A 461,373-nucleotide genomic window follows, 5' to 3' on the forward strand; every position below is an offset into this window, starting at 1 on the left:
GACGAGTACCGCACGGCCGTCCTCGTCCTGGAGCGCATGACCCGCGACGTCGAGGTACTCGGGGCCGCCGCGGCCCACGCCGGCCGCTGAGCCCGCCGGCGGTCCCAGCCCGGCGGGCCCGCGCCCGGTCGTCCCTATAAGAACCCGATCCCTACGGAACCCGATCCCTACGGGACCCGATCCCTACGGAACCCGATCCCTACGGGACCCGATCCCTACGGAACCACCCTCATCCCACCAACCGCCGCAGATCCACCGCGTCCGCGAACGCCTTCATCCCCGCGTCGTTCGGGTGCAGATGGTCTCCGCCGTCGAAGCGCGGCAGCATCCGTTCCGGGTGTCGCGGGTCCCGGATGGCGGCGTCGAAGTCGAAGACCGCGTCGTACAGGCCGCCGTTCTGCCGGATGTGGCGGTTGATCGCCGTCCGCTGGGCGTCGGCCGCCGCCGTGCAGTCGTAGAAGCCGCCGCAGGGCGCGATGGTCGCCGCGACGACCCGCAGGCCGCGCTCGTGCGCCCGGTCCGCGATCGACCGCAGGGCGGCGATCACCTGGGTGGCGGTGGTGCCGGCGCGGATGTCGTTGACACCCTCGAAGACGATCACCGTCCGGGCCTGGGACTGCGCCAGTACGTCGCGTTCCAGCCGGTGGCCGGCGCTGACGCCGCTGAGCGTGGTGCTCGGGCCGCTGCCCTGGTAGCGGTCGTCGACGACCCGGTTGCCGGAGATCCCGCTGTTGAGCACGCCGTACGCGGGGACCGCGTGCTGGGCGCGCAGCCGCCGGGACAGTAGGTCGGGCCAGCGGCCGTTGGCGTCGGGGGTGGACCGTTCGCCGTCGGTGATCGAGTCGCCGAGCGCGACCACCGACCCCGGGCCGTCGCCGACGTCGACGCCGGTGAGCAGCGGCCAGGTGGCGAGCGTCCCGGTGTACGCGCCCGCGTCCCGGTCGGCCGTCCGGTCGCCGCCGCCGTCGGCGGTCAGGTAGGACCGCTGGTTGGTGTAGTTGTGCACGGGCAACGCCCGTACCGTGCCGGGCAGATGGACGCTCACCAGCAGGCTGGTGTCCGGCGGCACCGTGAACCCCAGCGGATCGCTGAACCGCTGCGTCCCGGCCGGCAGGACGACCGCCTGCTTTCCCCCGAACGTGAGCGTCCGGGGCGCGGCCGCGGCTGTCGCGCCCTTCCTCTGCACGGCGACGGTCACGTGGCCGATCCGCACCGGCTCGGCCGCGAACGTGTTCTCCAGCCGGACCCGGGTCCGCGGCCCGCCCGCACTGGCGTGCACCACCAGCCGCAGCGTCCGGTCCTTCCACGGCCCGACGGCCGTGTACCCGGACGTGGGAGCCGCCCAGCTGCCGGTCCACTCGTTCGTGGGAGCGCGCAGCGCCATGGAGAAGACGTGCAGTCCGGTCGCCGCGCGGGGGGCCTGCGGCAGGACGACCGACTCCACCTCCCGGCCGCGGACGACCGGCACGGTCACCGCGTGCAGCCGGGTGGTCTCGGTCCTGCGCCCGCCGGGGGTGTTGAGGTGGGGGAGGCCGACGGCCTTGGTGGTCAGCGGGCCGCGCCGCCAGTCGGGGGCGGTCAGTCGGTACGTGCTGTGGGAACCGTCGCGGTAGTGGACGGTCCCGGTGCCGCTGACGTCACCGCCCGGCCCGGCCGCCGCGCTCCCCGCGACGAGGAAGGTGAGCGCGTCACCCCGGCCGCGCAGCCGGACCGTCTGCCCGGCCGCGCGGACGTTGTCGGGGGTGCCGGGCACCGAGCGCGGCCAGCGCAGCGCGGAGCCGTCGATCGGCAGTTCCCTGCCGGGCGTCCAGCCCGCCGCGGCGAGGTCCTGGGCGGAGAAGGATCCGCCCGCTCCGTCGAAGTCCGCCTCCCGGGGCCGGGCGTCGTCGCTCACCGCCTTGTTGTCGAAGAGCCGCTCCAGAGGGAGCGGCTCCTTCGCCGGTTCTGCCGGTGCGCCGGGGCGGGCGAGCGCCGGGGAGTTCGCGAAGGCGACGGCGCAGACCGCCCCCACCACGACGGCTCCCGCCGCGCCCCGCCGTCTGTGCCGCCGTTCCGTGCGTGCCGTTCCGTGCGCTGTCCGGAGCATGCGTCTCATGCCTCCCGTGATTCCCCACGCCGAATGTGGCGGGATGAAGTTAGGGAGACCACGGAACCACGTCAAGGAGGCCGCCAGGTCACGTCGTCCCGTCGCGCGCGGGTGGTGGGGCCATCTGCACGAGTGCGATCCTTGCCGGTATGAACATTCCCTTTTTGGACGGCTGGCGCAGGCGGCACGACGCGGCACGCGGGGGCGCCGCGCACGGCACGGCCGACTGGGACCCGGAGGGCCTGGCCGAGCTGCTGTCGGAGTGCGAACTGCTGCGCGCGCAGGCGCAGTCGGCGGGCGTCGCGCTCGACGACGGGCCGTCCTCCCTGGAGGCCCTCGACCAGTTGCAGCCGCGCTGGCGCGGCGACGAGGAGCTCCAGTCCTGGCTGGGCAACGACGCGGGGCTGTACCTGGGGACGGTGCTGGTCCGCACGGTCGGCGGCGCGGCCTGGCACATCCGCTCCGACGGCCAGCCGGTGGTCCTGCTCGCCGGCGGCCGTGAGGTGGACGTGGTCGAGACCGGGCACGCCTGGGCGGAGGACGGCGCCCCGGAGCTCTCCCAGGTGTACGCCGAGCTTTCCGAGAACTGACGGGGGAACGCGGAACTGACGGCGGAACGCGGCGGCGCGGAGCGCCGGGTGCCGGAGGCCGGACGTGCGTGCCCCGGCCGTCGTCGGCCGACGCCCGCCCCGGCCGTCGTGGGGAACATCCGTACCGGACCGTCGTGGGGAACGTTCGCGCCGGGCCGCGCGGGAGGTTCCGCGCCCGCCTCACCCGCCTCACCCGCCGGGGACCGGCCCCTTACCCGCCGGTGATCGGCCCCTCATCCGCCGGGGACCGGCCCCTCACCCCGTGAACGGAATCACGTACTCCAGCCGCCACCGGTCCGCCCGCACCACGATGTCCGACGTCTCCACCGCCCGCCCGTCCCCGTCGAAGTGCGTCCGTTCGACGACGGTGACGCACTGCCCGGCGGCGCAGCCCAGCGCCTCCGCCTCCGGTGTGGTGGCCGGGCGGGAGCCGACGAGTTCGCGGGCCCGGACGACCCGTACGCCGATGGCCGCCAGCCGGCCGCGCACGCCCCGGCGGGCGTACGGACCGTGCTCGGGGTGGACGACGTCGGTGCCGGCGGTGACGGCCAGCGGCTCCCAGCTGGTGGCGAGCTGCACCGGGCGGCGGTCGGCCAGGTACTCGTACTCCGTGCGCAGCACCGGATCGCCCGGGACGATGCCCAGCCGCTCGGCGATCCGCGCCGGCGCGGGAGTCTCGGTGGAGGCCGCCTCCCAGGTCAGCGCGGTTCCCCCGGACGGGCGAACGCACGGCGGCCGCTGGTCCCTGATCGTGTGGTGGTCGCGGGCGGTGTGGATCTCCGCCGCGAACGGGGTGTCGACCGCGCCCGTGGTCCGCAGCAGGGTGCCCAGCGGCGCCCGGTCGGCGACGAACACCCCGCGCCCGAACTGCCCCTCCGCGTACCCCGCGGCCTTGAGCACCCGGACCGCCCGGTCGACGGTCTGGTCGCTGGCCGCGTAGGCCCGTTTGAGCTCGGAACGGGAGGGGATCCGGGCGCCGACGGTCAGTGAACCGTCGTCGATGCGCCGCCGCAGGTCGTCCGCGATGCGCAGATATACGGGCCTGCTGTCGCCCACTCCGGGCTCCCTTCCCCCTGGTTCCCCCATTCGGACCCACAGGCTAGGTACCCAGGCTGGGTCTGTGTACCTAGGAAAGCCCAGGTGGACAGCGCGGGGGAGGAGGGGAGAGCGGTGGAGCCGCCGGAGGAAATGCCGACCTCGTACCGTTCCGTACGCGTGTCGCCGGTGACGTCCCGGAACGCCCCTGGATAGGTTGCTCCGACCGGCCGGTGCGGGCCTCCGGACTGGGTGAGCCTCCGGACGCGGCGAGCCTCCGCAACAGGGTGAGCCTCCGGACAGGGTCAGCTTCCGTACGGGGCGGGCCTCTGGACAGGGCGAGCCTCCGGACAGGGCGAGAGTGAGTTGGGCAGAGCATGGCCGTCGATCCGCTGATCGAACTGAGTGGCGTCAACAAGTACTACGGGAAGCTGCACGTCCTCCGGGACATCGACCTCACGGTCGGCCGGGGGAGGTGGTGGTGATCATCGGCCCGTCGGGCTCCGGAAAGTCCACGCTGTGCCGGACGATCAACCGGCTGGAACCGATCGACTCCGGGACGATCACCCTGGCCGGGCAGCCGCTCCCGGCGGAGGGCCGGGCCCTCGCCCGGCTGCGGGCCGAGGTGGGGATGGTCTTCCAGTCCTTCAACCTCTTCGCGCACAAGACTGTCCTCGCCAACGTCTCGCTGGCCCAGACGAAGGTCCGCGGCCGGGGCAAGGAAGAGGCCGACCGGCGCTCGCGTGAACTCCTGGAACGGGTGGGGCTCCTGGCCCACGCGGAGAAGTACCCGGCCCAGCTCTCCGGCGGCCAGCAGCAGCGCGTGGCCATCGCCCGCGCGCTCGCCATGGACCCCAAGGCGCTCCTCTTCGACGAGCCGACCTCCGCCCTGGACCCGGAGATGATCAACGAGGTGCTGGAGGTGATGCAGCAGCTCGCCCGCGAGGGCATGACGATGGTCGTCGTCACCCACGAGATGGGCTTCGCCCGCTCCGCCGCCAACCGCGTGGTCTTCATGGCCGACGGCCGCGTCGTCGAGGACCGCGTTCCCGAGGAGTTCTTCACGGCCCCCGAGAGCGACCGGGCCAAGGACTTCCTCTCCAAGATCCTCAAGCACTGAGCGGGTGACGCAGCACATGGCACACCGCACGCACCGCCCCCACCGCACGCCGGCACACCGCACCGCCCGCCGGGTCCTGAGCGCCCTCGCCGCCCTCACCGTCCTCACGGCCCTCGCCCTGCTCACCGCCGCCTGCGGCAAGGAGGGCAGCCCGCCGATCAAGGGCCCGGCACCCGGGGAGCTCCCCGCGTACCGCGTCGCCACCGGCTTCACCCCGCCGGACTCGTCCACCTGGCGCGCCGCCAAGGGGCGCGGCCACCTCACCGTCGGCGTCAAGGAGGACCAGCCCTACCTGGGCGAACGGGACCCCGCCACCGGCGCGTACTCCGGCTTCGACATCGAGATCGCCCGGATGATGTCGGCCTCCCTGGGCTTCGACCCCAAGACCCTCGCGTTCCGCACCATCGCCTCCGCCAACCGCGAGACGGCCCTGCAGAACGGCCAGATCGACTACTACGTCGGCACGTACACCATCAACGACCTGCGCAAACGCCAGGTCGGCTTCGCGGGCCCGTACTACGTCGCCGGGCAGGGGCTGTTGGTGCGCAAGAACGAGAAGGGCATCGAGGGGCCCCAGGACCTCGACGGGAAGCGGGTCTGCTCGGTCGCCGGGTCCACCCCGCTCCAGCGGCTCCGGCGGGAGTTCCCCAAGGCCCAGGCCGTCGCCTACGACACGTACTCCATCTGCGTCGACAACCTCCTCAGCCTCCAGGTCTCCGCCGTCACCACCGACGACACCATCCTCATGGGCTTCGCCGCCAAGGCCCCGGACGAGCTGAAGATCGCCGGGAAGCCGTTCTCCAAGGAGCCGTACGGCATCGGCGTCCCGCGCGGCGACACCGCGCTGCGCCTGGCCCTCGACGACGCCATCGAGGAGCACGAGCGGAACGGCGACTGGAAGAAGGCGTACGACGCGACGCTCGGCCGCTCCGGCGTCCCCGCGCCCAAGCCGCCGGCCGTCGACCGCTACGGCACCGGGAGGTCCGCGCCGTGAACGTCCTGACCGACAACCTCTCCCTCTACGGCGACGGCCTGCTCGGCACCGTCGAACTCACCGTCTACGGCTCGCTGCTGGCCCTCGTCCTCGGCTTCCTGATGGCGTCCTTCCGCGTCGCGCCCGTCGCCTCGCTGCGCGCCTTCGGCACCGTATGGGTGACGGTCCTGCGCAACACGCCGTTGACGCTGCTGTTCTTCGCGGTGGTGCTGGGCCTGCCGCGGTTCGGCGTGGTGCTGCCGTTCCGGCTGTTCGCGGTGCTCGCGCTCGGCTGCTACACCTCGGCGTTCATCTGCGAGGCCGTCCGCTCCGGCATCAACACCGTGCCCGTCGGCCAAGGCGAGGCCGCCCGCAGCCTCGGCATGACCTTCGGGCAGACGCTCGGCACGGTGATCCTGCCGCAGGCGTTCCGCTCGGTGATCCCGCCGATCGGCTCCACCCTCATCGCCCTCGCCAAGAACTCGGCCATCGCCGGCTCCTTCAGCGTCACCGAGCTGCTGGGCACCTACAAGACGCTCAACGAGCTCGGCTACGGCATCGTCTGGACCTTCGTCTGGATCGCCGTCGGCTACCTGATCGTGACCCTGACCATCAGCGCGGTCTTCAACGTGCTGGAGAAGCGCTGGGGAGTGGCCCGGTGACCGGAACCGCCCTGTACGACGTCCCCGGCCCGCACGCCCGCCGGCGCCACCGCCTCTACGGCCTGATCGCGGGCGTCGCCATCGCCGCCCTCGTCGGCTGGGTGGTGTACCTCCTCTTCGACACGGACCAGTTCACCGCGCGGAAGTGGGCGCCGTTCGAGTACGTCGGCATCCAGGAAATGCTGCTGCGCGGCCTCGCCAACACCCTCCGCGCCTTCGGGTACGCCGCCGCGTTCTCGCTCGTCCTCGGCGGGCTGCTGGCGGCCGGGCGGCTCTCCGACCACCGGCCGCTCCGCTGGGCGGCCACCGTGGTGGTGGAGTTCTTCCGGGCCATGCCCGTGCTGGTGATGATCTTCTTCGTCTTCGTCGCCCTCAAGGTCCAGCCGCTGCCCGCCCTCGTCACCGGCCTCACCCTCTACAACGGGTCGGTGCTCGCCGAGGTCTTCCGCACCGGCGTCGACTCCGTCGAGCGCGGCCAGCGGGAGGCCGCCTACGCGCTCGGGATGCACAAGACGCAGGTCATGACGTACGTCCTGGTGCCGCAGGCGGTCCGGGCGATGCTGCCGACGATCATCAGCCAGCTCGTCGTCGCCCTGAAGGACACCTCGCTGGGCTTCCTCATCACCTACGAGGAGTTCCTGCACGCCGGCAAGCTGATCGCGGGGAACCTGGACTACGGGCTGCCGTTCATCCCCGTCGTCATGATCATCTCGCCGGTGTACATCGGGATGTGCATGCTGCTGTCCTGGCTGGCCACCTGGGTCGCCAAGCGGCAGCGGCGCAGCGTCAAGACGGAGGCGGTGGAGGTGGCGCCAGCCGAGCCGGGGACGCTGCTCCCCGGCCCGGCCGGGCACCACACACACCCTTAGCGCCGTCCGGCGGATCAGGCGTCCGCGCCCAGCCACAGGTCGGGGCCGAACACCTCGTAGTGCAGGTCCGCCGCCGCGACGCCCGCCGCCAGCAGCTGCGCCCGCGCCGCCCGCATGAAGGGGAGCGGGCCGCACAGGTACACCACGGCGTCGGCCGGGACGTCGATCGCGGACAGGTCCGCGTAGCCGGTGCGCCCGGCCGGCCACTCGCCCTCGGGGCGCTCGTACCAGAAGTGCGCCTCGGCGTCCGGCAGCTTCTCGACGAGCCGGAGCACGTCCTCCCGGAAGGCGTGGTCCGCCTCGCTGCGGTCGGCGTGGACGACGATCACGCGGCGGGTGGAGCCGGACGCGGCCAGGTGGGCGAGCATGCCGGCCATCGGGGTGCAGCCGATGCCCGCGGAGACGAGCACGACCGGACGGTCGCCCTCCTCCAGCACCACGTCGCCGAAGGGCAGGCTGACCCGGAGCTCCGCGCCCACGTCCACGTGGTCGTGGAGGTGGTTCGAGACCTCGCCCGCCGGGTCGCCCGGGACGCGCTTGACGGAGAACCGCAGGGCGTCGTCCGGCCGGCCGGAGAGGCTGTACTGGCGGATCTGCCGTGCGCCGTCGGGCAGTTCGACCCGGACGGAGACGTACTGGCCGGGCCGGCCGGCGGGCAGCTCCCGGCCGTCGAGCGGGCGGACCTCGAAGGTGGCGACGTCCGCGGTCTCCCGGTGGCGGGCCACGACGCGGCAGGGCACGAACACCTCGCCGGCCGGGACGCCCGCGCCCTCGTACAGCCGGGACTCCAGGGCGATCAGCGCGTTGGCCATCAGCCAGTAGACCTCGTCCCAGGCCGCGGCGACCTCGGGGGTCACCGCCTCGCCCAGGACCTCGACTATCGCGGCGAAGAGGTGCCGCTGGACCAGCTCGTACTGCTCCGCGGTGACGCCGAGCGCGGCGTGCTTGTGCGCGATACGGGACAGCATCGCGTCCGGCCGGACGTCCGGGTGCTCCACCAGCGCGGTGGCGAACGCGGCGATGGCGCCCGCGAGGGCCTGGCGCTGCGAGCCGTTGGCCTGGTTGCCGCGGTTGAAGAGGTCCCGCAGCAGGTCGGGACGCTCCGCGAACAGCTTGTCGTAGAAGAGCGGGGTGATCTCGCCGATGGCCCCGCCCACGGCGGGCAGGGTCGCGCGGACGATCTCGGTCGACTTCGGGGACAGCACGGCGGCTCCTTACGGTTCGCGCCCGGGATGGATAATGCGCATCCAGGACTCGTATTTCAGGGTGTGCGGGCGCCGCGTGGCGGGCGGCGCCGGGTCGTCGGGTCGGTGGTGTGGATCGGCTTGGACCGGGTCGGTTCGGCTTGGACCGGGCCGGTTCGAGTCGGGACGGGCCGGTTCGAGTCGGGCCGGGTGGGGTCCGGCCGGGTCAGCCGTCGGGCCTGGTGGTCAGGCTCAGCAGGACCGGCCCGGTGGGCTGCCGGACCAGGTCCTCAACGGTGATCGGGTCGAGCGCGGCGAAGAACGCCTCCTGCGCGTCGCGCAGCGCCCCCCGCAGGCGGCAGGCCCCACGCAGCGGGCATGGCGGATCGTCCTCGCAGCCGACGACGTCCCCCGCCCCCTCCAGGGCACGCACCAGCCGGCCCACCGAACCCGTCAGCCCCAGGGAGGTGAGCGCCAGCCCGCCACCCCGGCCCCTCCGGGTCTCCACGACCCCCAGGTGCGTCATACGGCTGACCACTTTGGCCGCGTGCGTATACGGCACCCCCACCGCGGCCGCCACCTCTCGGGTGGTCGGCGCGGCGGTCTCGATACCGCCGGACGTCACGGCCAGGCGCATGGCGATGCGCAGGGCGATGTCCGTGCTCTTGGTCAGTCGCACACTTGTACTCTACCTAATCGGACTTTCAGAGTCGTATTAGGGGGTGGTCGTGGGCGGTCCTGGGGGAGGCCCGGTCTGCCCGGCTGCCGTGTGGTCCTGCTGTCCCCCGGCGGCGGTCCGCGACGTGCGCCGCCACCCGCCGCGACGGGGTACGGGCGGGCGCCGGGGGTGCCGGTCCGGCGGCGCCGCGTGCGGGGCGGGCGGCGCACGTCGCGGACCGCGCCGGACGCGGGGCCCGCTGGCGGACCGGTCTCCCGCGCCGCCGGGACCGGCGAGGAGTTCCCAGCCGGTGGCCGGCGCCCCCGGGCGGCCATGCGTCGGCTCGCGGGTAGGGTGTCCGCGACCGGGACCGCTTCAGTGTCGGACCGGACCGGACCGGTGCGCGGCGCACGGTGCACGGTGTACGGCGCGGTGCGAAGAGGGCCGTCGGACGCGAGCGGCCGGTGATCCGGCGTCACGTCCGCGCGGTGCCCCGGCGTGCCGGCGCGGGCCGGGCCGCCGTTCCGCCGACCATCCACCGCCGACCGCCGACCGCCGACCGCCGCCGCCCACCCGCACCCCCCCGTCTGACACCGCGTGCGGCGGAACGGCCGCTCGGACGGCCCCCGTTCGATACGTGCGGCCGAGTGACGGCCGGTACCAGTGGTTCGCCTAAAGCCTCGTGAGATTGACAGACGGTCATCACGGGGCGAGTCTGACTGCCGTGTTCGACGGCCCCCGGCGACGTTTCCCGGGGCGCGGTCGGCCTGGAACCATCACCGATTCTCCGGAGGCAGTAGTGGCAGACGCAGGCGCACACGGCGGGCGGTACGGCAAGGTGCTGGCGGCGGTCGGCGCGGCCACGGCCCTGGCGGCGGGGGCCGCCGCCCCCGCCACGGCCGCCACCCCGGCCCACGGCGGCGAGCGCTACGTCGCCCTCGGCGACTCGTACACCTCCGCGCCCGGCGTACCCACCCAGAGCGGCGGTGACTGCGCCCGCTCCAGCGTCAACTACCCGTCGCTCACCGCGAAGGCGCTGCACCAGAAGTCGTTCAGGGACGTCAGCTGCAGCGGCGCCAAGACCGACGACATGTGGCGCGCGCAGGGCGCCAACGCCCCGCAGCTGAACGCCCTCGGCAAGAAGACCCGCCTGGTCACCCTCGGCATCGGCGGCAACGACATCGGCTTCGGCGAGATCATCGGCGCCTGCGCCCAGCTCTCCGTCTCCGACCCGGCCGGCGCCCCGTGCCGCAAGAAGTACACCGCGGCCGACGGCGGCGACCTGCTGAACAAGCGCATCGCCGACGCCGCCCCCAAGGTCGCCCGCGTCCTCAAGGCCGTCCACCAGCGCGCCCCGCACGCCCGCGTCGTCCTCGTCGGCTACCCGTCGATCATGCCGGACAGCGGTGTCGGCTGCTTCCCGAACGTCCCGATCGCCGCCGGGGACACGTCGTACCTGCGCGACACCGAGAAGAAGCTCAACGCCATGCTGAAGCAGCAGGCGCGCAAGGCGCACGTCCGGTACGCCGACACCTACCGCGCGACCGTCGGTCACGACGTCTGCCGCCCGCAGGCCGACCGCTGGATCGAGGGGGCCCAGCCCGCCCGTCCGGCCGCGCCCTTCCACCCGAACGCCGACGGCGAGCGGGCGATGGCCAAGCCGGTGATCACTCAGGCGCGAGGCCGTTGAGCGGAAGTCCGTACGACATCTGAACGGAAGTCCGAGCGGCAGCCGTGTCGCGCCCTGTCGGCGGAGGGGGCCTGCGAGTAGGGTCCGGGGCCTCTCAGCCGACAGGGAGGTACCCATGGCAAGACCGCCAGCGCGCCGGCGAACGACCGTGCTCTGCGCGACGGCCGCTCTCGTGGCCGGACTCGGAATCATGCCGGCCGCCGCTCAGGCCGGCCCCGACACCGCTCAAGGCGCCGGCCGCGGCCCCGCCAAGACCCCGCTGGCGGTGGGCCGCGGCGGTGCCGTCGCGAGCGTCGACGCCGACGCCTCCGCCGCCGGCATCGAGGTGCTCAAGGGCGGTGGCAACGCCGTCGACGCGGCGGTGGCCACCGCCGCCGCCCTCGGCGTCACCGAGCCGTACTCCGGGGGCATCGGCGGTGGCGGCTACTTCGTCTACTACGACGCGAAGGCCCGCAAGGTCTTCACCATCGACGGCCGCGAGCGGGCGCCGCTGAGCGCGGACAAGAACCTGTTCGTCGAGAAGGGGCACGCGATCCCCTTCGAGGAGGCCGTCACCAGCGGCCGGAGCGTCGGCGTCCCCGGCGCCCCCGCCACCTGGGAGGCGGCGCTGCGGTCCTGGGGCAGCCGATCGCTCGGCCAGGTGCTGAAGCCCGCCGAGCGGCTGGCCCGCAAGGGTTTCACCGTCGACGAGACCTTCCGGCAGCAGACCGCCGACAACGAGCGGCGCTTCCGCGACTTCCCCGCCACCGCCCGCCTGTTCCTCCCGGGCGGGAAGCTCCCGGCCGTCGGCTCCACGCTCAGGAACCCCGACCTCGCCCGCACCTACGAGCTGGTGGGCAAGCGGGGCATCGGCGCGATGTACGGCGGCGAGGTGGGGCGCGACGTCGTCCGTACCGTCCGCAAGCCCCCCGTCGCCTCCGGCGCGCACCGCGTCGTACGCGCCGGTGACCTGACCCAACGCGACCTGCGTGCGTACACCGTCAAGCGCCCGGGCCCCACCCACACCACCTACCGGGGGCTCGACGTCTACGGGATGGGCCCCTCGGCCTCCGGCGGGATCGCCGTCGCCGAGGCGCTGAACGTCCTGGAGAAGAGCGACCTCCGCAAGCTCGACGACAAGACGTACCTGCACCGCTACCTGGAGGCGAGCCGGATCGCGTTCGCCGACCGCAACCGGTGGATCGGCGACCCCGCGCAGGAGAAGGTGCCCACGGCGGCGCTGACGTCGAAGCGGTTCGCGGCCTCGCGGGCCTGCCTGATCAAGGACAGCCGGGCGCTGACCAGCCCGCTCGCCCCCGGCGACCCCCGCCACCCCAAGCCCTGCGCCACGACGGGCCGGTCCGCCCCCACCCCGTACGAGGGGCAGCAGACCACCCATATGACGGTGGCCGACAAGTGGGGGAACGTCGTCTCGTACACCTTCACCATCGAGCAGACCGGCGGCAGCGGCATCACCGTGCCCGGCCGCGGCTTCCTGCTCAACAACGAGCTGACCGACTTCTCGTTCACCCCGGTCAGCCCGGGCGTCCACGACCCGAACCTGCCCGGCCCGGGCAAGCGCCCGCGCTCGTCGATCTCGCCGACGATCGTCCTCGACCACGGGAAGCTGAAGTTCGCGCTGGGCTCGCCGGGCGGCGCGACGATCATCACCACCGTGCTCCAGACGCTGCTCAACCACGTGGACCGCGGGATGCCGCTGGTCGACGCCATCGCCGCGCCGCGCGCCAGCCAGCGCAACGGCGCGACGACGGACGCGGAACAGGCGCTGTGGAACAGCTCCGTCCGCCGCCAACTGGAGGCGAAGGGACATGTGTTCAAGCTGAACCCGTCCTTCATCGGCGCCGCGACGGGCGTCGAACGGCTGCCGGACGGGCGGTGGCTGGCCGCCGCGGAGAAGGTGCGGCGCGGCGGCGGGTCCGCGATGGTGGTGCGGCCGGGGCGGTGAGCCGCGGCGGGATGGTGGGGTGCCTTGCCGGACCGGTGGGGCACCCAGCCGTGGCGGTTCGCCGGGCCGACGAGGCGTCTCGCCGGTCCGGCGGGGTGGCTCGCCACCGGACCGGTTGGCGTCTCGCCGGCCCGGTGGGGTGGCTCGTCATCGGTCCGGTGGGGCATCTCGCCGGGCGCCCCACCGGCCGCTAGGACCCCTGTGATCCGAGCAGCCGGAGGACCGCCTCCGCCGTATCGGTCTCGCCCAGCAGCGGGAACACCCGCTCGACGGCATTCCGGTGCCGCTCCGGGTCGACGTCCGTGACCGCGTCCGTCACCACCGTCACGTGGTACCCGTGCTCGTGCGCGGCGCGGGCCGTGGACTCCACGCCCATGCCGGTGGCGATCCCGGCCAGGACGAGCTGGGTGACGCCGAGCCGGCGCAGCCGGTCGTCGAGGCCGGTGTCGTGGAAGGCGCCCCAGGTGCGCTTGGAGACGACGATGTCGTCGTCCGCGCGGCCGAGTTCGGGACGGAGGTCCGCGAAGTCGGCGGGGCGTTCGCCCGAGCGGTGCCCGGCTTCCGTACGGCCGGGTGCCGCGCCGACGACGCGGACCAGGACGACGGGGAGGCCGCGGGCGCGGAAGGACGCGGCCAGTTCGGCGGCGCGGGCGACGATCTCGTCGGCGGGGTGCCTGGTCGGAAGGGCGGTGATGCCCTTCTGGAGGTCGACGAGGACGAGGGCGGTCTGCGGGTCGAGCGCGGTGGCAGGCATATCCTCACCCTAGGCACCACACAGACAAACTGACAAGGTTTCCTGTTTAGTGTCAGCGGCATCCAAAGGTCGCGTCGGTCTTGCCTCGGCGGGTGCCGGGTCATACGGTCGCAGGCACGCGGATCTTCGCGCGTAGCTCGGCATTCCGCATGCCCCGCTTCCCGTGTGCCCGGCATCGCGCATGCCCGGCGTCGCGGGGTCCGGCACGCGGAGTCCGGCATCACGTCCCGGCGGAGGAGCAGCTCATGACCACAGTTGTGCGCGCCGCACTGGTCCAGGCCGGCTGGACCGGTGACACCGAATCGATGATCGCCAAACACGAGGAGCACGCCCGCGCCGCCGCCGCGCAGGGTGCCCGGGTGATCGGCTTCCAGGAAGTCTTCAACGCCCCCTACTTCTGCCAGGTCCAGGAGAGCGAGCACTACCGCTGGGCCGAACCGGTCCCCGACGGGCCGACCGTGCGCCGGATGAGCGAACTCGCCCGGGAGACGGGCATGGTGATCGTCGTGCCGGTCTTCGAGGTCGAGCAGTCCGGCTTCTACTACAACACCGCCGCCGTCATCGACGCCGACGGCAGCTACCTCGGCAAGTACCGCAAGCACCACATCCCGCAGGTCAAGGGCTTCTGGGAGAAGTACTACTTCAAACCCGGCAACCTCGGCTGGCCGGTCTTCGACACCGCCGTCGGCCGGGTCGGCGTCTACATCTGCTACGACCGGCACTTCCCGGAGGGCTGGCGGCAACTCGGCCTGGCCGGCGCCCAGCTCGTCTACAACCCCTCGGCCACCTCCCGCGGCCTCTCCGCGCACCTCTGGAAGCTCGAACAGCCCGCCGCCGCCGTCGCCAACGAGTACTTCGTCGCCGCGATCAACCGCGTCGGGCGGGAGGAGTACGGCGACAACGACTTCTACGGCACGTCGTACTTCGTCGACCCGCGCGGGCAGTTCGTCGGCGACGTCGCCAGCGACACGAAGGAGGAACTGGTCGTCCGGGACCTGGACTTCGGGCTGATCGACGAGGTCCGGCAGCAGTGGGCGTTCTACCGGGACCGGCGCCCCGACGCGTACGATGGGCTGGTGCGGCCGTGAGCGGCGGAGCGGCCGGGGCCGTTGGGGACAGCGGTATGGGCGGTGCGAGCGGCACGAGTGGTACAAGCGGCACGAGTGGTATGGGCAGTGCGGGCAGTAAGGGGAGCACGAGCGGGGGGCCGGGGCCGGGGCCGGGGTCGGAGTCCGTCCCAGGCCCTGTGGTCACCCCCGGCCTCCACGCCCGCCACCGGGCCGTCCTCCCCGCCTGGCTGTCCCTCTACTACGCCGAGCCCATCGAACTCACCCACGGCGAGGGCCGGTACGTCTGGGACGCCGAGGGCCGCCGCTACCTCGACTTCTTCGGCGGCATCCTCACCACCATGACCGCCCACGCGCTCCCCGAGGTCACCAAGGCGGTCGCCGACCAGGCCGGCCGGATCCTCCACACGTCCACCCTCTACCTCGACCGGCACATGGTCGAACTGGCCGAGCGCGTAGCGGCGCTGAGCGGCATCCCCGACGCCCGCGTCTTCTTCACCACCTCCGGCACCGAGGCCAACGACGCCGCGCTGCTGCTGGCCACGACGTACCGGCGGTCCAACCAGATCCTGGCCATGCGCAACAGCTACCACGGCCGCTCCTTCTCCACCGTGGGCATCACCGGCAATACCGCTTGGTCGCCCACCAGTCTGTCGCCGCTCCAGACGCTGTACGTGCACGGCGCCGTACGCTCCCAGGGGCCGTACGCGCACCTCTCCGACGCGGCGTTCACCGCCGCCTGCGTCCGCGACCTGGAGGACATGCTCGGGCAGGCGCACGGGACGGTGGCCGCGCTGATCGCCGAACCGGTGCAGGGCGTCGGCGGGTTCACCGCGCCGCCCGACGGGCTCTACGCGGCCTTCCGCGAAGTCCTGAACCGGCACGGCATCCTCTGGATCAGCGACGAGGTGCAGACCGGCTGGGGCCGCACCGGCGACCACTTCTGGGGCTGGCAGGCCCACGCCGAGAACGGCCCGCCCGACCTGCTCACCTTCGCCAAGGGCATCGGCAACGGCATGTCCGTCGGCGGCGTCGTCGCCCGCGCGGAGGTGATGGACTGCCTGGAGGCCAACTCCATCTCCACCTTCGGCGGCAGCCCGGTCACCATGGCGGCCGGCCTCGCCAACCTCACCCACCTCCTCGAACACGACCTCCAGGGCAACGCCCGGCGCGTCGGCGGCCTGCTGACCGAACGGCTCCGGGCCGTCGCCGCCGGCCTGCCGGTGGTCCGGGAGGTACGCGGCCGGGGCCTGATGATCGGCGTCGAGCTCACCTCGTCCGACGCCACGGGAGCGGCCCTCGAACGGGCCCGGGAGGAGGGCCTGTTGATCGGCAAGGGCGGCCGGGACGGCACCGTCCTGCGTATCGCCCCGCCGCTGAGCCTGACCGTCGCGGAGGCGGAGGAGGGCGCGGCGGCGCTGGAACGGGCGCTGCGGCGGGTGCAGGACGAGTCGGGGAAGGGGGAGCGCCCGTGACCAGGGTCCTCGTCAAGGGCGGCCTCGTCGTCACCGCCGCCGAGGAGACGTACGCCGACGTCCTCGTCGAGGACGGGAAGGTGGCCGCGCTCGCGGCGGCCGGCAGCTCGGTCGCCCGGGGCTGGACGGCCGACCGGGTGATCGACGCGACCGGCAGGTACGTCGTGCCGGGCGGCGTGGACGCCCACACCCACTTCGACTTCCCCTTCGGCGGCACCTCCTCCTCCGACACCTTCGAGACCGGCACCCGGGCCGCCGCCTGGGGCGGCACCACGACCGTCGTCGACTTCGCGGTGCAGACGCGGGGCCGGGCGCTGCGCGAGGGGCTCGACGCGTGGCACGCCAAGGCGGAGGGCAAGTGCGCGGTCGACTACGCCTTCCACATGATCCTCTCCGATGTGAACGAGGACACCCTCAAGGAGATGGATCTCCTCGTGGGCGAAGGGCTGACGTCGTTCAAACTCTTCATGGCCTACCCGGGGGTGTTCTACAGCGACGACGGGCAGATCCTGCGGGCCATGCAGCGCGCCGCCGGGAACGGCGGACTGATCATGATGCACGCCGAGAACGGCATCGCGATCGACGTCCTCGTCCAACAGGCCCTGGCGGCGGGCAGGACGGCCCCCCGCTACCACGGCGAGGTCCGCAGGGCACTGCTGGAGGCGGAGGCCACACACCGCGCGATCCAGCTCGCGCGGGTCGCCGGCAGCCCGCTGTACGTCGTCCACGTCTCGGCGGAGGAGGCGGTCGCGGAGCTCGCGCGGGCCAGGGACGCGGGTCTGCCGGTCTTCGGCGAGACCTGCCCCCAGTACCTCTTCCTGTCGACCGACAACCTGGCGGAACCCGGTTTCGAGGGCGCGAAATACGTGTGCTCGACGCCGTTGCGGCCACGTGAGCACCAGGCGGCACTCTGGCGCGGGCTGCGCACGGACGACCTCCAGGTCGTCTCCACCGACCACTGCCCGTTCTGCTTCTCCGGCCAGAAGGAGCTGGGCCGGGGCGACTTCTCCAAGATCCCCAACGGCCTGCCGGGCGTGGAGCACCGGATGGACCTCCTCCACCAGGCGGTCGTCGAGGGCCGCATCTCCCGCCGCCGCTGGATCGAGCTCGCGTGCGCCGCGCCGGCCCGGATGTTCGGCCTCGCCCCGCACAAGGGCACCATCGCCCCCGGCGCCGACGCCGACCTCGTCGTCTACGACCCGCGGGCCACGCAGGTCCTCTCCGCCACCACGCACCACATGAACGTCGACTACTCGGCGTACGAGGGGAAGGAGATCACCGGCCGCGTCGAGACGGTCCTGTCCCGCGGCGAGATCGTCATCGACGAACGCCGGTTCACGGGCCGGACGGGCCACGGCCGCTACGTGCCGCGGACCACCTGCCAGTACCTCGGCTGATTCGCCTAAGGAGCGTTAGTTTTGGACTTCGGCCTCGTCCTGCAGACCGACCCGCCCGCCACCGCCGTCGTCGAGCTGATGCGCCGCGCCGAGCGCCGCGGCTTCCGGTACGGCTGGACGTTCGACTCCGCCGTGCTGTGGCAGGAACCGTTCGTCATTTACAGCCGCATCCTGGAACACACCGAACGGCTCGTCGTGGGACCGATGGTCACCAACCCCTCCACCCGCGCCCCGGAGGTCACGGCCTCCACTTTCGCCACGCTCAACGACATGTACGGCAACCGCACGGTCTGCGGCATCGGCCGCGGCGACTCGGCGATGCGGGTGGCGGGCCGCAGCCCCAACACCCTCGCCGCGCTGAGTGAATCGATGCGCGTCATCCGCGACCTGGCCGAGGGCCGCGAGACGGACGTCGGCGGCACACCGCTGCGCCTGCCCTGGGTACGCGACGGCCGGCTCCCGGTCTGGATGGCGGCCTACGGCCCGAAGGCCCTCGCCCTGGCCGGCCGCGAGGCCGACGGCTTCATCCTCCAGCTCGCCGACCCCTTCCTCACCGAGTGGATGGTCAAGGCGGTCCGCGACGCGGCGGAGAAGGCCGGCCGCGACCCGTCGTCCGTCACGGTCTGCGTCGCCGCCCCCGCGTACGTAGGGGACGACCTCGCCCACGCCCGCGAACAGTGCCGCTGGTTCGGCGGCATGGTCGGCAACCACGTCGCCGACCTCGTCACCCGCTACGGCGCCCACTCGGGCCTCGTCCCCGAGGCACTCACCGCGTACATCGAGCAACGCCAGGGCTACGACTACAGCCACCACGGCCGCGCGGGCAACCCGTCGACGGACTTCGTCCCGGACGAGATCGTCGACCGCTTCTGCCTCCTGGGCCCGGCGGACGCACACGTGGCGCGCCTGGAGGAACTACGGGCGCTGGGGGTGGACCAGTTCGCGGTGTACGCGATGCACGACGCGAAGGAGACGACGATCGACGCGTACGGGGAACGGGTGATCCCGGCGCTGGCGGGGCCGGCCTGACCCGACTCACCCGACCCGCCGCCGCCCTTCCTCGTACGCCTCCCGCGCGTCGAGCAGTTCGTCCCAATGCTCACCGGCCCAGGCGCAGGCAGCCTCCAACGGCCCGAGCAGGCTGCGCCCGAGCGGGGTCAAGTCGTACTCGACGCGCGGGAGAGCACCGGGGTACACCGTCCGCTCGACGAACCCGTCCCGCTCCAGCCCGCGCAGCGAGGCGGTGAGCACCTTGGGCGTGACGCGCCGCAGGGGAACCCGCAACTCGGAGAACCGCCGCGGCCCGCCCTCCAGACACCGAATGACCAAAGGCGCCCATTTATCCCCGAACCGGATCGGATTGAGCGAGGAAGGGCACAACTCGTCGAACATATCGGCAGGCAGGGGTTCCCTCATGGCGTCACGATAGCCGCACGCGGACCGGTATCCGGGAGGTAACCGGGCCGGTGGCTACGGTCGCGGCACAGGCCGGGGCGAAGGACTCCGGCCCGGCTGAGAGGCGTCCCCATGAACATCGTGATCTTCGGCGCGGGTGGCAGGGCAGGCCGTCAGGCGGTGGCGGAGGCAAGCCGCCGGGGCCACACCGTCACCGCCGTGGTCCGCGACCCGTCCCGCCACCGCGACCTGCCGCCGGGGGCCCGGGTGGAGGCGGGCGACGTGACGGACGAGGCGGCCGTGGCACACCTGGCCGCGGACCACGAGGCGGCGATCTCGGCGGCCGTCGACCTGTCCGGCAACCCGCACGACTTCTTCACGACGTCGACCCGGGCCCTGACCGAGGGCCTGCGAAAGGCGGGCGTCCCCCGCCTGACGGTCGTCGGCCTCGCCTCCGTCCTCCCGGGCCCCTCCGGCACCCCGCTGATGGACGAACCGGGCTACCCCAACGAATACCGCCCCTTCTACCTCGCCCACGCCACCGGCCTCGAACTCCTCCGCACCTCCACTCTGAACTGGACCTACGCGGCCCCGGCCGGCGACTTCGACCACGAGGGCGCGCCGACGGGGCGCTACCGCATCGCCGAACACGGCGACGCCGACGACCGCATCACGTACGCGGACTTCGCGCTGGGGCTGCTGGACGAGACCGAGCATGGTGGGGGCGGGGGCACGGTGAGCATCGCCGGGGTGTGACGTGAGCGGTCCGTACTGTCTCCTCACCGTGTCAGTACGAGCCCGCAACTGTACGCGCGGGCGTGCCCGATACCGTCCGACAGCGCGGTGACGAACGCCGTGGGGTCGACTACGGTAAGGGTGCCGCGCAGCTCGGCACGGGCGATCTTCAGCCCCTTGTGCGGGGCAGGGCTGGAGACCGCCGGAAGCAACCGTGCGGCGATGGCCTCGGCGTCCGTCGTGACACCGAACCGGCTGGGCTCCGTACCGCCGCCCAGATGTCGCACGACCCATTTCCGGACGCCCGCGGGCGTGGTATGGGCCACCCGCTTGCCGCGCCTCATCCGCCCGTCCGGGCCCGATTGCGGCTTCACATAGGTCGGGTTGACGACCGTCCGGAAGCCGATGCTTTCTCCGGCCCGGAAGGTGCGGTCGACGGTGATGAGATGCGGCTCGTCCCGGAGCGCCCTTTTGGGGATGTGGCTCCAGTCACCGGGGACCCTGGACTGGACGACCAGCACGAGGGCGGCGTTCTTCAGGTCGACGGTCCAGGTGGACAGGATGCCCATCTGGGCCCGCGGGTCCCGGCTGCCGTCGTCGACCCAGCCCTTGAAGCCGCTCATCACCGTGCGGTGCATGTCCTGGGCGTCGACGAGCGACTTGGCGGCGTAGGGGTGCCGCGCGTCGAGGGTCAGCACGGAGTGGGTGGCGACGAACCGGGCGGTCGCGGTACGGGTCTGGGCGGAGTCGGTCACAGGATGATGTCTTTCCACTGGGCGGCACCCGCGTCGATCGTGATGCGCCGGCGGGCCTCCCAGCGAGTGGTGTGCTCGGGCCGCAGCGCGTCGAAGCTCACCGGCTGGTCCTGGACGGGTGTGGCGCCGCGTTCGGAGGGCGGAACCTGGAACCACGCCCAGGGCCTGCGCGTCGGGTCTGTGTCGTCGTGGGCGACCGGCAGGAGCCGGTGGGTGCGGAACGCGGTGTCCAGGTCACCAGGGACGACCCGGAGGCCGAGGGTTCCGGACGGGGGGCAGGCCTTGCGCCCCAGCCACAGCAGACGCCGCGGGTGTTCGAGCGCCTGCCGCACGGTCTCCAGGAACTCCTTGCTGCCGTGCTGGAGCCCCACGAGGAACGTCGCGTCCGCGAGGTACCACCGCTCGGTGATGAGGGCGGAACGGGTCAGCTCTCCGGAGACCAGCGCACCGGAGTGCGGATCAGCGGCGATCTTCTTGGGCGCGCCGTACCAGTCGCTGAGCGTGTGGTGGCCGAACCGGTCACCGGTGGCCGCGTCGAGGCTCGCCGAGACGGCGGCGGCTCGCCGGTGATCGGTGATGAGGTCGCGTGGGCGCAGCGGATAGGACCCTGCGCCGACGGTGTGGTAGTCCCGGACGGGGATGCCGGGGTGGTCGGCGCGCACGGCGAAGACGGTGCGGGCGAGTTCGCCGAAGACGGTGGTCTTTCCCGGCTGGGCTGTTTTCGTGGACTGCTCGGACTCTTCCAGCCCCATGGACCTCGGTAGCCCCAGAGCGGCTGCGCACATGCCGATCACAGCCGACTTTGAAGGCCGGCTGTGCGAGTCGCGGCGGGCGGCGAAACGGGAGGCCGTGCCCCACGACTGCAGGGGCCCGGCCAGCCGGATGAGCAGGACGTGCGTCACGAGAGCAGCCCTTTGACTGTGTGAACCCGGCCGGCGTCCAGTGTGCCGAGCTCAGCGAGGAGCTCGTCGAGCAGCGTGTCGACCTGCGGGTCGTAGGTGAGGAGCCGGGACGTACGGATGTCGGGGCGGCGCTCGTCCACGTACGCGTGGTGCCGGAGCAGCCGCTTCACCCCGGCGAGCCCGGCGGGCCCCTCACCCCCCTTGTCCTCCGGGTTCTCGTCAACGGGCTTCTGGAAGGCGGCGGCGTAGTTGTACGGGCGCTCACCCTCGAAGGCGAGGACCAGGGCGGGTAGCGAGCCGGTGGAGGCCGTCGAGTTCTTCTTCGCCTCGGGGAACGCCTCCACGAAGGCGGTCACGAACTCCTCCTCGGCGGCGGCGACCGCCTCCACCGCTTCCTCGACGGACATGCCCGCGGCCCGGAGATTGACCTCCAGCTGGCGGCGGTCGAGCACGGCGTGCCGGTAGAAGGTGCCCGAGATGAGCGACTGGTACCCGGTCATGCCGGCGCCCGCGTCGTCCGCCGCGTCCAGGAAGTCCAGCGCGTTCTTCTTCCGCTCCAGCTTGGCGTCGTCGGCCGCGGCGTAGAAGTCGTCGACCTGCTCGGCCTCGTGGATGGTGAACGAGTGGGCGCTCTGCACGGCACCGTCCACGTTGGGGGAGTCGGCGATCTCGGCCAGGAAGCGGCCGTAGAGGGCGATGTCGATGGCGTCGCGGGGGGCCAGCGCGGTGAGTACGGCGGCGCGCGTCTCCCGGGGCAGCGGGGGCAGGTTCTTGCCCGAGGCCGTCTCGCTCTCTCCGTCCTCCGGTTGCTCGGCCGCCTTACGCGTGCCGCGCTTGGGCTTGGCCGTGGCGGCCTGCGCGGCGAGGTACTCGTCCCGCCACCTGAGCAGCCCGTCGGCCTCGGCTGCGATGTGCGCGGCGATCCGCTCACCGGTGTCGGCGGGTGCGAACAGCAGCACCTTGGTGAGGTTGGCGACGGTCTTCTTCGACGGGTCGCCGAACTTCAGCCCGGTGGCTTCCAGTACGGCGCGGGCCATCGAGACGGCCTCGTCCCGCTCCCAGCCGTGGGCCGCCTCCAGTGCCTTCGCGGTGAGCAGGGCCCACTCCCTCGTCCGCAGGCCGGTGGTCCGCCCCGCGAGCGGCCCCACCCCGGCGTTGGCCCGGTTGCGGGCGTGGACGCGTTCGGCGCGACGGCGTGCCTGGCTGGTGATCATGTGGCGCTCGACGCCGCCGTAAACGATGCTTTTGGGGGCATTGTTCTCGTCTCGTACGGGCAATACGGCGACGAGAGTCTCCAGCAGGTGGAGTGAGAGGAACTGACCGCGCGACGCGGGGACATCGGTCACGAACTGCTGCCCTTCTGAGTGGTTTTCCTGCCGGTTTCGTACGGCGCGTGGAAGTCGACCGCCCACTTGTAGGCGATGCGGGCCTTCCGGTCGTGCCAGCGCGTGAGGTCGTCGACGAGTTCCGTCCAGGAAGGCGGCGCCTGCTCGCACGCCCGCAGTCGCGCGATCGCGTGCTGGAGGTGCCGCCAGGGGACGCGGCGGCTGGTCACGATGCGGTCGACCAGCCGGGTCGCACCGGGGTCGTTGGGGCCCCGGCCCATGGGGCTGCCGATGCGGCGCATGGCCTTGCCCAGGTTGCCGTGGCCGGCCGCCGGCCTGCTCACCCCCGGTGATACAACGCGAACAGGAAGGCGACCTGCTCGTATATCTCCCTCTCGCCCGTCTCCCTGTCGGACTGCGGCACATACCATCCAGCTCTGATGTGCGCGTTGGTCTTCGTGTCGGTGCGCCGGAGCTGGGCGAGTTCACCGTAATCCCGGTTGCGTACGAGGGAGGTGAGCCAGGCCACGAGCTGAGCGCTGCCCGTCTGGCCGTCGCTCGTCATCGCGGCTTCGGGCTCGGTCGCGCTGCTCATGTTTCCCCTCTCTTGAGGTCGTCCGGCGCCTGCGGCCCTCTGATCTCGGCGTCGAAGCGTTGCAGGGCCGCGGCACGGGCCCGCAGGCCCTGGGCGTTCCGGGGCAGTGAGTCGAGGCGCTTTTCCAGGGCGTCGCGGGCCATCGGGACGAGGCGTTCCACGTACTCGTCCATGCAGTCGGTCACCAGGTGTCCGTCGGCGACGTCCAGGAGCATGGTGTGGAAGGGCTCCTCCGTTGCCTTCCACTGCTCGCCACGTGCGTCGAAGCGGGCGAGCTGCGCTTTCTTGTCGGCCGGCTTGGGGTTCGGATAGGCGATCTCCCATGCCGCGTATGCCGCCCGGTCAAGACTGCGGGCGATGTGCTCCGCCACCTCGGAACCGCGGGACGAGGCCTGGTAGAGAGCCGGTGCCATGCCGGGCGCGAAGGGGAAGACACTGCTGACCCAACTGATGGGCGTCGTCTTGTTGGAGACGAGCCCGACGGCCAGCAGGTCGATGGAGTGACGCTCGGGTTCCTTGGCTTTGGGCAGCTTTCCCAGCCGTCTGTAGAGCCCACCGGCCTTCTCTTCGACGGCGGCGTATAGGGCGTGGGCCTCATGCCACAGGTCGCGGGTGGCGGACGGCCAGAGGGGCTTCTTCTCACCCGTGCGCGTCACGGACATGACGGCGTCCTGGAGATGCAGCTCCGGATCCAGCGCCAGCAGCTCGCCGGCCCCGATGAGCACCCGGTCGACGGCCGCCGTGTCGCCGTCCTGTCCGGGGACCGGTCTGACGAGGATGGACCGCCCCAGGTAACTGTGCAGGTCCGCCGGTCCTGTGACCGCACGACCCTGCGGCTTGGCCGCGAAGCCCCGTCGCTTGATGGGGCCTTCGGTCCAGGTGAGGTTGAGGACGCCCGGTGCGTCGGTGGTCGGGGTGAGATTGAGACGCAGGGTGTCGGCGAGCGTCGGTCCCAGCGCGAGAACCCGGATCCGGCCCGCGAGACGGGTGGTCGCCAGATTGGTGATCGCGGGGCCGAGGGTTGCCTTGCCGGAGATCCGGGCGCGCCCGGAGAGACCGAACACGTGCTGGGTCAGCATGGCTCGGAAGGCGTCGGCGGCGGGGAGCGGGTCGGGGTGTTCGAGGTGGTGATGATCGGCGAACTGGTTGTAGTCACCGACGCGTTCGATGACGAGCTGGGCCGGGCCTGTCCCGTGCTTCTCCAGGAACTCTCCGAGGAGGACGTTCTGGCCGAGGGGGCGGGTGGGATGGAAGAGATCCCAGTCGTCGTCCGGTTGCCGCGCGAGCCACGAGACGGCTTCGGCGAGAGAGTGCTTCCCGAGGACCCATCGCGTCCACTCCTCGTCCGACGACGGGTAGGTGCGGGAGGCGTAGCAGATGGCGAGGAGGTACTCGACGAGGGCGACTTTCTCGCCGGGGGTGAGACCGCCGACGTCCTTCAACCGCTCGGCGTTCGCGAGCAGCTCGACGAGGTTCTGCTCGGTGACGCTGCCGTCTAGGGAGAGGGCACGGACGCAGGTGTGTTTGCGGGGGTCCCAGTGGGGGCGGGGGTGCTGTCGCTACCGCTGGGTCTCGCGGGTAAGTCGCGCAGGTGCATGCTTGTAGCCTCGATGGATTATGAGTCGTGCGTCCGATCGGAGAAAGCCGCTGATCTACCTGGCAGTTGACCGGCGAGCAGCGGCCTGTCGTTTGTTTTGTCCCCGGCAACGCGGGGAGTGGTGCAGCAGATGTGTCCGACGGTGCACCCCTGGCCAGCAGGGAGTGCCGGCCCCCGACTCCTGGGTCAGGTATTGTCCAAAGGGCCGGCCCACAGACTGCCATGCCCTGAGGCCGGGCCTCCTGACCGGGGGCGGGCTTTGGGCGTGGTATCCGGTGGCCGCTCCCGACAATTGCGGTGTCGGGAGCGGCCTCCCTACAAGAGGGTCATGAACTGTGATGCCGCTGCTGAGACGCAGGATTCGAGGAGTAGTCGCACGGCGTCACCTCGATGCTGCCATAACCACCTCCCTGCGTCGGTGCCGCGCTTCTTCAGCCGGTGCCACGGGCCTTGATCCATTGCTGGTGGCTCCTCCTGCGCCACGCGTCCTGCGAGGGTTCGGTCCCAGGACGCCCGGCTGCGGGAGGAGCATGGTCGGCCGTGTTGAACACTGTCTCATGGCGTCGATCGCTGTGGAGTGCATTCCAGACACTCGCTACAGCGGACGTATCCGAGTTGTAGCTACAGACGTGTCCGAGTTGGACAGCCTTTCCCGCCCCCGGCTCATCGCGACGGCCGGCGCCGCACCAGGATCGTGAGCGTGGCGCGGGCGTCGCGGCGGCGGTCGGGGTTGCGGGAGGCGACCGAGACGAGTGCGACGGTCAGCAAGGTCGTGGTGTAGGTGAGGCCCGTGGCGGCGGCCAGGGCGGTGGCGTCGGTCAGCAGGGCGGGCAGTGCGGGCATGGCGGTTCCCCTCCGAACGAGCCGCCCGGCGGGACTTGTGCCGGGCAGCGGGTGCGGTGGTTGTCTCGTGTCCGGCAAGTTTCCGGCTACTTCTGTGTGATCGGCGGGCGGCGTATAGCCTGCTGAGGGGCCCGGAAAAAAGTGTCCGGGACGTTGGCTGCGAGGAGGCGGCTTGAGCTCCGGAAGCGCCCGGGCACGGCTCGGTGCCATGTTGCGGAAGCTGTACCACGATGCTCAGGCGGAGCGGGGGCCGATCTCGCTCAACCGCATCAAGGCGGACACGGGATTGGCCACTTCCACGGTCAACAACTGGCTGGACGAGGCCAAGAAAGGGGCTCCGAAGACGCGTAGGAGCCAGGAAAACTACCGGACTCTGATCTCTTACTTAGAAGAGAAGCTGGGTCGACCATGCTTCCGTCCGGAACAGTGGGAGCTGGCCATCGCAGCTGCGGTGGCCGAGAGTCGCAGCAACCGGGGCGGTCGGCCGGTGAGACGCCCACGACCCGCTGGTCCCGCCCCCTTCCGACGTCCACACAACGCTCGGGCCCGCCTAGTCCCTGAACTCATCGGCCGCGAGCAAGAGGTTGAGGAGCTGGCCGAGCGGTCCCGCTGCGGTCCGGGCTACTCGGCGCTGGTCGCGCCTCCTTGGGCCGGCAAGACCGCCCTGTTGGCAGCCTTCGTCACTGGTCACGTGCCCGATGACGTGGACGTGGTGAGCTACTTCATCCGTCACCCGTCCCGTGCGAGCACCGCTCAGGCTTTCCTCGACACGATGGCGACCCAGCTCGGGGACCTGGTCGGCGGCAGGAGGACGCGAGTCGAGGACGAAGCGGCGCTCTTCGCGCTGTACGAGAAGGCCGCGCAGACGAGCCTGTCACACGGGCGGAGCCTCTTTCTGGTGGTCGACGGCCTCGACGAGGATGCCGGCGCGGGCCTCGGCCGTCAGAGCATCGCCTCGCTCCTGCCGAAGGCACTGCCACCAGGAATGCGGGTGCTGGTCAGCGGAAGGTGGTATCCGCCCGTACCGGCCGACGTGGACGAGGACCATCCGCTGCGGACAGCCGACATCATTCCGGGTTTCCGCCCGTCGCCCGTCGCGCAGCGCCTGCGGGAGGAGGCTCTCCAGGATCTGACCGTGCTGTTGGCGCAGCCTGTGGGCAAGGAGGTCGTCGGGTTCCTCGCCCTGGCTCATGGCGGTCTCGGTTATGGGGACCTGGCGGAACTGCTTGAGCGCGGCGGGCACGCGCCGGTGCCGGAACCGTTTGACCTCGAGTACATGTTGCGCAACGTAGCGGGGCGAGGGCTGGCGCCCGAGGACCTGGATCCGGGCAGCTACGTCCTTGCGCATGACGAGCTGGTCAGCACGGCCGTGCATCAGCTGGGCAGCCGTACGCTTGCTTCTCTGGAACAGCGGTTGCACGACTGGGCCGACAGTTACCGCACGGAAGGGTGGCCCCCGAACACTCCTCTCTACCTGCTGAACAGCTACCAGGAACGCCTCCGCAGCACCGACGACATCCCCCGGTTTCTCACCTTCGCACTGGACCACCGCCGTCAGTTGCGTCTCGCCGACCTTTACCGAGCCGACCTCGCCTTGGCCTCGCTCGACGAAGTGGCACGTCTGAGGCCGACGCCCGAAGTGCTGGCCCAGGTCGCCGCCTCGCGGTATTTCCTGGAGCGAGAGGACCGGACGGCTCCGCGTGCCGTGGTGCGCGCCTTGGCGCTGGCCGGGGACATGGCGCGGGCGAGGTCGCTCGCCCTCACTCCCAAGGACCCCGCCTCCAAGGCGGTGCGGCTGATGGTGGTGGTGCGGGAGCTGCTGGGCCGGGATGAGGCGATGGCGGCCGAACTGGCGCGTGAGGCCGCCCGATTGGCCGAAAGGGCTCGGTACCAGGACGCGTTGCGGGCTCCGGCGGAGGAGCTCGACGTTGAGGGGGTCATCCCGGAGGCGGCCGCCCTGCTCGCGGACGTTGGGCAGCCGGACGAGGCCATCCAGCTGCTGGACACCATCGACGTCAGCCTCCCGGGCCACTTCGCCGCAGCGGCCGAAGCGGCGTCCCGGCTGCTCGGCTCCCATCCCGAGTTCGCCGCCGAGCTGCTGGACGAGGTGACCGACGAGGCCGACCATCTGGCGTTCGCGGGGGAGGAACAGCAGGCCGTCGCCGTGGAGATGTGGATCGCCGTGGCCCTGGCCGACCCGGCGAGGGCCGAGCCGCTGCATCGCCGGGTGACGGAACTGGCCCTGGCGCTGGACGTGGAGACCGTCGGACCGGTGGCCGTCGACTGTGCCGCGCTCGCCGCTTCCGCGCTCGCGCAGGCCGGGTCGGACGAGGCGCAGGGCTTGGCCGACGCAGCGCACGACGGGATGCGTACGCTCCTGACAGGTCCGGCGGACGACCGTGCCGGCGAGACGCTGCCGAGAGTGGTCCGGAGCCTGCTCGACGTCGACGGTTCGCCGGATCGGGCGCGTCGGCTCCTCGACGAGGCGCCCGAGGAGGTCACCACCAGGGCCCGGATCGTGCTCGACGGACAACCCGACGAGGCGAACGAGATGGACCGGCTGCTGGCGGAGATCAGGCATCACGCCGATCGTGGTGCGGGCCCCGAAGCGCGGGATTGCCTGGCACGGATCTTCAAGTGGTCGCGGGAGGGGAGTGGGGAAACGGCCATCGACTGGCTGCCGTCCCTTGCCGAGGCTCTGGTCCGTGACGGCGACCAGGGTTCGGCGGAGGTCCACGCCCTGGCGGCCGGAGAACCGGACTCTGCTGTGCGCGTCCGGATCCTCACCCACGCCGCCCTCGCGCACGCCGATGTGGGCCGACTCGACGAGGCGTTGCGGTGTGCGGAGGCAGCGGAGTCCGTGGCAGGGGGATCTCCGTGGCGTGGGGAAGCGGCGCCGTGGACGAGGAAACATGCCGTGTACGGGGACTGGTGGCGCAGGCGTTCGCGCACGCGGGGGCGGCCGAGCGGGCGGAGGGGTGGGTCGCGTCGGACGTGAGGAGCGGATGGGAACGCCGCTACCGACGGCGGGTGGAGTTGGCCGTCAAGGTCGGGCTCACCCCGGGGCCATCGTTCCGGGCGTCAAGCGACGAGGGTTGCTGGATGGTAGCGCCGGCATCATGGATGCCCTGTTCCGCATCGTGGCCGGAACCTCGGACGACGCCGACTTGCTCATCGTCGAGGACGAGGCGACGCGTGCGCCGGAACCCGTCCTCGTCACGGGGCTCGCCCTGGGGTATGCCACGCGGGATGACACCGAAAGCGTCCGCCGTGTCACCGACCTCCTGACGGTCCCGGACCAGCGGGCCACGGCCGTGGCCGCGGTGGCCGCCCATCTGCTGGGTGTTCCGGCCCACCTCGATCTGGCCGCCACCGCCGACGACGAGTGGGCGATCTCCGTACTCCGTGTGCTCGCCCTGCACGCGCTGCCGGCCGCCACGGCCGACCACGCCACAGCGAAGGACCTCGTCCACCAGCTCCTCGGAACGGCCGGTTGGTACCGGGCCCTGCCGGTGCTGGCGGGCAGGGTGCCCGATGCCGTCCACGTGGTCGTCGACGTCCTCGACCACCACCGGGAGGTCAAGGGAACGGCGACGTCGTGACCGGCAGGGACTGATCGACCGCGGGAGGGCATGGGCCCGGCTTGCGACGGGAAGAGCGCGCGCCGGGCCGGCGGCGCGCGCCTCGTAGCCGTTCCCTACGGCACCCGCGCCGTCCACTCCTCCGAGGAGAACTTCGTCTCCGCGAGTTCGACCGCGCGTGCCATCTCCTCCTCCGTCACCGAGCCCGTCGTCAGGCCGTAGCGGCCGCGGAAAGAGTCGATCATGCGGTCGATGACGGTGGCGCGGGGGAGGCCGGTTTGGCGGCGGAGGGGGTCTACGCGCTTCTTGGCGCTCTTGGTGCCCTTGTCGGAGAGTTTTTCGCGGCCGATGCGGAGGACGTCGAGCATCTTGTCGGCGTCGATGTCGTAGGCCATGGTCACGTGGTGGAGGACGGCGCCGTCGCCCGAGACGACGCGCTTCTGGGCGGCGCCGGCGATCTTGCCGGCTTCGGTGGCGATGTCGTTGAGGGGCTGGTACCACGCTTTGACGCCCATCTCCTCCAGGGCGCCGAGGACCCAGTCGTCGAGGTACGCGTAGCTGTCGGCGAAGGAGAGGCCCTGGACGAGGGCGTCGGGGACGCAGAGGGAGTAGGTGATGGTGTTGCCGGGTTCGATGAACATGGCTCCGCCGCCCGAGACGCGGCGGACGACCGTGATGTCGTGCCGGGCGGCGCCCTCCGCGTCCACCTCGTTGCGGAGGGACTGGAAGCTGCCGATGACGACGGCGGGGGAGCCCCACTCCCACACGCGGAGCGTCGGCGGGCGTCGGCCCGCGGCGACCTCGGTGGTCAGGACCTCGTCGAGGGCCATGTGGAGGGCGGGGGACTGGGGGCCGTCGTGGATGAGCTGCCATTCGTAGTCGGCCCAGTCCGTGGCCTGGGCCAGGGCGCGGCGGACGGCGATGCCCACGGCCTCCGAGGTGAAGCCGAAGAGGACCGCGTCCCGCGGCAGCGTTGCGTCGATGCGGGCGGCGAGTCGCGGCGCGGGCAGGTCGGCGGGGGCGCCTTCCAGGGCGCGGTTGATGTCCAGGAGCGCCTCGTCCGGTTCGAGGAAGAAGTCGCCGGCGACGCGGACGTCGCGCAGCACCCCGTCCCGTACCTCCAGGTCCACGACGACGAGCTTGCCGCCCGGCACCTTGTACTCACCGTGCACGACGCATCCTCCACCCAGGTCTCCGGCCGGCCGCTCGGCCGGTCGTCCCGTCAACGGTAATCGTCGTCGGCGAGGAGGCGGACCGGTGTCGCGTTCACCTGCCCGCCGTCCCCCGGCCACCTCCACGGGCCCGGTTGTCGGTGGGGCATGGTTCGATGGGGGTATGATCGATGACTTTCTCGCAGGGGACCTGACCGACGTCGAGGAAGCGGTGCGCAAGGCCGCCGCTGCCGAGATCATGCCGCGCTTCCGGCAGCTCGCCGCCCACGAGGTCGTCGAGAAGAAGGGGCCGCACGACCTGGTGACGGTCGCCGACCGGCTGGCCGAGGAGCACCTGACGGCGTCGCTCACCGCGCTGCTGCCCGGGTCGCGGGTGGTCGGCGAGGAGGGGGTGCACGCGAATCCGGCCGCGCTCGACGCGCTGCACGGGGACGATCCGGTGTGGATCGTGGACCCGGTCGACGGCACCCGGCAGTTCGTCCACGGCGACCCCGGCTTCGCCACCCTCGTCTGCCTGGCACACCGCGGCGAGCTGCTCGCCTCCTGGACGTACGCGCCCGCGTCGGACGAGATGGCGACGGCGCGTCGGGGCGGCGGCGCCTTCCTCGACGGGACGCCCCTGCGTCCCGGCCCCGCCACGCCCGGCGCCGAGCTGCGGGTCGCGATATCGCACTACGACTTCACCACCGACCACGAGAAGCGCATGCTGGCGCGGCTCGACACGCCCGGCGTGGCGCCGCGGCCGTGCGGCTCGGCCGGTCTGGAGTACCTGAACGTGGCGCGGGGCACGGTCGACGCGGTCGCCTTCACCTGGCCCAACGCCTGGGACCACGCGGCCGGGCTGCTGCTGGTCGCCGAGGCGGGCGGGGCGAGCGGGACGGTGGCGGGCGTGCCGTTCCGGATCGGCGGGGGCAACACGATGCCGTTCTCCGCCGCGCGGGACGCCGGGACGCTCGCCCGTATTCTGGGGCTGCTGGCGGCCTGACCGAGGTCGCCGGGCGGCCTGACCGAGGTCGCCGGGTTCGTCCTGTCGGTCCGCGAGCCCGCGAGCCCGTGAGTCCGCGAGCGTGTAAGCCCGAGAGTCCGCGAGCCTCACAAGCCCGTGGGCCCGCGAGTCTCACAAGCCCGCGAGCCCGCGAGCCCGCGAGCCCGTGAGCCCACGCGTTCACGAGCCCGCGAGCCCGCGAGCCCACAATCCCACGAGCCCACGCGTCTACGAGGGGAGTCCGCCGGTGCCCACCATGCTCGACGCCGTCGTCGTAGGGTCCGGCCCCAACGGGCTGACCGCCGCCGTGGAACTGGCCCGCCGCGGCCTGTCCGTCGAGGTCTTCGAGGCCGCCGACGGCATCGGCGGCGGCGCTCGCACCGAGGAGCTGACCCTCCCCGGCTTCCGCCACGACCCGTGCTCCGCCGTGCACCCGCTCGGCATCGGCTCGCCCGCGTTCGAAGGCATGCCGCTGGCCCGGCACGGCCTGGAGTGGCTCCACCCCGGGCTGCCGATGGCCCACCCCTTCCCCGACGGGTCGGCCGCCGTCCTCTCCCGGCGCGTGGGCGAGACGGCCGCCTCCCTCGGGGAGCACGACGCGGGTGCGTACCGCCGGGCGGTGGAGCCCTTCCACGGGAAGTGGGACGCCCTCGCCCGGGACTTCCTGCGCACCCAGTGGGACGGGCTGCCCGGGGATCCGGTGGGCTACGCCCGGTTCGGGCTGTCGGCGGGGCTGCCCGCGGCCGTGTACGTGCGCCGGTTCCGCGACGCCAAGGCGCGGGCGCTGTTCGCCGGGCTGGCCGCGCACGGCATCGCGCCGCTCACCGGTCTCGGGACGGCCGGCATGGCCCTGATCTTCGCCCTGGCCGCGCACGAACGCGGCTGGCCCGTGCCGCGCGGCGGTTCGCAGGCCATCGCCGACGCGCTGGCCTCGTACCTGCGCGAGTGCGGCGGCGCGATCCACACCGGCTTCGAGGTGCGGCGGCTCGACGAACTCCCGCCCGCCCGCGCCTACGTCTTCGACACCTCGCCGACCGCTCTCGCCCGGATCGCCGGGCTGGGCGACGCCTATCGGGGCTTCCGCTACGGGCCCTCCGTCTTCAAGATCGACTATGCGCTGTCCGGGCCGGTGCCGTGGCGCGCCGACGCGGCGCGGCGGGCCGGGACCGTGCACGTCGGTCCCACGTACGGGGAGATCCGCGAGGCGCTGAGCGCCGCCGTCCACGGGCGGGACCCCTCCGTTCCCTTCCTCATCACCGCTCAGCCCAGCATCGTCGATCCCAGCCGTGCGCCGGAGGGGCAGCACACGTTCTGGGTGTACGGGCATGTGCCCAACGGGTGGCGCGGGGACGCGACGGATGTGATCGAGCGGCAGATCGAACGGTTCGCTCCCGGGTTCCGGGATCTGGTGCTGGCGCGGTCGGTGGCGGGGCCGCCGGCGCTCGCCGCTCGCAACGCCAACTACGTCGGCGGCGACATCGCCTGTGGTTCGGTGGCCGGGTTGCGGCTGCTTGTCCGGCCCAAACTGGCCCGGGTGCCGTACGCGACCGCCCATCCCGCCGTTTTTCTCTGTTCGTCGGCGGTGCCGCCGGGGCCGGGGGTGCATGGGATGTCGGGGCATCATGCGGCCCGGGTGGTGTGGGGGAGGTTGCGCGGGGCGCGGTGAGGTGTCCAGGTCCCTCCCCCAGAGGGGCCCCCATTCATCGTTTCTGCGGGGGCGAGCACCCCCGCCCCCCCCCGAAACCGCGCTCCGCGCGGTTGTCCTCAAACGCCGGACGGGCTGGAATTCGCCCTCACGCCGCCGCCCGCAGGTCGGCCAGCAACTCGGCGCGCAGCGCCGCCGGGTCGGTGCCGAGCGCCCGGAGCGCCTTCACCGTCGACGGATGGCCGACGGTCAGCACGCCGAGGACGACGTGCTCCGCGCCGATCCGGTTCTCCCTGCGGGCGAGCGCTTCCCGCAGGGACTGCTCCAGGGCCTGCTTGGCGTCCTTGGCGAACGGGATGTGATGCTGCCGGGGGCCCTTCGCGACGCGGAACGGCCACCTGCGGGACGACGCCTCTTCGTCTTCGTCCGCTCCGTCCGGCGCGCGGTCCAGCGCCCCCGGCCCGAAGGCCCGTTCCGCGCGGGCGCGTACGGCCGAGAGGTCGATGCCCAGCGAGCGCAGCGCCTCCGCGTCGTCCTCGCCGAGCTCCGCCGCCGACCGGATGGCCTCCCGGCACGCCTCGACCGTGATGCCGAGGCGGGCGAGGGTGGCTCCGCCCGGCGATTCGGGGCGGCCGGCGACGGCGGCGAGGAGGTGCTCGGCGCCGATCCGGGAGTGGCGGAGGAGGCGTGCCTCCTCTTGGGCGCCGATCACCGCGAACCGGGCTTCCTTGGTGAACCTTTCGAACATCGTCGTCTACCTCCGGGCGTGCTTCTTGTGGACTGCCTGCCTGCTCACACCGAGTTGGACGCCGATCTCCTCCCACGACCAGCCCAGCCTGCGGGCGTTGTCGACCTGGAGTGCCTCGAGTCGTTCGACCAGCCGCCGCAGCGCGGCGACGGCGCGCAGCCCCACGCGGGGGTCGGTGTCCATGGCGGCCTCGGTGGTGCCGACCGCGTCTTTCGCGTCTGTTCCGGCCATGTGTCAACCATGGATGACGCGGCCGCCATTCGTCAACCATCATTGACACGTCGCCCGCGGTCGACGCCCATGTCGGATTTCCGCCAGCCCCGCGCGCCGTCGGCACCGATGCTTGACCGCATGCACACCGACTTCGACCGTTGCGTACGGGCCGCGCGGTCCAAGGACCCCCGGTTCGACGGCTGGTTCTTCACCGCCGTCCTCACCACCCGTATCTACTGCCGCCCCAGCTGCCCCGCGGTCCTGCCCAAGGACCGGAACATGAGCTTCTATCCGAGCGCCGCCGCCGCGCAGCAGGCCGGATTCCGGGCCTGCAAGCGCTGCCGGCCCGATGCGAGCCCCGGCTCGCCGCGGTGGAACGAACGGGCCGACGTCGTCGCCCGCGCCATGCGCCTGATCGCCGACGGGACGGTCGACCGCGAGGGCGTGCCCGGCCTCGCCGCCCGCCTCGGCTACAGCGCCCGCCAGATCGAACGCCAGCTCCTCGCCGAACTCGGCGCCGGGCCGCTCGCCCTCGCCCGCGCCCAGCGCGCGCAGACCGCCCGCGTCCTCATCGAGGCCGGCGAACTCCCCATGGCCGACGTCGCGTTCGCCGCCGGCTTCGCCTCGGTCCGTGCCTTCAACGAGACCGTACGGGCCGTCTTCGCCCTGACGCCCACCGCGCTCCGGGCCCGCGCCGGACGCGGCCGGCCGGCCGCCGCGCCCGGCGTCCTCACCCTCCGCCTGCCGTTCCGGGCCCCTTTCACCCCCGACAACCTCTTCGGCCACCTCGCCGCCACCGCCGTACCCGGCGTGGAGGAGTGGCGCGACGGCGCGTACCACCGCACCCTGCGCCTGCCGTACGGCCACGGCACCGTCAGCCTCCGCCCCCTGCCCGACCACATCGCCTGCCGCCTCGCCCTCTCCGACCAGCGCGACCTCGCCGGGGCCATCAGCCGCTGCCGGCGCCTGCTCGACCTGGACGCCGACCCGGAGGCCGTCGACGCGCTGCTGCGCACCGACCCGCACCTCGCGCCGCTGATCGACAAGGCGCCCGGACGCAGGGTGCCGCGCACGGTCGACGCCGAGGAACTCGCCCTGCGGGCCATCCTCGGCCAGCAGGTCTCCACCGCCGCCGCCCGCACCCTGGCCGCCCGGCTGGTCACCGCCCATGGCACGCCCGTCGAGACGTCCGGCGGTACTTCCGGAGGGCTCAGCCACCTGTTCCCGTCCACCGAGGCCCTGGCCGCCCTCGACCCCGCGTCCCTGGCGATGCCGGCCGGCCGCCGCGCCGCCTTCACCCGCCTCGTCACCGCACTCGCCACCGGCGACCTCGACCTCGGAGTCGGCAGCGACTGGGGCCGTGCCCGCGCCCGGCTCGCCGAGATACCGGGCATCGGCCCCTGGACCGCCGACATCGTCGCCATGCGGGGCCTCGGCGACCCCGACGCCTTCCTCCCGACGGACCTGGGCGTCCGCCGGGCGGCGACCGCGCTCGGCCTGCCGGCCACCCCCGGCGCCCTCACCCGCCACGCGGCGGCCTGGCGGCCTTGGCGCGCCTACGCGGTCCAGTACCTGTGGTCCGCGGACGACCACCCGGCGGCCCGGATGCCGGGGCATCCCCGGGAGGGGCTGTGACGCGGGCGGGATGCCGGGTGGCCGTGCGGGCCTGGCGTACGGCAGGCGGCGTACGGTGTGCGCGCCCCAGTCCCTCCCCCCGGAGGGGGCGCGTCACGTCGCCGATTCCCGGGACCGCGCCCCCGAATCCCGGCTTCCGCACCGGCCGCCCCGCGACCCATACCGTTCTTCCCGGCCGGGAGCCGGCACCGACAAGGTGCGCGACCTCCGGTGACAGCATCCGGACCCCACGGCGTACCCTCCGGCAGTACGAGTCCGGCCGCCCGCCCCCGGGAACCACCCCCACCCGTCGACCGCCCGTCCCCGACACCCACCGAACGGAAGCGAACGGATCACCCATGTCTGCCGTAGACACCGCCGCCGTAGACACCGCCGCCGTCCACACCGTCATCGACAGCCCCTACGGGCCCCTCACCCTGGTGGCCGCCGACGGCACCACACTCTCCGGGCTCTACGTCCTCGACCAGCGGCACCGGCCGGGCGACGAGGGGTTCGGGCACCCCGATCCCGCGCCGTTCGGCCAGGTCGCGCGCCAGATGGCGGCGTACTTCGAGGGGCGGCTCACCCGCTTCGACGTACCCCTGGACCTGCGCGGGACCGCGTTCCAGCGCCGGGTCTGGGCCGGGCTCCTGGAGATCCCCTACGGGGAGACGATGTCCTACGGGGAACTGGCGCGGCACATCGGCGCGCCCAGCGCCTCCCGCGCGGTCGGTCTGGCGAACGGGAAGAACCCCGTGTCGATCATCGTGCCCTGCCACCGGGTGATCGGCGCCGACGGCAGCCTCACCGGGTACGGCGGCGGGGTGGACCGGAAGCGGCGGCTGCTGGAGCTGGAGGGAGCGCTGCCGTCGGCGGATCGGCAGGACGCCCTGTTCTAGCCCTCCGGTTCCAGGCGGTGTCCGATCCCGTTCCCTTCCAGTCCCCTTCCAACCCCCTGGCGTGTCCGATCCGGTTCCAGGACGTGTCCGGTCCGGTTCGTTTACGAGGGTGTGTCCGATGGGACGGACGCGGCAGTCCCCCCGGTCGGGTGGTTTGGGAACCGACTCCTCGCTGTCACGCCGAACCGGCCGGGAAAATGGCCCCGTTGCAGCCGCCGGGAGCGACGTCCGGCCCGGCGGGGTCGAAGGGGAGGGAACCATGGTGGGAACGAAGTGGTCTGCCGTTCCATGGGGCATGGCGCTGACTCTGGTCACCGCCGTGACCGCCGTCGCGGCACCGGCGGCTGCCCATGGCCGGGCGCCCGACCGGGCCCGGCCGTCCCAGCGCGTCGTGCTCATGAACGCGGACACCGGCCCTCGGACGGTGAAGTTGGGCGACGAGGTCGAAGTCCGGCTCACCGGCCACCGCGAGCACGGGCTCACTTACTCCTGGAGCATTCCGGTGTCCAGCGACTCCACCGTTCTCCCGGGTACCGCCGGGAGTGAGACACCGAGCGGCAACGCATCGGCGGTCTTCCCCGCGGAACACCGTGGCACCGCCACCATCACCGCGCAACAGCACTGCCGCGCCGACCCGGGCCACTTCTGTTCGCACCGAATCGAGCAGTGGACGGCCACGGTCGAAGTGAAGTGACCCTCTCGACGAGGACCGGCCTCCGGGGCCGCCCGGACCACCGCCCGAGCCACCACCACGGCGCAGGCCGCCCGTCGCCCCGGGCAGGGCCCCGGCCCGTCAGTCCGCCGCGCCGCCGCCCTCCCACCGCCGCAGCAGTGCCGGCAGTGCGGTCCCGATCGGCTCCCGGATCACCTCGTCCGCCCGCTCGTCGTACGGCGTCGGCTCGGCGTTGACGATGATCAGCCGGGCGCCGTGGTCGGCCGCCAACCCGGCGAGCGCCGCCGCCGGGTTGACCATCAGGCTCGTGCCGACCGCGAGGAAGACGTCGCACGCCTTGGTCACCGTCAGGGCGTCGCCGAGCACGGCGGGGTCCAGCGGCTGCCCGAACATGACCGTCGCCGACTTCAGGATGCCGCCGCACGCCTCGCACGCCGGGTCCGGGTCGCCGGCCGCGACGCGCTCCAGCGCAACCTCCATCGCCGACCGCGCGCCGCACTCCGTGCACACCACCGAGCGGGCGGAGCCGTGCAGTTCGAGCACCTTGCGGTCGGGCAGCCCGGCGGCCTGGTGCAGGCCGTCCACGTTCTGGGTGATGACCCGGACGGGGGTGCCCGAGCGTTCCAGCCGGACGATCGCCTCGTGGGCCGCGTTCGGCCGGGCCCGGAGGGTGGGGGCGTCGCGGCGCATCAGCCAGGAGCGGCGCCGGATCTCCGGGTCGTTCATGTAGAACCCGTAGGTGACGAGCTTCTCCGCTTCCGGGTCGCGTCGCCAGAGGCCGTTGGGACCGCGGTAGTCGGGGATGCCTGAGTCTGTGGAGACGCCTGCTCCGGTGAGGATCGCCACCAGGGGGTTCTTCGCCATGCGGTGAGGGTACGCAGCGGCGTCTCGCCGGGCGAGCGGAAATGGCCGGGCGCGCTGCGCGCGCCCGTGGGGGCGGCCCCCGCACCCCCCGAAAGCGGCTTCGCCGCTTGTCCTCAAACGCCGGACGGGCTGGTGGAGCCAGACGGGCTGGAGTCGTCCGCCGACAGGCTGTCCATGAACGAGCTCACCGAGAACACCGCCCGCCCCGGCCCCGCCGGCCCGTACCCGGGCGGCGACGACAGCCCGAACTCGTCCATCGTCGCCCGGTAGGTCTGCAGCAGCCGGATGTGGTATTCGAGCGGCGCGCCCTGCGGGTTGGAGCGGCCGAGCGGTGTCGTCGGCTCCGGGCACCAGGTGGTGAAGCGCGGGGTGATGCCGCGGGACATGAAGAACCGCAGCCCCTCCGCCGTCGAGTCGACGGCCTCGCCGACCGTAGTGAAGCCGGCCGGAGCCGCCATCTCCACGCCCGCCACGAAGTTGGGGATGACGTTCCGCGGGCCGAAGACCTCGGCCGAGTCCAGGATGCGGCGGTGCCACTCGTCCCGGCCGACGTAGCGCTCCTTGCCCGGGCAGTACAGCTCGAACAGACGCCGGTCCCACACCTCGTAGTTGGGGTGGTAGATGCGGATCCCGTAGTCGTGGAACCGCTGGACGTCCGCCTTGGGCAGCGCCTGGGCGACGACCTTCCCCGTCCAGCGGCCGGGGAAGCGCTCCTCGATCGCCTGCGCGTAACGCCCGTAGAAGTCCGCCTCGGTGAGCCCGTCCACCCGCGAGGTGATGGAACCGCCGGTGAGGGTGTACGCGCGGGAGGCGCCGGCCGTGTCGTGCCTGTCGATGATCTCCAGCGCCTCCAGCACCTCCTCCACCGACTTCACGCCCGTGTACGGGCGGCCGGCGGCCTTGTGCTGGCGCCAGTTGTGGTTGATGTCGCAGTACTGGCACTCCTCCTTGGCGCCGAAGTACTGGCAGACCCGGAAGACCGTCAGGTAGATCAGGTAGCCCCACTGGATGGTCGGGGCGACCTCCATCACGGACTTCCCGTTGGCGAGCGTGTGCCGGTAGTAGTCCGGCATCGGCGGCAGGCCCACGTCCGCGATGTGCCGGCCGTCCAGCATCAGGCCGAGCGCCCCCTCCGGGGTGACCCCGACCCGGTACGGCGACTGGGGGTTGACCCGTACGGAGACGACGGTGCGCCGCAGCCCGTAGGGGCCGCCGGTCAGAACGATCTCCTCCGGCGGCCGGCGCAGGGCGGCGGCACCGAGTTCGGGGAGGGTGCGGTGGTCGAAGGAGAAGATGAAGTAGGACTTCGGTTTGACGTCGCCGCCCTCCTCCCCGGTGAGCGCGGACTCGTCGAAGGCGACCCCGCCGCGCAGCAGGTCCTCCTTGATGACGGCTTCCCGCGGCACCCCGGGGAAGCGGTCCATCAGGTCCTCGACCTCTTCCGTACGGCTGCGTCCCATGACCGCTCCCTCTTCCCGTCCCTCGTGTCCCGCCTCGTCGTCCACGCCCCGCCCGGCCGCACCCGCCCTGGTCGGGCCGCGCCGGGCCGGAAGCTGCCGCCCCGGCGCGGGCAACGACGCGCAACGGAGTGCGCCGGGGCGGCACTTGCGCCGCCCGGAGCGACCGCCTGACACCCCTCGGGATGCCCGACGGCGATCGGGCGGCACCCCGCCGATGCTAGCGCGCGGGTACGGGACGCCCGGGTCCTAGGTCTTTCGCCCGATATGGCGGATACGACGGACACCAGGCATGCCGTCACCCGACCGGGCGGGCGGCTCCCGGCGCCTCGTGCCCCGCCGAAGCCCGCTCCCGCACCGGATGGCGGCGCAGCCAGTCGAGTACCTGCTCCGCGTGCCGGTCCGGCGGGAACACCGGGTAGAAGACGTGCTCCACCAGGCCGTCCAGGACGATCAGGGTGAGCCGGGTGAACAGCCGCCGCCCGTCCGCCTCGAACGTCGGCAGCCGCAGTTCGTCCGCCAGCCGCAGCCCCGGGTCGGAGAGGATGGTGAACGGCAGTCGCAGGCGCTCGACGACTTCCCGCTGGTAGGCGGTGTCCTGGCCGGACAGGCCGTGGACCCGGGCCGCGCCGGCGGCCGTGAGTTCCTGGTGGTGGTCGCGGAAGCCGCAGGCTTCCGGGGTGCAGCCGCGGGCTCCCGGGATGTTGTTCCAGCCGTCGGGGAGGTCGGTGCCGGGCCGCCCGGTGAGCGGGTACACGTAGATCACGGACCGGCCGGGCCCCAGCGCGTCCAGGCGGACGGAACGGCCGTCCGTGCCCGGGAGTTCGAGCGGTGGCAGGGCCTGGCCGGGCAGGGTGTCGCAGGCGCCGTCGTCCTCGGGGACGGGCAGGCCGGCGGGCAGGCGGTTGAAGTCGTGCATGGCGTCTCCCTCTGGCATGACGTGTCCCTCGTGTATGACGTCTTCCTCGTGCGTGACGTGCATGACGTCTCCCTCGTGCATGGCATCTCCCTCATGCGTGGAATGTCCGGGTCGCTGCTGTGCGGCGGGAGCGCCGCCGCGGTGGGCGGCCTCGTGCAGCCGGGCGGCCAGCGCGGCGCGGCGGGCGGCGAGGGCGTCGATGCGCCGGGTCAGGTCGTCGATCGCCGCCCGGTAACCGGCCAGCGAGGCCGGGCAGTCGTCGGCGTGCGGGCGCCCGGCCGCCAGGCAGTCCAGGAAGGGACGGGTGTGCTCGACGGGGATGCCGAGCCCGTTGAGGTCCCGGATCTCGCGGATGACCCGGACGTCGTGCTCGTCGTAGTCGCGGTAACCGTTCGCCAGCCGGGCGGGTGCGACCAGCCCCAGCCCCTCGTAGTACCGCACCGCCTTGACCGTCACGCCCGCCCGCCGGGCGGCGTCGCCGATCCTCATGACCCGATCCCCATGACCGACCCGATCCCCATGACCCGCCTCCGCTCTCGTCATCCGGAGGCTAAACCCTGCCCCCGGGGCAGGGTCAACCCGTCACGACGACGGCCGCCCGTCGTCCCCTTCCCCCGCTCCCGCGCGCTCTCCGCCACCCGCCGCAGCCGCGGGTGGCGGACCGGCCCCTGCTCGGTCATCGCCTCCCCGACCATCGTCCGCAGGGCGTCCCGCAGCCCGTGCAGCGCGTGGTGCCGGGCCGGTCCCGCGCCCGGGTCCGCGCGCAGCTCGGTCAGCAGTGACCAGCACAGCGCCAGCATCACCAGGACGAACGGCAGGGCGACGAGGATCGTCGCGGACTGCAGCGACTTCAGCCCCCCGGCCACCAGCAGCACCGCCGCCACGGCGGCCATCAGCACGCCCCACGTGACCACCAGCCAGTTCCGGGGATGCAGGGCGCCGCGGCTGGTGAGGGAGCCCATCACCAGGGACGCGGAGTCGGCGCTGGTGATGAAGTACGTCATCACCAGCAGCATCGCGATCCACGAGACCAGGGTGGCCAGCGGCAGCGTGTCGAGCAGGGCGAACAGCGACGCCTCCGCGCCCTGCGCGACCGTCCCGGCCATGTCGGCGGCGCCGGTCATGTCCAGGCGCAGGGCGCTGCCGCCCATGACGCAGAACCAGACGATCGTCGCGCCGCTGGGCACGAGCAGGACGCCGATCAGGAACTCGCGGATGGTCCGGCCGTGCGAGATCCGGGCGATGAACGTGCCGACGAACGGCGCCCAGGACAGCCACCACGCCCAGTAGAAGACCGTCCAGGCGCCCAGCCACGCGGAGTCGGTGAAGGCCCCGGTGCGGGTGGCGAGGGTGACCAGGTCGTGGAGGTACGAACCGGTGGCGGCGGGGACGGTGTTGAGGATGAAGACGGTGGGGCCGAGGAGGAAGACGAACAGCATCAGGCAGGCGGCCAGCGCGATGTTGAGGGTGCTCAGCCACTTCACGCCCTTGTGCAGGCCGGAGAAGGCGGAGAGCACGAACGCGGCGGAGAGGGCGCCGATGACGACGAGTTCGACGGACGTCGAGTCCTTGATCCCGGTGGTGATGTTCAGCCCCTTGGCCACCTGGAGGGCGCCGAGGCCCAGGCTGGTGGCGGTGCCGAAGACCGTCGCGAACACGGCCAGCAGGTCGATGATCCGGCCCGGCCAGCCGTCCGCCCGCTCCGCGCCCAGCAGCGGGACGAAGACGGAGCTCAGCCGGTTGCCGCGGCCCTTGCGGAAGCCGGCGTAGGCGAGGGCGAGTCCTGCCATGCCGTAGATGGCCCAGGGGTGCAGCGTCCAGTGGAAGAACGAGTACTCCAGCGCGGTGCGGGCGGCGCCCGGCGAGTCCGGGGCGACGCCGCTGCCCGGCGGCGGGGAGACGAAGTGCTGGAGCGGTTCACCGACCCCGTAGAACATCAGGCCGATGCCCATGCCGGCGCTGAACATCATCGCGATCCAGGCGAGGTTGCCGAACTCCGGCCGGTCGTCGTCCGCGCCGAGCCGGATCCGGCCGAAGCGGCTGAACGCGATGACCACGCACAGCACGAGGAACACGTCGGCCGCGATGACGAACAGCCACGCGAAGTTCGACAGCACCCAGCCGAGGGCGGCGGTGGAGACCCGGTCGAAGGAGCGTTTGCCGAGCGCCGCCCAGGCGACCACCGCCAGGACGGCGGCGGCGCCGACGGCGACCAGGGGCGGGTCCGGGCGGTCGTCCCGCGACGAGGGGGGCGAGGGGGACGCGTCGGTGGTCTCGGTGCTCATGACGCCCCACTATGGCCGGATTCGGGGCATTCCCCGGGCTGGCACGCCGCCCGGAGGGATGGGCACCGCTCCGACCGCCCGGATAGGGTGCGCGGGCGCGGCGCGACGCGGCACCGGACGACACCTGGAGACAGAGGGGCAGCGGATGACCGACGCACATGTGCTCATCGCCGCGGACAAGTTCAAGGGCTCGCTGACGGCCGTCGAGGTCGCCGCCCACCTCACGGCCGGACTGCGCCGGGCGGCGCCCGGTCTGGACGTGACGGCGCTGCCGGTCGCCGACGGCGGTGACGGGACGGTGGACGCGGTGGTCGCGGCGGGGTTCACCCGGCGTATGACCCGGGTGACCGGACCGCTCGGCGAGCCCGTCGAGGCGGCGTGGGCGCTGAGCGGTTCCACGGCCGTGGTCGAGATGGCCGAGGCGTCCGGCCTCCGCCACGTACCACCGGGGCGGCGGGCGCCCCTGACCGCCACCACGTACGGCACCGGCGAGCTGCTGCGGGCCGCCCTCGACGCGGGCGCCCGGCGGATCGTCCTCGGCGTGGGCGGCAGCGCCACGACCGACGGCGGGGCCGGCATGCTCGCCGCGCTGGGCGCGCGGTTTCTCGACGCCTCGGGGCAGCCCCTGGGGCCCGGTGGCGGGGCGCTCGCCGCTCTCTCGCGGGCGGATCTGTCCGGGCTGGACGGGCGGCTGGCGGGAACGGACGTCGTCCTCGCCTCCGATGTCGACAATCCGCTGACGGGTCCCTCGGGGGCGGCGGCGGTCTACGGCCCGCAGAAGGGGGCCTCTCCGGAGGATGTCGTCGCGCTGGACGCCGCTCTCGGGCGGCTTGCGCGCGTCCTGGACCCGCCCTGGCCTCCGCCCCGGGCGCCGGTGCCGCCGGGGGGCTGGGGTACGGCGCGCTCGTCGGGCTCGGGGCCGTCTTCCGGCCCGGGATCGAGGTGCTGCTCGATGTCGTCGGGTTCGAGGAGGCGCTGGCCTGTGCGGATGTGGTGATCACGGGGGAGGGGTCGCTGGACGCGCAGACGCTGTACGGGAAGGCGGTGCAGGGGGTCGCTACGGCGGCGCGGGCGCGGGGGGTGCGGGTGGTGGCCGTGTGCGGGCGGCTTGAGCTGGGGTGGGGCGATCTGGCCGTGCTCGGTGTCGGGCGGGCGTACGCGCTGTCCGATCTTGAGCCGGATCCTGAGCGGTCGATGGCCGGCGCCGGGCCGTTGCTGGAGCGGGTGGGGGAGCGGATCGCTCGCGAGGCGCTCGGCTGAGCGCCGGGGGGTTCGCCCCGGTCCCGCCCTTTCTCCGTTTCCTGCGGGGGCTGCGCCCCCGCAGGAAACGGAGAAAGGGCGGGACCGGGGCACGAAAAAGGCCCCGGGCATCCGCCCGGGGCCTCAAACGAAAAACGAACTACGGCAGCTGCGCTGCCCGCGCCTCGCGGCGGTTGTCGCGGAAGGTGTTCACCCGCCGCGCCGTCGCGAAGAGCGGAATCACCGCGCCAAGCACGACCTGAAGCGCACACCCCGTCTGAAGCAGCAGCTCCCCACCCGGCGCGTCAAAGGCCCAAGCGGCCAGCAGCCCCATGCTGAGCACGATCCAGCTGAGCATGGCGACGGCCAGTCGCCCGCGCGGCTTGGGGTACTCGACGCGGCTCACCATCAGCCACGCGACGCCCACGATCGCCAGCAGGGTCGGCACGAAGGGCAGCTCCAGGAGCACCACGGAAACGACCGTCAGCGCGCCGAACGGACTCGGCATGCCCTGGAAGATCCCGTCACGCAGCGTGACGCACGAGAAGCGGGCGAGCCGTAGGACGACCGCCAGCAGCACCACCACCGCCGCGACGGCGGACACCTTCTGGTGCGCGCCCTGGGCGACGACGCCCCAGACCACCACGAAGTACGCGGGGGCGAGGCCGAAGCTGATCAGGTCGGAGAGGTTGTCCAGCTCCGCGCCCATCGCCGAGCTGCGCAGCTTCCGCGCCACCAGGCCGTCGAACAGGTCGAAGACGGAGGCGAGCAGCATCAGCATCACCGCGGTGGCGGCGTTGTTGCGCGCCATGCCGCCGTCCTCGTTGTTGGTGAGGTGCGGGATGAGGATGCCGGTGGTGGTGAAGTACACCGCCATGAAGCCGCAGATCGCGTTGCCCAGGGTGAGGGTGTCCGCTATCGACAGCCGCGTGGAGAGCGGCATGTCGTCGACGTCGTCCTCGGGTTCCGCCTCCGGAACCCAGGTGGCCTGTGTATCGGGATCAATCACGGTCAAGACGGGTCACTCCTGCTGTCGTGGCCTGTCCCACCTCGACGGCCGCCTCGACGCCCTCCGGCAGGTAGACGTCGACGCGCGAGCCGAAGCGGATCAGACCGATGCGCTCGCCCTGCTCCACCTTGGTGCCCTGGGGCACGTAGGGGACGATGCGCCGGGCCACGGCGCCGGCGATCTGCACCATCTCGATGTCGCCGAGCTCGGTGTCGAAGTGCCAGACGACGCGCTCGTTGTTCTCGCTCTCCTTGTTGAACGCCGGAACGAACCCGCCGGGGATGTGCTCGACCGACGTCACGGTGCCGGCCAGCGGCGCGCGGTTGACGTGGACGTTGAGCGGGCTCATGAAGATCGCGACGCGGGTGCGCCCGTCCTTCCAGGGCATGATGCTCTGCACCACGCCGTCGGCCGGGGAGATGACCCGGCCCTGGGCGATCTCGCGTTCCGGGTCGCGGAAGAACCACAGCATGCCGGCCGCCAGCGCGGTCGTCGGCACGGCGAGCGCGGCCCAGCGCCCGGAGCGGCGGGCGCGGGTGAGGCTGACCGCCGCCGTGGCGACGGTGGGGAGGAGCCACGGCGATGCTCCGCGCGCGAGGCGTACACCGAGGAGGCTGTCGCGTGGTGCAGAGGTAGAGCTGTGGGGCATGGGTGACCTTCGTAGCGGAGGGTGCCGCATAGCGATCGGGGGACGGCGGCTTTCCGGCGATGCTATCGGTTGCGACCGACAACTGGCTAAGCGCCAGGGCCAGTAGATGGCCGGACATCGATGACAGAGTGTGATCTACTTCTCGACAAATCCTCTACGAAAGCCCCTCATTTCGGACAATTCCTACTGCTTCACCCCTGAATTCGGTACTCCTCCAGGAGTCGCCGACCGATGATCATTTTCTGGATCTCGGCCGTTCCCTCCCCGATCAGGAGCATCGGGGCCTCCCGGTAGAGGCGCTCGATCTCGTACTCCTTGGAGAAGCCGTAGCCCCCGTGGATGCGGAAGGCGTCCTCCACGACCTCCTTGCAGTACTCGGAGGCGAGGTATTTGGCCATCCCGGCCTCCAGGTCGTTGCGCTGACCGGAGTCCTTGGTGCGGGCGGCTCTCACCATCATCGCATGGGCCGCTTCGACCTTTGTCCCCATTTCAGCCAACTTGAACTGAATTGCCTGATGCTGGGCGATGGCCTTCCCGAACGTGTGACGCTGCTGCGCGTAGGCGACGCCCAGTTCGAACGCACGCTGTGCGACGCCACAGCCACGCGCCGCGACGTTCACGCGGCCGACCTCGACGCCGTCCATCATCTGGTAGAAGCCGCGCCCGGTGGTGCCGCCCAGGACGCGATCGGCCGGCACCCGCAGGCCGTCCATGATCAGTTCGGTGGTGTCGACGCCCTTGTAGCCCATTTTGTCGATCTTGCCGGGGATGGTGAGACCCGGCCTGACCTGCCCGAACCCGGGCTCCTTCTCCACCAGGAAGGTCGTCATCGACTTGTGCGGCGCCGACCCCTCCGGCAGCCCCTCGTCCGTCCGGCAGAGCACCGCCACCAGCGTCGACGAGCCGCCGTTGGTCAGCCACATCTTCTGGCCGGTGAGGACGTACTCGTCCCCGTCCCGGACGCCCTTCGACGTGATGGCCGACACATCGGAACCCAGCCCCGGCTCGGACATCGAGAACGCGCCCCGCACCTCGCCGGTCGCCATCCGCGGCAGGAAGTACTCCCGCTGCTCGGCCGTACCGTGCTGCTTGAGCATGTAGGCGACGATGAAATGGGTGTTGATGATCCCCGACACGCTCATCCAGCCGCGGGCGATCTCCTCCACGCAGAGCGCGTATGTGAGAAGCGACTCACCGAGCCCGCCGTACTCCTCCGGGATCATCAGCCCGAACAGGCCGAGTTCTTTGAGGCCCTCGACTATCTCGGTCGGATATTCGTCGCGGTGCTCCAGGCCCGTCGCGACCGGAATGATCTCCTTGTCGACGAAGTCCCGGACCGTGGCGAGGATCTCCCGCTGGACGTCCGTCAGTCCCTCGGTCTGTGCGAGGCGGCCCATCTCACTTCTCCCGGACGATCGGCTCGGGGCGGCCGGGCTGCTCGCCGCCGCGCTCCTCGATGTACGTGGCGGTGGGCACCATCACCTTGCGCCGGAAGACGCAGACGAGCGTGCCGTCCTGCTTGTGGCCGCGGGTCTCGACGTACACGATCCCGCGGTCGCTCTTCGACTTCGACGGTGTCTTGTTCAGCACGGTCGTCTCGCCGTAAATGGTGTCGCCGTGGAACGTCGGCGCCACGTGCTTCAGCGACTCGACCTCCAGGTTGGCGATCGCCTTGCCCGACACATCCGGTACCGACATTCCCAGCAGCAGCGAGTAGACGTAATTGCCGACGACGACGTTCTTCCCGAAATCCGTCGTCCGCTCCGCGTAGTTGCTGTCCATGTGCAACGGGTGATGATTCATCGTGAGCAGACAGAAGAGGTGGTCGTCGTATTCGGTGACCGTCTTCCCGGGCCAGTGCTTGTAGACGTCGCCGACGGTGAACTCTTCGTAGGTCCGGCCGAACTGCATGTCGGTCACGCCTCCGGGATCTCGAACTTGGACGTACGGGACATGCCGGCCGCACGGCCCTTGCCCGCGATCACCAGCGCCATCTTCCGGCTGGCCTCGTCGATCATCTCGTCGCCGAGCATCGCCGAACCCTTGGCGCCGCCCGCCTCCGAGGTGTAGTACGCGTAGGCGTCGAGGATCAGCTCGGCGTGGTCGTAGTCCTCCTGCGACGGCGAGAAGATCTCGTTGGCGAGTGCCACCTGGTCCGGGTGCAGCACCCACTTGCCGTCGAAGCCCAGCGCCGCCGAGCGCGCCGCCACCTCGCGGTAGCCCTCGGGGTTGCGGATCTGGAGGTAGGGGCCGTCGATCGCCTGGAGGTCGTGGGCGCGGGCCGCCATCAGGATGCGCATCAGGATGTAGTGGTAGGCGTCGGCGCCGTAGCCGGGCGGCTGCTCGCCGACGACCAGGGACTTCATGTTGATCGACGCCATGAAGTCGGCCGGCCCGAAGACGATGGTCTCCATGCGCGGCGACGCGGCGGCGATGGCGTCCACGTTCACCAGGCCCTTGGCGTTCTCGATCTGCGCCTCGATGCCGATCCGGCCGACCTCGAAGCCCATGGTCTTCTCGATCTGCGTCAGCAGCAGGTCCAGGGCGGCGATCTGCTGGGCGTCCTGGACCTTCGGCAGCATGATGCAGTCCAGGTTCGGGCCGGCGCCCTCGACGACCGTGACGACGTCCCGGTACGTCCAGTGGGTGGTCCAGTCGTTGACGCGCACGACCCGGGTCTTGCCCGTCCAGTCGCCGTTGTTGAGCGCGTCCACGATCGTGTGGCGGGCGCCCTCCTTGGCGATCGGCGCGCAGGCGTCCTCCAGGTCGAGGAAGACCTGGTCCGCCGGGAGGCCCTGGGCCTTCTCCAGGAAGCGGGGGTTGCTGCCGGGGACGGCGAGGCAGGAGCGGCGGGGGCGGAGCCTGTTGACGGTGAGGGGGGTGCCGGTCATGCGGAGACCTCCAGGGGGTCGAGCGCGTTCGCTGTGCGGATCTCATCGACGATACGGCCGATGATCTCGGTGATACCGAAGTCCTTCGGGGTGAAGACCGCCGCCACCCCGGCCTCCCGGAGCGCGGCGGCGTCGGCGGACGGGATGATCCCGCCCACGATCACGGGCACCTCGCCCGCCCCCGCCGCCCGCATCCGGGCCAGCACGTCGGGGACGAGCTCGGCGTGCGAGCCGGAGAGGATGGACAGGCCGACGCAGTGCACGTCCTCCGCGACGGCGGCCGTGACGATCTGCTCGGGGGTCAGCCGGATCCCCTGGTAGACCACCTCGAAGCCGGCGTCGCGGGCCCGTACGGCGATCTGCTCGGCGCCGTTGGAGTGCCCGTCCAGGCCCGGCTTGCCCACCAGCAGCCGCAGCCGGCCGGCCCCGAGCTCGGACGCCGTCCGCGCCGCCTTCTCGCGGACCGCCGCGAGCGGAGTGCCCGCCTCCGCCGTGACGGCCAGCGGCGCGCCGCTGACGCCCGTCGGGGCGCGGAACTCGCCGAAGACGTCGCGGAGCGCCCAGGCCCACTCCCCGGTCGTCACCCCGGCGCGGACGCACTCCAGGGTGGCGGGCATCAGGTTCTCGGAGCCGGCGGCGGTCTTCTTCAGGACGGACAGCGCCTCCTGGGCGCGGAACTCGTCCCGGTCGTCCCGCCACCGGTGCAGCGACGCGACCACCCGCGCCTCGTTGTCCGGGTCCACCGTCATGATCGCGGTGTCGAGGTCGGCGGTGAGCGGATTCGGCTCGGTGGTCTCGAAGCAGTTGACCCCGACGATCTTCTCCTCGCCCGACTCGATCCGCGCCCGCCGCTCGGCGTGCGACGAGACGAGCTGGGCCTTGAGGTAACCGGATTCGACGGCGGCCATCGCGCCGCCCATCTCCTGGATGCGGTCGATCTCCGCGAGGCTGTCGGTGACCAGCCCGGCCACCTTCTCCTCGATCACGTGCGACCCGGCGAAGATGTCCTCGTACTCCAGCAGATCGCTCTCGTGCGCCAGCACCTGCTGGATGCGCAGCGACCACTGCTGGTCCCAGGGGCGCGGCAGGCCCAGCGCCTCGTTCCAGGCGGGCAGCTGGACGGCGCGGGCGCGGGCGTCCTTGGAGAGGGTGACGGCCAGCATCTCCAGGACGATCCGCTGGACGTTGTTCTCCGGCTGCGCCTCGGTCAGGCCGAGGGAGTTGACCTGGACGCCGTAGCGGAAGCGGCGCTGCTTGGCGTTCTCGATGCCGTACCGGTCCCGGGTCACCCGGTCCCAGATGCGGCCGAACGCCCGCATCTTGCACATCTCCTCGACGAAGCGGACGCCCGCGTTCACGAAGAACGAGATGCGGGCGACGACGTCCCCGAACCGCTCGGCCGGCACCTGCCCGGAGTCGCGCACCGCGTCCAGCACCGCGATGGCGGTGGACATGGCGTACGCGATCTCCTGGACGGGCGTGGCCCCCGCCTCCTGGAGGTGGTAGCTGCAGATGTTGATCGGGTTCCACTTGGGGATGTGCGCGACCGTGTACGCGATCATGTCGGTGGTCAGCCGGAGCGACGGACCGGGCGGGAACACGTGCGTCCCGCGCGACAGGTACTCCTTGACGATGTCGTTCTGCGTCGTCCCCTGGAGCGTGGTGACGTCGGCGCCCTGCTCCTCCGCGACCACCTGGTACATCGCCAGCAGCCACATGGCGGTGGCGTTGATGGTCATGGAGGTGTTCATCCGCTCCAGCGGGATGCCCTCGAACAGCCGGCGCATGTCGCCCAGTTGTGAGACCGGGACGCCGACCCGGCCGACCTCGCCGCGGGCGAGGACGTGGTCCGGGTCGTAGCCGGTCTGCGTCGGCAGGTCGAACGCGACGGACAGGCCCGTCTGGCCCTTGGCGAGGTTGCGGCGGTAGAGCTCGTTGGACGCCTCGGCGGTGGAGTGGCCGGCGTACGTCCGCATCAGCCAGGGACGGTCCTTCTGCCGGCCGCTCGTCCCGTCGCCGCCCATCAGACGTTCCGGAAGCGGTTGATGGCGTCGATGTGCCGGGCCCGCAGCTCCTCGTCGCGCACGCCCATGCCTTCCTGGGGGGCCAGCGCCAGCACGCCGACCTTGCCCTGGTGCAGGTTGCGGTGGACGTCGTACGCGGCCTGGCCGGTCTCCTCCAGCCGGTAGGTCTTCGACAGCGTCGGGTGGATCTTCCCCTTGGCGACCAGCCGGTTGGCCTCCCACGCCTCGCGGTAGTTGGCGAAGTGCGAGCCGACGATCCGCTTCAGCGACATCCACAGGTAGCGGTTGTCGTACTGGTGGTCGTAGCCGGAGGTGGAGGCGCAGGTGACGATCGTGCCGCCCTTGCGCGTCACATAAACGGAAGCGCCGAACGTCTCCCGGCCCGGGTGTTCGAAGACGATGTCCACGTCCTCGCCGCCGGTCAGCTCGCGGATGCGCTTGCCGAACCGCTTCCACTCGCGCGGGTCCTGGTTGTGCTCGTCCTTCCAGAACCGGTACCCCTCGGCGTTCCGGTCGATGATCGCCTCGGCGCCCATCCGCCGGCAGATCTCCGCCTTCTGCTCGCTGGAGACGACGCAGATCGGGTTGGCGCCGCCGGCGAGCGCGAACTGCGTGGCGTACGAGCCGAGTCCGCCGCTCGCGCCCCAGATCAGCACGTTGTCGCCCTGCTTCATCCCCGCGCCGTTGCGCGAGACGAGCTGCCGGTATGCGGTGGAGTTGACCAGGCCGGGGGCCGCGGCCTCCTCCCAGCTGAGGTGGTCCGGCTTGGGCATCAGCTGGTTGGACTTCACCAGCGCGATCTCAGCCAGGCCGCCGAAGTTGGTCTCGAAGCCCCAGATCCGCTGCTGCGGGTCCAGCATCGTGTCGTTGTGCCCGTCGGCCGACTCCAGCTCGACGGAGAGGCAGTGCGCGACCACCTCGTCGCCCGGCTTCCAGGCGTTGACGCCGGGGCCCGTGCGCAGCACGACGCCCGCGAGGTCGGAGCCGATGACGTGGTACGGCAGGTCGTGGCGCGCGGTGAGCGGCGAGAGCCGGCCGTAGCGCTCCAGGAAGGAGAAGGTGGAGACGGGCTCGAAGATGGAGGTCCACACGGAGTTGTAGTTCACCGAGCTGGCCATCACGGCCACCAGCGCCTCGCCGGGCCCGAGTTCGGGCACCGGCACCTCCTCGACGTGCAGGGACTTGCGCGGGTCCTTCTCGCGGGTCTCCAGCCCGGCGAACATCTCCGCCTCGTCCTTGTGCACGGTCACCGCGCGGTACGACTCGGGGATGGGCAGAGCGGCGAAGTCCTCGCCCGTGGTGTCGGGCGAGAGGATGGCGTCGAGTATCTGGTTCACGGTAGTGCCTCCGGCGAAGCGCGTTCTCGGGGAAACGGCTTGAGGGAACGTCGGGGGATGGGGCCGTCGGTTCGGTGGGTGGCGCGGGAGCGCGCGGGGTGGCCGCGCAGGCGGTACGTGTGCCTGGTGACGCAGGCGGTCCGGGCGCACAAGTGGTGCTTGTGGGGACAGCCGGCACACGACGCTGTGGTCTGTGCGCCGGCCGCCCGGACGCCATCAAGGTATGGCACGCCGTGCCACTCGACAAGACACTCGGTGCCATGAATTTGAGACATCTGTCACCGGGGTTCACAGATGAGCGGTAAGTGTTCCCGTCCCGCGGCTTCCTCCGCGGCCGACGGCCGCTCCGGACGGGCGCGCGCCGGACCCCGGACCGGGAGCGTATGAGCTTGCTCCCCTTCGGCTTCCACCGCTGGTCGGTGAGGGGTCGGGCGGCCCAGGATGGGGGAATGACGTCAAGCACCACGTTCCCCGGCGGGCGGAACCTCGACACCGCGGATGTGGTGGACGTGTTCGGGCAGTTCGCCCGACTGCTGCGGTCCGGGGGCCGCCTGTACGCGTGCCTGAAGGCCGACGGCCGGACGGGCTGGCTCGACGAACCCGACGGCCGGCGGTGGTACAGGGTCTGGAACCCGGACGAGTTCGCCGCCGCGGTGGCCGGCGCGGGCTTCACGGTCGACGGGGTGGATCCGGGGCCGTATGTCGAGGTTTGGGCGACGCGCAGCGGTTGATTTCCAGGCCGGGCGCGGCGGGCTCGACGGTCTCTGGTTCGACGCCGCGCGCGAGCCGCACTGATACAGATCGTCAACTGATCGACTCTCATGGGACTGGTCACCGCGCTGGTCCTGCATAGGGTTTCTCAGGGAGGCGGCACTGCGCGACATTCGCGCATTCCGTCCACCGCCGCGCCGCGTGTGCGGGCGCATCCTCGAGAGAAGGAAACACACCCATGCGCGCCCTTGTGGTCGATCACGGCGAGGCCGGACCCGTCCGGTTCGCCGATGTCGATGAGCCCGTGCCGTCCGGCGACGAGGCGTTGGTCGAGATACGGCATATCGGTCTCAACTTCGGAGAACTGAATTATCTGCATCGGTGGCCGGCCGGCGCTGTGCACGGTCACGACGCGGCCGGCGTCGTGGTGCGTGCCGCGTCCGACGGCTCGGGGCCACCCGAAGGGACGCGCGTCGCGCTGGGGATGTCCGCCCACGCGTGGGCGGAGCGCGTGGCAGTCCGCCCCGCCTCGCTCGGCACCGTCCCCGAGGGCGTGGATCTGGCCGACGCTGCCGCGCTGGGGATCGCGGGAGTCACCGCGCTGCGGGTGCTGCGCAAGCGCTCCCTGCTGGCGCGCGACGTGCTGGTCACCGGTGCCAGCGGGGGCGTGGGGCACTTCGCCGTGCAGTTGGCGGCGTTGGCGGGCGCCCGGGTGACGGCACTGGTGGGCTCGCCGGAACGGGCCGCCGGCCTCCGTGAACTCGGGGCCGACCAGGTCCTGACCGACCTGGCCCAGACCGAGCGCCGGTTCGACCTCGTCCTGGACACGGTCGGCGGGCCGCTGGTGGCCCAGGCGTGGAGTCGCCTCGCCGAGGGCGGCACCCTCCACCTGGTCGGATACTCCGCGGGGCAGGACACCACGTTCCCGTCAGGGACCTTGTTCGGCTTCGGCGAACCCCGCACCATCGCCACCTACGGCGACATGACGCCGACCAGCGGGGAACTGACGGACCTGCTGGGCCTCATGGCCGCCGGGAGGCTCTCGGCACCGGTCGGACTGCGAGGCGACTGGCAGGACGTGGACGACGCCGTCCGGGCACTGTTCGCGCGCAAGGTGCACGGAAAGATCGTTCTCGACGTGGCCTGACACCCGCCGACGACGAGGACGGAACGATGGACGTACTGGCGCAGGCCCTGCGTGTATCGGGTGCGCGAGGCGCGCTCGGGGTCGTGCTGAAGGCCGGAGGAACCTGGGGCCTGTGGCTGGAGTCCTCCCCGGCAGCGGCAGTGCACGTGGTCTCCCGTGGCACGCTGTGGCTCCACCTCCCGGGCGGGAGCCCCATGGAGGTACGGGCAGGGGACGCCGTCCTGCTGGCACCGGGCACCGCCCACGGGATAGCCGCCGGGCCCGGTACGCCGCTGAGTCCCTGTGACCGCAAGGCGACGAACCAGGCCCTCACCGACGGCAGCGCCCTGCACTTGGGCTCGGCGCCGGCGCAGACGGAAGTGCTCGTCCTGCGCTACGAGCAGGACCCGCAGGTGAGCACGCCGGTGCTCACCGCCCTCCCCCGGCCGATGCACGTCACAAGCCGGGAGAACGCGCAGCTCCACAAAACCGTCGAACTTCTCACGGCCGAGCTCGCACAGCCGCAGATCGGCACCACCGCCGCCGTCAACAGCATCGTCGACCTCCTGCTCATCCAGTTCATACGCGTCTGGCTGGCCCGCCACCCGCAGGAGCGGACCGGCTCATGGCCGGCCGCGATGCGCGATCCGGTCGTGCGCGACGCCCTGGCACGCATCCACGCCCGGCCGGAACACCCCTGGACCACCGCATCCCTGGCGGCCGCGACGGCGGTCTCCCGAACGACACTGTCCAGACACTTCCGCTCGGCGCTCGGACAGACCCCGGGCGCGTACGTGACGCAGTGGCGCATGGACCTGGCATCCGTCCGCCTCCGCGACACCGACGAGCCCGTCGAGTCGATCGCCGGTGCCGTCGGCTACGCCTCCCCGCACGCTTTCAGCCGCGCCTTCCGACGTGCCCGAGGCATGCCCCCGGGTGAGTACCGTTCCCGGCTCCGCGAGCGACCGCAGGCGGGCGATCCCCGGCGGCACATGAGCACAAGCGCGGTCCGGGCGGATTGATAAGGGCGGCGCGCCTCATCCGGCCTCGACCGACGGTCGCCCCTCGGTCTTGTACCGAATGCCGCCGTCGCGGCACTCCTCCTCATGCGCGACATCACCATCCCCACACCCGCGAGCCGCCGCACCGGGCCGACGACCCGCACCGCCAACGCGCCGACGACCGGTGAGCCCGCCGCCTGATCCCTTCCGGCAGTGGTTCCTGACCGGCTTTCCCGACCGGTGGTTCCGCCGCCTCACCCCTTGTTCAGTCGTCTTGCGAGACCCCGAGGTCGCGGCGCATCGCGGTGCGCATGGGGCGTAGGAGGTCCCGGACGGCATGCTGGGCGCGGGACGCGGAGGCGAGGGTCTCGCCTGGTTCGGGTTCGCCTCGTTCGAGGCGCTTGACGTGGCCGTAGACGCGGCTGAGGGCCTTGTTGACGGTGTGCGCCGGGCCGAGGACCTCCTCCGGCGCGATCATCTGCGCCTCGGAGTACCGGTCGCGGAACGCGGCCTTGGCCTCGTCCAGGGCCGTTTTGTCGGCGTCGTCCGCCGTGCCGTGTTCACGGAGTATGTGCAGGTGGCGGTTGAGGGCGGTGGTGAACTGGCGGGCGTCGCGGTTGAGTTCCGTGTAGCACGTGCGGCGGAGGGCGAGGTTCTCGCGCTCCTCGTCGTGTGCGCGGACGAGCTGTATCTCGCGGCGTCTGGCGCGCTCGGCGCGGCGCTGCGTGAGGAGGGAACCCCCGAGGGTGCCCGCCATGCCGGCCACGGCGATGATCACTGAGCTGAGGTCCATGGGTGTCCTCCGTCGCGCACGGAAGAGCCCCGTCCGTCATGCGGTGGACGAGGCTCTTGCTGTCGGCTTCTGTGCCGCCTGGACCCCAGTGTGACGCTCAGGCCAAGGAACTTCCCTGGAAGGCGTACACCGCCGAGGTGCCCAGGCCGCGCGGCTTGCCGAGGGTGTCGGCCGTTTCCCGGCCGAAGCGGCCGGTCAGCTCGTGCCAGCGGTACGAGCCCGCCAGCGCCTCTTGCAGCGACGTGACGAACCGTGCGGCCTCGGGCGGTACGGCCGCCGGGGCCCCGGCCAGGGTGTCGACCCTGGCGGTCAGCAGATCGTTGATGAGGGCGGAGGCGTCGCGCCGGTCCAGCCCGAGGGCCGTGCGGGCGACCTCGACGCCGTTGTTTCCCACCGTGCCCTCGTCGACCTCCCGGTCGTAGGACACGATGTCGTTGTGCAGGCTGATGGCGTCCACGAACGCGTCGACGGCGGTGCCGAACTCCCTGCGGCGCAGCACGTCCGGAGGGAGTTCACCCATCGAGTGCTCCATGAGCACGGCGGTGAACTGCAGACCGCCGAAGTCGCGCCGGGCTCCCAGGTATTCGATGAGGTCGGCCACGGCATGGTCGACGTGGTCGAGTTCCCACAACACCCCGTCCAGGAAGCGCCGTACGCTGCCGGTGAACCGGTCGCGCCAGAGCAGGCTCATGGTGGCCGCCGTGCCGGTCCACAGATCGGCGAAGGCCCGTTCCACGGGGTTGTCCGGGACCAGCGACGGCCGGGGCAGTCCGTCCAGCGGCAGGAACAGCATCAGCCGGTCCACCTGGGCGGCGGCCGACTCCTGGTCGTGGTCGCGCCGGTAGAGCGGCAGGAACAAGTCGTCGACGAACCACAGGGCCACGTGCCAGTCGGTGGCCAGCTCTAATTCACGGGCGTCGGCGTCGGGGTGGGTCAGGGCCATGAACAACGGGAAGTCGGCCTGGTCGAACTTGTCCTCGCTCCACCTGTCCGGCCACTCCGCGTACGCCTCGTCGAACATGCCCATCTGCCGGGCCCAGGCCCTGACATGAGCGCGGGCCTGGTCGACATGAGGATTGAGCCGGGACTCGAACGGCATGTGGAACCGCGGCTGCGGCAGGGAACTCATGGCCGATGTGCTGCCCGTGCCCGGCCGCCGCGACACCAGGGTTCACCCCTGGCACTGCAGTGCGACTCCGGTCGGGAGTCTCTCCGCCATGGGAGGGCTCCTGAGGGGCCGCCGGTTCAGACGCGGTCGGCCGCGATCAGCACGTACTGGAAGGAGCCGTCCCGGTACGACTCGATGAACGCCTCCTCGATCCCGGTGACCAGCGAGGACGTGGCCCGCAGTTCCCAGTACGGCAGGGTGTCGGGGGTCAGGTCGATCACGGTCTGCGGCACCAGCCGGTTGTCGGCCATGGCCCGCAGGTACTCACGGCGGGAGTGGATGTTGCACTCGAAGTGGGCGTTGATCTGGGAGACCCACTTCGACGGCTGGCCGTAGCGGGGGTTCCAGCAACCGGTGATGGTCACGTACCGGCCGCCCACCTTGAGGAAGCGGGAGTGCTCGGCGAACAGGTCGTGCAGGTCCACGTACATGGTCGACTCGTTGTTCCACGAGGCGGCCACGCTGCCCTTCTCGAAGGGGGTGTCGAGCATGTTGCACACGCGGGAGCGCACGTGGTCCTGGATCCGCAGGTCCCGGGCCCGCCCGTTGCCGAAGTCGGCCTGGGTGGCGGACAGGGTGACGCCCTCGACGGTGCAGCCGAAGCGCCGGTGGGCCATGACCATGCATCCGCCGCGCCCGCAGCCGGCGTCGACGAGGATGTCGTCGGTCTTGATGGGGCCGAGGTGGTCCAGGAGGAAGTCGGCCTGAGCGGACTCCAGCCGGTGCAGCTCGGCGATCAGCTTCTTCTCGTACTCGCTGTGCTCCGGGTCGCCCAGCGCTTCGTGGTTGACGGCGCCGATGCCGTAGTGATGGTGGTAGAGCCCGTCCACGTCACCGAGGCGCAGGTTCACCGGCCTCGCCTCGTTGTTCCAGTACCGGGCGATGTCCCCCTGGTATGGGGTCGCCGGGGCCGGGATCTTCGCAGCGGCGGTGGGGATGATTTCCGTGGTCATGGAGGTATCCGTTCCTTACCAGAAGTCGGGCAGGCTGTAGCGGTAGGTGTTGGTGCGGTGCCAGTCGTGGTTGCCGTCGACCCATGTGGCCACGCCCTTGAGGAAGCGCACCACGTTGGGCAGCGGGCAGTCCGCGGCGAGTTCGGCCGCTGCCGCCTCGAAGGCGTGCATGAGGTCGTTGTGGATCTCGACCGCCTTGAGATAGGCGTCGCGCTCCGAGAGCTGCCGGCGTTCGGCGATGACCACGGGCAGGTTCAGGTGCCTGCCGGGGCTGGCGAGTTCCTTGGTGTAGGAGTACAGGTCGTTGACGATGGTGGTCGCGTTCCCGGCCAGCGCGATGACCCGCTGCATCTCCGGGCGTGCGTGCAGGTCCGCCGGGAGCTCGTAGCCTCCGACGGTGTCCGTGATGGTGGGGCAGGGACGGAAGTTGTTGAACTGGCGCATGGCCAGGTACTCCCACACCTCCGGGTCGTGGTCCGTCTCGGCCCAGGCGGCCTCGGCCAGGTAGCCCAGGTGCAGCCGGGCCATGTCGTGGCGGAAGCGGTCGACCTGGGAGGGCGTGGCCATGCGGACGAAGTAGTCCATCGCGCTGCGGTAGGCGCGCCGCGGAGCGTCCGAGCCGAGCGACTCCCCCCACGCCGGCGCGTACTCCGGGGTCGTGTGGAGCGGATCCAGCGCGGTGTGTGCCAGGAGGAGGCGTCCACCGAGGCCGACGGGCGAGCCGCCGTGGTCCTCGCAGTAGCAGTCGTCGACGGCGTTCTCCGCGACCATCATCCGGGTGGCGATCATCAAGTGATCGACCGTGGGAGCGTCGGGGTGGCAGCCGACCATGTACCGCCCGACCGAGAAGCCGTCGAACTGGCCTTCCCACTCCTCGGGGTAGAGCCGGACCTCGTCCTCGGCCCAGCGCTTGATCCGGCGGCTCACCTCCTCCACGCGGACGGGGTCGGGCTCCGGGACGGGATGGTGGTACAGGCCGGGTACGGCCTGGCCCTCGGCGGGCGGGGCCGGGGCGGGCTCCGACGGTGGCCGACGACAGGTGAGGGCCAGGGCCAGTGCGGCGGTGCCCAGGCCGCTCGGCCCTCCCAGGATCCGTCGAGGACCCGGGTCGGCCAGCCGTTCGGCTACCGGTCCGGCCACCGGTTCGGCTACCGGTCCGGATGGTGCGACCGCTCCCGCGCCGGTGACCGGCGGGGGAGAGGGAGGCGGAGGCGGGGAAGGCGGCGGAGGCACGACGGCCGGTTGCGAACGGCCCGCCAGGGACAGCGACGTCGTGCCCAGCCCGGTGGGCCCGCCCAGGACCTGCCGAACGGTGGGTCCGGCGGCGGGTACGGAGGGCGGGGCGGGCGTCGTGGGGACGTCCGACACTGGGCCGGCCGGCCTCGACGGCTGCGCGGGGACGGAGGGGCCGGGGGGCCCGGGATCGGGCATCTGCTACTCCTCGTTGCGGTGGGGTGGGCGCTCGTGCGGCGTGGACGGGCGGGCCGGCCCGCAGTGCGCGGCGTGCGTGCCCTCAGTCGCGTCCGCGGGCGATCTGCACGTTCTCCATGACCCCGAGCGCGTCGGGTACGAGCACCGCGGCGGAGTAGTACGTGCTGACGAGGTACGAGACGACCGCCTGCTCGTTGATGCCCATGAAGCGCGCCGAGAGGCCCGGCTCGACCTCGTCCGGCAGCCCTGTCTGCCACAGGCCGATGACCCCTTGGTTCTTCTCGCCCGTGCGCATGGCGATGATGGAGCTGGTCTGCTCGTTGCTGATCGGGATCTTGTTGCAGGGCAGGATCGGGACCCCGCGCCAGGCCGGGACGGACTGTCCGCCGAGATCGACGTGGTCCGGGTAGATCCCGCAGGCGTTGAAGCCGCGTCCGATCGCGGCGATCGTCCGCGGGTGGGCGAGGAAGAACTTGGTGCCACGGCGGCGACAGAGCAGATCGTCCATGTCGTCCGGGGTCGGCGGGCCGGAGTGGGGCTGGATGCGCTGCTTGAAGTCGGCGTTGTGCAGCAGCCCGAATTCACGGTTGTTGACGAGCTCGTACTCCTGGCGCTCGCGCAACGCCTCGATGGTCAGCCGGAGCTGCTCCTCGGTCTGGTTCATCGGTCCGTTGAAGAGATCCGAGACCCGCGTGTGGACCCTCAGAATGGTCTGCGCGACCGACAGTTCGTACTCACGCGGATTGAGCTCGTAGTCGACGAAGGAAGTCGGCAGATCGGCCTCGCCGACATGCCCGGCCGACATGGCGATCTCGGCCTCACCGTGCTTGTTCTGCCGTCGCTGCGCGGCGGAAAGGAACTCGGTGACGTGGGTGCGAAGACCGGGCACGGAGTCCTGCACGGCGGCGAAGTCCGCACGGGAGAGCGTGAGAAGGGTGCCGGAGGTCTCGGCGGTGGCCGTGTAGTCGTAGCGGGCGTCGGGGTCCACAAGGGCGTTCTCACCGAAGTGGCCGCCGTCCGCGAGCACCGCGATGGAGGTCTCTCCGCCGTACTTGCCCTCACCGAACTGGCGGACACGCCCATGCGCGATCAGATGGATCCGGTCCGCCGGGCCGCCGCGTTCGACGATGACCTCACCGGCGGTGAAGTCCCGCTGTTCGCAGCGAGCGGCGAGAGCGGTGAGGGCGTTCACGTCATCGAAGCCCCGCAGCAGGGCCAGTTCGCCGAGCTCGCGGGGGATCACACGGACCGTGGCACCCTCCTGCACGAACTCGATGCGGCCGTCGCCGACGGTATGACGCAACCGTCGGTTGACCCGGTAGGTGCCGCCCGTGGTCTCGACCCAGGGGAGCATCCGCAGCAACCAGCGGGAGGTGATCTCCTGCATCTGCGGGGCGGACTTGGTGATGGTGGTGAGGTTGCGTGCGGCGTCGGTACTCAGCGACTGCTGCGGTGCGGCCGGTGCGGCCTCGCTTTCCGGGCTGCTGTCCACGGTCATCGGGGTGGCTGCTCCTTGCGTGGCCGGGTGGCCGGCACACACGTGTGCGCCGATACGGAGACGCGGAGGATCCGGCCGGCAGGGAGGGTGATTGCGGCGATCCATCCGCCAGCAGCAAGGTAATGGCCGGGCGAGTCGACCGGCACGGACAGCCCAGCAGTTTCCTTCGAAGCGGTGATTATCTTTCGAATGCGGTTTATCTGACCGTGATCCGTCCCCGGCCACTCCGTGCTCGTCGGTCGAGACGGCAAGTCGGGGACAGGATCAGGCAGTTCGCACCGTGCAGGCTAGACGCTGAGGGCGCCGCCCTTGATGGCGGACACGAGGTCCGCGAAGGCGTTCGCGGGGATGTGCAGTGTGGGGCCGGTGGGGCGCTTGCTGTCACGGACGGGGATGACGCCGGACGTTGCGGAGTTAGGGGCCCATTCGACACAGTTTGTGCCGTCACGGTCGCTGTAGCTGCTCTTGACCCATGTATCCATGTCGGTGCCTTCCGTCAGGGGTTGAGGCTTCCGCTCTTGAGAGAGGATATGAACCCCGCGAAAGCGGCTGTGGGAAACCGCAGGAGGCGACCGTTCGGTGTTTTACTGTCCCGGACGGGGGTGGATCCGGGGGTACCTAGGCCGATTTCGATGCAGTTGCCGCCGTCCTGTTCGCTGTAGCTGCTCTTCACCCAACGTGTGACGCTTGTAGCGAGTCTCATGGCCTCTCCCGTACTCTTCCATCGCATCTCTGATGAACGCGGCGGAATCGCTCGCTGACAGGCTGTCAGCCCTCAGGACATCATAGGCGCGTGAGTGGTGGGCGACGACTGCCGGATCATCGCTGAAATGTCCGCGTTCCAGGGACTCGGTGTACACCCACTGGTGTCCGTCAGGCAGGTGGATGATGGACAGCGGCGTTTTGGGGCGGATGAGTCCTGGGTCGCGAGCGGGTGCTACCTGAATGCGGATGTTCGGGAGTTTCCCGACCTTCAGCAAGAAAGCGCACTGCTCGTACATCACTTGCGTATTCCCCATCACGTTGCGAATCGTGCTCTCGTCCAGCACGGCAACGAGGAGAGGGCCGGAGGCGTCCAAAAATCGCTTTTGCCTGCCCAGGCGGGCGCGGACTCGCTCCTCGATCAGCGGTGCTTCCGTCACATCCTTGCCGCGTGAGAAGAGTGCGCGTGCGTATCCCTCGGACTGCAACAACCCCAGCATGACTTGCGTCTGAAACTCTCGGATCGCCACCGCTTTGGCGTCCATCTCCCTGCGTCGCTTGAACCAGTCCGGGAACGCCTCGTCGGGATACCAATCCGTCTCCCGCCACAACTTGTACAGCGCACCACCAGTCTTCAGTGTCTTGTCACACCTCTTCACCAGTGGTTCGCTCGGCACCCTATCGCCGGTCTCGATCCGGCTCAGTACCGACCGCTCGCAGAGGATCTGCGGGGCCAGTGATTCCTGTGTTTCTCCTGCTGCCCGCCGGTAGTGGGCGAGCAGTTGGCCAAACGCGCGGCGCCCTCCCGGGGCGGAACTGGCGGCGTTGCGGGCGGACATGCCCCCTCCAACCCATGATCACGTGTCGTGTCAGTGCGTCACTGGCACGACACGAAGTGTTGCGTGTCCATTGTGACCCGCGCAACTCTCCTGGTGGGGCGTGCAGTTGCGTCCCGTTGTACATGGGAAGGCGCACAGATGATCGAGTTCACGTACCACCGTGACGTCGGCGGAAGGCCGCCGCACCGCACACGGCTGACGGCGGCCGCCGGCCCGGTGGAGGGCACCGCGTGACGCACACGTCGTTGGGGCACGCGCTCGTCCCCAATCCCCAAGCGCCGTGCACCGCGCACCCGCATCACCGACGCGCGGCGCGCCGCCGAGCGCGCGGGCGACTGGCCCCGCGTGGAGCGGCTGCGCCGCGAGAGCCTGAAGCACGCGGAGGCGCATCGTGGCTGACTGGATCCCCCAGCCACTCGAACTGATCCTGGACACCGAACGCGACCGGGTCGGCGTCGTCGTCGGCTGGGACCACGACACCCGCCGGATCACCCTCCGTCCACCGGAAGGCGGCCGCACCTGGCACCCGACGCGGTACCGCCGGGCCACCGCCACCGACAGGCTGCGCGCTCGCGTGAACAAGCTGAACAAGGAGGGACGTCCATGGTGACGCCGTGCGAGGCGTGCCAGTGGTGGGACGCCGTGATCGGGAGGACGGAGGCGCGGGTGCGCTCCGCGCCGGACCGTTGGGAGCGGGCCGCCGCCGAGGAGCAACGGGCCCAGTACGCCGCCAACCGGGCGGAGCACGTCCGCCGGGACCACGGGGGACGGCGGTGGGGCCCCGCCGGCTCGTCCGGCGGGTGAGGACAGGCGGCGAGCCGCTTCCAAAAGGTGCGGGCCGGTGCGGCCTACCAGGGCACCGTACGGCCCGAGCGGTCCAGGTACGTCAGGCCGGGGGTGCCCAGCCGGGACAGGAGGACGTCCACGAGGAGCGGGGCGCTCTCCTCGACGGTGAACGGCGCGTCGGGTCCGCCGAGTCCGGTGCGGATCCAGCCCGGCGCCAGGAGGAGGAAGCCGCGCCGGGGGTGGGTCCGGGCCTGCCGGACCGCGAAGCCGCGCACGAACATGTTCAGCGCCGCTTTGCTGCCCCGGTAGAGCTCGCGGCCGGCGGTCGTGTTGTCGGTGATGCTGCCCTGTCCGGAGGACATGGCTCCGATGAGGCCGGTGGGGGACACGAGGTCTTGGAGTGCTTCGATGGCGCGCACGGGGCCGAGGGCGTTGGTGGTCATCACCTCGACGAAGTCGTCCGTCGCCACCTCACCGATGGGCGTCCACTCGTTGCCGGCGATGCCGGAGTTGACGAAGAGGAGGTCGAACGGGGCCCGCTCCGCGAGGCGCTCGCGCAGGGGCGGCAGGTGGCCGGGCTCGTTGACGTCGAGGCGGTCGATGGTGACGCGGCCGTCGGCACGGTCGGCGAGTTCGTGCAGGGGCGTCCGCGCGGCGGTGTCGCGGACCGTGCCGACGACGTTCCAGCCGCGCCGGGCGAGTTCGGCCGCCATGGCGTGGCCGAGGCCGCGCGAGGCTCCGATGACAAGGGCGGTCGGCGTGGGTTGCTCTGTGCTGCTGGTTGATGACATGCGCCGGTGATCTCCCGTTCTTCGGCGGTATGGAGGGAGTCTGCTCGCTTTGCCGCTCCGGGGACGGTCCGGACGGGCGGGTTCGTAGGATTCCCGCTGTGAAAGGTGCCTCTGTATCCGAATCCTTCGCGATCCAGCCCGACGACGTCCGAATCATCCGCGCACTCCAGGTCGCTCCGCGAGCCTCCTACGCCTCGATCGCGGCCGCGCTCGGCCTCACCGAGAGCACCGTCAACCGCCGGTACCGCCGCCTGTGCGCCGAGGGCGTCATCCGCGTCACCGGTGTGGTGAACCCGGGAGCGCTGGGCCAGAGCAGGTGGCTGGTGCGGCTGCGCTGCCGGCCCGGCAGCGTCGAGGCCATCGCGGACGCGCTCGCCCAGCGGGACGACGTCAACTGGGTGGCCGTGGCCGCGGCGGGCTCCGAGGTCACGTGCGCGACCCAGTCGCGGGACCGCGCGCGGCGCGAGGAACTGCTCGGTCAACGGCTTCCGCGCACCGCCGCGGTGCTCGACATCAACGCCTATGCCATGCTGCGCCAGTTCATGGGAGGCCGCGGCCACTACTGGGCGGCGCTCCACGGCACGCTGTCCCCGGAGCAGGAGGCCGCGCTCGCCGGCGGCGAGGATCCTCCGTTCACGGAGTCCCCGGTGGTCGCCGGCGACCCCGTACGCCTCACCACCGAGGACGAGCGGCTGCTCGGCGCGCTCGCCGTGGACGGCCGCGCCGGTCTCGTCGGCCTCGCCGCGGCGGCGGACTCCACCCCGGGCCGCGTCTCCCGCCGCCTCCGCACCCTGCTCCGGCAACGTGTCGTGTACATCGACGTCGAGATCGCGCCGGCAGCGCTCGGTTTCCACGCGCGGGCCAATCTGTGGCTGCGGGTGCATCCGTCGGAGGTGAAGAACGCCGGGCGCGCGCTGGCACGAGAGCCCGAGATCGCCTTCGCGGCGGCCATCTCCGGCCCGTACAACGTCCATGCCGTCGCCCACTGCCGGGATTTCGACGAACTCTTCGAATTCACCTCCGACCGCATCGGGGCCCTGCCGGGACTACAGAGCATGGAGGTGTCACCGGTCCTGCGACACGTAAAGCAGGCGGGCACGCTCGTATCCGGCGAGCGCCTCGCCGGACCGCACCGCGCCCGGACCCGAACGTGATCTGCGTCGCGATTCGGCCACCGGCCGTTTCGCGGGCCCGCCCGGTGTGAAGGCGCGCCGCGAAATCGGGCCCCGTGCGGGGAACGCCTGTTGCCGGGCCCGCGCCACCGCGGGAAAGGAACCGAGCCTTGTCAGGAGGCGGCAGCGTCGAGGTCCGGCGCGACGGCAGTGATCGGACGGCGGCCGGAGGACGGCACACACCAGACGGGCGGCGTACGGACGACACGGTCGTGGGCGGCACGGCCACGGAGGACGGGACGGCTGGGGACATCACCCGCACGGACACCACGCGCACGGACCCCACGCGCACGGACATCACCGTCACGGACGAGCGGCTGGTCAGACGCGCGGTGAAGGCGGCGGCGCTCGGCAACGCCATGGAGTGGTTCGACTTCGGCGTCTACAGCTATCTCGCCGTGACGATCGGTGACGTGTTCTTCCCCTCCGGTAATGACGCGGTCCGGCTGCTGTCGTCCCTCGCCACCTTCGCCGTGGCGTTTCTCGTCCGGCCGCTCGGCGGGCTGTTCTTCGGCCCGCTCGGCGACCGCGTCGGCCGCAAACGGGTACTCGCGCTGACGATGGTGCTGATGGCCGCCGGCACATTCGCCATCGGACTGATCCCGTCGTACGCGGTGATCGGGTTCTGGTCCCCGGTGCTGCTGATCGTCTTCCGGATGCTGCAAGGGTTTTCCACCGGGGGCGAATACGGCGGCGCGTCCACCTTCATCGCGGAGTACGCGCCCGACCAACGCCGTGGCTATTACGGCAGTTTCCTGGAATTCGGCACCCTCGCCGGTTACGTCGGCGCCGCCGGGCTCGTCACCCTCATGGGCATGTGGCTGGGCGGCGACGGGATGCGGGAGTGGGGGTGGCGCGTCCCCTTCCTCGTCGCCGGACCGCTCGGCCTCGTCGGCCTGTACCTGCGGCTGAAGTTGGAGGACACCCCCGCCTTCCGCAAGTTGACCGAGGAGGCCGAAAACCGCCCCGGGTACCGGGAGAAAGCGGCCGGCCTGCGGGAGATCTTCGCGACGCAGCGGTCGCGGCTGACCCTGTGCGTCGTCCTGGCCGGCGCCTACGGCATCACCGACTACATGCTGCTCTCCTACCTGCCCACCTACCTCACCGACCGCCTGGGGTACGACGACGCGCACGGCATCGCCGTCCTGATCGTGACGATGCTGCTGCTGATGTGCGTGGTCACGCTGGTCGGCCGGCTCAGCGACCGCGTAGGCCGGAAGCCGCTCCTCATGACGGGCATGGGCGGCTTCGTCATCCTGTCGGTGCCGGCCTTCCTGCTGATCGGACAGGGCAGCGTCGTCGCCGTCCTCGGCGGAACGCTCCTGCTCGGCCTCTCCCTCGTCTGCCTGCTCGGCACGATGTCGGCCGCCCTCCCCGCACTGTTCCCCACCCGCGTCCGTTACGGCTCCCTCTCCATCGGCTACAATCTCTCCACCTCCCTCTTCGGCGGCACGACCCCCCTCATCACCACCGGCCTGATCCACGCCACCGGCAGCGACCTGGCCCCCGCCTGGTACGCGGCCGGCGCGGCCCTCGTCGGCGTGGCGGCGGTGGCCTGCATGAAGGAAACGGCCGGCCGACCGCTGGAGGGCTCGCCGCCGTCGGTGTCGACGCGGGAGGAGGCGGCGGAGCTCGCACGCTCGCGGGGCGGCGGGACCTGACCACGGGGGGCCGCTCGCCGTGCCCCTCGCGTCGTACACGATGGTGCGGTGAACAGGGATACGGCGGGCGACGCCATCGTCGAAGCGGGCTGGCAGGCGGTACGCGACGACGGGCGCGTACGGGACGAACTCCTGGCGGTGGCCTACGCGGAGCCTCACCTGCGGCAGTTGTTCCCCTGGACCGGAATGGGAGAACTCCACTTCAGCCGCTGCACCGAACAGCGATGGACCTGGGGCATCTCCCTGGGGACGATGAGGCCGCGACTGGCGGCGGGAGAAGACCGGCAGCATCCAGGTGCCCCGCTGGGCGTCGTCCCTCGCATCCCCGAGGTCGCCCTTTCAGCACGTTCACCCGTTCAGGGTGGGAGTCGCCTTCCGCTGTCGCCGTGTACCCGGTGTCCTGGGGTGGAGCACACAGCGCGTCCGCGGCCAAGGCGAGGCGTATCCCGCGCCGAGCGCGGCTTCGCGACCTCATGGTCCCTGCCTGCGAGCACGTTCGTCCAGGCCCCGCGCACCTGCCCCACCCCTCCGCGAACGCCAGGGTATGACCGTGCTGGGCGACGGCGAAACGGTGACGTGGCCGGATGGCTTCAGGGGCACTGGTCGCCGGCCTTGTGCGAACGTGCGTACTCCCTGGGGGTCTGGCCGTACTGCTTCTTGAAGGCCCGGATGAAGTGGCTGCTGTCCGCGAACTGCCAGTGGGCGGCCAGTTCCGAGATGCTCCGCCGGCAGGTCGGCGTGGTGAGGGCGAGCCGGGCCTCTTCGAGTCGCCGGCGGCGGATGTAGAAGGCCACGGACTCTCCTGACACCGCGAATGCCCGCTGGAGTGTGCGTACGGAGACATTGAGCCCGCGCGCCAGCGTCGCAGGTGATAACTCGGGGTCGGGGAGACGGCTGTCCGCGAGATTCCTGGCGGCCTGGGCGAGCAGGGCCAGCTGGGTTTCCACGTCGTCCAACCGGCGCGTCATCGCCACTTTGGCCAACTCGATGAGGATGCTGTGGGCGGCCTCTACTGCGGCCGGACCAAGACCGGTCACGGTCTCGTGGACACTGTTCACCCGGGCCACCAGCAGGCGCACCCTCGCCGGGTCCGCCGGCCCGGTGGTGCCCTGGTCTCCGAGTAAGGGTGCGCATAACGCGGCGGGCAGTGCGACGGTGTTCCCCGATGTGTGCGGAGCCGTTCGAAAGTGCGATGGCCGGCCGATGTACCGGAGGAGGAACTGGCCGGATGCCACGGCATGTTCGTCGCGATCGTGTATGCCGCCCCTCCAGGCGCCGCATCTGACCACGTACAGCCGTATCTGATCCGCCGTGCCGCCCGCAGTGCGCACGGTCCGGATGGCCGACTCGTCGGCGACATCGATGACCGCCGCGCCGCGCACCCTGGCGGCACGCGTTGTGGCCCGGAAACCGCCGGTCTGCCGTTCCCACGCGTGTGGCACGGCATCGCACTCCCCGGGTGCGGCCGTGGTGTCCAGGGAGATCGGGCCGTCGGTCTTCGCGGCAGTGCTGTCCATCGCCGACCAGTCCTTTCGCATGGGCCGTTGTGACACGCGCTCGTGGCGCAGATGTCCTGTCGGAAAGTCGCTGTGGTCCAACTCTGCGCCGTCCTGATCTTCGTAGCATTCAGATACCGGGCAGCTGTAGAAGGTTGTACGACCGGTGCTTGCGAAACCGCGCGTCCCCCCCGGTGCCACACCGCTTCGACGGATGCCGGTCTCCTGGGCGGGTAGCCGGGTACTCGCAGGACTCATCGCTCAACCAGCGACCGCAGAGGGAGGCTTCATGAAAAGAAGTGCCAAACGGGTGGTCCTGGCCGCATTGACGAGCGTCGCGGCGGCGGCCTCATTCACCCTGGCCAGTGCACCCCAGGCCCTCGCGATGAACCAAGTGCCATGCACGCAGGACGACTTCCTGCAAATCGATGTCCATCCGACAGCCGGACCCACATCCACCCGGTGTTTCGCCAACGCCGGATTCATCGATTACCCCAGTGGGGATTTGTGGGTCACCCGGATCTGGACCGGCAACAACCGAGTTCAGTGGTTCGGGGACGGACGGTGGCAGCCCGAGGGCGGCATCAACAAGTGGACCGTCTTCCAATGGCCGCACCACCCCGGCGGGGTCCGCATGAACGCGATCAGGATTCTCTGAACCGCCCATGGTATCGGGGAAGGTGACCCTCCCCGATCGCGTCCCCTTTGGCCCGCAGGGCCACCTGCCGCAGCCTTCCGTAACCGATGAGCCAAGGGGCCACCGAGGACCGGCGGGACATCCGTGCTGTCCCTCGGTCAGGTCCCGGTCCGGGGCTGAGTAATGCGGCTTGCACCTTCCCACGGAGGAGAATTTCGATGAAACCGATCGCCGCCAAACGGGCCGTCCTGGCCGGGCTGACGACCTTGATGCTGACCACTTCGCTGACCGCCATCGCCACCACTGAGGCGTCTGCGGTCAATGTGGTCTCATGTGGCGTCAGCGACGAGTATACGCAGCTCACTTACCACGACACAGGCCAGTCCAACCGCGACGTCTGTCTCGCCAACGCCGGGGAGTTCGACCTTCACGGCAGCTATTACTGGGCTACCCGGATCTGGACCGGCAACAACCGCGTTCAGTGGTTCGGGGACGGACGGTGGCAGCCCGAGGGCGGCATCAACAAGTGGACCGTCTTCCAATGGCCGCACCACCCCGGCGGGGTCAGAATCGAGAAGATAAGGATCCTCTGACCGCAGGCGACACAGGGGCACGGCGGTTGCCGAACCGCCGTGCCCGGTGGGCACAGGCGACTGAGCCACGAGGGCGGGGGCGGCAGGTCCCATAGTGGCCGCACGTCCCGGACGGTGGTGCCGGACGCGGTCCGCCTGGAGCCCGGCGCCGACGTCGCCGCGGTGACCACGGTGCAGCCCCGCGAGGTCGTCGAGCGGCTGGTGGCCGCCGGCCGATGGCGGCCGGGTGACCCGGAGGTCCTGGCCGTGCCGGACGCGGGATACGACGCCCCGCGCATCGCCCACCTGCCGGGGTCGTGGAGAGACTACCGGCGCCGGGGTCGACAAGCCGGTCCGGCGATCGGTGGACCTGGCCGGTGATCGCCGCCTATGCCCGGCTCCGGCTCGTCCGCCCACTGGCCACCGACCTCCGCAGGCCCTGGGAGAAGCTCACCGAGCAGGACGGACCGACGCCCGGTCGCGTCCGCAGAGGGTTCAGGAACCTGCACACGAAGGCCGGCTCACCAGCCAGTGCACCGAAACCGTCCCGCCCCGGACCCGGAAGGCCACTGGGGTCGAAGAACCGCCACCGGGCCCCACGTCACGATGTGGGCAGAGTCCTTGCCACCGGCAAGGCGTTCAGTCGACCAGCGCACCACAAGGTCGGAACGGAACCGCGTCGAACTGGGTAAATGACAAGCTCAGCCCGTCCGGGGAGGGGGTTCGGGGGCTTGCCCCAGGGAGGGCGCGGTGACAGGGCGGGGCCAAGGCGCCCCCGCCCCTCAACGACTCCTGAGCACCTTCTCGATCGCCGCCATCACGTCCCCCAGCGGCGCGTCCGTCCGTGCCACCGCCACCAGCACCTCGCCGTCCGTCTGCGCGGTGACCGGCGGTCCGGGCGGGAGTGGGGCGCGGCCCGCGCCGATGCCCTTGCCGAAGGTTTCGCGGACGATGGCGAAGGCGTGGTCGAGCTGCGTTTCGACGTCGCCCTCGCCGCCGCTGCGGAGCCAGCGGCGGAGGACGTGGTTGTGGGCGGTGACGACGGCGGAGGCGGCGACCTCGGCGAGGAGGGGGTCGTCGTCGTGGTGGGTGCCCTCCTCGAAGTGGCCCAGGAGGTAGCGGGTGAAGAGGCGTTCGTAGCGGGCGACGGAGGCGATCTCGCGCTCGCGGAGGGTGGGGACCTCGCGGGTGAGGCGGTAGCGGGCGACGGAGACGGCGGGGGAGGCCGCGTACATGCGCATGACCTCCTTGATGCCGCGGCACACCGTGTCCAGCGGGTTCTCGTGCGCGGGCGCCGCGTCGAGGACCCCGGCCGCGCGGACGAGGGTGTCGTCGTGATCGGGGAAGATGGCCTCTTCCTTGGAGCGGAAGTGGCGGAAGAAGGTGCGGCGGGCGACCCCGGCCGCCGCCGCGATCTCGTCGACGGTGGTGGCCTCGTAGCCCTTGGTGGCGAACAACTCCATGGCCGCGGCGGCGAGTTTGCGGCGCATGGTGAGGCGCTGGGCGGCGGCGCGGCGGGGGCCCGCGGCCTCCGGGGCGGGGGAGGACGGCGAGGGGCGCGGGCCGGGCGGTCCGGGCTCGTCGGAGCTCCTGGTGGTGGTCCCGCGCGGGGAGCGGACGGACTTGGCGGGCTGGGACATGTGGGGAACGTAACACGCGCCCGCGCGGGCGTGCCGGGACGGACCGCCCGCCGGTTCCAGCAGGCCGCCCCAGCCTTCCGTCGCGCTTCGTACCCCTGGGCCCCTGGGCCGCTCGACCGCGTACCGCGGGTCCGGGTCCTGGGAGCCCTCACTCGCGCCCCGCGTGCCCGGGTTCCCGGAGCGTTCGGCCGCGGCCCGCGCGTCCAGGCCCCCGGAGCGTTCCGCCGCGCCCCGCGCGGCCGCGGCGTCAGGCCCGCGCATACTCGCGGAAGCCACGCCCCGTCTTGCGCCCGAGGCAGCCCGCCGCGACCAGGTGCTCCAGCAGCGGCGCGGGTGCCAGGCCCGGGTCGCGGAACTCGCGGTGCAGGACGCGCTCGATGGCGAGCGAGACGTCCAGCCCGACCACGTCGAGGAGTTCGAAGGGGCCCATCGGGTAGCCGCCGCCGAGCTTCATGGCCGTGTCGATGTCGTCCGGCGAGGCGTAGTGCTCCTGCACCATCTTCACCGCGTTGTTGAGGTACGGGAACAGCAGCGCGTTGACGATGAACCCGGCGCGGTCCCCGCAGTCCACCGGGTGCTTGCGGACGGCCGCGCAGATCTCGCGGACCGTGGCGTGGGCGTCGTCCGCCGTCAGCACCGTCCGCACCACCTCCACCAGCTTCATCGCGGGCGCCGGGTTGAAGAAGTGCATGCCCACGACGTCCTGCGGGCGGGACGTCGCCCGGGCGCAGGCGATCACCGGCAGCGAGGAGGTGGTGGTGGCCAGGACGGCTCCCGGGCGGCAGATCTTGTCGAGTGCCGTGAACAGCTCCCGCTTGACGTCGAGGTCCTCGGCCACCGCCTCCACGGCCAGGTCGACGTCCGCGAGGGCGTCCAGGGAGCCGGCCGGGGTGATCAGTTCCAGGGCCGCATCCCGCTGCCCGGCGGTGATCCTGCCCTTCTCCACCGAGCGGGCCAGCGACGCCGCGACCCGGTCGCGGGCGGCCTCCGCCTTGCCGGCCGTGCGGGCGGCGAGCACCACCGGCAGGCCCGCGCGGGCGAAGACCTCGGCGATGCCGCTCGCCATCGTGCCCGAGCCGACGACGCCGACGGAGCGCACGGGCCGGCCGGCCGTCCGGCCGGTGGACGACTCCGGCGTCTCCGCGTCCGGAACCGTGTCCGCCGAGCCCGGTGCCGCGTACGTGTAGAAGCCGCGGCCCGCCTTGCGGCCGGTCAGCCCGGCCGCGGCCAGCTGCCCGAGGATCGGCGCGGGGGCGTGCAGCCGGTCGTGCGAGGCCGCGTACATGGCCTCCAGGACGGTCCGGGCGGTGTCGACACCGATCAGGTCGAGCAGGGCCAGCGGGCCCATCGGCAGGCCGCAGCCCAGCTTCATCGCGGCGTCGATGTCCTCGCGGGACGCGTACCGCGACTCGTACATCGCCGCGGCCTGGTTGAGGTAGCCGAACAGCAGCCCGTCCGCGACGAATCCGGGCCGGTCGCCGACCGCGACCGGCTCCTTGCCCAGTTCGTGGGCGAGCGCGGTGACGGCGGCGACCGCGCTCGGCGCGGTGAGCACCGAGGAGACCACCTCCACCAGCTTCATCGCCGGGGCGGGGTTGAAGAAGTGGAGGCCGAGCACCCGTTCGGGATGGGCGGAGTCGGCGGCGAGACGGGTGACGGACAGCGCGTTGGTGCCGGTGGCCAGGATCGTCGTGGGCGCGACGATCCCGTCGAGGGCGGTGAAGACGTCGTGCTTGAGTGCGTAGTCCTCCGGCACGACCTCGATCACCAGGTCCGCACCGGCGGCGTCGGCGAGGTCGGCCGAGGTACGGAACCGGCCCAGCGCGGCCCGGCGTTCGTCCTCGGTCAGCTTGCCGCGCGCGACCGCACGGGAGGTGGCGGCGGTGAGCGCCGCCACGGCCCGGCCGGCCGCTTCCGCGCTGACGTCGATGCCGACGACCTCGCGGCCGGCCCGCACCAGGGCCTCGGCGATGCCGGAGCCCATGGTGCCGAGGCCGACGACGGCGACGGAACGCAGCGGGCCGGCGGGGGTGGTGTTCTCGACGGTACGGCCGGTGGCGGGGGACGGCGGAACGGCGGACTGACGGTCCATGACGGGACTCCAGAGGGTGTTTTCCGGCGCGGGGGCCCGCCGGGAGCGACGGCGGGGGTGCCCCGGGCGCGGGGAGCTCGACGGGAGCGGTCTCGATGGGAGCTGCCTCGGCGGGAACCGTCCCGACGGGATCGACGGGAGCGGTCTCGACGGGAGCTGCCTCGACGGGATCGACGGGGTACCGACCCGGCGACGCTGCCGGGTGCGGGGGCGCGGCGCGTCCCTGCGCGGGCGCGGCGCCTTAAGGATTGCCGCGGACGGGTAAAGGGCGTCCACGGGGGAGGAGTCGTGCGAGCGGCCGGCCCTGTCCCGGGGCCGAGCCGTACTGGAGTGCCGAACCGGCGGGCGGCACCGGGAACTCCGGTGCCACGACGGCCGCGTCACCGGCCGCCCGAGCCGGGGTGCGGCTCGTGCCGGGAGATTAACTCACCGGTAACCGCGAGCGCCAGGGGGCGGGGGCCCGAATTAGTATGTGGTACAGGCCACTCGGGGAGGAGCGGGAATGGAAGAGGAATTCCGCGTACTGCTGAAGCGGGTGCGGGCCGAACTGGTCTCCCCGGCCGAGTTCACGGCGTACGAACGGCTGCTGGCCCTGGCACGCACCGACGGCCGCGCCGCCCGCGACGAGCTCGCGGAGGTGCTGGTCGCCCCCGAACAGCCGCTCTGGGCCCGCGAGATCGCCGCCTTCGCGCTCGGCGTCCAGGGCGACCGGCGGGCCTTCGAGACACTGGTGCTGCTGCTCAACTACCGGGAGCCGGTGCGGTGCGCCACGGCGGCGCACGTCCTCGCGCGGCTCCGGGACCCGCGTACGGCGCGGGCCGCCGCCGCCCTCGCCACCAACCCGCTGCGGACCGCCTACGCAGTCCACCCCGTCCGGCTCCTGACCGAACTGCGCGCACCCGAGTCCGTGCCCGCTCTTCTCTCCACGCTGGAGCGGCTGTTGGCCGCCCGGGATCACTGCTGGCCCGTCGCCCGGGCTTGTGTGGAGGGGCTGGGGCTGCTCGGCGACCGGCGGGCGGAGGCGACTCTCGTCGCCGCGCGCGAGCATGAACGGTTGCGGCCCGCCGCGGTGGTGGCTCTCGCCAGGCTGAACGGGCGGCCCCTGCCGACGGTGCGTGCGCGGCCGCGGGGGTGAGGTGCCCCGGTCCCGCCCTTTCGCCGTTTCCTGGGGCCGGCCCCCAGTCCCCTGAAACCGCGCTCCGCGCGGTTGTCCTCAATCGCCGGACGGGCTGAATATCAGCCCGTCCGGCGATTGAGGACAAGCCTGGGGGCCCGCCCCCTACACCCCCCGCACATACCGCACCTCCACCAACGGCTCCCCCTCCACCTCATCCACCCGCTCCGCCCCATCCGCCGTGAACCCCGCGCGAGCGTAGAAGCGGCGGGCGCGTGCGTTCTCGCGCAGTACCCACAAACCCAGCCGGGCGTCCCCCCGCTCCCGCGCGTCCTCCAGCACGCCGGCGCACAGTGAGCGCCCCACGCCGGTGCCGACGAGCGCGGGCCGTACGTAGAGGGCGTACAGCTCGCCGGCGGGCGCCGGGAGGTCATCGTCGCGGCAGGGGCCCAGGCAGGCCCAGCCCACGACGCCGTCGGCGGGGGACTCGGCCACCAGTTCCGCCATGGGGGACTCGGCCGTCGCCCGGCGTGCCCGGTGGGCGGCGGCGTCCGCGAGGGGGTCCATGGCGTCGAGGTACGCGTCGGGGACGAGCCCCCGGTACGCCGTCCGCCAGCCGGCGACCCGGATCTCCGCCACGGCGTCCACATCGTCGCCGGTCATCTTCCGTATGCGCACCATGCACGCACGTTAGCGGTCCGGAGACGCCCGCAGACGGAAACGTCGGGATGTACGCGGAACGAGCGCACCCCGATTTGGGCAGGTGGGGCGATGGTGATTGGCTTTGCCCGCACCCGCGGGACACGCGGGCTGCCGCACATACCGTCAGCACATATCGTCATCCCGGAATCCCGGAGGGCAAGTCATGGGCCAGGTCGAGGCCACCACCGAGCGGATCATCGCAGCGGACCCGGAGGAGGTGTTCGACACGCTCGCCGACTACAGCGGCACCCGTGCCAAGCTGCTGCCCGAGCAGTACAGCGAGTACGAGGTGCGGGAGGGCGGCGACGGCGAGGGCACGCTGGTGCACTGGAAGCTCCAGGCCACCAGCAAGCGCGTCCGGGACTGCCTGCTGGAGGTCACCGAGCCGTCCGCCGGGCAGCTGGTGGAGAAGGACCGCAACTCCAGCATGGTGACCACCTGGACGGTCACCCCCGCCGGCGAGGGCCGCGCCAAGGTCGTCGTCAGCACCACGTGGACCGGCGCCACCGGCATCGGCGGCTTCTTCGAGCGGGCCTTCGCGCCCAAGGGGCTGGCCCGGATCCACGACGCCGTGCTCGCCCGGCTCGCCGGTGAGGTGGAGAAGGGCTGACTCCCTCCGTAGCGTCGGCCCGCCACGGCCGACCCTGCGGCCTCACCTGTTCGAGTGGTTTTCCCGGCCCGGCGCCGGGCCGTCAAACGCCTCCCACCGGCGGAAAGCCGTCACGGCCGTACTCCCGGGTAAATCGTCGCGCTTGCTCCCCGTTGTCGCGTAATGCGAAAAAAGGGCGGCCGGACGACCAGGCGCGACGACGGGAGCACACACGTGGGCGGGTCCATCTCCGAGGCCATCGTGGCGAAGAGCGGTCCGCCCGCCCTGCCCGCGAGCGGCCCCGTCCCGGCCGGGAACCCCGACCGGGACCCCCGGCCGGGACGGGGGCGGGTCCGCGTCGTCTTCATCGCGCTGATGCTCACCCTGCTCCTCGCGGCGCTCGACCAGACGATCGTGGCCACCGCCCTCCCGCGGATCGTCGGCGACCTGCACGGCGTGGACCGCATGCCGTGGGCCGTCACCGCCTACCTGCTCACCTCCACGGTGGTGCTGCCGCTCTACGGCAAGGTCGGCGACCTCCTCGGCCGCAAGACCGTCTTCGTCTTCGCGATCGTCGTCTTCGTCCTCGGCTCCGGACTGGCCGGCTGGTCGCGGACCATGGACCAGTTCATCGCCTTCCGCGCGCTCCAGGGCGTCGGCGCCGGCGGGCTGCTGATCGGCGTGCAGGCGATCATCGCCGACATCGTCCCGCCCCGGGAGCGCGGCCGCTTCATGGGCGTCATCAGCGCCGCCTTCGGGCTCGCCTCCGTCGCCGGGCCGCTGCTGGGCGGGTTCTTCACCGACCACACCTCCTGGCGCTGGTGCTTCTACGTCAACGTCCCCTTCGGGCTGGTCACCCTCGCCGTCGTCCTCAAGGCCCTGGACCTGCCCCGGCCCACCGCCCGCGGCCGGTTCGACGTCCTCGGCGCGCTGCTGCTCAGCACCTCCGCCACCTGCCTGGTGCTGCTGACCAGCTGGGGCGGCACCGAGTACGCGTGGAACTCGCGCGTCACCATCGGCCTCGCCGCCGGCGCGCTCGGCACGGCCCTGCTGTTCCTCGTCGTCGAGCAGTACGCGGCCGAGCCCATCATCCCGCCCCACCTCTTCCGCGACTCCGTCTTCCTCGTCACCGGGCTGATCGGCGCGGTGGTCGGCGTCGGCCTCTTCGGCGCCGCCAGCTACCTGCCGACCTTCCTGCAGATGGTCGACGGGGCCGACGCGACGGAGTCCGGGCTGCTGATGCTGCCGATGATGGGCGGCGTCGTGGCCGCCTCCCTCGTCGCCGGCCAACTCGTCAGCCGCACCGGCCACTACAAGCTGCTGCCCGTCCTCGGCTGCGCCCTCGCCGCCGAAGGCATGTACCTGCTGTCACACCTGGACGCCGGGACGGGCCGGCTGGTCTACAGCCTCTGGATGGCCGTCCTCGGCACCGGCATCGGTCTCTGCCTGCCCGTCCTCATCCTCGCCGTGCAGAACTCCGTCCACCCCGCCGACCTCGGCACCGCCACCAGCGCCAACAACTTCTTCCGGCAGATCGGCGGTTCGGTCGGCGCGGCCGTCTTCGGCACCCTCTTCGCGCACCGGCTGGCCCACCGCCTCGCCGGTGAACTGCCGCGCCGCGCGGGGCTCCCGGACGCCGACTCCCTCACACCCGGCCTGGTGCACGCCCTCCCGGCGGCGCTGCGGGACGGCTACGTCCGGGCGTACGCGGACGCCATGCCGCGGATCTTCCTCTACCTGGTGCCGGTGTTCATCCTCGGCTTCCTGCTCGCCTTCCTGCTGAAGGAGAAACCACTGGTGTCCCACAACGCCCCCGAAGCGCCCACCATCCCGCCCGCCCGCAACGAGCCGGCCCCGCCGCCGCCCGCGCCACTGATCACCGACGCGCCACTGATCACCGAGCCGGACCCGCGGCGCGAGGTGTACGCCCGCGAGGGCACGTACGTCCGTGAGGAGGCGTACCTCTCCGACGACGCGCGGGGCGAAGCCCCGTACGCCGCCGGGGTGCCCGTCACCGGCGCCGTCCAGCACCAGGACGGCACCACCGTCGCCCGCGCCGCGCTCACCCTGATCGACGCCCAGGGGCGGCAGATCGGGCGCGGCTCCAGCGGCGAAGACGGCCGGTACGCGCTGAACACTCCCGGCACCGGCTCGTACGTCCTCATCGCCGCGGCCGGGGGCCACCAGCCGCAGGCGGTCACCGTGACCGTCGGCGACCGGCCGGTCGAACTCGACGTCGTCCTCGGCGGCGCCGGCCGGCTCGCGGGCACCGTCCGCGCCGCCGACGGCAGCCCGGTGTGCGAGGCGCTGGTGACGCTCACCAGCGTCCAGGGCGAGGTCGTCGCCACCACCCGCACCGGGCACGAGGGCGGCTACGTCATCGGCGAACTCGTCGCCGGCGAGTACACCCTGGCCGCCAGCGCCCCCGCCTACCGCCCGGCCGCGCTCCCCGTCACTGTCCAGTCCGCCCGCGAGACCCGGCAGGACGTCGAGCTGGCGGGCGGCGCGGTGCTGCGCGGGACGGTACGGGCCGGGGGCGGCCGACCGGTCGAGGACGCCCGCGTCACCCTGCTCGACGCGGCCGGGAACGTCGTCGACTCCGCGATCACCGGCGCCGACGGCACGTTCCGCTTCGTCGACCTGTCCGCGGGGGAGTACACGGTGGTCGCGGCCGGGTACCCGCCGGTGGCGACGGTGCTCCAGGTCGCCGGGGGCGGCCGGACGGAACGGGACCTGCAACTGGGCCACGCCGACCAGGGGATGACGGACATGTTCCGGGAGCGCCACGGGAGGTGAACCGCCGTTCCGGCGGCCCTCGTTCAGGGGCGCCCGGCGCGGCGGTACACCGTGTGCTGGAGCTGGTCCTTGGCCGGCCCGGTGGTCCGCCAGGTGAGGCGCCACTCGTCGGCCGAGACGACGGTGAACGTCCCGTCGTAGCGGTCCCGGCCGCAGGGGTGGCGGGTGGTCCAGCGCCCGGTCCGCAGATCCAGCGGGTGGAAGGGACGGCCGTCGGCGAAGCGGACGTCGGCCGTGCCGTCCGGCCGCCCGTACAGCAGGAGCGTCCGGCCCGCCCGGCCGGTGGCGCCGTTCCAGGTGAGCCCGCCGTCCTCGACGTGCAGCAGGTGCGTCCCGCCGGCGGCCGGGCGGAACACGGCCGTACCGCGGAAGGTGCCCTCCTGGCCGGTGGCCAGATCGCGGAGGACGCGGTGCACCGTCCAGTGCCCGGTGAGGTGGGCCACGGCGTCGGGGACGGGGTGGGGGACGGGACGGGGGTGCCGGGGGTCGTAGGGACGGGGGCGGTGGGGCTCATGGGAGGCATTATCGCGTGAGGGGGCGGGGAGACCCTTCACGGTGCGTCGGCTCGCCGCCGGTTCTCCACGGAGCTGCGCAGGTGCCGGACCCGGCCCCGATCCCCGTCGGCCGCCCCTCGGCCTGAACGCCCCCTCAGCCACCGGAGTTCGCCGAGCAGCGCCCTCGACGACGGCTTCCGGCGCGGCGAGGTACGGGGTCGGCCGCCTCGCGTACCCGGACCTCCGGCCCGCCGTCCACATCGCCCCCGGCGCGCTCCAAAACCGCGTCCGCACCAAGGGATCGCGCCGGGGCGACGAGATCGGCAGCCTGGGAGCCGGCAAGCGGGGCGGCCTCGTCCCCTTCCCGTCGGCGACCGGCGGCACGTCTCCCCGGCCCGCGCCCGCCGGCGGGTCCTCGGCGGTTCCGGGGCGGCAGCGGCCGGTTCGCGTCTCTCGGCGGACAGCGGCTCCACGGTGAACTGTCCCCAAGGGCCCGGCTTCCGCCACGTCCGGCGGGCACCGGCCCCGGACGTCCTCCGGCCCGCCGACGAAGGAGACCACACGATGACGGTGTTCGGACTGCACGGCACGGCGCTCGTCACCGGCGCCGCGGGCGGCATAGGCGAGGCCGTGGCCCGCGCCCTGGCCGCCGAGGGCGTGGCCGTGGCCCTGCTCGACCGGGACGAGGGCGCGCTCGCGGCCCTGGCCGGCGGCCTCTCGGGCGGCGGCCGGCGGGTCCTCGCCCTGCCCGCCGACGTCACCTCCGCCGCCGAGGTCGAGGCGGCCGTCGCCACCGCCGAACGCCGACTCGGCCCGCTCACCCACCTCGTCAACAGCGCCGGAATCCTGCGCTCCGGCAGCGTCCGCGAACTCACCGAGGCCGACTGGAACGCCGTCCTCGGCGTCAACGCCACCGGCGTCTTCCACGTCAGCCGGGCCGTCGCCGACCGGATGGCCCGCCGCCGCTCCGGCGCGATCGTCACCATCGCCTCCAACGCCGGCCGCACCCCGCGCGCGAACCTCGCCGCCTACGCCGCCTCCAAGGCCGCGGCGGGCATGTTCACCGCCTGCCTCGGCCTGGAGCTCGCCGCGTACGGCGTCCGGTGCAACGTGGTCGGCCCCGGCTCGACGGACACCGCCATGCTCACCGCCCTCTGGGACGACGCGGACGCCGCCCGCGCGCACTCGGTCGACGGCGTCCCGGAGGAGTACCGCCTCGGCATCCCGCTCCGGAAGGTCGCCCGTCCCGAGGACATCGCCGACGCGGTCCTGTTCCTGCTCTCCGACCGCGCCGCGCACATCACGATGCACCACCTCACCGTCGACGGCGGAGCCACCCTCGGCGCGTGACGCCGCCGCCGCTCCCACCACGAAAGGACGCACCGTGGCCATCCCGCCGATCACCCCGTACCCCATGCCGGCCGCCGGCTCCCTGCCGCGGAACGCCGCAGGCTGGACCGTCGACCCCCGGCGCGCGGTGCTGCTCGTCCACGACATGCAGCGGTACTTCCTGCGTCCGTTCCCCGCCGGGCAGTCACCGGCGGCCGAACTCGTCGCCAACGTCGCGGCCCTGCGCGGGGCGTGGGCCGGCGCCGGCGCGCCCGTGGTCTACACGGCGCAGCCCGGCGGGATGACCGACGAGCAGCGCGGCCTGCTCAAGGACATCTGGGGCGCCGGGATGCCGGCGGGGGAGGAGCACCGGGCGGTCGTCCCCGAGGTGGCGCCCCGGGACGGGGACGTGGTGCTCACCAAGTGGCGGCCTTCCGCGTTCTGCCGTACCGGGCTGCTCGACCTGATGCATCGTCGGCAGCGCGACCAGTTGGTCATCTGCGGCGTCTACGCGCACGTCGGCATCCTGATGTCCGCCCACGAGGCGTTCTCGAACGACGTCGAGACCTTCGTGGTCGCCGACGCCGTCGCCGACTTCACGGCCGAGTACCACCGGATGGCCCTGGAGTACGCGGCGTCGCGCTGTGCCGTCGTCCTCCCCACCGCCGCAGCGCTGGCCGCCGTCGGCCCGGAGGGGCGTGACCGCGCGCGTGCCGTGTGACCGCGCGGGCCGCTCGGGCGGCTTGCGCCGGGAGTCCGTCCACCACCACTGGAGTGAACGCGGGGGAGCGGACGGGGACGCGCCGCGCCCCTTTGACCGCGTTCCCCTTCGGTGCAGAATCAGGAGGCCATGATCCTTTTGGCGGGCGCCCCTTACGGGAGGGGCGACCCTACGGGAAGGGGTGCAGCGTGACCGGTGACCGGCGACCCGAGGCACGGACCGCGTACGGCGTGGTGCGCGGGGTACGGCAGGGAGCGGTGTCCGCCTTCCTGGGCGTCCCCTACGGGGCACCGCCCGTGGGCCCGGCGCGGTTCGCCCCGCCCGCGCCCGTCAGCCCCTGGCGCGGGACGCGGGACGCCGCCGCGCCCGGCCCCGTCGCCCCCCAGCCGCCGTCCCGGCTGGAACGGGTGATGGGCGTGGCGCCGTTCGCGCACGTCAAACAGGACGAGGACTGCCTCACCGTCGACATCTGGACGCCCGGCGCCGACGCCGCGGCCCGGCCCGTGCTGGTGTTCCTGCACGGTGGCGGCTTCACCAGCGGGGGCGGCGGGCTGAGGTGGTACTCCGGGAGGGCACTCGCCGAGCGCGGCGACATCGTGGTGGTGACCGTCACCTACCGTCTGGGCGCCCTCGGTTACGCCCGGCTCGGCGACGTCCTCCCAGGGGCGGGCCCCGGCAACCAAGGGCTGCTCGACCAGCTCCGGGCACTGCGCTGGGTGCGTGAGAACGTCGCCGCGTTCGGCGGCGACCCGGACCGGGTGACCGTCGCCGGGCAGTCGGCGGGGGCCGCCTCGCTCGTCGCCCTGCTCTCCGGCTCGGAGGGCGGAAGCGGCCTCTTCCGAGGCGCGATCCTGCAGAGCCACCCCGGCGGGATGCGGCCGCAGACCCCGGACGAGGCCGCCGCCAAGGGCGCCCTGCTGCTGGACGCCCTCGGCGTGCCGGCCGGCCGGGCCGCCGACGCCCGCGCACTGCCCGTCACCGACGTCCTCGCGGCCCAGGACGCCGTCGCCCGCCGGTCGCCGGCCGGCTTCCTGGACGTGACACCGACGTTCCAACTGGTCGCGGACGGACGCATGGTGGCCCCCGACCCGGAAGCGGCCATCGGGGCCGCCGGCGCGCACGGCGTCCGGCTGCTGATCGGAACCACCCGCGACGAGGGGGCCGCCTTCTTCGCGCCCGGCACGGCGCTGCCGGCGGGCGTCCGGCCGGAGGACTTCGCCCGGACCGCCGAGCGCTGGTACGGCGACGCCGACCGCTTCCCCGAGTGGGCGGACCTTGCCCCCGCCGAGCGGGTCGTCCGCATGACCACCGAGCACTTCTTCCGCGCCCCGGCCGAACGGCTCGCCGGGCTGCTCGCCGACGCCGGCAACCCGGCCTGGGTCTACCGCTTCGACTACGCCCCCGAGGGCAGCCCCTTCGGCGCCTGCCACTGCATCGAACTCCCCTTCGTCTTCGGGGAACTCGACGCGTGGCCGGACGCGCCGATGCTGCGCGGAGCCGACCCGGAGGAGACGGCCGCCCTGGTCGACCGGGTGCAGGGCCACTGGATCGCCTTCGTCCGGGACGGCGACCCGCGCCATCCGGACGCTCCGGGCGCTTCGGACTGGGCTCCTTATCTGCGGGAGCGGCCGGAGGTGGCGGTCATCGACCGCTGACGGACCGGGGTGCGGGGGCGCGGGTGACCGTGGTCGTGGTCGTGGCCGTGCGGGCAACTGTGCTTGCGCTCATGCGTGTAGCGGTGTTCGCACTCGTGAACGTGGCCCTGGCCGGCGCCGCGCCGCGTACGGAGGCCGAGCCGGGCGCTCCGGCGTCCCGTGCCCGCGCGTGCCGGCTTCCCGGGTGCGCTTTCGTGGTGCCTCGGGCCCGCCCGGGCTTCCGGTGGCGTGCGCCTGCACGCGCCTCGTCGGGTGTGACACGAAAACCCTTCCGCCCGCCGCCTCACTGGAACCATGCGCCACGGCAGTCACGACCGTCACGTCCGCCACTTGTTCCTCTTACCTGCTTGTCCCCGTACGTGGTAGTACGGGAGGGCCGCACCAGACGGGGGTGAGTCACCGGGCGCCCCGCGCCCGTCCCAGCGACCGACGAACGGAGCCTCACCGCGATGCACGATTCGACCACCGACCGCCCCGACACATTCACCGATCGTCCCGACGTATCCACCGGCCGCCCCCACTCCGCCTCCGGTCGCTCCGGCTCGGCCACCGACCGGCCCGGTGCACCCGCCGACCGGCCCGACGCGCCCGCCGACCGCCTCGACCCCGTCGCCGACACCGCCCGGATGACGGCCGCCCTGCGCGCCCGGGAATCCGAGCGTCCGGACCGGCTCTTCGACGACCCGCTCGCCGCCGTCCTCGCGGGCGACACGGGACGGAGACTCGCCGACCAGGCCGGCATGGTGGAGGCCATACCCATTCGCACCCGCTACTTCGACGACCTCATCCGGACGGTGACGGGCGGCACCCCGGGCACCTCCGGAGCCGCGGGCATCCCCAGCGCACCCGGCACCCCCCGCCAACTCGTCCTGCTGGCAGCCGGCATGGACACTCGCGCCTACCGCCTCCCGCTCCCCGCGACCGTCCTCTACGAGGTCGACCGCCCGGAGCTGCTGCGGCTGAAGGAATCGCTGCTCGGCGACGCCGTGCCGCGCTGCGCCCGCCGGGTGCCGGTCGGCGCCGACCTCGCCGCCGACTGGGCCGGCCCCCTCACGGCGGCCGGGTTCCGCCCCGAGGAACCTTCCTGCTGGCTGGTCGAGGGCCTCACCCAGTACCTGGAGGAGCGGGACGTCCTCCGCCTCCTCGACCGCATCACCGAACTCTCCGCGCCCGGCAGTCACATCCTCGCCGAGTTCGTCGCCGGCTCCCTGTTCCACGAACCTGCCATCCGCTCCATGCTGAGCCTCCTCGAACGCTCGGGCGCCGGCTGGCGGTACGGCACCGACGAGGCGGGGCCGCTGTTCACCGAGCGGGGCTGGCGGCCGGAGACGGTGACCTACGCGGCGATCGGCAAGGCCCTCGGGCGGTGGCCGGAGGCGGGGCCGCGCGGCGGCGAACTCGTCCACGCCGTGCGCTGAACCGCGCCCCGGCGGCCGCGCGGGCCGCCCGCTTCCCTCCCTTCCCCTCGCCTCCGTTCCCCCTCCCTACCCCCCTTCCCTCCCCTCCCCTCCCCGATGAGGAGACATGACCACACCCCACCCTGCCCAACCGCCGCACGCCGACGTCGTGATAGCAGGCGCCGGCATCGGCGGACTCACCACCGCCCTCAGCCTGCACGCCGTCGGCATCCGGCCGCTCGTCCTGGAGTCCTCGCGCCGCATCGCCCCGCTCGGCGTGGGCATCAACCTGCAGCCCGCCGCCGTGCGGGAGTTGTACGAACTCGGCCTGGCCGACGAACTGGCGGCCGTCGGCGTCCCCGCCGTCGCCCACGTCTACGCCGACCGGCACGGCACGGTCCGCTACCGCGACCCGCGCGGCACGGCCGCCGGCTACCGCTGGCCGCAGTACTCCGTCCACCGCGGCGACTTACAGATGATGCTGCTGAGAACGGTGAGGGAGCGGCTCGGCCCGGAGGCCGTCCGAGCCGGCGTCCGCGTCGAGGACTTCACCCAGACCCCCGACGCCGTCCACGTCCACACCCTCGACCGGACCACGGACCGGCGCGAGCGCTGCACCGCCGGGGTCCTCGTCGCCGCCGACGGCATCCACTCCCGGCTCCGCGCCCGCCTCCACCCCACCCAGGGCCCCCTGCAGTGGAGCGGCGTCACCATGTGGCGGGGCGTCACCGAGACCGGTGCCTTCCCGCTGGGCGACGCGCTGCTCCTCGCGTCCGACGAGCGGCACACCCAGTTCGTCGCGTACCAGATCTCGCCGGCGGCCCGGGCCCGCGGCCGTACGCTGCTCAACTGGGTCTGCGCGGTGCCGACGGGCGTCCCCGGCCCGCTCGCCGGCGACGCGCGCTGGAACCACCACGGCCGCCTGGCGGACGTCCTCCCTCACCTCGCGGACTGGCGGTTCGACTGGACGGACCTGCCCGCGCTCCTCGCCGGCGCCGAGCGGATCCTCGAATACGCCATGGTCGACCGCGACCCCCTCCCGGTCTGGGGCGAGGGCCGTGTCACCCTCCTCGGCGACGCCGCCCACCCCTCGTACCCCTCCGGCGCCAACGGCGGCTCCCAGGCGGTGCTCGACGCCCGCGTCCTGGCCCACCGCCTCGCCACCGAGCCCGACCCCGTCCGGGCCCTGGCGGCGTACGAGGACGAACGGAAGGCCCCCACCGCGGCCGTCGTCCTCGCCAACCGCGAGATGGACCGCGCCGCCAGGGCCCGCGCGGCCGCCGGGAGCCCGGACGCGGGACGCGACCTGGCACGCGCCGCGGCAGCCCACCGGAGGGCGGCCGGCGAGGCCGCCGCCCTCAACTCCCGCCCCTCCTACACCCCGTCGGCCCGCCCCTGACAGCTGCACACGTCTTCAATTCCACCGGCCCGGGCCGCAGGATGCCTCTGTGAGCTGAGCGGCAAGGACGATCGTCCGCCAAGGGCGATCATCCGCGAGGAACGGGAGACGACGTGCGCTACGTACAACTGGGCGGCTCGGACCTGAAGGTGTCCCGGATATGCCTGGGCATGATGAGCTACGGCGGCGGCCCCACCGCGCAGAAGTGGTTCCTGGACGAGGAGGCCGCCGAACCCGTCGTCCGGCGCGCGGTCGAGGCGGGCGTCACGTTCTTCGACACGGCCGACATGTACTCGGCCGGCCTCAGCGAGGAGATCACGGGACGCCTGCTCTCCCGCCTCTTCCCGCGCCGCGACGACTACGTCCTCGCCACCAAGGTCTACTTCCCCATGGGCCCTGGCCCCGACGACCGCGGCCTGTCCCGCAAGCACATCACCAAGGCCATCGACGCCTCCCTCCGCCGCCTCGGCACCGACCACGTCGACCTCTACCAGATCCACCGCTGGGACTACGACACACCCATCGAGGAGACGCTGGAGGCCCTGCACGAACTCGTCGCCGCCGGCAAGGTCCGCGCCCTGGGCGCCTCCAGCATGTGGGCCTGGCAGTTCGCCAAGGCCCAGCACCTGGCCAGGGCCAACGGCTGGACTCCGTTCATATCCATGCAGAACTATTACAACCTCCTCTACCGGGAGGAGGAGCGCGAAATGATCCCCCTCTGCCGCGACGAGAACGTCGGCTGCATCCCCTGGAGCCCCCTGGCCCGCGGCATGCTCACCGGCACCCGAGACCGCGACGGCGCCCACCGCACCCTCCGCGCGGGCAACGACGAACTCGCCCGCCGCCTCTACGAGGAAGCGGACTTCGACGTCGTGGACGCCGTCCGCACGGTCGCCACCACCCGCGACCTCCCCCGGCCCGCATAGCCCTCGCCTGGCTCCTCTCCAAGCCGGCCGTGGCGGCCCCGATCATCGGCGCCACCCGCGCCTCCCACGTGGACGACGCGGTCGCCGCCGTCGACTTGACCCTGACGGACGACGAGATCGCCGGACTGGAGGCGCCTTACCGGCCGCACCGGGTACTGGGGTTGCGGCGGTGACCGGAGGAGGAGAGCGCTCGCACGGTGAATCCCGTTGCCTGCAAGGCGGGTTGGTGGCATGTGAGGCGGACGCGGGGTGCGGGGCCGCGCGTCACCGTCCGTCCGGACGCCAACAGGGCGTATCCCGGCGGTGCTTCCCGGTGACGAGGAGGGCGGCGGGACCTGTGCGGACGCCGTCCCTCTGAGGTAGAACGGGAGGATGCCGAAGATCCTTTACCGCTGTGGGCGGCACGGCGCGCGCGGACGCCGTCGGCAGCGGCCGGCCGGGGCCGCTCCCGCGGGCTTCCGCGGCGTCCCGGGCGGGGGCGCCCCGGCGCGTGGGGGCGGCGTATGGGTGGATGGCGCGCGGTGGTTTGCCGGGTTGCCCGGGTCTGTTGGCGGGGGCGCTTACGGTGGGCTGGTGGTGCTGGTGACGGGTGACGGCCGGGGGAGCGGGTGTGCCGTGCGCGCCGAGGGGTCGGGCGGTGCGCGGGCGCGTGCCGTCGCCGCCCGGCCGGGCGGGCGGGCTCCGCGGCGTCCGGCCTGGCCCGCCGCACCACGCCGACCATGTCCGAGGCGATCCGTCCCGTCGTGGTGGGGGCGGTGGAGGAAGCGTATGGCTAGTGGCACGGCAGCAGCGGCGGCGGCGGACGGGAACGGGGGGCGGGTTGACGCTCGGGCGCTTGACGAGGTCGTCCGGTTCACCTCCGATCTGATCCGGATCGACACCACCAACCGCGGTGGCGGCGACTGCCGGGAGCGGCCCGCCGCCGAGTACGTGGCGGAGCGGCTCGCCGAGGTGGGGATCGAGCCGTTCCTGCTGGAGCGGAAGCCGGGGCGGACGAACGTGGTGGCGCGGGTTCCGGGCGCGGATCCGGTCGCGGGGGCGCTGCTCGTCCACGGGCACCTGGACGTGGTGCCGGCCGAGCCCGCCGACTGGACCGTGCACCCGTTCTCGGGCGAGGTGCGGGACGGCGTCGTCTGGGGGCGCGGCGCGCTCGACATGAAGAACACGGACGCCATGGTGCTGGCCCTGGTCCGGGCCTGGGCGCGCGCGGGCGTCGTGCCGCCGCGCGACATCGTGCTGGCGTTCACCGCCGACGAGGAGGACAAGGGCGAGGCCGGCGCGGGGTTCCTCGCGGACGAACACGCCGCGCTGTTCGAGGGCTGCACCGAGGCGATCGGCGAGTCCGGCGCGTACACCGTCCACGGGGCCGGCGGGCTGCGGCTGTACCCGGTGGCGGCGGGGGAGCGCGGCTCGGCGTGGGTGGAGCTGCGGGCCCGGGGCACGGCCGGGCACGGTTCCAAGGTGAACCGCGAGAACGCGGTGGCCCGGCTGGCCGCCGCCGTCACCCGGATCGCCGAGTACGAGTGGCCGGTCCGGCTGACCCCGGTCGTCCGCGCCGCGCTGCGTGAACTCGCCGCCGCGCACGGCATCGACGTGGGCCGCAACGGGCCGCGCCCGGAGGAGGTGGAGGAGCTGCTGGGCAAGCTGGGGCCCGCCGCCAAGCTGGTGGCGGCGACCGTGCGCAACAGCGCCAACCCCACCATGCTCAGCGCCGGTTACAAGATCAACGTCATCCCGGGGACGGCCACCGCGTTCGTCGACGGCCGGACCGTACCGGGCGGCGACGAGGAGTTCGCCGCCACCCTGGACCGGCTCACCGGCCCGGACGTGGACTGGACGTTCTTCCACCGTGAGCGGGCCCTTCAGGCGCCGGTGGACGCGCCGGTGTTCGCCCGGATGCGGGCCGCGCTGGAGCACTTCGACCCCGAAGCACACGTGGTGCCGTTCTGCATGTCCGGCGGCACGGACGCCAAGCAGTTCTCCCGGCTGGGCGTCGCCGGCTACGGCTTCTCCCCGCTGCGGCTGCCGCCGGGCTTCGACTACCAGGGGCTGTTCCACGGCGTCGACGAGCGGGTGCCCGTGGACGCCCTGCACTTCGGCGTGCGCGTCCTGGACCGTTTTGTGATGCACGAGGCGAGCCCCCGCTCGTCCGACCACCCCTTGCCCGAGGAGGCGTAGAGATCATGGTGCCCAAGCCCACGGCGCCCTGCGGAACCTGGCCGTCCCCCGTGGACGCCGCCCTGGTGGCGGAACACGGCGGCCGCCCCGACTTCGTGGGCTGGGTCGGCGACGACGTCTGGTGGGTCGCGGCCCGGCCGGGCGAGGGGGCCGCCGGGCGCTGGTCCGGCGGCGCCCCGGCGGCGGCGAGGCCGTCGCGCTGCCCGCGCCGTGGGACGTCCGCACCCGGGTGCACGAGTACGGCGGCCGCGCCTGGACCGGGACGGCCCGGGCCGGCGACGGCCCGCTGCTGGTCTTCGCGCACGGCCCGGACCAGCGGCTCTACGCGTGGGAGCCGGACGGGCCCGACCCGTCGCCCCGGCCGCTCACCCCGACGTCCGCCGTCGGCGGCGGGCTGCGCTGGGCGGACCCCGTGCTCCGCCCGGGGCGGAACGAAGTCTGGTGCGTCCTGGAGGAGTTCACCGGCCCGGGCCCGGGCGACGTCCGGCGCCTCCTCGCCGCCGTCCCCCTCGACGGGCGCGCCGCCGACGACCGGACGGCGATCCGCGAACTCACCGACGACCGCCACCGCTTCGTGACCGGCCCGCGCCTCTCGCCGGACGGCCGCCGGGTCGCCTGGCTGGCCTGGGACCATCCGCGCATGCCCTGGGACGGTACCGAGCTCCGGCTCGCCCGGGTCGAGGGGGGTGCGGGCGGTGCCCGGTTCACGGACGTCGATGTCGATGGCGACCGGCTCGCGGACGGTGGCGGTAGGGGTGCGGACGTCGGCGGCGCCCGGCTCACGGACATCGGTGACGCCCGGCCCGCGCACGTCGGCGGCGACCGGCTCGCGGACGTTGGCGGGGGTCGGCTCATGGACGCCGGTGGCGGCCGGTTCACGGACATCGGTGACGCCCGGCCCGCGCACGTCGGCGGCGACCGGCTCGCGGACGTTGGCGGGGGTCGGCTCATGGACGCCGGTGGCGGCCGGTTCACGGACATCGGTGACGCCCGGCCCGCGCACGTCGGCGGCGACCGGCTCACCGACGTGCGGACGGTCCTCGGCGGCCCGGACGAGGCCGTCGCCCAGGTCGAATGGGCGCCCGACGGCACGCTGCTCGCCGTCACCGACCGCACGGGCTGGTGGAACCTCCACCGCGTCGACCCGGAGACCGGCCGGGCCGTCAACCTGTGCCCGCTGGAGCAGGAGTTCGCGGGTCCGTTGTGGCAGCTGGGGCAGCGCTGGTTCGTCCCGCTGACCGGAGGCCCCATCGCCGTGCTGCACGGCGCCGGCGCCCAGGTGCTCGGCGTCCTCGACCCGGAGACCGGGGCCGTGGCCGACGTCGCCGGGCCGTGGACGGAGTGGGCCTCCGCGCTGGACGCGCACGGTACCCGCGTGGTCGGCATCGCCGCCGGGCCCGCCGGCGGTTACGAGGTCGTCGAGCTGGACGGGCGGACGGGCCGGGCCCGGGTGGTCGGCGCCGCGCACCGGGACGTCGTCGACCCGGCGTTCCTCCCGCGCCCCGAGGTCCGTACCTTCACCGGGCCCGACGGCCGCGAGGTGCACGCCCGGATCCACCGCCCCCGCCACCCCGAACGGGACGTCCCGGACGGCGAACTGCCCCCGTTCGTCGTCCGCGCGCACGGCGGGCCGACCGGCCGGACGCCGCTCGCCCTCGACCTGGGCATCGCCTACTTCACCTCGCGCGGCATCGGCGTCGCCGTCGTCGACTACGGCGGCTCGACGGGTTACGGCCGCGCCTACCGCGAACGGCTGCGGGAGCGCTGGGGCGTCGTCGACGTCGAGGACTGCGCGACGGTCGCCGGCGCCCTGATCGCCGAGGGGACCGCCGACCCGGCCCGGCTCGCGGTCCAGGGCGGCAGCGCGGGCGGCTGGACGGCCGCCCACTCCCTCGCCGGCACGGACCTGTACGCGTGCGGCACCATGCTCTTCCCGTGCCTGGACCTCACGACGGAGGCGGACGGCGGCACCCACGACTTCGAGTCCCACTACACGGAGAGCCTGATCGGCCCGCGCGACCGGGTGCCCGAGCGCTACCGCGAACGGTCGCCGCTGCGCCGGGCGGACCGCATCAAGGTCCCCTTCCTCCTCCTCCACGGACTGGACGACCCGGTCTGCCCGCCCGGGCAGAGCGAGGCCCTGGCCCGGGCGGCGCGCGGACGTGGGGTGCCGCACGCGTTCCTCGCCTTCGAGGGGGAGGGGCACGGCTTCCGCCGGAAGGAGACGCTGGTGCGGGCGCTGGAGGCGGAACTCTCCCTGTACGCGCAGACGTTCGGGTTCAGCGCGCCGGGGGTGCCGGAGGTGGAGCTGGACCGGTGAGGGCGGCCGTGGTCCGGGCGGGGTGACGGTTCCGTTGCGCGGGGCCGTCGCGTCCGTTCCGTGGATCCGTCGCGTCCGTTCGGGGATCCATCGCGTCCGTTCGGGGATCCGTCGCGCGGAGTGCGTCCGGGCGGCTGCCTGGAGGTCTGTCCGGGCGTTCACCCGGGGGTTCACCTTGGGAGTCCGTCCGGGCGTTCCCCCGGGCGTTCACCTTGGGGGTCCGCCCGGGCGTTCACCGGGAGGTCCACCCGAACCTTCCCCGAACCATCACCCGGTCGTTCACTCGGCTGTTCACCCGGACGTTCACCCGGGCTTTCATCCGGACCCGGGGCCGTTCTTCACCCGCGTCCGGAATCAAAGGGGAGGGACGGCCGCGCGGTGGTGATGATTCCCCCCGACCAACAGCTCATGTAAGGTAAGGCTTACCTTATTCGAACTGGATGGTGGGGAACCCGTCGTGGAGCACACTGAACTCTCCGGCCGCGTCGCGCTGGTCACCGGCGCCGGACAGGGCATAGGCGAGGCCGTGGTCCGGGCCCTCGTCGCACGGGGAGCCCGGGTCGCGGCCCTCGACGCGGTGCCCGGCGGCATCGGGAAACTGGCGGCGGAATACGGGCCCGAGCGGGTCACCGCCCACACCGCCGACGTGTCGGACGCCGCGGCCGTCGAGGCCGTCGTCGAGGAGGTCGAGGCGTCCGTCGGCCCGCTCGGCATCCTCGTCAACGTGGCCGGGGTCCTGCACCCGTCCCCCGTCGTCGCCCTCACCGACGAGATGTGGGAGCGCACCTTCGCCGTCAACACCACCGGCGTCTTCGTCGCCTCCCGCGCCGCCGCCCGCAGGATGGCCGCGCGCGGCACCGGCTGCGTCGTCACGGTCGGTTCCAACGCGGCGGGCGTCCCCCGGACCGGCATGGCCGCCTACGCGGCGTCCAAGGCGGCGGCGACCATGTTCACCAAGTGCCTGGGCCTCGAACTCGGCCGCAGCGGCGTGCGCTGCAACGTCGTGTCCCCCGGCTCCACCGACACCGCCATGCAGCGGGCGCTGTGGACGGACGACGAGGCGCCCGCCCGCGTCATCGACGGCGACCCCGGCACGTACCGCGTCGGCATCCCCCTCGGCCGGATCGCCGAACCGTCGGACATCGCCGACGCCGTCGTCTTCCTCGTCTCGGACCGCGCCCGGCACATCACCATGCACGACCTGTACGTGGACGGCGGGGCGACGCTGCGCGCCTGACGGGACGTGTCCGTCGGTGGCTGGGAGGGGTGATGGGCCTTCCGCCGGTGCGGCCGTCGGTCGTCGGCTGCCGGTCTTCAGTTGCCGGTGGTCAGTTGTCGGTCACCGGTCACCGGTCACCGATCGTCGCCCGTCGCCCGTCGCCCGTCGGTCGTCGCCCGGAGCGGTCGTTCCCACGTCCCCGCCGCTTCCCTCTCCGAAGCCCCGGCCCCTTCCCGGGTCCTCCCGGCCCTCCCGACCTTCCCGTCCGCCCTTCCGGGCCGGCCCCCGCCCCACCCACCCCCACGCCCGGCGTCCACCCGCGCCGGAGGAACGGAGCAGTAGGTGACCACGGTTCAGCACGTCACCGCCCCGCCGCCGAACGAGCCCGCCGGCCGGAACGGCGCCACCGGCGCGATATCCGCGTCGCCGGCGTCACCGGCGTCGGCAGTGGCACCGGCGCCGTCCTCGCCCTCCCCGGCGGCCCCGCGCGACCGCGCGGAGCGACGGGACGGCACCGAGGCCGTCGGCGCCGCGACCGAACTCCTCCACGCCTACGACCCCCACGGCACCCGCTTCTTCGCCTCGCCCACCCGCACCCTCCTCGCCCACGGCGTGCGGGCCGAAGTCCCGCACGGTGACGCCCCGTTGGCCGAGCGCGTCGCGGAGACCCTGGCGGCCCAGCGGCGCGCGGGCCACCCCGCGCCCCTCGTCATCGGGGCCGTGCCCTTCGACCGGAGCGCCCCGGCCGCCCTCGTCGTCCCGGAGACCGTCCGCACCGCTCCGTCGCCGGCCGCCGACCCGCTGATGGCGCTCCCGGCCGTGCCCCCGCCCGCCGCCGAGTGGGACGTCCGGCCGGAGCCGGAACCCGCCGAGTACGCGGCGGCCGTCGCCGAGGCGGTGCGGCGGATGAAGGACGGGGAGTTCGGCAAGGTCGTCCTCTCCCGCACCCTCCGCCTCACCTCCTCCCGCGACCTCGACCTCCCCGCGCTGCTCGACCGCCTCGCCCGCCGCGACCCCACGGGCTACACCTTCGCCGTCCCCTCCGGCCCCGGCCGGACGCTGCTCGGCGCCAGCCCCGAACTGCTCGTCGCCAAGCAGGGCGGACGGATCGTCACCAACCCCCTCGCCGGTTCGACGCCGCGCAGCGCCGACCTGGCCGAGGACGTCCGCCGGGCGGCGGCCCTGCTGGAGTCCGAGAAGGACCTGCACGAGCACGCCATGGTCGTCGACGCGATCCGCGCCGCGCTCGCTCCGTACTGTCGCTCCCTCGACGTCCCCGAACGCCCGACCCTCGTGCGCACGGCCGCCATGTGGCACCTCTCCACCACGGTCCGCGCCGAACCGGCCGACCCGGCCGTCTCCGCGCTGGAACTGGCCTGCGCCCTCCACCCCACCCCCGCCGTGTGCGGCACCCCGACCGACACCGCCCGCCGGGTCATCGGTGAGCTCGAACCGTTCGACCGCGGCGCGTACACCGGCATGGTCGGCTGGGGCGACGCCGACGGCGACGGCGAGTGGGTCGTCACCATCCGCTGCGCGGAGGCCGAACCGGCCGCCCGGCGGCTGCGGCTGTACGCCGGGGCGGGCGTGGTCGAGCAGTCGGACCCGGAGGCGGAGACCGCCGAGACGGGCGCCAAATTCCGTACGTTCTTGCAGGCAGTGGGAGTTGACCAGTGACGGACATCCATGACGGCGGTGGGACGATGACCGGCGAGGGCACCGGGACCCCCGACGCGCCCGGTTACCCGCCCGAGTTCGCCGAGCGCTACCGCGCCGCCGGCTACTGGCGCGGCGAGACCTTCGGGCGCATGCTGCGCGAGCGCGCGGCCGCCCACCCCGACCGGACCGCGATCGTCGACCCCGGCCCCGCGCCGGACGGCTCCACCATCCGCCGCTGGACGTACGGGGAACTCGACGGGCGCGCCGACCGGATGGCCGCCGGGCTGCTGGCTCTCGGCATCGGCAAGGGCGACCGCGTCGTCGTCCAACTTCCCAACGTGGCCGAGTTCTTCGAGGTCGTCTTCGCGCTGTTCCGCATCGGCGCCCTGCCGGTGTTCGCGCTGCCCGCGCACCGCGACAGCGAGATCCGGCACTTCTGCGCCTTCACCGAGGCCGCCGCGTACGTGATCCCGGACGTCGCGGGCGGCTACGACCACCGCGAGCTCGCCTCCCGCGTCCGCGCCGAGGTGCCCACCCTCCGGCACGTCCTCGTCGCCGGCGACCCCGGGCCGCACACCGCCCTCGCGGACGTGCCGGCGGTGGCCGCCGGGGCCTTCGACGACACGTCCGCCGGCCCCGAACCGCACGAACTGGCCTTCCTCCAGCTCTCCGGCGGCTCCACCGGCGTACCCAAGCTCATTCCGCGCACGCACGACGACTACATCTACTCGCTGCGCGGCTCCAACGAGATCTGCCGGGTCGACGAGCACAGCGTCTACCTCTGCGCCCTGCCCGCCGCCCACAACTTCCCGCTGAGCTCGCCGGGCACGCTGGGCGCCCTCTACGCCGGAGCCCGCGTCGTCCTCGCGCCGCGGCCCAGCCCGGACGTGGCGTTCCCGCTCATCGAGCGCGAGGGCGTGACGATCACGGGGCTGGTGCCGCCGCTCGCCCTCGTCTGGACGGAGGCGGCGGCCGCCACTCCGTACGACCTGTCCAGCCTGGACGTACTCCTCGTCGGCGGCGCGAAGTTCAGCGAGGAGGCCGCCCGACGGGTGCGGCCCGCCCTCGGCTGCACCCTCCAGCAGGTCTTCGGCATGGCCGAGGGCCTGGTCAACTACACGCGGCTGGACGACCCCGAGGAGATCATCGTCGGCACCCAGGGCCGGCCGATCTCCCCCGACGACGAGATCCGCGTCGTCGACGACGAGGACGCCGACCTGCCCGCGGGTGAGACCGGGCACCTGCTCACCCGGGGCCCGTACACCATCCGCGGTTACTGGCGCGCGCCCGAACACAACGCCACGTCCTTCACTCCCGACGGCTTCTACCGCACCGGTGACGTCGTCCGGCTCACGGAGGACGGCTACCTCGTCGTCGAGGGCCGGGCCAAGGACCAGATCAACCGGGGCGGCGAGAAGGTCGCCGCCGAGGAGATCGAGAACCACATCCTCGCCCACCCCTCGGTGCACGACGCCGCCGTGGTCTCCATGCCCGACCCCTACCTGGGTGAACGCACCTGCGCCTACGTGGTGTTGCGGGAGGGCGCCGAGCCGGTGCGGTCCGCGGCGCTGAAGAAGTTCATCCGCGGGCGGGGGCTGGCCGACTACAAGGTCCCGGACCGGGTGGAGTTCACGGACGCGTTCCCGCAGACCGGGGTCGGCAAGGTGTCGAAGAAGGATCTCAGGGCGGCCATCGCGGCGGAGCTGGCGGGGAAGGGGCGCTGAGGCGGGGCCGGGGGTGGGTGACGGGTGGTGGGTGGCCGGTGGCCGGTGGCGGGGCGGGATGACGCGATCGGCCGGGCCGGGGGCCGTCGGTGACGTGCCCCTCCTCGTGCCTCACGCGGGCCCGTCACTGCCCCACGCCGGCGGTTTCCGGCGTCGACAACCGCAAACCGTGCCCGAAATCCGTCAACTGCCAGCCGGCAACTGGCAACCAGCAACCAGCAACTGGCAACGATCGAGTACATCAGCGACAGCGCGGCGCGAGCAGCCCGCTCCCGAACCCCCACCGAAAGGCAACCGCACCATGGCGCTCCCCGCCATCGCCCCCTACCCCATGCCCGCCGAGGCCGACCTCCCGGCGAACAAGGTCGACTGGACCGTCGACCCGGACCGCGCGGTCCTGCTCGTCCACGACCTCCAGAACTACTTCCTGGGCGCCTTCACCGCCGGCGCCTCGCCGGTGACCGAACTGCTCGCCAACGTCGGCCGGTTGAAGAAGGAGTGCGCGCGGCTCGGCGTCCCGGTCGTGTACTCGGCGCAGCCCGGCGGCCAGAGCCCCGCCGAGCGCGGCCTTCAACAGGACTTCTGGGGGCCCGGGCTGCCCGCCGACGGGCACGCGGAGGCGATCGCCGAGGCGGTGGCGCCCGACGCCGGGGACACCGTCCTCACCAAGTGGAAGTACAGCGCGTTCGTCCGCTCCGACCTCGCCGAGCGGATGGCGGAGCAGGGCCGCGACCAGCTCGTCATCGTCGGCGTCTACGCGCACATCGGCGTGATGATGACGGCGTGCGACGCGTGGATGCGCGACATCCGCCCGTTCGTCGTCGCGGACGCCGTGGCCGACTTCTCGGCCGAGGACCACGCCATGGCCCTGCGCTGGGCCGCCGCCAAGTGTGCCGTCGTCACCACGACCGACCGGATCCTGACGGGCGCCGAGGGGAACTGACGGCCATGTCCCCGAACCGAGACCGGCGCCGCCGCCCCCGGCGGCCGGGCCGCGGCGTCCGCGGCGGGCCGCTGCCGACGGTCCCCGCGACGACGGCGGGAGCGCGACGGTGACCGTACGGACCCTCGACCGGCTCCCGCTCCCACGTCCCTCCGCCCGGCGTGACGGCCGCGGCCGGGAGAACACCCCGGGGGACGTCCCGGGCACCGCTTCGGACCACGCCCGGGGCACGGCTTCGGACCACGCCCCGGGCACCGCTCCGGGCGTCACTCGGGAGACCGCCACACCGCAGGGGCTCCGCCTGACGTCGGCCCAGCGCGAGCTGTGGTCCCGGCAGGCCCGCGACCCGGGCGGCGCGGCACCGGTCACCGCCGCGTACCGGGAGATCCGCGGTCCGCTCGACCCGGTGCTGTTCGCCGAGGCGCTGCACCGCACGGTCGGCGAAGCGGACGCTTTGCGCATGAGCGTCGTCGACACTCCGGACGGCCCGCGCCAGCGGCCGATCGCGATCGAGCCGCCGGGCCACGGATTCCCGCTGTGCGCCGCGGACTTGCACGCGACGGAGGGGATGCGCGCTACGGAGAGGACCTGCGCGACGGAGGGGATGGACGAGACCGGTGGGGGAGACGGAAGCGAGGACCCGGAGGCGGTCCGCACCGCGCTGACGTGGATGCGCACGGACCTCGGCCGGCCCTTCGAACCGGCCGGCGGGCCGCTGTTCGCGTACGCGCTGTTCCGGGTCGGCGACCGGCGCTGGCTCTGGTACCGGCGGGTGCACCGGGTCCTGCTCGACGCGCACGGCCACCGGCTGGTGGACCGCCGGGTGGCCGAGGTGTACACGGCCCTGGCGGCCGGCGAGGACCCGGGCCCGAGCCCGTTCGGCCGGCTCGCGGACCTCGTCGCCGAGGACACGGCCTACCGCGCCTCGGCCGCCCGCGAACGGGACCGCGCGTACTGGCGGAACCGGCTCGCGCACCCGCCCGCGGCGGACGAGGCCGTGGGCGGCACGGGCGGCGGTCACCGCCGCCCCGCCCCGCACACGTTCCACCTCGGCCCCGGGACCACGGCCGGGCTGCGCGAACTCGCTGCGTCCGTCCGCGGTTCCCGGACCGGGCTGCTCCTCGCCGCCCAGGCCCTCCACCTGTGCCGCGCCACCGGGCGCCGGGACGTCGTCCTCGGCCTGCCGCTGCCCGCACGTACGGGACCGGGGGCGCTGCGCGTGCCCGGGACGGTACGGAACACGGTTCCGCTGCGGCTCACCATCACCCCTGACATCACCATCGCCGGCCTGGTCCGGCAGGCCGACGACGCCGTCCGCGAGGCCCGCGCGCACCAGCGCTACCGCCGCGCCGACCTCCGCCGCGACCTCGGCCTCCCGGCGGACCACCCCGTCCTCACCGGACCGCTGGTCGACGTCGTCCCGCCCGAGGAACCGGTCACCTTCGCCGGCGCGCCGTCCACACTCCACCCGCTCGCGCCTGGAGCCCTTGATGCGTCCGACGCCCGTGACGCGTCCGGTGCCTGTGACGCATCCGATGACTCCTATGTCTCCGGCGAAGAGGCCGCCGTCACCTTCCACCCCGACGGTACGGCGGACGAGGGCCTCCGCGTGGACACATGGACCGCCCACCCGCCCACGTCCCCGGGACAACGGCATCCACTCCACGCCCTGCTGACCCGCCTCCCGGCCCTGGACCCGCACGCACCGCTCTCTGCCCTGTCGCTCATCCCTGACGAGGAACACGAACGCGCCCTTCGCGAAGGCAACGACACCTCCGTCGCCGTCCCGCCCACGACAGCGATCGGCCCCTTCGAGTCCCGCGCCGCCCGGACCTCCGGGGCCACCGCCCTCATCGCGGGCGACGAGCGCCTGACCTACGCCCAACTGAACGCCCGGGCCAACCGCCTGGCCCGCCACCTCACCACCCTCGGCGTCCGACCCGGCACCTTCGCCGCCGTCGACCTGCCCTGGTCGACTGCGCGGGTGGTGGCCCTGCTCGCCATCCTGAAGGCGGGCGGCGCCTGTTGGTTCCCTGGGGAGGGGGAACGGCGGTACGCGGCCGGCCCGCGGGTGGGCGAGGCGCGCGGGGACGGTGCGTACGGTGGTGACGGGGGTGCGGACGGCCTGCACGAAGAAGGCCGGCGCGCCGGCGGCCTGCATGGCGACGGCCCGCATGGTGGCAGCTCGCTCGATAACGGTCTGGCGGGTGACGGCCCGCATGGTGACGGTTCGCTCGATGACGGTGTGGCTGGCAACGGCCTGCGTGGTGACGGCTCACTCGACGACGGTCTGGCTGGCAACGGCCCGCGTGGTGACGGCTCGATCGATGACGGCCTTGCTGGCAACGGCCTGCGTGGTGACGGTTCGCTTGATGACGGTCTGGCTGGCAACGGCCCGCGTGGTGACGGCTCGATCGATGACGGACCGCACGCAGACGGCCCGTGTACCGCCGCTCCGTACCGCGAACAGCTCGCCCCCATCTGCGTCTTGACGACCGCGTCCATCTCCTCCACCGCGCCCACCGGAAGCGCCCGAACCGTCCTGCTGGACGACCCCGCCCTCCCGGACCTCCTGGCCGTCCACCCGCCCGTCGACCCGGCACGGGCCCTGACCCCCCACCACCCGGCCTACGCCACCCGCCCCACCACCACCCACCACCACACCACCGTCGTCCCCCACTCCGCTCTCGACAACCGCCTCCGCTGGCTGCAACACCACCACCCCCTTGCGCCCGAGGACCGCCTCCTCCTGCAAGGCCCCCTCACCCCTGACACTCTCGCTGTGGAGCTGCTGTGGCCCCTCCGGGAAGGGGCGACGCTCGTCCTCCCCGCGCTCGAAGACAGCGCGGGCGCCGGACACGACGAGCCCGGCGACTCCGGCGCCACCGACGGGCCCGGCGAAGCCGAGGAGCCGGACGCGTCGGTGGCGCGTCGCATACGCGAACTCGACGTCACCGTCGCCCTCTTGGACGCCGATGCCCTCCGGTGGTTCGTGCGCGCACCGGAGGCGGGGGAGTGCGGGCGACTGCGGCACGTCCTGGCCGTGGGCGAACCGCCGGACCGGGCGACCGCCGACCGGTTCCACCGCGTAGTGCCGCACACCGCCCTGCACCACCATTTCGGCCCGCCGGAGGCGGCCTCGGTGGCGCACCGCGTCTTTACACCGGGGGACGCGGCACCGCCCGGAACCGTCCGGCCCGTCTGGAATGCGCGCCTCCACGTCCTCGATCCGGCGCTCCGCCCCTGTCCGCCGGGCACCCCGGGCGAGTTGTACGTCGCGGGCGCCCCGCTCGCCACCGGGTACGCCGGCCATCCGGGCCGTGCCGCCGGCCGTTTCCCGGCCGACCCGTACGGGCCGCCCGGAACGCGGATGTACCGTACGGGCCGCAGGGCGCGACGGCTTGCGGACGGCGGCGTCGAACTCCTCGACGGACGCGGCCCGGACGGCGACCACGGCCCGCCCGGGCCGGGATCGGCCGAGGCACCAGCATCGGTCGAGGCATCGGTCGAGGCACCGGCCGGTCGGCCGCCGGCCGGATGATGCGCCGGCCATCAGGCTCCGGCCTCGGCGGATGCCGCCGCCGAGGCCGGTCCGACGGGACACGGGTACGCTGATCGGCCCGGAAGACGGGGAATCATGACGGGAACGAGAGACGACGGGGAGAGGCCCTTGCCCAGCACCTCGGGTAAGCCCGACGCGGCGAGTACGCCCAGGACGTCGGGTGCCACCGGCGCTTCCGGCGCTTCCGGCGGATCCGGTGCCACCGGCAGCGCCGGCCCCTCCCGTACGACCGCCGCATCCCGCACCCCAACCCCGACCCCAACCCCGACCCCAACCCCGACCCCAACCCCGACCCCAACCTCGACCCCACCCCTCCCGCCGCGCCGACAGCGCCGATCCCGGCCGACGCGCGGCAAGACCCGAGCACCCCCCTCCGCCCCCGAATCCTGGGCCGTGACCCGCTCCCCACCCCCTGGACCCCGGGAGCGGCCGGGGGTGCCCTCGACCTCTGGTTGCTGCGCATGCCGGACGAGGGCCGTCCCACTCCTCGCGAGGAGTGGGAGGCGGTCCTGGACGCACGCGAACGCGCCCGCGCCGCCTCCTTCGTCCGGGATCTGCACCGCGACCGCTATGTCGCCGCGCACCTCGCCCTGCGCCGGCTGCTCGGCGCGTACCTGGGTGTGGCGCCGGAAGCCGTCGAGCTGGTCCGGGAACCCTGCCCGTGCTGCGGCGCCCCGCACGGCCGCCCGGCGGCGGCCGGCGCGCCGCTGCACTTCAACCTGTCGCACGCCGGTGACCTGGCGTTCCTCGCCTTCGCGGACACACCGGTCGGGGCGGACGTGGAGGAGGTGCAGCAGGCGTCGGTGGTCGACAGCGTCGGCCGTTCGCTGCACCCCCGGGAGGTGGCCGAGCTGGACTCCCTCCCGCCCGCCGACCGGACGACGGCCTTCTCCCGCTGCTGGACACGCAAGGAGGCGTACCTCAAGGGGACGGGCACCGGCCTCGCGGAGCGGCTGTCGGTGACGTACGTCGGCTGCGGCCCGCGGCCCGCGTCACCGCCCGGGTGGACCCTGACCGACGTCGAGGCGGCCCCGGGATACACGGCGGCGGTGGCCCTCGCGGACGAGGCCGGTTCCACCGCCTAAAAGACCGCGTAAACCATGTAAACCGCGTAAAAGGTTCCAGCCGTCGGGCCGGTCAGTGCGCGGTGAGTCCGCCGTCGACGACGAACCCGGCCCTGGTGACGAACGACGACTCGTCACTGGCGAGGAACAGGCCCCACCGGTGTGCGCCCTCCCACACCGGCGTGCCACGCCTCACCCGAACGGAGCAGTCGCGTGCCCGCCGCGCGCGGTGCCCTGCGAAGGTGAGGGCATGGCCTCCAAGCACAAGTCCTCGACGAGCGGTCCGTCCCGCGCCGGTTCCCTGGGGAGCCGGCTGCGGGAAGTGGCGACGACAGGGCGGGTCGTCCTGCTGGTCGTCGCCGTGCTGGCGCTCGTCTTCGTCTTCGAGAACACCCGGCACGTCACGATCCGGATCATCGGCCCCGAGGTCTCGACGCCGCTGTGGCTGGCGCTCGCCGCGATGCTCGTGATCGGCTGGCTGCTGGGGCGGTTCGTGACCGTACGCCGACGATGACGACGGCGACGCGCCGCCGCCGCGCGGGCATCAGCGGCAACACGCGTCGGGCCCCCGCCTCTTGCGAGACGGGGGCCCGAATTCCAGTGCGCCACCAGGGACTCGAACCCCGGACCTGCTGATTAAGAGTCAGCCGCTCTAACCAACTGAGCTAGCGGCGCGGGAAGAAAATTATCAGATCTTCCGTATGAAGCAAACGCGCATAGGGGTCGACTACCGTCCGTTGTCTCATGTGCGCTGCGCGTCATCACGCCTCGTCATATGTCGTCGAGCGGCGGCCACTCGGCCCTCACGGCGACACCAGCCCCGCCTCATAAGCGGTGATCACCAGCTGCACCCGGTCCCGGGCGCCCAGCTTCGTGAGCAACCGCGACACATGCGACTTCGCCGTGGCCACCGTGATGAAGAGGTCCTGCGCGATCTCGGTGTTCGACCGGCCGCGCCCGACCAGGGTCAGCACCTCCCGTTCGCGCTCGGTGATGCCCTCGACCACGGCCGGGGGACGCCTCGACGGGACGGGCCCGGAGCGTTCCGCGGCGAAGTCGGCGATCAGGCGGCGCGTCACCCCCGGCGCGAGCAGCGCGTCGCCCGACGCGACCACGCGGACCGCCGCGAGGATGTCGTCCAGCGCCATGTCCTTGACGACGAATCCGCTCGCGCCGGCCCGGAGCGCGCCGTAGACGTGCTCGTCCTCGTCGAAGGTGGTCAGCACGAGGACGCGGGCCATCGTCTGGCCGGACGTGATCCGACGGGTGGCCTCGATCCCGTCCATACCGGGCATCCGGATGTCCATCACCACGACGTCCGGGCGGAGTTCACCGGTGAGCCGGACGGCCTCCAGGCCGGTGGCGGCCTCGCCGACGACCTCCAGGCCGGGGTGGTCGGCCATGAGCACGCGCAGTCCGGACCGCACCAGCGGCTGGTCGTCGGCGAGCAGGATCCGGACACTCATAGGGTCTCCACGACGGGCGCCGGAACGGCCGCCGGAGCATCGGCCGATGCTCCCTCGGTCGGTGCCCCCTCAGCCGAGGCCCCCTCGACGTCGACGGGCGCGGGCAGCGGCAGCCGGGCCGTCACCCGGAAGCCGCCCTCGGTGCGCGGACCGGCGCTGAGACGGCCGCCCAGCAGGCTGACCCGCTCGCGCATGCCGATGATGCCGAAACCGCCGGCACCGTTACCACCGCCGACACCGACACCGACACCGACACCGCCACCGCCGCCACCGCCGACTCCACTGCCACCGCCGGAGCCTTGCGCCCGCATCTCATCGGCACCCCTCATCCCACACCCGTCGTCCACGACCTCCACCACCAACTCCTCCTCCCCGTACCCCACGGTCACCCGGCACCACCCGGTCCCCGCGTGCCGCACCACGTTCGTCAGCGCCTCCTGCACGATCCGGTAGGCGGACAGGTCGATGTCACCGGGCAACGGGCGCCGCTCGCCCTCCCGGCGCAGGTCGACGCGGACCCCCGCGTCCGCCGTCGACGCCGCCAGCCGTTCGAGGTCCGCGAGTCCCGGTGCGGGGGCGAGCGGCGGCCGTTGCCCAGTGGCATCGGCGTCGTCCCGCCGCCCCATGGCGTCCGTGCTCCGCCGCACCTGTCGCAGCGACACCAGCGTGCGCCGCAGCCCCGCCAGGGTCTCCCTGCTGGTGGACTCGATCGCGCGAAGGGCCGCGCGCGCCTCCGCCGGCTGCGTCTCGATCACCCGGCTCCCCACCCCCGCCTGGATGGCGATGATGCCGACGCTGTGCGCGACCATGTCGTGCAACTCCCGTGCGATCCGCAGCCGTTCGGCGGTCACGGCCTCGGCCACCTCCCGTGCTCGCAGCGCCGCCTCCCGCGCGCGCAGCGCCACCGCGTGCTCGCGGCGCTCGCGGACGAGCAGTCCTGCCGTGCAGCACGCGGTCAGCGCCAGGAGGGCGATCACCACGTTGACCACCAGACTGTTCCCGTGGGTGAACAGGCCGATCACCGGGAACTGGACGACGGATGTCACGGCCACGGCGGCGGCCGAGGCCCACCGGCCGCGGGTGGCGACGACGAGGGCCAGGACGAGGTCCACTCCCAGGAAGGACAGGAACTGGCCCTGGTACCCCTGATACACCGCCGACGCACCCGGGTGGACGGCCGGATCCGGGGGGAGGGGCCCGGAGGGCCCGCCACCACCAGGGTCGACCCGGCCAGTGCCAGCCCCAGCGCGCACAGCGGCGCCCGGCGCGCCACGCCGACGAGCAGGCTCACGGCCAGCAGCGCCCCGAGGCCGTGGGTGGTGCCCGACGCCCGCGGCGCGCCCCCGATCAGCAGCCCGACGGCGAGGAGGTAACCGGCACCTCCCGCCCACGCCAAGGCCCTCGCCCTCGTCATCGGCGGGACGTCTTCGGCCGCGCCACCCGCCGCGAGGGCCGTGGCCCGGCTCCACGGCCGACGGCCCGCCCGGCCGCCCACGACATGATCATCAAGGGGTTCACGCCGCGAGACTAACCGCCCGCTCCCCGCCCGGCATCAGCCCGGGGACGTACACCCCCGGGCGAACCCGCCCACCCGCATTGCCGCCCCCGGCCCCATGCCCGCACCCGGGCCTCCCGGACAGGCTGAGGCCCATGATCGAAGTCAGCGGACTCACCAAGCGCTACGGGGACAGGACCGCCGTCGACCGGCTGTCCTTCACCGTCCGGCCCGGCCGGGTCACCGGGTTCCTCGGCCCCAACGGAGCCGGCAAGTCCACCACCCTGCGGCTGGTCCTCGGCCTGGACGCGCCCACCGCCGGGACGGCCACCGTCGACGGTGTCCCCTTCCGCCGCCACTCGCGCGGCCTGCGGCACGTCGGCGCCCTGCTCGACGCCGGCCACGTCCACGGCGGGCGCACCGCCGCCGCTCACCTGGCCGCCCTGGCGCGGAGCAACGCCATCCCGCGCCGCCGGGTGGACGAGGTGCTGGGGGAGGTGGGGCTGACCGAGGTCGCGCACCGCCGCGTCGGCGGTTTCTCCCTCGGCATGAAGCAGCGGCTGGGCATCGCGGCGGCCCTGCTCGGCGACCCACCCGTGCTCCTCTTCGACGAACCGGTCAACGGCATGGACCCGGAGGGCGTGCTATGGGTACGTCGCCTCTTCCGGCGCCTGGCCGCCGAGGGGCGCGCCGTCTTCCTCTCCAGTCACCTGATGTCGGAGATGGAGAACACCGCGGACGACCTGATCGTCATCGGCCGGGGCCGCCTCATCGCCGCCGAGCCGCTGCGGGACTTCGCGGCCCGCGGCACCCACCGCGCCGTCACGGTGGCGACGCCGCAGGCGGCGGAGCTGTCCGCCGTCCTGACGGCGGCGGGCGCGACCGTCGAACGGGAGGGCTCCGCCGCGGCCCCTCGCCTCACCGTCACCGGCCTCCCGGCCGCCCGCGTGGGCGCCCTCGCCCACGAGCACCGCATCCGCCTGGACGAACTCACCACCCGCACCGCCTCCCTGGAGGCGGCCTTCATGGAACTCACCGCGACCGCGACGGAATACCCGGCAGGACACCCCCGATGACGCCACGAACGACCTCTCCCGACACCGACACCGCCACCGCCACCCCCGCTCCCACCCTCACCCCCGCCCGTTTCCGCGACCTCCTGGCCGCCGAGTGGATCAAAACCCGATCCCTCCGCTCCACCCCCTGGACCCTCGCCCTGACCCTCCTCTTCGTCATCGGCTCCGCCGTCGTGGCGACGGCGTCGGACCACAACACCCGCCCCGGACCCGTCGACTTCCTCCCCTTCGACGCCTTCCCGCCGGCCGGCTCCTGGACGCTGGTCCTCGTCGCCGGCAGCGTCGGTGCCCTGAGCGTCGTGAGCGAGTACAGCACCGGCCTGATCCGCGCCACCACCGTGGCCGTCCCCGCCCGAGGTCCGGTCGTCCTGGCGAAGGCCGTGATCACCGCCGCGCTGTGGACGGTGGTCGGGGTGATCGCCGCCACCGGTTCCTTCCTGGCGTCCCAGGCGGTCCTGAACGAGCGCCACGCCGGCGTCCCCCTCACCCACCCCGGCGTCTTCCGGGCGCTGGTGGCCACCGCGCTGCTGGCCCCGGTCTGCGCGCTGGTCGGCCTGGGCCTCGGCGTCCTGCTCCGGCACGCCGCCGCGACCATGGTCACCAGCGTCTTCCTGCTGCTGGTGCTGCCCCCGATGTTCTCGGATCGCGTCCGCTGGACGGCGGACGTCAAGCACGCGCTGGTCTCCACCGCCTGGTCGCGCCTCGTCCAGAACTGGGACCCCGGCGCCGCGTCCCTCGGCTACTCGCCGACGGTCCCCGGTTCCTGGACCGTGTACGCGCTCTGGCCGCTGACCGCGGTGGCGCTGGCCGTGCTCGTCGTCCGGCGGCGCGACGTGTGAACGTACGAGGCGTCAATCCTCGTCGTCCACGCTCGACAGCGCGTCGGTGATCAGCCGAGTGGCGAAGTCGGGGTCCTCGGTGAGGCGGTTGATGTGGTCCGCGAGCAGGAACGCGGTGACCTCCAGCGGGTTCATCTCGGCCTCGGTCCAGAACCCGTACTGCTTGCGCCACAGACTGGGACTGAGATCGGCCCCCGCGGCGATGATCAGTCCCGCCATCGTCGGGATCGCCTCGGGACGGACGCTCTTGGGCATCATGCGCATCGTGCCGACGACGCTGGGCACCACATACGCGAAGACGTCCTTGTCATGCGCCGCGTACGCCTCCCGCAGCCACCTCATGAACATGAAGATAAGCGTGCACGCGCCGTCCAGCACATCGTTGGCCCCCTCGGCGTCGAGGGAATCCGTGAACCTGTCCATCAGCGCCTGCTGTTCGGGATCCGTCCGGCTCTTGCCCGCCTGGACGGTCTTGAGCCGGGAGTCGATCAACATGAGCGCCGCGCCCACATCGCCGGCGGGAGCGTACTCGGGGTCGCAGACGGATGACGGCACGGTGGCTCCTCCTCACTCGACCGCGGCGGGTGACGCGGCGTGCCCGTAGGGTAGTCCGCCGCGGACACCCGGGTCCGTCGAACGCCGGACCCGCCGGCCCTCGTGCCACCCGAGGTTGCCGCCCCGCGACGCAGGGCAGGCTGCGGCTCGAACACCCGCCCTACGAAAGGCACTCCGATGACCGCGAGCGTCGCCGTCCTGTCCGACATCCACGGCGTACTGCCGGCCCTGGAGACGGTCCTGGCCGAGCCGGACGTCCTCGCGGCCGACCTGATCGTCGTCACCGGCGACCACGCGGCCGGTCCGCAGCCCTGCGAGGTGCTGGACCGGCTGCGCGCCCTCGGTGACCGGGCCCTCCTGATCCGCGGCAACGCCGACCGGGAACTCGCCGCGCTGGCGCGGGGCGAACTCCCGCCCGACCACGCCTGGGAAGCGGACTTGTGGGCGGCCCGACAGCTACGGGACGCGGACGTGCGGCTCCTCGAGAACCTGCCCCACCCGGTGACCCTGGAGGTCGACGGCTTCGACGGCAGGGTCGTCTTCTGCCACGGCACCCCGCGCGACGACGCCGAGGTCGTCCTCGTCGACACCCGTCTCGACCGCTGGGCCGAGGTCTTCGCCGAACTGCCCAGCGATGTACGGACCGTGGTGTGCGGACACACCCACATGCCGTTCGCCCGCCTCGTCGACGGGCGCCTCGTCGTCAACTCGGGCAGCGTAGGCATGCCCTACGGCCGCCCGGGCGCGTCCTGGGCCCTCCTCCGCGACGGTCAGGTGCACCTACGGCACACCCCGTTCGACCCCGACGCCGCCGTGGGCCGAGTGGCAGCGGAATCGGCCTACCCCGCCGCCCGGGCCTGGGCGGACCACTACGTCCGAGCGGTGACGACGGACGCGGAGGCGCTCCGCGCGTTCGGTCCCCGGGACGGCCGGGGCGTTTCCACGCCGCCGGCTCCGCATGCGCGTCAAATGCCTGGAACAGAAGGGGACTTCGGCGCTACGGTCCGGTCCGGCGGTGTACGGCCCCGGCGGTCCGACCGGTCGTGAGAGGAGCGTTCCGTGGAGGGTTTCGATCCCAGGACGAGCTTCGGGTACGAGGTGTCCCGGCGCTACGACGACGAACCGCGCGGCGACGAGGCCGAGACCGTCGCGTTCCTGGCCGGGCTCGCGAGGGGGCGGGACGCCCTGGAATTCGCGGTGGGCACCGGCCGGATCGCGTTGCCCCTCGCGCGGGCCGGGGTGCGGGTGGACGGGATCGAGCTGTCGCCCGACATGGTCGACCGGATGCGTGAGAAGCCGGGCGGCGACCGGATCGACGTCACCATGGGCGACATGTCGCGCGTCACCACCGGCCGCGAATACGGGCTGGTCTACCTCCTCTTCAACACGATCGGCAACCTGCTCACCCAAGACGGCCAGGTCGAGTGCTTCCGGAACGCCGCCGCCCACCTCGCCGACGGCGGCGTGTTCGCCGTCGAGTGCCGCGTTCCCACCGCGCCTTCACGCGCCGGCCACCGGTACCTCGACACCGAGCGGGTCGGTCTGGACTTCGTCGACCTCGACGCCGGCCGGTACGACCCGCTGACCCAGATCCTCGACCTGAACCACATCCGCGTCAGCGGCCAAGGCATCCGCCTGTCCCCGATCAGGCTCCGCCTCGCCCACCCGCCCGAGTTCGACCTCATGGCCCGCATCGCCGGGCTCCGGCTGCGGGACCGCTGGGGCGGGTGGAACGGCGAGCCGTTCACTGCGGCGAGCTGGCGCCACGTGAGCGTGTACGAACGTGCGGACGGTGCCGCGTAAGGGCGCCCGGCGGTGATGCTCGCCGCCGGGCGGCCGGGTCAGCTGTCCGAGCGGAACGCGCCGTGGACCCGCGGATCGGCCCGGATCGCCGCGAGGCCGTCGCCGAACCCCACCTCTCCCGGCCGGAGGCGTGGGCCGGGCGAACCCCTGTGCGCGGAGGGCCCCTTCACCCCACCTCCCGGAACTCCCAGGCCCGCTCCGGGCCGCCCGCCCCAGCGGCCGGAGGACGATGTGGCCCGCCCAGGACGGTTCCGGGGCGACGTCGACGGCGAGCTCCGCGCCGCCGGGGAAGCCGGGGAAGCCGGAGAAGCCGGAGAAGCCGGGGGAGCCGGGGGATCCGGCGGGGCCGGCGGCGTCGTCCGGGACGACGAGGTGGAAGAGGAGACCCGCCCCCGAGCCGACGCGCGCCGCCCGCAGTGCCCAGGACCGGTGCCGGGCGCCCGCCCCCACCTGCTTCCCCGGCTCGGGTTCCCCGTGGAAGCCGAGCAGCGTCCCGCTCCGGACGTTGCGGACGGTCCGCGTCCCGTCGTCGAGCTCCTCCAGGATCCATTCCTGCTCGCCCGGGCCGGCGGTCCGCGGCATGAGCAGCGTGGGCGTGCCCGGTTCGGCGGAGCCGTCGCGGAGGGTGAGGAACCGGCCGCCGGGCCGGGCGATCGTGTAGACGCCGTTCGGTACCAGAGCCAAGGCCGACTCCCTTTCTGACGCGCGGCGCCCGCGGCGGGCGCCTCGGACTTCCGGGCGGAGCCATACGTCCCCGGTCCCCGCGTCCCGTACCGGGGTGGGGCCCCCGCGTCACCCCTCGGGCGCACGACGGCCTCACCCGGGGGAGGGCGCGCCGTCGCCGGGCGGCTCAGCGCACCGGCACGGAGCGCGGCTCAGCCGGCGGCCGTCGCGTACGGATTCGCCTCCCGTCCCTCCGTGCTCAGCAGTACCACCGTCGACTCCGGCCCGATGCCCAGCGCGCTCCGCCGCGCGGGCGCGTCCGGCCCCGAGAGCGCCGTCCGCAGGCCCGCCAGGGACGCGGCGCCGCAGGGCCCGGACGGGACGCCGAGCGCGGACAGGTCGGCCATCGCCCGGGCGGCGGCGGCCTCGCCGACGGCGACGGCGGCGTCCAGGCCGTCGCGCAGGACGGGCCAGGCGAGGGCGGACGGCGTACCGCAGTTGAGGCCCGCCATGGCGGTCTCGCCGGTGGCGACGGTCACCGGCTCGCCGCGCGTAAGGCTCGCGAGGAGGCACGCCGCCGTCTCCGGTTCCACGGCCAGCAGCGCCGGGGCCGGCCCGGCGGCCGGGCGGCGGCCGCGATAGTGGGTGACGGCGGCCTGGGCCAGCGAGCCCACGCCGACGGGGACGGCCACCAGGCCGGGGTTCCCCGCGCCCGCCGCCGCCAGCTGCTCGTCGATCTCGGCGAAGAGCGTGGAGTAGCCCTCCACGATCCAGCCGGGGATCCGCTCGTAGCCCGGCCAGGCCGTGTCCTGGACGAGGACCGCGTCCGCCGCGCGGGCCGCCTCGGCCGCCTGCCGCACGGCCTCGTCGTACGGTCCCGCCACCCGCACCACCTCGGCACCCTCGCCCTCGACGGCCGTGGCGGCGGCGGGGTGTACGCCCGACGGGACGAAGACGCGGGCGCGCAGCCCGTTGTCGCGGGCCGCCCGGGCCAGGGCCCGGCCGTGGTTGCCGTCGGTGGCCGTCACCAGGGTCACGGGGGCCACCGGGGTCGCGTCCCGCCCCTCCGACGTCCCTTCCGCCGCCGTCTCCGCCCGCTCGGCCAGGATGCGGTGCACCGCCCAGAAGGCGCCCAGCGCCTTGAAGGCGGGCAGCCCCAGCCGCGACGACTCGTCCTTGACGAAGACCCGGTCCATGCCCAGTTCGGCGGCGAGCCCGGGGAGTTCGGTCAGGGGCGTCGGCGCGTACCCCGGCAGCGCGGCGTGGAAGGCCCGCACTCCGGCGGGGCCGGGCGCGCTGCTCCAGGACCGGGCGGCCGGACGGGCGAACCAAGAAGGAGCGGGGGCGACGGAGGAAGCGGGAGCGGAGGATGCAGGGGAAGCGGAAGCGGTCATGGCAGTAGCCTGCGGTCCGGACATCGCTCCGGTCCAGCTCGTGAATCCCCGCGGCGGAGGGCGTGGCGACGCCGGGCGGGTGAGACGGGCGGGCGGGGAGCCACCGGCCGGCACCCCGGGCGGGAGGCGCGACGCCCGCGCGTGAGCCCCCGCCCGCAGGGGCGGAGGGGCTGCGGATGCGATGTTCGCCGGGATTTGTTCGACTGGGAGGGAACCTGTGGTACAGGCCCCGGGCCGGGCCGCGCACAGCGGTCGTGATCCTGGCGCCGACGCGCCCCGCCTGTGCCGATTCAAGCCGCTTCGAAACCGATTCGAACCGATTCGCAGTCGACTCACAACCGAATCGGAGGCGGCCGGAGTCGATTCGGAGCCGCTTCGGGGCCGATGAGTGGTCGGTTCACGGCCGGGACGAGCGACGGGGAGGTGGGCTGATGGGTGGCGACGGGTACATGCGCCGGTTCACACGTGATCCGCACGGATTCCTCGAAGATCTCGCCCGCCGGAGCGCCGCGGGGATCTTCCCGCTCCCGTGGGGCGGCTGGTGCGTGAAGGACACAGAGCTGGCGCTCGGCGTCCTGAACGATCCCGTCTTCAACACCGGCCGCTCGCCCTTCTTCGGTGACCTCCTGCCGACCCGCTCGGCACAGGTCGTCCTCGGCCGCGAGGTCCGCCAGGCGCTGCGCGCGTACGAGCCCGCCTTCCGCGTCCGCATGGAGGACGCCGTGGCCCGGCTGCCCGTCGCGAGCCCCTGGCCCGTCACCGGTCCCGACCTGGTCTTCCGCGCCGCGGCGGATCTGCTGCTGCATCCGGACGCCGCGCCTCCGCTGCGGCGGCTGATGCACCGGGCCGTCCACGGCGGGGTCCTCGTCCGGCAACCCCGCGTGTGGCAGCGGGCGCGGGCGGAGGTGGTGCGGGCCGGACTGGTCAAGGCGACGCTGGCCCACGTGAGGGAACGCCGGCGGGAGACCGGTCCCCGGCGGCCACGCGATCTCCTCGACACGGTCCTGCTCGCCTGCCCCGACGACCGCACCGACCGGGCGGTGGCCGACCTGTACCGGCTGATCCACCAGTCCGTCGTGCGCAACGTCGGATACGCGCTCGCGTGGTCCCTGCTGCTGGCCTGCCTCCACGCACCGGGAGGCGCGTCGCGGCCCTGGCCCTGGCCGACGGACCGGCTCGTGCGCGAGGCCGCCCGGTACCGTCCGATGGTCTGGATGGTCGGCCGCCGTGTGCCGCGGCCACTGGACTACGGCGGCATCCGCTTCCCCGCCGGAACGATCCTCTCCGTGAGCCCGTACCTGCTCCACCACGACGAGCGCCGCTGGACCGGGCCCCGGGTTTTCGACCCCGACCGGTGGTCGCGGCCGGACGCCTGCGGCCCGTACCTGCCGTTCAGCGCGGGCCCGTTCGCGTGTGCCGCCGCGGCGGTCGCGCACAGCATGGTCGGTACGGCGGTGGACCGCATCGGTGAGGGCGCGCGCCTGAGCGTCCCGCCGAGTGCCGTCCATCCGGTGGTGACGGACGCCGCCGTACCACGGCCCTTCGTCCTGCACCGCACGACGGCCGTGCTTCACCGCACCACAGCGTCCTGACGTCGATGAGGAAGTGGAAAGGAGGTGAACGGCCATGATCGCAGCTGTCCAGCGCGTCTTCAGGAACAAGCCGGCGCTCCGTTGGTTCTGGTAGACGCCGAACGGTCCACGAGGTGGTCCGGCCGCCGGCAGACCGACCGGCACGCCGGGCCACCGCCTGTGACGGCGCGGCGCGGCACGGCGCTCCCGTCGGCTCACCTCACGTCACTCCACCCCCGATACGCTCCTGCCCCCCGACGCCGCCCCTGACGACTTCGACGCCGTCCCTGACACCCCCGACACCGTCCCCCGCACCGCGCCCCCTGACGCCCCCGGCATCACCCCCGTGCAGCCCCCGACAGCGCCTCCGGGTCGGCCGGTTCGCGTGTCGTCACCGCGGGGGAGACCTGGACGAGCGTGTCGGCGAAGCGCCGCGAGCAGAACTGCTCCAGGCCGCCGTGGCTCCCGGCCCACGCACGCATCTCCGCCTGGCCGCCAGGGAGTTCGTCCAGCAGCCGGTCGAAGGCGCGCGCGTGGTACGCGACCGCCGAGCCGCCGAACCGGCAGACGGTCCAGCGCCGGTCGGCCAGTTCCGCGACGTGCGCCCGGAGCACGCTCGTCGCGTCGTGGCAGAAGACGACGTCGTCCTCGAAGACGAGCACGTGCCGCAGCCCGCGCTGCCGCGCCTGGGCGATCGCCGTCCGGTGGGCGAGGGCGTGGCCGGCCGCCGGTTCGCCGGGGACGACGGGTGCCGGGAGCCGGCGTACGCGCCCGGCGATGCCCAGCCGCCGGAAGCGGCGGTGGGCGGCCACCCAGCGGTGCGCGTCGGCGTCGGCGCTGACGCATACCAGGGCGTCGAACTCGTCCAGCGGGTGCGCGCGTTCGGCGGCGTGCTCGGCCCACCAGGCGTCGACGACGTCACCGCACGCTTCCCGGTAGTGGTCGACGACGGGCTCGACGGCCAGGCCCGCCTCCTCCCAGGCGAGGAGGTGGTCGCGACAGCGGTCGGCGGTCTCCACGGGAACGGCCGTGCCGGGCGGCCGGCCGGGCCGCCGCGTCCAGCGCAGGAACGGCAGGCACAGCGCCCGCGCCCCCGCCGCCCGGAACCGCTTGTGCAGCGACCCCACTTCAGCGCCCGCCCCCGCAGCCGCGGATTGAGCCCCGGCCAGACCTCCGTACGGCAGGCGAACAGCCCGAGGTCCTGCATGCCGATCTCGAACGGCGGCGCCCCCGGATCCGTCCCGCGCGGGTCGCACCCCCGCACCCCGAACGCCGCACCCCGGAACACCGGGTCGAGATGCGTCCGTACGGTCCTCAAGTCGTCGCCGAGCAGCGGCCCGTGCAGCAGGTCGCGGGAGTGCGGGTGCGCGTCCGCGTATGCGAGGAGGCCGGCGAGCGCGCCGGGTACGAGGAGGACGTGCGGGTCCACCGCCAGCACCCACTCCGTCCGGGCCTCGCGGACGACGAGGTCCCGCAGGGCGCTGCCGCGCAGGTGCCCGGCGGGCACGTGGCGCAGGCCCGGGACCGTGTCCGCGAGCGCCCGCAGGTCCGCGCCGGCCGGGCCGTCCGGATCGCCGTCCACGACGAGCAGGTCCACGCGGCCGGCGGTCTCGGGGTGGTGGAGGCGGAGGGAGAGGAGCGTGGAGTACGCGCCGTCGTAGTCGTCGTGGACGGCGGTGCCGACGGTCAGACGCGCGGGTGTGGCGGGTGTCGCGGCGGTCACGGGCCGGCCTCCCCGTTCACCGGGGACCGGCGCCGAGCCGGCCGTGGAAGGCGAACCGGCTGTCGAGCAGCTTCGCCGACGGCGAGGCGACCGGACGCACCTGGTACCAGGCGTCGGACGGGAAGAAGACGAGCGAGTCGTGGTCGGGCTGGACGTCCCGGAACGACTCCGCGATGCCCGGGTGCCCCTCGCGGACCGTCGTGTCGTAGATCCGCGTCTGACCGCCGGTGAACCCACGTGGCCTGCGGTGCAGGTGGTAGATGAACGAGATGCGGTACGGGTCGCAGGAGCCTGATCCGGATTCGGAGCCGGATCCGGCTCCTGAGCTTGGTCCTGATGCCGCACCCACGCCCGCGCCCGAGTCCCAGCCAGAGTCCCGGCCCCCGCCCGCGCTGTCGCGTACGGGCGGTTCCTGCCGCCGCGCGTCGGGCGGCAGTTCGTTGTGCATCGTGAACCCGAACGACACCCTGGGGTCCACCACCGGCACCCCCAGCATCGTCATCACCATCGGCGCCAGCCGCGTCACCACGGCGGTGAGCGCCGGGAACCGGGCGGCCTGGTCCGCGCACCGCCACGTCGGCGGAACCATCGCCTCCGCCCCTGCCCCCCGGCCTCTGACCTCGTCCATCAGCGCGTGGCACCCCTCCTCCAGCAGCCGGTCGGCCGCCGCCGCGCCCAGGACGTCGTCGAACCGGCAGATCTGTGTCGCCAGCGTCACCGCCGTCGAAGCGGTCCCGCGCGGCGCCGCGCCCTCCGCTTGGGCCTCCGCCACCACCGTGCTCTCGGTCATCCCGCTCACCTCCGCCTCCTCCGGGGACCCGCCCCCGGGGTTGCGGCAGGGGTACCACCGGACGTACGGGACGAAACGGGTGCCCAATGGTGCCATCCGGCCGGGTGAGCGGCCGGAGCCGGCCCCTCCGACCGGCCGCTCCGACCGGGCCGACCGGCCGGCGGCGGCGCGGGACTACCCGAGCTCGTGTCCGAGGCGGAGCGCGGGCGCGGTGAAGGCGTCCCGGAGGGACAGGGCCGGGCTGAAGCCGAGCTCGCGCCGGCTCCTTTCGAGGCCGCTCCCGAGGCCGCAGGTCCAGTCGCCGTGGCTCATCTCCCGGGCCTTGTCCCGGTTGAGGGCCGGTACGCGGTCGCGGACGAGGAGTTCGGAGACGGCGGCCACGGCATGGACCAAGGGCATCGGCACCGGGAGCAGGACGGGGTGTGGCAGCCGGGCCGCCTCCGCCAGCGTGGAACAGATGTCGCGCCAGGTGTACCGGGCGCCGTCGCTGATGACGTAGACGCCGGCGTCAGGGGCGGGGGCGGGGGCGGGACCGGCCTCGGCATCGGCATCGGCCTCGGCGTCGGGGCCGGCATCGCGGTCGCCGGAGCCGACGACGGTGCCGCGTTCGGCGGCGGCCAGCAGCGCGCCGCACAGGTCGTCGACGTGGACGGCGCTGTAGACGCGGGGGCCGAGACCCGCCTTGAGAGCCAGGCCCACCCGCAGCATGGGCAGCAGGGCGGGCACCAGCGCGGGGTCGCCGGGACCGTAGACGATGCCGGGGCGCAGGATCACGGCGGGCAGCCGGGGGGCGTGGGCCCGGACGGCGGCCTCGCCGGCGTGTTTGCTGCGCCCGTAGTGGGAGATCGGGCCCGACGGGCGGCCGGAGGGACCGGCGGGTCCGGCGGCGGCCAGTGAGGAGCACAGTACGAGCCGGGGCGGTCGGGGCAGGGCGGCGAGCGCGGCGCTCAGGCGGCGGGTGCCGCCGTGGTTGACGTCGTCGAAGCCCGCCGCGGTGCGGCTGAACAGCGTGGCGGCCAAGTGGACGACGCGCTCGGCGCCCTGGACCGCCTCCTCGATCCCGGCGCCGGTGGCCAGGTCGCCGGTGACGACGTGGACGCCGAGCCCGGCGAGGGCGTCGGCGCGCCGGTCACACTTCTGCTGTCCGTGCTGGCCCTGCCGTTCCTCGGCGCCCGGTTCGGCACCTTCGACGACCGTGTGCTCCCGCCGTCCGCCCCGGCCGCTCAGGCGACCCAGGAGCTGCGCCGGGACTTCGACGTCCGCGGCAGCGTCGCGGCCACCACCGTCGTGCTGCCCGAACTCCGCCTCAAGCCGCCCGGGAGCCCGGCGGACAGCCCGCCCGGCGGCTCCGCGGCCGCCCGCCTGGCCGACTACGCGCGCCGCCTGTCCGCCGTCGACGGCGTGCTGCGGGTGGACACCGCCACCGGCGGCTACGACCACGGTCACCCGACCACGGCCGACCCCGCGGCCCCGGCCTCCGCCGCCACGCCCACACCCCCGAGGCGGCACTGTTCGCCGGCCCCGCCGGCACCTGGCTGAACGTCACCACCGCGCACGAGCCCTACTCCTCGCCAACGCCCGTCTGGCCGACCGCCTGCGGGGGCTCCCCGCCCCTGGCCGCGTGCTGCTCGGCGGCCCCGGCGCGCAACTGGCCGACGTCCGGCACGCGATCAAGGACACCCTGCCCTGGGTGCTCGCCCTGACCGGCCTGGTCACCACCACCCTGGTGATGGCCCTGACACGCAGTCCCCTGCTGGCCGTCAAGGCGCTCGTGATGAACACCCTCAGTCTCGGCGCCGGCTTCGGCCTGCTCGTGTACGTCTTCCAGGACGGCCATCTGCGGTGGCTGGGGGGCGACTTCACCGTCACCGGCGGGATCGATGCCGAGACACCCGTCCTGATCGGCGCCCCCACTTCTCCGGGGTGAGCGGCCCCCTCGCCCGCGCTCTCGTGCCTCGACGTCCCGTCGGGCAACACCCCTGCGCGCGGCGCTACTTGACCGTGGCCGGGCGTCATCCGGCACTGCGGGCGGTTCGGGGAACGCGCGGCGGGACGGCTCCCGCAGTGCCGCGGTCTGCCGCTCCCTCACTGGCGTGATGCCCGGGTCCACCCGGGACGGCCGGGTGGCCCGGCGGTGTGCCTCGACCGCGAGGCGGCGCCGTCACACGGTGTCCGGCGTTCTCCTCCCGGCACGGCGGGTGGGGCCCACCCCGACTCTTATGGCTCGAAGTGTCCCTTGTGAGACATCCGACCGCCTGCTTAGCGTGGCATGGAAACCAACGAAGGGTCGTGATAAGGATGTTCAGGATCAACAGAAAGACCGTCGCGAGCGCTGCCGCCGCGCTCACCCTCGCCGCCACCGGTGTGCTCGCCGGCACCGGCTCCGCCGCGGCGGACGGAGTGTATGACACCTGCACATCCGGTAGGGCCTGCATCTGGTTTGCGCAGGGGGTCTACGCGGGCAAGGTGTGGGTCTTCGAAGGGTGCGGCTACCACACCCTCAATGACAAGTTCAAGTGGGCCGAGGCCCACGGCAACCCCTTCAAGATCTTCTACAACAACGGCTCCACGGACACGGTGAACCGCTGGCAGGCCCGGAGCCTGGACGGAGTCAACGTGGCCAACCACGTGGAGATCTACTGCTGAACCCCCGTATCCAGGCCACCGCGGTCTTCTCCGGCGGGCGAGGGCTGCCGGCCCCTCTCGCGGATGTGCTCGAGCTCCCTGCAGGGCACGGCCTCGCGTGGGCGTCCGCGACCGGTTCGCCCGGAGGGCGCGGTCAGGCCGTGGCCTCGCGCATACGGCCCAGGATGTCCCGCAGGAGGCCCGGTGACGTACCGAAGTTGAGCCTGACGAAGCCCTCGCCGCCGGGACCGAAGGTCCGGCCGTCATTCAGCAGGACACGGGCCTTCTCCAGAAAGAACGTGTGCGGGTCGGTGGGGAGGTCGAGGGCGCGACAGTCCAGCCAGGCGAGAAAGCCGGCCTCCGGGACGCGGTAGCCGATGCCGCACGGCAGCTCCTCACGCACCAGCGCGGCGTTCCGGCCCAGGACCGCCCGCAGCTGTGACAGCCAGGAGTCACCGTCCCGCCAGGCCGCCAAGGTGGCTGCCACGCCGAAGGTGTTGGGCTCGCCGTACAGGTGGGTCGGGCCCGCCAGGGCCGCGCGCACGTCGGCCGGGCCGACGTGGGCGACGGCGCAGCGCACCCCCGGCACGTTGAACGCCTTGGTCGCGGAGGTCAGGGTCACCGTCCGGGCGGCCGTCTCGGACGACAGGGAGGCGAAGGGGATGTGCCGGTGCGGGCTGTGCACGAGGTCGGAATGGATCTCGTCGGATACGACCAGCAGGTCGTGGCGCCGGGCCAGTTCGGCGACCGTCTCCAGTTCCTGGCGGCGCAGCACACGCCCGGTCGGGTTGTGCGGGTTCACCAGCAGCAGCACTCGGCAGCCGCCGTCGGCCAGCTCCCGGTCGAGCCGTTCGGTGTCGAAGACCCAGCCTTCGTCCTGAAGGACGTACGGGACGGGGTGCGGGCGCCGCTCCATGCCCTTCACCGTTTCCAGGAAGGGCGGGTACGCCGGAGTGTGCAGGGCGACGCCGTCGCCGGGGCGCGTGGCGACGCGCAGGACGGCCTGGAGCCCCTGGTTGATGTCGGTGAACTCCCGGACGTGGCCGGGGTCGAGCACCCAGCCGTGGCGTTCGCGCATGCGCTCGGCGAAGGCGGCCCGCAGGGGGATCCGCTCGGGGCGCCCGTCCCACGAGGGGTATCCCAGGTCCTCCCGCACACACCGCATGAGGGCCTCCCGCACGGCGGGGGCCGGCGGGAAGTCCATCTCCGCGATCCATGCCGGCAGCACACCCGGCTCGGCCCGGCTCCACTTCACTCCGGGGCGACGGGCCAACGTTGAGAGGTCAAGGTCGTCGAACATGGCTGCTCCTGTCCTTCAGGGGCCGGTGAAGGTGAGTGTGGTCAGCGACTACGCGACAGGATGGGGCCGGCCGGCAGGCGGGTGGTGCCCGTGGTCGTCGTACGTGGCGATCGTCGCGAGGACGGTGAGCGCAAGGCCCGCGACGTCGTTCCGAGCGGTGATCGCGCACGGGGTGGTTTCGTCATCGGGGCGCTTCTCTCTTCATTGGTCGATCATGGCGATGCCGTGGTCGCCGTATCGGGCCCCTTGGGCCCCGGTGTCGGGGACGGCGGCGTCGATGGCGGCGAGGTCGGCGGCGGTCAGGCGCAGGTCGAGGGCGGCCAGGTTGTCGCGCAGATGGGGGCGGCGGGAGCTGCCGGGGATGGGGATGACGTCGTTGCCGCGGGTGAGGAGCCAGGCGAGGGCGACCTGCGCGGGGGTGGCGTTCTTGGTGGCGGCGAGGTGGGTGATGGCGTCGACGATGGCCAGGTTGGCCTTGAGGGCGTCGCCGTTGTAGCGGGGGGCGGTGGCGCGGAAGTCGCCGGGTTCGTAGCGCGTCGTGGCGCGGACGGCCCCGGTGAGCAGGCCGCGGCCGAGAGGGCTGTAGGCGATCAGGGTGGCGCCGAGGCCGCGGATCGTGGGCAGGATGTCGTGTTCGACATGGCGTTCCCACAGCGAGTACTCGGTCTGGACGGCGCTGATCGGGTGGACGGCGTGGGCGCGGCGGAGGGTGGCGGCCGAGACTTCGGACAGGCCGATGTGGCCTGCCTTGCCCTGGGCGACCAGGTCGGCCAGGGCACCGACGGACTCCTCGACGGGGACGGCGGGGTCGACGCGGGCGAGGTAGTACAGGTCGATGTGATCGGTGCGCAGCCGGCGCAGCGAGGCTTCGCAGGCCCGCCGCAGATCGCGTGGTGAGCCGGCGGGGACCAGACCTTCGGCGGTGCGGCGGACTCCGGCCTTGGTGGCCAGCACGACGCGGTCGCGGTGCGGTGCGAGGGTCTTGCCGAGGAGCTCCTCGTTCGCTCCGTCGCCGTAGAAGTCGCCGGTGTCGAACATGGTGACGCCCGAATCGAGGGCCTCCAGCAGGGTGGCCGAGGACTCGGGCGGGTCAGTGGGGCCGTAGATGCCGGTCATGCTCATGCAGCCGAGGCCGAGTCGGGAGACCGCCGGGCCGTCAGGTCCAAGAGTGGAAAGCATTGTTTCTCCTCCGTCACTTCGCCAGGGCCGCGCGGAGGAACGCGAGGATCTCCGCCCGGGCGGCTTCGGCCTGTGGTTCCATGCCGGGCAGGGTGAGGAACGCGTGCTGTGCTCCCGGGTATTCGGTGAGCCGCACGGGGGTCCCCGCCGCGCGCAGCCGCTCGGCGTAGCGGCGGCCGTGGTCGGCGACCGCGTCCCGGGTGGGCACCACCACGAGCGCCGGGGCGAGCCGGCTCAGGTCGTCCGCGTACAGCGGCGAGACCGGGCCGGCGTCGGCTCCCGGCGGCACGGCGAGCCGCTGGATGAGCCGCAGTTGCGGCAGGGCCCGGGTCGGGCTGTACGCGTACTCGGCGATCGAGGGATGGTCGAACATCGTCCCGGTCGCGTCGACCACGGAGTTGACCAGCACCTGCGCCTTGATCTCCAGGCCGGCTTCCCTGGCCCGGATGGCCGTCAGCGCGCTGATCAGCGCGCCGCAGCTCTCCCCGAAGACGGCCGCGCGCGCAGGGTCGACACCCCACTGCGCGGCGTGCCGCAGCACGTGCCGGAGTACGTCCCAGCCGTCGTCGGCGGCGTTGGCGAGCGGGCTGCCGGGGGCGAGGAGGCGGTGCTCGACCGAGACGACGAGGGCGGGCAGTCCCACGGCGAGGCGGCTGTTGGTCCAGTCGCACTGCGCCGCCGTGCCCACGAAGCCGCCTCCATGGACATGGACCACGAGTGGCAGACCGGTTCGGGCTGCGGCTTCACCGTCTCCCGTCGGCGCCGGCCGGTAGACCCGGACCGGTAGGTCGCGGCCGGGCAGTGCCACCTGCCGCCAGCCGATCGCGGCGCCGGCGTCCGGCTCTCCGAGGATCGCCCGCGCCGCGCCGGAGGCCCGCCGGCGGTTCTCCGCGTCGCGGTAGGCGCGCAGTTCCTCGGCCGTGATCGCCGAGAAGTTCGGCTCCGGCGGCCGTATCGCGGCAGTGGTCTCACTCATGCGTCCCTCTCCCCTCCCGGCCGGATGCCGGGTGTGTCGTTGTGGCCGGACAGTGCATCGCCCTCATTATGCACGCGGTGCGTGCATCACCAAGTGCATGAGTTAGGCTGAGTCCGGACGAGAGGGGCGAGATGACTGGCCGACGGCGATGGTCGACCGAGGAGATCCTGGACACGGCGGCGGAACTGCTGCGCACGGGCGACGCCGAGTCGTTCAGCGTGCGCAAACTCGCCGCGGCGCTCGGGACCGACTCCTCCAGCCTCTACCGGCACTTCCGCAACAAGACCGAACTGCTGCGCGCGGTCGCCGACCGGATTCTGCTGGCCGCCATGGACGGCTACCGCCCCGACGGCGACTGGAAGCAGCGCATCACCGCCCTCGCCCTACGCCTTCGCGAGGCATTCGGCGAGCAACCCCAACTCGCCACAGTGTGGGGACGCTACGCGTCCGGCGGCACCGGATCCCGACTGGTCATGGAGGAACTGCTGCAGGCCCTGCGCGCGTCCGGCCTGCCCGACGAGGAGATCCCGGCGCGCTACCACCGCATCGTGATCCTCCTCGCCGCGCTGATCGCCTCCGAGGCCGGCATCAGCACCATCACGCCCAAGGAGTACGAACAGGCCATGGAGCAGTTCCGCGTCGCCGTGCTCGGCGCCGACCCCGAACGCTTCCCCGCCCTGGCCCACTTCGCCCGCGACATCCGCCCCCTCGGCGCAGACCGCCCCGCCGCGTTCGAGGAGATACTCGCCGCCCAACTCGCCCACATCGAGGCCCGGATCCCCTGACATGCCGGACGACCCGTGTCGCCTTCGGCCGGCCGTGGTGGCCGGCCCGGCCGCCTACTACCTCGGCAAGGGCATGGGCGTCGGAAGCGCGCCGGCCTGTACACGGTGATCGAACAGCACATTGTCGCGAACACCGTTTAAGGCGTCCCCTTCGGGACGCCCGACAAGCTCACCGTCAACGACCGCCAGGCGCGCGCAGCGGGTCACCGCACCGCCCCGGCGGGGGCGGTGCGGTGGTGGGTGACGGCCGCCGCCCGGCACGAGACCGGTGTTGACCAGTGCATCACCCTCGGCTACTTGTCACCTGGTTCGCCGTTCGTTGACGGCACCCCTGATTCAGCGCGACCGCTGCCCGGTGAAGAGGCGGTACAGCAGGAGCACGATCACCGAGCCGACGACCGCGGCGATCCACGTCGAGAGGTGGAAGAAGCCGTTGATGGAGTGCACGCCGAAGATCACCTTGCCGAGCCAGCCGCCGAGCAGACCGCCGACGATGCCGATGAGCATCGTGACGAGGCAGCCACCCGGGTCCTTGCCCGGCGTGAGTGCCTTGGCGATGGCGCCCGCGATGAGGCCGATGAGAATCCAGGCGATGATGCCCACGGTGTGCGTCCTTTGCTGTAAGTGTGCTGTAGGGGCCCGGTGGGGGTTCCACCGAGGCTGCCCGCCGGTCGCTCCGCGCGGACGACCGGTGACGTACGGATATCCGTTCGAGATCACTTCACGCAGGACCTAGGTCCCGTTTCCTCCTTCTGGCCCATCCGCCGACCGGACCGGCCGACGGGTCGGATGGCGGGTACCCAGCGTCTCGGCCCGCACCGCTCGCCACCCTCCCCGCGACCACGGCGTCGGCCGGGGCGTCATCCGCACGGCCGTCACGGACCTCCTGCCCGAGCACCCCGTCGGCTCCGACGACGCCCAGGCCGCGGAGGTGCCGGTCACCCTCGACAGGCCCGGCACGTCGTACGGCGGGGCCAGGGCTGTACCGGCGCGTCACCGCCGCCCCCGCCGTGCACCGCCGGCTCCTCGCCCTCTGCCGACCGCTCGACGGCGGCCAGGGCGCCCCGGCTTTCCCGGCCCGGCGCACGGCCCGCCGCGAGTACGAGAACCGCGTCAGCACGCTCACGCCCTGACCGTGACTGTTCTCGGCGCCAACCGCTGTACCGATGTCCCCCGACGCCGGTTGCCGTTGATGCCCGCTACGACGCCGCACCGAGCAGAACAGCGTCGTCGTCGCGTTCTACCTCCACCCTGGCCGCGGCACTCGTCACTCTCCGCATGCTGGTCTGCCACGACGCTGTTCACTACCGCTGGGGTCAGTGGCCCACGACGCGCCGCCTCAAGTGATCCATCTTCCGGTCGGTCTCACCCCGGGCCGGGATCGCGCCCGGCGTCGCGACCTGGGCCCGGGGGCCGCCCCGGGGCCGGTACGGGCCCGCCGCCCGGTACTCCCGGGCCGGCCACCACAGGGCCGCGTAGTCCGGGAAACGGCGCACCCCGCACGCGGTGCAGACGATCGCGTGCCCGGAATCCGTCCAACCGGCCGCAGGGTGGCGGCAGTTGGCGGCCGGCGTCGGTTCCCTCACGCGTGTGTCGCCCTCTGGTGGCGGCCCATCTCGACCGTCAGCGCGACGGCCGTCTTGCGGTCGCCCGCCTGCGACGCCGCGTAGTACGCGGCCTTGATGCGCGCACACTCCGCACAGCGCGCGCTGTACGCCTGCCCCGCCCCGGCGGGGTGGGCGGGCGCCGTCATCGCTTCCCCCCGTAGCGCGCCCGCGCGGCCGCCGGCAGCGACCGGATGCTCTCCGGCATCGCGTGCCACTCGATCCCGCCTCCCGGCGGCCGGAGTTGGTACAGCGACCACCGGTGGTCCATGACCTCGCCGACGCGTTTCCGGGCGGCGTCCCACACGAGTTCGCCGATCAGGGGTGCGTAGATTTCGCGAGCGTGTTCGGGGGTACAGGCCATGGGGGGAAACCTCTCGGTGTTCACTGTCCGTGCCTCTAGAGTCGCCTTGCGCTTGTGCGCTGAACAGACGGGTGGCTTGGACGTGCTTGATCGTCCACCGATCTAGGGGGTTGACGTGCACACGGATGAGGGTGAGGGGCCGAACACTCCGCTGGAGCACTTCGGTGAGGAAGTACGCCTGGAGCGGGATCGGTTGGGGATCTCTCGGCACGACTTGGGCAAGGAGGCGTTCTGCGGGTACTCGCTCGTCGCGAAGATCGAATCGGGGGACCGGGTTCCGTCGCCGGAGTTCGGCGAGGCATGTGACCGGCTGTTCCCGGACGCGCACGGGCGCTTCTCGCGCCTCGCGGCCTTCGTGCTCAGATGCGAATTCCCGGAAGCCTTCCGGCAGTACGTGCGCCTGGAAGGAGTCGCGGCGGTCATCAAGCGGTTCCATCTCACTCTCGTCCCGGGGATCATGCAGACGGAGGAATACGCTCGGGCGATCATGGCGACTGGCCGGAGTCGGAACCCCGAGGAGCTTGTCGCTGCGCGCATGGAGCGACAGCGAATCCTCACGCGTGACCACCCGCCGCAGCTGTGGATCATCCTCGAACATTCGGTGTTGCGCCGGATGATCGGAGGGCCGGATGTCATGCGGGGGCAGCTTGAGAGGCTTCTGGAGCTGGAGGCCACACCACCGCATGTCTTGCAAATCCTGCCGGAGGCGCAGGGCGTCTACCACGGGTGCTGCTCACCGTTCGGTCTGTTGTGCTTCGATGAGGGCGCCGACGTGGCGCACGTGGACGGGGTCCCCAGGGGCTATTTGCTCAGCGACCCGAAGGACGTAGCCCGGGCGCAACAGTCTTTCGAGCTTCTGATGGCGACGGCGCTCTCGCCGTATGACTCATACCGTCTGGTCGAAAAAGAGCTGAAGGAGCGCTATTCATGAGAGGTGCGCCGCGAATACCCAACACCAAGTGGCGTAAGTCCAGTTACAGCAACGAAGACGCCCAAGAATGCGTCGAAGTAGCACGCCGCGCCGACGGCGCCGTCCCCGTCCGCGACAGCAAACGGCCCTCCGGGCCGCACCTCGCCCTCCCGGCCCCCGCCTGGTCCGCCTTCCTTGAAGCCGTCAGAGGGCGGGCGTTGAGCGGGTGAGGGGGCGAGTCCCAGCGTCTTCGAGTCCGGTGGCCGCGACCGCTGCCGCAGCAGCGTCCGCGTAACCGAGCCGGATGGCCGGCGCGTGGTTCATCCGCCGCGCGCGGTCAGACGCTGGTGGACGAGCCGGGCGATATGCGTGAGCGTGCCGCCGCTGTTGAGGAGTTCGGCGGGTGTGAGGTGGATGTCGAAGTACTCGCGGGAGCGTACGAGGAATTCGGCGACCATGAGGGAGTCGATGCCCACCTCGGTCAATTGCCGGTCGGGGGTGAGCTCGGCGGGGTCGGTGCGCAGGATGGCGGCGAGCTGGTGGCCCAGGAGGTCGGTGATGGCGCGGACGGCTTCGTCGGGTGGCATGCCGGCCAGCGCGCGGAGGGTCTCTTCGCGCCGGTCGTCCAGGACGTCCGCGTGGGCGGGCATGACCAGGGAGAACCGCGGGGCCGACAGGGTGGGCAGCACGCGGCGCGCCCGGGACCAGGTGAACGTGCTGATGCCGGCCACGTCCATGCCGGCCGCGAGGGCGTTTGACGCGGCCTGGAGCGCGAGGCCGGGTGCCACGGGTTCCATGCCCACCGCGGCCAGGGTCTCGTGCAGGTCGTTGCGGGCCACGTAGCCGGTTTCGGCGATGGCTCCCCAGGCGACGGCCGCGGCGGGACGTCCCGTGTGCCGGCGGGCGCGGGCGAGGGCCTCCAGGTAGCTGTTGCCGGCGGCGTAGGCGGCCTGGTGCGGGTTCCCCACGCGTGCGGACATCGACGAGTGGAGGAGGAAGAGGTCGAGTTCCCGGTCGGCGGTCAGCTGGTGCAGGACGGCGGCGCCGGCCGCCTTGACCGATAGGACCGCGGCGAACCGTTCGTCGGTGAGGTCGGTGAAGGCGGCGTCGTCCAGGTGCATGGCGCAGTGGGCCACCCCGCGCAGGGGGTGGCCCGTGGCGTCCACCGCGGCGATCACTTCCCGCACGGCCGCTTCGTCGGTGACGTCGGCGGCGTACGGGGTGGCGGTGGCGCCGCGACGTGCCAGCCGGTCGAGGACCGCTGCCGCTTCGGGCGCGGTCTCGCCGCGGCGGCTGACGAGGGCGAGGTGGCGGGCGCCGAGGTCCGTGAGCCACGCGGCCGTCGCCGCGCCGAATCCGCCGAGTCCGCCGGTGACGAGGTAGGTGCCTTCCGGGTCCAGGGCGGGGGGAACGAGGGTGGGGCGGACGGGCACGGGCTCGTCCGAGGGGTCGAAGCGGACGACGACCTTTCCGGTGTGCCGGGAGTGCTGGAGGAGCCGGAACGCCTCGTGGACGCGGGCGGCGGGGTAGGCGACGTGGGGCAGCGGCCGGTAGTCGCCCGCACGGATCCTCCGTGCGATCTCGGCGACGTGGGGTCGCGAGGACCGGGGGTCGGCGGTGAGGCCGGCGAGATCCACGCCGAAGTAGGCGAGGTTGCGGAGGAAGGGGCGCTGGGGGAGGTGCTTGTCCTCCAGCATGTCGCGTTTGCCCAGTTCGATGAAGCGGCCGCCCGGGCGCAGGAGTTCCAGGCTGTGGGCGATGGCCTGGCCGCTGAGCGAGTTGACGACCACGTCGACACCGCGGCCGCCCGTCAGCTCCCTGACACGGGGGACGAAGTCCAGGGTGCGGGAGTCGAGGACGTGGTCGGCGCCGAGGGCCGCCACCAGGTCGCGCTTGGCCTCGCTGCCCGCCGTGGCGATGACCTCGGCGCCGGTGAGGCGGGCGTACTGCAGGGTGGCCAGGCCGATCCCGCCGGCGCCGCCGTGGACCAGCACGGTCTCCCCGGGGGCGAGACGGGCCAGGTGGGAGAGGCTGTAGTGGACGGTACCGAAGACGACGGGCAGGGTCGCCGCATCGGTGAACCCCATGCCGTCCGGAATGCGCATGAGAGCCCGGGCGTCGACGACGACGTGCGAGGCGAGCGCCGAAGCGCAGAGACCGAAAACCCTGTCGCCCGGCGCCCACGTGGTGACACCGGGCCCCGTCGCGGTGACGGTGCCCGAGCATTCCAGCCCCAGTCCGTGTTCCGAGGGGGTGCCTTCGACGACCTCGGAGGGCAGCAGGCCGTTGGCCTGCAAGGTGTCACGGTAGTTGAGGCCCACGGCCTCGACGGCGACCGTGACCTGCCCTGGCCCGGGACGCGGCAGGGGGTGCCGGGTCCAGACGAACCGGTAGGACAGCCCCGGATCGCGCACCGACAGAACGAAGCCGTCCGTCGGGCCGGAGGCGGAAGCGGCAGAAGGAGGGTCAAGGGGTGCGGAGTCGGGAGCGGGAGCCGGCCGGTCGGGTGTGGGCGGCTCGCTCGCGGGGTGTTCGGTTTCCCGGGGGACGAAGCGGCCCTCACGGGTGAGGACGATCTCGTCCTCGTCGTCGGGGCCGAGCAGCTCGTGGGCCAGGCGCAGGGCGTCGGCGGACGCGTCGTCGCCGCGATCGAGGCTGATCCGGCGGATGTTCAGGTCGGGCCGCTCGTTGGCGAGGACCCGGGCCGCTCCCCAGACGGGCGCGTCGCCCGGATGGGCGGGCCGTTCGGGAGCGGGCAGCAGCCCGGTGGGGCGCGTGACGAGCCACGTCCTGGTCTGTGTGGCACCGGGGAGCCGGTCCCGGGCCGCGACGAGGGACCGCAGCGCGGCCGCGCGGCGTGTGGTGCGCGCGACGACGCGTTCGGGGTCCTCCTCGGGTTCGGCGAACAGCAGCACCGTGACGGCCGTATGGGCGTTCCGCGGAAGCACGTCCCCGACCGCGTCGAGCGTGGTGACGGTGGCGTCTCCGAGGAGCGCCGCCAGGTCGCGGGCCGGCTGCTCCTCGGACGGGTCCTCGGCGGCGATCGTCCAGACGGTGTCGGGCGCCGGTTCCGGCAGGGCGGGAGGCACGGCCGTCCGGCCGTCGGCGGCTGCGACGAGGACGGAGAAGGCGCTGTGCCACGGGCCTTCCTCGCCCCCGGCCCGGGCGACATCGGTGAACCCGCATCGCCGGAGCAAGGGCGGCCACTGCTCGCGGTCCAGCAACACGCAGTCCGGGCGCAGTTCGCGGTCGGAGCGGTTCCAGAAAGTGTCGAGGGTTCCGAAGACCGTGGCGAGCATGAGCGTGTCGTGCGCCTCCGCGGCGAGCAGCCGGCCGTCCGGCGCGAGCAACCGCCTGACATGGTGCAGGGCGGTGGCCAGGTCCGCCGCGGTGTGCAGGGCGTTGGCGGCCAGGACGACGTCGAAGGCGTTCTCGGGCAGGCCCTGCTCTGCGGCGGGGGCGTTGAGGTCGAAGGTGCGGTACTCGACGAAGTCGTAGTCGGTGAACCGGTGTTCGGCGGGGGTCAGGAAGGACGTCGAGACATCCGTGAAGGTGTAGTGGGTGCGGTCGGCCGGGAGCACGGGGAGCACGGTGGCGGTGAGTCCGCCGGTCCCGGCGCCGATCTCCAGGATCCGCAGCGGGCGGCCGGCCGGCCGGAGCCGGACGATCTCCTCCAGGAGGATGCGGGTCAGGACGTTGGTGAACCGGGAGTGCGCGCCGAGTTCGTAGAACTGCCGGAAGCGGACCGTGTCGGAGGACAGGAGCTCCACGGGGTCGTCGGTCCCGCGCAGGATGCCGGGCATGTGGTGCAGGTGGCGGGCGACGAGCCCGTTCTCGACGCTGCCGGCGGGGTGGCCGGCGAGGAGTTCCCGCAGGGGTTCGGCAAGGGGGCCGGGTGCGGTCAGCAGTTGCCACCGCCCGTCGGGGTGGGAGCGTGCGAGCCCCTGTTCTTCGAGGAGCGGGAGGGTGGTCCTGACGAGCCGGCGGTGCTGGGGCAGCAGTCCCGCTTCGACCAGGTCCGGCACGGTGAACGGATCGGCGGGGTCCGCCAGGAAGCCCGCGAGGACGGCCGTGGAGCAGCGGGCGATGATGTCGCGGCGTTCCCTGACGGCCCGGTCGTGGCCGGCCTCCCGCCAGACGGCGGCCAGAGTCTCGGCCCGGGGAGCCGTCGCCGCGACGATGTCGACGGCTGGGGGCAGATGAGGTGCGTCGTCGCCGTCGTGGGCCCGGGGGGCGGCCCGCAGGACCGTCCGCTGCACGCTCAACGGCGTACGGCCGTCCGGCATCCGGCGCAGGCGGAACCGTTCGACCTCCACGGCGACCGTGCCGTCCTCGTCCATGACCGTGATGTCCCAGCACACCTCGGGCTCGACCGCGCCGCGCTCGCGTACGTGGACGAGACCGGACGGGCCGGGTGCCCGCCACACGCGGATGCCCGAAAGACCGCACGGCAGGTAGGGGGCTCCCGTCGTGGCGCGGTCCCGCAGCAGCGGGGCACCGGCCTGGAAGGCGGCGTCCAGCACCGGGGGAACACCTCGTAGTCGTCGTCCGGGCCCTCGTACCGGTACGAGGCGAGCGTCTCCCCGTTCCCGACGCACAGTTCGCGCAGCAGCCGGAACGCCGGCCCGTAGGCGATTCCCGCGGCCCGGCAGGCCGCGTAGTGGGTGTCGGCGTCGGTCGTCTCCGGGCAGCGGGACCTCACCTCCTCCGGCGCGGTGGCTGCCGGGGGCCGGCCGAGCAGGGCGCGCACCCGGGCCCGGACCACCGGATGGCATTCACGGCCGCCGCCCTCGCTGGTGCCGATGACCAGGGCTCCGTCGTCGCACGACACCGTCGTCTGCACGCGCATGTCACCGGGGTCCGGCCAGGGGACGGCCAACGGCCGCGTGATCTCCAGGTGCCGTACCTCCGCCGGGCCCTCCAGGCTCCGCCGCCCGGCCGCCAGGGCCATGTCGACGTATCCGGCCGCGGGCACCACCACGGCCTTGTCGAGGCGGTGGTCGCCGAGCCAGGGCACCAGCTGGGGTTCGATGGTGTTCTCCCACAACCGGTGCGGGCCCGGCAGCCGTTCCCCGAGGAGGGGGTGGTCACAGCGGCCCGTGCCGCTGCTGCGGATCCAGTCGGCCGGCGTGCCGTTCCAGTGCCGTTGGCGCTGCCAGGGGTACGACGGCAGGTCGACCACCCGGCCGGGGCGCGGGAAGTGGACGGGCCAGTCGACGTCCGCGCCGGCCGCGACGAGGGCGGCGACGGCGGCGGCGACGGCCCTCGGCCCGTCTGCGCCGCGGTGGAGGGTGGGCACGCGGACGGCTTCCGTGCGGCGCAGGTAGGGGCACAGGACGGGGTGCGGGCCGATCTCGACGAGGATGCCCGCCCCGTGCCGCAGGGCGTGGGCGGTCGCCTCGGCGAAGCGGACCGGTTCGCGGACGTTGCGCCACCAGTACTCGGCGGTCAGTTCCTCGCCGGGGAGGAGCGTTCCGGTGACGGCGGAGAAGAAGGGGATGTGTCCGGCGGCGGGGGCCAGCCCGGCCAGGGCCGAGCACAGGGGGTCGGCCACGGGGTCCATGGCACGGCTGTGGAACGCGTAGTCGAGGCCGAGGTCGCTGAAGTAGACGCCCCGGGCGGTCAGTTCGGCGCCCAGCGCGGCCAGCGCTTCGGGGTATCCCGCGACCGTGACGTCGCGGTCGCTGTTGATGCCGGCCAGTTCGAGGGCGCCCCCGTGGCGGGCCAGCTCTTCGCGGGCCGCTTCCTCGGGAAGCCCGACGGCCGCCATCCGGCCGCGTCCCGCGGTCGGGGCCTGCGCGCGGCCCCGCTCCGCGATGACCAGGGCGGCCTGTTCCAGGCTGAGCACCCCGGCCGCGTGGGCGGCGGCCACCTCGCCGACGCTGTGCCCGAGGACCGCCCGCGGGGCCAGGCCGTGCGCGGCGAGGACGGCCGCCAGCCCCCGCTGGACGGTGAACAGCAGCGGCTGCACGACCTCCGTACGGTCCCACCGGGACGCGTCGGGGCAGGTGAGCTCGCTCGCCACCGACCAGCCCAGCTGCCCGGCGAGGGCGGCGTCCGTCTCCTCGACGGCCGTGCGGAACACGGGGTCGGAGGCCAACAGGTCGGCGGCCATGCCGGGCCACTGGGAGCCGTTGCCGGAGAACACGTACACCACACCGGTCCGTTCCGGCACGCGCCCGGTGGCTCCCGCGGCCGGTTCCCCGGCCAGGAGCCGGTCCAGTTCCCCGGCCGCCTCCTGGGCGTTGTCGGCCAGGACGACGGCGCGGTGCGGATGGAGTGTGCGGCGGCGGGTGGCGGTGTGGGCCAGGTCGTAGAAGTCCTCGGGGCCGCTCTCCCTGATCCGTGCGGCCATCCGGGCCGCCGCTTCCCTCAGCGCCTTGGCGGAGCCGGCCGAGACCGTGACCGGAAGCCGCCTCGCGGGCCCGGCGACCGGCTCGGCGGGAGGGGGCGCGGGCGGCAGGGTGAGCACGGCGTGGGCGTTGGCACCGCCGAAACCGAAGGAGTTGACGCCTACGGCCGCTCGGGCGTGCAGGGCGAGGGCGACGGGTTCGACGGTCGGCGCAAGGCCCAGGCCGTCGAAGTCGATGTCGGGATTGAGGGGGTGCGCGTGCAGGGACTTCGGGGCCGTGCCGTGCTTCAGCACGAGCAGCGCCTTGAACAGTCCCGCCATGCCGGAAGCGGGTTCCAGGTGGCCCAGGTTCGACTTGACCGAGCCGATCGGCAGGGGCCCGTCGCGGCGGAGCCGTCCCAGGGCGCGGCCGACGGCGCCGGCCTCGGCCGGGTCTCCGACGAGGGTGCCGGTGCCGTGCGCCTCGAAGTAGACCAGGTCGTCGGGGGCCACGCCACTTTGCTCGTACACCTCGCGCAGCAGCGCCTCCTGGGCTCGGGAACTGGGCAGCGCCAGGCCCATGGTGCGGCCGTCGCAGTTGCTTCCGGTGCCGGCGATCACCGCGTGGATCCGGTCGCCGTCGGCGACGGCGTCGGCCAGCCGTTTGAGGACGACGACGCCGCCGCCCTCGGCCCGTACGAAGCCGTCCGCCTCGGCGGAGAACGCGGCGCACCGGCCGCGCCGCGACAGCATCCCGGCGGCGGAGAAGCCGACGAAGCCGTCGGGGGCCACCAGGATGTTGACGCCACCGGCGATGGCGATGCGGCCCGTGCCCTCCTTGCCATGCTTGCTGGCCGCGCCGTCCGCGCCGTCCGTACCCTCCGTCCCGTCCGACAGGTGGCGGCAGGCGCGGTCCAGGGCCACCAGGGCGGAGGAGCAGGCGGTGTCGATCACCATGCTCGGGCCGCGCAGGTCCAGGCGGTGCGAGAGGCGGTTGGCGACGACCGACAGGGCGCCCCCGCTCACGTTGTAGGGGGTCACGGCGTTCCTGAGACGGGACTGGAGCCGGGCGTAGCCGTTGTCGGACACGCCGACGAAGACCGAGGCGGGCGTCCCGGCCGGCGACCGGGCCGGGATGCCCGCGTCGTCCAGTGCCTCGACCGCCAACTCCAGGAACAGGCGCTGCTGGGGATCCATGCACGCCGCCTCGACCGGGGCGATGCCGAAGTACCCGGCGTCGAACCCGGCGATGTCGGGAAGGAAGCCGCCTGCCGCCGTGTAACTCCGGCCCGCCCGCTGGGGCCCGGGGTCCACCCAACGTGCCACGGGCAAGCGGTCCTCCGGCATCTCGCCGATCAAGTCCCGTCCCAGCATTAGGGCTTCCCACAGCTCGGCCAGGTTCGCCAGTCCTCCCGGCAGACGGCAGCCGACGCCGATCACGGCGATCCGCCGGTCCCTCTTCCCCATCCCGGCAGCCCCCTTGCGAGTCCGGATCCCCAGACATCCTTCCCAAAGGGAGCACAGCCATCTATCCGTACATCAATGCCGTACTTACTTCGTTCAAGCGAAAAATGAGATGATGCATTGGTTTTCTCCCTCCCGTTCGTACGGTGACGGGGTGCAATCCCTCACGCGTGCCCGACTGCTGGCCACCGCTGTTCACCTCCCTTCCCGGTACCGCACCATGGGCGAGGCGCGGGCCCGCATCGCCGCGGCGGGCAGCGCCTTCACACCGCCCGTCGGTCTGCTGGAGGACCTCACCGGCGTACGCGGCGTCCACGAGAAGGCCGGGCAAGAGCAGGCGTCCGATCTCGCCGTGGCCGCCGCCGACAAGGCCCTCCACGCCGCGGGAGCGGCCATCGGCGATGTGGACCTGTTGCTGTTCGCCTCCTGCTGCCAGGACCTCGTCGAACCCGCCACCGCGCACGTCGTCGCCTCCAAACTCGGCGCCGCGTGCCCGGTCTTCGACGTGAAGAACGCCTGCAACAGCGTCCTCAACGGCATCGAGATCGCCTCCGCATTCATCGAACTCGGCCGGTACCGGACGGTCCTGATCGCCTGTGGCGAGGCCCCCACCCTGTACGCCCGCTGGAACGTCCCCGACCGCACGACGTTCCTCCGGGCCCTGCTCGGGTACACCCTGTCCGACGCGGGCGCCGCCCTCCTGCTCACCTCGGCCCCCGCGGCCGACGACGGACCCGGTGTGCTCGCCACCGCGTTCTTCGCCGACTCCGGCACGTGGCGCGCCTGCACCGTGAACGCGGGCGGCACCATGCACCCCCGCACGACCGATCCCGAGCACCTGTACGTCCACCTCCACGGCGACCTGCTCCGCGACGCCGCCCTCGGCACGCTGTCACTGGTCGGCGACCGCCTCGGGCCGGAGGCCGAAACCGCTCGCCGCAGCGCCTTCATCGCCTTTCACCAGACGACGTACCCGCAGTACCTGGAAGTCATCGAAACGCTCTGCCTGCCCCCCGACCGCTGCCTGCCCAGCGTGGTCGAGCACGGCAATGCCGCCTCCGCCTCCCTTCCCCTGCAACTGGTCACCGCCCTCGACAGCGACCGCGTCCAACCGGGCGACACCGTCGCCCTCATCGGCTTGGCCAGCGGTTTCAGCGCCGGGGTGGTCTTCATACGGCTGTGAGGAGGCCGCTCACATCCGAAACCAAGGAACAAACAGGGGTTTTCGGGCAGGGGCTGGCACTGGGAGTGGATGCGCGGCCGGCGGGTGCCGGTGAACTTCGTCGCGCTGAACGGGACCACGAAACCGGACGAACCGCACGCGCCCGTCCCGCCGTCCCTGGGGAGGCCCAAGCCGGACCAGGGGGAGCCGGACCCGGCCGAGTTCACCGGGGCGTACGCCTCCGACACGCCCTCCGCGTTCCTCGCGAACGGCGCGGCGCACTACGCGATGTGGGGCCGGCAGCTCGGCCGGAGCGCCGACACCATCGCCTCCGTCATGAACGGGCTCAAGGAACGCGAGCAACTCCCCGGCATGCTCCTCGTCGAACTCGGCTTCAACGACATCGGATGGCCCGGGGCAGGGGCCGACCTCGTCCCCACCATGAAACGTCTCATCGACAACGGCCGGACGGTCAACCCGAACGTGCGGATCGTCGTGGCCAACGTGCCCCACCGCACCACACTCGGCTCGGCCAACCCCCAACTGCCCCAGCGCACCACCGATTACCACACGGCACCCTCGCCAAGGCGGTCCCGACCTGGTCCACCGGCGCCTCCCCGATCGTGCTCGTCGACTTCGACGGGGCCTACGGCTGCGACCCGAACGCCACCACCTGCGCGTCCACCTACGACGGGCTGCACCCCAACGCGCTCGGCGAGTACCGCATCGCCCGCGCCTTCGGGACCGCCCTGCACGACCGGTTCGGCATCGGTGCCGAGGCCCCCAAGGAACCCGGGGCCGTCATGCCGTACGACATCGCCGCCCCGGAGACGCCGACGTTCGACGGCACCGGGCAGGGCGTGACCGTGACCTGGCCGAAGGTCTTCGGCGCGCACGACTACGACCCGCAGTGGCGCGACGTCACGAGCGACGCCGACGCCGCCTGGGAGCAGGTGATCCCCAGCCCGCCCGTCAACCGCTACGGCCTGTCCTGGCAGTTCAACGACCAGCCGCACGAGGGCCACACCTGCGAGGTGCGGGTACGTCCGCGACGCCCAGAGCGGCCATAATGTCGTCGAGAGCGCGCTCGAAGAGGGGCTCGAGGCCGGCGGGCGGGGTTGCACGGCGGGTTGCGCGGTCTGAACGCGTCGGGGTCGCTCGGGGGGCCTACCGGCCGGCATCCGCGACCAGGCCGGTGTGGACCGCCTCGCCGAGCGCGAGGACCGCCGACTGGGGACGGACCATGACGGTGAACTCCTTGATCCGGCCGTCCTCGTCGAAGTGCAGCAGGTCGATCCCGTGGATCTCCTTGCCGCCCGCCGTGGCGCGGAAGAGCAGCACCGCCGACGGGGCCGGGGTGCCGTCGGCGCTGGTGTGCGCGGTGCCCGTGTGGTCGCCGATGTAGCGGAAGTCCTGGAAGGTGCGCAGGAGGACGCCGAAGAGGCGGAGCACCATCGGTTTGCCCTCGAAGGGAGTGAACTTGACGGGGCTGTAGAAGCGGATGTCCTCGGTGAACAGGTCGTCCAGGGCCGCCAGGTCGCGGTTGTCGACGGCGGCGCGGAATCGTTCGGCGGTGGTCATGCCTGGCTCACGCTCCCGGTACTCATGAATGTGATTACTCATGTTCATGAGTACCATGCTCACGCGCCCCGCGACAGGGGCATCGGCGCGGAGACGGAGGAGGCGACCCGATGGCGCTACGGCACGCCGTGCTGGCGGCCCTGCTGGAGGGGGAACTCAGCGGGTACGAGCTGACCAAGGCGTTCGACCTCGGCGTGGCGAACTTCTGGCACGCCAAACCGCAGCAGGTCTACGCCGAGTTGAGCCGCCTGGAGAAGGACCGGCTCGTGGCGGGCCGGGAGGTGGTGCAGGAAACCCGCCCCACCAAGCGGCTCTTCAGGGTGACCGAGGACGGGCGCGCCGAACTGGAGGCGTTCGCGGCCGCTTCCGCGAAGCCCTCCTTCATCCGCGACGATCTGCTCGTCAAGGTCCAGGCCGCCGACGAGGTCGGCACCGACGCGCTGATCGTCCAACTCGCCGAGCGGGCCGCCTTCGCCCAAGCCAAGATCGATCTCTTCGGCCGACTGCTGGCCGGCATGCGCGGTGACCGCACGGAGGAGGACTTCCTCCGCCACGGCGACCGCGTCGGCCCGTACCTCACCTGCCTGCGCGGCCTCGCCTTCGAACAGGGCAACCGCGACTGGTGCGAGCGCACGATCACCGTCCTGCGGCAGCGGCGGGCGGATCGTTCGCGTCGCTGACCGGGCCGGATGTCGTCGCCGTCCTGTCGGGCAAGGTCGTCAAGCCGGGGTGCTTTGACGTGGGGGGCTTCAAGCCGGGGTGCTTCGAAGTCGGGACTCTTCAAGCCGGGGCACCTTGAAGTCGGGGACTCTTCGAGTCGGGGACGTCGACGTGCGGTCCCGGGCGTTCTCTCCCCTGCGGAAGCGGCGCGGACTTGGCCTTGCCGGTCCAGTTTCGCCTGCCTACGGTCTGGTCGTTCCCCCCGGCTTCGGGGCCGCCCGCCGTAGAAAGGCGTCACCACCCACGCACGCGATCCGCATGGAACAGCACGGCAGCCCCGAGCCGCGAAGGAGGCCGGCGCGGCCGGCGGGGCCCAGCGGACCGTGGCCGGCGAACTGCTGCGGCAGTGGCAGGAGCAGCTCGCCGCCGGCATCCGTCGCACGCGGGAGGCGGGCGACTTCGCGCCCGGGGCGGACGCAGACCGCGAGGCCGGCGGCCCTGCCAGCCGGCATCCAGGGCGGCGTGCTGATCCTCCTGACCACCGGCCACACCACTCACTTGGAGACCGCCCTCGACCTGGGGCTCGCTCGGCGGCGCGGGCCGGAGCACGGCTGACACTCGACAGCGACGCGCAGGGGGGAAGGGAATGAAGGCGTGGAGAAAGGACACTCCTCGCCACTCTCAACATATAACCCACCAGGGGGCTTGCGGCAAGACCCCTACCAGCCCCCACAATCAGCGGCCGAAGCCGGATCGAACGGACATGGGGGCCATGGACATGCGAGTGCTGCTCACGACATGGGGATCACGCGGGGACGTCGAACCGATCGCGGGACTGGCGGCCGCGGTGCGGGACATCGGTGGGGAGGCGCGCGTCTGTGCGCCGCCGGACAGGGAGTTCGCGGTGCTGCTGGAGCGGGCCGGGGCGCAGGTGGTGCCGATGGGGCCGGCGGTACGGCCGGTGGTGTCCGGCACCCGGCCGCCGACGCGCGAGGACGCGTTCCGGCTCGCCCCCGCGCTCGTCGCCGCCCGCTTCGAGGCGCTCACCGCGGCGGCCGAGGGCTGTGACGTCATCCTGGCCACCGGCCTGATGCCGGCGGGGGCGCGGGACGTGGCCGAAAAGCTCGGCATCGGCTACGTGTACGCGAGCTTGCACCTCTTCGGGCTGCCGTCGCCCCACTTCCGCCCCGGCGCGCGGCCCGGCACGCCGTCCCCGAGGGCGAGACCGACCTCCGCGTGCTCTGGCGGCAGGACGCCGAGCGCGTGAACGCCCTTTACGGCGAGGCGCTCGCCACCCACCGGGCGGCGCTCGGCCTGCCGCCCGTCGACAACGTCCGCGACCACGTCTTCACCGGCCGGCCGTGGCTCGCGGCGGACCCGACGCTGTGTCCGTCGGAGGGCATGACGGACTACGACCCCGTGCGGACGGGCCCGTGGATCCTGCCCGACGACCGCCCGCTCCCGGACGACCTGGAAAAATCCCTGGACGCGGGCGAGCCGCCGGTGTACGTGGGCTTCGGCAGCATGGCCGCGCACGCCCCGGAGGGCATCGCCCGGGTGGCCGTCGAGGCGTGCCGGGCGCGGGGGCGCCGCGTCCTCTTCGGCCGCGGCTGGGCCGGCCTGGCCGCGGTGGACGACGCCGACGACTGCTTCGTCGTCGGCGAGGTCAACCAGCAGGCGCTGTTCCGCCGGGTGGCCGCCGTCGTGCACCACGGCGGCGCGGGCACCACGACGACGGCGGCGCGGGCCGGAGCGCCGCAGGTGGTGGTTCCGCTGATCGCGGACCAGCCCTACTGGGGTGCCCGCGTCGCCGAGTTGGGCATCGGCGCGGTGCACGGCCACGGCGGGCCGGCACCGACCGCCGAGTCGCTGTCCGCCGCGCTCGACACGGCGCTGGCACCCGAAACCGGCGCGCGGGCGCGGGCGGTGGCGGGGACTGTCCGGGGGGACGGGGCTCGGGTGGCCGCCGAGTTGCTGCGGGAGGTGGCGGCCGGGCGGGGGCAGGGGGCGGCTGTGCCGGGGTGAGGGGGCCGTCGCGGCGGGGTGAGGGTGAGGGGGCCGGTCGTGCCCGGGGAGGGTGCCCGGGCCCCGACCTCACGTGTGGACGTCGAGCAGGTAGTTGCTGTTGATGACGAAGGTGACCAGGCCCGTCCCGGTGCCGAAGAGGCCCGTCCCGGAGTCGTTGGCCTGGCCGCCGGAGCCGCGTTCGGTGGCGTTGCCGGAGGCTCCGGGGTTGCCCCGGTCGAAGCGGCGGTCGATGGAGAAGCGGATGACCTGGCCGGTGTCCGACCGCTTGAGGCTGTCGGTGGTTCTCGTGGTGAAGAAGAGATCGCCACTGGCGGTCACCGAGCCGGAGATCGTCAGCACGGCCGGGAAGGACTGATCGGGCGTCGCACAGCGGAAGCCGCTGCCGCTCTTGCCGTCCACGGCGCCGTTGGCGGGGTGCACGTTCACGGTGATCGAACCCGCGCAGTTGACGGTCGCCAGCGGAGCGGGAGCGGCGCGGGCGGCGGCGGCGCCGCCCGCGGTGGCCGGCAGCGCGGCCGTGGCGGCCAGGAGCAGGGCCGCCGCGCCGGCGGCGGACCAACCACGTTTCGTCACAAGGGACATCACGGTCCTCCTTCACCCTGCGATGCGTACGGATGCGCACCGCCCGCCTCCGAGTGTGACGCCGGGGGAGTGGGGTGAACATCGCTCGTTCAGGTGACCGTCGGGGCCGGTGGCGAGGCCGGCGGCGGGTCGGGGCCCGGCAGCTCACCGAGCGGGCCGCTTCGGTGCGGTGAGCTCGACATAACGAGCCTGTGGCGGTGCGGTTTTCGTCGCCCTTGCCCCGCTCTTCCACCGTTTCCGCGGGAGGGCTCGTGCCTCGGGCGAAAGCGGCCTCGCCCGCTTGCCCTCAAGCACGCGACGGGGGTGATGCGTCGGCCCGTCCTGCGAAGTGGCACCCCCGTCCCAGCGACCAAGATCGCTGGATGCACAATGCACGTATGCCGATAACGAACACGCCGACGGCGGCGGTCATCGACGATGCCGATTCGATCAGCCGCTGTCTGGCCCGTGCCTTCGACGACGACCCGATGATGCGCTGGTTCTTCCCCGAGGAATCCTCGCGCGAGGCGTCGTTGACCGCCTACTTCTCGACGATTTTCAGCCGGCAGTACGTGCTCAACGGTGTGTGCGAGCGCACCGCGGACGCCGCCGCGTTTTGGGTGGCGCCGGAGGCGCAGGAGAAGGCTGTGCCTGATGCGGAGACCATTCAGGAGCTGGTGGCGCTGCTCGGGGACCGGGCCGGGCTGTTCGGCGAGGCCGTCGAGACGGCCGCCCGGCACACGCCCCAGGAGCCGCACTGGTCCCTGGCGTTGATCGGTGCCGACCCGGCCGTCCAGGGGCAGGGACAGGGGTCCGCCCTGCTGCGTTCCGGGCTGGCCAAGGCCGACGCCTCGGGCATGCCCACCTATCTGGAGTCCTCCAAGGAGTCCAACATCCCCGTCTACGAGCACTTCGGTTTCACCGTGCGCGAGGAGATGGTGCTGCCGGGCGGCGGGCCCACGCTGTGGGGCATGTGGCGTGAGCCACGCCGTCCTGCCGGCGTCTGAGCGGTAGTCGAGTACGCGGTACCCGAGTAGATAAGGGGATCCGCGTAGCCGGTGTCGGGCCCGCCGCTACGGGCGGACGTAGGGGCGGGTCATGATCTCCATGTTGTGGCCCGACGGGTCCTCGAAGTACGCGCCGCGGCCGCCGAACCAGCCGTTGACCCGGCCCGGTTCGGTGTGGTGCGGATCGGCGTAGTAGGTGACCCCCAGCGCCTCCAGCCGGTCGATCATGCCGTCGAACCCCTCCTCCGGCACGAGGAACGCGTAGTGCTGCGGCTGGATCGGCTCGTCGCGCTTCTCGCAGTAGTCGAGCGTCACCCCGTTGCCGAGGTCGACGGGGAGGAACGGGCCGAAGGGCGACCCGACTTCGAGACCCAGGATGCCGGCGAGGAACTCCGCCGACCGCCGGCGGTCCGCGGCGTAGATGGCGGTGTGGTTCAGCTGGATGACGGACGTGACGGGCTCGCCCCCGGGGGCGTGCGAGGGCTGCGGTGTGTTCGGCATGGGTGGTGTGTTTCTCCGTGTCTTGGATTCGCTGATGCGCGACGATGCGCGCATGGATGCGCGGTGGCGCCACAACAGGCGCCCGTGGAACGGAAGACGCGGAAAGGAAGGCGGGGCTCTCACCCGCCTCGCACTCACTCCGAGGCCGGGAACCCTGCTCGTGTATGGCACATGGCCGACCCGGCAGTCACGCGGCCGACTTTAGTGGATCTTCAGTCGGCGCGGCAAGCGGCAGCAGGTGGTTGGCGAGGTGTCAGGTGCGGTTGGCCGTGACCGCCACAGTCGCGTACCGCAGCGTGAACGATCCCCCCATCCCGTCGACAGCCGCGCCGACGCCGGCCAGCACCCGTTCCAGAACCTCCGGCGCGAGACCGGTGTGGCCGCCCGTGGTGGGCAGTTGATCCAGCCACTCGTCCCGGGTGTACGTCCGCTCCCAGCCGAACCGCCACCGCTCCGGCGGGCCGAACGCGCCCGTGCCCCGGACGCCGTCGGCCGCCCGCGCGCAGAGCGGCTCGTAGGGGCGGGGCCGGCCGTCCACTGGCGGGCGGCGAGCGAACCGGGCAGCAGCCGGTCGTAGACCGCGGCGAACGTCTCCGCCACCTCGGGCGACGGCAGGGCCACGTTCCAGAACACGGCCAGCCGGCCGCCCGGCCGCAGCGCTTCGGCGGCCTTCGCCGCGCCGGCGGCGGGGTCGATCCAGTGCCAGGACTGGCCGGAGACGACGGCGTCGAAGGCCCGGCCGGCGGGGTCCCAGGTCTCGAAGGTGGCGGTCTCCACGGTGAGTCCGCCGCGCCGCGCCCAGGCGGCCATCCGGTCATCGGCCTCGACGCCGAGCACGCGGTGGCCGGCCGCGCGGAACTGCCGGGCGACGATGCCGGTTCCGGTGCCGACGTCGAGGACGTCGAGGACGTCGAAGGTATCGGGGGCGTCGGGGGTTACGAGGGTGCCGGGGGTGTCGAGGGCGTCGGGGAGCCCGCGTACCTCGCGGTGGCCGGAGTTCGCGGCGGTGATGCGGCGGATCAGCGCGACGGGATAGCGGGGGCGCGTCCGGTCGTAGCGCTCGGGGTCCATGCCGAACGACTCCGCGATGCGGCGGGCAAGATGGGGCGCGTGAGGTGAGGGATGTGCTCCCTCGGGCAAGGGAGTGGGCATGTGCCCACTCTAGTGGGCGAGCGCCCACTCGTCAGGGGGTCGACCGGAGCGGAAGCGGAAAGGGAATGGTGCGCGATGCCGACGGGCGTGGCCATGCGGGATGCGCGGGAGCAGCTGTTCGACGCGGCGGAACGGGTCCTGCTCCGGGACGGGCCCTCCGCGCTGACCAGCAGGGCGGTCACCGCCGAGGCGGGGTGTGCCAAGGGCGTCCTGCACCGGCACTTCGCGGACTTCGACGCGTTCCTCGCCGAGCTCGTGCTGGACCGCGTCCGGCGGATCGAGGAGCAGGGCGCCGTCCTGCGCGCCTCCGCCGGGACGGGCGACCTCACCGGCCGCCTCGCCGACGCGCTCACCGGGCTGTTCGAGACGGTCGCGGTGGCGATCGTCGGGCTCGTCACCTCCCGGGACGGGCTGCGGGCCCGGCTGCGCCGCGAACGGCCCACCGGTGTCCCGCTCCTGACGGACGCGGCGGCCGTGCTCGCCTCGTACCTCGCCGCCGAGCGCCGACTCGGCCGGCTCGCGCCCGACGCCGACGTCGAGGTCCTCGCCCCGACGCTCATCGGGGCGGCGCACCTGCTCTTCGCCGACCGTACGGGCCCGCCGCCCGGGGCGGCCGCGGTGCGCAGGACCGTCGCGGCGGTCGTCGGCGGCGTGCTGCGGGAGGGGTGAGGTGGGGATGGGTGAGGTGAGGGATGGGGCGGGGCGGGTCAGGGCCGGGGGCGCAGCGAATCCTCCAGTTCGGCCGCGTAGAGGAGGGCCGGGTCGAAGCCCATGGCCGCGAAGTGGCCGGAGAGTTCGAGTGACAGGACGCCGTGCAGCCGCGTCCAGAGGGCCAGGGCCCGGTGGAGGGCGGCGGGCGGGGCGGGGTGGTCGCCGGCCCAGGCGCGGTGTTCCGCCAGGTGGGCGCCGAACGGGGTCGCTGGCGCGTCCTCGGAGTCGAGCGGCGCGCACGCGTCGAGCAGGACGGCCATGATCTCGTCGGAGATCCCGGTGATGTCTTCCGGCGCCCGGTAACCGGGCACGGGGGTGCCGAAGATGAGCAGGTACCGCTGAGGATCCTCCAGAGCCCAGGCGCGCAGAGCGTGGGCGGGACCGGCCGGTCCGGCCCCGGAGGCGGCGCGGATCGTGTCGGCGAGGCCGCGGTACGCGTCCCGGACGAGTTCGGTGATCAGTTCGTCCCGGCCGGCGAAGTAGCGGTAGAGCGCGGGGCCGCTCATGCCCATCCGCTTGGCGATGGCGTTGAGGGAGAGCGCGGAGGCGCCGGCCGTGGCGATCTGCTGCCAGGCGTGCTGCTTGATCTCGGCGCGTACCTGCGCGCGGTAGCGCTCGCGGGGGGAGCCTGCGGCTGCCTCCGTCACGGGCTGATTCCCCTCCGCCGTCATGCGCTGTAGCCCCTCCGTGCCGGTGTAGTTGGGGAGTTGAGCGTCCGTTAGAAGGTATCACGTCGGCTATTGCCCTTCCCTGCGCGTGGCGTTATACCTTCTAACGAACGTGTGAGCCCCTAGTTCGTCGATCGGTCTGATCCGTCCTGCCATGGGGAGTGCCATGTCCGGCTTCATCAGCGCCCGTGTCCGTACCGCCGCCCTGTTCCTCGCCGCCGTCGTCCTCGGCGCGACCGCCGCACCGGCCGGGGCCGCCCCCTCCCGCCCCACCGGGTCCCTCGCCTGCCGGGGGAAAGGCGTCGACCCCCGCGCCGTCGTCCGCCATCGGACGGAGGCCGTGATCCACGCGCCGCTGCGCACCGTCTGGAAGCTGCAGACCGACGTGGAGCGGTGGCCGTCCTGGCAGGGGGCCGTCGCGAGCATGGAGCGGCTCGACGACGGCCCGTTCCGGACGGGTTCGGCGTTCCGCTGGACGACGCCGATCCCGCCCAATCCTTCGACCCCCGCCACCAGTCTGGAGATCACCTCGACCGTCGAGCAGCTCCGCCGCGGTTCCTGCCTGCGGTGGACCGGGCCGGCGGTGGGGGAGGGGCTGCGCATCGACGGCGTGCACGTCTGGAACTTCACGCCGGTCAAGGGGGTGTCCGGGTGAGCACCGAGGAGACGCACGCCGGTGCGGAGGTGGAGGCGAACGCGCCTGCGGCCACCGAGATCCTCCGCACGGGGCTGGAGGCGTGGCTGCGCGATCTCAAGGCTGCTGCGGAACTCCGCGCTCGCGGAGGTCACTTGGGGTGAGCGCCGCCTGTCGGTCGCGTCTGTCGACCGCGTCCGTCGGCTGCGTTCGTCAGTCGCGCCCGTCGGCCGTGTCCGTCGGCTGTGTTCGCCTGACGCGTCCGTCAGCCGGTCGTCCACCTGTGGTCGGGGAGGAAGTGGACGTCGTACTGCCCGGGGACGGTGGCGAACTTCCCGGGCTCCGGGCCGACGGGCTCGCGCGGCAGGCCGAGCCCGTCGGCGGGGCGCCGAGGGGTTCGAAGAACCGCTCGGACGTGCCCCGGGGGCCGGCGGTGACGCCGACGACCCGGCTGTGGTGCCGCTCCATGCGGTACGCGTGCGCCGAAGTCGCCGGGGGTCAGCAGCTTTTCTTGCTGCCGGCCCCCGGTGTCCTCGACGAAGAGGCGGACGGCGCCCGCCGTGACGTGGAAGACCTCGTAGGTGTCGGCGTGTACAAGGGCCGGGATGAGGTCGCTCTTCGGGCCTTCCACGGTGAAGAAGTCGAAGGTGTTCTCGGTCTGTTCGCCGCCCGTGTAGACGGTGATGAGGTCGCCGAAGAGGTGGGCCCGGTCGCCCTCCGCCTTCTCTGTGAAGTACGGCGTGCCGGGCTCGGCGGGTATGTGTGATGCCTTCCGGTAGCGGGTGGCGTACTCGATGGTCATGGGGTTTTCCGGGGGTGGGGGCGGGGGCGGCCTCGTCGGATGGGAAGGTCAGGTGGCCTGACTTGGTTGGGGGTGGCGGGCAAGTCGCCGCCCCTCGCTGGTTGCCCTTGCCCGACTCCGTCCCTTGTGAGGAACCGGTGCGCCGCAGCCTTTCCCAACTCCTCGGCGTGGGGCGCCGATGGTTCGACGGGGGGGCTGGCCGCCATGGAGGCGTCCGGCGGCACGCCCGTGTCCCCGGCGCAGGTGCAGCTCTTCTCCGTGCTGGATCCGGAGAGCGCGACCGTCTCCGAACCGGCCCGGCGGATGGGCGTCACCCGGCAGACCGCACACCAGGCCGCGTACGGGCTGATCGCCGCCGGCCAGTTGGAGCAGGTCCCCGAGCCGGGTTCGCTTGGCGGCGCATGATGCGGCGTACGGAGGAGGGGGAGCGGGCAGTGCATCGACTGGCGGCGTCCGTGCCGGGCCCGGCTGGAGGAGCGGCTGGCCGAGCGGATCGGGGGTGAGGCGGTCGCCGCGTTGCGGGGGGCCTTGAAGGCGGGTGGGGGGAGCCGCCGGTGCTCGGGTGAGCCCCTGCGGGGGGCTGTTCCTTGGTCCCTCCTCCGGAAAGGGCGCCTACGCTTTGCCGGTTCCCGGGGCCGGCGCCCCGGGCCCCGGAACCGCGTTCCGCGCGGTCGTCCTCAAGCGTCGGGCGGGCTGCACGCGGCCCGCCCGGCGCTCGCGCGCGGAAGCCTCAACTCCGCGCCCGGTCCACGTACTCGAATACCGACCCGTCAGGATGCCGAGCCACCAGATTCCGCCCGATGGGCGTCGGCAACGGTCCGGCGATGATCTCCGCGCCGACCGCCTTCAGGTCGCGGACCGCCTCGTCCACGTCCGTCACCGCGATGGTCGCGGTGATCTTCCGCAGGATCGACAGTTCCGCCTCGGGGCCGCTCATCAGGAAGAAGCAGCCGACCGCGGCGACCGCCACGCCGCCCCGCCGGAAGCGCACCGCTTCCGTGCCGGTCAGTCGTTCGTAGACGGCGATCGCCGCCTCCAGATCGCCGACGCACACCCTTAGCGAAGTCCCGAGAATGTTCATGGCAGCCAGGCTAGTTGTCCTGGGGCGGTGCGGAAGACGGCCTTCGGCCGCCGAACTCCCGTTCCTTGAACCTGAGTTCGTGAGCGGCGCGCGCTGCGGTCGGAGCGCCCCCGTCCTCTTCCCGGGCGTCCCGCCCGTCGGGCATGGTGGTCCTCCCGCGCCCCTTCGCCCGCCCCCGGCGGCCATGCCCCGTCGCGTCCCGTGGTCCGGCCGTCACCCGCCCGCCCGTGTCAGGCGGCCGTGCACCGCGGTGATCTGCGAAGGTGGACGGAAAAACGTCTGCGGAAAAGCTCCGCCGGACAAGCGGGCGCGGCGGATGGTGATCCGCGGGACGGAGGTGCGCAGGATGCAGGAGAGCGACTCGTGCGCATCCCCAGGGGCCGCGGCTTCCCCAGGGCCCCCGGCCTCTCCCGGGTCTCCGGCTTCCCCCGGGTGTCCTGCGTCCCCCGAGCCCTCTCCGTCCCCCGAGCCCCCCGGGCCCCTTGCTCCTCCCGCCTTCCCCGCCGCCGAGCGCGGGCTGCCCGTCCCGGCCGAGCTGCGCGAGCGGTTCGCCGAGGCCGCGTCCCGGACCGGGCCCGAGCCCGTCGGCGGCGGGCCCGAGCTGCGGGCGGCGGCCTGCGGGTACTGGGCCCGGCGGGGGCCGGGCGCGGACCCGGACCGTTCCGACGTCCTCGCCGCGCCCGGCGCCCAGCCGCTGCTGCTGGCCCTGCTGGCCTCCGCCGGCGGCGAGGTGCTGCTGACCCGCCCCTGCGCGGCCTGGTACGCGCCGCTCGCCCGGCTCGCCGGCCGGCTGGCGTACCACGTGCCCGTCACCGCCGAGGCCGGCGGCGTCCCCGATCCCGTCGCCCTGCTGGAGACCGTCCGCAGGATCCGCGCCGAGGGCGGCAGGCCGAGGTTCCTCGTCCTGTCGGTCGCCGACGACACCACCGGCACGGTCGCGCCGCCGGAGCTGGTGCACGAGGTCTGCGAGGCCGCGGCCGGCGAGGATCTGACGGTCGTCAGCGACGAGACATGGCGGGACGTCCGCCATGACCCGCACGCCACCGTCTTCGTCGGGCCCGCCGAGATGTACCCGGAGCGCGTGGTGGTCCTCACCGAGCTCGCCGGTACCCTCCTGCCGGCCGCCTGGCCGGCCGCGTTCGCCCTGTTCCCGAGGTCCGGTCCCGGGCCCGTGCTGCGCGCCCGGGTGGCGTCCGTCCTGGACGCGCTGCGCGCCGAACTCGCCCCGCCCGTCGCCGTCGCCGCCCGCTGGGCGCTGACCGAACCGCCCCCCGTCCGCGAGCACACCGCCACCGCCGCGCGGCTCTACGGACGGATGTCCGCCGCCGTCCTGGAGCGGATCACCGCGGCCGGGGCGCTCGCCCGCCCGCCGCAGGCCGGCCCCCACCTCTACGCCGACCTCGGCGAGCTGCGCACGGGCCTGGCCCGGCGGGGCGTCACGGACTCCGTCGAGCTGGAGGCGCACCTCGGCGCGGTGCTCGGCCACCCGGTCCCCGGAGGCCACCGCTTCGGGGACGACCCGGACGCGCTGCGCGTCCGGCTCTCCGCCCTGCCGTTCCTCGGCACCGGCGACGAACCGCGGCAGCGCGCCCTCGACTCCCCGGACCCGCCGGCCCTGCCGGAGGTCGCCGAGGCGCTGGCCGGCCTGGAAGCGGCGTTCCGCGCCCTGGCCGGCACCGGAAGGTGAGCGGGCGCGGACGGGGGAGCCGGTACCGGCGCGTGGGCCGACCGAGGCATGTGAGGTGGCCGAGGTGCTTGAGGCGCCTGGGACCACCGGGGCGCGTGAGGTGTGTGGACCGGCCGGGGAGCGTGAGGCACGTGAGCTGGGCAAGGTGCGGGAGACGTGTGAACCCGCCGCCGGGGTGCGTGAGCCGGCACCGGCGCGTAGGCCGGCCGGGGCACGTGGGCCGACCGCGGCATGCGGGCCGATCAGGGCATGCGGGCCGGCTAGGGCGCGCGAGCCTCCCGGGGCCCGCGAGCGGGTCGGGGCACGCGAGCCGGCAGCCGAGGTTCCCGACCATCGACGACGAGCGTGCCGCCGCCCCCGCCCCGCGCCGGTACTTCGGTCCCCCGAACGGAGCCCTTCGATGACCGAGCAGACTGAGCGCCCCCTTTCGGAACCCGAGCGCCCCCTCTCGGGACCTGAGCGCCCCCTCTCGGGACCCGAGCGCGCCCTCTCGGGACCCGAGAGCCCCCTCCCGGAACCGCGTCCGACGGGGGAGGTCCGCACCTGGCCGCGGTCCTTCGCCGACCGGCTCACCGCGCCGCTGCCCGGCGTCCGGGCGCTGGCCCGGCTCGCCCGGGAGGGGATGCTGCGGCCGGGTGCCGAGGCGCTGCGGGAGGTCCCCGGGCTGCCCGTCACGCCCGGCCCGCCCCCGGTCGTCAACGCCGCCGCGCTCGCCGTCACCTGGGCCGGGCACGCCAGCTGGGTGATCGCCGTCGGCGGGCTCACCGTCCTCACCGACCCGGTGTGGTCCCGGCGGATCCTCGGCACCCCGCCCAGAATTACGCCGGTGGGCGTCCCCTGGGGGGACCTGCCCCGGGTGGACGCCGTCGTCATCAGCCACAACCACTACGACCACCTGGACGCCCCCACCCTCAAACGGCTTCCGCGCCACACCCACCTCCTGCTTCCCGCCGGTCTCGGCCGCTGGGCGCGGCGGCGCGGCTTCACCCGGGTCACCGAGCTGGACTGGTGGGAGGCTGTCGAACTGCCGGGCGCCGCCGGGCCCGTCCGCTTCGACTTCGTGCCCGCCCACCACTGGAGCAAGCGGACGTTCACCGACACCTGCCGCTCACTGTGGGGCGGCTGGGTGCTCACGGCCCCGGACGGCCGGCGGGTCTACTTCGCCGGCGACACCGGCTACGGCCACTGGTTCGGGCGCATCGGCGCCCGTTACCCGGGCATCGACGTGGCGCTGCTGCCGATCGGCGCCTACGCGCCGCGCTGGATGCTGGGGCCGGTCCACACGGATCCGGAGGAGGCCGTCCGGGCCTGCCTGGACCTGGGCGCCCGGGCCATGGCCCCGATGCACTGGGCCACTTTCCTGCTGTCCGCCGAACCGCCGATGGAGCCGCTGCGCCGGGTGCGCGCCGCCTGGCGGACGGCGGGCCGGGACCGTAACGACCTGTGGGACCTGCCGGTCGGCGGCTCCCGGGTGCTGGAGGGGGTGGCGGGACCGGAGAGCACGTGGCGGGCGCGGGGCGGCGCCGTGCAGTGAACTCGCCCGGACTCACCGCACGGGCGCACCTCCCGCTCACTGCCGTGCGAGGGAGAAGGGGCGTGGCCGCGGGGGCGGCCTTTTCACGGTAGGCACGGCTGGAAAGCGGTCACGAGCGGTGGTTGGGGAGGGTGGGGTGGTTGAGGGTGCCCCGGCCCACCCCCAGAAAGAGCACCCCCCTCAGAGGAGGCATCCCCCAGAGGGGGCACCCCCACTTCACCGTCTCCGCGAGCAGTTTCCCGCACCTCCCTGAGCGCGTCTGCGGCGCGCGCGTCCTCAAACGCCGAACAGGCTGAAAAGCCAGGCCGTTCGGCGTTTGAGGACAACCGGGCGGAGCGTGATTCCGGGACCTGGGGGCGCAGGCCCGGGACTCGGCGAAGGGGAGGACCGGGGCACGTCTCCCTACGGCCGAGCCTCCAGCACGTGCACCCGAAGGGGCGCCCCCGACAAAGGATGTCTCGTCTCCCGCTCGCACCGCATCCCGAGCTTGCGCATGACGCGCTCCGACGCGTCGTTGCCCACCGCGTGCACGCTGACGATCCGGGCCAGGCCGCGGTCGCGAAGGGCGAAGTCCAGGACGGCGCGGGCGCCTTCGGTGGCCAGACCCCGGCCCCAGAAGGGGCGGCCGAGCCGCCAGCCGATCTCGACGGCGGGCAGGATCTCCGGCAGGTAGCGGGGGACGGACAGGCCGACGAAACCGGCCAGCCGCCGGTCCTCGCGGAGTTCGGCCGCGAAGAGGCCGATGCCCTGCTCCTCCCACTCCCGTTCCCAGGCGGCGATGCTCGCGGCCGTCTGGGCTCGGTCCTGCACCGAGCCGTCCCGGATCCACCGCATCACGTCCGGATCGCCGTTGATGGCCGCCATCGGTTCGAGGTCGTCCTCGCGCCAGCGGCGCAGCGTCAGTCGCGGGGTGCGCAGGGTGATCGTCATGGAGGCATCCTGCCCACTCCGGCGACCCGTAGAGGTGAATCAGGCCACGCTTGACCGCTCTTGGGGCTCGCGGGAGTGGTAGGAACGGCGCACTGTCCACGACCCAGGGAGATCCTGTGCGTCCGACCTTCAGTGCCGCCCGGTTCGCCGCCGCCCTCGCCGTCGCCTCGTCCCTGCTCTGGTCCGCGCCGCCGCCGGCCGCCGCCGGACCACCCGTCTCGTACGCCGTGCTCGGCGACTCGTTCTCGTCCGGCGTCGGTGCCGGGCCCTACGACCCGGCGGGCGGGCTCTGCCTGAGAAGCCCGCGCGCCTACGGGCCGCTGTGGGCCGCCGCCCATGGGGTGCGGGACTTCCGGTTCCCCGCCTGCGCGGGTGCCACCAGCGACGACGTGCTGCGGAAGCAGGTCGCGGTGCTGGACCCGGGGGTGCGTCTCGTCACCCTGACGCTCGGCGGCAACGACGTGGGCTACTCCAGCGTCATGCTCGCCTGCAGCGTCGGACTGCTCGGCGCGTGCGACGCGGAGGTGGACCGGGCCGAGGCGGAGATGGACCGCTCCCTGCCCCACCGGCTGGACGCCGCGTACCACGCGATCGCCCAACGGGCCCCGCACGCGCGGGTGGTGGTGCTCGGGTACCCGCACCTCTTCGGCGCGCCCTCCTGCCTGATCCCCTCCCCGCCGAACGCCCGGCGGATGGACTCCGCGCTCGACCACCTGGACGCGGTGATCGCCGACCGCGCCCGGGCCGCGCGGTTCACCTACCTCGACGCGCGCCGGGCCTTCGCCGGGCACGGCGCCTGCTCCGGCGCGCCGTGGATCAACCCGGCCGGACCGCTGTTCTGGGAGTCGTACCACCCCAACGCGGCGGGCCAGCGCGGGTACTTCGGGGTCCTGTCGCGAGGAATCTGAGCGTGGGCGGCCGCGTCACGGCCGTCGCGGCTTCGCGGCCACCACGATCGCGTAACCGACCTCGGGCGTGGCCGCGAGCCGGTCCATCGCGTCGAGCAGGGTCCGGCGCTCCTCGCGTTCCTCCGGGGGGACGTCCGTCCCGTCCGCCCGGATGGCCGCGCAGAGGGCGCGGAGGGTCTGCGGAACGCTGTGCTCCGAGACGTCCGTGACGCTCTCGACGGCCAGTCCCGCGTCGGCGAGCAGCGCGGGGTAGTCGGCGAGCGGCAGGATCGCGGCGATCCGGTTGAGCTCGCAGAAGGTGTCGAGGGCCGGGCGGCTCGCGGTCGGCAGGGGCGCGCGCTCGACCACGTTGGCGATGGCGAGCCGGGCGCCCGGGCGCAGCGCGTCGTGGATCCGGCGCAGCACGTGCCGGGGGTCGGGCATGTGGAGGAGGGATTCGAAGAGCCACGCCCCGTCGAAGGAACCGGCGGGGAAGAGTGGCTCGGCCGCGTCGGCGAGCCGGAAGGAGACCCGGTCGGACAGGCCCTCCGCCGCCGCGGCGGCGGACGCCAGGCGGACCTGCTCGCCGCTGAGGGTGATACCGGTGACGGTGGCCCCGGTGGTGCGGGCGAGCTGGAGGGCGGGACGGCCGGTGCCGCAGCCGGCGTCCAGGACGTGGTCTCCCGGCCCGACGCCGAGGGCGTCGGTCATCAGGCGGGTCATGCGCGCGGACGCGGTGGTGACGGAGATGGCGGGGGTGGCGGAGGTGCCGGGAGTGCTCTCCGCCGGATCGGGCCAGTGGCCGAAGTGGATGCTGCCGCCGAGCAGTGCGGCGGTCCGTTCGCTGTAGCGGTCGTAGAGATCCGCGATGGCCTGGGGCGTGACGTCCCGGAAACCACTGATCATGGTGGGTCCCTCCTGCGGGTGCGAGACGGGAACGGATGGGGGACGGGGGGAACGGGTGCGAGACGGGGACGGAGAGGGGTGCGGGAACGGGTGCGAGACGGCCAAGGGGTGTGAGACGGGAAGGGGCGAGAGATCGGGGGGCGTCAGATCGGGAACGGAGGTGAACGGAGGTGATCGACCGGTCTGATCGACGAGCGTCGCCCCCGGAGACGCGGACGATCTCCCAAACGTTGCCCCCGGCTCCGGCGGCGCGCGGCCGGACGCGTCCGGCGAAACGGGACGGAAGCCGCGGCCGACTGGCCGGAACCCTCCGCACCCCCGGTCGGGACAGGGTGGACGAATCACGGCCGACGCCCTGCCGAGCTGGACCTTTTGCGGCGGAAGCCCGCCCTCCGCGGGACAAAAAAGAGCGATTTTGCGCCGCGCCCTCCACTGGTCACCATGTGCTTCTGTCGCACGTATCTGCGACCTGCCCGCAGGATGAGAGGCGCACCACCCCATGCACGAAACCGACGGCACCCCCGCGCGCCGTTTCGGCCTCCCCACGGCGATAGCGCTGGTCATGGGGAACATCATCGGCGGCGGCATCTTCCTGCTGCCCGCCTCCGTCGCCCCGTACGGCACCGTCAGCCTGCTCGCCTTCGGCGTGCTGACGGTGGGGGCCATCGCGCTCGCCCTGGTCTTCGGGCGGCTCGCGGAGCGGCATCCGCGCACCGGCGGCCCGTACGTGTACGCGCGCGAGGCGTTCGGCGACTTCGCCGGGTTCCTCTCCGCCTGGTCGTACTGGACCATGACCTGGGTCAGCAACGCCGCGCTGGCGGTGGCCGGCGTCGGTTACTTCCACGCGCTGACGGGCGGGAAGGGCTCGATGGGCACCGACCTGGCCGTGGCCCTGCTGATGCTCTGGCTGCCGGCCCTGGCCAACCTCGCCGGCACCCGCTGGGTGGGGGCCGTGCAGCTGGTCTCCACGGTCCTCAAGTTCATCCCGCTGCTGTTCGTTGCGGTCGTCGGACTCTTCTACTTCGACCCGCACAACCTGGGCTCCTTCACCGAGGGCGGCGGGAACTGGGCCGGCGGCCTGACCGCGTCCGCGGCGATCCTGCTCTACAGCTACGTCGGCGTCGAGTCGGCGGCGATGAGCGCGGGCGAGGTCCGTGATCCCGAGCGCAACGTCGGACGGGCCAGCGTGTTCGGCACCATCGGCGCGGCCCTGGTGTACCTGCTCGGCACCCTCGCGGTCTTCGGCACCGTGCCGCACGGCAAGCTGGTCGGTTCCACGGCGCCGTTCTCCGACGCCGTGGACGCCATGTTCGGCGGGGAGTGGGGCGGCACGCTGATCGCCGCGGCCGCCGTGATCTCCATCGTGGGCGCGCTCAACGGCTGGACGCTGATGAGCGCCCAGGCCCCCTACGCGGCGGCCAAGGACGGCCTGTTCCCGGCCGTGTTCGCGCGCAAGCGGCGCGGGGTGCCGACGGCGGGCGTGCTCGCCGCGTCCGTGCTGGCCACCCTGCTCACGGTGATCAACTACGTGTCGGGGGCGGGCGGGGTCTTCGAGATCCTGGTACTGGTCACCACCTTCTCCGCGACCGTGCCGTACCTGCTGGCCGCCGCCGCCCAGGTGTACTTCCTGCTCACCGGCCGGCGCGACCGGGTGCGCGCGGGCCGGCTGACCCGCGACATGGTGCTGGCGCTCGGCGCGTTCGCCTTCTCCTTCTGGCTGGTCGCGGGCGCCGGCTACAAGGCGGTCTACCAGGGCGTCCTGTTCCTCTTCGCGGGCGTGCTCGTCTATGTGTGGATGGCGGCCCGCCGGACCGGAGCTGAGACCGACGGCGCCGGGGCTGCGGCCGACAGCGCCGTGGGTGAGGCCGGCGGTGTCGGGGGCGAGGAGTCCCCAGCCGCTGCCGCGGAGCCCGCGTCGGAGGCGGCCCTCAAGAGTTGATTCCGGGCTGACCTGAACCCGGGCTGATCCCGAGTCGAACCCGAGCCGAGCCCTTCAAGGGGCGCGCAGGTGCTGTACGCGAGCGGGCGGCACGTTGTCCCAGACGACGTGCCGCCCGACGCCGTACCGGGCCGTGAACGCGTCCAGCAGTGCGGCCACCGCCCGGTGCCGGCGCGCTTCGGCCCGGCCACCGGTCAGCGCGCGCAGCGGCCGGGTGCCGAGGTAGGCGAAGAAGGTCAGATGCCCGCCGGGGGTGAGGGCACGCAGGTACTGCCCGAGGATCGTCTCGACCGTCTCCGGCGTGAAGTTGGTGAACGGCAGGCAGGAAACGATCAGTTCGTAGCGGTGTTCGCCCAGATCGAGTTCGGTGATCGATTCCGGTATCAACCGGATGCGGTCGCCGGCCGCCGCCATGGCCGGATCCGTCTCCCTCAGCCCCTCCAGCGTCCGGACGAACCGGGGGTTGACCTCCACGGCGTCGAGCCGGTCGCCCGGCCGGACCAGCAACTCGGCCAGCACCCGGGTGACCGTGCCCGTACCGGCGCCCGCCTCAAGCACCGCCCACGGCCGTCCGTCCTGCGGCCCTTCACTCCGCGGCCTATCGCCCTGCGACTTCCCGTCCTGCGAGCTACCGTCCTGCGACTTCCCGTCCCACGGGCTACCGCCCTGCGGCCTCTCGCCCCGCGGGCTACCGTCCCGCGGCCTTCCGCTCTGCCGCCGCCCGTTCCACGGCCTTTCGTCCCGCGCGGCCCTGCCCGCCCGGTCCGCCAGCGGCTGGGCCAGGCGGCAGGCCAGGCTGTGGCCGCTGGGGGCGATGGCGCCGGTGGTGTGGAAGGTGCGCGCGGCCTCCCGGAGGAAGAGGAGCGGGCCCGCCGGGGGAGGGGCGGTACGGACGGTGATGCCGGTGCGAGGGTGGTCGGGAGCGGCGGATGGGGGCGTCAGGTTCATGGCCTCGACGCTAGGAACCGGACACGGCCCGGCCATCGGCCGAACCGACCCGCCCACCCCCTACCGAAGTCGGGGGTCCCCGTGCCCGGTCGGCGGAGGCCGTCCGTCCGGGCCCGTGCCTAGTCTGGGCGCGTGTTCACCCTGACCGATCGGACCTGGCCCCGCTGGGCCGATGCCCTGCTCCTCGCCCTGGTCGGCTTCCTGGCGGCACAGGAGGCGTACGTCCGCGGCGTGGACCGCTGGTTCGGTCCCGGGGACGCGGTCGCGCTCGCCGTCGCCGCGACGGCCGCCCTGATCCCGCGCGAACGGTTCCTCCCGCTCGCGGCGGTCACGGCGATCGCCGGCGCCGCGCTGCTGGGCGTCGTTCCGCCGCTGCTCGTCGCCCTCTTCAGGACCGCCCGGCGCGGCCGCACCGGTGTCGCCGCGCTGTGCGCGGCGGCCGCCCTGGCGGGCAACCGGTTCGCCGACCCGGGCCGCAACCTGTGGACCCTCCACCTCTACGGCCCCTTCATGCCCTTGGCCCTCGCCCTGGCCCTCGGCCTGTGGGCGGGCAGCCACCGGCGGCTGGTCGCCGCCCTGGACGACCAGGTGGAACGGCTGCGCGTCGAACGCGGCCTCCGCGCCGAACAGGCCCGGCTCGCCGAACGCGCCCGTATCGCCGCCGAGATGCACGACGTCCTCGCCCACCGCCTCACCGTCCTCGCCCTGCACGCCGGAGCCCTGCGGCGGCGGGCCGCCGGCCTCCCCGAACCCGTCGCCGAACGGCTCGACCTGCTGCGCACCACCTCCACCGAGGCCCTCGCCGACCTGCGCGACGTCCTCGGCGCCCTGCGCCACACCGACGACGGGCCGGACGCGGCCGACCGGCGCGAACCCGGCCTGCGCGAACTGACCGACCTGCTGGCCGAGGCGCGCGCCGCCGGGCAGGCGGTCGAGGCGGACATCGCCGGCGACGCCGCGTCCGTCCCGGTCAGCCACCGCCTCGCCGTCCACCGCGTGGTCCAGGAGGCCCTGACCAACGCCCGCAAACACGCCTCCGGCGCGCCCGTCCGCGTCGCCGTCCGCTACGGAACGGCGGGATCCGCCGTGGAGGTGCGCAACGCCGCCGGCACCCCGTCGGAAGCCGCGGAACTGGGCGGCGGCTACGGTCTGATCGGCCTCACCGAACGCGTCACGGCGCTCGGCGGCCGGCTGGAGTACGGGCCGTCGGACCGGGGCGGCTGGCGCATGACCGCGGTCATCCCCGGGTCCGGGCGGCACACCACGGGACGCGCGGGAGCGGCATGATCCGAACCATGATCGTCGACGACGACCGGCTGGTCCGGCTCGCCCTCGCCGACATCCTCGACGACACCCCCGGCATCACCGTCGCCGCCGAGGCCGCCGACGGCGCGGAAGCCCTCGAACTGGCCCGCGCCCACCGGATCGACGTGGCCCTCATGGACGTGCGGATGCCCCGCGTGGACGGCATCGAGGCCACCCGGCGGCTCCGCGCCCTGCCGGACCCGCCGCAGGTCGTCGTGCTCACCACCTTCGACCTCGACCGGTACGTGTACGACGCGCTGACGGCCGGCGCGTCCGGGTTCCTGCTCAAGGACACCGAACCCGACGAGATCGTCCGTGCCGTGCGGGTCGTCGCCGCAGGGCAGGCCATGCTCCACCCGCACGCGGCCCGCCGCCTCATCGACCGCTACCACGAGACGGCCCGGCCGTCCGGCCGCGCGGCCCGGGCCCGCGTCGAGCGGCTCACACCCCGCGAGACGGACGTCCTCACCCTGCTCGCCGACGGCGCGTCCAACGCCGGGATCGCCGCCGCGCTGGGGATGCGGGAGAGCACCGTGAAGGCGCACGTCAGCCGGATCCTGGCGGCGCTGGAGGTGGACAACCGGGTGCAGGCGGCGCTGTGCGCGCGGGACGCGGGCATCAGGGGCGACTGACGGACGGGCTGCTTCCGGGGTGGGGCGGCGCGGGCTGCGGGTGCCGAGGGGAGCAGGAGCCAACGGCCGCGTACGCCAAGGGCTACAGGCGGCGGGGCCGCGTACATCCAGGGCCGCGTACGTGCAGGGCCACGTCCGTCCAGAGCCACGTGCGCCAAGGGCCGCATACGTCCAGGGCCACGTACGCAAAGAGCCACGTGCGTCAAGAGCCGCTACCTGGGAGGTAATCGCCGTCCGTGCGCGCGCACGGCAGGATGTGGGCATGCCTCCGGACCCGGGCGCTCGGGTTCGGAGGTTCCCCAAGCCCTTCCAGCAGAAAGAGAGTTCACCATGTCCGTCTACGAGACCGCCGTCGCCCGCTACCTCGCCGCCTGGAACGCCGACGCGGAGTCCCGCGCCGCGGCCGTCGCCGCCGCCTGGGCCGAGGACGGCTCCTACACCGACCCGTTGGCCGACGTCACCGGGCACGAGGGGATCACCGCCGTGATCACCGCCGCGCACGAGCAGTTCCCCGGCTTCGAGTTCCGGCCGGCCGGTGCCGTGGACGGGCACCACAACACCGTCCGCTTCGGCTGGGAACTGGTCTCCACCGCCGACGGCTCCGCGCCCGTCGCCGGCTTCGACGTGGCCGTGCTCACGGAGGATGGCCGCATCCGCGGCGTGCTCGGCTTCCTCGACCGGGTCCCGGCTACGGCGTGAGGCCCCGCAGGTACGCGGCCGTCTCCGCGTCGGCGGGGAGGAAGGTCTCCAGCGCCAGTTCGGAGACGGTCACGTCCAGCGGGGTGTTGAAGGTGGCGATGGCGGAGACGAACGACAGCGTCCGGCCGTCGTGCTCGATCAGCATCGGCAGCGCGTAGGGCGCGCACCGGTCGCTCGCCCGCTCCTCGCCGCAGGGGTCCGGCAGCGGGTAGGCCACCACCTCGTCGTACAGGGCGCGCAGCGGCGCGGACCGCATCAGGGACAACTGCCGGTCCATCTGGTGCAGCAGATGGCGGCGCCACTCGGGGAAGTTGCGGATGCGCGGGGCCATGCCGCCCGGGTGCAGGGTCAGCCGCATGGCGTTCAGCGGCGGGACGAGCAACTCCTCGGCCACGCCCTCCAGCAGCATGGTGACGCCCCGGTTGGCCGCCAGCACCTGGTACGCGCCGTCGACGACGAGCGCGGGGAAGGGCTCGTAGCCGCGCAGCAGGACGTCCAGGTTGGCGCGCATGTCGCTCAGCGCCGGGTCGTCCAGCGAACGTTCCGGATAGCGCGGGGCGTAACCCGCCGCCATGAGGAGGGTGTTCCGCTCCCGGACGGGTATGTCCAGGTGGTCGGCGAGGCGCAGCACCATCTCCTCGCTCGGCCGCGACCGGCCCGTCTCGATGAAGCTGATGTGCCGGGCCGAGGAGTCGGCGCGCAGGGCCAGCTCCAGCTGGCTGATCCGGCGGCGGTTCCGCCAGGAGCGCAGGAGCTCGCCCACTTGCGGGACCGTCGAGGTCGCAGTAATCGTCATGCGTGCGACCGTAACCCGCCGCCCCTGAAGCCGACGGGAAATAACCCCCGCCCCGTGGGAGGCTTGGGGTACCGGCGAGGGTCACCGGTCTTCTGGTGCCGGCGGTGCGCGGTGTGGGGTGCCGGATGCTCGGTGTCCGGTGTCCGGTGTCCGGTGCGCGGGCGCGGGCGCGACGAAGACGGAGCGCGGACGAAGACGGAGCACGGCCCACGGTCCATGACCGGCGAAGAGGAGCTGTCATGACGGTCGAACCGCTGTCGCAGCAGGACGTCGAGGAGCGCCTCCGGGAGCTCCCCGGCTGGACGACGGACGGACTGCTGCTGCGCCGTACCTACACCTTCGCCGGGCACCTTCCGGCGGCGGCTCTGGTGCTGCACATCGCGGTCATCCAGGACGAGTTGGGGCACCACGCCGAGATCACGCTCGGCTACGACCGGGTCGGCGTCGCGGTGAACACACACAGCGTGGGCGGCAAGGTGACCGGTCTGGACATCGAACTCGCCCGCAGGATCGAGGCGGTGGCCGCGGGGCATGGGGCGCGGGCCGCCTGATGACCACGGAGCGTTGTCCCGGCACGCCGACCGCTCTCACGAGACGGTCGGCTGCCACGTCCCGGCCGGATGTCACATCCCAGTGGGCTGTCACGACTCCGTCGGCCGCCATGACACGATCGGCCGCCACGACACGATCGGTCGTCGTGACAGGGTCGGTCGTCATGACGCGATCGGTCGTCCTGACACGGACAGCCGTCGTGACGGGGGCGGTCGTCACGACACGGACAGCCGTCACGACACGGTCAGCCGGTAGAGCGCGTCGACGTCCGTCGCGTACGCCTTCTCTATCGCCCGCCGTTTGAGCTTCATGGTGGGCGTCACCAGCCCCTGCTCCTCGGTGAACTGACCGGCGAGGATGCGGAACGTGCGGATCGACTCGGCCGGCGGCGCCTGCGCGTTGGCGGCCACCACGGCGCGCCGGATCTCGGCCTCCAGCTCGGGGTCGCGCACCACCTCGCCCGGGGCGGGACGGGCCGGCCGCGCATCGCGTACCAGTGCGCGACCGCCGGACGGTCCAGGGTGACCAGCGCGGCCAGGAACGGGCGGCCGTTGCCGACGACCAGGCAGCGGTCCACCAGGGGGTGCGCCCGGACCCGTTCCTCCAGCGCCGAGGGCAGGACATCCGTCCCGTCGGCGGTCGCCAGGGACTCCGCCTTGCGGCCCCTGATCGTCAGATACCCGTCGTCGTCGAGTGAGCCCAGGTCTCCGGTGGCCAGCCAGCCGTCCCGGAGGACCGTTTCGGTGCCGCGCGGGTCGCCCAGGTAGCCGGCGAACACCTGGGGGCCCCGCAGCCACACCTCGCCGTCGTCCGCTATGCGCACGCCCGTGCCGGGGACGGGCATGCCGACCGTGCCGAAGCGGGGACGCTCCGGCGGGTTGGCGGTCACCGCGCCCGTGGTCTCCGTCAGGCCGTAGCCCTCGACGAGGGTGATGCCGGCGCCGGCGAAGAAGAGGCCGAGCCGGCGGTCGAGGACGGCGCCGCCCGACAGCGCGAACCGCAGCCGGCCGCCCAGGCTCTCCCGGAGCCCGGAGTACACGAGCCGGTCGAAGACCCGGCGCCGGACGCGCAGGGCGGTGCCCGGGCCCGGGCCGACACCGAACGCCCGCTCCTCCACGGCGCCGGAGTGGCGGACGGCCACGTCCACCGCCCGCTCGAACGTCCTCTCGCGGCCGGTGCGTTCGGCCTCGCGCCGGGCGGCGGTGAAGACCCGCTCGAACACGTAGGGCACCGCGGCGAGGAACGTCGGACGGAAACTCCGCAGCTCGGACAGGAACACCGGCCCCGACATCCTGGACTGGTGCCCCACCCGGACCCCGGCCCGTACGGCGGCGACCTGCACCATCCGGCCGAGCACATGGGCGAGCGGCAGGACGAGCAGGGTGGACGCCTGCTCCCCGGGGCGGGGCCGGGGCGGAAGACCGGGCCGAAGCGGCCGACGACGTTGTCGGTCTCCGCCATGAAGTTGGCGTGGGTCAGGACGCACGCCTTGGGGCGGCCGGTGGTGCCCGGGGTGTAGAGGACGGTCGCGGGGGTGCCGGGGGTGACGGCCGCGCGCCGGCGGTGGACCTCCTCGTCCGCGACCCCGGCGCCGGCCGCGGTCAGCTCCTCGACAGCGCCCGCGTCGAGTTGCCACAGCCGGCGCAGGCCGGGCAGCCGGTCGATGACGGAACCGACGGTCATGGCGTGGTCGCCGTGCTCGACGACGCAGGCGGAGACCTCCGCGTCGTGCAGCGTCCAGAAGACCTGCTCCACGGACGCCCCCGGGTACAGCGGCACCGACTGGGCGCCGACGGCCCACAGGGCGAAGTCGAACAGCGTCCACTCGTAGCGCGTCCGGGAGACGACGGCGACCCGGTCGCCGGCGCGCACGCCCTCGGCCAGCAGGCCCCTGGCCAGCGCGGTCACCTCGTCCCGGAAGTCCGCCGCCGTCACGTCCCGCCAGCCGCCGGCCGTCCTCCGGCCGAACGTCACCCGGTCCGGCGTGGCGGCGGCATGCTCGAACACGGCGTCCGCCAGACCGCCGGAGGGCGGCACCGGTACCAGGGGTGGGACGGTGATCTCGCGCACAACCTCGCTCCTCGCCACGCTCCGCACAGCGCGGGTGACCGTACCCGATCCTTCAACGGTGAACCCTGAGGCTCCGATCGACGGACGGGACTCACGGTATCTGCACGAAATCTCCCTGACCTGGCTCGATCGCTTCCCGACCGGTCCGTGACCAATGCCGGTCATTTCAAGCGGGGATGGTGACGGGGCTACCCTCTGGAGGAGCCGACTCGGCAACACTCGCCGGTCCGCTCGAATTTGTCGGCCGGTTTCAACTCGTCGGCTGGTTTCGACCTGTCGGCTGGTTTCGACCGGCCGGCCGGTTTCGGACCGCCGGTTGATTCGGATCGGGCGGCTGGTTCGAATCGGCCGGTTGGTTCCGATCGGCCGGTCCGACCGGATCCGGTGGCTCGTTCGCATCGGCCGGTCCGACCGGATCCGACGGCTGGTTCGAATCCGCCGGTCCGACCGCACCCGGCGGCTCGTTCAGGCCGACCGGGGTGTGCAACCGGTCGCCTGCCGCGAGGATCGCCTGGGACAGCGCCTCCGCGCTGCCCCGTACCGCGCTGTCCCGTTCGGGGCCGGGGCCCTGCAGCAAAACGACGTCGATGGCACCGAGTTCCGGCAGCCCCGCCCGGGCCGGGACGGGCGCCAGCCCCGGCGGGATCATGCCGCGCGTATGGGCCATCACCCCCAGCCCGGCCCGGGCCGCCGCCACCAGTCCGTTGAGGCTGCGGCTGGTGCACGTCACCCGCCAGGCCCGGCCGTCGTGCTCCAGGACGTCCAGGGCCCGCGCCCGCGTGATCGCCGGCGCCGGGAAGACGACCAGCGGCAGGGGCCGGCGGGCGTCCAGGCGCAACCGCTCGCTGCCGATCCACACCAGGCGGTCACGCCAGACGAGCCGGCCGTTCTGCGGCTGCCGGGGGTGGCGCTTGACCAGCACGAGGTCGAAGCGCCCGGCCGCCATCTGCTCGTGGAGCGTGTCCGACAGGTCCACCGTGAGCTCCAGGTCCACCTCCGGGTGCTCACGCCGGAAGCGCTCCAGGACCTCGGGCAGCCGGGTGAGGACGAAGTCCTCGGAGGCCCCGAAGCGCAGCCTCCCGCGCAACCGCGTCCCCGCGAACCAGTGGGCGGCCCGCTCGTTCGCCTCCAGGATCGTGCGGGCGAAGCCGAGCATGGCCTCCCCGTCCTCGGTCAGCTCCACGCTGTGCGTGTCACGGACGAACAGCTGCCGTCCGGCCGCGTCCTCCAGCCTGCGCACCTGCTGGCTGACGGTCGACTGGCGCACTCCCAGACGATGGGCGGCCTGGGTGAAGCTGAGCGTCTGCGAGACGGCGAGGAAGGTCCGCAACTGCACCGGATCGAACATGCCCCCGAGCCTATCGCCACCCGTGATGACAGTCAGCACGGTGAACGGGGTTCCCGATGACCGCGCTCCCGGGCAGGCTGGCACTCATGCGCCGACCAGCCTTTCCGACCTCCTTCCTGTCCCGATCGCCCGTCGATCCCTACGTCGCCGCGCTGCTCGGCACGGTCCTGCTGGCGGTGCTGCTGCCGGCCCGCGGCTCGGCGGCGACGGTGGCCGGCATCGCCGCCAAGATCCTGGTGGGCCTGCTCTTCTTCCTCTACGGCGCCCGGCTCTCCACCCGGGAGGCCGTCGAGGGGCTGCGCCACTGGCGACTGCACACGGCCGTCCTCTGCTGCACCTTCGTCGTCTTCCCCCTGCTCGGACTCGCCGCCCGCGGCCTCGTCCCCTACGTCCTGACCCCGAGCCTCTACGACGGCTTCCTCTTCCTGTGCCTGGTTCCGTCCACCGTCCAGTCGGCCATCGCCTTCACCTCCATCGCCCGCGGCAACGTGGCGGCGGCCATCTGCGCGGGCTCCTTCTCCAGCCTCGTGGGCATCGTCCTCACGCCCCTCCTCGCGGCGGCGCTGCTCGGCAACAGCGGAGCCGGGTTCTCCCTCGATTCGCTGCTGTCGATCGTCCTGCAACTGCTCGTGCCCTTCCTCGCCGGCCAAGCGCTGCGCCCCTGGATCGGCGGCTTCATCGGCCGCCACCGCACCGTCCTGGGCCGTGTCGACCGCACGTCGGTGCTGATGGTCGTCTACGTGGCCTTCAGCGCCGGCATGGTGCGCGGCGTCTGGAGCCAGGTGACGCCGTGGCGGCTGCTGGCCCTGCTGGCCGTGGAGGCCGTCCTGTTGGCGATCATGCTCCTCCTGACCGGTTACGGCTCACGCCGGCTCGGCTTCTCCCGCGCCGACCGGATCGCCATCGTCTTCGCGGGCTCGAAGAAGGGCCTCGCGGCCGGACTGCCCATGGCCACCGTCCTCTTCGGGGCCGAGTCCAGCCTCGCGGTGCTGCCGCTGATGCTCTTCCACCAACTTCAGTTGATGGTCTGCGCCGTCCTCGCCAAGCGCTTCGCCCGCCAACCGGACGCCGATGCCCCGGAACCCGCGCCGAGCGGGTTGGTGCAGGGCCGCACCGAGGCCACGACCGGCCGGGCGCGGTAGTCGGACCGACCTCTACCGTCCTTCACCCGGCCGCACGGTTCTTCACCCAGCCGTATCGTCCGTTGCTCGGCCGCACCGTCCTTCGCCCCGACCGCACCGTCCGTCGCCCGTCCGCACCGCCCTTGGCCTGGCCGCACCGTCCTCACCCGGCCCAGTTGCCCGCCACCCGGCCGAACGCCCCTTCACACCGACTGCGTCGCCCCTTATGCCGGGCGCAGGACCACCTTTCCCTGGTTGGTGCGCGATTCCATGATCTCGTGGGCCTTGACGGCATCCTCCAGGGGCAGTTCGGCGTGGACGCACGGCCGTAGCCGGCCTTCGGCGTACAGCGCCCACAGGTCCTGCCGCCATTGCTCCATCAGGTCGGGCCGGTGACGCGCTATCAGGGCCATCTGGAAGCCGATCGCCGATTTCGCGCCGACCAGCAGGTCGTACGCCTGGAGCGTGCCTCCGCCGGAGCTGTAGGCCACCAGCCGCCCGCCGGGCGCGAGGGCCCGTACGGCGGGGGAGAGGAGGTCACCGCCGACCGCGTCCAGGACGATGTCCACCGGATCTCCCCAGGACTTCTCCCCGTAGACGACGGCCTCGTCGGCCCCCAGGGACCTGACGAACCCGAGCTTCTCGCGCGAGCCGACCGCCGCCACCACCCGGCCCGCCCCACGGGCCCGGGCGATCTGCACGGCCAGGTGTCCGGCACCGCCCGCGGCCCCCGTCACCAGCACCGACTCGCCCTCGGCGGGACGTGCCGCCTCGTAGGCGCCTCTCGCGACGAGCCCGCAGCGGACCAGGGCCACCGCGTCGGTGGCGCTCGCGCCGTCCGGGACCCGGGAGGCCATCGATGTGTCCAGCAAGGCGTAGTCCGCGTACCCGTCGCCGAAACAGAGGCCGGTGACCCGCTCGCCCGGCCGGAACCCGGTCACGTCCGGACCGGTCGCGACGACCTCTCCCGCAACATCACCGCCCAGCCCGGCCGGGAGGGGGCGCCCGCCCTCGCGGACCTTCCGCGTCACGGGCAGGGTGACGCCGATCGCCTCGACGCGCACGAGCAGCTCGCCCGGCCCGGGGCGGGGAACCTCCGTCTCCTCGACCCGCAGGACCTCGGGGCCGCCGTTCTCGTAATAGCGGACACGTCGCATGGTGCACCTCCACAGTCGTCGGTCGCCGGACACCTTCGTTGGGCGTCCCAACGGTTATGACTGTAGCGGATGCCGTTGGGAGTTCCAATGGTTTTTCGTGGGAATTCCCAACGAGTCCGGGCTACCCTCGACGCATGGCACACACACGTACGGATCCCGGCGCCGGCGAGCCCGCCCTCGGCCACATCCAGTCCCTCCCGAGCTGGCTGCTCAACCGCGCCTCCGCCCGCGGCCGCCGCCTCGTCGCCGACGCGCTCGCGCAGGACGGCATGCGCATGCCCCACCACGCCGTACTCTCCGCCGTGGCCGACCTCGGCCCGGTCGCCCAGGCGGAGCTGGGCCGGACGACGGGCTTCGATCCCAAGGACATGGTCGGCATCCTCAACGACCTCCAGGCGCAGTCGCTGATCACCCGCGCCCCGGACCCGTCCGACCGCCGGAAGAACGCCATCACGCTCACCGACGAAGGCCGCAAGCGCCTCAACCGCCTCACCGAGTTGGGGGACGCGGCCAACGAGGAACTCCTGTCCGCCCTTTCGCCGGTCGAGCGTGAACTGTTCCTCGCCCTGCTCGCCCGGGTCGTCGACCAGGGCTGACCGGCTCCGGGGGCGGTTCCCGGGCCGCCGCCGGAGCGGGCGCGGGACGGGGGCGGAGGGCTCTGGGGAGTCTGACCGGGGCCGGGGTGGCCGGGGTGGGGGCAAGCCCTGAGAAGACCCTGATCCGGCCCTGATATTCGGCCAAATCCCGGACGGCCTCCCCTCGGATCTGGTGGGATGGCTTCGCGCGAAACCCCGCCCCGCACGCAGCCATCGGCGTACGACGCGCCGTACCCCAGCACCGTGAAAGGAGCCCGAGTGACCCTGCAGCAACTGCACTACTCCTGCTCGTCCGCGGCCTCGGGTCCCCGCTTCACGGCCGCCAGTCCCGACCTGCCCGCTCTCCTGCTGGGAGAGACCGAGCCCCTGCTCACCTACGAGCCGCCGGACGCCGCTCCCGCATCGGCCCCGGCCCGCGAAGTCCCTGCCGCTGCCGCAGGCCGCACCGCCTCCACCGACCCCACTGCCTTCACCGACTCCACCACCTTCACCGACTCCACCGCCACCTCCGGCTCCACCGCCTTCGCCGATCCCACCGCCACCTCCGGTTCCGGCGTGGACGCCGATGAACTCACCGAACTCCCCATCGTCTTCAGTCACAACCGCCTCTCCGACGGCACCCGGCTGCTCTGCCGAACCGTCTGCACCGGCACCTACCTCCGCGGCCGGCGCCATGCCTTCCACGCCCACGCCGTCCGGTTGACGCAGGACGGGCCCCTGCCCGGCGGCCTGCTGCCCATCGAGGCGTGGGAGTCCCCCTCCTGGGCCGACACCACACCGGACGACGGAGTCCCCGTCCCCCTGGCGGCCTTCGCCCCGGCCCGCCGCATCGGCAAGGAGGGGCTGCTGCGGTTCGTCACCGCCCGCGCCGAGCGGCTGGAGCCGTTCCTCACGGACGTCCGCGCCCTGTTCCGCAGCCCCGACTCGCCCCAACTCCTCGTCATCGAACGGGACACGACCCGCATCGCGCACTGGATCGCCGTCGCCAGCGCCGTCCTCCCCCGCGAGCACGCCCACCGGCTCACCTTCACCACCTACACCCGTCGGCCCCTGCTCGCCCGGCACCAGATCGTCGGCGCCCTCCCCGGATCCGACTTCGACTACGCCCATGTGGCGGCCGACCGGCGCTACCGCGTCCACGACTGCGCGGGCGGGCAGTCCAGCCCCGTCCGGGACGAGCCCGACCCCTGGGCCGTCGTGGCGGCCCGGGTGCTCCTGGCGGGCAAGCCCGCGCTGTTCACGGAGGCCGCCCGGCTCCGTACCGTCGGCGACCGCGACACCACGCACGACGCCGGCCGGCTCGCCGCCGTCGCGCTCCGCGAAGGGATCGTCCTGGACTCGGCGGGACGCGCGGCCGCCGCCCGCTGGGCCCGCCAGCACGGCCGGCACACCGCGGACGACCGCGCGGCCGGAGCCGACGTCCCGAACGCGGTGATCGCCGCGCTGGCCCGGGGCGGCACCCCCCGCACTTCGGCGGAGTGGGCCGCCCTCGCCGAACTCGCCGAGCAGTTCGGGTCCTTGACGGACCACCCCGCCGGCGAGCGGCTCAGGCGCGACCTGCGCGCGGAGCTCGACCGCGCCGCCCCCGGCGAACCCCTCGAACAGGTGCTGTCCCTCCTCCGCCTCGCGGAAGCCCTGCGCGTCGACCACACCCCCGTACTCACCGCCCGCCTCAGCGCCGCGCTGCTCGGCGACGCCAAACAGGACCGGGAACGCGTGTGGGCGGCGGTCACCGGCCGCCCGGGGCTGACGGCGGCGGTCCTCGACGCCCTGGAGCGCACCGCGGCCACCGGTGACCCGTCGTCCGTCGTCCGCCTCCTCACCACCGGCTTCCCGAAGGACCAGTTGGTGGACCACCCCCACCTGCGCATGGCGGCCGCCGTGGCGGGCCGGCCGCTCCCGCCCGACCAGGACCGCACCGACCTCCTCGCCGCGCTCACCCGGGCGGCCGGGCGCCGCCACGGCTCCGACCCGGCCGTCCTGCGCACCGCCTACCGGCTGATCTGGGGCAGCGCCCGGCCCACCTGCGCCGAGGCCGCAGCACTGCTGTCCCGGCTGCCCGCCGAGCGGCACCGCGCCGCCGGCCTCGACGACGCGCTCGTCCGGTCCGCGCTGGAGAGCGGCCCGGACGACGAGCACGCGCCCGCCGTCGCCCGCACCCTGATCCTGCGGTGCGGCCAGCGGCTCGACCCCCGCCGGCGCGCGGCGCTCCTCCTCCTCGACCAGGCGGGCGCCCTCGCCGACGGAGAGGAACTGCCGGGCTTCGCCGCCAGGGTCCTCGCCCTCCGCGAGCAGGCGATGCCCCTGGAACCGGCCATCGACGAGCGCGTGTGCGGCGCCCTCCTCCGCAGACTGCTCTCCGGCGAGCCCTGCCACGACGAACTGTCCGCGCTCGTCCGCTCCGGCGACGACGAACTGCTCACCGCCTACGCCCGCATGGCCCGCAGCGGACTGGCGGACCTCGTACTCCGCCGCTCGCCCGAGTTCGCGGGCGTCTGCTTCATGGCCTGGAACGCCGAGGCGGGCGAGAGCGACCTCTGGGACGACCTCCGCAACGATCTGCTGGTCACCGTGCTGCGCCCCGCCGTCCGCCGGATGACCCGAGAGGAGCTGGACGAAGTCCAGTGGTTCCTGAGTGAACAGGACGGCGCCTGGGACGAGATGTTCCTCGACTGGAACAGACGCCCCGGAGTGCTCGGCAGGCTCGGGTCCCTGTGCCGGACGGCGGGGGTGAGAGCGCGGCCGGACTGAGCGGGCCGGATCACGGCGTTGGACCGGTGGCGTCGGATCGCGCGTCGGACGGGTGGCGCTGGATCATGCGTCGGACCGGTGGCGCTGGATCACGCGTCGGACGGGTGGGGCCGGATCGTGTGGCCCGACTGATGAGACCGGCTGATGAGGCCGGGTCGCGCGAACGGATCGACGGGCCGGATCACCGGCACCCGGCCACTACGAGCACAAGGGTGCGGTGAACGCCCGTCACCCCATCACGATCCGCTCCTCGCCCGCGTAGACGTTCATCGAGGAGCCGCGCAGGAACCCCACCAGGGTCATCCCGGTCTCCACCGCCAGGTCGACGGCCAGGGACGACGGCGCCGACACGGCGGCCAGGACGGGGATCCCCGCCATGACCGCCTTCTGCGCCAGCTCGAAGGAGGCCCGCCCGGAGACCAGCAGGACGGTGCCGGACAGCGGCAGGGACCCCTCGCGCAGCGCCCTGCCGACAAGCTTGTCGACCGCGTTGTGGCGCCCGACGTCCTCCCGTACGTCCAGGAGTTCACCCTCCGCGGTGAAGAGGGCCGCCCCGTGCAGGCCACCGGTGCGGTCGAAGACCGTCTGGGACGCCCGCAGCCGGTCGGGGAGAGCGGCCAGCAGGGCCGGCGACAGGCGGACGGGCTCCGGGCCGTCCGAAACCGGCCAACGAGCCGTGGTCCGTACCGCGTCCAGGCTGGCCTTGCCGCACAGCCCGCACGACGACGTGGTGTAGACGTTGCGCTCCAGGCTCACGTCGGGGACGGGCACGCCGGGAGCGAGCCGGACGTCGACGACGTTGTAGGTGTTGGAGCCGTCGTCCTTGGCCCCCGCGCAGTAGACGATGTTCGCCAGTTCGTCGGCCCGCCCGAGCACCCCCTCGCTGACCAGGAACCCCGCCGCCAGCGCGAAGTCGTCGCCCGGCGTGCGCATGGTGATCGCCAGTGGCCTGCCGTTGAGCCGGATCTCCAGCGGCTCCTCCGCCACCAGGGTGTCGGGGCGCGCGTTCACCGCCCCGTCCCGGATGCGGATGACGCGGCGGCGTGCGGTGACCCGTCCCATGCTGATCGGTTCCGTTGCTGTCGGCGGCGGTGGACGGCTCATTCTCACCGGAGCCGGCGACGGTGGGGGAGCCGGGGCCGGACGGACGGGCGGCGGCCGTCGCGGGAGACGATGTCGGCTGCGCCGAACGCCGTTGCGGGCGACACCCGTTGCCGTAGGCGGGGGAGAGCCGACGAGGGGACGAGGGAGCGGGCGGAGGGACGGATGAGCAGGCGGGCGGATGGGGAGGCGGAGGACACCGACCTCTCCCGTACCTCCCCCCACCCTTACCCGCGGTCGCACGTGACATGGGCCTCATCGTGTACGAGGCACCCTGCCGCCGGGCCGGACGGGAGGCTACCGTTCAGTAGGCAACGTGCTGTTCCCCGCCCCGACTGTGCACCGAGAGCGGAGAAAACTCATGGCACCGACCCTCAACACCCTCGTCCTGCGCCCCGGCGCCGAATGGGACACCGTCTGGCGGCGCTGCCTGGACACCGCCCCCGAGGCGTTCCGGGACGACCGTGTCCTCAACCTCTGGAACGGCGACTGGCATGCGGACGGCCGTCCGCTACCCGCAGTCACCCCGGTCGACGGCACGCCCGTCGCCGGGCCCCCGCGCCTCGACGCCGAGGCCGCCCACCGCGCCGTACGCGCCGCGCTCGACCGGCACCGCGCCTGGCGCGAGGTGCCGCTCGCCGACCGCAGGGCCAGGGTGAGCGCCGCGCTGGACGCGCTGGAGGAGCACCGGGACCTGCTGGCGCTGCTCCTGGTCTGGGAGATCGGCAAGCCCTGGCGGCTCGCGCGGGCCGATGTGGACCGGGCGATCGACGGGGTCCGCTGGTACGTGGACGGCATCGCCGGGATGACGGCGGGGCGCGTCCCGCTCGCCGGCCCCGTGTCGAACATCGCCAGCTGGAACTACCCGATGAGCGTTCTCGTCCACGCCATGCTCGTCCAGGCGCTGGCGGGCAACGCGGTGATCGCCAAGACCCCGACCGACGGCGGACTGTCCTGCCTGACGCTGGCCTGCGCGCTCGCCGTGCGCGAGGGCCTCCCCCTGACCCTCGTCAGCGGCAGCGGCGGCGAGCTGTCCGAGGCGCTCGTCCGGGCGCCCGAGATCGGCTGCGTCTCGTTCGTCGGCGGGCGGGACACCGGTGCCCGGGTCGCGACCGCCGTCGCCGACCTGGGCAAACGCCACATCCTGGAGCAGGAGGGCCTCAACACCTGGGGCATCTGGAACTTCAGCGACTGGGACGCCTTCGCCCCGCAGATCCGCAAGTCCTTCGACTACGGGAAGCAGCGGTGCACGGCCTACCCCCGGTTCGTCGTGCAGCGCTCGGCGTTCGCGGACTTCCTCGCCGTGTACCTGCCGGCGGTGCGGTCCGTGCGCTTCGGGCATCCGCTGGCCACGGAATGGCCGGCGGACGATCTCCCGGATCTGGACTTCGGGCCGTTGATCAACGCGGCCAAGGCGAAGGAACTGGCCGATCAGGTCGCCGAGGCGATCGACCGGGGTGCCGTCCCGCTGCACCAGGGTTCCCTGGCGGACGGGCGCTTCCTGCCGGGCCAGGACCGGAGCGCGTACATGCCGCCGGTCACCCTGCTCAATCCGCCGCCCTCGTCGCCCCTGCACCACGCGGAACCCTTCGGCCCCGTGGACACCATCGTCCTCGTGGACACCGAGGCGGAACTGCTCGCCGCCATGAACGCCAGCAACGGCGCCCTGGTCGCGACCCTCTCCTGCGACGACCCCGAGACCTTCACCCGCCTCGCCCCGCAGATCAGGGCCTTCAAGGTCGGCCACGGCAAACCGCGCTCGCGCGGCGACCGCGACGAACTGTTCGGCGGCTTCGGCGCGTCCTGGCGGGGTGCCTTCGTGGGCGGGGACCTGCTGGTCAAGGCGGTGACGCAGGGCTCGTCGGCGGAGGAGCGGCTGCCGGGCAACTTCCCCGACTACCACCTGATGCCTTGACGCGACCGCTGATGCTCTGAGGCGACCGGCGGGACCGGCGCGACCGACGCGACCGGCGCGACCGGCGGGACCGCCGTACCCGATGAGACCGTCGTGCCCGCACGCCTCACACGACCCGTGAGACGCACGCCACCCGTGAGACGCACGCGGCCCCCGCCTCGTACTCCACGTGCACCCCCGAGCGACACGGCGGCAACCCGCCCACCGCCCGGCCCGGACCGGCTCCCCGAAGGCGGAAACCCCGCCCACCGGGGACCATCCCTCCCAGACTGTGGCCGTAGACGCCGGGTATGCCCATAAACATCCTTTATGGGCACCCCAAAAGCCCTGGTCAAAGGCGCTCCGAAACCTTGATAGAGTTATCCATGTCGCCGCGGGGAACGCCCCGAGGAGACGACACCTGGTCCGGGTGGCGGAATGGCAGACGCGCTAGCTTGAGGTGCTAGTGCCCTTTATCGGGCGTGGGGGTTCAAGTCCCCCCTCGGACACATGAAAGAACCCCAGCTGAGCTGGGGTTCTTCTGTTTTCCCGGGGAGAATCGCGGGCGGTCCACACCCCCGGTGATCTTCCGTGATCGCTTGAGCGGCATAATCGGACATCCGGGGTGAAAGCCCTGATCCGATCCCGCAAGCGCAGGAGCAGTTCATGATCTTCATCGTCGTCAAGTTCACGATTCGTCCGGAGCGGAGCGACGAGTGGCTCGGCCTCGTCGAGGAGTTCACCCAGGGCACCCGGCAGGAGCCGGGCAACCTGTTCTTCGAGTGGTCGCGGAGCGTCGAGGACCCGAACCAGTTCGTCCTGGTCGAGGCGTTCAAGGACGGCGCGGCCGGCGAGGTGCACGTGAACTCGGAGCACTTCAAGAAGGCGATGGCCTGGATGCCCGACCTGATCGCCAAGACGCCCGAGATCGTCAACGTCGAGGTGCCGTCCGAAGGCTGGTCGGCGATGGCGGAGCTGTCGCCGCGCGGCTGACCCGGCCGGCGGCCGAGGCCCCGTTCGCCCTCCACGGGAGGGCGAACGGGGCCTCGGTGTCTCTGGGTACCGTGCGGAGGTGCGTGGAGTGCGGTGCCGAGAGGGGGCCGGGGATGGTCATGCAGAAGTTCCACAACCTGCGGGGCGGTACCGAAGTGCCGCATCGTTTCTACGAGCTGACCGGTCGCGGGGCCGGACGCGTCGTCCGGCTGACCCCGCAGCTCCGACGCCTGGCGCGGGACGATCAGGCCCGCGTCCTGCGCGCCGAACTGGAGGCCCGGTGGAGCATCGTCGAGAGCTCCTTCTCGGCGGCCGTCGGGCGCAGCCTCATGAGTGACGGCGTCCGCGTGGACTGGGACACGCTGGCCCTCACCGACCGGCGCAGACGCCGCTCGGTGGCCCGGGTCGGGGATGCCCTGATCGGGTTCCAGCACGGCCGGTGCCTCATCTGCGGGGACGGGATCGTGCGGGAGGACGGGATGGCCGTCGACCATGTGTTCCCGCATTCCTTGATGCGGCGGTTCGGTGGGGTCTCCGCGTGGTCGGGGCCCGATCTCGACGTCATCTGGAACCTGGCGCCGGCGCATCCGCACTGCAACGGTGCGAAGAGCGACCGGCTGCCCACCGCCGTCGAACTGGCCGGACTCGCGCGGCGCAACGAAGCGATCATGGGCTCGCCGCACCCGCTGAGGAAAACGCTGGAGCTGACCCTCGCGGCGGCCGGAGGCGGCGGGTGGCCGGAGTTCCTGCGGGCCGTCCGGGTGCAGTGCTGCTAAGGGGCGAGGGGGAGGGTGTTGTGCGCGGCCGTCGCATTCCCTGAAGGGCCGGGGCGATAGCGGCTGTTCGGGAGGATCTTTCGGGAAAATCGGGGGAGAGGCGCCATTGAAGGCGGGGTGGGAATTCCCGCACGATTGGGACAAAGTGGGGGTGTCGGGGAAGGCGGGGTGGCGTGGTGGAGGTTCGGGACGTCGTGGTCGTCGGGGCCGGGCCCACCGGGCTGGCCCTGGCGATCGCGCTGCGGCGCTACGGGCTGGACGTGCTCGTCGTCGAGAAGGAGCCCAGTACGAAGAACGAGGCCCGGGCGTGTGTCATCTGGCAGCGGGCCCTTGAGGCGCTGAGGGACCTCGGGTGTGCCGAGGACCTGGTCGGCGCGGGGGTGGTGGTGCGGCGTGGGGCGTTCCGGGTGCGGGGGCGGCTGTGCGGGGAGTACGACATGGCCGTGCCGACGACGGCCTTCCCCTGTCCGCTCGCCATCGAGCAGGACACCACCGAGCGGCTGCTCCGCGGGCGGCTGCGGGCGCTGGGGGACGACGTCGGCTGGGGCACCGAGGCCGTTGCGGTGCGGGTCGGCGCGGACGGGGCCGAGGTCGATCTGCGGAGGCCGGACGGGCGGGGGCGCACGGTGGCGTGCCGGTGGATCGTGGGATGCGAAGGGGCGCACAGTATCGTGCGCAAGACCCTGGGCATTCCCTTCGAGGGCGAGCGCCGCGCCGGCCTCCAGGCCGTGCAGATCAACGCCAAGCCCGACTGGCGCTTTCCGCGGGACCCCGACCTCACTCAGATCTTCCTCCAGCGGGGCGTGTCGCTCATCGTCAGCCCGCTGCCCGGCGGAGCACACCGGTTCTTCGCCTTCCGCGACGACCCCTTGCCGCGCGGCGAGGAACCGCCCGGCGTCGAGGAGATGCGGGCGCTCGTCGCCCGCGCCACCGGCGACCCCGACGTCCGGCTGGTGCCGACGGATCCGCTGTGGAGCAACCGGGCCCGCTTCCACGACCGCCTCGCCGCGCGGCTCCGTCAAGGCGCCGCCCTGCTCGCCGGCGACAGCGCCCACCTGTGGGCGCCCATCGGCGGGCACGGCCTCAACGCCGGACTGTGCGCGGCCCACAACCTGGGCTGGAAGCTCGCGGCCGTCCACCGGGGGCACTGCCGCGACGAGCTGCTCGACACCTACTCCGCCGAACAGCGCCGTACGGCCGCCGGCGTGATGCGGGACATGCGCCACAACATCACCGAACTCCCGCCCGGCCCCCTGACGTTCGCCGCCCTGCGGCTCGCCGCGCCGGTGGTCATCGGCAGCCGGTGGGCCGAGCGGCGGACGCGGCTGATGATGAGCGACTTCACCCGGCACCACCGGCCGAGCGCCCTCTCCACCGACACCGGCGGCCGAGGGCCGCTGCGCGCCGGCGACCGGCTTCCGGATCTTCACGTCCGCGACCATGACGGCGTCCGTCGGCGCCTCCACGAGTTGCTCTCCTACGGGAGGTGGACGCTCCTGGTCTTCGAGGGCGGCGAGGGCGGCGAGGGCGACGGAAGCGGCGAGGCCGGTGGGAGCGGCGAGGGCGGCGGGAGCGGTACGGAGTTCAGGGGGCTGACGGAGCGGTACGGCGCGGATATCGCGGTGTTCCGGGTCCGTTCCGATGCGGGCGCGGCCGGTGCGGCCGGAACGGTGCCCGCCGGGACGCTCCTCCTTGTCCGCCCCGACGGGTACGTGGGCCTCCGCGCGGCCTCCGGCGACCGGAGCGCGCCGGCGGCCTATCTGCAACGGTGGTTTGTATAGAGGCGCAGTGGTAACGGTGGTTCGCATGGGGCGTCAGCGGTCCGCGCGCACCACCATCCTCGACGGTCCGTGGAAGACCAGGTCGTCCGCGTACCGCACCGGGCCGTCCGGCTCGCTCTCCGCGAGCCGCAGCCCCGGCAGCCCGGTCAGCAGCCTGCGGAGACCGGTCTCCGCCTCGACGCGGGCCAGCGGGGCGCCCAGGCAGTAGTGGGCGCCCAGCCCGAAGCCGCAGTGGCGGCGGGCGTCGCGGCGGATGTCCAGCCGGTCGGGATGCGGGAAGCGGCGGGGATCGCGATTGGCCGAGCCCAGGACCAGGGTCACCTTCTCGCCCCGCCGGACGAGGTGCCCGCCGATCTCGCCGTCCTCGTGCGCGCGGCGGCTGATCAGCTGGACCGGACCGTCGTAACGGACCAGTTCCTCCACCGCTCCCGGCAGCAACTCCGGCCGCTCGCTCAGCAGTCCGAGCTGGTAGGGGTGGTCCAGCAGGGCGAGCAGGCCCTTGCAGAGGAGGTTGGTGGTGGTCTCGTGGCCGGCCGTCAGCAGGTGGACGCAGGTGCCGACAAGGACGTCGTCGCCCAGCGGCTCCTCCTCGGCCGCCCGCAGCATGGCCGCGATCAGGTCCCCTTCATCCCCTGCGGCCGTCGGTCCGGCGGCGCGGCGCCGGGACAGTTCGGTCCGGAAGTACGCGTCGAGTTCACGGGCCGCCGTGTCCGCCACCCGGTAGGCGTCGCTCCGCCGGGCGGCGCGGGCGCTGGTGGCCTGCTGGAGGTCGACCGCGCGGGCCCGGAACCAGGGCCGGTCGTCCGCCCGCACCCCCAGCAGTTCGCTGATCACCAGGATCGGGAAGGGCGCGGCGAACCGGTCGACCAGGTCGGCCCGCCCGTCCTCCGCCAGCGTCTCCGCCAGGTCGGCGGTGAGCCGGGCCGCGAGCTCGTCGACACGGGGGCGCAGCCGCTCGACCACACGGGGCGTGAAACTCTTCGCGACCAGCGCGCGGACGCGGGTGTGCCGCGGCGGATCCATGAACACCATCCAGTCGGACGCCGTCCGCCGCAGGTGCGGGCATCCGGCCGGCAGCGGCGCGGGCAGGCCGCCGCGGCCGTACCGGCGGTCGGACAGGACGGCGGCTACGTCGGCGTGCCGGAAGAGGTACCAGCCGTCCTCGGAGCGGTGGACGGGGTCGTCGTCGCGATAGCGCTCGTAGAGGGGGTACGGGTCGGGCATGTGCACATCGGAGAGGCGGAAGGGGCCGAGGGGTGTCATGGGTGCCTCCGAGGTGCGGGTGTCTTGGGTTCGGGCTGCGTGGGCGGCGTATCGGCGTATCGCAGGGTGTGTATGTGGTGGGTGGCGGATTGCCGGGCGCGGGCCGGCGGGTGACGGCGAGCGGTACGTCCCGCGGGGAGAAGGCGGCGAGCAGCGGCACCAACAGGTGCTGCGGGCAGACCTGTCCGGACTTCGGCGTCCAGGGGAGCGGCGGCCGGCTGTCGGAGGTACGGAACGGCAGGTCCAGGGCCGGCGCCGGCCCGACCCGGCCGGCGCGGACGATCAGGACGTCGGTGTCGAAAGGCACGCCCCCGCCCTCGGCCGCGTCGGTGTACGTGATCGTCATCCTTCGCGGTCCCCGGCCTTCGGATCCGCCGCGCCCCGGAAGAAGTCGGCGTAGAACGCGGCCATGTCGCCCACCTGCTCCGGCACCCGAGGGCAGGCGCGCGCCGCGGCGGCCAGGTGGGCGAAGCGCAGGGCGAGGGCGCGATGGGCGACGTCGGGACGGGGGACGGGCTCGGGCGCGGCCTCCAGCTCGAATGTCGGCCCCGCCGTCCGGCCGCGGCGGCCCGAATCCATCGTGACCAGCAGTTCCGCCAGCGGGCGCATCATGCCCGTCATCACGTCGATGGAGGCGTTCATGAGTTTGGAGCGGCGCAGGCTGCCGTCGGCGCTCCCGCCGAAGTGCTGGACCATCAGCCGCAGCATCAGCTCGTACGCCTGGTTGAACAACCGGGCGACCGCGCGCGCCTCGGGGTCCGTGACGGGGTCCTTGGCCGCGTCGCCGGTGCCGAGGGTGGGGTTGCGCAGCACGGGATAGGCGGGATCCCAGGGAAGCAGCCTGCCGTGCGGCCCGGGGGCGCGCTCGGTGGTGAGGAGTTCGCCGATCCGCAGGAACGTCTCGAAGTGCGAGGTCTCCGGCGGGGACGCGGTGCCGGAACCGCCCTCGCCCTGCTCGGTGATGAGGTCGACGGCGAACAGCGCGCTCGCGAGGTCGTCGACCTCCAACTGGTAGTCCGGATGCGCGGTGTTGACGGACTCGCGCAGGAAGAGGTGGTGTTCCCCGCCGCCGCGGCCCTTCTCCACCAGGAACAGGTCCGGGACGCTCCGCAACCCCTCCCGGATGGCCGCGTACAGCTCGCTGATCGACCCCCAGGTGCCGGCGCGCGGCGCGGGCGGGACCGTCCCGGTGCCCTCCTGCCGCAGCTCGGGGGTGAGACCGGCGGGCTGCTCGACGGCGATGTACCGCTGGACGCTGCCGATGCTCAGCCCCTCCAGGGCGAAGTCCAGGGGCACGGGCAGCCGCCCGTTGAGCGTGCCGAAGTCGATCACCGGCACGTGGAACGGTTCGCCGAGCGCCATGATGATGTTGTTGACCAGCAGGAAGTGGATCATCTCCTCGCGGGCGACGGTCAGCAGGCCGCCGCGGATCCCGTCGTCCAGCGTCGCCCCGCCCTGGCCGCAGACGAGCTCCAGCTGGCGCGGCGTCCACAGGCCGCGGCGTACGAGGACGCGGCCCGCGCCGTGCGTGGGCAGGGAGAAGGCGGCGTACAAGTACTGGAGCATCACCGCCAGTTCGAGGGTGGCCGCCTGCTTGAGGACGGACCACAGCCGGCCCCGGGTGGTGATCGCCGGCGGCGCGGGCGGCGGCGCGGGGACGGCGAGCGGCGGGCGGGTCCTGGCCTGCTGGTTGCGGAGGTAGGCGAGCAGCAGCCGGGCCTTCGGATCGGTGAGGTCGCGGGTGGGCGGCATGTAGTACGTGCGGTCCTTGTTGCGCGGGTCGCACATCTGCCACGCGAGCTCGGCGTAGGTCTCGACCTTGCAGCGGTCGGCGAGGCTGAAGACCTCGGACTTCATGAAGGTGGAGACCTGCTCGTAGTAGGCGAAGACCTCCCGGTGGAGGAGGGCGAAGTCCACGTCCTCGCGGGGGATCGCGTCCAGGTGCCAGTCGTCGGGCAGGACGCGGACGGCCAGCGAGCCGGCGCCCGCCCAGAAGCGGAGCGCGTCCGCGTCGTCGTAGGCGGTCCAGGCGGAGCCGGGGGCGCGGGGGTCGGTACGCGGGGCGTCGGCGGGGCCGGTCGAGAGCAGGACGCGGCAGGTGCCGGCGCGGTCGCCGCGCAGGAAGAGGTGGGCGTGGCCGTGGGCGTCGGTGGTGAGGGTGCACTCCGGGGCGTACGGAACCGGGGTGGGGGCGGGGCTCGCGCTGCGCGCTCCGCCTGCCGGTGGGCGCGCTGCGCCCATGCGGCTGTGCGGTACGGCGCTCGGTGCGCCGGCTGTTCCGTCGGTTCGGCCGTACGGTTCGCTGTGTGTTCCCGTCACCGGGGTGTTCGGTGCGGTGACGGTTCCGTTCCCCCGGTCGTTCGGCGTGCTGCCGGTGCTGCCGGTGCTGCCGGTGCTGCCGGTGCTGCCGGTGCTGTCGGTGCTGTCGGTGCTGTCGGTGCTGTCGGTGCTGTCGGTGCTGTCGGTGCTGTTCGCGCTCCCTGTGATGCCCTCCGTTCGGCCCGTCCCGTCAGCCGAGCCGCCACGCGCTCCGCCGCCACCCAAGCCGGTGTCCGGAGCAGAGTCCGGCCCGGCGTCCGGTTCCCCGCCCGGTCGCCCATCCGCGCCCTCGTCCCACCCCGCCCGCACCCCCAGCACCACAGCATCGGCACAACGCGCCCCCGGCGTGCCCGCCACGCGGTCGGCGGGCAGCGCACGCGGGTTGTAGTACTGCCGGACGCGCACCTCCACGGGCGCCGGGCGCCCGCGGACGAACGAGCGCAGGCGCACCCGGACGGCGGGGTCGGCGCCGTGCGCGCGGTCGCGGTGGTGCAGCACCACCAGCGCGTCGTCCGACTGCACGACGGCCTCCCGCTCGGCCAGCAGCGTCCTCCGCTGCCCGCCGGGTGCCGTCCGGGTCAGGAACAGCCGCTCGTCCGCGGCGTCCGGAGAGCCGGGTGCCCGGGCCACGGTGACGAGCCCCGACGTCTCGTCGGAGGGGTACGCGCCGGCAGGCACTCGGGCGACGAGCGCCCCCGACGCCGTCCGCAGCTCCAGGTCGCCCAGGTCCAGGGCCGGTCCGAGCGCGTGCAGGGGGCCCGGACCCGCCTCCTCCGCCCGGTGCGTGACCGGCACGGCGGTGATCATGTCCAGGGCCGCGAGGCCGTCCGTCAGCCGCACCGAGAGGTGGTGCAGCGGGCTCCCGGCGACCGGCTCCAGCAGCCGCCCCGCCGGATGGGTGCGCAACTCGTCGGCGTACCAAGGGGCGACCGTGCCCCGGACGCGCCAGAGGCCGGGGGCGTCGGGGGCGACGGGGGTGCTCATGCCGTCCAGGGCGAACCGGACCACGAGCCCGTCCGCACCGCCCTCCGCGACCGCCGCCCGCAGCGCCTCCGCGACGGGGGAGCGGACCGCGCCGGGCAGCCACTCCGCGTCCTCGCGGACGACCACGAACTGGTGCACGGCGGCGTACCGCAACTGCTCGGCGAGGATGTGATCGCCGACGTCCAGGATCCGCCCGAACTGCACCCAGCGCGGCGGCTGGAAGCCGGTGACGCCTCCGGTGAACAGATAGCCGTCGTCGTGCGACCGCCCCAGCCGGCCGACGCCGAACCGGCCCGTCATCAGGGCCGTCGTCCACCGCGACGCGGGATCGAGATCGAAGACGCGGGCCCGGTTGACGGTCGTGCGGAGGTACGGGTTGTAGTGGCCCCAGACGTCCACCGCGCGCCCGACGACCGGGTCCGCGGTGTCCGTCCGCCCGTCCGGGCCCTGGACGGCGGTGACGCGCGCGTCGAAGAGGAAGTGCCCGTTCCCGTCGAGGTTCCAGCCCGTGGCCAGGCTGAACTCGCCGTCCGGGCAGGGGTGTCCGCGGCGGTCGTAGCGGGGGCCGCGGCGGCGCAGCCAGGCGTGGTAGTCGCCGGCCGGCCGGTCGGCGGGGAACGGGACGGGTTCCGGTCCGTCGTCGACGAGGGCGTGCGGGCCCGTCACGTCCACCAGGCCGTTGCGCGGCCCGGTGGGCAGCCGGGTGGTCGCGACGCCGGCGAAGTGCAGCCGGGGCAGGTCGAATACGCTCACCGCAGGGCCCCCGCGCGTCCCCGGCGGCCGGCCATGCCGATGACGCGGGCCGGCGGCGCGTAGTGGACGACCTGGTGGACGGCGTGCAGCGCGGACTCGATGGCGCCCTCGATCCAGGCGGGCGCCGTCGAGCAGTGCTCGCCCGCGAAGAACAGCCGGCCGACCGGCCGGGCCGCGCGCAGCCGTTCCATCTCGCACTCCGCCGCCGACCTGCCCCAGCGGGTGGCGCAGCCGGCGCTCCACCGTGACGACCCCCAGGCCGCGCTCACCGAGCCCAGCACCATGCCGGGCCGGCGCAGCCCGGGATGGGCGGCGGCGAGCTCGTCGAGGACGAGCCGGTGCCGTCGGCGGGCCGGCAGCCGGCCGAGCCGCTCGGCCTCGTTGCCGATCGTGTAACTGGCGAGCAGCGCGGCGCCGTTGCCGGGGGAAGCCTCAAGGGCGGGGGAAGCCTCCAGGCCGGGGGAAGCCTCCAGGCCGGGGGAAGCCTCCAGGCCGGGGGAAGCCTCCAAGGTGAGGGAATCACCCACGGCGGAGGAACCGCCTACAACGGAGAAACCGCCCACGCGCGAGAAACCGCCCATGCCGGGGGGACCGCCCACGGCGTCCCCTGCGGCGCTGTCGTCCACCGCCGGGTAGTACGTCTGGCGTATCGACCCCCCGGTGAACGACGCGCCGCCCCGGATGCCCTCCTCCTGCCAGAAGGGCTCCCGGCAGTGGATGGCCACCTTGGTCGCCGGGCAGTAGACGACCTCCTCCAGCACCGCCCGCTTGTCGTCGTCGACGCCGCTCAGGTCCAGGCGGCGGAGCGCCGGGAAGGGCAGGGTGCAGACGACGAAGTCGGCCCGCTCCACCGTGGTGCGCGCCCCGGCGCGGACGCGGACGAGCACGCCGTCGTCCCGGACGTCGATGCCGACGACCCGCCGCCCGCAGGTGAGGCGGCCCTTGAGCCGGCCGGCGAGCCGGCGCGTCAGCTGGTCCATGCCGCCGTGCAGACGGAGCAGGGCCGGACTGGTCTCGGTGAGGATGTCGTCCAGGAAGCTGTTGAGACGCCCGCTGCACCCCATGCGGATCTCCGGGTGAGCGGAGAACAGGGAGTGCAGGTCGATCCGGTCGCGCGCCGGACCGCGCAGGTGGGGGCCCGGGTCGAGGCGGGCGACCAGGTCGAGCAGGCGGCGGTGCAGGTCGTCGCGGACCGCCGCGCGCAGCTCGGGCGGGGCGGTGGCGTCGACGACGGCGGTCAGCCAGGCGCCGAAGGCGATGGTCGGGGCGTCGTACCGGCGGTCACCGCCGCGCAGCGCGAGCTCGGCGCGGAACGTCTCGCACAGCGGCCCGGAGGCGTCCCGGACGCGGACGAAACCCGAGGGAATGCGCAGGAAGGCGTTCTCCTCGGAGAGGAGCGTGGTGAACCTGCGCAGTTTTCCCGTGAGCCCCATCCGGTCGATGTATTCGAGGGTGAGGCGGTGGTGCGCCGGAATGCGCATGGCGCCCAGCTCCACCGCCGGCGCGTCCGCTCCGGTGCCGAACCGGTGGGTGAGGATGCGTCCGCCGATACGCGTGTCGCCCTCGATCACCTCGACGTGGAAGCCGCGGCGCTCCAGCTCGTAGGCGGTGGTGAGCCCCGCCACCCCGGCCCCCAGCACCAGGACACGCGGTCGTTCGCCTCCACTCCTGCCGAAACCCTCGTCGAATTGGTGCACATGCCAAACTTCAGGCGTGCCGGACATCGTGGTTCCCCCCGTAAATGTGACCTATTTCCATTTTGTGGTCCCTAAAGACGTCACGGGATCGGGAGTCGCACAGCGGTTTTTCCGGACAGGGCGGACTTGTGGGCATTCCGGCAGGTCGGCTGACGGGAGGCGTAGAGGAATTACGCGCACGGGATAAGCGGGCCCCCAGGCCGCTGCGGATAGCGGATCACGCGGAGCGCTCGCCCGCCGCGCGACGGAAAGACCGCCCGACCTGCTGCGACCCGGCCCGGCCGCCCCCACCGCCGGGTCGTACTCCATCGGGAGTACGGGGAATTCCGTTCCCAGGGACGAGGACGCAGCGTGCGGGGCGGGGCATCGTGGAAGGTATGAAGAACGACGGTTCGGACCACAGGAGCACCCCGTGAGCCTCCTGGCGCTCTCGGTACTGCTCTGCCTGGTGTCCGCCGTCTGCTACGCGGCGGCGGCCATCGTGCAGGAGCGGGTGGCCGCGACGGCCGGCGGCGGCATCCGCGGGCCGCTGCGCAGCGGCTCCTGGTGGGGCGCTGTGGCCCTGACCGGCCTGGGGGCCGGGCTGCACGTGCTGGCGCTCGCGTGGGGGCCGCTGAGCCTGGTGCAGCCGATGGGGGCGCTCACGATCGTCTTCGCGCTGCCCATGGCCGCCGTCTTCGCGCACCGCCCGGTCGGCGCCGCCGGCTACCGCGGGGCCCTGCTGGCCACCGGTGGCCTCGCCGGCCTGCTCGCGCTCACAGGACCGCCCGGCACCGAATCCCTCCCCGCCCGTGAACGTCCGCTGCTCGCCGCGGGAATGGGCGCCGCCGTGGCCCTGACGGCCCTCGTCGCCCGCCGGGCGCGGCGGCCCGTCGTCCGCGGCGTCCTCCTGGCCACGGCGGCGGGCGTCGCCTTCGGCATGGGCTCGGTCTTCACCAAGGCCGCGGCCGAGGACGTCACCGGGCACCGGACGGGGGCGCTCCTCCCGACGCTCGCCATCACGGCGGTCCTGGCCTCGGCGGGCATGCTCCTCTCCCAGGCGTCCTACCGCGGCGCGGGCCTCGCGGCCCCGCTGGCCACCGTCACCGTCGTCAACCCGGTCGTGGCCGCCGCCGTGGGGGTCTGCTGCCTGGACGAGGCGTTCCGCCACGGCGTGACGGGCGGGGTGCTCGCCGGGCTGGCGGGTGCCGCGGCGGCGGCGGGAGTGGTGATCCTGACGTTCCGGGGGGCGGCGGGGGAGCCGGAGGCGCCGGCCGGTCTCGTCGGTCCGCGGCGGGAGGGGCTGGAGGGGCTGGAGAGGCGAGTGGGACGACGGGTGCCGGGGCGACCGTCGCCGCACGACGGTACGGGGCCTGCGCCCGGCTCTGGCTCCGGCTCCGGCACGTACGGCCCGTCCACATCGCTGCCCCGGCCGGTTCCCGGTTCGGCTTGCGACCCGGCCCTTAGGCCCGGCTCGGGCCCCGCCTCCGATCCGGGCTCCGTCCCCGGTCCCGCCTCCGATCCGGCCCCCGGCCCCGATCCGGCCCCCGCCCCCGATTCGGCCCCCGCCCCCGATTCAGCCCCCGAACCCGTCTCCGGTCCCGTCCCGGGTCCGGCCCGGAGGCCCGTCACCCGCTCGGGCCGGCGGTGCCCGGTCTCGTCGTCGGGGCGGCAGCGGTCCCGGACGGGCTGACGGGGGCCCGGGTCCGCACGGCCCGCCGTCGCGCAGGGGAGTGCGCGCGGGGGAGCGACGGAACGGGCAAGCCGGGCACCCCGGTTGAAGCACCAACACGGAAGCCGCCCCTCCGGGGCCGGAACCGCACCATGGTGCCCGTGCGCCCGCGGCGCCACCATGGGTGCCGGCCGCGTCAGAGCCGACGCGCCGCCGTCTACCGAGGAGCGCCCGTGGACTTCGACGTCGTCGTGGAGATCCCGCAAGGCAGCCGCAACAAGTACGAGATGGACCACCGGCTCGGGCGCATCCGGCTGGACCGGCTGCTCTTCACGTCCACCCGGTACCCCGCCGACTACGGCTACGTGGACGGCACCCTGGGCGCCGACGGGCAGCCGTTGGACGCCCTCGTCCTGGCCGGGGACCCCACGTTCCCCGGGGTGGTGGTCCGCTGCCGGGCGATCGGCATGTTCCGGATGCGGGACGAACAGGGGGAGGACGACAAGGTGCTGTGCGTGCCGGCCGCCGACCCCCGCCACGAGCACCTGCGCGACCTGCGCCACCTCCCCGAGTACGACCGGCTGGAGATCCAGCACTTCTTCGAGGTCTACAAGGAGCTGGAACCGGGCAAGTCCGTTGAAAACGCCTGCTGGGCCGACCGCGCGGCGGCCGAGGCGGAGATCCTCGCCTCCCGCGCCCGCGCCGCGGACGCGACGGAGGGACCGACCCGCTAGGAAGCCGGGGCACGCGCCGCCGGACGCCCCTCACGAAAGCCGCCGGGCGGCCGGCGGCCGGAGCCCCCTTCCCACGGCCCTCGGCTCTCCGCACGCCAATCCGACCGGTCGGTATTCAGAGCTGACGCAACAGCGCCTCGACGCCCCCGTCGACGTCGAGGCAGCCGGCCTCGCCGCCCACCGGCACCAGCGCGTACGAACGCGCCAGGAATCCGCGCAGTTCGGCGGTGTCGATCTGCACCATGGCCACGCCTTCCGGAGCGTGGAATTCCAGAACCGTCCGCTCCGGCCCGCACGGCCAGACCCGGACGTCACCACCGCCCGACGGGGACAACAGTCCCCCGGCCAGAAGTTCGCGCGCGAACGCCCACTCGACCTCGGCGCCGTCGAGCGAGGCGGCCGGCGGGAAGGAGATGCGCACGGCGAAGGGATCGGCGCGCCGGTACCGGAGCTGGGCGGGGACGGAACGGGTCTCGGGGGAGGACGCGATGAGTCGGGCCTGGACGGCCTGGTCGATGACGGTGGGCAACGCCTTCTCCCTTGCGGTTGGTTGGTCTTGCCGATGGTGGGGGCCGGGGCTCTCCGCAGGGTGAGACGGTGGATCGCGGGACTCAGTGCTTGATTCGAGCGTGAGATGCGTCACGACCCTTGATTGAACAGGGCATTTCATGCCTCTGCCTACGAATGCCCACGAAGGCAAGCACTTCCGCCAACAGTGAGGGTTCGCGCGTAACAGGCTTTAGTCGCCTCAAATCTCTAGAAGCCTCCGCCGTCGCAGTGGCCACAGTGGCGAGATGCGAAGGGGGCAACTGTGCCGGAAGAAAGGCGAATTGTCCCCGGTCTCCCCGCAGTGGCCCCCCGGTTGCCTCCGCATCCCCACGCCCCCTCTGGCCCTCCCGGCGCCTTCCGGCTCAGGACGGGGGCCGCTGCTGCCGGTAAGTCTCCAGCGCCGGCGCCGTCTTCGTGGGGACGAACTCGGTGATCGTGTACTCGCACACCCCCGCCACCGAGAACGGATCGCTCCGCGTGATCTCCTCCATCTTCGCCCGGTCCTCGCCGACCGCGAGGATGATCCCGCCGTCCCGGGGCACCTTGCGCCCGGAGGCGAGGAACACCCCCGACGCGTAGTGCGCGTCCAGCCAGGCGACGTGTTCGGCGTGCGCGGCTTCCACGCGGTCGAGCGGCGCGATGTAGGTCAGCTCCAGTACGAACATGATCACAGGCTACGGCCCGGGCGCCCGTCCCGTACGGTGTCCTCGCCATGAACCACACGACTGATGACACGACCGGTGAACCGCCCGCCGGCTGGCCCACCACCGAGGCCGAGGCGCTCGCCGTGCAGAACGCGCTCCGGACGCGCGTGATCCTGGACGAACCCGGTCCCGCGCCCGGCGCCGAACTGACCGCCGTGGGCGTCGACGTCGCGTACGACGACGAGCGCGACCTCGTCGCCGCCGCGGCCGTCGCCCTCGACACCCGCACGCTGCGCGTCGTGGCGGAGGCCACGGCCATCGGCCGGGTCGCGTTCCCATACGTCCCCGGGCTGCTCGCCTTCCGCGAGATACCGACGGTCCTGGCCGCACTCGACCGGCTGTCCGCCACCCCGGACCTCGTCGTCTGCGACGGCTACGGCCTCGCCCACCCCCGCCGCTTCGGCCTCGCCGCGCACCTCGGCGTGCTGACGGGACTGCCGACGATCGGGGTCGCGAAGAATCCGTTCACCTTCCGCCACGCGCCGCCCGGACCCGCCCGGGGCGACGCGGCGCCCCTGCTGGACGGCGACGAGGAGGTCGGCCGCGCCCTCCGCACCCGGGAGGGCGTCAAACCGGTGTACGTCTCCGTCGGCCACCGCGTGAACCTGGACCGCGCCTGCGCCCACACCCTCGACCTGGCCCGGAGCTACCGCCTCCCGGAGACGACGCGCGCGGCGGACGCGCTGTGCCGGAGGGCGCTGGGGGATGCGCGGTGAGGGGGACGCGGCGGCGCGGTGAGGGGAGGAGTGGCGGCCGCCTCTTGGCGGGCCCGCCGCCTGGGTAGGCAGGCCACAGCAGGCCACCCCGCCGACCCCGGAGGACCCCGTGCGACCGACTGCGCGACCGACCGCGCGACCCACCTTGCGATCCACCTTGCGACCGACCGGATTCATCCCGCCCCTCTGCACTCCCCTCACCCCCGACGGCGCCGTCGACACCGGCTCCCTGCGCCGGCTCGTCGAACACGTCCTGGCCGGCGACGCCTCGGCGCTGTTCGCCCTCGGCACCTGCGGCGAGGCCGTCTTCCTCACCGACGAGCAGCGCCGTACGGTCGTGCGCACCACCGTCGAGGCGGCGGCGGGACGCGTCCCCGTCCTCGCCGGCGTCATCGACACGACCACCCCGCGCGTACGGGAACGCGCGCGGGAGGCGGCCGCTCTGGGCGCCGACGCCCTCGTGGCCACCGCGCCGTTCTACACGGACACCCACCCCGCCGAGACGGCCGACCACTTCCGCCGCATCCATGCCGAGACGGGCCTGCCCCTGCTCGCCTACGACATCCCCTCCCGCGTCCACACCAAGCTGCCGCCCGCCGTCCTCCTGGAACTCGCCGAGGACCGCACCCTCGCCGGCCTCAAGGACAGCAGCGGCGACCTCGACACCCTCCGCCACCTCCTGGCGGCCCTCCGACACCGCGGCCTGGACCGCCACTTCGCCGTCCTCACCGGCTCCGAACTCACCGTCGACGCGGCCCTCCTGATCGGCGCCGACGGCGTCGTCGCCGGCCTCGGCAACGTCGACCCGGCCGCCTACACCCGCCTCCACGCCCACGCCCGAGCCGGCCGCTGGCCGGAGGCGGTCGCCGAACAGAACCGCCTCGTCACCCTCCACACCCTGATCCACGCGGGCGCCCCGACGGACATGAGCGGCACGGCGGCGGCCGTGGGCGGCTTCAAGGCGGCGCTGCACCTGCTCGGCGTCATCGACCACCCCACCACAGCGGCGCCGCTGCGGCCGCTGCCGGAGGAGGCGGTGCGGGAGGTGGAGGAGTTGCTGAAGGGCGGCGGACTGCTGTGAACGGGCGCTCCCGTCCGGTGCGGCCGGCCCCCTGAGCGGGGGCGGCGGGGACACGGCGGCGTCACCCCCTAGCGTGGACGCGAACGATCACCCGCCCACGTATCACCGGAGTTCCCATGCCGTCCACGCCCCGCAGCATCCGCGCCAGTGTCCGCGAGTTCGCCCTCTCCCTCCCCGGGGCCGTCGAGGAGTTCCCCTGGGGCGAGAGTGCCGTCGTCAAGGTCAACAAGAAGATCTTCGTCTTCCTGGGCGCCGAGGACGCGGAGGCGCCCGGTATCAGCGTCAAGTTGCGGGACGAGGAAGCACACGGGCACGCGCTCGCCGTGCCCGGGGCCGCGCCCACGAGGTACGGGCTGGGGCGTTCCGGGTGGGTTTCCATCCCGCTCGCCGCCGGGGGCGCGCCCGTGGAGCTGCTCTGCGACTGGGTGGAGGAGAGCTACCGCACCATCGCGCCGAAGCGGCTGGTGGCGCGGCTCGACGGGTGACGTGCGGGGGCCCATCCTGGGCGGAGTGCGGCTCCCTGAGTCTCAGCCAACGTGACATCGCGGGCCAAGAGGCGGGTTTGGTCGCATCTGCCGCTCGGCAGGATGGCCCGGCTCTGGACCGCGTCGTGCGGCCGTCAAGCCGTCAAGCTGTTGCGGCCATTCACGTGGTTGCGGCCCGGCCGCTGTCGGGCGCCAGGGGGTGGGGTGCCTTGGGCAGGGTGTTGCGAGTGCGTCGGCGAAAGGCGAGGAGGCTGACGAGCGCGGCTGCGGTGAACCAGGTGAGCTGGATGGCGAGGTAAAAGAGCACGCGGGTGGAGGTGAAGCCGGCGGCCATGGCGGTCTGGACGGCGCCGTAGGAGGGGAGGTAGCGGATGGCGGAGTCGTTCGCACCGGAGCTGACGATCGGGTTCTGCAGGGCGGTGTCCAAGACACTGATCATGACCAGCGCGAACATGCCCTCGACTTCTTTGCGCAGCAGGGATCCGAAGACGACGCCCAGCGCGCCGTAGGTCATGGCAGCGCAGAACAGGGCGGCGGCCAGCAGAAGGGGCTGCGGGGGTGTCCAGGACAGGCAGGTGATGGCGGTGGCGTAGCCGGCGACGACCACAGAGGCGACTGTGAGCGCTGCGGTCTTGGCCAGGATGAGATGAGAGCGTGGGTAGCCGGCGAGCGCAAGACGGTGGTCGAACCGGCCGCTGGCGAAGCCGGCGGCGAACATCATGAAGCCGGTGATCAGGACGACGGCGTTGATGGTGCCGGTGATCTGGGTGAGTTCATTGCCGGGGGGCGCCACGATGTGCCCGGTGGCTCGTAATCGGAAGCGGACGGGTGCGCCGGGAACGACGAGGTGGGCCACAGCGCTCCACATGGGGACGAACGCGCCGACCAGGAGCATCGCGAACCGGTTACGGGCGTGGGCGACGAGTTCGTACCGGCTCGCCGTGGTGAACAGGGCCAAGTGCCTTCTCATGACGGCACTTCGTCATGCGCGTGCAGCAAGCCGTCGGCCAAGTGCCAGAGTGCATCGAGACGACGGGTGTCATGGGCAAGGTGGGAGACGACGAGAACGGTACGTCCGGCATCGCGCAGGTGGGTGGCAAGCTCCCAGAAACGCAGATACGTGTCCCAGTCGAAGCCCTGGTAGGGCTCATCGAGCAGCAACGTCTGCGGATCATGCATCAGGGCCAACGTAAGGTTGAGCTTCTGCCGGGTTCCGCCACTGAGCACGCCGGCGAGTTCGTCGATGTAATTCGAGAACTGCAGAACTTCCATGATCTCCTGCGCGCGGAGCAGGTCGGGCAGACCGCGAGCGGTCCGGAAGAGCTCCAGGTGCTGACGTACCGTCAGAGCGTCGTGCAAGACGACACCTTGCGGGCAGTAGCCGAATCCGCCGTGGTGGCGGACGAACCCCTGATCGGGGCGCAGCTCGCCGGCGAGGATCTTGAGGAGGGTTGTCTTACCAGCGCCGTTCTCCCCGACGACCCCGGCCAGAGCTCCACCGTGCAACTCCAGGTCGATACCGCGCAGCACCCTCCGTTTGCCATAGGCGTGATGCAGTTCCCTGACCTCCAACAGGCCCTCCCCGGACCGCGCCGCCCCGGCACAGAGCGTGGCCGAGCCGCTTGACTGCCTAACGGTCCGGCGCCTGAAACGTCACTCGTTGGTGGCAGAGCGGCTTCGGGGGAGCTCGCGCCAGAGGTCCATCGGCACGCTACGACCGGCGTGAAGTCGCTGCCAGCGGCCCGGACTTGCCACCAGCCCACACCGAGGTGCGGAACGCGGCGATAGATGTACGATCCGTGATCGCGATGGCCCTGGGCGTGGACCTTGACCCGCTGCTCCCGGGCCGGCTACGGGCGGTGTTGTCCTGCCGTCCGCGTTTGTGCGTACTGGGCGCCCATGAGCGGTCGGAGGTTCTGCTTGTCCAAGGCGACCGAGGAATTTCGTGTGGGGCCTGGCCCATTGCCGCCGCTCGGCGTTCTTCACCGCTTCGCCCTCGTGTTCTCCGGGGTGCTCTCACCGCCGATGATGGGCGCCTTCGCCCTTGTTGTCATCGGAGGTGCCAGTACCTGGCCGGCTTCATCAGGACTGGAATGGGCGATTGTCTCGGCGATGGGTTGCGGTGCGCCGCCGCTCGTGTACGTGTGCCTGACGGGGCGCCGCGCTCACTCGCTCACCGTGTCCCGACTAGCTCTGCACCGCCTCGGACGAGGCCAGCGCATCACCGCCGCCATAATCACTCTCGCCGCTTTGGCCGCCGATCTCGTACTGATGATCAAATTCCATGGCCCGGGTCAACTCGTGAAGTTCCTCGTCTTCTCGGCCGGCGGAGTGGTCACAGCTGCGGCCTTGACCCGGATATGGAAAATCAGTGTGCATACCGGGGTCATGGTGAGTGTGCTCGGACTGCTGAGCGCGACATACGGCTTCTGGGCCATTTTCGGTGTTCCACTCGCCTGCGTGATGGGGTGGGCGCGGGTCCGGGTGGGAGCCCACACGCCCATGGAGGTCGCGTGCGGCTTGCTCTTCGGGCTGGCCTGGGTCTTCCTGTTCGTGCGCCTGGGCAGCTGGTGAGCGCGAGCCTCACCGGCAGCGTCGCCCCGGCCCTCAGCTCGATCAGCGCTGCCGAAGTGCCCGCCTGGAACACTTGGTTTCGTGGGCACAGGGACGCTGCTGTGACAGGCACGTCCGTGCTCCCCGAGCGCCGAGGTCGGTGCCGCGTGACTCGCGGTATCGCCCCGCCGTTGCACTCCATGAGGACCTCGTACAGGACGGGGCGACTGACCTGGAGCCGCACCGAATGACCCATACGCCCGATGCCCATTACCGGCGACACGTCCTGCCGTACTACCAGGCGGTCGAGTCACGCCTCGGGTATGCGACGCTGCTCGGTCGCACCCGCCACTTCGGCTGGTACGAGCCCGGCCATTCCCCTTGGCGATTCGCGGCGGCCATGCGGCGCATGGAACTGGTGATGGCCCGCAAGCTGGACCTTCCTCCGGCGTCATCGGTCCTCGACGCCGGGTGCGGGGTCGGCGACACAGCCCGTACGGTCGCACGGGCAAGTGGGGTGCACATCACCGGGATCGACGGAATCGCGCCGGATGTCGCCATCGCCCGGCGGCGGTCGGCCCGTGCCGACGAGCCGGGGCGCACGCGCTTCCTGCTGGCCAATTATCACGCGCTTCCGTTCATCGATGCCTCCTTCGACGGCGTCTACACGATGGAATCCTTCGTCCACTCACCCGACCCCCGGCAGGGCCTCGCCGAGTTCTTCCGCGTCCTGCGCCCGGGTGGGAGGCTGGTGATGTTCGAGTATTCGAGCGCTCCGCAGACCCACCTATTGCCGCGGGCGCGGTCCGCGCTGCTCAGAGTGTGTGAGCTCTCCGGCATGCCGGGCATGCTCACGATGACTCACGGGCATCTGGAGCGACTTCTCCAACAGGCGGGTTTCGTTGTCGAATCGGTCTACGACGCGACGGAGAAGATCCTGCCCATGCTGCGGTGCTTCTCCATCCTCGGCCGACTGCCCTATGCGTTCGCGCGCGGCGTGGGCCGCGGCGACCTCCTGGTCAACGCGATGAGCGGGGTGGAGATGTACCGGCATCAGGAGACATGGCGGTACAACATCTGCGTAGCCACCAGGCCATGACGGCGCGCCGTCACCGGTAAACGAGGCCCTGTTCTCGTACTGGCTACGGCGGCCGGACAGGTGGCTGTGGGTAGCCGAGCCGGCCTGTGCCCGTAGTGACGTCCTCTCGCTCAGGACATCGGAATCGCGCACCTGCACCGGGGCTCGTGAAGAGGGGCTTGTGGAGACTGGAACACGTTCTTAGCATCGCGGGTGTTACAGCGGTCTTGTCATGGAGACTTGCCAGGGGAAGTCGCGTCGGCAGAGGCGATGGGCACGGGGAGCGAGCCGGATGGCAGATGCAGTGGGTGGGCCGCTCGCCGGGGTGCGGGTCGTCGAGCTGGCCGGGATCGGGCCCGGGCCGTTCGCCGGGATGCTGCTGGGGGATCTGGGGGCCGACGTCGTCCGGGTGGACCGGCCCGCGGGGCCCGGGCTGGGCATCGACCCGCGGCGGGACGTCACCCACCGCAACAAGCGCTCCGTGTGCGTCGACCTGAAGGCGGACGGCGGGGTGGAGACCCTCCTCGACCTCGTCGGGCGGGCCGACGTGCTGCTGGAGGGCTACCGGCCCGGGGTCGCCGAGCGGCTCGGGGTCGGGCCCGGGCCGTGCCTCGCACGCAATCCCCGGCTGGTGTACGGGCGGATGACCGGCTGGGGGCAGGACGGGCCGCTCGCGCGGGCCGCCGGGCACGACATCGGCTACACCGCCGTCACCGGGGCGCTCGGGCTGACCGGGCCGGCCGACGGGCCGCCGTACCCGCCCGCCAACCTGCTCGGCGACTACGCCGGCGGCTCGCTGTACCTCGTCGTCGGCGTGCTCTCCGCGCTCCTGCACGCCCGCGCCACCGGCACCGGGCAGGTCGTCGACGCCGCCATCGTCGACGGCACCGCCCACCTGACCGCCATGCTCCACGGCATGCTCGCCGCCGGCGCCTGGCAGGACCGGCGCGGCGGCAACCTGCTGGACGGCGGCGCGCCCTTCTACGGCGTCTACGAGACGTCCGACGGCGGGCACATGGCCGTCGGCGCGCTCGAACCGCGGTTCTACGCGGAGTTCGCGCGGTTGCTGGGGCTGGACGGCGAGGGTGCCGCCGCGCGGGACGATCCCGGACGGTGGGGCGAGCTGCGGGACGCCGTCGCCGAGCGGTTCCTGACGCGTACCCGGGCCGAGTGGACGGCGGTGTTCGAAGGGACGGACGCCTGCGTCTCGCCCGTCCTCTCGCTGCGCGAGGCCCCCCGCCACCCGCACCTCGCCGCCCGCGGCACCTTCGCCGACCGCGACGGCATCGTCCAGCCCGCCCCCGCGCCCCGCTTCTCCGCCACCCCCGGCGCCCTCCGCCGGCCGCCCGCGCCGCCCGGCGCGCACACCGAGGAGGTCGCCCGCGACTGGGGCGTCCCCCGCCTCCGCAGCCTCCGAGAGAAGGACCCGCAGTGATGCAAGCGATGGAGCGCCGGCTATTCGACGACCGGCACGACGCCTTCCGGGCCACCGTGCGGACCTTCCTCGACCGCGAGGTCGCGCCGCACTACGAGCGGTGGGAGGAGGACGGCGTGGTCTCCCGCGACGTCTGGCGGGCGGCCGGCAAGCAGGGGCTGCTCGGGCTCGCCGTGCCGGAGGAGTACGGCGGCGGGGGCACCCCGGACTTCCGGTTCGGCGTCGTCCTCGCCGAGGAGTTCGCCCGCGCGGGCGCGGCCGGGTTCGCCGCCGGGCTGCACAACGACATCATCGGGCCGTACCTCACCACCCTCGCCACCGAGGAGCAGAAGCGGCGCTGGCTGCCCGGTTTCTGCAGCGGCGAGACGGTCACCGCGATCGCCATGACCGAGCCCGGGGCCGGCTCCGATCTTCAGGGGATCCGCACGACGGCCGTGGACGCGGGCGACCACTGGCTGCTCAACGGTTCCAAGACGTTCATCTCCAACGGGATCCTCGCCGACCTGGTGATCGTCGTGGCCCGGACCACCCCCGAGGCGGGGCCAGGGGGCTCAGCCTGCTCGTCGTCGAACGCGGCATGGAAGGGTTCGAGCGCGGCCGGAACCTCGCCAAGATCGGGCAGAAGTCGCAGGACACCGCCGAGCTCTTCTTCGACGACGTCCGCGTCCCCAAGGAGAACCTGCTCGGTGAAGTGCACGGCGCCTTCGGGCACCTCATGGCCAACCTCCCGCAGGAGCGGCTGCAGATCGCCGTCTCCGCCGCCGCCGTCGCCGAGTACCTGGTGGAGATCACCACGCGGTACGTCAAGGAACGGGAGGCGTTCGGGCGGCCGCTCGGCCGCTTCCAGCACATCCGCTTCGAGATCGCCGAGATGGCCACCGAGTGCGCCGTCACCCGCGCCTTCGTCGACCGCTGCGTGGAGGAGCACACCGGCGGGCGGCTCGACACCGCGCACGCGTCGATGGCCAAGTGGTGGGCGACGGAGTTGCAGAAGCGCGTCGCCGACCGGTGCCTCCAACTGCACGGCGGGTACGGCTATATGGCCGAGTACCCGGTCGCCCGCGCCTTCACCGACGGCCGGATCCAGACGATCTACGGCGGCACGACCGAGATCATGAAGGAGATCATCGGCCGTTCGCTGCTGGCCTGACCTGCGTGACCTGCCTGACCTGCCTGACTTGCATGACCTGCCTGCCTCCTCTGACTCAGCTGACCCGCTTGACCCGCTCGACCCCCGAATCACGGAAAACCATCCTCCACACCCAGGAAGGCTGCCGAACTTGAGCACCGAAGCGTACGTCTACGACGCCATCCGCACCCCCAGGGGCCGCGGCAAGGCGAACGGCTCCCTGCACGGCACCAAGCCCATCGACCTGGTCGTCGGACTCCTCCACGAGCTGCGGCGCCGCTTCCCGGACCTCGACCCCGCCGCGATCGACGACATCGTGCTCGGCGTGGTCAGCCCGGTCGGCGAGCAGGGCTCGGACATCGCGCGGATCGCCGCCGTCGCCGCGGGGCTGCCCGAGACCGTCGCCGGCGTCCAGCAGAACCGCTTCTGTGCCTCCGGCCTCGAAGCCGTCAACACGGCTGCCGCAAAGGTGCGTTCGGGGTGGGAGGACCTGGTCCTCGCGGGCGGCGTCGAGTCCATGTCCCGGGTGCCCATGGCCTCCGACGGCGGTGCTTGGTTCGGCGACCCGATGACCAACTTCGACACCGGCTTCGTCCCCCAGGGCGTCAGCGCCGACCTCATCGCCACCCTCGGCGGCTACACCCGCCACGACGTGGACGCCTTCGCCGCCCGCTCCCAGGAGAACGCCGCCCGGGCCTGGAAGGAGGGCCGCTTCGACCGTTCTGTCGTCCCCGTGTGCGACGGCAACGGTCTCGTCGTCCTCGACCGCGACGAGCACCTGCGCCCCGGCACCACCCCCGAGACCCTCGCCAAGCTCAAGCCGTCCTTCGCCGGCATCGGCGAGGCGGCCGGCTTCGATGCCGTGGCGCTGGCCAAGTACCACTGGGTGGAGCGGATCGATCACGTCCACCACGCGGGCAACTCCTCCGGGATCGTCGACGGCGCCGCCCTCGTCGCCATCGGCAACGAGCGGACCGGCGAGCGGTACGGGCTCACCCCGCGCGCCCGGATCGTCTCCGCCGCGGTCTCCGGCTCCGAGCCGACCATCATGCTCACCGGTCCGGCGCCCGCCTGCCGCAAGGCCCTGGCCAAGGCCGGGCTGACCATCGACGACATCGACCTCATCGAGATGAACGAGGCGTTCGCCGCCGTGGTGCTGCGCTTCGCCGACGACATGGGCATCGGCCTGGAGAAGATCAACGTCAACGGCGGGGCCATCGCCCTCGGCCACCCGCTCGGCGCCACCGGGGCGATGCTCCTGGGCACCGTCGTCGACGAGCTGGAGCGGCAGGGCAAGCGGTACGGGCTGGTCACGCTGTGCGTGGGCGGGGGATGGGCGTCGCCACGGTCGTAGAGCGCCTCTGACACGGCCGTTCCCGACCGACCCCGGTCGCTCCCGATCGGCCCCGGCCGATTCCGACCGACCTCGATCGCGCCGACCGCCCCGTCGCCCCGTCGTCCCGCCGCCCGGCCGCCGACGGCAGGCCGCACCCGCCGCCCAGACCTCCAGGAGACCATCACCATGAGCACCACCAGCCCCGTCGAGACCATCCGCTGGGAGCAGGACGCCGACGGCGTCGTCACCCTCGTCCTCGACGACCCGAACCAGTCCGCCAACACCATGAACCGGAACTTCCAGTCCTCCCTCACGGCGGTCGCCGACCGCCTGGAGGCCGAGCGGGAGTCCGTCCGCGGTGTGATCTTCACTTCCGCGAAGAAGACCTTCTTCGCCGGCGGCGACCTCCGCGAGCTCATCGCGCTCCGGCCGGAGGACGCGGAGACCGCGTTCCAGGCCACCCAGGAACTCAAGCGCGACCTGCGCCGCATCGAGACCCTCGGCGTCCCGGTCGTCGCCGCCCTCAACGGCGCGGCGCTGGGCGGCGGTTACGAGATCGCCCTCGCCTGCCACCACCGGATCGCGCTCGACGCGCCCGGCGCGAAGTTCGGGCTGCCGGAGGTCACCCTCGGCCTGCTGCCCGGCGGCGGTGGCGTCACCCGTACCGTACGCCTCCTGGGCATCGCCGACGCGCTGCTGAAGGTCCTCGTCCAGGGCACCCAGTACAGCCCCCGGCGGGCGCTGGAGGCCGGGCTCGTCCACGAGGTCGTCGACAGCTCGGAGGAACTCCGCGCCAAGGCGCGGGAGTTCGTCCTCGCCCACCCCGAGTCGCGGCAGCCGTGGGACGCCGACGGCTACAAGATGCCCGGCGGGACGCCGTCCCACCCGGCCCTCGCCGCCAACCTGCCCGCCTTCCCCGCGACGCTCGTCAAGCAGACGTCGGGCGCCCCCTACCCGGCCCCCCGCAGCATCCTCGCCGCGGCCGTCGAGGGCGCCCAGGTCGACTTCGAGACCGCCTCGACCATCGAGTCCCGTTACTTCGTGGACCTGGCCACCGGGCAGACGAGCAAGAACATGATCCAGGCGTTCTTCTTCGATCTCCAGGCGGTCAACGCCGGTCGCAGCCGGCCCTCCGGGCCCGAGCAGCGGAAGGTCCGCAAGGTCGCCGTCCTGGGCGCCGGGATGATGGGCGCCGGCATCGCCTACGCCTGCGCCCGCGCCGGCATCGACGTCGTCCTCAAGGACGTCTCGCTCGACAACGCCCGCAAGGGCAAGGAGTACTCGGTCGGGCTGCTCGCCAAGGCCCTGGCCAAGGGCCGGACGACGGAGGAGCAGCGGGACGCGCTGCTCGCCCGCATCACCCCCACCGCCGACGCGGCCGACCTGGCCGGCTGCGACGCCGTCATCGAGGCCGTCTTCGAGGACCCGGCCCTGAAGCACAAGGTGTTCCAGGAGATCCAGCACGTCGTCGCCCCCGACGCCCTGCTCTGCTCCAACACCTCCACCCTGCCCATCACCCTGCTCGCCGAGGGCGTCGAGCGGCCCGCCGACTTCGTCGGGCTGCACTTCTTCTCGCCCGTCGACAAGATGCCGCTCATCGAGATCATCAGGGGCGAGCGCACCGGCGACGAGGCCCTGGCCCGCGCCTTCGACCTGGTACGGCAGCTCCGCAAGACGCCCATCGTCGTCAACGACTCGCGCGGCTTCTTCACCTCGCGGGTCATCGGCCGGTTCATCTCCGAGGGCGTCGCCATGATCGGCGAGGGGATCCCCGCCGCCACCGTGGAACAGGCCGCCGCCCAGGCCGGCTACCCCGCCAAGGTGCTCTCCCTGATGGACGAGCTCACCCTCACCCTGCCCCGCCGCATCCGCGAGGAGGCCCGCCGCGCCACCGAGGCGGCCGGCGGCACCTGGACCCCGCACCCGGCGGACGCCGTCATCGACCGGATGATCGACGAGTTCGGCCGCACCGGGCGCGCGGGCGGCGCCGGCTTCTACGACTACGAGGACGGCCGCCGGACGGGCCTGTGGCCCGGGCTGGCCGAACACTTCGGCGGGCAGGGGCGGGCCAAGCCCGCCGAGATCCCCTTCGAGGAACTCAAGGAGCGGATGCTGTTCGCCGAGGCGCTGGACACCGTCCGCTGCCTGGAGGAGAACGTCCTCACCTCGGTCGCCGACGCCAACATCGGCTCCCTCCTCGGCATCGGCTTCCCCGGCTGGACCGGCGGCGCCCTCCAGTACATCAACGGCTACCCCGGCGGCCCGGCCGGCTTCACCGCCCGCGCGCGCGAGCTGCAGGCCGCGTACGGCGAGCGGTTCGCGCCGTCACCGCTGCTGCTGGAGAAGGCGGAGCGCGGGGAGACGTTCACCGACTGACCCACCGGCCCGTCGGACCGCACCCGGGCGCCGCCCGGTCTCCACGTGACCTCCGGGCGGCGCCCCCGAAGCGCCGTCAGCGCGCCATGGCCCCCTTGATCGCGTCCTTTGTGCGGTCCACCAGGGACGCGATCGGGCCCACGCTCCACTGCGCGGCCGTGGAGCCGGCCGCCATCGGGTGCGGGTGGGTGGGGGCGACCTTCTGGGCCGCGCGGACCATGGTGCCCATGCGCTTCAGCTGGGCCTCGTCACGGCCCTCCCGCAGCGTGGGGAACTCCTCGCGCTCCTCGTGCTCGGCGTGTTCCACCACGGCCTTCTCGAACTCGCGGAGCTGCGCGTCGAATTCCGGGCTGTCGACGTCCATCTTCTCCAGCCGGGCGAGGACCTTGTTCGCCTCGGCCTCCTCCGCGTTGCGGGCGTCCGCCTCCTTCTTGCCCGCGGTGTCGCGCGCCACGGGCCGGACGACCATCTCCTCCGCCGTCTCGTGGACGGCCAGCAGCGCCCTCAGCTCGTCGAACGCCTGCTTCTTGTGCTCCCCGTCCGCCGCCTTGACGTCGGCGAAGAGTTCCCTGATGCGGGCGTGCTGCGCCAGCAGGACGGCCACGACGTCGCCCTCGGGCAGGCGGGCGGCCTGCTCCCGGTCGGACTTCGCACCACTCATGAGGTTGCCTCCCTGTCGTTGCGGACCCGTCTCGGGCGCGGAACGTGATCCGGCGATCACTCGCCTCGCGGATGTCCGGACACGTCGCCGGGAAACCTCGGACTCCGGTTTTCCAGCCTAGGGGGCGTACGGACGGGTGGCACGGCGGGCCCGTCGGCCCCGGTCGTCAGCCCTCTTCGCCCGTCCCGTAGGTCCGCCGCAGCTCCTCCCGCAGCGCCCGCTGGAAGGCGGTGACCAGGGCCTGCACCACCAGCGGCTGCATGTGCGCCGACAGCGACTTCATCGCCTCCACCTCCGCCGGGTCCGTCTCCCGGGCCTCGTACGGACCCCACACCTCCTCGTGGAACAGCCGGGTCAGCTCGTGCGCCGTGGCCCGGGCGTGGTCGAGGAGGACCGTGCGCGCGGTGAGGACCGTGCCCAGGGGCGCGGGGACGGCCAGCAACTGGGTGCCGAGGGCCAGGAGGCCCGGGTCGACGCGGAAGCGGGCCGCCTCGCCTGTCCCGGGGCCATCATCGGAGCCCCCGGCCCCACCGGAGTCCCAGGGCCCCGGCCGGCGCTCCAGGACGTCCATGGCGGCGAGCTTGGCGATGTCGTCCTCCGTCAGCGGGCGGCCCGCCCGGCGCTCCAGCTCGGCGTGGGTGATCTCCTCGGTGCCGTCGGGGACCCAGGAGGCCACCACCGCCCGGTGGATGGCCAGGTCATGTGCGCTGAGGTCGTCCGGCAGCCGGTGCAGGTAGCGCTCGATGGCGGCGAGCGTGAGGCCCTGGTGCTGCAACTCCTCGATCAACGCGAGCCGGGAGAGGTGGCCGGGGCCGTAGTGGCCCACGCGGCGGGGGCCGAGCGCGGGCGGTGGGAGCAGGCCGCGCGTGCTGTAGAAGCGGATCGTGCGGACGGTCACCCCGGCGCGGGCGGCCAGCTCGTCGATGGTGAGGAGCTCCGGCTCCTCGGTCTCCGTCGCCATGCCCTGCGCCTCGCTCCCCGGCTTCCGGACCTCACCGGCCGCGCCAGCCGCTCCCGTACCCATGCCTCCGTGCGTCCGGCGGACGCGGCAGTGCAACAGTAGGGGTGTCTCACCACCACTGTAAGAGCGGACCGCCGATCACCGGCTTGGAGAGGGTGGTCCTGCGGACGAGCCACCGGGCCCGGTCACCGCGCCACCGGCCCGGATCCGCTCGGATCCGGACCGGTGCGCAGTGCCGCACCGCACCGCGTCGCCGAGCCTGCAGCGACCGCGGCGACTGCGTGTCGCGTCAGTGGCCGTGCGACCGGAGCGCTTCCTGGATCTTGTTCCAGGACGCGGGCCGCACCGGCGCCTTCGCGGCGAGCGCCGCACCGCCCTTACGGGCCTCGGTCTTCGTCCCGGCCTGCGCCGGCAGGCCGATCCCCGCCTTGGCCGCCTCCGCCGCGCTCGGCTTGGACGTAGTGAACAGCCAGGTGTCGAAGAGCGGCCTCAGCTTCTTGCCGGAGACCTGCTCGGCGTGGGCCACGAAGTCCTGCACGGACCCGTTGCCGTACCGGTTCTTCGCCGTCCAGCCCTTGAGCGTCTCGAAGAACACCTTGTCGCCGACCGTGTTGCGCAGCGCCTGGAGGGCGATGGCCCCCCGCTGGTAGACGGCGCTGTCGAACTGCTTGTCCGCGCCCGGGTCGCCGGGCTTGACCGTCCAGAACTTGTCGTCCGCCGGGAACTGCGCGTAGGTGTAGTCGGCCAGCTGCTGCGCCGTGCCCTCGCCCTCCTTCTCCGACCACAGCCACTGCGCGTAGGCGGCGAAGCCCTCGTTGACCCAGATGTCCCGCCAGTTCTTCACCGAGACGCTGTCGCCGAACCACTGGTGGGCCAGCTCGTGCACGACGACCGAGACGTTGGCGCCGTTGGCGAACTGCGCCGGGCTGTAGAACGGCCGGGTCTGCGTCTCCAGGGCGAAGTGCGTGGGGACGTTGGGCACATAGCCCCCGAGGGCCGTGAAGGGGTACGGGCCGAAGACCGAGCTCTCCCAGTCGATGACCTCGGCGCTCCGCTCGACGCTCGCCTTCGCCGACTCCAGGTTGTCGCCCAGGTCCTTGCTGTAGGCGTTGAGCACGGGCAGGCCGTTGGCGGTGGTGTCCGTGGTGATCTCGAACTTGCCGACGGCCAGCGTGGTGAGGTAGCTCGCCTGCGGCTTGGTGGAGCGCCAGTTCCAGCGCGTCCAGCCGAGCTTGGACGTCTTCGAGGCGAGGACGCCGTTGCTGATCGCCTGCACGTCATCGGGGACGGACACCGAGATGTCGTACGTCGCCTTGTCGCGCGGGTGGTCGTTGCTCGGGAACCACCACGCGGCCGACTCCGGCTCCTGCGCGGCGACGCCGCCGTCCGGCGTGCGCTGCCAGGCGGACGTGCCGTTCACCTTCACCGCGGACGGGGTGCCGCTGTACCGGACGACGACGGTGATCTGCTTGCCCTGCGGCAGGGACGCGGCCGGAGTGATCTCCAGCTCGTGGGTGCCGGTCTTCTTGAACGCGGCCTTCTTGCCGTTGACCAGGACGTCGTGGACGTCGAGCAGCAGATCGAGGTTGAAGCGGGACAGGGCCTGCGTGGTGGTGGCGGTGATGGTCGCGGTGCCCTCCAGCCGGTCGGTCTTCGGCTGGTACTTGAGCCGCAGGTCGTAGTGGGAGACGTCGTAGCCGCCGTTGCCGGCGTCCGGGTAGTAGGAGTCTCCGATGCCCGGCGCGCCCGGTGTGCCGTCGGCCGCCGACGCGGGGACCGCGAGCAGCAGGAAGGCGGCAGCGGCGGCGACGCTCGGGACGAGAAGTCTGTGACGCACGAGACACTCCAACTCGTAGGGGGCGGAAGATCGATCGCAGCCTATGCACTCACCCTCGGGGTGGGAATGTCCATGACGAATCCAGACATGCGACTGACATCCGGCCGTCATGAGCGGAGCGGCGCACTCCGCCTCGCGTCATGAGCGGAGCGGTGCGCTCCACCTCTCCGTACCGACCCGGCGGTACGTCATATTGCCTTTGTCGCAGGGGCGTTGACTGGGTTAGCGTCCGTCCGTGTCGAACAACATGGGTCACATACGCATCACAAGTCCCTGGAAACATAGTGTTCTCGCGCTGGTCGCCGCCGTGCTCGCCGTACTGGTACCGGCCGTCGGCCCGGCCCGGGGCGCGGACCGCGCGGCGGGCGCCGGACGCCCGGGGGAGAGCGCCCCCGTCTACGACTACGCCCGCGCCGTCCGCGAGACCGTCTGGGTGGAGACCGGCACGGACCTCGCGCACACCGGCCGCCCGGACCGCGTCGCCGTGGACGTCATCCGCCCCCGCGAGGCCGCCGAACAGGGCCGCAAGGTCCCCGTCATCATGGTCGCCAGCCCCTACTACCAGAGCGTCGGCCGGGGCCCCGAGAGCCAGGTCAAGACCTACGACGAGCGGGGCAACCCGGTCCAGTTCCCCCTCTTCTACGACAACTACTTCGTGCCGCGCGGCTACGCCGTCGCCCTGGTCGACCTGGCCGGCACCAACCGCTCCGACGGCTGCGACGACGTCGGCGGCCCGTCCGACACCGCCTCCGCCAAGTCCGTCGTCGACTGGCTCAACGGCCGGGCGCCCGGCTACCGCGAGCACACCGGCACCGACGAGGTGGACGCGGACTGGACCACCGGCGCCGTCGGCATGATCGGCAAGAGCCACGACGCCTCCGTCGCCAACGCCGTGGCGGCCACCGGTGTCGAGGGCCTCAAGACGATCGTCCCCATCGCGGGACCCAGCTCCTGGTACGGGTACTACTTCTACAAGGGCGCCTCGACCAACTCCACCGAGGGCATCGCCGGCGCCTCCCGCTACGTCGAGAGCGAGGCCGCCAAGGCCCGCTGCAAGGACCTCGACCGCGCGCTCACCGAGGGCTCGCCGCGCAACGGGAACCGCACCCCGATGTGGGACGAGCGCGACTACGTCCGCGACGCGGGCAAGGTCCGCGCCAGCGTCTTCCTGGTACACGGCCTCCAGGACCTCAACGTCCGCACCCAGCACGTCTCCCCGTGGTGGGACGCGCTCGCCGCGCACGGCGTCGAGCGCAAGATCTGGCTGTCGACCGCCGCGCACACCGACCCGTTCGACTTCCGGCGCGACACCTGGATCCCCACCCTGCACCGCTGGTTCGACCACTACCTGATGGGCTACGACAACGGAGTCGAGCGCGAGCCGATGGCCGACGTCGAGCGGGCGCCGGACCGGTGGACCACCGACCGCGTCTGGCCCGCCCCCGGCGCCCGGGCCGCCACCGTCCGTCCCGCCGCCGGCCCGGCCTCCGGCGTCGGCGCCCTCGGCACCGACCCCGCCCCCGCCGGCACCACCGCGCGGATCACCGACGACCCGGCGCTGGGCGAACTCGACTGGGCGGCCGACGCGGACCGGGACACCCCGGCCAAGGCGGCGTTCCGCACCGGACCGCTCCGCCGCGACCTGCGCCTGTCCGGCCACGGCACGGTCACCCTGAACGTCGCCTCCTCCACCGCCGCCGCGACCCTCTCCGCCGTCCTCGTCGACCTGGGCCCGGACACCATCCGCGACTACACGTCCGGCGGCGGCGTCACCCTGCTCGACGACAAGGACTGCGTCGGCGGCGGCACCCCGGGCGACACCGGCTGCTTCCGGAAGACCGCCGCCGCCACCAAGAAGGTCGGGCAGACCGTCTTCAGCCGCGGCTGGGCCGAACTCGGCCACTACGCCGGCCCGCCGCGCCGCGACATCACGCCCGGGACGCCGTACACCATCACCCTCGACCTCGGCGCGGCCGACCACGTGATCCCGGCCGGGCACCGGCTGGCGCTGATCGTGGCCGGCACCGACAAGCCGTACGTCGACGCCCCGGCCGCCTCGCCGCGGCTGACCCTCGACCTGTCCGCCACCTCGGCGGACCTGCCCGTCGTCGGCGGCGCCACCGCCCTCGCCCGCGCGCTGGGCACCGACCGGACCGTCTCCCGCCGGTGAGACGGCGCGGGGCGGCCCCCCCGTTCGGGAGGCCGCCCCGCGACCCCTTCTGCGCGCGGGGTGACGCGCGTACGCTCCCGCCCGTGCCGAAACCCACGCGGAACACCCGCATATCCTGGACCACTTCGATTCTCGCTGCCCTGGCGGCGCTGCTGGCCGTCCTCGCCGCACCACCGGGCGCGGCCCAGGCCGCGCCCCCCGGCGGACACGCCGGCGAGAGCAGACCCGTCTACTCCTACGACCGCGCCGTCCGCGAGTCCGTCTGGGTCGAGGCGCCCACCCGCGCCGGCGGCACGGACCGGGTCGCCGTGGACGTCATCCGGCCGCGCGAGGCCGCCGAGAAGGGCGTCCGCGTCCCCGTGATCATGGACGCCAGCCCGTACTACTCCTGCTGTGGACGCGGCAACGAGAGCCAGAAGAAGACGTACGACGCCCAGGGGAAGCCCGTTCAGTTCCCCCTCTTCTACGACAACTACTTCGTCCCGCGCGGCTACGCCGTCGTGCTCGTCGACCTCGCCGGAACGAACCGCTCCGACGGCTGCGTCGACGTCGGCGGGCGCTCGGACGTCCAGTCCGCCAAGGCCGTCGTCGACTGGCTCAACGGCCGGGCGCGCGCGTACGGTTCACGCACCGGGAGCACCCGGGTGAAGGCGGACTGGACCACCGGCGCCGTCGGCATGATCGGCAAGAGCTACGACGGCACCGTCGCCAACGGCGTCGCCGCCACCGGTGTCCAGGGCCTCAAGACCATCGTCCCCATCGGCGCCATCAGCTCCTGGTACGACTACTACTTCGCCAAGGGCGCCGCGCTCTACGACGGCGGCCCCGACAACCTCGCCGCGCACATCGAGAGCGACGAGGCGCGCGCCCGCTGCGACGACGTCCAGCGGGCGCTCGTCAAGGGCGCGCCGCGCAACGGCGACTGGACGCCGCTGTGGAGCGAGCGCGACTACGTCCGCGACGCGGGCAACGTGCGGGCCAGCGTGCTCGCCGTGCACGGCATGCAGGACCTCAACGTCCGTACCAAGCACCTCGGCCAGTGGTGGGACGCGCTCGCCGCCAACGGCGTGGAGCGGAAGATCTGGCTGTCGCAGACCGGGCACGTCGACCCGTTCGACTTCCGGCGCGACGCCTGGGTGCGCACCCTGCACCGCTGGTTCGACCACTACCTGATGGGCTACGACAACGGAGTCGAGCGCGAGCCGATGGCCGACGTCGAGCGGGCGCCCGACCAGTGGACCACCGACCGCGTCTGGCCGCCCGCCGGCACCCGGGCCACCACCCTGCGCCCGGCGGCGGGATCCGCGCAGGGCCCGGGCAGCCTCGGCCTGGACCCCGCGCGGCCGGGCAGCACCGCCGGGTTCACCGACGACCCGGCGCTAGGCGAGAACGACTGGGCGGCGGCGATCGACCGGAGCACCCCGTCCAAGGCCGGCTTCGTCACCCGCCCGCTCGCCCGCGACCTGCGGCTCTCCGGCTCCTCCACGGTCCGGCTGCGGGTGACCCCGTCCACCGCGTCCGCCCACCTCTCGGCGGTCCTCGTCGACCTCGGCCCGGCCACCATCCGCGACTACGCCGACGACGCCGAGGGCATCACCACCCTCGCCGACCGCACCTGCTGGGGCGCCGGCACCCCCGGTGACACCGGCTGCTTCAAGCGGACCGAGGCCAAGACCGCGCGGGTCGACCACACCGTCTTCAGCCGCGGCTGGGCCGACCTCGGCCACTGGGGGAACGGCAGGCGCGCCCGGGCCGTGACCCCCGGCACCGCCTACACCATCACCCTCGACCTCGCCGCGACCGACCACGTCGTCCCGGCCGGCCACCGGCTGGCACTGATCGTCGCGGGCACCGACCACGGCCTGCTCGAACCGGCCTCCACCACCCCGCGGTTGACCCTCGACCTGGCCGCGACCTCCGCGAACCTGCCGCTGGTCGGCGGCTACGCGGCGTTCGCCCGCGCCACCAAGGGCGGCGTCCGGCCCCCGGCCGGGCCCGCTCACCCGTACGGGCTGGGGACACCGCGGCTGACGCGGCTGCCTTGACCGGCCCTACGGCCCGTCGGCCAGCGCCAGTTCCGCCGCCTCCCGGGCACACCCCCAGGAGACCGTGACCCCCGACCCGCCGTGCCCGTAGTTGTGCACCAGCCGCGCCCCGCCCGGCAGCCGCTCCGCCTCCAGGCGGACCCGGTGCCGGGCGGGGCGCAGGCCGACGCGGTGCGCCAGGACGCGGGCCCGGGTGAGGCCGGGATGCACCCGCGCGCACCGGGCGATGATCGCCTGGGCCAGGGACGGCGTCGGCGTCCGGTCCCACACATGGGCGCGGGCCGTCCCGCCGAGGACCAGCCCGTACGGCTGGGGGAGCAGGTAGGCGGGGTCGCCCGTCCCGTCCTCGGCGGCGGTGAACCACTCGCGTATCCCCGGGTTCTCCACGACGACGAGCTGGCCGCGCACCGGGTGCAGGTGCGGGTCGCCGGCGAGCGGTCCGGCGCCCAGGCCGGTGCAGTTGACGACGACCGGGGCCGCGCGGGCCGCGTCGGCGAGGGCGGCGACCGGGCGGAGGGTGACGGTGCCGCCGGCGCGGCCCAGCCGGCGCTGGAGGTAGCCGAGGTGCGCGGGCATGTCGATCAGCGGCAGCCGGGCGCGGACGGCCCGGTCGTAGCCGCGCGGTGTCTCGTGCGGCTCCGCGTCGCGCAGCCCGGGGACGCCGGCCGCCCACGCGTCCAGTCCGCCGAGGGAGACGCCGGCGTGCACCCCGTCCACCATGCGCACCCCGGTCTCCTCCGGCCGCCGGGCCAGGCCGGCCATGACGGGCAGGGACGCGAGCGACCAGGCGGCCACGGCCCCGGCCGGTTCGGCGCGGTACGGCCACCACAGGCCCCCGGCCACGGCGGAGGTGGTCCGCACGGCCGTCTCGCGCGTCCACACCTCGACCCGCAGCCCCCGTTCCGCGAGGAGGACGGCGGTGGTCAGGCCGATGACGCCGGATCCGATGACGATCGCATCGCTCACCATGGAGCGAAGGTACCGACAGGCGGGGGCCGTTGGGCGGGGATTGCCGAGCGGTGGGGGAGCGGCCGGCTCGTCGCGGGGCGGCTTCACGCCCCGATGGGCAGAGCCGGACCGATAGAGTCGGCCCCGACATGAACGCCACCCTCGTCGCCAAGAACCTCGCCGCCGGCCACGGCGACCGCACCCTCTTCGCCGGGCTCGACCTCGTCGTCGCCCCCGGTGACGTGATCGGGCTCGTCGGGGCCAACGGCGCCGGGAAGTCCACCCTGCTGCGCCTGCTCGCCGGGCTCGCGGAGCCCGACGAGGGTACGGTCCGGATCAGCCCGCCCACCGCCACCGTCGGACACCTCCCGCAGGAGCCGGAGCGGCGGCCGGGGGAGACGGTACGGGCGTTCCTGGCCCGGCGCACCGGCGTCGCCGCCGCGCAGACCGCCCTGGACACCACCACCGAGGCGCTCGCCGCGGGCGCGCCCGGCGCGGACGACGCGTACGCCGTCGCACTGGAGCGCTGGCTGGCGCTCGGCGCGGCCGACCTGGACGAGCGGGCGGAGGAGGTCGCCGGCTCGCTCGGCCTCACCGTCGGCCTCGACCGGCCCATGACGGACCTGTCGGGCGGCCAGGCGGCGCGCGCCGGCCTCGCCTCGCTGCTGCTCAGCCGCTACGACGTGTTCCTCCTCGACGAGCCCACCAACGACCTGGACCTGGACGGCCTGGAGCGCCTGGAGAACTTCGTCACCGGGCTGCGCGCGGGCACCGTCCTGGTCAGCCACGACCGCGAGTTCCTGGCCAGGACCGTCGACCAGGTGCTGGAGCTGGACCTCGCCCAGCAGCAGATCACCCTGTTCGGCGGCGGCTACGGCTCCTACCTGGACGAGCGCGAGCGGGCCCGCCGGCAGGCGCGCGAGGCGTACGAGGAGTACGCGGACACCCGCGCCGCCCTGGAGGCCCGCGCCCGCACCCAGCGGAACTGGATGGAGAAGGGCGTCCGCAACGCCCGCCGCAAGGGCAACGACATCGACAAGATCACCCGGAAGACGCGGATCGAGGCCAGCGAGAAGCAGGCGTCCAAGGCCCGGCAGACCGAGCGGCTCATCGAGCGGCTGGAGACCGTCGAGGAGCCGCGCAAGGAGTGGCAGCTCAAGATGGAGATCGCCGCCGCGCCCCGCTCGGGCAACGTGGTGGCCACCCTGCGCGGGGCGGTGGTGCGCCGCGGCTCCTTCACCCTCGGCCCGGTGGACCTCCAGATCGACTGGGCCGACCGGGTCGCGGTGACCGGCGCCAACGGTTCCGGGAAGTCCACCCTGCTGGCCGCGCTGCTCGGCCGGCTCCCGCTGGACGAGGGGGCCGGGGCGCTCGGCCCGGGGGTGATCGTCGGCGAGGTGGACCAGGCGCGGGCGCTGTTCTTCGGCACGGAGGCGCTGCTCGACGCGTTCGGGGCGGCCGTCCCCGAGCTGGTGCCCGCCGACGTCCGGACGCTGCTCGCAAAGTTCGGCCTCAAGGCCGACCATGTGCTGCGCCCCGCCGTGACCCTCTCGCCGGGCGAGCGCACCCGCGCCGCGCTGGCGCTGCTCCAGGCCCGCGGCGTCAACCTGCTGGTACTCGACGAGCCCACCAACCACCTTGACCTGCCGGCCATCGAGCAGCTCGAATCGGCCCTCGCCTCGTACTCCGGCACCTTGCTGCTGGTCACGCACGACCGGAGGATGCTGGACGCGGTGCACACCACCCGGCGGATCATGGTCGAGGACGGCCGGATCACGGAGCGCTGAGCGCGCGGTTCCCCGCTCTCCTGACCCTTTCGGGCGAACTTCGGACCGAAAAGATCCTTCGTCGCAGGTCAACTCTTCGTCAAGTCGTCACCATCGCCCGTCCGGCCGATATCCATGGTTTTCCGGTGAAACGGCACGTACGGTGGGAAAAGAGTGCGCCCGAGGCATCCCCCGCCACTCGTTCGATAATGCGGAACGTTGGCAACGCTTTTACGAACCCGTGGGCGCGGAGCGACGTCTGTGGGTGCGGACGTCCGTGGGGCGTCCGCATCCCCACCGTCGAATTGAGGCGTAAGGCCATGTCCCCCACTCTCTCCAGTTCCACCCCCACCCCGCTGGCGCCGCCGGCGGGGCGGGCGCTGTACGGCAGCGCGCCGCCGCCGGGGGAGCGCACCCTGATGGACGTCCTCGACAGCACCGCCGCCGGCCACCCCGACGCCCCGGCCCTCGACACCGAGACCGGCGTCCTCACCTACCGGGAGCTGTGCGCGGAGGTCGAGACCCGGGCCGAGCGGCTGCGCCGGGCCGGAATCGGGCCGGGCGACCGGGTCGGCGTCCGGATCCCCTCCGGCACCGCCGAGCTCTACCTCGCCATCCTCGCCGTCCTCCGCTGCTCCGCCGCCTACGTCCCCGTCGACGCCGACGACCCCGAGGAGCGCGCCGCCACCGTCTTCCGCGAGGCCGAGGTCTGCGCCGTCCTCACCGGCGACGGCGCGCTCGCCCCCGGCCGCCGAAAGCCCGGGGCCGCCGGACCCCGGCCGCCGCTGCCCGAGGACGACGCCTGGATCATCTTCACCTCCGGCTCCACCGGCGCCCCCAAGGGCGTCGCCGTCTCCCACCGCAGCGCCGCCGCCTTCGCCGACGCCGAGGCCGCCCTCTTCCTCCAGGACGAGCCGCTGGGCCCCGGCGACCGGGTGCTGGCCGGCCTCTCCGTCGCCTTCGACGCCTCCTGCGAGGAGATGTGGCTGGCCTGGCGGCACGGCGCCTGCCTGGTCCCCGCTCCCCGCTCGCTGGTCCGCGCCGGCCACGAGCTCGGCCCCTGGCTCGTCGAGCGGGCCGTCACCGTCGTCTCCACCGTCCCCACCCTCGCCGCCCTCTGGCCCCGGGAGTCCCTGGACCGGGTGCGGCTGCTGATCGTCGGCGGCGAGGCGTGCCCGCCCGGCCTCGTCGAGCGGTTCGCCGTACCCGGCCGCGAGATGTGGAACACCTACGGGCCCACCGAGACCACCGTCGTCGCCTGCGCCGCCCGCATGGAGCCCGGCGAGCCCGTCCGCATCGGGCTGCCGCTCGACGGCTGGGAGCTCGCCGTGGTCGACGAGGACGGCGAGCCCGTGCCGTACGGCGCCGAGGGCGAGCTGGTGATCGCCGGCGTCGGCGTCGGCCGCTACCTCGACCCGGCCAAGGACGCCGACCGCTTCCCGCCCTGCGCGGCCCTCGGCAGCGACCGGGCCTACCGCACCGGCGACCTCGTCCGGGCCGACAAGGAGGGCCTGGTCTTCACCGGCCGCGCCGACGACCAGGTCAAACTGGGCGGCCGGCGGATCGAGCTCGGTGAGATCGACGCCGCCCTCGGCGAGCTCCCCGACGTCCGCGGCGCCGCGGCGGCCGTCCGCACCACGCCGTCCGGCTCCCAGCTCCTCGTCGGCTACCTGGTGCCCGGCCCCGGGTTCGACCCGGCCGCCGCCCGCGCCCGGCTCACCGAACGGCTCCCCGCCGCGCTCGTCCCCGTCCTCGCCGAGGTCGACGACCTGCCCACCCGCACCTCGGGCAAGGTCGACCGCGACGCCCTGCCCTGGCCGCTCCCCACCACCGGCGCCGCCGCCCCGGAGCGGGCGAGGAGCTGCACGGCACGGCCGGAAGGCTCGCCGACCTCTGGGAGGAGCTGCTCGGCGTCCGGCCCGGCGCCGACTCCGACTTCGTCACCATGGGCGGCACCAGCCTCACCGCCGCCCGCATGGCCTCGGCCCTGCGCGAGCACCACCCCGGCGTCTCCGTCGCCGGCCTCTACCGGCACACCGTCCTCCGGGACATGGCCGCGCACATCGACGCGCTCGACACCCCCGTCGAGGACACCGGCCCCCGCCGGGTCGTCCGCCCGCTGCGCCGCCGCACCGGCGCCGCGCAGATCCTGGTGCAGACCGTCCTCTACGGCGTCCAGGGGCTGCGCCTGCTGACCGGCCTCGCCGTCGCCGACAACCTCCTCGGCATCCTCGCGCCGCAGGTCTGGGCCCCGCACACCTCCTGGTGGCTGGTGGCCCTCGCCTGGCTGCTGCTGTTCAGCGCCCCCGGCCGGTTCGCGATCGGCGCCCTCGCCGCCCGCGTCCTCACCCGCGGCGTCACCCCCGGCGCCCACCCGCGCGGCGGCCGCGTCCACCTGCGGCTGTGGACCGCCGAACGCACCGTCGCCGCCTTCGGCGTGCCCTCCCTGATGGGCACTCCCTGGGCCCGCTGGTACGCCCGCGCCCTCGGCTGCGCCGCCGGCCGGAACGTCTCCCTCCACGCCATGCCCCCGGTCACCGGCCTCGCCGAGTTCGGCGACGGGGCCAGCGTCGAGCCCGAGGCCGACATCGCCGGCTGGTGGATCGACGGCGAGACCCTGCACGTCGGCCCGGTCCGGCTCGGCGCCGACTCCCGCGCCGGCCACCGCAGCATGCTGATGCCCGGCTCCTCCCTCGGCGCGGGGGCCGAACTCGCGCCCGGCGCCTGCCTCGACGGCCACGTCCCCGCGGGCGAGACCTGGGTGGGATCGCCCGCCCGCCCGGACGCCGCCGCCCACCATGCGAACGGCCCGGTCCGCCCGGCCGAGGACTGGCCGGAGCCCCGCCGCGAGCGCTCCCGGCGCTGGTCCGCCGCCTACGCCCTGGCCCTGCTCGGGATGCCCCTGCTGCCCGTGCTCGCCGCCGTGCCCGCCCTCGCCGCCACCTTTTGGCTGATCAAGGACAGCGCCTCGCTCACCACGGTCGCCGTCAGCCTGCTGCTCGCCGTCCCCCTCTTCACCGTCGTCACCACGGTCTGCTGGATGCTCGTCGTCGCCGGCACGGTCCGCGTCCTCAACCGGGGCATCAGCGCCGGCCTCCACCCCGCCTGCGGCGGCGTCGCCTGGCGCGCCTGGGTGATCACCCGGCTGCTGGACGGCGCCCGGCGCAACCTCTTCCCCATCTACGCCGGCCTCGCCACCCCCGTGTGGATGCGGATGCTCGGCGCCCGGATCGGCCGCGGCGCGGAACTCTCCACCGTCCTGCCGCTGCCGTCCCTGCTGACCGTCGACGACGGCGCGTTCCTCGCCGACGACACCCTCGTCGCCCCCTACGAACTGCGCGGCGGCTGGGTCCGCCTGGGCACCGCACACGTCGGCCGCCGGGCCTTCCTCGGCAACTCCGGCATCATCGGCCCCGGCCGTTCCGTCCCCGACCACGGCCTGGTCGGCGTCCTCTCCGACGCGCCCGAGCACAGCGAACCCGGCACCTCCTGGCTGGGCCGCCCCGCCATGCCGCTGCCCCGCGTCGCCACCGTCGCCGACGCCGAACGCACCTTCACCCCGCCCCGGCGGCTCGTCCTGGCCCGCGCCGGCGTCGAACTCTGCCGGATACTGCCGCTCATGTGCGGCCTCGTCCTGGCCGACATGGTGCTGATCGGCGAGCAGTGGGCCCTCAACCACGGCGGCCTCGGCCTCGCCGCGCTCGTCGCCGCACCCCTGCTCGCGCTCGGCGGCATCCTCGCCGGTCTCCTCGCCACCGCCGCCAAATGGCTGCTCATGGGCCGCTTCCGGAGCGGCGAGCACCCGCTGTGGAGCTCCTTCGTCTGGCGCAACGAACTCTTCGACACGTTCGTGGAATCCCTCGCCGTCCCCTGGTTGGTGGGACCCTTCACCGGCACCCCCGTGCTCAACTGGTGGCTGCGCACCCTGGGCGTCCGCATCGGCCGGGGTGTGTGGTGCGACACCCACTGGCTGCCGGAGACCGACCTCATCACCCTCGGCGACGGGGTCACCGTCAACCGCGGCTGCGTCCTCCAGACCCACCTCTTCCACGACCGGATCATGCGCATGGACACCGTCCACCTCGCCGAAGGCGCCTCCCTCGGCCCGCACGGCATCGTGCTCCCGGGCACGACCGTCGGCGCCCACACCGCCATCGCCCCCTCCTCCCTCGTCATGCGCGGCGAGACCGTCCCGCCGGGCACCCGCTGGGCGGGCAACCCGATCGCCGGGCAGCGGCCCGCCGCGGTACCCCAGCGAGAGGCCGCCGCGTGACATGGGGGCACGACACGCCTGCAGCCGCCGCGTCCTCCTCGCGGCGCTGGCCGTCCCGGTGACCGCCGCCGCCGTCGGCGGCGGCGCCCGCCGACGGCCCGCCCGCGACGAGCGCTACTTCCCCGGGCACGGCTCCTATGCCCACCACACCCTCGCCTACCACCTGGAGCTCGACTACGACCCCCGCGACCACCGGCTCGACGGCCGCGCCCGGATCGAGGCGACCGCCAACGGCGCCCTCGACTCCGTCGAACTCGACCTGGCGAAACTCACGGTCGACGAGGTCCTCCTCGACGACCGCCCGGTCCCGTTCCGGCACCGCGACGGCAAACTCCGGATCACCGCCGACCGCACGCTCGAACCGGGCCGCCCGTTCGTCCTCGACATCCGCTACGGCGGCCGGCCGCGCCCGGTCCACTCGCCGTACGGCCCCATCGGCTGGGACCGCACCGGCGACGAGCACGACGGCACGCTCGTCGCCTCCCAGCCGGTGGGGGCGCCGTCCTGGTTCCCCTGCAACGACCGCCCGGACGACAAGGCCGCCTACACCTTCGAGGTGACCGTCCCGGCCGGCTACGACGCCCTCGCCAACGGCTCCCTGGTCGACCACCGCGAAGAGGACGGCACCGCCCGCTGGACCTACCACCACCCCGGCCCGATGGCCTGTTACCTCGCCGCCCTCTACACCGGCCGCTTCCACCGCGAGACCTGGACCGAGCAGGACGTCTCCGGCGCGCCCGTCCCCGTACACGTCGCCTGCCCCGCGGGGGCGGTCGACCGCGTCCGCCACGACCTCGCCCGCCAGGGCCGCATCCTCCGGCTCTACACGGACCTCTTCGGCCCCTACCCGTTCGAGTCCTACGGCGTCACCGTCGTCGACGCCGAACTCGCCGCCCCCGTCGAGAACCAGACCCTCTCCGTCTTCGGCCGCAACCACATGGACGGCCGGCGCGGCTGGGAGACGCTCGTCGCCCACGAGACGGCCCACCAGTGGTTCGGCAACAGCGTCAGCCTCGCCGACTGGCAGCACATCTGGCTCAACGAGGGCTTCGCCACCTACGCGGAATGGCTCTGGTCCGAACACCTCGGCGAGGACGACGCCGACACCCTCGCCCGCCGCTCCCGGACGGACCTGGCGGGCCGCCGCCAGAACCTGCGGATCGCGGACCCCGGGCGGCGGCACCTGTTCGACGACCGGGTGTACGTGCGAGGTGCTTGCGCCCTCCACGCCCTGCGACTGGCCGTCGGCGACGAGCCCTTCTTCCGCGTCCTGCGGACGTGGCACGAGACGCGGCGGGGCGGGAGCGCGGACACTCCGGGGTTCCTCACGCATGCGGGGCGCGCCACGGCGCGGGATGTTTCGGACGTGCTGGGGCCGTGGCTTTACGAGAAGCGGGTGCCGGAGTTCCGGCGGTAGGGGGCCTCAAACGCCGGACGGGCTGAATATCAGCCCGTCCGGCGTTTGAGGACCTCGCGGCGAAGCCGCGATGCCGGGGTCCGGGGCGGAGCCCTGGAAGAAACGGCGAAGGGGCGGGTCCGGGGCTCCCTACCGGCGGCCCTCCGGCCGCACAAGCCCGGCGCGCCGCAACGCATCCGCCATCGCCCCACCCGCCGCAGGCGCGGAAGCCTCACGCCGAGGCCGAGGCGTACCACCGCGCCGGTTCTCGCGCGGCTCCCGCCGCGACGAAGCGGAAGCCTCGTCGTCCAGACGCAGCGTCAGCGAGATCCGCTTCCGCGGAATGTCGACTTCGAGCACCTTCACCCGCACGATGTCCCCGGGCTTCACCACGTCCCGGGGTCCTTGACGAACGTCTTCGACATCGCGGACACGTGCACGAGCCCGTCCTGGTGCACCCCGATGTCCACGAACGCCCCGAACGCGGCGACGTTGGTGACGACCCCTTCCAGAATCATCCCCGCCGCCAGGTCCCCGATCTTCTCGACCCCGTCCTTGAACGAAGCGGTCCGGAACGCGGGCCGCGGGTCCCGCCCCGGCTTCTCCAGCTCGCGCAGGATGTCCGTCACCGTCGGCAGGCCGAACGAATCGTCGACGAAGTCCTCGGGCCGCAGGGACCGCAGCACACCGGTGTTGCCCACGAGGGCCGCGACCTCGCTCCCCGTCCGCTTGGCCATCGCCCGTACCACCGGGTACGCCTCGGGGTGCACGCTGGAGCCGTCCAGCGGGTCGTCGCCCCCGCGGATGCGGAGGAAGCCGGCGCACTGCTCGTACGCCTTGGGGCCGAGCCGGGCCACGTCCTTGAGCGCCTTGCGGGAGCGGAACGGGCCGTTCGCGTCGCGGTGGGCGACGATGTTGTCGGCGAGGCCGGAGCTGATGCCGGAGACGCGGGAGAGCAGCGGCGCGGACGCCGTGTTGACGTCGACGCCGACGCCGTTGACGCAGTCCTCGACGACCGCGTCGAGCGAGCGCGACAGCTTCACCTCGGACAGGTCGTGCTGGTACTGGCCCACCCCGATCGACTTGGGGTCGATCTTCACGAGCTCGGCCAGCGGGTCCTGGAGCCGCCGCGCGATGGACACGGCGCCGCGCAGCGACACGTCCATCCCGGGCAGTTCCTGTGAGGCGAACGCCGAGGCGGAGTACACCGAGGCGCCCGCCTCGGAGACCATAACCTTGGTGAGCCCGAGCTCGGGGTGACGGGTGATCAGGTCGGCGGCCAGCCGGTCCGTCTCCCGGGAGGCCGTGCCGTTGCCGATGGCGACGAGCTCCACCGCGTGCTCCTTCGCGAGCCGCGCGAGGGTGGCCAGGGAGGCGTCCCACTTGTTCTGCGGGACGTGGGGGTAGATGGTCTCCGTGGCGGCGACCTTGCCGGTGGCGTCGACGACGGCGACCTTCACGCCCGTACGGAAGCCCGGGTCGAGGCCCATCGTGGCGCGGGTGCCGGCCGGGGCGGCGAGCAGCAGGTCGCGCAGGTTGGCGGCGAAGACGCGGACCGCCTCGTCCTCGGCGGCCTGGCGGAGGCGCAGCCGCAGGTCGATGCCGAGGTGGACGAGGATGCGGGTGCGCCAGGCCCAGCGGACCGTGTCGCCCAGCCACTTGTCGCCCGGCCGCCCCCGGTCGGCCACGCCGAACCGGCGGGCGACGGCCTGCTCGTACGAGCTCGGGCCCGCCGCGGCCTCACCGGCCGGCTCCGGGTCCAGGACGAGGTCCAGCACCTCTTCCTTCTCACCGCGGAGCATGGCCAGCACCCGGTGCGAGGGCAGCTCGGTGAACGGCTCGGCGAAGTCGAAGTAGTCGGCGAACTTGGCGCCCGCCTCCTCCTTCCCGGACCGCACCTTGGCGACCAGCCGCCCGCGCGTCCACATCCGCTCGCGCAGCTCGCCGATCAGGTCCGCGTCCTCCGCGAACCGCTCGGTGAGGATCGCCCGGGCGCCCTCCAGCGCGGCGGCCGGGTCGGCGACGCCCTTGTCCGCGTCGACGAAGGCGGCGGCAGCGGTGAGCGGTTCGACGCCGGGGTCGGCCAGCAGCCCCTCGGCCAGCGGTTCGAGGCCCGCCTCGCGGGCGATCTGCGCCTTCGTCCGCCGCTTGGGCTTGAACGGCAGGTAGATGTCCTCCAGCCGGGCCTTGGAGTCGGCCTCGCGGATCCGCGCCTCCAGCGCGGCGTCCAGCTTGCCCTGCGAGCGCACCGACTCCAGGACGGCGGCCCGCCGCTCCTCCAGCTCCCGCAGGTAGCGCAGCCGCTCCTCCAGGGTGCGCAGCTGGGCGTCGTCCAGCGCGCCGGTCGCCTCCTTGCGGTAGCGGGCGACGAACGGCACGGTCGCCCCGCCGTCGAGCAAGTCGACGGCCGCCTTCACCTGCCGCTCCTGTACGCCGAGCTCCTCGGCGATCCTGCCTTCGACCGACGTACCGGTTGCCGTCACGATCACGCTCCGCTTTCTCTTCGGACTGCGCTTCGCATTGTGGCAGGTGCCTCGGACAACGCGGCCGCGCCGCCCCCGCCTCAGCCCTCGCCGGTGCCGTCCCCGGGCCGCGGGGAGCCCATCGGGAACCCTCCGGCGGCGGCGATCCGCCCGGCCAGGCCGCCGGCCAGCTCCGTGAGCCGGGCCGTGCCGTCCGCGCCCAGGTGCTCCCACGGCCCGGCGTCCAGCCGGTCGGTCGCCTCCTCGACGTCCCGGCGCAGCGCGGCGCCCGCCGGGGTAAGCGTTCCGTCGGCGGTGAACAGCCCGCGCTCGCGCAGCCGTCGCGCGCCCTCCTCCAGCTCCTCCGCGCTCCACCCGCGGGTGCGCAGCAGCCGCCGGGACAGCGTCCGCCGGTCCCCGTCGGCCGCGTGGCTGACCAGGGCCTCGACCGGGTCCAGCCCGGCACCGGCCAGCGCCGCCAGGTGCCCGCCGCCGCGGTGTTCACGGAGCAGCGTCGCCGCGTGCCACAGGGCCAGGTGCGGGGCGTCGGGGACGGGCTGGTCCGCCTGGGCGGCGTACAGCGGCCGGGACGCGCGCTCACCCGCCTCCGCCGCGCGCAGCGCCAGCTCCGCGGCCTCGGCGATCTCCGGCGAGGCGACGGCCTCGTCCCCGAGTATCCGGCGCAGGGCCGCGTCGCAGGCGCGGAGCCGGGCGGCCACCGCCTCCTCCGGCGCCACCCGCTCCCACACCTCCGGCACATGACGGGCCACCAGCTCGTGCTTGAACACGTGGAACGCGGCCGTCACCGTGCCCGCCCCCACCCGGCCGAGGGCACCGCCGCGCTCCGCGAAGTACCGGGCGTGCCCGTCCTCCACACCGAACGCGGCGAACTCCCGGAAGGTCTCCGGGGTGAAGTACGAGAAGGCGTGCACGGCTTCGAGCGCGGTCTGGCAGCGGCGGCCGGCGGAGAGGATCACGGTGGTGGTCATGCCCCGCACGCTAGGCGGCGGGCGGGGCCGCGCGGAAGACCGGAAGGCGTCCGGGAGCGCCTGCCACGGTGTCCGGCGTGGCAGGAAAGGTGGGAAGGACGTCATTGCCGCCGCCCGCCACCCGGGACCAGCATGTGATCATGACGCCTCGCCGCACCGTGCTCATCGTCCTCCACGAGGGGGTCCAGAGCCTCGACGTCACCGGCCCGCTCGAAGTGTTCACCCAGGCCGGGATGGCGGCCGGCGACCCCGGCGCGTACCGGGTGCGGACCGCCACCGTCGACGGCCGGCCGGTGCGCACCGGCAGCGGCCTGCTGCTGACGCCCGACGGCGCCCTCGACGCCGCACCGGCCCTCGACGCCGCGCCCGCCCCGGACGTGCTGCTCGTCCCCGGCGGCCGGGGCGTCACCGACCCGGACCCGCGGCTCGTCGGGCTGCTGCGCGAGCACGGCCCGCGCGCCGGCCGGCTGGTCTCCGTGTGCACGGGGGCGTTCCTGCTGGCCGCCGCCGGGCTGCTGGACGGCCGCCGGGCCACCACCCACTGGGCGTACTGCGACGGCTTCGCCGCGCGCTTCCCCGCCGTCCGGCTGGAGACCGAGCCCGTGTACGTACGGGACGGCGGCGTCGCCACCTCGGCCGGGGTGACGGCCGGAGTGGACCTCGCGCTGGCGCTGGTCGAGGAGGACCTCGGCCGGGACGTCGCCCTCGCGGTCGCCCGCTACCTCGTCGTCTACCTCCGGCGCCCGGGCGGCCAGCGGCAGTTCAGCGCCCAGCTCGCCGCGCAGACGCCCCGCCGCCCCGCGCTGCGGGACCTCCAGCAGTGGATCGCCGAGCACCCCGGCGCCGACCTGGGCGTCGAGGCCCTCGCGGCCCGCGCCGGGCTGTCGCCGCGCCACTTCGCCCGCGCCTTCCGGGCGGAGGTGGGCGTCCCGCCGGGCCGCTACGTCGGCCGGGTGCGCCTGGAGACGGCCCGGCGGCTGCTGGAGGAGACGGCGGACGGCGTCGAGGAGATCTCCCGGCGCTGCGGCTACGGCACGCCCGAGGCGATGCGCCGGGCGTTCCGGCGCGCCCTGGACGCCCCGCCGGGCGCGTACCGGAGCGGCGTCCGCCCGGCCGTCACATCCGATGCGCCCCCGATGCCACCACAACACCCACCCCGAAAGGCCACCCGTGCGGATCGCCATCCTCCTCTTCCCCGGCTTCACCGTCCTCGACGTCACCGGCCCCTACGAGATCCTGACCCGGCTCCCCGGCGCCGAGGCGGTCCTCGTCGCCGAGCGGCGCGGGCCCGTGCGCGACGACCGGGACATGCTCACCCTGGTCGCCGACGCCGCGTTCGACGAGGTCACCGACCCCGACGTGATCGTCGTACCGGGCGGCCCCGAGGCCAACCTGCCTCTGGAGCCCGGTCCCGTGCACGACTGGCTGCGCACGGCGGACCGCCACTCGCGCTGGACGACGTCCGTATGCACCGGCGCGCTGGTCCTCGGGGCGGCCGGACTGCTGACGGGCCGCCGGGCCACGGGACACTGGCTCTCGCTGCCGCAGCTCGCCGGATACGGCGCCGAGCCGACGGACGAGCGGGTGGTGACCGACGGCAAGTACGTGACGGCCGCCGGCGTCTCCGCGGGGATCGACATGGGCCTGACCCTGGCGGGCCGGCTGGCGGACGACCGCACGGCGCGGTCGATCCAGCTGATCGTCGAGTACGACCCCCGGCCGCCGTACTCGGCCGGGTCGGTCCACACGGCCCCCGCCGAGCTCGTGGCCGAGTGGAAGCGGGTGCGCGGCAAGGAATGACGGCGCGTCAACGTCCCGGCGCAGGCCCGCCTTTCGGCGCGGCGCCGGCCTCCCGGAGGGACGTCGGCCCGCCGCCCGAGCGCCGGGGTCTCACTCCCCGTGCCGAGCGGCCGGGGCCGGCACGCCCCAGGTGAACCGCGGCTCCCTGCGCTCCAGGAACGCCGTGACCCCCTCCGCGAGATCGGCACTGGCGTGCCCGAGCTCCGCCCAGTGGGCGACGCGCTCCGCCGGCGCCGGCCCGGGGCGGGTGAACTCCTTCGCCGCGGCCTGGGTCAGCTGCGACCGCGAGGCGAGCAGCCGGGCGAACCCGGCGACGCGGGCGTCCAGTTCGTCCGGCGCCCACACCTCGTCCACCAGGCCGGTGCGCAGCGCCCGTTCCGTGCCGATGAGTTCGGCGGAGTACAGCAGGTACCGGGCGGCCGCCGGGCCGACCAGGCCGGTGAGGCGGCGGGTGGACGACGCCGCGTAGACGACGCCCAGCCGGGCCGGGGTGACGCCGAAGAGGGCGCCCTCTTCGGCGAACCGGAGGTCGCAGGCGACGGCGAGCTGGCAGCCGCCGCCGACGCAGTGGCCGCGCACGGCCGCGACCGTCGGTTTGGGGAAGGCCGCGAGCGCCTCCTCGGCGGCGACGGCCAGGTCGCGCGGGTCGCCCTCGCCGCCTGCGGTGAGCGAGGCGATGTCGGCGCCCGCGCAGAAGGTATCGCCCTCCCCGGTGAGCACCAGGACCCGGACGTCCGGGTCCGCGGCGCAGCGCTCCAGCAGCGGGGGGAGCGCCCGCCACATGGCGGGTGTCATGGCGTTCCGCTTGGCGGGGTGGGCGATGCGGACCGTCGCCGTGCCGTCGGCGACGTCCAGGTGCAGTGCGGGCTCCATGCGACGGATGCTAACCGGACGGGAGAGGTGCTCCGCTGCGGAACGCTCGCGGTGCGGGCGAAGCGACCTGGTCCGGAGCGTTCCGCGAACGACGATCAGGGCAGCCAGGAACAGTCGCGAGAGTGACTGCGGCATACGCACGCGATCAAATAGCGTCGATTGGCGGCGACTTCTGATCAGCTGTCCGCGCGGACTGTGGTCTTCCCAACACTCGTCGTGTGCGGTGGAGCCACGGCGAGGGGTTGGTATCGGACATGGAGATCGTCGGGAGCGTCCCGCCCGAGCCGGGCCAGGCCCCGCCGCCCACGGCGCCCCGCGAGCCGGCGGGCCCCGCGGGCCGCCCCCTCCGGCAGGGCCGCTGGCGGTTCACCGCCCCCGCGCTCCCCACCTCGGTGCCCCGCGCCCGGCACGGCGTCGCCGATCTGATGCGCCGTCAGAAGGTGCCGCTCGCCGCCGACTTGCTGGACGGCCTGCTGCTGATCGTCTCCGAGCTGGTCACCAACGCCGTCCAGCACGCGGCGCTGCTCTCCCCCGAGCTCACCGTCGAGGTCTCCGTCGGCCCGGCGGAGGTGCGGGTGGCCGTCGAGGACGGCCATCCCTACCGGCCCCGCCCGCTGGTGCCCGACGAGGAGCGGATCGGCGGCCGGGGGCTGCTGCTGGTGCAGGCCGTGGTGGACGAGGCCGGCGGCAGCTACGACGTCGAGCACACCGCGAGCGGCGGCAAGGTCGTCTGGGCCGTCCTGCCCCTCGCCGCCGCGTCCGCCGCTCCTCGCTCCGCCGGACCTACCAGCCCGCCCCGGCCCCGATGACCTCGCGGACGGCCGGCCGCGCCGTGTCCAGCACCGTCATGAACCACGCGGAGAACGTCACCTCGGCCATCAGCTTCTCCAGCTCGGCGGGGGTCACATAGGCGTACTCCTCCACCTCCTCCGGATCCGGCGCCGGGGTGGCCCGCACGGTGCCGACGAAGAGGTGGTTGTACTCCTGCTCCACCAGACCCGACAGCGGGTCCGGGTGGTTGTAGCGCACCGTGCCCGCCTCGCGCAGCAGCTCGGGGGCCACGCCCAGCTCCTCGGCCGTGCGCCGGGCCGCCGCTACGAACGGCAGCTCGCCGGGGTACGGGTGCCCGCAGCAGGTGTTGGACCACACACCGGGGGAGTGGTACTTGCCCAGCGCCCGGCGCTGGAGCAGCAGCCGCCCGTGCTCGTCGAAGAGGAAGACCGAGAAGGCGCGGTGCAGCCGGCCGGGGGCGAGGTGCGCGGAGACCTTCTCGGCGGTCCCGATGGTTCTGCCGTCCTCGTCGACCAGCTCCAACATGATCGGTTCAGCGGCTTCGGGGGAGGCGGGGGCCGCGGCGGAATCGGCGGAGCGGCCCTCGGCTGATGTGATCGGCATTGACCATCCTCGGGTGTCGGTCTTGACCCTCAAGTCTGCCCCACGGCGGCCCGGGCGGAACGCGGGGACCCGGGGGAGGCGGAAGCGCGCGGACGGGCGCGGATCAGTGGCAGAGCCGCGCCTCGCGCTCCGCGTACCCGCCCGGTTCCAGCTGGAAGGTGCAGTGTTCGACGGCGAAGTGCTCGCCCAGGCAGCCCTGGAGGTCCCGCAGCATCCGTTCGTGCCCGGCCGCGTCCAGCGTCTCCCGGTCCACCACCACGTGCGCCGACAGCACCGGCATCCCCGAGGTGATCGTCCAGACGTGCAGGTCGTGCAGGCCCCTGACCCCCGGCAGGGCCGTGATGTGCGCCCGGACCTCGTCCATGTCCACGTCCTTGGGCGCGGCCTCCAGCAGCACGTCCAGCGCCTCGCGCAGCAGCTTCAGCGTCCGGGGCACGATCATCAGCCCGATCAGCAGCGAGGCCACCGGGTCCGCCCGGGTCCAGCCCGTCGCCATGATCACCAGGGCGGAGAGCACGACGGCCAGCGATCCCAGCGCGTCCGAGAGGACCTCCAGGAAGGCCCCGCGCACGTTCAGGCTCTCCTTCTGCCCGCGCATCAGCAGGGACAGCGAGATCAGGTTGGCGACCACGCCCACCAGGCCGAACACGACCGTCGTCCCGCCGGGCACCTCCGTCGGCGCGGTCAGCCGCTGGACCGCCTCGAAGAGGATGTAGCCGCCGACGCCGAGCAGCAGCAGGCAGTTCAGCAGCGCCGCCAGGATCTCGGCGCGCGCGTAGCCGTAGGTGCGCCGGCCGCCGCTCGGCCGGTTGGCGAAGTGGATCGCGACCAGCGCCATCCCGACGCCCACCGCGTCCGTCGCCATGTGGCCGGCGTCGGCCAGCAGCGCCAGCGAACCGGTCAGCATCGTGCCGACGATCTCCGCCACCAGCACCGAGAGTGTGATGCCCAGGGCGATCCGCAGCCGCCCCCGGTAGGCCGCCGCCGCGGTGCCGGTCGGCGGGGGGCCGCCGTGCGTGTGGCCGTGGTCGTGCCCTGCACCCATGAACGCCGCCTCCCGCGTACCGGTCCCCGGCGGCGGGTGCCGCCCGGCTCCTCAGTGAACTACGGGCGGGGGGCCCTGGGCAACGCGACACCGAACACCGTTGTCATCCCCGCTGACCTGCGAGGATTCCATCAGTGCGCGGGACGCGCCGGGCCTCGGCCGGCGGACGCGTCCGGATGGCGCAGCCGCCAGCCCTCCCAGGCGGAGACGACCATGCTCCGCACGTCGTGGCGCGGGCTCCAGCCGAGCGTCCGGGTGATCAGGTCGTTGGCGGCGACCACCCGGGCCGGGTCGCCCGGGCGGCGCGGAGCCACCTCGGGCGTCAGCCCCGGGCGTCCGCTGACCTCGCCGATCAGGTCCGCCATCTCCCGGACGGACACCCCGCGGCCGGTGCCCACGTTCAGCGTCAGGTCGCCCGCCTCCGGCCGCTCCGCCAGCCGGCGGGCCGCGGCCAGGTGCGCGGTGGCCAGGTCCTCGATGTGGATGTAGTCGCGGACGCAGGTGCCGTCCGGGGTGGCGTAGTCGTCCCCGAAGATCCGCGGGCGCTCGCCCCGGGTGATCCGGTCGAACATCATCGGGATGATGTTGAACACACCGGTGTCCGCCAGCTCGGGACGGGCCGCGCCCGCCACGTTGAAGTAGCGGAGGCAGGCGGTCGACAGACCGTGCGCGGCGCCCACGGCCCGGACCAGCCACTCGCCGGCCAGCTTGGTCTCCCCGTAGGGGTTGATGGGCAGGCACGGCGTCGCCTCGGTGACCAGATCGACGTCCGGCATCCCGTAGACGGCCGCGGAGGAGGAGAAGACGAAGCTCCGCACGCCCGCCGCGACGACGGCCTCCAGCAGCACGGTCAGCCCGTGCACGTTCTCCCGGTAGTACAGCAGCGGCCGCTCGACCGACTCCCCGACCTGCTTCTTGGCCGCGAGGTGCACCACACCGGTCACCCCGTGCTCCTTGAGCGCCCGGTCGACGGCCTCCCGGTCCAGGACCGAGCCGCGCACCAGGGGGACGCCCTCGGGCAGCCGCGCCGCGTCGCCGTTGGACAGGTCGTCCAGGACGGCCACCCGCTCGCCGGCCTCCGTCATCGCCCGCGCCACATGGGCCCCGATGTACCCGGCCCCGCCTGTGATCAGCCACGTCATGACGGCACCCTAGACCAGTCCGGGCACCGGTCCGCCCCGCGCCGGGCCGGGGCCGGACGGGCCGGGAACCACCGCGGCGCCCCGGACGTCCTCCTCGTGAGGCCCGGGCCGCACCCGGCGGTGAACGGCGGCTTCCAGTGATCCGATAGCCTCTGCCGACGTGCCGCTCGCCACCGACGCCGGGGCCCCGCGCGGCACCACCGCTGCCCGGACACCCTGCGGACCCGAGGCGGCCAGGCACGCTTCCAAGGAGTGAGTTCGTCTGTCGACCGCCATCCTCACCGGTTTGCCGCCCGTCGGCTCCTCCCTGGAGGGCGACCTGCGGTCCCTGGGCTTCGACGTGCGCGTGGCGGCCGACGCCGCCGAGGTGTCCGCCGCGCTGGCGGCCGCTCCGGCCCACGCCCGGCTCGCCCTCGTCGACCACCGCTTCGTCGGGCACCTCCACAGCCTCCGGCTCGTGCTGACCGACCCCCGCTTCCCCGCCGCCGCCGTGCACGGCGCCCTGACGGTGCGGCCCGAGGCCCGGGCCGCGCTGCGGGACGTCGTCGCGCTCGCCGACGGCCGGCACCGGGTGAGCGCCTACGCCGGCTCGTCCGCCGTCCCCGCCTCCCCGCGGGACGTCCTGCCGGACGCCCTGGCCGCCGGCCTGGAGGCGCACGGCGTCGCCGTCCACCGCCCCGAGCTGGGCGTGCTCGTCGCCGACGTCCCCCCGGACGCCCCGGCCCGGGCGCACGCCGAGGCGGCCGTCGCGGCCACCGACGACGAGGCCGTCCGGCTGCGCGGCGCGGTGAAGTCCCGCGACGGTTTCTTCACCACCTTCTGCATCAGCCCGTACTCCCGTTACCTCGCCCGCTGGTGCGCCCGGCGCGGATTCACCCCCAATCAGGTGACGACCGCCTCGCTGCTGACGGCACTGATCGCGGCGGCCTGCGCGGCGACCGGCACCCGCCCCGGCTTCGTCGCCGCCGGCCTGCTGCTCCTCTTCTCGTTCGTGCTCGACTGCACCGACGGCCAGCTCGCCCGCTACTCGCTCCAGTACTCCACGCTCGGCGCGTGGCTCGACGCCACCTTCGACCGGGCCAAGGAGTACGCCTACTACGCGGGTCTGGCGCTGGGCGCCGCCCGCGGCGGCGAGGACGTCTGGGCGCTGGCGCTCGGCGCGATGGTCCTCCAGACCTGCCGGCACGTCGTCGACTTCGCGTTCAACGAGGCCAACCACGACGCCACGGCGAACACCAGTCCGACCGCCGCGCTCTCCGGGAAGCTGGACAGCGTCGGCTGGACGGTCTGGGCCCGCCGCATGATCATCCTGCCGATCGGGGAGCGCTGGGCGCTGATAGCCGTCCTCACCGCGCTCACCACCCCGCGGATCGTCTTCATCGTGCTGCTGATCGGCTGCGCCTTCGCCGCCTGCTACACCACCGCGGGCCGCGTCCTGCGCTCGGTGACACGGAAGGCCCGCCGCACCGACCGCGCCGCCCGCGCGCTGTACGAGCTCACCGACTCCGGCCCGGTCGCCGAGACCGTCTCCAGGATCGCCCGCGTCAAGGGCGCCGCGACCGTCCCGCTGCTGGGCCTCGTCGCCACCGCCGCGCTGCTGGTCCCGCTGCTGGTCAAGCCCTTCGGCAGCCCCCTGGGCGTCGCCGGCGCCGCCGTCTACGCGATCCTCGCCGGCCTCGCCGTCGCCGGCCCCCTCAAGGGCCCCTCGACTGGCTGCTCCCGCCCGTCCTCCGGGCCGCCGAATACCTGGCGATCCTGATCCTGGCCGCGCGCTCGGACCTCGACGGAGCGCTTCCCGCGGCGTTCGGACTGGTCGCCGCGGTCGCCTACCATCACTACGACACGGTGTACCGCATCCGCGGCGGCACCGGCGCGCCCCCGCACTGGCTGGTCCGGATGATCGGCGGCCACGAGGGACGGGCCCTGGCGGTCACCGTCGCCGCCGTCCTGTGGCAGGGCCAAGGCTTCACGATCGCGCTGACGGCCCTCACGGCCGGCATCGCCCTCGCGGTGCTCATCGAGAGCATCCGCTTCTGGGTGTCCTCCGGGGCGCCCGCAGTACACGACGAAACAGGAGAACCCGCATGATCGGCCTCGTGCTGGCAGCCGGCGCCGGACGCCGTCTGCGCCCCTACACCGACACCCTCCCCAAGGCCCTGGTGCCCGTGGACGGCGAGACGACCGTCCTCGACCTCACCCTGGCCAACTTCGCGGAGGTCGGTCTGACCGAGGTCGCGATCGTCGTCGGTTACCGCAAGGAGGCCGTGTACGCGCGGCAGGCGGCGCTGGAGGAGAAGTACGGCCTCAAGCTCACCCTGATCGACAACGACAAGGCCGAGGAGTGGAACAACGCCTACTCCCTGTGGTGCGCCCGTGACGTCCTCGGCCGCGGCGTGATCCTCGCCAACGGCGACACCGTGCACCCGGTCTCCGTCGAGAAGACCCTGCTCGACGCCCGTGGCAACGGCCAGAAGATCATCCTCGCCCTCGACACGGTGAAGAACCTCGCCGACGAGGAGATGAAGGTCATCGTGGACCCCGAGAAGGGCGTCCAGCGCATCACCAAGCTGATGGACCCGGCCACCGCGACCGGCGAGTACATCGGCGTCACCCTGATCGAGGCCGAGGCCGGCGCCGAGCTCGCCGACGCCCTCAAGACCACGTTCGAGAAGGACCCCGACCTCTACTACGAGGACGGCTACCAGGAGCTCGTCAACCGCGGCTTCAAGATCGACACCGCGCCGATCGGTGACGTCAAGTGGGTCGAGATCGACAACCACGACGACCTCGCCAAGGGCCGGGAGATCGCGTGCCAGTACTGACGAGGCTCATCCCCTCGCCGGTCGTCGTCGACATCCGGGCCGGGGCCCTGGACGATCTCGCCATGGTCCTCGCGGACCAGCGGATCTCCAGCTCCGGCAAGCTCGCCGTCGCGATCAGCGGCGGCTCCGGGGCGGCGCTGCGCAAGCGGCTCGCCCCGGCGCTGCCCGGCGCCACCTGGTACGAGGTCGGCGGCGGCACCCTCGACGACGCCATCAAGCTGGCCGACGCCATGAAGTCGGGCCACTACGACGCCGTCGTGGGCCTGGGCGGCGGCAAGATCATCGACTGTGCGAAGTTCGCCGCCGCGCGCATCGGCCTGCCGCTGGTCGCCGTGGCCACGAACCTCTCCCACGACGGTCTCTGCTCGCCGGTCGCCACCCTCGACAACGACGCGGGCCGCGGCTCGTACGGCGTGCCCAACCCCATCGCCGTCGTCATCGACCTCGACGTCATCCGCCAGGCCCCCGGCCGCTACGTCCGCTCGGGCATCGGCGACGCCATCTCCAACATCTCCGCCGTCGCGGACTGGGAGCTGGCCAACCGGGTGCGCGGCGAGGACATCGACGGCCTGGCCGCCGCGCTGGCCCGGCAGGCCGGCGAGGCCGTGCTGCGCCACCCCGGCAACGTCGACGACGACGGGTTCCTCCAGGTGCTCGCCGAGGGCCTCGTGCTCACCGGCATCTCGATGTCCGTGGCCGGCGACAGCCGCCCGGCCTCCGGCGCCTGCCACGAGATCAACCACGCCTTCGACCTGCTCTACCCCAAGCGCGCCGCCCCGCACGGCGAGCAGTGCGGCCTCGGTGCCGCCTTCGCCATGCACCTCCGCGGTGCCCGCGAGGAGTCCGCGCTGATGGTCGAGGCCCTGCGCCGGCACGACCTGCCCGTGCTCCCCGGCGACATCGGGTTCACCGAGGACGAGTTCGTCCGCGCCGTGGAGTTCGCTCCGCAGACCCGGCCCGGGCGGTTCACCATCCTGGAGCACCTCGCCCTCACCACCGACCAGATCAGGGACGCATACGCCGACTATGCAGAAACCGTCAGTCGCTGAACTCCGGCCGGTCGTCCACCCCGCGGGGGTGAAGGACCGGCGCAGCGGTGAGCACTGGGCCGGCCGCCTGTACATGCGGGAGATCTCGCTGCGGGTGGACCGCCACCTGGTGAACACCCGTGTGACGCCCAACCAGCTCACCTACCTGATGACCGTCGCGGGCGTCCTCGCGGCCCCGGCCCTGCTGGTGCCCGGGATCGCGGGCGCCGTGCTCGGCGCCGTCGCCGTCCAGCTCTACCTGCTGCTGGACTGCGTCGACGGCGAGATCGCCCGCTGGAAGAAGCAGTACTCGATGTCCGGGGTCTACCTGGACCGGGTCGGCGCCTACCTGTGCGACGCCGCCGTCCTCCTCGGCCTCGGCCTGCGCGCCGCCGACCTCTGGGGCGGCGGCCGCATCGACTGGCTGTGGGCCTTCCTCGGCACGCTCGCCGCGCTCGGCGCCGTCCTGATCAAGGCGGAGACCGACCTCGTCGGCGTCGCCCGCCACCAGAACGGCATGCCGCCGGTCAAGGAGGCCGCGGCCGAGCCGCGTTCCTCCGGCATGGCCCTGGCCCGCAAGGCCGCCGCGGCGCTGCAGTTCCACCGGCTGATCCTCGGCATCGAGGCGTCGCTGCTGATCGTGCTCCTCGCGATCCTGGACCAGGCCCGGGGCGACCTCTTCTTCACCCGCCTCGGCACCGCCGTCCTCGCCGGCATCGCCGTCCTGCAGACGCTGCTGCACCTCGTGTCCATCCTCGCCTCCAGCAGGCTGCGATGAGCGCCCGGGGCCTGAAGGTCGGCGCGGTCGTCCTCACCATGGGCAACCGCCCCGCCGAGCTGCGCGCGCTGCTGGAGTCGGTCGCCAAGCAGGACGGCGACCCGATCGAGGTCGTCATCGTGGGCAACGGCGCGCCGCTGCCCGAGGTGCACGTCCCCGGGCTGGCCGTGCGGACCGTCGAGCTGCCCGAGAACGTCGGCATCCCGGCCGGCCGCAACGTCGGCATCGAGGCGTTCGGCCCGGCCGGACGCGACGTCGACGTCCTCCTCTTCCTGGACGACGACGGCCTCCTGCCGAACCAGGACACGGCGGAGCTCTGCCGCCGCGCGTTCGAGGCCGACCCGAAGCTGGGCATCATCAGCTTCCGGATCGCCGACCCGGACACCGGCGTCACCCAGCGCCGGCACGTCCCCCGGCTGCGCGCCTCGGACCCGATGCGCTCCTCCCGGGTGACGACCTTCCTGGGCGGCGCCAACGCGGCCCGCACCCGGGTGTTCGCGGACGCGGGCTGCCTGCCGGACGAGTTCTTCTACGCGCACGAGGAGACCGACCTCGCCTGGCGGGCCCTCGACGCGGGCTGGATGATCGACTACCGGGCGGACATGGTCCTGCACCACCCGACCACCGCCCCCAGCCGGCACGCGGTCTACCACCGCATGGTGGCCCGCAACCGGGTCTGGCTGGCCCGCCGCAACCTGCCCGCCCTCCTCGTCCCGGTCTACCTCGGGGTGTGGATGCTGCTCACCCTGGCCAGGAAGCCCTCGATGCCGGCGCTCCGCGCCTGGTTCGGCGGCTTCAAGGAGGGCTGGACGACGCCGTGCGGTCCGCGCCGGCCCATGAAGTGGCGTACCGTGTGGCGCCTGACCCGGCTGGGTCGCCCGCCGGTGATCTGACAAGCTCTTGTCTGAGAGCATCGGGCGCTGCCGGGGGACCGTCCCCGGCAGCGCACCTTGAGGACGAAAGTGTCAACAGTGAGCGAGACAACGCACGGCAGTGCGGTCGCCATGAGTGCTGCACCATCACCCGACGAGGGGCTGTCGGCCGCCGAGCTGGCCAGGAAGTACGGCCTGTCGGTGAGCGGCGCCCGCCCGTCGCTGCCGGAGTACGCCCGGCAGCTGTGGGACCGGCGGCACTTCATCCTTGCCTTCTCCCGGGCCAAGATGACGGCCCAGTACAGCAAGGCCAAGCTGGGGCAGCTCTGGCACGTCGCCACGCCCCTGCTGAACGCCATGGTCTACCTGCTGATCTTCGGCTTGCTGATGCAGCAGAGCAAGGGCATGGGGATGGGCACCTACATCCCCTTCCTGGTGACGGGCGTGTTCGTCTTCACCTTCACCCAGAGCTCGGCGCTCTCCGGGGTCAGGGCCATCTCGGGCAACCTGGGGCTGGTGCGCGCCCTGCACTTCCCGCGGGCCGCGCTGCCGATCTCCTTCGCACTGCAGCAGCTCCAGCAGCTGCTGTTCTCGATGTGCGTGGTCTTTGTGTTCCTGATCGGTTTCGGTCATATGCCGGCGCTGTCCTGGCTGCTGATCGTGCCGGTGCTGGTGCTGCAGTTCGTCTTCAACACCGGCCTGTCGCTGGTCCTGGCCCGGCTGGGCAGCAAGACCCCGGACCTGGCCCAGCTCCTGCCGTTCATCCTGCGGACGTGGCTGTACGCGTCCGGTGTGATGTACAACATGGTCGAGGCGCTGAAGAAGGCGCACGCGCCCGGCTGGCTCGTCGACGTGCTGAGCGCCAACCCGGCCGCGGTCTACATCGACCTCATGCGGTCCTCGCTGATCACCAGTCACGCGGCGAGCAAGCACATCACCCTGCCGTCGCACGTGTGGCTGCTGGCCGTCGGCTGGGCCGTCCTGGTCGGCCTCGGGGGCTTCGTGTACTTCTGGAAGGCTGAGGAGCAGTACGGCCGTGGCTGAGCAGAGCACCGCCCCCGACGGGGCCCGCATCCCCACCGTGATCGCGGACGACGTGCACATCGTCTACCGCGTCTACGGCGGCAACACCGGCCGGGGCAGCGCCACCGCCGCGCTCAACCGGATCGTCAAGCGCTCCCCGGGCGCCGGGGTGCGGGAGGTGCACGCCGTCAAGGGTGTGAGCTTCACCGCGTACCGCGGCCAGGCCATCGGCCTGATCGGCTCCAACGGCTCGGGCAAGTCCACGCTGCTGAAGGCCATCGCCGGGCTGCTGCCCACCGAGCGCGGCAAGGTCTACACCGACGGCCAGCCGTCCCTGCTGGGCGTCAACGCCGCGATGATGAACGACCTCACCGGCGAGCGGAACGTCATCCTCGGCGGCCTCGCGATGGGCATGACCCACGAGGAGATCCGCGAGCGCTACCAGGGCATCGTCGACTTCTCCGGCATCAACGAGAAGGGCGACTTCATCACGCTGCCGATGCGGACGTACTCGTCGGGCATGGCGGCCCGGCTGCGCTTCTCCATCGCCGCGGCGAAGAAGCACGACGTGCTGATGATCGACGAGGCTTTGGCCACCGGTGACCGGTCCTTCCAGAAGCGCTCGGAGGCGCGGGTGCGCGAGCTGCGCCAGGAGGCCGGCACGGTCTTCCTGGTCAGCCACAACAACCGCTCGATCCGGGACACCTGCGACCGGGTCCTCTGGCTGGAACGCGGCGAGCTGCTGATGGACGGCCCGACGGACGAGGTCGTCCGGGCCTATGAGAAGGAGACCGCCCGCTGAGGGCGGAATCGGGCCTCCCGCCGCGACCGCGCGGCGGGAGGCCCTTCTCCGTTTCCGCGTCGGAAAATGACATGGACGCGCATATTGGCTGGGACGGCCCGGCGGGGCGTGGCATTGTATGGATCAAGCACGGACCTCGGCGAAGACCGCGTGCTTGTACGGCGTACGCTGTAGCGTGCTGTGCCAGGGAGGCGCCCGGCGGTGCCGGGCACCGGGGGCGTTTCAGGGGCGGCTCACGGGGGAGCAGGGCAGGTGGCCGCGCTGCGGCGTGTCCGAAATAGGATGTTCTGGGTCGGCAGTGTAGAACGGGAGATGTGACGGCGATGGCTGTGATGGCTGCGGGGCCTCTCCAGATCAGAGGCGCATACGCCGTCTGTGGTCCGGGCAGCCCGCGATGACCGCGGGGACGGACGCGCATTCGCGTGCCGTGCTCGACAAGGCCGCGCACGAGAACTTCCCGGTCGCGCCGTTCTTCCTGCCGCGCGCCCGGCGTGACGACCTCATGGCGATCTACGGGTACGCGCGGCTGGTCGACGACATCGGCGACGGCGACGTGGCCCCCGGCGGGCGCGACGCCGAGCTGCTGGGCCTCGACCGCGAGCAGGCGGACGACCGGCTCGCCATGCTCGACGCCTTCGAGGCCGACCTGCGACGGGTCTTCGCCGACCACGGCACGGGCCCGCGCCACCCGCTGCTGCGGCGGATCCGGCCGATGGTCCGGCGCCACGGCCTCACCCCGGAGCCCTTCCTGGGCCTGATCGAGGCCAACCGGATGGACCAGCGGGTGCGCCGCTACGCCACCTACGGCGATCTGGTCGCCTACTGCGAGCTGTCGGCGAACCCCGTCGGACGGCTCGTCCTCGGGGTCACCGGGACGGCCAGCCCCGAGCGGATCCGCCGCTCGGACGCGGTCTGCACGGCGCTCCAGATCGTCGAGCACCTCCAGGACGTGGCCGAGGACCTGGCACGTGACAGGATCTACCTCCCGGCCGAGGACATGGATCGTTTCCGGGTGGGCGAGGCCGACCTCGCGCGGCCCAGTGCGGGCGCGTCGGTGCGCGCCCTGGTCGCGTTCGAGGCGGAACGCGCCCGGTGCCTGCTGAATGAAGGGACCCCCCTGGTGGGTAGCGTCCACGGCAGGCTGAAGCTGTTGCTCGCGGGGTTCGTGGGCGGGGGAGGGCCGCGCTCCGGGCGGTCGCCGCCGCGGGACACGACGTACTCCCCGGACCGCCCAAGCCCACCAAGCTCAGCCTGCTGCGCGAGGTGGGGGCGACACTGCGAAGAGAGGGGTGAGCGGGACCGTGATCGGAACGCCACACGCGTCCGCACCGGTACTCGCCGCGTACAGCTACTGCGAGGCCGTCACCGGACAGCAGGCCGGCAACTTCAGCTATGGGATCAGGCTGCTGCCGACCGCCAAGCGACGGGCCATGTCCGCGCTCTACGCCTTCTCCCGGCGGGTCGACGACATCGGGGACGGGCCGCTGGACATCGAGTCAAAGCGGCTCCGGCTGGAGGAGACGCGCGCCGTGCTGGGCCGGATAAGGGACGGCGACGTCGAGGAGGACGACACCGATCCGGTGGCCGTCGCCCTGGCGCACGCCGCCCGGCGCTTTCCCATTCCGCTCGGCGCGCTCGACGAACTGATCGACGGCGTTCAGATGGACGTTCGCGGCGAGACCTACGAGACCTGGGACGACCTGGCGGTGTACTGCCGCTGTGTCGCGGGGTCGATCGGAAGGCTCTCGCTCGGCGTGTTCGGCACCGTGCCCGGCGCGCGGGATACCGAACGCGCCCCCGAGTACGCCAATACGCTGGGGCTGGCGCTCCAGCTCACCAACATCCTGCGTGACGTCCGGGAGGACGCGGCCAACGGCCGTACCTACCTCCCCTCCGACGACCTCGCCAAGTTCGGCTGCTCGGCCGGGTTCGGCTCCGCCGTCCCGCCGGAGGGCGCCGACTTCACCGGCCTGGTGGCCTTCGAGGTCCGGCGCGCCCGCGCGCTGTTCGCCGAGGGCATGCGGCTGCTGCCGATGCTCGACCGGCGCAGCGGCGCCTGCGTCGCCGCGATGTCCGGCATCTACCGCCGGCTGCTCGACCGCATCGCCGAGACCCCGCAGGCCGTGCTGCGCGGCCGGGTCTCGCTGCCCGGCCGGGAGAAGGCCCTGGTGGCCGTCCGCGGGCTGTCCGGTTACGACGCGCGCAGCGTCCACCGGCAGACCGCCAGGGGGCGCGCTTGATGAGCCCCGCCCGCACCGGCGGGCCGGACGCCAAGGCCCGGATCATGGGCGCAACCTCCGACGGCGCGGACGCGTCCCCGACAGCAGCCAGAAGGGTGGGAGCATGACGGAGACGGACGCACCCGCCGTACCCGCCGGCAGGGCCGGCGGCCCCGGCGGGTCGGCGGCCGTGGTGGTCGGCGGCGGGCTCGCCGGGGTCACCGCGGCGCTCGAACTCGCCGCCGCCGGCCTTCGGGTCACGCTGCTGGAGGGCCGCCCCCGGCTGGGCGGCCTCGCCTTCTCGTTCCGGCGCGGGGAGCTGACCGTCGACAACGGCCAGCACGTCTTCCTGCGCTGCTGCACCGCCTACCGCTGGTTCCTCGACCGGATCGACGCCGGCCACCTCGCCACCGTGCAGGACCGCCTCGACGTCCCCGTCCTGGACGTCGGCCACCGCTCCGGGCGCCCGCGGCTGGGCCGGCTGCGCCGGGCCGCGCTGCCGGTCCCGCTGCACCTGGCCGCCAGTCTGGCCACGTACCCGCACCTGTCGTTCGCCGAGCGGATGAGCGTCGGGCGCGCCGCGCTGGCACTGCGCGGGCTCGACCCCGCCGACCCGGCGCTGGACGACGTCGACTTCGCCGGCTGGCTGCACCGCCACGGCCAGTCGGCCCGTACCGTCGAGGCGCTCTGGGACCTGGTGGGCGTCGCCACGCTGAACGCCACCGCCGACCAGGCGTCGCTGGGGCTGGCCGCCAAGGTCTTCAAGACCGGGCTGCTCTCCGAGCCCGGCGCCGCCGACATCGGCTGGGCGAGCGTGCCGCTGGGCGAGCTGCACGACACCCGGGCCCGCGCCGCGCTGGACAAGGCCGGGGTGCGGGTCGCGCTGCGCACCCGCGTCACCGGGCTCGCCCGGGGTGACGCGGGCGGCTGGCGGGTGGAGACCGAGAGCGGCCCCGGCACCGGCGAGCGGCTGGACGCCGACGCCGTGGTGCTCGCCGTCCCGCAGCGCGAGACGCACGCCCTGCTGCCGGACGGCGCGCTGCCCGACGCCGGGCGGCTGCTGGAGATCGGCACCGCGCCGATCCTCAACCTGCATGTGATTTATGATCGCAAAGTCCTGCGGCAGCCGTTCTTCACGGCGCTCGGCAGTCCCGTGCAGTGGGTCTTCGACCGGACGCACTCCTCCGGACTGGCGGACCGCACCGCGACCGGCCAGTACCTGGCGGTCTCCCAGTCGGCCGCGCAGGACGACATCGACCGGCCGGTCGCCGAGCTGCGGGCGCGCTACCTGCCCGAGCTGGAGCGGCTGTTGCCGGCCGCCCGCGGCGCCGGCGTGCGGGACTTCTTCGTGACCCGGGAGCGGACAGCGACGTTCGCCCCCACACCGGGCGTCGGCCGGCTGCGGCCGGGCGTCCGGACCGACGCGCCCGGCCTGTTCCTGGCCGGCGCGTGGACCGCAACCGGCTGGCCCGCGACCATGGAGGGCGCCGTGCGCAGTGGTCTCAACGCCGCGGACGCGGCCCTCTCCGGGCTCGGCCGGACCTATCGCAGCCCCGTGCGGGAGGCGGTATGACCCAGCGAGCCCCCCAGGCGCCCGCCCCCCGAACGGGGCGCGCGTGAGCACGATCACCAGAGGAGAGACCGTGACTTCGGCGATCCCAGCCTGCGATACCGGCGACGTCAGCGCCCTGTTGGAGCGCGGACGGACGCTCGCCGCGCCGGTGTTGCGTGCCGCCGTCAACCGGCTCGCGGCACCGATGGACACCGTGGCCGCCTACCACTTCGGCTGGATCGACGTCGACGGGCGGCCGACGGACGGCGACAGCGGCAAGGCCGTCCGCCCCGCCCTGGCCCTGCTCTCGGCCGAGGCCGCCGGCGCCGCCCCGGAGACGGGCGTGCCGGGGGCGGTGGCCGTGGAGCTCGTGCACAACTTCTCGCTGCTGCACGACGACCTGATGGACGGCGACGAGCAGCGCCGGCACCGCGACACCGTCTGGAAGGTGCACGGTCCGGCGCAGGCGATCCTCGTCGGCGACGCCCTCTTCGCGCTCGCGAACGAGGTGCTGCTGGAGCTGGGGACGGCCGAGGCCGGTCGGGCCACCCGCCGGCTGACCACCGCGACCCGCAAGCTGATCGACGGCCAGGCCCAGGACATCTCCTACGAGCACCGCGAGCGGGTCACCGTGGCGGAGTGCCTGGAGATGGAGGGCAACAAGACCGGCGCCCTGCTGGCCTGCGCCGCCTCCATCGGCGCGGTGCTCGGCGGCGCCGACGACCGTACGGCCGACGTCCTGGAGGCGTACGGCTACCACATGGGCCTCGCCTTCCAGGCGGTCGACGACCTGCTCGGCATCTGGGGCGACCCGGAGGCCACCGGCAAGCAGACCTGGAGCGATCTGCGGCAGCGCAAGAAGTCGCTGCCGGTCGTGGCCGCGCTGGCGGCGGGCGGGCCGGCCTCCGAGCGGCTCGCGACCATCCTGGCCGAGGACGCCAAGCTGACGGATTCCCAGCTCGCCGACTTCGACGAGGAAGAATTCGCCAGCCGCGCGGCGTTGATCGAGGAGGCCGGCGGCCGGGAGTGGACCTCCCAGGAGGCCCGCCGGCAGCACGCGACGGCGATCGAGGCGCTGGACGGAGTTGACATCCCGTCAGATATCCGGGCCCGTCTCGTCGCGCTGTCGGACTTCGTTGTAGTACGAAAGAGATGATGAGTATTCACCCGAACTAGCCATCGCGGTCGCCGGCCGGTGCGCTGCTCGCGTCGGTCGACGGAAACCCCAGGTACGGCAGTACGGCAGAGAAGCAACTCACTGCATTAGGGGAAACCATGACAGCGACGACCGACGGCGCCGGGGCACTTCTGCCCCGTGCGGCCGAGGCCGGTCACAGCGCCACCGCTGTGACAGAAGTGAAGGAGGAGGCGGCCGGCGGAGCACCGGCCGCCGTCCGCGCCGCCGCCGGGCGGGCCACCGCCCGGGCGACCGATTACCTCCTGTCCCACCAGAACGAGCAGGGATGGTGGAAGGGCGACCTGGAGACCAACGTCACCATGGACGCCGAGGACCTGATGCTCCGTCAGTTCCTGGGGATCGGGGACGACCGCACCACCGGCGCCGCCGCCCGCTGGATCCGCTCCCAGCAGCGGCCCGACGGCACCTGGGCAACCTTCCACGGCGGGCCCGGTGAGCTGTCCGCCACCGTCGAGGCGTACGTCGCCCTGCGGCTCGCCGGGGACGCCCCGGACGCCCCGCACATGGCCGCCGCCTCCGCCTGGGTCCGCGAGCGCGGCGGCATCGCCGCCACCCGGGTCTTCACCCGCATCTGGCTGGCCCTCTTCGGCTGGTGGAAGTGGGAGGACCTCCCGGAGATGCCTCCGGAGATCATGTTCCTCCCCAAGTGGATGCCGCTGAACATCTACGACTTCGCCTGCTGGGCCCGGCAGACCATCGTGCCCCTCACCGTCGTCGGTGCCCACCGGCCCGTACGGCCCGCGCCGTTCGCCCTCGACGAGCTGCACACCGACCCGCGCCGCCCCAACCCGCCGCGCCCGCCCGCGCCGGCCGCCACCTGGGACGGCTTCTTCCAGCGCCTCGACAAGGCGCTGCACGCCTACCGCAGGGTCGCCGTCCGCCCGCTGCGCCGCGCGGCGCTCAACGCCGCCGCCCGCTGGATCGTCGAACGCCAGGAGAACGACGGCTGCTGGGGCGGCATCCAGCCCCCGGCCGTCTACTCCGTCATCGCCCTCCACCTCCTCGGCTACGACCTGGACCACCCGGTGCTGCGCGCCGGCCTGAAGTCGCTGGACCGCTTCGCCGTCTGGCACGAGGACGCCGACGGCGAGCCGGTCCGGATGATCGAGGCGTGCCAGTCCCCGGTCTGGGACACCTGCCTGGCCACCATCGCCCTCGCCGACGCGGGCCTCGCCCCCGACCACCCGGCGCTGGTCAAGGCCGCCGACTGGATGCTCGACGAACAGGTCCTGCGCCCCGGCGACTGGTCCGTGCGGCGCCCCCGACTGGAGCCCGGCGCCTGGGCGTTCGAGTTCCACAACGACAACTACCCGGACGTCGACGACACCGCCGAGGTGGTGCTCGCGCTGCTGCGCGTCCGGCACCCGGACCCGGCGCGCGTCCAGGAGGCCGTCCGGCGGGCCATGCGGTGGACCGTGGGCATGCGGTCGAGGAACGGCGCGTGGGCCGCGTTCGACGTCGACAACACCAGCCCCTTCCCCAACCGGCTCCCGTTCTGCGACTTCGGCGAGGTCATCGACCCGCCCTCCGCGGACGTGACCGCCCACGTGGTGGAGGCGCTGGCCGTCCTCGGCAAACAGCACGACCCCCGGGCCCGCGGGGGCGTCGAGTGGCTGCTCGCCGAACAGGAGGAGTGCGGCGCCTGGTTCGGCCGCTGGGGCGTCAACTACGTCTACGGCACCGGCGCGGTGGTCCCCGCGCTCGTCGCCGCCGGCCTGCCCGGCTCCCACCCCGCCCTCCGGCGGGCCGTCGCCTGGCTGGAGAGCGTCCAGAACGCCGACGGCGGCTGGGGCGAGGACCTCCGCTCCTACCGGGACGCCGACTGGAGGGGCCGCGGCGCCTCCACCGCCTCCCAGACCGCCTGGGCCCTGCTGGCCCTGCTGGCGGCGGGGGAGCGGGACAGCCCCGCCGTGGAACGCGGGGTTGCCTGGCTGGCCGACACCCAGCTCCCGGACGGCTCCTGGGACGAGCCCTACTTCACCGGCACCGGCTTCCCCTGGGACTTCTCCATCAACTACCACCTGTACCGGCAGGTGTTCCCGCTCACGGCCCTCGGCCGCTACCTGCACGGCGAACCCTTCGCTGCCCGGGAGGCATGATGGATCCCGGCACGGAACCACCCGCGGCGCCCCTGCTGGTCGCCTGCGCCCTGGGCATCGAGCGCCTCGCCCTGCGCGGCGGCCGGCACGGCGCGGCGGGCTCCGCCACCATCCTGCGCACGGGCATGGGCCCGCAGGCGGCGGACCGTGCCGTGACCGCGGCGCTCGGCGGCGACGGCAGGTACGCCGCGCTCGCCGACGCCGCCGTGATCGCCACCGGCTTCTGCGCCGGCCTCGCCCCCGGGATGCACCCCGGGGACCTGGTCGTCGCCGACGAGACCCGGGACGCCGAAGGGCGCACCGAGTGCGCCGGTGTGGAGCTCCTCGCCAAGGAGCTCGCCCGGGTGGTACCCAGGCGGACCATCCACACCGGCCCACTGGTAGGTTCCGACCATGTGGTGCGCGGGGCGGAACGATCCGACCTGCACGCCTCGGGAGCGCTCGCGGTGGACATGGAGTCCGCCGCCACGCTCAGAAGCGCCGTCCGGGCCGGTCCGCGCCCGGTTGCGGCCGTCCGAGTGGTCGTCGACGCTCCCGAACACGAGCTTGTCCGCATCGGGACCCTGCGCGGTGGAATATCGGCATTCCGCGTGCTGCGCACCGTCCTTCCGGCCTTTTTTGCATGGCACCGTTCTTTGCTGCTCCCCAGGAGGTGAGCCAGATGGCAATGCCGCTTCGACAGTCCATCCGCGTCGGTACCTATCTCGCTGAACAGAAGCTGCGCAGGCGGGAGAAGTTCCCGTTGATCGTGGAACTGGAACCGCTCTTCGCCTGCAATCTCAAATGCGAGGGCTGCGGCAAGATCCAGCACCCGGCGGGAACCCTGAAGCAGCGCATGCCGGTGGCGCAGGCGGTCGGCGCGGTGCTGGAGTCCGGCGCGCCGATGGTCTCCATCGCTGGTGGCGAGCCGCTGATGCACCCTCAGATCGACGAGATCGTGCGGCAGTTGGTGGCGAAGAGGAAGTACGTCTTCCTCTGCACCAACGCGATGCTGCTGCGGAAGAAGCTCGACAAGTTCACGCCTTCGCCGTACTTCGCGTTCGCGGTGCACATCGACGGGCTGCGCGAGCGGCACGACGAGTCCGTGGCGAAGGAAGGCGTCTTCGACGAGGCGGTGGCGGCCATGAAGGAGGCCAAGCGGCGCGGCTTCCGGGTCACCACCAACTCGACCTTCTTCAACACCGACACCCCGCAGACCATCGTCGAGGTCCTCAACTACCTCAACGACGACCTGAAGGTGGACGAGATGATGATCTCGCCCGCCTACGCCTACGAGAAGGCCCCCGACCAGGACCACTTCCTGGGCGTCGAGCAGACCCGGGAGCTGTTCTCCAAGGCGTTCTCCGGAGGCAACCGGAAGCGGTGGCGGCTCAACCACAGCCCCCTCTTCCTGGACTTTCTGGAGGGAAAGGCCGACTTCCCCTGCACCGCCTGGGCCATCCCCAACTACTCGCTCTTCGGCTGGCAGCGCCCCTGCTACCTGATGAGCGACGGGTACGTACCCACCTACCGGCAGCTGGTCGAGGAGACCGACTGGGACAAGTACGGCCGCGGCAAGGACCCGCGGTGCGCCAACTGCATGGCGCACTGCGGCTACGAGCCCACAGCCGTGCTGGCGACCATGGGCTCGCTCAAGGAGTCGCTGCGCGCCGTCCGCGAGACCGTCTCGGGCAACCGGGACTGACGTCGTGACCACGGTTTCGCTGGGACTGCCGTCCGTCCCGGCCCGGATCGCCCAACGCCGGCCCAGCCGGCTGATCCGGGTCGGGTCGGTGGCCGTGGGCGGGGACGCGCCGGTGTCGGTGCAGTCGATGACGACGACGCGGACGTCGGACATCGGTGCGACGTTGCAGCAGATCGCGGAGCTGACGGCTTCCGGTTGTCAGATCGTGCGGGTGGCGTGTCCGACGCAGGATGACGCGGACGCGTTGAAGGTGATCGCGGCGAAGTCGCAGATCCCGGTGATCGCGGACATCCACTTCCAGCCGAAGTACGTGTTCGCGGCGATCGACGCGGGCTGTGCGGCCGTGCGGGTCAACCCCGGCAACATCAAGCAGTTCGACGACAGGGTCAAGGAGATCGCGAAGGCGGCCTCCGAGGCGGGCACGCCGATCCGTATCGGGGTGAACGCGGGCTCGCTGGACCGGCGTCTGTTGCAGAAGTACGGCAAGGCCACGCCCGAGGCGCTGGTGGAGTCGGCGTTGTGGGAGGCGTCGCTGTTCGAGGAGCACGGTTTCCGCGACATCAAGATCTCCGTCAAGCACAACGACCCGGTCGTCATGGTCAACGCCTACCGGCAGCTCGCCGCGCAGTGCGACTACCCGCTGCACCTGGGCGTCACCGAGGCAGGCCCGGCCTTCCAGGGCACGATCAAGTCGGCCGTCGCCTTCGGCGCGCTGCTGTCGGAGGGCATCGGCGACACCATCCGCGTCTCGCTGTCCGCGCCGCCGGCGGAGGAGGTCAAGGTCGGCATCCAGATCCTGGAATCGCTGAACCTGCGCCGGCGCCGGCTGGAGATCGTCTCGTGCCCGTCGTGCGGGCGGGCGCAGGTGGACGTCTACAAGCTGGCCGACGAGGTGACGGCGGGCCTGGAGGGCATGGAGGTGCCGCTGCGCGTGGCGGTGATGGGCTGTGTGGTCAACGGTCCGGGTGAGGCGCGTGAGGCGGACCTGGGTGTGGCGTCCGGCAACGGCAAGGGGCAGATCTTCGTGAAGGGCGAGGTCATCAAGACCGTCCCCGAGTCCAAGATCGTCGAGACCCTCATCGACGAAGCGATGAAGCTGGCCGGTGACATGGCGGCGGCGGGTACGCCCTCCGGGCCGCCCGCCGTCACCGTGGCCGGCTAGCGCAACCGACACGGGACCCGGCACGAGGGGCCGGGGACGACCCGGGGAGCCGACGGGCCGGAGGGCGCCCGGAGAGATCCGGACGGCACGGAAGGCCCGGCGGCGACCCGGAACAGACAAGGCCGACTGAGCTAAGGAGGGGGCCGGCGTGTCGCTGCTGGAGAACATCCGCGGTCCACGGGACCTGAAAGCACTGCGCACGGACGACCTGGACGAACTGGCGGAGGAGATCCGGCACTTCCTGGTGCACGCGGTCGCCAGGACCGGCGGCCACCTCGGCCCCAACCTCGGCGTGGTGGAGCTCACCATCGCGCTGCACCGCACCTTCGACTCGCCCTCCGACCGCGTCCTCTGGGACACCGGACACCAGTCGTACGTCCACAAGCTGCTGACGGGCCGTCAGGACTTCTCCAAGCTGCGCAGCAAGGGCGGCCTCTCCGGCTACCCCTCCCGCGAGGAGTCGGAGCACGACGTCATCGAGAACAGCCATGCCTCCACCGTCCTGAGCTGGGCCGACGGCCTCGCCAAGGCCAACCAGGTGCTCGGCCACTGGAACCGGCACGTCGTCGCCGTCATCGGCGACGGCGCCCTCACCGGCGGCATGGCCTGGGAGGCGCTCAACAACATCGCCGCCGCCAAGGACCGGCCGCTGATCATCGTCGTCAACGACAACGAGCGCTCCTACGCGCCCACCATCGGCGGCCTCGCCGACCACCTGGCCACCCTGCGCACCACCGACGGCTACGAGCGGTTCCTCGCCCGCGGCAAGGAGACGATCCAGGGCCTGCCGCTGATCGGCAAGCCCCTCTACGAGTCGCTGCACGGCGCCAAGAAGGGTTTCAAGGACGCCTTCGCCCCCCAGGGCATGTTCGAGGACCTCGGCCTGAAGTACCTCGGGCCGATAGACGGGCACGACATCGCCGCCGTCGAGTCCGCGCTGCGCCGCGCCAAGCGCTTCCACGGACCCGTGCTGGTGCATGTGCGCACGGAGAAAGGGCGAGGTTACCGGCCCGCCCTGGAGGACGACGCCGACCGCTTCCACACCGTCGGCGTGATGAACTCGCTCACCGGCGCGCCGCTCACCCCCGCCACCGGCACCTCGTGGACCTCGGTCTTCGGCGACGAGATGGTCCGCATCGGCGCCGAGCGGCCGGACGTGGTGGCGCTCACCGCCGCGATGCTCCACCCCGTGGGCCTGACGAAGTTCGCCGAGCGCTTCCCGGAACGCGTCTGGGACGTGGGCATCGCCGAGCAGCACGCCGCGACGTCCGCGGCCGGGCTGGCGACGGGCGGGCTGCACCCGGTGTTCGCCGTCTACGCGACGTTCCTCAACCGGGCCTTCGACCAGGTGCTGATGGACGTCGCCCTGCACAAGTGCGGGGTCACCTTCGTCCTGGACCGGGCCGGTGTCACCGGCACCGACGGGCCGTCGCACAACGGCATGTGGGACATGTCCGTCCTCCAGGTCGTCCCCGGCCTGCGGATCGCCGCCCCGCGCGACGCCACCCGGCTGCGCGACCAGCTCCGCGAGGCCGTCGACGTCTCCGACGCCCCCACCGTCGTCCGCTTCCCCAAGGCGACCGTCGGCGCGGACGTCCCGGCGGTGGACCGCGTCGGCGGCATGGACGTCCTGTACCGCGCGGAGCCGCCGGACGTGCTGCTGGTCTCCGTCGGGACCATGGCGGAGGTCGCGCTGGAGGCCGCCGACCTGCTGGCCGCCCGCGGCACCGGCTGCACCGTCGTCGACCCCCGCTGGGTCAAGCCGGTCGACCCCGCCCTGCCCGCCCTCGCCGCCGGACACCGGATGGTGGCCGTCGTCGAGGACAACAGCCGCGCCGGCGGCGTCGGCTGGGCCGTGGCCCAGGCGCTGCGCGACGCGGACGTCCACCTGCCCGTCGAGACCATCGGCATCCCGGAGCAGTTCCTCTCCCACGCCAAACGCTCCGAGGTGCTGGCCGACCTGGGCCTCACCCCCGCCGAGACCGCCGGCCGGATCAGCGCGGTCCTGGCACGCAAGGAGAACGCATGACCGCCGGACCCACCGAGGACATCGAAGACACCAAGGGCGCAGAGGGCGCCGGGGACGCCAAGGGGTTCGACCTCGCCCGGCTGCTGGCCGAGCGCGGCGGCGAACGGTACGAGCTGCACGCCCGGCACCTCAACCACCAACTGCCCCGGATGCTGCACACCATCGGCTTCGACAAGGTCTACGAGCGGGCCGAGGGCGCCTACTTCTGGGACGCCGACGGCGACGACTACCTCGACATGCTCGCCGGCTTCGGCGTGATGGGCCTCGGCCGCCACCACCCCGTTGTCCGCAAGGCCCTGCACGACGTCCTCGACGCCTCGCTCGCCGACCTCACCCGCTTCGACTGCCCGCCGCTGCCCGGCCTGCTCGCCGAGAAGCTCCTCGCGTACACCCCGCACCTGGACCGGGTGTTCTTCGGCAACAGCGGCACGGAGGCGGTCGAGACCGCCCTGAAGTTCGCCCGCTACGCCACCGGCAAGCCGCGCGTCCTCTACTGCGCCCACGCCTTCCACGGGCTCACCACCGGCTCCCTGTCCGTCAACGGCGAGAGCGGCTTCCGCGACGGCTTCGCCCCGCTGCTCCCGGACACGGCGATCGAACTGGGCGACCTCGACGCGCTGGAGCGGGAGCTGCGGCGCGGCGACGTCGCCGCGTTCGTCGTCGAGCCGATCCAGGGCAAGGGCGTCCACCTGCCCCCGCCCGGCTTCCTCCGCGCCGCGCAGGAACTGCTGCACCGGCACAAGGCGCTGCTCATCGCCGACGAGGTGCAGACGGGCCTGGGGCGGACGGGGAAGTTCTTCGCCTACCAGCACGAACAGGGCGTCGAGCCGGACCTGGTGTGCGTGGCCAAGTCGCTGTCCGGCGGCTACGTCCCGGTCGGCGCCACCCTGGGCAAGGACTGGATCTTCAAGAAGGTCTACTCCTCCATGGACCGCGTCCTCGTCCACTCCGCCAGCTTCGGCTCCAACGCCCAGGCGATGGCGGCCGGGCTCGCCGTCCTGTCGGTGATGGAGGACGAGCGCGTCGTCGAGAACGCCCGGGTCACCGGTGATCTGCTGCGGTCGCGGCTGTCCGCCCTCATCGACAAGTACGAGCTGCTGCACGACGTCCGCGGCCGGGGCCTGATGATCGGCATCGAGTTCGGCCGCCCCAAGTCACTGGCGCTGCGGGGGCGGTGGACCATGCTGCAAGCCGCACGGAAGGGACTGTTCGCGCAGATGGTCGTGGTGCCGCTGCTCCAGAAGCACCGGATCCTGACGCAGGTCTCGGGGGACCACCTGGAGGTCATCAAGCTGATTCCGCCGCTCATCATCGGGGAACGGGAGGTCGACCGCTTCGTCGCCGCGTTCACTGCCGTGATGGACGAGGCGCATGGGGGTGGGTCGCTGATGTGGGACTTCGGGCGGACGCTCGTGAAGCAGGCTGTGGTGAATCGGTGAGGGTGCCCCGGTCCCGCCCTTTCGCCGTTTCCTGGGGCTGCGCCCCAGACCCCCTTTTCGCGGCTGCGCCGCTCGTCCTCAAGCGCCGGACGGGCTGGATAGCGCGCCCGGGCGTACCACCCAGCCCGTCCGGCGCTTGAGGACCTCGCGGCGAAGCCGCGTTGCCGGGGCGCGGGCCCTCCCGCAAGAAACGGTGAAAGGGAGGGACCGGGGCATCCCTCCGGCCGTCAGGCCGTCAGGCCGTCAGCAAACGCTCCCGCAGCCGCTCCCGGTCCTCCGTCGAGAAGCCGAGCCCTTCGCTCAAGTAGCGCTCCACCGACCCCCACTTCTCGTCGATCGTCGCGAACGCCTCCGCCAAGTACTCCAACCGCGCCGCGAACAGCGGCGAGAGGAGTTCCAGCACCTCCGGCGGCAGGGCGACCTCCCGTCGCACCGGGAAGCGCCGGTGCGGCGCGTCGGACAGCAGGTAGTCCGCCTCGACGGCATCGCGCGGCACGCCGAGGGCGAGCAGGGTGACGGCGACGGCCAGGCCCGCCCGGTCCTTGCCGGCGGCGCAGTGCATCAGGGCGGGTGCGTCGCCGTCGGCGAGTGCCCGTAGGACGCGGGCGTGTTCGGTGGTGCGGTGGGTGATGATCGACCGGTAGGAGGCGGTCATGCGGGCGGCGGCGCGGCCGTCGGAGAGGATGGTGCGCAACTGCTCGGGGGTGCCTTGGTGGACCATCCGCCAGAACTCGTCGCCGTCCGCCTGGTCGCTCATGGGGATGTTGACGTACCGGACGCCGGGCAGCGGCACGTCGGCGCCCTGGCTCGCGATGTCGGCGGCGTTGCGGAAGTCGAAGACGGTGTGCAGGCCCAGCGAGCCGAGGAACGCCGTGTCGGCCTCGGTGGCCCGCGCGAGGTGGCCGCTGCGGAAGAGGACGCCGGGCCGTACGCGCCGCCCGTCGGCGGCCGGGAGGCCGCCCAGGTCGCGGAAGTTGCGGACCTCCGCGAGCAGGGGTTCGGTCGTGGGGACCTGCGGCGTCTGGGTCACGGGCGCTCCTCTGGTCGTCGGCGGCGCCGAGGGGCACACGGCGCCGGTCCGACCTTACGTCCGCCCTATTCCGGATGAGGCGACCCAATCGGGGTGGGATACATCACGGCACGTCAACCCCTGGTTACGGTGGCGTAGGTCACTCGTGAGCAGGAATGATGTGCTGACGTGGCAGACGATTCGAATTCAATGAGCAAGAGCGCGATCGGGTCGTACGCAGCCGTCGGGGACAGCTTCACCGAGGGCGTCGGCGACCCGGGGCCCGGCGACTCGTTCATCGGCTGGGCCGACCGACTGGCCGTACTCCTGGCCGACGAGCGGGAGGAGCACACCTTCCGGTACGCCAACCTGGCGGTGCGCGGCAGGCTGCTCGACCAGATCGTCGAGGAGCAGGTGCCGCGGGCGAAGGAGCTCGCGCCCGATCTGGTGACGTTCTGCGCGGGGGGCAACGACATCCTGCGGCCGGGTTCCGACCCGGACGACGTGGCCGAGCGGTACGAGGCGGCGGTGGCCGACCTCCGGGGCTCGGTCGGCACGGTGCTGGTGTGCACCGGCTTCGACACGCGGGACGTCCCGCTGCTGAAGCACCTGCGGGGCAAGATCGCCACGTACACGGCGCACGTCCGCGCCATCGCCGACCGGTACGACTGCCCGGTGCTCGACCTCTGGTCGCTGCGCTCGGTGCAGGACCGGCGGGCCTGGAGCGAGGACCGGCTGCACCTGTCGCCGGACGGGCACACCCGGGTGGCGCTGCGCGCGGCACAGGTGCTGGGCCTGGCGGTGCCCGCCGACCCGGACCAGCCGTGGCCGGCGGAGGACCTGCGGACGCCGGCCGAGGTGCGGCGGGACAACATCCACTGGGCGCGGGAGCACCTGGTGCCGTGGATCGGGCGGCGGCTGCGCGGGGAGTCGTCCGGCGACCACGTGGAGCCTAAGCGGCCGGATCTGCTGCCGCTGTAGCCGTCCACGGGGCGTACGACGCGCGGATCGGGCCCCGGTCCCTCCCCTTTGGGGGAGGGGCCGGGGCCCGATCCGTCGCATGCGGTCCTGGGATGGAGGGGCGGGTGTCCCGCCTACGGACAGAGCCGCCGGTGCGGCAGGTCGGCCCAGACGATCCGGCCCCGCCCCGCGTCGTCCGGCCGTACGCCCCACGCCTGTGAGAGGGCGCCGACGAGCAGCAGTCCCCGCCCGCTCTCCTCGTCCGTCCCGCTGCAGCGCGCCCGTGGTTCGGTGGGGGCGCAGCCGTGGTCCGCGACCTCTATGCGCACCAGGGCCTCGTTCACCCGCAGATGGCAGCTGACCTTGTCGCTGTCCGTGTGCCGCACGGCGTTGGTGAAGAGTTCCGACACCACCAACCGGGCGTCGTCGCACGCCGTTTCGTCGATGCCCCACTCCCGCAGCCGGGTGAGGACTCGTCTTCGCGCCTCCGCCACCGAGGCGTTGAGGGCCGGGAAATTGAACCCGTAGGCGTAGGCGGCCTGCGGGCGCCCGCCGAAGCAGCCGCCGCGGCGCCCCAGCAAAGGTGCGTCTTGGGAGGGGACCACTCCGCAACTATGTGCGATGTGAGTCAGATGTGGCAAGCTTCAGTCTGTAAATTGCAGAATCGAAAGCACAGCCTGTCGGCTTTGCGAACTGCGTGGCACACTGCTGGGCACAGGACGGCAGTTGGCGCGGCAGGAGGAGGGGACAGTGGGGGACGCGCGGCCGGCAGGGGCTCCGACCGTGCTGCGTGTCGTACTCGGCAAGCGGCTGCACGACCTGCGGGAACAGGCGGGGCTCTCCTTCCAGGAGGCGGGCCGGGCGCTCGACGTCACGCACGCCACCATCCGCAGGATGGAGAAGGCCGAGGTCGGCCTGAAGGTCCCGTATGTGGAGAAGCTGCTGCGGATCTACGGCGTCGAGGACCCCGCGGAGGTCGAGGGCTTCCTCGCCCTCACCCGGGAGGCCAACCGGCCCGGCTGGTGGCACCGCTTCCGGGACGTGCTCCCCGAGTGGTTCAGCGCGTTCGTCAGCCTGGAGGGGGAGGCCAACGTCATCCGCGCCTACGAACCGCACTACGTCCCCGGGCTGTTGCAGACGGAGGCGTACGCCCGCGCGGTGCTCCGCGCCGGGCAGCCGCACGCGCCGGACGCGGAGATCGAGCGGGCCGTCACCGTCCGCCGCGAACGGCAGAACCTGCTCGTCCGGGAGAAGGCGCCCCTGCTGTGGGTGGTGATGGACGAGACGGTGCTGCGCCGCCCCATCGGCGGTCCCGAGGTGATGCGGGCCCAGGTGGACCGGCTCATCGAGGCCACCGCCCTGCCCAACGTACGGCTTCAGGTCATCCCGTACGCCGCCGGGCCGCACCCGGCGATGTACGGGCCGTTCCACATCTTCCGGTTCCCCATCGAGGAGCTCCCGGACATCGCGTACGCCGAAAACCTCATCGGCGCCTCCTATTTCGACCAGCGCGAGGACGTCTCGGCCTTCCTTGAGGCACTGGACCGGATGTGCGCGCAGGCCGCGCCGGCACACACCACCAAGGCATTCCTGGGTGGCATTCGTAAGGAGATCTGAACCATGGATCGCATATACAACGGCATGCCCGCCACCGACCTCGGCACCGAGGGCTGGCGCAAGCCGTGGAGCGGCGGCAACGGGGGGAGCTGCGTCGAGGTCATGCGCCTGAGGGACGGCCGGGTCGCCCTGCGCCAGTCCACGGACCCGGAGGGGCCCGCGCTGATCTACACGCACAGCGAAATGGAGACGTTCATCAGGGGGGCAAGGCCGGCGAGGCGGACTTCCTGCTCGCCGGCGCGGCGGAGGGGCCGCGGACGTGAGCGGCCGGGCCGGGACGGGCGGCGGGAGCGCGCGCCACCGCTGACGACGGCAGTCAGGCGTCCCGCTCCGCCGGTGCCGCGCACCGGACGAGACGAGAGGTCCGCACGACGGGGACCCCGGCGTCGTCCCGGTGTCGCGGCGCCCGTACGGTGAACCGCGGGCCACGGGGGTGCCGGCGGGGGACCGGCGGGTACGGCGGAGTGGGGCTCAAGCAGGTCGAGCAAGTTGAGCAAGTCGAGCAAGGCCAGGCGGGACGAGCAGGCCAGGCAGGACGAGCAGGTCGGGAAAGCCCCGGCGCGAGCAGGCTCGGGCAGGCTCAAGGGAGAAAGCTCAAGCAGGGGAAGCGGTACGGCCGTCGGACGGTCCGGGGGAGGGGAACCCGCCGGACGCGCCGCACGGGCCGGACCGCCGCACGGCCGCAACGACCGGAACAGGCCGGGCGGTTGCGGGATCCGCACAGTTCGGAAGGGGCAGGGAGTGACGGAGCAGGGCACGGGCGACGGGGGATTCGCGGCCGAGGAGATCGACACCAGCCGGCCGCACCCGGCCCGGATGTACGACTACTACCTCGGTGGCTGGGACAACTACGAGGTCGACCGTACGGCGGCGGAACGTTTCATCGGGGCCCTGCCGGACATACGCGTCGCCGCCCGGGCCAACCGCGACTTCCTGCTGCGCGCGGTGCGCGAGGTCGTCGGGAGCGGCGTGCGCCAGATCATCGACATCGGCACCGGCATCCCCACGTCCCCCAACACCCATGAGGTGGCGCAGGAGATCGACCCCGACGTCCGGGTCGTCTACGTCGACAACGACCCGATCGTGGCGACGCACGCCGGGGCCAAGCTGACCAACAATGGCAACGCCAGCTTCCTGCTGGCCGACGTGCGCGAGCCGGAGAAGATCCTCGCCCACCCGGAGCTGCGCCGCCTGATCGACTTCGATCAGCCGGTGGCCCTGCTGCTGGTCGCGATCCTGCACTTCATCACGGACGAGGAGGACGCGGCCGGAATCGTCGCCACCCTCACCGAGGCGCTGCCCGAGGGGAGTTGCCTTGTCCTCAGCCACGGCACCACCGACTTCCACAGCGAGGCCGCCCGAATCGCCGATGACGCCTACAAGAACGCCACCGCCTCGGTGACGCTCCGGACGTACGCGGAGGTCGTCCCGTTCTTCGACGGCTTCGAGCTGATGGACCCGGGCGTCGTCCAGGTGCCGCTCTGGCGCCCGGACGGCGAGCCGCCGACGCCGGCGGAGCTGGCCCGGGTCGGCATCTACGGCGGGGTGGGGGTCAAGGGCGGTCGGTGACGGCGGCGGTCGCGGGCGTGGTGGCGGGGATGTCGCAGGTGTCCTTGAAGCCCTGACTGGTCAGTCCCAGCGCGGTGTTGGTGCGGGAGCGGAGGTTCTCGACCGAGATCATCTGGGTCAGTTCGACGAGCTGGGCGTCGTCCAGGTGCTCCCGCAACCGCTCCACCAGGGCGTCGTCCACCGTGGGCGGCGTCGCCGTCATCGCCTCCGCGTACGCCATCACGTCACGCTCCAGCGGCGTGTAGACGTCGCTGTCGCGCCAGCGCGGGACGTCGCGCAGCTTCTCGTGCGCCATGCCGTGCCCCCGGTTCTCCCAGTAGCCGAAGTCCATGCACCACGAGCAGCCGATGGACGTGGCCGACGCCATCACGGCCAGCGACTTCAGACCGGGGTCGAGCCGCTTCCAGCGGCCCACGGCCAGCTCGAAGACGGACGTGGCCAGCAGGACCCCGCGATGGTGGCCCATGGCGAGCAGTGGGTCGAGCACCTTGCCGTAGGCGCGGCGGCAGTACCGGGCGGCGAGGCGGGTCAGCGGGGTCGCGGGCGGGTTCAGGGGGACGCGAGCCATGGCGGTGCCGCTCCTCTCGGGTCGCCGGACCGGTGGCGGGGGCGTTCGTTCGTTGCGGCCGCCGGGGTCCGTGTTCTCCGTGGCTTGGGGTCGCTTCGGATCGTTCGCGGGTCGCTTGCAGTCGCTTGCAGTCGCTTGCAGTCGCTTGCAGTCGCTTGCGGTCGTCGGTGGCCGCTGATGGTCGCCGGTGGCCGCCCGGCGGTCGCTTGCGGGAGGTGGACGGGCGAGGGCGCGCGGATGTGACAGTATCCGGGCAGAGATACGAAGGGAATCCCCGCGCTCGCGGGTCCCGGTCCCGCGCGCTTCGCGCGATCCGCCGCGCCTAGCCTGGACTCATGCACGACGAGCTGTTCCCCCGGGCGCCCGCCGAGGTGGCGCCGGGAGCCGTGCACGTCCCCGGCTGGCTGGACGAGGCCGCCCAGCGCCGGCTCCTCCGCGACTGCCGGGAGTGGGCGAGGCCGCCCGCGGGCCTGCGGACCGTCCGGATGCCGAACGGTGGTGAGATGTCCGTCCGCACGGTCTGCCTGGGCTGGCACTGGTACCCGTACGGGTACGCCCGGACGGTCGTCGACGGCGACGGCGCCCCCGTCAAGCCGTTCCCCCGCCGGCTCGGCGCACTGGCCCGGGACGCGGTGGCGCGCGCGTACGGGACGCCGCCCGGCCCCGAGCCGTACGACATCGCGCTGGTCAACTTCTACGACGCCGGCGCCAAGATGGGCCTGCACCGCGACGGCGACGAGCGGTCCGCCGCCCCCGTCGTCTCGCTCAGCCTCGGGGATTCCTGCGTGTTCCGGTTCGGCAACACGGAGACCAGGACGCGCCCGTGGACGGACGTCGAGCTGCGCAGCGGCGACCTCTTCGTCTTCGGCGGGCCGTCCCGGCTCGCGTACCACGGTGTGCCCCGGACGTTTCCGGGTACGGCTCCCGCGGGGCTCGGAATGACCGGGCGGCTCAACATCACTCTGCGGGTCAGCGGGTTGTAAGGCGTTTGCATTAATCCCGCGTCTGCAACTATTGTCGAAGCAGCTAAGTGGCGCACGCAAATAGTGCTGTGTCGCGGTCCCGGCCCGGTGGACACAGACCCCGCCCGCCGCGTACCCGACCGCCGCGGCCCCTCCGGCGCGTCTCCCCGCGCCCGGGCCGCCGCCACCCGCAGACACCGATCGAAAAGGCACCACCATGTCCCTCAAGGGAATCCTTCCCGGCCGACTCGGCTTCGGCACCGCCCCCCTCGGCAACATGTTCCGCGCGATCCCCGAGGAGGACGCCCTCGCCACCGTGGAAGCGGCCTGGGACCAGGGCATCCGCTTCTACGACACCGCCCCCTTCTACGGCGCCGGCCTGGCCGAGGAGCGCCTGGGCAAGGTGCTGTCCGGCAAGCCCCGCGACTCCTACGTGCTGTCCTCCAAGGTCGGCCGGGTCATCCTCGACGAGCCGGAGGCCGCCGTCCCCGACTTCGGCGAGAAGGGCGGCCTCTTCGAGCACGGCAACCCCAACAAGGTGCTCCACGAGTGGACCGCCGAGGCCACCGAGCGCTCGATCGAGGGCAGCCTCAAGCGCCTGGGCGTCGACCGCCTCGACATCGTCTGGGTGCACGACATCGCCCAGGACTTCCACGGCGACGCGTGGGTGGGGAAGTTCGAAGAGGCCCGCACCGGGGCCTTCCGCGTCCTGGACCGGCTGCGGGACGAGGGCGTCATCAAGGCGTGGGGCCTGGGCGTCAACCGCACCGAGCCCATCGAACTGACCCTGGCCCTGGACGAGCCCCGCCCCGACGGCTTCCTCCTCGCCGGCCGCTACACCCTGCTCGACCACGAGCACGCGCTGGGGCGCCTGCTGCCCATGGCCCAGGAGCGGAACGTCGACATGGTCGTCGGCGGCCCGTACAGCTCCGGTGTCCTCGCCGGCGGCACCCACTTCGAGTACCAGCAGGCCCCGCCGGAGATCATCGAGCGCGTCGGCCGGCTCAAGGCCCTCACAGAGCGGCACGGCGTGAGCATCAAGGCCGCCGCCCTGCAGTTCTCCCTCGCCCACCCGGCGGCCGCCGCCGTCATCCCCGGCGCCACCCGGCCCGGCCGCATCGCCGAGGACACGGCCGCGCTGAACGAGGACGTCCCGGCCGCGTTCTGGGCGGAACTCCGCGCGAGCGGGCTGGTCGCGGCGGACGCTCCGCTGCCGGCCTGACCTCCGGGTCCGGGCGCTCCGCGCACGTGGACGCCGCGTGCGCGGAGCGCCGGGGTGGGAGCCCGGCCGGAGGGAAAACGATCAACGATGGCGCGGGCGGGCGGGACCGTCCGATAATGAGACGGACCTTTCCCCACGCCTGGAGGTGCCGTGACCGGCTTCCGCGTCCCCAGAAACCCCCTCGACGCGCTCCGCCCGGCCGCCTTCGGCGCCGACCCGTCGGGGGAGCGGATGGCCCGCATCCGGCGCTCACCGCACTTCGCGGGCGGCGTCTTCGTCAACCCCCCGGGCCCCGAGCGGACCCCGAGCACCCGCTCGATGCTGGGCTACCTGCCCACGTACTTCCGCAAGGAGGAGCGGGTCCGCCGGGCCCCCGCCCACCCCATCCCCGTGCACCCGACGACCGTCGCCGACCTGGCCGGACCCGTCGAGTCCGGGCTGCGGCTCACCTGGATGGGCCACTCCGCCGTGCTCGCCGAGATCGACGGCCACCGGGTGCTGATCGACCCCGTCTGGTCCGAGCGCTGCTCGCCGTTCGCCTTCGCGGGCCCCCGCCGGCTGCACCCGGTGCCGATACCGCTCGCCGAGACCGGACGGGTGGACGCCGTGGTCATCTCCCACGACCACTACGACCACCTGGACATGCCCACCGTCCGCGCCCTGGCCCGGACCGGAACGGAGTTCGTCGTACCGCTCGGCGTCGGCGCGCACCTGGAGCACTGGGGGATCCCGGCGGGGCAGATCACCGAACTCGACTGGCACGAGACGACGTTCGTCGGCGAACTCACCCTCACCGCCACCCCCGCCCGCCACTTCTGCGGACGCGCGCTGCGCAACACCCAGCACACCCTCTGGGCCTCCTGGGTCATCGCCGGCCCCCGGCACCGCGTCTTCCACAGCGGTGACACCGGCTACTTCCCCGGCTTCGCCGGCATCGGCGAGCGCTACGGCCCGTTCGACGCCACCATGATCCAGATCGGCGCGTACAGCGAGTTCTGGCCCGACATCCACATGGAGCCGGAGGAGGGCCTGCGCGCCCACCTCGACCTCCAGGGCTCCGCCCCCGCCGAGCGCGGCGTCCTCCTCCCCATTCACTGGGGCACCTTCAATCTCGCCCCGCACCCTTGGGACGAGCCCGCCGAACGCACCGTCACCGCCGCCCGCCGCGCCGGCGTCCGCTACGCCGTCCCCCGCCCCGGCCAGCCCTTCGAACCGGCGGCCGGACTGCGCCCGGACCCCTGGTGGCAGGCCGTGGCGGCGGAATCCCCCAGGAGCGCGGCGCCGGACGGGCCCCGGCCCCGGCGGCACGACTGGACCTCGCGGCCGAACGCTGAGGCGCGGCTTCCCGGTTGAGCGGTTTCACCGTCCACCTGCGGCGGGTCCCCGACGAGCGCCTCCCGGCCCGGATCCGCCGCACCGACCGCGGCCGTGATCGAACGTGTCGTCCACCGGACGCCGCCGGCGGACACGTCGCGCACCCCCACGTGCCGCGCCTGCGGGTACGACGGTGGGACGCGGCGCCCGTACGGGGCCGACGGCGGCTCGCCCGGGGCCGGCGTGCGTGCGGTGCGGGGTAGGGGCGTTGTGAGGGCGTGAGGGCGGGGAGGGCAGGGCGAGCGGAACCGGTCGTGTCGGCGGCGGTGCGTCCCGCTTACGCCAGTCCGCCGAGGGCGTACCGGTCGAAGGCGTCGTACAAGTCCTCCTCGTCCACGACCGCGGCGTCGATCGAGGGCGCGGCGGCCGTGGCGAGGAGGGTGGTGAGGCGGGCGAGGCCGGGGAAACGGGCTTCGGCGTCGGGGTGGACGGCCCGGGCGCCGGCGAGGAGGGGGCCGACGCCGGGTCGCCGACCACGAGGCCGCCGGTGAGGTACACGGTGTACGGCTGCGCGGTGATCCCGGCGAAGGTCTCGCCCGTGGCGAGGCTGCGCAGGCAGTCGGCCAGGGGGGAGGCGGAGCGCTCCGGATCGCGGTCGTGCTCGGTGTGGTCGACCGCGTAGTGCGGCACCGTCCGTACCCGGTCGACGATCTCGCGCCGGACGGAGGGGGCCAGGCCCATCCAGTCCGCGTCGGGTGCGAGGCCGGCGAGCGCGTCGGCCGCGCGCCGCTCGGCTTCCTCCAGGCGTCCGGTCTCCACGGCGAGCGTGGTGAGGGCGAAGGTCGGATCGGGCCGGCCGGTCCGGTCGCCGACCGCGAGGAAGAGAGTGTGCGCGTTCATGTCGTTCGCCTCGCCTGTGTTCGGTGGTGGCCGGCAGGCACGGAGCCGTACCGGCCGTGTTCGCTACTTCTTGATGCAGATCGTGCCCTGGCTGTGGTTCTCCAGGGTGACGTGGTGCGTCTTCCCACCGGCCGTGATCGTGAAGTCCGCCTTGGCCGAGTAGGAGTGGCACTGCCCCTTCGGCGGCGGCCAGTTGGCCACGACCCGTGCCTTGAACTTGTTCTTGCCCGAGCCGCTGTTGTGCGCGACCTGGGTGCCTTCCTTGTAGAGGGTGACGGAGATCGAGTACTCCGGCATCTTCTGCTTGCAGCCCTTGAGGTCGGCGTGGACGTTGATGACGTCCGGATTGGTGTGGGACTCGTGCGGTGAGTCGAGGGCGGCCTCGCACTTGTCCCACACGGTGGCCGCCGACTGTGCGTCCGGCGGGGCCGGAGCCGCGGCGTGGGCCTGGAAGGGGACGATCAGACAGGCGGCGGCAAGGGCGCCGGTGAAGATGTGCCGTCTCATGATGTACCTCCGGAAGTCGGGAATACCCGGCGAACCTATGGCCCACTCGCCCCTCAACGACACCACATATCAGGCCAATTGCCCTCACCTCGGCCGTGGCACTCGCCTTTCTTCGCCGGACCGAGCGGCGTGGGACGCCGTCGGCTCCGGCGAGTCGCCAACCGGCCTTGCGCGGCTGCGGGATTGGCGTGTGATCGAGAGGGATCGGTGAGCGATTTTAAATCGTCTTGTACACCCTTGAGAATGAAGGACCCCATGGTCGCGGCGGTTCGCCCGGCGGCCGGGTGTCAACTGGGAGGCGACCAGGAAACCGACTCGGACCGGGCCGCCGTTCCCGCGGTTCCGGCCGTTCGAAAGGACCGGCATGGCAAGCATCCGCAAGGCTCGCGCCCTCACGCTCATGGCCGCCGTCCCGTTCGCGGCGGCACTCTTCATGACGGGAGCGGGAGCCGCTTCGGCCACCGAAACCCCGCAGTCCGACGCGAGGTCGGGCAACGCGGCGGTCACCCATCTGTGCGGCCACGACTGTGACCACGGCCGGCACGGCGACCGGAAGGGCCACCACGACCACGGCCGGGGCCGGGGCGAGGACTGCGACCACGGCCGCGGCCATGAGGGGCGGGACGGTGATCACCACGGCGATCGCCACGCTGATCACCACGGCGATCACCACGCCGATCACCAGGGCCGGGGTGAGGGCTGTGACCACGATCGCGGCAAGGGTGACGACTGCGACCACCACGGCCTCGGTGAGGACCGGGACCACCACGGGCGCGGCGAGAGCGGCGACCGCCACGGGCACAGTGAAAACGGCGATCACCACAAGCACGGCGAGAACGGCGACCGCCACGGGCACGGTGAGAACGGCGATCACCACGGTAACCACCACGGAGATCACGGCAAGTAGATAGGCCGGGCTCCGCACCTCTCCGGCGCGGTGGCCGTGCGCCACCGCCGGCCCCTCGCCGTTCGGACCGCCGCGCGGCGGCCCCCGGTCACCTCCCGGGGAACGCCGCGCGGATGTGGGCGAGGGCCCGGGGCGTGGCGCGGGCCGGCCTCTCGGTACCCGGGACCGCAGCGGTCTCTCAGGGCCCGATCACAGCGGTCTCCTCGATCACAGTGGTCTCTCAGCGCCCCGGACCACAGTGGCCCTTCAGCGCCTTAGACCACAGCGCCCCCTCAGTGCCCCGGGTCGCAGCACGAGTCGCGCCGCAGCAGCCGTCCCACCTCCAGCCACTCGCCGTGCGTCGAACTGCCGTGCCGGGCCGCCGGAGCCGCGTCGCCGGCGTAGGCGTCGAGGAGTTTCCGCTGCTCGAAGGGGAGGCCGCCGCGGAGGACGGACTCCGTCCGCACCAGCGAGTCGAAGTCGGTGAACGGGTCGCCGTCGACGATCGTCATGTCGGCGAGCTTGCCGGTCTCCAGAGTGCCGAGGTCGCGTTCCGCGCCGAACACCCGGGCCGGGATCGCCGTCGCCGTACGCAGCGCCTCCGCGGGGGAGAGGCCGTAGCGGTGCAGGGAACGCAGGCCCATGTGGAGGGAGAGGCCCACGGGCACCAGTGGGGCGTCGGTGCCGAGGGCGACCAGGCCGCCGTCGGAGAGGATGCGCCGGTAGACGTCCACCTCGGTGCGCAGCGTGGCCAGTTGGTCGCCGGTCGGCCGTTCGGCGGCGGTCTTGCGGACGAGGTCCACGTCCCACGGCGGCATCAGCCGCGTCACCCGCGGGTCCTCGGCGAGACCCGGCTGCTCGCCGATGAGCGGGGTCGAGGTGAAGATGGTCGCGATCATGTGGAAGTTCGTACGGGTGTAGATCTCCCGCACGTCCTCGTACGCCCGGCCGCTCGCGGACGTGGCGTGCCCGAACTCCAGCCGCTGCGTGGCCTGGAGATGCGTCGTCAGGTCTTGGCCGAGCTGGACGCCCGGGGTGCAGAGGTGGGAACCGGTGCGTACCCCCAGCACGTCGTGGGCGTGCCGGGCCGCCTCCTCGATCACCCACCCGGGCGCGCGGACGTACGTCTTCACGAAGTCCCAGTCCAGCGCCGCGGCCCGGGACAGCGACCGGCGCAGGCCCTCACGGGTGCGGTGTGCCCGGCCCATGCTGTACGCGACCCGGCTGCCGTCCAGCAGCTCTCCGCAGGTCAGCAGGCGCGGCCCGGCGAGATCGCCGGCGGCCACGGCCTCGCGGATCCGGGCCTGCTCGTAGGAGGCGCCGCCGAGCGAGACGGCCGTGGTGATCCCGTAGGCGAGCTGGAGGGCGGTCTGCCGGCCGCCGTAGGTGATCTGCCAGGGGTGCGTGTGCGCGTCCCACAGGCCGGGGAGCACCGTCCGCCGGGACGCGTCCACCCGGCGCCGCGCGGCGCGGCCCGCCCGGTGCGGCTCGACGGAGTGCACCCGGCCGTCGCGGACGAGGACGTCGACGTCCTCCCGGACGGTGTTCCCGGTGCCGTCCCAGAACCGGCCGGCGTGCACGACCGTGTCGGCGGGCGTCGGGCGGCGGTAGTCGAGCCGGACGGGCACGGTCCGCGCTTCGTTCGCGCCGACGTCCAGCAGGCGCAGCTTCCCGGCCGACAGGTAGAGGATCCGGCGGGAGTCCGCCGACCACGACGGGTGGTCGGCCGCCTCGTCGGTGAGCCGGCGGGGCGCGCCCGCCGGGGTGCCGTCGGGCTTCACCGGCAGCAGCCACAGCGCGGACTCGGTGATCACCGCCATGTGGCGGCCGTCCGGCGACCAGACCGGGCCGGAGTCGTAGCGGTCGGAGATCGAGACGTGCGGGGCCAGGGCGTGCAGCCGGGAGGCACCGTCGGACGTGTTGACGACGCGGATGAGGTTGTAGCCCTCGCGGAAGCGCTGGTTCAGCCGGTTGCGGTCGCAGTACGCGACGTACCGACCGTCGGGCGACCAGCTCGGCCGGCCCGGCAGCCCGCCGCCGCCCATCGGCGCGGCCAGGACGCGGTCGGTGCCGGCGGCGAGGTCGCGGACGAGGAGGTTGCCGGAGAGGTCGAGGCAGGCCAGCCGCTTGCCGTCGGGGGAGAGCGCCGGGCTCACCCGGCCGCCGCCGGCCAGCTCGGTGTCCTCGCCGGAGCCGAGGTCGTGCCGGCGGACGGCGAGCAGGCCGGAGCGGTCGTCGGCGTAGACCAGCGCCTTGCCGTCGGGCGTCCAGGCCGGGCCGAGGAGGTAGCGGGTGACGTCGGCGCGCACCACGCGCCGGGGCGCCGCGCCGCCGTCGACGTCGGCGACCCAGAGCGCGTTCAGCGCGGCGAACGCGACCCGGCGGGCGTCCGGGGACAGCGCCGGCAGGTGCACCGCCCGCACCCGGCCCACCCCGCCGACCTCGACGTCGTACCGCTTGACGCGGTAGCGCGGCCGGTCGACCGGCAGCTTCGCGGTGAACGGGACGGTGGCGACGGTCGACGCCGACGGCTCCCTGCCGCCCCCGGCGGGCGCCACGCGGACGACCCGGAACTGCCCCTCGACGGTCAGCAGCAACTCGTCGCGCGAGATCCACCGCGGCGGCACCGGCTCCACGTCACCGTCGACGGGCACGGCCGCGCCGTCGACGACCAGGGTGCAGGACGCGGTGGGGGCGGCGGTCGTCCGCAGATACGCCAGCCGCCCGCCCGGGCTCACGGCGGGCGTCATGACCTGCGCCTTCGCCGTCTCGGTGTGCTCGACGCGGACCGCGCCGCGGCCGTCGGCGGACACCGACGCCACCGTCCGGGACACCAGCGCGTCCTTGGTCGCCTGGCCGCGGACGAACAGCAGCCGCTTGCCGTCCGGCGACCAGACCGGGTCGAAGTCCTCCCACGCGCCGTCCTGCAGCGGCCCGTCCTGGTCCTTGAGCCCGGTCACCCGGGTGAGCGCGCCGGTCCGGACGTCCACCGTCCAGATCCGGTACGGGCTCCCGGCCACCGGGTCGCCCTGGCGCTCCGAGGCGAACGCGATCCGGGTGCCGTCGGGGGACCAGGACGGGCCCCGGTCGTCCCAGGGGCCGTCGGTGAGCTGCCGCAGCCCCGACCCGTCGGGCCGCAGCGTCCAGATGTGGAAGCCGCCGCCTCGGTACGCGCAGACGGCCAGCAGCCGGCCGTCCGGGGAGTGCACGGGCCGCGTCGGCTCCAGGTCCGGCGGCGTGATCGCCACGGCCTCCCCGCCCTTGCGGGGCAGCGACCAGAGGACGTTCTGCACCTCGGCCACGACGCGGTCGCCGAAGAGCGACGCCGAGCCGTTGGTGGTGGCGGTGAAGGACAGCACGGGCGCCCCGGACGCCGCCGTTCCGGCCGGAGCGGCGGGCGTCGCCTCCGCCGGCGTCGGAACCACCCCGGTCACCCCGGCGATCCCGGCCACGGCGGCGGTACCCGCGGTGGTCTGGAGGAATCTGCGCCGGGAGAGGGGAGAGAGGCGAGTGCCCGAGGGGCCCTGGACGTCCAACTGTCCTCCTGGGGTGCGGGAGTTGCACGGGATGCGAGAGGAAGAGCTCGATCGGATCATCGTTCACGGTGCGGGGTGCCGGGTCAACACCCCGGGGAGTGAGCGCCGTCTCCCGGATCACCGCGCGCCGGTCACAGCCCCTCCACCTTGAACGCGTCCTGCTCGATGAGCAGCTTGTCGAGCCGCGCCTTGTCGACCCGGTTGGTGATCTCGTCCACCTCCTGCCGGTCCCGCACACACTTGGCCAGCGTGAACGCCGACGACACCACGAAGACCAACCCCAGCCCCAGGAACCCCCGCTCCCAGGCCCCCAGGGGCAACTTCACGATCCCGACCGCCAGCGCCACCAGCGACAGTCCGAAGGAGAGGGCGGCCTGGACGTAGAACGCGGTGGTCGTCGGCCGCTGTATCGATGGAGTACTCATGCCCGGCAGCGTCCCGGACGGGGGCCGCGGGGCACATGAGTACCGCTACTTATCTCGGGGGTGGGGCTGGGGGGGGCTGGTACCCATGGCCGCCACTGGAGGGCGCTGATGGCTACGCCTGCCTTGGGGGGCTGATATCTGCGCATGCCCCCCGGGGGGGGCGATACCCACGCCTGCCTCGGGGGCCTGGTACCCATGCCCGCCTCGCGGTCCGGTACCTGTGCCCGCGCCTCGGGCCCGGTGCCCGCACCCCGGGCCCCTGCCCCAGACCCGGCACCGTTCCCGCCCCGACCCCCGCCCGCCAATCCGTGCGCGACCACCCCACGGCGTGCGGTATTGTTCTCTTGCGCGGTCGGCAAGGGCACCAGCCCGAGCCGGACGAGCACCGGGACGTGGCGCAGCTTGGTAGCGCACTTGACTGGGGGTCAAGGGGTCGTGGGTTCAAATCCCGCCGTCCCGACCGGGAAAACACCCTTTGATCTGCGGAAAACCGCAGGTCAGAGGGTGTTTTGCGTTGGCGTCGCGATGGGGTGATCTGATGGACCGTCAGGTGCCCGGAGACCACTTGGGGACCACGGGCTGGAAAAACCGCTGATCAGACCCTGTATCGCTGGGGACCAAGATCACCGGAAGAATTGGGTGATTGTGCACATCTCACAACGCCTGGAGAGTGGCCGCCAGCGGTTTGGAGGGCACCGAGGCGCTGCGGAGGTGGGCGCTGAGGGAGGTGCCGGCGGCGTGCAGGGCGCGTAGGTCGGGGTGGAGGTAGCGCTGGGTCGTCCGTAGCGAGCCGTGTCCGGCGATCATGCGCAGGACGTGCAGGGGGATCCCCGCGTCGGCCATCCAGGTCAGCCCGGTGTGCCGGAGGCTGTGGCGGCGCAGGTGCTCGTAGCCGAACTCGGCGACGACCTCGTCCCAGTGCGTGGCGTCTCTCAGGACGGCCGTGGTGATCCGTCCGCCGCGGGGGCCGGTGAACAGGCGGGCGTCCGGGTCGTGCCCGACGGCCAGGAGGCGCTGGGCGACCAGAGGGCGCACTTCCTCCGCCAGAGACTTCGCCGATCCGCGCCGCGGTGCAGCCGGCGAAGATCACCACACTGCCCCAGCCGTGGTACTGCCCATAGGAACGGGCCACCAGGGCGTCGGCCAGCGCCACGAGGGTGTCCCAGTCGCGCAGGGCGAGGGAGCGCGGGTCGTCGAGCTCGTCCTCGGCCCGCTTGAACTCGCTCTGCCATCCGATGACCCGCGCCGGATTCTCCGTGATGATGCCGTCACGCCGCGCCTGTTCCATGACCCGGACCAGCACGGCCAGGCTGTTCTTCACCGAGGAGCGCCCGACGGAATCGGCGATCCAGCCGTAGACGCACCGGTCCACGGCGCCGTTGCTGACCATGGTGACCGGGATGTGCCCGAGGCTGGGCACCACACGGAGCCGCCAGCCGGCCAGGTAGGGGTCGTGGGTTTTCGCTTCCAGCCCGCGGAGCGCCAATTTCATGTTCGCGTCGCCGTATTGCGCAAGAGGCTGCGTCGAGACATGGGGCGTGACGCCGCGAATCGCGGCGGCGGTGAGCATGTTGATCCAGCCTTGCGCTTCCTCTTCGGTAGCGCTGGACTGTGACAGCGAGTCTCTCTTCTTGGTGTGCGGATCGACTCAGCGGACCCGGGCTTTGAACGGCAGCGGGCGGTCGGGGCGGTACTCGATGTCGGGGGAGAGGGGTACGGCGATCGGCAGTTGCTCGACGTAACCCATCACGCGCTCCGGGAGGTGTCGGTGCGGTGCTGGTCCAGCCACTGTTGGACGTCGGCGGTGCTGTAGATGACGCGGCGCGGTGAAAGGCGGATAAACGGCGGGCCTTGCGGGGGACGCGCTGTACGCCACCGGCGGAGAGTCGACGCGTCGACGTTGAGGAACCGGGCCAACTCGACGGTGGAGTACCAGGAATGCGTTTCGGGGGCGGGAAGGTGGTGGGGAGCAGATATGTGGGGCGTTGTGCAGGGATGAGGCATGTACTTCCCGGGGCGAGGAGCGTGAGGATCGAAGTGCCGCCTTCCCAGCTACCGGTCAGGACTTGCGGCGCGACGAAACAATAGGTCCACGACGCAAGAAGTCCAGAGCTGGGAGGCGTAGTTCCCTCAGGGAGAACGAACTCTGCTCACCAGTCTGTGCGGAAGCGCCGTTTTCGCTAACCGGGGAATGTCTGGTAGGCGGTACTCACATGCGCCGGGCAGGCGCGCCGGGCGGACATCCATGGCTGTACGCAGGCAACTGGCCCAATGAGGAATTCCCGGAAATAGCCGTCTGACCCCCGGCGTTATAGCCGCGCAGCGAAGGAGGGGGAGGTGTCAAGATGAGGATGTTCCACACTCAGGGCGACGTGGTGGAAGTCGTGTCACGTCTTGCCGAAGTCGAGGCTGAAGTGCAGGATCTGGTCGAAGCCAACTTGGAGGCCATGCTGGGCGTCCGGTTCCTGGAGAGCGAGTACAGCACCGGGCCCGTGCACGGCGGCCGGATCGACACGCTGGGGGTCGACGAGAACGGCGCTCCGGTGGTCATCGAGTTCAAGCGCGCGACGGATGCCGGCGTGATCAATCAGGGGCTCTTCTACCTGTCGTGGCTGATGGACCACAAAGCGGAGTTCGGGCACCTGGTGCGCGACCGGCTCGGGGCAGCGGTCGCGGCCCAGGTGCTGTGGAGTGCGCCGAGGCTGATCTGTGTGGCCGGCGACTTCACCCGCTACGACGTGCACGCCCTCCGAGAACACCGGCGCAGCATCGACCTGGTCCGCTACCGCTTCTTCGGCGACGACCACTTCGGCCTGGAGACCGTCGCCTCCGTCGCCGCCCCATCGGCGCTGCCACGCGCCCGCCGGACGAGCGGCAGCGCGGAACCCGGTGTCCGCGCGGCCGAGGGGGTGATGGAGGAGCTGTACGCCGAGGTCGACCAGGTTCTGCTGGGGCTCGGAGACGACATCACCAAGGTCCAGCGCAAGACCTACCGCGCGTACCAGCGCCTGCGGAACTTCGCTTGCCTGTGTCCGCCGCAGAAGAACAAGCTGCTCGTCTACCTCAAGATCAATCCCATGGAGGTCGATCTCGTCCCCGGCTTCACCCGGAACGTGACGGGACTCGGCCACCACGGAACCGGCGACCTGGAAGTGCGGCTGCTGATAAGCCGCGACTTGGAGCGTGCCCAGGATCTGTTCCGACTCAGCTACACCGCGGCGTAGGCGCCAGCGGCTGAGCGGGCGTGTGCCCGGGCGGCGGGGACTGACGCGCTCGACGTGGGCAGCAGGGTTTCGACAGCGGGTCGATGTTCTGGGAGCCGTCGGCGTCGGCAGGCTCGGCGAACTGGGTGCGGTACAGGCGGGCGTTGCTGGTCAGCGGCGGCGTTGAGATGCGGCTACCGGGCTTGGTACGGTCCGCGCTGCGGGCACCCTTCCGCATTCCGCGGATCGTTGCACCGAAGTCGCCCCGTCCAGCCTCGCCTACCCACCCACCGAGCCGGTGTTGCTCAAGCAGCCGCAGGGTGGGCCGGAGATTGCGCAGGGTGCTGGTGGCGCGGTCGGTGTGGTCGCTGAAGACCACGTCCGCCTGGACCGCGTCGTCGAGACGGACCATGGTGTGGCAGTGGAAGCCGGCGACGGCACGCGCGGCGTTGAACATGTTCTCGGCGAGCCCGAGCCCCACGCCTGCTCCTCACAGCGGTCCACGACCAGCAGCAGGCGGTCGGACAGCACGGGTTGCAGCGCCGCCGGTCCCATCAGCAGCCGGGTCAGCGTGCTGCCTTCGACGTAGAGGCAGTTGTCGGGGATCTCGTTGAGGTCCGCGCCGTTGACGGCGTTGGGGTGCGTGATCAGCGTGTCGCACACGCCGGCCAGCAGGCGGGTGGCGGGACCGCCGTCCCCGGCGTCGCCGCCGATCTCCGCCCCGATCCCGGTGGGGATCATCAGCGCCGCGGTGAAGTGCGTCGGGTCGTGCACAAGGCGGCGTCGGAAGGCGAAAATCGAGGGCGGTGGTGCCACCTCGCGGGGCAGGTCGCTGAGCACCCCCACCTCGCACCGCAGTGTTCCGTCGACGAGACCGGTGACGACCAGACGGACGGGATGGACGCCCTCACCCAGCTGAGCGCCGACCCCGGCATCCAGGGCGTCCAGCAGCCGGGTATGCCTGTCGGGGAGCACGAGTTCGAGGCTGTGTTCCTTCACCTGCATCTTCGGCGACTTCCTCTCGACGTCGGCACAAACGGAGCAGGACGCAAGAGTGCCCCGCGTGTGACCGGCACGGTTGCCGACGGTAGGCAGAGCAGCCGGCCCGAACGAGAGACAGTCGCTCGGACCGGTCGCCGGGCATCAACGCTGCCCACGGCGACTACAGCCGGAAGCCCTGGGCACGGCAGGGCCGCGCTACGCGCCCAGCGGCACCCGACCGGCCGCCGCACCTGAGCGTTGTCCATCGTGGCGCGGAGTTGGCGATACCGCTGGTCGAGGTCGACGGTGAGAACGAAAGCCACGCGGTGGCGGGGCTGCGGCCGGTCGGCTCGGCTGAGGGAGACCCGCCACCGAGGCGCGCGCCGCGGGACCGGGGAACCCGGTGAGGGTGCGCGGGCGGCCTGCGTCCTCAGCCGGGACCATCCGGGTCAGGTCCGTTTTTTGACGAAGTCGATGACCTCCTGGACGCTGAACATCTCGGCGATATCGCCTTCTTCGCAGGTGATGCCGAATTCCTGGGACAGCGCATGGGCCAGGGGGCCGTTGTCGCCGTCTTCTTCGCCCAGGTCCTCGCGGAGCTGGGCTTGGGGGGTCACTTCTTGCGGTTCCACTGCCAGCTTCTGCGCCAGCAGCTTTTTGACGCGGTCCTCCACGCTCGCCATGGCAGGGTTCCTTTCCCACTCCGGTTGCCGGGTTCGGCCGCCATACGGACGTTCCGACATCAACCGTCGCACGTGCTTCCCCGTCGGCCCCCGAATTACTGGGACATCGGAGTGACGTGCGGGCGGCAGCGTGAACCCGCGTCCCCGGTGTTCGGAGCCCGGCGCCCGGCAGCCCGCCACCGGGCCCCTGGTGCCGTACCGGGGTGGGCTCCGGGACCGCTTCGGTGCCAGGGACCTCGCCCGCCGCACGGGCCGGCGATGTCTCACCGGCCGACGGCGTGCCGTCAGACGTCGTACGGCTTCTTGGTGCTCCAGTTCAGCACGTCGGCCTCGGTCCAGCCGAACGACGGCTTCTCGCCCTTGGAGTCGACGGAGTAGAAGGGGCCGGTGTGACCGTCCGTGCCGCGCAGTGCGATGGCGAACGACTGCGCCGTGTGGTTCTTCGAGCCGTAGTCGAAGAGGTTCACCGCGCTGTATGCCTTGTCTCCGGGGCGGAGCGTGATGTGCTGCTCGCCGCCCGGGTTGTCCTTCTTCGAGTGCGGCAACGCTGCGGTGTCGACGTCCCCACCGAGCTTCACGGCCGGGTACGAGGTGACCCAGCACGGTGTGGTGCCCTTGTTCGACGCGGTGATCAGCAGGTGGTCGCCCTGCTGACCGGCGAACCGGTGCACCGCGGTGATCAGCATCTCGTCTCCACGGCACTGCCGGGCACCGGCCGTCGTGCCCTTGCCCGCGGCCTCCTTGGTCTTGCCCGGTTCGGTCGCCGGGTGCGACCCCTCCTTGCGGTCACCACCGCTGCCGGGCTGCCCCGTGCTGTCCTTGCCGTCCCCGTCGGAGGCGGACCGGCTCTGGGCGGGAGCAGCGGTATGGTCGCCGCCTGCCGCCTTCGAGTCGTCGCCACCGTCGCAGGCGGTCAGGCCGAGTGCCAGCGCGGCGGTGACGGCGGCCAGGGCGGCGGAACGGGCGGTACGGCGGGCACGGTGCGTGATCATAATGAAAGTCCCCCCACGGGCTGTCAGGTCGCGGCACTTCCCCTTGGGCCCCAAGGCGACCGTCCGCATCGGCTGTTGCGCTGTGCATCCCATGAGACGACGTCAGGGCGAGCATCGTTCGCTCGGGTCTGTCCGCATTCGGTAACAAGACAGTGGGTGACGCTGTCGGGGGCCTCGGAACGCGAACTCGCCGAGGGCGATCGGCAGGTCGGGAAGCGGAGTTGCCGAGAACGAGCGGCAGGTCGAGAAGGGGCAGGCGGTCCTTTCGGGCCGGAGCCGAGACAGGCGACCCATGGCCGGCACCCGACCCGCCCGCAGGGTAGGAGGCCGTGTGATCACGGCATCCGCCGGCCGCCCGGGACGTCGTCCGGGTCGTCGGCGAGCGCGACGGCGGCCGTGATGCGCTTGCCCACCGATTCGCGGTGCATCGCAAAGCTCCGGCATACCGCTATGACGATCTCCAGACCATGCTGACCGATCCGCCCCGCGTCCGGAGCCCCCACCGACGGCAGCCCCGGCTCGCTGTCCCACACGGTCACCTCGACGACACCCCCGCCGACCTCCAGCGACAACAAGCACGGCCCCGGGGCGTATTTACGCGCGTTGGTCACCAACTCGCTCACCACCAGCAGCACCATGCCCATCGCCCGCTCCGACACCGGCACCCCGTGCACCACCTGCACGTCCGTCAGAAAAGAACGAGCCAGGTCACGGGCCTGGCCGATCTCGGCATCCGCCTCGAACGCGGCAACCACCGACGGCACCTCTCCGGTCACCGCACACCGGCATTCATCCCATACTGCCTGTCCCATACGGCCCTGCCCAAGTCCCCCGCACCACCACTGACGACAACCGGATACCCCCGGAAACCCCTCACAGACCCATCAACGAGTGACGGGAAGACCCGTCGCACCCGGCCGGTTCGGGAACGGCCCGCGAGGTCCCCGACAGCGTCGCTTACTCAGCGGCGAGGCGTAGGCCCGTGGCGGTCACCGCCGCTCGCGCCCGGGCCTACCCTCACCGCAGTCGCGCCCCGGAGGGGGCCAGTGCGAGGTCCGCGCCCTCGCCGGCCCAGCCGGCCGGGCCGCGCCAGATGACGTGGACACCGAAGACGTCGTGAAGGGTGTCCGCGGACCAGTCCTCGGCGGGTGGTTCGGGAAGGACGAGGTAGAGGCCGTCGGCCCGGGTGGGCAGCGAGTAGTTGATCTCCAGCAGCCGGGTGGCACCCGAGCGGAGGTCCGCGTAGGAGGAGCGTCCCGCGCCCAGGGCTTCGTACAGGAAGAGGCCGCGGTCGGTGACGCAGCTGACGTCGACGACCGGTGAGTCGGTCGGCTGGAGGTCCGCCCAGAGGAGCGACGCCTTCAGCGCGTGACGGACCGCCTCGTGCTTCTTGCACGCGCGGTCGGCCTGGGCGGCTGTCTCCAGCGTGCGGAGGAGTCCTTCTTTGGCGGCTCCGGCGGTCGGAGCCGGCGAGGTGGAGGGGGTGCCGGCGGTGCTCATCTGTCCTTCTTCCTTCTGCTCGGCTTGCTGCGGGCCCTGCCGCGGGGCCTGCTGCGGGGCGTCGGGGAGCAGGCCACCGGAGGCCGTCCTGCCGGGGTCCGGCCGGGAGCCGCCCGGTCCGGTGGCGGCGGGGAAGCGGTCCAGCAGCTCCCGCCGTGCCGCGGCGAGGGGCTCCGCCCAGCCGGACGCGGCCAGCTTCTCCGCGAGCCGGCTCGTCTGCAAAGTGCCTTCCTTGAGGGCGCGATTGGCCGAGGCGGCGAGGTCGCGCAGCACGCCGAGGCTGTCCCGGTCCGGGTCGCCGAACAGGTGGAGGACGTCGACCCAGTCGGCCTGGTCCCTTCGGAGGACGCGGTTCGCCATCCCCTGGAGCTCGGAGAGGCGGCCGCGGGCATCGGGGACGGCGGCGGTCGCGTCGTCCCCGCCCCCCTCGCTCCCGGTGAGTTCGGCCAGGACGTTCAGTGCGGCGGCGTACCGTCCCGCCATCCGTTCCGAGACGGGCGACCGGCCGCGCCGGTCGGCGGTGAGCACGGTCTGGTTCGTCTCGTTGGCGAAGACCCAGCAGTCCAGCTCCTCGCCTCGCCGCGGAGGGGCCGAACCGTGGCGGACGGTGAGGACGAGCGGCCGGTCGATCACGGGGGAGAGCGGCCTGACCTTGTAGCGGCCCCGGGGGTCTGGTCCACGACCTCGACCCTGACGTCGGTGCCGATCCGGGGGAGCCGTCCCCCCGCACCCTCCGGGCGGTCCATGGACGCCCGCGGCGCCCCGGCGTCCCCGGAACCGGTGAGCGCCTCCGGCAGCGGGGTGGTGTGCAGGACGGTCAGACTCTGGGTGCTGCGGGTGAGGGCCACGTACAGCCGGCGCGGCCCGGCGGGGCCGCCGTCGGCGATCGTGGCGGGCTCGACGACCAGCACGTGGTCGTACTCCATGCCCTTGGCCTGGGCGGCGGGCAGCACGGACACCGCCTCGCGGTCCCGCTCGCCGATGTCTCCGCACGCGCTGATCCCGCGACTGACGGCGGCCGCCCAGTCCGAGTCGTCGGGGACGATGACGGCCACGGAGCGCGGGGTGCTCCCGTCGCTGGTGCCGACGAGCCGGGCCACGTGGGCGACGGTGTCGTCGAGCAGCTTCCGCGGCTCGGTCGCCACGGTGCGTACGGCGTCCGCTCCGACCGCGCGGACGGCCCGCGGGTACGGCAGGCCGGGAGCGATCGTCCGGGCGAGCGGGGCGATGAACTCCATGATCTCCATGGGGACGCGGTAACTCGTGTCGAGCTCGGCCACACTCCAGTCGCCGTGGTCCGAGAGGAGCGTCCCGAGCAGGTCCCAGCTCGTGGGGATGTGGGCTCCCGTCGCCTGCGCCAGGTCGCCCAGGACGGTCATGGAGCCGCCGACGGCGGAGCGTCGCCGCAGGGCACGGGCCTGCATGGGGGTCAGGTCCTGCGCCTCGTCGACGATGATGTGCCCGTAGCGCGGCGGGGTCTCGCCGCTGATCAGCACCCGGAGTTCTTCGAGGCAGAGGTGGTCGTCCACGGTCCACGCGTCCTCGTCGGCGCTGGCGGCGCGGGCCCGTAGCAGGGCCGCCTGTTCACCTTCGTCGAGGATACCGTCGGCGCAGGCCCGCAGGAGGTCGGCGGAGTCGTAGAGGCCGCGCAGGGCTTCCCGGGGGCCGGGTGACGGCCAGACGCGTTCGACGAGTCGCTCCACCCGGCGGTTGCGCTCCAGGTCGCGCCGGATCGTGCCGGTCTGTCCGCGCCGTGGCGCGACGTCGGCGAGCTCCCGCAGCAGCCGGTCGACGAACAGGCCCCGGAAGCGGTCCCGCCGCTGCCGGAAGGGGCCGTCGCCCGCGTGGGCCCTGTCGAGGAGTTCGATCACCTCGGACTTCGGGACGCGCAGGGTCGTGCTGCCCGCGGTGACGACGACCGCGGGCTCGTCGCCTTCGAAGGAAGGGGCGGTGGTGAGGCCGTCGAGAGCTTCCGGGCGGTAGTCGTGCTCGACCCGGCGCCGCAGCACGGCCGCCATGCGTGCGTCCGACTTCACGAGGCGCGCCCGCGGGGAGTCCTCGCCGACGGTCCCGCCCTCCCACAGGCGGTCCAGTTGGACGACGTTGACGTCCCGCGTGCCGAGGGTCGGGAGGACCCGGCCGACGTAGTCGAGGAACCGCTGGTGGGGGCCGATGACGAGGATGTCCTGGGCCTTGAAGTGCCCGTTGTCGACGAGCCAGGTCACACGGTGGAGCCCGACCGCCGACTTACCGGTACCGGGACCGCCCTGCACGACGAGGATGTCCGAGGGCGAACCGGTGACCAGCTCCATCTGGTCACGGCGGATGGTCTCGACGATGTCCCGCATCCGGCCGTCGCGCGACCGCTGGAGCTCTCGCAGCAGGAAGTCGTCCACCTGGAACGCCTTCCGGCGCCGGCGTCGCGCGACATCGCCGGGGGTGGGGGACCGCGGACGTTCCTCCTCCACGGGGTCGAGGGGCTGGGCGCCCTTTTCCGGCTCGTCCGCCTGTCTGCCGTCGGCGGCCCGCGGGGGCTCCGGGACGGCGGAGGATCCGGCTGCGGTGCCGGCCGGGGCCGCAGCCGGGACCGGGGCCGCGGGCGCGGACGGCGCCGGGAATATTTCGTCGAAGTAGCCCTCGACGACCCTCTGGACGCAGCGGAGCCGGCGCCGCAGCACCACGTCGCCCGGGCTCTCGGACCCGGCCTCGATCCACTTCTTCGCCAGGGGACTGGTCCACAGCAGCACCACCGGCTCGTTCGAGGCGTCCCGCACGCCACGGCGTCCGATGTACCAGGGCCGGGGCTCTCCCCCCGGATCCTCCGGCGCGTCGACACGGGCGAAGACCAGGGCTTCGTCGCCGAGCCCTCCGTACGCCTCGGCCCGGGCCTCCGCCTCGGCCCGGTTGGCGATCCCGTCCTTGCCGCTCGCCGACGCGGCGACCGTCGCCCCGCTCTTCAGCTCGGTGAGCTTCGCGGTGTAGCAGTCGTACGCGTGGTCCACCGCCCGCTGCTCGCCGACGAGGATCTCGTCCCGAGTCGTGCCCATATGCGCCCTCCCTGCGGTGTCGGAGGACACCGCCACGGGCGTACGCCCGTGCCCCACCGAAACATTTATCAGAGAAAGCGGGGTGGCGTCGGTCAATGGATCGGCTGCCGTACGAGGTCACGTCACCTGCCGTACGTCTCTCCGCCCCCGCAGGTCGTGTCGACGTCGGCCACCGCCCACCTCACCCGCCCCACTCGCCTCGCCACCGGCCGATGAGCGCCGCCCGCGTCTTTCAGGGCAGTATGGGGGCCATGACCGAGATCCACACCCCCCGCCTGCTCCTCCGCCGCTGGAGTGACGACGACCTGATCCCCCTGGCGGACATCAACGCCGATCCGCACGTCATGCGCTGGGTCGGTGACGGCTCGGTCCTCGACGCGGACGGTACGGAGGAGGCCGTCGAGGGATGGGAGGAGGAGTGGGACGAGGAAGGCTTCGGTATCTTCGCCGTCGAGCTCCTGGGGTCGGGTGAACTGGTCGGCGCCGTCGGTCTGTCCGTCCCCGAGTTCCTGCCGGAGGTGCTGCCCGCCGCGCAGATCACCTGGCGGCTCGGCCGGTCCTTCTGGGGCCAGGGCTACGCGTCCGAAGCCGCCCAGGCCACCCTGGAGTTCGCGCTCCAGGACCGCGGCCTCGACCGGGTCGTCGGCATCGTGCGCCCAGGCGACGAAGGCTCGAAGAACGTGCTGCGCAAGCTGGGGATGGAACCCGAGCGCGCGACCACGCACCCCCTTTACGGTTTTCCCCTGCACGTCCACTCCATCGACCTCTCGGAGTACCAGGGCTGACCGCATCGCACCGCGGGCGAATCGGCGGGCGGTGACGCACCGCGTCCCCCGGAAGAGCGTGTGCTCTTCCGGGGACGCGGCATGCGCACGGGTTACCAGGTGAAGGCGGCCGACTGGTTGCCGGTGGCGGTGCAGTAGGAGCTGAAGCTGCCGGTGGGCTTGTTGACGGTGAGCTTCAGGGACCAGTTGTTCTCGCTCGGGGTGCCCGCGAGGGCGGCCGAGTCGGTGGTGTCGCCGGCGGACAGGGAGCCGGTGGTGAGCGGGAGCGGACCGAACGAGATGGGGCTGCCCGCGGCCGCGGCCGCGTGGGCGGTGCCGGAGAACCGCACCTCGCTCGTCGCACCGCCGGAGGACGTCTTGTTCAGCTTCAGCGTGGCGGTCACGGTGTTGGCATTGAGCGGCCACTGGTTGCGGATGTCCGCGGAGTCGATCCGTATCGTCTTGCCGCCGCCGGAGTCGGCCGCGGTGAGCGTGACGGTCCCGCTGCCGGCGGAACCGCAGTTGTAGGTGGCCGTCGCCGTCGCCGGAGCGACGGCTGCCGCCGATCCGGCCAGGGCCAGGGAAGCGGCGAGCGCGCCGGAAGCGGCGATCGAGGTCAGGGCGACGCGTCGTGCGGAGAAGCCGTGCATGGGTTGCTCCTTCGTGGAAGGTGCCGTGTTCCTGGCGGAACGGGAATGCGTGCGAGTGCCGGGCCCGGCGTCTCGACCGCAGTAAATCCCCCGTGTCTCTTGCGGTGGTTGGCGATCGGTTGGCGGTCTCTTGGCTGCCGTCGGCGAATCACGTGGGGTGGAGGAAGCGGCTCCTTGCCCTCACCCGTCCCGCCATCCGTCCCGTCGCCATTCCGCCGCCATCCTCGCGACCCCGCGCCAGGGCTCTTCCGTGCAGGCCGGCGCCGTGACACCGCTCGCTCGGGCGCGGCCCTCGGTGCCGTGATCCTTGACGGGGGTTGTGGCCGGAGTGGGGGGAAATGCCGGAATCCCGCCTGCCGTTGCTCCTGACGTCTCCAGTGCCCGCATAGGCCCCGTATGGCACATCCGGGCAGGATGGGCTCGAATGTTCCGCCATAGGGAACGCCCATGGACCCGAGGAGTGGGGCTGAGGAGCGGGCCCGAGAAACGGGCCCGAAAAGGAGCAGCGTTGTACCCACCACAGGATGTCGCCCCCACGGAGTGGCGCGTCGTGCTCAACGGCGAGGGACAGTACGCGATATGGCCGGCCGCCCGCGAACTGCCCGCCGGCTGGTGGCCGGAGGGCGTCAGGGGCGCGCGGGACCGGTGCCTGGCACGGGTGCAGGAGGTGTGGACCGATCAGCGTCCGGTGAGCCTGCGCCGCCGAGTGGCCGAGGGGGTGAGCGCGGCGGGTGCCGACGTGGTGACGGCGGTCGGGCGGCAGGCGCGCCGGGAGCCGGGGGCGGAAGCCGTGCGCGGTGAGGGATTCGCCCTGACCTTCGGGGGGTTGCACGCGGCGTCGAACCGCTGGGCCCGGTATCTGCGGTCGCTGGGCGTGGGGCGGGGCGCGGTGGTGGGGGTGCTTCTCGGGCGGGGCGCCGGGCTGCACGCGGTGACGCTGGGCGTGTGGAAGGCGGGGCGGGGTGCCTGCCGCTGGAGCCGGAGACGCCGGAGGTTCCGGTGAGCGCGCTGCTCCGTGCCGCCGGGGCGCGGTTCCTGGTGACCGAGACGCCGTACGGGCCCGGTGACTTCGCGGGACGGGTGCGGTACGCGGACGATCCCGAGGTGTGCGGCGCTCTGGCCCGGCTCTCGGACGAGCCGCTCGGCGGGGCGCCGGATCCGGAGGACGTGGCGTATGTGATGCGGGTGCCGACGGTGGCCGGGCCGCCGCTCTCCGTCGCGGTGACACATCGTGGGCTGGCGCATCATCTGGCCTCGGTCGCCCGGGAGTTCTCCGGAACGGGCGACGCGGGTGCGGCGGTCCTCGCGCCGGTCGCCTCCGAGGGGGCGGTGGCGGGGCTGTGGGCGCCGCTGTGGGCCGGGCGGCGGGTGCTGCTCGCGCCGCGGGGTCCGGACGCGGCGGTGCCGGGGAGTGGCTCCCGGAGGCCGGCCCGTTCGCGTGTCTGGTGGCGACATGTGACCAACTGGAGGCCCTGGTCGCCCGGTTGGGCCCTGCCGTCGGAGCCGGACCGGCCCGGCGGTTCCTGGTCACGGGCGGCGCGTCCGGGCCCGCGGCGACACGGCTCGCCAGGCTGCTCGGCCCCCGTCGGCTGCTTGCCGCGTACGGGACGGCCGAGACGTCGTTCGGCCCCCTGCTGACCCCGCGCGGCCCGGTGACGGAAGTCGTTTGCGGGTGCTCGACGGCGGTCTGCTGCCGGTCCCGGACGGCGCCGTCGGGGAGTTGTACGTGGCCGGCCCGGGTGTGGCCCGCGGGTATGTGGGCCGGGCCGCGCTGACGGCGCGGCGGTTCCTGCCGGACCCCTACGGGCCGGCGGGGACGCGGATGTACCGCACCGGGGAGCCGGCCCGCCGGTCGGGTGCGGGCGGGGTACGGCTGCTCGGCCGTACCGACCGGCAGGTGTGGGTGCGCGGCCACCGGGCCGATCCGGCGGAGACCGAGGAGGCCCTCCACGACCACCCGGGCGTAGCGGAGGCCGTCGTGCTCGGTGTGGAGGACGCGCCGGGCGACGTCCGGTTGGCCGCCTACGTGGTGCCGCGTCCTGGCGCGCGGGGGCCGGATCCGGCGGCGCTGACGGCGCACTGCGAGCGGCGGGTGCCCGGCCACCTGGTGCCCGCGAGCGTCACCCTCGTCGACGAGGTGCCGCTCGGCGCCGACGGGCGGGTGGAACGGTCGGCGCTGCTCGGACGGGCCGGAGGGCACGGGCAGGGCGGGCCGCGGGAGCGTGGCGGGCGGAACGCGCCGGGGACGCGCCGGGCCGGCCTGGTGCGGCGGCTCGCGGCACACCGGGTGCCGGGGGCCTGCTTCGCGTTGGTGGAGGACGGCCACGTGGTGGCGGTCGAGGCCGCGGGCGACGACGGGGCGGGCAGACCGATCACTCCGCGCACCGCCTTCCCGGCGGGCCGGCTGAGCCGGCACGTCGCGGCGCTGGGCGCCCTGCGCCTGGTGGACCAGGGGCTGCTGGCGCTGGACGCCGAGGCCGGCCGGGCCGGGGACGCTCCGGTCACCCTGGCGGACCTGCTGTGCCGTCGTCGCGCCGACATGGGCGCCGCGCTGCTGCCCCCGCTGCTGGAGGACGTCACGGGCGAGGCGTTCGGCCCCCTGCTGCGGCGTCTGGTGCTGGGGCCGCTCGGCTTGGACGGCAGCCGCTTCGGTGCGCCCCCGCTTTGCGAAGGAGCCGGTGGCGGCGCGCCGGTGGCCCGTGTGGGCCATGACGTGGACGGCCGAGTGCTCCGCGGCACCTGCCGGGCGGCGGATCCGTCCCAACTGTGGACCACCGCCTCCGACCTGGCCAAGGTGGTGCGGGAACTCCGGCGCTCCCTCCGCGGCGTGCCGGGCGGGCGCGACACCGCGGCGCGCGTGGCGGCTCCGCGCCCGGGCGGACTCGGTGGTCCCGCCGTAACGGCCGAGGCCCATGATGGCGGATGGGGGTACGAGTCGGACGCGGCGCCGCCGGGCTACTACGCGGCGTCGGTGTTCCATCCGCGCGCGGACCGCGGTCTCGTCATGCTGGCCAACGGAAGCGCGGGAGGTCGCATGAGCGAGGAGATCGTGGCCTGCCTGAATGAGCGTACGTCATATGACGGAGGTGCTCCGGACGGACGGTGACGGAACGTCGACGGAACCCGCCGGATCCACACGGAGGAGGCAACTCGGCTGCACACAGAGTGAGTTGTTGTACAAGTGTGTTGTCTAGATCAGTTCTGCTCCACACAATGACTTGGCAATGTCTTCGCGGGGGGCGGGGCGTGCGCGGTCCCGGAAGGAGGCGGAGTGGCGCCCCTATTGTCGTTTCAGGTGCTGGGGCCGCTCAAGGTGAGTGTGGACGGCCGGCCACTGCTGCTGCGCAGCGCGCGGCAGCGCACGGTGCTGGTCCTGCTGCTGCTCACCCCGGGACGCGCCGTCTCCGTCGACGCGCTCGCGGAGGCCGTCTGGGCGGGAAACCCGCCCGCCACCGCGCGCAACCAGATAGCCATCTGCGTCTCCGCGCTGCGCAAGACGTTCCGCGACGAGGCGGGCGTGGACGGCCTCATCGAGACGCTGCTGCCCGGTTATGTGCTGCACAGTGAGAACCACTACGTCGATGTGGCCGATCTGTACGAGTCGGCGGCGGCCGCCCGGGCCGCCGTCGAGGCGGGGAACGCGGCGGAGGCCGCGGCCCGCTTCGAGCACGCCCTCGCGCTCTGCTCCGGGCCGGTGCTCGACGGCATGGACGGTGGCGCGCTCAGCGGCACGGCCGGCCGGATCACCGAGCTGAGGACCAACCTGGTCGAGGAGTACGCCGCCCTGCGACTCCGGCAGGGCCACTACCGATCGGTGGTGGAGCGCCTGGTCCCGGTCGTCGCCGAGCACCCGCTGCGCGAGTACGCCCGCGCCCTTCTCATGCGGGCGTACCACCTGTCCGGCCGCCGGTCCGAGGCGCTGGACTGCTACCGCGAGGGGCGCCGTGTCCTCGTCGCCGAGCTGGGCGTCGAGCCCGGTACCGAACTGCGGGAAGCGCACCGCGAGGTACTGGAGGGCGACGGGCGGACCGCGAGCGTACCGGACACCGCGGTTCCCGACGCCGCCCCCGCCGTCCTTCCCGCCCCGGTCGCCCCGCGCCACCGGATGCCCCTGCCGCCCGAGCCGTTCGTCGGACGCGCGGCCGAACTGGCGCTGCTGGAGCGGCTCGTGCCGACGGCTCCGCGCCACGCCGGCGGCGCAGCCCCCGGCGTCGCGGCGGTCTGCGGGCCGGCCGGGGTCGGCAAGAGCGCGCTGGTCCTGCACTGGGCCGACCGGGCGGCGGAGCACTTCCCCGACGGCCGGCTCTACCTGGACCTCCGGGACCCGCGCGGACCCGGCGCGCCCGGCTCGGCCGATGCGGCCCTGGAGCAGGCGCTCCGCGCGCTCGGGGTACCCGGGGCCTCGATCCCCGCGGATCCCGGGGGCCGGGCGGCGCTCTACCGCGACGCCCTCGACGGCAGACGGCTGCTCGTCGTCCTCGACGACGCCTGCTCCACGGAACAGATCCGCCCTCTGCTGCCCGGCCCCGGCCCTGCCCGGGCCCTGGTCGTCAGCCGCGACCCGCTGCACGGGCTCGCCGGGCCGGCCGACGTGGTCCGGGTGGAGCTGGACGCCATGAGCCGGGCCGAGTGCCTGGACCTGCTCGCCGCCACGATCGGGGAGCACCGGGTGGCGGCCGAACCGGCCGCCGCCGAGCGCCTGGTGGACCTGTGCGACCGGCTTCCGCCGGCCCTGCGGGTCGTCGCCACCCGGCTGCTCTCCGACGACCGGTGGACGCTGAGGCAGATGGCGGCCCGGATGGAGGACCGCCGTGCGCGGGTGAGCACACTCTGCCCGGGCGAGAGCGCGGTGCGCTCCGGCGTCTGGCTCGGCTACCGGGCGCTCCCCGAGCAGGTCGCGCGGCTCTACCGGCGGCTCGGCATGCTGGACATGCCCGACTTCCCGGCCTGGATCGGCGTCCCCCTCCTCGGCGTCACACCGCGGGTGTCCGAGGAACTGCTCCGCCGGCTCGTCGGCGCGCGGCTCCTGGACGTCCGGCCCGGACACGGTGGAACGACCCGCTTCCGCTTCCAGGAGGTGATGCGCCGGTTCGCCCGGGAGCGCTGCCTCGCCGAAGACGGCGCACAGGAGCGCGAGCAGACCCTGGAGAGGGTGTTGAGCGCCGTGCTCACGCTGGTGCACGCGGCGGAGGAGCAGCTGTACGGCAAGGGCGAGACCCCGTACGGCGGCCAGGAGTCCCCCGGTCCGGTCCCGGGCGAGACGGTGAGCGAACTCGTCGCCGACCCCATCGAGTGGTTCGAGGACGAGCGCGAGGCGCTCCGCGCGCTGGTGGCGCAGGCGGTGCGCGAGGGGCGGACGGAGCGCGCCTGGCACCTCGCCGTCGGGATGGTTCCGTTCTACGAGACGCGCAACCACCTGGAGGACTGGCGGCGCACCGCCGAGTGCGCCCTGGAAGGCGCCCTGCGCGGGGGCGACTCCCGCGGGGCGGGCACCATGCTCCGCTCCCTGGGGACGCTCGCGATCTACCAGCGCCGCTACGAGGAGGCGCGGGAACGGCTGCTCACCGCCCTGTCCTACCTGGAACGGAGCGACGACCTCCAGGGCCGGGCCGTCGTGCGGCGCAACCTCGCGGTCTGCGCCCGCTTCAGCGGCGACCTCACCGAGGCGGCCCGCTACTGCGAGGAGTCCCTGACCCTGTTCCGGCGGTCGGGGGACAACTCCGGCCTCTCCCACGCGCTGGGACTCCTCGCCCAGATCGAGATCGAGCAGGGCGACCCCGAACGCGGCGTGGAGCTCAGCAACCAGGCGATCCGGGTCAGTTACGAGGCGGGGTCGTTGCGCAGCCGCACCCAGAACCTCTACCGGCTCGCGGAGGCGCTGCTCGGCGCGGGCCGGTCGGTGCAGGCCGAGCGGGTCTGCCACGACGTGGTGGGGCTCGCCCGCGGCCAGGGCGACCGGCTCGGCGAGGCCCACGGCCTCTGCGTCCTCGGCGAGGCGCAGTGGCGGCAGCACGAACCGCACAAGGCCCGTGCCAGCCTGCTGCTCGCGCTGCGCCTCGCCGAGAAGGTGGGCGACCGGTTCCTGCAGGCGCGGATCGTCATCCACCTCGCCTGCGCGGACGCGGTCCGCGGCGGCACCGGCGCGGGCGAGCCCCTGGGCTGGGCCCAGGAGGAGTTCCGCACGCTCAACGCGCCGCTGTGGGAGCGGCGCGTCGGCCGGCTGCGCGAGGCCCTGGAGTCGCACGACGCGGTCCGTCCCATCGAGGGAGCGTTCCTGGCCTGCCTGCTCGCCGGCTGCTGACCGGCGTGCCCCGCTCGTCCGGGGCGTGCGTACGCGTCACGTCCAGGGCAGGTCGTTCTCGTCCCGCCCGGCCCCCGGTGCGGGGAGCGGCCGGCGGGAGAGCGGCGCGCCGCCGGCGGGCGCCCTGGTGACCGTACGGGGTCCGTGCATGAAGGAATCTCCTCGTAAGTGCGCCGGCGATGATTTCCGGAATTCTCGTTTTCGTCTTCCCCCGGCATTCTAGTGGCGTGCGCTTTTGACGTCGTTTCGCCGCTGTTTCGGGTGCTCGAAATCGTTCCGATAACACGCGGCGGGATCCCGGGGATATGGTCCTGGAATGCGTGCCCACGACATTCCGCGGGACGGAGATCGCGCTGTGCCGAAATCTGCTGATTCCGCTTCCCGGCCCGCCGGGGAAGGCGGTGCCGGGCCGGGCGCCGAGGCGCCGGGAAGGCTTGCCTTCCGGCTGCTGGGCCCGGTCTCCGCGACCCGGGCGGGCGCGGCGGTCCCGCTGTCCGGGGCCAAGGTCCACACCGTGCTCGCGGTGTTGCTGCTCGCACGCGGCGCGCTGGTCGCCGACAGCCGGCTGAGCGCGGCACTGTGGGAGGACGCGCCGCCACCCACGTCGAACGCACAGATATACACCTATGTGTCGCGGCTCAGGAAAACCCTCGGAAACGGCGCGCGGATCCAGCGGAAAGGACCGGGATACGTTTTCGACGCCCGGGGGGCCGACATAGACCTGCTCGCTTTCGAACGATTCGAGCGGCTCGGCCGGCGCGCCTTCGAGGAGAACCGCCATGAAGAAGCGGGAAGGCTGCTCGGCGCCGCGCTCGGCTGCTGGAGCGGTCACGCCTTGGAGAACGCGACCGAGCACCTTCTGCGGTTCGAACGGCCGCCTCTGGAAGCCCTGCGGAGGCGGGCGCTGGAATACCGGATCGAGGCGGACCTGTCGCTCGGCCGGCACCGCTTACTGGTGCCCGAACTCCTCTCCCTGGTGGCCCGCTTCCCCACGGACGAGAACCTGCGCGCCCACCTCATCACGGCCCTCCACCACTCCGACCGGCAGGCCGAGGCCGTCCGGGTCTACGGCGAGGGCCGCCGGATCCTCGGCGAACAACTCGGCGTCGCGCCCGGGCAGCGGCTCAGCGGCGCCTACCTGCGGATGCTGCGCGACGGGAGCGCCGGGACACCGCGCCGGCCGCCCGCCCCGCCCCCACCCGGACCGGCGCGCCCACCGGACCCGACCACCGGAAGGCGGCCGCCCCGGCGGGCCCGTGCCACGGCGGCATCCGGTGCGGACAGCCCTGTTCACGACGGACGGCCGAAACCGGCCGCCACAGACGCAAGGATGGTGACTGCCGTGAGTGAGGCGGACCCGATCTCCCGACGGAGCGCGGCGCAGGCGCTGTGTTCGGCCATCGAGGAAGCGGCCGGCCTGCTGGAGGTGGACTGCGCGCGCGACGACGTGCTGCGCGTGCTGGACGTGTACGGAGGCGACCTGAGCCGGGCGGTGGTCGCCTTCCGCGTGGCGACCGGCGCGCACCGCGCGGGTGAGCTCGACTGCCGGTTCACGGTGCCGCGGGACGTCGATCCGTACCGGCTCGCCGTGAACCGCGGGCTGCTGGAGGAGACGGACCACCCGGTGGCCCGGCTGCTCGCGGACCTGCGGGACAACCACCCCGTCGACGGCTACGGCATCGACTTCGGCGTGGTGGGGGGTTTCAAGAAGATCTGGGTGGTGCTGCCCCGAACCGCGCTGTGCGACGTCGAGGAGCTCGCCGGCCTCCCGTCGATGCCGCGCGGCCTGGGGGAAAGCCTGGACTTCATCCGCCGGCACGGCCTGGGCGACACCGTGGGCCTGCTCGGCATCGACTACCGCAACCGCACCGTGAACGTGTACTTCGGCGAGCCGCCCGCCGGGGCATCGCCCCCGAGTCCGTACGGTCCATGCTCCGCGAGGTCGACCAGGCCGAACCGAGCGAGCAGATGCTCCGGCTCGGCCGCCGGGCCTTCGGCGTCTACGTGACCCTCGGCTGGGACTCCCCGGTCATCGAGCGGATCTGCTTCGCCGTGGCGACGACGGACCCGGCGTCCCTGCCCGTCGAACTCGACGAGCGGATCGAGCGGTTCGTGCGCCACGTGCGACGCGCCGACCCGGACACGAGGTTCGTCTACGCCGTCGCCTCACAGCCGGACGGCGAGTACTACAAGCTCCAGTCCTACTACCGCTGGGACTCCGGCGTGCGGGACATCATGCAGCTCCCGGCGGGGGCCCTCGCGGACCCGGTGTGATCCGGCACCGCCTCCCCGCCGTTCCCCCTCCTTCTTCCCCTTTTTCCCCTCGTTTCCCTTCGGAAGGACCGACCTTGAGCACCCTGACAGTTCCGGTACTGATCGTGGGCGGCGGAGGCTCCGGACTGGCCGCCTCCGTCTTCCTCTCGGGCCACGGCGTCGACCACCTGCTGGTGGAGCGCCGCGCGGACACCTCGCGCCTGCCGAAGGCGCACTACCTCAACCAGCGCACCATGGGCATCTTCCGCCAGTACGGCCTGGCGGACGACGTGGCCGAACCGGCCGCGGACCCCCAGCAGTTCGGCAAGGTCCGCTGGCAGACCACGCTCACCGGCCCCGGCCCGCTGGACGGACGGGTCATCCACGAGATGGACGGCTTCGGGGGCGGCGCGCTGCGCGCGACGTACGAGGCGGCGGGCCCCGTACTGCCCGCGAAACTGCCCCAGTTGCGGCTGGAGCCGGTGTTGCGCCGCCACGCGGAGAAACACAACCCCGGGCACATCCGGTTCGGCCACGAGCTGGTCTCGCTGACCGAGGCCGCCGACGGCATCACCGCCGAGATCCGCTGCGTCGACACCGGCGAGATCACCACGGTCACCGCGCGGTACCTGATCGCGGCGGACGCGGGCCGGACCGTGGGCCCCGCCCTCGGCGTACGCATGGAGGGCCTGCCCGCCCTCTTCGACGCCACCACGGCCTACTTCTCCGCCGACCTGTCCGAGTGGTGGACCGGGGGCTCGGTCATCACCTGGTTCCTCAACCCCTACCGCCCCGACCTGTCCAGCGCCCTCATCGAGATGGGCCCGACCTGGGGCAGACACTGCGAGGAGTGGGGACTCCACCTGCCGCTCGCCGGCATCGACCGCACCGACGAGAAGGCGGTCGCCGACCGCATCCGCGAGGTGCTCGGCGTGCCCGGCCTCGACCTGACCCTGCACGACGTGACGAGCTGGAGCGTGGAGGCGGTGATCGCCGAGCGCTACCGGCACGGCCGGGCGTTCCTCGTCGGCGACGCCGCCCACCGCCAGCCGCCCGCCGTCGGACTCGGCCTCAACAGCGGCATCCAGGACGCGCACAACCTCGCCTGGAAGCTCGCCGCGGTGCTCTCGGGCCGCGCCGACGACCGCCTGCTCGACACCTACGAGGCCGAACGCCGGCCCGTCGCCCAGTCCAACACGGCCTGGGCGATGTCGGCCGCCGCGCACCACCAGGTGGTCATCGACGCCGCCGTCGGCCTCGGCCCGCACGTGCCGCCGGAGCGCCGCACGCCCGTGTTCTTCTCCTACTTCTCGCCGACCCCGGTCGGCGCCGCGCAGCGCGCCAGGGCCGCCGAGATCTTCGCGACCCACCGCGGCGAGTGCCAGGCCCTCGACGTGGAGACCGGCTTCGCGTACGAGCGGGGGGCGGTCGTCCCGGACGGCAGCCGCCCGCCGGCCCGTTCCCCGCTGGGCGACGCGTACCGGCCCACGACCCGTCCGGGACACCTGCTGCCGCACGCCTGGGTCGAGCGGGACGGACGGCGCGTCTCCACCCACGACCTGGTCGGCTCCGTCCCCGGCTTCACGCTGTTCACCGGGGCGGACGGGGCGGTGTGGACCGAGGCCGCCGAACGGGCGGCCGAAAAGCTCTCCGTCCCCGTGACCGTGGTCCGGATCGGCGACGGCGGCGAGGGCGCGGAGTACACCGACGCCGACGGTGCCTGGCGGCGCCTGAGCGGGGCGGACGGTGCCGGCGCCGCCGTGCTCGTCCGGCCCGACCAGCACGTGGCCTGGCGTGCCACGGGCACCGAGCCGGACCCCGCCGAAGCCCTGACCGAGGCGCTCGTCCTCGTTCTCGGACTCCGGGCCCCGTGACCGGCCGCGCCGGCCTCCCGAACCTCCCGACGCATGACGGAAACGGAAGAAGCAGAATGATCGACAGAAGGTCCCTCCTCGTCTGCGCCGGCGGTGCCGCGATGGCCGCGACGGCGCTGACCGGCGCCGCGCAGGCCGGAACCGGTACCGCCGGCACCCGGTGGGCCCGGCTCGCCGACCGGCTGAGAGGACGCCTCGTCCTCCCGTCGGACGCCGACTACCGGCGGGCCAAGCAGCTGTACCAGGTCCAGTTCGACGCCATCAGCCCCCAGGCGGTCGCCTACTGCGCCTCCGCCGCCGACGTCGCCACGTGCGTACGCTTCGCCCACGCCCACGGCATACCCGTCGCCGCGCGCAGCGGCGGCCACAGCGCGGGCGGCTACTCCACCACGCGGGGCCTGGTCATCGATGTGTCCGGCCTCAACTCCGTCGTAAGCGGCGGCGGTTCGGTACGGATCGGGCCCGGCGCCCAGTTCGTCGACATCGCGGACGCGCTCGCCCCGGCAGGGCTCGGCGTCTCCGCCGGGTACTGCCCGACCGTCGCGGCCGGCGGGTTCTTCCAGGGCGGCGGCATGGGCCTGTTCACCCGCAGCATCGGCATCGCCTCCGACAAGGTGGCCTCGGCCCAGGTGGTCCTCGCCGACGGCCGCGTCGTCACCGCCTCGCCGCACCGCCACGACGACCTGTACTGGGCCCTGCGCGGCGGCGGTGGCGGAAACTTCGGCATCGTCACCTCGTACGAGGTCACCCCCTCGCCGCTGACCGACGTGGCCGCCGTCAACCTCGTCTGGACCTTCGACCAGGCCCTGGACATGCTGGACGGCTGGACCCGGTGGCTGGCCGACGCCCCGTGGACCATCGGCAGCGGAGTCAACGTCACGCTGACCGACGCCGGCCCCGGCACGGTGCCGACCGCCGCCGTCTTCCTGGGCTCGGTGGACACCGGCAAGGCGTTCGACGACGAGATCGCCCGGCTGGTCTCGCTGGTCGGCCGGCCCCCGGTGGGCCGCCGGAAGTTCACCGCCCCGTACAAGTCGGTCCTGATGTCGCTGTACCAGTGCTCCGAGCTCACCGCGCAGCAGTGCCACCGCACGGACACCACCCCCGGCGGGGTGCTGCAGCGCCCGGCGTTCGGCGCCTGGCGCAGTCGTCTGTTCGGGCGGGCCATGCCGCGCGAGGGCTGGGCCGAGGCGCTGACGGCGTTCGACGCGAGCCGGTTCCCCGGCCAGATGCGCCAGTTGCAGATCTCCGCCCTCGGCGGCCGCGCCAACACCGTGCGCCGCGACGCCACCGCCTACGTCCACCGCGACAGCCTCTTCTCGGTCAGCTACCTCACCTCGAACGCCGCCGGGCCGGTGCCGTACGAGGCCAAGTCCGCCGCGTGGGAGTACGTCGACCACGGCTTCGAAGTGATCGACCCCTACTCCAACGGCGAGACGTACCAGAACTTCATCGACCCCCGCCTGCCGGACTGGCGGCGCTCCTACTACGCCGAGAACCACCCGCGGCTGGCGCGGATCAAGAAGAAGTACGACCCGTACCGGCTCTTCCGGTTCGCGCAGGGCGTCGGCTGACCGCAGCCCGGCACGGCACGGGCCCCCTCCCGGCGGGCCCGGCCCGTCCCCGCGACCCGAGGTACCCCAGCCGCTTTCGGACCGGTCAAGACAGGAGCACTCCATGAAGATCGCAGACCCGGCGCGCCCGGCCCCGCTGCCCCTGCCCGAGGGGGTCTCACCCGACGAGGTGCGCCAGGCCACGGCCCGGCTGGTCGCGTACGTCCACAGCAGAACCGACGATGACGGCGCGATACGGGAGCAGTGCGAGAGCAGAGTGCTGGAATCCGCGCTCGCCCTGTCGCTGATGGCCAGGACCGGCACCGACTCCCCGGCCCGCGGGCGTCTCCTCGCCTACCTGCGCGGGCACCAGGAGTCCCCGGACCCGCTGGACCGGGTACTCGCCTCGCGCGCCATCAAGGTGGCCGCCGGCCGGGAACCCGGCGGCGACAGCGGCCTCGCCGCCACCCTGGCGTCCGGCGTCCTCGGCGCCGCGCCGGGCTTCATCTCCACCCGCCGCCGCCTCATGGTGTACGCGGTGCTCTCGGTGCTCGGCTGCCCGCTGCCGGCCGACGCCGCGCTCCCGGGCGACGGTGGGGTCCCCACCGACCCGCTGCACTCCTGGGCCGCCGTGCAGCAGGCGGCCATCACACTGATCCTCTCCGAGGCCCTCGGCGTACGGAACCGGGTCACCGAGGCCGCCCTGGACACCCTCCTGGCCACCGACCCCGCCACCACGGTGTGGGAGGGCTACGCGCTGATGCACCTGCTGGTGCTGCACGCACTCGCCGGAACGTCCGGCCACGAGGAGACCGTGCGCCGCGGCCTCGCGACGCTGCTGCGCCACCAACGCACCGACGGCGGCTTCCCGTTCGTCCTGGAGATGCACAACTGGTGCACGTCCACCGGCGGCCTCGCCCTGCACGCGGCCGGCGCGGACCCGGCGCTGCTGCGCCGGATGGCGGCGGCGCTCGCGGCCGGGCGGGGCGGCGCGCCGTCGCGCTCGCTCTCCCGCGGCAAGGCGCTGACCGGCGGCTGGTCCATGTCACCGCTCGTCGCGCAGAACGACGTCGACGACACCTCCTGCGCCCTGGAGTTCCTCCAGGCGGTCGACCCGGTCGCCCACGCCGGGACGGTGCGCGACGGGGTGGCGGCGCTGCTCGCTGTGCAGGGCGCGGACGGCGGCTTCCCGACCTACGTCGAGGGCGCCTCCTCCGAGCCGTGCATGACGGCCGCCGCGGTCTGCGCGCTCGGACCGCACCCGGCCGCCACACCGCGGCGCGAGAAGGCGCTGGCGTTCCTCGCCGACAACCAGCAGGCCGACGGCGGCTTCGAACCGGGCTGGAGCCGCAGCCGCCTGCACAGCCTGTTCCGCGTGCGGCTCGCCGCCTGCACGGCGGGACGGGACGACCGGCGCTCCGCCGGCATGGCGGCGCGCATCGAGCGGACGGTGCGCGAGACGCAGAACGCCGACGGCGGCTGGGGGATGCGCCCCGGCGATCCCAGCGACGACATCAGCACCGCCTACGGCCTGATCACGCTCTGCCACGCCGACGATCCGCGGCCCGTCGGCGCCGCCCTGACCTGGCTGCTGGAGCGGCAGAAGGCCGACGGCAGTTACGGCGGCCCGCCCGACATGGTCGGCCCGCGCCCCTTCGCCTACCACTTTCCCCTGCTCACCGACATCCCGGTGCTGCTCGCCCTCGGGCACGCCCGCGCGCGGGTCCGGGACCTGGGGAGCGCGCCCCACGGGGTGCGCTGAACCGGTGGGCCGCCGGCCCGCCCCGACCGACGCCCGCCGGGAGACGCGGTGCACCCCACGGAACACGGAGAGGCAGACATGCTGCGGAAACTGGCCGCCTTGCCCGGCGGAAGGGTGGGCAAATGGGTCGTCATCGCGCTCTGGGCCGTCGTACTGGTACCGGCGCTGATGCTGGCCGGGAAGCTCGGGGGCGCGGAGGAGAACGACAACTCGGCCTGGCTGCCCGGCGACGCGGAGTCCACCGCCGTCGTCGAGCGCGCCCAGAAACTGATGCCCGTCGACTCCGTGCCCGCGATCGTGGTCTACGACCGGCCCGGCGGGGTCACCGCGGCCGACCTGGCCAAGGCGCGCGCGGACACCAAGGCGTTCCGGGGCATCGCCAACGTCGTCGGCGACCCCCAGGGGCCGGTCCGGTCCCAGGACGGCGAGGCCATCCGGACCGTCGTCCAGGTTCACAAGGACAAGTCCGGCTGGGAGGGGCTCGGCAAGGTCGTCGACGCGATGACCGAGGTCGGCGAGGAGGGCGCGGACGGCCTCGGCTTCCACGTCGCGGGGCCGGCCGGCTACGGCGCCGACTCGATCAAGGCGTTCGGGGGCGGCGGCGCGCTGACCACCATCACCGCGCTGGTCGTGGTCGCGATCCTGCTGGTCACCTACCGCAGCCCGCTGTTGCCCCTGCTGCCGCTGATCACCGTCGGCGTGGCCCTGACGGCGGCCAAGGCGCTGATCTACCTCCTGGCCGAGGACGCCGGCCTCGTCGTCAACAAACAGACGAGCTTCATCCTGGTCGTACTGATCTTCGGCGCCGCCACCGACTACGCCCTGCTGCTGATCTCCCGGTACCGGGAGGAACTGGCCCGGCACCAGGACCGGCACCAAGCCATGGCGGAGGCCCTGTACCGCTCCGGCCCGGCGATCGTGGCCGGCGCGGCGACGGTCGCGGTCAGCCTGATGCTGCTGACGCTCGCCGTCCTGAACTCCACCAAGGGCATGGGCCCGGCCTGCGCCGTGGGCGTCCTGGTCGGCCTGCTCGCCATGGTGACGCTGATGCCGGCCCTGCTGGTCGTCTGCGGCCGGTGGATCTTCTGGCCGGTGAAACCCGCCTACGGCGCCGAGGCCGGGAAGAAGGAGAGCGTCTGGAACCGCGTGGGGAACGCCATTTCGGCCCGGCCGCGGCTGGTGTGGGCGGGCACGGCGGTGGTGCTCGCGGCGATGGCGCTCGGCACGCTCGGACTCGACGCCTCCGGCCTGTCGAACAAGGACCAGTTCACCGGCAAGCCGCAGATGGCGGTGGCCGAGGAGGTCCGGGCCGCCCACTTCCCGGCCGGGGCGGGCGATCCCGTCTACGTCGTGGCCGACGCCGGCGCGGCCGCCCGGGTGCGGACGGCGCTCGCGGAAGTGCCGGGGATCGGCGCCGTCGCGGATCCGGTGGTCCGGGACGGCGGAGCGGTACTGCTCGCGCAGTTGGAGGACGAGCCCAGCGGCGAGGCGGCGAGACGCACCGTCGAACGGGCCCGCACCGCGGTCCACCGGATCGAGGGCGCGGACGCGCAGGTCGGCGGCAGCACCGCGATCATGGTCGACACGGAGCACGCGGCGGCCCGCGACTCCGAGGTGATCATCCCGATCGTGCTGCTCGTGGTCCTGCTCATCCTGGCGGTACTGCTGCGCGCGGTGGTCGCGCCGCTGCTGCTGATGGCCACGGTAGTGCTGTCGTTCGGCGCGGCCCTCGGCGTGAGCGGCCTGGTCTTCGAGCACGTGCTCGGCCTCGCCGGAGCCGACGCCTCGTACCCGCTGCTGGCCTTCGTGTTCCTGGTCGCCCTGGGCATCGACTACAACATCTTCCTGGTGACCCGGATCCGCGAGGACGCGCTGCCGCACGGCACCCGGCGCGCCGCGCTGACCGGCCTGTCGTCCACGGGCGGCGTGATCACCTCGGCGGGCGTGGTGCTGGCCGGCACCTTCGCGGCGATGGCCTCGCTGCCCCTGGTCTTCGCGGTGGAGCTGGGCTTCACGGTGGCGTTCGGCGTGCTGCTCGACACCCTCGTGGTGCGCTCGGTCCTGGTCACGGCGCTCGTGCTGGACACGGGCCGCTGGATGTGGTGGCCCGGCGCGCTGTTCCGGCGCCGCGACGACGCCCCGGCGCCGGCCGGCGAGACGGACCGGACACCGGCGTACAGCGACACGTGAACCACCCCGCCGCGGGCTCCCGCGCCGCGCCGGACCCGCACGCGGGAGGACCGGCCGGGGAACCGGGACGGGGGACCCGGCCGGGCGGTGTGCGGCCGGAACGCGCCGGTGGCGAAGACGACCGCACGCCCGGTCCGGGGCATGCCCGGGCACAGACTTTCGGGGCCGACCCTAGGAGTGCGAAGACGATGGACACGATGGACACGAGGGACCGGGGCATCCGCTGCGGCACCGTGACCGCCGCTCCGCCGGCCGTCGGACGGCGCGGACGGCAGGCCGGCGCCGAGCAGGGAGCAGAGGGACGAGCGGGGAGCCCGGACGGCGCGGGCGCGCTGCGCATAGCCGAACTGGAGCGGGAGATCCAGGAGTTGCAGCGCGCCAACGAGACCCTCAAGCAGTACGTCAGCAAGGCGCTGGACCTCGGCACCCTCTCCCCCGGCCACGGGACGACCCCGCCCCGCACCCCGGCGGGCAGGGCGGCCCGGCCGTGGCCGGCCCGCCGCCGCACCCCCTGCCGGACGCCGCGGTGCGGTTCCGGGTGCTCGGCCCGGTCGAGGCGGCCGTCGGCGGCCGGTGGGTGGACCTCGGCGCGCCCAAGCAGCGTGCGGCACTCGTCCTGCTGGTGAGTCAGGTGGGCCAGCCGGTCTCGGTCGACGTGCTGGTGGAAGCACTGTGGGAGGGCCGCCCGCCGCAGTCGGCGATCACTTCCCTGCACGCGTACATCGCCAACCTGCGGCGCGTCCTGGAACCGCACCGGGCACCGCGCACCCCCGCGACGGTGCTGTGCACCCGCGGCCGCGGCTACCTGCTGAACAGCAGAGCCGTCGAGGTCGACGCCCACCGCTTCTGGGAGAGCGCCACCGCCGGCTGGCAGGCCCTCGACCGGGACGAGCCGCAGCGAGCGCTGCACGCCTTCGAGGCCGGCCTGGACCTGTGGCGCGGCGAGGCGTACGCGGAGGCGGCCACGGCCCCGCACGTCGCACCCGAGGCCGTACGCCTGGAGGAACTGCGCCTGTCGGTGACCGAGAGCCGCTGCGCCACCCTGATCGCGGTGGGCAACCACGAGATGGCGGTGCCCGAGCTGGTGGCCTTCACCCAGGCCCACCCCCTGCGCGAATACGGCTGCGAACTGCTGAGCCTCGCGCTGTACCGGGCGGGCCGACAGGCCGACGCGCTGTCGGTGCTGCGGACGCACCAGAAGAAGATGGTGGACGACCTGGGCATCTCGCCCAGCCCCGCGCTGCGGCACCTGGAGACCGAGATCCTGCGCCAGGCCCCGGGGTTGGACCGCACGTAGCGCGTGCCCGATGGCGATGACGCCTCCGGGGCGGCGGGCTCCGACGGGCCGCCGCCCCGGAGGTTTTCCCGTCCGGGGTCCCACACGCCCCACGGCCGGGTCAGCGGGCGAGGACGAGGGTGGTGGGTGACGGGGTGTCCAGGAAGCGGATGTCCTCGAACCCGGCGTCGGTGAGCCACGCGCGGTACTCGCCGCGCCGCCACGTGGAACCGTGCCGGCTCTTGAGGAGCATCTCGCCGGCGAAGGTCAGCGCGAACGGCGGGCCACCGCGGTCGTCGTCGGCGATGTAGTCGGAGACGACGAGCGTGCCGCCGGGCCGCAGCGCCCGGCGCGCCCGCGTGAAGACCGCCCGGTTCTCCTCCGGCCCTTCCTGGTGGGCGATGTTGGAGTACATGACGACGTCATGGGCGCCGTCGCCGAAGTCGACGGAGTGGAAGTCGCCGTCGACGTGGTCGACCCGGTCGCCCACGCCCCGTTCCGCCAGCAACCGCCGGGCGATCGCGTTGATCGGCGCCCAGTCGATCTGGGTGGCGCGGGCGTCGGGGTTCAGCCCGAGCCAGACGGCCGAGCAGACCCCCGAACCGCCGCCGATGTCGAGGACGGAGATCTTCCCGGCGCCGGCCAGCCCGAGCGCCTCGGCGGCGAGGTACGCCACGGGCACGGTCTGCGCGGCGATGGCCTGGACGAGCTCCTCCCAGTGCGGGTTGTCGGCGATCTCCACCACCGCGTCCGTCACCGGACCGCCGGCACGGACCACCTCGGGCAGCGCGGCCAGCGAGGCCACGTGGCCCATCTTGAGGCGGGCGAACCCGGCCAGCGACACGGGCCGGCCCGCCACGAGGAAGGCGGACGCCTCCGGGGTGTTGCGGTAGCGGCCCTCCGCCACCGTGACCAGCTCCAGGGCGACGAGACCGTCCAGCAGGGCCTGCGCGCCGCGCGGCGCGATCCCGGCCCGCTCGGCCAGGGCCGCCGGGGTGGCGGCACCGTCCTCCAGGTGGGTGAACAGGTCGTAGGCCGCCGCCGTGCCCACCATGCCGGTGGCCCAGTAGCCGTTGATCAGACGCATGATCCGGTCGGACGTGGGTCCGGCCTGCGCGGCGGTGCCGCCATCGGTACCGGTGCCGGTCATGCGGTCCTCCTCGGATACGGAAGCGGCGCGGTCGCGGCCACCGGACGCCGCCGGTGGTCACCGGCGGCACCGTCGACCCAGGTGCCCAGGGACATCTCCGCGGTGATGCCCGGGCCGAAGCCGGCGATCACGCCGGTGGCGCCCGTGGGCAGCGGTCCCTCCTCGAACCGTCTGCGCAGCGCGTCGAGGACCACCGCGCTGGCGATGTTGCCGTACTCGGTCAGCGTCGCCCGGCTGTGCCGGAAGACCGAGTGCTCGACGCCGAGATACCGGGCGAGGTCGTCCAGGATCCGCGGGCCGCCGGCGTGCACGACGTAGAAGTCGAGGCCGGACGCGTTCCAGCCGTGCTCCGCGGCGAGGTCGCGCAGCACCGGGGCGAGCGGCTTCATGGTGCCCGGCACCCGCCGGTCGAGCTGGAAGTGGAACCCGGTGCCGCGCACGGCGTAGGAGATCCACTCCTCGGTGTTCGGAATAAGGTAGGAGGCGTTGCGCCGCAGCCGGACACCGGTGACACCGGGACCCGGCCGGCCGCGCACCACGGCCGCCGCGACCGCGTCCCCGAACAGGCCGTCGGACAGCAGCGAGCCGATGTCGTCGGCTTCGGGCTGGTAGCACAGCGAGCACATCTCGCACGAGACGATCAGCACGTTGCTGCCGGGGTGGGCCGCGCAGAAGTCGTGGGCGCGGTTGATCGCCGCCCCGCCCGCCGCACAGCCCAGCTGGGCGATGGGCAGCTGCCGGGTGTCGTAGCGGAACCCCATGGTGTTGATCAGCCATGCGGTGAGCGAGGGCATCATGAAACCGGTGCACGACACATAGATGATCGCGTCGATGTCCTCGGCCCGCAGCAGGGCGTTCGCCAGGGCCTCCTCGATGGCTTCGGGGCAGCGCTTCTTCGACTCGGTCTCGTAGATCCTGTTGCGTTCCTCGAACCCGGGGTGGGCCAGGGTCTTCTCGACAGGCTGCACCAAGTGCCGTTTACGCACGCCGGTGTTCTCTATCAGCCGCAGCGCCAGAGGCAGTTGCGGCTTCCCCGCGTGGGCCTCCCTGGCGAACTCCAGGGTCTGCTCCATGGTGATGGTGTAATCCGGTACCCGCACCGCGGGTTTGCACAGGACGGGCATGTCCGGCGTCCGATTCTCGGGAAGTGAAGCCATCTCTCCGCCTTGCCTCTGTCTTCTGTCGTCAGGGGTGGCGCGTACCTCGGTCAGTTCGGCCGCAGGTTGTTCCGCAGCTCGGCCCGCAGCACCTCCGCGACACGTTCGAGCTGGTCCGGGCGGAGTTCCGCGTGCATGGGGATGGCGAGGTTGCGCCGGAAGAGGTCGGCCGACACCGGACAGCGCCGCCCGGTGTCGAACACCGGCTGCTCGTGGCAGGCCCACGTGCCGTGGCCGCAGCCGATGCCCTGGGCCCGCAGCGCGGCGGCGAGCCCGGAGCGGTCCACCCGCGGGTCGAGGGTGACCAGGTAGGACTGCCAGGCGTGGGTACGGTCCGCGGGCACGTGCGGCAGCGTGAGCAGCTCCTCGTCGGCGAGCAGCGCCCCGTACGCCGCCGCCGCGGCGCTCCGGCGTTCCAGGAGTTCACCGACCCGCTCCAGCTGCACCAGGAGGATCGCGGCGGCGATGTCGGAGAGCTTGTAGTTGTAGCCGATCTCGGTGAACGAGGGGATCGGCAGACCGGCCGCCCTGGCCTGGTCGTAGATGCTGCCGATGCCGAACGACGAACGGAGGCGGGCCGCCGCCCCGATCACCGGGTCGGCGGCGAGCAGCGCCCCGCCCTCACCGCTGCTGGCGCCCTTGCGTCCGTGGAAGGAGAGGCAGGCCACCGGAGCCAGCGCGCCCGCCGGACGTCCCCGGTAGGTGGCACCGACCGCACAGGCGGCGTCCTCGACGACGAACAGGCCGTGGCGGTCGGCGAGGGCCGTCAGCTCCGCGTAGTCGGCGGGCAGCCCGACGGTGTCGACCGCGATCACGCCCACCGTGCGCGGGCCGATCAGATCCGCCACCGACCGGGGGTCGACGGTCCCGGTGTCGCCGCGTACGTCGGCGAACACGGGGGTGGCGCCGACGTAGCGCACCGCGTGGGCCGGGGCGGGGAACGTGTAGTCGGCGACGATCACTTCGTCGCCGGGCTCGACACCGAGCGCCAGCATGGCCAGGTGGAGGGCCGCTCCGCAGTTGCTCAGCGCGACCGCGTCACCGACGCCGTAGTCCCGCCGCATCCGGGCTTCGAGTGCCTTGCCCTTCGGCCCCTGCCCGGCCGGCCAGCCCGAGGCGAACACCTCGCCCACGGCGGCGAGTTCCCGTTCGCCCAGGCTGGCGTGCACGAGCGGGACACCGTCCGTGGTCGTCACCGTCATCGGAGGCCGCCTTCTCCAGTGCTTCGTCCCTGACCGCTCCGTTCGCCGGTCACGCCGCCGACCGCCCGGCCGGCTCGGGGACGGGCGGGGTGTAGCGGAGCGGGGTGATCTGCTGGACGTCGTGGCGCTCGCGCATCCGCTCCACCGCCGCGGAGTCCACGGAACGGCCGGCGGCGAAGATCTCGACGATCTCCTCGAAGTAGCGCTCGTGGTCCGGCGAGGGGGAGCTCTGGAACAGCATGCGAGCCGGCCGGTCCGTGGGGTTGCGGAAGGCGTGCGGGGTGCCCGGCGGCACGAACATGCAGCTGCCGGCGGTCGCCCGGACGGCCCGGTCGCCGCCGGGCGACTCCCAGTCGTGCCAGGTGTCCGCGGTGCGCCGGGTGGGCTCGAACGCCAGGAGCTCCAACTCCCCTTCCAGGAGGTAGAAGAACTCCTGGGAGTGACTGTGGGTGTGCGCGCCGACGTCGAACCCCGGTGGCACGACCACCTCGAACACGGAGGAGGCGGAGCCGTCCGCGGCCGTGACCTTGAAGGTCACGTCCTGTGCTCTCGTGGTGAGTCTCCGGCCGTGACCGGGCGGGACGATGAGACCGCTCATGTGGTGTCGCTCTCTCGGGTGGATCGCCGGAGCCGGCGAGGGCCGGCCGCGCGGCGGAATGCTGCGGAAGCGGAGACCTGGAGGCCCCGGGCCGGACGTGCCGGGACGGCGGGGCGTCGCCGGTGTGCCGCGCGATCCGCGCCCGGTCCGGCCGGCCTCCGAAGCGAGCATGTCAGCGGCGGCTTGGGGGCGGCTGGGTCCGCAGTTGGCGCCTGCTTGCCGCCAAGCGGACCCCAATCCACCGGACACTCCCCGGCAAGGGGCGGCGCCGAGGATGCGGGTCACGGGCGCTGCCGTCCCTCAGGCCCGCCCCCGCACGCGAGTCGGTACGGCGGCGGTCGCGCCGGGGGACTCCGGGCCGCCCCGCCCACGTCCGGCGCCCGCGCGGACGGCGGGACGGTGCCCGGGCGGCCGCCGGTCCACCGGGCCGCGGCGCCCGCGTCTCGGCGACCCGCCGACGCGGCCGCCTACCGCGACCACCGACGCCTCACCCGAATCCCCGCACCCCCGCTCGGCCGACGCAAAGGAAAACCCCATGCGAAGCGTGTCGTCGTACATCTCCGGCCGCACACCGCGCCGCGCCGCGGCCCGCACGTCGCCGCACCGGCACGGCCTCTACCTCGGTGTCGTGCCGGAACGGGCGGCGCGCGTCCGGGGTGCCATGTCGCTCGTCCTCGACCACGACCTCGACGTCCTGCCGGAGGCCGGCCGCCGGCTGACGGTCCGGCGGCTCGCGGACGCCGTGGCGGACATCGCGAACCGCCTGGCCGCCGCCGGGGTGCGCCCCGGCGGCCATGTGGTGATCTGCAAGGCCCCCAACTTCGACCTCTGGCTGCTGGCGACGGCGGCGGAACGCGTCGGCGCGGTCCCGGTCATGCTCTCGCACCACTTGGAGCCCGGGGCCGTCGCCGCGTTGCTGGCCCGGCTGGAGCGGCCGTACCTGATTACCGACGGGCCCGGGCTCCGCTCCCTGACCGAGGCCGGCGTCGACCCGGCGGAACTCACCCGGGGCGTGATCGGTGTGGGCGACGCCGTCCCCGGCGCGGTCGCGCTCGCCGAACTGGACGGCACGGTACCGGTACGGCCGGTGCTGCGCGGCCCGGACGAACCAGCCATGATCACACACACCTCCGGCACCACGGGCCTGCCCAAACTCGTGGTGCACACGCCGCGGACGATGCGGGCCCGGCTACGGCCGCAGCTGTTCCTGCTGGGGCTGATGAGAAGGCACGGGACCGTTGCCATCCACCTCCCCTTCGGCCACTCCAGGACGTTCGCGGCGCTCTCGCTCTGCCTCCTGCGCGGCATGCCGGCGCTGCTGGTGAAGGACGGGAACCCGGACGCCGTCGCCGCGTTCTTCGCCGAACGCCGGCCCTGGCTGATCGAGGCGCTGCCCAACGCCTTCCTGGCCTGGGAGGAGTTGGCCGACGACGCACGACGCCCGTTCGCCTCGGTGAAGTACTTCAGCAGCACCTTCGACGCGATCCACCCCAGGACGGTACGCCGTCTGCTGCGCGCCTCCGACCGACGGGCCCAGTTCTTCCAGATATACGGGCAGAGCGAGGTCGGCCCCGCGGCCGGCCGGCCCTACTACCGCGGGCCGGCCCGCTGGATGGACGGCCGTTGCGTGGGCTACCCCCTGCCGGGCAGCGCCCGGGTCAGGCTGGTGAGCCGGGACGGCGGCCGGCCCTCACGCCGGAACCCCGGTTTCATCGAGGTCCGCTGGGACGGGCTGGCCAAGACCTACCACGGCGAGCAGGAGCGCTACGACGCCCAACTGCACGACGGCTGGTGGCGCACCGGCGACGTGGGCTACCGCACCGCGTTCGGCTGCTTGCACATGCTCGACCGCGAGTTCGACGCGATCCCCGGGGTGAGCAGCAACCTGGAGGTCGAGGACTTCCTCCTGGACGAACTGGCGGAACTGGCCGAGGTCGTCGTCGTCCCGGGCCCCGGCGCGGAGGCGGTCCCGGTCGTGTGCACCCACCGCGACGAGCCGCTGGACCGGGAGCGCTGGCGAGCCGCCACGGCGGCGTACCCGACGCTGGCGGACCCCGTCCAGATCCCGCTGGCCGACCTGCCGCGCACCGCCACGCTGAAGACCCGGCGGGTGGAACTCTCGCGCCGCCTCAAGGCGGGCCTGTAGCGCTCGGCCGGTAGCGCGGAACACGCGTCGGGCTCGGTCCACGCCCCTGCCGTGGGACGTGAACCGAGCCCGACGCGTGTTCGACGGCTCACCAGGGCCCGTGGTAGGAGAGGCCCAGGACGAGGACCGCCACGGCGGTGGCCAGGAACACGATCCCGCCCACGATGTCGCGGGAACCCACTCTCAAGTGGGCGATGATCGCGCCGATGAAGTACAGCACGAGGCCGCAGGCGGCGAGGGTCCCCAGGAGCGGCACGGCGAGCCCGGCCAGCAGCCCCACGGTGCCCGCTGCCAGCAACATGCCCAGAACCGGCACGTACTTGCGGGGTATCCCCTTCATGTCGGCCTGCGTCTTGGGGTATTCGTGGCCGATCAGGTACGTGACGGCGGCGGCACCGTTGAAGACCGCGCCGAGAATGGTGACCGTGACGAAGGCGATGAACACGTTCTCTCCGCTCTCTGGAGACGATGTCTGGGATGCCCCATCGTGGAACGCCGTTCTCTCGGACGGCCGGGCCGGAGGTCGATGGCCGGATACCGGATGCCGGGCGCACCGGTGAGCCGAACGCCCGCCGGTCCCCGCGCAACATCACGATCGATCACGGCTGTTGGGGCTCAAACGCTTCCTGCGTGCTGGTGATCGTACATGTCGCCGGGGCGTGAGCAGCCGGTCTCGCGCGCTTCCGTCGAACGCGCGCCGAGGCGCGGATGGCCTGATGGCGCGTCGGATCGCCTCGTCGGCCGACTGTGGACTTACCAGGACGCCCAACTATATGGTCGTGGCCGACAGTCCGCGGTGCGGGGCAGCCGATGAGGGACCGGCGCGGCCCTGCGACCGTGGTCGGGGGAGCGCGTTTTCGCCGGGAAAGGGCCGTCCGTGTGCGGACGGTCGTCGACAGGGGGAACGTCACTGACGGAGCGGTGACGCGACGTCGGGAAGGCGGAAAGCGCGTGGTGATCCGGAAGTCAGGTCACCGGCCGCGCGACGGTTCCGTGTCGTCCACGAGCGGGTGCCCACGGCGCCTCCCAGGTGCACGCGGTGACGGCGCGCACCGGCGGGGAAGGGCCGCGCGGTCGCCCGAGTCCGCCGCCGCGTCGGGCCCGTCGGCCCGCCGGCCTGCCCACGGAGCTCTCCCCGGCTTCGTCACGTCGTCCCCGGAGGGCGAGTCGGCCGACCCGCGCCGGACGCCCGTCACGCCCGCCGACGTCTCCGCCGAAGGCGTCGGCCGCTTCTTCGTCCCGCTCGGCGACGGCCGGGTGCTCGCCCTGGCCCCCGGCGACGGTCCACTACAGGAGGTGCCCTGGTGAACGCGACCCCAGCGAATGCGACAACCCCCGTGGAAAGCAAGGACATCGGCTTCATCGGCCTGGGCAACATGGGCGGGCCGATGGCCGCCAACCTCGTCAAGGCGGGGCATCGGGTCACCGGTTACGACCTGCTGCCCGAGGCCGTCGAGGCCGCCGCCCAAACCGGCGTCCGGCCCGCCGCGTCGGCCGCCGAGGCCGTCGCCGGCGCGGAGCTGGTGTTCACGATGCTGCCGACGGGCCGGCACGTCCTCGGCCTCTATACGGATGGCGGGCTGCTGGCCGCGGCCCGGCCCGGCACCCTGTTCGTCGACAGCTCGACGATCGACGTCGCCGACGCCCGGGCCGCCCACGACGCGGCGCGCGCGGCCGGCCACCGGGCCCTGGACGCACCCGTCTCGGGCGGGGTGTTCGGCGCCGAGGCCGCCACCCTGACCTTCATGGCCGGTGGCGAAGCGGCGGAGTTCGCGCAGGCCGAGCCGGTGCTCACCGCGATGGGCCGCAAGATCGTGCACTGCGGGCCCGCGGGCTCCGGGCAGGCCGCCAAGATCTGCAACAACATGATCCTCGGCATATCGATGATCGCCATCAGCGAAGCCTTCGTCCTCGGCGAGAGCCTCGGCCTCTCGCAGCAGGCGCTGTACGACGTGGCGTCCACGTCCTCCGGGCAGTGCTGGGCCCTGACCGTCAACTGTCCGGTCCCCGGCCCGGTTCCGGCCAGCCCGGCCAACCACGACTACCGGCCCGGCTTCGCGGCCCCGCTGATGGCCAAGGACCTCGGCCTCGCCGCCAACGCCATCCGGGAGGGCGGTGTGGACGCCGCCCTCGGGCTGCGCGCGGCCGAGTTGTACGCCGCGTTCGCCGAGGGACGGGGGGCCGGGGAGGACTTCTCCGGGATCATCCGCGCGATACAGGAACGATCGGGGCGGGACACCTCGACGGCGGACCGCTCCGCGGGCACGCCGGGCGGAGGGGCCGTGTGACCCGGCGGCCGGACCGCACGCGCCGGCCGGATGGCATGGGCCCGTTGGGCGGAGCGGTTCGCCGGACGGCGCTGGCCCGCCGGACGGCATCGGTCCGCCGGAGCGAACCCGCTCACCGGACGGCACACGCCCGTCGACCCGAACCCGCCCGCCGGACCGCACCCGCGTGCGGTCCGGCGGGCCCGTCGGCCCGCCTCAGCTCCCGGACAGCTCCCCGCGGACGGTCCGGGCCGCCGTCACCAGGTTCTCCAGCGACGCCCGGGTCTCCGGCCAGCCGCGGGTCTTCAGCCCGCAGTCCGGGTTGACCCACAGCCGCTCCCCGGGATCGCCTTCAGTCCGGCGCGCAGCAGCTCCGCCGCCTCCTCCGCGCCCGGTACGCGCGGCGAGTGGATGTCGTACACCCCGGGCCCGGCCTCGCGCGGGTAGCCGTGCGCGGCCAGTTCGCGCGCGACCTGCATGTGCGAGCGGGCCGCCTCCAGGCTGATGACGTCGGCGTCGAGGTCGTCGATGGCCTGGACGACGTCCCCGAACTCGGCGTAGCACATGTGCGTGTGGATCTGGGTGTCCGGCCGTACCCCGCCGGTGGTGAGCCGGAACGCCTCGGTAGCCCACCCCAGGTACGCCGGGCGGTCCGCCGCCCGCAGCGGCAGCGTCTCGCGCAGGGCCGGCTCGTCGACCTGGACGACCGAAGTGCCCGCCGCCTCCAGGTCGTTCACCTCGTCGCGCAGGGCGAGGGCGACCTGCCGGGCGGTGTCGGCGAGCGGCTGGTCGTCGCGGACGAACGACCAGGCGAGCATGGTGACCGGCCCGGTGAGCATGCCCTTGACGGGACGGCCGGTGAGCGACTGGGCGTACGTCGTCCAGCGCACCGTCATCGGCTCCGGCCGCGAGATGTCGCCGGCCAGGACCGGCGGGCGGACGTAGCGGGTGCCGTACGACTGCACCCAGCCGTGCTGCGTGGCGAGATAGCCCGTCAGCCGCTCGGCGAAGTACTGGACCATGTCGTTGCGTTCGGGCTCGCCGTGTACCAGGACGTCCAGGCCGGTCTTCTCCTGGAAGGAGATCACCTCCTGGATCTCGGCCCTGATGCGCTCCTCGTAACCGGCCGTGTCGATCCGGCCCGCTCGCAGGTCGGCGCGGGCGGCGCGGAGTTCGCTGGTCTGCGGGAAGGAGCCGATGGTCGTGGTCGGCAGCAGCGGCAGGCCGAGGCGGGCGCGCTGCGCGCCGGCGCGCTCGGCGTACGGCAGGGAGCGGCGGGCGTCGGCGGCCGTGACGGCGGCGGCGCGGGCGCGGGCGGCCGGGTCGTGGGTGATCGGCGAGGCCGCGCGGGACGCCAGGTCGGCCCGGTTGGCAGCCAGTTCGGCGGCGATGGTGTCGGTGCCCTGGGCGAGGCCCTTGGCGAGCGTGACGATCTCGCGCGTCTTCTGCTGCGCGAAGGCCAGCCAGCGCAGGATCTGCGGCGCGATGTCGCGCTCCATGGCGGCGTCGAGGGGGACGTGCAGCAGGGACGAGGACGCGGCCACGTCCACCCGCTCCGCCAGGCCGAGCAGCGTGCCCAGGGTGGCGAGGGATTTCTCCAGGTCGTTCACCCAGATGTTGCGGCCGTTGACGACACCGGCGACCAGGCGCTTGCCGGGCAGCCCGCCGACGGCGGCGAGGTCGTCGAGGTTGGCGGCGGCGGCCTCGGTGAAGTCCAGGGCGAGCCCGTCCACCGGCGCCTTGGCGAGGACGGGCAGGGCCTCGCCGAGCCGGTCGAAGTACGAGGCGACCAGCAGCTTCGGCCGGTCGGGCAGCGCGCCGAGCTCGCGGTAGGCGCGCTCGGCGGCGTTGAGTTCGGCCGGGGTGCGGTCCTGCACCAGGGCGGGCTCGTCCAGCTGCACCCACTCGGCGCCGGCCGCCCGCAGGTCGGCCAGCACCTCCGCGTACACCGGCAGCAGGCGGTCCAGCAGGGTGAGCGGGACGAAGTCCGGATCCACGCCCGGCGCGGGCTTGGCGAGCAGCAGGTAGGTGACGGGTCCGACGAGGACGGGCCGGGCGGCGGCCAGACCGAGGGCGAGGGCCTCCTTCAACTCCGCGACCTGCTTGGCCGAGTCGGTACGGAACACCGTGTCCGGGCCCAGTTCCGGCACCAGGTAGTGGTAGTTGGTGTCGAACCACTTGGTCATCTCCAGCGGCGCCACGTCCTGCGTACCGCGCGCCATCGCGAAGTACCCGGCCAGGGCGTCCGCCTCGACGGCTTCCCGGTGGCGCGCGGGGACCGCGCCGACCATGACGGTGGTGTCGAGGACGTGGTCGTAGTACGAGAAGTCGCCGGTGGGCACCTCGTGGAGGCCGGCCGCGGCCAACTGCTCCCAGGTGTCCCGGCGCAGGCCGGCGGCGGTGGCGCGCAGGGCGTCGGCCGTCACCCGGCCCTTCCAGTAGCCCTCGATCGCCTTCTTGAGTTCACGGTTCCGGCCCTGGCGGGGGTAGCCGTACACGGTGGCGCGTGCTGCCGCGGCTGCGGACTTGGCGGTCACGGAGATCTCCTTCGCGAGATGGATCCCTGAGATCCCGGGACGGGACGAGAGCGCGAAGGGTGACGGAACCGGACGGGCCGAGCGCGCGCGGCACGGCGCGGTCGTCCGCCTGGTATGTACGCCGACCCGCCCTCGAGGTCACCGGGATGTCCACGCACGAGTGGTTCGCGCGCGGGCAGCGGGCAGGTCTTCGGACTCGCGGGCGCGCCCCGTTGTGTACGGAATCCGTCGGATTCCGTACGAGGCACCTACTGGCCGTCGCTTCCCGGGCCCGTGCGTCGGGCCCAGTGCGTATGACGGCGGTCGTTCCCGCTCACCGCTGCGGGGCAGTCCCGGATTCCCACCGGGTTCCCTCTTGCGACGCTCCCGTCTGGCGGGCGGGGCGAACCAGCTGCACTTGTCAGCCTAGAGGGTGCGGGGTTGGGACGGAAGGGAGTTCGTGATGCGAAGGGTGAGGTGGGACACGTGGGGCGGGACGGGTGCGGGGAGGGGCGACGGCCCGGAGGGGCCGTCGCGCGGCCGCCGCCGGGCGCCCCGGCGCGGGGAGGTGCCCGTGCGGGCGCGGCTGCCGTGGTCACGCGGGGGACGGGGGAGGCGGGACGGCCGGGGAGCGAGGGGTTCCGCGCCGGTGAGGAAGCGGAGCGGGTTGCGGCGCGTCATGAGGTCGACGAGGCCGTCGTCGACGCCGGCGGCGCGGGCCCGGGGAGGACGGACCCGCGGGGGCGGAGCCCCCGTGCCGCAGGGGTGCGGCACGGGGTGCGCGCGGTACGGGCTGGGGTTTCAGCCGCTCTGGGGCGGCAGTTACGAAACGTGTTTGCACAAGGTGCAACCACTGTTGTGACGCGCGAGGTTGCCCTAGATTCCTCGCATACGGCCCGACTCCCGTGCACCGTGCGAAACTTGGAGGATTCCGTGAACGGAAAGTTTGCGACGGCCGGACTCGCCGCGGTCGCGGCGGCCCTGCTGGCCGGAGTGGCGCCGGCCGCCCCGGCGTCGGCAGCCACCGCGGCGCCGGCCCGGGGAGCGGTGACGGCGGGCTCGTCCACCTACTACGTCTACGTCACCGGGGTAGCCGGCTCGCTGGACGGTGCCCGGGCGAACGCGAACCAGAAGCTCCCGCACAACTGCTACCCCTGGGGTGTGGTGGCCAGCGGCACCACGCCCGACAGCAATATCTGGGTGACCGTCCAGGGCAACTGCACCACGGAGCGGTGACCGGGGGCGGCGTCCGCGCAGCGCTGGACCGGCACTCGCGCAGCGGTGACCGAGGGGCGCCGACCCAACCGGCGCCCCTCGGGGCTTCAGGGACGGACCTCAGCGCGCCGAACGCTGTCCGTCCGGCGTTTCGGCCGTCCGCTCGTACCACGCCCGAGGGAAGCGTCCCCGGCGCAGCGTGAACTCCGGGATGGCCGCTTTCCGCGAGCCGTCCGGAAGTCCGTTGTGCACCCGCGTGTACATCGACCGCTCGCGCGGCCGGCGCCGGCAGTGGCGCGGCATGGAGTCCTGCGGCGACAGGATCAAGGCCGCCGCCTACCGGGCTCGTAGGAAGACCGCGCCCGCTCCGGCGGGGTGACCGTTCCGGCCCGTCACGTCCGTTCGGCGGGCGGCCCGGGCGCGCCCGCCCGCAGGCCGTCCGTGACGAGGTCGAAGAGGCGCCGGACGCGTTCGCCGGCGTCGGCGCGGGCGCCGATGTGCCAGAGGCCGGCGATGGCGAGGAGGAGGTCGTCGGGGGTCACCCCGGGCGGATGGTGCCGGCCTTCTCGTTGGCCTCCAGGAGGAGTTCGACGGCCGCGGTGATCGGGGCGTGGCCCCAGCGGGCCGGGGTGGCGGGGGCGCGGGTGGCCTCGCGCATCGCGTCGGCCAGGCCCGCCTTCGCCGCCGCGTACCGGGCCAGCCGGTCGAGCCACTCGCGCAGGGCCCGGTCGGGCGGCCGGGTCGCGAGGAGGTGGCGCGCGGCGTCGTGGACCTGCTGCACCTCGAAGCGGTAGACCTCCAGGATGAGCGCCTCGCGGTCGGGGAAGTTGCGGTAGAGCGTGCCCTGGCCGACGCCCGCCCGCCGCGCGATCGTGCTGAGCGCGACGGCGGGGGAGTGCGTCAACTCGGCCAGTGCGGCGGCCAGGATGCGCTCGCGGTTGCGCCGGGCGTCCGCGCGGCGGGCGTCCGGGCGGCGGTCGCCCGAGCGCCGGGGCGGGGGTTCGCCGTCCTGCTGTGGCACCGTCGTCCGCACGCGCTTCCTCGCCCTCTGTCCGTCGCTTCCCATGTCCTGGTGCGCCCTCAAAACCCTTGCCCGCCCGACGGCCGTCGGCTAGGTTCGGATATCCGGACAGTTGTCCGCTACGCATCGGCGGGAACAACTGTCCACGTACAGCACACTTTAGTGGTCGGAACGGCCGTCGGAACGGCCGATGGTCCATCGGACCGGCCGCTTCCGGGATCCGCCGGCGCCGACCGCCGTGCCGGCGCCGTCATGTGGCGACCACCGCCCGAAAACCGCTCCGCAGAACCGTCGTACCGAAACCGTCGTGTCGAAAAGGGCCCCCATGACCGCACCGACGTCCAGCGTCATCACCCTGCACGTCAACGGAGAACCCCACACCCTCACCGTCGACCACCGCACCACCCTCCTCGACGCCCTGCGCGAGCGCCTCGCCCTGACCGGCACCAAGAAGGGCTGCGACCAAGGCCAGTGCGGCGCCTGCACCGTGCTGCTCGACGGGCGCCGCGCCGTGGCCTGCCTCCAGCTCGCCGTCGCCGCCGAGGGCCGCGCGATCACCACCATCGAGGGCGTCGCCGACGGCGAGCGGCTGCACCCCGTCCAGCAGGCGTTCCTCAAACTCGACGGCTACCAGTGCGGTTACTGCACCCCCGGGCAGATCTGCTCGGCCCTCGCCGTCCTCGACGAGCACGCGGCCGGCTGGCCCAGCGCCGCCACCGACGACGTCCGCCCGGAGGCCGGCCCACCCGACCTCACCGACGCCGAGATCCGGGAGCGGATGAGCGGCAACCTGTGCCGCTGCGGCGCGTACCCGACGATCGTCCGCGCCGTCGCCCGGGCCGCGGACGAGCGCTCGGCGCAGACACACACGCAGGCGCAGGCGCCGGCCGGGGCGGTGGGCGCATGAGGGAGTTCCGCTACCACCGCGCCGCCGACACGGCCGACGCGCTCGCCCTCCTCGCCGCCGACCCGGAGGCCCGGCCGCTCGGCGGCGGCACCAACCTCGTCGACCTGATGAAGACCGGCGTCGAGCGGCCCGCGCTCCTCGTCGACCTGCGCGACCTCCCCCTCGACCGGATCGAGGCCACCACCGACGGGGGCCTGCGCGTCGGCGCGACGGTCACCAACAGCGACCTGGCCGCCCACCCCGAAGTGAGAAGCCACTACCCGGCGTTGACGCAGGCCGTCCTCGCCGGCGCCTCCGGGCAGCTGCGCAACATGGCGACCGTCGGCGGCAACCTGCTCCAGCGCACCCGCTGCGGCTACTTCACCGGCGGCGCCGCGGGCGCCACGGCCTGCAACAAGCGGACACCGGGCAGCGGTTGCGCCGCTCTCACCGGCGACCACCGCAACCACGCCGTCCTCGGCGCCTCCGCGCACTGCGTCGCCGTCCACCCGTCCGACATGGCCGTCGCCCTGGCCGCCTTCGACGCGGTCGTCACCTACGAGACCGCCGACGGGCCCGGCGAACTGCCCCTCCCGGCGTTCTACCGGCCGGTGGGCAGCACCCCGCACGAGGAGACCGCGCTGCCGCCCGGCGCGCTGGTCACCGGCGTCGTCCTGCCGCCCGCGCCACCCGGCCCGTCCCGCTACCGCAAGGTGCGCGACCGCGCGTCGTACGCCTTCGCGACCGGCTCGCTCGCCGCCGCCCTCGACGTCCGCGACGGCGTCGTCCACGAGGCGCGGCTCGCCTTCGGCGCGGTCGCCTCCCACCCCTGGCGCGCCCGCCGGGCGGAACGCGCCCTGGCCGGGGCCCCGGCCGACGCCGCCGCGTTCGCCGCGGCGGCCGACGCCGAACTGGCCGCCGCCCGGCCCCTCCCGCACAACGGCCACAAACTCCCGCTGCTGCGCCACCTGACCGTCCGCACCCTGACCGAACTCGCCGAGGAGGCGGCCGCCCGATGACCACGGCGACGAACACCCCCACCTCCCGCCCGGCCCCCGCCGTAGGCGCGTCGCACCTCCGCCTCGAAGGACGCGACAAGGTCACCGGCGCCGCCCGCTACGCCGCCGACCACCCCGCCGACGGCCTCGCCCACGGCTGGATCGTGCTGTCCACCGTGGCGCGCGGCCGGATCCGTACCGTCGACGCCGCCGCCGTCCTGGCGCTGCCCGGCGTCCTCACCGTCCTGCACCACGGCAACGCGCCGCGCCTCAAAGAGGACTTCGTCGGCACGTTCGGGCCCGACGCCACCGCGCGGATCCTCCAGCACGACCGGGTACCGCACATGGGCTGGCCCGTCGCCTGCGTCGTCGCCGAGACGCCCGAGCAGGCCAGGGAGGCCGCGGAGGCGCTCGTCGTCACGTACGACACCGAGCCGCACGACGTACGCCTCCGCCCCGACCACCCGGACAGCTACCCGCCCGAGACCACGGCCATGGGACCGGGCAGCACCGACAAGGGCGACGTGGAGGCCGAACTCGCCGCGTCCGACACCGTGCTGGACGCCTGGTACACCACCCCCGAGGAACACCACAACCCGATGGAGCCGCACGCGGCCATGGCGCGGTGGGACGACGGGCGGCTGGAGGTCGTCGACTCCAGCCAGGGCGCGTACGCGACCGCCCGGGACCTCGCGCAGCTCCTCGGCCTCGAACCGGAGGTGGTGCGGCTGCGGTCCGAGCACGTGGGCGGCGGATTCGGCAGCAAGGCGCAGGCGCGTCCGCACGTCGTCCTCGCGGCGATGGCGGCGACCGTGCTCGGCCGGCCGGTCCGGGTCGCGCTCACCCGGCAGCAGATGTTCTCGCTGATCGGCCACCGCAGCGCCACCCTCCAGCGCGTCCGGCTGGGCGCCGGCCCGGACGGCCGGCTGCGCGCCCTGGAGCACACCGCGTTCAGCGCGACGTCCACCGTGCGCGAGTTCGTCGAGCCGAGCGCCGCCTACGGGCGGTCCATGTACGACGCGAGCGGCCACCGCACCGTCCACCGGGTGCTGCCCCTGGACATCCCCACGCCCACCTACATGCGGGCGCCCGGCGAGGCCCCCGGATCGTTCGCGCTGGAGTGCGCCCTCGACGAACTGGCCGAGCGCTGCGGCCTGGACCCGATCGTGCTGCGTGCCCGCAACGAGCCCGCCGCCGGTCCCGTCTCCGGACTGCCCTTCGCCGGGCGCCGGCTGACCGACTGCTTCACCGAGGGCGCCCGCCGGTTCGGCTGGGCCGGGCGCGACCCGCGGCCGGGCGTCCGCCGCGACGGCCGCTGGCTCGTCGGCACCGGCACGGCGGCGTCGTCCTTCTTCACCGGCGCCTTCCCGGCGACCGCCACCGCGACGGCGCACCCCGACGGCACCTTCACCGTCCGCATCGCCGCCGCCGACATCGGCACCGGGGCCCGCACCGCCCTCACCCAACTCGCCGCCGACGCACTGGAGGTGGGCCCGGACCGGGTCCGCGTCCTCATCGCCGACAGCGACTTCGGCGACGCGTGGGTCGCCGGCGGCTCCATGGGCACCCGCTCCTGGGGCTGGGCCGTCCGCCTCGCAGCACACGACCTGCGCGAACGCCTCACCCCCGGGCCGACATCCCGCCCGGCGGCCTCACCGTCCGCGCCAGCACGGAGGAGGCGGTCCGGGCCCTCGCCGCGTACGAACGGCACGCCTACGGAGCCCAGTTCGCGGAGGTCGCCGTCGACCCGGGCAGCGGCGAGATCCGCGTCCGCCGGATGCTCGGCGTCTTCGCCGCCGGGCGGATCGTCAACCCGCTCACCGCCCGCAACCAGCTCACCGGCGGCATGGTCTGGGGCCTGTCCATGGCCCTGCACGAGGAGGCCGTCCGCGACACCGCCACCGGCGGCCTCGTCAACGCGGACCTCGCCGGCTACCACGTCGCGGCCCACGCGGACGTCCCCGCCATCGAGGTCGACTGGCTGGACGACCCGGATCCGGACGACCCGGTCGGCATCAAGGGCATCGGCGAGATCGGGACGGTCGGCTCCGCGGCGGCCGTCGCCAACGCCGTCTGGCACGCGACCGGCGTCCGCCACCGCGACCTGCCGATCCGCCCCGACCGCGTCCTGACCGGCGCCGCGGCACCTGTGCCCGCCGCGCCCGTGTCCGCCGCGCCCGTGGAGGAGGACCGTGCTGGACATCGCTGACGACCTGGCCGCCTGGGCCGCCGAGGGCCGCGGCTTCGCCGTCGCCACCGTCGTCTCCGTCACCGGCAGCGCCCCGCGCGGCCCCGGCGCCGCCCTGGCCGTCGACGACGGCGGCCGGGCCGTCGGCTCCGTCTCCGGGGGGTGCGTCGAGGCGGCGGTGTACGACCTGTGCGTCCAGGCGCTGCGGGACGGGACGGTGCTGCGGGAGAGCTTCGGATACAGCGACGACGACGCGTTCGCCGTCGGCCTGACCTGCGGCGGGACGCTGGAGGTGCTGGTCGCCCCCTACCCGGCGGCCGCCCCCGGGCGCGCCGTCCTCGCCCGCGCCCTGACGGCCGCCGCCCGCGGCGAGCCGGTGGCCTTGGCCCGCGTCGCCCGGGGCCCGGCCGCCCTCCGGTCCGGCGCCCTGCTCGTCCGCCCCGACGGCACGCACGAGGGCGGCCTCGGCGGCCCGCCGGAGCTCGACCGCGCCGCCGCGGCCCAGGCCCACGCCCTGCTCGGCGCGGGCCGCACCGGCACCGTCGAACTCTCCCCGGACGGCACGCTCTGCCCCGGCGGCGACGTGACGCTCCTCGTCGAGTCCGGCCTCGAACCGCCGCGCCTGATCGTCTTCGGCGCGGTCGACTTCACGGCGGCGCTGGTCCGCGTCGGCAAGTTCCTCGGCTACCACGTCACCGTCTGCGACGCGCGACCGGTCTTCACCACGGCGGCCCGCTTCCCGGAGGCGGACGAGGTCGTGGTCGACTGGCCGCACCGCTACCTCCGCCGCACGTCCACCGACGCTCGCACGGCGCTGTGCGTCCTCACCCACGACGCCAAGTTCGACGTGCCGCTGCTCCGGGTCGCCCTCCGCCTCCCGGCCGCCTTCATCGGCGCCATGGGCTCGGTCCGTACCCACGCCGACCGCGTCCGGCGCCTCCGCGAAGCGGGCGTCACGGACGCCGAGTTGTCCCGCCTCCGCGCCCCCATCGGCCTCGACCTGGGCGGCCGCACCCCCGAGGAGACGGCCCTCTCCATCGCCGCCGAGATCATCGCGGCCCGGCACGGCGCCACGGGGCTCCCGCTGACGGGGAGGTCCACGGCGATCCACGGGGCGGGGGTGTGAGCCGCGGGCTGCCGGACCGGGCGGCGCGGGCCGGAGGTAGCGTACGGCCGAGCCGAGACCCCGAGTGACCCCGAGTGACCCCGAGTGACCCCGAGTGACCCCGATTGTCCCCGAGCGATGAGGAGGGCGCGTGCGATTCGCGCTGGAAGCACTGTTCGCCGAGGTACCCGCGGAGCAGGTCGGAGAAGCCCGGGAGTTCTACCGGACGCGACCGGCCGGCCGCGGCCCCGGCTCGTGGGAGGAGCTCCGGGAGGTACGGGCGCGGAGGCCCGCCCCGCGCGCCGCCGAACCGCCCGCCGCCGAGGAGACGGCCGGGGCCGCGGGGGTGCGCGTCCCCGTGCGGATCCTCATGCCGTCCGGCGGTCCGCCGCGCGGCGTCTACCTGGACATCCACGGCGGCGGCTTCTACATGGACTCGGCGGCGCACGGAGACGTGCGCAACCGTGAGCTCGCGGACGCCCTGGGCGTCGCCGTCGTCAGCGTCGACTACCGGCTGGCCCCCGAACACCCCTGGCCGGCGGCGCCCGACGACTGCGAGGCGGCGGCGCTCTGGCTCGTCGAGGAAGCCGGCGCCCGCTTCGGAACGTCCCGGCTGGCCATCGGCGGGAGCTCCGCCGGCGCGACCCTCGCCCTGGTCACCCTCCTCCGGCTGCGGGACCGGGGCGCCGTCGGCCGGTTCACCGGCGCCGCGCTCCGGTTCGGCACCTACGACCTGAGCGCGCGGACCCCGGCCGGCCGCCGCATCGCGGACGAGTACTTCCTCCGGGCGTACGCCGGACACGTGGCGGACCGCACCGTCCCCGACCTCTCGCCCTTGTACGGCGACCTCGGCGGGCTGCCCCCGACGCTGCTGGTCGTCGGCGCCGAGGACGTGCTGCTGGAAGACAACCTGGCGCTGGCGGGCCGGCTGTCGGCAGCCGGCAACGACGTCGACCTCCGGGTCTACCCGGAGGCACCCCACGGCTTCACGGGCCACCCCACGGCCCTGGCCGGGACGGCGCGCGACCACATCGCGTCCTGGCTGCGCGACCGGATCACGCGGGCGTAGGACCGGCGGCGGCGAAACCCGCGCCGGCGGGGCCCACGGGCGTGAATCCGCGCCCGGGGGGCCTACGGCCGTGGGTTCCGCGGGCGCACGGTCCGCGCTCGCACGGTCCGACCCTGGACGGTCCGCGCCCGCACGGTCCGGCGGCCGTCGCGCCCCGAGCGGCACGCCCTGAGCGCCACGCCCCCGAGCGGCACGCCCCGAGCGCCACGCCCCCGGCCCCAGGCCGTCGGCGCCCCGCCCCCGCCCTCCGCTCCCGCCCTCAGCGGTCCTTCGCCCCCGCCCTCAGCGGTCCTTCCGCGCCTGTGTGAAGCGCAGCATGTTGCCCGCCGGGTCGCGGAAGGCGCAGTCGCGGACGCCGTAGGGCTGGTCGATGGGCTCCTGGAGGACGTCGGCGCCGGTGGCGCGGATGCGCTCGAAGGTGGCGTCGCAGTCGTCGGTGGAGAAGATCACGCCGCGCAGCATGCCCTTGGCCAGGAGCTCCGCCATGGCCTGGCGGTCGGCGGGGGAGGCGTTGGGGTTGGCGGCCGGCGGTTCGAGGACGATCTCCACGTCCGGCTGCGCGGGCGACCCGACGGTCACCCAGCGCATCCCCTCGAAACCGACGTCGTTGCGCACCTCCAGTCCGAGGGCGTCGCGGTAGAAGGCGAGGGCTTTGTCGTGGTCGTCGACGGCGATGAAGCACTGGGAAAGCTTGATGTCCATGCCCTCGACGCTACGAGGCCGCGGCCGATCGCGCTTCTCCGATCCTGACCGGTTCCCTGACCGGTTCGCTGACCGGCTCCCTGACCGGTTCGCTGACCGGCTCCCTGGCCGGGTCGCCGTACCGGAGCGGCCGGGTGAGGATCTTGGCGACGCACGCCGGTATCGCGGCGCCCGCCTCGTGGGCCCGCCCCCGGTACGCGCTCGGGCTCTCGCCGACCAGCTCGGTGAAGCGGGAGCTGAACGACCCGAGCGAGGTGCAGCCGACCGCGAAGCAGACCTCCGTCACGCTCAGGTCGCCTCGCCGCAGCAGCGCCTTCGCCCGTTCGACACGGCGGGTCATCAGGTAGCTGTACGGCGTCTCGCCGAAGGCGGCGCGGAAGCTGCGGGAGAAATGGCCGGGCGACATGAGGGCGACGGCCGCCAGCGCCGGTACGTCCAGGGGCAGCGCGTAGTCGCGGTCGATCGTGTCGCGGGCGCGGCGCAGCCTCGCCAGGTCTTCCAGGGTCACGCCGTCCAGGATGGCACGGGGGTCGGACACCGCCCCGCCGGCCGGACGCCCGCCCGAACCCGCGTCTCATAACCACTGTGGTGCCTGTGGCCGAGGTGATGTGAGAGGTGACCCCAAGCGGGGCGGCGGGGAGTATTGTCGGGCCCGCGGCCGGGAGCACCGGGATGCGCCGCGGGCCCCGACGGCCCGGGCGCGAGTCCGCTCCCGCCTTCGCCCCGCCCCGCCGGTGCCGCACCCGGCCGGAGGCCCCGCCCGTACCGCACGTCCGTACACCCCTGTCCACCCAGCCGGCCACCGCGTCCCGCCCCGCCCGCGGGTACGGCCGCGAGCCCTGTGTTCCGCACGCCCCGGACCAGGGCGCGCCCGCCGGGCCCGCCGCCGTTCCGCCGGGCGGCACCGGACGCGGACGGGCCCCGCCTCACGGATGGAGAAACGATGAGCAAGGCCACGAGCACGACCCCGCCCCCGTCCTCCCCGCACGTCGCCGACGTCCACGACCTGATCCGGGTGCACGGCGCGCGCGAGAACAACCTCAAGGACGTCGCCGTCGAGATTCCCAAGCGCCGGCTGACCGTGTTCACCGGAGTCTCCGGCTCGGGCAAGAGCTCGCTGGTGTTCGACACGATCGCCGCCGAGTCGCAGCGGCTGATCAACGAAACCTACAGCGCCTTCGTCCAGGGCTTCATGCCGACCCTGGCCCGGCCCGAGGTGGACGTCCTGGAGGGGCTGACCACCGCGATCATCGTCGACCAGCAGCCGATGGGCGCCGACCCGCGTTCCACGGTGGGCACCGCCACCGACGTCAACGCGATGCTGCGGATCCTCTTCAGCCGCCTCGGGCAGCCGCACGTCGGCCCGCCCGGCGCGTTCGCCTTCAACACCCCGTCCGTCCGGGCGAGCGGCGCGATCACCGTCGACCGCGGCACGAAGAAGGCCGAGAAGGTCACCTTCTCCCGCACCGGCGGCATGTGCGCGCGCTGCGAGGGCCGGGGCAGCGTCACCGATCTCGACGTCGCGCAGCTCCTCGACGACACCAAGTCCCTCGCCGAGGGCGCGCTCGCCGTCCCCGGCTACAAGGCGGGCGGCTGGAACCACCGCCTCTACACCGAGTCCGGGCTCTACGACCCGGACAAGCCGGTCCGCGAGTTCACCGAGAAGGAACGGTACGACCTGCTGCACCGCGAGCCGACCAGGATGAAGATCGCGGGCATCAACATGACCTACGAGGGCCTCCTCCCGCGCATCCGGAAGTCGATGCTGGCCAAGGACCGGGAGGCGATGCAGCCGCACATCCGGGAATTCGTGGACCGCGCGGTCACCTTCACCACCTGTCCGGACTGCGACGGCACCCGGCTCAACGCGGCGGCCCGGTCCTCGAAGATCCAGGGGATCGGGATCGCCGACGCCTGCGCGATGCAGGTCAGCGACCTGGCCGACTGGGTACGCGGCCTCGACGAGCCGTCGGTGGCGCCGCTGCTCGGCAAACTCGCCCACAGCCTCGACTCGTTCGTGGAGATCGGCCTCGGCTACCTCTCGCTGGACCGGCCGGCCGGCACGCTGTCCGGCGGCGAGGCGCAGCGCGTCAAGATGGTCCGCCACCTCGGCTCGTCGCTCACCGACGTCACCTACGTCTTCGACGAGCCGACCATCGGCCTGCACCCGCACGACATCGCCCGGATGAACGGCCTGCTGCTGCGGCTCCGGGACAAGGGCAACACGGTGCTCGTGGTGGAGCACAAGCCCGAGGTGATCGCGATCGCCGACCACGTCGTCGACCTCGGCCCCGGCGCCGGCGCGGAGGGCGGCACGATCTGCTACGAGGGGACGGTGGCGGGGCTGCGGACCGCCGGCACCCTCACCGGCCGGCACCTCGACGACCGGGTCGGCCTCAAGAAGACCGTGCGCGAACCCACCGGCACGCTGCCCGTGCGCGGGGCGACGGCACACAACCTGCGCGGCGTCGACGTCGACATCCCGCTCGGCGTGCTCGTCGCCGTCACCGGCGTCGCCGGGTCGGGCAAGAGCTCGCTGGTGCACGGCTCGATCCCGGCGGGCGCGGGCGTCGTCTCCGTCGACCAGGCCCCGATCCGCGGCTCCCGGCGGAGCAACCCGGCGACGTACACCGGGCTGCTCGAACCGGTCCGCAAGGCGTTCGCCAAGGCCAACGGCGTCAAACCCGCGCTGTTCAGCGCCAATTCGGAGGGCGCCTGCCCCGCCTGCGGCGGCGCCGGAGTCGTCTTCACCGACCTGGCGATGATGGCCGGCACCGCCGCCACCTGCGAGGACTGCGACGGCAAGCGGTTCGACGCGTCGGTGCTCGAATACCGCCTCGGCGGCCGGGACATCAGCGAGGTGCTGGCCATGCCGGTGACCGAGGCCGAGGAGTTCTTCGCCGCGGGCGACGCCCGCACCCCGGCCGCGCACCGCATCCTGCGCCGCCTCTCCGACGTCGGCCTCGGCTACCTCACCCTCGGCCAGCCGCTCACCACCCTCTCCGGCGGCGAGCGGCAGCGGCTGAAGCTCGCCACGCACCTGGCGGAGAAGAGCGGCGGCCCGTCCGTGTACGTCCTCGACGAGCCGACCGCCGGCCTCCACCTCGCCGACGTCGAGCAGCTGCTCGCGCTGCTCGACCGGCTCGTCGACTCCGGCGCGTCCGTCATCGTCGTCGAACACCACCAGGCCGTCATGGCCCACGCCGACTGGATCATCGACCTGGGCCCCGGCGCGGGCCACGACGGCGGCCGGATCGTCTTCGAGGGCACGCCCGCGGACCTCGTCGCCGCGCGTTCGACGCTGACGGGGGAGCACCTGGCGGAGTACGTGGGGGCGTGACGGGCGGGGTGCCTGCCGGGGCGGGAGCCGGACTCCCGCTCCGGCACGGGCCGTTCAGCGCAGTGCGACGAGCCCGGCCTCCGTCGCCGTGAAGCAGCAGGCGTCGAGGTGGAACGGGCGCAGGTGCTCGTCGAAGTCGACGTGCGGCCACACGCAGTCCGCCGCGCGGGCACCGCGCACGGCCGTCGCCACGAGTTCGGCCCCGACGCCGGCCCGGCGCTGGTCCCCGGTGACCATCGTGTCGAGGAGGAAGGCGTGGGCGCCGCCGTCCCAGGCGACGTTGACGAACCCCACGAGCCTGCCGTCCCGGTGGGCGCAGACCCAGCCGAGGCTGTGGCGGCGCACCCGCGCCCGGAGACCGAGGGGCGTCCTCGGGTGGCCGAACGCCTCCGCGTGGAGTGCGTCGGCGGCCGTGTCGGCGAAGTCACCGCGCCACTCGTACGTGATCGTCGTGGGCCGCATCGTGGGCGGGCGGGACGGCCCGGAGGGGGCGGGCCGCCCCGGACCTTCAGGACAGGGCGACCAGCTCCCGGTACTCCTCGCTCCACAAGTCCTCGTCCGCGTCCGGCAGCAGCAGGACGCGGTCGGGGCGGAGGGCGTCGATGGCGCCCTCGTCGTGGGTGACCATGACGACCGCGCCCGGGTAGGAGCCGACCGCGGCCAGGACCTCGCCGCGGGAGGCGGGGTCGAGGTTGTTGGTCGGCTCGTCCAGCAGCAGCACGTTGGCGCCGGAGTGGACCAGTCCGGCCAGCGCCAGACGGGTCTTCTCCCCGCCGGACAGCACCCCGACGGGTTTGTCCGCGTCGTCCCCGGTGAACAGGAACGCCCCGAGTACGGACCGGAGTTCGCCGTCCGTCAGGTGCGGCGCGGTGGTCGCCAGGTGGTGGAGGACCGTGCGGGCGGGGTCGAGGGTGTCGTGTTCCTGGGCGAAGTAGCCCAGCCGCAGCCCGTGTCCGCGCACCACCCGGCCCGCGTCGGGCGCCACCTCGCCGGCCAGGACGCGCAGCAGCGTCGTCTTGCCCGCGCCGTTGAGCCCGAGGACCACCAGGCGGCTGCCCCGGTCCACGGCGAGGTCGACCCCGTCGAGGACGGGCCGGCCGCCGTAGGACTTGGTCAGACTGATCGCGCCGAGCGGCACCCGGCCGCACGGCTCCGGTTCGGGCAGCCGGATCCGGGCGGTCTTCTCCACCCGCCGGGCCGGCTCCAGCCCGGCGAGCATGCGGTCGGCCCGCCGGCTCATGCTCCGGGCCGTCACGGCGGTGGCGGACCTGGCCTTCATCCGGTCCGCCTGCGCGTGCAGGGCGGCGGCCTTCCGCTCGGCGTTGGCCCGCTCCCGGGCGCGGCGCCGTTCGTCGGCCGCCCGCTGGGCCAGGTACGTGCCCCAGCCGGTGTTGTGGACGTCGATCGTCGCCCGGCCGGGGTCGAGGTGGAACACGCGGTTGACGACGGCGTCCAGCAGCCGTGTGTCGTGGCTGATCACCACCAGGCCGCCCTGATGGTCGCGGAGGAAGTCGCGCAGCCAGGCGGCGGAGTCGGCGTCGAGGTGGTTGGTCGGCTCGTCGAGCAGCAGGGTGCCGTCGTGGCCGGCGAACAGGATCCGGGCCAGCTCCACCCGGCGCCGCTGCCCGCCCGACAGGGTGCCGACCGGCCGGCCCAGCGCCTCGTCGGGCAGCCCGAGCCCGGCCGCCACCCGGGCCGCCTCCGCCTCGGCCGCGTACCCGCCGCCGGCCTGGAAGGCGGCCTCGGCGCGGGCGTACGCCCGCATGGCCCGGTCCAGTTCGGCGGATGCGGAGGCTGGGACGGATGCCACGGAGGAGGATGCGACGGAGGACGTGGCGGAGGCGGACATCGCGGCCTCCGCGTCCCGCAGCGCGCTCAGGGCACGGTCGAGGCCGCGCGCGGACAGGATCCGGTCGGTGACGGTCGCCTCCGGATCGGCGGCCCGGGAGTCCTGGGCGAGGAAACCGACCGGCCCGGTGGCCAGCACGCTCCCGGCGGCGGGCCGCGCGCGGCCGGCGAGGACGGTCATCAGGGTGGTCTTCCCCGCGCCGTTGCGGCCGACCAGGCCGATGCGGTCGCCGGGGGAGACGGTGAAGGAGATGTCGGACAGCAGCAGCCGCGCGGCCGCGCGCAGCTCGACACCGCGAACGGTAAGCATGAGGTGACGCTCCGAATAAGCTCAAGGACGGACTTCTGGTGCGGAAGCGGGTCCTGAGCTAGGAAATTCGGGGCGTCGACATGTGGTGAACGGTAACCGGCGGGCCCGGGGCGGCGCATCTCCTTTTCCCGTACGCGGCACAGCCTCCCCGGCCCGGCCCCCGCGGCGCCTCGCCCGGCTTGCGGGGAGGGCTCGCGCCGGGTCAGGGGGAGAACGGGCGGACGCGCCGGGAGCGGGTGCGGAACGCGTCGGTGAACAGCTTCTCCGTCCGCTCCCGCGGCTCCAGGACGCCGATGCGCTGCCCCTGGAGCAATTGAAGTGCGGGGAACCGCCCCTTTTCGAAGAGGAGGATGTTGAGCGAGCCGCCGTACTTGAAGTTCCCGATCCGCTCGCCCTTTTCCACCCTGACCGGCTCCACGCGGGGCTCGGTGAACTTCGGCAGGAAGTTCACGGACGCGATCGAGTTGAGGCCGACGGGCACGAGGCCGACGTATCCCTCCCCGTCCGGACCGCCGTAGGCGTTCTGGTACTGCGTCTTGATGATGACGTATCCCCGGCGGAAGTCCTCGAACATCGAGTAGTCGTAGCCGTATCCGACGTTCCCCTTGTCGAGCAGGCCGGGAAAGTCCCGCATTCCGTAGTAGCAGCCGCCGATGTCGTCCCGGGCGGCCACCACCTCGCCGGCCACCGGGGCGTGGTACCAGTGGTAGCTGTCGGGCATCAGGATGCACGACACCGCCGTGCCGCCGATGAACTTCTCGGCGTATTCGGAGTGGTCGAGCAGTTTTCCGACGTTCATGCTCACCGTTTTGACGGGAATCCCCGTGTGTGGCCCCAGTTCGTCGACGATCATATTGATGACGCAGTCGGCGGGGGCGACGACCACCGTGTCGTCGTCCTTCGCGGCGATCGGGCGCCGGTCCTCCTTGATCTCCCGGACGAAGAACTCGTTGAAGTTCGGCCAGTCCCTGACCTTGTAGTCGTCCATGCGCTTCGAACCGAGCTCCCGGACCCATGAGTCGACGAGTTCCCTGGATCGCGGGTCGTCCATCTGGCTGCCCTGCAGGTGGGTGAAGTCGGCGGTCATCGCGTAGCCGGGACCGGAGGTCACGAAGGTCATGCCGGCGTCGTTCAGGTAGTTGATCCAGCTGAACTTCTCGATGTAGTCGAGGCCGTTCCCGACCCCCGACCTCCAGTCGTACCATTCCCCGAAGAAGTCGCAGAGGCGCCGGATGTCCGCGCCCTGCCAGTCGTAATAGACCTCGGAGTTCTTTTTCTCCGGGCAGGGTACGACGTGCTTGATCGCGTCGTCGTACAAGGATGCGAAGTTGTCGTGGTTCTGGTCGTACCAGGTCCGGATCCGCTGCTGAAATTCGTCGATGCTCGTCGAGAAGGTGATGTCGCCGCGCATGGCCCGCCTCTTTCCGTTGGTTGTGGGTGAGGGGTGTTGCGTGGACGTGGGCGTGGGGGTGGGGGTGTCGTGTGGCGGTGAGAGATGCCGTACGGCGCCGCCAAATCTGCCCCGCGGCCGGTCTCCCGAGGAAGGGGACCAGGGATGTGTACACCGTTCCCTGCCAGGGGCGGCGGGGTGCGGGCCCCGTATCGCTGTGCGACCCGCGTCCCAGAGGTCCCGGAAGCGCCGCACGTCCTCGTCTCCGGTGTCTCGTGGGACCGACTCGTCCCCTCTGTCAACTCCCGTTGCGGGGTTCGGAAGTCGCGCACAATGGCCGGTACGCATTCGGGCTGACATTCGGTTTTCCGCCGAAAGGCGCGGAGTTTCAGCGCCTGGAGGGGAATATCGGGCGGAAAACGCGGTGATTCAGCTTTTTTCTACGGGCCTGTGGACCGTGCCCCGGCAGGTGTCGGCGGATGCGGCAGGGCCCGGACCGGTGTTCGGGTGGTGCGTGGGTCAGTGGTGGCGCCGGGGAGGGGGCGCACTTCAGCCCGTCCGGCGTTTGAGGACCTCGCGGCGAAGCCGCGATGCCGGGGTCCGGGGCGGCACCCCGGGAAACGGTGAAGGGGTGGGACTCCCCCTCCACGACGGGCGGAGAGGTGAGACGTGCCCGAGAACTGATTGGGCGGTGCCTGGCGGTGCCGGTGGTTACCGGCGGGTGCCGGCGGTTCCGACGGGTGGGACGGGTGGGACGGGACAAGGCACGCGTCTCGGAAACGCGGCCCGGATGCCACGAAGCCCGAAGCCGCGGCCACTGCGCTCCACCTCGGCGCACCCGCCAGAACGCCGGCGGACAGCCATGATGCATGACACAACTGACCGTGCAGCACGGCGCCTTAACCCGTAGAGCCGGGCGCCGCCGACCCGCGGAGTCGGCCGCCGCCGGAAGGACTCACGGACGAAGGGCGACCAGCAAGTCGACGACGTACGTCTCCTCGACCACCTCGTCAGGGAAGGCTGCCCGCAGCACCGCCCGTTCGGCCGCGAAGAACGCCCGCCGACGCCCCTCGTCCAGGAGGAGGAACGCCGACCGGCTGCCGATGTTGCCGAGATGGACGTCGAGGGAGACCGTCCGGCTCCAGCGCAACTGGCGCCGTGCGACCCGCAGTCCGGTCAGCCCGGCCAGCCGGACGGCGTCCTCGTCACCGGGCCGGGTGGCGGGAGCCGGCGCGGTCCCACGCGTGGCACGCGCGATGCGCTCCCGCTGCGCGCGGATCCACGGCACGTCGAAGGCGGTGGTGTTCCACCAGATGGCCAGCGCACCGGCCGGACGCAGGACGCGCAGCGCCTCGGGGACGGACTGGGCCGGATGGGTCCACTGCCAGGACTGCGCGTACGTGACGAGGTCGAAGGAAGAGCCGACCAGCGGCAGCGCGTTGCCGTCACCGAGCACGACCGGCACCCCGGGCAGCGCCTCTCGGCATTGCCGGGCCATGGCCGCACCGGGTTCGACGGCGATCACCTCGGCGCCTCTCGCGCACAGCAACGCGGTGGCGATCCCGGTACCCGCCCCGACGTCGGCGACGCGGGCGCCGACGAGGCGTCGCCCGGAGAGTTCCTCGACGGCGTCCAAGAGGGCGGGCGGATAGGAGGGCCGGGCGGACGCGTACTGGGCGGCGGCCGTGTCGAACGACCGGGCGCGGGGATCAGCGGTCATCCCCGCATCATCCGTCATCTGCCATCGCCTTCGCGCCGCCCTTCGCCCCGAGTCACCACCGCCCTTGCCATCGCCCTTGCACTCAGCGTGTCAGGCGGTCGCTGTTCGTACCGGGAGGTAGGCCGTCGGGGTACACCGCGGCTCCCCGACAGTCGGCCGACCGGCCGAGGCCGGCGTCGAGTGCGTCGAGCGCCGTGTCGCCGTTCCCCCTCGCCCGCTCGGTCAGCATGTGGATGGAACCGATCAGCATCGTCCCGGGCGGAGCGAGTTCGTACTCGACGCGCGGCAGCGTAACGATGTCCCGCACTGCCTTGGCCTCGTGATGACGGATTCAACGGCGGCCTTGAGGCGCGCGAGGTCGCTCGGACTTCCGGCCGCGCAGAACGAACCGGCCTCGCTGTCGAAAACGAGGCGCTCAGCGGTGTACGGCCAGGCAAACCGCACGAGACCTGCCCAGAAGTACCCGTTCGGCTCATGATCGACGGCAGTTGCTGCTGCGTCGGCAATCAGACCGCCGGCATCCCTGGTCAGCGAGTGCACGCCGTCGGAGTCATGCAGCGTGATGGACACGGCGTGACCCTCTCACGCCCGGTGCGCGGGTTGCCCGGCCTCCGGGATCGCTCATGCGGTTCTCACCGCCGTCGGACCGGGTGCATCCGTCCGCTCACAGCACCGGATGTCCGCCAGGACCCCGGACCCGGTGGGCCGTGCGGGACACGCCGGTCGCGTCGGCGCTCCTTCGGCCACTGCGAGGCCACCGGGCCGTATCCACCATCGTTGCCGCCGGTCCAATGCCTCGGCCGGCGCTGCGGCCTCGGTGGGCCGCCGACGTGCGACGCGGATGTTGTCGTCCGAGAAGCCACGGCCCGTCCTCCCGGTCTGGTCGTGCCGCGCCAACTCGCGGAAGGATGGGGAGGACCCGGGCCGCGACGGGGGCAACGCACGGTCGCTTCCTTCGCCTTCGTTCGACGAGAGGAGCCGGTCGAGTCGCGGGCCGCTGTGTCTCAGGCCGGACGGGGTACCGGAGTGGGGCCTCAACGCCAAGCGTGGCGGATCCGCAGTCGTCCGAAACCCATGGTCCCGGAGATGCGTATCTTGGGTCCGCCCGGGCGGGCATGCCGCGGAGCCCGGTAGCGCAGGTCCTTCCAGCCGGTTTGCAGGCCCTCGACGTCGACGACCGCGTCGCGAGGCACGGTGATCCGGGCCCCGCCGGTCCCGAGCCGCAGCTCGATGTCGACGACCGGATGCTCGACGATCGCCCGCGACAGATCCAGACGGACCGTTCCGTAGGCGGACGCGACTTTGAGGACCCGGGGCACCCGCCATGCGCCTCGCCGCCGGATCCGCCCGCCGGCGGCGGCGATCGTCGATGTGGTGCCCGGGTGCTCCTCCGGCAGCGAGGCGAGAGCCGACGCGAGCTCACTGTGCACCGTGGCGGTGAGCGCTTGCTGGAGGCGATCATCCAACTCTTCGTGGGAGATCACACCTTGGGTGTACGCGTCCTGCAGGCGCCGGACGGCCGTATCGCGGTCTCCATCGCCGATCGGCGGCGACGCGTCTTCCGATGGGGAGGTCACCGTCGCACTCTACTGACGTGCCGACGACGTGCACACGACACGGCTCCATGCGCTCCCGTGTAGAGGGGGCAGTCGACGGACCTAATATCCCGTCGCCTCCGCCGCCGACACTGGCCCTGACCGCCTGGTATCCCCGCCAACGAGCTGTCACTTGTGCACATTGACGACGACGAGGTAACCGCCCCGGCCGGTGCCGATCGGCTCGCCGCGAGCGGGACGCGACTGCGCATGCCCTGGCCGCCGCCGTACAGGTATGAGCGCGCCAGGGGGACGACTGCACCGGCACCCTGGACGTACGGCGCCTAGGCTACCTGCGCGTGCTGTCACTGGCGCCGGACCGCGTCCGGCTGAGCCGGACGCCCCGGCTCGCCGCGCGTGATCGCGCCGGTGGAACCGCCGTCGCCCTCCAGCAGGACGGAACCATTGCCCTGACACAGGACGGGCGCAGCGCCCCCTTCCCTGCTCCCGGGCGATCTGGTCGTGACCGACCTGCGGCACCCGTTCTTCTTGGAGCAGCGGCACCGCTGTTCCGGCTTCCCGGGTACGTCCCGAACGTACCGTCGGCGACGCTCGCATCGGTGACCGGGCGCGCCCTGCCGACGGCCGGGGGAGCGGCGGCCCCGGTGGCCGCTTTCCTGGCCCGCCTGGCCGACCGCGCGTCGTGCGTCGCCCCGCCCGTCGGCCGACGTCTTGGGCGGAGCGGTCGCGGACCTGCCGGCCGGGCTGGTGATCACGTACACCGAGGCGCCCGCCGACCGCCCGGGCGCGGCCCGTGCCCACCTGCTGCGCCGCCGTGTACCGCTGCACCGACCGGCACTTGTCCGCCCCCGAATCCGTGGCCCGCGCCCACCGCATCTCCGTCCGCTACCTCCACCGCCTCTTCGAGGGCGAGTGGACGACCGTTGGCGGCCACATCCGCCACCACCGAGTCAAGAAATCCGGCAAGGATTTCCGCGCGTACGGGGCAACCTGTGCTCGGCGGTCGGAACGGTCGCGGACAGCGGACCACCCCCGCGTGGGGGGACGACGCTCGCTTGCTCGCCGCGTACATGTCGCCGCGGGGGCCCCGCGCGCGGGGACGGCCTCGGTTCCCGGCACCGGCCCCACGAGCTAGTGCCGCGTCAGAGGACCCTTGCCCTGTTGATGAAGAGATCAGGAATCGCGGGCGGTCTGTGCCTCGTGCGGGTCAGCTGCGTCTTCGGGTGCGTGCTGCTGGACCCCTGAGAGGAAGACGCGCAGGCCGTAGGAGAACCGCCTGCCGGGGTCGGCGGCAGCCAGTGTCTTCAGTCCCCTTGCGAGCGGGTCGTGGGCGTCCAGGCCGGCGGCCTCCAGGCGTGCCGTCCAGTTGTCACCGGCCGGCATGCGGGACTGGGCTTGTTCCTCGATGGTGTGGCCGAGGACGAAGTAGAACACCGCGAAGGTGATCTCCCAGGCGCGATCCGGCGGGAACCCGGCCTCGGCAAGCACCTGCGCCGCACGTCGGCTCGCGATCATCGTGTGCGGTCCGGGGGCGAACGTTCCGGAGACCATCCGGGCGCCGTCGCGGCGGCTCAGCAGCGCTGTGCGCAGTCGCTCGCCCAGAAGCTCCAACTGATCAACCCAGGGCAGGTCGGACGGAAGCGGCGCGCCGACCCCTTCCAGCAGTTGGTCGGCCATCGCGTCCAGCAGCGCCTCCTTGTTGGGGAAGTGGCGGTAGAGCGCGCCGGCTTGGACGTCGAGTGCGATGCCGAGCTTGCGCATGGTCAGGCCGCCGAGTCCCTCGGCATCGAGGAGGTCCAGGGCTCCGGCTACGACGTTGGCCCGGCGCAGCAGCATGCGCGCGATCCCTTCTTCTCGCGGACGGCACCGGGTGCTCGGTGATCGCCCTCGGCTTGACAGGGGGCCACCCTATCCTTAGCGTGAACATCGTTCACCGTGAACGCTGTTCACGGTGAACGATGTTCACCGCTTCGTGGTTCAGCTTCTTCAGGGAGGGCTCCCATGAACCAGCCGATCGACAGCCGTACCCGATTGGCCGACGATCTCGATGCAGGGGCGAGTACGCGGCTGACCGGCCTGGATCCCGAGTTGGAAGCTGCCATTCCGGCGTTCCCCCGGGCCGACCTGAGCGATCCTGTCGCCGCGCGCGACAGCCTGGCCCGGCTGGCCGCCACCGCACCCGCCCCCGATACCACCGGCTTGGAGATCGAAGAGCGCACGGTGGACGCCGACCCGCAGGTGCCGGTGCGGATCTACCGCCCTCGCGAGGCCCGCGGCGCGATTCTCTGGCTGCACGGCGGCGGATTCGTCATGGGCGACCTGGCTACCGAACACCCCTGGGCCGTCCGGGTCGCTCACGGATCCGGCGCCGTGGTGATCTCGGTGGGCTACCGCCGGGCTCCCGAGCACCCTTATCCCGCCGCTCTGGACGACACCTACGCCGCGCTGCTCTGGGCGACGGGGCACGCCAGCGAACTCGGCCTCGACCCGGCGCGGATCGCGGTCGGCGGCCACGGTGCCGGTGCGACCCTCGCGGCCGCAGCCGCACTGCGGGCACGCGACCGGCAGGGGCCGCCGATTCGCTTCCAACTGCTCAACCAGCCCGCGCTGGATGACCGTCACCAGACATGGTCAGCGCGGAAGTTCACCGCAACTCCGTTCATGACGCGTGAGAAGGTCGCCGCCTCGTGGCGGCACTACCTGGGCCCGAATCCCGACGCGGCGTCCATCTCACCGTACGCCGCCCCGTCGCGGGCCACCGACCTGTCCGGCCTGCCGGCCGCCCACATCGCCACCGCGCAGTTCGACCCGAACCGCGACGAGGCCATCGACTACGCGCTGCGGCTGCTGCAGGCGGACGTACCTGTCGACCTGCACCAGTGGGCCGGCACCTTCCACGGGTCACAGGCGGCCGTATCCGCCGAGGTGTCCCAACGGCAGATCGACGAGCTCGGCGCAGCCCTGCGCCGTGCCCTGGCCTGAAGGGAACGGCCGCGGACCAGCGACGAACGTCATCGGGGGAAGCAGACACCGACATGACCATCGCCACGATCGACCTCTTCGAGTGCTTTCTGCACCTTCGCCCCGATGGCCAGGTGCGCGCCGAGCCGCCGGCCTTCGGCCCCGAGCGAGACGGCTGGCAGGTGATGGCATCCCACGTCGCCACCGACGCCGACCTCCACGCCGACCACTGAAGAATCCATCCCGACGCGGACGAGGCCGTCTCCTGCCTCACCGGCCGGATACACCTCTGCTTCCGGCCCCTGCGGGCGGGAGGGGAGCGGGAGGAGGTCGAACCGGCCGCCGGAAAAGCGGCCATCGTGCCGCGTGGGCGCTGGCACCGCAGCGAACTGAACGCGCCAGGAGGTATCTTGAGCGTCACCCTGACGCAAGGCAGCCGCCTCGAAGAGCGGACCCGCGCCGAGTGACGCATCAGGCAACGCCGGCTCTGTCGTGAGGTGTCGCCCGGTTGCTGTGCCGGGCGGCGCCGGGTCGCCGGAATTATCACGTGGCCGAACGCCTGCAGGTCCGGGCGACTGACGACCATGTGGGCGAGCGATTGCTGCGGATCATTCTCCGAGGCACGGGTTCGGTGGTGATTTGGCGGCAGGCCCCGGTAGTGCTGTTGTCCGCGCAGGGCATGCCCGTGGCGGAGATCGCCGAGGTGACGTTCACCAGCCCTGACCGGACCCCGAATGTACTCCACAAGTTCAACGCGGACGGATTCGAAGCGCTCTACCCGAAGTGCAAGGTCGGCCGGCCGAGAATCTTCACCCTCCCCGAACGCCGGGAGATCAAGAAGACCGCCAAGTCCAGGCCGACCGAGCACAACCTGCCGTTCCCGACCTGGAGCCTGGCCAAACTGGCCGATTTCCTGGTCGCCGATGGGGTGGTCGACGACATCAGCCACGAGGGCCTTCGGGCCCCGCTCCGCCAGGAGGGCGTCTCGTTTCAACGCGTGAAAACCTGAAAGGCTTCACGCGATCCCGACTACGCGGCCAAGAAGGCCCGCATCGAGCACCTCTACGCGATCGCTGACTGCGAGGTCGTACCCGAGGAAGGTGGGCCTGAAGTCATCTTCTGCATGGAAGCGTTCGGGCCGCTCAGCCTCCAGCCCCACCCCGGCCGGCAACGGACCGAACGCGGCGGGCGGCACAAGGATCAAGACCGCGCCGCCGAGCGACCTGCACACGTCCCCACGGGGTTCGCCACCTGTTCGCCGCCTACGGCCTCGCCAAGAACCACCTCTACGGGCACATCGAGAAGACCAAGAACGCGAGGCGCTGCCGGCGGGTCGCGACGTGGGCAACGGCCGACAACGCAGAGATCTCATACACCCAACCGATGGCTCCTGACTCAACCGGATCGAGGCCAATTCACTGCCCTGCGTTGCTTCGCTCTCGATGGCACCCACCACACCAGCCACAAGGAGCAGGGAAGCATGATCCGCTGCTACGTCATCTGGTGGAACAAACACGCCGCCGACCAACGCCTCCGCGAGGTCGTGAACAGGGCCAACGTTGCCTGATGCGGCACTAGAGCCCCGCCGGGCGGCCCGACTTGCCCGGCAGTGCACCCGCCCTTGTCTCCAAGCGCACGGAGTGACCGCGCACGGCCGGGCGCGCGCCTTGTGAACGCGCACCGTGCTGCGCCCGTGCTGCGCACTTCACAGCGAGCGTCTCGCGACGAGCGCCTGGCAACGGGTGTCTCGCGACGGACGCCGCGCAACGCGCTCTTCGCAGTGCGCGCCCCCGCGATGTGCGAAGCCGCGACATCGGGAGGCCGTTTCCTCGCGGAACGGGGTAAGCGCCAGCCGAAGGACGGCGCGCCGGCCGCCCGAAGACGCTCGGTCCCGGGCGGTCGCCGGGCGCGCACAGTACGGCAACACGGAGGACGGGTGATCGTCGATGAGTTTTCTGGACCGGATTCCCCGGCAGGGCCAGGGCCGCGCTGACGAACGGGGGCGCGGCCGGGTGCCCGGACCGGTGCCGCGCCAGGTGGAGGAGCCGGTGAGCGCCCTCGTCTCCCGGGCGTCCGACCAACTCGCCGAGCTGGTACGGGCGGAGATGCGGCTGGCACGGGCGGAGATGCTCGAGAAAGCACGGGGTTTCGGACGGGGTGGCGGACTCCTCGGCGGTGCCGGGCTGGTGGCGTACGTGGCGTTCATGGGACTGGCGGCGTCCGCCGTCGCCGCCCTGTCCCTCGTCCTGCCGGTATGGGCGGCGGCGCTGATCGTCACGGGTGTACTGGCCGTGTGCGCCGCGGTGTTGGCCATCGCGGGCCGCAAGCGGATCCGCGAGGCTGCGCCGCCGGTTCCCGGGCAGGCGATCGAAGGTGTCAGGAAGGACACCGCGATGATCAAGGAGAGGAGCACCCGATGAGTGCGAGTTCCGAGGACGGACGAACCGCCCCCACGACGGACGACCTGCGGGCCCGGGCCGAGGACGCCCGTGAGGAACTGGGCGGCACGGTGGACGCCCTCGCACGGAAGGCCGATGTGAAGGCGCAGGCGAAGCGGAAGGCGACCGCCGTCAAGGACGCGGCCGGGCAGGCCACTGGACAGGTGCTGGGCAAGGGCTCGGACGCCGTCCGGCAGGTACGCGACCGGGTACCGGAACCCGTCCGCGCCCAGGCGGCCACCGCCCGCGCCGAACTGGCGCACCGGACGACGACGACCGTCGCGAAGGTACGCAAAGTGACCCCGGCACCTGTCCTGATGACGGTCCGGCAGGTCGCCGGGCTGCTCCGCCGCGGGCGGGGACCGCTGCTGGCGGCAGGCGCCGTCGTCCTCGTGGCGGGGGCGGCGCGACGCGCGAGGAGGGCTTCGTGAAGGCGGTGAGGATCGCCTACAAGCCGGTCGGGCTCGTACTCGGCCTGGCCGGCGGCATGCTCGCCGGAGCGGCCTTCCGCCGGACGTGGACACTGCTCGGGCACGACGACGACGCACCCGACGCGACCGACGAGGACCGCACCTGGCGCGAGATCCTCCTCGCCGCCGCCGTGCAGGGCGCGGTGTTCGCCGTCGTCAAGGCGGCCGTCGACCGCGGCGGCGCCACCGCGACGCGCCGGTTGACGGGGACGTGGCCGGGCTGAGCCGGGATCTGGGAGCTGCGCGCTGCGAGCTGCGAGTCCGGACCCGCGATCCACGCCCCGTGCGCCGCGATCCGTAAGCCACCACCCACCGCCCACCACCCGCGATCCGCGAAACCGGAGGCCGCCGCCTCTGCTGCCTCCGGCGTTGACGGGTGCGCCCGGCGGCGGCCGCCCCGGCCTCACGCGACCGGCCGGCCGGGTGCGGTTCGGCCGGGGGCGGGGTCGGTGCGCGGGCCGGGTTCCCGCGCGGGACGCCCGTGTGGTGAGGCCGGGGCGAGCATGGCTACTGTGCCGGGTGGCCGGTCCATGAGCGTGGGCCGCCCTGCTCCGTCGGTCGCCTCGCCTGGTCGGGTATTTTGGCCCGTCGGCCGCCCCGACTCGGCGGCTCCCTCAGCCCGTTGGCCACCTGGGCCGTCCGCCACCTGAGCGCGTCAGGCGCCCGGGTCCCTCGGGCGCTCCGGCCCGTCACATCCGGCCCGGTACCGAATCGGTCCGGCCTCCCGGCCCGTCGGGTACCCGGGCCCCTCACGCATTCCGGCCCGTCGTATCCGGCCCGTCAGCTCCTCGGCCCGTTGGGTACCCAGGTCCGTCCGGCCTCCCGGCCAGTCAGGCACCCGGGCCCGTCCGGCATCCCGGCCCGTCAGCTCCTTGACCCGTCGAGGTACCCGAGTTCGTCCGGCATCCTCGGCCGTCGGGTACCCGGGCCCGTCCGGCATCCCAGCCCGTCAGCCCTTCGACCCGTCGGCCACCCGGATCGCTCCGGCCTCCCGGCCCATCAGGCACCGGGGTCCGTCCGGCATCCCGGGCCCCTCGGGCCTCCCGGCCCGCCGGCCACCCGGTCCGTCAGCGACCCGACCCACCGGGCAGCCGGCCCGCCGGGCAACCCAGCTCGTCTCCCCGGTCCCCGGTCCCCGCTTCCCGCCGCTCCCCGCTTCCGCCCGTTCCACGGCTCCCGGGCCCTGCGCGTCAGGACAGCTTGCCGCCGTAATCCGGCAGCTTGAAGCCCTTCTCGTAGAAGCCGCCTTCGAAGTCGGTGGAGCGGTTGCCGATGTTGGCGGTGATGCGGTAGCCGTCCTCCGTGAGCTGTTCGCGGCAGCGCTCCTTGCCCTCGGCCTTGCTCTCGCCGTGCTCCCGGGTGCAGACCGCGTCCACCGGGTAGCCGGCGGCCCTGAGCTCCTTCCGGGCGGACGAGGACGAGGTGCGGGCGGTGACGAAGAGGACGGCGACCTTGTGCTCGTGCGCCCACTCGGCCACGCGCAGGACGGGCTCGTTGGCGCGCCCGGGGTGGTAGTAGGTCTCCAGCGCGGTGTTGTCGATGTCCAGTACGACGGCAGGCTTCCCGCCCTGACCCTTCACCCGGTCCCGCAGCCAGGGGATGACGGGATCGACGGCCTTGCGCACGTCGGCCTGCCAGGTGCCGTAGGCGGGGACGTCCGCGCCGGAGCCGCTCGGTGCGGCGGTGGCGGCGCCCGGCGCCGCGAACGGCAGCGCCAGCGTGGCCAGCGTGGTGACGGCGGCGGTACGGAACCGCAGGGCGGCCCTGGCGGCTTTGACGGGCCGGGCGGACCCGGCGGACCCGGCGGCCTCGGCGGACCCGGTGGACAGGGCAGGCATGGTGGGGGCATCGATCGCGTTCCTTCCGGTGACCAGTGTGACCATCGGACAGGTCAGCAGCATCGTGGGGCTGCCGGGCGAAGGAACGGTGTCGTAGACGTGAAGACTTCATGCCCCCCACCGACACCAGAGCCCTCATCCATACCAAAACCACCATTCGCACCGTGGCACCCGCCGGCACCACCACCTCACCCCACGCCGGCCGACAGCCGTCGGCCCGACGTGAACAGGCGCACCCCGGGTATCAGCCCGGCATGACCGGTACGAAGAGTTCCGTCGGAGTCGTGATCCCCGCCCCGGACCGCCGCCGGGCCCGTACCCTCCCACGGCAGGCGTCCGGCCCGGCCGTTCCCGTCGGCACCGACGTGGGGGACCGTACGAGACGGGCCCCGTCCCGCCTGCACCACAGCCGGCCCACCGAACCCGGCTACGTCCGCCTCCGGCACGGGCGCGGCTTCCGCTACCGCGACGCGGACGGCGCGCCGCTGCGCGACCCCGACGCCCTCGCCCGGATCCGCGCGCTCGTCATCCCGCCCGCCTGGCGCGACGTGTGGATCTGCGCCCGGCCGGACGGCCACCTCCAGGCCGTCGGCACCGACGCCGCGGGCCGCCGCCAGTACCTGTACCACCCGGCGTTCCGCGCGGAGCAGGAGCGGGCCAAGCACGACCACGTCCTGGACGTCGCCGAGGCCCTGCCCGCGCTGCGGGAGGCCGTCGAAGGGCACCTCGCCGACCGCGGCCTGACGCGGGAACGTGTCCTGGCCACCGCCGTCCGCCTGCTCGACCTCGGCTTCTTACGCGTCGGCAGCGACCGTTACGCCGAACTGCACAACAGCTACGGCCTCACCACGCTGCTGCGCGAACACGCCCGCCGCAGGCGCGGCGCGGTCGTCTTCACCTACATCGGCAAACACGGCAGGGAGATCGTCCTGCCCGTCAGCGACCCCGCCGCCTGCCGCACCCTGACCTCGCTGCTCCGCCGCCGCGGTGGGGGCGACCGGCTGCTCGCCTACTGGGAACGGCGCGCCTGGCACGACGTGAGCGGCGACGACGTCAACGCCTACCTCAAGGAACAGGCCGGACTCGACATCACCGCCAAGGACTTCCGCACCTGGCACGCCACCGTGATGGCCGCCGTCGCGCTGGCCGTCTCCCAGGGCGCCGCCCGCAACGAGACGGCCCGGCGCCGCGCCATCGCCCGCGCGGCCGCCGAGGTCGCCGGCTACCTCGGCAACACCCCCGCCGTGTGCCGCGCCTCGTATATCAACCCGCGGGTGATCGAGCTGTACGAGGAGGGCATCACCATCGCCCCCGCCCTGCCGCGCCTCGGGGACGGCGTGGACCCGGGGGTTCCGGCCACCCACGGGCCTGCCGAACGCGCCGTGTTGTGCATGCTCCGTACGGGCCGGCCACCCGAGGGCGGGTGAGCTCCACCGGAGTGAGCGTTCGGGAGCGGTGGGGGTGGTGGGAGCAATGTGAGGCGTGGGGGTAGTGCGAGCGATGTGAGGGGTGGGGGTAAGGGCCTCTTCCTTTGCCTCCTGGGCTGCCCGGGTGGCGTCGGGCCGTCCGGGGCGCCGGCGTGCGTACCGGGCGGCGTATCGGTTACTCGGATCACTCGGGCGGCTCGGGCCACGCGGGTCACTCGGATGGCACGGGTCGCTTGGAAGACTTGGGCCACCGGGACGGCACGGGTCGCTCGGAAGGCTCGGGCCACTCGGACGGCAGGGGGTGCTCGGAAGGTTTGGACGACTCGGATTTCTCCGGCCCCTCGGGTTACTCGCCAGGCGAACAAGGGCGCCCGGGAGGCGTCGGAGCCGGTGCAGCGGGCAGGCGTGTGATCGTCACCGGGCCGTCGGCGTCCGCTCACGGCGACCACGCCCGACGGCCCGGTCACGACCCCGAGAACCCCCGGAACGGAGGACGTCATGCAGGCAGACCACGGTCCCCGCGACCAGGATCCGCACGGCGAGGGGAAGGGCGGCCGCGAGCGGCAGGATGACGACGCCGCGCCCCGCGCGCGGCCGGCGCCGATCGGCAAGGGCGACACGCCGAACGTCGCCGGCAGCGACGTACAGCAGCCCGAGATCGCCGAGGGGCCCGTCGAGGGACTGCAACCCGGCGAGGAGGTGCGCCGCGGCCCCTGGCACCCGCCCGTCGAGGTCGATCCGCCACCCGGCTACGGCCGCCCGCCCGGGGAACGGTCCCGCGACCGGTCCGGGCCGGGACCCGGACCCGGGCGGCGCGAGCGACAGGCGCGAGAGAACACCACCGACGGCGAGGAGACCCCGTGACCAGCCCCCATGACCCCGGCGCCGCCCCCGAGGACGAGGGCATCCCCGACCTCCAGGACGGTACGCCGGAACAGCAGCGGTCCAGTGATCCCCAGCGGATGCCGGTCCCGGGGGACACGCCCACCGCCGTCACCCGGGACCGGCCCACCGCCGAGGAACTGCGGGAAGGCCGGCCCTTGGACGAGCGGCTGGACGAGGAGGAGCCCGAGGCGGACCCCACCCGGCTCGCCGAGCCCGCCCGGCCCGCCCGCGACGACCCCGAGCCCGACGAACCCGCCCCCGGCGCGGAGGCGGCCGGCGACGAGGAGCCCGCCGGGCTGCTCTACGACGAGCCCGACCCCGACCGTCCGCGAAACCAGGACGTGTACGCACAGGAAGGCACGACGGACGGCCTGTCCGCGGAGGAGGAGGCCGTGCGGATCCGGGACGACGAGGCTCTGTGACGGTCGTCGGCGGTCCAGGGGCTCCGTTCCAGGCACTCTGTTTCCAGGGGCTCTGTTTCCAGGGCCCTTGGAACAGAGGCTCCTGTGACGGAGGGCTTGTACCGGCGCCCCTGTGACAGAGGGCCTGGGCGACAAGGGCCGTGGCGACGGAAAGCCTGGGCGCGACGGAAGACTCGTGACGGACCTGCCTCCGCCGCCTCCGTGCCCTCCGTCGCCCCGCATCTCCGCACCTTCATCGCCCTCCGTGCCCCTCCGTCACCCGCACCTCCGCATCCCCACCGCCTCCGCACTCTCCGTCGCCCCCCCCACCGCCTCGCCTCCGTTCCCCCTCACCCTCACCCCCCTCACCTTCGCTCTCACCCGCGCGACCGGTGCGCCGGCCCACCCCGGGTGAATCCCCCGTACGCCCCGCTTGCCGATCCGTGCACCGGGTACCCGGGCCCGGTACCCCAGCAGCGGCCCTCCGCCGCTGGACCCGCCCGACCCGGTGAAGGTGTGAGGCCGTGGACACGTCGGACACATCTGGCACTTCGGGTACGCCCGGCACATCAGCCGACCGGATCGCCGACCCCTGGGGCGCCCGTACGCCCTACGGTCCGAACACCCCCTGGCCCGCCCGGCGGGACACGTACCTGCGGGCCGGGGTGGCGCCGGAGGACGTCGAACGGTGGGTGCGTTCCGCTTCCGTACTGCACTCCAACGGCGACGCGATGGACATCGCGGTCAAGGACGGGCGGATCGTGGGGGTGCGCGGCCGGACGGCCGACCGGGTCAACCGCGGCCGGCTCGGGCCGAAGGACCTGTTCGGGTGGCAGGCCAACGCGTCCCCGGACCGGCTGACGCGGCCGCTGGCGCGGGAGGGCGGACGGCTGGTGGAGACCGACTGGGACACGGCCATGGGCCGGATCGCGGACCGGTCCCGCGCGCTGCTGGACGGCCCGGGCCCCGGCTCGATCGGCTTCTACACCAGCGGCCAGCTCTTCCTGGAGGAGTACTACACCCTCGCCGTGATCGCCCGGGCCGGCCTCGGCACCAACCACCTCGACGGCAACACCCGCCTTTGTACGGCGACCGCCGCCGAGGCGCTGAAGGAGACGTTCGGCTGCGACGGGCAGCCCGCCTCGTACGCGGACGTCGACCACGCCGACGTCATCGCGCTGTTCGGGCACAACATGGCCGAGACGCAGCCCGTGCTGTGGATGCGGGTCCTGGACCGGCTGGCGGGCGCGGCGCCGCCCCGCCTGGTCTGCGTCGACCCGCGGACGACGCCCGTCGCCCGCCGGGCCGCCGTCCACCTCGCGCCGCGTCCCGGGACGAACCTCGCCCTCCTCAACGCCCTGCTGCACGAGGTCATCCGCACGGACCGCGTCGACCACGCGTACGTCCGCGCCCACACCGTCGGGTACGAGGAACTGGCGGCGCGCGTAAGCGAGTGCACGCCGGCGTGGGCGGCGCGCGTCTGCGATGTCCCGGCCGCCGCCATCGAGGAGGCGGCCGAGATCGTCGGCGGCGCCGAGCGGCTGCTGTCCACCGTCCTCCAGGGCGTCTACCAGTCCCACCAGGCCACCGCCGCAGCCGTCCAGGTCAACAACCTCCAGCTGCTGCGCGGCATGCTGGGCCGCCCCGGCTGCGGCGTCCTGCAGATGAACGGGCAGCCCACCGCCCAGAACACCCGCGAGTGCGGCGCCGACGGCGACCTGCCCGGCTTCCGCAACTGGCAGAACGAGCAGCACATCGCCGACCTGGCGAAGGTGTGGAACGTGACGCCGGAGACCATCCCGCACTTCGCCCCGCCCACCCACGCGATGCAGATCTTCCGCTACGCCGAGCAGGGTTCGCTCCGGATGCTGTGGATCAGCGGCACCAACCCGGCCGTCTCCCTGCCCGAACTCGACCGCATCCGGCGGATCCTGGCCCAGGAACGACTGTTCGTCGTCGTCCAGGACCTCTTCCCGACCGAGACGACGCGGCTGGCCGACGTCGTCCTGCCGGCCGCCGGATGGGCCGAGAAGACCGGCACGTTCACCAACGCCGACCGCACCGTCCACCTCTCCGACAAGGCCGTCGAGCCGCCCGGCGAAGCCCGGCCCGACCTCGGCATCCTCCTCGACTACGCGGCCCGCATGGACTTCCGCGACCGGGACGGCGGTCCGCTGATCACCTGGCACGACCCCGAGTCGGCGTTCGAGGCGTGGAAGCGGTGCAGCGCCGGCCGCCCCTGCGACTACACGGGACTCACCTACGAGCGGCTCCGCCACGGCAGCGGCATCCAGTGGCCCTGCACCGCCGACGCCCCGGACGGCACCGAACGCCTTTACGCCGACGGCATCGCGTGGGCCCGCCCCGACGTCTGCGAGTCGTACGGCAGGGACCTCGTCACCGGGGCGTCCGTCGAACCCGTCGAGTACCGGTCCCTCAACCCCGAGGGCAAGGCCGTCCTGAAGGCCGCCGCGTACCTGCCCCCGCACGAGGACGTGTCACCCGACTTTCCGCTGCGGCTCATCACCGGACGGACGCTCTACCACTTCCACACCCGCACCAAGACCGGCCGCGTCCCTCAACTGAACGCCGCCGCGCCCGAGATGTGGGTGGAGATGTCGGCGGCCGAGGCCACCGGGCGGGGGCTGGGGGAGGGGGACCTGGTGGAGGTGGCGACGGCGCGCGGCGCCGTCCGCGCCCGGCTGCGCCTCACGACCGTCCGCGACGGTACGGTCTTCCTGCCCTTCCACTACGGCTACTGGGACACTCCCGGCGGCCACCGCCCCGCCGGCGGCGCCGGCCGGGCCGCCAACGAGACGACGGTCACCGACTGGGACCCCGTCTCCAAACAGCCCCTCTACAAGACCGCCGCCGCCCGGATCACCCTCGTCGAACGTGGCGACGGCACCCCGGCCCCCGCGCCGACGACGACCGCGTCCGCCCCCGCGGGCCCGGACGGCGTACCGCCCACGACCGGCGGCCCGGACGCGTACGCCGTCCACGCGACCGATATCCACGGGGGCGGACGTACGGCCGGCAGCCGCGGGGCTGTCCACACGACCGGCGGCCCGGACGCGTACGCCGTCCACACGACCGGCAACCCCGAGGCTGTCCACGCGACCGGCGACCCCGAGGCTGCCCACGGGTCCGGCGCCCCCGAGGCCGTCCGCACGACCGGCAACCCCGGGGAGGAGCGGCCGTGAAGGGCATCACCCTGACGCTGCGCGCCCTGCACCACGGCGAGCGCGCGCTGGAGAAGAACCTGCTCGCCGCCGCCGCGCGGCACCGCACCGAGCACGAGGTGCACCACGTCGCCCTCGACCTCGCCCGCTGGTCCCGCGAGCACGCGGCCCGGCTCGCCGGCCTCGCCCCGCACTACGGTCCCGGCCTCACCGGTCCGTCCGCCCGGCCGCTGTCCGGCCTCGCCGACGCCGTCCGCGCGAAGGCCGCCGAAGCGCTCGGCCACCGCCCCGAGCCGGGCCTGCTCCTCCTCCACGACCTGCGCGAACTCCACCTCGCCGCCGCCGGCAACTCGCTGCACTGGGAGATGCTCGCCCAAGCGGCCCGGGCCGGCCGCGACGACCGGCTCCTCGACGCCGCGTCGGCCTGCCACCCGGAGACGCTCCGGCAGGTCCGCTGGACCAACACCATGATCAAGACCCTCTCCCCGCAGATCCTCACCAGCCTCTGAGCTCGGTCTCCGCGTCTCCGCGTCCCCGCATACGCGCTCTCGCCTTCTCGCGTCCTCGTTCCCGGATCCGGTGGAACGTCTCCGCCTGCCGTGTGACCGACGTCTCAGTGGTCGTCGCCGTACGTGATGACGTGGGGTCATTCGGATGTCGCATGTGAGATGCGGATGTTCCGCTTGCGGGGGCGGGGCCCACTGTATGTAAATGCCATCCATGCGGAGCGCGTGCATTCACCTCGCGCCCGTTCCGGACAGTACGTCGCCCCACCGGCTTCGTCCCCGACGGAGGAAGAGCCCCCCGGCGCAAACGCCTTCGGACGTACGGAAGTTCGCCGTGTCGTTCGCCGGTGCGGGGGAGAGCGCGCAGGGAAGTGCGTACGGCCGCGGCGTCCTCCCGACGGGACTGCACGGCCGCCAACGAAAAGGACTGGGAACGCCTCGGATGAGCGTCACACAGACAACGGAACCCACAACCCCCCAAACGCGCGACGGCCGCGGCGCGTTCATCCCGCTCCTGGCGCTGGGCACGTTCGCGCTCGGCGTGGACGCCTATGTGATGGCCGGACTGCTGCCGCTGGTGTCGGACAGCCTGGACGTCTCCGCGTCCTCGGCCGGACAGATGGTCACGGTGTTCACGCTCTGCTACGCGTTGGGCGGCCCGGTCTTCGCCACCCTCCTCGCCGCGCGGCCGGCGAAGACCGTACTCGGCGTGGCACTGGTGATCTTCACCATCGGCAACGCGCTGACCGCCCTCGCCCCGACCCTGACCGTCCTGCTGGTCGCCCGGGCGGTGGCCGGCATCGGCGCGGGCGTGTACTCGCCCATCGCCGCCGCCACGGCGGCCGGCCTCACCTCTCCCGAACGGCGCGGCCGCGCGCTGGCCACCGTCATGGGCGGGCTGAGCATCGGCACCGTCGTCGGTGTCCCCGCGGGGATGCTCCTCGCGTCGCACATGGGCTGGCGCGGCACCCTCTGGCTGATCACCGCGCTGGGCGTGGTCGCCCTGATCGGCATCGTGCGGCTGCCGGACGTCGAGGTGAGCGCTCCGCCGCCACTGGGCCGGCGGGTGCGCGCCCTCGCCGGTGGCCGGGTCGCCGGCATCGTCACCGTCTCGCTGCTCGGCGGCATCTCCAGCCTCGGCCTGTACACCTACCTCGCCGAGTTCCTGAAGGACGCCGCCCACACCGACCGGACGGTCTGGGCCATGTGGGCCTGGGGCGCGGGCGGCATCATCGGCAGTCTCCTCATCGGACCCGTCGTCGACCGGACCCGCCGCCCCTTCGCCGCGGTCACCTGCGTCCTGGCCCTCATCGTGGCCGCCCAGTTCGCCCTGCCCGTGGCCGCCCACACCGCCGCTGCCCTGACGGTCGTCCCGCTCGTGATCTGGGGCGCGGCCGGGTGGGCCGTCCAAGTGCCCCAGCAGCACCAGCTCATCGCGGCCCAGCCCCGGCAGGCCACGGTCGCCGTCTCGCTCAACAGCTCCGCCGTCTACCTCGGCAGCGGCATCGGTTCCGCGCTCGGCGGCCTCGTCCTGGGCCTCGGCACCTCCCCGGGCACCCTGCCGTACTGGACCGGAGCCCTCACCCTGCTGGCCCTCGTCCTGCACCTGACCGTGGTGCGCGGCGCCGTCCGACGCGGAGGTTCGACATCCACACCGTCCTGAGCAGGAAGAACAGCGAAAACCCGGCGCGACGGCCGGAGGCCGCGCCGCCTAGCATGACCCCCATGGACATCGGCCTCCGCCAGCTGCGGTACTTCCTCACCCTGGCCGAGGAACAGCACTTCACCTGGGCCGCCGACCGCCTCGGCATCTCCCAGCCCACCCTCAGCCGGCACATCCGGCGCCTGGAGGACGAACTCGGCCGGACGCTGCTGGACCGCAGCACCCGCCACCCCCGCCTCACCGAGGAGGGGCACCGCCTGCGGGACGACCTCCAACACCTCCTGCCCCAACTCGAAGCGGCGCTCCGGCCCGCCGAGCCGCAGTCCTCACTGCGCCTCGGCTACGCCTGGGGCTTCCCTCTCGAACGGGGCCGCCGGGCACAGGCCACGCTGGAGGAGCGGCACCTCGTCCTCGTGCGGACCGTGCGCCGGGACGACCGCACCGCCGGGCTGCGCGAGGGCTCCGTCGACGCGGCGCTGCTCTGGGGGGCCGTCCGCGATCCGCGGCTGGTCACCACCGAGATCCTGCGCGAGCCGCACCTCGCCGTGATCTCCCGGAACTCCACCCTGGCCGTGCGCGAGCGGGTCACCTGGCGGGACCTCGGGCGGCGCTGTCTCGTCGTCAACACCGTCAGCGGCACACTCACCCCACGGGACTGGCCGGCCGACGCGACCCCCGAGGTCGGCGCCGAGACCTCCAACATCGAGGAGTACCTGCACGCCGTCGCCGCCCGGCGCGGTGTCGGCGTGCTCCCTGTGTCGGTGGCCGCCCAGCACCAGGACCCGGACATCCTGTACCTGCCGCTCACGGGCGCCCCGGAGGCCGTCCTCACCTACGCCTACCCCCGCACCAACCCGCACCCCTACGCCGAGACCTTCGGCCGCGTCCTGCGGCAGGGCCGGGCCGACGAACGGGCCGCCTTCGTGAAGAACACGAAGGCGGACGGCCGCGGCGCGAAGGCGGGCGGCCGCCGGGGATGAGCGGCGGCCGCGGCTTCGGGGGCGGCCATCGTCACCCCCCGGCCCGGGGTGGGCCGACCGCCGCCCCCAGCCCGGGCCGGGGCGACGGTCGGTCCACCCCGGGCCCCGGCTTGGAGTGAGCGACGGCCACCGCCGGCCCCGGGCCTGAGACGAACGACGGCCACCGCCGCCCCCCGCATGACGTGACCGACGCCCACCCCCGCCCCCCGCCCCCGGCCCGGGGTGCTGGTGGCGGCCGTCCTCGTCGGCCAAGCTGGAGACCCCGGCCGGAACCACGGAAAGGTCTGCTTTGTACCTCCCCAACCCCGACCGCTACGCCACCATGCCCTACCGCCGCGCGGGCCGCAGCGGACTGAAGCTCCCCGCCGTCTCCCTCGGTCTGTGGCACAACTTCGGCACCGACCGCGACCTCGACACCCAGCGTGCCCTCGTCACCCACGCCTTCGACCACGGCGTCACCCACTTCGACCTCGCCGACAACTACGGTCCGCCGCCGGGAGCGGCCGAGACCGCGTTCGGCCGGGTGCTCGACGGCGGACTGCGCGCGCACCGCGACGAACTGATCGTCTCCACCAAGGCCGGCTACCTGATGTGGCCCGGCCCGTACGGCGAGTGGGGCTCCCGCAAGCACCTCCTGGCCTCCCTCGACCGGAGCCTGCGCCGCATGGGCCTGGAGTACGTCGACGTCTTCTACTCCCACCGCCCGGACCCCGGCACCCCGCTGGAGGAGACCATGGGCGCCCTGGACACGGCCGTCCGGCAGGGCAAGGCCCTCTACGCGGGCGTCTCCAACTACCCGCCGGAGCAGACCCGCGAGGCCGCCCACATCCTCCGCGACCTCGGCACCCCGCTCCTCCTCCACCAGCCCCGCTACTCCCTCCTCGACCGTTCCCCCGAGGACGAGTTGCTGGACACCCTGGATGAGCTGGGGGTCGGCCCGATCGTCTACTCGCCCCTCGCCCAGGGCCTGCTGACCGACCGCTACCTCGACGGCATCCCGCCCGGCTCCCGGGCGGCCGGCGCCAGTCCGTTCCTCAGCTCCGCCGACGTGACACCCGAACTCGTCACCCGCCTGCGGGCGTTGAACGACGTCGCGGTCAAGCGCGGCCAGACGCTCGCGCAGCTGGCGCTGGCGTGGGTGCTGCGCTCCACGGTGACCTCGGTGATCGTCGGCGCCAGCAGCACCGCGCAACTCGACGACAGCCTGGCCGCGACCCGGAACCTCACCTTCACGGACGAGGAACTGTCCCTGATCGACGCCGCCTTGGAACCCGCGGCGTAACGCCGGACACGGCGCGGGGCGGTGCGTAACGGCGCGGGACGGCGCCGGGGCGGTCGTCCACGGCCCCGGCGCCCCGCCCGCTCACCGCATCGCGCTGCCCTCCTCCGCGTCGTCCGGCATCCGCCGCCCCGGCACCCGTACGTCCTGGTACTGGGCGCGCTGCAGCTCGTACAGCTCCCGGAAGACCCCGGCGGCCGACGGGCGCAGCAGTTCCTCGAAGGTGCCGGACTCGACCAGCTCGCCCTTCTCCAGGACGTGGATGAGATCGGCGTGCCGGACGGAGGCGAGGCGGTGGGTGATCAGGACGACCGTCTGCCCGCCGTCCGCCAGTTCGCGGATCCGCTCGAAGACCTCCAGCTCGGCGCGGGCGTCGAGGGCGGAGGTCGGTTCGTCGACGATCAGGATGTCGGCGTCGCGGTAACGGGCGCGGGCGATGCCGAGCCGCTGCCACTGGCCGCCGGAGATCTGGTGCCCGCCCCGGTACCCCTTCGACAGCAGCGTGTCCCAGCCGTGCGGCAGTTCCGCGACCATCGTGTCGGCGCCGGTGTACGCGGCGGCCTCCTCCACCGCCGCCTGGTCCACCGGCCGGTCCGGGCGGCCGACGGCGACGTTCATGCGGCAGGTGAACGGCCAGCGGTGGAAGTCCTGGCCGACCATGCCGATCCGTGACCACAGCCGGTCGCGGTCGAGGGTGCGGGCGTCGACGCCGTCCCACCGGACGGTGCCCGCGTCCGGGTGGTAGAGGCCGGCCAGCAACTTCGAGACGGTCGTCTTGCCCGACCCGTTCTCGCCCACCAGGGCGATGATCCGGCCGGCCGGGATGTCGAGGGTGACGTCCTTCAGGGCCGGCCGTTTGCGCTGGTCCCAACCCCGCTCGTCCGGCTTCCGTTCGTCCGGCTTGCGTTCGTCCCGCCCACGCTCGTCCGGCTTCCGTTCGACCCGCTTCCGTTCGTCCCGCCCACGCTCGTCCCGCCTCCGCTCGTCCCGTTTCCGCTCGTCAGGTTTCTCCGCTTCCGTGGGGCCCTCCGCGCCGTCGTCGTCCTCCGGGTAGTGGAAGGTGACGTTCTCGAAGCGGATCAGCGACACCTTGTCCGGCACCGGTTCGCCGCCGGCCGGGATCGTGTACTTGCGCGCCTCCGTGAAGAGGCGTTCCAGGTCGCCGACGTAGGCGGACTCCTCGTACAGGTTGTTGACCTGGAGGACGAGGGCGGTCAGGCTCTGCCCGCCGCCGCGGATGGCGAGGACGGCCGTGCCCGCGATGGACAGCGACATCACGCCCGTGGCCAGCAGCACGCCGAGCGACGCGTACGTCAGGGCGGCGGCCAGCCCGGTCAGGGCGGAGGCGAACAGCCGGACCCGGGCCCGGTCCGTCGCCAGCCGGGACTGCTCGGCCTCGGACGTCTCCGCCATCGCGCGGAAGTGGTGCAGCAGGAACGGGCCGACGTCGTGGACGCGGATCTCCGCGGCGGGTCCCGTGCGCATCAGCGTCTGCGTCAGCAGCCGGCCCGCCCGGGCGTGCTGCATCCAGCGCAGGTAACTGGCGTACCGGGCGCGGGCGCTGCGCAGCGACGCCCAGGAACGGGGGACGGTCATCAGGATCAGCAGCGGCAGCAGCACCGGGTGGAGGACGGTGAGGACGCCGGCGGCCGCCGCGAAGCTCACCAGTGAACCGATCACTCCCGTGCAGACCTTGACCATGCGGCGGGCGGAACCCGCCCCGTACTGGGCGGAATCCATCAGCCGGTTGAAGCGGGCGTCCTCGATCGCCGCCAGCTCCACCCGCGCGACCCGTGCCAGGTACATCTCGGTGGCGACCCGTTCGACCTTCGGTTCCAGCCGGCCCGTCCCGGCCGTGGACGCGGCGTCGGCCAGCGCGCCGACGACACCGGTGACCGCGACGCCGATCATGGCGGGGACCGCGGACTGCACCCGGTGGCCGATCGTCCCCGCGGCCAGCACGGTGGCCAACACACTGTTGACCGCGATCAGCCCCACGGCCTGCCCGATGCCCCGGACCAGCTCGGCGACGCCCACCGTCCACAGCGCGCGGCGGTCGGCGCGCAGGGCGAGGCGCGCGGTGAACGCCACCATGCGGGGCAGTTGCAGCGCCATCGCCCACAGCGACATCTCGAAGCAGGCGTTCTGGTGGTCGGCCCAGCGGGCGTCGTACAGCAGCGGACCGCCGAAGAGCAGCCGCTCGGACGCGGACCCCTCGCCAGACTCCGTCCCTTCGCCGGCCTCCGTCCCCTCGCGCGTGCTCTTCGCGCCCCGGGGGCTCTTCGTGCCTGGGGCGCTCTTCGTACCTCGCGTGCTCTTCGCGCCTCGGGTGATCCTCACGCCTCGCCTCCGTTCGCGACGGCCCAGCCCGGGAGGGACAGCAACGCCCCGGCGTTGAACTCGGCGAGCAGCGCCGCCGTGTGGGGCGTACGGTCCGCGGGCGGCCGGGCCGGATCGGCCCACACCACCGCCGGCCGCAGCCGTCCGGCCCACCGCTGGGCGGTGAACACGACGCCGAGCCGCCCCTGCCCGCCCGGGGTGCGGCGGTGGACCAGATGACAGAACTCCAGGTCGCCGGGGTCGACGCCGACACCGGTCTGCCGCCGGACCTCGCACAGGGCGCGCGCGGTGACCGGTTCGCCGTGCCGCAGCACGCCGGTGGGCGGGGCGAGCGGGCCGGGCTGGGGCGGGGGGACGAGCAGCACGCGCCCGTCCTCCCGTTGCAGCAGCACGGTCACGTCGACCGGACAGGCATCCGTTCCGCTCATGCCCGCCTCCCCACGGCGCCGGCGGACCGGCGGACCCGCGGCGCGGGGCGCCTCGGCGGACTCTCCACAGGCCGGGATTCGAACGGCAAGGGCGCCTCCATGGTGAGCGAGTGACGTTCGTTGCGGTGATGCACCGCGCCTCCTCATTGACGGGCCGGATCGGACGGGTGCTCGGAAAACGACCCCCGATCGTGGACGTCACGGCTTCCCAAGTGCGCCTGGTCGTGCGGGAATTCGAGGCACCGTCAACGGGCCAGTGTTCACGGGCCGCACGGCCCGCCGCCCGGTGTGCGATTCACTCGAGCGTGTCCCGTCACCCGATCCGGGCATTGCGTTGCGGACGAGAACGCCGCCGCCGACGCGCCCGGGAACGTTCCCCCACCGTCGCGTCCCGCCCGCCGCCGGGCCCGGCGCGAACGTGTCTTTGCAACCGGTGGGGTGAACGCCTCCGCCGGAGACGTCCCGCTAGGACGCGACCGTCGGCGGCACCCGGACCGGCGGGGGCAGCGGCGGGATGGCCGGCCCGGCCCGCATGCCCTGGATCAGCAGCGCGGCGAAGCGCCGTGAGGCGGTCACCGCGGCAGCCGACGAGGATGTCCGGATGCCGCCGTTGGCCATCAGCACCATGATCAGGTCGTCCAGGACGAAGTCCGGGCGCAGCCCGCCCACCGCCTTGGCCCGGCGGACGAGTTCGGCGACCTTGCCCAGGGCCCGTTCCCGGTCCGCGGCGAAGTCGATCGCGCGGGGGAAGGCCGAGACGAACGCCGCCGTGAAACCCCGGTCCCGCGCCTGCATCTCACACACCGCCTCGATCACCAGGCAGAAGCCGCGCCAAGGATCAGGATCGGCCAGCCCTTCGTCGACGACGGCCGTGCAGGCCGTCAGCTGCTCGCGGAACGCCTCGGTGACCAGCGCCTCCTTGGTCGGAAAGTGCCGGTAGAGGGTCGCGGGACCGACCTCGGCACGCCGCGCGATCTCGCGCATCGCCACGTCCAGCCCCTGCTCGGTGAAGGTCGTGCGGGCCACGGCGAGGATGCGCTCCCGGTTGTCCCGGGCGTCGGAGCGCGGGGAGCGAGACAAAGGGTCCGTCACCGCTCTCACTTTAGCCACACGGACGAGGGGTTCCGTTAGCGTCCGACGCCATGAGAGCGCTGACATTCTCCGCATACGGTCCCGCAAGTGTCCTGGAAGTCGCCGACGTACCGGAACCCCACGCGGGACCAGGTCACATCCGGGTGGCCGTGCGGGCATCGGGCGTCACACCCTCCGACTGCCGGCTCCGTTCGGGCCGGTTCCGCGACATCGCGCCGCTGCGCCTGCCCCACGTGCTCGGCATGGATGCCGCGGGTGTGGTCGACGAGGTCGGCACAGGAGTGACCGGTGTCCGGCCGGGCGACGAGGTCTTCGGCATCGTGGAGGTCGCGGAACTCGGCGGTGCGAACGCCGAGTACGCCGTCCTGGCGGCCTGGGCGCCGAAGCCGGACGCGCTGAGCTGGGAACAGGCCGGCGGCGCGGCCGGGAACGCCGAGACCGCCACACGGGCCCTCGACCGGCTGAAGGTCGGCACCGGCACGACCCTGCTGATCGAGGGCGCGGCCGGCGGGGTCGGCACGGTCGCCGTCCAACTCGCGGCGGCCCGCGGCGCGACCGTCATCGGTACGGCCGGCGCGCGCAACCACACGTTCGTCGCGGGGCTGGGTGCGACGCCGACCACCTACGGCCCCGGACTGGGCGAGCGGGTAACCGCCCTGGCACCGGACGGAGTCGACGCCGTCCTGGACTGCGCCGGATCCGGCTCGCTGCCCGATCTGGTGTCCCTCACCGGAAGCCCGGACCGGGTGGTGACCATCGCCGACATGAACGCCGCCGAGCACGGAGTCCACCACACGCACTCGGCGGGCCCGGGAGCGGACCCGCAGGCGGTCGAAGGACTCGCCGTGGCCGCCGCCCTCGCCGGACAGGGCCGCTTCACCGTGCCGGTCGCGGCCGCCTTCACCCTCGAGAACGCCGCCGCGGCACACCGGTTGAGCGAGACGGGTCACGCGCGGGGGAAGATCGTGCTCACCCTCCAGTAGCGTGGCAGCGGCACGTTCGTACGGTCGCGGTGACGCGCCGCGCGGGCGACGGCCGCGTGGCGCCGGCCCGCCTACACCCGTCCTCACGGGGCCGGCACCTGTTCGCCGCCTATGACCTGGGCGGAGACACCCTCCGCGGCCACATCGGGAGGACAAGGGACCGGAGGGGGCCGGCGCGCCGGGGGCGTCCGTCGGGAAGAATCGCTTCCGTAGACATCGGGCCGGCCCGACGGCGGCCGGTTTGACGAGGACGATTCAAGGAGCGCACATGTCCGCCCCCTCTTCCCCCTCCTTTCACGACGTGGAGATCGATGCCCTCGGCGGTGGTCCCGCCGACCTCGGCCAGTACCGGGGCAGGGCCGTCCTCGTCGTCAATGTCGCTTCCCGGTGCGGGCTGACTCCGCAGTACGCGGGGCTGGAGAAGCTTCAGCAGCGGTACGTCGACCGCGGTTTCACCGTGCTGGGCGTGCCCTGCAACCAGTTCATGGGTCAGGAGCCCGGCAGCGCGGACGAGATCGCCACCTTCTGCTCGGCCACCTACGGTGTGACGTTCCCGCTGACGGAGAAGACCGACGTCAACGGCGAGCAGCGGCACCCGCTGTACGCCGGACTCGTGGACACGCCCGACGCCGAGGGGCACACCGGGGACATCCGCTGGAACTTCGAGAAGTTCGTCATCGCCCCCGACGGCACGGTCGCCGCCCGGTTCAGCCCGCGCACCGAGCCCGACGCCCCCGAGGTGACGGCCGCCATCGAGGCGGTGCTGCCGGCCGCCTGACGCCGGCTTTCCGCGTGCCGGGGGTGGCGCCGCCGCGGGCTGTCGGCGGCCTTGGCGTCCGTTCGGGGCGGCCCACCGCTCCGGAGGTCGCGGCTCCGGTGGTCCGGTGGGTCCGGTGGTCCGGCAGGTCTGATGGTCACCGTTCCGGTAGTCACCCTTCCGGTGGTCATCGGTGAGGCGGCGAGCCGTCTTCCGCCGGGTAGAACCACGGTGTCCGGCGCGGCGGTTGGTGTGCCACCGGGCGCAGCGGGCGCGCCCGGCGCCTGGTGGCGGTGAAGGAGGGGCCCGTATGGAGATCGTGGTGGTGGGGGCGGGGTTCGGCGGTATCGCGGCGGCCATCGAGCTGCGGCGGCACGGGTTCCCGGACGTGGTGGTGCTGGAGGCCGCGCCGGACATCGGCGGCACCTGGTTCCACAACACCTATCCGGGCGCCGCCTGCGACATCCCCAGCCACCTGTACTCGTACTCCTTCGCCCAGGGCTACCCCTGGTCGCGCTGGTGCGCGCCGCAACCGGAGATCCTCGACTACCTGCGGCGCACCGCCCGGCACTTCGGCGTCGACTCCGCCGTGCGGACCGGGCTGACGGTCACCTCGTGCGCCTGGGACGACGACGCGTGCCGCTGGACGGTGCGGGCCCGTTCGCGGACGGGGGAGGAGGACGTCCGGCGGGCGGACGCCCTGGTCCTGGCGACCGGCCGGCTGAACCGTCCGGCGGTCCCCGACCTTCCGGGCATGGCGCGGTACGCGGGACACCGGTTCCACTCCGCCCGCTGGGACCACGGATACCAACTGCGGGACCGGCGCGTGGCCGTCGTCGGAACCGGTGCCAGCGCGGTGCAGTTCGTCCCCCGGATCGCGCCGGTCGTCCGGTCCCTGACCGTCTTCCACCGCTCCGGGAACTGGATCCTGCCCCGCCTCCCGGAGGGCTGTCCCGCCGGGTGGCGGGCGCTGCTGCGCGGAGTGCCGGGGCTGCGGCGCGGGTGGCGGTCGCTCGCCCGCCGGGGCGCGGAGTCGCTCACCCTGGCCGCGCGCCACCCCCGGAGCGCGGGCCGCCTGGCCGCATGGGTGTCCGCCGCCTACACGCGGCGTCTGCTGCCCGACCCGGAAGTACGCCGACGGCTCCGGCCGGACTACGCCTTCGGCTGCCGACGTGTGCTCTTCGACTCCGACTATCTGCGGACCCTGTCGCAGCCCCACGTGGACCTGGTGACGGAGCCGATCGTGCGCATGGCCGAGGACGGGCTCGTGACCGCGGACGGCCGGACGCACCCCGCCGACTGCGTCATCTTCGCCACCGGCTTCCAGGCGACCGGGCCCTCGCCCGGCCCGGAGGTGACCGGCACCGGCGGCCTTCCCCTGCGCACCGCCTGGGCCGAGGGGCCCCACGCCCACCTGGGCATCATGGTGCCCGGCTTCCCGTCGATGTTCCTCATGTTCGGCCCCAACTCCGGTACCTCCGGCGGGTCGATCCTCGACATCCTGGAGGCGCAGGCCCGGTGGACGCGCCGGGTGCTGCAAGCGGCCCGGGACGCCGGAGCGGCGGCGGTGGAGGTCCGGGCCGAGGCCGAGGAGGCCGGCGTCCGGGAGCTCAGGGCTCGCTTCACCGGGACGGCCTGGGACACCTGCGACTCCTGGTACCGGGACGAAGCCGGCCGGCACATCGTCAACTGGCCTGGCACCATGGCCGAATACGCCCGCAGGACCCGCCGCCCCGACCCGGCGGACCTGCGGTTCACGTCCCGTCCGCCGCACGGCGGGTGAGGAGCGGGCCGGCGCCCGCCGCGACGGCCTCTCGCCGGAGCAACCGCCTCCGCTCGCTTCTCATCCTGTCCGACTTTTCGGGGCGCGCCGAGTTTCCCCGGGACACCGCATCCGCCGCCCGGTGCCCGGGCAGCCTTCCCGCGGCGGGGTGAGAGCGCGTTGCCGTTCGGCCCGTTCGGCGCGTCGGCGCGGCCAACGACCCGCGCCCTCCAGGGGCCGGGCCCGGCCGGACCCGGCCCGGAACGACTCGCAGTCGGCTCGCAGCCGATTCCCCGCCCATCGACGCCGTCCCTGTCTCCGCCCCCGGAGGATCCCCGTGAGCAGTCCCCAGCCACCCGGCCGCCCGGTACCCGCCCGGTGGCGCCACGCCCTCGCGGGCCGGACCGTCGTCGTCACCGGCGCCGCGCGCGGCCTCGGCGCCCTGCTCGCCCTCCGGCTGAGCGCCTGCGGCGCACGGGTGGCCCTGGTGGGACTGGAGGAGGAGCGGCTGGGGACCGTCGCCGGCCGCTGCCCCGGGCCGGCGCACCACTGGGCCGCGGATGTCACCGACGGGCCGGCGCTCACCGCCGTCGCCCGTCAGGTCACGGAGCGCTTCGGCGGGGTGGACGCCGTCGTCGCCAACGCCGGGATCGCCGTGCACGGGCGCCTGACGGACATCGAACCCGACGTCTTCGCCCGGGTGATCGAGGTCAACCTCCTCGGCAGCGCCCATACCGCCCGTGCCTTCCTGCCCGCCCTGCTGGCCGCCCGGGGGCACCTGCTGCAGATCACCTCCGTGGCCGCCCTCGCCCCGTTCCCCCTGCTCACCGCCTACGGAGCGAGCAAGGCGGGCGCCGAGGCCCTCGCCCTGGCGCTGCGCGCGGAGACGGCCCACCGCGGTGTCACGGTCGGGGTCGCCTACATGAGCTGGACCGACACCGACCTGGTACGCGCCGCCGACGAGTACGCCCCGCTCCGCGCGATGCGCCGGTCGTTCCCGCCGCCGTTCGACCGGATCCATCCCCCGGAGGCCGTCGTCGACCGCCTCGTCGCCGGCCTCGTCCGCCGCTCCCCGTACGTCTACGGGCAGCGCTGGGCGCGCGGCGTCCGCCTCGTCCGTCCCCTGGTCGCCTCGGTCACCGCCCACGCGGGCCCCCGTCTGATGCGCCGCATGGACCCCGCGTTCGCCGCGTCGCGCGACACCGTCCTGCGGCCGCTGGGCGGAGGCGGAGAGGCGGCCTGGCCCGGCTGAGCCACCGCCGGCCCTCCGGCTGTTGTCCGGCCGACCCACCGGCCGTCGTCCGGCCGGCCCTCCGGCTGTCGTCCGGCCGACTCTCTGGCCGTCGTCCGGCCGGCCCACCGGTACCCGCGGCGCCCGGCCCGGCGTCACCGCCGCGCGGACGGGCCCTCAGCGCCGTCGTCGCCACCACCACAGCGCGGAGGCCGCCAGTGCGGCCCGCGTCAGGCGGCGGTGCCGCAGGGCGTCGTGGTGTTCGGCGAGGGAGAAACGGCGTTGCACGGGCATGATCTGCACCGTCAGCTCGCCGCCGGCCAGTGAGCGGGTGACCGTGCGCAGGTCGCGCAGCAGGTTCTCCCCGAGGGCGAGCGCCTGGAGGGCCTGATACCCCAGGTGCTGCTCGGAGAGGGCCTCGCGGGTGAAGGCGCGCACCACGCGGGGCACGGACCGGACCAGGACCTCGGTGACGGACAGGCGTGGCGCCACGAGGCGCACGGACCCCTCGATGTTGGAGAAGGACTTGCTCAGCAGGCCGATCATGGGGTTGGTCTGGATGCCGCGCGCGGTCGAGTACTTGAGCAGGCTCGCCAGCGAGGCGCCGAATCTGAGCCGTTCGAGGGGGACGTTGTGCAGCGCGGGCACGAGGATCGTCATGTCCTGGTGGAAGCCCGCGAGATCGGCCCACGGCATGGGCCGGCCCATCTCAGGCCAGTTGCGGGCCACGATCTGGGCGTCGTTGGCGGCGAGGCCGAGGAGGGTCATGGCCAGGGCGAGGCTGAGGTGCCGGTCGATGCGGCCGACCATGCCCCAGTCGATCAGGGTGGTGACCCCGTCGGGGGCGACGAAGACGTTGCCGGGGTGCGGATCGGCGTGGAAGGCGCGGTCGAGCAGGTACTGCTGGCACATGAACGTCAGCAACTGGCCGCCGATCTCCCCCCGTACCTCCGGGGCGAGGCTCCCCGCGTCGGCGTCGCGGATGCTCACTCCGGGAGCGCGGGTCTGGACCAGCACCCGGGGCGTGACGAGCACGGTCTCCGGGACGCGCAGCAGGCCGTAGGGGGCGACGGCCCGCCGGGCGGCGTCCATGTTCGCCGCCTCCAGCGTGAAGTCGAGCTCGTGGCGCATGGCGTCGAAGACGACGTGGAGCATGGCGGAGAAGTCGACGGTGGCGTTCAGCAGGGGCGTACGCCGGGCGAGCAGCCGCACGGCGGTGCTCAGCAGCCGCATGTCGGTGCTCATCACCGCCCGTACGCCCGGCCGTTGGACCTTGACGACGACCGGGCGGCCGTCACGGAGGCGCGCGGCGTGGGTCTGGGCCACGGAGGCGGCGCCCAGCGGCCGGCGGGTGTCGAGGTCGGAGAAGCGCTCGCGCCAGCCGGGGCCCAGCTCCTCTTCCAGGACGGGCTCCAGGCAGGCGAAGGGGAGGGGCGTCGTCCGGTCGTGCAGGCTCTCCAGCTCCGCGGCGACGGCTTCCGGGACCAGGTCCTGCCGGGTGGAGAGCACCTGCCCCAGCTTGACGTACAGCGGGCCGAGCCGCTCCAGGGCACTCCGCAGCCGTACCGCCCGCTCCCGGGACGCGGCGCCCTCCGGCACCCCCTCCGGCACGCCGCCCGGCCGCAGCCGGGCGCCGCCCGAGCGGACCTCCTCCACCGCGAGATCCGTCAGGACGGAGAGCAGCAGCCGACATCGGTGGGCTGTGAGCACCACGTGCCCGCCTTCCTCGCCGCGAGCCCCGGTCGTCCGTCTCCTGGTACATGCCCCCGCCGCGTGCCGCTTCACCCCCGGCCGGTGTCACCCACACGAGAGCCTCGCATGCGCTTCCGGTGGGGCGGCGCTCCGGTGGCCCTCCGATCGGGCGCCCGCGGGCGGCGGCCCGTCGGTGCCGCCCCGGCACCGTCGACCGGCAATCGTCGGCCGGGAACCGCCGCCGCGTCGGAACCGCCCCGCGCGCGGGCGGATGGCGGCCTCTGCCGTGACCTCGGCGCCGGACACGGCCGAACGGCCCCGCGCACGGGGCGGGTGACGGACCCGGGCGGGCGCCCCTGATCCGTGAGAGCGCCCCGCACCCGTACGAGCGTCCCGCCCTCCCCGGCACCGCACGGTCCACCGGCGGCCGTGCCGTGCCGGGGCACCCGGTCGGACCGAGGCCGCCCCTTCGGCCCGCCACCGTGCCGGCTCACCACCACCCTCCCCGTACGGCCGGCGCGGCCGGAGGCGGAGCCGCCGGCAGGGCGGGCGGCAGCCGGTAGCGCGCGCACGCGGCCGGCAACCGGACGCCGGACAGGCGCAGTTGGGCGACGCGGGCCTCGAACGCGGCCCCGCGCATCAGATGGGTGGCCACGGCGACGGCCGACCGCCGGGCCGGATCGGCCAGGGCGCTGCCGGCGGCCCAGGCGTTGAACGCGCCCATGGCCGGGCCGCACCAGATCTGCCAGTCCGCGCGGCGGCCGGTCTCGCCGGTGACGGCCCACCGGGAGCCCATGGCCAGGTACCAGCGGAAGACCGCCGCCATACGGCACTTGGGGTCCTCCTCCGCCCGCCGGAGCCGGTCGGGGTCGTGCTCGCGCAGGTAGGCGGCCGTGTCCCGCCACACTTCGGTCAGCGGGCGCCGCAGCAGGCGCTCCTCCAGGTGACGCCGTTCTGCGGGCGGGATCTCCGACAGGGCGGCGTGGTCGTGGTAGAGGCGGAGGAGGCGGGCGGCCCGGCCGGCGAACATCGTGCCCCGGCCCAGGACCTGGACCTGGACGCCCTGTTCGAACAGGTCCGCCGACGGCGCCATCACGCAGTCGGCCGGCCCGGCCTCCGCCAGGAGCGCCTTGGCCTCGGCGGAGGTCCCCGCTTCCGTCGCGGCCTGGTTGACGGAGCCGGTCACGACGTAGTCGGCGCCCAGGGCGAAGGCCGCCATGGCGGCGTCCGGCGTCCCGATCCCACCCGCCGCGCCCACGCGCACCGGCCGCCCGCCGGGGAGCTCCCGGGCGAGGCGGTCGCGCAGTCGCAGCATCTCCGGCAGTGCCACGGCCAGGGGGCGGCGGTCGGTGTGGCCGCCGGAGTCGGCCTCGACGGTGACGTCGTCGGCCATCGGCACGGCACGGGCCAGGCGCGCCTGCCCGGCGGTGACCGACCCGGCGGCGAGGAGCGCGTCGAGGAGGGACTCGGGCGCCGGGCGGAGGAACAACGCGGCGGTCTCGGGCCGCGAGACCTTGGCGACGAGACGGTGGGCGGCCCGCACCCCGCCGTCCCGGCCGGGGGCCAGCCCCGTCACCCGGTACCGCACCAGCTCGGGGGTGAGCTGGACGAAGGCCGACGCCTCGACGCAGCGCACGCCGTGCCGCAGGCACAGGTCGACGCAGACGCGTTCCATGGCCGGGGCCATGGGACTGTGGATGAGGTTGCAGGCGAACGGCAGCCCCCGGCGGCCGAGTTCGCGTTCCAGGCGCTCCAGCGCCACGGCGAGCCGTGCGGCGGGCAGCCCGGCGGATCCGAACGACGCGAGCCACCCGTCCCGGGCGAGCGCGGCGACCAACTCCTCCGAGGCGATGCCGCCGGCCATGGCCCCGGCCATGTAGGCGTGGCGCACCCCGTGGTCGCGCCGGAAACCCGCCGAACCGAGCGCTTCCGGCGGCAGCGGCCCGGCCGAGGCCAGGACCGTCGTACCGTCGCCGGGCGCCGGGAGCCGGTCGGTCGCGCCGACGCGCCCGCCGGCCCGCACGACGTGGCACGGCCGTCCGGCGGCGGCGAGCAGGGAGTACACCCCGTCAGGGTCGTGACGGACGGTCACCGGCCCGCCTCCCGACCGCCGGCCGTCTTCCGATCACCGGCCGGCTCCCGGCCACCGGCTGTCTCCCGGCCGCCGCCCGGCTCGTGTCCGCCGTCTGCCTCCCGCCCGCCGGTCTCCCACCCGCCCGCCTCCCTAGGGCCTGCCGCCCGACCGCCGGCCCGCCGTCGCCCAAGCGACCGTTGCTCGGGCGGCCGTCGCCCGTACGACGCGGGGCCGATGTCGACCGCGATGCCGGTCACCCGGTAGATGCGCAGGTCGTCCCGCCAGACGGAGCCGTCGGCCCGGACGAGCACCCGGCCCGCGTCCCGGCGGACGTCGCGGATGTGGACCTCGGCCCGCACCCTGCGGTGCTCGCGCAGGATCTGTCCACGGTAGGACCAGCGCAGCTCCTCGCCGACCGCGACCTCGGGAACGGGACGGTCCATGCCGTCCGTCAGACCGGTGAGCAGGGCGAAGGCGTGCACCGCCTGGTAGAGCGTCTGGACGCCGACGGACCCCGGCAGGACGGGGTCGTGGAGGAAGTGGTGGTCGAAGAACCAGTCGTCGGGGTCCACGGGCTTGTCGCACAGCACGTACCCCCGGCCGTGGTCGCCGCCGCGCGGCACAACGACGGTGTCCGCGAGGAGCGCCAGCCGGCCCCGGCCGAGCCGGGTGTCGCCGCTCAGGTCCCGCCGGAGGACGTCCTCCGGCGCGGCGGGTTGCCGGTCGAGCCAGGGCAGGACGCACCGGCCGTCGTCCAGGCCCTGCTGCTGGGCGAGGAGTTCGGCGGTCAAGTAGCCGTGGACGGCGGTGCCCGTCCAAAAGACGTCGTCGCCGTCGAGCAGTTCGATGTCGTAGCGCTGCATGATGCCGCCGGGCAGGGACGTGTGGGAGCGCAGGGTGCCGCGTTGCCGGACGGTGGTGCCGCGCGGGTCGACGCGGCGCAGCAACCGGGCGGTCCCTTCGAGGTTGCGGCAGGAGAAGTCCCGGTCGGGGTGTTCGGCCGACACGCCGATCGCTCCGCCGAGCAGACCGCACGGCTGCAACGCCAGCTCCATCAGCGCGAGTTGCGGCAACGTGCCGTTGTGCTCGCGGACGTACCAGGGATCGGGAGGGACGTCGTGGGCGGCCGTGCCCCTGCTGCCCGCCCGGTATGCGCGGCGGCGGCCCGTCGCCTCCTCCAGCCGGGAGACGAGGAGGAAGTCGCCGAGCGGCAGACGGGGGCGGACGCGCGCCGTCGGCAGGCGCTCCCCGGGGGCGCGCACGAGCCGGGCCGGCTCGTCCTCGGCCATGCGGGCGACGTGCGATTCGTGGGCGAGGACCGGGCGCCCGTCGGCCGTCCTCCGGCAGGTCGGGGCGTCCGTCACCCGGTCCATGTCGCCCTCCGGGCCTTCGTGGAGGGCGACGGCCGCCCCGCGCAGCCGGGCGACGGGACGACCGCCTGCGGTGATCACGCAGTCGCCGGCCACGTACGGCCGGGGCACCATGCCGCACCGCGTCACGGCCGCCTCGACCTCCGCCTCGCCACCGGCGAGCGCCGCGCCGTCCATCACCTCGACGTGAACGGTGGTGCCGGGCCGGGCACCGCGCGGGCCCCGGGGACGCAGAGGTGGAACCCCTGGTGGAAGGCGTGCACGCGCAGGGCCTCCAGGGCGGTGAGGACCGCCCACGCCCACACCGCCGCGCCCTCGGGCATCCGGGCCGTGGCGCGCAGGACGGCCTGCGGCCACGAGCCGGGGCGGACGTCGACGGCCGTGACCTCCGTCAGCCGCCCGGGCCGGGGCCAGGGCGCGGGGAGCGCCTCGGGCGGCAGGCCCGTCTGATCGAAGCCGGCGCCCAGGACCCGGGCGACGTCCCCCCGGGCCAGCGCGTCGAGGTCGGACCGGGACAGGCGGTCCACCCGGGCCCGGGCGAGGGGCCGTGGCTCGGGCGGGTGACGCGGCGGCGCCTCTTCGGGCCGGCCCCCGTCCGCCGCGTCCAGCAGCGTGACCGTGGCCACGGCCCGGCCCGCGGCCAGGACGCGCCGGGTCCCGCCGCCGGACGCCTCGGCCCGGAGGGCGCCCGGCCCGGGTGGCGGGACGTCGTGCCAGGCGACCGAGGCGCGGAAGGGCCCGCTACCGGTGGGCAGACTGTGCGCGGCGGCCTCCAGGACCGCTTCGGCGGGGTCGGGCACCGCCGCTTCCCCGGACCGGCCGGAACCCTCCGTACCCACGCTCCGCGTTCCTCCGGCCGGTACGGACTCACCACCCGGCAAGGACCCGTCACCACCCAGCGGCCGGTGACCCGGTGCGGACCCTTCGCCCGGTGCGGACCCTTCGCCCGGTACGGATCCGGCGCCCGGTGCGGACCCGGCGGGCGTGGGCTGCGCCGCCACCCGGCCGAGCCGCCGGACGGTGATCACCCGGTGGGCCTCCAGCACGGCCGCGTGGGCCGCCTGGACGCGTTCGGCGATGCGCTCGGCGATGCGCTCGTGGACAAGGCCGGCGTGGCCCCGGACGGTACCGCTCGCCGCGGCGTCCGGTGCGGCCGCCGCCACCGTTCGCCCGGCCACAGTCCGTACGCCGACGGGGGATTCCGCCGATGGACCGCCCATGGGCCGTACAGCGCCCGTGGGTTCTGTCGGTGATCCGTTCATGGGCCGCACAGCGCCCGGAGCCTCTGTCAGTGATCCGACCATGGGCCGTGCACCGGTAGGGATTTCTTCCGGTGATCCGTCCATGAGCCCCGCGTCAGCGGGGGATTCGGTCACCAGGGCCCCTTCGAAGTCGAGTTCTTCCACGGTCCCTCCCCTCAGCCCGCACGGTGGGTGTCGGAGTCCACGAGGTCGGCGACCCGCCGGGGATCGGCCCACAGGGTGCGCACCCCGGTCCACCGTTGGAGTACCCGGCCGTCCGGAGCGCAGCCGGTGACGTCCCAGAACGTGAAGACCGCGTTGGGCTCGGCGGGCCGCCGTTCCACCCGGACGACGAACGGTTCGTCGTCCGGCAGGGGCGCGCACAGCTCGGCGCGCTCGACGCCCACGGGGATGGGCCACAGGGGCTGACCGGGTTCGACGACCCCCGCCAGGCACACGCCCTGCATCAGCAGGTCGGCCAGCGCCGGGGCGTGGAAGCGCCCGGCGAAGCCGCCCTTGGCGAACGGCGGCTCCGGCATCCGCGCGACGACGGTCAAACCGTCAATCGGGCCGGGCAGTTCGTCGCGCAGGCCCGCCAGGCTCGGCCCGTGGAACAGCCGGCCGCTCGCATAGCCGGGGTGCGGGACGTCGGAGACCGTGCAGGGCGGCAGGTCGATCCGTTCGCCCGGTTCCGGCTCCCGTTCGCTCCAGAGGAAGCGCCCCTCGTAGTGGAGTTCGTCGCGCCCGTCGTCGCTGAGCAGGGAGAACCTCGTCCACCTGTGGTGGTCCCGCTCGGCTTCCGGGACCAGCCGCACCCGGAACGTCCGGGGGCGGTCGTCCCCGGTGAAGCCCAGGCCCCGCACGATCCGGAAGTCACGGCACTCGACCACCGCGCCCGTGCCGCCGAGGGCCCGTTCGACGCTGTTCACCCCCCAGCCGAGGGCCGCCGTCAGGGGCAGGATCGAGACCCGGCCGACGCGGTGGTCGCGCAGCACGGGCTCGGTGGCCGGCATGCGGCGGTGACACCGCGCGGTCACCCCTTCCTCGGGCAGCCGTCCGATCTTCCGGTACAGGGGCGAGAGCGGGCCGACGACGACGGTCGATCCCCGCCGGAGACCGGGGTCGGACAGGAGCCGGACGAAGTGGCCGCAGCCCTCCTCCCGGTTGAGGACGGGTACCCCCGCCTCCACGTAGAGCTCCCGCATGCGGGCGGCCATGCCGCCGGCCCACGGTCCCCAGGCCACCGGCAGCACCCGGCAGCCGGGGTGCGCCTCCCGGAAGGCGCGGCCGAAGCGGTTCAACGCCTCGTTGGCCAGCGCGTAGTCGCTCTGCCCCGCGTTGCCCCAGATCCCGGAGACGGACGTGAAGAGCACCAGGTGCCGCAACCGCCCGGCGTCCAGCGCCCGCAGTACGTGGTGGAGACCGGCCGTCTTGGTGTCCACGACCGCGGCGACCGAGGCGGGCTCCATGTGGGAGAGCGGCTTGTCGCCGAGCACACCGGCGCCGTGGAGCACGGCGGTGACGCGGGCGGCGTACGGCGCCAGGGCCGCGGCCACGGCCGCGCCGTCCCGGACGTCCACGGCCAGGTACTCCGCCGCCGCGCCGCGCTCGCGGAGTTCCGCCAGGGTCGCGCGGACGCGCCGCTGCGGGGCGTCGTCCTCCGCGCGCGCCTCCCGTCCCCGTTCCGGCGTCCCGGCCCCGTCCGGGCCGGTCACGCCATCCGACGCCCCCTCGGCGAGCGGAGTGCGCCCCAGCAGCAGGAAGTCGAAGCGACCGGTCTCCGCCAGCGCGCTGACGCACCAGGCGGTGATGCCCGACGCCCCGCCGGTGACCAGCATCAGGCCACGCTCGGCGGCTGCCGGGTCCTCGCCGTCGGCCGCCGTCGGAGCCGCCGCGTCGCCCTGGGCCGCCGCCACCGGGACCGCAGCGTCGTCGGCGCCCACCGCCGCGAGGACCTCCGGGGCTGCGTGATCGGCCGCCGTCGGAGCCGCCGCGTCGCCCTGGTCCGCCGCCACCGGGATCGCAGCGTCGTCGCCGCCCACCGCCGCGGAGGCCGCCGTGACTTCGTGATCGGCCGCCGCGGGGCCGCCGTCTCCCGCACCACGGGGGTGCGGCGCCCCGTCGCGTCCCGGCCCACCTCCGCGACGTCGGTGGCCAGGTCCGCGATCTCGGCGGTGAAGGCCGCCGCGACGTCCGTGTCGGACAGGTCCGGCGCGAAGTCCAACGCCCGGCAGAACAGCGTGGGTTCCTCCAGCGCCACCGTCTTGACCAGCCCTCCGAGCCCGCCCGCGAGGGCGGCCGCCGGGTCGCCGCCGGATCCGGCGTGGCCCAGCGCGCCGTCGAGCCGGGTCACGGTCACCAGCGCGGCCCGCCCGCCGGCCCCGGCGGCCTTCGCCAGGGCCGGGCAGGAGTGCTTCGCGACGAGCACGGCGTGCCGCAGCCGCGCGATCACGTCCTCCGCCCGCTGCCCGGCGGTACGCCCCACCGGCAGTACGCAGAGCCGCAACATCCCGTCGTCCGCGAGGAGTTCGCCCATGCGGGAGGCCAGCTCCGGCTCCGACAGGTCCGCCAGCCGCCGGGCGGCGGGCCCGTCCCCGTCGGGTGGCTCCGCGCCGGGGAGGGACAACGGCACCACGTCCCAGCCGTCCGCGCGCAGGGCCCCGACGAGGGCGGCGGACAGCGCGGTGCCGTCGTCCAGCACCAGGGCGCGGCGCCCTCGCGGATAGGCGTCGAGCCGGACGTCCGGTTCCGGCAGGTCCCGGAGGGCGACGACGGCGGTCCCGGTCCGCAGCAGCCCGGGCGCCCGCTCGTGGAGCGCCGGCCCGGTCAGCGCCTCGGTGAACTTGTCCGACAGCTCGCGGACGGTCCGGGCCTCGGTGAGCCGGTAGAGGACGCCACGGTCCAGGTGCGGGTAGCGGCGCCATACTTCCGCGCCGATCTCCACGCGTTTGAGGGAGTCGATGCCCAGGTCCTCCTGGATCAGCATGTCCGGTTCGATCATGTCGGCGTCGTAGCCGGTCCGGTCGGCGGTCACTTCCTTGAGAACCCGTTCGAGCTCCATCGGGTCGACCTCGCCGCCGGGGGCGGGCGTCCCGGACGGCTTCCCCGCGGCCTCGGCGTCCAGGAACGCGGCCAGGGCCGACCGGCCGGCGGGCGGGTCCGGCGAGCCGTTCGGCGCCGCGGTGTCCGGCGCGGGCGGAAGCTCGGGCGCCCCCTCACCCGGCGCGGCTCCGTTGACGGGCCACGCCGTACCGTCCCCCAGGAACTCCCTCCCCGACCCGTCACCTGCGGTCCCCGGCCCGCCGCCGGCCTCCAGCAGCCGGGCGACGACCTCCCCGGCGCGGGTGTGCGCGTCGCCGACGGCGAGGCTGTGCTCGGTGACGGCGTCGACCGCCGCCACCAGCGACGGGTCCACGGATCCGGCGTCCGCGCGCCGCCGCAGCAGGCCGGTGAGTTCCCGGGCGACGTGGAGCTGACTGTCCAGGTAGGCGGTGTGCGCGGTGAGGTGCCGGGCCGCCGCGGCGGCCAGCGCGTCGTCCTCCGCGGCCGGGAGCGACTGCGCTTCCCGTTCCCGGCGTTCGGCCTCCGCGAGGGCCGCCGCCTCGGCGACGGCCGCGCGGTACGCCGGGCGGCGGGCCACGACGGCGAACTGCGGGCCCTCCAGCGTCCGCGCGGCCTTCGAGGGCGCGGGCCGCGCAGGCCGCGGCGCGCCGTCGTGCCGGTTCGGGCCGGACAGCGGGTACCCCAGCACGGCCAGCCGCACCGCCGCCCGCTTCAAGGCCGCGTAACCGTCCTGCCCCGGACCGGTGTCGCAGGGGACGGCCACCGCGCGGCCCCCGAGCAGCCGCTCGACCAGCCGGACGAGCGTGCCGCGGGGACCGCACTCCACGAACACCCGCACGCCGCCGGCGTACATCTCCTCGACGCGGGCGGCGAAGTCCACGGGCCGCAGCAACTGCTCGGCCAGCACGCGGCGGTTGGCGTCCGGGTCGTCCCCGTATCCGGCTCCCGGGGCGCAGGAGAGGACCGGCACGGCGGGCACGCCGAACTCCCGCTCCGCGCACGCCGCCGCGAACGGCCGCGCGGCGTACGCGACACAGGAGGTGTGGAACGCGGCGTCGACGGCCAGCCCCTGCGCGGGAACGCCGTGCGAGACGGCGTGGCGGACGAACGCCGCGACCGCGTCCGTGGGCCCGCCGACGACGTACTCGTCCGGGGCGTTGCGGTTGCAGACCACCAGGCCGTCCCGGCCGGACAGCAGCGACCGCACGGTGTCCTCCGGCGCCCGGACGGCGGCCATGGCGCCGGCGTCCCGTCCCGGCGGGGGCCGCAGTGCGGCCCCCCGGGCATGGGCGAGCGCGGTGAAGGCGGCGTCGTCGAGGACTCCGGCGGCCCACAGGGCGGTCAGTTCGCCGAAGCTGTGGCCGAGCACGGCGGTGACGGGGAGGCCAAGTTCGCGCAGGAAGGCGAAGTGGCCGCGGGACAGCGCCCCGATGGCCGGCTGGGCGTGCGTGGTGCGGCGCAGCCGCAGGGCGTCGCCTTCCGGCCCGTCCTTGGTCCCGGCGGGCGGGAAGACCGTACGGGCGAGGCCGTCCGCGTCCGGGAACAGCGCGTCGGCGGCCTCGAACGCGTCCCGGACCGCCGGTACGGCGAGGGCCGCGTCCCGGCCCATGCCGACGTACTGGCTCCCCTGGCCGGAGAAGAGGACGCCGATCCCGGGCAGGGGGTCGAGGGAACGGTGGCGGAAGTGCACGCCCCGGCCGTGGTCCCAGCTCTCGTGGGAGGCGTTGACGCGCAGCTGCTCGACCGCCACCGCGCGCAGCTCGGCGTGCTCGGCGGCGTCGCGGGCCACGTAGCCGATCCGGGCGTGCGCGGCGGGGACCGGGCCCTCGTCGGGCGGCGCGTCCTCTTCCAGGCGGCGGCGCAGCAGTTCGGCGGTCTCCGCGTGCCAGATCCGGGCGTGGGGCGTCCGGTGGCCCGCGGGCACCGGACGCTCGTCGTCCGGGGCCTCCTCCAGGACGGCGTGGTAGTTGACGCCGCCGAACCCGAAGGCCGACACACCGGCGCGGCGCACCGGGCGGGACGCCTCCCGGGTCCACGGCCGGGCCTCCGTGTTCACGTACAGCGGCCCGTCGTCGTCCGTCAGCCGGCCCTGCGGCTCGGTCACGTTGACCGTGGGCGGCAGGATCCGGTGGTGGAGGGCGAGCGCGGCCTTGATCAGCCCGGCCGCGCCGGCCGCCGCCTTGGTGTGCCCGATCTGTGACTTGACGCTGCCGACGGCCGTCCGGCCGGAACACCCGGCCCGCCCGTTCCCTCCGGCATGCCCGCCCGGCCCGTCGTGTCCGGCCTGTCCGCCACGGTCGTCCCGTCCGTCGTATCCGGCCCGCCCGCTCCGCCCGTCCCGGTCGTCGTGCCCGTCCCGGTCGCCCCGCCCGTCCCGGTCGTCCGGCCCGTCGTGTCCGGCCCGCCCGCCCCGGTCGTCCGGCTCGTCCTGCCGGCCGGAGCGCAGGAGGGTGTCGAGTGCCTCCAGTTCGACCGTGTCCCCCGTCGGCGTGCCGGTGCCGTGCGCCTCGATCAGGCCCACCGAGCCCGGCGGGCACTCCGCGTCCTCGTACGCCCGCCGCAGTGCCGTCAACTGGCCTTCCCCGCACGGCGCGTAGATGCTCCGGCCCGACCCGTCGCTGGACCCGCCCAGGCCCCGCAGGACCGCGTAGACCCGGTCACCGCAGCGCACGGCGTCGGCCAGCCGTTTCAGCGCCAGCACGCCGATGCCCTCACCGACCAGGGTGCCGTCCGCCGCGGTGTCGAACGGCCGGACGCGCCCGGTCGGGGAGAGCGCCGGGGTCTTGGTGAAGCAGAGGTAGGACACGATCGAGTTGTCGGCGTCGCAGCCGCCGGTGAGCATCATGTCGGCGCGGCGGGCGAGGAGTTCGTCGACGGCGCACCGGACGGCGGCGAGCGAGCTGGCGCACGCCGCGTCGACGGTGTGGTTGGCCGCGCCCAGGTCGAAGCGGTTGGCGATCCGCCCCGAGACGACGTTGCCCAGCACGCCGGGGAACGAGTCCTCCGTCCACGGCGGCAGTCCGGCCAGGTGGGCCCGTACGACCCGGTCCGCCGTCTCCCCGGGGATCCCGCAGTCCAGCATGGTCCGGCGCATCTCGTGCGCGGCCAGGCGGCCCACCAGGGGCAGCAGCGTGGAGTTGGTTCCGCAGACGCCGAGCACCACTCCGGTGCGGGCCGGGTCGTACCAGGCGGTCCGGCCCAGCGCGGCGTCGTCGAGGGCGTCGCCGGCCGCGCGCAGGGCCAGCAACTGCACGAGGCCCGTGGAGTCCAGCGTCCGGGGAGACAGGCCGAGTCGGAGGGGGTCCACCGTCTCGGGTGTCAGGAAGCCGCCGCGCCGGCAGTACGTCCGGTCCTCGGCGAACGGGTCGGGGTCGTGGTGGATGTCCGCGTCCCACCACTGTTCCGGCACCTCGTCCGTGCAGTCGCGTCCCCGCACGACGTTGTCCCAGAACTCCGTCACGTCGCGGGCCCGGGGAAAGACGGCCGCCAGACCGACGATGGCGACGGGGTCACGGGCCAGGCGGCGGTCCGGTCCGTAGGCGGGGTCGGGGTCGGGGTCGCGGGACAACGGCACGGATGGCACCCCTTTTTTCTCGTGTTTTTCTCGTGTCGGCCTTTCGCCTCGTGCGACCCGGTGTCCGGCGCTCGTGCCTGTCGCGGTCTCCGCCGGACCGGCGCGGGAGGCCCTGCCACGGCGGCCCGCGGGATGGAACGCCTGCCGTGCGGGCTCCGCCGCCCGCCCGCCGAACGCGGCCGTGCCGGACCGTTCGCTCTCTCAGCGTGCCCCGGCCCCGTGCGCCGAACCGCGGCACCGGGACCGGAGCATTAGTCGGACAGGCATACGAGTGGCGTTGTGGACCCGACAGCGGTGGTCCCCGGAACACCGCGACACGGCCCGCGGGTACGGTCCTCGGTCTCCCGTCGGCCCGCCCCGGACCGCGTTGCGCGCACGCGCTCCGCCGGCCGGCTCCGCGGCCGGCCGGCAATGGGCGGAGGGTGACGGGAAACGGAATGGACACACCCGCGACCGGACGGGGAGCCGGAGCACGTCCTTCGCCGTACGCGTGGGCCGAACGGCGGGCTACGGGCGGGTCCCGCGTCTACCGGGGGACCCGCGCCGATGCCGGGGCGACCGTGCGCCGTGATCCGTCACGCGTACGTCACGCGTGCGCCGTGAACCATCACGCGTGCGCCGTGAACCGTCACCTGTGCACCGGGACCCCGTCCCGCCCGTCACGGAGCGCCACGCCGGAGTGTGAGGAACCAGCCACCGGCACCCCTTGAGTCGTCGAACATCCGTGGGGTTAGCATATGAGCGCCGCCTAGCTCGAAAGATACGCCTGTGACTGTCAATGACGACACGTTCGCCAACTGGAAGTACCGCGAGGAGATCGCGGAGTCGATGATCCCGATCATCGGGAAGCTGCACCGGGAGCGGGACGTCACCGTCCTGGTCCACAGCCGCTCCCTGGTGAACAAGTCGGTGGTCAGCATCCTCAAGACCCACCGGTTCGCCCGGCAGATCGCGGGGAGGAGCTCGCGGTCACCGAGACGATGCCGTTCCTGCGGGCGCTCACCACGCTCGACCTCGGGCCGTCGCAGATCGACATCGGCATGCTCGCCGCGACCTACCAGGCCGACGACCGCGGCCTGTCGGTGGAGGAGTTCACCGCCGAGGCCGTCGCCGGGGCGCTGGGTGAGAACAAGATCGAGCGGCGGGAGCCGCGCGACGTCGTGCTGTACGGCTTCGGCCGCATCGGCCGGCTCCTCGCCCGGCTGCTGATCGAGAAGGCCGGTTCGGGCAACGGCCTGCGGCTGCGCGCCATCGTGGTCCGCAAGGGCGCGGGCCAGGACATCGTGAAGCGCGCCTCGCTGCTGCGGCGCGACTCCATCCACGGGCAGTTCCAGGGCACGATCACCGTCGACGAGGCGAACAGCAGGATCATCGCCAACGGCACCGAGATCCAGGTGATCTACTCCGACGACCCGACGACCGTGGACTACACGGCGTACGGGATCAAGGACGCCATCCTCATCGACAACACCGGCAAGTGGCGCGACCGCGAGGGGCTGTCGAAGCACCTCCGGCCGGGCATCGCCAAGGTCGTGCTGACCGCCCCCGGCAAGGGCGACGTCCCCAACGTCGTCCATGGCGTCAACCACGACATGATCAAGCCGGACGAGCAGATCATCTCCTGCGCGTCCTGCACCACCAACGCGATCGTCCCGCCGCTGAAGGCGATGGCGGACGAGTACGGCGTCCTGAACGGTCACGTGGAGACCGTCCACTCGTTCACCAACGACCAGAACCTGCTGGACAACTACCACAACTCCGACCGCCGTGGCCGCTCCGCGCCGCTGAACATGGTCATCACCGAGACCGGCGCCGCCTCCGCCGTCGCCAAGGCGCTGCCCGACCTCAAGGCGCGGATCACCGGCAGCTCCATCCGCGTCCCGGTGCCGGACGTCTCGATCGCCATCCTCAACCTGCGGCTGGCCCGCGAGACGACCCGTGAGGACGTCCTCGACTACCTCCGCAACGTGTCGCTGACCTCGCCGCTCAAGCGCCAGATCGACTTCATCAGCGCGCCCGACGCCGTCTCCAGCGACTTCATCGGCTCGCGCCACGCGTCGATCGTCGACGCCGGCGCGACCAAGGTCGAGGGCGACAACGCGATCCTCTACCTCTGGTACGACAACGAGTTCGGCTACTCCTGCCAGGTCGTCCGCGTCGTCCAGCACGTGTCCGGGGTGGAGTACCCGACGTACCCGGCGCCGCTGGCCTGACGCCGCCGGGCCTGCCACCGGCCGGCCCGGCCCCGACCGCAGAGGCCGCTCCCGTAACGCCGTTCACCGCGGCGGGGGAGCGGCCTTTTCGGCGACCACCCATGACATGTGACCTGTAACACCGTAATGTGAAATGGTACTGCGCCTGGACGTCCCAAGGAGGAACACCGTGTCCGGACCCGCCGACGCCCCCATCCGCACCGTGAGCCACGACCTCCCGGTGTCCGACGAACTGGCGGCGTTCATGGGGGCGGGCTGGGCGCCCGTACCGTCGCCCTCCGGTACCCGGTCGCCCATCGCGGACGCCACCGCCGCCCGGCGGGCACGCCTCTCCGGGCGCTTCCCGGGCGAGCGGCTGATCGTGCCGGCCGGCATCTCGAAGGTCCGCTCCAACGACTGCGACCACCGCTTCCGGCCGCACAGCGCGTACGCCTGGCTGACCGGCCTGACGGGTGAGGAGCAGGCCGGGCACGTCCTCGTCCTCGAACCGAACGGTCCGCACCGGCACCAGGCGGTGCTGCACGTCCGGCCGCGCCCGCCCCGCTCCGCCGGCTCGTCCGCGTTCTACCGCGACCGCCGCCACGGCGAGTTCTGGGTCGGCCGGTCACCGGACCCCGCCGAGACCGAGCGCGCGACGGGCATCCGCTGCGCGCCCCTGGAACCCGACGCCGCCCTCCCGCCCGGCCGCGACGCCACCACCGACGGCGAACTCGCGGCGGTGCTGAGCGCGTTGCGGCTCGTCAAGGACGCCTGGGAGGTCGGGCAACTGCAACAGGCCGTCGACCACACCACCGCCGGTTTCGAGGACGTCGTCCGGGCCCTCCCGCGCGCCCTGGCGCACCCGCGCGGCGAACGCTGGATCGAGGGCGTCTTCGGACTGCGCGCCCGCGCCGAGGGCAACGGCACCGGCTACGAGACCATCGCCGCGTCCGGCGCGCACGCCTGCGTCCTGCACTGGACCCGCAACGACGGCCGGCTGGACCCGCGCGACCTGCTCCTCCTCGACGCCGGCGTGGAGACGGACACCCTCTACACCGCCGACATCACCCGTACCCTCCCCCTCTCCGGCCGCTTCTCGCCCGTCCAGCGGCAGGTCTACGAACTCGTCCTCGCCGCCCAGGAAGCGGGCATGGCCGCTCTCAAACCCGGCGCGAGTTTCCGCGACTTCCACCGGGCCGGCATGCGCGTCATCGCCGAGGGCCTCACCGACTGGGGCGTCCTCCGCACCCCCGACGGCGACCTCCACCGCCGCTACACCCTCTGCAGCAGCGGCCACATGCTCGGCCTGGACGTCCACGACTGCGCCCAGGCCCGCGCCGGCGCCTACCTCGACGGCGTACTGGAGGAGGGCCAGGTCCTCACCGTCGAACCCGGCCTCTACCTCCAGCCCGACGACGAGACCCTGCCGCCGGCCCTGCGCGGCATCGGCGTGCGCATCGAGGACGACCTCGTCATCACCGCCGACGGCGCCCGCCTGCTGTCGGGGGCACTGCCGCGGACGCCGGACGCGATCGAGGCGTGGATGGGAGAACTGACGGAAGAGATGGGAGAACTCACGCAAGAGCGCTGACGGACGCGCCGGCGGCGGCCGCGTCCGGCGGGACGTGTCGCGTGCCGATCAGCCCGGAGGGGTCCGGTGGGCGTGGCCCCGGCCGGGGTAGACCCGTTCCAGCGCTTCCCAGCCGCTGTCTCGTTCCCGGACGGCCTCCTCCGCGCGGCCGCCGCCGCGGAGGCCGAAGAGGCGCTTGGCGAACAGGAGGTAGGCCACCACGGCCAGGTTGATGACCAGGGTGCATACCTTCAACGGGCTGACGCGCTCGTGCAGTTCGTAGACCTCGGGGACGAGCAGCACGCTCGTCGCGACGAAGGTCAGGTACTCGGCCCACCGCTTGGCGCGCCAGAGGCCGATCGCCTCCACGCCCTCCAGGACCGCGTACGCGGCGATGACCAGGCCGATCACCCACAGGGTGCGGTCGTGTGCGGCGAACGCCTTGTCCAGGTCGCCGAGCAGGCCGTGGCCGCGGACGCCGCTGGGGCCGCCGACGCCGTTCTGGAGGTCGTCCACGACGCGGTAGAAGGGGCCGCGGAGGCGGGTGCGCTCGTGGGCGAAGACGAAGACGGCGACGGCCATGACGGCGAGGACGACGAAGTGCACCAGGCGGTCGATCGCGATCAGGCGGAGGACGTAGCGGTCGCGCAACGGGCGGCCGCGCAGCGGGAGTTCGATGGCGTCGCGGTGCTCGGGGGTCTCGCGCCCCGGGCGGTCCGGCGGTGGGAGCGGGAGCCACGCGTCGCAGCGCAGGCAGCGGTGCCAGCGGTGGCCGTCGGGTGTCTCGCGCACCAGGAGCGCGTCCTCCGGACGGACGCGCTCCGCGTCGGTGCCGACGAGGCGGTGGCCGTGCAGCGCGCATTCCAGCAGTTCGTAGCCGATCCGGCGGCGGCGCGGCCGTACGCCCGGAGCGGGCTGGAGGGCCGGGGTGTCCGACACTGATGTCCCCCTTCGTTCGGTCCGCGCAGATTATGCCGCCCCGGAGCGGGTGGCATGCCTCGTCGCGGCCGTTCTTGAACGACCCTTGGCAGGGACTGTGCAATGTGAAATATTACCGCGCATGTCTCCCCGTGACTCCTCGGACGTCGTCGTGGTCGGCGCGGGCGTGGTCGGCGCGGCCTGCGCCCTCTACGCCGCCCGCGCCGGCCTGTCCGTCACCGTGATCGACCGCGGACCCGTCGCGGGCGGCACGACCGGCGCCGGCGAGGGCAACCTCCTCGTCTCCGACAAGGAACCGGGCCCCGAGCTCGAACTCGCGCTGTTCTCCACGGCGTTGTGGCGGGAGCTCGCCGACGAGCTCCCCGCGGGCGTCGAGTACGAGGCCAAGGGCGGCCTGGTCGTCGCCTCCCGGCCCGCCGGGGCCGCCGCGCTGCGGGCGTTCGCCGCCCGCCAGGCCGCGGCGGGCGTGACCGCCGCCGACGTACCGGCGGACGCGCTGCGCGACCTCGAACCCCACCTCGCCCCCGGCCTCGCCGGCGGCGTCCACTACCCGCAGGACGCGCAGGTCCAGCCCGCCCTCGCCGCCGCCCACCTGCTGCGCGCCTCAGGTGCCCGGGTGCGTACCGGCGAGCCGGTCACCGCCGTCCTCACCGGCCCCGGCGGCGAGGTGCGCGGCGTCCGGACGCCCGCCGGCACCGTCCACGCGCCGTACGTCGTCAACGCCGCCGGCACCTGGGGCGGCGACGTGGCCCGGCTGGCCGGGACGCACCTGCCCGTCCTGCCGCGCCGCGGCTTCGTCCTCGTCACCGAACCGCTGCCGCGCGTCGTCCGGCACAAGGTGTACGCGGCGGACTACGTCACCGACGTCGCCAGCGGTTCGGCCGCGCTCCAGACCTCGGCGGTGGTCGAAGGAACCCCGGCGGGCCCGGTCCTCATCGGCGCCAGCCGGGAGCGGGTCGGCTTCGACCGCACCCTGTCCACCGAGGCGCTGCGCCGCCTCGCGGCCGGGGCCACCACCCTGTTCCCGGTGCTCCGCACGGTGCGCGCGACGCGGACGTACGCCGGCTTCCGCCCGTACCTTCCCGACCACCTCCCCGCGATCGGCCGCGACCCCCGCGTCCCCGGCCTGCTGCACGCCTGCGGCCACGAGGGCGCGGGCATCGGACTCGCCCCGGCCACCGGCGTGTTGACCGCCGCCCTGCTGACGGGCGACCGGCCCCCGGTCGACCCGACGCCGTTCGCGCCGGGCCGGTTCGCGGGGGTGGCGGCGTGAGGGCGGGGGAGGGGGCGGTTCCGCTGCGGGTGCCCCGGTCGGCTGTGCCGCGTCGCTCGCTCCGCCGGTGTGCGCGTTCGCGGTCGGCGGCTTCGCGGGGTGCGGTGCGTGCCGACGCGGGGGCGCCGGGTGGTGGTTCCGTGGCCGCTCCGTGCGTGGGGCGCGCCGACCCGGTCTTCCCCCGCCGCAGGTACATGCCCTGCCGGGTCGCGGCGTTGCCGGATGCGCAGCCGTGCGCGAGCGTGGCGACTTCGCGGTCGGCCCCACCGCGTCGACGCGCCCGGCCCGCCGGCACCCCGTCAACACCGGGGCGCGCGCGTCGGCTCAGCGTCGGGCCGGGCGTACCGCCTTGGCACCGGCCCGCCCGTACCGCCTCAGTGCCCGGCCGGGCGCGCCCGATCGGTTCGCGCTGGCGAGAGCGTCGTCGCCCGGATCGCCGTCGGGTGGACGCGTCGGGAAGGCGCCCGCGTCACCGCACCCAAGCCACCGCGCCCAAGCCCCCGCGCCCAAGCCCCCGCGCCCAAAGTCACCGCGCCCAAAGTCCCCGCACCGTGAACCACCGCACCGCCGGCCGTCCCACCGAAAGGAGCCCCGCCATGCCGCGCCGCCGCGCTCCCGGCCTCCCGCCCGACGCCGCCGCGTTCGAGATCAGCTTCGACGGGCGTCCCGTCCGCGCCCTGCCCGGGCAGACGATCGCCGCCGCGCTGTGGGGCGCCGGCGTGCTCGCCTGGCGGACGACGCGCGGAGGCGGCCGGCCGCGCGGCGCGTTCTGCGGTATCGGGCAGTGCTTCGACTGCCTCGCCACCGTCAACGGGGAGCCCAACCGCCGGGCCTGCCTGTTGCCGGCCCGGCCCGGGGACGTCGTCACCACGCAGGAAGGACACGGCCGTGCCGGACTCGCCGTCTGAGCCCCGGGCGCCGCGCGAGGGGTACGACCTCGCGGTGATCGGCGCGGGACCCGCCGGGACGGCCGGTGCCGTCGCCGCGTCCCGGCTGGGGCTGTCCGTCGCACTCCTCGACGCCGCCGAGCGGCCTGGCGGGCAGTATTTCCGTTCCCCCGCACCGGAGTTGGCCGAACCCAGGCGGCGGCGGCCGGGGGCGCTCCCTGGCCGGTCCGCCTTCGCCGCCCTGTGCGCCCGGCCGGCGGCGAGCCGCGTCGACCACCTCGCCGCACACCACGTCTGGGCCGTGACCAGGGAGGACGGTGGCGCGTGGAGCGTCCATGCCGTCACCGGGCCGGACGGCGACGGCGGCGAGCCGGTCCGCGTCCGGGCCCGCGCGGTGCTGCTGGCGACCGGCTCCCAGGAACGCCAACTCCCCTTCCCCGGCTGGACGCTGCCCGGCGTCGTGGGCGCGGGTGGCGCGCAGGCGATGCTCAAGTCCGGGCTGGTCCTGCCCGGGAGGCGGATCGTCGTCGCGGGCAGCGGGCCGCTGCTGCTCGCCGTCGCCTCGTCGCTGGCCGCCGCGGGGGCGCGGGTCCCGGCCGTCGTCGAGGCGGCCGGCTACCTCGGTTACGCCCGGCGCCCGCGCGCCCTCGCCGTCAACCCGCACAAGGCCCTCGAAGCGGCCCTCCATGGCTCGGCGTTGCTCCGCCACCGGGTGGCGGTACGCACCCGGAGCGCGGTCACCCGGGTGCACGGCACCGACCGCGTGGAGGCCGTCACCGTCACCCGTCTCGACCGCGACTGGCGGCCCGTCCCCGGCACCGGCCGCCGGATCGCCTGCGACGCGCTCGCCGTCGGCCACGGCCTGGAGCCGCGCACCGAACTAGCCACCGGCCTCGGCTGCGCCACCCGGCGCACCCCGGGCGGCACTCACGCCCTCCTCGTGGACGGCCTCCAGGAGACCAGCGTCCCCGGCCTCTGGGCGGCGGGGGAGGCCGTAGGGGTCGGCGGCTGGCAACTCGCTTGGGCGGAAGGTGAACTGGCGGGCATCGCGGCGGCCCTCCGGCTCTCCGGCCGGACCGGTACCGTCCCGGCCGAGCGTCTGCGTGCCCTGCGCCGCCGCCGCGACCGGCTGCGTTCTTTCGCCGACGCGATGGCCGCCGCCCACGCGCCGGGGGAGGGCTGGACGGACTGGCTCACCGACGACACGGAGGTGTGCCGCTGCGAGGAGGTGACCGCGGGCCGCGTCCGCGAAGCGGTCGCCGGCCTCGGCGCCCATGACGCACGGACCGTCAAACTCTTCACCCGCGCGGGGATGGGCTGGTGCCAGGGCCGCGTCTGCGGCACCGCCGTGACCTGCCTCGCGGCAGCTGCCGGCGGCGGTACGGCGCAGGGGACCGTACCGCCGCCGGCCCCGGTCCGCCGGCCGTTCGCCGTCCCCGTACCGCTGGGGGCGCTGGTCGCGCTCGACGAACCGGAGCGCCGCGACCCCGCCGCGTCCGCCGAGCGGGACATCCCCGCCCCGCGCCCACCCGCCGAGGGCTGATCCGCCAACCGGCGCCGGGCGCCGCCCTCTTGTGGGCGCCCCCAGCCCCCCAGTAAAATGTCACACGCCACAGAAGGGTATCGGCATGACCGCCACCTCCTGGAACACCACCCACCCCTGGCGCGGCATCATGGTCGCCACCGCGCTCCCGTTCCGCGACGTCCTGGCGGACGGCCTGACGATCGATCACGACACGTACGCCGCCCACATCCGCCGCCTCCTCGACGGCGGATGCGACGGCGTCGTCCCCAACGGCTCGCTCGGCGAGTACCAGACGCTCACCGACGACGAGCGGGCGCGCGTCGTGCGGACCGCCGTCGAGGCGGCCGGGGACGGGGCCCGGGTGATGCCTGGGGTATCAGCGTACGGCGCGGGCGAGGCGCGGCGGTGGGCGGAGCAGGCGGCCGAGGCCGGCTGCGGGTCCGTGCTGCTGCTGCCGCCGAACGGCTACCGCGCCGACGAGCGCGCCGTCCGCGCCCACTACGCGGAGGTCGCCCGGGCCGGGCTGCCGGTCGTCGCGTACAACAACCCCGTCGACACCAAGGTCGACCTGACCCCGGAACTGCTGGCCGCTCTCCACCGCGACGGGTCGATCGTCGCCGTCAAGGAGTTCTCCGGCGACGTCCGGCGGGCCTACGAGATCGCCGAACTCGCGCCCGGGCTCGACCTGCTCGTCGGCGCCGACGACGTCCTGCTGGAGCTGGCCACCGCCGGCGCGGTCGGCTGGGTCGCCGGGTACCCCAACGCGTTCCCCGCCTCCTGCGCCGCCCTCTACCGGGCCGCCGTCGACGGCGACCTCGGCACCGCCCTGCCGCTCTACCGCTCGCTGCACCCGCTGCTGCGCTGGGACTCCCGGACGGAGTTCGTGCAGGCCATCAAGGTGTCCATGGACGTCGTCGGGTTCCACGGCGGTCCCAGCCGGCCGCCGCGGCTCCCGCTCGCCCCGGAGACCGACGCCCTGGTGCGCGCCGCCACCGAGAAGGCCGTCGCCGACGGGCACCACTGACCCCCCACCCGCGCGAAAGGACGTCCGTGCGCACCCGCCACGTCTTCCACGCCGTCGACTCGCACACCGAGGGCATGCCCACCCGCGTCATTACTGGCGGCGTCGGGGTGATCCCCGGCGCCACCATGGCCGACCGGCGGCGGCACTTCATGGACCACCTGGACCACCTCCGCACCCTCCTGATGTACGAGCCGCGCGGCCACGCCTCGATGAGCGGCGCGATCCTCCAGCCCCCGACCCGCCCCGACGCCGACTACGGCGTCCTCTACATCGAGGTCTCCGGCGTCCTGCCGATGTGCGGCCACGGCACCATCGGCGTCGCCACCGTCCTCGTCGAGACGGGCATGGTCCCGGTCACCGAACCCGTCACCACCGTCCGCCTCGACACCCCGGCCGGCCTCGTCACCGTCGACGTGCGGGTGGAGGACGGCGCGGCGAAGGCGGTCACGTTCACCAACGTGCCGTCGTTCTGCGTCGCCCTGGACCGGAAGGCCGACGTCCCGGGGTACGGCACGGTGACGTACGACCTCGCCTTCGGCGGCAACTTCTACGCCTTCGCCGAACTCGACGCTCTCGGGGTGCCGTTCGACCGCGCCCGCAAGGACGAGCTGCTGGCGGCCGGACTCGCCCTCATGGACGCCGTGAACGCCTCGCCGGACCGGCCCGTCCACCCCGAACACCCCGAGATCGGCGGGCTCAAGCACGTCTACCTGGCCGCGCCCGGCTCGGACGCGCACCACTCGCGGCACGCGATGGCCATCCACCCCGGCTGGTTCGACCGCTCGCCCTGCGGCACCGGGACCTCCGCCCGCATGGCCCAGCTGCACGCCCGCGGCGCCCTCCCGCTCGGCCGCGACTTCGTCAACGAATCCTTCATCGGCACCCGGTTCACCGGCCGGCTGGTCGCGGAGACCGAGGTCGGCGGGGTGCCGGCCGTCGTCCCCGCCATCACCGGACGCGCCTGGATCACCGGCACCGCCCAGTACTTCCTCGACCCGGACGACCCCTTCCCCGGAGGCTTCCTCCTATGACTCCCGCCCCGGCCTCCCCCACTCCTCCGCTGTTTACTCCTCCGCCAACCCGGCCGACCCGGCCGACGTCCTCACCGAGTTCACCGCTCCCGGCCCGCGCGCCGCCGCCGACGCCGTCCGGCGGGCCCGCGCCGCGCAGCCGGGCTGGCGGGGCGCCGGAGCCGCCGCCCGCTCGGCCGCCCTCTCGGCGGTCGCGTCGGCGATCGAGGACGCCGCCGCCGAACTGGCTTCCCTGGCCGTACGGGAGGTGGGCAAGCCCGTCGCCGAGGCCCGCGCGGAGGTGGCCCGTACGGTCGCGATCTGGCGGTACTACGCCCAGGCCCCCTACGAGTCCACGGGTGCCGTCCACGAACCGGCGGGCGGGCAGGGGCTGTTGTTGACCCGTCGTCGCCCGCACGGCGTCGCGGGCCTCGTCACGCCGTGGAACTTTCCGTTCGCCATCCCGAGCTGGAAGGCCGCGCCCGCCCTCGCGGCCGGCAACACCGCCGTCCTCAAACCGGCGCCCGAGGCCACCGTCTGCGCCCTGCGCCTCGCCGAGATCGTCCGACAGGCCGTCCCGGACGGGGTGTTCGCCGTCGTCCCCGGCGGCGCGGAGGAGGGTGCCGCCGTGCTCGACGCGGCCGACGCGGTCTCCTTCACCGGCTCGACGGCCGTCGGCACCCGCGTCGTCGCCGCGGCGACCGCCCGCGGTGTCCCCGTCCAGGCCGAGACGGGCGGGCTGAACGCCGCGATCGTCCTGCCCGACGCCGACATCGGACGGGCCGCCGCGCACATCGCCGCCGCCGTCGCCGGCTACGCGGGGCAGAAGTGCACCGCCACCAGCCGCATCATCGCCGTGGGCGCCGCCCTCGACCCCCTCCGCGAGGCCCTCGCCGAGGCGGTGCGCGCCCTCCCGGCCGGCGACCCGGCCGATCCTGCGACGGTCTGCGGGCCCGTCATCTCCGCGCGGGCCCGCGACCGGGCGGCCGAGGCGGCGGACGGGGCGTCCGTCCTCGCCGCGGGGCCCGCGCCCGAGGGGCCCGGGTGGTACGCGGCCCCGACGCTGGTCGAGAAGGTGCCGGCGGGACACCGGCTGCTCACCGAGGAGGTGTTCGGCCCGATCGCGGCCCTGCTGCCCGCCGCCGACCTCGCCGAGGCCGTACGGATCACCGACTCCGTCCCCTACGGGCTGGTCACCTCCGTGCACACGGCGGACCTGGACGCCGCCCTGCACGGACTCGACGCGCTCCGCACCGGTATGGTCCGCGTCAACGCCCCCACCACCGGCGTGGACTTCCACCTCCCCTTCGGCGGCACCGGGGCCTCCGGCCACGGACCGCGCGAACAGGGCCGCGCCGCCCTGGAGTTCTACACCGCCGAGCGCACGTACACGCTGCTGCCCCACACTGCGGAGTGACCCGGAAAGGCAATGTGACATTGTACGCTGGTGGTCCAGTCCATCGGGGCGCGAAAGGGACACCATGGGCCACCTCAAGCAGCGCAATCTCATCACCGCCCGGGAGCGCTTGCGCGACCAGGTCGCCCACGCCCTGCGCGCCGCGCTGATCTCCGGTGAACTGCGCCCCGGCGAGGTCTACTCCGCGCCCGGCCTCGCCGAGGACTTCGGCGTCTCCGCGACGCCCGTCCGCGAGGCCATGCTCGACCTGGCCCGGGAGGGGCTGGTCGAGCCCGTCCGCAACAAGGGCTTCCGGGTCACCGAGGTCGACGAGCGCGACCTCGACCAGTACACCGAGATCCGCACGCTGATCGAGGTGCCCATGGTCGGCCGGATCACCCGGACCGCCTCCCGCGCGGACCTGGAGGCGCTCCGCCCGGTCGCCGAGGAGATCGTGCGCGCCGCCCGCGAGCACGACCTCATCGGCTACCTGGAGGCCGACCGGCGGTTCCACCTCACGCTCCTCGGCCTCTCCGGCAACGAGCGCCTGGTCGAGACCGTCGGCGACCTCCGCAAGCGCTCCCGCCTCTACGGCCTCACCGCCCTCGACGAGCGCGACGAGCTCATCCCCTCCGCCGAGGAGCACGTCGAACTCCTCGACCTGATGCTCGCCGGGGACGCGGAGGCCGCCGAGGCGTGCATGGCCCGGCACCTCGGCCACGTCCGCTCCCTCTGGGCCGCGAACGCGGCGGCACACGCGGCGGCCGCGGAGCGGCCCGCACTCCGGAAGACGGCCGCCGCGCGCCGCTGACGCGGCGGCGTTCGCGTGGTGCGGCCGCCGGTACGCGGTGATCGCCCGCCGCCGGTGTGGCCGTCCCCGCGCGGCGCCCGTGTAGCAGCCCTGCCCGGGGCAGAAGCCGTCGCACAGGCGCCGCTGTCACCGGTGTCGTCACCCGTCGCTTCCGTCGCCGGGCGTCGCCGTCCGTCGCCGGGCGGGTGGCGGACGGGTGACGGGCGTCCGTGGACGGCCCCGCTGCCGGGATCGGGCCGGCGCCGCTGACACCTGAGAGGTCCGACGGCGGGGACGGGAGGTGCGGAGTCATGGGTGGCCTGGTTCCCGCGCTGGTCGCGTTGCTCGCGGCCGGAGGCAACGCCCTCGGGACGGTGCTCCAGCGGATCGCCGCGCGGACCGTACCCGAGGGGGACGCGTTCAGCGTGCGGTTGGTGCGGCACCTGGTGCGAAGCCCGGCGTGGCTGGGCGGCATCGCCGTGATCGTCGGCGCGGCGGCCTGTCAGGCGCTGGCCCTGACCCTGGGCTCGCTGTCGCTGGTCCAGCCCATCCTGGTCACCGAGCTTCCCTTCACCCTGCTCATCGCCTGCGCCTTCGCCCGGCGGCGGCTGCCGGCCGCGGGGTGGGCGGCGTCGCTGATGGTCGCGGCCGGGCTCGGGCTGGGGCTGGCCGCGGCGGCCCCGGGCGGGGGCGGCGACACGGCCCCCGGCGCCCGGTGGGCCGGCACCCTCGCCGGCGCGGGGGCGGCCGCGGCGCTCTGCGCGGCGACGGCCCTGACCCGGCCGCGCGGCCCGGCGCGCGCCGCGCTGTTCGCCTCGGCGTCGGCGATCGCGTACGCCCTGACCGCCACCCTCATGAAGGCGGCCACCGGCGCCTTCGACGACCACGGCGCCCGGGCCTTCTTCACCACCTGGCAGACGTACGCCTTCGTGGCCGCCGGTGCCTGCGCCCTGTTCCTGCTGGCCAACGCCATGGAGTCCGGGCCGCTGGTGGCCTCCCAGCCCGCGCTCACGCTGGGCGAGGCGCTGGTCAGCCTGGCGCTGGGGAGCGTCGTCTACGGCGAGCGGGTGCGGACGGGGTGGTGGCTCGTGCCGGAGGGCGTCGGGGTGGCGCTCGTCACCTGGGGGATCCTGCTGCTGCCCGGCGCCGACCCGGAGGGCGGGGAGCCGCCGGGGCCGGAGCGGTCGCGTCCGGAGCCGTCGCGCCCGGAGCGGGAGGGCCCGGAGGGGGAGGGCCCGTGAGCCGGGCGGCCGGGAGCCGGTCGGGAGGGGAGCGGTGGGCAGCCGGCGGAAGGCAGTCGGGAGGCAGTCGGGAGGGGAGCGGTGGGCGGCTGACGGACGCGGGCTGATCAGCGGTGACACCGAAGGTCGTATCGAAGGCCGTACCGAATGGCGTACCGAAGGCCATGCCGAGACCTGGCCGGCCGTCTCACCGGGAGCCCAGTGACATCCGTGACAGCCGTTTCAACGGGTTGTCGTACTATGTCCGACGTCGCTCTGTACGTCCTCGGCCGTCTCGCCGCCACATCCGTGTGTCCGCTCCCGGGGGCCGTCGCGGCTTCGAAGACCCCGCGAACAGCCTGAGAAGCGGGGAAAGCGCGGAAAGTCCCGGCCGTCCCAGGCCACGCCCTGGCGGCACCGGCAGAACGGAAGAACATCACGTGGATGTGAGCGCGGCCAATCGGAAGGGCCTCAGCCTCTTCGCCCTGATCATGATCGGCCTGGGGTCCATCTTCGGCTCCGGCTGGCTCTTCGGCGCCGGCCAGGCGGCTCAGGTCGCCGGGCCCGCCGCGCTGGTCGCCTGGGTCATCGGCGCGATCTTCATCGGCATGATCGCGATGTCGTACGCCGAGGTCGGCGCGGCCTACCCGCTGCCCGGCGCCATGGCCCGGTTCGGTTCCATCTCGCACGGCCCGGTGCTCGGCTTCGTCACCGGCTGGGCGGTGTGGATCGCGACGGCCTCGCTGATCCCGATCGAGTCCATCGCCGGCACCCAGTACATGGCGTCCTGGAACTTCGGCTGGGCCCGCGGCCTGGTCACGGACGGCCACCTGTCGACCACCGGCATCGGCATGGCCCTGCTCCTGACGGTCGCCCTGTGGCTGGCCTGCTACTGGTCCGTCGCCCTGCTGGCCCGCGCGAACAACCTGCTGACGCTGGTGAAGTTCGCCATCCCGATCATCGCGATCGCCGCGCTCATCGCCTCCGGCTTCCACACCGGCAACTTCACGGCCCACGGCGGCTTCGCCCCCAACGGCTGGTCCGCGGTGCTCACCGCCGTCTCCGCCTCCGGCGTCGTCTTCGCCTTCAACGGCTTCCAGGCCGTCGTCAACCTCGGCGGCAACGCCAAGAACCCGGGCCGGGCCATCCCGCTCGCCCTCGTCGGCGCGCTCTCCCTCGGCCTGGTCATCTACCTGGCCCTCCAGGTCGCCTTCCTCGGCTCGGTCCCGCCGGAGCGGCTCGCGGAGGCCGGCGGCTGGCACGGCGTGAACTTCGCCTCGCCCTTCGCCGACCTCGCCAAGCTGCTGATGCTGCACTGGGTCGTCACCCTGCTCCAGTTCGGCGCGTTCATCTCGCCGTCCGGCGCCAACATCGGCAACGTCGCCTCGTCCGCGTACCTGGCGCAGAACCTCGCCGAGACCGGCTTCTTCCCCAAGAAGATCGCCGAGGTGCACCCGCGGTACGGCGTCGCCCGCCCCGCCATGTGGCTCAACCTGGCCTTCTCCGTCCTCCTGCTGCTCACCATCGGGCACAGCTGGGAGGCCCTGGCCAGCGTCGTCTCCGCCGCGATGGTCGTCTCGTACCTGATGGGCCCGATCGCCGTCGGCGTCTTCCGGAAGACCAAGCCCGAACTGCCGCGCCCGTTCCGGCTGCCCGCCGCCGCCGTGCTGTGCCCGCTGACGTTCGCGTTCGCCGCCTGCGCCCTGTACTGGTCCAAGTGGCCCAACACCGGCAAGGTCGCCCTGCTCACCCTGGTCTCGCTGCCCATCGCCGCGGTCGTGCTGCGCCGCAAGGGCGAGCGGAACCTGGCCAAGCAGTTCGCCCCCGCCTGGTGGATGGCCGCCTTCCTGCTCTGGACCGGCCTGATCTCCGCGCTCGGCAGCCCCGAGTTCGGCGGCCACGGGGTGATCCCCGGCGGCCTCGACACCGCGCTGGTCGGCGTCTCCGCCCTCGGCTTCTACTTCTGGGCCGTCCGCGCCGGCGTCCGCGCCCACCAGGACGGACTGCCCGGCCCCGACCCCGTACTCGGAGAGGACGGACGCGACACCTCCGAGGCCACGCCCGTCCCCGAGCCGTCGGCGGCGGCCGTCTCCTGACGCCCGTCCGTCCGCCCACGTCACAGGACCCGCCGTTCCTCGCCCGGAGCGGCGGGTCCTGTGACGTAATCGGAGGGGCAGGGCCCTGTGAGCGAGGCGGCCCGTTCGGGATATCTTGATGTCGAGCAATGTTGCAAACGTGGAGCGGAGCACCCGGTGACTGACTCGACCATCATCTATACACACACCGACGAGGCGCCGGCGCTGGCGACGCACTCGTTCCTGCCCGTGGTCAAGGCGTACGCCTCGACGGCCGGCGTCACCGTGGAGAGCCGCGACATCTCCCTGGCCGGCCGCATCATCGCCAGCTTCCCCGAGTACCTGGACGAGAGCCGGCGCATCCCCGACGCCCTCGCCGAGCTCGGCGCGCTGGCCAAGACGCCCGGCGCCAACATCATCAAGCTGCCGAACATCTCGGCGTCCATCCCGCAGCTCAAGGCCGCCGTCGCCGAGCTCCAGGAGCAGGGCTACACCCTGCCGGACTACCCGGACGACCCGAAGACCGACGAGGAGCGCGAGATCCGCGCCCGCTACGACAAGGTCAAGGGCAGCGCCGTCAACCCGGTCCTGCGCGAGGGCAACTCCGACCGCCGCGCCCCCGCGTCGGTCAAGAACTACGCCAAGACCCACCCGCACCGCATGGGCGCCTGGAGCTCCGACTCCAAGACGAACGTCGCCACCATGGGCGTCGACGACTTCCGGTCCACCGAGAAGTCCGCCGTCATCACCGAGGACGGCACCCTCCGCATCGAGCTCTCCGGCGACGACGGCACCACCACCGTCCTCCGCGAGTCGGTGCCGGTGCTCGCCGGCGAGGTCGTCGACGCGTCCGTGATGCGCGTGGCCGCGCTCCGCGAGTTCCTCACCGCGCAGGTCGCCCGCGCCAAGGCCGAGGGCGTGCTGTTCTCCGTGCACCTCAAGGCCACCATGATGAAGGTCTCCGACCCCATCGTCTTCGGCCACGTCGTCCGCGCCTTCTTCCCGAAGACCTTCGCCGAGCACGGCGAGGCGCTGGCCGCCGCCGGCCTGTCCCCCAACGACGGCCTCGGCGGCATCTACAAGGGCCTGGAGGCGCTGCCCGAGGGCGCCAAGATCAAGGAGTCCTTCGACGCCGAGCTCGCCGAGGGCCCGGCCCTCGCGATGGTCGACTCCGACCGCGGCATCACCAACCTGCACGTCCCCAGCGACGTCATCGTCGACGCCTCCATGCCGGCCATGATCCGCACCTCCGGCCACATGTGGGGCCCGGACGGCCAGGAGGCCGACACCCTCGCCGTCCTCCCGGACAGCAGCTACGCCGGCGTCTACCAGGCCGTCATCGAGGACTGCCGCGCCCACGGCGCGTTCGACCCGTCGACCATGGGCTCCGTCCCCAACGTCGGCCTGATGGCGCAGAAGGCCGAGGAGTACGGCAGCCACGACAAGACCTTTGAGGTCCCCGTCACCGGCACCGTGCGCGTCCTCGACGCCGCCGGGAACGTCGTCCTGGAGCAGGCCGTCGGCGCCGGCGACATCTTCCGCATGTGCCAGACCAAGGACGCCCCCATCAAGGACTGGGTCAAGCTGGCCGTCACCCGCGCCCGCGCGACCGGCGACCCGGCCGTCTTCTGGCTCGACGAGAACCGCGCCCACGACGCCCAGCTCATCGAGAAGGTCAAGGCGTACCTGCCCGAGCACGACACCGAGGGCCTGGACATCCGCATCCTCGCCCCGTCGAGGCCACCAAGCTCTCCCTGGAGCGCATCCGCCGCGGCGAGAACACCATCTCCGTCACCGGCAACGTGCTGCGCGACTACCTCACCGACCTCTTCCCCATCCTGGAGCTGGGCACCAGCGCCAAGATGCTGTCGGTCGTCCCGCTGATGAACGGCGGCGGCCTCTTCGAGACCGGCGCCGGCGGCTCCGCGCCCAAGCACGTGCAGCAGCTCGTCAAGGAGAACTACCTGCGCTGGGACTCGCTCGGCGAGTTCTTCGCCCTCGTGCCCTCCTTCGAGCACTATGCGAAGACCACCGGCAACGCCCGCGCGCAGATCCTCGCCGACACGCTCGACCGCGCCACCGCGACCTTCCTCGAGGAGGACAAGTCCCCGAGCCGTCGCCTCGGCGGCATCGACAACCGCGGCAGCCACTTCTACCTCGCCATGTACTGGGCGCGTGAGCTCGCCGCCCAGACGGACGACGCGGAGCTGGCCGGCGCGTTCGCCAGGCTCGCCAAGACGCTGACCGAGGCGGAGTCGACGATCGTCGAGGAGCTCGCCGCCGTGCAGGGCAAGCCTGTCGAGATCGGTGGCTACTACCAGCCCGACGCCGAGAAGGCCGCCGCCGTGATGCGGCCGTCCGCGACGTTCAACCAGGCGCTTTCGCTGCTCGGCTGATCGCTGTCGCTTGTACCCCGGCCCGGTGGGCGGCTTCGTGCCGCTTGCCGGGCCAGCGCTACTCCAGCAGCGTTTCGCCATCCTGCCTGGTCAAAGGGATCGTCGGGAGCGTAGTGGTCTGATCGACGGCGGTGGCCGCAACTGAGGCTGCCGACCGGGGCATGCCGTGCGGCAGGATGCGCAGCGCCCGGACGACGGCCCGGCCGACCGAGGCGTTGGTGGCCTTGACAATGCGGGCCTGCTCCAGGCGTGTCTTCGTGGCCCAGGCCGCCGAGTCCGGGCGCACGGTGAGCCGGCCGGAGCCGGCGTCGTAGCCGACGGCCGCGACGTGTCGGCCGGATCGAAACCGTCTGTAGGCGGGAAGGCTGCGTTGTGTCGGAGGGCAGGAGGGGGGCGGTCGTCATGGCCTCATCCGGTAGCGAGGATTCGACGCTCAAGCGGGCGCGGCTCGGGCGGAACATGACGTTGGAGGAGGCGGCTGACGCCTTGAATGCGATCACGGGCGGGGCGGCGGACGCGAGTCTGGTGAGTGCGTGGGAGTCGGGCCGGCGCCGTACGGGCAAGCGGAACCGCGCGGGTCTGTGTCAGCTGTATCGCGAGCGTCCGGAGGTGTTGTTCGCTCACCAGGACGGGGTGGCCACCAGCGTGTTGGAGGCCTCGGGCACGGCCGTGGTGGTCAAGATCCTCACCCGCTGGACCGACCTCGTCGAGGCGATGGTCGAGGTCGTCGCCGAAGCGCGCGAGCAGTTGGTCGTCACCGGGTCCCGCTCGCGGGAAAAGGCGTATCTGGCGGCGATCGAGACGGCCGTGGCCCAGCAGCCGGAGCTGGTCCACTACCGCGTGCTGTACGCCCTCCGCGGCACCGGGCGCTGACCGACCACCTGTTGCGGCTGCTGGAGCTGCGCGATCCGTCCGCGCGTCGCCACGGCATCAAGACGCTGCACATCGGCATGGTGGAGCAAGCCGCGGCGCCGGAACGGTTCTTCGTCGCCTCCGAGCGGTGGTGCCGCTGCCGTCGTTCCACGGGGCGGAGGGCTTCGACTGCGGTGTCCTGCTCGGTCGCGAGGCGGCGGTGGGGTTGGTTCACCATGGGCGGGAGGCGTGCGCGTCGGCGCGGCCGGTGGAGACGGCCGACGCCGTCCGCGCGCTGCCGGTATGGCAGGACTAGGGGCGGGAGAAACATGACCGGGAACGTGGCGCAGGCAGCCCAGGCCCGCACGGCATCCGTTGTCGAACTCGCCCAGGAGTTGATCCGTCGTCCGAGCCGGGCGGGGATCGACGTCTACGGGCCGGTACTGGCGGTGCTGGAGGGCTGGCTCGCCGCCCGGCGCCTGCCGCACCGTCGTCTGCATGATGCGGCGGGCGACGTCGTGGGGCTGCTGGTGGAGATTGGCGGCGGGCGGCCCGGATCGTGGTGGACGCTGGACGCGTGCGTGGACACCGCCCCCTACGGCGACGAGACGGCGTGGTCGTTCCCGCCGGCCTGCGGTGATGTCGTGGACGGCTGGCTGCGCGGCCGGGGCGCGGCGGACTCCAAGCTCGCCGCCGCGATGTTCTGCCACATCGCCGCCGACCTCGCCCCCGGGCCGCCGACCTCGCCGGCGGGCTCGCCGTGCTGTTGGACGTGGATGAGCACACCGGCGGCTTCGGTGGCGCCCGCGCCTACCTCGCCGACCCGCACGCGGCCCGCCCCGCCGGGGTGATGATCGGCTACCCGGGCATGGAAGAGATCGTGGTCGGGGCCGGGGCCTGTGGCGGGCCGTGATCACCGTGCACGCCCCGTCCGGGCACTCCGGCTCCCGCAAGAGCGTGGTCGGCGCGATCTCCCGCGCCGCCCACCTCGTACGCCTTCTGGACGGCGCCGAACTGCCGGGCGGGGATGGCGGCTCGAGGTTTCCGCTGCCGCCGAAGGTGTCGGTGACCGCCTTCCACGGCGGCGAGGGCTTCTCCGTCACCCCCGACCGAGTCGACATCAACGTCGACGTCCGCACCACCCCCGGCTTCGACGCGCACGACGCCGAGATGCTCGTCCGCAAGGCCGTCGCCGAGCTCGACGCCGAGCTGCCCGGCCCGGCGCCGACCGAGGTGACGCCGGTCGCCGCGTGGCCACCGTTCCGCCTCGCCGAGGACGAACAGCCCGCCGCCGCTCTCCTCCACGCCGCCGCCGCGGCCGGGCTCACCGTGCGGACGAAGACCGCGGGCCCCTCGAACATCGGCAACCTCCTCGCCGGGGAAGGCATCGCGGCCACGGCCGGCTTCGGGGTGCCCTACGAAGGGCTGCACGGCATCGACGAACGCGCTCACCTCGCCGAACTCCCCACGGTGTATGCCGTCTACCAGCGGGCCGTCCTCGATCTCCTCGCAGGCTGACGTCCCAATCGCGTCCCACCTTCCTCCCAGATCCACTCCCAGTAAGTCCCCACCTTCGTCTCTGGGAACGGGCCTCCGGTCGCGGTGACATAGAGGCAGCACCACCTGAGCATCCATCGAGACACGGGAGGCCGATCATGGCCGAGCAGAGCATCGTCACCACCCAGCACGCCGTCGAGGACGCCGCTGCGGTGCCGAGCAACGGCGGCTTCACCCCGCAGGTCAGCACCCACCCGGTGACGGCCCTGACCCTGGGCCGCCAGAACGCGAACGACGCGGACAAGTCGAACTACTTCGAGAACTGAAGGGTTTCGGGCAGCACCGCATCACCCCGGGGGCCGGCCGCATGGCGGTCGGCCCCCGGGCGCGTCCAGCAGGGGAGGCGAACAGGTGACTCGGGAGTGGATCACCGGCGGCACCGCCGCCGTGAACGGAACGGGGATCGAAGGGCTCGCCGATGTGTGCCGGGCCCCGGCCGCGCGGGTGCGCGCGGCCGGTGACGGTGTGGCCGCGGTCGCGGTCGTGGGCGACTGCCCGGCCGGCCAGCAGGAGTTGAGCGCCGCGTTGCCGGCCGTGCGGGCGGGGCGGTGGGCGAAGCTGACGCGGTGGCCGGGCTCGTACTGGGTGATCGCGACCGGCGGGCGGCAGCAGTTCGTGTGCGGCGACCTCGCCGGGATCCGCACCGTCTACTACACGCCCGGCGAGCACAGGACGGCGTGGGCCGGCGAGCCGGGCCTGCTCGGGCGACCGCTGGTGCCGGACCCGCTCGTGCTGACGGCCCGGCTCGCGGCGGGCGATCAGTGGCCGCACCGCAGCCCCTACGAGCAGGTCCGGCAGGTGCCCGGCGGGTTCGGGCTGCTGCTCGTCTCCGGGGCGCCGCCGCAGCTCGTCGACCTCGGGGACATCGAGCCAGTGGAGGAACTGCGCGACGGCGCCGAGCGGTTCGGCCGCGCGCTCACCACTGCCGTCCGGCACCGCATCCGCGCCGCCGACGAAGTGGCGGGGGCGGACCTGTCCGGCGGGCTGGACTCCTCCACGGCCCTCGTGCTCGCCGCCGACGCCGGGGCCGGGGCCGTGCATGCGGTGACGTACACCGACGGCTATACCAGCGGGGAGGACATGGCCTTCGCCGTCCGTGTCGCCGAGCACACCGGCGTCCGGCACACGGTCGCCGCCGGAGGCGACGCGCAGCTGCCGTTCGGCTTTCGCACCGGGCAACCGACCGGGACCGAGCCGGTGCTGGAGGCGGCGATGTACGCGATGGACAGCGCCTACCTGTACCCCGTCCGAGGGCTGGGGTTGCACTTGACCGGCCACGGCGGGGACGTCGTGCTCGACTCTTCGGCGGCCTGCTGGGTCCGCCTCCTCCAAGACGGCCGCCGCCGCGAGGCCCACCGCCAGGTCGTCGCGTTCGCCCGGCTGCGCAACACCGCCCCCGGCCCCTACTGGAAAGCCCTCAAGCAGGCCGCCGCCCTCGGCCGGGCCGGCACCCTCGAACGCGCCGCCGCGGCCCTGGAACACGGGCCCGTCCTCCCCGGAGCCGCCATGGGCGGCTGGTCGTGGTGCCACCTGGGCGCGGGTGCGTCCTGGCTCACGGCCGAGGGGCGACACCAAGTGGCCGCGCTGCTGCGGCAGGCCGCCGGCGACCGGCAGCCGCAGGAAGCGGACACCTTCGACCAGTGGGCCGCCCTGCGCTCGGTCGGTGCCTCCGCCCGCGGCTGGGCCCCGTACGCTGACGCCCTCGGCGTGCAGCCGGTCTACCCCTACCTGGACAACGAGGTCGTCCGGGCCGCGTTCGCCGTCCCCGCGCTCGCCCGGCGCGGGCTGGTGACGTACAAGCCGCTGCTGCGGGCCGCACTGCCCCAGCTGCCCGGCTGGCTGACCTCTCGCCGCTCCAAGGGGTCGTTCACCGCCCAGCGCATCGCCGGACTCGCCCGCCACCGGGATCTGCTGGAGGAGCTGATCGCGACGAGTCCGCTCGCGGCCGGCGGACTCATCGACCCCGCTGCGGTCCGCGCGGCGCTCGCGCAGGCGGCCAGGGGCCAGAGCGCCAGGGTGATCGCCGACCTGCACCAGCTGATCGTGACGTGCTGGTGGCTCACCGGCCAGACGGCCGGCAGGGAGGTGACGGCGTGCTGACCCCCGCACCCCACGTCCACCACGCCGCCGGCCCGCACGGCACGGCGGTCCTCGACGTCCGGCGCGGGAGGTGGCTCATGCTCGATGCGGACGCCGCGAAGATCTGGCACGCCGTCACCGTCCGCGGCGACACGGCCGGGCTCGCCGACGAGATCGCCGTCCCTGCAGGGCAGGACCCGTTGGCGGTCGCGGAGCAGATCGCCGTGTTCGTGAGCGGGCTCCTGGCCGCCGGGGTCCTCATCGAGACCACCCGCCCGGCCCGGCGCAGGCGGTGGTGGCGATGACGGTCATGGTCCCCACCGCCCGGCCCACCACCCCGGCCGGCGACCGGCTGGTGGCAGCCGCCGCGCTCGCTCTGTCCCTGGCGATGAGCCGGTGGCCGCTGCGCCGGCAGATCACCGCCGTGCGGTTGTCGCGCGGCCTGCCCTTCGCGCGTCGTGACCGCCTCGAAGCCCTCTACTCGGCGGTGCTGTCGGTGATGCCTTCCTGGTGGCCGGGCCGGATCGCCTGCATGGAGACCAGTCTCGCCACCGTCCTCGCGACCGCCCTCACCGGCCATCAGGCCCGGTGGGTGCTCGGTGCCCGCTTCCTCCCCGACGCCGCGCACGCCTGGGCCGAGGTCCCCGGCGGCGCGGTCGGCCGGGACGCCGGCGACGCCGTCGACCGGCCGTGGATGCCCGTCCTCGCCGTGCCGTAGGAAGCGCCCGGCTTGCCGTGGTCCGGGGCCGGTCGCCGCCTGGCCGCCCCAGATCACGGCATCACTCGAATGGGTGGATGTGGAGCGGCGGGGCCGACGTCCGGTTCGAAAGACCTGGGCCGACGGACGTGGTGCGGAACAATCCCGTTGCCCGGACCGCGGGGCCGGCGCCCTGATGGTGCTCGTGAGTTCTTCCCCTACCTCGCCGCCCATCGCCGGCGCAGGCCAGCCACCCGTGATGCGTCTGGCCTCCGACCGGCACTTCGAGGCCGGCGCCACCCTGTCCACACTCGCGATAGCCCGTCGGCTCCCGCGCACCCTTGCCGAGGCGGCCCGGCTCGGCTGGCGCACCGACCACCGCGCCGTCCTGGTCCTGCTCGCCTGTCAGGTCGGCGCCGCCGCGCTCACCGCAACTGCGCTCGCGGCCACCACCCGCGTGCTGGCCGCCCTCTTCACCGGCGCTGACATCGCCGCCGGGCTGCGCGAGAACCTGACCGCCCTGATCGTCCTCACCGTCGCCGCCTGCGGCCGCTACCTGTGCGACGCCGGCGCCCGCGCGGCCGCGGCCCGGCTCGCGCCGAAGGCCGTACGCGAAGCCGACCTGAGAGTCATCACCGCGGCGACCGCCGCCGAGCTGGTCGCCTACGAGGACCCCGACTTCGAAGACGCCCACGCCGCCGCCTCCGACGACGCGGAGAAGGCCGGCGACCTCATCCTCGACGCCCAACTGCTGACCTCCGCCGCCGCGCAGATGACCGCCGCCGCGACCGTCGTCACCGTCTTCCACCCGCTGATGCTGCCCCTGCTGCTCCTCTCCGTCGTGCCGTGCGCCTGGGGCGCCGTACGAGGGGCGCGGATCGAACACGCCGCCCACCACCGCAACCTCGGCGACTCCCGACTGCGCAGCGTCTTCCGCTCCTACACCACCGAGCGCAGCACCGCCGACGAGGTTCGCGCCGGCACCATGGCCGACTTCCTGATCCGCCAGTACCAGATCGTCTCCGGCCGCCTGGAGGCCGAACAACTCAAAGCCACTCACCAGGCTTTGGTGGTCCAAGGGATCGGGGACGCGCTCGCCGCCGTGGGCACCGCCGCCACCTGGGGCGCGCTTGCGGCTCTGGTGGCCACCGGCCGCATGGAGCTCGCGGTCGCGTCCACCGCGGTCCTCGCGGTGCGGACCTCCGGGGCCGCGCTCACCACGACGGTGCGGGCCGGGGCCCGACTGTTCCGCACCTCGCTGTCCCTGGACGACTGGGCGCGGTTCCTCACGGTGGCCAAGGCGTGGACGACCCGCCGCGGCACGGCCGCCGTCGCGAAGGACGGGCCGCAGGTCATCACGGCCGAGGGTGTCTGCTTCACCTACCCCGGCGCCGATACCCCAGCCCTCGCCGGTATCAACCTGGAACTCAAGCGCGGCGAAGTCATCGCTCTGGTCGGTGAGAACGGCGCCGGCAAAAGCACCCTCGCCCGCATCCTGACCGGCCTCTACCTCCCCACCAGCGGATCGGTCCGGTGGGACGGCATCGATCTGGCGGACGCCGACCCGGACAGCGTTCTCGCCCAGGTCGCGCTCGTCCCGCAGGACTACACCCGCTGGCCGCTGGCCGCCCGCGAAAACATCACCCTCGGCCAACCCCGCCCCGAAGGCGACACCGCCGTACACGCCGCCGCCGAGGCCGCCGGCGCCGACAGCGTCATCGCCGCCCTGCCCCACGGCCTGGACACGTCACTGGCCCGCTCCTGGTGGGGCGGACACGACCTCTCCGGCGGACAGTGGCAGCGCATCGCCGTCGCCCGCGCCTTCCACCGCGACGCCCCCGTCCTCGTGATGGACGAGCCGACCGCCGCGCTCGATGCCCGCGCCGAACACCGCATCTACACCCGCCTCAAGACCCTCGTCCCGTTGACTGAACTAACTATGACGTTTTCGCAGGTCAGAGGACCTTTCTGCTAGCTTCCCGGCATGATCACTGAGGGAAGCTCTCCGCGGAACCTTGCGGACCTTGTCGTACCCGACGTTGGCCGGCTGATCGAGACCGACGATCCCTGGGAGCCGTACCAGCTCCTGGACGCAACTGGCACGGCCGTGGAGCCGGTCGCAGCGTACTTCGCCGAGTTGCAGGCCGCGCGGAACGTGGCCTCGACCATCCGCTCGTACGGCATGGACCTGTTGCGGTGGTATCGATTCCTTTGGGCACTGGGAATTTCGTGGGACCGCGCTACGCAGGGTGAAGCAAGAGATTTCTCGCGTTGGATGCAGATCGCCGACAAGCCTGTACGGGTTCATTGGCGGTACCGGGATCAGGAAGGCGCTGCGCCGTCGGCACAGAATTCGCCACGTAAACCGACACCGGGCACGCCGAATCCCGTCACTGGCAAGCCGTCGCCGGGGCGCAAGTACTCGGCGTCGACCCGTGCGCACTGCGAGACGGTGTTGAGGAACTTCTACGAGTTCCACCGGGAGTCGGGCACTGGGCCGGTCCTGAATCCCTTTCCGCTGGACCGGTCTCGCCGCTCTGGACGAGCAAACGCTCATCACAACCCGATGGCCGGCTTCAGGAATGAGCGACAGGGGCGTTACCGGCCAAGGGTCCCCAAGCGTATCCCTCGGAGGATCCCGGATGAGATGTTCAACGCCCTTTTTGCCAGCTTGAATCATCATCGCGACCGGGCCCTGCTGGCTTTCTGGGTATCCACCGGGGCGCGATCTGAGGAACTCCTGACCAGCAAGCTGCGCGACGCCGATCCAGGCCGTCAACTCATCGGGGTGATCCGGAAGGGAAGCGGCGACTATCAGCAGCTTCCCGCCTCACCGGACGCCTTCGTTTGGCTTCGCCTCTACCAGGAGGCGGCCTGGCGCCTGGGGGCGCCACGAGGCCGCAATCAGCCGCTCTGGTGGACTTTGCGGCGTCCATGGCGGCCCTTGAATTACCATGCGGCACGCGCGATGTTCAATCGAGCCAATGACGCGCTCGGTTCAAATTGGACGCTCCACGATCTACGCCACACGGCAAGCTACCGGATGGCTCGCGATCCGGAACTCTCCTTGACGGATGTGCAATGGGTGCTCGGCCATGCGAGCTTGACGACAACTCAGATATATCTGACTCCCGACAAGGGTGAGGTAATCGAGAACGTAATTGCTTACCATGCACGACAGACGGAGAAACCGCAGAAGCCTGTGGAGCCGCGTCCCGGGCCGGGATATCGTCCCGAGGTTCTGGATACGCTACTTGGAGTTCGTCAGCATGCCCGTTAATACCCTCATCATGAACTCGGCTGCCACATCGAGTGAGAGCGATCGTGGCGCCAACGAGAAGCAGATGGTTAATGATCCTCGATGGGCTGAGAGGACAACCGTGGCTGACTGGCGGGAGACGGCCCTCCCGCGCCATGACGTGATCGACCATCTGACCCAGCCTTCTCTGAGCGGGTCCGCGCGAGGAATGGCCAATGGTCGAAGGCGCGGAGTGCTGAAGATGCTGGACTGGTTGGAGTCTTTCCCGGGGAGCACGTGGCAGGAACGCTGGGAAGCCAGCGGCTCAAATTCCCGTGGACAGCAGTGGATCGATGAAGCAGTCGAATGGTGGCAACTGCAGCGCCCACGATCCTCACGCAGGCACCGAACGGACCTACTTTGGGGGATGCTGGTGATGGTCTGTGGTGGCGTACTGCGCCCTGACTATCACTGGCTTCGGCGACAGCAGCCGCGAGCCCTATTCAGGCTTGCCCGAATTCATCTGGATGCCGAAGGGTTCGAAGAGGTGGACGAGCATTGCTCGTCTTCTTCCCACATATCAGAGGCGTCCTGGAGATACGCCACGACCCGCCTCACGTGGATCATCATTCGAAAAGGGGGAAGGCTTCGGGACATCACAGTAGGGGATTGCCTAGAACTCTATGAACTGTTGCGCAGATCTGAGGCGCGCACCGCCGGCAGGACGCTGTTCTACGAGATCTTGAGGGACCTGGGGGTGTTTCCAGAAGGTGCACCCCACACACTCTTCTACTTCCGCACTCGAGGTCAGCTGACCGTCCCGGAGCTGGTAGATCAGTACGAGATCGCGTGCCGTCCCATTCGAGACCTCTTTGTCGACTACCTCAGCGAGCGGCAGGCAGCCCTGGATTACGCCTCCCTCAAGTCTCTTGCTAGGACACTGTGCAGCTCCTTCTGGAAGGACATCGAGGCACACCATCCAGGAATCGATTCCCTTGCTCTGTCTGCGGAGCATGCCACGGCGTGGAAGCAACGTATACAGCGCATCTGGGACAAGGATGGGCGCCCCATACGCGACCGCGTAGCAACTGATGAAGTATTGCTACCGGTCCGAGCCTTCTACCTGGACCTGGCGCAGTGGGCTGCTGAAGATCCGGCTCGCTGGGCGCTGTGGGTAACCCCGTCGCCCGTCCGTGAAAGCGATCTCGCTGGCTACGGCAAGCGCCGCAAGGCACGCAAGGCCAGAATGGATCAACGAACGAGGGAGCGACTTCCCGTCTTGCCTTCACTGGTATCCGCGGCTGAGCGCAGGAGGAAGGAAGCCCAGGAACAACTCCGACTTGCTCGCGAAGGAGGTGAAGGCACCCTTGTGTCAATCGACGGAGAGATTCTCCGTGTCCTGGGCGTGAAGAAGAAATCCAGCGGGCACGTGTTCGCCGTGTCGGAAATCTCAGGCCGCCGCCGCGATCTCACGATTGCTGAAGAGCGTGCGTTCTTTGCATGGGCTGCCATCGAGGTACTTCGCCATACGGGAATCCGTTTCGAAGAGCTGACGGAGCTAACCCATCACAGCTTCGTCTCATACCGCCTTCCCGCGACGGGTGAGGTCGTTCCACTTCTCCAGGTTGCGCCGTCGAAGACCGACATGGAGCGGCTCCTCTTGGTCTCTCCTGAACTCGGCGAAGTACTAGCCGAGCTGATCTTCCGTGTCCGGGAAGGCCGCGAGGCCCTGCCTCTGGTTTCCGCCTTCGACATCCATGAGGAGACTTGGAGTTCCCCCATGCCAATCCTCTTCCAATGGCGGCGAGGGTCACAGAGCAAGGCGATAAGCAGGAGTGCGCTCAGGGAACTTGTGAATGACGTTCTCCGGGTGAGCGGTCTCACCGATGCTCAGGGAAGGCCGCTCACCTTCACGCCGCACGACTTCAGACGGCTCTTCGTCACGGATGCGATCCTTAATGGACTCCCACCCCACATTGCTCAAGTGGTGTGCGGCCATCAGGACATAGGAACGACCATGGGCTACAAGGCTATTTACCCGGAAGAGGCGATTGAAGCTCATCGTGCCTTCATCGCGCGGCGTCGTGCCACCCGCCCGGGCGATGAGTACCGGACCCTCACAGACGGCGAATGGGAGGAGTTCCTTGGGCACTTCGAGAGGCGCAAGGTATCCGTCGGGAACTGCGCCCGCGCGTTCGGAACCCCTTGTATCCATGAGCACGCCTGTGTGAGGTGCCCAATGCTCCAGCCGGACATCAAGCAGCGGGCAAGGCTGGTCGAAATCCGCCACAATCTGCTTGCGCGTATCGAAGAAGCCGAACGCGAAGGATGGCTTGGCGAGGTGGAAGGACTACACGTCAGCCTTTCGGGGGCAACGGAAAAGATCGAGCAGCTGGACGCATCCGCAGTGCGACAAAGCTCCATTGACCTCGGGATGCCTGGTTTTCGCGAAGTGACTGGGCGGGGGAGCTCATAATCTAGCTCGCCGTCACCGTTCGAACCCCAAAGGCGACCAGCACGGCTCCTGCCAGACGACTCACCCCGCGCCGGAATCGAGGTGTGTCGATTGCCGTGCGTGCGGCGGCGACCACGGATGTCCAGAACAGCAGCCACACCAGCACGACGGTTACATGTGCGATCGCAAGCGTGGCGATCTGTGGCGCGATGGGGCGACTGGAGGTCAGGAACTGTGGTACTAGGGTGAGATAGACCGACGCAGCTTTCGGATTGAGGACGTTGGACCACAGCCCCTGACCGAAGCCCCCGAGTTGAGCCCACGGCAGGCGCCATCGTCTGCGTGTCGCGGGTTCGACGCCTCGACGCACGGAACGCCACGTGGTCACGCCCAACCAGATGAGATAGATGCCCCCCAGAAGCTTCACCACCGTCAGCGCCCGAGCCGACGACATGACGAGGGCAGACAGGCCGACCGCGGCAAACGTGGCGTGGGCCAAGAGCCCGCACGCCGAGCCAAATGCGGCGCGCATACCGTCGGACCGCGACCCCGCGATCACCTGCTGCGTGACCAGCGTGAAACTAGTGCCGGGAATCAATGTCAGGGGTGTGACTGCGGCCACGAAGCCGAGTACCAGATGCCACTGCACGCAACGACTCTACGCAACCGGCGTGCGCCAAACCAGCCCGGAGATCATTTATGGGGAAACCCTCAGCTATTCATCTTTGGGGTCCCTCCATCTGAATCTTGTAGAGCTCTGCAAACATGCCGCCAGCCTGCATCAACTCTTCGTGAGTTCCGTCCTCTACGATCTTCCCTTTGTCCATCACGATGATCCGGTCAGCGATCCGCGTACTTGCCATGCGATGCGTAATGAACACAGTGATCCGCCCCATGTGAGGGCGCGCGGGTTGCGCCGAGTCGGCCTCCGCGTCTCGTTGCTCAGGTAGTTCAGAGAAGCCACGGGCCGGGCCACGGTCTTCATCACCCACCGCCTGGCCAATACCCGCCTCGCCGACCGGATCGTCGTCCTCGACCAAGGCCGGATCACCGAGATGGGCACGTACGACGAGCTGATCGAACAAGCCGGCGGCTTCTTCGAGATGCTCAAGCTCCAGGAGGACCGGGACTGATCCGGCCCTGCCACTGCAGGCTCAGGCCTGTACGCTTCGGCCCGGACGGTGACGTGTGAGGGCCCAGCACTTGCGACCTCGACCGCCTCCCTGGGGGCGGCTGGATCCGCCCGTGATGCCGGGGTGGTGCCGGGGCTGAGAGAGTGCCGAGTTCCCGGTGATCAGGTCACTACACTCCCGATGGTCCCTTTGACCAGGCAGGGTGGCGGAACGCTGCTGAAATGCTAGGCGTCGAAGCCCCCGCTCTTGACAGCGGATATCAGGTCGGCGAAGGCTGCCGCGGGGATGTTCAGCACGGGGCCCGTGGGGCGCTTGCTGTCACGGAGGGGTACGACGCCGGACGGAACGACCGCGGGAGCCCACTCGACGCAGTTTCCACCGTTGTTGCTGTGGGAGGACTTGAACCAGCGGGGGGAATCGGTCGTCACAACGCGCCCTTTCGTACCTGCTCGATCATGGCCACAGATGCCGCCTGAGACAACGATTCGGCCTGAAGCTGATGGTAGGCCGTCAACATCGGCACTACGGACGTGAGCTCCCGGTCCAAGTTCCCCTGGGCCTGAGATTCGGCGTAGCAGACGACGGACCGGTCCGGCAAGGTCAAGAGATTGACAGGCAGGTCAAACGTTCGACGCTCGCCTATGGTGTACGGCGCCACCTGTAGCAGGGTGTTCGGCAACTGGGCGAACTCGACCAGACGCGCCAACTGGGCGCGCATGACGACGGGACCGCCGACCGTACGACGAATGCAGCTCTCATCCATAGTCACGAACATCATGGGCGGATGAGGTCCTGCCAAGGTTGCCTGTCGCTTCGCGAGGAACGCAACACGCTGATCAGCCTGTTCGGGTGTGATGGCGCCACGACGCACGGCGCTGTCGGCCAACACCCGTGCGTACTCCGGAGTCTGCAACAAGCCGGGGATGATTCCGATCTCGTACAGCCGGATCTCCACGGCGCGGCTCTCGTACTTCACGTACTCCGGGAACCCCTCCAGCAACGCGCCGTGCTTGATCTCGCGGTACTCCCGCTCGAACGCGTCTGCTGTGCCGCCGGTCCCGAACGCCTGGTCGGCGCTACGCGAGAACCGGAGAGTCGGAGGCTTCCGACCAGTTTCGATCGCTGAAATATGCACGCTGGAATATCCCGTGCGGCCGGCCAGATCTTCCTGTCGCCACCCGCGCGACTCCCGCAGGCTGCGCAGGCGCGCCCCGAAGGCGGCTTGGGGTGACGCGTCGGGGTTCAACTCCCGTCGGTTCAAGAAGGATTCACCAATCTTCCGTTCGCCACTTACAGGTTGAAGGCTACCCAGACGCGGGGCCACCCTGAACCTCCCCGGTAGCGGAAAGGCTACGGAGAGGAGTGATCGCCTGTGTCCGATCCGCGGAGGACGCACCAGCCGTACCGTGCGGATGCCCAGGTGCGGGACCCCGGCCGGCGGCGGGTGGGCGAGGCCATGGGCGACGAAGAGACGTTTATTCAACTGTGCCTGTTCGAGCGAACTTTGGACGGGGGAGTGGACGCGGTCGCCCCGCACCTGCCCTTCCCGGATGAGGTTCACTGCGCAGGGGAGCGGCAGCAGGGCGACGCGCCGGTGGAAGGCCCGGAGGGGCGGGCGGAGGACGCCGTGGGCGCCTGGGTCCCCCAGCCGCTCGAACTGGTCGTGGACACCGAACGTGATCAGGTCGGCGTCGTGGTCGGCCGGGACGCCGGCACCGGCCGGATCACCCTGCGCCCTCCGGAGGGCGGGCGCGTCTGGCACCCGGTGAAATGCCGCCGGGCCAACGCCATGGACCGTCTGCGCGCACGGGTGATCCAGCAGAACCGGGAGGGGCGCCGGTGGTGAGAGTGGTGAGGGGCCGGAGCGCGCTCCGCTGTCTCCCGGGTGTCAACCGCCGCCGGCGGGATGACCAGGCAGGGGAGGTGCACAGGTGGATGAGGTGAAGGTCATCGGCGAACAGCGTGCCGGATGTGCGGAGTGCCGTCGGCTGCGCGAAGAGTTCGCCCGGGCCGTCCGCTCGGGTGACCGGGCCGGGGCGGAGGGCGTGATGGCCGCCCGAGGGATGCACGAGTATGCGGCGCACTGGGGGTCCAAGTAAGTGGCGCAGGGCTGGAGTTGCGTCCGTTCCTCATTTTGCCGCACTGGGCCGGGCCCCGGTCAGATCGGCTGGTACGGGCACCGGCGGAGCCCCCTGACGAACCTCCGGCTTCCACCGCCGCCGCCCCGCACATCCCACCGTGGACGCCGGTCGCCCCCTTGACTCCGGTGCCGGAGTCCGTGCCCGGCCGGCGGTAGTGCGCGGCGCGGCCGTACATGTGCCGGCCACGGCGCTGGAGCAGGTCCCGGCGGGTGTGGGCTGCGCGTCCGTCCTCGGTGCCGGTTACGCGGCGCCGTGTACGGAGAAGCGCAACGGGTTCCCGGAGGGGTCGTGGGTGGTCAGGCCGGTTGCTGTGTGCTGGTGCGGGTGGCCGGCGGCAGTGAGGCGTTCGGCCAGTGCCTCGATCGCCGCCGGAGCGGTGAGCAGCAAATCGACGCGGGTGAGGCGGGTCGTGTCGGTTCCCGCAGGCGTGCCTCCTCGCGGGCTGAACCGGTCGGTGAGGACGAGGAGACTGCGGTGGTCGCTCACGCCGACGCCGATGAACCCGTCTCCCAGGCGGGCGTAGATCTCCAGGCCCAGCAGGTCGCGGTAGAACGGCTGGGTGCGGGTGAGGGCGGCGTCGGTCGCCTTGAGTTGGACGTGCCCCATACGCGTCCCCGCAGGCAGGTGTGCGGGCGTGCTCGCGCCGGGCTCGTCGAGAAGGTCCTGCACGGCGATCGGTGTGGAGACCACGACGGGCAGGCCCTCGTCGGTCCACTGCCATCGCTCCCGCGGACACGCCCAGGTCACCTCGATCGTGTGGCCGTCGGGATCGGTCACGTAGCACGACTGGCTCACGACGTGGTCGCGCGGGTCGACGTCGAGTCCCGCGTCCAGGTGCCGCCGCGCGAAGCGGGCCACGTCCGCCCTGGCGGGCACGAGCGGTGCGAAGTGGCTGAGCCCGGGGCCGGAGGACGGCGGCGCGGCAGCCCCGGCGACCTCGCGCAGGTCGACCAGGACCCGTCCCCGCACGCCCAGTCGCGCTCGCCGTGTTCGGCGGTCGAGGAGGCGGAAGCCCGCGACGTGTGTGTAGTAGCGCACGCTGCGTTCCAGATCGGCCACGGTCAGCGTGACCGTCCCGAGGGTGAGTGTCCGGTCCATCCGATAGTCGGTCATGGTCGGCCTTTCATCCGTGCTGCGGCTCTCCGGGAACGGAGTACACGTGTCGTGAGCCGCGTGGCGGGATCGCGGCCCCGCTCGCCGGCGAAACGCGGCTCTTCGCCGGTGCGTGACGCGGGCCGGAGCCCGGGCGCCCGGGCCGGCGCGAAGGGCGAGGGCGAGGCCGTGCGGAGGGAAGCTGACGGGCCTGCGCCGTCGCGGGTCCGGGCGAGGGCGTCGCTCCATGACAGGAACTGGTCGAGCATCGCTGTGAGAGCGGGGCCCTGGTGGTTCGCGGGGGTGAACGTGGCGCCGAAGTCGGCGAAGTCGGTGCGCAGGTTCAAGGTGACGGTCGCGGAGACGCCGGCGAGCCGTCGGTGTCGGCCCATGACAGGGCCGACGCCGGCCCGCGACGGGGAACCGGATGGCAGGGGTTCACCGGCCGGTGTCCCGGGCCCGGGGGGTGAGGAAGGAGTCGAGACGGGCGAAGACCGTCTCGGGCTTCTCGCGGATGGGGAGGTGTCCTGCGCCGGGGATGAGTTCGAATCGCGCGTGGGGGAACGCCGCGGCGTAGGCGCGGCCGAAGTCGGGGGTGACGACCGCGTCGTCGGCGCCCCAGAGCACCAGCACCGGGCAGGTGACGGTGGAAAGGCGGGGCAGCATGCCGGGGTCTGCCATGGCCGGCCCGGCGTAGGCGCGCATGGCGGCCATCGCCTGTGCGGGCGGTCCGCCCTGCGGCACCGGAGCCGGTGGGCCGGCGGGCATGGTGATCTGCCGGCCGGGTATGACGGGGCCGACGGCGTCCACGAGGACGAGCCGGGAGATCCGGCCCTCGCGGTCGTCCAGGACGGTCTGGGTGGCGACCCAGCCGCCGAAGGACGTGCCGATCACCGTCACGTCGTTCAGCCCGAGGTGACCGAGCAGGTCCAGGTAGGCGGCGGCGAGTGCGGGCACGGAGTCCAGGTCGCCGGGCCGCGGGGTGGCGTCCCAGCCCGGGTGGGTGGGCGCCACCACCGTGTGGTCCGATGCGAGGTGGTCGATCAGGGGCGCGATGCCGGACGGGCCGGGGCCGCCGTGCAGGACGAGGACCGGGCTGCCGCCCGTGCCGGCCTCGCGCACTTCGAGGTCCAGGCCGGGCCGTAGCGGGATGGTGCGCCGATGGGACGTCGTCATGGGGTCCTCCCGGATGGGCTGAGCAGGTGGGGTCGGTGACTTGGGGGAGCGGTGGCCGTCGGGGCGGCCCTTACCGGGCTGCCGGGCCGGAGGTGAAGAACGCGACCATCCGCTCCAGGCCCCGCGCGTCGAACATCGAGTCCAGGTTGGCGGCCGACTCGGCGGCGGACGTCTCGCTGCGCGGGAAGAGGGCCTCCTCGTACGCGGCCAGGGCGGCTTCGGTGTCGCCGCGGTGTGCGGCGATGGCCAGGGCGAGTTCGGCGCCGTCGAACATGGCGAGGTTGGCGCCCTCCCCGGCGAAGGGGGACATCACGTGAGCTGCGTCGCCGAGCAGCGTCACGCCCGGGACGCGGTCCCAACGGTGCCCCACAGGCAGGGCGTGGATACGGCGCGGGACGATCGTCTCCGCGTCGGCGACCAGGCCGCGCAGGCCCTCGTCCCAGCCCTCGAAGTGGGCGAGGACCGCGGCCTTGGCGGCCGCGTGGTCGGTGAAGTCGACCGTGTCCAGCCAGCCCTCGTCGACCTTGAGCGCCGTGTAGACGTGGAGACTGCCATCGCTCTCCCGGTGCGCGAGGACACCGCGTTCGTCCCCCAGAGCGATGAAGAACCCACCGCCGACGAGCGCGGCGCCGCGCGGGTGGCGGGTGGCGGCGTCGAACAGGTCGGTCTCGACGAAGGAGATGCCGGTGTAGGCGGGCCGGGCGTCCGAGACCAGCGGCCGGATCCGGGACCAGGCGCCGTCCGCGCCGATCAGGAGATCGGTGGTGATGGCCGAGCCGTCGGCGAACGTCACCTCGTGGCGCCCGTCGCCCAGCGCCCGGGCCCCGGTGACCTTCCGTCCCCAGCGGACCGTGCCGTCGGGCAGGGAGCCCAGCAGCAGGTCCCGCAGGTCGCCACGGTCCACCTCCGGCCGGCCGCCGGCGCCGTCGTCCTCCTCGGCCAGGTGCACGGTGCCGTCCGGGCCGAGCAGGCGCATGGCCTGGCCACCCTTATGGACGATCTTCAGGAAGTCGTCGTGGAGGTCGGCGGCGCGCAGAGCTTTCTGCCCGTTGTCCTCGTGGATGTCGAGCATCCCGCCCTGCGTACGGACCGCCGCCGACGCCTCCAGCTCGAAGACCGCCGACTCGATGCCGTTGACGTGCAGGACACGGGCGGCGGTCAGGCCGCCAAGACCCGCGCCGACGATCGCGATCGGCGAATGGCTGGTGCTCATGGGGTCTCCGAAAGCAGTAGGGGAACGCCTCTGTCCGCCGAGCCGGCCCCGCCGGCGCCGCCGAGCTCGTGAGAAGGCCGGCGTACGCGTGATCGGCAGGCTGTGGCGAGGTCACACACACGACCGTACCGAACATGTTCGTTGCGAACAAGTTCGGTACGGGATGTGCGTCAGCGGTAGTCGTCGAGAAGACTGCGTTCAACCAAGCAGCCGCAGTCGCAGGCAGGGCGGGCGAGCCCGCCCGGAACTCAGCCTTCTGTGCCGGGAACAGGCGTGTGCGTGATGCCGTTGACGAGGACGTCGAAGCTCCAGCGGATCCTGTCCGGCACCGAGCCGCCGATCAGGGCGGGCATGTGCGCGGTGATCGCCGGATGCGTGGTGGCGTCCACGGTGTGCAGTGCGCGCACGGTGGCGTTCCAGTCGTCCTCGGAGGCGGGATCGTGCTCACGCGTCGAGTGCTCGGCGGCGGCGGCCGTCGCGTCCTGGAGCAGTTTGTCCACCCCCCAGGCGACCTGCTCGCGGCCCGCGCCGCTCTGTGCCAGGAGTTCGAGGATGCGCTCCACCAGGCGCAGGTAGTTCTCGCCGCTCGGGCGGGCGACGAGCGCGGCCCGCGCCAGCTGCGGGTGCTCGAACAGCACCTGGGTGTACGAAGCCATGACGGCACGCAGCCGCTCGCGCCAGCCCTCACCTCCGTCCCGCCCGGTCAGGTCGACCTCGCCGAGCAGGGAATCCAGAACGGCCGCGTGCAGCTCGGCGGTGTTGGCGAGGTAGACGTACAGGGACGCCGGGCCGGTGTCCAGCTCCTGCGCCAGGCGGCGCATCGTGACCTTCCCCAGCCCCTCCGCCCGCATGATCCGCACGGCGGTGTCGACAATCCACCGCCGGGACAGGGCGGGCTTCGCCGGACGCTCCCGGCGGCTGATCGGCTCTCTTCTCGCACTCATCACCCGATCGTAACGAACGTGTTCGCACGAACCGGATTGCCTGGTTCGCTCTCTGCCCCCAAGGGGGCTCGCAGGTGGCCAGTCATGTGGGTTCCGAGAGGTGAGACCGCGCCTCGTAGCGGTGCCGGAGCCCATGATCATCGCCGGTGGTACGGTGCTGGCCGTGATCCGGCTGCTGCCGGAGAAGGGCATCCCCGAGGAGCACATCGTCTTCGTCGATCTCATCACGGCCCCGAGGGCGTCGACGCGGTCTGCCGGCGTCACCCGAGGGTGCGGATCGTGACCTCCTCCGTCGAGCGGCGGCTCAACGGGAACGCCTGCGTGATCCCGGGCATCGGCGACTTCGGTGACCGGTTCTTCGGCACCGATATAGGAGTGGCGTGAGCGACGCGGTGAAGATCGTCGAGAAGGTGGCGTGGATCCTGCGGGACGGTGACGGCCGGGTCCTGGTCGCCCGTTCGCACGGCAAGGACGCGTACTACCTGCCCGGCGGCAAGCCCGAACCCGGAGAGACCGAGCGCGACGCGCTGGTCCGGGAGATCCGCGAGGAACTGGGCGTCGACCTCGTGCCGGAGACCGTCGCCCCGGCGTTCACCGTACGGGCGGCGGCACACGGCAAGGCGGCCGGTACCGAGGTCCGGATGGCCTGCTACACGGCCGACCACCGAGGCACGCCGGAGCCGCACGCCGAGATCGCCGAACTGACCTGGCTGGACCCGGCCGGGCCCGCGCCCGTCAGCGGCGCGACCCGGGCGGCGCTGGACCGGCTCGCCGGCTGACCCCGGGGGCATTCCGTCCAGGGCGGGCGCTTCGCGCGCCGTCCGCGCCGTCCGCGCCGCCTCGCGCCGTTCGCGCCGCCCGCACCGCCCGGCGGGGGTGGCCGGACGGGCAGCCGTCGACCGGCCGCAGCCGTTCACCGGCCGCGCGGCGCGTACATGATGACGGCCATGCCGACGAGGCACACCAGCGCGCCGGCCACGTCGTAGCGGTCGGGCCGGTAGCCGTCCGCCACCGCGCCCCAGACGAGCGAACCGGCCACGAAGACCCCGCCGTACGCGGCGAGGATCCGGCCGAAGTGCGCGTCGGGCTGGAGGGTGGCGACGAAGCCGTAGACGCCCAGGGCGACGGCTCCGGCGCCCGCCCAGAGCCAGCCGCGGTGCTCGCGCACCCCCTGCCACACCAGCCAGGCGCCCCCGATCTCGAACAGGGCGGCGACGACGAACAGGGCGGCGGAGCGGGCGACGAGCATGGGGCGGGCTTTCCTCGGGCCGGGGGAGGGAACGGGCGGGGGCGCGCGGACCCGCGCGCCTCCCATCACGACCGTATCCGCTCAGGCGTCCGCCCCCGGCCGCCGCCCGGCGGCGAGCGTCGCCGGCGCGTACCCGAACTCGGCGGGGACGTCCACGCCCAACGCCCGGGCCAGGGGCACCATCACGGCGAGGTGGTGGACGGCGTGGTGGGCGACGAACACCAGCTCCCGGCCCACCGTGGACGGCGTCCGGGCCACCGAGCCGTCCGGCGCCACCACGCTCACCACCTCGACCGGGCGCTTCAGATCACCCGGCGCGACGGTTCCGACCAGCCCCCGGACGTGCGCCAGCCGGGCCAGGGCCGCGTCCCGGTCCGTCTCGACCGGGCCGCCGCGCGTGCGCCGGTCGTAGTCGACGGTGCCGCTGCCGGCGCCCGCGAGGATGGCCGTGTAGTGGTCCACGCAGTGCCGGACGTGCCCGGCGATGGGGCTCGCGCCGCGCGGGCGGTGGAGGTACTGGTCGTCGGTGAGTATGCTCACCAACTCGCCTACCTGTCCCAGCTGTTCGGCGGCGCATGCGGTGACGGAGGCCGTGGTGCCGGCCGTCCGGCCGACGGTGGTGGGGTCGTCCAATGGTCGTCTTCGCCTTCCTCGCGGTGCCCTCGGCTCGCTCCCCCGTGCCGTCCACGGTAGCGCTCCGCGGCGGGCGGAAGGGCGGGTTCACCGGTTCCCGCAGGGCCCCGGCCCTGGTCCCGGCAGGGTCAGCCGAACCGTACGCTGCCGGGCCGGAACACGCCCCAGGTCTTGCCCGTGCCCGCGGGCAGCGGCTCCGGGGCCCCGCCGCACGCCTGCCCTTCATAGAGGTCGGCGTCGGTGTCCGTGTAGTTGCCGGCGCTGACCGCCGCCTTGGCGAGGACGATGCACGGGCCGTCCGGCGGGTTGATGATGACGCTGTTCACCCCGTCCGTACCGGCGTACTCGAATCTGCCGGTCGCCGCACTCGCCTCCGTGGGCGCCGCGCCCACCAGGGCGAGCGCGGCACAGGCGGCAAGCGCCGCCCGGGCCGCGTTCCGCAGGGTCCCGGTCACGGTCATGAGGGGCCTCCCTCCCTCGCGGCCCCGCCGGGCGCCGGCGCCCGGCGGGGGCCTTGACGTCAGGGTCGCCGCTCGTCCGGGGGAGGGTAAGGGGCGTGACGCGCCGTCACCCCATCGAGGGACGCTCGCCCGGGGCGCCCGGCCCGAAGAGGGGCCGGTCCGCGCCGAACGCGGCGTCGGGGGCGAAGAACCGGGCCACGTCCTCCTCCGTCACATCGGTGAGCCGCGCGGGGTTCCAGCGCGGGGTGCGGTCCTTGTCGACGACCTGGGCGCGGATGCCCTCGACGAGGTCGGGCGCGGTCAGCGCCGCGCACGAGACCCGGAACTCCTGTTCCAGCACCGCCTCCAGCGAGCCGAGGCCGCGGGCCGAACGCAGGGCGGCCAGCGTGACCTTGAGGGAGGTGGGGGAGCGGCCGAGGAGGGTGTCGGCGGCCTCCTTGGCGGCCGGCGCGCCATGGCTCAGCAGCCGTTCGACGATCTCCTCGACGGTCGGCGCGGCGTAACAGGCGTCGATCCACTCCCGGTCGGCGGCGAGCCGGCCGGGCGGGGCCGGGCGGGCATGACGGGCCACGACCTCGTCGGCCGGGTCCGTCGCGAGTTCGGCCGCCAGGGCGGGCAGCGACTCCGCCGGTACGAAGTGGTCGGCGAGCCCGCACAGCAGGGCGTCGGCGGCGCCGATCGCGGTCCCGGTGAGGCCGAGGTGGGTGCCGATTCCGCCGGGCGCGCGCGACAGCAGGAACGTGCCGCCGACGTCCGGGACGAAGCCGATGCCGGTCTCCGGCATGGCCACCCGGGAGCGCTCGGTGACGATCCGCACGCTCCCGTGCGCCGACACCCCGACGCCGCCGCCCATCACGATGCCGTCCATGAGGGCGACATACGGCTTGGGGCAGCGGGCGATGCGGGCGTTGAGCCGGTACTCGTCCCGCCAGAACGCCGACGACGCGGCGCCGCCGCCCGCGCGCACGTCGTCGTGGATGGCACGGATGTCGCCGCCGGCGCAGAGGCCGCGCTCGCCGGCGCCGTCGAGGACGACCGTGCGGACGGCCGGGTCCCGCTCCCAGGCGGCGAGGGCCGCGTCGATCCGGCGGACCATGGGGTGGGTGAGGGCGTTGAGGGCCCGGGGCCGGTCGAGGGTGATCCGGCCGGCGTGGCCGTCGGTCCGCAGGAGGACGTGGTCGTCGGCGGTCATCGGGCGGCTCCGGGCAGCCCGTGGGCCGGGGGCGGGGTCGGGTGCATGCTCTCGCTCGTTCCTTCCAGGCTCCGGAGGTCCGGGCGGGACGGCGAACGGCGGCCCGGTGGCGGTCCGGCTCCCCCCGTGCGCCCGCGCGGCCCCCCCTTCGGCGCGTACCTTCCGGCACATCCTGCCCCGCCCGTCACCGAAGAACCAGCCGTAACGGAGGAAAAGCGGGAGGGAAAGCGAACGGGGCGCCGTCCGCGTGGTGGCGGCCACGCGGACGGCGCCCCGCGATCAGGGGGCGGTGAGCGGCCGGGGCCGGATGGCCCGGGGAGCAGCAGCCGTTCGGCCGACCGCCCGAAGAGCAGCCCGAACCCGGCCCAGAGCGTGCCCTGGACGGCGAGGGAGGCCAGCCGGAACCGCCACAGCACATCGGCGGGGAAGCCGTCCGGAACCTCGTCGACCGGGGGCAGGAACGCGTACGCCAGCCCGACGGCGACGAACAGCGCGGCACCGGCGGCCACCGCCGCGTTCCAGCCGCCCAGCCGCGGCAGCAGCGCCCGGCAGAGGACGACCGCGCCGACGCTCAGCAGCACACTGAGCACGATCATCAGGAAGTACAGCGCCGTCCGCCGGTCGATGGTGTCCGGATCGCCCACCGAGGGCGGATTGGCGGGGTACTTGAGGAACGGGACGACGTAGAGGGCCAGCAGGGCGCCGCCGGCGACCAGCGCGGCCGTGGCCCGCGGGCCGAACCGGCCGACCCGGCCCAGCGCCACGCAGAACGCCAGCGCGGCGATGCCGCCCAGCGCCACGCCGTAGACCAGGACCGCGGTGGCCAGACCGGCCGTCGACTGCAGGGTACGGCCGACCGGCTCGCCGCCGTGCCCCTGCTCGTGGGCCTTCTCGAAGGCGATGGCCGCGTCCATATGAGGCTCGCCCAGAAGATAGGCCACGACCAGGGCGAGCAGTCCCGCGCCGAGCCCGGCGAGCAGCCCGCGGACGAGCAGCGCCCGGACGGGCACGGGAGCCACGGTGCGCGTCCTCCCGCCGGTCAGTGGCACGGGAAGCCGAGCAGGTGACGGCCGTCGTGGACCCACTCGTGCACGTTCTCGCCGGATATCAGCGAGGTGGCGCCCTGTTCCGCGCCGACGAAGTAGAGGAGGGCGAGCAGGAGCAGGCCGACGAGGACCGCCCAAGGGGCGATCTCCTTGAGGGAGATGGGGGTGACGGCGGGGGCCGCGGCGGACGGGGTGTAGGCGGACGATGCCATGGCAGAACCTCCTGGGGAGTGTCGCGTCCCGTTCCTCGGGTGCCGGACGACGGGAGGCGGGTCTGACTCCCCGGGCGCCGAGCGGACGCCCCGGAACACAGTGGCGCGACCGTGCCGGATTCCCACCGGCTTCCGTCACCCCGTCGTCGTGTCGTCGTGACCGTACCGTTTGAGCCATCCCCGCGCCATGGACGCGGGGAGGCGCACCCGCGCTCCGCCGGGCGCGAAATGCCTGGCCGTGCCGGGTGCGTGGGGATGGAGGGACGGGAAGGGCGGATGGGATGACGGTTCGGGTGACGCTGGTCGCGCCGGTGGGGACGGCGGCCCTGCGGGAGGCGCGATTCGACGACGACGCCCCGGAGGAGGCCGCGTTGAGGGAGGTTCGTACCCGGGCGGGCGATCTCGCCGGTCTGTCCGGATCGCGCGGTTTCCGGCGGGTGTACACCGGCCCGGAGCGGCGCTGCCGGGCGACGGCCGACGCCCTGGGCGTGCACTCCGTGCCAGCACCGGAGTTGGGTGATCCGGACCCGGGGGAGTGGCGGGGGCGGACGCTGGCGGAGGTCGCGGCCGCCGACCCCGCGGGGGTCGCCGCCTGGCTGACGGACCCGGACGCGGCCCCGCCCGGCGGAGAACCGCTGCGCTCCCTGCTCAGCCGCACCGCCGGCTGGCTGGCGTCACAGGCGGGAGAGGGCGGCCGGGTGCTCGTCGTCGCAGGACCCGCCGTGGTCCGCGCAGCCGTGGTCGGCGCGCTGGACCTGCCGCCGGCCGCCTTCTGGCGGCTGGACGTCCCGCCGCTGTCGCGCACGGACCTCACCGGGCGGGACGGACGGTGGAACTGGTGCTGCGCCACGCCACTTTGACTCCGGGCGGGAGGACTTCCGGGCCTCCGCCCGGCCGGCGGGGCGTTCTGAAGGGTTCATCGGAAATTGGCAGAAAGCCGTGGTTGATGGCACTCAGTGCCACTGCCACAGTCATGGTGCGGCCCGACGCTCCGACGACCCGGCGAGCGCGCCCTTTTGGCGTGCCCTTCGGCATGCGGTTGAGCGGGACACGGGCCGCGCACGATCGCTCGGAAGCACGACGGCGGGTCAAGGCGGGCCAACGCCCGTGACCCGCCGGTGGATCGGACGCACCTTCGAGGCGACACCGGGAGACGGTCATGGTCGAGGCGGGTACGGCGGGGGTCGGAACGGCCCGGGAGCTGGCGCGGCGGTGGGCGGAGGAGCCGCGCTGGAAGGGGGTGGAGCGGACGTACTCGGCGGAGGACGTCGTGCGGCTGTCAGGCAGTGTGCGTGAGGAGCACACTCTCGCCCGTCGTGGTGCGGAGCGGTTGTGGCGGGAGCTGCACGAGCGCGACTACGTGCATGCCTTGGGTGCGTTGACCGGTGGGCAGGCGGTGCAGCAGGTGCGGGCGGGGCTGCGGGCGATCTACCTGTCGGGCTGGCAGGTGGCGGCGGACGCGAATCTGGCGGGGCAGACGTATCCGGACCAGAGTCTGTACCCGGCGAACTCGGTGCCGCAGGTGGTGCGGCGGATCAACAACGCGCTGCTGCGGGCCGATCAGATCGCCACGGCCGAGGGGGATTCCTCGGTGGACTGGCTGGCGCCGATCGTGGCGGACGCGGAGGCCGGTTTCGGTGGTCCGCTGAACGCGTTCGAGCTGACCAAGGCGATGATCGCGGCCGGCGCGGCGGGCATCCACTACGAGGACCAGCTGGCGTCGGAGAAGAAGTGCGGCCACCTGGGCGGCAAGGTCCTCGTCCCCACCGCACAGCACGTGCGCACCCTCAACGCCGCCCGTCTGGCGGCCGACATCGCCGATGTGCCCACCCTGATCGTCGCGCGCACCGACGCCCTCGCCGCCAACCTCCTGACCAGCGACGTCGACGAGCGCGACGCCCGCTTCTGCACCGGCGAACGCACCGCCGAGGGCTTCTACCGCGTCGAGGCGGGCATGGCCCCCGTCATCGCCCGCGGCCTCGCCTACGCCCCCTACGCCGACCTGCTGTGGGTCGAGACCGGCACTCCGGACCTGGCGCAGGCCAAGGAGTTCGCGGAGGCGATCCACGCCGAGTACCCGGACAAGATGCTGGCCTACAACTGCTCGCCGTCCTTCAACTGGAAGGCCGCGCTCAACGACGAGGAGATAGCCGAGTTCCAGCGGGAACTGGGCGCGATGGGCTACCGGTTCCAGTTCATCACCCTGGCGGGGTTCCACTCCCTCAACCACGCGATGTTCGACCTCGCCCGCGGCTACGCGGACCACGGCATGACGGCGTACGTGGAGTTGCAGGAGCGGGAGTTCGCCGCGCAGGCAGACGGCTTCACCGCCGTCCGCCACCAGCGCGAGGTCGGCACCGGCTACTTCGACCTGGTCTCCACGGCCGTCAACCCCGCCTCGTCCACCACCGCCCTGACTGGCTCCACCGAAGAGGAGCAGTTCCACTAGCCGGCGGCCGGACAGCCGCTCCGGCGGGACCCGTTCCGAACGGAACGGCTCCCGCCGGAGCGGTTTCCCCGTAGCGCCTCCAGGGCAGTTCCTCCAGAACCCCCAGCCCCCAGCCTCCTCCCGACCCGGCCGGACGATCCCGGCGGCACGCGCGGCGGACGGGACCGGACGTGGCCCGCCGCCCGTCCCGCCCTCCGCCCGACCCGTCCGACCCGCGCCACCCCGGCAGCCCCGGGCCGCTCACATCACCCCCAGGAGACCGCCATGGCAACTCCCGCCCTCTCCGGCCGCGTTGACGCCCCCCGCACCCCGAGCGTCCTCGGCGGCCGGACCACCCCGTACGACGACGTCCTGACCCCCGCCGCCCTCGCCTTCGTCGCCCGCCTCGACGCGGCCTTCGCCGACCGCCGCTCCGCGCTCCTCGCCGAACGCCGCCATAGGGCGGCGCTCCTGGCCCGCGGCGGTGCCCTCGATTTCGTCCCGGCCACCTCGGCCGTCCGCGCCGACCGCTCCTGGCGCGTCGCCCCGCCCGCCCCCGGGCTCACCGACCGCCGCACCGAGCTCACCGGCCCCCCGGACCGCGCCACCGCGGCCGAGGCCGCCGCCTCCGGCGCCCGGGTGTGGACCGCGGACTTCACCGACGCCACCGCGCCCACCTGGCACAACGTCATGGAGGGCCACCGGACGCTGCGCGCGGTGAGCGAGGGCCGGATCGGGCCGGGACCGGCCGCCGGGCCCACCCTCGTCGTCCGCCCCCGGGGCTGGCACCTCACCGAACGGCACCTGGTCGTCGACGGCCGCCCGGTCCCCGCCTCCCTCGTCGACCTCGGCCTCCACCTCTTCCACTGCGCCCGGCTCCAGACGGCCGCGGGCCGCGGCCCGTACTTCTCGCTGCCGCAGGTGGAGAACCACCTGGAGGCGCGGCTCTGGAACGACGTCTTCGTCCTCGCCGAGGACCTGCTCGGCCTGGAGCGCGGCACGATCCGCGCCACCGTCACCGTCGAAACGGTCACCGCCGCCTTCGAGATGGAGGAGATCCTCTACGAACTCCGCGAGCACGCGGCCGGGCTGGCCGTCGACCACGCCGGCTATCTGAGCAGCGTCGTTCGGACCTTCCCGCACCGGCGCGACCTCCTCCTCCCCGACCGCGCCAAGATCACCGCGACGGCGCCCTTCCTCCGCGCCCGCGCCGAACTCCTCGTCCGCACCTGCCACCGCAGGGGTGCCCACGCCATCGGCGGCGCGGCCGTCCGCGCCGTCCCCGTGCTCGGACACGACCGGCAGGCCGACGAGGCGGCCCTGGCCCGGATCCGGCTCGACGCGGAACGGGAGGCCGAGGTCGGCTTCGACGGCACCCGGGTCGCCTGCCCCGGACTGGTCCCCGTCTGCCGCACGGCCTTCGACGCGGTCCTCGGCGACCGCCCCCACCAGCTCGAACGCACCCGCGAGGACGTCCACGTCACCGCCGCCGACCTGCTCGCCGTCCACCGCACCAGCGGCCGCCCCACCGAACAGGGCGTCCGCGCCGCCCTCGGCACCGCCCTCCGCTGCCTCGACGGCTGGCTGCGCGGCGACGGCCGCGTCGTCCACCAGGGCCGGCTGGAGGACGCGGGCTCCGCCGAACTCGCCCGCTGCCAGCTCTGGCAGTGGCTCCACCACGGAACGGTCCCGCGCGCCCGCGTCCTCCGCCTGCTCGACGAGGAGAGCTCCGCCCTCGCCGCCGGCGACCCCGGCTCCCGCTGGGCCGACGCCCGCGACGTCCTCGTCCGCGCGGCCCTCCGGGACGAACTGCCCGCCTCCTTCACGACGGACGCCTACGCGCGGTACCTGCTGGGACGGGAGTGAGCCCCGGACCGGTCGCTAACAGCTCCGACGGCCCAGCCGGGGGCATACGCACGCCACCTCGCCGCACACGTGGTGCCGCAGCGGGTCGCGGCGCGGCGCCACGCCGTTGCGCAGCTCGGCGGCGTACGCGCCGGGCGGCTCCCGGTAGGGGGAGCTGGTCTTGCAGACGGGGCAGGCCCACCGGCCGAAGATGCCTTTCACGGCTTTGCCGCAGCCGGTGCACTTGTGCTCGGTGATCTCGGGCAGCATCTGCTTGTCGCCTCTGTTCGGGAGGGGCGCCTCTGTTCGGGAGGGGGCGGCAAGGGTACCGCCTGGGGCGGGTTGGTGCCCCGGTCCCGCCCTTTCTCCGTTTCCTGGGGCTGCGCCCCAGACCCCCTTGTCGCGGCTTCGCCGCTCGTCCTCAATCGCCGGACGGGCTGGAAAACCAGCCCGTCCGGCGATTGAGGACAAGGGGGGTCTGGGGGCTTGCCCCCAGGAATCGGCGAAGGGGCGGGACAGGAGCACCCAGCCCGCCGCAGGCGCCCTCAGCCCTCCTCCGGCAGCCGCACCGCGATCAAGCAGATGTCGTCCTGCCCGGTAACGGAAGGCTCCGCCAGCAACGTGTCGCAGAACGCGTTCAGATCCGCCCGGGCCAGCCCGGACGCCGTCCGGGCGAGGCGGGCGAGGCCCTCGTCGATGTCCTCGTCCGGCCGCTCCACCAGCCCGTCCGTGTAGAGCAGCAGTGTGCCGCCGGGCGGCAGCGGTTCGATCGCGCTGATCCGCCACTCGTCGGGGACGGGCATGCCCAGCAGCGGCGAGGTGGCGCCGTCCAGGAACCGGGTGCCGCCGTCGCGGTCCACCGCCAGCGGCGGCGGGTGCCCCGCCACGCAGTAGTGCGCCTGCCGGCCGCCGCCCGGCGCGTGTTCGATGCGGACCAGCGCGCAGGTGGCCGTGCCCTCCTCCGGGTCGAGGACCTGGGTGGCCCGATCCAGCCGCCGGATGATGTCGCCGGGCGGCTCCTCCCGGTCGGCGGCGAGGCTGCGCAGCATGTTCCGCATCCGGCTCATGGTCACGGCGGCCTCGATGTCGTGCCCGGCCACGTCCCCGATGACGAGCACCGGAGCGCCGTCCCCGAGGACGAACGAGTCGAACCAGTCGCCGCCGACGTCCGCCGCCGCCGGGCTCGGCAGGTAGCGGGCGGTGATCACCAGGTCGTCGTAGCGCGGCGGTTCGGTCAGCAGGCTGTGCTGGAGGGCCAGGGCCACCCGCTGGGTGCGCTGGAACTCGATGACGTTGCGCAGCGGGTCGTGGGCCTGTTCCAGGAGTTCGCGGAGCAGCGCCTCGTCGGTCGCGTCGATGGGGTCGCGGTCCCCGCAGGCGAAGGCGTCGACGATCGCGGCGAGCGCGCCGTCGATGACGACCGGGACAACGACCATGCTGTGGGCGCCCACCTCCCTCAGCCACGCCATGCTGTCCGGCGGGGCGGTGCCGGGCGGGATGTGCGCGGGGTCGAACGACTCGTGCACCACCCGCCGTTCGCGGACCGCGCGGGCGAACGCGCTGTCCGGCGCGATGTGTTCCTCGCCGAGCCGGGCGGGGTGCGGGGGGAGGCCCTCCCGCGAGCGGGCCGCGATCCGTTCCACGACCAGCGGGGCGTCGACCGTCAACTGGTAGGTGGGGTCCCGGAAGAGGTAGATGCCGCACTTGTCGGCGAGGGACGGGACGATGACGTCGCCGAGCGCGGCGAAGGCCGACCGCGGCTTGGTGGACTCGGCCAGCACGGCGGCGCCGCGCGCCAGCACGTCCTTGCGGCGCTCCTCCCGCCACCGGTCCTCGATGTCCGTACAGGTGCCCACCCACTCCACGACCCGGCCGTCCTCGCGGACCGGCACCGCCCGCACGTCGAAGTGGCGGTACGTGCCGTCGACCGTCCGCAGCCGGTACACGTACCGGAACTCGTCCGGCACCTCCTCCAGCGCCCGCTGCCAGGCCGCCTCCATCGGCTCCCGGTCCTCCGGGTGCAGCGCGTCGAGCCAGCCGTCCCCGCGGAACTGCTCCCAGGTCTGGCCGGTCACCCGCTCCCAGCCCGGACTGGGCTCGATCGTGCCGCCCTTGGCCGCGGTCACCCACATCATCTGCGTGTTGGCGGTCACCAGGTTCTCGAACCGGCGGAGGGCGCGCAGCCGTTCCTCCGACACCCGGCGGATCCGCTCGGTCGCCCGGATCTGCTCGGTGACGTCCATCGCCACGACCAGTACGCCGCGCTCCTCCTCCGACGAGCCGACGGCCGACAGGCTGAAGGTGTAGTACCGCGTCCCGCCGTCCTCCCGCGAGGCGCCCTCGGTCGGCGCGGCGGCCAGCGACACCGGCGCCCCGGTGTTCCGCACGTCGTCGAAGAGGGCGAGGTAGCCGCGCTGCCGCAGGTCGGCGAAGGCCTCGGTGACGGGGACGCCGAGCGGCCGGTCGCCGAACAGCTCGCGGTAGACGGCGTTCATGTACACCAGGCGGTGCCGCGGCCCCCGGGTGACGGCCATGGCGACCGGTGCGGGGTCGAACATCCGCCAGTCCGGGGCCGGGGGCGGCGGCGCTGTGCTCTCCTGGCTCTCCGGCATGGTCCTCGGTCCTTCCGTCGTGCGATGACCGTCGTGCGATGACCGCCGGGCGGCGGCCGTCGTCCGATGGGCCGCCTCCCGGCGGGCCGGTACGGGCACGGGCCCCCACGCCTCACCCGAGCGGCTGCTCCGCCCAGATGACCTTGCCGTCCGGCGTGTACCGGGTGCCCCAGCGGTCGGCCAGCTGGGCCACCAGGAACAGCCCCCGGCCGCCCTCGTCCTCGGCCGCCGCGTACCGCAGGTGCGGCGAGGTGCTGCTGGTGTCGGAGACCTCGCAGATCAGTGTGCGGTCGCGGAGCAGCCGCACCCGGATCGGCCCGGAGGCGTGCCGGATGGCGTTGGTGATCAGCTCGCTGAGGATCAGCTCGGTGGTGAACACCGCCTCCTCCAGGCCCCACAGCGTCAGCTGCCGGGTCACGTCGGCGCGGGCGCGGCCCACCACCGCCGGGTCGGAGGGCAGCTCCCACTCGGCGATCCGCTCCCGTTCCAGGATCCGGGTGCGGGCCACCAGCAGGGCGATGTCGTCGCTCTGCCGGGCCGGAAGCAGCGCGTCCAGCAGCGCCTCGCAGGTCTCCTGCGGGGTCCTGCCGGGCTGCTCCGCCAGGGTGTCGCGGAGCACGGTGAGGCCGGCGTCGATGTCCCGCTTGCGGTCCTCCACCAGACCGTCCGTGTACAGCACCAGGCTGCTGCCCTCCGTCAGCCGCAGCTCCGCCGCCTCGAACGGCAGCCCGCCCAGGCCCAGCGGCGGGCCGGCCGGCAGCTCGGGGAACTCCACGGTGCCGTCCGGGGTGACGAGGGCGGGCAGCGGGTGCCCGGCACGGGCCAGCGAGCAGACGCCCGTGACCGGGTCGTAGACCGCGTACAGGCAGGTGGCGCCCGCGATGGCCGGTTCGTCGGCGTCCCCGGCCGCCTCCTGGTCGATCCGGGCGACGAGTTCGTCCAGGTGCCCCAGGAGCTCGTCCGGCGGCGGGTCGAGGGCGGAGAAGTTGAGGACGGCGGTGCGCAGCCGGCCCATGGTGGCGGCGGCGTGCAGCCCGTGCCCGACCACGTCCCCGACCACCAGCGCCACCCGGGCGCCGGGCAGCGGGATGACGTCGAACCAGTCGCCGCCCACCCCGGCCTGCGCCGGCAGGTAGCGGAAGGAGACGTCGAGCGCCGTCTGCTCGGGCAGCCCGCGCGGCAGCAGGCTGTGCTGGAGGGCGACGGCCATGTCGTGCTCGCGCGTGTAGCGGCGGGCGTTGTCGATGCAGACGGCCGCGCGTGCCGCCAGCTCCTCGGCCAGCGACAGGTCGTCCTCCTCGAAGGGCCCGCTGTCGCTCGTACGCCAGAAGTTGGCGATGCCCAGCAGCACACCGCGCGCCTTCAACGGCACGGTGATCATGGACCGGAAGCCGTACTCCAGGACGGCCTGGGTGCGCTCGTAGTCCTGCGTCCGCCAGCCGGTCGAGGACGCCAGGTCCGAGACGAGCACGGGACGCCCGCTGACGAAGCCGGTGGCCTGCGGGGTGGGCCCGGCGAAGGTGACCAGGTCGCCCGCCGGGTACAGCGGGTGGTCGTCCCGCGGCCCGGTGAGCGCCACCCGGCGCAGCTCGGCGGCCTCGCCGCCCATCACCATCCGGGGCTCCTCGCCGTGCAGCACGGGCTCGGCGAGGTCGACGGTCGCGTAGTCGCTGAACCGGGGCGACGCCACCTGGGTGAGCTCCTCGGCCGTCCGCCGGACGTCCAGGGTGGTGCCGATGGCCACGCTCGCGTCGTACAGCAGCCGTAGCCGGCCGCGGGCCGTCTCGGCGCGGCCGGCCAGCGCCCGCAGCTCGGTGGAGTCCCGGAGGGTGGCGACGCTGCCGGGCGGGCCGCCGCCGCGGTCGGTCGGCCGGTTGTTGACCGCCAGCAGCCGGTCCCCGACGGGCAGCACCTCGTCCGAGACGACCTCGCGCGAGGCCAGCAGCCCGGCCGTCCGCGGGTCCAGGCCCAGGTCGCGGACGTGCCGGCCCTCGACGTCCGGGGGCAGCCCGAGCAGCCGCCGCGCCTCGTCGTTGACCAGCAGCAGCCGGCCGTCCCCGCCGACGATGACCACGCCTTCGCGGACCGCGTGCAGCACCGCGTCGTGGTGCTCGTACATCCGGGCCATCTCCTCCGGGCCCAGCCCGTGCGTCTGGCGCCGCAGCCGGCGGCTCACCAGGGCCGTCCCGGCGGTCGCCAGGGCCAGCGCCACCGCGCCCGCGCCGAGGACGAACGGCAGCTGCCGGTCGAAGGCGCTGCTCACCGCGGCGACCTTGATGCCCGAGGACACCGCGCCGATGATCCGGCCCCGGCCGTCGCGGACCGGCACCACGGCCTGCACCTCCTCGCCGAGCGGGCCGTGCACGCTCTCGATGGTGACCGTGCCGTCCTTCAGCGACGGCTCGATGGTGCCGACGAAGTGCTTGCCGATGCGGGAGGGGTCCGGGTGGGTGTAGCGGATGCCGTTGCGGTCGGTGACCACGATGAAGTCGACGCCGCCGCGGTGCCGGGCGTCCTCGGTCAGCGGCTGGAGGGCGGACGACGGGTCGGGGCCCGCCATGGCGGCCGGCAGCCCGGGGGAGTGCGCGAACGCCTCGGCGGCGGCCAGCGAACGGTCGCGGGCCGCCTGGAACCTGTCGGTCCGCGCCTGGAAGAGCAGGGTGCCGACCGCGGCCACGACGAGCAGCAGCACGATGAGCACCTGCAGCACGAACATCTGGCCGGCGACGCTACGGGTGCTCGCCACCCGCCAGCGCCCGGCCGACGCCCCGCGCGGCCGCCGCCGCTCTCGCCGTTCACTCACGCGCGAGCCGGCGGGCCGGCGACCCGACGGCCTCCAGGAGCGGCCCCGGATTCGGGCCATGTTCCATGTCTACCCCGCCGCACCGCGCGGCGCGAATGATGGCCGCCGGGCGGGCGCGGATGACGGCCGCCGCGCGAGGGGTGCCCGGCCGCGCCGGGCCCGCGCTCACCACTCCTCGTCCGCCAGACCGGCGTCCCGGTCCTCGTCGCTGACCACCTGCTTCAGGGCGTCCTCCTTCATCTGCTCGATCTCGTCCGCCACGTCGCGTTCGGAGAGGGTCATCTGCCGGCTCCTCTGTCGGCTCGGGGAGGCTGGTGGGGAGGCGGTGGCGACGGCGCGCCGCACGTGGCTCCCATCCCACACGCGGACGGGACACGGCGCAGCCCGCCACCCCTCGAACGGGTGATATCGCGGGAAACGCGCCCGTGGGAAGGGGTGGCGGACCATGCCGTGCTCAGTTCAGCACTGGGGCCGGCGGCCGTGGTTGGCGGCGTTGTTGCGGCGGGCGCGCTTCTTGCGGCGTCGCTTCGAGGACATGGGACCTCCTCGGGTCGGGTCGGTGCTGCCGTGCGGTTTCCGGTGGGGCTCCTTACCGGTTTCCACGGTTCCACACTGGCTTTTCGGGCGCCACGGGAGTTTTCCCGGAGGCCCGTCGCGCACCGCCCAGGATTCGGGCGTCCGCATGGCTCCCTCACCCGCCCGCGACCACCACTCCGCGCGGCAGCAGCCGCCGGGCCCGAGCCGCCTGCCATGTGTCCCCCAACGCCTCGAATTCGCCGACCAATTCCGCCACCAGGGCGTCGTCGCGCGGCCCCGCGCCGTCCAGCAGGCGTATCAGGGCGACGCGGGCGAGTTCGGTGTGGCCTTGGAGGCGGGCGAGGCGGGCCCAGGTGAGCGGGGCGTCGTCCGTCGGCGTGGCGTGCCGGGAGGCGTCGACGCCCGGCAGGGCCGGGTCGGCCCGGGCGGAGGCCAGGACGGTCTCCCGCACGGGTGCGCGGAGGCTCTCGTCCAGCTGATAGGCGCAGCCCTCGACGGCGTTGAGGAGCACGAAGTCGGGTTCCGTGCGCCGTGCCGCGCGCTCCATGCGCGCGAGGAGTTCGCGCGGCGGGCGCAGCCGCAGGCCGAGGCCGGACAGCAGCGTGGCGCGGTCCGCGTCGAATTCGGGCCCGTAGTTCTCCCGTAGCTCCTCCTCGGCTTCCGCCACGCCGGCGGTCAGCGTGGCCTCGTCGTCCTCGGACGAGAGGCAACCGGCGTCGCCGGGCAGGCCGATGAGGATTTCCAGGGCGTCGTCCAGGCTCTCGGCGAGCAGCCCGGCCCAGCCCTCCGAGTCGGCGTGCAGGACCGCGCCGCCCGCGCAGAGGAAGTACGTGCCGCCCGAGTCCTCGCCCGCTATCGGCCGCAGCGGCCCGCCCGAGGCGAGCCGGACCTCCTCGACGTGCTCGGCCGCGCCGATGTCGAAGGAGAACGGCCACGCCGCCAGGGCGGCCAGGTCCGGGCGCTCGTGGAGGATGCGCAAGGCACGGTCACTGTGCGTCATGAAAGCGACCGTAGCAGCGGGGTACGACAACGCCCCCGGCGTGGGCCGGAGCGGCCCCCGCCCTCAGCCCGCGAGCGCCCGGTCGTACCGCTCGGCCCGTGCCTCCGCCCGCTGCCGACCGCGCCGCTTGATGCCCCGGCGGACGCAGCGCACAAGTTCCTCGCCATAGGGCAGGGCCACGAACGTGCCCACCGCCAGTGCGATCCCCGCCAGGTACTTGCCCGGCAGCGGGCGGCGGCGCGGGACGAACTTCCAGGCCGTCGGGTCGCCCGCGCCGCCGCGCAGCAGGGACCGCACCTGGTCGGGGTGGAGGCACATCAGGGATGCCAGGGCGGCGAACGGCAGGGACTCCAGGAAGCTGTGGATGTGCTGCTCCACGGGCTTGACGTCCCGTTCGCTGTCCACGGCCGTGCGGACGTCCCACAGCGCCGTCGCCTCATGGCAGGCCGTCGCGCCGAGTTGCACCGAGAGCAGCAGCGGGTTGACCTCGAAGAGGAGGGTGAGGGCGATCGGGATGCCGACCTCGGTCATCATCAGCGAGTGGATCAGCGATTCCTTGGTGCCCGAGGTGTCCTCGATGCGGGTGCGCCGGTGCATCACCCAGTCGGCCACGCCCGGGATGAACCAAGAGGGCAGCAGTCCGTACATCAGGTAGCGGGTCGTGGCGTTCTCCACCGCGACCTCCGACGCCAGTTGCGAGGCGAGTGACGACTTGGGGGCCAGGGGGGACGCGGTGATCGGGGAACGGCGGGGAATCAGGGGGGATTTGGCCACCAAGGATGTCTTCGAGCTCAGGGAAGCGGCGGCGCCGCGCTCACGGAACATGCGCAAAGGTCCTTCCTCAGGAACGAAAGCGGAAAAGGCAAAGCGGAAAAGACAGGCACGAGACAGGCACGAGACACTGGAGGGCGTTCCTCACAGGACGCGGTACGGGCTCGCCTCCGCCCGGCGGAAGGTCATCCCGTGCCCGGGGGCGCCGTCGGCCCCGGGCCGAATCGTTCCGCCGGTCGGGTCCAGGGCTCCCGAGAACAGCGTCGACTCGATCCGCACGTGGTCGTGGAACCACTCCAGATGGCGCAGGTTGGGCACGCACGCCGCCGCGTGGGCGTGCGCGTGGGGCGCGCAGTGCCCCGAGATCTCCAGGCCGTGCGCCTGGGCGACCGCCGCCGCCCGCAGCCAGCCGGTCAGCCCGCCGCAGCGGGTGGCGTCCGCCTGGAGGCAGTCGACCACCCGGGCCAGCCGGCCGAAGTAGGCCGGGTCGTACCCGTACTCGCCCGCGGCGACGTCGCAGCGGCACTGGTCGCGGACGACCGCCAGGCCCTCCAGGTCGTCGGAGGACACCGGCTCCTCGAACCAGGCCACGCCCAGTTCGGCCAGCGCCCCGCCGACGCGTACCGCCTGCTTGCGGCTGTACGCGCCGTTGGCGTCCACGTACAGGGCGGTCTCCGGGCCGATGGTCTCCCGCGCGTGCCGCACGCGTTCGAGGTCCCGGTGGACCTCCCGGCCCCACGACTCACCGATCTTGATCTTGACGCGGCCGATGCCGTGCCCCCGCACCCAGGTGTCCAGCTGCATCGCCATGTGCGTGTCGTGGTACGTGGTGAAGCCGCCGGACCCGTACACCGGCACGTCCTCCACGACCGCGCCGATCAGCCGGACCAGCGGCAACCCCAGCAGCCGGGCCTTGAGGTCCCACAGCGCGATGTCCACCGCCGACACCGCGCACCCCAGCAGCCCCTGCCGTCCCGCGTTGCGGACGGCCCGGACCATCGCCTCGTTGGCGCCGGCGACGTCCATGGCCGCGCGCCCCACGACGAGGTCGGCCAGCAGCCCGGTGACGGCCGCGCCCGCCTCCGCGGGGGCGTACGTCCAGCCGGTGCCGGTCACCCCGTCGCAGTGCGCCTCCACGACCACGATCGTGGTGGCGTCCCAGGCGAGGGTGCCGTCGGCCTCGGGGGCGTCGGCCGGGACGGTGAAGGCCGCCACTTCCAGGCCGTCGATCCGTCCGCCGGGCTTGCCGTCATCGCCCATCCCGCCGGGCTTGCCGTCACTGCCCATCGCCCGTCAGGACTCCTTCTTGTGCCGGTGCGGCAGGAACTCCTGGACCTTCGCCTTGATGCCCTGCCGCACCATCCCGGCCCGGTCCGTGTCGCCCTTGATGATCGACTTGGCCGTCGCCTCGATCTGGTCCCAGTCCGCGTGCGGCGGGATCGGCGGCACCGCCGGGTCCGTCACGAACTCCACCACCGCGGGCCCCTGCGCGGCCAACGCCTCGCGCCACGCCGGCCCGACGTCCTCCGGCTTCTCCACCTTGATGCCCGTCAGCCCGATCGACCGGGCGAACTCCGCGTACGGCACGTCCGGCAGCTGCTGGGACGGCAGGAACTGCGGCGAACCGCTCATCGCCCGCATCTCCCAGGTGACCTGGTTGAGGTCGTGGTTGTTCCACACCCCCACCACCAGCCGCGGATCCTCCCACTCCGACCGGTACTTGGCGATCGTGATCAGCTCGGCCAGCCCGTTCATCTGCATCGCCCCGTCGCCCACCAGCGCCACCACCGGCCGCTCCGGGTGGGCGAACTTGGCGCCGATCGCGTACGGCACACCGCTGCCCATGGTGGCCAGGGTGCCGGACAGCGAACCGCGCATCGGCGGCCGCATGCTCACGTGCCGCGCGTACCAGTTGGCCACCGAGCCCGAGTCGCAGGTGACGATCGCGTCGGCCGGCAGCAGCGGCGACAGCTCCCGCGCCACGTACTCCGGGTTGACGGGATCGGCGCTCACCGCCGCCCGGCTGTCCATCACCTTCTTCCAGCGCGCCACGTCCCCCTCCACCTTCCGCTGCCAGTCGCGGTCGGTGGAGCGCCGCAGCAGGGGGATCAGGCGCTGGAGGGTGGCGCGCGCGTCGCCGATGAGGTTGACCTCGTACGGGTAGCGCAGCCCGGCCATGTGCGGGTCCAGCTCGATCTGCACGGCCCGCGCGGAGCCGAACTCCGGGAGGAACTGGGAGTAGGGGAAGTTGGAGCCGATGGTCAGCAGCGTGTCGCAGTCGCGCATCAGCTCGTACGACGGGCGGGTGCCCAGCAGGCCGATCGAGCCCGTCACGTACGGCAGGTCGTCGCTGAGCACGTCGAGACCCAGCAGGGCCTTGGCGACGCCGGCCCCCAGCAGGTCCGCGACCTGCTCCACCTCGGCCCGGGCCCCGGCCGCGCCCTGCCCGACCAGGATCGCCGTCTTGTGCCCGGAGTTGAGCACCTCCGCGGCCCGCTCCAGGGCCTCGTCCGACGGGGCCGCCTGCCAGTCGCTGTGGTCGAGGCTGGACGGCACCATCTTGAACGCGTGCCCCGGCGCGCTGTACGGCAGCTCCTGGACGTCGGCGTGCACGATCACCGCCGTCGGCGCCCGCCGGCCCAGCGCCGTGCGCGCCGCCCGGTCCAGGACGTTGGGCAGCTGCTCCGGGACGGTGACGGTCTCCACGAAGTCCGAGGCCACGTCCTTGAGCAGGGTGTGCAGGTCCACCTCCTGCTGGTACGCGCCGCCCATCGCGGTCCGCGCGGTCTGGCCCACGATCGCCAGCACCGGGACGTGGTCGAGCTTGGCGTCGTAGAGGCCGTTGAGCAGATGGATGGCGCCCGGGCCCGAGGTGGCGACGCAGACCCCCAGCCGGCCGCTGAACTTGGCGTACCCGACGGCCTCGAAGGCCGCCATCTCCTCGTGCCGCGCCTGGATGAAGCGCGGCTGGTCGCCCGCCCGCTCCCAGGCCGCCAACAGTCCGTTGATCCCGTCGCCGGGATAGCCGAAGACCCGCTCCACGCCCCATTCGCGCAGCCGGGCCAGGATGTGGTCGGAGACCTTCTCAGCCACTGTGTTCCTCTCCGCTCAGTGTCCGCTCAGCCCGCCCGGCCCGCCTCGTCGGCGAGCCGGGGCAGTACCTCGGTCCGGTAGAAGTCGAAGAAGCCCCGCTGGTCGGGGCCGATCTGGTTGACGTGGACCCGGTCGAAACCGGCGTCCGCGTACGCCCGCAGCGCCGCCACGTGCTCCTCGGGGTCGTTCCCGCAGGTCACCGCCTGAGCCACCCGGTCGGGGGTGACGAGCTCCGCCGCCTGCTCGAAGTGGGCCGGGGTCGGCAGCACCTGGTTCAGCTCGCCCGGCAGCTGCTCCACCGCCCACAGCCGGTGCGCGGTGCGCAGCGCCTCGTCCCGGTCGGGGCCCCAGCACACCTTGACGCCGCCGTACACCGGCTTGCCCGCGCCGCCGGCCCGCCGGAAGCGGTCGACCGCCTCCGCGTCCGGGCTCATGGTGATCAGCCCGTCGCCGCACCGGCCCGCCACCTCGGTGGCCGCCGGACCGAACGCCGAGACGTCGATGGGCACCGGCTCGTCCGGAAGGGTGTACAGGCGGGCGTTCTCGACGGTGTAGTGCCGCCCGGCGTGGCTGACCTGACCGCCGTCGAACAGCAGCCGCATCACCCGGACGGCCTCCTCCAGCATCTCCAGCCGGACCGCCGCCCGCGGCCACGGGCCGCCCAGGACGTGCTCGTTGAGCGCCTCGCCGCTGCCCACCCCCAGCCGGAACCGGCCGGGCCCCAGCAGGGCGGCGCTGGTCGCCGCCGCGTGCGCGGTGACGACCGGGTGCATCCGCACGGTCGGACAGGTGACGGCGGTCTCGACGGGCAGGGAGACCGCCTTCGCCAGCGCCCCGATCACCGACCAGACGAACGGGCTGTGCCCCTGCTCGCCGGTCCACGGATGGAAGTGGTCGGAGATCCACAGCGAGGTGAACCCGGCGTCCTCGGCCATCCGGGCCTGCTCGACGAGGTCCGCGGGGGAGTGCTCCTCACAGGCCAGGAAGTAGCCGTACTCGGTGAGGGGGGCCAGGGGGCCATGGGGCGGACACTCCCTCCTCGTCCGGGACCGGTGTGCTCAGACCGGACGGGTAACCCGGCGGTGCCGTGCCGAAACCTCGCCTCCGGCGGCGGTTGCGGCCACCCGGTGGCGAAGAATCGCTCCCATGACCCATCACGACGAGCTGCCGCTGACCGGCGGGAACGTCAGCGGGGGCGTCGTCCGCGCCGGCGACACCGTCCGCCGCCCCACCGGCCCCTGGACCCCCGCCGTCCACGCCCTCCTCACCCATCTGCACGCGGCCGGCTTCACCGCCGCGCCGCGCCCGCTCGGCATCGACGACCGGGGCCGCGAGGTCCTCACGTACATGCCGGGCGACGTCGTCTGGCCCGACCGGTTCGCCCTCCTCGACCCCGAGGCGCGGCTGGCCCGGGTGGGACGGACCGTCCGCGCGTTCCACGACGCCGTCCGGGACTTCACCCCGCCGCCGGACGCCCGCTGGCGGACCCTCGTCCCCGCCGACGGCGCCGAGATCATCGCCCACCACGACCTCGCCCCCTGGAACCTGGTGATCGACGGCGACGCCGGCTGGGCCTTCATCGACTGGGACACCGCCGCGCCCGGCACCCGCCTCGGGGACCTCGCCTACGCCGCGCACGGCTTCGTCCCGCTCACCGACCGGCCCGGCCTGCGGCGCACCGACGCCGCGCGCCGCCTGCGGGTCCTCGTCGACGCCTACGGCCTCGACGAGCCGGAACGCCGCCGCCTGGTCCCCCTCCTGGCCCTGCGCGCCCGCGCGATGTACGACTTCCTGCGCGACCGCGCCGCCCTCGGCGAACAGCCCTGGGCCCGGATGTGGGCCGAGGGGCACGGCGACGTCTGGCGCGCCGACGCCGAGTACACGGAGCGGCGGGCGGCGGAGTGGGAGCAGGCGCTGCTGGACGGGTGACGACGGCGAGAGGAAGCACGGGTGACGACGGCGAGAGGAAGCGGGGCGCGCGCCGTCGGAACCCTCCCCGCCGGATCCTCCCCGGCGGAAAGATGCCCGGAACGAGGCATTCCCCTGGCCTGCGCACGTCGCTACGATCCCGGTCACCCTGCTCACCCCCCGGGCGGCCGCGGCACCGGGCCGTTCCGCGCGTACCGCACCCGGTCGGGGACGGACCGGAGGCGCCGTCCGCGGACGGCGCGGACGACCCCGGCCGGACGGGCCCGCATCCCTCGGGAGCCTGTGATGAACTCCCCGTTCCGGGCGCTGCCTTCGGATCCGCGGTCACGCCGCCGCGCCGTCGTTCTCGTCCACCTCCTGCTCGGCGCCCTCGCCCAGCCGGCGGCGGCGCGGGCGGAGGCCCCTGTTCCGCCGGTCACCGGCGGGGAGGCGCGCCACCACGCCGGATCGAGCCTGCCGGAGCCGTCGTCCGGATCGGCGGCCCCGGCGCCGGCCGCCGTGCGGGGGCTCGACGTCAGCGCGTACCAGGGGGACGTGGACTGGTCCGCCGCCGTCGCGGCGGGGGCCTCCTTCGCCTATGTGAAGGCGACCGAGGGGCTGACCTACCGCAACGCGTTCTTCACCCGGCAGTACGACGGCGCCGCCGACGCCGGACTGGTGCACGGCGCCTACCATTTCGCCCGGCCCGACTCCTCGGACGGCGCCGCCCAGGCCGACGCCTTCCTCGCCGCCGGCGGGGGCTGGCAGGCCGACGGGCGGACGCTGCCCGGGGCCCTCGACGTCGAGGGCTACCCCGACGCCGGCGTCCCCGCCTGCTACGGGCTGGACCCGGCCGCCATGACCGCCTGGATCCACGCCTTCGCCGACCGGTACCGGGAGCGGACCGGCCGCCACCCGGCCCTCTACACCAACGTCTCCTGGTGGGCCCGGTGCACGGGAGGCTCCCGGGACTTCGGCACCACGCTCCCTCTGTGGGTCGCCAACCACAGCGGCACCGCCCACCCCCTGCCCGCCGGCTGGTCCACGTACGCGATCTGGCAGACCTCGGACCGCGGCCCGCTCCCCGGCGATCAGGACGTCTTCAACGGATCGCTCCAGGACCTCCGTTCCTTCGCCGACGGCGCCTACACCCCGCCCCCGACGGCCGGTTGGCCGCTGTCGGCCCAGGGGCAGCGCGGCCCGCAGGTGACCGCGGCCCAGTACCTGCTGAACGCCCGGGGCGCCACCCTGGTCCCGGACGGCGTGTTCGGCCCCGCCACCCGGGACGCCGTCACCACCTTCCAGCGCTCGGCCGGCCTCGACGCGGACGGCGTCATCGGCCCGAAGACCTGGCAGGCCCTGATCCTGACCGTCCGCTCCGGCTCCACCGGCCCCGCCGTCCGGGCGGTCCAGCACCTCCTCGTCGCCCACGGCTCCGCCCTGGACGTCGACGGCGTCTTCGGGCCGGGCACCCGCGACGCGGTCGTCGCCTACCAGACGGCCTGGCACCTGGACGCCGACGGCGTGGTGGGCCCGGCGACGTGGCAGGCGCTGCTGTCGTGAGGCGGACCGCCGGGGCGGGGCGGACGCTGGGCCAAGCGGGCGGCATCCGGCCTGCCCTGAGCTCGGTGCCATGGTGCGCGGCCGGCGCCGGCGACGGGCCGTCGGGTGTGCCGTGGCCAGGGGCGGGACGTGTCACGGGCCGGGCCTACGGCTCAGTGGGCGCCGTGCTCGTCCGAGGTGCCCATGGAGCATCAGGCGGGTGAGGCAGGTCGCGGCATGTCTGGCACGGGCGTGACGCCGGGGAACTCGTTCACCCGCTGACCCGGGGCGTGTGGCGGGCCGAACCGAGGGCCGCCGGCCGTCGTGCCGCGTGAGGACCACGTCCAGGGCCGCAGCCCGCCCGGGCGCCGGGCCTCACTCACTTACGCGGGACGACGGCATAGCGTGCTGCCCGGGTCCAGACCGTCCGCGTAGGGCCAGACCGTCCGCATAGGGAGAGAACATGAACACCGCCGCACCGGTATCGCTGGTCACGGGCGCCAACCGGGGAATCGGCCGGGAGACTGCGCGTCAGCTCGCCGCGCTCGGTCACACCGTCCTGCTGTGCGCCCGCCGCCGGGAGGACGCCGAACGGGCCGTCGCCGACCTGGCTCCCGGAGTGCCCGGCACGCTGCTGCCCCGCCGGCTCGACGTGACCGACGTCGACGGCGTCCGTACCCTCGCCCGCGGCGTGGAGGAGGAGTTCGGGCACCTCGACGTCCTCGTCAACAACGCCGCCGTCAACTACGACACCGCCCGGCACGCCGCCTCCGTCGACCTCGACGAGGTTCGGCGCACCCTGGAGACCAACCTCTTCGGCGCCTGGCACACCGCGCAGGCGTTCCTGCCGCTGCTGCGCCGCTCGGCCCACCCCCGCCTGGTGAACGTCTCCAGCGAGTCCGGATCCCTGGAGCACATGTCCGGCGGGACCCCGGCCTATGGAGTCTCGAAGGCGGCTCTCAACGCCCTCACCCGCAAGCTCGCCGACGAACTGCGTGCCGAGCGGATCCTGGTGAACGCCGTCAGCCCGGGCTGGATCGCCACCGACATGGGCGGCCCGGGCGGCGGACCCGTCGAGCCGGGTGCCGCCAGTGTCGTCTGGGCCGCCACCCTGCCGGATTCCGGCCCCACCGGCGGCTTCTTCCGGCACGGCGAACCCCTGCCCTGGTAGGCGGCCCGTGCCGGCCGGCTGTCGTGCCCGGCGGCGCGCCCTCGGGTCCGGCCGGACGGGCGCGCGCACCCGGGGAGGTGAGGGGGAGCCGCCCGTGAAACCCTCCGGGTTCGCCGGGCCCCGTCCCGCGCCGCGTTCAGTCCTCCGCCCCACCACCCCCGCCACCCGTCGGCGTCTGCCGGAACCACCGCGCGGCCAGCACCGCCCCCGCCGTCGCCAGGACCGCGCCGCCGGTGAGGGCTGTGCGCAGGTGTGCGGTGGTGACGCCGTCGTGGAAGGCCAGGCCCGCTAGGGCCGTTCCGCAGGCCGCGCCGGCCAGGCGGCCGAAGGAGAGGTGGGAGGAGGCGCGGCCGTGCAGGCGCCGGGGGACGGAGTTGAGGGCCGCGCGGGACGTCGAGGGGAACAGCAGGCCGAGGCCCGCGCCGAGGAGGACGCCGCCGGGCAGCAGCCAGAGGCCGTGCGGCGCGGTACCGGGCAGGGCGTACGCGCCGCAGGCCGCCGCGCAGGCGAGGAAGCCGGCGGTCGCCGGGAGCCGTTCGCCGTGCCGGTCGGTGAGCCGGCCGGCCACCGGTCCCGCCGCGCCGATGCAGACGGCGACCACCATGGGGGCGAGCGCCGCCCGCAGGACGCCGTAGCCCGCCGCGTGCTGGAGGTACTGCTCGACGAGGTAGAACGAGCCGATCATCACCGCGAACGTGAGGGCGGCCACGGCGGACGCGCCGCGTACGGCGCCCATCGACGGCCGCCCGCCCGGGAGCGCCGCCCCCGGCACCGGCGCCCCCGGCACCGGCGCCCCGGGTCCCGGTGTCGCTGTGCCCGCCACTGCGGGCTCCTCCGACACCGGCATCGCGGGCCCCGTCGTCCCCGGCACCGCCGGCTCCTCCGACGCCGCCGCCCCCGGTGCCCCCCGGCGGCCGTCCGTCGGCGGCCGTGCCCAGCGGGCGACGCACACCGCCGGCGCGAGGCCCAGCGGAAGCAGCGCCCACCAGTTGGCGCGCCACCCCCACGCCTCCGTGAGCACCCCGCCCAGTAGCGGACCCACCAGGTTGGACAGCCCCGAGGCCGCGCCCCAGATGCCCAACGCGGTGCCCCGCCGTTCCGCCGGGAAGCCCGACACCGCCCCGGCCAGCGCCGCCGGGCTCGCCAGTCCGGCGCCCGCGCCCTGGAGCACCCGGGAGCCGACGAGCAGCCCGAACGACCCCGCCAGCGCGCCTGTCAGGGTGCCCGCGCAGAACACCGCCAGCCCGGCCAGGGCCACCGCGCCGGGGCCGAACCGGTCCACCAGCCGCCCGCCCGGGAACAACCCCACCGCGTACACCGCGAAGTACGTGGTCATCAGCCACGCGGCGGTCCCCGCGGAGACGTCGAACGCCGAACCGACCGACGGCAGCGCGACGGCGACGATCGTCCCGTCGGCCTGGAGCAGCGCGGCGATGGCGGTGTAGACGGCGAGCCGGGTCCAGGCGGTGCGCGGCACGGCGGGACGCCGCACACCGGCGCCCGTCGCGCCCGCGGTATCGGTCATGCCGGGTCAACTCCCTTGTCAGTCGGCCGGATCCGGACCCACTGTCGCCGTGCGCCGCGCGGGCCACCACGCCTTCTCGCCCAGCAGCCAGGTGACCGCCGGCACCAGCACCACCCGCACCAGGACGGTGTCGAGCAGCACGCCCAGCGCCACCGTGAAGCCGAGCTGGAAGAGCATCACCAGCGGCAGGATCATCAGGATCGAGAAGGTGCCCGCCAGCACCAGGCCCGCGCTGGTGATCACCGATCCGGTGCTGAGCAGGGCGGTGCGCACGGCGGTGCGGGTGTCGTGGGCGCGGGCGTCCTCCCGGACCCGCGCCATGAGGAAGATGTTGTAGTCGACGCCCAGCGCGACCAGGAAGAGGAACGCGAACGTCGGCATCACCGGGTTGACGCCGTGCTGCCCCAGCAGGTCGCGGAAGACGTACATCGAGATGCCGAGCGCCCCGAAGAACGACACGACGACCGTGGCGATCAGGTACAACGGCGCGATCACCGCCCGCAGCAACGCCACCAGCACCAGCATGATGATGGCCAGGATCAGTGGCACCAGGATCCGCAGGTCGCGGTCGGCGGCGTGCTTGGTGTCGAGCTGCACCGCCGGGTCGCCGCCCACCAACGCCCGTACCCCTGAGGGGAGTCCGGAGGACAGCGTGTGCCGGACGTCGGCGACGCGGTCGAGCCCCTTCGCGTCGTACGGGTCGGTGTCGAGGACGACTTGGAGCCGTCCCGCCCGGCCGTCCTCCGACCGGACGGGCTGGGGCGCGACGGAGGCGATGTCCGGCACCGAGCGCACCCGGTCGGCGGCCCCGGCGAGGTCGGCGCCGGACAGCGGGCCGTCGGTGCGTTCCACGACGACCGTCAGGGGCGCGGCGGTCCCGGCGGGGAAGGCGTCGGAGAGGGTGCGGTAGCCGTCGGCGGACGACGTCGGTTCGCGGAAGGCGTGCAGCAGGCTCATGTCGTCGACGGACCGGGTCAGCCCGGTCGCGCCCGCCGCGAAGAACAGCAGCGTCGCGGCCGTCGCCCACCACGGCCGGCGGAACACCGCCCGCGCCGTGCGCTCCCAGGTTCGGCCCACCGCCCCGGCCTTCCGCGGGCCTTCACCGGTGGCCCGGGCGGCGCGGCGCAGCAGGGCGCGCGGGCCGATCAGCGCCAGCAGCGCGGGCATCAGCGTGAACGTGGACAGCAGCACGCTCGCGGTGCCGATGATGCCGACCGGGCCGAGCACGCGGGTGGAGCCGAGGTCGGCGGCGAAGAGGGCGGACAGCGAGGCCATCACCGTCAGGCCGCTGAAGAAGACGGTGGGCCACACCCGCCGCACGGCGCGGCGCAGGGCGGGCCAGGCGGCGGACGGGTCCGCCGCCAGCTCCTCCTGGTAACGGGCCGTCATCAGCAGGCAGTAGTCGGTGCCGGCGCCGAACATCAGGATCAGCATCAGCGACGTGGCCTGGCTGTTGATGAGCAGCCCGGCGTGTGCGGCCAGCGCGTAGACGATCCCGGCGGCCAGGACGTAGGCGAAGCTCACCACGACGAGCGGGACGAACGCCAGCAGCGGGGAGCGGTAGACGATCAGGAGGAGGACGAGGACCAGGACCGCCGTCGCCGCCAGCAGCCGGAAGTCGACGTCGCTGAAGATGGCGATGGCGTCCGCGCTGATCCCGGCCGGGCCGGTGACGTCCGTGGTGACGCCCGAGGGCGGGTGGAGGGCGTCGCGCAGCGCGTCGACGGTCTCGCGGACCTTCTTCCCGCCCGTGGCGGTCACCGGGACGACCGTCACGGCCACCGAGCCGTCCGCCGAGACCAGTCCGGGCACGGGCCGGCCGTCGGCGGTGAAGGGGGCGACGGGCGTGCGGGTGCCGGGGACGGCGTGCAGCCGCGCGGCCTCGGCGACCACCGCGCCGCGATCGGCGGCGGTCAGCCCGCCGGGGCGGTGCCGGACGACCAGGGCCGGGCGGGTGTCGCCGTCGGGGAAGCGGTCCTTGAGGAACCGCGACACCTCGGCGGACGGCGCCGAACCGGGCAGGAACGCGGCGGCGTTGTTGCTCGTGACGCTCTGCAACTTGCCCTGGAACGGGCTCAGTACGCCGGCGAGCAGCAGCCAGCCGGCCACCACCAGCCAGAGGAGCAGGCGCGGCCGGGCGCCGGAGGAGGGTGGTGCGGGGGGTTCGGTGCCGCGGTCGGACCTGCTCCTCTGACGCCCGGCCTTCGCTTCGCTACGCACTGCATCACCGCATTCGGGGTCTAATCTGGGGCCTCGGCTCCGGGGCCTCAACAGTCCCGCCAGATAGTAGACCAAGCGCCAACGCTTAGACACATTGTCCAAGGAGAGTGAGTGGACACCGAACGACCCGATGCGGCGGCCGGCCGTTCCGGTTCCGGATGGAACCGGATGGTCGCCCTGCACAAAGAACAACTGCGCGCCGCCATCGGGGAGGCCGCGGTGCAGATCGCGGCCGAGCAGGGCCTGGCCGGCACCACCATGTCGAAGATCGCGGAACGGGCCGGCGTCTCCCGGGCCACCGCCTACAACTACTTCAAGGACGTCGAGCACGTCCTGCTGTCGGTGGTGAGCGACGAGGTCGACCGCTTCTACGGGCGGCTGCGCGAGCGCCTGGACGGCGTGCACGGCCCCCGGGCCCGGCTGGAGGCGTTCCTGACGGCCCACCTGGAGTACTTCGCGCGGCCCGAACGCCGGTCCGGCGCCCTGCAGTTGCAGGCCCTCGGCATCAGCCCCACCATACGGGAGCGGATGGCCGCCCACACCGACCGGCTGCGCGCCCTCCTCTCCGAGGTGCTGGAGGACGGCCGGGCCGAAGGCGTCTTCGACGAGCGGGTCAGCCCCGGCCGGCACGCCGAACTCCTGATGCACCTGCTGTCGGCCGCCCGCGGCCAGGTGCTCAAGGGCGACGTGCCGGTGGAGACGCTCGCCGCCGACCTGCTGCTGCTCGTCGAGTCCGGGCTGTGTCAGGACGGCCCTTCCGGGACGTCCGGGCGGGGGCGCGCGTAACGGAAGACGCAGACGTGGTGCCCGTCCGTCTGCCGGCGCAGGCTCCCGGCGGACATCTCGGGGAAGGCCCGCCGGGTGGCCTCGAAGTCCAGCTCGCAGAGGACGGGCCGCGGCTCGCTCAGCCCGAGGTCCTCGGCCGCGGTCAGGCACATGCAGGTGCGGCACACCTCCATGACCACGTCCTCGTCGTCGGTGGAGACGTCGATCGCCTCCTCCAGGAACCCCATGGCCGCGAACCGGGGGAGGGCCTTGCCGAACCCCTCGGCGAGTGAACACCCCGTGATCAGCGGCCCCATCCGGGCCGCCTGGCGCTCGGGATACCCGTCGAGCAGCACCTCCCGCGCCTCCTCCGGGCCGCGCTCCGCCTCCAGTTCGAGGTAGCGGCGCAGACGGTCGCCGAGCATCCGGCGCGTCTGCGCCCGCTTGTCGGCCCCGTCACCGTCCCCGGCGGCCGGGGTGGCCGGTCCGGTCGGACCGGCCGGTGCCGAGGGGGCCTGGGTCGTGTCGGTCACGCTGCTTCTCCTCGTGTCGGGGGAGGGGCTGGTGGGGTTCCTGGTACGGGTGCGCGGGGCCGCCCCCCGGGTCGCCGGGCGGGGACGGCGGCCCGGACGGCCGGTCTTCCGGCGCGCGGGCGGGTTCGCCCCGCGAGCCGTCGTGCACGCCCGGGGGTACGTACCGTGAGGCCGGTGCGGGGGGCCGTTCGGCGGTCAAGGTCCGTTCCGGGGGCGGGGTGGGGGCCGTGGGCCGCTCGTCGGTGCCCGGCCGGCCCGGGGCCCGGGACGGCCCTCCGGCGGAGGCGGTCGTCGCCGCCGCGCCCAGCGCGGCCAGCACCTCGTTCGCCGCCCGGCGCGCGTCGCGGACGCACTCGTTGACCGCGACGCCGTGGTACGCGCTGCCCGCCAGGTGCAGACCGGGCACACCGGCGACCGCGTCCAGCAGCGCCCGTACCCGCGCGCCGTGGCCCGGCGCGTACTGCGGGATCGCTTCGGGCCAGACGTGGTCGTGCCGGAACTCCGGCCCCGCCGCCGGGCCGAACAGCGCGGTGACGTCGCGGTGCACCGCGGCCACCGCCTCGTCCGCGTCCAGCTCCGCGAAGCCGGGGTCCTCGGCGCCGCCCGCGAAGGCGCGCAGCAGGACGCCGTCCGGCGGCGCGCAGTCGGGGAAGACGACGGACGCGTGGACGACGCCGAGGATCCGCGTGGGCTCCGGCGGTACCGTCAGATAGCCGAAGCCGCGCGGCAGGACGGCCAGATCGCGCCGCCGGTAGCCGACGGACACCACGCGCACCGGCGCGTACCGCACGCCCGCCAACATCCCTGCGGCGCGCGGCAGATGCGGCGCCAGCAGCCGCGCGGCGGCGGGGGCGGGCACGGTGACGACGACGTGGTCGGCGCGGAGAGGCGGGTGGCCCGCCGTCTCCACCAGCCAGCCGCCCGCCGGCCCGGGCGCGGGCCGCAGGGCGGTCACCGGCCGTCCCGTGCGCAGCCGTTCGCCGAGCCGCCGCGTCAGCGCGTCCACCAGCACCCGCATGCCACCGTCGGCGAAGCCGGTCAGCCGAGGCGGCGGGCCCGCGCGGCCCGCGGCGCGGAGCAGCCGGCCGCGCAGGGCGGCCAGCAGCAGGCTGCCGCGGTCGCGTTCGAGCGCCCTGATCCGGGGGAAGGCCGCGTCCAGGCTCGTCGTCCAGGGGTCGCCGGAGGTGACGCCGTGCACCAGCGGCGCCGCCAGCAGGGCGGCGGCCCGGGGTCCGAACCGCCGCGTGAGGAAGGCGTAAACGGTCTCCTCGCCGCCCGCCCGGCGGACCAGCGGCTCGGCCAGGACGCGGGCCTTCGCCGCGGGCCCCAGCAGCGGGCTGACGGCGAAGGAGGCGGCGCCGAGCGGCAGTGGCAGCAGCCGGCCGCCGCGCAGCAGGAACCGTTCCCGGGCGGCGTCCGCGGCCGGCCGCAGCCGGGGGCCGAGGCCCAGGGAGTCGGCCAGGGTGCGGGCGTCGGCGCCGTTGTCGAGGAAGCCGTTGGGGCCCAGGTCGACGGTGTAGCCGTCCGCCCGGTGGCGGGCGATCTTCCCGCCGGCGACGGGCTCGGACTCCAGGACCGTCACCTCCGCGCCGGGGAGCGCGGAGAGCAGCTCGAAGGCGGCGGTCAGTCCGGTGATGCCGCCACCGACGACGGCGACGCGCGGGCGTGCCGCCGCCCCGGTTACGGCGCCGCGTCCGGTGGTCGCGGCGCCGTGCGCGGCGGTCATGGCGTCGCGTCCGGGGCCGAAGTCGGCTCGGCCCGAACGGGGTTGAGGATCTCCCGGCACGCCGGATCCGCGCACCCCGCGCAGCGCAGCCCGAACTGCGGTCCGCAGGGGGCCCCGGCGGCCAGATGGTCGGCGACCACCTGGGCCATGGCGTCCAGGAAGAGCGGGTCGTCATTGGGCGCGGGCGCCCGCCGGAACCGCGTGACACCGGCTTCCTCGGCGGCCTCCGCGAACTCGACGTCTATTTCCGATAGCGTATCCAGATGGTCGGTGGTGAAAATGATTCCCACTATCAGGATATTGCGCCGCCCCTGTTTTCCGAGGGATCGAATCACGGATTCCGTGTTCGGGCCCTGCCATGTCACCGGGCCCACATCGGCCTGAAAACACAGCACGTGCTCCTGGCGGTCGCCGAGCTCCCGCATCACATCGCGAACGGTTCCCGCCACTTCCTGAAGATAAGGGTCCCCTTTGTTGATCACGCGTTGCGGAAGCGAGTGCGCGCTGAACAGCACCACGACGTCGTCCCGCTCGGATTCCGGGAATTCGGCCAGCCCTTCGCGCACCTTCGCCGCCATGGCCTGCACATACGCCGGATGTGTCGACCACCGGTCGACGACGCTCCACCGGAAGGCGGCGTCCAGCCGCAGCCGCCGGGCGGACGCCCACAGGTCGTGCAGGCTGGAACCGGTGGTCGAACAGGAGTACTGCGGGTACTGCGGGAACGCCACGACGCGCCGCACCCCGTCCGCCGCCATCCGGCGCAGCGCCTGCGCACTGCTCGGCTCGGTGTAGCGGAAGGCCAGGTAGAAGCGGTGCGGCGCGGTCTGCGGGCTGAGTACGTCGAGCCGCTTGACCAGCCCCTCACCCTGACGGACCGTCCAGTCGTACAGCGGGGAGCCGCCGCCGATGCCGGCGTAGACCCTCTCCAGCCGAGGGGTGCGCAACCGGGCGATCAGCGGGCCCAGAGTGGACTGCGCGGGGAGCTGGATGATCTCCCGGTCACTGAACAGGGAGTGCAGAAAAGGGCCGACCTCGCGCAGCGTACGCGGTCCGCCCAGGTTCATCAGGACGACGCCGGTAGGGCTCGGATTCTCATGTTCCATATATCGTCCACCCCCAATCAAGGGGCGATCCTAGACTCGCCCTTGACACTCAAACAAGGCCCCTAACAGACTGGCCGAGGCATGAATTCGGAACTCTGAATAACGGGGGCTGAGCTTCCGGGATGAGTATTTTCCTCGACGCCGCCTCGGGTAAGGACACCCGGCGCGCGCCCATATGGATCATGCGGCAAGCAGGCCGATACCTGCCCGAATACAACGCACTCAAAGAGCGCTACGGCTTCTGGGAGATGTGCCGTGATCCCGAGGTCGCGGCCGAGATCACCATGCTGCCCCTGCGGCGGTTTTCCCTGGACGCGGCGATCCTTTTCAGCGACATCATGACGCCGCTCGCCGACATGGGAGTGGAGATCGAATTCGCCCCCGGACCGGTGATCACCCGGCCGGTGCGCACCCTCGCCGACGTCCGGCGGCTGCGGGTGCCGGGGCCCGGGGAAACGGCGCCCTTCGTCGCCGACGCCGTCCGCGCCGTGCGCGAGCGCTGCCACGTACCGTTGATCGGCTTCGCCGGCGCGCCGCTCACCCTGGCCACCTATCTGGTGGACGCGGGCGGGGCCGGTGACGGCCACGCCGGCTTCCGGGTCTGGCTGCACGCCCAACCCGAGGCCGCCAGGCTGCTGTTGGACCGGCTCACCGACGTCACCATCCGCTACCTGCGCATGCAGATCACCGCCGGGGCCCAGGCCGTGCAGCTCTTCGACAGCTGGGCCGGCTCCCACGAACCCGCCGTGTACGCGGAGTTCGGGCTGCCGTACACCCGGCGGGTGCTGGCCGCCCTGGACGACCTCGCGGTCCCGCGCATCCACTTCGCGGTCGGCGCCCACCACCTGCTCGACCGGTTCGCGGAGCTGCCCGCCGAGGTCGTCGGCGTCGACTGGCGGACCCCGCTGTCCGCCGCCCGCCGGGCGCTGCCCGGCCGGACCCTGCAGGGCAACCTCGACCCGGCCGTCCTCGTCCACCGCCCCGCGGCCCTGGCCGGCCGGGCACGGGCCGTGCTCCGGGAGGGCCTGGGCGGCCCGCACATCTTCAACCTCGGGCACGGCATCCGCCCGGACACGCCCATCGGGCACGTCCAGCGCCTCATCGAGACCGTGCACGGGTTCGACCGGCACACGGAGGCCGGCGAGGACGCGGAGGTGGGTGTGCGTGCGGAGGCGGGCGCGGACGGGGAGACGGCTCAGCGCGCGGACGCGGGTGCGTACACGGACGCGGGCATGGACGCGTCGGCCGCGGACGGAACAGCCGGCGACGACGGAAAGGGGGTGCCCGCATGACGACCCGACGGGACCAGGCGCTGGCGCTGATGCTCGACGCGCAGGCCGCGCTGATACGGGCCCTGGAGGAGTGCGACGGCGAGGGCGAGGGCGACGGCCGCTCCCGGTTCACCGCCCACGACTGGGAGCGGCCCGGCGGCGGGGGCGGCTGGGCCCGCGTCCTGGAGGGCGGCGCCGTGTTCGAACGGGCCGGCGTCAACGTGTCGGCCGTCCACGGCGACCGGGTACCCGACGCCATCACCGACCGCCACGACATCGCCCCCGACGCCGGCTTCTTCGCCACCGGCCTGTCCACCGTCCTCCACCCGCGCAACCCGTGGGTGCCCGCCTTCCACGCCAACTTCCGTTACTTCGAGGTGAGTTCGGGAGACGACGGACCGGGCGGCGCCGCGCACGACGTCTGGTGGTTCGGCGGCGGCGCCGACATGACGCCCTCCTACGGCTTCGAGGACGACGCCCGGCACCTGCACCGCACCCTGAAGGACTGCTGCGACGCCTACGACCCGGACTTCTACGCCCGGGCCAAGGAGAACTGCGACGCCTACTTCTACCTGCCCCACCGGCGGGAGACGCGTGGCGTCGGCGGCATCTTCTTCGACCACCTGCGCCCCGGCGGCCCGGACGGCTGGGACCGAGCCTTCCGCTTCGTCGCCCGCGGGCTGGGCGCCCTCGCCCCCGCCTACTTACCGATAGTCCGCCGGCGCGCGCACACCCCGTACGGCGAACGCGAGCGGCGCTGGCAGCTCCTGCGCCGGGGCCGGTACGTCGAGTTCAACCTCCTCCACGACCGCGGCACCCGGTTCGGCCTGGAGAGCCGCGGCAACACCGAGGCCATCCTGATGTCCCTGCCGCCCACGGCCTCCTGGGGCTTCGACCTCACGCCGGAACCCGGCAGCGAGGAGGAGCGGCTGGCCGAGTTCCTGCGGCCCCGCGACTGGCTGGCGGCCGGCACGGTCGGGGCGGCGCGATGACCGTTCTCGTCACCGGCCTCAGCCACCACACCGCCGCGCACCCGGTGCTGGAACGTTTCGCGCTGACGCACTCCCAGGCTGCCGCGCTGCTGGGCCTGCTGGCCCGCTCCCCGGACCCCGCCGAGGCCGTCGTTCTCGCCACCTGCAACCGCGTCGAGGTCTACCTCGAATCCGACCGCCCCGACCGTGCCGCCGACGAGGCCGTCCGCGCCCTCGCCGAGACCACCGGCGCCCCCGCCGCCGACGTCCGCCCCCTGCTCTACACCCACCGGGGCCCCGACGCCGTCGCGCACCTGTTCCGCGTCGTCAGCGGCCTGGACTCGATGGCACTCGGCGAACCCCAGATCCGCGGCCAGGTCCGCGCCGCCTACCGCCTCGCCACCGACCACGGAACGACGGGACCGGTCCTCCACGACCTCTTCCAACACGCCTTGCGCACCGGCAAACGCGTCGAGACCACCACGGGCGTCGCCCACGCCGCCGCCGACCTGGTCGGCGTGGCCCTCGCCGCCGCGACGGACCTCCTCGGCCCGCTCCCCGCCCAGCCGACGGTGATCGTCGGCGCCGGAGCCCTCGGCTCCCTGACGGTGGCCGCGCTGCGGCGGGGCGGGTCCGGGGCGGCGGGGGAGCCCCTGGGCCCGGCGGCCGCCCAGCCGTCCGAGGGCGCCGGAAGTGCCCTGCCCGGCACGGCACTCGGGGCGGCCGAGGACACGAAGACGTCCCGTGCCGCCGCCGTCGCCGACAGCTCCGGCGCGGCCGCGGCCGGAACGAGCGGCATGCCCGTCGGAGCGGCTGAAGCGGTGGCGCCCGGGGCCGTCGGAGGCGCCGGAAGAGCCGAGCCGGTCACGGCCGACGAGCGCGCCGGGAAGACCGACGCGGCCGGGGGCGCCGGGAACGCCCTGACTCCTGGGCCATGGGGTACGGCCGAGTGCCCGGGGGCTTCCCGTGCGGCCGTCGCCGACGGATCTGCCCGGGACGTGAGACCGCTCGGGGCCGACGAGGCGTCCGGGTGGACGGCGGCGGCCGGGTCCGCCGAGGCCGCGCGCGGCGCCCGTTCCGCCGGGAGCACCCGGGCGGCCGGACCCGCACGGGCAGCCGCAGGCACCGCCGGCGGAATCGTCGTCGTCAACCGCGGCCGGGAGGCCGCCGAGCGGCTCGCCGGGCGGTACGGGGTCCGGGCCGCCGGGCTGGACGAGCTGCCCGCGCTGCTCGGGCGCGCCGGGCTCGTCGTCGCGGCGACCGGCGCCGGTACGCCGGTGATCACCGCGGAGCTCGTCGCCGCCGCCCGTGCCGGCGGGCCAGGGCACCCGCTCGTCCTCGTGGACCTCTCGCTGCCGCGCAACGTCGAACCGGCCGCCGCCCGGCAGCCCGGCGTCCGGCTGGTCGACCTGGCCGGCCTGGAGGCCCGGCTGAAGGAGGCGTCGGCGCGGGTGCCGGTGGACGAGGCGCAGCGCATCGTCGCCGAGGAGACGGCCGCGTTCCTGGCCGGACGCCACCTGGCCACCGTGACCCCGCTCATCGTCGCCATGCGCAACAACGTCCTGTCCATCGCCGAGGCGGAGGTCGACCGGCTGCTCGGGCGCACCCCGGCCCTGGCCGACCACGTACGCGGCGAGGTCGCGCGCACCGCCCGCCGCATCGCCGAGAAGATCGTCCACCGGCCGACCGTCCGCGTGAGGGAGATGGCCGCGCAGCCGGACGGGCACGCCTACGTGGCCGTCGTCCACGACCTGTTCGGCGGGCCGGACCAGCCCGCGCCACCCGGCCCGGCGGCCGGCCCGGCCGGAAGGGAGACGCCATGACACCGGGGACCCCGGCCACGTACCACCACGCGGCGGCGGGCCGCGGCGGCGCCGTCGGACGCACCACACTCCGCATGGGCACCCGGCGCAGCGCCCTCGCCCTGGCCCAGTCGTCCGCGTTCGCCCGCGACCTCGAACAGGCCACCGGCGTCCGGGTGGAGACCGTCGGCATCACCACCGAGGGCGACACCAACAGCGCGCCCCTGACCGCCATGGGCGGCACCGGCGTCTTCGTGCAGGCGGTACGCGCCGCCCTGCGCGCCGGCGACATCGACTTCGCCGTCCACTCCTACAAGGACCTGCCCACCGCCGGGCCGTCGGACGTCGTGGTCGCCGCCGTCCCCGTCCGCGAGGACCCGCGCGACGCCCTCGTCACCGCCGACAAACGTCCGCTGTCCCGGTTGCCGGCCGGCGCCCGGGTCGGCACCGGCTCACCCCGCCGGGCCGGCCAGCTCGCCGCACTGTGCCCCGGGCTCGTGGTGGTGCCTTTGCGCGGCAACGTCGACACCCGGCTGGGGCGGGTGCGGGACGGCCGGCTGGACGCGGTCGTCCTCGCCGCGGCGGGGCTGGCGCGGCTCGGGAGGCTCGGAGAGGCGGCGGAGCTGTTCGCTCCGGACCGGGTGGTGCCCGCCCCCGCGCAGGGGGCGCTCGCCGTCGAGTGCCGGGCCGACGACGCGGCGCTCGTGCGGGTGCTCGGGTCGCTGGACGACGTGGTGACGCGGGCGGCGGTCGACGCCGAACGGGCCGTGCTGGCCGAACTGGAGGCGGGGTGCAGCGCTCCGGTCGGGGCGCACGCTCGGCCGGTGGGCCGGGTTCTCGACCTGTGCGCCGTCATCACCGCTACGGACGGGTGCCGGCGCACCTTCCGCCGGGCCGAGGCGCCCCTCGATCCGGCCGGCGCCGCGTCGGCGGGGCGTGAGCTCGCTCGGGCGTTGCGCAAGGAGCACGAGCGCGGGGCGCGGTAGGGGAGCCCCGGTCCCTCCCCCAGAGGGGGGACCCCCACTTCGCCGTTTCCTGGGGCTGCGCCCCAGACCCCGCTTGTCGCGGCTTCGCCGCTCGTCCTCAAGCGCCGGACGGGCTGACATCAGCCCGTCCTGGGGGTGCGGGGGCGCAGCCCTCGCAGAAACGGTGAAAGGGCGGGACCGGGGCACACCCCCCAACCCACACCCCACCGCGCCACAGAAGCGACCACCAGGAGTCTCAGTGACGAACCCCACCGCCCCCGCCGCCTCCGCCGCACCCCCGCCCTGCGCGACCTCGTCGCCGGCACCGGCTGGCACCCCGCCCAACTGGTCCTCCCCCTGTTCGTCAAGGAGGGGATCGCCGAGCCCGCCCCGATCGGCGCCATGCCCGGCGTGGTGCAGCACACCCTGCCGTCGCTCCGCAAGGCGGCGCGGGAGGCAGTGGCCGCCGGGGTGGGCGGGCTGATGGTGTTCGCCGTGCCGGAGCGCAAGGACGCCGTCGGGTCGGCGGCGCTCGATCCGGACGGGATACTGCAGCGGGCGCTGCGCGAGGTGGCCGACGAGGTCGGGGACGCGGCCGTGGTGATGAGCGACGTCTGCCTCGACGAGTTCACCGACCACGGCCACTGCGGCGTCCTCACGCCCGACGGCCGGGTGGACAACGACGCCACCGTGGAGCGCTACGCCGCCATGGCCGTGTTGCACGCCGAGGCGGGCGCCCACTGCGTCGGGCTGAGCGGCATGATGGACGGCCAAGTGGCCGCCGTACGCGCCGCGTTGGACGGTGCGGGGCGGCAGGAGACGGCGATCCTCGCCTATACCGCCAAGTACACGTCCGCCTTCTACGGCCCCTTCCGCGACGCCGTCGAATGCGACCTGCGCGGCGACCGCGCCACCTACCAGATGGACCCGCGCAACCGCACCGAGGCGCTGCGCGAACTCGCGCTGGACGAGGCGGAGGGCGCCGACCTGGTCATGGTAAAGCCCGCCCTCTGCTACCTGGACGTCCTGCGGGCGGTCGCCGACCACGCGCGCGTCCCGGTGGCCGCGTACCAGGTGTCCGGCGAGTACGCGATGGTGGAGGCCGCGGCGGCCCGCGGCTGGATCGACCGGGAACGGGCCATCGCCGAGACCCTTACCGCCGTCCGCCGGGCCGGGGCCGACGTCGTCCTCACGTACTGGGCGGTGGAGGCCGCCCGCCGCATGGGGTGACCGGGCGACACCGCCGCGCCGCGTCGCTGTGACGCCACGCCACGGTGATGCCGCGTCCCCGCGTCCCCGTAACGCTGTGGTGCGCCTCCCGAATCCCGCCGGCGCACCGCCCATCGGGCGATTCCCGGTGGAATCCGCCGCACGCGCAGCCCGCCGGGGAGCGGCCGCCGGTAAGGATGGGCGGGCCCCTTGTCGTCGCTCCGCCGCCCGGCCGAGGAGACCGCGTGCCCCAGCCGGACCCGCCCCAGCCGGATGACCCGCCCCAGCCGGACCCGTTCCGGACGCGCATCCCCCGGGACGGCCGTGGCTGACGCCCCCGCCCCCGCGCCCCCCGCCCCCACGCCGCTCGTGCTGCGCGTCCGCGGCGTGCGCAAGGCGTACGGCCGCCACCCCGTACTGCGCGGGATCGACCTCGACCTGCCGGCCGGGTGCATGGCCGGGGTCGTCGGCGAGAACGGCTCGGGGAAGACGACGCTGCTCCGCGTCCTCGCCGGCCAGGCCAGGCCGGACCGGGGGACGGTCGAGTGCCCAGGGCCCATCGGCTACTGCCCGCAGGAGACGGTCCTCAACCCGGCGTTCACCGTGGACCAGCACCTGGAGCTGTTCCACGTCGCGTACCGCCTCCCCGACCCGCGCCGCGCGGACGAGCTGCTGGACGCGCTGCGGTTCACCGCCTACCGCCGCCACCGCGTCGGCGCCCTCAGCGGCGGCACCCGGCAGAAGCTCAACCTCGTCCTCGCCCTGATGCACGACCCGCCGCTGCTCCTCCTCGACGAGCCGTACCAGGGCTTCGACTGGGAGTCATACCAGCGCTTTTGGGAGCTGGCCGGTGAACTCCGCGCCGCCGGGCGGTCGTTCCTCGTCGTCTCGCACATCGCCTACGACACCGCCCGCTTCGACCGGCTCTGGCGGCTGGAGGACGGCCGGCTGGCCGACGGCGGAAGGCCCGGGCCCGGAGCCGGCCCGGCGGCGGAGGGGTGACGGTGCGGCCCACCGCCTGGACGTACTTCTCCACCGCGGCCCGGTTCGCGCTGCTCGAACACGTCCGCAACCGGCTCGCCCTCGTCCTCGTCGTCGTGTTCGTGCCGCTGTGGATCTCCCTCGGGCACGCGGTCGTCGACAGCCACGTGGTGCGCTTCACGCTGCGCGCCACGCACGGGCCGGTCACCGCGCACGGCAACGACCTCGGCAACATCACGGGCGCCCTCAACGCGGTCACGCTCATCGTCGGCTTCATGATGTTCTCGGTGACGTTCAAGGCGGGCGGCTTCGACCGGCGGCTGGCGATGGCCGGTTATCCGCGCCGCCACCTGCTCGCCGCCAAGTTCGCCGCGCTCGTCGTCGTCGCGGTCGTGACCTGCGCGTACGCGACGTTCTCGGTCTGCCTCTACTGGTCGCCCCGGCGGCCCTGGCTGCTCGCGCTGGCCCTGGCCTGCGGGGCGCTGACCTACGGCGGTCTGGGCGTGATGCTCGGCGCCCTGCTCCGCAGCGAACTGGCGGGCATGCTCGTGATCATCATGACCAGCATCATCGACGCCGGTCTGCAGAGCCCGCTGGCCAACCCGGTCGCGGACGACGACGCCATCCGTTACCTGCCGTCGTTCGGCGCCATGCAGGTCGCCACGACCGCCGGCTTCCGCGACGCGGTCCCGCTGCCTTATCTCCTCCTCGGCCCCCTGTGGTTCGGGGGCGCGATCCTGGTGGCGGCCCTGGCGTTCCACTTCCACACGCGCGACCGCCGGAACACCTTCCCGGACGGGTGAGGGGAGGCGCTCGGGCCACGGGCCGCGATCCGGGCTCCCTCCATTCGACGTGAGCCGGCGGCGGTGAGTGACGACAGGGGCCCGGTCTGCCCCTCACCGCCGGTCCCGCGCCCACCGGCTGACGGTACGCCGCCCGGGTGCGCGGACGCCTCTCCGGCCTCACACCCTGGACGGCCACCCTGCCGACACCAGGCGGACGCGCGCCGCGGCGTGGCCGAGCCCGGACCGGCCGTCACCCCGCGCGGGCGTCACCCCGCATGGCCGCCGGCCCGCACTGCGGGGGCCCCGCTCGTCCCGTCGTCGCCGCGCCGGTCGTGCTCACGCCCCGACGGGCTCCCCGGGCAGCGGCGCGCCGACGGCCAGGTCCGTGTCCAGCCGGGCCGTCAGCTCCTCCGCGAGGGCGGGCACATGACGGGCCGCCCACCGCTCGACGAGGCCGATGAAGCTACGCAGATCGTCCCGCGCCGACCGCAGGATGCCGGGCAGTTCCGCGACCGGTATCCCGACGGGCCGGGTGGGAGGTGGCTCGGCCGCGAACCCGCCGTCGGGCCAGAGCCGGACCGTCCCGTCAGTGAGCTCCACGCGCGGCGTCGGGTCATGGCCCAGCCAGGGCACCTCGCCGTCCGCCACCACGCCCAGCCAGTCACGCCAGTCCGCCAATCCGCAGCAGCAGCCGGGGCTCACGGTGACCCCGAGGCCGGTGTGGTGCAAGCGCAGGCCGCCGTCGACGGTGATCTGCTCCTCCGCGAGCATCCGGCGGACGAGGGCGGCGGCGTCCGGCGCGGGCGCGTCGTCGTCCGACGCCCCGACGGTGTGCCGGGCCAGGGCCGCCACCGCGCTGCCGACCTCGTCCGGCGTCATCCGGTCGGACAGGGCGAGCGGCCGGTACGGAGGGAGGGCGGCCACCGGCCAGAGGGTGAAATCGGTGGTGTCCGCGGTCTCCAGGACGACGTCGACGATCAGCATGAGGACAGTCTCCACGTCCTCGTGGCGCATACGCCCGCCCTTTTCCGGTGGCGGGCCGCCGGGCCGGACGCACCGCCCACCCGCCCGGACACGCGGGCGTTCCGGGTCCGCGCCCCCGTCCCCGGCGTCTGGTATTCGTGCCCTGACCACCGCTTCCCCGCGCCGCCCGCATGGCCGGCCGGGAGCCGGGTATCCGGGGGCGGCCGGGGGTCGAGCAGGGAGGAGCGGGCATGCGCATGCCGGACAAGGGCCGTGCCGTCGTCGCCGTCGAGACGCTGGGGTGGTGGGCCGGGCTCACCCTGCTGTGGGTGGTGCTGATCTCATCCGTGGACGTCCTGGAGGCCGGGGTCGGGGCGGGGGCCGCGGCGGTCGGGGCGTGGGCGGCCCGGGCGGCGCGGCGGGCGGCGGCCGAGCGGTGAACTGGTGGCTGGCGGGCGCCGCCCTTCTCGTCGCCGGCGGGCTCGGCCCCTGTCTCTGGGGCGCCGCGACCGGCGGCACCGGCCGCCGGATGACCGCGCAGAACACCGCGACACTCCTGCTGTGCCTGGTGTTCCTGCTGCTCGCCCAGGGCTATCGGCGGCCCGCCTACACCGACCTCGCCCTCGTCGTCTCCGTGCTCGGCCCGGCGGGCACCCTGGTCTTCGTCCGGCTCTTCGAGACGTCGCCGGACGCGGTGGGCGGCGGATCCCGGCTGCTCAGCCCGCTCGTCGCCGCGGCGACCGTCGCCACCGTCGTCCCGCTCTGCGTCGCCACCGGCCCCGGCCGGGCCATGGCCAAACTGATCGTGATCGGCGTGCTGCTGCTCGCCGGGGGAGCGGTCACCACCCGGGCGGTGCGCGGTGGATGACGTCCTCGGCGGCCTCGCGCTGCTCCTCGTCGCGGCGGCCGCGACCGCCGCCGTCCTCAACCGGGACCCGGCCCGGCAGGCCCTCGTCCTGTCGCTCCTCGGTCTGGCGCTCGCCGTCCTGTTCACCGTGGACCAGGCGCCGGACGTCGGCCTCTCGCAGCTCGCCGTCGGGTCGGCGATCACCCCGCTGATGATCCTGCTGACGGTCCGCAAGGTGCGGCGGACCGGCCGGAGTCGGCAGGGAGAGGACGAGGAGAAGGGGCGGTCCCGGTGAGCCGCCGCGTCCGGCTGTGGGTCCTGGCCCTGGGGCTGCTCGCCACCGCCGCCCTCTTCGCCGCCGCCTGCGTCGAACTGCCGCCGTTCGGCGGCGCCCGGCACCCCTACGGCGACCGCGCCGTGCACGCCGCGCTGCTCCGGCACACCGCCAACACCATCTCCTCCGTCAACTTCGACCAGCGCGCCCTCGACACCCTCGGCGAGGAGAGCATCCTGTTCGGCTCCGTCCTCGGCACCGTCGTCCTCCTCCGGCAGACGAGCGACGAGCACCGGACCGCCCCCCGGCCCGCGCCCGTGCCGGCCCCGACCCGCCGCTACGGGCTGCTCCTGCTGCCCGTCACCCTCCTCATCGGCCTGTACGTCGTCGCCCACGGCCAGCTCAGCCCCGGCGGCGGCTTCCAGGGCGGCGTGGTCGTCGCCACCGCCGTGCACCTGCTCTACATCGCCGTCGACTACCGGGCCCTGGAACGCGTCCGGCCGCTCGGCGTCTACGAGATCGCCGACGCCGCGGGTGAGGCCGCGTACGTCCTCACCGGCGCGGGCGGGCTGCTCGCCGGCGCCGCCTACCTGGCCAACGTCCTGCCGTACGGCACCTTCAACACGCTCTCCTCCGGCGGCATCGTCCCCCTGCTCAACGCCGCCGTGGGCGTGGAGGTCGCCGCCGCCGTGGTCGTCCTGCTGGCTCGGTTCCTCGGGCAGGCCCTGGAGATCGAGGGCGGCGAGGGCCCGGGGGAGGGGACGGGATGAGCGTGCTGCCCTACCTCGTCGCCGGCTGGATCTTCCTGGTCGGCGTGTACGGCATGGCGACCAGCCGCGACCTCGTGCACGCCGTCGGCTGCCTGTCCGTCACCCAGTCCTCCACCTACGTCCTGCTCCTGGCCGTCGGCTACCGCAAGGGCGGCACCGCGCCGGTCTTCTCCGACATCGCGCCCGGCTCCCGGCCCGTCGTCGACCCCGTCGTGCAGGCCCTCGCCCTCACCGACGTCGTCGTCGGCGCGACGGTCACGGCGCTGCTGCTGGCCCTCGTCGTGCAGATCGCCAAACGGCACGGCACCACCGACCCCGACGCCCTGTCCGAACTGAAGGGCTGACCCGGTGGACCGGCTGCTCCCGCTGATCGTCGTGGTGCCGCTGCTCGGTGCCGCCCTGCTGGCCGGCGCGGGCCGGTGGATGCCCCGGCCGGTCGCCGAGACCCTCGGCTGCCTCTGCGCCGCCGCCTCCGCCGGCCTCGCCGCGGCCGCCCTCGCCGGCGGCCCGCACATCGTCTGGGCCGGCGACTGGCGGCCGGCCGGCGGCCACGGGGTCGGCATCGTCCTCACCGGCGACCGCACCGGCACCGGCCTCGCCGCCCTCACCTCGCTCCTCGTCGTCACCGTCCTCGCCTACGCCTGGCGCTACTTCGACGAACCGCCGCGCGGCCACACCGGCTCCTTCCCCGCCCTCATCCTCCTCTTCCAGGCGGGCATGTGCGGCTTCGCCCTCACCGGCGACCTCTTCAACGCCTTCGTCTTCTTCGAACTCATGGGCGCCGTCGGTTACGCCCTCACCGGCTACCGCGTCGAGGAGGCCCGTCCCGTGCAGGGCGCGCTCGCCTTCGGCTTCGTCAACTCCCTCGGCGCCTACGCCACACTCCTCGGCATCGCCCTGCTCTACGCCCGCACCGGCGAGCTCGGCATGGCCCAGGCCGGGCGTGAACTCGACGCGCTCGGCCGGCACGACGCCCTGGTCCTCGCCTCGTTCGTGCTCATCCTCACCGGCCTGCTGGTGAAGGCCGCCGCCGTGCCCTTCCACTTCTGGCTGCCGGACGCGCACGCCGTGGCCCCGACGCCCGTTTGCATGCTGCTCTCCGGCGTCATGGTGGAGATGGGCGTGTACGGCGCCGCCCGCGTGTACGTGACGGTCTTCGCCGGGCCCGGCGGCGTCCCCGCCGAGGACTTCCGGCGCGCCCTGACCGTTCTCGGCCTGCTCACCGCCCTCACCGGCGCCACCCTGTGCTGGCAGCAGCGGCACCTGAAACGGCTGCTCGCCTTCTCCACCGTCGCCCACACCGGCCTGTTCCTCGCCGGGCTCGCGGCGCTCGAACCCGACGGCGTCACCGGCGTGTTCCTGTACGTCCTCGGGCACGCGGGCGTCAAGGCCGCCCTCTTCGCGTGCACCGGCGCGCTCCTCGACCGCTACGGCGGCGTCGACGAGCACCGGCTGCACGGGCGGGCGCGCGAGATGCGCGGCGTCGGCGCCCTCTACGCGGCGGGCGGGCTCGCCCTCGCCGGGCTGCCGCCGTTCGGGACCGCGCTCGGCAAGGCGCTGGCCGAGGGGCAGGCCGTGTGGCTGACCGCCCTGTACGTCGTGGTCTCGGCGGTGACCGGCGGCGCGGTGCTGCGGGCCGCCGCCCGTGTGTTCCTCGGCGCCGGCCCCCGCGAGGAGGACGAGTGCGGCGCCCCCGAGACCACCGGCGACCAGGAGCTGCCCGAGACCGCCCGCCGGGTGCGCCGGCTGCCGTCGCTGATGGCCGCGGTCGCCGCCCTCCTGCTCACCGGCGCCCTCGCCGTCGGGACCGTGCCCGCCCTCGCCCGCGAGGCGGCCGGCGCGGCGCGCGCCTTCACCGACCACGCCGGGTACGCGGCCACCGTGCTGGACGGCACGCATGCCCGGCTCGGCGCGGGGCACCCGTACGCGTGGTGGAGCCCGGCCGGTGTGGGCCTCGGCCTGCTCTCGGCCCTGCTCGCCACCGGGCTGGCGGCGCTCGGCGTACGCGGTGCCGTCCCGGCCCGGCGGTGGGCGGCCCCACTGCGCCGGCTGCACTCCGGGCACGTCGGCGACTACGTGGCGTGGGCGGTGGCCGGCATCGGACTGCTGTCGGCGCTGATCCTGTGGCCAGGCGGCTGACCGGCCGGGCGGCCGGGCGGACCCGCCGGACGAGGGGCCCCGATCGGGCGCCCACGCCCTGCGGCGCCCCGCCCCGGATGCCACGGTGGTCGTGGACGACCGGCGGCGCGCCCGGCCCGCCGAACGGAGGGAGACCCGATGACGGACGGACGGGCGACGGGGGAGACGGAGGAGAAGGCGCTGAGCGCGGCACGCCGGGCGCTGTCGCGGCGCGTCGACGGCGAGGTGCGCTTCGACGCCGGCAGCCGCGGCGCGTACTCCACCGACGGGTCCAACTACCGGCAGCCGCCCCTCGGCGTCGTCCTTCCGCGCACCGTGGACGCCGGCGCGGAGGCGGTCGCCGTGTGCGCCGAGTACGGGCTCCCCGTCCTCTCCCGCGGCGGCGGCACCAGCCTCGCCGGCCAGACCACCAACCGGGCCGTCGTCATCGACTGGTCCAAGTACTGCCACCGGCTCGTCTCGGTCGACCCCGAGGCCCGCACCTGCGTCGTCGAACCCGGCATCGTCCTCGACGACCTCAACCGGCAACTCGCCCCGCACAAGCTGAAGTTCGGGCCGAAGCCGTCCACGCACGGCCAGTGCACCATCGGCGGCATGATCGGCAACAACTCGTGCGGCGCCACCGCCCAGTCCTACGGCAAGACCGTCGACAACCTCCGCCGCCTGGAGATCCTCACCTACGACGGACTCCGCTGCTGGACCGGCGCCACCGACGACGAGGAGTACGAGCGGATCCAGGCCGCCGACGGCCGCCGCGCCCAGCTCTACCGGGGCCTGCGCGGCCTGGCCGACCGCCACCTCGCCGCGATCCGGCGCGGCTACCCCCGCATCCCCCGCCGCGTCTCCGGCTACAACCTCGACTCCCTCCTCCCCGAGAACGGCTTCCACGTCGCCCGCGCCCTGGCCGGCAGCGAGGGCACCCTCGTCACCGTGCTGCACGCCGAGATCGACCTGGTCCCCGTACCGGCCGCCGCCACCGTCCTCGTCCTCGGCTACGACGACATCTGCGCCGCCGCCGACGACGTACCCCGCCTCCTCGACAACTGCCACCCCGACCAACTGGAGGCCATCGACCACCGCATGGCCCAGCTGATGCGCGAGGAGGGCGCCTACCTCGACTCCCTCGAACGCCTCCCGGCGGGCAACAGCTGGCTGCTCCTCCAGTTCACCGGCGACAGCACCGAGGAGACCGACGACAAGGCCCGCGCCCTGCTGCGGGCCATCGACCGGACCGAGGACGCCCCGGACGTCGCCCTGTCCGACGACCCCGAACGCGAAGAGGAGATGCTCAAGGCCCGCGAGGCCGGCCTCGGCGTCACCGCCCGGCCGCCCGACGACCGCGAGACCTGGGAAGGCTGGGAGGACTCCGCCGTCCCCCGGACCGGCTGGGCGACTACCTGCGCGACCTCAAGAAGCTGTTCGCCGAGTTCGGGTACGAGAGCGCGTCCCTCTACGGGCACTTCGGCCAGGGCTGCGTCCACACCCGCGTCCCCTTCGGCCTGCGCACCGCCGAGGGCGTCGCCGACTTCCGCCGCTTCCTGCACCGGGCCGCCGACCTCGTGCACGAGTACGGCGGCTCCCTCTCCGGCGAGCACGGCGACGGGCAGGCGCGGGGCGAACTGCTCGTCCGCATGTTCGGCGAGCGGCTGGTGGGCGCGTTCGCCGAGCTCAAGCAGCTCTGCGACCCCGACGACCGGATGAACCCCGGCAAGGTCGTCCACCCCCACCGCGTCGACGAAAACCTGCGCCTCGGCCCGCTGTGGCGGCCCTCCGTCGAGGACACCCACTTCCGCTACCCGGAGGACGACCACGAGTTCGGCCGGGCGGTGCTCCGCTGCGTCGGCGTCGGCAAGTGCCGCACCAGCACCGGCGGCGTCATGTGCCCCTCCTACCGTGCCACCCGCGAGGAGGAGCACTCCACCCGCGGCCGCTCCCGGCTCCTCTTCGAGATGCTGAACGGCCACGAGGACTCGACCGTCACCGACGGCTGGCGCTCCACCGCCGTCCGCGACGCCCTCGACCTCTGCCTGGCCTGCAAGGGCTGCAAGTCCGACTGCCCGGTCGGCGTGGACATGGCCACCTACAAGGCCGAGTTCCTCGCCCACCACTACGCCGGCCGGCTCCGGCCCGCCGCCCACTACTCGCTGGGCTGGCTCCCGGTGTGGGCCCGGCTCGCCCGCGTCGCGCCCCGCGCCGTCAACGCGCTGCTCCAGGCGCCCGGCCTGGGCGCCGTCGGAAAACGCCTCGCCGGCGTGGCGGGGGAGCGGGAACTGCCGCTGTTCGCCGAGGAGTCGTTCCTCGACTGGTGGCGGGCGCGCGGCGCGCCCGCGCCCGACCCCGCCGACCCGCGCACGGTCCTGCTCTGGCCGGACACCTTCAGCACCCACTTCCACCCGAACGTCGCGCGGTCCGCCGTCCGGGTGCTGGAGGACGCCGGTTTCCGGGTCGCCGTCCCCGAACGGCCCGTCTGCTGCGGCCTCACCTGGATCTCCACCGGCCAACTGGACACGGCCCAGCGCGTGCTGCGCCGCACCCTCGACACCCTCGGCCCGTGGATCGCGGCCGGGACGCCCGTCGTCGGCCTGGAACCCTCCTGCACCGCCGTGTTCCGTGCCGACGCGCCCGAGCTGATGCCGGAGGACCAGGACGTCCAGCGGCTCTCGGAGCAGTTCCTCACCTTCTCCGAGCTGCTGGTCAACCGGGCGCCGCACGGTTGGCGGCCGCCACGCGCGGCGCGTACGGCGCTGGTGCAGACGCACTGCCACCAGCACGCCGTCATGAAGTTCGACGCCGACACGGAGCTGATGAAACGCGCCGGGCTGCACGCCGACGTCCTCGACGAGGGCTGCTGCGGCCTCGCCGGCAACTTCGGCTTCGAACGCGGCCACCACGACCTCTCCATGACCGTCGGCGAACAGGGCGTCCTCCCCGCCGTCCGCGCCGCCGGGCCCGCCACGTACGTCCTCGCCGACGGCTTCAGCTGCCGCACCCAGATCGAGCAGGGCGGCACCGGCCGCCGGGCCATGCACCTGGCCGAGGCACTCGTCCTCGGCCTCGACGGCCCGGCGCCCGCCGAACACCCGGAGAAACTGGGCGCGTTGCGTCCGGACCGGCGGCGGAGGGACGCGTGGGCGGTGGCGGCGGTCGCCGGCGCCGGGGTGGTGGGGGCGGTGGCGGCCGCGGCCCGGGGCGTGGCCCGGGGCCGCGGCGAGTGAGGGGGTGCTCCAAGGGCCTCAGATGGGGAACACGCCGTGGTCGTACCAGCCGTTCCCGGCCTGCTGGTCCCACCAGGCGCTCCACACCCGCCCGTTGGACCCCGCCCAGAAGACGTCCAGGTGCCCGGAGGTCCGGGCCACCGCCGTGACGCCGCTGCCCAGGACGGCCGGTACGGGCCACTGGGCGGCGACGGGGAAGACCCCGTGGTCGTACCAGCCCATGCCGGAGATCTGGTCCCACCAGGCGCTCCAGACCTTGCCGTCCGTGCCGGTCCAGAAGACGTCGAGGTGGCCGCTGGTGCGGGCGACGGCGGCGATGCCCGTGCCGGGGGCGGCGGGGACGGGGAAGTCACGGGCGATGGGGAACGCGCCGTGGTCGTACCAGCCGTTTCCGGCGGCCTGATCCCACCAGTTGCTCCAGATCTTCCCATCGGTGCCGGCCCAGAAGACGTCGAGGTGACCGCCGGTGCGGGCGACGGCCGCCACGCCCGAGCCGGGGGCGACCTGGACCGGGAAGTCGCGAGCGATGGGGAACGCCGCATGGTCGTACCAGCCCGCGCCGGCGTTCTGGTCCCACCAGGCGCTCCAGACCTTCCCGTCCGTACCGGCCCAGAAGACATCCAGGTGTCCGGAGGTGCGGGCGACGGAGGTCACCGCCGTGCCGGGAGCGGCCTGGGCCGGGAAGTCGCGGGCGATGGGGAAGGCGCCGTGGTCGTACCAGCCGTTTCCGGCGTTCTGGTCCCACCAGTTGCTCCAGATCTTTCCGTCGGTGCCGGCCCAGAAGACGTCGAGGTGGCCGCTGGTGCGGGCGACGGCGGTGATGCCCGTGCCGGGGGCGGCGGGGACGGGAAACTCGCGCGCGATGGGGAACGCGCCGTGGTCGTACCAGCCCGCGCCGGCGTTCTGGTCCCACCAGGCGCTCCAGACCTTCCCGTCTGTCCCCGCCCAGAAGACGTCCAGGTGGCCCGAGGTGCGCGCGACGGACGTGACCCCGGTGTCGTGGGCCGCCGGCGCCGGCCAGTCGCGGGCGATCGGGAACGCGCCGTGGTCGCCCCAGCCGTTCCCGGCCTGCTGGTCCCACCAGTTGCTCCAGACCTTCCCGTCGGTGTTCACCCAGAAGACGTCCAGGTGCCCCGAGGTACGCGCCACCGAGGTCACCCGGTTCGCGGGCAGCCGGGGCAGCAGCGTCTGGCGGATCCGGCGCTGGCACACCGCGCAGAACGGCTGGCCCAGCACCCGCATCCGGCAGGTGTACTGCGGCCGGAACGCGGCGCAGTGGTAGTAGTCGGCCCCCTCGAACGCGCCGACCGTGGCGGCTCCGACGGGGTTGGGCTGCGGGTCGCACACCGCGCAGTCGGCGTTCCGCGTCGTCGGCATCGCCGTGGCGGGGGCGACGAGGTCGCGCCACTTGTTCGTCGCCCGGTTGGGGTCGACGGTGACGTTGGGCTGCGCCGGCTCGACCGCCGGGTGGGTGTTGCGGTCGGTGTCGACGCCGCAGCCCAGGTAGTACTCGTACTCGTCCGCGAGACCGAACGCCGTGTGGCCCATCTCGTGCAGACCGATCTCGTTGGCGTTGGGCGCGAGGGAGAACACCGCGACCGACCCGCCCGAGCCGCCGTACACGGTGGAGTTGACGATCACCATCACCATGTTCCACTGGGGCACCTGCTGCCCCGCCACCGTCAGGGCGGTGCCCGTGTTGACCGTCAGCAGCCGGCGGGTGCCGTTGTTGCAGAACGCCGCGTCGAAGTACGTGGCCGGTGCCGCGCCCGTACCGCCGCAGGCCGTGGGGTCGTCGGCGCCGCTGTCGGACGAGCGGACGTCCACCCGGTACACGTTGATGGCGGGCCGTAGTCCGGTGAACGGCGCGGTGGCGAAGAGGGTGGTGACGAAGCTCTGTGCGTTCGCCGCGAACTGGCCGAGCTCGTTGGCCCGGTAGCCGTCGCCCATGATGACCAGGTTCCAGCGGGCGTTCGCCGGACCGTTGTCGACGATTTTGGTGGTGCCGACGACGGCACCGTCCCCCGTACCCATCTCAACGGCCCCCTCGGGCGTCTCGTCGGTCTCGTCCGTGTCCGGCGTGAGAGAGAAGCGCGCCACCTCGGACGCGGGGGCCAGGGCCGGCCCCGGAGCGAGCGGGCTGCTCACCAGCGCGACGTGGTCGGCCCCCTCGATCTCGGGGACCAGCACCGCGAACGTCCCCTTCGGCTCGTCCACCTGCACCCGGGCGAGCGAACGCTCGGGGTCGTCGGAGAACACCTCGGCGTCGTGGCGCACCGGGGGGTGCATGACGCGCCGGTACAGCGGCTGTCGGCGGGCGTCGCGGACCTCCACCCAGAAGCCCTTGGCGTCGGGCTGTCCGGCGAGGGCGGCCGGGCCGGTGAGGTCGTCGGTCGGCGGCGGCGCGGCGTCCACCCGCTGCCGGGAGACGAGCCGGATGTCCGGCCCCTCGTACTCGAAGATCAGCCGGACGGCGGCCGGGCCGGCCGGTCCGGAGCCGGTGTGCGGTTCGGATGTCACGGTCGTCCATCCCCATTTCCGAGGGTTCTCAGGGTTGCCGGGACGGTGCCCGGGACGCGTCCCGGGGCGGTGATCGAACGGAATCCGGGGGCGCGGCGCGGCCGGACCGCGGACCCAGGGGGCGGCCGGGAGCACCGACGACGGGATGCCCTTCGGGAAGGGGACGGAGTCCGGGACGGCAACCCGGGCGGCGGCCGGGACGGGAACCGGGATGGTGGCCGCGGCGGTGGCCGGGACGGAGACGCGTCGGCCTTTCGGGGGCGCGGGCCCGGCCGCGAACGGACGGGCGCAGGGCGGGGCAGGCGGACCACGAGCGGGCGAACGGAGGGCGGGGACCGGCCGCGTCGCACGGCCCGCATCCGGCCCGCGCACCGCTCACGCCCCGGCGGTGCCGTCGGTACGGTTGCCCGGCGCCGCCACTGGTCATGGTGAGGGCGCACGGACACCGGCGCAATACCCCCGAACGAGTGACATGGCGCGGGGCGGGAGGGGCGTGGCGGGGCGCCGGGTGCGGCCCCGCCATGCTGCGTCGGCCCCTCGCGCGGTCAGCGCCGGGCGCGCCGCAGCCCGCCGGCCACGCCCGCGCCGGCCGCCAGCACGGCCAGGGCCAGGGCGCCGCGATGGCGGGAGGCCCACGGCTGGGCGGCCCGGACGACCGCCTGGTCGTCGAAGAGGCCGTGCGCGCCGAAGTCGTGGCCGCCCTCGTCGTCCTCCGGATGCCAGAGGTTGACGGGCAGGCCGTCCTCCGTCGGCATGGACGTCTGCTGAGCGGAGAAGCCGGTCCGGGCGAGGTAGCGGTCCAGCAGCCCCGGCGCCACCGCGTTCGCGATCAGGGTGCCGACGGTGCTGCCGCCGATCCAGTACTCGCGCCGGCGCGGGTGGTCGGCCGCGTACACGATGGCCCGGGCGGCCACCTCCGGCTGGTAGATCGGCGGTACGGGCTGGGGGCGGCGCGGCATCCGGGACAACGCCCAGCGGAACTGCGGCGTGTTCAGCGCCGGCAGCTGGACCATCGTCGTCCGCACCCTGCTGCCCTCGTGCAGCAGTTCGCAGCGCAGCGACTCGTTCATGCCCTGGATGGCATGCTTGGCCCCGCAATAGGCGGACTGGAGGGGGATGCCCCGGTAGGCGAGGGCCGAGCCGACCTGCACGATCGTGCCGTGGTCGCGGGGCAGCATGCGGGACAGGGCGGCCTGGGTCCCGTACACGTACCCCAGATAGGTGACTTCCGTCGTACGCCGGAACTCGTCCGGCTCGATCTCGACGAAGGGCGCGAAGACGGTGGCGAAGGCGTTGTTGACCCAGACGTCGACCGGGCCGAACTCCTCCTCCACCCGATTCGCCGCCTCCCGCACCGCGTGCGCGTCCGCCATGTCCACGGGGATGGCGAGGGCCCTGCCCCCGGCCTTCTCGACTTCCCGGACGGCGGCGTCGAGCCCCTTCCGTCCTCGTGCCAACAGGGCGACGCTGTCTCCGCGAGCGGCGAACGCCCGGGCGGTCGCCCGCCCGACTCCGCCGCTCGCTCCGGTCACCACGACGACTTTCGGCCTCCTGCGGATGTTCACCGCCGCCGGGTACCCGGCGGGGCGGACGGCAAACGGGCGCGGGGACGGCAGACGGGCGCGGGGGCGGTAGACGGGCACGGGCGGCAAACGGGCACAAGCGGCAAACGGGCACGGGCGCGGTCCGGCATGCTCGGCGTATGCGAATCCACCGCGCACCGACGCTCGTCGCGCTGCTCGTCCTCGTCGCCCTGGCACCGGGGCCGGCCCTGAGCCCGCCCTCCGCGAACGCGGCCGGCCGCGCGAGAACCGCCGACGCCGGGAGGCCCGCGAGGCCGGCGGCTTCCGGCCCGGTGGAGCGGCTGTACGGTTCCGCGAACCGCACCTTCCCGACGACGCGGCGCGAGGTGGCCCTCACCTTCAACGCGGCCTGGGACGAGGCCGGTCTGACGGACGTCCTCCGCACGCTCGACCGGAACGGCGCGCCCGCCACCTTCTTCCCCACCGGCCGGTTCGCCGAACGCCACCCCGACGCCGTCCGGGCGATGGCCCGCCGGCACGGCATCGGCAGCCACTCGCACACCCACCCGCACTTCTCCCGCCTCACCCGCGCGGAGGCGGAGGAGGAGGTGACGGCCGCCGACCGCGCCCTCCGCGCCACGGGAGTCGTCCCCCTCCCCTTCTTCCGCTTCCCTTACGGCGAGACCACCCCGCGGACGATCGCCCACGTCAACTCCCTCGGCTACGCCGACATCGAGTGGACCACCGACACCAAGGGCTACCTCGGCACCCCCGGCGGGATGACCATCCAGCAGGCGGTGAAACGCGTCGCCGACGCCCTCCGCCCCGGCGCCATCATCCAGATGCACATCGGCTCCGCCGACGGTTCCGGCGAGGTCCTGGACGCGGAAGCGCTGCCGCAGATCATCGACTTGGTGCGGGCGCGGGGGTATGAGGTGGCCGATCTGCGGGGGTTGGCGGAAAGCGAGTCGGCACCCGCGGCGGGGGAGCGGCGTCCGCCGGATCAGGCGGGTGCGGCCGGGCGGTAATCGACGTGACGGGCCGGAGCCCGGGCTCTTCGTTGCCGTGCCGGGGGAAAGCGACGATGCTGGCCCGATGCCGGGACAGCGGAAGAGGAAACGTCAGCAGGAGCGGGAGAGGGAACGGGCCACCGACCGGTTCGCGCCCGAGGCGGGGTGGTGGCAGGTGCTGTTCGAGACCCGGGACGAGGGGGAGTGGCACGCGCACCTGCGGGGGCTTCGGGAGGCGGAGCCCGGGATCGACTGGTCGGCGATGCGGATGGACATGTTCTGCGGGCGCCTGACGCAGCCGACCGTCTTCCGGCTGAGCCGGTTCGTGCCACATGCCGCGTCCGCGCCCGCGTCGGCTTCCGGCTCCGGCCCGGGGCAAGGGAGTGCCCCGTGACCGGAGCGGCGAACTGACGGTCCGCTACTGTTCGTCGCGCCCGGCGAGCCGTTCGGCGATCTCCGCCTTGACCGTCTCGTGCAGCTCGTCCGACGTGAAGCCGAGGCCGCGCAGGATCCGCGCGGCCGCGCTCTCCTCGACGCGGATCAGTCCCAGCAGCATGTGTTCCGTGCCGATCCGGTCGTGGCCGAGGTCGGCCGAGGCGAGGCGGGCCTGGTCGATGGCCTCCTTGCTCTCCGTCCGGAACGCGATGTGACCTCGCGGCGCCTTCTCTCCGGCCGGCGGCAGCGCTTCGTCGATCGCGTCGCGGACGCGCTGCGCCGACCCGCCCTTCGCCACCAGCAGCTCGTACGCGAGGCCGCGCGGCTCGCCGAGCAGGCCGAGGAGCAGGTGTTCCGTACCGATGAAGTCGTGCTTGTGGGTCCGGGCGGCCTCCTGCGCCAGCACGATGCCGTGCCGGTTCAGCTCGGTGAACCGCTCGAACGGGGCGGGGGTGTGGCGTTGCTGGGCGGCCTGTTTGGACACGCCGATGGCGTCGCCGATCTCGGTCCAGGAGGCGCCGTTCCGCTTGGCCTTGCTGACGTAGTGGTCGATGAGCTGGTCACCGAGGTCGGTCAGCGTCTGGGCGCGAATCCGCGCCTCGCTGATGCGGGCCAGCACGTTGGCGTCGGGGAGTTCCTCGTCAAGCCGGGCGATCAGGTCGGCGAGGCTGATGTCGAGTGGGCTCATGCGTCAAGTCTGTCTTGACGCACACTCGCCGTCAAGGGCTGGTTGACGCGCATTCGAGTCGTGAGATCAGAATCAGGACCATGATTTACCTCGCGCTCGCCGGCTTCGTCGTACTGGGGCTGGTGTCCCTCCTCGCCGCTGTCAGCCGCGCGTGAAGCGCGAGCAGCGGCGGTCCGCCGGGGCGGCAACGGCCGCGTACCGCCGGTTACGGCGCGGGGAACCCCTCCGGGGCCCGCCACTCGTGTTCCAGGACCGCGTGGACGACGGAGTCGCGCCACACCCCGTCCACGAAGAACTGCTCCCGTATCCGGCCCTCTTCGGCCAGCCCCGCCTTCGCCAGCGTCCTGCCCGAGGCGGTGTTGGACGGGGAGCGGGTGGCCCAGATCCGGTGCAGTCCCAGGTGCCGGAAGCCGAGTGCGCAGAGCAGGTGAACCGTTTCGGTGCCGAGGCCGGCACCCCACGTGTCGGGGTGGAGCATGAAGCCGATGGTGCCGGCCTTCTCGGAGAACGGGTCCAAATCGAGGTCGGCCCGCCCGATCAGCCGGCCGTCGGCCGAGCGGACCACGCCGAGCATGTGGACGACGCGCGGCACCGCGCCCGCGTGGACCGCCGCGCGCGAGATCGAGTCCGCGACCTCGTCCCGGCTCTGCGCCCGGCCCTTCATGTGGTGCGCGACGTCGGCGTGCCCCTGGACGGCGTGGAGCGCGTCGAGGTCGGTACCGCGGAGCTCGCGGAGGTGGAGCCGGGAGCCGGTGACGGTGATCGGGTTCATGGGGGCAAGTTAACTCGCACCTCTTCCTTTCCGCTTCGTCTCCGCTCGGCGCCGGGGCGGGCCGGCCGTGACCGTGACCGGGCCGGCCCGCCCCCGCCCGCGTCAGCCGCGCGTGCCCCCGCCCAAGGAGCTCAGGTCGTGGGCGTAGATGCCGACCGCGTGGGCGATGACGTCGATGTTGGTGTCGAACGCCTTGAGGTCGAGGTTCGACAGGTTGTCGCCCTTCGCGTGGTAGTTGGGGTCGAACGGGGCACCGGCCTTGCCGCCGAACTTGGCGGCCTGTTCCTTCGTCTTGATGCCCTCGGCGCCGGTGAAGGTGCCGCCGGCGGGGATGCCGGTGGCGATGAACGGGCCGTAGTCGGAGCGGCCGTCGAAGTCGGTGCCCTCGTGGGGCTTGCCCTTGCGGTCGAGGTAGCCGTTGATCAGCTTCTCGATCTCCGCCGAACCCTTGGGGCCGGGGCCGGAGCCCTTGTGGTCGGAGTCGTCGCCGTCGTAGACGAGCTGGGCCGCGTTGGGCGAGGCGATCATGTCGAAGTTGAGGTAAAGGGCGATCTTCTTGCGCTCGGCGTCGGAGAGCCGCGCGACGTAGTGCTCGGAGCCGAGCAGGCCCAGCTCCTCGCCCGACCACCAGGCGAAGCGGACCTTGTTGGTGGGCTGCTGACCGCTGTGACGGGTCCGCTCGGCGAGCTTGAGGGCGACCTCCAGCAGGCCGGCGGAGCCCGACCCGTTGTCGTTGATGCCCGGGCCCTCCGGGACGGAGTCGAGGTGGCTGCCGAGCGCGACGACGTGGCGCGGGTCGCCGCCCCGCGTCTCGGCGATCACATTGGGGGTACGCCGCTTGATGTGCTGCTGCTGGATGTCGAGGGCGACCCGCACCTCGCCCTTGGCCGCCGCCGCGGCCAGCGCCTCGCCGTCGGCCTGGGAGATGCCGGCGGTGGGCACCTTCCCGTCGGCCGGGCTCCCGAACGACGGCTTCGCCACGCCGCCCGCGACGTTGTTGTAAATGATCGTGCCGACGGCGCCCGCCTGCGCGGCGGCCTTCTGCTTCTCGGCGAACGTGCAGCCGCCGCGCTTCACGAGGGCGATCCGGCCGGTGAAGACCGTCCCCGCGTAGTCGTCGGCCGTGCAGCCGGAGTCCTTGTCCACCCGGGCGAGCGCGAGCGGCGCCAGCAGCCCCGCCTTCGGCGTCGACGGCGAGAACTCCGCCGCCGCGACCTTGAGATCACGGGCGTCGGGGGAGACGACCGACAGCTTCTCGGTCAGCGTCTTCGCCTGCCAGACGTCGAACCACTGGTACGAAACCCGGTAACCGGCCTTCTCCAGCAGCCGGTGGACGTACGCGGCCGACGCCTCGTGACCCGGCGTCCCCGCGGCCCGGTTGCCGCCGTTGGCGTCCGCGATCCGCTGCAGCGCCTTGAGGTGCCGGTACGCCCCCTTCGCCGACGCGTCCCGCTCCAACTGCCTCGCGAGCCGCTCGGCCTTCTGATGCTGCCGGGCCGGACCGTCGGCGGTCCGGGCGTCGGCCGGTGCGGCGGAGAGGAGCACGGGGGCCGCGACGGCGGTGGATATGAGGGCGGCCAGTGCTTTGCGGCCACGCAGGCCACGGGGGCGACGGGGGAGACGCACGGGGTCTGGTCCTTTCTCGGGGACGGGTGCGGTGTACTGGTACGGACTTTAAGGAGCCCCGGTCGGGCGGCGGGAGCCCTCGCCGGCTTCCGACACAAGATCGCCACATGCCGGTCATGGGAAGGCGGCGGCCGCCGCCAGGTGTCGCCGTAGGGGTCACCCGGCCGAGGCGGGCCGTGCGTTGTCCGCGCACGGCCGCCGTACGCCGCCGCCCGTCCAGGGGCCGCCGATCAGCGACGCCGAAACCGGGCACGTCCACGCCCGTGCGCCCCCGGTTCTCAGTGCGGCGAAGGCGCGGTGAACCGGTCGCCCTCCAGGCAGGAGGCGATGTCGTTCCACAGGAAGGGGGCCTTCCAGCCGGGCTCCCCCTTCACCCGGCCGAGCACGGCCGCGACTGTCTTCTCGCGCGAGACGGCTTGCCGAAGCCACCCGAACGGCCAACGGGAGACGGCCCGTTGTGGCGGCGGCGCGCCCCACCGCGGTCCACTTACCGCTTACCGCGGCGCGGACGGCGCCGCCGCCTCCCCGGGCCGGCCGGCTCAGCTCGTCTGCGCCTGGTCGTACAGCGTCTTCGCGACGTCGCCGAAGTACGGCCCGAACATCGTGTTCGGCAGGAAGTTGTAGCCGAAGCTGTTCACCGACGCCTGCAGCCCGGTGCCGGTGGACTCGTCGAACGAGGTGAACCAGGGGCCGCCGCTCGAACCGCCGGTCATGTTGCAGGAGAGGCCGTGGTCCTTGGTGAGGAGGAAGTCCTTGGTGGTGTTCCCGCTGCAGTGGATGAGCTTGGTGCCGTCGTACGGCGAGGCGGCCGGGAAGCCGAAGGAGTACATGGGCTTGTTGTAGCCGCCGTTGAAGTCCAGGCCCTGGCCGCCGACCACGTCCGTCAGCCGCTTGCCGCCGAGCGGGCCGACGACGGCGGCGCCGATGTCGTTGTTCATGTCCTCGCTCGCCGTCCACTGCGGCGTGGAGAGCGTCTTCGTCGCCGCCCAGGTGCCGTAGGGGGCCTGGCCGTCGTGGTAGCCGGGGACGAACGTCCAGTTGGTGTGCCAGTTGCCCTGGTACTTCACGCAGTGTCCCGCGGTGATGACCGTGCTGCCGTTGCCGCTGGTGACCGCGTCGCCGGAGCAGGACGCCGTGCGGCCCTGCATGGTGAAGAACACCCGGCCCGACGTCTTGAGCACCGCGCCGCCGCCCGTCCAGGGGCCGCCCGCCTGCGGGAAGGAACGGACGCGGGCGGTCGCGTCGTGGGTGGTCGTGGGGGCGACGGTGGTGTGGCGGGCGCCGGCCGGGGCCGGGGCGGGCGGGGGCGCGGGGCGGTCGGTGGTGATGTCGAGCGGGGTGGCCGAGCGCATCCGCTCGGGCGTCCAGAAGGCGGCGGCCTGCTGCCGCGCCTCCGCCGTGGCGGCCGCGGTGTGCTCGGTGGCCGGCGGGGGCGCGGCGCCGGCGGCGCCGGTCCCGAGGCCGGGTACGGCCAGGGAACAGGCGGCCAGCAGGGCGCCCGTGGCGATGGCGGTCGTGCGGGGGTGTCGTCTCACGCGTACTCCCTCTGCCGTGGCCGGCGCGCGGTGCGCGGCGCGGCCGTGTGGGGGCCGGGCCGCGCCAAGTACGGCCCGGGCAGACGAGCGGTGCGACGTGCTGTGCCGAGGTGCTGTGCCGAGGTGCCGTGTCGATGAGCTGTACCGGAGTGCTGGGCCGACGAGCCGTTTCGACCAGCCGTTTCGACGTGTCGGGCTCGTCGTGTCGGTCCCGGTCCCGTCGTGTCGGTCCCGGTGTGTCGGTCCCGGTGTCGGTCCCGTCGTGCCGGTTTCGACGTACGTCCGGAGGAGCCCGGAGGAGATGCGTGCGGACAGCGTGCCACGAGCCCGCCTGAATTGACAGGGGCGCGTCAAGCTGGAACCGAGGGAGCTCGCGCACCCCCAAGCGAACATGCGTAGTCCCAAGCCGGCCAGATCGGTTCGAAGCGAACCCGCTCAGCCCGGAGGAAACCCGCTCACCCCAGATCGAACGCGTTCGGCAGCCCCAGCCGCAGCCGCACCTCGTCCCGCCACTTGGCCGCCTCCAGTTCCGGCGCCCGGTACAGCGGTGTGATCGCGCAGCGCCCCGCCGCCGAACCGTCCGCGTCCAGCAGCGCGTTGACCGCCGCCCGCGCCGACGCGTTGGCGCCCTCCATCGTCGCCAGGTCGATGTCCGTGGCCACGTAGTCGCCCGCGAGGAAGAAGTTCGGGATCGCCGTACGGGCCTCCGGGCGGTTGCCCCAGGTGCCCACGGGGTGGATGAGGAGCTGTTCGTCGTTGGAGGCGTCCGACCCCGGACCGCCGAGGCGGACCGCCGGGTCCAGGAACCAGGAGTGCAGCGCCGAGTCCCGCAGCACCGTCCGCCCGGTGTCGTTCAGGCTCGCCTTCAGCTGCGCCCACACCTCGCGCGCCACCTCCTCCCGGGTGCACTGCTTGGCCGTCCGCCCGTAGAGGATGCCGGGCTTGTCCCACTCCGAGACGTCGCAGGACAGGCAGTCGGCGACCGTGCCGTCCCCGTAGTCCCGGCGGACGTCCCGCCCGGCCCAGAACTGCGCCTGCGCCACGGAGGTGATCGACCACGGGGAGTCGATGTGGTTGATGTGGCCGTGGATCACCGGCGTCGGCTCGGTGAGGTAGAACTGGATGCCCGTCATCCAGTCCGTCCGGAGCGCGTCGCACCGCGCCAGCCGGGGGTCGGCCGCCCGGACCTCCGCGTTCCAGGTGGTACGGGCGTGCTCGACAGGGAGGGCGGAGACGAAGTGGTCGGCCGTGACGGTCTGGCGTGCGCCCTGTCCGCCGTTCTCCGCCAGCACCGCCTCCGTGATCCGCCCGCCGGAGAGCCGCAGGTCCCGTACCTCCCACCCTGTGCGGAACTCCACACCCAGGGACCTCAGATAGCTCACCCACGGGTCGATCCACGCCTCGTTGGTAGGGGCGTTGAGCAGCCGGTCGGGCGGGCCGTCCGCGCCCCGGCCGAGCAGGTTGAAGACGAACGCCTCGGCGCAGGTCGCCACCGTCTTGGCGCTTGCCACCTCGGCCTTGGTCGCGACGATGTTCCGGGTCAGGCCGATGCAGAGCAACCGCTGGTAGTCCGGCGACATGCGTGCCGCGCGTGTGAACTCCCACCACGGCGTACGCTCCCACTCCGTGTGCCGTCGGCGCTCGCAGCTCGTGAACCACACCAGCAACCGCCCCGCGAAATAGGCGATCTCGCGCGGCGGGACGCCGGTGAAGGTGTCCAGTAACGCGGTCAGCGCGCGTCGGAGTTCGTCCGGGGTGAGGACGGGCGGCGGGGTGCCGGGGTTGGCGAACGGGAGCCGGATGCCCTCCTTCCCCGTGCGGGCGATCAGCATCTCCCCGGGCGAGACGAGGTTGTCGTGGCAGCCGTTCCGGTTGCCGGGGAACGGGATGCGGCGCAGCGTGTCGGGCAGGTTGTGGTAGATCCCGGGGATGAAGCGGAAGCCGTGCTCCCCGGGCAGGGGTCTCCGCCCACCGCGCGCGCTGCCCGGTACGTCCATGCTGCGGGCCTTGCCGCCGAGCGCGTCCTTGCGCTCGTACACCGTCACCCGGTAGCCGCGCTCGGCGAGTTCGTGGGCGGCGGTGAGGCCGGCGACACCGCCGCCGAGCACGGCGACCGTCCTGCCTGCGGCCCCCCGGCGTCCGTCGCCGCGCCCGGCGGGCCCGGTCCGGGGCGACGCGGCCGCCGCCCCCGCCGTCCCGCCGAGCGCGGAGGCCGCGGCGGCGGCCGTGACCCCGCCGATGAACGTCCTGCGGGCGGTGCCTCCGCGCGCCACGCCCGCTTCCGTACCTTTCGCGTTCCGCTCGACCATGGGAATCACAGCCCCCTACCGCCGGTAACACGTCGTGTGGCGCAGGAGCATAAGGGCGTCCCACCCTTCCCGACCCCGACGGGACGCCAACCGCGCCCGGTCCGCGGCAGGATGGCCGGAACCCGGCGCAGGGATGGTGGGAAAGGCCCGCACGGCCGGCCCGCCCTGCCGCGCGCCTGCCGCCGCATGCCTACCGTCACCGCGCCGGCCGCCGCATGCTCACCGCCGCACGCCTACGGTCGCATGCTTACCGATGCGCGCCGGTCACCGCATGCTTACCGATACGCGCCGGTCGCCGCATGCTTACCGATACGCGCCGGTCGCCGCATGCCTACCGCCACGCCCCTGCCGCCGCACGCATACCGTCACACGTCCGCCGCCGCCCGCCTACCGCACCCGCCTGCCGCCGCACGCCTGCCGTCGCGCGCGTCCCTCAATAGACGTACGGGATCACCTTCCACCGCACCCGCCGGCAGTACTCCCGGTAGGCGTCCCCGTACTTCCGCAGGCAGCGCCGCTCGTCGCGGCCCGTGCGGTCGGCCAGCAGGACGGCCAGGTACGCCGGGTAGAAGCAGGGCAGCGCCCGCGCGCCGCAGGCCGGGGCCACCCAGCACAGGGCCAGCACCATTTCCGGCAGGTAGTGGAAGTGCCGGGACAGGCCCCACCAGCCCGAGCAGAGCAGCACCGTCGTGTGCTCGGTCCCGTCGCCCGTCACGTACCGCGCGGGCAGCGTCTTCGCCGGGCGGCCCCAGATCCTGGTCGCGCCGCCGGTGCGCCGTGCCCGCCCGCGCTGCTCGTCGGCCGAGTAGTTGACGGCGAGCGCGGCGAGGCCGACGGTCAGCAGCAGCGCGGTCTCCCACGGCGGCAGGCGGCGCGGGTGGGCGACCAGGTACAGGGTGCTGAGGGTGTAGACCCCCGGCAGCCACACGGTCACGCCCCAGCACAGGTAGTAGCCGAAGCGGTCGTGCATGACGTCGAGGGTCGCGAAGTAGCCGGTCTCCCAGCAGAAGAACTTCACGATGTACGCGAGTTGCAGCCCGACCGCCACCGCCATCGACGACGGGACGACGCCGTGGAAGCGCTCGTGCTGCGCGGCGGCGAATGACACCAGCAGCAGGCCCCAGGACATCATGCCGACGCGGCAGTTGAAGAGCTGCTTCAGGTCGGTCCCGCCGAGGGACGGGTGCAGTTCCGTCCCCCGGAAGAAGTCGAGGGCCGGGTGCCCCGTCGTCCCGTGGTCGGGACCGGAGGGCCGGCGCAGGCCCTTGGCGTACACGGCGGCCGACAGCGCCCAGGCCAGGACACAGGCGGTGGCCAGCAGTTCGCCGGAGCGGTCGTACAGCACACCGGCCGGGAACAGGCCGAGTCCCGCCGAGGCGCCGAGGTACGCGGCGTGCGTCACGGCCAGCGCGGCCGGCCCGTTCGCCCGGTAGACGGGACGCACGCCGGCCGGCGTCACCGGGCCGTGCCACCGGGGGCCCGGCAGGAGGCGCAGCAACGCGGCCTCGAACACGGTGAAGCCCGTGATGACGAGGGCCGCCCACGGGCTCGGGCGCGGCAGCGCGGACGCGAGCGCGGGCCACCGGGCCGGATCGGCGAGGGGCCGCAGCGCGCCGTCGAAGGCGACGACGAGCGTCCACAGGAGGAGCACGAGCGGCGGCGTGACCAGCAGCAGGACCAGCGGGCCCACCGTGCCGCGCAGCAGCCGGGACGGCCGGGCGCGCGGGGCGCCGGTCCGGTCCGGTGCGGGGACGGTCACGGGTGCCGCCGAGTGGCGCGGAAGCGGGGGCCGAGGCACATGCGGCCGTAGAAGCGGAACCACCGGGCGGCTTCCTCGTTCGCCGCGAACGGGTAGTCCGCGCCCAGCCGGTGGGCCACGGCCAGACCGGACAGGAAGGCGTGCTCCTGGCTGTTGAACGTGGTGTGGGCCCCGCAGTACCAGGTCCTCCGGCGGCCCTGGAGCAGGGGCAGCAGCGGGTGCAGCACCAGGGTGTGCCGTAGGTCGTGGACGATGTGCCGGAACCGGTGGCGGCCGACGACCTTCCCGGGGTCCGGCTGCCGGTGGGCGTTGTAGGTCACCAGGCAGGGGGAGGCGGCGCCGTCGCCCCAGGGCTGCTGGTTGTGCATGACGTACGTGATCTCGTAGTCGTCCGGCCGGCCGCCGCCGCGGTGGCGGACGAACGTGCTGCGGGTGCCGGCGACGTTCAGCCCGTCGCCTCCATCACCTCCGTCGCCCCTGTCGCCTCCCTCGCCCCCGTCGTCCGGCAGGAGCGAGGCGTCGGTGTGCGCCACGGCGTTCCCGTGGAGCCCGGACTCGTAGCGCACGGCCCCGAGCAGCCGGCGTTCCAGGGCGTCGGCCGGCCGGAGCAGCGCGAGCGCCTGGTCGGCGTTGCAGGCGAGGACGGCGTGGTCGAAGCGTTCGGTCACGCCGTGCGCGTCCCCCACCCGTACCCCGTCCGGCCGGCGGAACAGCGCGGTGACGGGGCGGCCGAGGTGGACGCGGCGGGCGAACCCTTCGGTGAGCCGGGCGTAGACGGCGCGGGTGCCGCCCTGCCAGGTGACCATCGGCGTGCTGTGCTCGATGTCGAAGAAGTCCAGGTAGCGGACGAACATCGAGGCCGGCATGGCGAAGACGCCGGAGGTGAGGACGAAGTTCACGAACAGCGGCTTGAGGATCTTGTAGCGGAACTCGGGGGAGACGCCCCACAGGTCGAGGGCCCGGCGCATGGTGACGTAGTTGAAGGGGTTGAGCGCCGCCGTGGCCCGCGAGGGCCGCTTGTTGAGGACGTTGAGACGGCCGACGGTGCGCAGCAGCCGCCGGAAGGCGGCGATGTCGCCGGCCAGCCTGCGCCGCAGCGGTGTGTCCAGGTCGTGGGCGTAGACGTCGTCGCCGTAGTGCACGGCGTAGCTGAAGCGGGTGCGTACGGTCTCGATGCCGAGCAGGCTCAGGAGTTCGACGTAGTTCTGGTAGACGGAGGGGATGAAGGCGGTGACGGAGACGTCCGCGGGGACCGTACCGCCGTCCTTGCGCGGGAAGTCCGCGGTCCTGGCGTTGCCGCCGAGGACGGGGGCGGCCTCGTAGACCTCGATGTCGTAGCGCTCGGGGTGCCGGCTGAGCGCCCAGGCGGCGCCCAGGCCGGCCACGCCGGCGCCTACGATCGCGATCCGCTGCCGCACCGCGTGCCCCCTTCGTCTCGTCTTCGCCGTCGTTTCACACCGCCGGTCCCTCCGGTTCGCGTCCCTCCGGTTTGCGTGCCTCCCAGAACTCGATGAGGAAGGCCCCTTCCCGGGCGGCCCGTGTCAGTGCGCGCGCGCCGTGCGCCATGAACGTCCTGACCGGGGAGTCGCCGAGCTGTTCGCCCAGGTCGGCGAGTTGGTCGAGGTGGTCCCAGGTGGGGGAGAGGTCACCGGTCGCCTCGGGGTCGCCCACGACGACATCGGTGAGGCCGGCGCACCGCAGCTGCTCGGCGAGCCGGGCGGGCGTGGCGAGCTGCGGGAGCGCGTAGTAGCGGCAGAGGGGCTCGATGAGGCGCCGGACGTCCTCGGCGGACAGCCCGTCGGCGGCGAGCCACTCGTAACCGATCGACAGTCCGCCGGGCTTGAGGACCCGGGCGATCTCGGCGTGGGCGCGGCCCTTGTCGGCCGTGTGGCAGATGGCTTCGAAGGCGTAGACGACGTCGAACGAGGCGTCGTCGAAGGGCATGCGCACGGCGTCGCCCTCGACGAACGCGGTGCGGTCCCGGAGCCCCAGGTCGGTGGCCCGCCGGCGGGCGTGCTCGGTCCGGCCCGGGTGGAGGTCCAGGCCGGTCACATGGGCGCCGGAGTAGGCGGCGATGGTGAGCGCCGGGCCGCCCACCCCGCTGCCGACGTCGAGGGCCCTCATGCCGGGGCGCAGGCCCGCGCGGTCGGCGAGGTACCGCTCGCCCTCGGCCAGGATGTCGGTGGGGGAGGCGCCGGGCCTGGCCGGCGCGAAGTGCTGGGAGGGGCCCCAGCCTTCCATGTAGAAGTCGGTGACCAGGTCGTAGTACGACGTCACGAGGTCGAGGCAGTGCTCGCCGCGGGGGCCGTCGTCCTCCGCGGCCAGCCGCAGGTAGCGTGCGAACGTCGCCTCGGTCGTTTCGGTCATGGCCGGATCTCCCTTTCCCTCGCGAGCCGGACGAGGGCCCCGAACGAGGCCACCGCCATCCAGAAGCCGCCCACGAGCCAGGGGAGGTTCGGGGCGTAGAAGACGACGTAGTTCCGCAACCGGTGTTCCGGCATGTCGGGGTACCCGGCGACGTGGGCGTGCCAGGAGTAGATGACGACCGAGCCGGCCAGGTACGAGCCGATGCCCAGCTGGAGGGGGTGGCGCCAGGGCCGCCGGCGCAGGATGGCGTGGGCGAGCGCGCAGTTGAGCGCCTGGACGACGAAGACGTTGATGGTCTCCAGGGCCAGGGGCAGATGGACGTCGCCCTGACCGGCGTACGTGCGGTCGGCGGATCCGTAGAACCGGAAGCCGCGTGCGATCACGTCGTGCCGTTCGCCGATGTCCCGGAAGTGGAGGACGAAGTAGAGCTCCAGGGAGAACGCCATGACGACGCTGAAGGCGAGGAAGCCCAGCACGAGGCGGTCGCCCGGCGCAGGTGCGGGCCGTCGCGCCGGCCTGGTCGGTGGGTCCGCGAGCAAGGGCACGGTCGTCGTCCCTCCCGGTGTCAGTGGCAGCTGACCTTGTCGTAGATGTCGGGGAAGGCCCCGTCCGCCCCGTACTTGGCGCGCGCGGCGCGGTAGGCCCGGCCGTCGAACATGGTCCAGAACTCGTCGCGGCTCAGCCGCGAGTCGACGTAGGGCACCTGGAAGCCGCCGTGGCCCAGCAGCCACGCCTCGAACGCCCGGGTGGCCTTCGGGGAGTCCCAGGGCAGGCCGCGCCGGACCGGCTCCGGTGTCTCGAAGACGACGGCGACGTCGACGTAGCGGCCGTCCGCGGTGCGCGGGCCCACCAGGCCCGCCGGCTCGGTGCGGCGCAGCGTCGCCGGGCACAGCCACATGCGGTCCGCCCGGAACGTCTCGCGGTACTTCTCGATCGCCTCCGGCAGCGTCCGCAGCGGCACGAGGGCCTCCTGCGTCACCGTGCTCCGCTGGTACAGGCGGCGGATCCCCGGGGTCTCGGTGCGCTTGAGGAACGCGGCCTTGGGCGGCATGAGCCAGCCCAGCGCGTACCGGAACAGCGGGTGGTTGCCGCTCGGGACGAGCATCTCGGCCGCCCAGAAGATGCCGCGGCTGTGCCGGAACCAGTAGTCCCGCAGCGGCACGTACTCGGCGTTGCGTGCCAGGGACAGCCGGCCGCGCGCCCGGGCGTGCTCGTGGAACCAGGGCTTGTACCACCGCCCCATCCGGTTGACGGCGCCGTCGCCGCGCGGGCGGTCGGCGAAGGTCCCGGTGACCACCAGGCTCTCGGCCGGTGAGAAGTGAAAGCCCTCCACGAAGTCGGGCGGGTCGGCGCCGAAGGCGTACGTCGCCAGGCACTCGGCGAGCGCGGCCGCGCTGTCGAGCCGGTGGTAGGAGAGGCGGACCCAGGGGGCGGCGGGGACCATCCGCAGCCGCACGGAGGTCAGCAGCCCCAGCGTGCCGCGGCTCCACGGCAGGGCGTGGAAGAGGTCCGCGTTCCGGGTGCGGTCCGCCACCACCACCTCGCCGCCGGCCAGGAGGACCTCGCAGGACTCGACGTTGTCCGTGAACAGGCCGTGGCGGTGGGAGGACGTCTCGATGCCGTAGCCCATGACGAGGCCGCCGACGGTGAGGTCCTCCAGCTCCGGCAGGACGGGCAGCGTCCAGCCGCGCGGCAGCGCGGCCGCCAGACGGCCCATGGTGACCGCGGGGCCGACGGTGACCGTCCCGCGGTCCGTGTCCACCCGCAGGACGTCGTCGAGCCGGGCCGGGACCAGGAACGCCCCCTCCTTGTAGTCCGCCTCGCGCGAGGGCGCGATCGACCGCCACCGCGGGCGGGCCGTGCAGATCGGCCCGCCGCCCCGCCGTTCGCGCTCGCGGACCAGGGCCCGCATCCGGGCGACCCGCCGCCCGTGCCGCCGCACCGCGCCCGCCCGCCGGCGGAGCAGCCGGGCGGACAGCGCTTCGGCCACGGCGTACGCCTTGGACAGCGGCAACAGGACCGGGACGACGTACAGCCACCGGTGCTCGGCCAGCCACCGGGCGGAACGGGGGATGTCGCGGACGACGGGCGCCTCGCTCATGGACCTGCCTTCCTGCCGGGCGGAGGGACGACGCGCCCGTCGGCGAGGGCGATCCCCGAGGGGCGGGGACGGGCTCGGTCACGGGCGAGGAACTCCTCCCACTTGCGGATGGTGAGGTCCTGGAAGAGGCCCACCGCGGGATTGAGTTCGACGATCGGCGCGGCGAAGTGCGTCTCGTAGCCGAGCTGTTCCGCCTCGACGGCCACGCCGTCCTCGCGCAGCAGCGGCTTGACGACGAGCGCGCCGGCCGCGCGCATGAAGGCCGGCAGCAGGGCGCGGGGCACCTTCCACCGGGTGCCGGGGATCCTCAGCGCGTCGAAGTAGAAGAGGAAGAACACCCGGCTGGTGCGCCGGTCCATCGGCAGCACGAAGCACCAGTGCTTGATCGACCCCCCGGTGTCGGAGCGCTGGTAGGGGTAGTCGAAGGCGAGGTCGATGGAGGTGGTGTCGACCCGGCGCCGGTCCACGAAGCGGGAGGAGAGGCGCCCGCCGCCCACGACCGTCTCGTACGACAGCTCCACCCGGTCCCCGACGTGCTCGTGACGGGTGAGCCTGGCGTCCCAGAAGGGGCGGTAGCGGCGGTGCAGATAGCTGTGGGTGAAGTCGCTGACGTTGTCGATGATCATCGAATGGTGGGCCTGCCAGGTGTACGAGGCGTCCAGCCGGGCCCACGGCCGGCTCCCCTCCAGCTCCGGGATGCCGGGGACGGAACGCACGGAGGCCAGGGCGGGGTCGCCCGGGAAGACCCAGACCAGCCCGTGCCGGGCCGTCACGGGGTAGGAGCCCACCCTGACCTCCGGCCGGGCGCGGCCGAACAGGTCGTGGGCGTAGTGCACGACGTTGCCGTCGCCGTCGTAGGTCCAGCC

The 461,373-nt window shown here is 73.3% G+C and carries 364 protein-coding genes, 3 tRNA genes, 31 pseudogenes and 1 riboswitch (1 of these 399 running past the window's edge); of the genes and pseudogenes, 221 read left to right on the forward strand and 177 right to left on the reverse strand.

The window, feature by feature from the left end; genetic code table 11:
- Window positions 1-229: 229 nt before the first annotated feature.
- A complete protein-coding gene (locus tag ACQEVS_RS27235; RefSeq protein ID WP_433027941.1) occupies window positions 230-2,086 on the reverse strand; it encodes an SGNH/GDSL hydrolase family protein in 1,857 nt (618 codons plus the stop codon).
- Window positions 2,087-2,235: 149 nt separating this feature from the next.
- Here ACQEVS_RS27235 and ACQEVS_RS27240 point away from each other — a divergent pair, with 149 nt between their 5' ends.
- Complete coding sequence (locus tag ACQEVS_RS27240; RefSeq protein ID WP_433024465.1) at window positions 2,236-2,676, forward strand: DUF6278 family protein; 441 nt, start codon at window positions 2,236-2,238, stop codon at window positions 2,674-2,676.
- Between the two features lie 255 nt (window positions 2,677-2,931).
- On the opposite strand, the gene ACQEVS_RS27245 is transcribed toward ACQEVS_RS27240, so the two are convergent.
- Entirely contained in the window at window positions 2,932-3,732 is an 801-nt protein-coding gene (locus tag ACQEVS_RS27245; RefSeq protein WP_433024467.1) for a GntR family transcriptional regulator, read from the reverse strand.
- Between the two features lie 356 nt (window positions 3,733-4,088).
- On the opposite strand from ACQEVS_RS27245, the pseudogene ACQEVS_RS27250 reads away from it, so the two are divergent.
- The 4 genes and pseudogenes from ACQEVS_RS27250 (at window position 4,089) to ACQEVS_RS27265 (ending at window position 7,335) form a co-directional block, all read left to right on the forward strand.
- Window positions 4,089-4,831 (forward strand): annotated as a pseudogene (locus ACQEVS_RS27250) (amino acid ABC transporter ATP-binding protein).
- Window positions 4,832-4,847: 16 nt separating this feature from the next.
- A complete protein-coding gene (locus ACQEVS_RS27255; RefSeq protein ID WP_433024469.1) occupies window positions 4,848-5,825 on the forward strand; it encodes a glutamate ABC transporter substrate-binding protein in 978 nt (325 codons plus the stop codon).
- Complete coding sequence (locus ACQEVS_RS27260; RefSeq protein WP_433024471.1) at window positions 5,822-6,466, forward strand: amino acid ABC transporter permease; 645 nt, start codon at window positions 5,822-5,824, stop codon at window positions 6,464-6,466. The genes ACQEVS_RS27255 and ACQEVS_RS27260 overlap by 4 nt, the downstream gene beginning before the upstream one ends.
- Window positions 6,463-7,335 (forward strand): amino acid ABC transporter permease, encoded by an 873-nt coding sequence (locus ACQEVS_RS27265; protein ID WP_433024473.1) that lies wholly within the window; start codon window positions 6,463-6,465, stop codon window positions 7,333-7,335. Before ACQEVS_RS27260 ends, ACQEVS_RS27265 begins: the two co-directional genes overlap by 4 nt.
- Before the next feature lie 14 nt (window positions 7,336-7,349).
- On the opposite strand, the gene ACQEVS_RS27270 is transcribed toward ACQEVS_RS27265, so the two are convergent.
- Entirely contained in the window at window positions 7,350-8,540 is a 1,191-nt protein-coding gene (locus tag ACQEVS_RS27270; RefSeq protein WP_433024475.1) for a globin domain-containing protein, read from the reverse strand.
- 205 nt (window positions 8,541-8,745) lie between these two features.
- Window positions 8,746-9,198 carry an RrF2 family transcriptional regulator gene (locus tag ACQEVS_RS27275; protein ID WP_433024477.1) on the reverse strand — a complete coding sequence of 151 codons (453 nt, stop codon included), beginning with the start codon at window positions 9,196-9,198 and terminating at the stop codon, window positions 8,746-8,748.
- Window positions 9,199-9,976: 778 nt separating this feature from the next.
- Between ACQEVS_RS27275 and ACQEVS_RS27280 the strand changes: the two genes are divergently transcribed.
- Both ACQEVS_RS27280 and ggt read left to right on the forward strand, forming a co-directional pair.
- Window positions 9,977-10,867 carry an SGNH/GDSL hydrolase family protein gene (locus ACQEVS_RS27280; RefSeq protein WP_433024479.1) on the forward strand — a complete coding sequence of 297 codons (891 nt, stop codon included), beginning with the start codon at window positions 9,977-9,979 and terminating at the stop codon, window positions 10,865-10,867.
- 115 nt (window positions 10,868-10,982) lie between these two features.
- The gene (gene ggt / locus ACQEVS_RS27285; RefSeq protein WP_433024481.1) at window positions 10,983-12,812 is read left to right on the forward strand and encodes a gamma-glutamyltransferase; all 1,830 of its coding nucleotides are present in this window, start codon (window positions 10,983-10,985) and stop codon (window positions 12,810-12,812) included.
- A 190-nt stretch (window positions 12,813-13,002) separates the two neighbouring features.
- On the opposite strand, the gene ACQEVS_RS27290 is transcribed toward ggt, so the two are convergent.
- Entirely contained in the window at window positions 13,003-13,566 is a 564-nt protein-coding gene (locus ACQEVS_RS27290) for an isochorismatase family protein (RefSeq protein WP_433024483.1), read from the reverse strand.
- A gap of 245 nt (window positions 13,567-13,811) precedes the next feature.
- Here ACQEVS_RS27290 and ACQEVS_RS27295 point away from each other — a divergent pair, with 245 nt between their 5' ends.
- The 4 genes from ACQEVS_RS27295 (at window position 13,812) to ACQEVS_RS27310 (ending at window position 18,534) form a co-directional block, all read left to right on the forward strand.
- Entirely contained in the window at window positions 13,812-14,654 is an 843-nt protein-coding gene (locus tag ACQEVS_RS27295; protein ID WP_433024485.1) for a nitrilase-related carbon-nitrogen hydrolase, read from the forward strand.
- Between the two features lie 158 nt (window positions 14,655-14,812).
- Window positions 14,813-16,108 carry an aspartate aminotransferase family protein gene (locus ACQEVS_RS27300; protein ID WP_433024487.1) on the forward strand — a complete coding sequence of 432 codons (1,296 nt, stop codon included), beginning with the start codon at window positions 14,813-14,815 and terminating at the stop codon, window positions 16,106-16,108.
- A complete protein-coding gene (gene hydA / locus ACQEVS_RS27305; RefSeq protein WP_433024489.1) occupies window positions 16,105-17,505 on the forward strand; it encodes a dihydropyrimidinase in 1,401 nt (466 codons plus the stop codon). The genes ACQEVS_RS27300 and hydA overlap by 4 nt, the downstream gene beginning before the upstream one ends.
- A gap of 21 nt (window positions 17,506-17,526) precedes the next feature.
- A complete protein-coding gene (locus tag ACQEVS_RS27310) occupies window positions 17,527-18,534 on the forward strand; it encodes a TIGR03842 family LLM class F420-dependent oxidoreductase (protein WP_433024493.1) in 1,008 nt (335 codons plus the stop codon).
- Window positions 18,535-18,540: 6 nt separating this feature from the next.
- Here ACQEVS_RS27310 and ACQEVS_RS27315 read toward each other — a convergent pair whose 3' ends face one another.
- Window positions 18,541-18,834, reverse strand: a complete 294-nt coding sequence (locus tag ACQEVS_RS27315) for a winged helix-turn-helix transcriptional regulator (RefSeq protein ID WP_433024495.1) — start codon at window positions 18,832-18,834, stop codon at window positions 18,541-18,543.
- A 198-nt stretch (window positions 18,835-19,032) separates the two neighbouring features.
- On the opposite strand from ACQEVS_RS27315, the gene ACQEVS_RS27320 reads away from it, so the two are divergent.
- Window positions 19,033-19,656, forward strand: coding sequence for an NAD(P)-dependent oxidoreductase (locus tag ACQEVS_RS27320; protein WP_433024497.1), 624 nt, complete (start codon window positions 19,033-19,035; stop codon window positions 19,654-19,656).
- Between the two features lie 23 nt (window positions 19,657-19,679).
- On the opposite strand, the gene ACQEVS_RS27325 is transcribed toward ACQEVS_RS27320, so the two are convergent.
- From ACQEVS_RS27325 to ACQEVS_RS27355, 7 genes and pseudogenes are all read right to left on the reverse strand, one after another.
- A complete protein-coding gene (locus ACQEVS_RS27325; protein ID WP_433024499.1) occupies window positions 19,680-20,390 on the reverse strand; it encodes a type I-E CRISPR-associated protein Cas6/Cse3/CasE in 711 nt (236 codons plus the stop codon).
- Entirely contained in the window at window positions 20,387-21,292 is a 906-nt protein-coding gene (gene cas5 / locus ACQEVS_RS27330) for a CRISPR-associated protein Cas5 (RefSeq protein WP_433024501.1), read from the reverse strand. Before cas5 ends, ACQEVS_RS27325 begins: the two co-directional genes overlap by 4 nt.
- Window positions 21,289-22,638: a type I-E CRISPR-associated protein Cas7/Cse4/CasC gene (locus ACQEVS_RS27335; RefSeq protein ID WP_433024503.1), complete on the reverse strand. Its 1,350-nt coding sequence runs from the start codon at window positions 22,636-22,638 to the stop codon at window positions 21,289-21,291. The genes cas5 and ACQEVS_RS27335 overlap by 4 nt, the downstream gene beginning before the upstream one ends.
- A complete protein-coding gene (gene casB / locus ACQEVS_RS27340; RefSeq protein WP_433024505.1) occupies window positions 22,635-23,048 on the reverse strand; it encodes a type I-E CRISPR-associated protein Cse2/CasB in 414 nt (137 codons plus the stop codon). The genes ACQEVS_RS27335 and casB overlap by 4 nt, the downstream gene beginning before the upstream one ends.
- Complete coding sequence (locus ACQEVS_RS27345; RefSeq protein WP_433028196.1) at window positions 22,958-23,212, reverse strand: hypothetical protein; 255 nt, start codon at window positions 23,210-23,212, stop codon at window positions 22,958-22,960. Before ACQEVS_RS27345 ends, casB begins: the two co-directional genes overlap by 91 nt.
- Window positions 23,209-24,699 (reverse strand): annotated as a pseudogene (locus ACQEVS_RS27350) (type I-E CRISPR-associated protein Cse1/CasA); the annotation flags it as partial. The pseudogene ACQEVS_RS27350 and the gene ACQEVS_RS27345, both read right to left, overlap by 4 nt.
- Before the next feature lie 773 nt (window positions 24,700-25,472).
- A complete protein-coding gene (locus tag ACQEVS_RS27355; protein WP_433024507.1) occupies window positions 25,473-25,652 on the reverse strand; it encodes a hypothetical protein in 180 nt (59 codons plus the stop codon).
- A 172-nt stretch (window positions 25,653-25,824) separates the two neighbouring features.
- Here ACQEVS_RS27355 and ACQEVS_RS27360 point away from each other — a divergent pair, with 172 nt between their 5' ends.
- Both ACQEVS_RS27360 and ACQEVS_RS27365 read left to right on the forward strand, forming a co-directional pair.
- The gene (locus ACQEVS_RS27360; protein ID WP_433024509.1) at window positions 25,825-28,650 is read left to right on the forward strand and encodes a hypothetical protein; all 2,826 of its coding nucleotides are present in this window, start codon (window positions 25,825-25,827) and stop codon (window positions 28,648-28,650) included.
- Between the two features lie 121 nt (window positions 28,651-28,771).
- Window positions 28,772-29,254, forward strand: a complete 483-nt coding sequence (locus ACQEVS_RS27365) for a hypothetical protein (protein ID WP_433024511.1) — start codon at window positions 28,772-28,774, stop codon at window positions 29,252-29,254.
- Window positions 29,255-29,349: 95 nt separating this feature from the next.
- Here ACQEVS_RS27365 and ACQEVS_RS27370 read toward each other — a convergent pair whose 3' ends face one another.
- Window positions 29,350-30,405 carry a lipoate--protein ligase family protein gene (locus ACQEVS_RS27370; protein ID WP_433024513.1) on the reverse strand — a complete coding sequence of 352 codons (1,056 nt, stop codon included), beginning with the start codon at window positions 30,403-30,405 and terminating at the stop codon, window positions 29,350-29,352.
- 163 nt (window positions 30,406-30,568) lie between these two features.
- Between ACQEVS_RS27370 and ACQEVS_RS27375 the strand changes: the two genes are divergently transcribed.
- Together ACQEVS_RS27375 and ACQEVS_RS27380 are read left to right on the forward strand one after the other, a co-directional pair.
- The gene (locus tag ACQEVS_RS27375; protein WP_433024515.1) at window positions 30,569-31,390 is read left to right on the forward strand and encodes an inositol monophosphatase family protein; all 822 of its coding nucleotides are present in this window, start codon (window positions 30,569-30,571) and stop codon (window positions 31,388-31,390) included.
- A 247-nt stretch (window positions 31,391-31,637) separates the two neighbouring features.
- Window positions 31,638-33,056, forward strand: a complete 1,419-nt coding sequence (locus ACQEVS_RS27380) for a phytoene desaturase family protein (RefSeq protein ID WP_433024517.1) — start codon at window positions 31,638-31,640, stop codon at window positions 33,054-33,056.
- 127 nt (window positions 33,057-33,183) lie between these two features.
- Here ACQEVS_RS27380 and ACQEVS_RS27385 read toward each other — a convergent pair whose 3' ends face one another.
- Window positions 33,184-33,783 carry a Clp protease N-terminal domain-containing protein gene (locus tag ACQEVS_RS27385; protein WP_433024519.1) on the reverse strand — a complete coding sequence of 200 codons (600 nt, stop codon included), beginning with the start codon at window positions 33,781-33,783 and terminating at the stop codon, window positions 33,184-33,186.
- A gap of 6 nt (window positions 33,784-33,789) precedes the next feature.
- A complete protein-coding gene (locus tag ACQEVS_RS27390) occupies window positions 33,790-34,014 on the reverse strand; it encodes a hypothetical protein (RefSeq protein WP_433024521.1) in 225 nt (74 codons plus the stop codon).
- A 120-nt stretch (window positions 34,015-34,134) separates the two neighbouring features.
- On the opposite strand from ACQEVS_RS27390, the gene ACQEVS_RS27395 reads away from it, so the two are divergent.
- The 3 genes from ACQEVS_RS27395 (at window position 34,135) to ACQEVS_RS27405 (ending at window position 37,203) form a co-directional block, all read left to right on the forward strand.
- Entirely contained in the window at window positions 34,135-35,631 is a 1,497-nt protein-coding gene (locus ACQEVS_RS27395) for a DNA-3-methyladenine glycosylase 2 family protein (protein WP_433024523.1), read from the forward strand.
- Window positions 35,632-35,969: 338 nt separating this feature from the next.
- The gene (locus ACQEVS_RS27400; protein WP_433024525.1) at window positions 35,970-36,509 is read left to right on the forward strand and encodes a methylated-DNA--[protein]-cysteine S-methyltransferase; all 540 of its coding nucleotides are present in this window, start codon (window positions 35,970-35,972) and stop codon (window positions 36,507-36,509) included.
- A 259-nt stretch (window positions 36,510-36,768) separates the two neighbouring features.
- On the forward strand, window positions 36,769-37,203 hold the full coding sequence (locus ACQEVS_RS27405) for a hypothetical protein (protein ID WP_433024527.1): 435 nt from the start codon (window positions 36,769-36,771) through the stop codon (window positions 37,201-37,203).
- Window positions 37,204-37,302: 99 nt separating this feature from the next.
- On the opposite strand, the gene ACQEVS_RS27410 is transcribed toward ACQEVS_RS27405, so the two are convergent.
- The 4 genes from ACQEVS_RS27410 to ACQEVS_RS27425 all read right to left on the reverse strand — a co-directional run bounded on the left by ACQEVS_RS27410 (window position 37,303) and on the right by ACQEVS_RS27425 (window position 42,707).
- Window positions 37,303-38,046, reverse strand: coding sequence for an SIR2 family NAD-dependent protein deacylase (locus ACQEVS_RS27410; protein WP_433024529.1), 744 nt, complete (start codon window positions 38,044-38,046; stop codon window positions 37,303-37,305).
- Window positions 38,047-38,159: 113 nt separating this feature from the next.
- Window positions 38,160-39,506 carry a radical SAM protein gene (locus ACQEVS_RS27415; protein WP_433024531.1) on the reverse strand — a complete coding sequence of 449 codons (1,347 nt, stop codon included), beginning with the start codon at window positions 39,504-39,506 and terminating at the stop codon, window positions 38,160-38,162.
- 295 nt (window positions 39,507-39,801) lie between these two features.
- A complete protein-coding gene (locus ACQEVS_RS27420) occupies window positions 39,802-40,911 on the reverse strand; it encodes a MerR family transcriptional regulator (RefSeq protein WP_433024533.1) in 1,110 nt (369 codons plus the stop codon).
- A 50-nt stretch (window positions 40,912-40,961) separates the two neighbouring features.
- Window positions 40,962-42,707, reverse strand: a complete 1,746-nt coding sequence (locus tag ACQEVS_RS27425; protein ID WP_433024535.1) for a BCCT family transporter — start codon at window positions 42,705-42,707, stop codon at window positions 40,962-40,964.
- 145 nt (window positions 42,708-42,852) lie between these two features.
- Here ACQEVS_RS27425 and ACQEVS_RS27430 point away from each other — a divergent pair.
- Window positions 42,853-43,967, forward strand: a pseudogene (locus ACQEVS_RS27430) (glycerate kinase).
- Window positions 43,968-44,106: 139 nt separating this feature from the next.
- Here the strand turns inward: ACQEVS_RS27430 and pssA are convergent.
- From pssA to ccrA, 7 genes are all read right to left on the reverse strand, one after another.
- Window positions 44,107-44,961: a CDP-diacylglycerol--serine O-phosphatidyltransferase gene (pssA, locus tag ACQEVS_RS27435; protein WP_004945535.1), complete on the reverse strand. Its 855-nt coding sequence runs from the start codon at window positions 44,959-44,961 to the stop codon at window positions 44,107-44,109.
- Entirely contained in the window at window positions 44,948-45,604 is a 657-nt protein-coding gene (locus ACQEVS_RS27440) for a phosphatidylserine decarboxylase (protein ID WP_004945532.1), read from the reverse strand. Before ACQEVS_RS27440 ends, pssA begins: the two co-directional genes overlap by 14 nt.
- A 191-nt stretch (window positions 45,605-45,795) precedes the next feature.
- Complete coding sequence (locus tag ACQEVS_RS27445; RefSeq protein ID WP_433024538.1) at window positions 45,796-47,001, reverse strand: acyl-CoA dehydrogenase family protein; 1,206 nt, start codon at window positions 46,999-47,001, stop codon at window positions 45,796-45,798.
- A 1-nt stretch (window position 47,002) separates the two neighbouring features.
- Complete coding sequence (locus ACQEVS_RS27450) at window positions 47,003-47,515, reverse strand: MaoC family dehydratase (RefSeq protein ID WP_433027943.1); 513 nt, start codon at window positions 47,513-47,515, stop codon at window positions 47,003-47,005.
- Window positions 47,516-47,520: 5 nt separating this feature from the next.
- Entirely contained in the window at window positions 47,521-48,495 is a 975-nt protein-coding gene (locus tag ACQEVS_RS27455) for an HpcH/HpaI aldolase/citrate lyase family protein (RefSeq protein WP_433024540.1), read from the reverse strand.
- A complete protein-coding gene (locus ACQEVS_RS27460; RefSeq protein ID WP_433024542.1) occupies window positions 48,492-50,519 on the reverse strand; it encodes a protein meaA in 2,028 nt (675 codons plus the stop codon). The genes ACQEVS_RS27455 and ACQEVS_RS27460 overlap by 4 nt, the downstream gene beginning before the upstream one ends.
- Entirely contained in the window at window positions 50,519-51,856 is a 1,338-nt protein-coding gene (gene ccrA, locus ACQEVS_RS27465; protein ID WP_433024544.1) for a crotonyl-CoA carboxylase/reductase, read from the reverse strand. Before ccrA ends, ACQEVS_RS27460 begins: the two co-directional genes overlap by 1 nt.
- Before the next feature lie 449 nt (window positions 51,857-52,305).
- Between ccrA and ACQEVS_RS27470 the strand changes: the two genes are divergently transcribed.
- The 3 genes from ACQEVS_RS27470 to ACQEVS_RS27480 all read left to right on the forward strand — a co-directional run bounded on the left by ACQEVS_RS27470 (window position 52,306) and on the right by ACQEVS_RS27480 (window position 54,715).
- Window positions 52,306-52,587, forward strand: a complete 282-nt coding sequence (locus ACQEVS_RS27470) for a hypothetical protein (RefSeq protein WP_433024546.1) — start codon at window positions 52,306-52,308, stop codon at window positions 52,585-52,587.
- 218 nt (window positions 52,588-52,805) lie between these two features.
- A complete protein-coding gene (locus tag ACQEVS_RS27475) occupies window positions 52,806-53,714 on the forward strand; it encodes a zinc-binding dehydrogenase (RefSeq protein ID WP_433024548.1) in 909 nt (302 codons plus the stop codon).
- 26 nt (window positions 53,715-53,740) lie between these two features.
- Window positions 53,741-54,715 carry a cupin domain-containing protein gene (locus ACQEVS_RS27480; RefSeq protein ID WP_433024550.1) on the forward strand — a complete coding sequence of 325 codons (975 nt, stop codon included), beginning with the start codon at window positions 53,741-53,743 and terminating at the stop codon, window positions 54,713-54,715.
- Between the two features lie 244 nt (window positions 54,716-54,959).
- On the opposite strand, the gene ACQEVS_RS27485 is transcribed toward ACQEVS_RS27480, so the two are convergent.
- From ACQEVS_RS27485 to ACQEVS_RS27520, 8 genes are all read right to left on the reverse strand, one after another.
- Complete coding sequence (locus ACQEVS_RS27485) at window positions 54,960-55,487, reverse strand: hypothetical protein (RefSeq protein WP_433024552.1); 528 nt, start codon at window positions 55,485-55,487, stop codon at window positions 54,960-54,962.
- Window positions 55,488-55,584: 97 nt separating this feature from the next.
- The gene (locus ACQEVS_RS27490; protein ID WP_433024554.1) at window positions 55,585-56,616 is read right to left on the reverse strand and encodes a terpene synthase family protein; all 1,032 of its coding nucleotides are present in this window, start codon (window positions 56,614-56,616) and stop codon (window positions 55,585-55,587) included.
- Window positions 56,617-56,732: 116 nt separating this feature from the next.
- Window positions 56,733-57,608: a geranyl diphosphate 2-C-methyltransferase gene (locus tag ACQEVS_RS27495; protein WP_433024556.1), complete on the reverse strand. Its 876-nt coding sequence runs from the start codon at window positions 57,606-57,608 to the stop codon at window positions 56,733-56,735.
- Between the two features lie 15 nt (window positions 57,609-57,623).
- Window positions 57,624-59,039: a family 2 encapsulin nanocompartment cargo protein terpene cyclase gene (locus ACQEVS_RS27500; RefSeq protein ID WP_433024558.1), complete on the reverse strand. Its 1,416-nt coding sequence runs from the start codon at window positions 59,037-59,039 to the stop codon at window positions 57,624-57,626.
- Window positions 59,040-59,121: 82 nt separating this feature from the next.
- Window positions 59,122-60,537, reverse strand: coding sequence for a family 2B encapsulin nanocompartment shell protein (locus tag ACQEVS_RS27505; protein ID WP_433024560.1), 1,416 nt, complete (start codon window positions 60,535-60,537; stop codon window positions 59,122-59,124).
- 287 nt (window positions 60,538-60,824) lie between these two features.
- Window positions 60,825-61,019: a DUF397 domain-containing protein gene (locus ACQEVS_RS27510; protein WP_433024562.1), complete on the reverse strand. Its 195-nt coding sequence runs from the start codon at window positions 61,017-61,019 to the stop codon at window positions 60,825-60,827.
- Window positions 61,020-61,033: 14 nt separating this feature from the next.
- Window positions 61,034-61,171, reverse strand: a complete 138-nt coding sequence (locus ACQEVS_RS27515) for a DUF397 domain-containing protein (protein ID WP_433027946.1) — start codon at window positions 61,169-61,171, stop codon at window positions 61,034-61,036.
- Window positions 61,122-62,078, reverse strand: a complete 957-nt coding sequence (locus ACQEVS_RS27520) for a helix-turn-helix domain-containing protein (protein WP_433024564.1) — start codon at window positions 62,076-62,078, stop codon at window positions 61,122-61,124. The genes ACQEVS_RS27515 and ACQEVS_RS27520 overlap by 50 nt, the downstream gene beginning before the upstream one ends.
- A gap of 391 nt (window positions 62,079-62,469) precedes the next feature.
- Between ACQEVS_RS27520 and ACQEVS_RS27525 the strand changes: the two genes are divergently transcribed.
- Both ACQEVS_RS27525 and ACQEVS_RS27530 read left to right on the forward strand, forming a co-directional pair.
- Window positions 62,470-62,688: a hypothetical protein gene (locus ACQEVS_RS27525; RefSeq protein WP_433024566.1), complete on the forward strand. Its 219-nt coding sequence runs from the start codon at window positions 62,470-62,472 to the stop codon at window positions 62,686-62,688.
- Window positions 62,682-62,882, forward strand: a complete 201-nt coding sequence (locus ACQEVS_RS27530) for a hypothetical protein (protein WP_433024568.1) — start codon at window positions 62,682-62,684, stop codon at window positions 62,880-62,882. Before ACQEVS_RS27525 ends, ACQEVS_RS27530 begins: the two co-directional genes overlap by 7 nt.
- A 44-nt stretch (window positions 62,883-62,926) precedes the next feature.
- Here the strand turns inward: ACQEVS_RS27530 and ACQEVS_RS27535 are convergent, their stop codons facing one another.
- Window positions 62,927-63,655, reverse strand: a complete 729-nt coding sequence (locus ACQEVS_RS27535; RefSeq protein WP_433024570.1) for an SDR family NAD(P)-dependent oxidoreductase — start codon at window positions 63,653-63,655, stop codon at window positions 62,927-62,929.
- Between the two features lie 98 nt (window positions 63,656-63,753).
- Here ACQEVS_RS27535 and ACQEVS_RS27540 point away from each other — a divergent pair, with 98 nt between their 5' ends.
- The 3 genes and pseudogenes from ACQEVS_RS27540 to ACQEVS_RS27550 form a co-directional block, all read left to right on the forward strand.
- The gene (locus tag ACQEVS_RS27540; protein ID WP_433024572.1) at window positions 63,754-64,809 is read left to right on the forward strand and encodes an Lrp/AsnC family transcriptional regulator; all 1,056 of its coding nucleotides are present in this window, start codon (window positions 63,754-63,756) and stop codon (window positions 64,807-64,809) included.
- 269 nt (window positions 64,810-65,078) lie between these two features.
- Window positions 65,079-66,488, forward strand: coding sequence for an MFS transporter (locus tag ACQEVS_RS27545; RefSeq protein ID WP_433027948.1), 1,410 nt, complete (start codon window positions 65,079-65,081; stop codon window positions 66,486-66,488).
- A 48-nt stretch (window positions 66,489-66,536) separates the two neighbouring features.
- Window positions 66,537-66,719: pseudogene (locus tag ACQEVS_RS27550) on the forward strand (DUF6193 family natural product biosynthesis protein); the annotation flags it as partial.
- 359 nt (window positions 66,720-67,078) lie between these two features.
- Here ACQEVS_RS27550 and ACQEVS_RS27555 read toward each other — a convergent pair.
- Entirely contained in the window at window positions 67,079-68,086 is a 1,008-nt protein-coding gene (locus ACQEVS_RS27555) for a helix-turn-helix domain-containing protein (protein WP_433024574.1), read from the reverse strand.
- 187 nt (window positions 68,087-68,273) lie between these two features.
- Between ACQEVS_RS27555 and ACQEVS_RS27560 the strand changes: the two genes are divergently transcribed.
- The 3 genes from ACQEVS_RS27560 (at window position 68,274) to ACQEVS_RS27570 (ending at window position 69,574) form a co-directional block, all read left to right on the forward strand.
- The gene (locus ACQEVS_RS27560; RefSeq protein WP_433024576.1) at window positions 68,274-68,642 is read left to right on the forward strand and encodes a beta/gamma crystallin domain-containing protein; all 369 of its coding nucleotides are present in this window, start codon (window positions 68,274-68,276) and stop codon (window positions 68,640-68,642) included.
- Between the two features lie 197 nt (window positions 68,643-68,839).
- On the forward strand, window positions 68,840-69,214 hold the full coding sequence (locus ACQEVS_RS27565) for a beta/gamma crystallin domain-containing protein (protein WP_433024578.1): 375 nt from the start codon (window positions 68,840-68,842) through the stop codon (window positions 69,212-69,214).
- Between the two features lie 117 nt (window positions 69,215-69,331).
- Complete coding sequence (locus ACQEVS_RS27570; RefSeq protein ID WP_433024580.1) at window positions 69,332-69,574, forward strand: hypothetical protein; 243 nt, start codon at window positions 69,332-69,334, stop codon at window positions 69,572-69,574.
- A 401-nt stretch (window positions 69,575-69,975) separates the two neighbouring features.
- On the opposite strand, the gene ACQEVS_RS27575 is transcribed toward ACQEVS_RS27570, so the two are convergent.
- Together ACQEVS_RS27575 and ACQEVS_RS27580 are read right to left on the reverse strand one after the other, a co-directional pair.
- Entirely contained in the window at window positions 69,976-70,833 is an 858-nt protein-coding gene (locus ACQEVS_RS27575) for a TetR family transcriptional regulator (protein ID WP_433024582.1), read from the reverse strand.
- A 247-nt stretch (window positions 70,834-71,080) separates the two neighbouring features.
- Window positions 71,081-72,925, reverse strand: coding sequence for a 3-hydroxyacyl-CoA dehydrogenase family protein (locus ACQEVS_RS27580; protein WP_433024584.1), 1,845 nt, complete (start codon window positions 72,923-72,925; stop codon window positions 71,081-71,083).
- Between the two features lie 502 nt (window positions 72,926-73,427).
- On the opposite strand from ACQEVS_RS27580, the gene ACQEVS_RS27585 reads away from it, so the two are divergent.
- Complete coding sequence (locus tag ACQEVS_RS27585; RefSeq protein WP_433024586.1) at window positions 73,428-74,060, forward strand: HEAT repeat domain-containing protein; 633 nt, start codon at window positions 73,428-73,430, stop codon at window positions 74,058-74,060.
- 144 nt (window positions 74,061-74,204) lie between these two features.
- Here the strand turns inward: ACQEVS_RS27585 and ACQEVS_RS27590 are convergent, their stop codons facing one another.
- A complete protein-coding gene (locus ACQEVS_RS27590) occupies window positions 74,205-74,720 on the reverse strand; it encodes an N-acetyltransferase family protein (RefSeq protein WP_433024588.1) in 516 nt (171 codons plus the stop codon).
- 184 nt (window positions 74,721-74,904) lie between these two features.
- On the opposite strand from ACQEVS_RS27590, the gene ACQEVS_RS27595 reads away from it, so the two are divergent.
- Window positions 74,905-75,351 carry an SRPBCC family protein gene (locus ACQEVS_RS27595; protein ID WP_433024590.1) on the forward strand — a complete coding sequence of 149 codons (447 nt, stop codon included), beginning with the start codon at window positions 74,905-74,907 and terminating at the stop codon, window positions 75,349-75,351.
- A gap of 213 nt (window positions 75,352-75,564) precedes the next feature.
- The gene (locus ACQEVS_RS27600) at window positions 75,565-78,126 is read left to right on the forward strand and encodes an MFS transporter (protein ID WP_433024592.1); all 2,562 of its coding nucleotides are present in this window, start codon (window positions 75,565-75,567) and stop codon (window positions 78,124-78,126) included.
- Window positions 78,127-78,149: 23 nt separating this feature from the next.
- On the opposite strand, the gene ACQEVS_RS27605 is transcribed toward ACQEVS_RS27600, so the two are convergent.
- The gene (locus ACQEVS_RS27605) at window positions 78,150-78,569 is read right to left on the reverse strand and encodes a DUF6314 family protein (RefSeq protein WP_433024594.1); all 420 of its coding nucleotides are present in this window, start codon (window positions 78,567-78,569) and stop codon (window positions 78,150-78,152) included.
- Window positions 78,570-79,184: 615 nt separating this feature from the next.
- Here ACQEVS_RS27605 and ACQEVS_RS27610 point away from each other — a divergent pair.
- The 15 genes and pseudogenes from ACQEVS_RS27610 (at window position 79,185) to ACQEVS_RS27680 (ending at window position 101,230) form a co-directional block, all read left to right on the forward strand.
- Window positions 79,185-79,970: a 2,3-dihydro-2,3-dihydroxybenzoate dehydrogenase gene (locus ACQEVS_RS27610; RefSeq protein ID WP_433024596.1), complete on the forward strand. Its 786-nt coding sequence runs from the start codon at window positions 79,185-79,187 to the stop codon at window positions 79,968-79,970.
- Window positions 79,971-80,004: 34 nt separating this feature from the next.
- On the forward strand, window positions 80,005-80,670 hold the full coding sequence (locus ACQEVS_RS27615; RefSeq protein ID WP_433024598.1) for an isochorismatase family protein: 666 nt from the start codon (window positions 80,005-80,007) through the stop codon (window positions 80,668-80,670).
- Window positions 80,671-80,858: 188 nt separating this feature from the next.
- On the forward strand, window positions 80,859-82,325 hold the full coding sequence (locus tag ACQEVS_RS27620) for a carboxylesterase/lipase family protein (protein ID WP_433024600.1): 1,467 nt from the start codon (window positions 80,859-80,861) through the stop codon (window positions 82,323-82,325).
- Between the two features lie 449 nt (window positions 82,326-82,774).
- On the forward strand, window positions 82,775-83,743 hold the full coding sequence (locus ACQEVS_RS27625; protein WP_433024602.1) for an SAM-dependent methyltransferase: 969 nt from the start codon (window positions 82,775-82,777) through the stop codon (window positions 83,741-83,743).
- A 106-nt stretch (window positions 83,744-83,849) separates the two neighbouring features.
- The gene (locus tag ACQEVS_RS27630; RefSeq protein ID WP_433024604.1) at window positions 83,850-85,121 is read left to right on the forward strand and encodes an FAD-dependent monooxygenase; all 1,272 of its coding nucleotides are present in this window, start codon (window positions 83,850-83,852) and stop codon (window positions 85,119-85,121) included.
- Window positions 85,122-85,234: 113 nt separating this feature from the next.
- A pseudogene (locus tag ACQEVS_RS27635) lies at window positions 85,235-86,220 on the forward strand (aldo/keto reductase).
- A 595-nt stretch (window positions 86,221-86,815) separates the two neighbouring features.
- The gene (locus ACQEVS_RS27640; protein WP_433024606.1) at window positions 86,816-88,225 is read left to right on the forward strand and encodes a M20/M25/M40 family metallo-hydrolase; all 1,410 of its coding nucleotides are present in this window, start codon (window positions 86,816-86,818) and stop codon (window positions 88,223-88,225) included.
- Between the two features lie 121 nt (window positions 88,226-88,346).
- Window positions 88,347-90,545: a prolyl oligopeptidase family serine peptidase gene (locus ACQEVS_RS27645; RefSeq protein WP_433024608.1), complete on the forward strand. Its 2,199-nt coding sequence runs from the start codon at window positions 88,347-88,349 to the stop codon at window positions 90,543-90,545.
- Between the two features lie 457 nt (window positions 90,546-91,002).
- Window positions 91,003-91,782, forward strand: a complete 780-nt coding sequence (locus tag ACQEVS_RS27650) for a 2,3-dihydro-2,3-dihydroxybenzoate dehydrogenase (protein WP_433024610.1) — start codon at window positions 91,003-91,005, stop codon at window positions 91,780-91,782.
- 396 nt (window positions 91,783-92,178) lie between these two features.
- Window positions 92,179-93,441 carry an isochorismate synthase DhbC gene (gene dhbC, locus ACQEVS_RS27655; protein ID WP_433027951.1) on the forward strand — a complete coding sequence of 421 codons (1,263 nt, stop codon included), beginning with the start codon at window positions 92,179-92,181 and terminating at the stop codon, window positions 93,439-93,441.
- A gap of 26 nt (window positions 93,442-93,467) precedes the next feature.
- A complete protein-coding gene (locus tag ACQEVS_RS27660; protein ID WP_433027954.1) occupies window positions 93,468-95,147 on the forward strand; it encodes a (2,3-dihydroxybenzoyl)adenylate synthase in 1,680 nt (559 codons plus the stop codon).
- A 301-nt stretch (window positions 95,148-95,448) separates the two neighbouring features.
- On the forward strand, window positions 95,449-96,090 hold the full coding sequence (locus tag ACQEVS_RS27665; protein ID WP_433024612.1) for an isochorismatase family protein: 642 nt from the start codon (window positions 95,449-95,451) through the stop codon (window positions 96,088-96,090).
- A gap of 109 nt (window positions 96,091-96,199) precedes the next feature.
- Window positions 96,200-99,631 (forward strand): AMP-binding protein, encoded by a 3,432-nt coding sequence (locus tag ACQEVS_RS27670; RefSeq protein WP_433024614.1) that lies wholly within the window; start codon window positions 96,200-96,202, stop codon window positions 99,629-99,631.
- A gap of 482 nt (window positions 99,632-100,113) precedes the next feature.
- Window positions 100,114-100,737, forward strand: a complete 624-nt coding sequence (locus ACQEVS_RS27675) for a 4'-phosphopantetheinyl transferase family protein (protein WP_433024616.1) — start codon at window positions 100,114-100,116, stop codon at window positions 100,735-100,737.
- A 229-nt stretch (window positions 100,738-100,966) separates the two neighbouring features.
- The gene (locus tag ACQEVS_RS27680; RefSeq protein WP_433024618.1) at window positions 100,967-101,230 is read left to right on the forward strand and encodes a DUF1049 domain-containing protein; all 264 of its coding nucleotides are present in this window, start codon (window positions 100,967-100,969) and stop codon (window positions 101,228-101,230) included.
- A gap of 87 nt (window positions 101,231-101,317) precedes the next feature.
- Here ACQEVS_RS27680 and ACQEVS_RS27685 read toward each other — a convergent pair.
- The 3 genes from ACQEVS_RS27685 to ACQEVS_RS27695 all read right to left on the reverse strand — a co-directional run bounded on the left by ACQEVS_RS27685 (window position 101,318) and on the right by ACQEVS_RS27695 (window position 103,336).
- Window positions 101,318-101,391, reverse strand: a tRNA-Lys gene (locus ACQEVS_RS27685).
- 128 nt (window positions 101,392-101,519) lie between these two features.
- Window positions 101,520-102,182 carry a response regulator gene (locus ACQEVS_RS27690; RefSeq protein ID WP_433024620.1) on the reverse strand — a complete coding sequence of 221 codons (663 nt, stop codon included), beginning with the start codon at window positions 102,180-102,182 and terminating at the stop codon, window positions 101,520-101,522.
- Window positions 102,179-103,336, reverse strand: a complete 1,158-nt coding sequence (locus ACQEVS_RS27695) for a sensor histidine kinase (protein ID WP_433024622.1) — start codon at window positions 103,334-103,336, stop codon at window positions 102,179-102,181. Before ACQEVS_RS27695 ends, ACQEVS_RS27690 begins: the two co-directional genes overlap by 4 nt.
- A gap of 496 nt (window positions 103,337-103,832) precedes the next feature.
- On the opposite strand from ACQEVS_RS27695, the gene ACQEVS_RS27700 reads away from it, so the two are divergent.
- Together ACQEVS_RS27700 and ACQEVS_RS27705 are read left to right on the forward strand one after the other, a co-directional pair.
- A complete protein-coding gene (locus tag ACQEVS_RS27700) occupies window positions 103,833-104,753 on the forward strand; it encodes an ATP-binding cassette domain-containing protein (RefSeq protein ID WP_433024624.1) in 921 nt (306 codons plus the stop codon).
- Complete coding sequence (locus ACQEVS_RS27705; protein ID WP_433024626.1) at window positions 104,750-105,592, forward strand: ABC transporter permease; 843 nt, start codon at window positions 104,750-104,752, stop codon at window positions 105,590-105,592. Before ACQEVS_RS27700 ends, ACQEVS_RS27705 begins: the two co-directional genes overlap by 4 nt.
- Window positions 105,593-105,604: 12 nt before the next feature.
- Here ACQEVS_RS27705 and ACQEVS_RS27710 read toward each other — a convergent pair whose 3' ends face one another.
- Window positions 105,605-106,087, reverse strand: coding sequence for a hypothetical protein (locus ACQEVS_RS27710; RefSeq protein ID WP_433027956.1), 483 nt, complete (start codon window positions 106,085-106,087; stop codon window positions 105,605-105,607).
- Window positions 106,088-106,324: 237 nt separating this feature from the next.
- On the opposite strand from ACQEVS_RS27710, the gene ACQEVS_RS27715 reads away from it, so the two are divergent.
- Together ACQEVS_RS27715 and ACQEVS_RS27720 are read left to right on the forward strand one after the other, a co-directional pair.
- Window positions 106,325-107,194, forward strand: coding sequence for a metallophosphoesterase family protein (locus tag ACQEVS_RS27715; protein WP_433024628.1), 870 nt, complete (start codon window positions 106,325-106,327; stop codon window positions 107,192-107,194).
- A 12-nt stretch (window positions 107,195-107,206) separates the two neighbouring features.
- Window positions 107,207-107,950 carry a class I SAM-dependent DNA methyltransferase gene (locus ACQEVS_RS27720; RefSeq protein ID WP_433024630.1) on the forward strand — a complete coding sequence of 248 codons (744 nt, stop codon included), beginning with the start codon at window positions 107,207-107,209 and terminating at the stop codon, window positions 107,948-107,950.
- A gap of 875 nt (window positions 107,951-108,825) precedes the next feature.
- Here ACQEVS_RS27720 and ACQEVS_RS27725 read toward each other — a convergent pair.
- Window positions 108,826-110,007: a diaminopropionate ammonia-lyase gene (locus tag ACQEVS_RS27725; RefSeq protein WP_433024632.1), complete on the reverse strand. Its 1,182-nt coding sequence runs from the start codon at window positions 110,005-110,007 to the stop codon at window positions 108,826-108,828.
- Between the two features lie 545 nt (window positions 110,008-110,552).
- Between ACQEVS_RS27725 and ACQEVS_RS27730 the strand changes: the two genes are divergently transcribed.
- Window positions 110,553-111,599, forward strand: a complete 1,047-nt coding sequence (locus ACQEVS_RS27730; protein ID WP_433024634.1) for a cytochrome P450 — start codon at window positions 110,553-110,555, stop codon at window positions 111,597-111,599.
- 317 nt (window positions 111,600-111,916) lie between these two features.
- Here the strand turns inward: ACQEVS_RS27730 and ACQEVS_RS27735 are convergent, their stop codons facing one another.
- From ACQEVS_RS27735 to ACQEVS_RS27745, 3 genes are all read right to left on the reverse strand, one after another.
- Complete coding sequence (locus ACQEVS_RS27735) at window positions 111,917-112,705, reverse strand: hypothetical protein (protein ID WP_433024636.1); 789 nt, start codon at window positions 112,703-112,705, stop codon at window positions 111,917-111,919.
- A 612-nt stretch (window positions 112,706-113,317) separates the two neighbouring features.
- A complete protein-coding gene (locus ACQEVS_RS27740; protein WP_433024638.1) occupies window positions 113,318-114,091 on the reverse strand; it encodes a 2OG-Fe(II) oxygenase in 774 nt (257 codons plus the stop codon).
- A gap of 174 nt (window positions 114,092-114,265) precedes the next feature.
- Window positions 114,266-115,168, reverse strand: a complete 903-nt coding sequence (locus tag ACQEVS_RS27745) for an NAD-dependent epimerase/dehydratase family protein (RefSeq protein ID WP_433027959.1) — start codon at window positions 115,166-115,168, stop codon at window positions 114,266-114,268.
- Here ACQEVS_RS27745 and ACQEVS_RS27750 point away from each other — a divergent pair.
- From ACQEVS_RS27750 to ACQEVS_RS27760, 3 genes are all read left to right on the forward strand, one after another.
- Window positions 115,112-115,630: a hypothetical protein gene (locus ACQEVS_RS27750; protein ID WP_433028199.1), complete on the forward strand. Its 519-nt coding sequence runs from the start codon at window positions 115,112-115,114 to the stop codon at window positions 115,628-115,630. The genes ACQEVS_RS27745 and ACQEVS_RS27750 overlap by 57 nt on opposite strands.
- Before the next feature lie 55 nt (window positions 115,631-115,685).
- Complete coding sequence (locus ACQEVS_RS27755) at window positions 115,686-116,018, forward strand: MMPL family transporter (protein ID WP_433027962.1); 333 nt, start codon at window positions 115,686-115,688, stop codon at window positions 116,016-116,018.
- Window positions 116,019-116,389: 371 nt separating this feature from the next.
- On the forward strand, window positions 116,390-116,737 hold the full coding sequence (locus ACQEVS_RS27760; protein ID WP_433024640.1) for a hypothetical protein: 348 nt from the start codon (window positions 116,390-116,392) through the stop codon (window positions 116,735-116,737).
- A gap of 133 nt (window positions 116,738-116,870) precedes the next feature.
- On the opposite strand, the gene ACQEVS_RS27765 is transcribed toward ACQEVS_RS27760, so the two are convergent.
- From ACQEVS_RS27765 to ACQEVS_RS27775, 3 genes are all read right to left on the reverse strand, one after another.
- Window positions 116,871-118,016, reverse strand: a complete 1,146-nt coding sequence (locus ACQEVS_RS27765; protein WP_433024642.1) for a MalY/PatB family protein — start codon at window positions 118,014-118,016, stop codon at window positions 116,871-116,873.
- Between the two features lie 201 nt (window positions 118,017-118,217).
- Complete coding sequence (locus ACQEVS_RS27770; protein WP_433024644.1) at window positions 118,218-119,195, reverse strand: aldo/keto reductase; 978 nt, start codon at window positions 119,193-119,195, stop codon at window positions 118,218-118,220.
- Window positions 119,196-119,208: 13 nt separating this feature from the next.
- Window positions 119,209-120,171 (reverse strand): alpha/beta hydrolase, encoded by a 963-nt coding sequence (locus tag ACQEVS_RS27775; protein WP_433024646.1) that lies wholly within the window; start codon window positions 120,169-120,171, stop codon window positions 119,209-119,211.
- 131 nt (window positions 120,172-120,302) lie between these two features.
- On the opposite strand from ACQEVS_RS27775, the gene ACQEVS_RS27780 reads away from it, so the two are divergent.
- Entirely contained in the window at window positions 120,303-120,956 is a 654-nt protein-coding gene (locus ACQEVS_RS27780) for a TetR/AcrR family transcriptional regulator (RefSeq protein ID WP_433024648.1), read from the forward strand.
- Between the two features lie 336 nt (window positions 120,957-121,292).
- Here the strand turns inward: ACQEVS_RS27780 and ACQEVS_RS27785 are convergent, their stop codons facing one another.
- The 4 genes from ACQEVS_RS27785 to ACQEVS_RS27800 all read right to left on the reverse strand — a co-directional run bounded on the left by ACQEVS_RS27785 (window position 121,293) and on the right by ACQEVS_RS27800 (window position 122,924).
- Window positions 121,293-121,559 carry a GlsB/YeaQ/YmgE family stress response membrane protein gene (locus ACQEVS_RS27785; protein WP_433024650.1) on the reverse strand — a complete coding sequence of 89 codons (267 nt, stop codon included), beginning with the start codon at window positions 121,557-121,559 and terminating at the stop codon, window positions 121,293-121,295.
- A 713-nt stretch (window positions 121,560-122,272) separates the two neighbouring features.
- On the reverse strand, window positions 122,273-122,542 hold the full coding sequence (locus tag ACQEVS_RS27790; RefSeq protein WP_433024652.1) for a DUF6255 family natural product biosynthesis protein: 270 nt from the start codon (window positions 122,540-122,542) through the stop codon (window positions 122,273-122,275).
- Window positions 122,539-122,709, reverse strand: coding sequence for a hypothetical protein (locus ACQEVS_RS27795; protein WP_433024654.1), 171 nt, complete (start codon window positions 122,707-122,709; stop codon window positions 122,539-122,541). The genes ACQEVS_RS27790 and ACQEVS_RS27795 overlap by 4 nt, the downstream gene beginning before the upstream one ends.
- Window positions 122,706-122,924 carry a hypothetical protein gene (locus ACQEVS_RS27800; RefSeq protein WP_433024656.1) on the reverse strand — a complete coding sequence of 73 codons (219 nt, stop codon included), beginning with the start codon at window positions 122,922-122,924 and terminating at the stop codon, window positions 122,706-122,708. Before ACQEVS_RS27800 ends, ACQEVS_RS27795 begins: the two co-directional genes overlap by 4 nt.
- A 115-nt stretch (window positions 122,925-123,039) precedes the next feature.
- Between ACQEVS_RS27800 and ACQEVS_RS27805 the strand changes: the two genes are divergently transcribed.
- Together ACQEVS_RS27805 and ACQEVS_RS27810 are read left to right on the forward strand one after the other, a co-directional pair.
- Window positions 123,040-123,855: a helix-turn-helix domain-containing protein gene (locus ACQEVS_RS27805; RefSeq protein ID WP_433024658.1), complete on the forward strand. Its 816-nt coding sequence runs from the start codon at window positions 123,040-123,042 to the stop codon at window positions 123,853-123,855.
- On the forward strand, window positions 123,852-124,064 hold the full coding sequence (locus tag ACQEVS_RS27810; protein WP_433024660.1) for a DUF397 domain-containing protein: 213 nt from the start codon (window positions 123,852-123,854) through the stop codon (window positions 124,062-124,064). Before ACQEVS_RS27805 ends, ACQEVS_RS27810 begins: the two co-directional genes overlap by 4 nt.
- 90 nt (window positions 124,065-124,154) lie before the next feature.
- Here ACQEVS_RS27810 and ACQEVS_RS27815 read toward each other — a convergent pair whose 3' ends face one another.
- Together ACQEVS_RS27815 and ACQEVS_RS27820 are read right to left on the reverse strand one after the other, a co-directional pair.
- Window positions 124,155-128,357, reverse strand: a complete 4,203-nt coding sequence (locus ACQEVS_RS27815; protein WP_433024662.1) for an SDR family NAD(P)-dependent oxidoreductase — start codon at window positions 128,355-128,357, stop codon at window positions 124,155-124,157.
- Between the two features lie 101 nt (window positions 128,358-128,458).
- Window positions 128,459-131,632 (reverse strand): annotated as a pseudogene (locus ACQEVS_RS27820) (type I polyketide synthase); the annotation flags it as partial.
- A gap of 151 nt (window positions 131,633-131,783) precedes the next feature.
- Between ACQEVS_RS27820 and ACQEVS_RS27825 the strand changes: the two are divergent.
- Window positions 131,784-132,812 (forward strand): 3-oxoacyl-ACP synthase III family protein, encoded by a 1,029-nt coding sequence (locus tag ACQEVS_RS27825; protein WP_433024664.1) that lies wholly within the window; start codon window positions 131,784-131,786, stop codon window positions 132,810-132,812.
- A 602-nt stretch (window positions 132,813-133,414) separates the two neighbouring features.
- Entirely contained in the window at window positions 133,415-133,861 is a 447-nt protein-coding gene (locus ACQEVS_RS27830) for a hypothetical protein (protein WP_433024666.1), read from the forward strand.
- Window positions 133,862-133,958: 97 nt separating this feature from the next.
- On the opposite strand, the gene ACQEVS_RS27835 is transcribed toward ACQEVS_RS27830, so the two are convergent.
- A complete protein-coding gene (locus ACQEVS_RS27835) occupies window positions 133,959-134,372 on the reverse strand; it encodes a nuclear transport factor 2 family protein (RefSeq protein ID WP_433027964.1) in 414 nt (137 codons plus the stop codon).
- Window positions 134,373-134,482: 110 nt separating this feature from the next.
- Here ACQEVS_RS27835 and ACQEVS_RS27840 point away from each other — a divergent pair, with 110 nt between their 5' ends.
- Both ACQEVS_RS27840 and ACQEVS_RS27845 read left to right on the forward strand, forming a co-directional pair.
- Window positions 134,483-135,052, forward strand: coding sequence for a PadR family transcriptional regulator (locus tag ACQEVS_RS27840; RefSeq protein WP_433024669.1), 570 nt, complete (start codon window positions 134,483-134,485; stop codon window positions 135,050-135,052).
- Between the two features lie 758 nt (window positions 135,053-135,810).
- Window positions 135,811-137,057 (forward strand): annotated as a pseudogene (locus ACQEVS_RS27845) (glycosyltransferase).
- Window positions 137,058-137,126: 69 nt separating this feature from the next.
- Here the strand turns inward: ACQEVS_RS27845 and ACQEVS_RS27850 are convergent.
- A complete protein-coding gene (locus ACQEVS_RS27850) occupies window positions 137,127-137,642 on the reverse strand; it encodes a hypothetical protein (RefSeq protein WP_433024671.1) in 516 nt (171 codons plus the stop codon).
- A 377-nt stretch (window positions 137,643-138,019) separates the two neighbouring features.
- Between ACQEVS_RS27850 and ACQEVS_RS27855 the strand changes: the two genes are divergently transcribed.
- Window positions 138,020-138,628, forward strand: a complete 609-nt coding sequence (locus ACQEVS_RS27855) for a GNAT family N-acetyltransferase (RefSeq protein ID WP_433024673.1) — start codon at window positions 138,020-138,022, stop codon at window positions 138,626-138,628.
- Between the two features lie 66 nt (window positions 138,629-138,694).
- On the opposite strand, the gene ACQEVS_RS27860 is transcribed toward ACQEVS_RS27855, so the two are convergent.
- Window positions 138,695-139,129: a VOC family protein gene (locus tag ACQEVS_RS27860; protein WP_433024675.1), complete on the reverse strand. Its 435-nt coding sequence runs from the start codon at window positions 139,127-139,129 to the stop codon at window positions 138,695-138,697.
- 253 nt (window positions 139,130-139,382) lie between these two features.
- Window positions 139,383-140,218: pseudogene (locus tag ACQEVS_RS27865) on the reverse strand (class I SAM-dependent methyltransferase).
- Between the two features lie 138 nt (window positions 140,219-140,356).
- Here ACQEVS_RS27865 and ACQEVS_RS27870 point away from each other — a divergent pair.
- Entirely contained in the window at window positions 140,357-140,950 is a 594-nt protein-coding gene (locus tag ACQEVS_RS27870; protein ID WP_433024677.1) for a TetR/AcrR family transcriptional regulator, read from the forward strand.
- Window positions 140,951-140,988: 38 nt separating this feature from the next.
- On the opposite strand, the gene ACQEVS_RS27875 is transcribed toward ACQEVS_RS27870, so the two are convergent.
- Window positions 140,989-141,663, reverse strand: a complete 675-nt coding sequence (locus tag ACQEVS_RS27875; protein ID WP_433024679.1) for a TetR/AcrR family transcriptional regulator — start codon at window positions 141,661-141,663, stop codon at window positions 140,989-140,991.
- 163 nt (window positions 141,664-141,826) lie between these two features.
- Here ACQEVS_RS27875 and ACQEVS_RS27880 point away from each other — a divergent pair.
- Window positions 141,827-142,458, forward strand: a pseudogene (locus ACQEVS_RS27880) (SRPBCC family protein).
- 101 nt (window positions 142,459-142,559) lie between these two features.
- On the opposite strand, the gene ACQEVS_RS27885 reads toward ACQEVS_RS27880, so the two are convergent.
- Complete coding sequence (locus tag ACQEVS_RS27885) at window positions 142,560-143,096, reverse strand: quercetin 2,3-dioxygenase (protein ID WP_433024681.1); 537 nt, start codon at window positions 143,094-143,096, stop codon at window positions 142,560-142,562.
- Between the two features lie 204 nt (window positions 143,097-143,300).
- Here ACQEVS_RS27885 and ACQEVS_RS27890 point away from each other — a divergent pair, with 204 nt between their 5' ends.
- Window positions 143,301-143,501: a MarR family transcriptional regulator gene (locus ACQEVS_RS27890; RefSeq protein WP_433024683.1), complete on the forward strand. Its 201-nt coding sequence runs from the start codon at window positions 143,301-143,303 to the stop codon at window positions 143,499-143,501.
- A gap of 325 nt (window positions 143,502-143,826) precedes the next feature.
- On the opposite strand, the gene ACQEVS_RS27895 is transcribed toward ACQEVS_RS27890, so the two are convergent.
- A complete protein-coding gene (locus tag ACQEVS_RS27895) occupies window positions 143,827-144,177 on the reverse strand; it encodes a VOC family protein (RefSeq protein WP_433024686.1) in 351 nt (116 codons plus the stop codon).
- Between the two features lie 346 nt (window positions 144,178-144,523).
- Here ACQEVS_RS27895 and ACQEVS_RS27900 point away from each other — a divergent pair, with 346 nt between their 5' ends.
- Window positions 144,524-145,864, forward strand: coding sequence for a pyridoxal phosphate-dependent aminotransferase (locus tag ACQEVS_RS27900; RefSeq protein ID WP_433024689.1), 1,341 nt, complete (start codon window positions 144,524-144,526; stop codon window positions 145,862-145,864).
- A gap of 400 nt (window positions 145,865-146,264) precedes the next feature.
- Window positions 146,265-147,398 carry an MBL fold metallo-hydrolase gene (locus ACQEVS_RS27905; RefSeq protein ID WP_433024692.1) on the forward strand — a complete coding sequence of 378 codons (1,134 nt, stop codon included), beginning with the start codon at window positions 146,265-146,267 and terminating at the stop codon, window positions 147,396-147,398.
- 402 nt (window positions 147,399-147,800) lie between these two features.
- Here the strand turns inward: ACQEVS_RS27905 and ACQEVS_RS27910 are convergent, their stop codons facing one another.
- Complete coding sequence (locus ACQEVS_RS27910) at window positions 147,801-148,328, reverse strand: GNAT family N-acetyltransferase (protein ID WP_433024695.1); 528 nt, start codon at window positions 148,326-148,328, stop codon at window positions 147,801-147,803.
- Between the two features lie 116 nt (window positions 148,329-148,444).
- Between ACQEVS_RS27910 and ACQEVS_RS27915 the strand changes: the two genes are divergently transcribed.
- Complete coding sequence (locus tag ACQEVS_RS27915; RefSeq protein WP_433024698.1) at window positions 148,445-149,236, forward strand: SGNH/GDSL hydrolase family protein; 792 nt, start codon at window positions 148,445-148,447, stop codon at window positions 149,234-149,236.
- A 15-nt stretch (window positions 149,237-149,251) separates the two neighbouring features.
- Here ACQEVS_RS27915 and ACQEVS_RS27920 read toward each other — a convergent pair whose 3' ends face one another.
- The gene (locus ACQEVS_RS27920; RefSeq protein WP_433024701.1) at window positions 149,252-150,121 is read right to left on the reverse strand and encodes an SAM-dependent methyltransferase; all 870 of its coding nucleotides are present in this window, start codon (window positions 150,119-150,121) and stop codon (window positions 149,252-149,254) included.
- 499 nt (window positions 150,122-150,620) lie between these two features.
- Here ACQEVS_RS27920 and ACQEVS_RS27925 point away from each other — a divergent pair, with 499 nt between their 5' ends.
- A complete protein-coding gene (locus ACQEVS_RS27925; RefSeq protein ID WP_433024704.1) occupies window positions 150,621-152,060 on the forward strand; it encodes an amino acid permease in 1,440 nt (479 codons plus the stop codon).
- A gap of 54 nt (window positions 152,061-152,114) precedes the next feature.
- Here ACQEVS_RS27925 and ACQEVS_RS27930 read toward each other — a convergent pair whose 3' ends face one another.
- Complete coding sequence (locus tag ACQEVS_RS27930) at window positions 152,115-153,008, reverse strand: class I SAM-dependent methyltransferase (RefSeq protein ID WP_433024707.1); 894 nt, start codon at window positions 153,006-153,008, stop codon at window positions 152,115-152,117.
- Window positions 153,009-153,140: 132 nt separating this feature from the next.
- On the opposite strand from ACQEVS_RS27930, the gene ACQEVS_RS27935 reads away from it, so the two are divergent.
- From ACQEVS_RS27935 to ACQEVS_RS27945, 3 genes are all read left to right on the forward strand, one after another.
- Window positions 153,141-154,295 (forward strand): sensor histidine kinase, encoded by a 1,155-nt coding sequence (locus tag ACQEVS_RS27935; RefSeq protein WP_433024710.1) that lies wholly within the window; start codon window positions 153,141-153,143, stop codon window positions 154,293-154,295.
- Window positions 154,292-154,945 carry a response regulator gene (locus ACQEVS_RS27940; RefSeq protein ID WP_433024713.1) on the forward strand — a complete coding sequence of 218 codons (654 nt, stop codon included), beginning with the start codon at window positions 154,292-154,294 and terminating at the stop codon, window positions 154,943-154,945. The genes ACQEVS_RS27935 and ACQEVS_RS27940 overlap by 4 nt, the downstream gene beginning before the upstream one ends.
- A gap of 330 nt (window positions 154,946-155,275) precedes the next feature.
- Entirely contained in the window at window positions 155,276-155,644 is a 369-nt protein-coding gene (locus ACQEVS_RS27945) for a nuclear transport factor 2 family protein (protein WP_433024716.1), read from the forward strand.
- Here the strand turns inward: ACQEVS_RS27945 and ACQEVS_RS27950 are convergent.
- On the reverse strand, window positions 155,634-156,440 hold the full coding sequence (locus tag ACQEVS_RS27950) for a helix-turn-helix domain-containing protein (protein ID WP_433024719.1): 807 nt from the start codon (window positions 156,438-156,440) through the stop codon (window positions 155,634-155,636). The genes ACQEVS_RS27945 and ACQEVS_RS27950 overlap by 11 nt on opposite strands.
- Window positions 156,441-156,679: 239 nt before the next feature.
- On the opposite strand from ACQEVS_RS27950, the gene ACQEVS_RS27955 reads away from it, so the two are divergent.
- On the forward strand, window positions 156,680-156,991 hold the full coding sequence (locus ACQEVS_RS27955; protein WP_433024722.1) for a 4a-hydroxytetrahydrobiopterin dehydratase: 312 nt from the start codon (window positions 156,680-156,682) through the stop codon (window positions 156,989-156,991).
- A gap of 234 nt (window positions 156,992-157,225) precedes the next feature.
- Here the strand turns inward: ACQEVS_RS27955 and ACQEVS_RS27960 are convergent.
- Both ACQEVS_RS27960 and ACQEVS_RS27965 read right to left on the reverse strand, forming a co-directional pair.
- Window positions 157,226-159,062: pseudogene (locus ACQEVS_RS27960) on the reverse strand (AMP-dependent synthetase/ligase).
- Window positions 159,063-159,537: 475 nt separating this feature from the next.
- Window positions 159,538-160,410: pseudogene (locus ACQEVS_RS27965) on the reverse strand (LysR family transcriptional regulator); the annotation flags it as partial.
- Between the two features lie 86 nt (window positions 160,411-160,496).
- Here ACQEVS_RS27965 and ACQEVS_RS27970 point away from each other — a divergent pair.
- On the forward strand, window positions 160,497-161,552 hold the full coding sequence (locus tag ACQEVS_RS27970; RefSeq protein ID WP_433024725.1) for a bile acid:sodium symporter family protein: 1,056 nt from the start codon (window positions 160,497-160,499) through the stop codon (window positions 161,550-161,552).
- A gap of 203 nt (window positions 161,553-161,755) precedes the next feature.
- Here ACQEVS_RS27970 and ACQEVS_RS27975 read toward each other — a convergent pair whose 3' ends face one another.
- Entirely contained in the window at window positions 161,756-162,688 is a 933-nt protein-coding gene (locus ACQEVS_RS27975) for a quinone oxidoreductase family protein (protein WP_433024728.1), read from the reverse strand.
- A gap of 134 nt (window positions 162,689-162,822) precedes the next feature.
- On the opposite strand from ACQEVS_RS27975, the gene ACQEVS_RS27980 reads away from it, so the two are divergent.
- Together ACQEVS_RS27980 and ACQEVS_RS27985 are read left to right on the forward strand one after the other, a co-directional pair.
- The gene (locus ACQEVS_RS27980) at window positions 162,823-163,284 is read left to right on the forward strand and encodes a MarR family winged helix-turn-helix transcriptional regulator (RefSeq protein WP_433024732.1); all 462 of its coding nucleotides are present in this window, start codon (window positions 162,823-162,825) and stop codon (window positions 163,282-163,284) included.
- 258 nt (window positions 163,285-163,542) lie between these two features.
- Window positions 163,543-166,035 (forward strand): GTPase-associated protein 1-related protein, encoded by a 2,493-nt coding sequence (locus ACQEVS_RS27985; protein ID WP_433024735.1) that lies wholly within the window; start codon window positions 163,543-163,545, stop codon window positions 166,033-166,035.
- A gap of 228 nt (window positions 166,036-166,263) precedes the next feature.
- Here the strand turns inward: ACQEVS_RS27985 and fdhD are convergent, their stop codons facing one another.
- Window positions 166,264-167,097: a formate dehydrogenase accessory sulfurtransferase FdhD gene (gene fdhD, locus ACQEVS_RS27990; RefSeq protein WP_433024738.1), complete on the reverse strand. Its 834-nt coding sequence runs from the start codon at window positions 167,095-167,097 to the stop codon at window positions 166,264-166,266.
- 400 nt (window positions 167,098-167,497) lie between these two features.
- On the opposite strand from fdhD, the gene ACQEVS_RS27995 reads away from it, so the two are divergent.
- The 5 genes from ACQEVS_RS27995 to ACQEVS_RS28015 all read left to right on the forward strand — a co-directional run bounded on the left by ACQEVS_RS27995 (window position 167,498) and on the right by ACQEVS_RS28015 (window position 172,580).
- The gene (locus tag ACQEVS_RS27995) at window positions 167,498-169,051 is read left to right on the forward strand and encodes an aldehyde dehydrogenase family protein (RefSeq protein ID WP_433024741.1); all 1,554 of its coding nucleotides are present in this window, start codon (window positions 167,498-167,500) and stop codon (window positions 169,049-169,051) included.
- Between the two features lie 403 nt (window positions 169,052-169,454).
- Window positions 169,455-169,539 (forward strand) — tRNA-Leu (locus ACQEVS_RS28000).
- A gap of 157 nt (window positions 169,540-169,696) precedes the next feature.
- Complete coding sequence (locus tag ACQEVS_RS28005; protein WP_433024744.1) at window positions 169,697-170,023, forward strand: putative quinol monooxygenase; 327 nt, start codon at window positions 169,697-169,699, stop codon at window positions 170,021-170,023.
- A gap of 113 nt (window positions 170,024-170,136) precedes the next feature.
- Window positions 170,137-170,799 carry an HNH endonuclease gene (locus tag ACQEVS_RS28010; protein ID WP_433024747.1) on the forward strand — a complete coding sequence of 221 codons (663 nt, stop codon included), beginning with the start codon at window positions 170,137-170,139 and terminating at the stop codon, window positions 170,797-170,799.
- Window positions 170,800-170,972: 173 nt separating this feature from the next.
- The gene (locus ACQEVS_RS28015) at window positions 170,973-172,580 is read left to right on the forward strand and encodes an FAD-dependent oxidoreductase (protein ID WP_433024750.1); all 1,608 of its coding nucleotides are present in this window, start codon (window positions 170,973-170,975) and stop codon (window positions 172,578-172,580) included.
- 33 nt (window positions 172,581-172,613) lie between these two features.
- Here ACQEVS_RS28015 and ACQEVS_RS28020 read toward each other — a convergent pair whose 3' ends face one another.
- The 3 genes from ACQEVS_RS28020 to ACQEVS_RS28030 form a co-directional block, all read right to left on the reverse strand.
- Window positions 172,614-173,843: a cytochrome P450 gene (locus ACQEVS_RS28020; protein ID WP_433024753.1), complete on the reverse strand. Its 1,230-nt coding sequence runs from the start codon at window positions 173,841-173,843 to the stop codon at window positions 172,614-172,616.
- Between the two features lie 342 nt (window positions 173,844-174,185).
- Entirely contained in the window at window positions 174,186-177,899 is a 3,714-nt protein-coding gene (locus ACQEVS_RS28025; RefSeq protein ID WP_433024756.1) for a ferritin-like domain-containing protein, read from the reverse strand.
- The gene (locus ACQEVS_RS28030; RefSeq protein WP_433024759.1) at window positions 177,896-179,596 is read right to left on the reverse strand and encodes a flavin monoamine oxidase family protein; all 1,701 of its coding nucleotides are present in this window, start codon (window positions 179,594-179,596) and stop codon (window positions 177,896-177,898) included. Before ACQEVS_RS28030 ends, ACQEVS_RS28025 begins: the two co-directional genes overlap by 4 nt.
- A gap of 412 nt (window positions 179,597-180,008) precedes the next feature.
- Here ACQEVS_RS28030 and ACQEVS_RS28035 point away from each other — a divergent pair, with 412 nt between their 5' ends.
- Window positions 180,009-181,268: a DMT family transporter gene (locus tag ACQEVS_RS28035; protein WP_433024762.1), complete on the forward strand. Its 1,260-nt coding sequence runs from the start codon at window positions 180,009-180,011 to the stop codon at window positions 181,266-181,268.
- Window positions 181,269-181,480: 212 nt separating this feature from the next.
- Window positions 181,481-181,981: an inorganic diphosphatase gene (locus ACQEVS_RS28040; protein WP_433024765.1), complete on the forward strand. Its 501-nt coding sequence runs from the start codon at window positions 181,481-181,483 to the stop codon at window positions 181,979-181,981.
- Between the two features lie 115 nt (window positions 181,982-182,096).
- Here the strand turns inward: ACQEVS_RS28040 and ACQEVS_RS28045 are convergent, their stop codons facing one another.
- Together ACQEVS_RS28045 and ACQEVS_RS28050 are read right to left on the reverse strand one after the other, a co-directional pair.
- Entirely contained in the window at window positions 182,097-182,510 is a 414-nt protein-coding gene (locus ACQEVS_RS28045; RefSeq protein ID WP_433024768.1) for an SsgA family sporulation/cell division regulator, read from the reverse strand.
- Window positions 182,511-182,892: 382 nt separating this feature from the next.
- Window positions 182,893-183,195 (reverse strand): YciI family protein, encoded by a 303-nt coding sequence (locus ACQEVS_RS28050; protein ID WP_433024771.1) that lies wholly within the window; start codon window positions 183,193-183,195, stop codon window positions 182,893-182,895.
- 47 nt (window positions 183,196-183,242) lie between these two features.
- Between ACQEVS_RS28050 and ACQEVS_RS28055 the strand changes: the two genes are divergently transcribed.
- The 3 genes from ACQEVS_RS28055 (at window position 183,243) to ACQEVS_RS28065 (ending at window position 185,516) form a co-directional block, all read left to right on the forward strand.
- Window positions 183,243-183,950 (forward strand): endonuclease V, encoded by a 708-nt coding sequence (locus tag ACQEVS_RS28055; RefSeq protein WP_433024774.1) that lies wholly within the window; start codon window positions 183,243-183,245, stop codon window positions 183,948-183,950.
- A 157-nt stretch (window positions 183,951-184,107) separates the two neighbouring features.
- A complete protein-coding gene (locus tag ACQEVS_RS28060; protein WP_433024777.1) occupies window positions 184,108-185,031 on the forward strand; it encodes a dihydrodipicolinate synthase family protein in 924 nt (307 codons plus the stop codon).
- Window positions 185,032-185,147: 116 nt separating this feature from the next.
- Complete coding sequence (locus tag ACQEVS_RS28065) at window positions 185,148-185,516, forward strand: MmcQ/YjbR family DNA-binding protein (protein ID WP_433024780.1); 369 nt, start codon at window positions 185,148-185,150, stop codon at window positions 185,514-185,516.
- Between the two features lie 160 nt (window positions 185,517-185,676).
- On the opposite strand, the gene ACQEVS_RS28070 is transcribed toward ACQEVS_RS28065, so the two are convergent.
- Together ACQEVS_RS28070 and ACQEVS_RS28075 are read right to left on the reverse strand one after the other, a co-directional pair.
- Entirely contained in the window at window positions 185,677-186,486 is an 810-nt protein-coding gene (locus ACQEVS_RS28070; RefSeq protein WP_433024783.1) for an ABC transporter permease, read from the reverse strand.
- Window positions 186,483-187,088, reverse strand: coding sequence for an ATP-binding cassette domain-containing protein (locus ACQEVS_RS28075; protein ID WP_433024786.1), 606 nt, complete (start codon window positions 187,086-187,088; stop codon window positions 186,483-186,485). Before ACQEVS_RS28075 ends, ACQEVS_RS28070 begins: the two co-directional genes overlap by 4 nt.
- Window positions 187,089-187,436: 348 nt before the next feature.
- Here ACQEVS_RS28075 and ACQEVS_RS28080 point away from each other — a divergent pair, with 348 nt between their 5' ends.
- From ACQEVS_RS28080 to ACQEVS_RS28105, 6 genes and pseudogenes are all read left to right on the forward strand, one after another.
- A complete protein-coding gene (locus tag ACQEVS_RS28080) occupies window positions 187,437-188,090 on the forward strand; it encodes a phosphatase PAP2 family protein (RefSeq protein WP_433024789.1) in 654 nt (217 codons plus the stop codon).
- 226 nt (window positions 188,091-188,316) lie between these two features.
- Window positions 188,317-189,168 (forward strand): class I SAM-dependent methyltransferase, encoded by an 852-nt coding sequence (locus ACQEVS_RS28085; RefSeq protein ID WP_433024792.1) that lies wholly within the window; start codon window positions 188,317-188,319, stop codon window positions 189,166-189,168.
- A gap of 271 nt (window positions 189,169-189,439) precedes the next feature.
- Window positions 189,440-190,582 carry a CaiB/BaiF CoA transferase family protein gene (locus ACQEVS_RS28090; RefSeq protein ID WP_433024795.1) on the forward strand — a complete coding sequence of 381 codons (1,143 nt, stop codon included), beginning with the start codon at window positions 189,440-189,442 and terminating at the stop codon, window positions 190,580-190,582.
- Window positions 190,583-190,590: 8 nt separating this feature from the next.
- Window positions 190,591-191,732, forward strand: a pseudogene (locus ACQEVS_RS28095) (acyl-CoA dehydrogenase family protein).
- Between the two features lie 130 nt (window positions 191,733-191,862).
- Window positions 191,863-193,076 (forward strand): annotated as a pseudogene (locus ACQEVS_RS28100) (acetyl-CoA C-acetyltransferase).
- Between the two features lie 157 nt (window positions 193,077-193,233).
- Window positions 193,234-195,423, forward strand: coding sequence for a 3-hydroxyacyl-CoA dehydrogenase NAD-binding domain-containing protein (locus ACQEVS_RS28105; RefSeq protein WP_433024797.1), 2,190 nt, complete (start codon window positions 193,234-193,236; stop codon window positions 195,421-195,423).
- 76 nt (window positions 195,424-195,499) lie between these two features.
- Here the strand turns inward: ACQEVS_RS28105 and ACQEVS_RS28110 are convergent, their stop codons facing one another.
- The 3 genes from ACQEVS_RS28110 to ACQEVS_RS28120 all read right to left on the reverse strand — a co-directional run bounded on the left by ACQEVS_RS28110 (window position 195,500) and on the right by ACQEVS_RS28120 (window position 198,882).
- The gene (locus ACQEVS_RS28110) at window positions 195,500-196,084 is read right to left on the reverse strand and encodes a hemerythrin domain-containing protein (protein ID WP_433024800.1); all 585 of its coding nucleotides are present in this window, start codon (window positions 196,082-196,084) and stop codon (window positions 195,500-195,502) included.
- Between the two features lie 166 nt (window positions 196,085-196,250).
- The gene (locus ACQEVS_RS28115) at window positions 196,251-197,045 is read right to left on the reverse strand and encodes a MerR family transcriptional regulator (protein ID WP_433024803.1); all 795 of its coding nucleotides are present in this window, start codon (window positions 197,043-197,045) and stop codon (window positions 196,251-196,253) included.
- 289 nt (window positions 197,046-197,334) lie between these two features.
- Window positions 197,335-198,882, reverse strand: coding sequence for a M1 family metallopeptidase (locus ACQEVS_RS28120; RefSeq protein WP_433024806.1), 1,548 nt, complete (start codon window positions 198,880-198,882; stop codon window positions 197,335-197,337).
- 247 nt (window positions 198,883-199,129) lie between these two features.
- Between ACQEVS_RS28120 and ACQEVS_RS28125 the strand changes: the two genes are divergently transcribed.
- Window positions 199,130-201,052: a Xaa-Pro dipeptidyl-peptidase gene (locus ACQEVS_RS28125; RefSeq protein WP_433027967.1), complete on the forward strand. Its 1,923-nt coding sequence runs from the start codon at window positions 199,130-199,132 to the stop codon at window positions 201,050-201,052.
- Between the two features lie 83 nt (window positions 201,053-201,135).
- The gene (locus tag ACQEVS_RS28130) at window positions 201,136-203,097 is read left to right on the forward strand and encodes a Xaa-Pro dipeptidyl-peptidase (RefSeq protein ID WP_433024809.1); all 1,962 of its coding nucleotides are present in this window, start codon (window positions 201,136-201,138) and stop codon (window positions 203,095-203,097) included.
- Between the two features lie 6 nt (window positions 203,098-203,103).
- On the opposite strand, the gene ACQEVS_RS28135 is transcribed toward ACQEVS_RS28130, so the two are convergent.
- Complete coding sequence (locus ACQEVS_RS28135) at window positions 203,104-204,066, reverse strand: FAD-dependent oxidoreductase (RefSeq protein ID WP_433024812.1); 963 nt, start codon at window positions 204,064-204,066, stop codon at window positions 203,104-203,106.
- Between the two features lie 128 nt (window positions 204,067-204,194).
- Between ACQEVS_RS28135 and ACQEVS_RS28140 the strand changes: the two genes are divergently transcribed.
- The 4 genes and pseudogenes from ACQEVS_RS28140 (at window position 204,195) to ACQEVS_RS28155 (ending at window position 211,501) form a co-directional block, all read left to right on the forward strand.
- Window positions 204,195-205,832: an ABC-F family ATP-binding cassette domain-containing protein gene (locus ACQEVS_RS28140; RefSeq protein WP_433024815.1), complete on the forward strand. Its 1,638-nt coding sequence runs from the start codon at window positions 204,195-204,197 to the stop codon at window positions 205,830-205,832.
- A gap of 398 nt (window positions 205,833-206,230) precedes the next feature.
- Window positions 206,231-207,373: pseudogene (locus ACQEVS_RS28145) on the forward strand (AMP-binding protein); the annotation flags it as partial.
- A 341-nt stretch (window positions 207,374-207,714) separates the two neighbouring features.
- Window positions 207,715-210,084, forward strand: a complete 2,370-nt coding sequence (locus ACQEVS_RS28150; protein WP_433027970.1) for a Pls/PosA family non-ribosomal peptide synthetase — start codon at window positions 207,715-207,717, stop codon at window positions 210,082-210,084.
- Window position 210,085: 1 nt separating this feature from the next.
- Entirely contained in the window at window positions 210,086-211,501 is a 1,416-nt protein-coding gene (locus ACQEVS_RS28155; RefSeq protein ID WP_433024818.1) for a M1 family metallopeptidase, read from the forward strand.
- A 129-nt stretch (window positions 211,502-211,630) separates the two neighbouring features.
- On the opposite strand, the pseudogene ACQEVS_RS28160 reads toward ACQEVS_RS28155, so the two are convergent.
- Together ACQEVS_RS28160 and ACQEVS_RS28165 are read right to left on the reverse strand one after the other, a co-directional pair.
- Window positions 211,631-213,963, reverse strand: a pseudogene (locus ACQEVS_RS28160) (Tex family protein).
- A gap of 80 nt (window positions 213,964-214,043) precedes the next feature.
- Window positions 214,044-214,931: an SCO6745 family protein gene (locus ACQEVS_RS28165; RefSeq protein WP_433024821.1), complete on the reverse strand. Its 888-nt coding sequence runs from the start codon at window positions 214,929-214,931 to the stop codon at window positions 214,044-214,046.
- Between the two features lie 140 nt (window positions 214,932-215,071).
- Here ACQEVS_RS28165 and ACQEVS_RS28170 point away from each other — a divergent pair.
- A pseudogene (locus ACQEVS_RS28170) lies at window positions 215,072-216,046 on the forward strand (GlxA family transcriptional regulator); the annotation flags it as partial.
- Window positions 216,047-216,101: 55 nt separating this feature from the next.
- Window positions 216,102-216,731: a DJ-1/PfpI family protein gene (locus ACQEVS_RS28175; protein WP_433024824.1), complete on the forward strand. Its 630-nt coding sequence runs from the start codon at window positions 216,102-216,104 to the stop codon at window positions 216,729-216,731.
- A 90-nt stretch (window positions 216,732-216,821) separates the two neighbouring features.
- Here the strand turns inward: ACQEVS_RS28175 and ACQEVS_RS28180 are convergent, their stop codons facing one another.
- Window positions 216,822-217,604: an enoyl-CoA hydratase/isomerase family protein gene (locus ACQEVS_RS28180; RefSeq protein WP_433024827.1), complete on the reverse strand. Its 783-nt coding sequence runs from the start codon at window positions 217,602-217,604 to the stop codon at window positions 216,822-216,824.
- Between the two features lie 254 nt (window positions 217,605-217,858).
- Here ACQEVS_RS28180 and ACQEVS_RS28185 point away from each other — a divergent pair, with 254 nt between their 5' ends.
- Window positions 217,859-218,413, forward strand: coding sequence for an ATP-binding protein (locus tag ACQEVS_RS28185; protein ID WP_433024830.1), 555 nt, complete (start codon window positions 217,859-217,861; stop codon window positions 218,411-218,413).
- On the opposite strand, the gene idi is transcribed toward ACQEVS_RS28185, so the two are convergent.
- The 3 genes from idi to galE all read right to left on the reverse strand — a co-directional run bounded on the left by idi (window position 218,388) and on the right by galE (window position 221,186).
- Entirely contained in the window at window positions 218,388-218,999 is a 612-nt protein-coding gene (gene idi, locus ACQEVS_RS28190; protein WP_433024833.1) for an isopentenyl-diphosphate Delta-isomerase, read from the reverse strand. The two genes, ACQEVS_RS28185 and idi, sit on opposite strands and share 26 nt — an antisense overlap.
- 103 nt (window positions 219,000-219,102) lie before the next feature.
- A complete protein-coding gene (locus ACQEVS_RS28195; RefSeq protein ID WP_433024836.1) occupies window positions 219,103-220,044 on the reverse strand; it encodes a cation diffusion facilitator family transporter in 942 nt (313 codons plus the stop codon).
- Window positions 220,045-220,175: 131 nt separating this feature from the next.
- Window positions 220,176-221,186 carry a UDP-glucose 4-epimerase GalE gene (galE, locus tag ACQEVS_RS28200; RefSeq protein ID WP_433024839.1) on the reverse strand — a complete coding sequence of 337 codons (1,011 nt, stop codon included), beginning with the start codon at window positions 221,184-221,186 and terminating at the stop codon, window positions 220,176-220,178.
- A 340-nt stretch (window positions 221,187-221,526) separates the two neighbouring features.
- Between galE and ACQEVS_RS28205 the strand changes: the two are divergent.
- The 17 genes and pseudogenes from ACQEVS_RS28205 to ACQEVS_RS28285 all read left to right on the forward strand — a co-directional run bounded on the left by ACQEVS_RS28205 (window position 221,527) and on the right by ACQEVS_RS28285 (window position 241,893).
- Window positions 221,527-223,274: pseudogene (locus ACQEVS_RS28205) on the forward strand (DUF5941 domain-containing protein).
- Window positions 223,271-224,008: a sugar phosphate nucleotidyltransferase gene (locus ACQEVS_RS28210; protein WP_433024842.1), complete on the forward strand. Its 738-nt coding sequence runs from the start codon at window positions 223,271-223,273 to the stop codon at window positions 224,006-224,008. Before ACQEVS_RS28205 ends, ACQEVS_RS28210 begins: the two are co-directional and overlap by 4 nt.
- Window positions 223,996-225,057: an iron-containing alcohol dehydrogenase family protein gene (locus ACQEVS_RS28215; protein WP_433024845.1), complete on the forward strand. Its 1,062-nt coding sequence runs from the start codon at window positions 223,996-223,998 to the stop codon at window positions 225,055-225,057. Before ACQEVS_RS28210 ends, ACQEVS_RS28215 begins: the two co-directional genes overlap by 13 nt.
- Entirely contained in the window at window positions 225,035-225,814 is a 780-nt protein-coding gene (locus ACQEVS_RS28220; RefSeq protein WP_398275620.1) for a CDP-alcohol phosphatidyltransferase family protein, read from the forward strand. The genes ACQEVS_RS28215 and ACQEVS_RS28220 overlap by 23 nt, the downstream gene beginning before the upstream one ends.
- On the forward strand, window positions 225,811-226,707 hold the full coding sequence (locus tag ACQEVS_RS28225; RefSeq protein ID WP_433024849.1) for a glycosyltransferase family 2 protein: 897 nt from the start codon (window positions 225,811-225,813) through the stop codon (window positions 226,705-226,707). Before ACQEVS_RS28220 ends, ACQEVS_RS28225 begins: the two co-directional genes overlap by 4 nt.
- A gap of 78 nt (window positions 226,708-226,785) precedes the next feature.
- Window positions 226,786-227,730 (forward strand): ABC transporter permease, encoded by a 945-nt coding sequence (locus ACQEVS_RS28230; protein ID WP_433024853.1) that lies wholly within the window; start codon window positions 226,786-226,788, stop codon window positions 227,728-227,730.
- Window positions 227,723-228,511 carry an ABC transporter ATP-binding protein gene (locus ACQEVS_RS28235; protein WP_433024856.1) on the forward strand — a complete coding sequence of 263 codons (789 nt, stop codon included), beginning with the start codon at window positions 227,723-227,725 and terminating at the stop codon, window positions 228,509-228,511. The genes ACQEVS_RS28230 and ACQEVS_RS28235 overlap by 8 nt, the downstream gene beginning before the upstream one ends.
- 394 nt (window positions 228,512-228,905) lie before the next feature.
- Window positions 228,906-229,804: pseudogene (gene hpnC, locus ACQEVS_RS28240) on the forward strand (squalene synthase HpnC).
- Complete coding sequence (hpnD, locus tag ACQEVS_RS28245) at window positions 229,801-230,751, forward strand: presqualene diphosphate synthase HpnD (RefSeq protein ID WP_433024859.1); 951 nt, start codon at window positions 229,801-229,803, stop codon at window positions 230,749-230,751. Before hpnC ends, hpnD begins: the two are co-directional and overlap by 4 nt.
- Window positions 230,752-230,854: 103 nt before the next feature.
- Window positions 230,855-232,303 (forward strand): hydroxysqualene dehydroxylase HpnE, encoded by a 1,449-nt coding sequence (hpnE, locus tag ACQEVS_RS28250; RefSeq protein ID WP_433024862.1) that lies wholly within the window; start codon window positions 230,855-230,857, stop codon window positions 232,301-232,303.
- Window positions 232,304-232,373: 70 nt separating this feature from the next.
- Window positions 232,374-233,438 carry a polyprenyl synthetase family protein gene (locus tag ACQEVS_RS28255; RefSeq protein WP_433024865.1) on the forward strand — a complete coding sequence of 355 codons (1,065 nt, stop codon included), beginning with the start codon at window positions 232,374-232,376 and terminating at the stop codon, window positions 233,436-233,438.
- Window positions 233,439-233,557: 119 nt separating this feature from the next.
- Window positions 233,558-235,579: a squalene--hopene cyclase gene (shc, locus tag ACQEVS_RS28260; RefSeq protein WP_433024868.1), complete on the forward strand. Its 2,022-nt coding sequence runs from the start codon at window positions 233,558-233,560 to the stop codon at window positions 235,577-235,579.
- Window positions 235,579-236,235 carry a 1-hydroxy-2-methyl-2-butenyl 4-diphosphate reductase gene (locus ACQEVS_RS28265; RefSeq protein ID WP_433024871.1) on the forward strand — a complete coding sequence of 219 codons (657 nt, stop codon included), beginning with the start codon at window positions 235,579-235,581 and terminating at the stop codon, window positions 236,233-236,235. The genes shc and ACQEVS_RS28265 overlap by 1 nt, the downstream gene beginning before the upstream one ends.
- 5 nt (window positions 236,236-236,240) lie before the next feature.
- Window positions 236,241-237,263 (forward strand): adenosyl-hopene transferase HpnH, encoded by a 1,023-nt coding sequence (gene hpnH, locus ACQEVS_RS28270; protein ID WP_433024874.1) that lies wholly within the window; start codon window positions 236,241-236,243, stop codon window positions 237,261-237,263.
- Window positions 237,264-237,267: 4 nt separating this feature from the next.
- On the forward strand, window positions 237,268-238,425 hold the full coding sequence (ispG, locus tag ACQEVS_RS28275) for a flavodoxin-dependent (E)-4-hydroxy-3-methylbut-2-enyl-diphosphate synthase (protein WP_433024877.1): 1,158 nt from the start codon (window positions 237,268-237,270) through the stop codon (window positions 238,423-238,425).
- A gap of 148 nt (window positions 238,426-238,573) precedes the next feature.
- Window positions 238,574-240,454 (forward strand): 1-deoxy-D-xylulose-5-phosphate synthase, encoded by a 1,881-nt coding sequence (gene dxs / locus ACQEVS_RS28280; protein ID WP_433024879.1) that lies wholly within the window; start codon window positions 238,574-238,576, stop codon window positions 240,452-240,454.
- Window positions 240,451-241,893, forward strand: a complete 1,443-nt coding sequence (locus tag ACQEVS_RS28285) for an aspartate aminotransferase family protein (protein ID WP_433024882.1) — start codon at window positions 240,451-240,453, stop codon at window positions 241,891-241,893. The genes dxs and ACQEVS_RS28285 overlap by 4 nt, the downstream gene beginning before the upstream one ends.
- Window positions 241,894-242,128: 235 nt before the next feature.
- On the opposite strand, the gene ACQEVS_RS28290 is transcribed toward ACQEVS_RS28285, so the two are convergent.
- On the reverse strand, window positions 242,129-242,923 hold the full coding sequence (locus ACQEVS_RS28290) for a tyrosine-protein phosphatase (protein WP_433024885.1): 795 nt from the start codon (window positions 242,921-242,923) through the stop codon (window positions 242,129-242,131).
- 168 nt (window positions 242,924-243,091) lie between these two features.
- Here ACQEVS_RS28290 and ACQEVS_RS28295 point away from each other — a divergent pair, with 168 nt between their 5' ends.
- Entirely contained in the window at window positions 243,092-243,883 is a 792-nt protein-coding gene (locus ACQEVS_RS28295) for an SGNH/GDSL hydrolase family protein (protein ID WP_433024888.1), read from the forward strand.
- A 113-nt stretch (window positions 243,884-243,996) separates the two neighbouring features.
- On the opposite strand, the gene ACQEVS_RS28300 is transcribed toward ACQEVS_RS28295, so the two are convergent.
- Entirely contained in the window at window positions 243,997-244,467 is a 471-nt protein-coding gene (locus tag ACQEVS_RS28300) for an ATP-binding protein (protein ID WP_433024891.1), read from the reverse strand.
- A 145-nt stretch (window positions 244,468-244,612) separates the two neighbouring features.
- Here ACQEVS_RS28300 and ACQEVS_RS28305 point away from each other — a divergent pair, with 145 nt between their 5' ends.
- The 3 genes and pseudogenes from ACQEVS_RS28305 to ACQEVS_RS28315 all read left to right on the forward strand — a co-directional run bounded on the left by ACQEVS_RS28305 (window position 244,613) and on the right by ACQEVS_RS28315 (window position 247,048).
- Window positions 244,613-245,479, forward strand: coding sequence for a helix-turn-helix domain-containing protein (locus ACQEVS_RS28305; RefSeq protein ID WP_433024894.1), 867 nt, complete (start codon window positions 244,613-244,615; stop codon window positions 245,477-245,479).
- Window positions 245,480-245,482: 3 nt separating this feature from the next.
- A pseudogene (locus ACQEVS_RS28310) lies at window positions 245,483-245,742 on the forward strand (DUF397 domain-containing protein).
- A 478-nt stretch (window positions 245,743-246,220) separates the two neighbouring features.
- Window positions 246,221-247,048, forward strand: coding sequence for an SAM-dependent methyltransferase (locus ACQEVS_RS28315; protein WP_433024896.1), 828 nt, complete (start codon window positions 246,221-246,223; stop codon window positions 247,046-247,048).
- Here ACQEVS_RS28315 and ACQEVS_RS28320 read toward each other — a convergent pair.
- Complete coding sequence (locus ACQEVS_RS28320; protein ID WP_433024899.1) at window positions 247,032-247,616, reverse strand: carboxymuconolactone decarboxylase family protein; 585 nt, start codon at window positions 247,614-247,616, stop codon at window positions 247,032-247,034. The two genes, ACQEVS_RS28315 and ACQEVS_RS28320, sit on opposite strands and share 17 nt — an antisense overlap.
- A gap of 335 nt (window positions 247,617-247,951) precedes the next feature.
- On the opposite strand from ACQEVS_RS28320, the gene ACQEVS_RS28325 reads away from it, so the two are divergent.
- The 3 genes from ACQEVS_RS28325 (at window position 247,952) to ACQEVS_RS28335 (ending at window position 251,153) form a co-directional block, all read left to right on the forward strand.
- Window positions 247,952-248,599 carry an alpha-ketoglutarate-dependent dioxygenase AlkB family protein gene (locus ACQEVS_RS28325; protein WP_433024902.1) on the forward strand — a complete coding sequence of 216 codons (648 nt, stop codon included), beginning with the start codon at window positions 247,952-247,954 and terminating at the stop codon, window positions 248,597-248,599.
- A gap of 196 nt (window positions 248,600-248,795) precedes the next feature.
- Entirely contained in the window at window positions 248,796-249,800 is a 1,005-nt protein-coding gene (locus ACQEVS_RS28330; protein WP_433024905.1) for an aldo/keto reductase, read from the forward strand.
- A 150-nt stretch (window positions 249,801-249,950) separates the two neighbouring features.
- On the forward strand, window positions 249,951-251,153 hold the full coding sequence (locus tag ACQEVS_RS28335; protein WP_433024908.1) for an MBL fold metallo-hydrolase: 1,203 nt from the start codon (window positions 249,951-249,953) through the stop codon (window positions 251,151-251,153).
- Between the two features lie 6 nt (window positions 251,154-251,159).
- Here ACQEVS_RS28335 and ACQEVS_RS28340 read toward each other — a convergent pair whose 3' ends face one another.
- The 5 genes from ACQEVS_RS28340 to ACQEVS_RS28360 form a co-directional block, all read right to left on the reverse strand.
- Entirely contained in the window at window positions 251,160-252,014 is an 855-nt protein-coding gene (locus ACQEVS_RS28340) for a hypothetical protein (protein WP_433024911.1), read from the reverse strand.
- Window positions 252,015-252,077: 63 nt separating this feature from the next.
- Window positions 252,078-252,521, reverse strand: a complete 444-nt coding sequence (locus ACQEVS_RS28345; RefSeq protein ID WP_433024914.1) for a hypothetical protein — start codon at window positions 252,519-252,521, stop codon at window positions 252,078-252,080.
- 217 nt (window positions 252,522-252,738) lie between these two features.
- Entirely contained in the window at window positions 252,739-253,419 is a 681-nt protein-coding gene (locus ACQEVS_RS28350) for a hypothetical protein (RefSeq protein ID WP_433024917.1), read from the reverse strand.
- A gap of 281 nt (window positions 253,420-253,700) precedes the next feature.
- On the reverse strand, window positions 253,701-256,943 hold the full coding sequence (locus tag ACQEVS_RS28355; RefSeq protein WP_433024920.1) for an amidohydrolase family protein: 3,243 nt from the start codon (window positions 256,941-256,943) through the stop codon (window positions 253,701-253,703).
- Window positions 256,944-257,074: 131 nt separating this feature from the next.
- Entirely contained in the window at window positions 257,075-257,368 is a 294-nt protein-coding gene (locus ACQEVS_RS28360; protein ID WP_433024923.1) for a YiaA/YiaB family inner membrane protein, read from the reverse strand.
- A gap of 386 nt (window positions 257,369-257,754) precedes the next feature.
- Between ACQEVS_RS28360 and ACQEVS_RS28365 the strand changes: the two genes are divergently transcribed.
- Window positions 257,755-257,828 (forward strand) — tRNA-Pro (locus ACQEVS_RS28365).
- 194 nt (window positions 257,829-258,022) lie between these two features.
- Here the strand turns inward: ACQEVS_RS28365 and ACQEVS_RS28370 are convergent.
- Together ACQEVS_RS28370 and ACQEVS_RS28375 are read right to left on the reverse strand one after the other, a co-directional pair.
- On the reverse strand, window positions 258,023-258,403 hold the full coding sequence (locus tag ACQEVS_RS28370) for a tyrosine-type recombinase/integrase (RefSeq protein WP_433024926.1): 381 nt from the start codon (window positions 258,401-258,403) through the stop codon (window positions 258,023-258,025).
- Window positions 258,404-259,114: 711 nt separating this feature from the next.
- A complete protein-coding gene (locus ACQEVS_RS28375; RefSeq protein ID WP_433024929.1) occupies window positions 259,115-259,372 on the reverse strand; it encodes a helix-turn-helix transcriptional regulator in 258 nt (85 codons plus the stop codon).
- Between the two features lie 341 nt (window positions 259,373-259,713).
- Here ACQEVS_RS28375 and ACQEVS_RS28380 point away from each other — a divergent pair, with 341 nt between their 5' ends.
- Window positions 259,714-260,592, forward strand: a complete 879-nt coding sequence (locus tag ACQEVS_RS28380; protein ID WP_433024932.1) for a DUF5655 domain-containing protein — start codon at window positions 259,714-259,716, stop codon at window positions 260,590-260,592.
- A gap of 258 nt (window positions 260,593-260,850) precedes the next feature.
- Here the strand turns inward: ACQEVS_RS28380 and ACQEVS_RS28385 are convergent, their stop codons facing one another.
- The 6 genes from ACQEVS_RS28385 to ACQEVS_RS28410 form a co-directional block, all read right to left on the reverse strand.
- Entirely contained in the window at window positions 260,851-261,576 is a 726-nt protein-coding gene (locus ACQEVS_RS28385; protein ID WP_433024935.1) for a DUF3326 domain-containing protein, read from the reverse strand.
- 425 nt (window positions 261,577-262,001) lie between these two features.
- On the reverse strand, window positions 262,002-262,235 hold the full coding sequence (locus tag ACQEVS_RS28390) for a phosphopantetheine-binding protein (protein WP_433024938.1): 234 nt from the start codon (window positions 262,233-262,235) through the stop codon (window positions 262,002-262,004).
- A gap of 284 nt (window positions 262,236-262,519) precedes the next feature.
- On the reverse strand, window positions 262,520-263,227 hold the full coding sequence (locus ACQEVS_RS28395; RefSeq protein WP_433024941.1) for a DUF4232 domain-containing protein: 708 nt from the start codon (window positions 263,225-263,227) through the stop codon (window positions 262,520-262,522).
- Window positions 263,228-263,562: 335 nt separating this feature from the next.
- Window positions 263,563-264,039 carry an ATP-binding protein gene (locus ACQEVS_RS28400; protein WP_433024944.1) on the reverse strand — a complete coding sequence of 159 codons (477 nt, stop codon included), beginning with the start codon at window positions 264,037-264,039 and terminating at the stop codon, window positions 263,563-263,565.
- Window positions 264,040-264,244: 205 nt separating this feature from the next.
- Entirely contained in the window at window positions 264,245-265,360 is a 1,116-nt protein-coding gene (locus tag ACQEVS_RS28405) for a hypothetical protein (protein WP_433024947.1), read from the reverse strand.
- Window positions 265,357-267,774, reverse strand: a complete 2,418-nt coding sequence (locus ACQEVS_RS28410) for a HelD family protein (RefSeq protein ID WP_433024950.1) — start codon at window positions 267,772-267,774, stop codon at window positions 265,357-265,359. Before ACQEVS_RS28410 ends, ACQEVS_RS28405 begins: the two co-directional genes overlap by 4 nt.
- 251 nt (window positions 267,775-268,025) lie before the next feature.
- Between ACQEVS_RS28410 and ACQEVS_RS28415 the strand changes: the two genes are divergently transcribed.
- A complete protein-coding gene (locus ACQEVS_RS28415; protein WP_433024953.1) occupies window positions 268,026-268,559 on the forward strand; it encodes a GNAT family N-acetyltransferase in 534 nt (177 codons plus the stop codon).
- 92 nt (window positions 268,560-268,651) lie between these two features.
- Here the strand turns inward: ACQEVS_RS28415 and ACQEVS_RS28420 are convergent, their stop codons facing one another.
- On the reverse strand, window positions 268,652-269,188 hold the full coding sequence (locus ACQEVS_RS28420) for a hypothetical protein (protein WP_433024956.1): 537 nt from the start codon (window positions 269,186-269,188) through the stop codon (window positions 268,652-268,654).
- A 508-nt stretch (window positions 269,189-269,696) separates the two neighbouring features.
- Between ACQEVS_RS28420 and ACQEVS_RS28425 the strand changes: the two genes are divergently transcribed.
- The 12 genes from ACQEVS_RS28425 (at window position 269,697) to ACQEVS_RS28480 (ending at window position 286,418) form a co-directional block, all read left to right on the forward strand.
- The gene (locus tag ACQEVS_RS28425; protein WP_433024959.1) at window positions 269,697-270,191 is read left to right on the forward strand and encodes an MbtH family NRPS accessory protein; all 495 of its coding nucleotides are present in this window, start codon (window positions 269,697-269,699) and stop codon (window positions 270,189-270,191) included.
- Window positions 270,188-270,826, forward strand: a complete 639-nt coding sequence (locus ACQEVS_RS28430; RefSeq protein WP_433024962.1) for a hypothetical protein — start codon at window positions 270,188-270,190, stop codon at window positions 270,824-270,826. The genes ACQEVS_RS28425 and ACQEVS_RS28430 overlap by 4 nt, the downstream gene beginning before the upstream one ends.
- 34 nt (window positions 270,827-270,860) lie before the next feature.
- A complete protein-coding gene (locus ACQEVS_RS28435) occupies window positions 270,861-272,294 on the forward strand; it encodes a serine hydrolase (RefSeq protein WP_433027973.1) in 1,434 nt (477 codons plus the stop codon).
- Window positions 272,295-272,459: 165 nt separating this feature from the next.
- Window positions 272,460-275,489 carry a BTAD domain-containing putative transcriptional regulator gene (locus ACQEVS_RS28440; protein WP_433024964.1) on the forward strand — a complete coding sequence of 1,010 codons (3,030 nt, stop codon included), beginning with the start codon at window positions 272,460-272,462 and terminating at the stop codon, window positions 275,487-275,489.
- Window positions 275,490-275,844: 355 nt separating this feature from the next.
- Window positions 275,845-277,497 (forward strand): aromatic prenyltransferase, encoded by a 1,653-nt coding sequence (locus ACQEVS_RS28445; protein WP_433024967.1) that lies wholly within the window; start codon window positions 275,845-275,847, stop codon window positions 277,495-277,497.
- On the forward strand, window positions 277,419-277,763 hold the full coding sequence (locus ACQEVS_RS28450; protein WP_433024970.1) for an aromatic prenyltransferase: 345 nt from the start codon (window positions 277,419-277,421) through the stop codon (window positions 277,761-277,763). Before ACQEVS_RS28445 ends, ACQEVS_RS28450 begins: the two co-directional genes overlap by 79 nt.
- A gap of 74 nt (window positions 277,764-277,837) precedes the next feature.
- Window positions 277,838-279,616 carry an FAD-dependent monooxygenase gene (locus ACQEVS_RS28455; RefSeq protein ID WP_433024973.1) on the forward strand — a complete coding sequence of 593 codons (1,779 nt, stop codon included), beginning with the start codon at window positions 277,838-277,840 and terminating at the stop codon, window positions 279,614-279,616.
- Window positions 279,617-279,672: 56 nt separating this feature from the next.
- Window positions 279,673-281,190, forward strand: a complete 1,518-nt coding sequence (locus ACQEVS_RS28460) for an FAD-binding oxidoreductase (protein WP_433024976.1) — start codon at window positions 279,673-279,675, stop codon at window positions 281,188-281,190.
- Window positions 281,191-281,293: 103 nt separating this feature from the next.
- Window positions 281,294-282,931, forward strand: a complete 1,638-nt coding sequence (locus tag ACQEVS_RS28465) for a prenyltransferase/squalene oxidase repeat-containing protein (RefSeq protein ID WP_433024979.1) — start codon at window positions 281,294-281,296, stop codon at window positions 282,929-282,931.
- A 78-nt stretch (window positions 282,932-283,009) separates the two neighbouring features.
- Complete coding sequence (locus ACQEVS_RS28470) at window positions 283,010-285,121, forward strand: MMPL family transporter (RefSeq protein WP_433024982.1); 2,112 nt, start codon at window positions 283,010-283,012, stop codon at window positions 285,119-285,121.
- 197 nt (window positions 285,122-285,318) lie between these two features.
- Window positions 285,319-285,747: a hypothetical protein gene (locus ACQEVS_RS28475; protein ID WP_433024985.1), complete on the forward strand. Its 429-nt coding sequence runs from the start codon at window positions 285,319-285,321 to the stop codon at window positions 285,745-285,747.
- A complete protein-coding gene (locus ACQEVS_RS28480) occupies window positions 285,660-286,418 on the forward strand; it encodes an AfsR/SARP family transcriptional regulator (protein ID WP_433024988.1) in 759 nt (252 codons plus the stop codon). The genes ACQEVS_RS28475 and ACQEVS_RS28480 overlap by 88 nt, the downstream gene beginning before the upstream one ends.
- A gap of 100 nt (window positions 286,419-286,518) precedes the next feature.
- Here the strand turns inward: ACQEVS_RS28480 and ACQEVS_RS28485 are convergent, their stop codons facing one another.
- The 4 genes from ACQEVS_RS28485 to ACQEVS_RS28500 form a co-directional block, all read right to left on the reverse strand.
- Window positions 286,519-287,547 (reverse strand): methyltransferase, encoded by a 1,029-nt coding sequence (locus ACQEVS_RS28485; protein ID WP_433024991.1) that lies wholly within the window; start codon window positions 287,545-287,547, stop codon window positions 286,519-286,521.
- On the reverse strand, window positions 287,544-288,671 hold the full coding sequence (locus ACQEVS_RS28490) for a type III polyketide synthase (protein ID WP_433027976.1): 1,128 nt from the start codon (window positions 288,669-288,671) through the stop codon (window positions 287,544-287,546). Before ACQEVS_RS28490 ends, ACQEVS_RS28485 begins: the two co-directional genes overlap by 4 nt.
- Window positions 288,672-288,754: 83 nt before the next feature.
- A complete protein-coding gene (locus ACQEVS_RS28495; protein WP_433024994.1) occupies window positions 288,755-289,906 on the reverse strand; it encodes a DegT/DnrJ/EryC1/StrS family aminotransferase in 1,152 nt (383 codons plus the stop codon).
- A 49-nt stretch (window positions 289,907-289,955) separates the two neighbouring features.
- On the reverse strand, window positions 289,956-290,504 hold the full coding sequence (locus ACQEVS_RS28500; protein ID WP_433024997.1) for a cupin domain-containing protein: 549 nt from the start codon (window positions 290,502-290,504) through the stop codon (window positions 289,956-289,958).
- A gap of 535 nt (window positions 290,505-291,039) precedes the next feature.
- On the opposite strand from ACQEVS_RS28500, the gene ACQEVS_RS28505 reads away from it, so the two are divergent.
- The gene (locus ACQEVS_RS28505) at window positions 291,040-292,650 is read left to right on the forward strand and encodes a class I adenylate-forming enzyme family protein (RefSeq protein WP_433025000.1); all 1,611 of its coding nucleotides are present in this window, start codon (window positions 291,040-291,042) and stop codon (window positions 292,648-292,650) included.
- A gap of 88 nt (window positions 292,651-292,738) precedes the next feature.
- Here ACQEVS_RS28505 and ACQEVS_RS28510 read toward each other — a convergent pair whose 3' ends face one another.
- On the reverse strand, window positions 292,739-293,095 hold the full coding sequence (locus ACQEVS_RS28510) for a DoxX family protein (RefSeq protein ID WP_433025003.1): 357 nt from the start codon (window positions 293,093-293,095) through the stop codon (window positions 292,739-292,741).
- 859 nt (window positions 293,096-293,954) lie between these two features.
- Between ACQEVS_RS28510 and mmsB the strand changes: the two genes are divergently transcribed.
- Window positions 293,955-294,938, forward strand: a complete 984-nt coding sequence (gene mmsB / locus ACQEVS_RS28515) for a 3-hydroxyisobutyrate dehydrogenase (RefSeq protein WP_433025006.1) — start codon at window positions 293,955-293,957, stop codon at window positions 294,936-294,938.
- Between the two features lie 195 nt (window positions 294,939-295,133).
- Here the strand turns inward: mmsB and metE are convergent.
- Window positions 295,134-297,454: pseudogene (metE, locus tag ACQEVS_RS28520) on the reverse strand (5-methyltetrahydropteroyltriglutamate--homocysteine S-methyltransferase).
- A 164-nt stretch (window positions 297,455-297,618) separates the two neighbouring features.
- Window positions 297,619-297,861, reverse strand: a riboswitch (cobalamin riboswitch).
- Window positions 297,862-298,366: 505 nt separating this feature from the next.
- Here metE and ACQEVS_RS28525 point away from each other — a divergent pair.
- Together ACQEVS_RS28525 and ACQEVS_RS28530 are read left to right on the forward strand one after the other, a co-directional pair.
- The gene (locus ACQEVS_RS28525) at window positions 298,367-298,669 is read left to right on the forward strand and encodes a hypothetical protein (protein ID WP_433025009.1); all 303 of its coding nucleotides are present in this window, start codon (window positions 298,367-298,369) and stop codon (window positions 298,667-298,669) included.
- 214 nt (window positions 298,670-298,883) lie between these two features.
- Window positions 298,884-299,027, forward strand: a pseudogene (locus ACQEVS_RS28530) (CGNR zinc finger domain-containing protein); the annotation flags it as partial.
- Window positions 299,028-299,040: 13 nt separating this feature from the next.
- Here the strand turns inward: ACQEVS_RS28530 and ACQEVS_RS28535 are convergent.
- Window positions 299,041-299,681: pseudogene (locus ACQEVS_RS28535) on the reverse strand (TetR/AcrR family transcriptional regulator).
- Between the two features lie 313 nt (window positions 299,682-299,994).
- Between ACQEVS_RS28535 and ACQEVS_RS28540 the strand changes: the two are divergent.
- From ACQEVS_RS28540 to ACQEVS_RS28560, 5 genes and pseudogenes are all read left to right on the forward strand, one after another.
- Window positions 299,995-300,576, forward strand: a complete 582-nt coding sequence (locus ACQEVS_RS28540) for a (2Fe-2S)-binding protein (RefSeq protein WP_433025012.1) — start codon at window positions 299,995-299,997, stop codon at window positions 300,574-300,576.
- Window positions 300,573-301,574, forward strand: a complete 1,002-nt coding sequence (locus tag ACQEVS_RS28545; protein ID WP_433025015.1) for an FAD binding domain-containing protein — start codon at window positions 300,573-300,575, stop codon at window positions 301,572-301,574. Before ACQEVS_RS28540 ends, ACQEVS_RS28545 begins: the two co-directional genes overlap by 4 nt.
- A pseudogene (locus tag ACQEVS_RS28550) lies at window positions 301,571-303,762 on the forward strand (xanthine dehydrogenase family protein molybdopterin-binding subunit). Before ACQEVS_RS28545 ends, ACQEVS_RS28550 begins: the two are co-directional and overlap by 4 nt.
- A complete protein-coding gene (locus tag ACQEVS_RS28555) occupies window positions 303,746-304,867 on the forward strand; it encodes an XdhC family protein (RefSeq protein WP_433025018.1) in 1,122 nt (373 codons plus the stop codon). Before ACQEVS_RS28550 ends, ACQEVS_RS28555 begins: the two are co-directional and overlap by 17 nt.
- A gap of 130 nt (window positions 304,868-304,997) precedes the next feature.
- A complete protein-coding gene (locus ACQEVS_RS28560) occupies window positions 304,998-305,915 on the forward strand; it encodes an alpha/beta hydrolase (protein ID WP_433025021.1) in 918 nt (305 codons plus the stop codon).
- Between the two features lie 282 nt (window positions 305,916-306,197).
- On the opposite strand, the gene ACQEVS_RS28565 is transcribed toward ACQEVS_RS28560, so the two are convergent.
- Both ACQEVS_RS28565 and ACQEVS_RS28570 read right to left on the reverse strand, forming a co-directional pair.
- On the reverse strand, window positions 306,198-306,617 hold the full coding sequence (locus ACQEVS_RS28565; RefSeq protein ID WP_433025024.1) for a VOC family protein: 420 nt from the start codon (window positions 306,615-306,617) through the stop codon (window positions 306,198-306,200).
- A gap of 10 nt (window positions 306,618-306,627) precedes the next feature.
- Window positions 306,628-307,134 carry a helix-turn-helix transcriptional regulator gene (locus tag ACQEVS_RS28570; protein WP_433027979.1) on the reverse strand — a complete coding sequence of 169 codons (507 nt, stop codon included), beginning with the start codon at window positions 307,132-307,134 and terminating at the stop codon, window positions 306,628-306,630.
- Window positions 307,135-307,560: 426 nt separating this feature from the next.
- On the opposite strand from ACQEVS_RS28570, the gene ACQEVS_RS28575 reads away from it, so the two are divergent.
- Window positions 307,561-309,957 (forward strand): ATP-binding cassette domain-containing protein, encoded by a 2,397-nt coding sequence (locus ACQEVS_RS28575; RefSeq protein WP_433025027.1) that lies wholly within the window; start codon window positions 307,561-307,563, stop codon window positions 309,955-309,957.
- Window positions 309,958-310,011: 54 nt separating this feature from the next.
- Here ACQEVS_RS28575 and ACQEVS_RS28580 read toward each other — a convergent pair whose 3' ends face one another.
- The 8 genes from ACQEVS_RS28580 to ACQEVS_RS28615 all read right to left on the reverse strand — a co-directional run bounded on the left by ACQEVS_RS28580 (window position 310,012) and on the right by ACQEVS_RS28615 (window position 318,617).
- On the reverse strand, window positions 310,012-310,419 hold the full coding sequence (locus ACQEVS_RS28580; protein WP_433025030.1) for a GNAT family N-acetyltransferase: 408 nt from the start codon (window positions 310,417-310,419) through the stop codon (window positions 310,012-310,014).
- A gap of 46 nt (window positions 310,420-310,465) precedes the next feature.
- On the reverse strand, window positions 310,466-312,115 hold the full coding sequence (locus ACQEVS_RS28585; protein WP_433025033.1) for an ABC-F family ATP-binding cassette domain-containing protein: 1,650 nt from the start codon (window positions 312,113-312,115) through the stop codon (window positions 310,466-310,468).
- 202 nt (window positions 312,116-312,317) lie between these two features.
- Complete coding sequence (locus ACQEVS_RS28590) at window positions 312,318-313,526, reverse strand: phosphatidylserine decarboxylase (protein WP_433025036.1); 1,209 nt, start codon at window positions 313,524-313,526, stop codon at window positions 312,318-312,320.
- Between the two features lie 934 nt (window positions 313,527-314,460).
- Window positions 314,461-315,225 (reverse strand): class I SAM-dependent methyltransferase, encoded by a 765-nt coding sequence (locus ACQEVS_RS28595; protein WP_433025039.1) that lies wholly within the window; start codon window positions 315,223-315,225, stop codon window positions 314,461-314,463.
- 82 nt (window positions 315,226-315,307) lie between these two features.
- The gene (locus ACQEVS_RS28600; protein WP_433028202.1) at window positions 315,308-315,532 is read right to left on the reverse strand and encodes a hypothetical protein; all 225 of its coding nucleotides are present in this window, start codon (window positions 315,530-315,532) and stop codon (window positions 315,308-315,310) included.
- Window positions 315,469-315,795, reverse strand: a complete 327-nt coding sequence (locus ACQEVS_RS28605) for an Imm51 family immunity protein (RefSeq protein WP_433025042.1) — start codon at window positions 315,793-315,795, stop codon at window positions 315,469-315,471. The genes ACQEVS_RS28600 and ACQEVS_RS28605 overlap by 64 nt, the downstream gene beginning before the upstream one ends.
- A gap of 464 nt (window positions 315,796-316,259) precedes the next feature.
- On the reverse strand, window positions 316,260-316,802 hold the full coding sequence (locus ACQEVS_RS28610) for a DUF1707 SHOCT-like domain-containing protein (RefSeq protein WP_433025045.1): 543 nt from the start codon (window positions 316,800-316,802) through the stop codon (window positions 316,260-316,262).
- Window positions 316,803-317,954: 1,152 nt separating this feature from the next.
- Entirely contained in the window at window positions 317,955-318,617 is a 663-nt protein-coding gene (locus ACQEVS_RS28615; protein WP_433025048.1) for a TetR/AcrR family transcriptional regulator C-terminal domain-containing protein, read from the reverse strand.
- Between the two features lie 240 nt (window positions 318,618-318,857).
- Between ACQEVS_RS28615 and ACQEVS_RS28620 the strand changes: the two genes are divergently transcribed.
- The 6 genes and pseudogenes from ACQEVS_RS28620 to ACQEVS_RS28645 all read left to right on the forward strand — a co-directional run bounded on the left by ACQEVS_RS28620 (window position 318,858) and on the right by ACQEVS_RS28645 (window position 322,874).
- On the forward strand, window positions 318,858-319,763 hold the full coding sequence (locus tag ACQEVS_RS28620; RefSeq protein WP_433027982.1) for an alpha/beta hydrolase: 906 nt from the start codon (window positions 318,858-318,860) through the stop codon (window positions 319,761-319,763).
- Between the two features lie 53 nt (window positions 319,764-319,816).
- On the forward strand, window positions 319,817-319,975 hold the full coding sequence (locus ACQEVS_RS28625) for a hypothetical protein (RefSeq protein ID WP_433025051.1): 159 nt from the start codon (window positions 319,817-319,819) through the stop codon (window positions 319,973-319,975).
- Between the two features lie 314 nt (window positions 319,976-320,289).
- A pseudogene (locus ACQEVS_RS28630) lies at window positions 320,290-321,309 on the forward strand (helix-turn-helix domain-containing protein).
- A gap of 379 nt (window positions 321,310-321,688) precedes the next feature.
- Complete coding sequence (locus tag ACQEVS_RS28635; protein ID WP_433025054.1) at window positions 321,689-322,162, forward strand: phage holin family protein; 474 nt, start codon at window positions 321,689-321,691, stop codon at window positions 322,160-322,162.
- The gene (locus ACQEVS_RS28640) at window positions 322,159-322,611 is read left to right on the forward strand and encodes a DUF3618 domain-containing protein (RefSeq protein ID WP_433025057.1); all 453 of its coding nucleotides are present in this window, start codon (window positions 322,159-322,161) and stop codon (window positions 322,609-322,611) included. Before ACQEVS_RS28635 ends, ACQEVS_RS28640 begins: the two co-directional genes overlap by 4 nt.
- On the forward strand, window positions 322,608-322,874 hold the full coding sequence (locus ACQEVS_RS28645) for a DUF4235 domain-containing protein (RefSeq protein ID WP_433025060.1): 267 nt from the start codon (window positions 322,608-322,610) through the stop codon (window positions 322,872-322,874). The genes ACQEVS_RS28640 and ACQEVS_RS28645 overlap by 4 nt, the downstream gene beginning before the upstream one ends.
- Window positions 322,875-323,840: 966 nt before the next feature.
- Here ACQEVS_RS28645 and ACQEVS_RS28650 read toward each other — a convergent pair.
- Window positions 323,841-324,488: an HAD family acid phosphatase gene (locus tag ACQEVS_RS28650; protein WP_433025063.1), complete on the reverse strand. Its 648-nt coding sequence runs from the start codon at window positions 324,486-324,488 to the stop codon at window positions 323,841-323,843.
- Window positions 324,489-324,742: 254 nt separating this feature from the next.
- Here ACQEVS_RS28650 and ACQEVS_RS28655 point away from each other — a divergent pair, with 254 nt between their 5' ends.
- The 8 genes from ACQEVS_RS28655 to ACQEVS_RS28690 all read left to right on the forward strand — a co-directional run bounded on the left by ACQEVS_RS28655 (window position 324,743) and on the right by ACQEVS_RS28690 (window position 334,814).
- Window positions 324,743-325,915 carry a DNA topoisomerase IB gene (locus ACQEVS_RS28655; protein ID WP_433025066.1) on the forward strand — a complete coding sequence of 391 codons (1,173 nt, stop codon included), beginning with the start codon at window positions 324,743-324,745 and terminating at the stop codon, window positions 325,913-325,915.
- Between the two features lie 498 nt (window positions 325,916-326,413).
- Window positions 326,414-326,779: a hypothetical protein gene (locus ACQEVS_RS28660; RefSeq protein ID WP_433025069.1), complete on the forward strand. Its 366-nt coding sequence runs from the start codon at window positions 326,414-326,416 to the stop codon at window positions 326,777-326,779.
- Window positions 326,776-327,222 (forward strand): DUF5709 domain-containing protein, encoded by a 447-nt coding sequence (locus ACQEVS_RS28665; RefSeq protein WP_433025072.1) that lies wholly within the window; start codon window positions 326,776-326,778, stop codon window positions 327,220-327,222. Before ACQEVS_RS28660 ends, ACQEVS_RS28665 begins: the two co-directional genes overlap by 4 nt.
- A 503-nt stretch (window positions 327,223-327,725) precedes the next feature.
- On the forward strand, window positions 327,726-330,404 hold the full coding sequence (locus ACQEVS_RS28670) for a molybdopterin oxidoreductase family protein (protein WP_433025075.1): 2,679 nt from the start codon (window positions 327,726-327,728) through the stop codon (window positions 330,402-330,404).
- Window positions 330,401-330,892 (forward strand): hypothetical protein, encoded by a 492-nt coding sequence (locus ACQEVS_RS28675; protein WP_433025078.1) that lies wholly within the window; start codon window positions 330,401-330,403, stop codon window positions 330,890-330,892. Before ACQEVS_RS28670 ends, ACQEVS_RS28675 begins: the two co-directional genes overlap by 4 nt.
- Window positions 330,893-331,331: 439 nt before the next feature.
- The gene (locus tag ACQEVS_RS28680; protein ID WP_433025081.1) at window positions 331,332-332,552 is read left to right on the forward strand and encodes an MFS transporter; all 1,221 of its coding nucleotides are present in this window, start codon (window positions 331,332-331,334) and stop codon (window positions 332,550-332,552) included.
- Window positions 332,553-332,614: 62 nt separating this feature from the next.
- Window positions 332,615-333,532, forward strand: coding sequence for a LysR family transcriptional regulator (locus ACQEVS_RS28685; protein ID WP_433025084.1), 918 nt, complete (start codon window positions 332,615-332,617; stop codon window positions 333,530-333,532).
- A gap of 289 nt (window positions 333,533-333,821) precedes the next feature.
- A complete protein-coding gene (locus tag ACQEVS_RS28690) occupies window positions 333,822-334,814 on the forward strand; it encodes an aldo/keto reductase (protein ID WP_433025087.1) in 993 nt (330 codons plus the stop codon).
- Between the two features lie 81 nt (window positions 334,815-334,895).
- On the opposite strand, the gene ACQEVS_RS28695 is transcribed toward ACQEVS_RS28690, so the two are convergent.
- The 3 genes from ACQEVS_RS28695 to ACQEVS_RS28705 all read right to left on the reverse strand — a co-directional run bounded on the left by ACQEVS_RS28695 (window position 334,896) and on the right by ACQEVS_RS28705 (window position 338,671).
- Window positions 334,896-337,151 (reverse strand): ABC transporter ATP-binding protein, encoded by a 2,256-nt coding sequence (locus tag ACQEVS_RS28695; RefSeq protein WP_433025090.1) that lies wholly within the window; start codon window positions 337,149-337,151, stop codon window positions 334,896-334,898.
- A complete protein-coding gene (locus tag ACQEVS_RS28700; protein ID WP_433025093.1) occupies window positions 337,148-337,579 on the reverse strand; it encodes an NUDIX domain-containing protein in 432 nt (143 codons plus the stop codon). Before ACQEVS_RS28700 ends, ACQEVS_RS28695 begins: the two co-directional genes overlap by 4 nt.
- A gap of 465 nt (window positions 337,580-338,044) precedes the next feature.
- Complete coding sequence (locus tag ACQEVS_RS28705) at window positions 338,045-338,671, reverse strand: TetR/AcrR family transcriptional regulator (protein WP_433025096.1); 627 nt, start codon at window positions 338,669-338,671, stop codon at window positions 338,045-338,047.
- A 50-nt stretch (window positions 338,672-338,721) separates the two neighbouring features.
- Between ACQEVS_RS28705 and ACQEVS_RS28710 the strand changes: the two genes are divergently transcribed.
- The 4 genes from ACQEVS_RS28710 to ACQEVS_RS28725 all read left to right on the forward strand — a co-directional run bounded on the left by ACQEVS_RS28710 (window position 338,722) and on the right by ACQEVS_RS28725 (window position 343,425).
- Complete coding sequence (locus tag ACQEVS_RS28710; protein WP_433025099.1) at window positions 338,722-339,654, forward strand: NADP-dependent oxidoreductase; 933 nt, start codon at window positions 338,722-338,724, stop codon at window positions 339,652-339,654.
- A gap of 268 nt (window positions 339,655-339,922) precedes the next feature.
- Window positions 339,923-340,432, forward strand: a complete 510-nt coding sequence (locus ACQEVS_RS28715) for a glutathione peroxidase (protein WP_433025102.1) — start codon at window positions 339,923-339,925, stop codon at window positions 340,430-340,432.
- A gap of 289 nt (window positions 340,433-340,721) precedes the next feature.
- Window positions 340,722-342,194: a flavin-containing monooxygenase gene (locus tag ACQEVS_RS28720; protein ID WP_433025105.1), complete on the forward strand. Its 1,473-nt coding sequence runs from the start codon at window positions 340,722-340,724 to the stop codon at window positions 342,192-342,194.
- Between the two features lie 316 nt (window positions 342,195-342,510).
- Window positions 342,511-343,425 (forward strand): short-chain dehydrogenase/reductase, encoded by a 915-nt coding sequence (locus tag ACQEVS_RS28725; RefSeq protein WP_433025108.1) that lies wholly within the window; start codon window positions 342,511-342,513, stop codon window positions 343,423-343,425.
- Window positions 343,426-343,581: 156 nt separating this feature from the next.
- On the opposite strand, the gene ACQEVS_RS28730 is transcribed toward ACQEVS_RS28725, so the two are convergent.
- The 6 genes from ACQEVS_RS28730 to ACQEVS_RS28755 form a co-directional block, all read right to left on the reverse strand.
- The gene (locus ACQEVS_RS28730; RefSeq protein WP_433025111.1) at window positions 343,582-345,117 is read right to left on the reverse strand and encodes an ABC1 kinase family protein; all 1,536 of its coding nucleotides are present in this window, start codon (window positions 345,115-345,117) and stop codon (window positions 343,582-343,584) included.
- 469 nt (window positions 345,118-345,586) lie between these two features.
- The gene (locus tag ACQEVS_RS28735) at window positions 345,587-347,188 is read right to left on the reverse strand and encodes a PfaD family polyunsaturated fatty acid/polyketide biosynthesis protein (protein ID WP_433025114.1); all 1,602 of its coding nucleotides are present in this window, start codon (window positions 347,186-347,188) and stop codon (window positions 345,587-345,589) included.
- The gene (locus tag ACQEVS_RS28740) at window positions 347,185-348,717 is read right to left on the reverse strand and encodes a hypothetical protein (protein WP_433025117.1); all 1,533 of its coding nucleotides are present in this window, start codon (window positions 348,715-348,717) and stop codon (window positions 347,185-347,187) included. Before ACQEVS_RS28740 ends, ACQEVS_RS28735 begins: the two co-directional genes overlap by 4 nt.
- Window positions 348,717-349,718, reverse strand: a complete 1,002-nt coding sequence (locus ACQEVS_RS28745) for a hypothetical protein (RefSeq protein WP_433025120.1) — start codon at window positions 349,716-349,718, stop codon at window positions 348,717-348,719. Before ACQEVS_RS28745 ends, ACQEVS_RS28740 begins: the two co-directional genes overlap by 1 nt.
- Window positions 349,719-349,957: 239 nt before the next feature.
- Window positions 349,958-351,724, reverse strand: a complete 1,767-nt coding sequence (locus ACQEVS_RS28750; protein ID WP_433025123.1) for an SDR family NAD(P)-dependent oxidoreductase — start codon at window positions 351,722-351,724, stop codon at window positions 349,958-349,960.
- Window positions 351,619-356,418: a beta-ketoacyl synthase N-terminal-like domain-containing protein gene (locus tag ACQEVS_RS28755; protein WP_433025126.1), complete on the reverse strand. Its 4,800-nt coding sequence runs from the start codon at window positions 356,416-356,418 to the stop codon at window positions 351,619-351,621. The genes ACQEVS_RS28750 and ACQEVS_RS28755 overlap by 106 nt, the downstream gene beginning before the upstream one ends.
- A 768-nt stretch (window positions 356,419-357,186) precedes the next feature.
- Here ACQEVS_RS28755 and ACQEVS_RS28760 point away from each other — a divergent pair.
- Both ACQEVS_RS28760 and ACQEVS_RS28765 read left to right on the forward strand, forming a co-directional pair.
- Window positions 357,187-358,631: pseudogene (locus ACQEVS_RS28760) on the forward strand (glyceraldehyde-3-phosphate dehydrogenase).
- 169 nt (window positions 358,632-358,800) lie between these two features.
- A complete protein-coding gene (locus ACQEVS_RS28765; RefSeq protein WP_433025129.1) occupies window positions 358,801-360,201 on the forward strand; it encodes an aminopeptidase P family protein in 1,401 nt (466 codons plus the stop codon).
- Window positions 360,202-360,249: 48 nt separating this feature from the next.
- On the opposite strand, the gene ACQEVS_RS28770 is transcribed toward ACQEVS_RS28765, so the two are convergent.
- Window positions 360,250-361,119 carry a DUF2127 domain-containing protein gene (locus ACQEVS_RS28770; RefSeq protein WP_433025132.1) on the reverse strand — a complete coding sequence of 290 codons (870 nt, stop codon included), beginning with the start codon at window positions 361,117-361,119 and terminating at the stop codon, window positions 360,250-360,252.
- Window positions 361,120-361,240: 121 nt separating this feature from the next.
- Between ACQEVS_RS28770 and ACQEVS_RS28775 the strand changes: the two genes are divergently transcribed.
- From ACQEVS_RS28775 to ACQEVS_RS28820, 10 genes and pseudogenes are all read left to right on the forward strand, one after another.
- The gene (locus tag ACQEVS_RS28775) at window positions 361,241-362,392 is read left to right on the forward strand and encodes an NAD(P)/FAD-dependent oxidoreductase (RefSeq protein ID WP_433025135.1); all 1,152 of its coding nucleotides are present in this window, start codon (window positions 361,241-361,243) and stop codon (window positions 362,390-362,392) included.
- 596 nt (window positions 362,393-362,988) lie between these two features.
- Entirely contained in the window at window positions 362,989-363,300 is a 312-nt protein-coding gene (locus ACQEVS_RS28780) for a (2Fe-2S)-binding protein (RefSeq protein WP_433025138.1), read from the forward strand.
- Entirely contained in the window at window positions 363,281-364,822 is a 1,542-nt protein-coding gene (locus ACQEVS_RS28785; protein WP_433025141.1) for an FAD-dependent oxidoreductase, read from the forward strand. Before ACQEVS_RS28780 ends, ACQEVS_RS28785 begins: the two co-directional genes overlap by 20 nt.
- Before the next feature lie 85 nt (window positions 364,823-364,907).
- On the forward strand, window positions 364,908-365,828 hold the full coding sequence (locus ACQEVS_RS28790) for a dihydrodipicolinate synthase family protein (RefSeq protein ID WP_433025144.1): 921 nt from the start codon (window positions 364,908-364,910) through the stop codon (window positions 365,826-365,828).
- A gap of 26 nt (window positions 365,829-365,854) precedes the next feature.
- A complete protein-coding gene (locus tag ACQEVS_RS28795; RefSeq protein WP_433025147.1) occupies window positions 365,855-366,859 on the forward strand; it encodes a proline racemase family protein in 1,005 nt (334 codons plus the stop codon).
- 40 nt (window positions 366,860-366,899) lie between these two features.
- Window positions 366,900-368,255, forward strand: a pseudogene (locus ACQEVS_RS28800) (aldehyde dehydrogenase family protein); the annotation flags it as partial.
- 64 nt (window positions 368,256-368,319) lie between these two features.
- Complete coding sequence (locus tag ACQEVS_RS28805) at window positions 368,320-369,045, forward strand: GntR family transcriptional regulator (protein WP_433025151.1); 726 nt, start codon at window positions 368,320-368,322, stop codon at window positions 369,043-369,045.
- A gap of 290 nt (window positions 369,046-369,335) precedes the next feature.
- Complete coding sequence (locus ACQEVS_RS28810; protein WP_433025154.1) at window positions 369,336-370,265, forward strand: DMT family transporter; 930 nt, start codon at window positions 369,336-369,338, stop codon at window positions 370,263-370,265.
- 419 nt (window positions 370,266-370,684) lie between these two features.
- Window positions 370,685-372,340, forward strand: a complete 1,656-nt coding sequence (locus ACQEVS_RS28815; RefSeq protein ID WP_433025157.1) for an APC family permease — start codon at window positions 370,685-370,687, stop codon at window positions 372,338-372,340.
- A 156-nt stretch (window positions 372,341-372,496) separates the two neighbouring features.
- Window positions 372,497-374,715, forward strand: a pseudogene (locus tag ACQEVS_RS28820) (NADP-dependent isocitrate dehydrogenase).
- A gap of 58 nt (window positions 374,716-374,773) precedes the next feature.
- Here ACQEVS_RS28820 and ACQEVS_RS28825 read toward each other — a convergent pair.
- A pseudogene (locus tag ACQEVS_RS28825) lies at window positions 374,774-375,034 on the reverse strand (DciA family protein); the annotation flags it as partial.
- 290 nt (window positions 375,035-375,324) lie between these two features.
- Here ACQEVS_RS28825 and ACQEVS_RS28830 point away from each other — a divergent pair.
- From ACQEVS_RS28830 to ACQEVS_RS28880, 11 genes are all read left to right on the forward strand, one after another.
- Entirely contained in the window at window positions 375,325-375,588 is a 264-nt protein-coding gene (locus ACQEVS_RS28830; protein WP_433025160.1) for a hypothetical protein, read from the forward strand.
- Between the two features lie 127 nt (window positions 375,589-375,715).
- On the forward strand, window positions 375,716-375,883 hold the full coding sequence (locus tag ACQEVS_RS28835) for a hypothetical protein (RefSeq protein ID WP_433025163.1): 168 nt from the start codon (window positions 375,716-375,718) through the stop codon (window positions 375,881-375,883).
- Between the two features lie 13 nt (window positions 375,884-375,896).
- On the forward strand, window positions 375,897-376,418 hold the full coding sequence (locus ACQEVS_RS28840; RefSeq protein ID WP_433025166.1) for a hypothetical protein: 522 nt from the start codon (window positions 375,897-375,899) through the stop codon (window positions 376,416-376,418).
- A 58-nt stretch (window positions 376,419-376,476) separates the two neighbouring features.
- Window positions 376,477-377,085: a peptidase dimerization domain-containing protein gene (locus ACQEVS_RS28845; protein WP_433025169.1), complete on the forward strand. Its 609-nt coding sequence runs from the start codon at window positions 376,477-376,479 to the stop codon at window positions 377,083-377,085.
- Between the two features lie 137 nt (window positions 377,086-377,222).
- Window positions 377,223-377,390: a hypothetical protein gene (locus ACQEVS_RS28850; protein WP_433025172.1), complete on the forward strand. Its 168-nt coding sequence runs from the start codon at window positions 377,223-377,225 to the stop codon at window positions 377,388-377,390.
- Between the two features lie 85 nt (window positions 377,391-377,475).
- Window positions 377,476-379,224, forward strand: coding sequence for an asparagine synthase-related protein (locus ACQEVS_RS28855; RefSeq protein ID WP_433025175.1), 1,749 nt, complete (start codon window positions 377,476-377,478; stop codon window positions 379,222-379,224).
- On the forward strand, window positions 379,218-379,508 hold the full coding sequence (locus tag ACQEVS_RS28860) for a hypothetical protein (protein ID WP_433025178.1): 291 nt from the start codon (window positions 379,218-379,220) through the stop codon (window positions 379,506-379,508). The genes ACQEVS_RS28855 and ACQEVS_RS28860 overlap by 7 nt, the downstream gene beginning before the upstream one ends.
- Window positions 379,505-379,921, forward strand: coding sequence for a lasso peptide biosynthesis B2 protein (locus tag ACQEVS_RS28865; protein ID WP_433025181.1), 417 nt, complete (start codon window positions 379,505-379,507; stop codon window positions 379,919-379,921). Before ACQEVS_RS28860 ends, ACQEVS_RS28865 begins: the two co-directional genes overlap by 4 nt.
- A 238-nt stretch (window positions 379,922-380,159) precedes the next feature.
- Window positions 380,160-381,875, forward strand: a complete 1,716-nt coding sequence (locus tag ACQEVS_RS28870) for an ATP-binding cassette domain-containing protein (protein ID WP_433025185.1) — start codon at window positions 380,160-380,162, stop codon at window positions 381,873-381,875.
- 9 nt (window positions 381,876-381,884) lie between these two features.
- A complete protein-coding gene (locus ACQEVS_RS28875; protein ID WP_433018182.1) occupies window positions 381,885-383,180 on the forward strand; it encodes a tyrosine-type recombinase/integrase in 1,296 nt (431 codons plus the stop codon).
- 385 nt (window positions 383,181-383,565) lie between these two features.
- Entirely contained in the window at window positions 383,566-385,614 is a 2,049-nt protein-coding gene (locus tag ACQEVS_RS28880) for a tyrosine-type recombinase/integrase (protein WP_433018180.1), read from the forward strand.
- 1 nt (window position 385,615) lies between these two features.
- Here the strand turns inward: ACQEVS_RS28880 and ACQEVS_RS28885 are convergent, their stop codons facing one another.
- From ACQEVS_RS28885 to ACQEVS_RS28900, 4 genes are all read right to left on the reverse strand, one after another.
- Complete coding sequence (locus ACQEVS_RS28885) at window positions 385,616-386,242, reverse strand: LysE family translocator (RefSeq protein ID WP_433025188.1); 627 nt, start codon at window positions 386,240-386,242, stop codon at window positions 385,616-385,618.
- Between the two features lie 70 nt (window positions 386,243-386,312).
- Complete coding sequence (locus ACQEVS_RS28890) at window positions 386,313-386,678, reverse strand: hypothetical protein (protein WP_433025191.1); 366 nt, start codon at window positions 386,676-386,678, stop codon at window positions 386,313-386,315.
- 272 nt (window positions 386,679-386,950) lie between these two features.
- Window positions 386,951-387,154, reverse strand: a complete 204-nt coding sequence (locus ACQEVS_RS28895) for a DUF397 domain-containing protein (RefSeq protein WP_433025194.1) — start codon at window positions 387,152-387,154, stop codon at window positions 386,951-386,953.
- Window positions 387,151-387,987 carry a helix-turn-helix domain-containing protein gene (locus tag ACQEVS_RS28900; RefSeq protein ID WP_433027985.1) on the reverse strand — a complete coding sequence of 279 codons (837 nt, stop codon included), beginning with the start codon at window positions 387,985-387,987 and terminating at the stop codon, window positions 387,151-387,153. The genes ACQEVS_RS28895 and ACQEVS_RS28900 overlap by 4 nt, the downstream gene beginning before the upstream one ends.
- 111 nt (window positions 387,988-388,098) lie before the next feature.
- Here ACQEVS_RS28900 and ACQEVS_RS28905 point away from each other — a divergent pair, with 111 nt between their 5' ends.
- Window positions 388,099-388,572, forward strand: a complete 474-nt coding sequence (locus ACQEVS_RS28905) for a hypothetical protein (RefSeq protein ID WP_433025197.1) — start codon at window positions 388,099-388,101, stop codon at window positions 388,570-388,572.
- 85 nt (window positions 388,573-388,657) lie between these two features.
- The gene (locus tag ACQEVS_RS28910; RefSeq protein ID WP_433025200.1) at window positions 388,658-388,825 is read left to right on the forward strand and encodes a hypothetical protein; all 168 of its coding nucleotides are present in this window, start codon (window positions 388,658-388,660) and stop codon (window positions 388,823-388,825) included.
- Between the two features lie 282 nt (window positions 388,826-389,107).
- Here ACQEVS_RS28910 and ACQEVS_RS28915 read toward each other — a convergent pair whose 3' ends face one another.
- From ACQEVS_RS28915 to ACQEVS_RS28930, 4 genes are all read right to left on the reverse strand, one after another.
- Window positions 389,108-389,980, reverse strand: coding sequence for a VOC family protein (locus ACQEVS_RS28915; RefSeq protein WP_433025203.1), 873 nt, complete (start codon window positions 389,978-389,980; stop codon window positions 389,108-389,110).
- A gap of 417 nt (window positions 389,981-390,397) precedes the next feature.
- A complete protein-coding gene (locus tag ACQEVS_RS28920) occupies window positions 390,398-391,135 on the reverse strand; it encodes an alpha/beta fold hydrolase (protein WP_433025206.1) in 738 nt (245 codons plus the stop codon).
- A 70-nt stretch (window positions 391,136-391,205) separates the two neighbouring features.
- Window positions 391,206-392,348 carry an FAD-dependent oxidoreductase gene (locus tag ACQEVS_RS28925; protein ID WP_433025209.1) on the reverse strand — a complete coding sequence of 381 codons (1,143 nt, stop codon included), beginning with the start codon at window positions 392,346-392,348 and terminating at the stop codon, window positions 391,206-391,208.
- Between the two features lie 248 nt (window positions 392,349-392,596).
- On the reverse strand, window positions 392,597-393,292 hold the full coding sequence (locus tag ACQEVS_RS28930) for a TetR/AcrR family transcriptional regulator (RefSeq protein WP_433025212.1): 696 nt from the start codon (window positions 393,290-393,292) through the stop codon (window positions 392,597-392,599).
- A gap of 133 nt (window positions 393,293-393,425) precedes the next feature.
- On the opposite strand from ACQEVS_RS28930, the pseudogene ACQEVS_RS28935 reads away from it, so the two are divergent.
- A pseudogene (locus tag ACQEVS_RS28935) lies at window positions 393,426-393,676 on the forward strand (uracil phosphoribosyltransferase).
- Window positions 393,673-394,071 carry an NUDIX hydrolase gene (locus tag ACQEVS_RS28940; protein ID WP_433025215.1) on the forward strand — a complete coding sequence of 133 codons (399 nt, stop codon included), beginning with the start codon at window positions 393,673-393,675 and terminating at the stop codon, window positions 394,069-394,071. Before ACQEVS_RS28935 ends, ACQEVS_RS28940 begins: the two are co-directional and overlap by 4 nt.
- A 134-nt stretch (window positions 394,072-394,205) precedes the next feature.
- On the opposite strand, the gene ACQEVS_RS28945 is transcribed toward ACQEVS_RS28940, so the two are convergent.
- The 6 genes and pseudogenes from ACQEVS_RS28945 to ACQEVS_RS28970 all read right to left on the reverse strand — a co-directional run bounded on the left by ACQEVS_RS28945 (window position 394,206) and on the right by ACQEVS_RS28970 (window position 398,085).
- The gene (locus ACQEVS_RS28945; RefSeq protein WP_433025218.1) at window positions 394,206-394,541 is read right to left on the reverse strand and encodes a YnfA family protein; all 336 of its coding nucleotides are present in this window, start codon (window positions 394,539-394,541) and stop codon (window positions 394,206-394,208) included.
- A gap of 81 nt (window positions 394,542-394,622) precedes the next feature.
- On the reverse strand, window positions 394,623-395,174 hold the full coding sequence (locus tag ACQEVS_RS28950) for a DinB family protein (RefSeq protein WP_433025221.1): 552 nt from the start codon (window positions 395,172-395,174) through the stop codon (window positions 394,623-394,625).
- Between the two features lie 128 nt (window positions 395,175-395,302).
- Entirely contained in the window at window positions 395,303-395,635 is a 333-nt protein-coding gene (locus ACQEVS_RS28955) for a hypothetical protein (protein WP_433025224.1), read from the reverse strand.
- 106 nt (window positions 395,636-395,741) lie between these two features.
- The gene (locus ACQEVS_RS28960) at window positions 395,742-396,827 is read right to left on the reverse strand and encodes an enoyl-CoA hydratase/isomerase family protein (RefSeq protein WP_433025227.1); all 1,086 of its coding nucleotides are present in this window, start codon (window positions 396,825-396,827) and stop codon (window positions 395,742-395,744) included.
- 284 nt (window positions 396,828-397,111) lie between these two features.
- Window positions 397,112-397,846: pseudogene (locus ACQEVS_RS28965) on the reverse strand (CbtA family protein); the annotation flags it as partial.
- Between the two features lie 20 nt (window positions 397,847-397,866).
- On the reverse strand, window positions 397,867-398,085 hold the full coding sequence (locus ACQEVS_RS28970) for a CbtB domain-containing protein (protein ID WP_433025230.1): 219 nt from the start codon (window positions 398,083-398,085) through the stop codon (window positions 397,867-397,869).
- A gap of 281 nt (window positions 398,086-398,366) precedes the next feature.
- Here ACQEVS_RS28970 and ACQEVS_RS28975 point away from each other — a divergent pair, with 281 nt between their 5' ends.
- From ACQEVS_RS28975 to ACQEVS_RS28985, 3 genes are all read left to right on the forward strand, one after another.
- Window positions 398,367-398,945, forward strand: a complete 579-nt coding sequence (locus ACQEVS_RS28975) for a histidine phosphatase family protein (RefSeq protein WP_433025233.1) — start codon at window positions 398,367-398,369, stop codon at window positions 398,943-398,945.
- A gap of 299 nt (window positions 398,946-399,244) precedes the next feature.
- Window positions 399,245-400,534 carry an isocitrate lyase gene (gene aceA / locus ACQEVS_RS28980; protein ID WP_433025236.1) on the forward strand — a complete coding sequence of 430 codons (1,290 nt, stop codon included), beginning with the start codon at window positions 399,245-399,247 and terminating at the stop codon, window positions 400,532-400,534.
- A 264-nt stretch (window positions 400,535-400,798) separates the two neighbouring features.
- Window positions 400,799-402,379: a malate synthase gene (locus ACQEVS_RS28985; RefSeq protein ID WP_433025239.1), complete on the forward strand. Its 1,581-nt coding sequence runs from the start codon at window positions 400,799-400,801 to the stop codon at window positions 402,377-402,379.
- A gap of 15 nt (window positions 402,380-402,394) precedes the next feature.
- Here ACQEVS_RS28985 and ACQEVS_RS28990 read toward each other — a convergent pair whose 3' ends face one another.
- From ACQEVS_RS28990 to ACQEVS_RS29025, 8 genes are all read right to left on the reverse strand, one after another.
- Window positions 402,395-402,628 carry a hypothetical protein gene (locus tag ACQEVS_RS28990; protein ID WP_433025242.1) on the reverse strand — a complete coding sequence of 78 codons (234 nt, stop codon included), beginning with the start codon at window positions 402,626-402,628 and terminating at the stop codon, window positions 402,395-402,397.
- Window positions 402,629-402,903: 275 nt separating this feature from the next.
- The gene (locus tag ACQEVS_RS28995) at window positions 402,904-404,970 is read right to left on the reverse strand and encodes a SpoIIE family protein phosphatase (protein ID WP_433025245.1); all 2,067 of its coding nucleotides are present in this window, start codon (window positions 404,968-404,970) and stop codon (window positions 402,904-402,906) included.
- A gap of 112 nt (window positions 404,971-405,082) precedes the next feature.
- The gene (locus ACQEVS_RS29000) at window positions 405,083-407,686 is read right to left on the reverse strand and encodes a SpoIIE family protein phosphatase (protein WP_433025248.1); all 2,604 of its coding nucleotides are present in this window, start codon (window positions 407,684-407,686) and stop codon (window positions 405,083-405,085) included.
- 778 nt (window positions 407,687-408,464) lie between these two features.
- Complete coding sequence (locus ACQEVS_RS29005; RefSeq protein WP_433025251.1) at window positions 408,465-409,310, reverse strand: hypothetical protein; 846 nt, start codon at window positions 409,308-409,310, stop codon at window positions 408,465-408,467.
- A 63-nt stretch (window positions 409,311-409,373) separates the two neighbouring features.
- On the reverse strand, window positions 409,374-409,958 hold the full coding sequence (locus ACQEVS_RS29010; RefSeq protein WP_433027988.1) for a diguanylate cyclase: 585 nt from the start codon (window positions 409,956-409,958) through the stop codon (window positions 409,374-409,376).
- A gap of 267 nt (window positions 409,959-410,225) precedes the next feature.
- Complete coding sequence (locus tag ACQEVS_RS29015) at window positions 410,226-411,341, reverse strand: enolase C-terminal domain-like protein (protein ID WP_433027991.1); 1,116 nt, start codon at window positions 411,339-411,341, stop codon at window positions 410,226-410,228.
- A gap of 33 nt (window positions 411,342-411,374) precedes the next feature.
- Entirely contained in the window at window positions 411,375-413,174 is a 1,800-nt protein-coding gene (locus tag ACQEVS_RS29020; RefSeq protein ID WP_433025254.1) for a thiamine pyrophosphate-requiring protein, read from the reverse strand.
- A gap of 26 nt (window positions 413,175-413,200) precedes the next feature.
- Complete coding sequence (locus ACQEVS_RS29025) at window positions 413,201-414,187, reverse strand: TIGR03557 family F420-dependent LLM class oxidoreductase (protein ID WP_433027994.1); 987 nt, start codon at window positions 414,185-414,187, stop codon at window positions 413,201-413,203.
- A 133-nt stretch (window positions 414,188-414,320) separates the two neighbouring features.
- Between ACQEVS_RS29025 and ACQEVS_RS29030 the strand changes: the two genes are divergently transcribed.
- The 3 genes from ACQEVS_RS29030 to ACQEVS_RS29040 all read left to right on the forward strand — a co-directional run bounded on the left by ACQEVS_RS29030 (window position 414,321) and on the right by ACQEVS_RS29040 (window position 417,795).
- A complete protein-coding gene (locus tag ACQEVS_RS29030; protein WP_433025257.1) occupies window positions 414,321-415,103 on the forward strand; it encodes a phosphotransferase enzyme family protein in 783 nt (260 codons plus the stop codon).
- A gap of 285 nt (window positions 415,104-415,388) precedes the next feature.
- Window positions 415,389-416,645, forward strand: coding sequence for a GH25 family lysozyme (locus tag ACQEVS_RS29035; protein WP_433025260.1), 1,257 nt, complete (start codon window positions 415,389-415,391; stop codon window positions 416,643-416,645).
- A gap of 442 nt (window positions 416,646-417,087) precedes the next feature.
- A complete protein-coding gene (locus ACQEVS_RS29040) occupies window positions 417,088-417,795 on the forward strand; it encodes an SDR family NAD(P)-dependent oxidoreductase (RefSeq protein WP_433025263.1) in 708 nt (235 codons plus the stop codon).
- A gap of 136 nt (window positions 417,796-417,931) precedes the next feature.
- Here ACQEVS_RS29040 and ACQEVS_RS29045 read toward each other — a convergent pair whose 3' ends face one another.
- Together ACQEVS_RS29045 and ACQEVS_RS29050 are read right to left on the reverse strand one after the other, a co-directional pair.
- Window positions 417,932-419,320: an MFS transporter gene (locus ACQEVS_RS29045; RefSeq protein WP_433025266.1), complete on the reverse strand. Its 1,389-nt coding sequence runs from the start codon at window positions 419,318-419,320 to the stop codon at window positions 417,932-417,934.
- An 18-nt stretch (window positions 419,321-419,338) separates the two neighbouring features.
- On the reverse strand, window positions 419,339-421,540 hold the full coding sequence (locus ACQEVS_RS29050; protein ID WP_433025268.1) for an MMPL family transporter: 2,202 nt from the start codon (window positions 421,538-421,540) through the stop codon (window positions 419,339-419,341).
- 111 nt (window positions 421,541-421,651) lie between these two features.
- Between ACQEVS_RS29050 and ACQEVS_RS29055 the strand changes: the two genes are divergently transcribed.
- Window positions 421,652-422,326 (forward strand): TetR/AcrR family transcriptional regulator, encoded by a 675-nt coding sequence (locus tag ACQEVS_RS29055; protein WP_433025271.1) that lies wholly within the window; start codon window positions 421,652-421,654, stop codon window positions 422,324-422,326.
- Here ACQEVS_RS29055 and ACQEVS_RS29060 read toward each other — a convergent pair.
- From ACQEVS_RS29060 to hemH, 3 genes are read right to left on the reverse strand one after another with little or no spacing between them, the layout of a single operon-like run.
- A complete protein-coding gene (locus ACQEVS_RS29060; protein WP_433025274.1) occupies window positions 422,284-422,838 on the reverse strand; it encodes an L-2-amino-thiazoline-4-carboxylic acid hydrolase in 555 nt (184 codons plus the stop codon). The genes ACQEVS_RS29055 and ACQEVS_RS29060 overlap by 43 nt on opposite strands.
- On the reverse strand, window positions 422,762-424,564 hold the full coding sequence (gene hemG, locus ACQEVS_RS29065; RefSeq protein WP_433025277.1) for a protoporphyrinogen oxidase: 1,803 nt from the start codon (window positions 424,562-424,564) through the stop codon (window positions 422,762-422,764). The genes ACQEVS_RS29060 and hemG overlap by 77 nt, the downstream gene beginning before the upstream one ends.
- Entirely contained in the window at window positions 424,561-425,670 is a 1,110-nt protein-coding gene (gene hemH, locus ACQEVS_RS29070; RefSeq protein WP_433025280.1) for a ferrochelatase, read from the reverse strand. The genes hemG and hemH overlap by 4 nt, the downstream gene beginning before the upstream one ends.
- Before the next feature lie 122 nt (window positions 425,671-425,792).
- Here hemH and hemE point away from each other — a divergent pair, with 122 nt between their 5' ends.
- The 7 genes from hemE (at window position 425,793) to ACQEVS_RS29105 (ending at window position 433,672) form a co-directional block, all read left to right on the forward strand.
- Window positions 425,793-426,962: a uroporphyrinogen decarboxylase gene (gene hemE, locus ACQEVS_RS29075; RefSeq protein WP_433025283.1), complete on the forward strand. Its 1,170-nt coding sequence runs from the start codon at window positions 425,793-425,795 to the stop codon at window positions 426,960-426,962.
- A complete protein-coding gene (gene hemF / locus ACQEVS_RS29080; RefSeq protein WP_433025286.1) occupies window positions 426,959-427,933 on the forward strand; it encodes an oxygen-dependent coproporphyrinogen oxidase in 975 nt (324 codons plus the stop codon). Before hemE ends, hemF begins: the two co-directional genes overlap by 4 nt.
- Entirely contained in the window at window positions 427,930-429,735 is a 1,806-nt protein-coding gene (locus ACQEVS_RS29085) for a glutamyl-tRNA reductase (protein ID WP_433025289.1), read from the forward strand. Before hemF ends, ACQEVS_RS29085 begins: the two co-directional genes overlap by 4 nt.
- Window positions 429,732-430,700, forward strand: coding sequence for a hydroxymethylbilane synthase (hemC, locus tag ACQEVS_RS29090; protein WP_433025292.1), 969 nt, complete (start codon window positions 429,732-429,734; stop codon window positions 430,698-430,700). The genes ACQEVS_RS29085 and hemC overlap by 4 nt, the downstream gene beginning before the upstream one ends.
- A 135-nt stretch (window positions 430,701-430,835) precedes the next feature.
- On the forward strand, window positions 430,836-431,909 hold the full coding sequence (gene hemB / locus ACQEVS_RS29095) for a porphobilinogen synthase (protein WP_433025295.1): 1,074 nt from the start codon (window positions 430,836-430,838) through the stop codon (window positions 431,907-431,909).
- A gap of 303 nt (window positions 431,910-432,212) precedes the next feature.
- Window positions 432,213-432,890, forward strand: a complete 678-nt coding sequence (locus ACQEVS_RS29100) for an ABC transporter ATP-binding protein (protein ID WP_433025298.1) — start codon at window positions 432,213-432,215, stop codon at window positions 432,888-432,890.
- Window positions 432,891-432,892: 2 nt separating this feature from the next.
- Window positions 432,893-433,672 carry an ABC transporter permease gene (locus tag ACQEVS_RS29105; RefSeq protein WP_433025301.1) on the forward strand — a complete coding sequence of 260 codons (780 nt, stop codon included), beginning with the start codon at window positions 432,893-432,895 and terminating at the stop codon, window positions 433,670-433,672.
- A 318-nt stretch (window positions 433,673-433,990) separates the two neighbouring features.
- On the opposite strand, the gene ACQEVS_RS29110 is transcribed toward ACQEVS_RS29105, so the two are convergent.
- Window positions 433,991-434,668 carry a hypothetical protein gene (locus ACQEVS_RS29110; protein WP_433025304.1) on the reverse strand — a complete coding sequence of 226 codons (678 nt, stop codon included), beginning with the start codon at window positions 434,666-434,668 and terminating at the stop codon, window positions 433,991-433,993.
- A gap of 200 nt (window positions 434,669-434,868) precedes the next feature.
- On the opposite strand from ACQEVS_RS29110, the gene ACQEVS_RS29115 reads away from it, so the two are divergent.
- The 7 genes and pseudogenes from ACQEVS_RS29115 (at window position 434,869) to ACQEVS_RS29145 (ending at window position 441,862) form a co-directional block, all read left to right on the forward strand.
- Window positions 434,869-435,057, forward strand: coding sequence for a hypothetical protein (locus ACQEVS_RS29115; protein ID WP_433025307.1), 189 nt, complete (start codon window positions 434,869-434,871; stop codon window positions 435,055-435,057).
- Window positions 435,054-435,485, forward strand: coding sequence for a monovalent cation/H+ antiporter complex subunit F (locus tag ACQEVS_RS29120; RefSeq protein ID WP_433025310.1), 432 nt, complete (start codon window positions 435,054-435,056; stop codon window positions 435,483-435,485). Before ACQEVS_RS29115 ends, ACQEVS_RS29120 begins: the two co-directional genes overlap by 4 nt.
- Window positions 435,478-435,759: a Na(+)/H(+) antiporter subunit B gene (locus ACQEVS_RS29125; protein ID WP_433025313.1), complete on the forward strand. Its 282-nt coding sequence runs from the start codon at window positions 435,478-435,480 to the stop codon at window positions 435,757-435,759. The genes ACQEVS_RS29120 and ACQEVS_RS29125 overlap by 8 nt, the downstream gene beginning before the upstream one ends.
- On the forward strand, window positions 435,756-436,508 hold the full coding sequence (locus tag ACQEVS_RS29130; RefSeq protein WP_433025316.1) for an MnhB domain-containing protein: 753 nt from the start codon (window positions 435,756-435,758) through the stop codon (window positions 436,506-436,508). The genes ACQEVS_RS29125 and ACQEVS_RS29130 overlap by 4 nt, the downstream gene beginning before the upstream one ends.
- Window positions 436,505-436,852 carry a sodium:proton antiporter gene (locus ACQEVS_RS29135; protein ID WP_004950496.1) on the forward strand — a complete coding sequence of 116 codons (348 nt, stop codon included), beginning with the start codon at window positions 436,505-436,507 and terminating at the stop codon, window positions 436,850-436,852. Before ACQEVS_RS29130 ends, ACQEVS_RS29135 begins: the two co-directional genes overlap by 4 nt.
- Before the next feature lie 4 nt (window positions 436,853-436,856).
- Window positions 436,857-438,647: a complex I subunit 5 family protein gene (locus ACQEVS_RS29140; RefSeq protein ID WP_433025319.1), complete on the forward strand. Its 1,791-nt coding sequence runs from the start codon at window positions 436,857-436,859 to the stop codon at window positions 438,645-438,647.
- 138 nt (window positions 438,648-438,785) lie between these two features.
- Window positions 438,786-441,862, forward strand: a pseudogene (locus tag ACQEVS_RS29145) (FAD-binding and (Fe-S)-binding domain-containing protein).
- Window positions 441,863-441,880: 18 nt separating this feature from the next.
- Here the strand turns inward: ACQEVS_RS29145 and ACQEVS_RS29150 are convergent.
- A complete protein-coding gene (locus tag ACQEVS_RS29150) occupies window positions 441,881-444,382 on the reverse strand; it encodes a M64 family metallopeptidase (RefSeq protein WP_433025322.1) in 2,502 nt (833 codons plus the stop codon).
- A gap of 545 nt (window positions 444,383-444,927) precedes the next feature.
- A complete protein-coding gene (locus tag ACQEVS_RS29155) occupies window positions 444,928-445,947 on the reverse strand; it encodes an SDR family oxidoreductase (RefSeq protein WP_433025325.1) in 1,020 nt (339 codons plus the stop codon).
- 137 nt (window positions 445,948-446,084) lie between these two features.
- Between ACQEVS_RS29155 and ACQEVS_RS29160 the strand changes: the two genes are divergently transcribed.
- Both ACQEVS_RS29160 and ACQEVS_RS29165 read left to right on the forward strand, forming a co-directional pair.
- Window positions 446,085-446,933, forward strand: a complete 849-nt coding sequence (locus tag ACQEVS_RS29160) for a polysaccharide deacetylase family protein (RefSeq protein WP_433025328.1) — start codon at window positions 446,085-446,087, stop codon at window positions 446,931-446,933.
- Window positions 446,934-447,000: 67 nt separating this feature from the next.
- Window positions 447,001-447,309: a hypothetical protein gene (locus tag ACQEVS_RS29165; protein ID WP_433025331.1), complete on the forward strand. Its 309-nt coding sequence runs from the start codon at window positions 447,001-447,003 to the stop codon at window positions 447,307-447,309.
- Between the two features lie 24 nt (window positions 447,310-447,333).
- On the opposite strand, the gene ACQEVS_RS29170 is transcribed toward ACQEVS_RS29165, so the two are convergent.
- The 11 genes from ACQEVS_RS29170 to ACQEVS_RS29220 all read right to left on the reverse strand — a co-directional run.
- Complete coding sequence (locus tag ACQEVS_RS29170) at window positions 447,334-448,038, reverse strand: Clp protease N-terminal domain-containing protein (protein ID WP_433025334.1); 705 nt, start codon at window positions 448,036-448,038, stop codon at window positions 447,334-447,336.
- A 205-nt stretch (window positions 448,039-448,243) separates the two neighbouring features.
- Complete coding sequence (locus tag ACQEVS_RS29175; RefSeq protein WP_433025337.1) at window positions 448,244-448,810, reverse strand: GNAT family N-acetyltransferase; 567 nt, start codon at window positions 448,808-448,810, stop codon at window positions 448,244-448,246.
- Between the two features lie 102 nt (window positions 448,811-448,912).
- Entirely contained in the window at window positions 448,913-450,436 is a 1,524-nt protein-coding gene (locus tag ACQEVS_RS29180) for a M28 family metallopeptidase (RefSeq protein ID WP_433025340.1), read from the reverse strand.
- 539 nt (window positions 450,437-450,975) lie between these two features.
- Window positions 450,976-451,971: a trypsin-like serine peptidase gene (locus tag ACQEVS_RS29185; RefSeq protein WP_433025342.1), complete on the reverse strand. Its 996-nt coding sequence runs from the start codon at window positions 451,969-451,971 to the stop codon at window positions 450,976-450,978.
- 455 nt (window positions 451,972-452,426) lie between these two features.
- On the reverse strand, window positions 452,427-454,280 hold the full coding sequence (locus ACQEVS_RS29190) for a hydroxysqualene dehydroxylase (protein WP_433025345.1): 1,854 nt from the start codon (window positions 454,278-454,280) through the stop codon (window positions 452,427-452,429).
- A gap of 433 nt (window positions 454,281-454,713) precedes the next feature.
- Window positions 454,714-456,039 (reverse strand): hypothetical protein, encoded by a 1,326-nt coding sequence (locus tag ACQEVS_RS29195; RefSeq protein ID WP_433025348.1) that lies wholly within the window; start codon window positions 456,037-456,039, stop codon window positions 454,714-454,716.
- The gene (locus ACQEVS_RS29200; protein WP_433025351.1) at window positions 456,036-457,457 is read right to left on the reverse strand and encodes an FAD-dependent oxidoreductase; all 1,422 of its coding nucleotides are present in this window, start codon (window positions 457,455-457,457) and stop codon (window positions 456,036-456,038) included. The genes ACQEVS_RS29195 and ACQEVS_RS29200 overlap by 4 nt, the downstream gene beginning before the upstream one ends.
- 34 nt (window positions 457,458-457,491) lie before the next feature.
- Window positions 457,492-458,406, reverse strand: a complete 915-nt coding sequence (locus tag ACQEVS_RS29205) for an SAM-dependent methyltransferase (RefSeq protein WP_433025354.1) — start codon at window positions 458,404-458,406, stop codon at window positions 457,492-457,494.
- Window positions 458,403-458,951, reverse strand: a complete 549-nt coding sequence (locus ACQEVS_RS29210) for an EXPERA domain-containing protein (protein ID WP_433025357.1) — start codon at window positions 458,949-458,951, stop codon at window positions 458,403-458,405. The genes ACQEVS_RS29205 and ACQEVS_RS29210 overlap by 4 nt, the downstream gene beginning before the upstream one ends.
- Before the next feature lie 20 nt (window positions 458,952-458,971).
- On the reverse strand, window positions 458,972-460,507 hold the full coding sequence (locus tag ACQEVS_RS29215; protein WP_433025360.1) for an FAD-binding oxidoreductase: 1,536 nt from the start codon (window positions 460,505-460,507) through the stop codon (window positions 458,972-458,974).
- Window positions 460,504-461,373, reverse strand: the 3' portion of a protein-coding gene (locus ACQEVS_RS29220; protein WP_433025363.1) for a Rieske 2Fe-2S domain-containing protein. It continues 312 nt past the right edge of the window; 870 of the gene's 1,182 nt are visible here — the last part of the coding sequence; the start codon falls outside the window, past its right edge — the gene reads right to left on this strand; the stop codon is at window positions 460,504-460,506. Before ACQEVS_RS29220 ends, ACQEVS_RS29215 begins: the two co-directional genes overlap by 4 nt.

The sequence above is a fragment of the Streptomyces sp. CA-181903 genome (genome assembly GCF_050937075.1).
Lineage (GTDB): Bacteria > Actinomycetota > Actinomycetes > Streptomycetales > Streptomycetaceae > Streptomyces.

Bases quoted from the DNA above. Each gene is read 5' to 3' on its own strand.
- ACQEVS_RS27235 (WP_433027941.1), bottom strand. From the start codon at position 2,086: ATGCTCCGGACAGCGCACGGAACGGCACGCACGGAACGGCGGCACAGA.
- ACQEVS_RS27240 (WP_433024465.1), top strand. From the start codon at position 2,236: ATGAACATTCCCTTTTTGGACGGCTGGCGCAGGCGGCACGACGCGGCA.
- ACQEVS_RS27255 (WP_433024469.1), top strand. From the start codon at position 4,848: ATGGCACACCGCACGCACCGCCCCCACCGCACGCCGGCACACCGCACC.
- ggt (WP_433024481.1), top strand. From the start codon at position 10,983: ATGGCAAGACCGCCAGCGCGCCGGCGAACGACCGTGCTCTGCGCGACG.
- ACQEVS_RS27290 (WP_433024483.1), bottom strand. From the start codon at position 13,566: ATGCCTGCCACCGCGCTCGACCCGCAGACCGCCCTCGTCCTCGTCGAC.
- ACQEVS_RS27295 (WP_433024485.1), top strand. From the start codon at position 13,812: ATGACCACAGTTGTGCGCGCCGCACTGGTCCAGGCCGGCTGGACCGGT.
- ACQEVS_RS27320 (WP_433024497.1), top strand. From the start codon at position 19,033: ATGAACATCGTGATCTTCGGCGCGGGTGGCAGGGCAGGCCGTCAGGCG.
- casB (WP_433024505.1), bottom strand. From the start codon at position 23,048: ATGGTATGTGCCGCAGTCCGACAGGGAGACGGGCGAGAGGGAGATATA.
- ACQEVS_RS27345 (WP_433028196.1), bottom strand. From the start codon at position 23,212: ATGAGCAGCGCGACCGAGCCCGAAGCCGCGATGACGAGCGACGGCCAG.
- ACQEVS_RS27355 (WP_433024507.1), bottom strand. From the start codon at position 25,652: ATGCCCGCACTGCCCGCCCTGCTGACCGACGCCACCGCCCTGGCCGCC.
- ACQEVS_RS27365 (WP_433024511.1), top strand. From the start codon at position 28,772: ATGGATGCCCTGTTCCGCATCGTGGCCGGAACCTCGGACGACGCCGAC.
- ACQEVS_RS27375 (WP_433024515.1), top strand. From the start codon at position 30,569: ATGATCGATGACTTTCTCGCAGGGGACCTGACCGACGTCGAGGAAGCG.
- ACQEVS_RS27385 (WP_433024519.1), bottom strand. From the start codon at position 33,783: ATGTTCGAAAGGTTCACCAAGGAAGCCCGGTTCGCGGTGATCGGCGCC.
- ACQEVS_RS27390 (WP_433024521.1), bottom strand. From the start codon at position 34,014: ATGGCCGGAACAGACGCGAAAGACGCGGTCGGCACCACCGAGGCCGCC.
- ACQEVS_RS27395 (WP_433024523.1), top strand. From the start codon at position 34,135: ATGCACACCGACTTCGACCGTTGCGTACGGGCCGCGCGGTCCAAGGAC.
- ACQEVS_RS27400 (WP_433024525.1), top strand. From the start codon at position 35,970: ATGTCTGCCGTAGACACCGCCGCCGTAGACACCGCCGCCGTCCACACC.
- ACQEVS_RS27405 (WP_433024527.1), top strand. From the start codon at position 36,769: ATGGTGGGAACGAAGTGGTCTGCCGTTCCATGGGGCATGGCGCTGACT.
- ACQEVS_RS27410 (WP_433024529.1), bottom strand. From the start codon at position 38,046: ATGGCGAAGAACCCCCTGGTGGCGATCCTCACCGGAGCAGGCGTCTCC.
- ACQEVS_RS27415 (WP_433024531.1), bottom strand. From the start codon at position 39,506: ATGGGACGCAGCCGTACGGAAGAGGTCGAGGACCTGATGGACCGCTTC.
- ACQEVS_RS27420 (WP_433024533.1), bottom strand. From the start codon at position 40,911: ATGAGGATCGGCGACGCCGCCCGGCGGGCGGGCGTGACGGTCAAGGCG.
- ACQEVS_RS27425 (WP_433024535.1), bottom strand. From the start codon at position 42,707: ATGAGCACCGAGACCACCGACGCGTCCCCCTCGCCCCCCTCGTCGCGG.
- ACQEVS_RS27440 (WP_004945532.1), bottom strand. From the start codon at position 45,604: ATGCCCCACAGCTCTACCTCTGCACCACGCGACAGCCTCCTCGGTGTA.
- ACQEVS_RS27445 (WP_433024538.1), bottom strand. From the start codon at position 47,001: ATGGGCCGCCTCGCACAGACCGAGGGACTGACGGACGTCCAGCGGGAG.
- ACQEVS_RS27450 (WP_433027943.1), bottom strand. From the start codon at position 47,515: ATGCAGTTCGGCCGGACCTACGAAGAGTTCACCGTCGGCGACGTCTAC.
- ACQEVS_RS27455 (WP_433024540.1), bottom strand. From the start codon at position 48,495: ATGACCGGCACCCCCCTCACCGTCAACAGGCTCCGCCCCCGCCGCTCC.
- ACQEVS_RS27460 (WP_433024542.1), bottom strand. From the start codon at position 50,519: ATGGGCGGCGACGGGACGAGCGGCCGGCAGAAGGACCGTCCCTGGCTG.
- ACQEVS_RS27470 (WP_433024546.1), top strand. From the start codon at position 52,306: ATGACGTCAAGCACCACGTTCCCCGGCGGGCGGAACCTCGACACCGCG.
- ACQEVS_RS27475 (WP_433024548.1), top strand. From the start codon at position 52,806: ATGCGCGCCCTTGTGGTCGATCACGGCGAGGCCGGACCCGTCCGGTTC.
- ACQEVS_RS27480 (WP_433024550.1), top strand. From the start codon at position 53,741: ATGGACGTACTGGCGCAGGCCCTGCGTGTATCGGGTGCGCGAGGCGCG.
- ACQEVS_RS27485 (WP_433024552.1), bottom strand. From the start codon at position 55,487: ATGGACCTCAGCTCAGTGATCATCGCCGTGGCCGGCATGGCGGGCACC.
- ACQEVS_RS27490 (WP_433024554.1), bottom strand. From the start codon at position 56,616: ATGAGTTCCCTGCCGCAGCCGCGGTTCCACATGCCGTTCGAGTCCCGG.
- ACQEVS_RS27495 (WP_433024556.1), bottom strand. From the start codon at position 57,608: ATGACCACGGAAATCATCCCCACCGCCGCTGCGAAGATCCCGGCCCCG.
- ACQEVS_RS27500 (WP_433024558.1), bottom strand. From the start codon at position 59,039: ATGCCCGATCCCGGGCCCCCCGGCCCCTCCGTCCCCGCGCAGCCGTCG.
- ACQEVS_RS27505 (WP_433024560.1), bottom strand. From the start codon at position 60,537: ATGACCGTGGACAGCAGCCCGGAAAGCGAGGCCGCACCGGCCGCACCG.
- ACQEVS_RS27510 (WP_433024562.1), bottom strand. From the start codon at position 61,019: ATGGATACATGGGTCAAGAGCAGCTACAGCGACCGTGACGGCACAAAC.
- ACQEVS_RS27520 (WP_433024564.1), bottom strand. From the start codon at position 62,078: ATGTCCGCCCGCAACGCCGCCAGTTCCGCCCCGGGAGGGCGCCGCGCG.
- ACQEVS_RS27530 (WP_433024568.1), top strand. From the start codon at position 62,682: ATGGTGACGCCGTGCGAGGCGTGCCAGTGGTGGGACGCCGTGATCGGG.
- ACQEVS_RS27535 (WP_433024570.1), bottom strand. From the start codon at position 63,655: ATGTCATCAACCAGCAGCACAGAGCAACCCACGCCGACCGCCCTTGTC.
- ACQEVS_RS27560 (WP_433024576.1), top strand. From the start codon at position 68,274: ATGAAAAGAAGTGCCAAACGGGTGGTCCTGGCCGCATTGACGAGCGTC.
- ACQEVS_RS27565 (WP_433024578.1), top strand. From the start codon at position 68,840: ATGAAACCGATCGCCGCCAAACGGGCCGTCCTGGCCGGGCTGACGACC.
- ACQEVS_RS27575 (WP_433024582.1), bottom strand. From the start codon at position 70,833: ATGTCCCAGCCCGCCAAGTCCGTCCGCTCCCCGCGCGGGACCACCACC.
- ACQEVS_RS27580 (WP_433024584.1), bottom strand. From the start codon at position 72,925: ATGGACCGTCAGTCCGCCGTTCCGCCGTCCCCCGCCACCGGCCGTACC.
- ACQEVS_RS27585 (WP_433024586.1), top strand. From the start codon at position 73,428: ATGGAAGAGGAATTCCGCGTACTGCTGAAGCGGGTGCGGGCCGAACTG.
- ACQEVS_RS27590 (WP_433024588.1), bottom strand. From the start codon at position 74,720: ATGGTGCGCATACGGAAGATGACCGGCGACGATGTGGACGCCGTGGCG.
- ACQEVS_RS27595 (WP_433024590.1), top strand. From the start codon at position 74,905: ATGGGCCAGGTCGAGGCCACCACCGAGCGGATCATCGCAGCGGACCCG.
- ACQEVS_RS27610 (WP_433024596.1), top strand. From the start codon at position 79,185: ATGACGGTGTTCGGACTGCACGGCACGGCGCTCGTCACCGGCGCCGCG.
- ACQEVS_RS27625 (WP_433024602.1), top strand. From the start codon at position 82,775: ATGCACGATTCGACCACCGACCGCCCCGACACATTCACCGATCGTCCC.
- ACQEVS_RS27630 (WP_433024604.1), top strand. From the start codon at position 83,850: ATGACCACACCCCACCCTGCCCAACCGCCGCACGCCGACGTCGTGATA.
- ACQEVS_RS27640 (WP_433024606.1), top strand. From the start codon at position 86,816: ATGGCTAGTGGCACGGCAGCAGCGGCGGCGGCGGACGGGAACGGGGGG.
- ACQEVS_RS27660 (WP_433027954.1), top strand. From the start codon at position 93,468: ATGACCGGCGAGGGCACCGGGACCCCCGACGCGCCCGGTTACCCGCCC.
- ACQEVS_RS27665 (WP_433024612.1), top strand. From the start codon at position 95,449: ATGGCGCTCCCCGCCATCGCCCCCTACCCCATGCCCGCCGAGGCCGAC.
- ACQEVS_RS27675 (WP_433024616.1), top strand. From the start codon at position 100,114: ATGCCGGACGAGGGCCGTCCCACTCCTCGCGAGGAGTGGGAGGCGGTC.
- ACQEVS_RS27680 (WP_433024618.1), top strand. From the start codon at position 100,967: ATGGCCTCCAAGCACAAGTCCTCGACGAGCGGTCCGTCCCGCGCCGGT.
- ACQEVS_RS27690 (WP_433024620.1), bottom strand. From the start codon at position 102,182: ATGAGTGTCCGGATCCTGCTCGCCGACGACCAGCCGCTGGTGCGGTCC.
- ACQEVS_RS27700 (WP_433024624.1), top strand. From the start codon at position 103,833: ATGATCGAAGTCAGCGGACTCACCAAGCGCTACGGGGACAGGACCGCC.
- ACQEVS_RS27705 (WP_433024626.1), top strand. From the start codon at position 104,750: ATGACGCCACGAACGACCTCTCCCGACACCGACACCGCCACCGCCACC.
- ACQEVS_RS27710 (WP_433027956.1), bottom strand. From the start codon at position 106,087: ATGTTGATCGACTCCCGGCTCAAGACCGTCCAGGCGGGCAAGAGCCGG.
- ACQEVS_RS27715 (WP_433024628.1), top strand. From the start codon at position 106,325: ATGACCGCGAGCGTCGCCGTCCTGTCCGACATCCACGGCGTACTGCCG.
- ACQEVS_RS27725 (WP_433024632.1), bottom strand. From the start codon at position 110,007: ATGACCGCTTCCGCTTCCCCTGCATCCTCCGCTCCCGCTTCCTCCGTC.
- ACQEVS_RS27740 (WP_433024638.1), bottom strand. From the start codon at position 114,091: ATGACCGAGAGCACGGTGGTGGCGGAGGCCCAAGCGGAGGGCGCGGCG.
- ACQEVS_RS27760 (WP_433024640.1), top strand. From the start codon at position 116,390: ATGTTCAGGATCAACAGAAAGACCGTCGCGAGCGCTGCCGCCGCGCTC.
- ACQEVS_RS27765 (WP_433024642.1), bottom strand. From the start codon at position 118,016: ATGTTCGACGACCTTGACCTCTCAACGTTGGCCCGTCGCCCCGGAGTG.
- ACQEVS_RS27770 (WP_433024644.1), bottom strand. From the start codon at position 119,195: ATGCTTTCCACTCTTGGACCTGACGGCCCGGCGGTCTCCCGACTCGGC.
- ACQEVS_RS27775 (WP_433024646.1), bottom strand. From the start codon at position 120,171: ATGAGTGAGACCACTGCCGCGATACGGCCGCCGGAGCCGAACTTCTCG.
- ACQEVS_RS27780 (WP_433024648.1), top strand. From the start codon at position 120,303: ATGACTGGCCGACGGCGATGGTCGACCGAGGAGATCCTGGACACGGCG.
- ACQEVS_RS27795 (WP_433024654.1), bottom strand. From the start codon at position 122,709: ATGACGGCGCCCGCCCACCCCGCCGGGGCGGGGCAGGCGTACAGCGCG.
- ACQEVS_RS27800 (WP_433024656.1), bottom strand. From the start codon at position 122,924: ATGGCCTGTACCCCCGAACACGCTCGCGAAATCTACGCACCCCTGATC.
- ACQEVS_RS27810 (WP_433024660.1), top strand. From the start codon at position 123,852: ATGAGAGGTGCGCCGCGAATACCCAACACCAAGTGGCGTAAGTCCAGT.
- ACQEVS_RS27835 (WP_433027964.1), bottom strand. From the start codon at position 134,372: ATGACCACCGCCGAACGATTCCGCGCCGCCGTCGACAACCGCGACCTG.
- ACQEVS_RS27840 (WP_433024669.1), top strand. From the start codon at position 134,483: ATGGCGCTACGGCACGCCGTGCTGGCGGCCCTGCTGGAGGGGGAACTC.
- ACQEVS_RS27850 (WP_433024671.1), bottom strand. From the start codon at position 137,642: ATGTCCCTTGTGACGAAACGTGGTTGGTCCGCCGCCGGCGCGGCGGCC.
- ACQEVS_RS27855 (WP_433024673.1), top strand. From the start codon at position 138,020: ATGCCGATAACGAACACGCCGACGGCGGCGGTCATCGACGATGCCGAT.
- ACQEVS_RS27860 (WP_433024675.1), bottom strand. From the start codon at position 139,129: ATGCCGAACACACCGCAGCCCTCGCACGCCCCCGGGGGCGAGCCCGTC.
- ACQEVS_RS27870 (WP_433024677.1), top strand. From the start codon at position 140,357: ATGCCGACGGGCGTGGCCATGCGGGATGCGCGGGAGCAGCTGTTCGAC.
- ACQEVS_RS27875 (WP_433024679.1), bottom strand. From the start codon at position 141,663: ATGACGGCGGAGGGGAATCAGCCCGTGACGGAGGCAGCCGCAGGCTCC.
- ACQEVS_RS27885 (WP_433024681.1), bottom strand. From the start codon at position 143,096: ATGACCATCGAGTACGCCACCCGCTACCGGAAGGCATCACACATACCC.
- ACQEVS_RS27890 (WP_433024683.1), top strand. From the start codon at position 143,301: ATGGAGGCGTCCGGCGGCACGCCCGTGTCCCCGGCGCAGGTGCAGCTC.
- ACQEVS_RS27895 (WP_433024686.1), bottom strand. From the start codon at position 144,177: ATGAACATTCTCGGGACTTCGCTAAGGGTGTGCGTCGGCGATCTGGAG.
- ACQEVS_RS27900 (WP_433024689.1), top strand. From the start codon at position 144,524: ATGCAGGAGAGCGACTCGTGCGCATCCCCAGGGGCCGCGGCTTCCCCA.
- ACQEVS_RS27905 (WP_433024692.1), top strand. From the start codon at position 146,265: ATGACCGAGCAGACTGAGCGCCCCCTTTCGGAACCCGAGCGCCCCCTC.
- ACQEVS_RS27910 (WP_433024695.1), bottom strand. From the start codon at position 148,328: ATGACGATCACCCTGCGCACCCCGCGACTGACGCTGCGCCGCTGGCGC.
- ACQEVS_RS27920 (WP_433024701.1), bottom strand. From the start codon at position 150,121: ATGATCAGTGGTTTCCGGGACGTCACGCCCCAGGCCATCGCGGATCTC.
- ACQEVS_RS27925 (WP_433024704.1), top strand. From the start codon at position 150,621: ATGCACGAAACCGACGGCACCCCCGCGCGCCGTTTCGGCCTCCCCACG.
- ACQEVS_RS27930 (WP_433024707.1), bottom strand. From the start codon at position 153,008: ATGAACCTGACGCCCCCATCCGCCGCTCCCGACCACCCTCGCACCGGC.
- ACQEVS_RS27940 (WP_433024713.1), top strand. From the start codon at position 154,292: ATGATCCGAACCATGATCGTCGACGACGACCGGCTGGTCCGGCTCGCC.
- ACQEVS_RS27945 (WP_433024716.1), top strand. From the start codon at position 155,276: ATGTCCGTCTACGAGACCGCCGTCGCCCGCTACCTCGCCGCCTGGAAC.
- ACQEVS_RS27950 (WP_433024719.1), bottom strand. From the start codon at position 156,440: ATGACGATTACTGCGACCTCGACGGTCCCGCAAGTGGGCGAGCTCCTG.
- ACQEVS_RS27955 (WP_433024722.1), top strand. From the start codon at position 156,680: ATGACGGTCGAACCGCTGTCGCAGCAGGACGTCGAGGAGCGCCTCCGG.
- ACQEVS_RS27970 (WP_433024725.1), top strand. From the start codon at position 160,497: ATGCGCCGACCAGCCTTTCCGACCTCCTTCCTGTCCCGATCGCCCGTC.
- ACQEVS_RS27975 (WP_433024728.1), bottom strand. From the start codon at position 162,688: ATGCGACGTGTCCGCTATTACGAGAACGGCGGCCCCGAGGTCCTGCGG.
- ACQEVS_RS27980 (WP_433024732.1), top strand. From the start codon at position 162,823: ATGGCACACACACGTACGGATCCCGGCGCCGGCGAGCCCGCCCTCGGC.
- fdhD (WP_433024738.1), bottom strand. From the start codon at position 167,097: ATGGGACGGGTCACCGCACGCCGCCGCGTCATCCGCATCCGGGACGGG.
- ACQEVS_RS27995 (WP_433024741.1), top strand. From the start codon at position 167,498: ATGGCACCGACCCTCAACACCCTCGTCCTGCGCCCCGGCGCCGAATGG.
- ACQEVS_RS28005 (WP_433024744.1), top strand. From the start codon at position 169,697: ATGATCTTCATCGTCGTCAAGTTCACGATTCGTCCGGAGCGGAGCGAC.
- ACQEVS_RS28010 (WP_433024747.1), top strand. From the start codon at position 170,137: ATGGTCATGCAGAAGTTCCACAACCTGCGGGGCGGTACCGAAGTGCCG.
- ACQEVS_RS28020 (WP_433024753.1), bottom strand. From the start codon at position 173,843: ATGACACCCCTCGGCCCCTTCCGCCTCTCCGATGTGCACATGCCCGAC.
- ACQEVS_RS28050 (WP_433024771.1), bottom strand. From the start codon at position 183,195: ATGTTCGTACTGGAGCTGACCTACATCGCGCCGCTCGACCGCGTGGAA.
- ACQEVS_RS28055 (WP_433024774.1), top strand. From the start codon at position 183,243: ATGAACCACACGACTGATGACACGACCGGTGAACCGCCCGCCGGCTGG.
- ACQEVS_RS28065 (WP_433024780.1), top strand. From the start codon at position 185,148: ATGCCGTCCACGCCCCGCAGCATCCGCGCCAGTGTCCGCGAGTTCGCC.
- ACQEVS_RS28070 (WP_433024783.1), bottom strand. From the start codon at position 186,486: ATGAGAAGGCACTTGGCCCTGTTCACCACGGCGAGCCGGTACGAACTC.
- ACQEVS_RS28085 (WP_433024792.1), top strand. From the start codon at position 188,317: ATGACCCATACGCCCGATGCCCATTACCGGCGACACGTCCTGCCGTAC.
- ACQEVS_RS28090 (WP_433024795.1), top strand. From the start codon at position 189,440: ATGGCAGATGCAGTGGGTGGGCCGCTCGCCGGGGTGCGGGTCGTCGAG.
- ACQEVS_RS28105 (WP_433024797.1), top strand. From the start codon at position 193,234: ATGAGCACCACCAGCCCCGTCGAGACCATCCGCTGGGAGCAGGACGCC.
- ACQEVS_RS28110 (WP_433024800.1), bottom strand. From the start codon at position 196,084: ATGAGTGGTGCGAAGTCCGACCGGGAGCAGGCCGCCCGCCTGCCCGAG.
- ACQEVS_RS28115 (WP_433024803.1), bottom strand. From the start codon at position 197,045: ATGGCGACGGAGACCGAGGAGCCGGAGCTCCTCACCATCGACGAGCTG.
- ACQEVS_RS28125 (WP_433027967.1), top strand. From the start codon at position 199,130: ATGGGTCACATACGCATCACAAGTCCCTGGAAACATAGTGTTCTCGCG.
- ACQEVS_RS28135 (WP_433024812.1), bottom strand. From the start codon at position 204,066: ATGGTGAGCGATGCGATCGTCATCGGATCCGGCGTCATCGGCCTGACC.
- ACQEVS_RS28140 (WP_433024815.1), top strand. From the start codon at position 204,195: ATGAACGCCACCCTCGTCGCCAAGAACCTCGCCGCCGGCCACGGCGAC.
- ACQEVS_RS28155 (WP_433024818.1), top strand. From the start codon at position 210,086: ATGGGGGCACGACACGCCTGCAGCCGCCGCGTCCTCCTCGCGGCGCTG.
- ACQEVS_RS28165 (WP_433024821.1), bottom strand. From the start codon at position 214,931: ATGACCACCACCGTGATCCTCTCCGCCGGCCGCCGCTGCCAGACCGCG.
- ACQEVS_RS28180 (WP_433024827.1), bottom strand. From the start codon at position 217,604: ATGGAGCCCGCACTGCACCTGGACGTCGCCGACGGCACGGCGACGGTC.
- ACQEVS_RS28185 (WP_433024830.1), top strand. From the start codon at position 217,859: ATGGAGATCGTCGGGAGCGTCCCGCCCGAGCCGGGCCAGGCCCCGCCG.
- idi (WP_433024833.1), bottom strand. From the start codon at position 218,999: ATGCCGATCACATCAGCCGAGGGCCGCTCCGCCGATTCCGCCGCGGCC.
- ACQEVS_RS28195 (WP_433024836.1), bottom strand. From the start codon at position 220,044: ATGGGTGCAGGGCACGACCACGGCCACACGCACGGCGGCCCCCCGCCG.
- galE (WP_433024839.1), bottom strand. From the start codon at position 221,186: ATGACGTGGCTGATCACAGGCGGGGCCGGGTACATCGGGGCCCATGTG.
- ACQEVS_RS28210 (WP_433024842.1), top strand. From the start codon at position 223,271: ATGATCGGCCTCGTGCTGGCAGCCGGCGCCGGACGCCGTCTGCGCCCC.
- ACQEVS_RS28220 (WP_398275620.1), top strand. From the start codon at position 225,035: ATGCAGAAACCGTCAGTCGCTGAACTCCGGCCGGTCGTCCACCCCGCG.
- ACQEVS_RS28225 (WP_433024849.1), top strand. From the start codon at position 225,811: ATGAGCGCCCGGGGCCTGAAGGTCGGCGCGGTCGTCCTCACCATGGGC.
- hpnE (WP_433024862.1), top strand. From the start codon at position 230,855: ATGACGGAGACGGACGCACCCGCCGTACCCGCCGGCAGGGCCGGCGGC.
- shc (WP_433024868.1), top strand. From the start codon at position 233,558: ATGACAGCGACGACCGACGGCGCCGGGGCACTTCTGCCCCGTGCGGCC.
- ACQEVS_RS28265 (WP_433024871.1), top strand. From the start codon at position 235,579: ATGGATCCCGGCACGGAACCACCCGCGGCGCCCCTGCTGGTCGCCTGC.
- hpnH (WP_433024874.1), top strand. From the start codon at position 236,241: ATGGCAATGCCGCTTCGACAGTCCATCCGCGTCGGTACCTATCTCGCT.
- ACQEVS_RS28285 (WP_433024882.1), top strand. From the start codon at position 240,451: ATGACCGCCGGACCCACCGAGGACATCGAAGACACCAAGGGCGCAGAG.
- ACQEVS_RS28320 (WP_433024899.1), bottom strand. From the start codon at position 247,616: ATGGCTCGCGTCCCCCTGAACCCGCCCGCGACCCCGCTGACCCGCCTC.
- ACQEVS_RS28325 (WP_433024902.1), top strand. From the start codon at position 247,952: ATGCACGACGAGCTGTTCCCCCGGGCGCCCGCCGAGGTGGCGCCGGGA.
- ACQEVS_RS28330 (WP_433024905.1), top strand. From the start codon at position 248,796: ATGTCCCTCAAGGGAATCCTTCCCGGCCGACTCGGCTTCGGCACCGCC.
- ACQEVS_RS28340 (WP_433024911.1), bottom strand. From the start codon at position 252,014: ATGAACGCGCACACTCTCTTCCTCGCGGTCGGCGACCGGACCGGCCGG.
- ACQEVS_RS28345 (WP_433024914.1), bottom strand. From the start codon at position 252,521: ATGAGACGGCACATCTTCACCGGCGCCCTTGCCGCCGCCTGTCTGATC.
- ACQEVS_RS28360 (WP_433024923.1), bottom strand. From the start codon at position 257,368: ATGAGTACTCCATCGATACAGCGGCCGACGACCACCGCGTTCTACGTC.
- ACQEVS_RS28375 (WP_433024929.1), bottom strand. From the start codon at position 259,372: ATGCCTCATCCCTGCACAACGCCCCACATATCTGCTCCCCACCACCTT.
- ACQEVS_RS28380 (WP_433024932.1), top strand. From the start codon at position 259,714: ATGAGGATGTTCCACACTCAGGGCGACGTGGTGGAAGTCGTGTCACGT.
- ACQEVS_RS28385 (WP_433024935.1), bottom strand. From the start codon at position 261,576: ATGCAGGTGAAGGAACACAGCCTCGAACTCGTGCTCCCCGACAGGCAT.
- ACQEVS_RS28390 (WP_433024938.1), bottom strand. From the start codon at position 262,235: ATGGCGAGCGTGGAGGACCGCGTCAAAAAGCTGCTGGCGCAGAAGCTG.
- ACQEVS_RS28395 (WP_433024941.1), bottom strand. From the start codon at position 263,227: ATGATCACGCACCGTGCCCGCCGTACCGCCCGTTCCGCCGCCCTGGCC.
- ACQEVS_RS28400 (WP_433024944.1), bottom strand. From the start codon at position 264,039: ATGGGACAGGCAGTATGGGATGAATGCCGGTGTGCGGTGACCGGAGAG.
- ACQEVS_RS28410 (WP_433024950.1), bottom strand. From the start codon at position 267,774: ATGGGCACGACTCGGGACGAGATCCTCGTCGGCGAGCAGCGGGCGGTG.
- ACQEVS_RS28415 (WP_433024953.1), top strand. From the start codon at position 268,026: ATGACCGAGATCCACACCCCCCGCCTGCTCCTCCGCCGCTGGAGTGAC.
- ACQEVS_RS28420 (WP_433024956.1), bottom strand. From the start codon at position 269,188: ATGCACGGCTTCTCCGCACGACGCGTCGCCCTGACCTCGATCGCCGCT.
- ACQEVS_RS28450 (WP_433024970.1), top strand. From the start codon at position 277,419: ATGCTCCGCGAGGTCGACCAGGCCGAACCGAGCGAGCAGATGCTCCGG.
- ACQEVS_RS28460 (WP_433024976.1), top strand. From the start codon at position 279,673: ATGATCGACAGAAGGTCCCTCCTCGTCTGCGCCGGCGGTGCCGCGATG.
- ACQEVS_RS28465 (WP_433024979.1), top strand. From the start codon at position 281,294: ATGAAGATCGCAGACCCGGCGCGCCCGGCCCCGCTGCCCCTGCCCGAG.
- ACQEVS_RS28470 (WP_433024982.1), top strand. From the start codon at position 283,010: ATGCTGCGGAAACTGGCCGCCTTGCCCGGCGGAAGGGTGGGCAAATGG.
- ACQEVS_RS28475 (WP_433024985.1), top strand. From the start codon at position 285,319: ATGGACACGAGGGACCGGGGCATCCGCTGCGGCACCGTGACCGCCGCT.
- ACQEVS_RS28485 (WP_433024991.1), bottom strand. From the start codon at position 287,547: ATGACCGGCACCGGTACCGATGGCGGCACCGCCGCGCAGGCCGGACCC.
- ACQEVS_RS28490 (WP_433027976.1), bottom strand. From the start codon at position 288,671: ATGCCCGTCCTGTGCAAACCCGCGGTGCGGGTACCGGATTACACCATC.
- ACQEVS_RS28495 (WP_433024994.1), bottom strand. From the start codon at position 289,906: ATGACGGTGACGACCACGGACGGTGTCCCGCTCGTGCACGCCAGCCTG.
- ACQEVS_RS28500 (WP_433024997.1), bottom strand. From the start codon at position 290,504: ATGAGCGGTCTCATCGTCCCGCCCGGTCACGGCCGGAGACTCACCACG.
- ACQEVS_RS28505 (WP_433025000.1), top strand. From the start codon at position 291,040: ATGCGAAGCGTGTCGTCGTACATCTCCGGCCGCACACCGCGCCGCGCC.
- ACQEVS_RS28540 (WP_433025012.1), top strand. From the start codon at position 299,995: ATGACCGCACCGACGTCCAGCGTCATCACCCTGCACGTCAACGGAGAA.
- ACQEVS_RS28545 (WP_433025015.1), top strand. From the start codon at position 300,573: ATGAGGGAGTTCCGCTACCACCGCGCCGCCGACACGGCCGACGCGCTC.
- ACQEVS_RS28565 (WP_433025024.1), bottom strand. From the start codon at position 306,617: ATGGACATCAAGCTTTCCCAGTGCTTCATCGCCGTCGACGACCACGAC.
- ACQEVS_RS28575 (WP_433025027.1), top strand. From the start codon at position 307,561: ATGAGCAAGGCCACGAGCACGACCCCGCCCCCGTCCTCCCCGCACGTC.
- ACQEVS_RS28580 (WP_433025030.1), bottom strand. From the start codon at position 310,419: ATGCGGCCCACGACGATCACGTACGAGTGGCGCGGTGACTTCGCCGAC.
- ACQEVS_RS28585 (WP_433025033.1), bottom strand. From the start codon at position 312,115: ATGCTTACCGTTCGCGGTGTCGAGCTGCGCGCGGCCGCGCGGCTGCTG.
- ACQEVS_RS28590 (WP_433025036.1), bottom strand. From the start codon at position 313,526: ATGCGCGGCGACATCACCTTCTCGACGAGCATCGACGAATTTCAGCAG.
- ACQEVS_RS28595 (WP_433025039.1), bottom strand. From the start codon at position 315,225: ATGACCGCTGATCCCCGCGCCCGGTCGTTCGACACGGCCGCCGCCCAG.
- ACQEVS_RS28615 (WP_433025048.1), bottom strand. From the start codon at position 318,617: ATGCTGCTGCGCCGGGCCAACGTCGTAGCCGGAGCCCTGGACCTCCTC.
- ACQEVS_RS28625 (WP_433025051.1), top strand. From the start codon at position 319,817: ATGACCATCGCCACGATCGACCTCTTCGAGTGCTTTCTGCACCTTCGC.
- ACQEVS_RS28635 (WP_433025054.1), top strand. From the start codon at position 321,689: ATGAGTTTTCTGGACCGGATTCCCCGGCAGGGCCAGGGCCGCGCTGAC.
- ACQEVS_RS28640 (WP_433025057.1), top strand. From the start codon at position 322,159: ATGAGTGCGAGTTCCGAGGACGGACGAACCGCCCCCACGACGGACGAC.
- ACQEVS_RS28650 (WP_433025063.1), bottom strand. From the start codon at position 324,488: ATGCCTGCCCTGTCCACCGGGTCCGCCGAGGCCGCCGGGTCCGCCGGG.
- ACQEVS_RS28655 (WP_433025066.1), top strand. From the start codon at position 324,743: ATGACCGGTACGAAGAGTTCCGTCGGAGTCGTGATCCCCGCCCCGGAC.
- ACQEVS_RS28660 (WP_433025069.1), top strand. From the start codon at position 326,414: ATGCAGGCAGACCACGGTCCCCGCGACCAGGATCCGCACGGCGAGGGG.
- ACQEVS_RS28680 (WP_433025081.1), top strand. From the start codon at position 331,332: ATGAGCGTCACACAGACAACGGAACCCACAACCCCCCAAACGCGCGAC.
- ACQEVS_RS28685 (WP_433025084.1), top strand. From the start codon at position 332,615: ATGGACATCGGCCTCCGCCAGCTGCGGTACTTCCTCACCCTGGCCGAG.
- ACQEVS_RS28700 (WP_433025093.1), bottom strand. From the start codon at position 337,579: ATGAGCGGAACGGATGCCTGTCCGGTCGACGTGACCGTGCTGCTGCAA.
- ACQEVS_RS28710 (WP_433025099.1), top strand. From the start codon at position 338,722: ATGAGAGCGCTGACATTCTCCGCATACGGTCCCGCAAGTGTCCTGGAA.
- ACQEVS_RS28715 (WP_433025102.1), top strand. From the start codon at position 339,923: ATGTCCGCCCCCTCTTCCCCCTCCTTTCACGACGTGGAGATCGATGCC.
- ACQEVS_RS28720 (WP_433025105.1), top strand. From the start codon at position 340,722: ATGGAGATCGTGGTGGTGGGGGCGGGGTTCGGCGGTATCGCGGCGGCC.
- ACQEVS_RS28740 (WP_433025117.1), bottom strand. From the start codon at position 348,717: ATGGACGGCGCGGCGCTCGCCGGTGGCGAGGCGGAGGTCGAGGCGGCC.
- ACQEVS_RS28775 (WP_433025135.1), top strand. From the start codon at position 361,241: ATGTCTCCCCGTGACTCCTCGGACGTCGTCGTGGTCGGCGCGGGCGTG.
- ACQEVS_RS28780 (WP_433025138.1), top strand. From the start codon at position 362,989: ATGCCGCGCCGCCGCGCTCCCGGCCTCCCGCCCGACGCCGCCGCGTTC.
- ACQEVS_RS28790 (WP_433025144.1), top strand. From the start codon at position 364,908: ATGACCGCCACCTCCTGGAACACCACCCACCCCTGGCGCGGCATCATG.
- ACQEVS_RS28805 (WP_433025151.1), top strand. From the start codon at position 368,320: ATGGGCCACCTCAAGCAGCGCAATCTCATCACCGCCCGGGAGCGCTTG.
- ACQEVS_RS28810 (WP_433025154.1), top strand. From the start codon at position 369,336: ATGGGTGGCCTGGTTCCCGCGCTGGTCGCGTTGCTCGCGGCCGGAGGC.
- ACQEVS_RS28840 (WP_433025166.1), top strand. From the start codon at position 375,897: ATGACCGGGAACGTGGCGCAGGCAGCCCAGGCCCGCACGGCATCCGTT.
- ACQEVS_RS28850 (WP_433025172.1), top strand. From the start codon at position 377,223: ATGGCCGAGCAGAGCATCGTCACCACCCAGCACGCCGTCGAGGACGCC.
- ACQEVS_RS28865 (WP_433025181.1), top strand. From the start codon at position 379,505: ATGACGGTCATGGTCCCCACCGCCCGGCCCACCACCCCGGCCGGCGAC.
- ACQEVS_RS28870 (WP_433025185.1), top strand. From the start codon at position 380,160: ATGCGTCTGGCCTCCGACCGGCACTTCGAGGCCGGCGCCACCCTGTCC.
- ACQEVS_RS28875 (WP_433018182.1), top strand. From the start codon at position 381,885: ATGATCACTGAGGGAAGCTCTCCGCGGAACCTTGCGGACCTTGTCGTA.
- ACQEVS_RS28880 (WP_433018180.1), top strand. From the start codon at position 383,566: ATGCTGGTGATGGTCTGTGGTGGCGTACTGCGCCCTGACTATCACTGG.
- ACQEVS_RS28915 (WP_433025203.1), bottom strand. From the start codon at position 389,980: ATGACCGACTATCGGATGGACCGGACACTCACCCTCGGGACGGTCACG.
- ACQEVS_RS28920 (WP_433025206.1), bottom strand. From the start codon at position 391,135: ATGACGACGTCCCATCGGCGCACCATCCCGCTACGGCCCGGCCTGGAC.
- ACQEVS_RS28925 (WP_433025209.1), bottom strand. From the start codon at position 392,348: ATGAGCACCAGCCATTCGCCGATCGCGATCGTCGGCGCGGGTCTTGGC.
- ACQEVS_RS28930 (WP_433025212.1), bottom strand. From the start codon at position 393,292: ATGAGTGCGAGAAGAGAGCCGATCAGCCGCCGGGAGCGTCCGGCGAAG.
- ACQEVS_RS28945 (WP_433025218.1), bottom strand. From the start codon at position 394,541: ATGCTCGTCGCCCGCTCCGCCGCCCTGTTCGTCGTCGCCGCCCTGTTC.
- ACQEVS_RS28955 (WP_433025224.1), bottom strand. From the start codon at position 395,635: ATGACCGTGACCGGGACCCTGCGGAACGCGGCCCGGGCGGCGCTTGCC.
- ACQEVS_RS28960 (WP_433025227.1), bottom strand. From the start codon at position 396,827: ATGACCGCCGACGACCACGTCCTCCTGCGGACCGACGGCCACGCCGGC.
- ACQEVS_RS28970 (WP_433025230.1), bottom strand. From the start codon at position 398,085: ATGGCATCGTCCGCCTACACCCCGTCCGCCGCGGCCCCCGCCGTCACC.
- ACQEVS_RS28975 (WP_433025233.1), top strand. From the start codon at position 398,367: ATGACGGTTCGGGTGACGCTGGTCGCGCCGGTGGGGACGGCGGCCCTG.
- aceA (WP_433025236.1), top strand. From the start codon at position 399,245: ATGGTCGAGGCGGGTACGGCGGGGGTCGGAACGGCCCGGGAGCTGGCG.
- ACQEVS_RS28985 (WP_433025239.1), top strand. From the start codon at position 400,799: ATGGCAACTCCCGCCCTCTCCGGCCGCGTTGACGCCCCCCGCACCCCG.
- ACQEVS_RS28990 (WP_433025242.1), bottom strand. From the start codon at position 402,628: ATGCTGCCCGAGATCACCGAGCACAAGTGCACCGGCTGCGGCAAAGCC.
- ACQEVS_RS28995 (WP_433025245.1), bottom strand. From the start codon at position 404,970: ATGCCGGAGAGCCAGGAGAGCACAGCGCCGCCGCCCCCGGCCCCGGAC.
- ACQEVS_RS29000 (WP_433025248.1), bottom strand. From the start codon at position 407,686: ATGTTCGTGCTGCAGGTGCTCATCGTGCTGCTGCTCGTCGTGGCCGCG.
- ACQEVS_RS29005 (WP_433025251.1), bottom strand. From the start codon at position 409,310: ATGACGCACAGTGACCGTGCCTTGCGCATCCTCCACGAGCGCCCGGAC.
- ACQEVS_RS29010 (WP_433027988.1), bottom strand. From the start codon at position 409,958: ATGTACGGACTGCTGCCCTCTTGGTTCATCCCGGGCGTGGCCGACTGG.
- ACQEVS_RS29015 (WP_433027991.1), bottom strand. From the start codon at position 411,341: ATGGGCGATGACGGCAAGCCCGGCGGACGGATCGACGGCCTGGAAGTG.
- ACQEVS_RS29030 (WP_433025257.1), top strand. From the start codon at position 414,321: ATGACCCATCACGACGAGCTGCCGCTGACCGGCGGGAACGTCAGCGGG.
- ACQEVS_RS29035 (WP_433025260.1), top strand. From the start codon at position 415,389: ATGAACTCCCCGTTCCGGGCGCTGCCTTCGGATCCGCGGTCACGCCGC.
- ACQEVS_RS29040 (WP_433025263.1), top strand. From the start codon at position 417,088: ATGAACACCGCCGCACCGGTATCGCTGGTCACGGGCGCCAACCGGGGA.
- ACQEVS_RS29045 (WP_433025266.1), bottom strand. From the start codon at position 419,320: ATGACCGATACCGCGGGCGCGACGGGCGCCGGTGTGCGGCGTCCCGCC.
- hemG (WP_433025277.1), bottom strand. From the start codon at position 424,564: ATGACCGCCGCGCACGGCGCCGCGACCACCGGACGCGGCGCCGTAACC.
- hemH (WP_433025280.1), bottom strand. From the start codon at position 425,670: ATGGAACATGAGAATCCGAGCCCTACCGGCGTCGTCCTGATGAACCTG.
- hemE (WP_433025283.1), top strand. From the start codon at position 425,793: ATGAGTATTTTCCTCGACGCCGCCTCGGGTAAGGACACCCGGCGCGCG.
- hemF (WP_433025286.1), top strand. From the start codon at position 426,959: ATGACGACCCGACGGGACCAGGCGCTGGCGCTGATGCTCGACGCGCAG.
- ACQEVS_RS29085 (WP_433025289.1), top strand. From the start codon at position 427,930: ATGACCGTTCTCGTCACCGGCCTCAGCCACCACACCGCCGCGCACCCG.
- hemC (WP_433025292.1), top strand. From the start codon at position 429,732: ATGACACCGGGGACCCCGGCCACGTACCACCACGCGGCGGCGGGCCGC.
- ACQEVS_RS29110 (WP_433025304.1), bottom strand. From the start codon at position 434,668: ATGCGCCACGAGGACGTGGAGACTGTCCTCATGCTGATCGTCGACGTC.
- ACQEVS_RS29115 (WP_433025307.1), top strand. From the start codon at position 434,869: ATGCGCATGCCGGACAAGGGCCGTGCCGTCGTCGCCGTCGAGACGCTG.
- ACQEVS_RS29135 (WP_004950496.1), top strand. From the start codon at position 436,505: ATGAGCGTGCTGCCCTACCTCGTCGCCGGCTGGATCTTCCTGGTCGGC.
- ACQEVS_RS29160 (WP_433025328.1), top strand. From the start codon at position 446,085: ATGCGAATCCACCGCGCACCGACGCTCGTCGCGCTGCTCGTCCTCGTC.
- ACQEVS_RS29165 (WP_433025331.1), top strand. From the start codon at position 447,001: ATGCCGGGACAGCGGAAGAGGAAACGTCAGCAGGAGCGGGAGAGGGAA.
- ACQEVS_RS29170 (WP_433025334.1), bottom strand. From the start codon at position 448,038: ATGAGCCCACTCGACATCAGCCTCGCCGACCTGATCGCCCGGCTTGAC.
- ACQEVS_RS29175 (WP_433025337.1), bottom strand. From the start codon at position 448,810: ATGAACCCGATCACCGTCACCGGCTCCCGGCTCCACCTCCGCGAGCTC.
- ACQEVS_RS29190 (WP_433025345.1), bottom strand. From the start codon at position 454,280: ATGGTCGAGCGGAACGCGAAAGGTACGGAAGCGGGCGTGGCGCGCGGA.
- ACQEVS_RS29205 (WP_433025354.1), bottom strand. From the start codon at position 458,406: ATGACCGAAACGACCGAGGCGACGTTCGCACGCTACCTGCGGCTGGCC.
- ACQEVS_RS29215 (WP_433025360.1), bottom strand. From the start codon at position 460,507: ATGAGCGAGGCGCCCGTCGTCCGCGACATCCCCCGTTCCGCCCGGTGG.